This window comes from Sphingomonas sp. CD22, assembly GCF_034556155.1.
Classification (GTDB): domain Bacteria; phylum Pseudomonadota; class Alphaproteobacteria; order Sphingomonadales; family Sphingomonadaceae; genus Sphingomonas.
The window spans coordinates 1-443,163 of record NZ_JAYDYX010000002.1; the positions used below are offsets into that span (position 1 = coordinate 1).

General features: G+C 68.8%; 440 protein-coding genes, 4 tRNA genes, 1 pseudogene and 1 riboswitch (1 of these 446 only partly in view). Of the genes and pseudogenes, 203 read left to right on the forward strand and 242 right to left on the reverse strand.

Translation table 11 applies throughout. The features are described from left to right. The first annotated feature begins 316 nt into the window (after positions 1–316). Positions 317–1,801, forward strand: a complete 1,485-nt coding sequence (locus tag SFC76_RS03230) for a lipopolysaccharide biosynthesis protein (RefSeq protein WP_322848065.1) — start codon at positions 317–319, stop codon at positions 1,799–1,801. Here the strand turns inward: SFC76_RS03230 and SFC76_RS03235 are convergent, their stop codons facing one another. The 5 genes from SFC76_RS03235 to hisS all read right to left on the reverse strand — a co-directional run bounded on the left by SFC76_RS03235 (position 1,802) and on the right by hisS (position 7,533). Continuing rightward, positions 1,802–2,230: a CBS domain-containing protein gene (locus SFC76_RS03235; protein ID WP_322848066.1), complete on the reverse strand. Its 429-nt coding sequence runs from the start codon at positions 2,228–2,230 to the stop codon at positions 1,802–1,804. Between the two features lie 149 nt (positions 2,231–2,379). Further along, positions 2,380–3,393, reverse strand: a complete 1,014-nt coding sequence (locus tag SFC76_RS03240) for a DUF4167 domain-containing protein (protein WP_322848067.1) — start codon at positions 3,391–3,393, stop codon at positions 2,380–2,382. 308 nt (positions 3,394–3,701) lie between these two features. After that, on the reverse strand, positions 3,702–4,517 hold the full coding sequence (prmC, locus tag SFC76_RS03245; RefSeq protein WP_322848619.1) for a peptide chain release factor N(5)-glutamine methyltransferase: 816 nt from the start codon (positions 4,515–4,517) through the stop codon (positions 3,702–3,704). A gap of 692 nt (positions 4,518–5,209) precedes the next feature. Further along, entirely contained in the window at positions 5,210–6,289 is a 1,080-nt protein-coding gene (gene prfA / locus SFC76_RS03250) for a peptide chain release factor 1 (protein WP_322848068.1), read from the reverse strand. Then, positions 6,286–7,533: a histidine--tRNA ligase gene (hisS, locus tag SFC76_RS03255; protein WP_322848069.1), complete on the reverse strand. Its 1,248-nt coding sequence runs from the start codon at positions 7,531–7,533 to the stop codon at positions 6,286–6,288. Before hisS ends, prfA begins: the two co-directional genes overlap by 4 nt. A 49-nt stretch (positions 7,534–7,582) precedes the next feature. On the opposite strand from hisS, the gene SFC76_RS03260 reads away from it, so the two are divergent. From SFC76_RS03260 to ppa, 3 genes are all read left to right on the forward strand, one after another. Beyond that, the gene (locus SFC76_RS03260; protein ID WP_322848070.1) at positions 7,583–8,239 is read left to right on the forward strand and encodes a DUF1345 domain-containing protein; all 657 of its coding nucleotides are present in this window, start codon (positions 7,583–7,585) and stop codon (positions 8,237–8,239) included. 67 nt (positions 8,240–8,306) lie between these two features. After that, a complete protein-coding gene (locus SFC76_RS03265; protein WP_322848071.1) occupies positions 8,307–10,223 on the forward strand; it encodes a M61 family metallopeptidase in 1,917 nt (638 codons plus the stop codon). A 32-nt stretch (positions 10,224–10,255) separates the two neighbouring features. Then, a complete protein-coding gene (ppa, locus tag SFC76_RS03270; protein ID WP_322848072.1) occupies positions 10,256–10,834 on the forward strand; it encodes an inorganic diphosphatase in 579 nt (192 codons plus the stop codon). Positions 10,835–11,020: 186 nt separating this feature from the next. Here ppa and SFC76_RS03275 read toward each other — a convergent pair whose 3' ends face one another. From SFC76_RS03275 to ispG, 5 genes are read right to left on the reverse strand one after another with little or no spacing between them, the layout of a single operon-like run. Further along, positions 11,021–11,497, reverse strand: coding sequence for a GNAT family N-acetyltransferase (locus tag SFC76_RS03275; RefSeq protein WP_322848073.1), 477 nt, complete (start codon positions 11,495–11,497; stop codon positions 11,021–11,023). Further along, on the reverse strand, positions 11,494–12,387 hold the full coding sequence (locus tag SFC76_RS03280; RefSeq protein ID WP_322848074.1) for a DMT family transporter: 894 nt from the start codon (positions 12,385–12,387) through the stop codon (positions 11,494–11,496). Before SFC76_RS03280 ends, SFC76_RS03275 begins: the two co-directional genes overlap by 4 nt. Then, positions 12,384–12,761, reverse strand: coding sequence for a type II toxin-antitoxin system VapC family toxin (locus tag SFC76_RS03285; RefSeq protein ID WP_322848075.1), 378 nt, complete (start codon positions 12,759–12,761; stop codon positions 12,384–12,386). Before SFC76_RS03285 ends, SFC76_RS03280 begins: the two co-directional genes overlap by 4 nt. Further along, positions 12,758–13,054, reverse strand: a complete 297-nt coding sequence (locus SFC76_RS03290; RefSeq protein ID WP_322848076.1) for an AbrB/MazE/SpoVT family DNA-binding domain-containing protein — start codon at positions 13,052–13,054, stop codon at positions 12,758–12,760. Before SFC76_RS03290 ends, SFC76_RS03285 begins: the two co-directional genes overlap by 4 nt. A 36-nt stretch (positions 13,055–13,090) precedes the next feature. Continuing rightward, positions 13,091–14,227, reverse strand: a complete 1,137-nt coding sequence (gene ispG / locus SFC76_RS03295; protein ID WP_322848077.1) for a flavodoxin-dependent (E)-4-hydroxy-3-methylbut-2-enyl-diphosphate synthase — start codon at positions 14,225–14,227, stop codon at positions 13,091–13,093. A 65-nt stretch (positions 14,228–14,292) separates the two neighbouring features. Between ispG and SFC76_RS03300 the strand changes: the two genes are divergently transcribed. Genes SFC76_RS03300 through SFC76_RS03310 form a run of 3 tightly spaced genes read left to right on the forward strand, consistent with a single transcriptional unit; the run spans position 14,293 to position 17,285 of the window. Next, entirely contained in the window at positions 14,293–15,450 is a 1,158-nt protein-coding gene (locus SFC76_RS03300) for an acyltransferase family protein (RefSeq protein WP_322848078.1), read from the forward strand. Beyond that, on the forward strand, positions 15,447–16,376 hold the full coding sequence (locus SFC76_RS03305; protein WP_322848079.1) for an isoaspartyl peptidase/L-asparaginase: 930 nt from the start codon (positions 15,447–15,449) through the stop codon (positions 16,374–16,376). Before SFC76_RS03300 ends, SFC76_RS03305 begins: the two co-directional genes overlap by 4 nt. Before the next feature lie 48 nt (positions 16,377–16,424). Continuing rightward, positions 16,425–17,285, forward strand: a complete 861-nt coding sequence (locus SFC76_RS03310) for a S1/P1 nuclease (RefSeq protein ID WP_322848080.1) — start codon at positions 16,425–16,427, stop codon at positions 17,283–17,285. A 114-nt stretch (positions 17,286–17,399) separates the two neighbouring features. Here SFC76_RS03310 and SFC76_RS03315 read toward each other — a convergent pair whose 3' ends face one another. The 11 genes from SFC76_RS03315 to SFC76_RS03365 all read right to left on the reverse strand — a co-directional run bounded on the left by SFC76_RS03315 (position 17,400) and on the right by SFC76_RS03365 (position 26,884). Continuing rightward, entirely contained in the window at positions 17,400–17,603 is a 204-nt protein-coding gene (locus SFC76_RS03315; protein WP_322848081.1) for a toxin-antitoxin system HicB family antitoxin, read from the reverse strand. A 17-nt stretch (positions 17,604–17,620) separates the two neighbouring features. Beyond that, positions 17,621–18,451 (reverse strand): SPFH domain-containing protein, encoded by an 831-nt coding sequence (locus SFC76_RS03320; protein WP_322848082.1) that lies wholly within the window; start codon positions 18,449–18,451, stop codon positions 17,621–17,623. Between the two features lie 190 nt (positions 18,452–18,641). Further along, entirely contained in the window at positions 18,642–19,166 is a 525-nt protein-coding gene (gene pal, locus SFC76_RS03325) for a peptidoglycan-associated lipoprotein Pal (RefSeq protein WP_322848083.1), read from the reverse strand. A 47-nt stretch (positions 19,167–19,213) separates the two neighbouring features. Further along, positions 19,214–20,590, reverse strand: a complete 1,377-nt coding sequence (tolB, locus tag SFC76_RS03330) for a Tol-Pal system beta propeller repeat protein TolB (RefSeq protein WP_322848084.1) — start codon at positions 20,588–20,590, stop codon at positions 19,214–19,216. A gap of 211 nt (positions 20,591–20,801) precedes the next feature. Continuing rightward, complete coding sequence (locus SFC76_RS03335) at positions 20,802–21,824, reverse strand: cell envelope biogenesis protein TolA (RefSeq protein ID WP_322848085.1); 1,023 nt, start codon at positions 21,822–21,824, stop codon at positions 20,802–20,804. Next, positions 21,824–22,276 carry a protein TolR gene (gene tolR, locus SFC76_RS03340; RefSeq protein ID WP_322848086.1) on the reverse strand — a complete coding sequence of 151 codons (453 nt, stop codon included), beginning with the start codon at positions 22,274–22,276 and terminating at the stop codon, positions 21,824–21,826. Before tolR ends, SFC76_RS03335 begins: the two co-directional genes overlap by 1 nt. A 151-nt stretch (positions 22,277–22,427) precedes the next feature. After that, the gene (tolQ, locus tag SFC76_RS03345; protein WP_322848087.1) at positions 22,428–23,120 is read right to left on the reverse strand and encodes a protein TolQ; all 693 of its coding nucleotides are present in this window, start codon (positions 23,118–23,120) and stop codon (positions 22,428–22,430) included. Continuing rightward, entirely contained in the window at positions 23,117–23,575 is a 459-nt protein-coding gene (ybgC, locus tag SFC76_RS03350) for a tol-pal system-associated acyl-CoA thioesterase (RefSeq protein WP_322848088.1), read from the reverse strand. Before ybgC ends, tolQ begins: the two co-directional genes overlap by 4 nt. Before the next feature lie 51 nt (positions 23,576–23,626). Further along, the gene (locus SFC76_RS03355) at positions 23,627–24,382 is read right to left on the reverse strand and encodes a hypothetical protein (protein ID WP_322848089.1); all 756 of its coding nucleotides are present in this window, start codon (positions 24,380–24,382) and stop codon (positions 23,627–23,629) included. Positions 24,383–24,593: 211 nt separating this feature from the next. Then, positions 24,594–25,613 (reverse strand): nitronate monooxygenase, encoded by a 1,020-nt coding sequence (locus SFC76_RS03360; RefSeq protein WP_322848090.1) that lies wholly within the window; start codon positions 25,611–25,613, stop codon positions 24,594–24,596. Next, on the reverse strand, positions 25,610–26,884 hold the full coding sequence (locus SFC76_RS03365; protein WP_322848091.1) for an aspartate kinase: 1,275 nt from the start codon (positions 26,882–26,884) through the stop codon (positions 25,610–25,612). Before SFC76_RS03365 ends, SFC76_RS03360 begins: the two co-directional genes overlap by 4 nt. A 52-nt stretch (positions 26,885–26,936) precedes the next feature. Here SFC76_RS03365 and ubiG point away from each other — a divergent pair, with 52 nt between their 5' ends. The 3 genes from ubiG (at position 26,937) to SFC76_RS03380 (ending at position 30,026) form a co-directional block, all read left to right on the forward strand. Beyond that, complete coding sequence (gene ubiG, locus SFC76_RS03370) at positions 26,937–27,662, forward strand: bifunctional 2-polyprenyl-6-hydroxyphenol methylase/3-demethylubiquinol 3-O-methyltransferase UbiG (RefSeq protein WP_322848092.1); 726 nt, start codon at positions 26,937–26,939, stop codon at positions 27,660–27,662. A 217-nt stretch (positions 27,663–27,879) separates the two neighbouring features. After that, positions 27,880–29,310, forward strand: coding sequence for a hypothetical protein (locus SFC76_RS03375; protein WP_322848093.1), 1,431 nt, complete (start codon positions 27,880–27,882; stop codon positions 29,308–29,310). Then, complete coding sequence (locus SFC76_RS03380) at positions 29,307–30,026, forward strand: polysaccharide deacetylase family protein (RefSeq protein WP_322848094.1); 720 nt, start codon at positions 29,307–29,309, stop codon at positions 30,024–30,026. The genes SFC76_RS03375 and SFC76_RS03380 overlap by 4 nt, the downstream gene beginning before the upstream one ends. Positions 30,027–30,062: 36 nt before the next feature. On the opposite strand, the gene SFC76_RS03385 is transcribed toward SFC76_RS03380, so the two are convergent. The 3 genes from SFC76_RS03385 to SFC76_RS03395 are packed head-to-tail and all read right to left on the reverse strand — an operon-like array spanning position 30,063 to position 32,646. Beyond that, positions 30,063–31,259: a glycosyltransferase gene (locus SFC76_RS03385; RefSeq protein WP_322848095.1), complete on the reverse strand. Its 1,197-nt coding sequence runs from the start codon at positions 31,257–31,259 to the stop codon at positions 30,063–30,065. Then, positions 31,259–31,786 carry a DUF2141 domain-containing protein gene (locus SFC76_RS03390; protein WP_322848096.1) on the reverse strand — a complete coding sequence of 176 codons (528 nt, stop codon included), beginning with the start codon at positions 31,784–31,786 and terminating at the stop codon, positions 31,259–31,261. The genes SFC76_RS03385 and SFC76_RS03390 overlap by 1 nt, the downstream gene beginning before the upstream one ends. Beyond that, a complete protein-coding gene (locus tag SFC76_RS03395; RefSeq protein WP_322848097.1) occupies positions 31,783–32,646 on the reverse strand; it encodes a hypothetical protein in 864 nt (287 codons plus the stop codon). Before SFC76_RS03395 ends, SFC76_RS03390 begins: the two co-directional genes overlap by 4 nt. Before the next feature lie 170 nt (positions 32,647–32,816). Here SFC76_RS03395 and SFC76_RS03400 point away from each other — a divergent pair, with 170 nt between their 5' ends. Continuing rightward, on the forward strand, positions 32,817–33,893 hold the full coding sequence (locus SFC76_RS03400; protein WP_322848098.1) for a glycosyltransferase: 1,077 nt from the start codon (positions 32,817–32,819) through the stop codon (positions 33,891–33,893). Here SFC76_RS03400 and SFC76_RS03405 read toward each other — a convergent pair. The 5 genes from SFC76_RS03405 to pyrE all read right to left on the reverse strand — a co-directional run bounded on the left by SFC76_RS03405 (position 33,867) and on the right by pyrE (position 37,792). After that, complete coding sequence (locus SFC76_RS03405; protein WP_322848099.1) at positions 33,867–34,943, reverse strand: AI-2E family transporter; 1,077 nt, start codon at positions 34,941–34,943, stop codon at positions 33,867–33,869. The two genes, SFC76_RS03400 and SFC76_RS03405, sit on opposite strands and share 27 nt — an antisense overlap. A 1-nt stretch (position 34,944) precedes the next feature. Next, positions 34,945–35,892 carry a signal peptidase I gene (lepB, locus tag SFC76_RS03410; protein WP_322848100.1) on the reverse strand — a complete coding sequence of 316 codons (948 nt, stop codon included), beginning with the start codon at positions 35,890–35,892 and terminating at the stop codon, positions 34,945–34,947. After that, positions 35,889–36,299, reverse strand: a complete 411-nt coding sequence (gene acpS, locus SFC76_RS03415; RefSeq protein ID WP_038665027.1) for a holo-ACP synthase — start codon at positions 36,297–36,299, stop codon at positions 35,889–35,891. The genes lepB and acpS overlap by 4 nt, the downstream gene beginning before the upstream one ends. Before the next feature lie 165 nt (positions 36,300–36,464). Continuing rightward, a complete protein-coding gene (locus SFC76_RS03420) occupies positions 36,465–37,214 on the reverse strand; it encodes a pyridoxine 5'-phosphate synthase (RefSeq protein WP_322848101.1) in 750 nt (249 codons plus the stop codon). Next, positions 37,211–37,792 carry an orotate phosphoribosyltransferase gene (pyrE, locus tag SFC76_RS03425; RefSeq protein ID WP_322848102.1) on the reverse strand — a complete coding sequence of 194 codons (582 nt, stop codon included), beginning with the start codon at positions 37,790–37,792 and terminating at the stop codon, positions 37,211–37,213. The genes SFC76_RS03420 and pyrE overlap by 4 nt, the downstream gene beginning before the upstream one ends. Before the next feature lie 207 nt (positions 37,793–37,999). Between pyrE and coxB the strand changes: the two genes are divergently transcribed. The 4 genes from coxB to SFC76_RS03445 all read left to right on the forward strand — a co-directional run bounded on the left by coxB (position 38,000) and on the right by SFC76_RS03445 (position 44,139). Next, positions 38,000–39,139, forward strand: a complete 1,140-nt coding sequence (coxB, locus tag SFC76_RS03430; protein ID WP_322848103.1) for a cytochrome c oxidase subunit II — start codon at positions 38,000–38,002, stop codon at positions 39,137–39,139. A 1-nt stretch (position 39,140) separates the two neighbouring features. Further along, a complete protein-coding gene (gene ctaD, locus SFC76_RS03435; RefSeq protein ID WP_322848104.1) occupies positions 39,141–40,802 on the forward strand; it encodes a cytochrome c oxidase subunit I in 1,662 nt (553 codons plus the stop codon). A gap of 236 nt (positions 40,803–41,038) precedes the next feature. Continuing rightward, on the forward strand, positions 41,039–42,751 hold the full coding sequence (locus SFC76_RS03440) for a DUF1800 domain-containing protein (RefSeq protein ID WP_322848105.1): 1,713 nt from the start codon (positions 41,039–41,041) through the stop codon (positions 42,749–42,751). Between the two features lie 5 nt (positions 42,752–42,756). Further along, the gene (locus tag SFC76_RS03445; RefSeq protein WP_322848106.1) at positions 42,757–44,139 is read left to right on the forward strand and encodes a DUF1501 domain-containing protein; all 1,383 of its coding nucleotides are present in this window, start codon (positions 42,757–42,759) and stop codon (positions 44,137–44,139) included. A 350-nt stretch (positions 44,140–44,489) separates the two neighbouring features. On the opposite strand, the gene SFC76_RS03450 is transcribed toward SFC76_RS03445, so the two are convergent. After that, entirely contained in the window at positions 44,490–45,383 is an 894-nt protein-coding gene (locus SFC76_RS03450) for an iron-containing redox enzyme family protein (protein WP_322848107.1), read from the reverse strand. A gap of 145 nt (positions 45,384–45,528) precedes the next feature. On the opposite strand from SFC76_RS03450, the gene SFC76_RS03455 reads away from it, so the two are divergent. The 9 genes from SFC76_RS03455 to SFC76_RS03495 all read left to right on the forward strand — a co-directional run bounded on the left by SFC76_RS03455 (position 45,529) and on the right by SFC76_RS03495 (position 51,879). After that, positions 45,529–46,431: a heme o synthase gene (locus SFC76_RS03455; RefSeq protein ID WP_322848620.1), complete on the forward strand. Its 903-nt coding sequence runs from the start codon at positions 45,529–45,531 to the stop codon at positions 46,429–46,431. Further along, positions 46,428–46,562, forward strand: a complete 135-nt coding sequence (locus SFC76_RS03460; protein WP_281177470.1) for a hypothetical protein — start codon at positions 46,428–46,430, stop codon at positions 46,560–46,562. Before SFC76_RS03455 ends, SFC76_RS03460 begins: the two co-directional genes overlap by 4 nt. After that, the gene (locus tag SFC76_RS03465; protein WP_322848108.1) at positions 46,559–47,125 is read left to right on the forward strand and encodes a cytochrome c oxidase assembly protein; all 567 of its coding nucleotides are present in this window, start codon (positions 46,559–46,561) and stop codon (positions 47,123–47,125) included. Before SFC76_RS03460 ends, SFC76_RS03465 begins: the two co-directional genes overlap by 4 nt. 38 nt (positions 47,126–47,163) lie before the next feature. Beyond that, on the forward strand, positions 47,164–48,096 hold the full coding sequence (locus tag SFC76_RS03470) for a cytochrome c oxidase subunit 3 (RefSeq protein WP_322848109.1): 933 nt from the start codon (positions 47,164–47,166) through the stop codon (positions 48,094–48,096). A 20-nt stretch (positions 48,097–48,116) separates the two neighbouring features. After that, on the forward strand, positions 48,117–48,512 hold the full coding sequence (locus tag SFC76_RS03475) for a DUF983 domain-containing protein (RefSeq protein WP_322848110.1): 396 nt from the start codon (positions 48,117–48,119) through the stop codon (positions 48,510–48,512). Then, positions 48,509–49,114 carry an SURF1 family protein gene (locus SFC76_RS03480; RefSeq protein WP_322848111.1) on the forward strand — a complete coding sequence of 202 codons (606 nt, stop codon included), beginning with the start codon at positions 48,509–48,511 and terminating at the stop codon, positions 49,112–49,114. Before SFC76_RS03475 ends, SFC76_RS03480 begins: the two co-directional genes overlap by 4 nt. Positions 49,115–49,322: 208 nt before the next feature. Continuing rightward, positions 49,323–50,714 carry a threonine synthase gene (gene thrC, locus SFC76_RS03485; RefSeq protein WP_322848112.1) on the forward strand — a complete coding sequence of 464 codons (1,392 nt, stop codon included), beginning with the start codon at positions 49,323–49,325 and terminating at the stop codon, positions 50,712–50,714. Continuing rightward, positions 50,711–51,580 carry a class I SAM-dependent methyltransferase gene (locus SFC76_RS03490; protein WP_322848113.1) on the forward strand — a complete coding sequence of 290 codons (870 nt, stop codon included), beginning with the start codon at positions 50,711–50,713 and terminating at the stop codon, positions 51,578–51,580. The genes thrC and SFC76_RS03490 overlap by 4 nt, the downstream gene beginning before the upstream one ends. A gap of 95 nt (positions 51,581–51,675) precedes the next feature. Further along, complete coding sequence (locus tag SFC76_RS03495) at positions 51,676–51,879, forward strand: hypothetical protein (protein ID WP_322848114.1); 204 nt, start codon at positions 51,676–51,678, stop codon at positions 51,877–51,879. Here the strand turns inward: SFC76_RS03495 and SFC76_RS03500 are convergent. The 3 genes from SFC76_RS03500 to SFC76_RS03510 are packed head-to-tail and all read right to left on the reverse strand — an operon-like array spanning position 51,867 to position 53,478. Next, positions 51,867–52,517 carry a heme exporter protein CcmB gene (locus SFC76_RS03500; RefSeq protein ID WP_322848115.1) on the reverse strand — a complete coding sequence of 217 codons (651 nt, stop codon included), beginning with the start codon at positions 52,515–52,517 and terminating at the stop codon, positions 51,867–51,869. The two genes, SFC76_RS03495 and SFC76_RS03500, sit on opposite strands and share 13 nt — an antisense overlap. Further along, positions 52,517–53,071, reverse strand: a complete 555-nt coding sequence (gene ccmA / locus SFC76_RS03505; protein WP_322848116.1) for a heme ABC exporter ATP-binding protein CcmA — start codon at positions 53,069–53,071, stop codon at positions 52,517–52,519. The genes SFC76_RS03500 and ccmA overlap by 1 nt, the downstream gene beginning before the upstream one ends. Continuing rightward, entirely contained in the window at positions 53,068–53,478 is a 411-nt protein-coding gene (locus tag SFC76_RS03510; protein ID WP_322848117.1) for a metallopeptidase family protein, read from the reverse strand. The genes ccmA and SFC76_RS03510 overlap by 4 nt, the downstream gene beginning before the upstream one ends. Positions 53,479–53,527: 49 nt before the next feature. On the opposite strand from SFC76_RS03510, the gene SFC76_RS03515 reads away from it, so the two are divergent. Next, positions 53,528–53,821, forward strand: coding sequence for a 4a-hydroxytetrahydrobiopterin dehydratase (locus SFC76_RS03515; RefSeq protein WP_038664984.1), 294 nt, complete (start codon positions 53,528–53,530; stop codon positions 53,819–53,821). Positions 53,822–53,828: 7 nt separating this feature from the next. Here the strand turns inward: SFC76_RS03515 and SFC76_RS03520 are convergent, their stop codons facing one another. Beyond that, on the reverse strand, positions 53,829–54,617 hold the full coding sequence (locus SFC76_RS03520) for an SDR family oxidoreductase (protein ID WP_322848118.1): 789 nt from the start codon (positions 54,615–54,617) through the stop codon (positions 53,829–53,831). A gap of 60 nt (positions 54,618–54,677) precedes the next feature. Between SFC76_RS03520 and SFC76_RS03525 the strand changes: the two genes are divergently transcribed. After that, on the forward strand, positions 54,678–55,442 hold the full coding sequence (locus SFC76_RS03525) for an ATP-binding cassette domain-containing protein (protein ID WP_322848119.1): 765 nt from the start codon (positions 54,678–54,680) through the stop codon (positions 55,440–55,442). Further along, positions 55,439–56,977 (forward strand): ABC transporter permease/substrate-binding protein, encoded by a 1,539-nt coding sequence (locus tag SFC76_RS03530; RefSeq protein ID WP_322848120.1) that lies wholly within the window; start codon positions 55,439–55,441, stop codon positions 56,975–56,977. Before SFC76_RS03525 ends, SFC76_RS03530 begins: the two co-directional genes overlap by 4 nt. A 4-nt stretch (positions 56,978–56,981) precedes the next feature. On the opposite strand, the gene SFC76_RS03535 is transcribed toward SFC76_RS03530, so the two are convergent. Both SFC76_RS03535 and SFC76_RS03540 read right to left on the reverse strand, forming a co-directional pair. Beyond that, the gene (locus SFC76_RS03535; RefSeq protein WP_322848621.1) at positions 56,982–59,612 is read right to left on the reverse strand and encodes a TonB-dependent receptor; all 2,631 of its coding nucleotides are present in this window, start codon (positions 59,610–59,612) and stop codon (positions 56,982–56,984) included. A gap of 81 nt (positions 59,613–59,693) precedes the next feature. After that, a complete protein-coding gene (locus SFC76_RS03540; protein ID WP_322848121.1) occupies positions 59,694–60,149 on the reverse strand; it encodes a MarR family winged helix-turn-helix transcriptional regulator in 456 nt (151 codons plus the stop codon). Between the two features lie 81 nt (positions 60,150–60,230). Between SFC76_RS03540 and hppD the strand changes: the two genes are divergently transcribed. From hppD to SFC76_RS03565, 5 genes are read left to right on the forward strand one after another with little or no spacing between them, the layout of a single operon-like run. Beyond that, positions 60,231–61,310 (forward strand): 4-hydroxyphenylpyruvate dioxygenase, encoded by a 1,080-nt coding sequence (gene hppD / locus SFC76_RS03545; RefSeq protein WP_322848122.1) that lies wholly within the window; start codon positions 60,231–60,233, stop codon positions 61,308–61,310. A 42-nt stretch (positions 61,311–61,352) separates the two neighbouring features. After that, positions 61,353–62,669: a homogentisate 1,2-dioxygenase gene (gene hmgA / locus SFC76_RS03550; protein ID WP_322848123.1), complete on the forward strand. Its 1,317-nt coding sequence runs from the start codon at positions 61,353–61,355 to the stop codon at positions 62,667–62,669. After that, positions 62,666–63,295 (forward strand): maleylacetoacetate isomerase, encoded by a 630-nt coding sequence (gene maiA, locus SFC76_RS03555; RefSeq protein ID WP_322848124.1) that lies wholly within the window; start codon positions 62,666–62,668, stop codon positions 63,293–63,295. The genes hmgA and maiA overlap by 4 nt, the downstream gene beginning before the upstream one ends. Further along, on the forward strand, positions 63,292–63,648 hold the full coding sequence (locus tag SFC76_RS03560) for a Rieske (2Fe-2S) protein (protein ID WP_322848125.1): 357 nt from the start codon (positions 63,292–63,294) through the stop codon (positions 63,646–63,648). Before maiA ends, SFC76_RS03560 begins: the two co-directional genes overlap by 4 nt. Positions 63,649–63,706: 58 nt before the next feature. After that, positions 63,707–64,669, forward strand: a complete 963-nt coding sequence (locus tag SFC76_RS03565) for an alpha/beta hydrolase (RefSeq protein ID WP_322848126.1) — start codon at positions 63,707–63,709, stop codon at positions 64,667–64,669. Positions 64,670–64,905: 236 nt separating this feature from the next. Here the strand turns inward: SFC76_RS03565 and SFC76_RS03570 are convergent, their stop codons facing one another. Beyond that, complete coding sequence (locus SFC76_RS03570) at positions 64,906–65,427, reverse strand: gamma carbonic anhydrase family protein (RefSeq protein ID WP_322848127.1); 522 nt, start codon at positions 65,425–65,427, stop codon at positions 64,906–64,908. Positions 65,428–65,667: 240 nt separating this feature from the next. Between SFC76_RS03570 and SFC76_RS03575 the strand changes: the two genes are divergently transcribed. Next, a complete protein-coding gene (locus tag SFC76_RS03575; RefSeq protein ID WP_322848128.1) occupies positions 65,668–66,135 on the forward strand; it encodes a hypothetical protein in 468 nt (155 codons plus the stop codon). A gap of 82 nt (positions 66,136–66,217) precedes the next feature. Here the strand turns inward: SFC76_RS03575 and SFC76_RS03580 are convergent, their stop codons facing one another. Continuing rightward, on the reverse strand, positions 66,218–66,547 hold the full coding sequence (locus SFC76_RS03580) for a DUF2645 family protein (protein ID WP_322848129.1): 330 nt from the start codon (positions 66,545–66,547) through the stop codon (positions 66,218–66,220). Between the two features lie 77 nt (positions 66,548–66,624). Beyond that, positions 66,625–66,855 carry a hypothetical protein gene (locus tag SFC76_RS03585; RefSeq protein WP_322848130.1) on the reverse strand — a complete coding sequence of 77 codons (231 nt, stop codon included), beginning with the start codon at positions 66,853–66,855 and terminating at the stop codon, positions 66,625–66,627. 116 nt (positions 66,856–66,971) lie between these two features. Between SFC76_RS03585 and rarD the strand changes: the two genes are divergently transcribed. Then, positions 66,972–67,859 carry an EamA family transporter RarD gene (gene rarD / locus SFC76_RS03590; protein WP_322848131.1) on the forward strand — a complete coding sequence of 296 codons (888 nt, stop codon included), beginning with the start codon at positions 66,972–66,974 and terminating at the stop codon, positions 67,857–67,859. Here rarD and SFC76_RS03595 read toward each other — a convergent pair. The 3 genes from SFC76_RS03595 to SFC76_RS03605 form a co-directional block, all read right to left on the reverse strand. Next, positions 67,856–68,863 (reverse strand): sugar kinase, encoded by a 1,008-nt coding sequence (locus SFC76_RS03595; protein WP_322848132.1) that lies wholly within the window; start codon positions 68,861–68,863, stop codon positions 67,856–67,858. The genes rarD and SFC76_RS03595 overlap by 4 nt on opposite strands. 10 nt (positions 68,864–68,873) lie before the next feature. Then, positions 68,874–70,292, reverse strand: a complete 1,419-nt coding sequence (gene uxaC, locus SFC76_RS03600; protein WP_322848133.1) for a glucuronate isomerase — start codon at positions 70,290–70,292, stop codon at positions 68,874–68,876. 100 nt (positions 70,293–70,392) lie between these two features. Then, positions 70,393–71,442 carry a LacI family DNA-binding transcriptional regulator gene (locus SFC76_RS03605; protein WP_322848134.1) on the reverse strand — a complete coding sequence of 350 codons (1,050 nt, stop codon included), beginning with the start codon at positions 71,440–71,442 and terminating at the stop codon, positions 70,393–70,395. A 111-nt stretch (positions 71,443–71,553) separates the two neighbouring features. Between SFC76_RS03605 and SFC76_RS03610 the strand changes: the two genes are divergently transcribed. After that, the gene (locus SFC76_RS03610) at positions 71,554–73,029 is read left to right on the forward strand and encodes a mannitol dehydrogenase family protein (protein WP_322848135.1); all 1,476 of its coding nucleotides are present in this window, start codon (positions 71,554–71,556) and stop codon (positions 73,027–73,029) included. 97 nt (positions 73,030–73,126) lie between these two features. Beyond that, the gene (locus tag SFC76_RS03615; RefSeq protein WP_322848136.1) at positions 73,127–74,437 is read left to right on the forward strand and encodes a glycoside hydrolase family 130 protein; all 1,311 of its coding nucleotides are present in this window, start codon (positions 73,127–73,129) and stop codon (positions 74,435–74,437) included. 147 nt (positions 74,438–74,584) lie between these two features. Here SFC76_RS03615 and nudC read toward each other — a convergent pair whose 3' ends face one another. Genes nudC through SFC76_RS03630 form a run of 3 tightly spaced genes read right to left on the reverse strand, consistent with a single transcriptional unit; the run spans position 74,585 to position 77,828 of the window. Continuing rightward, positions 74,585–75,457, reverse strand: coding sequence for an NAD(+) diphosphatase (nudC, locus tag SFC76_RS03620; protein ID WP_322848137.1), 873 nt, complete (start codon positions 75,455–75,457; stop codon positions 74,585–74,587). Next, positions 75,454–76,779 (reverse strand): serine hydrolase domain-containing protein, encoded by a 1,326-nt coding sequence (locus tag SFC76_RS03625; RefSeq protein ID WP_322848138.1) that lies wholly within the window; start codon positions 76,777–76,779, stop codon positions 75,454–75,456. The genes nudC and SFC76_RS03625 overlap by 4 nt, the downstream gene beginning before the upstream one ends. Beyond that, the gene (locus SFC76_RS03630; protein ID WP_322848139.1) at positions 76,776–77,828 is read right to left on the reverse strand and encodes an A/G-specific adenine glycosylase; all 1,053 of its coding nucleotides are present in this window, start codon (positions 77,826–77,828) and stop codon (positions 76,776–76,778) included. The genes SFC76_RS03625 and SFC76_RS03630 overlap by 4 nt, the downstream gene beginning before the upstream one ends. Positions 77,829–77,854: 26 nt before the next feature. On the opposite strand from SFC76_RS03630, the gene SFC76_RS03635 reads away from it, so the two are divergent. From SFC76_RS03635 to SFC76_RS03650, 4 genes are all read left to right on the forward strand, one after another. Continuing rightward, a complete protein-coding gene (locus tag SFC76_RS03635) occupies positions 77,855–78,367 on the forward strand; it encodes a DUF721 domain-containing protein (protein WP_322848140.1) in 513 nt (170 codons plus the stop codon). An 8-nt stretch (positions 78,368–78,375) separates the two neighbouring features. Continuing rightward, on the forward strand, positions 78,376–79,041 hold the full coding sequence (locus SFC76_RS03640; protein ID WP_322848141.1) for a DsbA family protein: 666 nt from the start codon (positions 78,376–78,378) through the stop codon (positions 79,039–79,041). A 27-nt stretch (positions 79,042–79,068) separates the two neighbouring features. After that, on the forward strand, positions 79,069–79,797 hold the full coding sequence (locus tag SFC76_RS03645) for a thioredoxin domain-containing protein (protein ID WP_322848142.1): 729 nt from the start codon (positions 79,069–79,071) through the stop codon (positions 79,795–79,797). A 421-nt stretch (positions 79,798–80,218) separates the two neighbouring features. After that, a complete protein-coding gene (locus SFC76_RS03650) occupies positions 80,219–83,605 on the forward strand; it encodes a chromosome segregation SMC family protein (RefSeq protein ID WP_322848143.1) in 3,387 nt (1,128 codons plus the stop codon). A gap of 18 nt (positions 83,606–83,623) precedes the next feature. On the opposite strand, the gene SFC76_RS03655 is transcribed toward SFC76_RS03650, so the two are convergent. Further along, positions 83,624–83,785, reverse strand: coding sequence for a hypothetical protein (locus SFC76_RS03655; RefSeq protein WP_322848144.1), 162 nt, complete (start codon positions 83,783–83,785; stop codon positions 83,624–83,626). A gap of 129 nt (positions 83,786–83,914) precedes the next feature. Here SFC76_RS03655 and SFC76_RS03660 point away from each other — a divergent pair, with 129 nt between their 5' ends. The 3 genes from SFC76_RS03660 to SFC76_RS03670 all read left to right on the forward strand — a co-directional run bounded on the left by SFC76_RS03660 (position 83,915) and on the right by SFC76_RS03670 (position 87,119). Further along, positions 83,915–85,162 (forward strand): putative DNA modification/repair radical SAM protein, encoded by a 1,248-nt coding sequence (locus SFC76_RS03660; RefSeq protein ID WP_322848145.1) that lies wholly within the window; start codon positions 83,915–83,917, stop codon positions 85,160–85,162. A 64-nt stretch (positions 85,163–85,226) separates the two neighbouring features. Beyond that, positions 85,227–85,712: a hemerythrin domain-containing protein gene (locus tag SFC76_RS03665; RefSeq protein ID WP_322848146.1), complete on the forward strand. Its 486-nt coding sequence runs from the start codon at positions 85,227–85,229 to the stop codon at positions 85,710–85,712. Between the two features lie 6 nt (positions 85,713–85,718). Continuing rightward, positions 85,719–87,119 (forward strand): UdgX family uracil-DNA binding protein, encoded by a 1,401-nt coding sequence (locus tag SFC76_RS03670; RefSeq protein ID WP_322848147.1) that lies wholly within the window; start codon positions 85,719–85,721, stop codon positions 87,117–87,119. Positions 87,120–87,417: 298 nt separating this feature from the next. On the opposite strand, the gene SFC76_RS03675 is transcribed toward SFC76_RS03670, so the two are convergent. Further along, a complete protein-coding gene (locus tag SFC76_RS03675; RefSeq protein ID WP_322848148.1) occupies positions 87,418–88,212 on the reverse strand; it encodes an aldo/keto reductase in 795 nt (264 codons plus the stop codon). A gap of 75 nt (positions 88,213–88,287) precedes the next feature. On the opposite strand from SFC76_RS03675, the gene SFC76_RS03680 reads away from it, so the two are divergent. After that, the gene (locus tag SFC76_RS03680) at positions 88,288–88,920 is read left to right on the forward strand and encodes a DedA family protein (RefSeq protein ID WP_322848149.1); all 633 of its coding nucleotides are present in this window, start codon (positions 88,288–88,290) and stop codon (positions 88,918–88,920) included. On the opposite strand, the gene SFC76_RS03685 is transcribed toward SFC76_RS03680, so the two are convergent. The 12 genes from SFC76_RS03685 to SFC76_RS03740 form a co-directional block, all read right to left on the reverse strand. After that, the gene (locus SFC76_RS03685; RefSeq protein WP_322848150.1) at positions 88,911–90,320 is read right to left on the reverse strand and encodes a hypothetical protein; all 1,410 of its coding nucleotides are present in this window, start codon (positions 90,318–90,320) and stop codon (positions 88,911–88,913) included. The genes SFC76_RS03680 and SFC76_RS03685 overlap by 10 nt on opposite strands. Positions 90,321–90,361: 41 nt before the next feature. Then, on the reverse strand, positions 90,362–90,844 hold the full coding sequence (locus SFC76_RS03690; RefSeq protein WP_322848151.1) for a hypothetical protein: 483 nt from the start codon (positions 90,842–90,844) through the stop codon (positions 90,362–90,364). Between the two features lie 11 nt (positions 90,845–90,855). Continuing rightward, positions 90,856–91,422, reverse strand: a complete 567-nt coding sequence (locus tag SFC76_RS03695) for a demethoxyubiquinone hydroxylase family protein (protein ID WP_416222379.1) — start codon at positions 91,420–91,422, stop codon at positions 90,856–90,858. Beyond that, entirely contained in the window at positions 91,419–91,901 is a 483-nt protein-coding gene (locus SFC76_RS03700) for a disulfide bond formation protein B (protein WP_322848152.1), read from the reverse strand. The genes SFC76_RS03695 and SFC76_RS03700 overlap by 4 nt, the downstream gene beginning before the upstream one ends. Beyond that, entirely contained in the window at positions 91,898–93,256 is a 1,359-nt protein-coding gene (locus tag SFC76_RS03705) for a S41 family peptidase (RefSeq protein ID WP_322848153.1), read from the reverse strand. Before SFC76_RS03705 ends, SFC76_RS03700 begins: the two co-directional genes overlap by 4 nt. 99 nt (positions 93,257–93,355) lie before the next feature. Next, entirely contained in the window at positions 93,356–94,609 is a 1,254-nt protein-coding gene (locus tag SFC76_RS03710) for a murein hydrolase activator EnvC family protein (protein ID WP_322848154.1), read from the reverse strand. Further along, positions 94,609–95,031, reverse strand: coding sequence for a 23S rRNA (pseudouridine(1915)-N(3))-methyltransferase RlmH (locus SFC76_RS03715; protein ID WP_322848623.1), 423 nt, complete (start codon positions 95,029–95,031; stop codon positions 94,609–94,611). Before SFC76_RS03715 ends, SFC76_RS03710 begins: the two co-directional genes overlap by 1 nt. A gap of 1 nt (position 95,032) precedes the next feature. Further along, positions 95,033–95,389: a ribosome silencing factor gene (rsfS, locus tag SFC76_RS03720; protein WP_322848155.1), complete on the reverse strand. Its 357-nt coding sequence runs from the start codon at positions 95,387–95,389 to the stop codon at positions 95,033–95,035. Between the two features lie 58 nt (positions 95,390–95,447). Further along, positions 95,448–96,083: a nicotinate-nucleotide adenylyltransferase gene (locus tag SFC76_RS03725; RefSeq protein WP_322848156.1), complete on the reverse strand. Its 636-nt coding sequence runs from the start codon at positions 96,081–96,083 to the stop codon at positions 95,448–95,450. A 25-nt stretch (positions 96,084–96,108) separates the two neighbouring features. Beyond that, positions 96,109–96,348 carry a type II toxin-antitoxin system RelE/ParE family toxin gene (locus tag SFC76_RS03730; protein ID WP_322848157.1) on the reverse strand — a complete coding sequence of 80 codons (240 nt, stop codon included), beginning with the start codon at positions 96,346–96,348 and terminating at the stop codon, positions 96,109–96,111. Then, entirely contained in the window at positions 96,339–96,599 is a 261-nt protein-coding gene (locus SFC76_RS03735; RefSeq protein WP_322848158.1) for a CopG family ribbon-helix-helix protein, read from the reverse strand. Before SFC76_RS03735 ends, SFC76_RS03730 begins: the two co-directional genes overlap by 10 nt. A gap of 39 nt (positions 96,600–96,638) precedes the next feature. Continuing rightward, entirely contained in the window at positions 96,639–97,895 is a 1,257-nt protein-coding gene (locus SFC76_RS03740) for a glutamate-5-semialdehyde dehydrogenase (protein WP_322848159.1), read from the reverse strand. Between the two features lie 61 nt (positions 97,896–97,956). Here SFC76_RS03740 and SFC76_RS03745 point away from each other — a divergent pair, with 61 nt between their 5' ends. After that, positions 97,957–99,030, forward strand: a complete 1,074-nt coding sequence (locus SFC76_RS03745) for a DUF3667 domain-containing protein (protein WP_322848160.1) — start codon at positions 97,957–97,959, stop codon at positions 99,028–99,030. Between the two features lie 8 nt (positions 99,031–99,038). Here the strand turns inward: SFC76_RS03745 and SFC76_RS03750 are convergent, their stop codons facing one another. After that, positions 99,039–100,724 carry a class I adenylate-forming enzyme family protein gene (locus tag SFC76_RS03750; protein WP_322848161.1) on the reverse strand — a complete coding sequence of 562 codons (1,686 nt, stop codon included), beginning with the start codon at positions 100,722–100,724 and terminating at the stop codon, positions 99,039–99,041. A 65-nt stretch (positions 100,725–100,789) separates the two neighbouring features. Here SFC76_RS03750 and lgt point away from each other — a divergent pair, with 65 nt between their 5' ends. The 8 genes from lgt (at position 100,790) to SFC76_RS03790 (ending at position 109,525) form a co-directional block, all read left to right on the forward strand. Then, positions 100,790–101,698, forward strand: coding sequence for a prolipoprotein diacylglyceryl transferase (lgt, locus tag SFC76_RS03755; RefSeq protein ID WP_322848162.1), 909 nt, complete (start codon positions 100,790–100,792; stop codon positions 101,696–101,698). A 250-nt stretch (positions 101,699–101,948) separates the two neighbouring features. Beyond that, a complete protein-coding gene (locus tag SFC76_RS03760; protein ID WP_322848624.1) occupies positions 101,949–102,935 on the forward strand; it encodes a class I SAM-dependent methyltransferase in 987 nt (328 codons plus the stop codon). After that, complete coding sequence (locus SFC76_RS03765; protein ID WP_322848163.1) at positions 102,932–103,441, forward strand: GNAT family N-acetyltransferase; 510 nt, start codon at positions 102,932–102,934, stop codon at positions 103,439–103,441. The genes SFC76_RS03760 and SFC76_RS03765 overlap by 4 nt, the downstream gene beginning before the upstream one ends. After that, positions 103,438–104,211, forward strand: a complete 774-nt coding sequence (gene pgeF / locus SFC76_RS03770; RefSeq protein WP_322848164.1) for a peptidoglycan editing factor PgeF — start codon at positions 103,438–103,440, stop codon at positions 104,209–104,211. The genes SFC76_RS03765 and pgeF overlap by 4 nt, the downstream gene beginning before the upstream one ends. A gap of 221 nt (positions 104,212–104,432) precedes the next feature. Next, on the forward strand, positions 104,433–105,758 hold the full coding sequence (locus SFC76_RS03775) for a cystathionine gamma-synthase family protein (RefSeq protein ID WP_322848165.1): 1,326 nt from the start codon (positions 104,433–104,435) through the stop codon (positions 105,756–105,758). Between the two features lie 362 nt (positions 105,759–106,120). Next, complete coding sequence (locus tag SFC76_RS03780) at positions 106,121–107,134, forward strand: adenosine deaminase (protein WP_322848166.1); 1,014 nt, start codon at positions 106,121–106,123, stop codon at positions 107,132–107,134. Beyond that, complete coding sequence (locus tag SFC76_RS03785) at positions 107,134–107,649, forward strand: phosphoribosyltransferase domain-containing protein (protein WP_322848167.1); 516 nt, start codon at positions 107,134–107,136, stop codon at positions 107,647–107,649. Before SFC76_RS03780 ends, SFC76_RS03785 begins: the two co-directional genes overlap by 1 nt. Positions 107,650–107,722: 73 nt before the next feature. Beyond that, a complete protein-coding gene (locus tag SFC76_RS03790; RefSeq protein WP_322848168.1) occupies positions 107,723–109,525 on the forward strand; it encodes an aminopeptidase P family protein in 1,803 nt (600 codons plus the stop codon). A gap of 4 nt (positions 109,526–109,529) precedes the next feature. Here SFC76_RS03790 and SFC76_RS03795 read toward each other — a convergent pair whose 3' ends face one another. Next, the gene (locus SFC76_RS03795) at positions 109,530–109,673 is read right to left on the reverse strand and encodes a hypothetical protein (RefSeq protein ID WP_322848169.1); all 144 of its coding nucleotides are present in this window, start codon (positions 109,671–109,673) and stop codon (positions 109,530–109,532) included. Between the two features lie 84 nt (positions 109,674–109,757). Between SFC76_RS03795 and SFC76_RS03800 the strand changes: the two genes are divergently transcribed. After that, a tRNA-Thr gene (locus SFC76_RS03800) sits at positions 109,758–109,832 on the forward strand. On the opposite strand, the gene SFC76_RS03805 is transcribed toward SFC76_RS03800, so the two are convergent. The 3 genes from SFC76_RS03805 to SFC76_RS03815 all read right to left on the reverse strand — a co-directional run bounded on the left by SFC76_RS03805 (position 109,811) and on the right by SFC76_RS03815 (position 112,034). Further along, entirely contained in the window at positions 109,811–110,725 is a 915-nt protein-coding gene (locus tag SFC76_RS03805; RefSeq protein ID WP_322848170.1) for a sigma-70 family RNA polymerase sigma factor, read from the reverse strand. The genes SFC76_RS03800 and SFC76_RS03805 overlap by 22 nt on opposite strands. Next, positions 110,718–111,170, reverse strand: coding sequence for a carboxymuconolactone decarboxylase family protein (locus SFC76_RS03810; protein WP_322848171.1), 453 nt, complete (start codon positions 111,168–111,170; stop codon positions 110,718–110,720). Before SFC76_RS03810 ends, SFC76_RS03805 begins: the two co-directional genes overlap by 8 nt. 129 nt (positions 111,171–111,299) lie before the next feature. Continuing rightward, positions 111,300–112,034 (reverse strand): glucose 1-dehydrogenase, encoded by a 735-nt coding sequence (locus SFC76_RS03815; protein ID WP_322848172.1) that lies wholly within the window; start codon positions 112,032–112,034, stop codon positions 111,300–111,302. Positions 112,035–112,117: 83 nt separating this feature from the next. Here SFC76_RS03815 and SFC76_RS03820 point away from each other — a divergent pair, with 83 nt between their 5' ends. After that, complete coding sequence (locus SFC76_RS03820) at positions 112,118–112,492, forward strand: winged helix-turn-helix transcriptional regulator (RefSeq protein WP_322848173.1); 375 nt, start codon at positions 112,118–112,120, stop codon at positions 112,490–112,492. Positions 112,493–112,607: 115 nt separating this feature from the next. Next, positions 112,608–113,633, forward strand: a pseudogene (locus SFC76_RS03825) (family 43 glycosylhydrolase); the annotation flags it as partial. Between the two features lie 10 nt (positions 113,634–113,643). Here SFC76_RS03825 and SFC76_RS03830 read toward each other — a convergent pair. Together SFC76_RS03830 and SFC76_RS03835 are read right to left on the reverse strand one after the other, a co-directional pair. Then, the gene (locus tag SFC76_RS03830; RefSeq protein WP_322848625.1) at positions 113,644–114,837 is read right to left on the reverse strand and encodes a DUF1624 domain-containing protein; all 1,194 of its coding nucleotides are present in this window, start codon (positions 114,835–114,837) and stop codon (positions 113,644–113,646) included. Positions 114,838–115,081: 244 nt separating this feature from the next. Further along, on the reverse strand, positions 115,082–115,888 hold the full coding sequence (locus SFC76_RS03835; RefSeq protein WP_322848174.1) for a transglutaminase-like domain-containing protein: 807 nt from the start codon (positions 115,886–115,888) through the stop codon (positions 115,082–115,084). 130 nt (positions 115,889–116,018) lie between these two features. Here SFC76_RS03835 and SFC76_RS03840 point away from each other — a divergent pair, with 130 nt between their 5' ends. Then, positions 116,019–117,407: a glycoside hydrolase family 43 protein gene (locus SFC76_RS03840; protein ID WP_322848175.1), complete on the forward strand. Its 1,389-nt coding sequence runs from the start codon at positions 116,019–116,021 to the stop codon at positions 117,405–117,407. A gap of 6 nt (positions 117,408–117,413) precedes the next feature. On the opposite strand, the gene SFC76_RS03845 is transcribed toward SFC76_RS03840, so the two are convergent. The 4 genes from SFC76_RS03845 to SFC76_RS03860 form a co-directional block, all read right to left on the reverse strand. Continuing rightward, on the reverse strand, positions 117,414–117,803 hold the full coding sequence (locus tag SFC76_RS03845; RefSeq protein WP_322848176.1) for a hypothetical protein: 390 nt from the start codon (positions 117,801–117,803) through the stop codon (positions 117,414–117,416). 5 nt (positions 117,804–117,808) lie between these two features. Then, positions 117,809–118,342 (reverse strand): hypothetical protein, encoded by a 534-nt coding sequence (locus tag SFC76_RS03850; RefSeq protein WP_322848177.1) that lies wholly within the window; start codon positions 118,340–118,342, stop codon positions 117,809–117,811. After that, complete coding sequence (locus tag SFC76_RS03855) at positions 118,339–120,609, reverse strand: PAS domain-containing protein (protein WP_322848178.1); 2,271 nt, start codon at positions 120,607–120,609, stop codon at positions 118,339–118,341. Before SFC76_RS03855 ends, SFC76_RS03850 begins: the two co-directional genes overlap by 4 nt. A gap of 99 nt (positions 120,610–120,708) precedes the next feature. Next, positions 120,709–121,623, reverse strand: coding sequence for a LysR family transcriptional regulator (locus SFC76_RS03860; RefSeq protein ID WP_322848179.1), 915 nt, complete (start codon positions 121,621–121,623; stop codon positions 120,709–120,711). Positions 121,624–121,713: 90 nt separating this feature from the next. Here SFC76_RS03860 and SFC76_RS03865 point away from each other — a divergent pair, with 90 nt between their 5' ends. Continuing rightward, a complete protein-coding gene (locus SFC76_RS03865) occupies positions 121,714–122,748 on the forward strand; it encodes an aldo/keto reductase (RefSeq protein ID WP_322848180.1) in 1,035 nt (344 codons plus the stop codon). A gap of 15 nt (positions 122,749–122,763) precedes the next feature. After that, positions 122,764–123,924 (forward strand): MFS transporter, encoded by a 1,161-nt coding sequence (locus SFC76_RS03870; protein WP_322848181.1) that lies wholly within the window; start codon positions 122,764–122,766, stop codon positions 123,922–123,924. Positions 123,925–123,990: 66 nt separating this feature from the next. On the opposite strand, the gene SFC76_RS03875 is transcribed toward SFC76_RS03870, so the two are convergent. Beyond that, on the reverse strand, positions 123,991–124,851 hold the full coding sequence (locus SFC76_RS03875; RefSeq protein ID WP_322848182.1) for a tyrosine-protein phosphatase: 861 nt from the start codon (positions 124,849–124,851) through the stop codon (positions 123,991–123,993). Then, entirely contained in the window at positions 124,851–127,331 is a 2,481-nt protein-coding gene (locus tag SFC76_RS03880; RefSeq protein ID WP_322848183.1) for a TonB-dependent receptor, read from the reverse strand. The genes SFC76_RS03875 and SFC76_RS03880 overlap by 1 nt, the downstream gene beginning before the upstream one ends. A gap of 379 nt (positions 127,332–127,710) precedes the next feature. Between SFC76_RS03880 and SFC76_RS03885 the strand changes: the two genes are divergently transcribed. The 6 genes from SFC76_RS03885 (at position 127,711) to SFC76_RS03910 (ending at position 131,801) form a co-directional block, all read left to right on the forward strand. Then, complete coding sequence (locus tag SFC76_RS03885; RefSeq protein WP_322848184.1) at positions 127,711–128,079, forward strand: CsbD family protein; 369 nt, start codon at positions 127,711–127,713, stop codon at positions 128,077–128,079. A gap of 16 nt (positions 128,080–128,095) precedes the next feature. Then, a complete protein-coding gene (locus SFC76_RS03890) occupies positions 128,096–129,625 on the forward strand; it encodes a PAS domain S-box protein (protein ID WP_322848185.1) in 1,530 nt (509 codons plus the stop codon). After that, positions 129,622–129,786: a hypothetical protein gene (locus SFC76_RS03895; RefSeq protein ID WP_322848186.1), complete on the forward strand. Its 165-nt coding sequence runs from the start codon at positions 129,622–129,624 to the stop codon at positions 129,784–129,786. The genes SFC76_RS03890 and SFC76_RS03895 overlap by 4 nt, the downstream gene beginning before the upstream one ends. Positions 129,787–129,810: 24 nt before the next feature. Further along, positions 129,811–130,692: a hypothetical protein gene (locus SFC76_RS03900; RefSeq protein ID WP_322848187.1), complete on the forward strand. Its 882-nt coding sequence runs from the start codon at positions 129,811–129,813 to the stop codon at positions 130,690–130,692. A 225-nt stretch (positions 130,693–130,917) separates the two neighbouring features. After that, on the forward strand, positions 130,918–131,160 hold the full coding sequence (locus tag SFC76_RS03905) for a hypothetical protein (RefSeq protein WP_322848188.1): 243 nt from the start codon (positions 130,918–130,920) through the stop codon (positions 131,158–131,160). Beyond that, entirely contained in the window at positions 131,157–131,801 is a 645-nt protein-coding gene (locus SFC76_RS03910) for a hypothetical protein (protein ID WP_322848189.1), read from the forward strand. Before SFC76_RS03905 ends, SFC76_RS03910 begins: the two co-directional genes overlap by 4 nt. On the opposite strand, the gene SFC76_RS03915 is transcribed toward SFC76_RS03910, so the two are convergent. Further along, on the reverse strand, positions 131,717–132,790 hold the full coding sequence (locus tag SFC76_RS03915) for a PLP-dependent cysteine synthase family protein (protein ID WP_322848190.1): 1,074 nt from the start codon (positions 132,788–132,790) through the stop codon (positions 131,717–131,719). The two genes, SFC76_RS03910 and SFC76_RS03915, sit on opposite strands and share 85 nt — an antisense overlap. Positions 132,791–133,118: 328 nt before the next feature. On the opposite strand from SFC76_RS03915, the gene SFC76_RS03920 reads away from it, so the two are divergent. Further along, positions 133,119–134,387, forward strand: a complete 1,269-nt coding sequence (locus SFC76_RS03920) for a dicarboxylate/amino acid:cation symporter (protein WP_322848191.1) — start codon at positions 133,119–133,121, stop codon at positions 134,385–134,387. 201 nt (positions 134,388–134,588) lie between these two features. Here the strand turns inward: SFC76_RS03920 and SFC76_RS03925 are convergent, their stop codons facing one another. Next, on the reverse strand, positions 134,589–135,170 hold the full coding sequence (locus SFC76_RS03925; RefSeq protein ID WP_322848192.1) for an NADPH-dependent FMN reductase: 582 nt from the start codon (positions 135,168–135,170) through the stop codon (positions 134,589–134,591). 112 nt (positions 135,171–135,282) lie between these two features. Here SFC76_RS03925 and SFC76_RS03930 point away from each other — a divergent pair, with 112 nt between their 5' ends. From SFC76_RS03930 to SFC76_RS03950, 5 genes are all read left to right on the forward strand, one after another. Further along, complete coding sequence (locus tag SFC76_RS03930) at positions 135,283–137,436, forward strand: PBP1A family penicillin-binding protein (protein ID WP_322848193.1); 2,154 nt, start codon at positions 135,283–135,285, stop codon at positions 137,434–137,436. Between the two features lie 545 nt (positions 137,437–137,981). Continuing rightward, a complete protein-coding gene (locus tag SFC76_RS03935; protein WP_322848194.1) occupies positions 137,982–138,644 on the forward strand; it encodes a cell wall hydrolase in 663 nt (220 codons plus the stop codon). Between the two features lie 59 nt (positions 138,645–138,703). Then, positions 138,704–138,994: a hypothetical protein gene (locus tag SFC76_RS03940; protein ID WP_322848195.1), complete on the forward strand. Its 291-nt coding sequence runs from the start codon at positions 138,704–138,706 to the stop codon at positions 138,992–138,994. Between the two features lie 335 nt (positions 138,995–139,329). After that, positions 139,330–140,331 (forward strand): threonine aldolase family protein, encoded by a 1,002-nt coding sequence (locus SFC76_RS03945; RefSeq protein ID WP_322848196.1) that lies wholly within the window; start codon positions 139,330–139,332, stop codon positions 140,329–140,331. After that, entirely contained in the window at positions 140,328–141,245 is a 918-nt protein-coding gene (locus SFC76_RS03950; protein WP_322848197.1) for a DMT family transporter, read from the forward strand. The genes SFC76_RS03945 and SFC76_RS03950 overlap by 4 nt, the downstream gene beginning before the upstream one ends. On the opposite strand, the gene SFC76_RS03955 is transcribed toward SFC76_RS03950, so the two are convergent. After that, the gene (locus SFC76_RS03955) at positions 141,155–141,973 is read right to left on the reverse strand and encodes an NAD(P)-dependent oxidoreductase (protein ID WP_322848198.1); all 819 of its coding nucleotides are present in this window, start codon (positions 141,971–141,973) and stop codon (positions 141,155–141,157) included. The two genes, SFC76_RS03950 and SFC76_RS03955, sit on opposite strands and share 91 nt — an antisense overlap. Before the next feature lie 112 nt (positions 141,974–142,085). On the opposite strand from SFC76_RS03955, the gene pepN reads away from it, so the two are divergent. Further along, complete coding sequence (pepN, locus tag SFC76_RS03960) at positions 142,086–144,695, forward strand: aminopeptidase N (RefSeq protein WP_322848199.1); 2,610 nt, start codon at positions 142,086–142,088, stop codon at positions 144,693–144,695. Between the two features lie 215 nt (positions 144,696–144,910). Here pepN and SFC76_RS03965 read toward each other — a convergent pair whose 3' ends face one another. Continuing rightward, entirely contained in the window at positions 144,911–145,426 is a 516-nt protein-coding gene (locus SFC76_RS03965; protein WP_322848200.1) for a ferritin-like domain-containing protein, read from the reverse strand. A 200-nt stretch (positions 145,427–145,626) separates the two neighbouring features. On the opposite strand from SFC76_RS03965, the gene SFC76_RS03970 reads away from it, so the two are divergent. From SFC76_RS03970 to SFC76_RS03995, 6 genes are all read left to right on the forward strand, one after another. Next, on the forward strand, positions 145,627–147,093 hold the full coding sequence (locus SFC76_RS03970) for a S41 family peptidase (RefSeq protein ID WP_322848626.1): 1,467 nt from the start codon (positions 145,627–145,629) through the stop codon (positions 147,091–147,093). Between the two features lie 48 nt (positions 147,094–147,141). Further along, positions 147,142–147,456 (forward strand): alkylphosphonate utilization protein, encoded by a 315-nt coding sequence (locus SFC76_RS03975; protein ID WP_322848201.1) that lies wholly within the window; start codon positions 147,142–147,144, stop codon positions 147,454–147,456. After that, positions 147,457–148,137, forward strand: coding sequence for a uracil-DNA glycosylase (gene ung / locus SFC76_RS03980; protein ID WP_322848202.1), 681 nt, complete (start codon positions 147,457–147,459; stop codon positions 148,135–148,137). A gap of 57 nt (positions 148,138–148,194) precedes the next feature. Next, the gene (locus SFC76_RS03985) at positions 148,195–148,449 is read left to right on the forward strand and encodes a type II toxin-antitoxin system prevent-host-death family antitoxin (protein ID WP_322848203.1); all 255 of its coding nucleotides are present in this window, start codon (positions 148,195–148,197) and stop codon (positions 148,447–148,449) included. Further along, entirely contained in the window at positions 148,446–148,712 is a 267-nt protein-coding gene (locus SFC76_RS03990) for a Txe/YoeB family addiction module toxin (protein ID WP_322848204.1), read from the forward strand. Before SFC76_RS03985 ends, SFC76_RS03990 begins: the two co-directional genes overlap by 4 nt. A gap of 91 nt (positions 148,713–148,803) precedes the next feature. Next, positions 148,804–149,085: a DUF427 domain-containing protein gene (locus SFC76_RS03995; protein WP_322848205.1), complete on the forward strand. Its 282-nt coding sequence runs from the start codon at positions 148,804–148,806 to the stop codon at positions 149,083–149,085. A gap of 4 nt (positions 149,086–149,089) precedes the next feature. Here the strand turns inward: SFC76_RS03995 and SFC76_RS04000 are convergent, their stop codons facing one another. The 6 genes from SFC76_RS04000 to SFC76_RS04025 all read right to left on the reverse strand — a co-directional run bounded on the left by SFC76_RS04000 (position 149,090) and on the right by SFC76_RS04025 (position 156,355). Next, positions 149,090–149,440, reverse strand: a complete 351-nt coding sequence (locus tag SFC76_RS04000) for a hypothetical protein (protein ID WP_322848206.1) — start codon at positions 149,438–149,440, stop codon at positions 149,090–149,092. A 127-nt stretch (positions 149,441–149,567) separates the two neighbouring features. Further along, positions 149,568–151,481: a phosphomethylpyrimidine synthase ThiC gene (thiC, locus tag SFC76_RS04005; RefSeq protein WP_322848207.1), complete on the reverse strand. Its 1,914-nt coding sequence runs from the start codon at positions 151,479–151,481 to the stop codon at positions 149,568–149,570. Positions 151,482–151,519: 38 nt separating this feature from the next. Then, a riboswitch (TPP riboswitch) is annotated at positions 151,520–151,629 on the reverse strand. Between the two features lie 267 nt (positions 151,630–151,896). Next, positions 151,897–152,901 carry a ferritin-like domain-containing protein gene (locus tag SFC76_RS04010; protein ID WP_322848208.1) on the reverse strand — a complete coding sequence of 335 codons (1,005 nt, stop codon included), beginning with the start codon at positions 152,899–152,901 and terminating at the stop codon, positions 151,897–151,899. Positions 152,902–152,941: 40 nt separating this feature from the next. Continuing rightward, the gene (locus tag SFC76_RS04015) at positions 152,942–154,036 is read right to left on the reverse strand and encodes a ferritin-like domain-containing protein (RefSeq protein ID WP_322848209.1); all 1,095 of its coding nucleotides are present in this window, start codon (positions 154,034–154,036) and stop codon (positions 152,942–152,944) included. Between the two features lie 226 nt (positions 154,037–154,262). Then, entirely contained in the window at positions 154,263–155,312 is a 1,050-nt protein-coding gene (locus SFC76_RS04020; protein WP_322848210.1) for a ferritin-like domain-containing protein, read from the reverse strand. A gap of 14 nt (positions 155,313–155,326) precedes the next feature. Continuing rightward, entirely contained in the window at positions 155,327–156,355 is a 1,029-nt protein-coding gene (locus SFC76_RS04025; protein ID WP_322848211.1) for a ferritin-like domain-containing protein, read from the reverse strand. A 212-nt stretch (positions 156,356–156,567) separates the two neighbouring features. Between SFC76_RS04025 and SFC76_RS04030 the strand changes: the two genes are divergently transcribed. Together SFC76_RS04030 and SFC76_RS04035 are read left to right on the forward strand one after the other, a co-directional pair. Next, positions 156,568–157,143: a sigma-70 family RNA polymerase sigma factor gene (locus SFC76_RS04030; RefSeq protein ID WP_416222380.1), complete on the forward strand. Its 576-nt coding sequence runs from the start codon at positions 156,568–156,570 to the stop codon at positions 157,141–157,143. Beyond that, the gene (locus SFC76_RS04035) at positions 157,133–157,858 is read left to right on the forward strand and encodes an anti-sigma factor domain-containing protein (RefSeq protein ID WP_322848212.1); all 726 of its coding nucleotides are present in this window, start codon (positions 157,133–157,135) and stop codon (positions 157,856–157,858) included. The genes SFC76_RS04030 and SFC76_RS04035 overlap by 11 nt, the downstream gene beginning before the upstream one ends. A 64-nt stretch (positions 157,859–157,922) precedes the next feature. On the opposite strand, the gene SFC76_RS04040 is transcribed toward SFC76_RS04035, so the two are convergent. The 4 genes from SFC76_RS04040 to SFC76_RS04055 form a co-directional block, all read right to left on the reverse strand. Continuing rightward, positions 157,923–158,771: a MipA/OmpV family protein gene (locus SFC76_RS04040; RefSeq protein ID WP_322848628.1), complete on the reverse strand. Its 849-nt coding sequence runs from the start codon at positions 158,769–158,771 to the stop codon at positions 157,923–157,925. 86 nt (positions 158,772–158,857) lie between these two features. Further along, positions 158,858–159,244: a DUF2141 domain-containing protein gene (locus SFC76_RS04045; RefSeq protein ID WP_322848629.1), complete on the reverse strand. Its 387-nt coding sequence runs from the start codon at positions 159,242–159,244 to the stop codon at positions 158,858–158,860. Further along, positions 159,213–160,037, reverse strand: coding sequence for a sterol desaturase family protein (locus SFC76_RS04050; RefSeq protein ID WP_322848213.1), 825 nt, complete (start codon positions 160,035–160,037; stop codon positions 159,213–159,215). Before SFC76_RS04050 ends, SFC76_RS04045 begins: the two co-directional genes overlap by 32 nt. A 254-nt stretch (positions 160,038–160,291) precedes the next feature. Next, a complete protein-coding gene (locus SFC76_RS04055; protein ID WP_322848214.1) occupies positions 160,292–160,798 on the reverse strand; it encodes a GNAT family N-acetyltransferase in 507 nt (168 codons plus the stop codon). A 75-nt stretch (positions 160,799–160,873) separates the two neighbouring features. Here SFC76_RS04055 and crtY point away from each other — a divergent pair, with 75 nt between their 5' ends. Both crtY and SFC76_RS04065 read left to right on the forward strand, forming a co-directional pair. Beyond that, positions 160,874–162,040 carry a lycopene beta-cyclase CrtY gene (gene crtY, locus SFC76_RS04060; protein WP_322848215.1) on the forward strand — a complete coding sequence of 389 codons (1,167 nt, stop codon included), beginning with the start codon at positions 160,874–160,876 and terminating at the stop codon, positions 162,038–162,040. A gap of 25 nt (positions 162,041–162,065) precedes the next feature. Beyond that, positions 162,066–163,541 carry a phytoene desaturase gene (locus tag SFC76_RS04065; RefSeq protein WP_322848216.1) on the forward strand — a complete coding sequence of 492 codons (1,476 nt, stop codon included), beginning with the start codon at positions 162,066–162,068 and terminating at the stop codon, positions 163,539–163,541. Positions 163,542–163,749: 208 nt separating this feature from the next. Here the strand turns inward: SFC76_RS04065 and SFC76_RS04070 are convergent, their stop codons facing one another. The 6 genes from SFC76_RS04070 to ftsE are packed head-to-tail and all read right to left on the reverse strand — an operon-like array spanning position 163,750 to position 168,276. After that, a complete protein-coding gene (locus SFC76_RS04070) occupies positions 163,750–164,208 on the reverse strand; it encodes a thioesterase family protein (protein WP_322848217.1) in 459 nt (152 codons plus the stop codon). Continuing rightward, the gene (locus tag SFC76_RS04075) at positions 164,208–165,416 is read right to left on the reverse strand and encodes an LL-diaminopimelate aminotransferase (protein WP_322848218.1); all 1,209 of its coding nucleotides are present in this window, start codon (positions 165,414–165,416) and stop codon (positions 164,208–164,210) included. Before SFC76_RS04075 ends, SFC76_RS04070 begins: the two co-directional genes overlap by 1 nt. Positions 165,417–165,444: 28 nt before the next feature. Beyond that, on the reverse strand, positions 165,445–166,170 hold the full coding sequence (locus SFC76_RS04080) for a lysophospholipid acyltransferase family protein (protein ID WP_322848219.1): 726 nt from the start codon (positions 166,168–166,170) through the stop codon (positions 165,445–165,447). Further along, a complete protein-coding gene (locus tag SFC76_RS04085) occupies positions 166,167–166,703 on the reverse strand; it encodes a YdcF family protein (RefSeq protein WP_322848220.1) in 537 nt (178 codons plus the stop codon). Before SFC76_RS04085 ends, SFC76_RS04080 begins: the two co-directional genes overlap by 4 nt. Then, entirely contained in the window at positions 166,700–167,569 is an 870-nt protein-coding gene (locus SFC76_RS04090; RefSeq protein ID WP_322848221.1) for a permease, read from the reverse strand. The genes SFC76_RS04085 and SFC76_RS04090 overlap by 4 nt, the downstream gene beginning before the upstream one ends. Next, positions 167,566–168,276: a cell division ATP-binding protein FtsE gene (ftsE, locus tag SFC76_RS04095; RefSeq protein ID WP_038664725.1), complete on the reverse strand. Its 711-nt coding sequence runs from the start codon at positions 168,274–168,276 to the stop codon at positions 167,566–167,568. Before ftsE ends, SFC76_RS04090 begins: the two co-directional genes overlap by 4 nt. A gap of 171 nt (positions 168,277–168,447) precedes the next feature. On the opposite strand from ftsE, the gene SFC76_RS04100 reads away from it, so the two are divergent. Further along, complete coding sequence (locus SFC76_RS04100; RefSeq protein ID WP_322848222.1) at positions 168,448–169,203, forward strand: MJ0042-type zinc finger domain-containing protein; 756 nt, start codon at positions 168,448–168,450, stop codon at positions 169,201–169,203. Here SFC76_RS04100 and SFC76_RS04105 read toward each other — a convergent pair. Next, the gene (locus tag SFC76_RS04105; protein ID WP_322848223.1) at positions 169,175–170,542 is read right to left on the reverse strand and encodes an MATE family efflux transporter; all 1,368 of its coding nucleotides are present in this window, start codon (positions 170,540–170,542) and stop codon (positions 169,175–169,177) included. The two genes, SFC76_RS04100 and SFC76_RS04105, sit on opposite strands and share 29 nt — an antisense overlap. A gap of 130 nt (positions 170,543–170,672) precedes the next feature. Between SFC76_RS04105 and SFC76_RS04110 the strand changes: the two genes are divergently transcribed. The 3 genes from SFC76_RS04110 to SFC76_RS04120 all read left to right on the forward strand — a co-directional run bounded on the left by SFC76_RS04110 (position 170,673) and on the right by SFC76_RS04120 (position 172,140). Beyond that, a tRNA-Leu gene (locus tag SFC76_RS04110) sits at positions 170,673–170,759 on the forward strand. A 359-nt stretch (positions 170,760–171,118) separates the two neighbouring features. Beyond that, on the forward strand, positions 171,119–171,865 hold the full coding sequence (locus SFC76_RS04115; protein ID WP_322848224.1) for a hypothetical protein: 747 nt from the start codon (positions 171,119–171,121) through the stop codon (positions 171,863–171,865). Continuing rightward, the gene (locus SFC76_RS04120) at positions 171,862–172,140 is read left to right on the forward strand and encodes a hypothetical protein (RefSeq protein ID WP_322848225.1); all 279 of its coding nucleotides are present in this window, start codon (positions 171,862–171,864) and stop codon (positions 172,138–172,140) included. Before SFC76_RS04115 ends, SFC76_RS04120 begins: the two co-directional genes overlap by 4 nt. A gap of 58 nt (positions 172,141–172,198) precedes the next feature. Here the strand turns inward: SFC76_RS04120 and SFC76_RS04125 are convergent, their stop codons facing one another. Continuing rightward, positions 172,199–172,672: a hypothetical protein gene (locus tag SFC76_RS04125; protein WP_322848226.1), complete on the reverse strand. Its 474-nt coding sequence runs from the start codon at positions 172,670–172,672 to the stop codon at positions 172,199–172,201. 197 nt (positions 172,673–172,869) lie between these two features. Between SFC76_RS04125 and SFC76_RS04130 the strand changes: the two genes are divergently transcribed. The 5 genes from SFC76_RS04130 to SFC76_RS04150 all read left to right on the forward strand — a co-directional run bounded on the left by SFC76_RS04130 (position 172,870) and on the right by SFC76_RS04150 (position 178,541). Beyond that, positions 172,870–173,940 carry a type III polyketide synthase gene (locus SFC76_RS04130; RefSeq protein ID WP_322848630.1) on the forward strand — a complete coding sequence of 357 codons (1,071 nt, stop codon included), beginning with the start codon at positions 172,870–172,872 and terminating at the stop codon, positions 173,938–173,940. Beyond that, positions 173,937–174,626, forward strand: coding sequence for a methyltransferase domain-containing protein (locus SFC76_RS04135; protein ID WP_322848227.1), 690 nt, complete (start codon positions 173,937–173,939; stop codon positions 174,624–174,626). The genes SFC76_RS04130 and SFC76_RS04135 overlap by 4 nt, the downstream gene beginning before the upstream one ends. Further along, a complete protein-coding gene (locus tag SFC76_RS04140) occupies positions 174,605–175,687 on the forward strand; it encodes an NAD(P)/FAD-dependent oxidoreductase (protein ID WP_322848228.1) in 1,083 nt (360 codons plus the stop codon). Before SFC76_RS04135 ends, SFC76_RS04140 begins: the two co-directional genes overlap by 22 nt. Positions 175,688–175,725: 38 nt before the next feature. Beyond that, entirely contained in the window at positions 175,726–176,127 is a 402-nt protein-coding gene (gene msrB / locus SFC76_RS04145; protein ID WP_322848229.1) for a peptide-methionine (R)-S-oxide reductase MsrB, read from the forward strand. Between the two features lie 263 nt (positions 176,128–176,390). Then, positions 176,391–178,541, forward strand: a complete 2,151-nt coding sequence (locus SFC76_RS04150) for a PBP1A family penicillin-binding protein (RefSeq protein WP_322848230.1) — start codon at positions 176,391–176,393, stop codon at positions 178,539–178,541. Here SFC76_RS04150 and SFC76_RS04155 read toward each other — a convergent pair. From SFC76_RS04155 to SFC76_RS04165, 3 genes are read right to left on the reverse strand one after another with little or no spacing between them, the layout of a single operon-like run. After that, complete coding sequence (locus SFC76_RS04155) at positions 178,517–179,191, reverse strand: SprT family zinc-dependent metalloprotease (protein WP_322848231.1); 675 nt, start codon at positions 179,189–179,191, stop codon at positions 178,517–178,519. The two genes, SFC76_RS04150 and SFC76_RS04155, sit on opposite strands and share 25 nt — an antisense overlap. Then, complete coding sequence (locus SFC76_RS04160; protein WP_322848232.1) at positions 179,188–179,616, reverse strand: YcgN family cysteine cluster protein; 429 nt, start codon at positions 179,614–179,616, stop codon at positions 179,188–179,190. Before SFC76_RS04160 ends, SFC76_RS04155 begins: the two co-directional genes overlap by 4 nt. Further along, on the reverse strand, positions 179,613–180,194 hold the full coding sequence (locus SFC76_RS04165) for an SCO family protein (protein ID WP_322848233.1): 582 nt from the start codon (positions 180,192–180,194) through the stop codon (positions 179,613–179,615). Before SFC76_RS04165 ends, SFC76_RS04160 begins: the two co-directional genes overlap by 4 nt. A gap of 63 nt (positions 180,195–180,257) precedes the next feature. On the opposite strand from SFC76_RS04165, the gene SFC76_RS04170 reads away from it, so the two are divergent. Further along, positions 180,258–180,854, forward strand: a complete 597-nt coding sequence (locus SFC76_RS04170; RefSeq protein WP_322848234.1) for an ankyrin repeat domain-containing protein — start codon at positions 180,258–180,260, stop codon at positions 180,852–180,854. 240 nt (positions 180,855–181,094) lie between these two features. Here the strand turns inward: SFC76_RS04170 and SFC76_RS04175 are convergent, their stop codons facing one another. Continuing rightward, on the reverse strand, positions 181,095–181,766 hold the full coding sequence (locus tag SFC76_RS04175) for an HAD family phosphatase (RefSeq protein ID WP_322848235.1): 672 nt from the start codon (positions 181,764–181,766) through the stop codon (positions 181,095–181,097). Continuing rightward, complete coding sequence (locus tag SFC76_RS04180) at positions 181,763–182,434, reverse strand: YggS family pyridoxal phosphate-dependent enzyme (RefSeq protein WP_322848236.1); 672 nt, start codon at positions 182,432–182,434, stop codon at positions 181,763–181,765. The genes SFC76_RS04175 and SFC76_RS04180 overlap by 4 nt, the downstream gene beginning before the upstream one ends. Positions 182,435–182,454: 20 nt before the next feature. Between SFC76_RS04180 and SFC76_RS04185 the strand changes: the two genes are divergently transcribed. Next, positions 182,455–182,967 (forward strand): thiamine phosphate synthase, encoded by a 513-nt coding sequence (locus SFC76_RS04185; RefSeq protein WP_322848237.1) that lies wholly within the window; start codon positions 182,455–182,457, stop codon positions 182,965–182,967. 51 nt (positions 182,968–183,018) lie between these two features. Here the strand turns inward: SFC76_RS04185 and SFC76_RS04190 are convergent, their stop codons facing one another. After that, positions 183,019–183,669 carry a hypothetical protein gene (locus SFC76_RS04190; RefSeq protein WP_322848238.1) on the reverse strand — a complete coding sequence of 217 codons (651 nt, stop codon included), beginning with the start codon at positions 183,667–183,669 and terminating at the stop codon, positions 183,019–183,021. Between the two features lie 283 nt (positions 183,670–183,952). On the opposite strand from SFC76_RS04190, the gene SFC76_RS04195 reads away from it, so the two are divergent. The 4 genes from SFC76_RS04195 to holA are packed head-to-tail and all read left to right on the forward strand — an operon-like array spanning position 183,953 to position 188,422. Beyond that, positions 183,953–184,396 carry a DUF3576 domain-containing protein gene (locus tag SFC76_RS04195; RefSeq protein ID WP_322848239.1) on the forward strand — a complete coding sequence of 148 codons (444 nt, stop codon included), beginning with the start codon at positions 183,953–183,955 and terminating at the stop codon, positions 184,394–184,396. An 8-nt stretch (positions 184,397–184,404) separates the two neighbouring features. Then, positions 184,405–186,903: a leucine--tRNA ligase gene (gene leuS / locus SFC76_RS04200; RefSeq protein ID WP_322848240.1), complete on the forward strand. Its 2,499-nt coding sequence runs from the start codon at positions 184,405–184,407 to the stop codon at positions 186,901–186,903. Beyond that, the gene (gene lptE, locus SFC76_RS04205) at positions 186,900–187,406 is read left to right on the forward strand and encodes an LPS assembly lipoprotein LptE (protein ID WP_322848241.1); all 507 of its coding nucleotides are present in this window, start codon (positions 186,900–186,902) and stop codon (positions 187,404–187,406) included. Before leuS ends, lptE begins: the two co-directional genes overlap by 4 nt. Further along, positions 187,403–188,422, forward strand: a complete 1,020-nt coding sequence (gene holA / locus SFC76_RS04210; protein ID WP_322848242.1) for a DNA polymerase III subunit delta — start codon at positions 187,403–187,405, stop codon at positions 188,420–188,422. Before lptE ends, holA begins: the two co-directional genes overlap by 4 nt. Positions 188,423–188,437: 15 nt before the next feature. Here holA and SFC76_RS04215 read toward each other — a convergent pair whose 3' ends face one another. From SFC76_RS04215 to SFC76_RS04245, 7 genes are all read right to left on the reverse strand, one after another. After that, complete coding sequence (locus tag SFC76_RS04215) at positions 188,438–189,181, reverse strand: dienelactone hydrolase family protein (RefSeq protein WP_322848243.1); 744 nt, start codon at positions 189,179–189,181, stop codon at positions 188,438–188,440. Then, the gene (locus tag SFC76_RS04220) at positions 189,181–190,083 is read right to left on the reverse strand and encodes a ParB/RepB/Spo0J family partition protein (RefSeq protein ID WP_322848244.1); all 903 of its coding nucleotides are present in this window, start codon (positions 190,081–190,083) and stop codon (positions 189,181–189,183) included. Before SFC76_RS04220 ends, SFC76_RS04215 begins: the two co-directional genes overlap by 1 nt. Further along, complete coding sequence (locus SFC76_RS04225; RefSeq protein ID WP_322848245.1) at positions 190,080–190,868, reverse strand: ParA family protein; 789 nt, start codon at positions 190,866–190,868, stop codon at positions 190,080–190,082. Before SFC76_RS04225 ends, SFC76_RS04220 begins: the two co-directional genes overlap by 4 nt. Beyond that, a complete protein-coding gene (gene rsmG / locus SFC76_RS04230) occupies positions 190,865–191,482 on the reverse strand; it encodes a 16S rRNA (guanine(527)-N(7))-methyltransferase RsmG (RefSeq protein WP_322848246.1) in 618 nt (205 codons plus the stop codon). Before rsmG ends, SFC76_RS04225 begins: the two co-directional genes overlap by 4 nt. Then, entirely contained in the window at positions 191,479–193,314 is a 1,836-nt protein-coding gene (mnmG, locus tag SFC76_RS04235; protein ID WP_322848247.1) for a tRNA uridine-5-carboxymethylaminomethyl(34) synthesis enzyme MnmG, read from the reverse strand. The genes rsmG and mnmG overlap by 4 nt, the downstream gene beginning before the upstream one ends. A gap of 233 nt (positions 193,315–193,547) precedes the next feature. Continuing rightward, positions 193,548–194,819 carry a tRNA uridine-5-carboxymethylaminomethyl(34) synthesis GTPase MnmE gene (gene mnmE, locus SFC76_RS04240; RefSeq protein ID WP_322848248.1) on the reverse strand — a complete coding sequence of 424 codons (1,272 nt, stop codon included), beginning with the start codon at positions 194,817–194,819 and terminating at the stop codon, positions 193,548–193,550. Further along, positions 194,816–195,058, reverse strand: a complete 243-nt coding sequence (locus SFC76_RS04245; RefSeq protein ID WP_322848249.1) for a DUF6489 family protein — start codon at positions 195,056–195,058, stop codon at positions 194,816–194,818. The genes mnmE and SFC76_RS04245 overlap by 4 nt, the downstream gene beginning before the upstream one ends. A gap of 72 nt (positions 195,059–195,130) precedes the next feature. Here SFC76_RS04245 and SFC76_RS04250 point away from each other — a divergent pair, with 72 nt between their 5' ends. Beyond that, on the forward strand, positions 195,131–195,853 hold the full coding sequence (locus SFC76_RS04250) for a dienelactone hydrolase family protein (RefSeq protein ID WP_322848250.1): 723 nt from the start codon (positions 195,131–195,133) through the stop codon (positions 195,851–195,853). 37 nt (positions 195,854–195,890) lie between these two features. On the opposite strand, the gene SFC76_RS04255 is transcribed toward SFC76_RS04250, so the two are convergent. From SFC76_RS04255 to hemE, 4 genes are all read right to left on the reverse strand, one after another. Then, on the reverse strand, positions 195,891–196,592 hold the full coding sequence (locus tag SFC76_RS04255) for a TerC family protein (protein WP_322848631.1): 702 nt from the start codon (positions 196,590–196,592) through the stop codon (positions 195,891–195,893). A 175-nt stretch (positions 196,593–196,767) separates the two neighbouring features. Beyond that, positions 196,768–198,024: a transcription termination factor Rho gene (gene rho, locus SFC76_RS04260; protein ID WP_293875928.1), complete on the reverse strand. Its 1,257-nt coding sequence runs from the start codon at positions 198,022–198,024 to the stop codon at positions 196,768–196,770. Positions 198,025–198,388: 364 nt separating this feature from the next. Beyond that, positions 198,389–198,835 (reverse strand): CopD family protein, encoded by a 447-nt coding sequence (locus SFC76_RS04265; RefSeq protein WP_322848251.1) that lies wholly within the window; start codon positions 198,833–198,835, stop codon positions 198,389–198,391. Then, positions 198,835–199,854, reverse strand: a complete 1,020-nt coding sequence (gene hemE, locus SFC76_RS04270) for a uroporphyrinogen decarboxylase (RefSeq protein WP_322848252.1) — start codon at positions 199,852–199,854, stop codon at positions 198,835–198,837. The genes SFC76_RS04265 and hemE overlap by 1 nt, the downstream gene beginning before the upstream one ends. A gap of 313 nt (positions 199,855–200,167) precedes the next feature. On the opposite strand from hemE, the gene SFC76_RS04275 reads away from it, so the two are divergent. The 11 genes from SFC76_RS04275 to SFC76_RS04325 all read left to right on the forward strand — a co-directional run bounded on the left by SFC76_RS04275 (position 200,168) and on the right by SFC76_RS04325 (position 207,209). Continuing rightward, the gene (locus SFC76_RS04275; RefSeq protein ID WP_322848253.1) at positions 200,168–200,986 is read left to right on the forward strand and encodes a pyruvate, water dikinase regulatory protein; all 819 of its coding nucleotides are present in this window, start codon (positions 200,168–200,170) and stop codon (positions 200,984–200,986) included. 199 nt (positions 200,987–201,185) lie between these two features. Next, a complete protein-coding gene (locus SFC76_RS04280; protein ID WP_322848254.1) occupies positions 201,186–201,773 on the forward strand; it encodes a nucleoside triphosphate pyrophosphatase in 588 nt (195 codons plus the stop codon). Continuing rightward, on the forward strand, positions 201,770–202,612 hold the full coding sequence (aroE, locus tag SFC76_RS04285; protein ID WP_322848255.1) for a shikimate dehydrogenase: 843 nt from the start codon (positions 201,770–201,772) through the stop codon (positions 202,610–202,612). Before SFC76_RS04280 ends, aroE begins: the two co-directional genes overlap by 4 nt. Further along, positions 202,609–203,202 (forward strand): dephospho-CoA kinase, encoded by a 594-nt coding sequence (gene coaE / locus SFC76_RS04290; protein ID WP_322848256.1) that lies wholly within the window; start codon positions 202,609–202,611, stop codon positions 203,200–203,202. The genes aroE and coaE overlap by 4 nt, the downstream gene beginning before the upstream one ends. Positions 203,203–203,209: 7 nt before the next feature. Then, positions 203,210–203,902, forward strand: coding sequence for a DNA polymerase III subunit epsilon (gene dnaQ, locus SFC76_RS04295; RefSeq protein WP_322848257.1), 693 nt, complete (start codon positions 203,210–203,212; stop codon positions 203,900–203,902). Between the two features lie 50 nt (positions 203,903–203,952). Then, positions 203,953–204,561 (forward strand): ribosome hibernation-promoting factor, HPF/YfiA family, encoded by a 609-nt coding sequence (gene hpf, locus SFC76_RS04300; RefSeq protein ID WP_322848258.1) that lies wholly within the window; start codon positions 203,953–203,955, stop codon positions 204,559–204,561. Between the two features lie 59 nt (positions 204,562–204,620). Beyond that, positions 204,621–205,085, forward strand: a complete 465-nt coding sequence (locus SFC76_RS04305; RefSeq protein ID WP_322848259.1) for a PTS sugar transporter subunit IIA — start codon at positions 204,621–204,623, stop codon at positions 205,083–205,085. Next, positions 205,075–205,530, forward strand: a complete 456-nt coding sequence (locus SFC76_RS04310) for a PaaI family thioesterase (RefSeq protein ID WP_038664619.1) — start codon at positions 205,075–205,077, stop codon at positions 205,528–205,530. Before SFC76_RS04305 ends, SFC76_RS04310 begins: the two co-directional genes overlap by 11 nt. Continuing rightward, positions 205,527–205,853 carry a DUF1491 family protein gene (locus tag SFC76_RS04315; protein WP_322848260.1) on the forward strand — a complete coding sequence of 109 codons (327 nt, stop codon included), beginning with the start codon at positions 205,527–205,529 and terminating at the stop codon, positions 205,851–205,853. Before SFC76_RS04310 ends, SFC76_RS04315 begins: the two co-directional genes overlap by 4 nt. A gap of 154 nt (positions 205,854–206,007) precedes the next feature. After that, positions 206,008–206,667 (forward strand): cell wall hydrolase, encoded by a 660-nt coding sequence (locus SFC76_RS04320; RefSeq protein ID WP_322848261.1) that lies wholly within the window; start codon positions 206,008–206,010, stop codon positions 206,665–206,667. A gap of 50 nt (positions 206,668–206,717) precedes the next feature. Continuing rightward, on the forward strand, positions 206,718–207,209 hold the full coding sequence (locus SFC76_RS04325) for an MmcB family DNA repair protein (protein ID WP_322848262.1): 492 nt from the start codon (positions 206,718–206,720) through the stop codon (positions 207,207–207,209). 27 nt (positions 207,210–207,236) lie between these two features. Here SFC76_RS04325 and ribA read toward each other — a convergent pair whose 3' ends face one another. From ribA to SFC76_RS04345, 4 genes are all read right to left on the reverse strand, one after another. Then, a complete protein-coding gene (gene ribA, locus SFC76_RS04330) occupies positions 207,237–208,298 on the reverse strand; it encodes a GTP cyclohydrolase II (protein WP_322848263.1) in 1,062 nt (353 codons plus the stop codon). Further along, positions 208,295–209,086 carry an exodeoxyribonuclease III gene (locus SFC76_RS04335; RefSeq protein ID WP_322848632.1) on the reverse strand — a complete coding sequence of 264 codons (792 nt, stop codon included), beginning with the start codon at positions 209,084–209,086 and terminating at the stop codon, positions 208,295–208,297. The genes ribA and SFC76_RS04335 overlap by 4 nt, the downstream gene beginning before the upstream one ends. Positions 209,087–209,371: 285 nt before the next feature. Further along, positions 209,372–209,977: an outer membrane lipoprotein carrier protein LolA gene (locus tag SFC76_RS04340; protein ID WP_322848264.1), complete on the reverse strand. Its 606-nt coding sequence runs from the start codon at positions 209,975–209,977 to the stop codon at positions 209,372–209,374. Positions 209,978–210,065: 88 nt separating this feature from the next. Further along, a complete protein-coding gene (locus tag SFC76_RS04345) occupies positions 210,066–212,387 on the reverse strand; it encodes a DNA translocase FtsK (RefSeq protein ID WP_322848265.1) in 2,322 nt (773 codons plus the stop codon). A 145-nt stretch (positions 212,388–212,532) separates the two neighbouring features. Here SFC76_RS04345 and SFC76_RS04350 point away from each other — a divergent pair, with 145 nt between their 5' ends. Next, positions 212,533–213,747: a UbiH/UbiF/VisC/COQ6 family ubiquinone biosynthesis hydroxylase gene (locus tag SFC76_RS04350; protein ID WP_322848266.1), complete on the forward strand. Its 1,215-nt coding sequence runs from the start codon at positions 212,533–212,535 to the stop codon at positions 213,745–213,747. After that, positions 213,744–214,268, forward strand: coding sequence for an MAPEG family protein (locus tag SFC76_RS04355; RefSeq protein WP_322848267.1), 525 nt, complete (start codon positions 213,744–213,746; stop codon positions 214,266–214,268). The genes SFC76_RS04350 and SFC76_RS04355 overlap by 4 nt, the downstream gene beginning before the upstream one ends. Before the next feature lie 10 nt (positions 214,269–214,278). On the opposite strand, the gene SFC76_RS04360 is transcribed toward SFC76_RS04355, so the two are convergent. After that, positions 214,279–214,743, reverse strand: a complete 465-nt coding sequence (locus SFC76_RS04360; protein ID WP_322848268.1) for a DUF4126 domain-containing protein — start codon at positions 214,741–214,743, stop codon at positions 214,279–214,281. A gap of 122 nt (positions 214,744–214,865) precedes the next feature. Beyond that, the gene (locus SFC76_RS04365; protein WP_322848269.1) at positions 214,866–215,291 is read right to left on the reverse strand and encodes an organic hydroperoxide resistance protein; all 426 of its coding nucleotides are present in this window, start codon (positions 215,289–215,291) and stop codon (positions 214,866–214,868) included. 116 nt (positions 215,292–215,407) lie between these two features. On the opposite strand from SFC76_RS04365, the gene SFC76_RS04370 reads away from it, so the two are divergent. Further along, positions 215,408–215,866 (forward strand): MarR family transcriptional regulator, encoded by a 459-nt coding sequence (locus SFC76_RS04370; RefSeq protein WP_322848270.1) that lies wholly within the window; start codon positions 215,408–215,410, stop codon positions 215,864–215,866. A 10-nt stretch (positions 215,867–215,876) separates the two neighbouring features. Here the strand turns inward: SFC76_RS04370 and SFC76_RS04375 are convergent, their stop codons facing one another. Continuing rightward, positions 215,877–216,107, reverse strand: a complete 231-nt coding sequence (locus SFC76_RS04375) for a hypothetical protein (RefSeq protein ID WP_322848271.1) — start codon at positions 216,105–216,107, stop codon at positions 215,877–215,879. 138 nt (positions 216,108–216,245) lie between these two features. On the opposite strand from SFC76_RS04375, the gene SFC76_RS04380 reads away from it, so the two are divergent. After that, positions 216,246–216,614 (forward strand): nuclear transport factor 2 family protein, encoded by a 369-nt coding sequence (locus tag SFC76_RS04380; protein WP_322848272.1) that lies wholly within the window; start codon positions 216,246–216,248, stop codon positions 216,612–216,614. 54 nt (positions 216,615–216,668) lie between these two features. Here SFC76_RS04380 and rpsU read toward each other — a convergent pair whose 3' ends face one another. Further along, positions 216,669–216,869, reverse strand: a complete 201-nt coding sequence (gene rpsU, locus SFC76_RS04385) for a 30S ribosomal protein S21 (protein WP_037535892.1) — start codon at positions 216,867–216,869, stop codon at positions 216,669–216,671. A 34-nt stretch (positions 216,870–216,903) separates the two neighbouring features. After that, entirely contained in the window at positions 216,904–217,800 is an 897-nt protein-coding gene (locus SFC76_RS04390; protein WP_322848273.1) for a hypothetical protein, read from the reverse strand. Positions 217,801–218,040: 240 nt separating this feature from the next. Here SFC76_RS04390 and SFC76_RS04395 point away from each other — a divergent pair, with 240 nt between their 5' ends. Next, positions 218,041–221,295, forward strand: coding sequence for a PAS domain S-box protein (locus tag SFC76_RS04395; RefSeq protein WP_322848274.1), 3,255 nt, complete (start codon positions 218,041–218,043; stop codon positions 221,293–221,295). On the opposite strand, the gene SFC76_RS04400 is transcribed toward SFC76_RS04395, so the two are convergent. Continuing rightward, a complete protein-coding gene (locus SFC76_RS04400) occupies positions 221,292–222,155 on the reverse strand; it encodes an aldo/keto reductase family oxidoreductase (RefSeq protein WP_322848275.1) in 864 nt (287 codons plus the stop codon). The genes SFC76_RS04395 and SFC76_RS04400 overlap by 4 nt on opposite strands. A gap of 106 nt (positions 222,156–222,261) precedes the next feature. On the opposite strand from SFC76_RS04400, the gene SFC76_RS04405 reads away from it, so the two are divergent. Continuing rightward, positions 222,262–223,155 (forward strand): LysR family transcriptional regulator, encoded by an 894-nt coding sequence (locus tag SFC76_RS04405; protein WP_322848276.1) that lies wholly within the window; start codon positions 222,262–222,264, stop codon positions 223,153–223,155. A gap of 60 nt (positions 223,156–223,215) precedes the next feature. On the opposite strand, the gene SFC76_RS04410 is transcribed toward SFC76_RS04405, so the two are convergent. Beyond that, positions 223,216–223,290, reverse strand: a tRNA-Gly gene (locus tag SFC76_RS04410). Positions 223,291–223,443: 153 nt separating this feature from the next. Between SFC76_RS04410 and SFC76_RS04415 the strand changes: the two genes are divergently transcribed. The 3 genes from SFC76_RS04415 to SFC76_RS04425 all read left to right on the forward strand — a co-directional run bounded on the left by SFC76_RS04415 (position 223,444) and on the right by SFC76_RS04425 (position 229,130). After that, positions 223,444–224,217, forward strand: coding sequence for a hypothetical protein (locus tag SFC76_RS04415; protein WP_322848277.1), 774 nt, complete (start codon positions 223,444–223,446; stop codon positions 224,215–224,217). Then, positions 224,126–225,679: a DNA polymerase Y family protein gene (locus SFC76_RS04420; RefSeq protein WP_322848278.1), complete on the forward strand. Its 1,554-nt coding sequence runs from the start codon at positions 224,126–224,128 to the stop codon at positions 225,677–225,679. Before SFC76_RS04415 ends, SFC76_RS04420 begins: the two co-directional genes overlap by 92 nt. A 121-nt stretch (positions 225,680–225,800) precedes the next feature. Continuing rightward, complete coding sequence (locus tag SFC76_RS04425) at positions 225,801–229,130, forward strand: error-prone DNA polymerase (protein ID WP_322848279.1); 3,330 nt, start codon at positions 225,801–225,803, stop codon at positions 229,128–229,130. A gap of 39 nt (positions 229,131–229,169) precedes the next feature. Here the strand turns inward: SFC76_RS04425 and SFC76_RS04430 are convergent, their stop codons facing one another. Both SFC76_RS04430 and hisC read right to left on the reverse strand, forming a co-directional pair. Further along, positions 229,170–230,075 carry a prephenate/arogenate dehydrogenase family protein gene (locus SFC76_RS04430; protein ID WP_322848280.1) on the reverse strand — a complete coding sequence of 302 codons (906 nt, stop codon included), beginning with the start codon at positions 230,073–230,075 and terminating at the stop codon, positions 229,170–229,172. Beyond that, the gene (gene hisC, locus SFC76_RS04435) at positions 230,075–231,169 is read right to left on the reverse strand and encodes a histidinol-phosphate transaminase (protein ID WP_322848281.1); all 1,095 of its coding nucleotides are present in this window, start codon (positions 231,167–231,169) and stop codon (positions 230,075–230,077) included. The genes SFC76_RS04430 and hisC overlap by 1 nt, the downstream gene beginning before the upstream one ends. Before the next feature lie 60 nt (positions 231,170–231,229). Here hisC and metX point away from each other — a divergent pair, with 60 nt between their 5' ends. From metX to SFC76_RS04450, 3 genes are all read left to right on the forward strand, one after another. Then, the gene (gene metX / locus SFC76_RS04440; RefSeq protein ID WP_322848282.1) at positions 231,230–232,345 is read left to right on the forward strand and encodes a homoserine O-acetyltransferase MetX; all 1,116 of its coding nucleotides are present in this window, start codon (positions 231,230–231,232) and stop codon (positions 232,343–232,345) included. Continuing rightward, a complete protein-coding gene (gene metW, locus SFC76_RS04445; protein ID WP_322848283.1) occupies positions 232,342–232,929 on the forward strand; it encodes a methionine biosynthesis protein MetW in 588 nt (195 codons plus the stop codon). The genes metX and metW overlap by 4 nt, the downstream gene beginning before the upstream one ends. 87 nt (positions 232,930–233,016) lie before the next feature. Continuing rightward, the gene (locus SFC76_RS04450) at positions 233,017–233,418 is read left to right on the forward strand and encodes a response regulator (RefSeq protein WP_416222381.1); all 402 of its coding nucleotides are present in this window, start codon (positions 233,017–233,019) and stop codon (positions 233,416–233,418) included. Here the strand turns inward: SFC76_RS04450 and SFC76_RS04455 are convergent, their stop codons facing one another. The 6 genes from SFC76_RS04455 to SFC76_RS04480 form a co-directional block, all read right to left on the reverse strand. Next, complete coding sequence (locus tag SFC76_RS04455; protein ID WP_322848633.1) at positions 233,419–234,891, reverse strand: sensor histidine kinase; 1,473 nt, start codon at positions 234,889–234,891, stop codon at positions 233,419–233,421. A gap of 116 nt (positions 234,892–235,007) precedes the next feature. Beyond that, positions 235,008–235,589 (reverse strand): single-stranded DNA-binding protein, encoded by a 582-nt coding sequence (ssb, locus tag SFC76_RS04460; RefSeq protein WP_322848285.1) that lies wholly within the window; start codon positions 235,587–235,589, stop codon positions 235,008–235,010. Positions 235,590–235,607: 18 nt separating this feature from the next. Further along, the gene (gene feoB, locus SFC76_RS04465; RefSeq protein WP_322848286.1) at positions 235,608–237,470 is read right to left on the reverse strand and encodes a ferrous iron transporter B; all 1,863 of its coding nucleotides are present in this window, start codon (positions 237,468–237,470) and stop codon (positions 235,608–235,610) included. A gap of 2 nt (positions 237,471–237,472) precedes the next feature. After that, positions 237,473–237,751, reverse strand: a complete 279-nt coding sequence (locus tag SFC76_RS04470; protein WP_322848287.1) for a FeoA family protein — start codon at positions 237,749–237,751, stop codon at positions 237,473–237,475. 268 nt (positions 237,752–238,019) lie between these two features. Then, entirely contained in the window at positions 238,020–238,673 is a 654-nt protein-coding gene (locus SFC76_RS04475; protein ID WP_322848288.1) for a COQ9 family protein, read from the reverse strand. Then, positions 238,670–239,620, reverse strand: a complete 951-nt coding sequence (locus SFC76_RS04480; protein WP_322848289.1) for a DMT family transporter — start codon at positions 239,618–239,620, stop codon at positions 238,670–238,672. The genes SFC76_RS04475 and SFC76_RS04480 overlap by 4 nt, the downstream gene beginning before the upstream one ends. Before the next feature lie 51 nt (positions 239,621–239,671). Between SFC76_RS04480 and SFC76_RS04485 the strand changes: the two genes are divergently transcribed. Next, positions 239,672–240,745 (forward strand): alkene reductase, encoded by a 1,074-nt coding sequence (locus SFC76_RS04485; RefSeq protein WP_322848290.1) that lies wholly within the window; start codon positions 239,672–239,674, stop codon positions 240,743–240,745. Positions 240,746–240,781: 36 nt separating this feature from the next. Here SFC76_RS04485 and SFC76_RS04490 read toward each other — a convergent pair whose 3' ends face one another. The 4 genes from SFC76_RS04490 to SFC76_RS04505 form a co-directional block, all read right to left on the reverse strand. Then, positions 240,782–241,207, reverse strand: coding sequence for a hypothetical protein (locus tag SFC76_RS04490; RefSeq protein WP_322848291.1), 426 nt, complete (start codon positions 241,205–241,207; stop codon positions 240,782–240,784). A 5-nt stretch (positions 241,208–241,212) separates the two neighbouring features. Continuing rightward, positions 241,213–241,647, reverse strand: a complete 435-nt coding sequence (locus tag SFC76_RS04495; RefSeq protein WP_322848292.1) for a TIGR01244 family sulfur transferase — start codon at positions 241,645–241,647, stop codon at positions 241,213–241,215. A gap of 90 nt (positions 241,648–241,737) precedes the next feature. Further along, positions 241,738–243,510, reverse strand: a complete 1,773-nt coding sequence (recQ, locus tag SFC76_RS04500) for a DNA helicase RecQ (RefSeq protein ID WP_322848293.1) — start codon at positions 243,508–243,510, stop codon at positions 241,738–241,740. Between the two features lie 49 nt (positions 243,511–243,559). Then, the gene (locus SFC76_RS04505) at positions 243,560–245,404 is read right to left on the reverse strand and encodes an ABC transporter ATP-binding protein/permease (RefSeq protein WP_322848294.1); all 1,845 of its coding nucleotides are present in this window, start codon (positions 245,402–245,404) and stop codon (positions 243,560–243,562) included. A gap of 96 nt (positions 245,405–245,500) precedes the next feature. Here SFC76_RS04505 and SFC76_RS04510 point away from each other — a divergent pair, with 96 nt between their 5' ends. Continuing rightward, entirely contained in the window at positions 245,501–245,731 is a 231-nt protein-coding gene (locus SFC76_RS04510; protein WP_322848295.1) for a hypothetical protein, read from the forward strand. Between the two features lie 145 nt (positions 245,732–245,876). Here the strand turns inward: SFC76_RS04510 and SFC76_RS04515 are convergent, their stop codons facing one another. Genes SFC76_RS04515 through SFC76_RS04525 form a run of 3 tightly spaced genes read right to left on the reverse strand, consistent with a single transcriptional unit; the run spans position 245,877 to position 247,924 of the window. Next, a complete protein-coding gene (locus SFC76_RS04515) occupies positions 245,877–246,827 on the reverse strand; it encodes a phytoene/squalene synthase family protein (RefSeq protein WP_322848634.1) in 951 nt (316 codons plus the stop codon). Further along, a complete protein-coding gene (locus SFC76_RS04520) occupies positions 246,817–247,398 on the reverse strand; it encodes a TIGR00730 family Rossman fold protein (RefSeq protein WP_322848296.1) in 582 nt (193 codons plus the stop codon). Before SFC76_RS04520 ends, SFC76_RS04515 begins: the two co-directional genes overlap by 11 nt. Before the next feature lie 43 nt (positions 247,399–247,441). Continuing rightward, complete coding sequence (locus tag SFC76_RS04525; protein ID WP_322848297.1) at positions 247,442–247,924, reverse strand: helix-turn-helix domain-containing protein; 483 nt, start codon at positions 247,922–247,924, stop codon at positions 247,442–247,444. A 156-nt stretch (positions 247,925–248,080) separates the two neighbouring features. Between SFC76_RS04525 and SFC76_RS04530 the strand changes: the two genes are divergently transcribed. After that, positions 248,081–250,183, forward strand: coding sequence for a bifunctional (p)ppGpp synthetase/guanosine-3',5'-bis(diphosphate) 3'-pyrophosphohydrolase (locus tag SFC76_RS04530; RefSeq protein WP_322848298.1), 2,103 nt, complete (start codon positions 248,081–248,083; stop codon positions 250,181–250,183). 42 nt (positions 250,184–250,225) lie between these two features. Here SFC76_RS04530 and SFC76_RS04535 read toward each other — a convergent pair whose 3' ends face one another. Together SFC76_RS04535 and SFC76_RS04540 are read right to left on the reverse strand one after the other, a co-directional pair. Further along, positions 250,226–250,750 (reverse strand): hypothetical protein, encoded by a 525-nt coding sequence (locus SFC76_RS04535; protein ID WP_322848299.1) that lies wholly within the window; start codon positions 250,748–250,750, stop codon positions 250,226–250,228. 23 nt (positions 250,751–250,773) lie between these two features. Further along, the gene (locus SFC76_RS04540) at positions 250,774–252,060 is read right to left on the reverse strand and encodes a pentapeptide repeat-containing protein (protein WP_322848300.1); all 1,287 of its coding nucleotides are present in this window, start codon (positions 252,058–252,060) and stop codon (positions 250,774–250,776) included. A gap of 381 nt (positions 252,061–252,441) precedes the next feature. On the opposite strand from SFC76_RS04540, the gene SFC76_RS04545 reads away from it, so the two are divergent. Genes SFC76_RS04545 through SFC76_RS04555 form a run of 3 tightly spaced genes read left to right on the forward strand, consistent with a single transcriptional unit; the run spans position 252,442 to position 254,128 of the window. Then, complete coding sequence (locus tag SFC76_RS04545; RefSeq protein ID WP_322848635.1) at positions 252,442–253,335, forward strand: tetratricopeptide repeat protein; 894 nt, start codon at positions 252,442–252,444, stop codon at positions 253,333–253,335. Then, the gene (locus SFC76_RS04550) at positions 253,332–253,958 is read left to right on the forward strand and encodes an LON peptidase substrate-binding domain-containing protein (RefSeq protein ID WP_322848301.1); all 627 of its coding nucleotides are present in this window, start codon (positions 253,332–253,334) and stop codon (positions 253,956–253,958) included. The genes SFC76_RS04545 and SFC76_RS04550 overlap by 4 nt, the downstream gene beginning before the upstream one ends. After that, complete coding sequence (locus SFC76_RS04555; protein WP_322848302.1) at positions 253,955–254,128, forward strand: Trm112 family protein; 174 nt, start codon at positions 253,955–253,957, stop codon at positions 254,126–254,128. Before SFC76_RS04550 ends, SFC76_RS04555 begins: the two co-directional genes overlap by 4 nt. A gap of 118 nt (positions 254,129–254,246) precedes the next feature. Here SFC76_RS04555 and SFC76_RS04560 read toward each other — a convergent pair whose 3' ends face one another. The 7 genes from SFC76_RS04560 to SFC76_RS04590 all read right to left on the reverse strand — a co-directional run bounded on the left by SFC76_RS04560 (position 254,247) and on the right by SFC76_RS04590 (position 262,016). Next, entirely contained in the window at positions 254,247–256,244 is a 1,998-nt protein-coding gene (locus SFC76_RS04560; RefSeq protein ID WP_322848303.1) for an acetyl/propionyl/methylcrotonyl-CoA carboxylase subunit alpha, read from the reverse strand. A 93-nt stretch (positions 256,245–256,337) separates the two neighbouring features. After that, entirely contained in the window at positions 256,338–257,327 is a 990-nt protein-coding gene (gene bioB / locus SFC76_RS04565) for a biotin synthase BioB (protein ID WP_322848304.1), read from the reverse strand. Further along, the gene (gene scpA, locus SFC76_RS04570) at positions 257,324–259,480 is read right to left on the reverse strand and encodes a methylmalonyl-CoA mutase (protein WP_322848636.1); all 2,157 of its coding nucleotides are present in this window, start codon (positions 259,478–259,480) and stop codon (positions 257,324–257,326) included. Before scpA ends, bioB begins: the two co-directional genes overlap by 4 nt. A 37-nt stretch (positions 259,481–259,517) precedes the next feature. Beyond that, entirely contained in the window at positions 259,518–259,949 is a 432-nt protein-coding gene (gene mce, locus SFC76_RS04575) for a methylmalonyl-CoA epimerase (RefSeq protein ID WP_322848305.1), read from the reverse strand. Beyond that, complete coding sequence (locus SFC76_RS04580) at positions 259,946–260,158, reverse strand: hypothetical protein (protein WP_322848306.1); 213 nt, start codon at positions 260,156–260,158, stop codon at positions 259,946–259,948. The genes mce and SFC76_RS04580 overlap by 4 nt, the downstream gene beginning before the upstream one ends. Continuing rightward, positions 260,155–260,445, reverse strand: coding sequence for a hypothetical protein (locus SFC76_RS04585; protein WP_322848307.1), 291 nt, complete (start codon positions 260,443–260,445; stop codon positions 260,155–260,157). Before SFC76_RS04585 ends, SFC76_RS04580 begins: the two co-directional genes overlap by 4 nt. 44 nt (positions 260,446–260,489) lie before the next feature. Further along, the gene (locus SFC76_RS04590; RefSeq protein ID WP_322848308.1) at positions 260,490–262,016 is read right to left on the reverse strand and encodes an acyl-CoA carboxylase subunit beta; all 1,527 of its coding nucleotides are present in this window, start codon (positions 262,014–262,016) and stop codon (positions 260,490–260,492) included. A 96-nt stretch (positions 262,017–262,112) separates the two neighbouring features. On the opposite strand from SFC76_RS04590, the gene SFC76_RS04595 reads away from it, so the two are divergent. Together SFC76_RS04595 and SFC76_RS04600 are read left to right on the forward strand one after the other, a co-directional pair. Then, on the forward strand, positions 262,113–263,519 hold the full coding sequence (locus SFC76_RS04595) for a helix-turn-helix domain-containing protein (RefSeq protein WP_322848309.1): 1,407 nt from the start codon (positions 262,113–262,115) through the stop codon (positions 263,517–263,519). A gap of 59 nt (positions 263,520–263,578) precedes the next feature. Continuing rightward, entirely contained in the window at positions 263,579–264,826 is a 1,248-nt protein-coding gene (locus tag SFC76_RS04600; protein ID WP_416222382.1) for an NAD(P)/FAD-dependent oxidoreductase, read from the forward strand. Here SFC76_RS04600 and SFC76_RS04605 read toward each other — a convergent pair. Next, complete coding sequence (locus tag SFC76_RS04605; protein ID WP_322848310.1) at positions 264,789–266,072, reverse strand: glycosyltransferase; 1,284 nt, start codon at positions 266,070–266,072, stop codon at positions 264,789–264,791. The two genes, SFC76_RS04600 and SFC76_RS04605, sit on opposite strands and share 38 nt — an antisense overlap. 34 nt (positions 266,073–266,106) lie before the next feature. Here SFC76_RS04605 and SFC76_RS04610 point away from each other — a divergent pair, with 34 nt between their 5' ends. Beyond that, positions 266,107–266,898, forward strand: coding sequence for a DUF72 domain-containing protein (locus SFC76_RS04610; RefSeq protein ID WP_322848311.1), 792 nt, complete (start codon positions 266,107–266,109; stop codon positions 266,896–266,898). Between the two features lie 216 nt (positions 266,899–267,114). Here the strand turns inward: SFC76_RS04610 and SFC76_RS04615 are convergent, their stop codons facing one another. From SFC76_RS04615 to hemC, 4 genes are read right to left on the reverse strand one after another with little or no spacing between them, the layout of a single operon-like run. Further along, the gene (locus SFC76_RS04615) at positions 267,115–267,696 is read right to left on the reverse strand and encodes a class I SAM-dependent methyltransferase (protein ID WP_322848312.1); all 582 of its coding nucleotides are present in this window, start codon (positions 267,694–267,696) and stop codon (positions 267,115–267,117) included. Between the two features lie 30 nt (positions 267,697–267,726). Continuing rightward, the gene (locus tag SFC76_RS04620; RefSeq protein WP_322848313.1) at positions 267,727–268,689 is read right to left on the reverse strand and encodes a hypothetical protein; all 963 of its coding nucleotides are present in this window, start codon (positions 268,687–268,689) and stop codon (positions 267,727–267,729) included. Then, a complete protein-coding gene (locus SFC76_RS04625) occupies positions 268,686–269,375 on the reverse strand; it encodes a uroporphyrinogen-III synthase (RefSeq protein WP_322848314.1) in 690 nt (229 codons plus the stop codon). Before SFC76_RS04625 ends, SFC76_RS04620 begins: the two co-directional genes overlap by 4 nt. Next, positions 269,372–270,286: a hydroxymethylbilane synthase gene (gene hemC, locus SFC76_RS04630; protein WP_322848315.1), complete on the reverse strand. Its 915-nt coding sequence runs from the start codon at positions 270,284–270,286 to the stop codon at positions 269,372–269,374. The genes SFC76_RS04625 and hemC overlap by 4 nt, the downstream gene beginning before the upstream one ends. 163 nt (positions 270,287–270,449) lie before the next feature. On the opposite strand from hemC, the gene tsaD reads away from it, so the two are divergent. The 3 genes from tsaD (at position 270,450) to SFC76_RS04645 (ending at position 275,692) form a co-directional block, all read left to right on the forward strand. Then, positions 270,450–271,478 carry a tRNA (adenosine(37)-N6)-threonylcarbamoyltransferase complex transferase subunit TsaD gene (gene tsaD, locus SFC76_RS04635; protein WP_322848316.1) on the forward strand — a complete coding sequence of 343 codons (1,029 nt, stop codon included), beginning with the start codon at positions 270,450–270,452 and terminating at the stop codon, positions 271,476–271,478. Positions 271,479–271,506: 28 nt separating this feature from the next. Then, entirely contained in the window at positions 271,507–272,484 is a 978-nt protein-coding gene (locus SFC76_RS04640; RefSeq protein ID WP_322848317.1) for an NAD(P)H-dependent glycerol-3-phosphate dehydrogenase, read from the forward strand. 157 nt (positions 272,485–272,641) lie between these two features. Further along, the gene (locus SFC76_RS04645) at positions 272,642–275,692 is read left to right on the forward strand and encodes a TonB-dependent receptor domain-containing protein (protein ID WP_322848318.1); all 3,051 of its coding nucleotides are present in this window, start codon (positions 272,642–272,644) and stop codon (positions 275,690–275,692) included. A 69-nt stretch (positions 275,693–275,761) separates the two neighbouring features. On the opposite strand, the gene purD is transcribed toward SFC76_RS04645, so the two are convergent. Further along, positions 275,762–277,021, reverse strand: a complete 1,260-nt coding sequence (gene purD / locus SFC76_RS04650) for a phosphoribosylamine--glycine ligase (protein WP_322848319.1) — start codon at positions 277,019–277,021, stop codon at positions 275,762–275,764. Here purD and xseA point away from each other — a divergent pair. The 4 genes from xseA to SFC76_RS04670 all read left to right on the forward strand — a co-directional run bounded on the left by xseA (position 277,020) and on the right by SFC76_RS04670 (position 282,842). Next, positions 277,020–278,438 carry an exodeoxyribonuclease VII large subunit gene (gene xseA, locus SFC76_RS04655; protein WP_322848320.1) on the forward strand — a complete coding sequence of 473 codons (1,419 nt, stop codon included), beginning with the start codon at positions 277,020–277,022 and terminating at the stop codon, positions 278,436–278,438. The two genes, purD and xseA, sit on opposite strands and share 2 nt — an antisense overlap. 14 nt (positions 278,439–278,452) lie before the next feature. Then, positions 278,453–278,653, forward strand: a complete 201-nt coding sequence (locus SFC76_RS04660; RefSeq protein WP_038664415.1) for a DUF2093 domain-containing protein — start codon at positions 278,453–278,455, stop codon at positions 278,651–278,653. After that, a complete protein-coding gene (locus SFC76_RS04665; protein WP_322848321.1) occupies positions 278,650–279,489 on the forward strand; it encodes a M23 family metallopeptidase in 840 nt (279 codons plus the stop codon). Before SFC76_RS04660 ends, SFC76_RS04665 begins: the two co-directional genes overlap by 4 nt. A 335-nt stretch (positions 279,490–279,824) precedes the next feature. Then, positions 279,825–282,842 carry a TonB-dependent receptor plug domain-containing protein gene (locus tag SFC76_RS04670; protein ID WP_416222388.1) on the forward strand — a complete coding sequence of 1,006 codons (3,018 nt, stop codon included), beginning with the start codon at positions 279,825–279,827 and terminating at the stop codon, positions 282,840–282,842. 63 nt (positions 282,843–282,905) lie between these two features. On the opposite strand, the gene clpB is transcribed toward SFC76_RS04670, so the two are convergent. Further along, positions 282,906–285,485, reverse strand: a complete 2,580-nt coding sequence (clpB, locus tag SFC76_RS04675) for an ATP-dependent chaperone ClpB (RefSeq protein WP_322848323.1) — start codon at positions 285,483–285,485, stop codon at positions 282,906–282,908. Positions 285,486–285,681: 196 nt separating this feature from the next. Here clpB and SFC76_RS04680 point away from each other — a divergent pair, with 196 nt between their 5' ends. The 4 genes from SFC76_RS04680 to SFC76_RS04695 all read left to right on the forward strand — a co-directional run bounded on the left by SFC76_RS04680 (position 285,682) and on the right by SFC76_RS04695 (position 291,554). Next, positions 285,682–288,531: a pitrilysin family protein gene (locus SFC76_RS04680; RefSeq protein WP_322848324.1), complete on the forward strand. Its 2,850-nt coding sequence runs from the start codon at positions 285,682–285,684 to the stop codon at positions 288,529–288,531. A 10-nt stretch (positions 288,532–288,541) separates the two neighbouring features. Next, on the forward strand, positions 288,542–288,841 hold the full coding sequence (locus SFC76_RS04685; protein ID WP_322848325.1) for a hypothetical protein: 300 nt from the start codon (positions 288,542–288,544) through the stop codon (positions 288,839–288,841). 78 nt (positions 288,842–288,919) lie between these two features. After that, positions 288,920–290,818, forward strand: a complete 1,899-nt coding sequence (locus tag SFC76_RS04690) for a CocE/NonD family hydrolase (protein WP_322848326.1) — start codon at positions 288,920–288,922, stop codon at positions 290,816–290,818. Between the two features lie 10 nt (positions 290,819–290,828). After that, positions 290,829–291,554 (forward strand): TonB family protein, encoded by a 726-nt coding sequence (locus tag SFC76_RS04695; protein ID WP_322848327.1) that lies wholly within the window; start codon positions 290,829–290,831, stop codon positions 291,552–291,554. A 6-nt stretch (positions 291,555–291,560) separates the two neighbouring features. Here the strand turns inward: SFC76_RS04695 and SFC76_RS04700 are convergent, their stop codons facing one another. The 6 genes from SFC76_RS04700 to SFC76_RS04725 form a co-directional block, all read right to left on the reverse strand. Then, the gene (locus SFC76_RS04700; protein ID WP_322848328.1) at positions 291,561–292,616 is read right to left on the reverse strand and encodes a 5-(carboxyamino)imidazole ribonucleotide synthase; all 1,056 of its coding nucleotides are present in this window, start codon (positions 292,614–292,616) and stop codon (positions 291,561–291,563) included. Continuing rightward, on the reverse strand, positions 292,616–293,092 hold the full coding sequence (gene purE, locus SFC76_RS04705) for a 5-(carboxyamino)imidazole ribonucleotide mutase (protein WP_322848329.1): 477 nt from the start codon (positions 293,090–293,092) through the stop codon (positions 292,616–292,618). The genes SFC76_RS04700 and purE overlap by 1 nt, the downstream gene beginning before the upstream one ends. A 758-nt stretch (positions 293,093–293,850) precedes the next feature. Further along, positions 293,851–294,537, reverse strand: a complete 687-nt coding sequence (gene gpmA, locus SFC76_RS04710; RefSeq protein WP_038664381.1) for a 2,3-diphosphoglycerate-dependent phosphoglycerate mutase — start codon at positions 294,535–294,537, stop codon at positions 293,851–293,853. 13 nt (positions 294,538–294,550) lie between these two features. Beyond that, complete coding sequence (locus SFC76_RS04715; protein WP_322848330.1) at positions 294,551–295,015, reverse strand: GNAT family N-acetyltransferase; 465 nt, start codon at positions 295,013–295,015, stop codon at positions 294,551–294,553. Next, a complete protein-coding gene (locus tag SFC76_RS04720; RefSeq protein WP_322848331.1) occupies positions 295,015–296,124 on the reverse strand; it encodes a M14-type cytosolic carboxypeptidase in 1,110 nt (369 codons plus the stop codon). Before SFC76_RS04720 ends, SFC76_RS04715 begins: the two co-directional genes overlap by 1 nt. Positions 296,125–296,176: 52 nt before the next feature. After that, on the reverse strand, positions 296,177–296,788 hold the full coding sequence (locus tag SFC76_RS04725) for a DUF4136 domain-containing protein (RefSeq protein WP_322848332.1): 612 nt from the start codon (positions 296,786–296,788) through the stop codon (positions 296,177–296,179). Between the two features lie 138 nt (positions 296,789–296,926). Between SFC76_RS04725 and ykgO the strand changes: the two genes are divergently transcribed. From ykgO to SFC76_RS04745, 4 genes are all read left to right on the forward strand, one after another. Beyond that, positions 296,927–297,052, forward strand: coding sequence for a type B 50S ribosomal protein L36 (ykgO, locus tag SFC76_RS04730; RefSeq protein ID WP_003046794.1), 126 nt, complete (start codon positions 296,927–296,929; stop codon positions 297,050–297,052). Between the two features lie 10 nt (positions 297,053–297,062). Continuing rightward, positions 297,063–297,704, forward strand: coding sequence for an HAD family phosphatase (locus tag SFC76_RS04735; protein WP_322848333.1), 642 nt, complete (start codon positions 297,063–297,065; stop codon positions 297,702–297,704). 246 nt (positions 297,705–297,950) lie between these two features. Next, a complete protein-coding gene (locus SFC76_RS04740) occupies positions 297,951–299,282 on the forward strand; it encodes a NupC/NupG family nucleoside CNT transporter (protein ID WP_322848334.1) in 1,332 nt (443 codons plus the stop codon). Between the two features lie 25 nt (positions 299,283–299,307). Continuing rightward, on the forward strand, positions 299,308–300,663 hold the full coding sequence (locus SFC76_RS04745; RefSeq protein WP_322848335.1) for an amino acid permease: 1,356 nt from the start codon (positions 299,308–299,310) through the stop codon (positions 300,661–300,663). 107 nt (positions 300,664–300,770) lie between these two features. On the opposite strand, the gene SFC76_RS04750 is transcribed toward SFC76_RS04745, so the two are convergent. The 7 genes from SFC76_RS04750 to gluQRS form a co-directional block, all read right to left on the reverse strand. After that, entirely contained in the window at positions 300,771–300,917 is a 147-nt protein-coding gene (locus SFC76_RS04750; RefSeq protein WP_322848336.1) for a hypothetical protein, read from the reverse strand. Beyond that, entirely contained in the window at positions 300,914–301,783 is an 870-nt protein-coding gene (locus SFC76_RS04755) for a 3-hydroxybutyryl-CoA dehydrogenase (RefSeq protein ID WP_322848337.1), read from the reverse strand. Before SFC76_RS04755 ends, SFC76_RS04750 begins: the two co-directional genes overlap by 4 nt. A 56-nt stretch (positions 301,784–301,839) precedes the next feature. Further along, on the reverse strand, positions 301,840–302,817 hold the full coding sequence (egtD, locus tag SFC76_RS04760; protein ID WP_322848338.1) for an L-histidine N(alpha)-methyltransferase: 978 nt from the start codon (positions 302,815–302,817) through the stop codon (positions 301,840–301,842). Further along, positions 302,818–304,068, reverse strand: coding sequence for an ergothioneine biosynthesis protein EgtB (gene egtB / locus SFC76_RS04765; RefSeq protein ID WP_322848339.1), 1,251 nt, complete (start codon positions 304,066–304,068; stop codon positions 302,818–302,820). 368 nt (positions 304,069–304,436) lie between these two features. Then, positions 304,437–304,985, reverse strand: coding sequence for a cob(I)yrinic acid a,c-diamide adenosyltransferase (locus tag SFC76_RS04770; protein ID WP_322848340.1), 549 nt, complete (start codon positions 304,983–304,985; stop codon positions 304,437–304,439). A 4-nt stretch (positions 304,986–304,989) separates the two neighbouring features. Further along, positions 304,990–305,220, reverse strand: coding sequence for a twin transmembrane helix small protein (locus SFC76_RS04775; RefSeq protein WP_038664354.1), 231 nt, complete (start codon positions 305,218–305,220; stop codon positions 304,990–304,992). Between the two features lie 3 nt (positions 305,221–305,223). Next, a complete protein-coding gene (gluQRS, locus tag SFC76_RS04780) occupies positions 305,224–306,096 on the reverse strand; it encodes a tRNA glutamyl-Q(34) synthetase GluQRS (protein WP_322848341.1) in 873 nt (290 codons plus the stop codon). 107 nt (positions 306,097–306,203) lie between these two features. Here gluQRS and SFC76_RS04785 point away from each other — a divergent pair, with 107 nt between their 5' ends. The 3 genes from SFC76_RS04785 (at position 306,204) to ppc (ending at position 310,485) form a co-directional block, all read left to right on the forward strand. Next, complete coding sequence (locus SFC76_RS04785) at positions 306,204–306,770, forward strand: HNH endonuclease (protein ID WP_038664347.1); 567 nt, start codon at positions 306,204–306,206, stop codon at positions 306,768–306,770. A gap of 16 nt (positions 306,771–306,786) precedes the next feature. After that, positions 306,787–307,239, forward strand: coding sequence for a hypothetical protein (locus tag SFC76_RS04790; RefSeq protein ID WP_322848342.1), 453 nt, complete (start codon positions 306,787–306,789; stop codon positions 307,237–307,239). Positions 307,240–307,773: 534 nt separating this feature from the next. Then, positions 307,774–310,485, forward strand: a complete 2,712-nt coding sequence (ppc, locus tag SFC76_RS04795; RefSeq protein WP_322848343.1) for a phosphoenolpyruvate carboxylase — start codon at positions 307,774–307,776, stop codon at positions 310,483–310,485. Here ppc and SFC76_RS04800 read toward each other — a convergent pair. Both SFC76_RS04800 and SFC76_RS04805 read right to left on the reverse strand, forming a co-directional pair. Then, entirely contained in the window at positions 310,468–311,445 is a 978-nt protein-coding gene (locus SFC76_RS04800) for a phosphatase PAP2 family protein (RefSeq protein WP_322848344.1), read from the reverse strand. The two genes, ppc and SFC76_RS04800, sit on opposite strands and share 18 nt — an antisense overlap. Positions 311,446–311,719: 274 nt before the next feature. Then, positions 311,720–313,021: a hemolysin family protein gene (locus SFC76_RS04805; protein WP_322848345.1), complete on the reverse strand. Its 1,302-nt coding sequence runs from the start codon at positions 313,019–313,021 to the stop codon at positions 311,720–311,722. Between the two features lie 151 nt (positions 313,022–313,172). Between SFC76_RS04805 and SFC76_RS04810 the strand changes: the two genes are divergently transcribed. Then, on the forward strand, positions 313,173–313,844 hold the full coding sequence (locus tag SFC76_RS04810) for an OmpA family protein (RefSeq protein WP_322848346.1): 672 nt from the start codon (positions 313,173–313,175) through the stop codon (positions 313,842–313,844). A gap of 335 nt (positions 313,845–314,179) precedes the next feature. On the opposite strand, the gene SFC76_RS04815 is transcribed toward SFC76_RS04810, so the two are convergent. Together SFC76_RS04815 and SFC76_RS04820 are read right to left on the reverse strand one after the other, a co-directional pair. Then, a complete protein-coding gene (locus SFC76_RS04815) occupies positions 314,180–314,608 on the reverse strand; it encodes a nucleoside deaminase (protein ID WP_322848638.1) in 429 nt (142 codons plus the stop codon). Positions 314,609–314,666: 58 nt separating this feature from the next. Further along, positions 314,667–314,876 carry a hypothetical protein gene (locus tag SFC76_RS04820; protein ID WP_322848347.1) on the reverse strand — a complete coding sequence of 70 codons (210 nt, stop codon included), beginning with the start codon at positions 314,874–314,876 and terminating at the stop codon, positions 314,667–314,669. 155 nt (positions 314,877–315,031) lie between these two features. Between SFC76_RS04820 and rpmB the strand changes: the two genes are divergently transcribed. Then, positions 315,032–315,337: a 50S ribosomal protein L28 gene (gene rpmB / locus SFC76_RS04825; RefSeq protein ID WP_038664329.1), complete on the forward strand. Its 306-nt coding sequence runs from the start codon at positions 315,032–315,034 to the stop codon at positions 315,335–315,337. A 77-nt stretch (positions 315,338–315,414) separates the two neighbouring features. On the opposite strand, the gene SFC76_RS04830 is transcribed toward rpmB, so the two are convergent. After that, positions 315,415–316,425: an esterase-like activity of phytase family protein gene (locus SFC76_RS04830; protein ID WP_322848348.1), complete on the reverse strand. Its 1,011-nt coding sequence runs from the start codon at positions 316,423–316,425 to the stop codon at positions 315,415–315,417. 162 nt (positions 316,426–316,587) lie between these two features. On the opposite strand from SFC76_RS04830, the gene SFC76_RS04835 reads away from it, so the two are divergent. Continuing rightward, positions 316,588–316,989, forward strand: coding sequence for a glycine zipper 2TM domain-containing protein (locus SFC76_RS04835; protein ID WP_322848349.1), 402 nt, complete (start codon positions 316,588–316,590; stop codon positions 316,987–316,989). A gap of 402 nt (positions 316,990–317,391) precedes the next feature. Here SFC76_RS04835 and phbB read toward each other — a convergent pair whose 3' ends face one another. The 10 genes from phbB to murA all read right to left on the reverse strand — a co-directional run bounded on the left by phbB (position 317,392) and on the right by murA (position 331,202). Then, complete coding sequence (gene phbB, locus SFC76_RS04840) at positions 317,392–318,114, reverse strand: acetoacetyl-CoA reductase (RefSeq protein ID WP_322848350.1); 723 nt, start codon at positions 318,112–318,114, stop codon at positions 317,392–317,394. A gap of 72 nt (positions 318,115–318,186) precedes the next feature. Continuing rightward, positions 318,187–319,194: a ferrochelatase gene (hemH, locus tag SFC76_RS04845; RefSeq protein ID WP_322848351.1), complete on the reverse strand. Its 1,008-nt coding sequence runs from the start codon at positions 319,192–319,194 to the stop codon at positions 318,187–318,189. A gap of 1 nt (position 319,195) precedes the next feature. Then, entirely contained in the window at positions 319,196–321,388 is a 2,193-nt protein-coding gene (locus SFC76_RS04850) for a xanthine dehydrogenase family protein molybdopterin-binding subunit (protein ID WP_322848352.1), read from the reverse strand. A gap of 428 nt (positions 321,389–321,816) precedes the next feature. Further along, the gene (locus tag SFC76_RS04855) at positions 321,817–322,116 is read right to left on the reverse strand and encodes a hypothetical protein (protein WP_322848353.1); all 300 of its coding nucleotides are present in this window, start codon (positions 322,114–322,116) and stop codon (positions 321,817–321,819) included. A gap of 139 nt (positions 322,117–322,255) precedes the next feature. After that, the gene (gene ftsH / locus SFC76_RS04860) at positions 322,256–324,229 is read right to left on the reverse strand and encodes an ATP-dependent zinc metalloprotease FtsH (protein ID WP_322848354.1); all 1,974 of its coding nucleotides are present in this window, start codon (positions 324,227–324,229) and stop codon (positions 322,256–322,258) included. 55 nt (positions 324,230–324,284) lie between these two features. Then, a complete protein-coding gene (gene tilS / locus SFC76_RS04865; protein ID WP_322848355.1) occupies positions 324,285–325,316 on the reverse strand; it encodes a tRNA lysidine(34) synthetase TilS in 1,032 nt (343 codons plus the stop codon). Further along, complete coding sequence (locus SFC76_RS04870; RefSeq protein WP_322848356.1) at positions 325,279–326,232, reverse strand: tetratricopeptide repeat protein; 954 nt, start codon at positions 326,230–326,232, stop codon at positions 325,279–325,281. Before SFC76_RS04870 ends, tilS begins: the two co-directional genes overlap by 38 nt. A gap of 75 nt (positions 326,233–326,307) precedes the next feature. Then, positions 326,308–327,267 carry a helix-turn-helix domain-containing protein gene (locus SFC76_RS04875; RefSeq protein ID WP_322848357.1) on the reverse strand — a complete coding sequence of 320 codons (960 nt, stop codon included), beginning with the start codon at positions 327,265–327,267 and terminating at the stop codon, positions 326,308–326,310. A gap of 98 nt (positions 327,268–327,365) precedes the next feature. Beyond that, the gene (gene ptsP, locus SFC76_RS04880; protein ID WP_322848358.1) at positions 327,366–329,639 is read right to left on the reverse strand and encodes a phosphoenolpyruvate--protein phosphotransferase; all 2,274 of its coding nucleotides are present in this window, start codon (positions 329,637–329,639) and stop codon (positions 327,366–327,368) included. Between the two features lie 279 nt (positions 329,640–329,918). Then, on the reverse strand, positions 329,919–331,202 hold the full coding sequence (gene murA, locus SFC76_RS04885; RefSeq protein ID WP_322848359.1) for a UDP-N-acetylglucosamine 1-carboxyvinyltransferase: 1,284 nt from the start codon (positions 331,200–331,202) through the stop codon (positions 329,919–329,921). 159 nt (positions 331,203–331,361) lie between these two features. On the opposite strand from murA, the gene SFC76_RS04890 reads away from it, so the two are divergent. After that, entirely contained in the window at positions 331,362–332,108 is a 747-nt protein-coding gene (locus SFC76_RS04890; RefSeq protein ID WP_322848360.1) for a Crp/Fnr family transcriptional regulator, read from the forward strand. A gap of 25 nt (positions 332,109–332,133) precedes the next feature. Here SFC76_RS04890 and clpS read toward each other — a convergent pair whose 3' ends face one another. From clpS to SFC76_RS04905, 3 genes are all read right to left on the reverse strand, one after another. Beyond that, positions 332,134–332,457 (reverse strand): ATP-dependent Clp protease adapter ClpS, encoded by a 324-nt coding sequence (gene clpS / locus SFC76_RS04895; RefSeq protein ID WP_038664297.1) that lies wholly within the window; start codon positions 332,455–332,457, stop codon positions 332,134–332,136. Positions 332,458–332,586: 129 nt separating this feature from the next. Next, positions 332,587–333,246: a phasin family protein gene (locus tag SFC76_RS04900; RefSeq protein ID WP_322848361.1), complete on the reverse strand. Its 660-nt coding sequence runs from the start codon at positions 333,244–333,246 to the stop codon at positions 332,587–332,589. Positions 333,247–333,335: 89 nt separating this feature from the next. Next, positions 333,336–335,117, reverse strand: a complete 1,782-nt coding sequence (locus tag SFC76_RS04905) for a class I poly(R)-hydroxyalkanoic acid synthase (protein WP_322848362.1) — start codon at positions 335,115–335,117, stop codon at positions 333,336–333,338. A gap of 118 nt (positions 335,118–335,235) precedes the next feature. Here SFC76_RS04905 and SFC76_RS04910 point away from each other — a divergent pair, with 118 nt between their 5' ends. After that, positions 335,236–335,910, forward strand: a complete 675-nt coding sequence (locus SFC76_RS04910; protein WP_322848363.1) for a queuosine precursor transporter — start codon at positions 335,236–335,238, stop codon at positions 335,908–335,910. Between the two features lie 159 nt (positions 335,911–336,069). Here SFC76_RS04910 and SFC76_RS04915 read toward each other — a convergent pair whose 3' ends face one another. Both SFC76_RS04915 and SFC76_RS04920 read right to left on the reverse strand, forming a co-directional pair. Beyond that, entirely contained in the window at positions 336,070–336,336 is a 267-nt protein-coding gene (locus tag SFC76_RS04915; RefSeq protein ID WP_052075679.1) for a DUF2312 domain-containing protein, read from the reverse strand. A gap of 105 nt (positions 336,337–336,441) precedes the next feature. Continuing rightward, positions 336,442–336,828, reverse strand: coding sequence for a DUF1244 domain-containing protein (locus SFC76_RS04920; protein WP_322848364.1), 387 nt, complete (start codon positions 336,826–336,828; stop codon positions 336,442–336,444). Between the two features lie 75 nt (positions 336,829–336,903). On the opposite strand from SFC76_RS04920, the gene pyk reads away from it, so the two are divergent. The 3 genes from pyk (at position 336,904) to SFC76_RS04935 (ending at position 342,078) form a co-directional block, all read left to right on the forward strand. Further along, positions 336,904–338,358 (forward strand): pyruvate kinase, encoded by a 1,455-nt coding sequence (gene pyk / locus SFC76_RS04925; protein ID WP_322848365.1) that lies wholly within the window; start codon positions 336,904–336,906, stop codon positions 338,356–338,358. Positions 338,359–338,461: 103 nt separating this feature from the next. Then, a complete protein-coding gene (locus tag SFC76_RS04930) occupies positions 338,462–339,481 on the forward strand; it encodes a glycosyltransferase family 2 protein (protein WP_322848366.1) in 1,020 nt (339 codons plus the stop codon). Between the two features lie 362 nt (positions 339,482–339,843). Then, complete coding sequence (locus SFC76_RS04935; RefSeq protein ID WP_322848367.1) at positions 339,844–342,078, forward strand: phosphocholine-specific phospholipase C; 2,235 nt, start codon at positions 339,844–339,846, stop codon at positions 342,076–342,078. A 102-nt stretch (positions 342,079–342,180) separates the two neighbouring features. Here the strand turns inward: SFC76_RS04935 and SFC76_RS04940 are convergent, their stop codons facing one another. Continuing rightward, positions 342,181–342,912: a class I SAM-dependent methyltransferase gene (locus SFC76_RS04940; RefSeq protein ID WP_322848368.1), complete on the reverse strand. Its 732-nt coding sequence runs from the start codon at positions 342,910–342,912 to the stop codon at positions 342,181–342,183. Then, positions 342,912–343,343, reverse strand: a complete 432-nt coding sequence (locus SFC76_RS04945; protein WP_322848369.1) for a GtrA family protein — start codon at positions 343,341–343,343, stop codon at positions 342,912–342,914. Before SFC76_RS04945 ends, SFC76_RS04940 begins: the two co-directional genes overlap by 1 nt. 59 nt (positions 343,344–343,402) lie before the next feature. Here SFC76_RS04945 and SFC76_RS04950 point away from each other — a divergent pair, with 59 nt between their 5' ends. Next, positions 343,403–345,184, forward strand: a complete 1,782-nt coding sequence (locus SFC76_RS04950) for an AcrB/AcrD/AcrF family protein (RefSeq protein WP_322848370.1) — start codon at positions 343,403–343,405, stop codon at positions 345,182–345,184. 76 nt (positions 345,185–345,260) lie between these two features. Here SFC76_RS04950 and SFC76_RS04955 read toward each other — a convergent pair whose 3' ends face one another. From SFC76_RS04955 to SFC76_RS05005, 11 genes are all read right to left on the reverse strand, one after another. Next, complete coding sequence (locus SFC76_RS04955; protein WP_322848371.1) at positions 345,261–345,881, reverse strand: MarC family protein; 621 nt, start codon at positions 345,879–345,881, stop codon at positions 345,261–345,263. After that, on the reverse strand, positions 345,878–346,744 hold the full coding sequence (gene folD, locus SFC76_RS04960) for a bifunctional methylenetetrahydrofolate dehydrogenase/methenyltetrahydrofolate cyclohydrolase FolD (protein ID WP_322848372.1): 867 nt from the start codon (positions 346,742–346,744) through the stop codon (positions 345,878–345,880). Before folD ends, SFC76_RS04955 begins: the two co-directional genes overlap by 4 nt. Further along, a complete protein-coding gene (locus SFC76_RS04965) occupies positions 346,741–347,043 on the reverse strand; it encodes a DUF167 domain-containing protein (RefSeq protein WP_322848373.1) in 303 nt (100 codons plus the stop codon). Before SFC76_RS04965 ends, folD begins: the two co-directional genes overlap by 4 nt. Positions 347,044–347,053: 10 nt before the next feature. Next, entirely contained in the window at positions 347,054–347,365 is a 312-nt protein-coding gene (locus SFC76_RS04970; RefSeq protein WP_038664261.1) for a YggT family protein, read from the reverse strand. Between the two features lie 33 nt (positions 347,366–347,398). Then, a complete protein-coding gene (gene ruvB / locus SFC76_RS04975) occupies positions 347,399–348,433 on the reverse strand; it encodes a Holliday junction branch migration DNA helicase RuvB (RefSeq protein WP_322848374.1) in 1,035 nt (344 codons plus the stop codon). Continuing rightward, positions 348,430–348,645, reverse strand: coding sequence for a type II toxin-antitoxin system HicA family toxin (locus tag SFC76_RS04980; RefSeq protein ID WP_322848375.1), 216 nt, complete (start codon positions 348,643–348,645; stop codon positions 348,430–348,432). Before SFC76_RS04980 ends, ruvB begins: the two co-directional genes overlap by 4 nt. Further along, complete coding sequence (locus tag SFC76_RS04985) at positions 348,638–348,844, reverse strand: type II toxin-antitoxin system HicB family antitoxin (RefSeq protein WP_322848376.1); 207 nt, start codon at positions 348,842–348,844, stop codon at positions 348,638–348,640. The genes SFC76_RS04980 and SFC76_RS04985 overlap by 8 nt, the downstream gene beginning before the upstream one ends. Before the next feature lie 316 nt (positions 348,845–349,160). Continuing rightward, positions 349,161–349,757, reverse strand: coding sequence for a Holliday junction branch migration protein RuvA (ruvA, locus tag SFC76_RS04990; protein WP_322848377.1), 597 nt, complete (start codon positions 349,755–349,757; stop codon positions 349,161–349,163). Continuing rightward, positions 349,754–350,260, reverse strand: coding sequence for a crossover junction endodeoxyribonuclease RuvC (gene ruvC / locus SFC76_RS04995; RefSeq protein WP_038664248.1), 507 nt, complete (start codon positions 350,258–350,260; stop codon positions 349,754–349,756). The genes ruvA and ruvC overlap by 4 nt, the downstream gene beginning before the upstream one ends. Positions 350,261–350,441: 181 nt before the next feature. Next, the gene (locus tag SFC76_RS05000) at positions 350,442–351,185 is read right to left on the reverse strand and encodes a YebC/PmpR family DNA-binding transcriptional regulator (RefSeq protein ID WP_322848378.1); all 744 of its coding nucleotides are present in this window, start codon (positions 351,183–351,185) and stop codon (positions 350,442–350,444) included. Between the two features lie 29 nt (positions 351,186–351,214). Then, positions 351,215–351,754, reverse strand: a complete 540-nt coding sequence (locus tag SFC76_RS05005; RefSeq protein ID WP_322848379.1) for a DUF1003 domain-containing protein — start codon at positions 351,752–351,754, stop codon at positions 351,215–351,217. A 114-nt stretch (positions 351,755–351,868) separates the two neighbouring features. Here SFC76_RS05005 and SFC76_RS05010 point away from each other — a divergent pair, with 114 nt between their 5' ends. Then, entirely contained in the window at positions 351,869–353,335 is a 1,467-nt protein-coding gene (locus tag SFC76_RS05010) for an ATP-binding protein (RefSeq protein WP_322848380.1), read from the forward strand. A 212-nt stretch (positions 353,336–353,547) separates the two neighbouring features. Here SFC76_RS05010 and SFC76_RS05015 read toward each other — a convergent pair whose 3' ends face one another. After that, positions 353,548–354,480, reverse strand: a complete 933-nt coding sequence (locus SFC76_RS05015; RefSeq protein ID WP_322848381.1) for a DUF808 domain-containing protein — start codon at positions 354,478–354,480, stop codon at positions 353,548–353,550. A gap of 148 nt (positions 354,481–354,628) precedes the next feature. Here SFC76_RS05015 and SFC76_RS05020 point away from each other — a divergent pair, with 148 nt between their 5' ends. Genes SFC76_RS05020 through SFC76_RS05030 form a run of 3 tightly spaced genes read left to right on the forward strand, consistent with a single transcriptional unit; the run spans position 354,629 to position 357,664 of the window. Then, positions 354,629–356,689 (forward strand): S9 family peptidase, encoded by a 2,061-nt coding sequence (locus SFC76_RS05020; RefSeq protein WP_322848382.1) that lies wholly within the window; start codon positions 354,629–354,631, stop codon positions 356,687–356,689. After that, entirely contained in the window at positions 356,686–357,255 is a 570-nt protein-coding gene (locus tag SFC76_RS05025; RefSeq protein WP_322848639.1) for a DedA family protein, read from the forward strand. Before SFC76_RS05020 ends, SFC76_RS05025 begins: the two co-directional genes overlap by 4 nt. 10 nt (positions 357,256–357,265) lie before the next feature. After that, positions 357,266–357,664, forward strand: coding sequence for an acyl-CoA thioesterase (locus SFC76_RS05030; RefSeq protein WP_322848383.1), 399 nt, complete (start codon positions 357,266–357,268; stop codon positions 357,662–357,664). Positions 357,665–357,670: 6 nt separating this feature from the next. Here the strand turns inward: SFC76_RS05030 and SFC76_RS05035 are convergent, their stop codons facing one another. From SFC76_RS05035 to SFC76_RS05045, 3 genes are all read right to left on the reverse strand, one after another. Next, positions 357,671–358,333, reverse strand: a complete 663-nt coding sequence (locus SFC76_RS05035) for a hypothetical protein (protein ID WP_322848384.1) — start codon at positions 358,331–358,333, stop codon at positions 357,671–357,673. 72 nt (positions 358,334–358,405) lie between these two features. Continuing rightward, positions 358,406–360,253, reverse strand: a complete 1,848-nt coding sequence (locus SFC76_RS05040) for an AsmA family protein (RefSeq protein WP_322848385.1) — start codon at positions 360,251–360,253, stop codon at positions 358,406–358,408. 73 nt (positions 360,254–360,326) lie between these two features. Beyond that, positions 360,327–360,488, reverse strand: coding sequence for a DUF1674 domain-containing protein (locus SFC76_RS05045; RefSeq protein ID WP_322848386.1), 162 nt, complete (start codon positions 360,486–360,488; stop codon positions 360,327–360,329). Positions 360,489–360,574: 86 nt separating this feature from the next. Between SFC76_RS05045 and SFC76_RS05050 the strand changes: the two genes are divergently transcribed. The 4 genes from SFC76_RS05050 to purH all read left to right on the forward strand — a co-directional run bounded on the left by SFC76_RS05050 (position 360,575) and on the right by purH (position 366,411). Beyond that, positions 360,575–361,858, forward strand: a complete 1,284-nt coding sequence (locus tag SFC76_RS05050) for an RsmB/NOP family class I SAM-dependent RNA methyltransferase (RefSeq protein WP_322848387.1) — start codon at positions 360,575–360,577, stop codon at positions 361,856–361,858. A gap of 497 nt (positions 361,859–362,355) precedes the next feature. Beyond that, positions 362,356–363,027: a ribulose-phosphate 3-epimerase gene (gene rpe / locus SFC76_RS05055; protein ID WP_322848388.1), complete on the forward strand. Its 672-nt coding sequence runs from the start codon at positions 362,356–362,358 to the stop codon at positions 363,025–363,027. Further along, positions 363,024–364,790 (forward strand): heparinase II/III domain-containing protein, encoded by a 1,767-nt coding sequence (locus tag SFC76_RS05060; protein WP_416222383.1) that lies wholly within the window; start codon positions 363,024–363,026, stop codon positions 364,788–364,790. Before rpe ends, SFC76_RS05060 begins: the two co-directional genes overlap by 4 nt. A 58-nt stretch (positions 364,791–364,848) precedes the next feature. Continuing rightward, positions 364,849–366,411, forward strand: a complete 1,563-nt coding sequence (gene purH / locus SFC76_RS05065; RefSeq protein ID WP_322848389.1) for a bifunctional phosphoribosylaminoimidazolecarboxamide formyltransferase/IMP cyclohydrolase — start codon at positions 364,849–364,851, stop codon at positions 366,409–366,411. A gap of 51 nt (positions 366,412–366,462) precedes the next feature. Here the strand turns inward: purH and SFC76_RS05070 are convergent, their stop codons facing one another. The 3 genes from SFC76_RS05070 to SFC76_RS05080 all read right to left on the reverse strand — a co-directional run bounded on the left by SFC76_RS05070 (position 366,463) and on the right by SFC76_RS05080 (position 372,078). Then, positions 366,463–367,977, reverse strand: a complete 1,515-nt coding sequence (locus tag SFC76_RS05070) for a lipopolysaccharide biosynthesis protein (protein ID WP_322848390.1) — start codon at positions 367,975–367,977, stop codon at positions 366,463–366,465. A 133-nt stretch (positions 367,978–368,110) separates the two neighbouring features. Then, positions 368,111–370,867 (reverse strand): DNA polymerase I, encoded by a 2,757-nt coding sequence (gene polA / locus SFC76_RS05075; RefSeq protein ID WP_322848391.1) that lies wholly within the window; start codon positions 370,865–370,867, stop codon positions 368,111–368,113. A 131-nt stretch (positions 370,868–370,998) separates the two neighbouring features. Then, positions 370,999–372,078, reverse strand: coding sequence for a serine hydrolase (locus SFC76_RS05080; protein ID WP_322848392.1), 1,080 nt, complete (start codon positions 372,076–372,078; stop codon positions 370,999–371,001). A 209-nt stretch (positions 372,079–372,287) separates the two neighbouring features. On the opposite strand from SFC76_RS05080, the gene SFC76_RS05085 reads away from it, so the two are divergent. Beyond that, positions 372,288–374,072: a thiamine pyrophosphate-requiring protein gene (locus SFC76_RS05085; RefSeq protein ID WP_322848393.1), complete on the forward strand. Its 1,785-nt coding sequence runs from the start codon at positions 372,288–372,290 to the stop codon at positions 374,070–374,072. A gap of 18 nt (positions 374,073–374,090) precedes the next feature. Here SFC76_RS05085 and nadB read toward each other — a convergent pair whose 3' ends face one another. Continuing rightward, the gene (nadB, locus tag SFC76_RS05090; protein WP_322848394.1) at positions 374,091–375,683 is read right to left on the reverse strand and encodes an L-aspartate oxidase; all 1,593 of its coding nucleotides are present in this window, start codon (positions 375,681–375,683) and stop codon (positions 374,091–374,093) included. Then, positions 375,680–376,603 carry an ABC transporter ATP-binding protein gene (locus SFC76_RS05095; protein ID WP_322848395.1) on the reverse strand — a complete coding sequence of 308 codons (924 nt, stop codon included), beginning with the start codon at positions 376,601–376,603 and terminating at the stop codon, positions 375,680–375,682. The genes nadB and SFC76_RS05095 overlap by 4 nt, the downstream gene beginning before the upstream one ends. 117 nt (positions 376,604–376,720) lie before the next feature. On the opposite strand from SFC76_RS05095, the gene SFC76_RS05100 reads away from it, so the two are divergent. Further along, entirely contained in the window at positions 376,721–376,954 is a 234-nt protein-coding gene (locus SFC76_RS05100) for a zinc-finger domain-containing protein (RefSeq protein ID WP_322848396.1), read from the forward strand. 18 nt (positions 376,955–376,972) lie between these two features. After that, entirely contained in the window at positions 376,973–378,403 is a 1,431-nt protein-coding gene (gene tldD / locus SFC76_RS05105) for a metalloprotease TldD (RefSeq protein WP_322848397.1), read from the forward strand. Positions 378,404–378,410: 7 nt separating this feature from the next. On the opposite strand, the gene SFC76_RS05110 is transcribed toward tldD, so the two are convergent. Together SFC76_RS05110 and SFC76_RS05115 are read right to left on the reverse strand one after the other, a co-directional pair. Beyond that, positions 378,411–378,707 (reverse strand): CcdB family protein, encoded by a 297-nt coding sequence (locus tag SFC76_RS05110; RefSeq protein WP_322848398.1) that lies wholly within the window; start codon positions 378,705–378,707, stop codon positions 378,411–378,413. Beyond that, positions 378,707–378,943: a type II toxin-antitoxin system CcdA family antitoxin gene (locus SFC76_RS05115; RefSeq protein WP_322848399.1), complete on the reverse strand. Its 237-nt coding sequence runs from the start codon at positions 378,941–378,943 to the stop codon at positions 378,707–378,709. Before SFC76_RS05115 ends, SFC76_RS05110 begins: the two co-directional genes overlap by 1 nt. A 73-nt stretch (positions 378,944–379,016) precedes the next feature. On the opposite strand from SFC76_RS05115, the gene SFC76_RS05120 reads away from it, so the two are divergent. From SFC76_RS05120 to SFC76_RS05130, 3 genes are all read left to right on the forward strand, one after another. Further along, positions 379,017–379,223 (forward strand): DUF2007 domain-containing protein, encoded by a 207-nt coding sequence (locus SFC76_RS05120; protein WP_322848400.1) that lies wholly within the window; start codon positions 379,017–379,019, stop codon positions 379,221–379,223. A gap of 133 nt (positions 379,224–379,356) precedes the next feature. Continuing rightward, the gene (locus SFC76_RS05125; RefSeq protein ID WP_137898404.1) at positions 379,357–379,695 is read left to right on the forward strand and encodes a P-II family nitrogen regulator; all 339 of its coding nucleotides are present in this window, start codon (positions 379,357–379,359) and stop codon (positions 379,693–379,695) included. Positions 379,696–379,708: 13 nt separating this feature from the next. Next, positions 379,709–381,076 carry an ammonium transporter gene (locus SFC76_RS05130; protein WP_322848401.1) on the forward strand — a complete coding sequence of 456 codons (1,368 nt, stop codon included), beginning with the start codon at positions 379,709–379,711 and terminating at the stop codon, positions 381,074–381,076. 372 nt (positions 381,077–381,448) lie between these two features. On the opposite strand, the gene ribH is transcribed toward SFC76_RS05130, so the two are convergent. From ribH to gltX, 7 genes are all read right to left on the reverse strand, one after another. After that, a complete protein-coding gene (ribH, locus tag SFC76_RS05135; protein WP_322848402.1) occupies positions 381,449–381,868 on the reverse strand; it encodes a 6,7-dimethyl-8-ribityllumazine synthase in 420 nt (139 codons plus the stop codon). Between the two features lies 1 nt (position 381,869). Further along, positions 381,870–383,009 (reverse strand): 3,4-dihydroxy-2-butanone-4-phosphate synthase, encoded by a 1,140-nt coding sequence (gene ribB, locus SFC76_RS05140; RefSeq protein ID WP_322848403.1) that lies wholly within the window; start codon positions 383,007–383,009, stop codon positions 381,870–381,872. Beyond that, positions 382,999–383,616: a riboflavin synthase gene (locus SFC76_RS05145; RefSeq protein WP_322848404.1), complete on the reverse strand. Its 618-nt coding sequence runs from the start codon at positions 383,614–383,616 to the stop codon at positions 382,999–383,001. The genes ribB and SFC76_RS05145 overlap by 11 nt, the downstream gene beginning before the upstream one ends. After that, positions 383,601–384,575 (reverse strand): bifunctional diaminohydroxyphosphoribosylaminopyrimidine deaminase/5-amino-6-(5-phosphoribosylamino)uracil reductase RibD, encoded by a 975-nt coding sequence (gene ribD / locus SFC76_RS05150; protein ID WP_322848641.1) that lies wholly within the window; start codon positions 384,573–384,575, stop codon positions 383,601–383,603. The genes SFC76_RS05145 and ribD overlap by 16 nt, the downstream gene beginning before the upstream one ends. 23 nt (positions 384,576–384,598) lie before the next feature. Next, positions 384,599–384,946: a hypothetical protein gene (locus SFC76_RS05155; RefSeq protein WP_322848405.1), complete on the reverse strand. Its 348-nt coding sequence runs from the start codon at positions 384,944–384,946 to the stop codon at positions 384,599–384,601. 74 nt (positions 384,947–385,020) lie between these two features. Continuing rightward, on the reverse strand, positions 385,021–385,695 hold the full coding sequence (locus SFC76_RS05160; RefSeq protein WP_322848406.1) for an energy transducer TonB: 675 nt from the start codon (positions 385,693–385,695) through the stop codon (positions 385,021–385,023). 129 nt (positions 385,696–385,824) lie between these two features. Beyond that, positions 385,825–387,153, reverse strand: a complete 1,329-nt coding sequence (gene gltX / locus SFC76_RS05165) for a glutamate--tRNA ligase (protein WP_322848407.1) — start codon at positions 387,151–387,153, stop codon at positions 385,825–385,827. Positions 387,154–387,270: 117 nt separating this feature from the next. Here gltX and SFC76_RS05170 point away from each other — a divergent pair, with 117 nt between their 5' ends. After that, a complete protein-coding gene (locus SFC76_RS05170) occupies positions 387,271–388,206 on the forward strand; it encodes a ribose-phosphate pyrophosphokinase (protein WP_179507201.1) in 936 nt (311 codons plus the stop codon). Between the two features lie 167 nt (positions 388,207–388,373). Here the strand turns inward: SFC76_RS05170 and SFC76_RS05175 are convergent, their stop codons facing one another. Continuing rightward, positions 388,374–388,709: a PilZ domain-containing protein gene (locus SFC76_RS05175; protein WP_038664156.1), complete on the reverse strand. Its 336-nt coding sequence runs from the start codon at positions 388,707–388,709 to the stop codon at positions 388,374–388,376. Between the two features lie 24 nt (positions 388,710–388,733). Beyond that, positions 388,734–389,252, reverse strand: a complete 519-nt coding sequence (locus SFC76_RS05180; RefSeq protein WP_322848408.1) for a sterol desaturase family protein — start codon at positions 389,250–389,252, stop codon at positions 388,734–388,736. Positions 389,253–389,383: 131 nt separating this feature from the next. Here SFC76_RS05180 and sucC point away from each other — a divergent pair, with 131 nt between their 5' ends. The 3 genes from sucC (at position 389,384) to SFC76_RS05195 (ending at position 392,478) form a co-directional block, all read left to right on the forward strand. After that, positions 389,384–390,583 (forward strand): ADP-forming succinate--CoA ligase subunit beta, encoded by a 1,200-nt coding sequence (gene sucC / locus SFC76_RS05185; protein WP_322848409.1) that lies wholly within the window; start codon positions 389,384–389,386, stop codon positions 390,581–390,583. Positions 390,584–390,793: 210 nt separating this feature from the next. After that, on the forward strand, positions 390,794–391,540 hold the full coding sequence (locus SFC76_RS05190; RefSeq protein WP_322848410.1) for an electron transfer flavoprotein subunit beta/FixA family protein: 747 nt from the start codon (positions 390,794–390,796) through the stop codon (positions 391,538–391,540). Between the two features lie 8 nt (positions 391,541–391,548). After that, positions 391,549–392,478: an electron transfer flavoprotein subunit alpha/FixB family protein gene (locus SFC76_RS05195; RefSeq protein WP_322848642.1), complete on the forward strand. Its 930-nt coding sequence runs from the start codon at positions 391,549–391,551 to the stop codon at positions 392,476–392,478. A 124-nt stretch (positions 392,479–392,602) separates the two neighbouring features. Here the strand turns inward: SFC76_RS05195 and SFC76_RS05200 are convergent, their stop codons facing one another. The 7 genes from SFC76_RS05200 to SFC76_RS05230 all read right to left on the reverse strand — a co-directional run bounded on the left by SFC76_RS05200 (position 392,603) and on the right by SFC76_RS05230 (position 399,312). Further along, the gene (locus SFC76_RS05200) at positions 392,603–392,839 is read right to left on the reverse strand and encodes a hypothetical protein (RefSeq protein ID WP_322848411.1); all 237 of its coding nucleotides are present in this window, start codon (positions 392,837–392,839) and stop codon (positions 392,603–392,605) included. Next, entirely contained in the window at positions 392,836–393,615 is a 780-nt protein-coding gene (locus SFC76_RS05205) for a gamma-glutamyl-gamma-aminobutyrate hydrolase family protein (RefSeq protein ID WP_322848412.1), read from the reverse strand. Before SFC76_RS05205 ends, SFC76_RS05200 begins: the two co-directional genes overlap by 4 nt. Then, on the reverse strand, positions 393,615–394,487 hold the full coding sequence (epsC, locus tag SFC76_RS05210; RefSeq protein ID WP_322848643.1) for a serine O-acetyltransferase EpsC: 873 nt from the start codon (positions 394,485–394,487) through the stop codon (positions 393,615–393,617). Before epsC ends, SFC76_RS05205 begins: the two co-directional genes overlap by 1 nt. 229 nt (positions 394,488–394,716) lie before the next feature. After that, positions 394,717–395,946, reverse strand: coding sequence for an MFS transporter (locus SFC76_RS05215; RefSeq protein ID WP_322848413.1), 1,230 nt, complete (start codon positions 395,944–395,946; stop codon positions 394,717–394,719). Beyond that, complete coding sequence (locus SFC76_RS05220) at positions 395,933–397,141, reverse strand: MFS transporter (RefSeq protein ID WP_322848414.1); 1,209 nt, start codon at positions 397,139–397,141, stop codon at positions 395,933–395,935. The genes SFC76_RS05215 and SFC76_RS05220 overlap by 14 nt, the downstream gene beginning before the upstream one ends. Positions 397,142–397,349: 208 nt before the next feature. Next, positions 397,350–398,945 (reverse strand): lysine--tRNA ligase, encoded by a 1,596-nt coding sequence (locus tag SFC76_RS05225; RefSeq protein ID WP_322848415.1) that lies wholly within the window; start codon positions 398,943–398,945, stop codon positions 397,350–397,352. Between the two features lie 58 nt (positions 398,946–399,003). Further along, positions 399,004–399,312, reverse strand: coding sequence for a hypothetical protein (locus SFC76_RS05230; RefSeq protein ID WP_322848416.1), 309 nt, complete (start codon positions 399,310–399,312; stop codon positions 399,004–399,006). A 94-nt stretch (positions 399,313–399,406) separates the two neighbouring features. Between SFC76_RS05230 and SFC76_RS05235 the strand changes: the two genes are divergently transcribed. From SFC76_RS05235 to SFC76_RS05245, 3 genes are all read left to right on the forward strand, one after another. Then, positions 399,407–402,151 carry an ATP-dependent DNA helicase gene (locus SFC76_RS05235; RefSeq protein WP_322848417.1) on the forward strand — a complete coding sequence of 915 codons (2,745 nt, stop codon included), beginning with the start codon at positions 399,407–399,409 and terminating at the stop codon, positions 402,149–402,151. Further along, entirely contained in the window at positions 402,148–402,687 is a 540-nt protein-coding gene (locus SFC76_RS05240) for a SixA phosphatase family protein (RefSeq protein WP_322848418.1), read from the forward strand. The genes SFC76_RS05235 and SFC76_RS05240 overlap by 4 nt, the downstream gene beginning before the upstream one ends. A 731-nt stretch (positions 402,688–403,418) precedes the next feature. Continuing rightward, positions 403,419–404,492: an AI-2E family transporter gene (locus SFC76_RS05245; protein ID WP_322848419.1), complete on the forward strand. Its 1,074-nt coding sequence runs from the start codon at positions 403,419–403,421 to the stop codon at positions 404,490–404,492. A gap of 75 nt (positions 404,493–404,567) precedes the next feature. Here the strand turns inward: SFC76_RS05245 and SFC76_RS05250 are convergent, their stop codons facing one another. After that, a complete protein-coding gene (locus SFC76_RS05250) occupies positions 404,568–405,086 on the reverse strand; it encodes a DUF177 domain-containing protein (RefSeq protein WP_322848420.1) in 519 nt (172 codons plus the stop codon). Beyond that, positions 405,083–405,589, reverse strand: coding sequence for a ubiquinol-cytochrome C chaperone family protein (locus SFC76_RS05255; protein WP_322848421.1), 507 nt, complete (start codon positions 405,587–405,589; stop codon positions 405,083–405,085). The genes SFC76_RS05250 and SFC76_RS05255 overlap by 4 nt, the downstream gene beginning before the upstream one ends. A gap of 123 nt (positions 405,590–405,712) precedes the next feature. Between SFC76_RS05255 and SFC76_RS05260 the strand changes: the two genes are divergently transcribed. Beyond that, the gene (locus SFC76_RS05260) at positions 405,713–406,207 is read left to right on the forward strand and encodes an outer membrane protein assembly factor BamE (protein ID WP_322848422.1); all 495 of its coding nucleotides are present in this window, start codon (positions 405,713–405,715) and stop codon (positions 406,205–406,207) included. A 188-nt stretch (positions 406,208–406,395) separates the two neighbouring features. On the opposite strand, the gene SFC76_RS05265 is transcribed toward SFC76_RS05260, so the two are convergent. After that, complete coding sequence (locus tag SFC76_RS05265) at positions 406,396–406,605, reverse strand: hypothetical protein (protein WP_322848423.1); 210 nt, start codon at positions 406,603–406,605, stop codon at positions 406,396–406,398. A gap of 53 nt (positions 406,606–406,658) precedes the next feature. On the opposite strand from SFC76_RS05265, the gene SFC76_RS05270 reads away from it, so the two are divergent. From SFC76_RS05270 to SFC76_RS05290, 5 genes are all read left to right on the forward strand, one after another. After that, on the forward strand, positions 406,659–408,020 hold the full coding sequence (locus SFC76_RS05270; RefSeq protein WP_322848424.1) for a glycosyl transferase family protein: 1,362 nt from the start codon (positions 406,659–406,661) through the stop codon (positions 408,018–408,020). Between the two features lie 377 nt (positions 408,021–408,397). Beyond that, complete coding sequence (locus SFC76_RS05275) at positions 408,398–409,060, forward strand: hypothetical protein (RefSeq protein WP_322848425.1); 663 nt, start codon at positions 408,398–408,400, stop codon at positions 409,058–409,060. Positions 409,061–409,100: 40 nt separating this feature from the next. Continuing rightward, a complete protein-coding gene (locus SFC76_RS05280) occupies positions 409,101–410,015 on the forward strand; it encodes a sulfite exporter TauE/SafE family protein (protein WP_322848426.1) in 915 nt (304 codons plus the stop codon). Then, positions 410,012–410,782, forward strand: a complete 771-nt coding sequence (locus tag SFC76_RS05285) for a TIGR02186 family protein (RefSeq protein WP_416222384.1) — start codon at positions 410,012–410,014, stop codon at positions 410,780–410,782. The genes SFC76_RS05280 and SFC76_RS05285 overlap by 4 nt, the downstream gene beginning before the upstream one ends. Positions 410,783–410,851: 69 nt before the next feature. After that, the gene (locus SFC76_RS05290; protein WP_322848427.1) at positions 410,852–412,534 is read left to right on the forward strand and encodes an ATP-binding protein; all 1,683 of its coding nucleotides are present in this window, start codon (positions 410,852–410,854) and stop codon (positions 412,532–412,534) included. Positions 412,535–412,690: 156 nt separating this feature from the next. Here SFC76_RS05290 and SFC76_RS05295 read toward each other — a convergent pair whose 3' ends face one another. Beyond that, a complete protein-coding gene (locus tag SFC76_RS05295; protein WP_322848428.1) occupies positions 412,691–414,196 on the reverse strand; it encodes a M23 family metallopeptidase in 1,506 nt (501 codons plus the stop codon). Between the two features lie 223 nt (positions 414,197–414,419). Between SFC76_RS05295 and SFC76_RS05300 the strand changes: the two genes are divergently transcribed. The 6 genes from SFC76_RS05300 to SFC76_RS05325 all read left to right on the forward strand — a co-directional run bounded on the left by SFC76_RS05300 (position 414,420) and on the right by SFC76_RS05325 (position 420,212). Beyond that, positions 414,420–416,921, forward strand: coding sequence for a helicase-related protein (locus SFC76_RS05300; protein ID WP_322848429.1), 2,502 nt, complete (start codon positions 414,420–414,422; stop codon positions 416,919–416,921). Next, entirely contained in the window at positions 416,914–417,204 is a 291-nt protein-coding gene (locus tag SFC76_RS05305) for an RNA-binding S4 domain-containing protein (RefSeq protein WP_322848430.1), read from the forward strand. Before SFC76_RS05300 ends, SFC76_RS05305 begins: the two co-directional genes overlap by 8 nt. 82 nt (positions 417,205–417,286) lie before the next feature. Then, positions 417,287–417,628, forward strand: a complete 342-nt coding sequence (gene fdxA / locus SFC76_RS05310; RefSeq protein WP_322848431.1) for a ferredoxin FdxA — start codon at positions 417,287–417,289, stop codon at positions 417,626–417,628. A 269-nt stretch (positions 417,629–417,897) separates the two neighbouring features. Beyond that, positions 417,898–418,431: a CarD family transcriptional regulator gene (locus SFC76_RS05315; RefSeq protein ID WP_038664094.1), complete on the forward strand. Its 534-nt coding sequence runs from the start codon at positions 417,898–417,900 to the stop codon at positions 418,429–418,431. Positions 418,432–418,756: 325 nt separating this feature from the next. Further along, entirely contained in the window at positions 418,757–419,476 is a 720-nt protein-coding gene (locus SFC76_RS05320) for a head GIN domain-containing protein (protein WP_322848432.1), read from the forward strand. A 40-nt stretch (positions 419,477–419,516) separates the two neighbouring features. Then, a complete protein-coding gene (locus SFC76_RS05325; RefSeq protein ID WP_322848433.1) occupies positions 419,517–420,212 on the forward strand; it encodes a GIN domain-containing protein in 696 nt (231 codons plus the stop codon). A gap of 140 nt (positions 420,213–420,352) precedes the next feature. On the opposite strand, the gene SFC76_RS05330 is transcribed toward SFC76_RS05325, so the two are convergent. Further along, the gene (locus tag SFC76_RS05330; RefSeq protein WP_322848434.1) at positions 420,353–420,754 is read right to left on the reverse strand and encodes a DUF1489 domain-containing protein; all 402 of its coding nucleotides are present in this window, start codon (positions 420,752–420,754) and stop codon (positions 420,353–420,355) included. 16 nt (positions 420,755–420,770) lie between these two features. Continuing rightward, positions 420,771–422,174: a magnesium transporter gene (gene mgtE / locus SFC76_RS05335; RefSeq protein WP_322848435.1), complete on the reverse strand. Its 1,404-nt coding sequence runs from the start codon at positions 422,172–422,174 to the stop codon at positions 420,771–420,773. Between the two features lie 124 nt (positions 422,175–422,298). Between mgtE and SFC76_RS05340 the strand changes: the two genes are divergently transcribed. After that, complete coding sequence (locus SFC76_RS05340) at positions 422,299–422,754, forward strand: peptidylprolyl isomerase (RefSeq protein WP_322848436.1); 456 nt, start codon at positions 422,299–422,301, stop codon at positions 422,752–422,754. A 144-nt stretch (positions 422,755–422,898) separates the two neighbouring features. On the opposite strand, the gene SFC76_RS05345 is transcribed toward SFC76_RS05340, so the two are convergent. Then, entirely contained in the window at positions 422,899–423,786 is an 888-nt protein-coding gene (locus SFC76_RS05345; RefSeq protein ID WP_322848437.1) for a LysR substrate-binding domain-containing protein, read from the reverse strand. Positions 423,787–424,038: 252 nt separating this feature from the next. On the opposite strand from SFC76_RS05345, the gene SFC76_RS05350 reads away from it, so the two are divergent. Further along, a complete protein-coding gene (locus SFC76_RS05350; protein WP_322848438.1) occupies positions 424,039–426,330 on the forward strand; it encodes a CDC48 family AAA ATPase in 2,292 nt (763 codons plus the stop codon). 133 nt (positions 426,331–426,463) lie between these two features. Here the strand turns inward: SFC76_RS05350 and SFC76_RS05355 are convergent, their stop codons facing one another. After that, positions 426,464–427,786: an MFS transporter gene (locus SFC76_RS05355; protein WP_416222385.1), complete on the reverse strand. Its 1,323-nt coding sequence runs from the start codon at positions 427,784–427,786 to the stop codon at positions 426,464–426,466. After that, positions 427,767–428,090: an antibiotic biosynthesis monooxygenase family protein gene (locus SFC76_RS05360; RefSeq protein ID WP_322848439.1), complete on the reverse strand. Its 324-nt coding sequence runs from the start codon at positions 428,088–428,090 to the stop codon at positions 427,767–427,769. Before SFC76_RS05360 ends, SFC76_RS05355 begins: the two co-directional genes overlap by 20 nt. A gap of 190 nt (positions 428,091–428,280) precedes the next feature. Here SFC76_RS05360 and SFC76_RS05365 point away from each other — a divergent pair, with 190 nt between their 5' ends. Together SFC76_RS05365 and SFC76_RS05370 are read left to right on the forward strand one after the other, a co-directional pair. Continuing rightward, positions 428,281–428,892: a class I SAM-dependent methyltransferase gene (locus SFC76_RS05365; RefSeq protein WP_322848440.1), complete on the forward strand. Its 612-nt coding sequence runs from the start codon at positions 428,281–428,283 to the stop codon at positions 428,890–428,892. A gap of 89 nt (positions 428,893–428,981) precedes the next feature. Beyond that, on the forward strand, positions 428,982–429,467 hold the full coding sequence (locus SFC76_RS05370) for a MarR family winged helix-turn-helix transcriptional regulator (protein ID WP_322848441.1): 486 nt from the start codon (positions 428,982–428,984) through the stop codon (positions 429,465–429,467). A gap of 22 nt (positions 429,468–429,489) precedes the next feature. Here the strand turns inward: SFC76_RS05370 and SFC76_RS05375 are convergent, their stop codons facing one another. After that, on the reverse strand, positions 429,490–430,659 hold the full coding sequence (locus SFC76_RS05375) for a phosphatidylserine/phosphatidylglycerophosphate/cardiolipin synthase family protein (protein WP_322848442.1): 1,170 nt from the start codon (positions 430,657–430,659) through the stop codon (positions 429,490–429,492). A 121-nt stretch (positions 430,660–430,780) separates the two neighbouring features. On the opposite strand from SFC76_RS05375, the gene rpoZ reads away from it, so the two are divergent. Then, positions 430,781–431,125: a DNA-directed RNA polymerase subunit omega gene (gene rpoZ / locus SFC76_RS05380; RefSeq protein WP_038664062.1), complete on the forward strand. Its 345-nt coding sequence runs from the start codon at positions 430,781–430,783 to the stop codon at positions 431,123–431,125. 264 nt (positions 431,126–431,389) lie between these two features. Here the strand turns inward: rpoZ and SFC76_RS05385 are convergent, their stop codons facing one another. Then, positions 431,390–432,061, reverse strand: coding sequence for an RlmE family RNA methyltransferase (locus tag SFC76_RS05385; RefSeq protein WP_322848443.1), 672 nt, complete (start codon positions 432,059–432,061; stop codon positions 431,390–431,392). A gap of 13 nt (positions 432,062–432,074) precedes the next feature. Beyond that, positions 432,075–433,097 carry a Ppx/GppA phosphatase family protein gene (locus tag SFC76_RS05390; RefSeq protein ID WP_322848444.1) on the reverse strand — a complete coding sequence of 341 codons (1,023 nt, stop codon included), beginning with the start codon at positions 433,095–433,097 and terminating at the stop codon, positions 432,075–432,077. Positions 433,098–433,272: 175 nt separating this feature from the next. Between SFC76_RS05390 and SFC76_RS05395 the strand changes: the two genes are divergently transcribed. From SFC76_RS05395 to SFC76_RS05415, 5 genes are all read left to right on the forward strand, one after another. Further along, positions 433,273–433,346: transfer RNA gene (locus tag SFC76_RS05395), tRNA-Gln, on the forward strand. A 646-nt stretch (positions 433,347–433,992) separates the two neighbouring features. Continuing rightward, entirely contained in the window at positions 433,993–434,193 is a 201-nt protein-coding gene (locus SFC76_RS05400) for a hypothetical protein (RefSeq protein WP_322848445.1), read from the forward strand. Positions 434,194–434,216: 23 nt separating this feature from the next. Then, positions 434,217–434,762 carry a hypothetical protein gene (locus SFC76_RS05405; protein WP_322848446.1) on the forward strand — a complete coding sequence of 182 codons (546 nt, stop codon included), beginning with the start codon at positions 434,217–434,219 and terminating at the stop codon, positions 434,760–434,762. A 451-nt stretch (positions 434,763–435,213) separates the two neighbouring features. Then, positions 435,214–436,341 (forward strand): HlyD family secretion protein, encoded by a 1,128-nt coding sequence (locus SFC76_RS05410; protein WP_322848447.1) that lies wholly within the window; start codon positions 435,214–435,216, stop codon positions 436,339–436,341. Between the two features lies 1 nt (position 436,342). Continuing rightward, positions 436,343–438,439: a peptidase domain-containing ABC transporter gene (locus SFC76_RS05415; RefSeq protein WP_322848448.1), complete on the forward strand. Its 2,097-nt coding sequence runs from the start codon at positions 436,343–436,345 to the stop codon at positions 438,437–438,439. A 4-nt stretch (positions 438,440–438,443) separates the two neighbouring features. Here SFC76_RS05415 and SFC76_RS05420 read toward each other — a convergent pair whose 3' ends face one another. The 3 genes from SFC76_RS05420 to SFC76_RS05430 all read right to left on the reverse strand — a co-directional run bounded on the left by SFC76_RS05420 (position 438,444) and on the right by SFC76_RS05430 (position 440,146). Continuing rightward, positions 438,444–438,884: a hypothetical protein gene (locus tag SFC76_RS05420; RefSeq protein WP_322848449.1), complete on the reverse strand. Its 441-nt coding sequence runs from the start codon at positions 438,882–438,884 to the stop codon at positions 438,444–438,446. A gap of 66 nt (positions 438,885–438,950) precedes the next feature. Then, positions 438,951–439,130, reverse strand: a complete 180-nt coding sequence (locus SFC76_RS05425) for a hypothetical protein (protein ID WP_322848450.1) — start codon at positions 439,128–439,130, stop codon at positions 438,951–438,953. Between the two features lie 125 nt (positions 439,131–439,255). Next, positions 439,256–440,146, reverse strand: coding sequence for a 3'-5' exonuclease (locus SFC76_RS05430; protein WP_322848451.1), 891 nt, complete (start codon positions 440,144–440,146; stop codon positions 439,256–439,258). Between the two features lie 232 nt (positions 440,147–440,378). Here SFC76_RS05430 and SFC76_RS05435 point away from each other — a divergent pair, with 232 nt between their 5' ends. After that, positions 440,379–441,251 carry a DUF429 domain-containing protein gene (locus tag SFC76_RS05435; protein WP_322848452.1) on the forward strand — a complete coding sequence of 291 codons (873 nt, stop codon included), beginning with the start codon at positions 440,379–440,381 and terminating at the stop codon, positions 441,249–441,251. Between the two features lie 7 nt (positions 441,252–441,258). After that, a complete protein-coding gene (locus SFC76_RS05440) occupies positions 441,259–441,816 on the forward strand; it encodes a hydrolase (protein ID WP_322848453.1) in 558 nt (185 codons plus the stop codon). Between the two features lie 175 nt (positions 441,817–441,991). Here SFC76_RS05440 and SFC76_RS05445 read toward each other — a convergent pair whose 3' ends face one another. Beyond that, positions 441,992–442,474: a TlpA disulfide reductase family protein gene (locus SFC76_RS05445; RefSeq protein WP_322848454.1), complete on the reverse strand. Its 483-nt coding sequence runs from the start codon at positions 442,472–442,474 to the stop codon at positions 441,992–441,994. 127 nt (positions 442,475–442,601) lie between these two features. Here SFC76_RS05445 and argH point away from each other — a divergent pair, with 127 nt between their 5' ends. After that, positions 442,602–443,163 carry the beginning of an argininosuccinate lyase gene (gene argH / locus SFC76_RS05450; protein WP_322848646.1) on the forward strand. Its footprint extends 806 nt past the window's final position, so 562 of the gene's 1,368 nt are visible here — the first part of the coding sequence; its start codon is at positions 442,602–442,604; its stop codon lies beyond the right edge, outside the window.

The following is a 443,163-nucleotide window of genomic DNA, read 5'->3' on the forward strand; positions in this document are numbered from 1 at the left end:
AACGATGTCCCGACGCCTTGATAACGCCAAAACACCGCAAGCCGCCGCCCACATGTCCCTTCATCTAACTAACAATGTCAAAGAGCCGACAAAAACCGACGCTTCGTCCAACCCTCTTTTTGGGAGGGCGACACCAGCGCCTGATTTTCGGTGACCGTAGAAGCGAACCGTGTGGCCCGTCGCTGCGGTGACGTCCCTCTAGGCGGGGTGTTCCGGGCCGTCAAACGCTTTTTGCATTTTTCCTGTCACAAAACTTCAAGTCCCGGATTTTCGAGGGTTTACGAGATGTGAAGAGCAGGGTCTCTACCGCTACGTCATGGCAATCACCCCCTCGCCCCGCGCAGAATCGGCCGAATCGTTCGGCAATCAGGTGCGCCGTGCCGTGATCTGGCGCTCGGGAAGCCAGATCGGCGCGCAGATGGTGCAATGGGCGGCGACCTTCCTGGTGATCCGCATCCTCGATCCGCGCGACTACGGCCTCTACGCGATGACGGGGGTGGTTCTTGTTTTCCTGAACATGCTCAACGGCTATGGGCTGGCGAGTGGATTGATCCAGCGGGACGACGTTTCGCCGCGTCAGGTGCGGCAATTGTTCGGGATGTTGATCGCGCTGAACGGCGTGCTCGCCGTCGCGCAACTCTGCCTCGCACCGCTCGCCGCGGCATATTACCGGCAGCCGGAGGTCGCCGCGCTTCTGCGCGTCCAGGCGCTGATCTATCTGATCACCCCCTTTGCCGCTCTGCCTTATGCGCTGCTCAGCCGGGCGATGGAGTTCCGCAAGCAGGCGGCGGCCAATCTCGCCGCCTCGCTCGCCGGTGCCGGCGCAGCCTTAGGCGGGGCCTGGGCCGGATGGGGGGTGTGGACGCTCGTCTGGGCGCCGATCGCGCTCTATGCGGTCCGTGCGGTCATGCTGACCTGGGGCGCGCGGTCGCTGATCTGGCCGAGCTTCGACTTTCGCGGCGCCGGGCATCTCGCGCGCTATGGCGGGATGATGGCGGCGGGGCAGTTCTTCTGGTTCCTGCAGAGCCAGATCGACGTCTTCATCGGCGGGCGCCGGTTCGACCCGCACCAGCTCGGCATCTACACCACCGCGCTGTTCCTGGCGCAGATCTTCGTCTCCAAATTCGTGCCGCCGCTCAACGAGGTGGCGTTCAGCGCCTATGCGCGGATCCAGCATGACGAGGGTGCGGTGGCCCGCGCCTTCGTGCGCGCGGTGCGCGTCATCATGGTGCTGGCATTGCCCTTCTACCTCGGTCTTGCGGCGACCGCGGAGCCGCTGGTGCTGACGATGCTCGATGCCAAATGGGCGGAGGTGGCGCCGGTGGTGCGGCTGATCGCGCTGGCGATGCCGTTCATGACGCTGCAAGTGCTCTATGCCCCCGCCTGCGACGCGCGCGGCCGGCCGGGGATCGGCGCGCGCAACGGCGCGGTCGGTGCGGTGCTGCTCGGCCTCGCCTTCCTCGTCGGCGTGCATTGGGGACCGGTCGGGCTCGGCTGGAGCTGGATCGCCGCCTATCCGCTCTATCTGCTCGCCAGCAGCCGGCGGTCGCTGCCGGTGATCGGCGCGCGCGGACGCGACCTCATCGGCGCGATCGCGCCGGCGGCGGTCGCCGCGATCGGCATGGCGCTGGTGGTGACGCTGGTCGACCGGCTGCTGCCGGCGCTGCCGCCGCCGCCGCGGCTGGCGGCGCTCGTCGCGGTCGGCGCCGCCACTTATGGCGCGTGGCTGGCGCTGTTCGCGCGCGGCACGATCCGCGAGCTGATCGCGCTCGTCCGCAAACGGCCGCTGCCGGCGGCCTGATCAGCCGCCCTGGATATAGTCGCGCATCGCCGCGGCTTCCGCCTCGATCCGGTCGATGCGGTATTTGACGAGATCGCCGATCGAGACGAAGCCGACCAGCCGCGCGCCCTCGACCACCGGCAGATGGCGGATGCGCCGCCGGGTCATCAGCGACAGGGCGCCGATCACCGGCTCGCCCGGCGCGACCTGCTGCACCGGCTGGGTCATCACCCCGTCGAGCGCGAGATCGAGCGCCGCGACGCCATGCGCAGCAAGCGAATAGACGACGTCGCGTTCGGAGACGATGCCGACGACGCTGCCGTCGTCGATCACTGGAACCGCACCGATCCGGCGTTCGGCGAGCAGCGCCACCGCCTGCCCCAGCGTCGCATCGCGCGGCAGCGAGACCACGTCGCCGCCCTTGTCGCGCAGGATTGCCGCGATCGTCATGCCATTCCTCTCCTTCGTTCCGACTCCGTACGATGCGGATGGCGGTTGCCGGACAGGAGACCACGTTTGCAGCGACTTGGCAAAGCGCGGACATGACGAAGGCCGGCTCCTCGCGGAACCGGCCTTCCAATCAGCTCAGCGCGACGCGCTCACTCCGCGGCGGGAACGTCCGCGGCGGGGGTGCGGACGCGGCGGCGACGCGGCTTGGGCGCTTCGTCGCCGGCATCGTTGGCGGCCGAGATGTTGAGCGACGGCGGCAGACGATCGGCGTCGACGCCGTTGCTCTCCGGCGCCTCGGCGACCGGTGCGGGCGCCGCCTCGGGAACGGCGCTGGCCTCCGGTGCGGCGTCCGCCTGCGCGTCACGGCGCGGACGGCCCCGGCGCGGACGCGGTGCGAGCACCGGCGAATCCGCCTCGAGCACCGCTTCGGTCCGCTCCTGCAGATTCTCGCCCTCGGCGAGCGGGTCGGCGCGGCGCTGGCCGGCGACCTCGACCGGCTGTTCGGCCGCCTCGAAGCGGGGACGACGGACGCGATCCTCGCGCTGCGGGCGATCCTCGCGCTGCTGCTGCGGGCGATCGTCGCGCATGGCGCGCTCCTCGCGCTGCTGCGGGCGATCGTCGCGATTGGCATCCCGGCCGGCGTCGCGGTTGCCGTCGCGCTGGCCACGGTCGTCGCGGTTGCCGCGGTCTTCCCACTGACGCGCCTGGCGCTGCGGCCGGTCGTCGCGATTGCCGCGGTCGTCGCGCTGCTGGTCGCCGCGCGCCTGACCCTGCTGGTCGCGCTGGTCGTTGCCGTCCTGCTCGCCGGCGCGGATCGGTTCGCCCTCGTCGCCGTAATCGTCGTCGTCGTTGAGATCGAACGGCTGCTGGCGCTTGGGCTGGCTATTGTCCTCGAACCGGCCGCGCTGGTCGGCGATCACGCGGAAATAATGATCCGCGAACTGGAGGTAATATTCGGTGGTGACCCGATCGCCCTGGCGCTGTGCCTCGCCGGCGAGATTTTTGTACTTTTCGAACAACTGGTTCGCGTTGCCGCGTGCGCGGCTGTCGATGCGGTTGCCGTTGTCGGGTCGACCCTGGCCACCCTGACGGGGACCGTTATTGCCACCATTGTTACCGCCACGACCGCGACGGCGGCCGTTCTGCTGCCGATTGTTGATCAAGCTACTGTCCCATGATCAGAGTATAAATGGTCCCTGGAAAACCAATCCGGTCGATCGCGGCCAATCCCGCATCGACCTGCCCGACCCGGCATCCGCCAGCCGAACAAAGCGCCCTTCCGGGTCGCCGCGTGCCATAAGCGCCGCTCGAGCCTGCCACGGCCACCGATAGTCGGTGGCGACATGACGAAGGATGCGGGTCACCGCGTGCCGATCAACCTGCCAATGCTGATGCTGCGTGCCCCGGCCCGACCAATAGCTGGCGTGAGGCAGGTCCGACAAGCGAAATATGAGGGCCGGCCACGCTTCTTTCAACCCCGCGGCGCCGGACGGACGAGCAGGCAGCGGTCGCGCCCGCCGAGATCGCGGTGGATATGGCTGGCCAGCCCCTCGCGAGCGAACAAAGCGGCGACCGATTGCGCCTGGGTATGGCCGATTTCCACCGCGGCACAGCCACTTGGCGCGATGAGCCGCGGCAATTGCCGGGCGAGGACGCGATAGTCGTCGAGGCCGTCGGCACCGGCGAACAGGGCGCCGGCGGGTTCGTGCGCGCGGACCTCGTCGGGGAGGGTTTCGCCGGTGCCGATATAGGGCGGATTGGCGAGGACGAGGTCGAAGCGGGCGTCGAGCGCGGCGGCCCAATCGCCGCGGAGGAAACGGGCGCGGTCCGCCATGCCGAGCCGCGCCGCATTGCGGCGGGCGTAATCGAGCGCCGCGGCCGAGCGGTCGATGCCGAGGCCGCGCGCCGGCCATTCGTCGAGCGCGGCGAGCAGCAGCGTGCCCGGGCCGGTGCCGAGATCGAGGATCGTTGCGGGCGCCTCGCCGCCGAAATGGGCGGCGGCGGCGATCAGCAGCGTCTCGCTGTCGGGGCGCGGCACCAGCGCGCCGGGACCGACGGCGAGGTCGATCGTCCAGAAGCCGCGCGTGCCGGTGATATAGGCGACCGGCTCGTGCGCGGCGCGGCGGTCGACCAGCGCGGCGAAGGCGGGCGGGACGGGGTGCGCCATGTCGAGCAGCAGCCGGTTGCGATCGATGCCGAGCGCGTGCGCCATCAGCAGCTCGGCATCGAGCCGTGCGGTGGGGGAGAAAGCGAAGCGCTCGGTGGCCTCGGCGAGGGCGGCGCGCATCGGGGCGGGGTCGGGGGTGGTCACGACGTCATGCGCTCTCGTTCGTCATACCGGCACCGGCGGGGCGCCAGGGTTGCGGGCGGGCGGCGGCGCGCATCCCCGGCGGCATCGTGTCCATGGGTCCCGGCGTGCGCCGGGATGACGAATAGGGTGCGCTGGGCGCGCCGCCGGCATGACGGGCGTCGGCAGCCCCGCTCTGATCGTCATCCCCGCGCAGGCGGGGATCCATAAACGCTGACGGTAGCGATGGATGCGCGGCGGCAGCGGGTATGGATCTGCGCCTGCGCGGGGATGACAGTGGAAGGTGTGGGCGCGCGCGATACGCGCGATACGTTGGCCGGCTGCTTGGCGGGGCGGTGAGCGGTGGACGGGGGCGGCTGACGGCGCGCATCCACGCGAACGACATCGTGTCCATGGGTCCCGGCGTGCGCCGGGATGACGATAAGGGTGCGGGGGGTGACGAAGCGAGGCGCGTGGTGGCCTTGGCGGGGCCGTGCGACGGGTGGACGGCGTTGGGCGTCGGGACGGAGCAGGGGCTAGCCACAAGCGTCACGCTCCCTCCTTCGTCATCCCGGCGCACGCCGGGACCCATGGATACGGGCGGCCGATGGCGCGCGCCCAGGCTGCCGGCACAATGTCCATGCGTCCCGGCTTCCGCCGGGATGACGAAGGGCGTCCGCAGCGCCCCGCCCTCACCCGTCGAGCGATGCCAGCCGCTCCGCCTCGTCCTGCGCGATCAGCGCGCCGATCAGTTCGTCCATCTCGCCTTCGAGGATTTCGGGCAGGCGGTGGAGCGTCAGGTTGATGCGGTGGTCGGTCACCCGGCCCTGCGGGAAATTATAGGTGCGGATGCGCTCCGACCGGTCGCCCGAACCGACCATCGCGCGCCGCGTGCCGGAACGCTCGCTCGCCAGCCGCTCGCGCTCCGCCTCGTAGAGCCGGGTGCGCAGGACTTTCAGCGCCTTGGCCTTGTTCTTGTGCTGCGACTTCTCGTCCTGCTGGATGACGACGAGGCCGGTGGGCAGATGGGTGATGCGGACCGCGCTGTCGGTGGTGTTGACCGACTGGCCGCCGGGGCCGGACGAGCGATAGACGTCGATGCGCAGGTCCTTCGCCTCGTCGATGCGGACGTCGACGTCCTCCGCCTCGGGCAGCACCGCGACGGTCGCCGCCGAGGTGTGGATGCGGCCGCCCGCCTCGGTGGCGGGGACGCGCTGGACGCGGTGGACTCCCGCTTCGAACTTCAGCCGGGCGAACACGCCGGTGCCGGTGACCGAGGCGACGACTTCCTTGAACCCGCCCGCATCCGACGACGAGCCGCTGATCAGCTCGACGCGCCAGCCCTGCCGCTCGGCATAGCGCTGGTACATGCGGAACAGATCGCCGGCGAACAGCGCCGCCTCGTCGCCGCCGGTGCCGGCGCGGATTTCGAGCATCGCGGCGCGCGCGTCGGCGGCGTCGCGGGGCAGCAGCGCGAGCGCGAGCCGGCGGTCGGCGGCGTCGAGCGCGGCGCGATTGTCGCGCAGCTCCTCGGCGGCCATCAGCCGCAATTCCTCGTCGCCGGTATCCTCCGCCATATAAGCGAGGCTGTCGGCCTCCTGACGCAGGCGGCGCACCTCGCCGGCCGCCTGCGCGACGGGTTCGAGCTCGGCATATTCCTTCGACACCGCGACGAAGCGATCGGACGGCAGGTCGCCGGTCGCCATCAGCGCCTGCAATTCGTCACGCCGCGCCTCGATCTGCGCGATCCGTTCGGGGGAGATGGTGGTCACGCGAAATCAAACGGCGAGAGCGCCGCACGAACAGCATCCTGCTCGACGTCCGACAGGGTCAGATTGCGCCAGCTCGTTGACGGCATGCCATCGCGCCGGCCTAGCGAAAGGATTGCCGTAGGCTTTGCCTTTGCCGCACGGTCATAGCGTTTCTTAGGGTTTCCCGTCACATAGCCTTCTGCCACGATGCCGGCCCGACGAAGCTTGGCGACCTTTTCGACAACATCCGTCTCGAACTCCGCCGCCTCGGCGATCACGGCAACCGCCGTCGGGCCTGTCGCCGGCTCGTCGAGCAGCATCGCCAGCCGCTCGACCCCCGCCGCCCAGCCGACGCCGGGGGTCGGCGCGCCCCCGAGGCTCTCGACCAGCCCGTCGTAGCGGCCGCCCGCGAGCACCGTGCCCTGCGCGCCGAGCCGGTCGGTGACGAATTCGAACGCGGTGTGGCGATAATAATCGAGACCGCGCACCAGCCGGGCGTTGCGCGTCCACGCCACGCCCGCCGCGTCGAGCCCCGCGGTGACCGCGTCGAAGAAGGCGCGCGCCTCGTCGGTGAGATAGGCGTCGATGTCGGGCGCGGCGTCGGCGATCGGCCGGTCGCGCGGGTCCTTCGAATCGAGGATGCGCATCGGATTCTTGTCGAGCCGGGTCAGGCTGTCCTCGGACAGCTCGCCGCGATGCGCCTCGAAATGCGCGACCAGACCGGCGCGCCACGCCTCGCGCGTCTCGGCATCGCCCAAGGTGTTGAGCTGCAACGTCACGCCGTCGGCGATGCCCAGTTCGCGCAGCAACTGGTCGGCCATCACCAGCAATTCGACATCCGCCGCCGGCTCGGCGGCACCGAGTATCTCGGCGTCGATCTGGTGGAACTGGCGATAGCGGCCCTTCTGCGGGCGCTCGTAGCGGAACACCGCGCCGCTCGTCGTGATCTTGAGCGGCGCATATTGCTGCCAGCCCTCGGTCAGGAAGGCGCGCGCGATCCCTGCGGTGAATTCCGGGCGCAGCGTCAGCGAATCGCCGCCGCGATCGGGGAAGGTGTACATCTCCTTCGACACGACGTCGGTCGTCTCGCCGATCGAGCGCGCGAACACCTCGGTCGCCTCGAAGACGGGCAGGTCGACGCGGCCGAAGCAATAGAGCCGCCGCACGCGCTCGAACGTCGCGAGCACATGGGCGAAACGGCGCTGGTCGTCGCCGAAGATGTCCTGGGTTCCGCGCACCCGGCGCGGCGTTTCGATACGGGCCATATGCGGGCGCTATCTAGGCGAGGCGGCTCGCAAGCGCTAGCACCCTGACATGACCGATCGACAGGCTTATTGGGGTATCGGCAGCCGCATCGCCCCACCGCGTTTCGCGCTGTTCGCCGTCGTGTTCGTCGCGGCGCTGGCCGGGCTGATTCCCCTGCTCGGCCGCAGCCGCGGACTGATGGCGGCGTTCGACATCGCGGCGATCGTGTTCCTCGTCGCGGTCTCGACGCTGTTCCGCCACGGCGAGGCGGCACGGATGCGGCGCTCTGCGCGCGACAACGACGCCAATCGCGCCGCGCTGCTCGCGATCACCGCGGCGACGATGGTGGTGATCCTGGCCGCGGTCGCCGGCGAGTTGAAGGGGCGCAACGATGCCTATGCGATCGCTCTGGTGATCGCGACGCTGGTGCTCGCCTGGCTGTTCGTCAACATGGTCTATGCGATGCATTACGCGCATCTGTTCTACAGCGCGCGCGAGGACGGGAAGGACGAGGGCGGACTCGACTTCCCCGATTGCAAGGAGCCCGATTACTGGGACTTCCTCTATTTCAGCGCGACGCTGGGCATGACCTTCCAGACCTCGGACGTGCAGATCGGCTCGCGGCGGATCCGGCGGGTGGTGCTGGGCCATACGCTCGCCGCGTTCGTGTTCAACCTCGGCGTGGTGGCGTTCACCGTCAACGTATTGGGCGGCGGCGGCGGGTAAAGGACTGGACGGGTGACCTTTCGCCCGCTTACACAATGCCGCAACATTCTTTCGCCGAAAGCCCTCCATGATCCGCAAGCTCGTCGTCGCGTCCCTCTTCCTGTCCGCCGCCGCGCCGGCCCTGGCGCAGGTCCCCGCCGGCAACAGCGCGCCGCAGCCGTCGCCCTTCGTCGACACGATCCCCGCGCCGCGCGACGTGCCCTATCCCGGCACGCTGAAGGTCGAGGTCGACGCGACCGACACCGAACGCGGCATCTTCCGCGTCAAGGAGAGCATCCCCGTCGCCAAGGCGGGCGCGATGGCGCTGCTGTTCCCCAAATGGCTGCCCGGCGCGCACTCGCCGCGCGGCGAGATCGAGAAGCTCGCCGGGCTGGTGATCCGCGGCAACGGCCGCATCCTGCCGTGGACGCGCGATCCGGTCGACGTCTTCGCCTTCCACATCGACGTGCCCGCGGGCGTGCGCACGCTCGACGTCGAATTCCAGTTCCTGTCGGCGACCAAGCCCGACCAGGGCCGTATCGCGGTGACGCCCAACCTCATCAGCCTGCAGCCCAATTCGGTCAGCCTCTATCCGGCCGGCTATTTCACCCGCCAGATCCCGATCCAGATGACGGTCAAATTCCCGACCGGCTGGACCGCCGCCGGCGCGGTGCCCGCCAAGGTGGCGGGTTCGACCTACGCCTATGACAAGACCAATTACGAGGTGCTGGTCGATTCGCCGATGCTCGCCGGCCGCTACGGCAAGACCTGGCCGCTCAGCGACCGGGTCAAGCTCAACGTCTTCGCCGATTCGCCCGAACTGCTCGCCGCCAAGCCCGAACAGATCGACGCGCACAAGCGGCTGGTCGAACAGGCGGTGAAGACCTTCGGCGCGCAGCATTACGATCATTACGAATTCCTGCTGTCGCTCTCCGACCAGCTCGGCGGCATCGGCCTCGAACATCATCGCAGTTCGGAAAACGGCTCGCGCCCGACCTATTTCACCGAATGGGACAGCAACGTCGCGGCGCGCAACCTGCTGCCGCACGAATTCACGCATAGCTGGGACGGCAAGTTCCGCCGCGGCGCCGACCTGTGGACGCCCGATTATCGCACGCCGATGCGCGGCTCGCTGCTCTGGGTCTACGAGGGGCAGACGCAATTCTGGGGCTATGTGCTGCAGGCGCGCTCCGGCCTGGTCAGCAAGCAGGATACGCTCGACGCTTATGCCGGCATCGCCGGCAGCTACGATCTCGCGCCCGCGCGCCAGTGGCGCAGCATGGTCGACACCACCAACGATCCGGTGATCTCGGCCCGCCGGCCCAAGGGCTGGACGAGCTGGCAGCGATCGGAGGATTATTACAACGAGGGGCTGATGATCTGGATGGAGGTCGACGCGATGCTCCGCCAGCAATCGGGCGGGACCAAGTCGATCGACGATTTCGCCCGCGCCTTCTTCGGCGTGCGCGACGGCGACTGGGGCGAGCTGACCTATCGCTTCGAGGACGTCGCCGCGACGCTCAACGCGATCCAGCCCTATGACTGGGCCGGTTTCCTGCGCAAGCGGATCACCGAGACGGGCCAGCCCGCGCCGGTCGCCGGCTTCGCGATGAACGGCTACACTTTGGTCTACGGGCCGGAGCCGACCAAATATTTCACCAACGCCGAGAAGAGCGGCACGGTCAACGTGACCTATTCGATCGGCCTGTCGATCGGCAAGGACGGCGAAGTTGCGCAGACGATCTGGGATTCGCCGGCGTTCAAGGCGGGAATCGACGTCGGCACGGTGATCCAGGCAGTGAATGACAGCGCGTATAGCGGCGATGCGATCAAAGCAGCGATCGTCAATGCCCAGACGTCGAAGCAACCGATCCGATTATTGCTCAAGAATGGGCCACGTTACCGCGAAGTCGCCATCGACTATCACGGCGGCCCGCGGTATCCGCGCTTGCAGAAGACCGGCACGGGCGAAACCGGGCTCGACAAGCTGTTGGCGCCGCGCTGAGGGGCGGCGGCCAAGAATTGTGAAGGACATGCATGCGTATTGATCTCATTCCGGTCGGCAAGAACCCGCCCGACGACCTCAACGTCATCATCGAAGTGCCGACCGGCGGCGAGCCGGTGAAGTACGAATTCGACAAGGCGTCGGGCGCGCTGTTCGTCGATCGCATCCTGCACACGCCGATGCGCTATCCGGCCAATTACGGCTTCGTGCCGCACACGCTGTCGCCCGACGGCGACCCGCTCGACGCGCTGGTGATCGCGCGCTCGCCGTTCATCCCCGGCTGCGTCGTGCGCGCCCGGCCGATCGCGGTGCTCAACCTCGAGGACGAGGCCGGCGGCGACGAGAAGCTCGTCTGCGTCCCCGTCGACGAGGTCTTCCCGTATTATTCGAACGTCGGCGGCCGCGCCGATGTGCCGGAGATCGTGTTCGAGCAGATCGAGCATTTCTTCACGCACTATAAGGACCTGGAGAAGAAGAAGTGGGTGCGCGTCGGCACCTGGGGCGACCGCGACGAGGCGCGCCGCATCGTCCGCGAGGCGATCGAACGCTACGACGAGGCCAAGGCGCAGGGCGAAGAGCCGCACGAATACGACGTCCCCGGCCGCGACTGAGGGATACGGGGCGCGCCAGCGGTCGCGCCCCGACCTGCCCCCCGAGGGGGCGACCCGTACCACCTTGCGACCGTTCGCCCCGAGCTTGTCTAAGGGTGGTTTACGATCGCGAGCATGAGGCTTCGACAGGCCAGCCCGAACAATCGTCGAGGCCGATCGACCGACGCGGCCGCAGGGCGCCTCGCATCAGTCCCCGCTTTCCGCCAGCCGCCGCAGCGCATCGCCGCTGACCCGCTGGATCGTCCATTCCTCCATCCCCACCGCGCCCATCCGGCGGTAGACGGCGATGGCATCGGCGTTCCAGTCGAGCACCGACCATTCGAAGCGCGCACAGCCCCGCGCCACCGCCAGCGCGGCGAGATGACGCAGGAGGGCACCGCCGACGCCCTTTCCCCGCGCATCGGGCGTGACGTACAGATCCTCCAGATACAGGCCGCGCCGCCCCGCCCAGGTCGAGAAATTGTGGAAGAACACCGCAAAGCCGAGCGGCCCGGTGGCATCCTCGGCGATCACCGCCTCCGCCGCCGGCTGCGCGCCGAACAGCGCCTCGTGCAGCGTCGCCTCCGTCGCCTCCACCGCATCGGGTTCGCGCTCGAACGCGGCGAGCTCGCGGATGAAGCGCAGGATGACGGCGATGTCGGCGGGCGTGGCGGGGCGGATCATAAGGCGGCTTCCGTTTGCGGACCGGGCACGGGCTTGCGGATCGCGACGAGGCAGCCGGCGATGATGAACAGCGCGCCGGCCACCGTGTAGGGCGAGACGCGCTCGGCGAAGGCCAGCCAGCCGAACAGCGCCGACCAGACGAAGGCGGTATATTCGGTCGGCGCCAGCACCTGCGCCTCGGCACGGCCATAGGCCCAGGCGAGCGCGACCGCAGAGACCGAGCCGAGCGCCGCCGCACCGAACACGACGGGCAGCTGATCGCTCGTCGGCAGGACGCCGAACCACGGCGCGGCGAACAGCAGCAGGCCGCTCAGCACGACGCTGGTGAACAGCGCCACTTCGAGCGGATCGGCGGCCTGCGCCTGCTGGCGCAGCAGGATCAGGCTGACCGCATAGATCACCGAGGCGGCGAGGATCGCGACGCTGCCCATCACCACCGCATCGGAGGCATGCGCCTGCACCTGCCCGGCGGCGATGATCAGCACGCCGAGGCTGGCGACGAGCGACCCGCCGATCGCGGCGCGGCGGATGCGTTCGCCCAGCGTCAGCCCGGCGAGGAACAAGGCGATCAGCGGCGCGAGGAAGGTGAGCGCGACGCCCTGTGCCATCGGCACGCGCGCCAGTCCCCAGAAGAACAGCAACACCGACGCGCCGCCGGTCGCCCCGCGCGCGGCATGCAGCCGCAGCGCCTTCGCCGTGGGCCAGCGCATCCGTCGCGCGAGGAAGATCGGCAAGAGCAGCGCGACCCCGGCGAGCGACCGCCACAGCACCGCCGCATAGGCGCCGCTCGCGATCGACAGCCCCTTCATCAGCGCATCCATCGCCGAATAGACGGCGATGCCGGCCGCCGCGACGGCGAAGGCGGCGAGCGGAGGGACCTCGCGCCTCATCGGATCAGGCGGATGTCGAGATCCAGACCCAGCGTGCGCCACTTCGTGTCCGCGGTCAGTACGGCACCCCCTGTCGCCAGAGCGAGCGAAAGGCATGCGCGATCCGCAAAGGACGTGTCGGTGCCGTGCACCCGCGGATGCAAGGCAGCGGAAACCCGTGCCTGACCGGCATCGAACGGCACGACGATGATCTGCAATTTGGTCAGTTGCTCCTCGACCGCCGCTGGATCGAGTCCGTGGCGTGCGACCTTGTGCAGGATTTCATCGAGATTGACCGCGCTGAACAGCGCACCGCGACACTGCGCCAATACCATCGCACTGCCGGGCTCTTCGAAGATCAGGGCCAGCACCGCCGAAGCATCGACGACCGTCACCGCTGGCGCGCCTGCCAAGCCTCGTCCCGGGCAGCCTCGCGGCGCGCCTCGTCGCGGCGATCGGCGATGAGTTCGTCGACCACGCTGCTTCCACCCGCCCCGTCGGCACCGCGCATGTCACGGAACCGCTGCTGCGCCTCGCGGACCACCTGCGCATAGGTCTTCAGGATGATCGCACCTGCCGCATCGCGCTCGACAACGAGCGAGTCGCCGCGCTTGATGTCGAGTTCTCGACGGATGTTCGCGGGGATGACGACCTTGCCGCCATCGATAACCTTGGCCTGTTGGGTCATGCCGAGTCTCCTGATACCCGGCATGTAACACAGGACCTATTCCGCAGCCACGACCTGCGGCGCCTGCGCCTCCACCTGCGCCGCCTCGATCTCCGCGGCTTTGGCCTCGACCAGCCGGACGATATGGTCGATCATCCCCGCATCCTGGACGTGATGGTCGGTGACGCCCGACAGATAGACCATATGCTTGCCGTTGCCGCCGCCAGTGATGCCGATGTCGGTCTCGCGCGCCTCGCCCGGGCCGTTGACGACGCAGCCGAGCACGGAGAGGCTCATCGGCGTGCGGATATGCTGGAGCCGCTCCTCCAGCGCCTGCACGGTGCGGATCACGTCGAACCCCTGTCGCGAACAGCTCGGGCAGCTCACCACGCGCACGCCGCGGTTGCGGATACCGAGCGCCTTCAGCATCTCGAACCCGACGCGCACCTCGTCCTCGGGCTCCGCCGAGAGTGAGACGCGGATCGTGTCGCCGATCCCGTACCAGAGCAGGCTGCCGATGCCGATCGCCGACTTGACCGTGCCGCCGACGAAGCCGCCCGCCTCGGTGATGCCGAGGTGCAGCGGGCAATCCACCGCCTCGGCGAGCTGCTGGTAGGCGGCGACCGCGAGGAACAGGTCGGATGCCTTCACCGCCACCTTATATTCGTGGAAGTCGTGGTCCTGGAGCAGCTTGATATGATCGAGCGCGCTTTCCACCAACGCGTCCGGGCACGGCTCGCCGTATTTTTCGAGCAGGTCCTTCTCAAGGCTGCCGCCGTTGACGCCGATGCGGATCGAACAGCCATTGGCCTTGGCGGCGCGCACCACCTCGGCGACGCGCTCGCTGCTGCCGATATTGCCCGGGTTGATCCGCAGGCAGGCCGCGCCGGCATCGGCGGCTTCCAGCGCGCGCTTATAGTGGAAATGGATGTCGGCGACGATCGGCACGTTCGAGCCGCGCACGATCTGTTTCAGCGCCGCGGTCGATTCGACGTCGGGACAGGAGACGCGGATGATGTCGACCCCCGCCTCCTCGCACCGCCGGATCTGGTCGAGCGTCGCACGGATATCGGGCGTCGGCGTATTGGTCATCGTCTGCACGGTGACCGGGGCGTCGCCACCCACGGGAACGTTGCCGACCATGATCTGGCGGCTCGGACGGCGGACGATATCGCGCCACGGACGTAAGGACATACCCCCTATATACAGCAGCCGGGTTGCGGTTCAAAGGCGCTGGTGTAGGGCGATATCCACTTACGATGCCGCGCGACCCGATCCCCCGCCATTACGGCCTCGACTGGCTGCGCGTCGCCGCCTTCGCGATCCTGATCGTCTATCATGTCGGCATGGTCTTCGTGCCGTGGGGCTTCCACGCCAAGAGCGTGCATGGCGCCGCCTGGGCGGTGCTGCCGATGCTCGCGGTCAATGCGTGGCGGCTGAGCCTGTTGTTCGTCGTCTCGGGCTATGCGAGCCGCGCGCTGCTGACCCGCGCGCCGGGGGTCGGCGGCTTCCTGCGCCAGCGGACGCTGCGGCTGCTCGTGCCGCTCGCCTTCGGCGTCGCCTTGGTGGTGCCGCCGCAATCCTGGGTCGAACTGGTCACGCAGCATGGCTATGCCGGCGGCTTCCTCGCCTTCTGGCGCCATGATTACTTCCGCTTCGGCACGCTCGGCGGGATCGTGCTGCCGGCGCTCAACCATCTGTGGTTCGTGCTGTACCTGTGGCTCTATACCGTCGTGCTCGCGTTGCTGGTGCCGCTGGTCCGCTGGCGCGGCTTGCAGGCGACGTTCGACCGGCTGTTCGCCGGGCCGATGCTGCCGGTCGTGCCGACCTTATGGCTGGTGTGCATCCATGGCTGGTGGTTCCCGATGGGCTATGAGACGCAGAACCCGTTCACCGATGCGATAGCGCACCTCATCTATCTCCCCGCCTTCCTGTTCGGCTTCGCGCTGGCGGGGTCGGCGCCGGTGCTCGCGGCCTGCGTGCGTTGGCGCTGCACCGGCGCGGCGATGGGCGTGCTCGGCTATGGCTTCATCCTCGCGGTCGAGCTGGGGCTGAACGGCGATGCGCCGCGCTGGCTCTATCCGCTCTACGGCGCGGCGCATGCGGTGCAGCAATGGGGGACGATCCTCGCGCTGGTCGGTTTCGCCGAACGCCATTGGAACCGCGATGCACGCTGGCGCCCTCTACTTACGGAAGCGGTCTTCCCCTTCTATCTCGTCCACCAGACGATCATCGTCGTCGTCGCGTATTGGCTGATCCCGGCCGGCCTGTCCGGCGGCGTCGAGTTCGCGCTGCTGATCGCCGCGACGATCCTCGGCTGCCTCGGTTTCTATCTGGTCGGGCGGCGGATCGCGCCGCTGCGGCCGCTGATCGGGCTGCGGCCCCTGCCCCATCCCACACATAAGGCTGCATCATGACAGATACGCCCGACTGGTCGCTCGTCCTCCACGGCGGCGCCGGATCGATCGAGCGCCATCGCCTCACCGCGGCGCAGGACCGCGGCGTCCGTGCCGCGCTCGCGCTCGCGCTCGACACCGGCGGCGCCATCCTGTCCGCCGGCGGCGGCGCGCTCGACGCGGTCGAGGCGGCGGTGCGCGTGCTGGAGGAAGACCCGCATTTCAACGCCGGCCGCGGCGCCGCCTTTACCCGCGAAGGCACGATCGAGCTCGACGCGGCGATCATGGACGGCCGCACCCGCGCCGCCGGCGCGGTGGCGGGCCTCACCGCGACGCGCTCGCCGGTCGGCCTCGCCCGCCGCGTGATGGAGGCGAGCCCGCACGTGCTGCTCAGCGGCGACGGCGCCGAACGCTTCGCCCGCGACCAGGGGATCGCCGCGCAGGACCCGGCATGGTTCGCCACCGACGAACGCCGCCGCCAGCTCGACGAATTGCTCGCACGCAATGCCGACGCCTTCGACATCGACATGAAATACGGCACCGTCGGCGCGGTGGCGCGCGATGCCGCGGGGCATCTCGCCGCGGCGACCTCGACCGGCGGCGTCACCGGCAAGCGCTGGGGCCGGATCGGCGATTCGCCGCTGATCGGCGCGGGCACCTATGCCGACGATCGCTCCGCGGCGATCTCCTGCACCGGCTCGGGCGAATTCTTCATCCGCGTCGGCGTCGGCCACGAGATCGGCGCGCGCATCCGCCTGTCGGGCGAGACGCCGCAGGCCGCCGCCGACGCGGTGATGGCGGAGGTGCGCGCGCTCGGCGGCACCGGCGGCGTCATCGTCACCGCACCGGGCGGCGAGGCGGTGTGGAGCTTCACCACGCCGGGCATGTACCGCGCCCGCGCCACCGCGGCGGGCCTGCGCGAGGTGGCGGTCTACGGCGACGAATGACGGGCTTTTCATTGGAGCGGGCGCGGTGAGCCGCTAAGGGCCAGCTCCATGAAAATCCTTCCTTTTGTCGCCGCCGCGCTGCCGGCCTTGCTGTTCGCCGCGCCGGCGCAGGCCTATTGGGAGTTCGGGCATCAGACGATCGCCAGGATCGCTTACGCCAATGTCACGCCGCACACGCAGGCGGCGATCCGCAGATTGCTCGCCGAGACGCCGCGGCTCGACACGCCCGAATGCCCGGCGACGACGATCGAGGGCGCGAGCACCTGGGCCGATTGCGTCAAGCCGCTCAAGGGGCCGGACGGCAAGTCGCGCTTCGGCTATGCGTACAATTGGCACTTCCAGGACGTGAACATCTGCCAGCCGTTCACGCTGGAAGAGGCGTGCAAGGACGGCAATTGCGTCTCCGCGCAGATCACCCGCGACGTCGCCATCCTCAAGAACAAGCGTGCGCCCGCGAAAGAACGCGCGCAGGCGCTGGTGTTCCTGATCCATTTCGTCGGCGACCTGCACCAGCCGCTGCACGCCGGCGAGAAGAACGACAAGGGCGGCAACGACGTCGCCGCGGTCTATGGCAGCTACGGCCCCAAGCGGTTCAACCTCCATTCGGTGTGGGACGGCACGCTTGCCGAGCGCGCGATCACCAGCGGCCCGTCACTTGTGAGGCGCTATCCCGCGGCGGAAAAGCGGCGGATCGCGGCGGGCACGGTGACCGACTGGAGCCGCGAATCGTGGCAGGTCGCGCACGACGTCGTCTACACGTCCGCCCTGCAAGGCGATCCCTGCGCGCCGTCGCCCGCGAAGGTGACGCTCGACGAGGCGACGATCGAACAGATCGTCCCCGTCGCCCGGCTGGAAGTGGAACGCGGCGGCCTGCGGCTGGCGAAGCTGCTCGATCAGGCGCTGGGCTGAGCAGATCCTCCTCCGCAAGGGAGGGCTCTCGCATATGGACGCTCGTGCGAGCCCGTCGTCGTCCAAGTCTACCGCAGCCATATGCGATAGCCCTGCCCCGCAAGGGAGAAGGAATTAACTCGTGTCCTTCGGCGGCCGGCCGCGTTTCACCGGTTCGGGCGCATCGAGTTTCACCCCGCGTTTCGCCAGCGCCTCCCGCAGCAGGCATTCGACCTGCGCATTGACGCTGCGCAGGTCGCCCGCCGCCGCCCGCTCGATCGCTGCATAGAGCGCGGGATCGAGGCGCAAGGGAAACGCCTTTTTGGGGGGTGCCGCCATACGTTCGCCGCCGGTCGCTATTGGTACAGCGAGCCGGCGTTGACCACGGGCTGCGTGTCGCGCTCGCCGCACAGCACCACCATCAGGTTCGATACCATCGCCGCGCGTCGCTCGTCGTCGAGTTCGACGACGTTCTTCGCCGACAATTGCGCCAGCGCCAGCTCGACCATCCCGACCGCGCCCTCGACCAGCGTCGTGCGCGCCGCGACCACCGCCTGCGCCTGTTGCCGGCGCAGCATCGCGCCCGCGATCTCCTGCGCATAGGCGAGGTGCGTGAAGCCGCATTCGTCGACGGTGATCCCCGCCACCAGCAGCCGCGCGATCAACTCGGTGCGCAGCTCGGCGCCGACCTGATCGTGATTGCCGCGCAGCGTCACCTCCTGATGCTCGTAATCGTCATAAGGGTAGCGCGAGCCAATCGTCCGCACCGCCGCCTCGATCTGAACCATCACGAACGCCTTGTAATCATCGACGTCGAACAGCGCCTGCGCGGTATCGGTGACGCGCCAGACGACCTGCGCCGCCATCTCGATCGGATTGCCCCGCAGGTCGTTGACCTTGATCTTGTCGGAAATGACGTTGTTGGCGCGCACCGAAATCGTGCGCCACATCAACCAGGGCAGCACCCAGCGCAGGCCCGATACGCGATCGGTACCGGTATAGCTGCCGAACAGGGTGACCGCCGCCGCCTGATTGGGTTGCAGCATGTAGAAGCCCGCAGCGATGAACGCCGCACCGACTGCGCAGGCAAGCGGTACCACCGCAAGGATCGGCGCCGCGAGGTCGTTCGCCAGTCGCCAGATCGCGACGGCGCCGATCACCACCAGCACCGCCCCAATGGCGAGCATCGGATAGCCGCTCGTCGTATGCGCGCGGCGTTCCTGTGACCGTGTGAGACTCCCCTGTTCCACCACCCTGTCCTCCATTTAATGTGATATCACATTTATATCGGATTTCAGACGATGCAAGGGATTTGAAGGGGTCACGCGGATCGCCCCCGACCGTCATCCCGGCATATGCCGGGATGACGGACGTGGCCTAGTTCAGCACCACCGTCACCGAGCGGCGGTTCTGCGCCCAGCTCGCCTCGTCCGAACCCAGCGCGACCGGGCGTTCCTTGCCGTAGCTGATCGTGGTCAGGCGCGAGGGGTCGATGCCCTTGGCGACGAGATAGTTCTTCGCGGCATTCGCACGCCGGTCGCCCAGCGCGAGATTGTATTCGCGGGTGCCGCGCTCGTCGGCATGGCCTTCGACCGTCGCGCGGACCTGCGGATAGCGCTGCAGCCACGTCGCCTGGCTGTCGAGGATCGCGCGCGCCTCCGCATCGATGTCGCTCTGGTCGAGGCCGAACAGGACGGTGTTCGAGCTGACCGACCGGCGGAAGTCGGCGTCCGAGCCCGGCGTGATCGCGCCGTCGCCGTTGCCGGCGGTGGCGGGCGGCGGCGTGTTGAGGCCGGCGTTGCTGTCGACCGGCGGCGGCGGCAGCTGCTTGGGCTTGTGCGCGCAGGCGCCGAGCGAGGCGAGCGCGGCTGCGGTCAGTAGCGTGGTGGTCAGTTTGGCCATCGTCGTATCTCCCGTGAGTAAGTTCGTTTCGCCCCGAAACCCGTGCGTTACGGCCGCAGCGGTCCCCATGCCGGATCCGAGCCGTCGAGCGGCGTCGGGATCTTGCGCTCGACCTGCCCGGTGAGGTCGACCATCCACAGATCGGCCTTGCCGCCGCTGCCCTGGCCGCTGCGGTAGAAGGTGATGACGCGGCCGTTGGGCGACCAGCTCGGCCCCTCGTCCTGCCCGCCGGTAAGGATCTTCTCGGCGCCGCCCGAGGGCGACATCGTTCCGATGCGGAACGCGCCACCCAATTTGGTGAAGGCGATCAGATCGCCGCGCGGGCTCCACACCGGCGTCGCATAGCGGCCGCCACCGAAGCTGATCCGCTGCTGGCCCGATCCATCGGCGTTCATGACGTAGATCTGCTGGCCGCCCGAACGATCGCTTTCGAAGACGATGCGCGCGCCGTCGGGCGAATAGCTGCCGCCGGTGTCGATGCCGGGCGAGCTGGTCAGCCGCTGCGGCGTGCCGCCCTGCGCGGAGACGCGGTAGATGTCGGTGTTGCCGCCCTGCGCCATCGAGAACAGGATCCAGCGGCCGTCGGGCGAGAAGCGCGGCGCGAAGGTCAGCGCGGCATTCTGGACGACGCGGCGCGGCCGGCCCGAGCCGAGATCGTAGACGTAGATCGACGGCTTGTCGTTCTCGTAGCTCATATAGACGATCGACTGCTGGTTCGGCGCGAAGCGCGGCGTCAGCACGATCGACTGGCCGTTGGTCAGGAAGCGGTGGTTGGCGCCGTCCTGATCCATGATCGCGAGCCGCTTGATGCGCTTGCCCTTCGGCCCGGTCTCCGAGACGTAGACGACGCGGCTGTCGAAATACGGGCCTTCGCCGGTAAGCCGCGCATAGACCATGTCGGCGCATTTGTGCCCGGCGCGACGCCAGTCGGACGGCGAGACGACGAAGCCCGAGCGGGTCAGCTCGACCTTGGACGAGACGTCGTAGAGATAGCAGCCGATCGTCAGATTGCCGTCGCCGGTGGCGCGGACGAAGCCCTGCACCAAGGCCTGCGCGCCGGTGCCGCCCCAATAATCGAAGGCGGGGGCGTTGACCTCCTGAAAGCCGACGGGGCGGAGCTGGCCGGCGCCGAGCGGCGTGAACAGGCCGGAATTCTTGAGGTCGTTGGCGATGATGTCGGCCATCTGGCGGCCGAGCACGTCGGTCGGCCCCGCCGGGGTCGAGACGACCTGCGCGGTCGGCATCGCCGGGATCGCGATCGGCATCGGCGCGGAAACGCCGCCGGTGACCGACACTTCGAGCGGTGCGGCCTCCTGTCCGGCGGGGGGCGCCGGCTGCTGCTGCGGCGCGGGTGCGGGCGCATCCTGCGCGAGCGCCGGGACGGCGGTGGTGACGCTGAGCGCGATGAGCAACGACCGGATCATGACCTCAAACCCTTTTCGTCAGCGATATGGATACCGCTTAGCACAAACTTGCCCTCACCCCGGACTTGTTCCGGGGTGACGGGTGGCGGGGGGACGGTGCCGATCCCCAACCTCCGTTCGCCCGCAGCCGGTCGAAGAAAGTGTCCCCCATGAGCACGGGTGCAATGGCGCGCCGGTGCTTCGACAAGCTCGGCACGAACGGGGATAACCATCACTGCAGCTTCCACTGGAAGTTGATGTTGTTCCACCCGCCCGACGGCGTCGAATAATATTCGGCCGGCAATTTGAGCGGCGCGCAGCCCTTGAACGCCGCCACGCCGAGATCGACGACGCGCTGCTTGTAGCGTTCGTTCTCGTCGGTGACGCCGGACTGGCGGACCATCCGCGGCGTCGCGGCGAGCGTGCCGTCCTCGTTGAGGCGCAGGTTGAGCGTCGTGACGATCTCGTTCGCGCCCGGCCCCGGATTGACCTGCCGGTCGGCGCAGGGCTGGATCTGGCGCGCGATCGCCTGGACGATAGAGGCCATCGCGCGGCCGTCGATCTTGGCGGCGCGCGGCGCGGTCGATTTGCTCGGCGAGGGATCGCTGGTCAGCCCGGCAAGGAAGTCCGAGCCGAGGCGCGAGCCGCGCGGCTTGGCGGTCTTCGCGGTCTCGCTGCTGCCCGATCCCTTCGCCGCCGCCGGCTTGGACGCGCTCGACGGCTTGCCCGTAGTCTTCGCCGGCGCGGACGGCGCCTTGCTCGCGGTCTTGGCGGGCGCGGCGGGCGCGGGCTTGGCCGGCTGTTTCGCGGGGGCGGGTTTGGGCGACGGCTTGGCCGGGGCTTCCGCCGCCGGCTTCGGCCTGGGCTGCGGCTTGACCGGCGCGGGCTTGGGCGCCGGCGCGGGGGCCGGCTTCGGCGGCGCGGGCTTGAGCGGGGTCGGCTTGGCAGGTGCGGGCTTGGGCTGCGGTGCCGGCGGCGCGGGTTCGGGCTCGGGCGCCGGTTCGGCGGCGGGCTCGGGCGGCGGCGCGGCGTCTTCCGGTTCGCCTTCCTCGGGCGCGACCGACTGCGCCGGCGGCGTCACCGCCTGCGGCGCGGTCGCCTCGAGCGCGACGTCCTTGACCAGGCTGACCTCCATCGGGGTCTGCGCGAGCTTCTGCGGATTGGGAGTCGCGAGGAAGCCGACCGACAGCAGGCCGAAGAGCACGATATGCCCGACGACCGCGACGCCCAGTCCGACCTTCTCCGCGCGATCCATCAGCGCGCGCTTCCGCCCGCGCCGGCGCCTTCGACGGTCAGCAGCGAGACGCGGTTGAGCCCGGCGCGGTTGAGTTCGCCCATCACCCGCATCACCCGCCCGTAATCGAGCGCGCGGTCGGCGCGCAGGAAGATCTGCGGCGGCTGCCCGCCCGCCTGCACCGCGGCGATCTGTTCGAGCCGCTGCGGCAGCGCCGCCTCGCCGATCTCCTCGTCGTCGAGGAAGAGCTTGCCGCTCGCGTCGAGCGAGAGCTGCACCGGCTTCTGGTCCTGATCGAGCGCCTTGGCGCGGCTGTCGGGCAGATTGACCGGCACGCCCGCGGTGAGCAGCGGCGCGGTGACCATGAAGATGATCAGCAGCACCAGCATCACGTCGACCAGCGGCGTGACGTTGATGTCCGCCACCGGCGCACGCCGCCCGCGACCCCGGTTGGAGGGGAGATTCATGCTCATCGATTCCTCCCCGGTACGGGGAGGGGGACCGCGCCGCATCGCGGCGTGGTGGAGGGGGGCTTCCCCGCAGCGCACCGCTCGGGGAGCCCCCCCTCCGTCACCGCTCCGCGGCGCCACCTCCCCGTGCCGGGGAGGAATGCGTTCGCCGCGCTCATCGGCCGCTGTCCAGCTGGCGCGACAGCGTCGTGTGGAAGCCGTCGGCGAAACGGTTCAGCGCCGCCTCGATTCGGTTCACGCCGTGGCTGAAGCGATTGTAGGCGATCACCGCGGGGATCGCCGCGAACAGGCCGATCGCGGTCGCGAACAGCGCCTCGGCGATGCCCGGCGCGACCACCGCCAGCGAGGAATTCTGCGCCTGCGCGATGCCCGTGAAGCTGCGCATGATGCCCCAGACCGTACCGAACAGCCCGACGAACGGCGCCACCGAGCCGATCGTCGCGAGGATGTTGAGCCGGTCGGAGATATTGTCGATCTCCAGCGCCGCCGCCGCACCCATCGCCGTCGCCAGCCGCTCGCGCGTGCCGCCCTTGTCGATCGCGCCGCCCGCGGTCGAGCGGCGCCATTCCTTGACGCCGGCGACGAACACCCGCGCCGAGGGCAGATCCTTGTCCGCCTCCGCCTTGTAGAAGGCGTCGATATCCTCCGCCTTCCAGAAATCGCGTTCGAACCCGGCCATGCCCTTGCGGATGCGGCCGAGCCGCCGCCAGAAGGCGATGATCAGCGCCCAGGTCCAGATGCTGGCGAGCAGCAGCCCGGCCATCACGAACTTCACCACGAGATCGGCCTGGAGGAAGAGCGCGACGGGCGACAGCGTCGCCGCATCCATGTTGAACACCGGATTCATGAGTTGGTCCCCTGCCAGATCAGGCTTTGGTAGATATCCGTCCAGGCGGCCGGTTGACGCTTCGGCCGCCCCGACGGCGCGACCAGCGCCACCGTGACCTCGGCCTCCGCCAAGACAAGCGAACCGCGCCTGACTGTTTGATGAATGACGACGCCGGCGGCGCGCACCTGCATCACCCGGCTGACGACGAGCAACGCATCGTCGAGCCGCGCCGGCGCGCGATAGCGGATGGCCAGATCGGCGACCGCATAGGCGCCCTCGCCCGCCTCGTGCGTGGCGCGCTGGTCGATGCCGGCGAGGCGCAGCATGTCGGAACGTGCGCGCTCCATATAGCGCAGATAATTGGCGTGGTAGACGACGCCGGACAGGTCGGTGTCCTCGAAGTAGACGCGCACCGCGAAGCGATGCTCGGCTCCCAAGAAGCGTCCTGCCTGCGGCTGGTCCTCGTCCCTCATCACGGCCGGCGTTAACCGAACCTGCGCGCATGGGGAACCCTGTCGATGGTCTCAGTGGGTGACGGCGGCGCCGGTCTCGGCGAAGACGCTGGGGTCGAGTTCGAGCCGCGGGCGTGGCGGCGGCGCGGCGGCGGGCACCGCCTGCACCACCAGCGCGCGCGGCGGCGTCGTATTCGCCGACGCCATGCGGGTCGCGGCGGCACGTTCGGCACGCCACGCGTCATAGGCGGCATAGAAATCGGTGAACGGCTTCTCCAGCACCGCCAGCCGCCCCTGTGCGAAGGCGGGCAGGCCGGCGGCGTCGACCGTCGTGCTGTCGGCGAGCGTCGCCGCCGCGGCGTTGCAGAACGGCTCGCGCGCCTGGCTCTGCGAGAAGAAATTGTAGAGCCGCGTCATCTGGTCGTCGTAGCGATCCTGCCAGTCACCGCCCGCCGCCTTATATTCGGCGGTGAGCCGCGTCTGCGCGCCGTTGAGCAGCGTCTTCTGCCGCGCGATCAGCGCATTGTAGCCGGCGATGATCGCCGCCTCGTCCGGCCCGCGACAGGCGAGCGCGGCGACGTTGAGCGCGGCGCGCAGATGCCAGACGGCACCGTCGGCGGACAGGTTGCGGTTGGGCGTCGCGTAGCGGCCGTCGCCCATCAACGCCGGGATCTGCATCCCGACATAGGCGCCCTTGGGCATCGCCAGCGCGACCGGCGCGGGTGCTGCGGTCGGCGGCGGCGGTGCGACCGCCACCGTCTTCGGCTTGATCGCGCAACCGGCGAGCAGCGCGAGACCGACGGCAGTGAGAGCTATGGTATTGCGCATCGCCAGATCGTCCTTCCCTGCCCCCCGGCCGGTGCGACTCTGCGGCGGAAATGGTTAACGCGGGGTAAGCGAAGAACAATTCCTCCCCGGCACGGGGAGGGGGACCAGCGTAGCTGGTGGAGGGGGGTGGCCGCGACCGCCGCGCTTGTGGAAAGCCCCCTCCGTCACCGCTTCGCGGCGCCACCTCCCCGTGCCGGGGAGGAATATGCGTTTACCCCGCCCTTTTCTCCAGCGCCGCCGCCGCCTCGGCGACCAGCGCGCCGATGATCTCGGCGATCGGTTCTTCCTTCGTCACCATGCCGACCGACTGGCCGGCCATCACCGAGCCGTGCTCGACATCGCCGTCGACCACCGCGCGGCGCAGCGCGCCCGCCCAATAATGTTCGATCTGCAATTGCGCCTCGCCCATCGCCACCGCGCCCTCGTCGAGGCTCAGCGCCACCTCGCGCTGCTTGGCGGTGAACAATTCGCCGCCGGCGTTCTTGAGCGCGCGCACCGGGATCACCGGCAGCCGCGGGTCGAGTTGCACGCTCGCCACCGCATCGCGCGCCGAGGCGCGGATGAACGCCTTCTTGAAATTGGCGTGCGCGATCGATTCGGTCGCGCAGACGAAACGCGTGCCGAGCTGGACGCCCGCCGCGCCCATGTCGAGATAACCGGCGATCGCCTCGCCGCGGCCGATGCCGCCGGCGACGAACACCGGCACCGATTCGGCGATCTCGGGCAGCATCTCCTGCGCGAGCACGCTGGTCGAGACCGGGCCGATATGGCCGCCCGCCTCCATCCCCTCGATCACCAGCGCGTCGACGCCCGAGCGGATCAGCTTCTTGGCGAGCGCCAGCGTCGGCGCGAAGCAGATCACCTTGGCGCCCCCCGCCTTGATCGCCTCGAGCGAGCCCTTGGGCGGCAGGCCGCCGGCGAGCACGACATGACCGACCTCATGCCTGGTGCAGACCGCGATCAGGTCGAACAGCGCCGGATGCATGGTGATGAGGTTCACGCCGAACGGCTTGTCGGTCAGCGCCTTGGTCGCGGCGATCTCGGCATCGAGCAGGTCGGGCGTCATCGCGCCGCAGGCGATCACGCCGAAGCCGCCGGCGTTCGACATCGCCGAGACGAGGTTGCGCTCCGACACCCAGGACATCGCGCCCGCCATGATCGCGACGTCCGCGCCGAGGAAGGCGGCGCCGCGCGCCATGCGGCGCTGCAGGCGCTCCTGTCCGACGGTCATGCCGCGGCGTCCGCGGCGTCGAGGCCGTAGGCGGTGTGGAGCATGCGGACGGCGAGTTCGGTTTCGTCCTCGTGGATCAGCACGCTGACCTTGATCTCGCTGGTCGAGATCGCCTGGATGTTGATGCCGCGCTTGCCGAGCGTGGTGAACATCGTGCTGGCGACTCCGGCGTGGCTGCGCATGCCGACGCCGACCACCGAGACCTTGGCGACGCGCGTGTCGTGGACCAGCTCGGCGAAGCCGATCGCCGCACGCGCCTGGTTGAGCGCCTCCAGCGACCGCGCCAGGTCGGCCGAGGGCACGGTGAAGGTGACGTCCGTCGAGCCGTGATTGTGCGCGATATTCTGGATGATCATATCGACGTTGATGTTCGCCGCGGCGAGCGGTTCGAAGATCGCCGACACTGCACCCGGCTGGTCGGGAACGCTGGTCAGCGTGATCTTCGCCTCGTTCTTGTCGTGCGCGATCCCCGTGATGAGCTGGCGTTCCACGTCCCCGGTATCCTTTCCAATTTCGTCTTCGCCCACGATCATCGTACCGGGCAGCGTATCCGCCATCGGCGCATCGGGTCCGGTGAAGGACGAGAGCACCTGCACGCGGACCTGTTCCTTCATCGCGAGGCCGACCGAGCGGGTCTGCAACACCTTCGCGCCGACGCTGGCGAGTTCCAGCATCTCTTCGTACGTCACCTTGTTGAGCTTGCGCGCGCGCGGCACGATCCGCGGGTCGGTCGTATAGACGCCGTCGACGTCGGTATAGATGTCGCAGCGATCGGCCTTCATCGCCGCCGCCACCGCCACCGCCGACGTGTCCGAACCGCCGCGGCCCAGCGTGGTGACGCGCCCGTCGTCCGACACGCCCTGGAAGCCGGGGATCACCGCAACCTCGCCCGCCGCCATGCTGGCGTTGAGCGCCTCGACCTCGATGGTGCCGATCCGCGCCTTGGCGTGCGCATCGTCGGTATGGATCGGCAATTGCCAGCCCAGCCACGAACGCGCCGGCACGCCCGCCGCCTGCAAGGCGATCGCGAGCAGCCCGCTGGTGATCTGTTCGCCCGCGGCGACGACGACGTCATATTCGCGCGGATCGTAGAGCGACGAGGCCTCGCGGCAGAAGCCGACCAGCCGGTCGGTCTCGCCCGCCATCGCCGAGACGACCACCGCGACCTGATTGCCCGCCTCCACCTCGCGTTTGACGCGCGCGGCGACGCTCCGGATGCGCTCGATCCCGGCCATCGACGTGCCGCCGAACTTCATCACGATGCGTGCCATCTGCGTCGCCAAACTCCTTGGGGTAAAGGGGCCGCCCTGATAGGTAGCGGCCATGATGATGGCAAGCAGCACGATCGACCCGCGCGAGGCGCAACACTTTGGTGCGATGGCGAAGGACTGGTGGGATCCGAAGGGCTCATCGGCGATGCTGCACAAGCTCAATCCGGTCCGGCTGGGCTATATTCGCGGCCGCATCGACCTGCATTGGGACGGCGACGACACCAGCTTCACGCCGCTCGCCGGCAAGACCGCGCTCGATGTCGGCTGCGGCGCGGGGCTGTTGTGCGAGCCGCTCGCCCGGCTCGGCGCGGCGGTGACCGGGATCGATGCGGCGGCGGAGAATGTCGCGGTGGCGCAGGCGCATGCCGCGCAGGCGGGGCTGGCCATCGACTATCGCGCGGTCGGCGTCGAGGCGATGACCGGCCGCTTCGACCTCGTCACCAGCCTCGAGGTGATCGAGCATGTCGCCGATCCCGCCGGCTTCGTGCGCGGTCTGGCGGAGTCGCTCGCCGACGGCGGCCTGCTGGTGCTGTCGACGCCCAACCGCACGCCGCTGTCGCGGCTGGCGCTGATCACGCTGGCGGAAGGCACCGGCCGCATCCCGCGCGGCACGCACGACTGGGACAAGTTCCTCACCCCCGAGGAGCTCACCGACCTGCTGGAGCGCGCCGGACTGACGGTGACCGACGTACAGGGGCTCGGCTTCTCGCCAGCGACCGGCTTCGTGCTGAGCAATTCGACGCAGCTCGATTATTTCGTGACGGCGAAACGCGTCTAACGGCACTCGAATTCCTCGTCATGCCGGACGTGATCCGGCATCCCGCTTCGTCGCGCCATCCGAAGAAGCGGGACCCCGGCGCAAGGCCGGGGTGACGGAGTGGATTTGGAACCACATCCGATCCACGAACCGATCATAAGCGACAGCCCTGCCCGCAAGGGGGGAGGAACCCAGGCCGCCTTCCCAACCAACCCGGCCGCCGCTACCGCCCGGCGCGATGCATCTCCTCGCCAACCCGCGGCTGCGGCTGCCGATCCTTCTGCTCGTCGCGATCGCGGCGCGGGCGCTGACGTTCGGCAATCCGATCGTCCATGTCGACGAGGAATTCTATTTCGTCACCGCGCACCGGATGTGGCAGGGCGCGCTGCCCTTCGTCGACATCTGGGATCGCAAGCCGGTCGGGCTGTTCCTGCTCTACGCCGTCCCCGCCGCGCTCGGCTTCCCCGCCGGCATCTGGGGCTATCAATTGCTCGCCCTCGCCGGCACCGTCGCCAGCGCCTGGTGGATCGCGCGGCTCGCCGAGCGGCTCGGCTTCGGCGCGGGGGCGACCGCGGGCGCGCTCGCTTATATCCTCTGGCTCGACCTGCTCGGCGGGCAGAGCGGCCAGTCGCCGGTCTTCTACAATCTGCTGATGCTCGCCGCCGCGCTGCTCGTCCTGCGCCCCGCGCCGCAGCGCGCGGGCCGCGGGCTGCTCGTCATGGCGCTGGTCGGCATCGCCTTGCAGATCAAATATTCGGTGGTGTTCGAAGGCATCTTCTTCGGCCTGTGGCTGCTCGCCGATCACTGGCACGCGACGCGCCGGCCGCTGCGGGTGATCGGTTATGGCGCGGCTCTGGTCGTCGTCGCGCTGCTGCCGACCGCGCTCGCCGCGGGCTATTATGCCGCGGTCGGCCAGTGGGACGCCTTCGTCTTCGCCAATTTCCTGTCGATCTTCCACCGCAATCCCGATCCCCTGTCGGAGCTTGCCGGCAATATCGGCGAGATGATCCTGATCGTCTCGCCGATCGCGACGCTGGCGATCCTCGCGCTCTGGCGCGGCCGCGGCGATCGCGCACAGCGGCGCGCGCGGCGTTTCGTCGCGCTCTGGCTGGCGGTGTCGATCGGCAGCGTCGCGATCTTCCGGCCGTGGTTCGATCATTACGCCTTGCCCGTCCTGCTCCCCGCCTGCGCCGCCGCCGCCGGCATGCTCGGTACCACCGCCTGGCAGCGCTGGCGCACCCCCGCGCTGCTGCTCACCGCCGCGCTCGCCGGCCAGATCGTGCTGATCGTTCAACGCGCCGGCCGCGGCGATGCCGGCGAACTCGCCGCGCTGGCGCAGGCGGTCGGCCGCGGCCCGGGGTGCCTGTACGTCTATTCGGGCACCGACATGCTCTACAGCGCGACCGGGCGCTGCGCGCTGTCGCGCTATCTCGTGCCCTCGCATCTGATCCGCTTCCGCGAGGCGGGCGCGACCGGGGTCGATCAGGACAGCGAAATCCGCCGCATCCTCGCCGCCGGGCCGGAGGCGGTCGTGATCCGTCCGCAATATCGCGGCGAGCGCCCCGCCGCGCATGCGATCGTTACCGCGGCGATGGCGCGCGATTACCGGCTGACCGCGACGCTACCGATGGGCAACGAGCTCCTGCGCGTCTATCATCGCGCGCGATGAAACGCCTGTTCGCCTCCATCCACGACGTCTCGCCCCGGTTCGAGGGCGAGGTCGACCGCCTGCTCGACCATCTCGCCCCGCATGTCGGGCGGCGGCTGGCGATGCTCGTCGTCCCCGATCACTGGTCGAGCGCGCCGATCACCCCCGCCTTCGCCGGCCGGCTGCGCGGCTGGGCGGACGAGGGCGTCGAGATGTTCGTCCACGGCTGGACGCATCGCGACGACAGCGCGCATGCCGGCCGCGCCGCGGCGCTCAAGGCCAAACATATGACCGCCGGCGAGGGCGAGTTCCTCGGCCTCAGCCACGCCGAGGCGCTGGCGCGGATGCGGCGCGGCAAGGCGTTGGTCGAGGATATCACCGGGCGCGCGGCGACGGGGTTCATCGCGCCGGCGTGGCTCTATTCGGTAGGCGCGCGCGCGGCGCTCGCCGACGCCGGCTTCGCGCTCGCCGAGGATCACGCGCGGGTGTGGCGGCCGGGCGGCGGCGTCGTCGCACGCGGGCCGGTGATCACCTGGGCGAGCCGGACGCGGATGCGGCAGCTGAGTTCGCTCGCCGCGGCGGGGGCGCTGCGCCACGTGTTGCAGCCGACGCGCAACGTGCGGATCGCGGTCCATCCCGGCGATACGACCGTGCCGGCGCTGCTGGACAGCATCACGACGACCTTCGCCGCGTTCGGGCGGCATCGCCCCGCGGCCTATGCGGAACTGGCGGGGTAGCGAGCCAATTCCTCCCCTGCCGGAGGAGGAATAAGGTCACGCCCGCTTCCGCACCCCGTCGCGCGCCGCGATCGCGGCGGCATAATGCGCCACCAGATCGGCGGCATGTTCCTCGTCGTTGCGGACCTTCGCGGACGCCACGCGCGCGGCGCGGCGCACGATCGCGCGGTCGCGCGCCAGCATCCGCTGGATCGCGTCGGCGCAGCTGTGCGCGTCGCGCTGCGCATAGACTTCGGCGAACAGCGGATCGGCGATCTCCGCGGTGCCGCCGCCGTCCGGCACGATCAGAGGCGTGCCGCTCGCCAGCGCCTCGGCGGGGACCAGCCCGAACGTCTCGGTGCCGCAGCCGTGGATATAGATGTCGGCGCTCGCCATGATCGTCGCCAGCCGCCGCCGGTCGTAGACCGGACGGAACAGGCGGATGTGCGGATTGGCGCCGATATGCCGTTCGAGCGTCTTGGTATCCATCCCCTGGCCGAGGATGACGAGCCCCACCGGCGCCTGCGTGCCGATCCGCTGCACCGCATCGATCACCGTCGGCCAGCGCTTTTCGGGATGATGGCGGCCGACGCCGAGCAGCAATTGCGCTTCGGGCGGCAGGCCGCATTGGCGCAGCAAAGCGGCGCGCAGCGTCTCGTCGCGCAGGTCGGGCGAGAAATGCGCGCGCTCGATGCCGAGCGGCATCGTCGCATCGACGCGGATGCCGCGCGCCGCCAGTTGCTTGGTCAGCGACGGGCCGTTGGTGACCACCGTGTCATATTGATCCAGGCAGTGGTTGAGGTAGCGGTCGTACCACGAAAAGGCGCGCTCGATCCGCGGCGCCGAGGCGACCGGCTTGAACCAGCGCTTCGGATAGGCCTCCAGATTGTCGTTGTGCATGAAATAGGAGCGCAGCGCGCGCCCTTTCCCCCCACCCCGCCATTGCGCGACGATCCACGCCGATTTCCACGGCGAGCAATTCTCGACCACGTCGGGATCGAGCGCGTCGAGCCGGCGGTGGATCGGTTCGGCATCCCAGAACAGGCCGTAATTGGCGTCGAACGGCATGCCCGGCGCCTTGATGTAATGGATCGCGCCGCCGCCGGGCCGCTCCTCGATCCGGTCCTCGCGGCCCGGGGCGAGCACGATCAGCTCGTGGCCCATGCTCGCCAGCACCTCGATCTTGCGATCGATATAGGTGCGCACGCCGCCGCCGGTCGGCGAGTAGATCTCGTTGACGTCGACGATCCGCATCACTCGTCCTTGGTCGGCGAGAAGCCGCCGAGGCCGTGCAGATATTGCATCTGGACGGTACGTTCGGCGGTGGCGGTGCCGACGTCGACAAGCGCGCGCTCGACCTTGGGCCGCGACATGCCGATCTTGCCGGGACCGGGGAAGCCGGCGCCGTCGGCGAAGAAATTGAACTTGTTCTTGCCGTCGCGGTCGTGCGTGACGAACAGCGCATAGCGGCCGGGACGCGGCACGCGGATGCACACCTGCACCTGGCCGCTCGCCGGGATCGCCGTCCACACCCGGCGGAACGTCTTGCCCGCGGCGAGCAGCACCGAATCGTCGGCGAGGAAATCGGTCTCGTTGGCGGGATACAGCTCCAGCTTGATCCGCCCCTTGCGATCCTTGAGCCCGGCGATCTGCGCGAGGATCGCCGGGCCGCCGCCGGGGTTGCACGCCGCCGCGTCGCTGCCGAGCACCTGCGCCCCGGCCGGCACTGCGACCAGCAGGGCCACGGGCAGCAGCGCGGCGAGGATCGCCGAAGGAGTCATGACGGCGTCCTCGTCAGCAGGTGATGGATGCCGAAGGCGACGATCAGCAGCGCGTGGATCAGCAGCACCGCCGCCGCGGTGAAGGCGATCAGCTCGGACAAAGCCTGGTCCTCGCCGATCATCAGGATCGCGAAATTGGCGAACAGCAGGTCCTTGTTGGGCAGCAGCGGCAGACGCGAGAAGAGCATCCGCCCCGCCGACAGGAACAGCCACGTGCCGATCGCGACGCTCGGCATTGCCAGCGCCCAGGCGAGCGCGAGGAAGAAGCCGCCGAGGATCAGCCGCAGGCAGTGGATGCCGAAGATCGCCCACAATTCGCGCCGCGGCAGCGAGAACACCTTGCGCGAGAAGATCAGGAACGGCAGCGAAGTGCCGAAGATCACCGCCAGCGAGCCGTAGACGTAGCGCATCATCTCGGGCGGGATCAGCTCGCGCCCGACCGGCAGCGCCACCGCAATCATCGCCAGCGTCACCGCATTGCCCGCGATCGCCGACAGGATCGACACGTCCTTGACCGCGCCGAACGGCGCCGCGACGAGCTGCGCCCGCGCCCGCGCCCAGGCGTAGAAATAGGCCTCGCCCGAATAGCCCATGACGACGTCGTTCGCGATCCGCTTCTTGATCAGCGCGACGAGCCCACCGAGCGGGATGTGCCACAGCCGCCGGAAGATCCAGTAATCGGCCAGCGGCGGCACGAAATAGAGCGCGGCGAAGGCGATGTAGAACAAGGGGTTGCGCGGCGTCGCCCGGTCCAGCCCGGCAAGCCCCGAACTCAGCAGCTCGTGCGCGAGGCCGGCGAGCATCGCCAACGTCACCAACGCGCCGATGATCGCAGGCCAGCGGCTCTTGATGGTTTTCAAGGGTTGGAGTCCCGCGATGTCGGGGGAGGGCGGCACGATCTCGACGAGAGGACGGCCTGCACTGTGATCGATCTGCACCCGTTGATCCGAACGATGACGATGGGGTCGCTTAGCCATATCGACCCGGTGTTGCACATGAATTTCGTTTCACTGTCGTGTCACGAAGCTCTGTGGCACAGCGGTCCGCGACCATGTCTGCCGACCATATCCTTACCTTCGCACAAGATTTGTCCGGTGGCGGCGTCGAGCGCGCGCAATTGCGGCTGGCGGCGGAATGGCTCGCCGCGGGGCGGCGGGTGACGCTCGCGGTCGGCGACGCCGGCGGACCGCTCGCCGCCGATCTGCCCGCGGGGCTGGGACTCGAGCCGCTCGGCCACCGCCGCTACGTCGCGCAGCGCCGGCTGGCGGCGATCACGCTGCGGCTGCGCCCCGACCTCATCTTCTGCCCCGGCAACCATTATACCCTGGTCGCCGCGTGGCTGCGCTGGCGACTCGGCGACGATTGCCCGCCGATCGTCGCCAAATTGTCCAACGCGATCGACCGCGCCGATCATGGCCGGATCATGGGCGCCGGGCACCGGCTGTGGCTGGCGCAGCATGGCCGCTTCCTCGATCATCTCGTCGCGATGACGCCGGCGACCGCGGCGCTGGCGGCACGCGCGATGCGGATGGAGCGGCGGACCAGCGTCATCCCCAATCCGCCGGCGCCGCGCGCGACGGCGGCGGCCGCAGGCGGCGCGGCGCTGCCGCCCGGCCGCATCGTGCTCGGCGTCGGCCGGCTGGTGCCGCAGAAACGCTGGGACCGGCTGATCGCCGCGATTCCCGCGCTGCCCGCCGACGTCAGCGTCGTGATCCTCGGCGAGGGCGAGTTGCGCCCCGCATTGGAGCGGCAGGTCGCCGCGGCGGGGCTCGCCGCGCGCGTCCACCTGCCCGGCCATGTCGGCGATCCGCTGCCGGCGATGGCGGGGGCCGCGGTGCTGGCGCTGCCCTCCGATTACGAGGGCGTGCCGGGGGTGCTGCGCGAGGCGCTGTCGGTGGGGACGCCGGTGGTCGCCACCGCGTCGAGCCCGGCGGTGCGCGAGATCGTCGGCGAGGCGCGCCTCGGCACCGTCGTCGCGCCGGAGGATGCCGCCGGCCTCGCCGCCGCGCTCAATCATTGGCTGGTGGCGCCCCGCCCCGCCCCGGTGCCACAGCCCGGCGGCGATTCCGCGGCGCGCTACCTACGCCTGTTCGACACCCTCGCCTGATTCGTCGCGCTCGGCCTCGCGTTCGGCGCTGCGCTCCAGTGCGGTCTTGATCATCGCGGTCATCGGATCGGCGAGCGCCAGCCCGAGGATGCCGAACAGCGCGCTCGCCATGATCTGCGCGCCCAGCGTCAGCGCCGGCGGCAGGTCGACCGTCTTCTTGGCGACGATCGGCAGCAGCACGTAACCGTCGAAGCCCTGGACGATGACATAGGTGCCGATCGCCCAGAAGCCGATGTGCGTGCCCGCGGAGAAGCCGACCGCGATCATCAGCGCGCCGCTGATGAACGCGCCGATATTGGGGATGAAGGCGAGCAGCCCGGTGAGGATGCCCAGGATCATCGCCATCGGCACGCCGCCGATCGACAGCGCGATGCCGGTCAACACCCCCTCGGCGAGCATGCCGAGCAGCCGCCCGGCGAGCAGCCGGCGCAAGACCTTGCCCATCCGGTCGATCACCGTCGCGAATTCGCCCCGGTTGCGCCGCGGCACCATCCATTCCAGCCCGCGCTGATAGGTGCCGGGGTCCATCGCGACGAACAGGCCGATGACGATGATCATGAACATCGTCGTCAGCGCCCCGAAGGCGGTGCCCACCCAGGAGGTGATCCGTCCGACCGAACTCAGCGCCTGGCGCGCGATGCCGCTGACGTCGGAGGCGCCGGGCATCAGCCCCTGCCCGCTCAGCCAGCGCGCCAGCCGGTTGGCCTGCGTCTCCAGCGTCGCGCGCAATTGCGAGAATTGGTCGGCGACCTGCACGCCGGTGAGGTAGAAGGTGCCGGCGAGGAAGGCGATCGTCAGCAGCACGACGATCAGCAGCCGCCAGCCGCGCCCGATCGGCAGCACCTTGCCGAGCAGGCGCACGCCGCCGTCGAGCAGGCCGGCGAACACCAGGCCGGCGAAGATGATCAGCAGCGGCTGGACGAGGATCACCGCCAGCGCCATCGCCGCGGCGAGGCCGAGCCACACCGCCGCGCGCGTCAGCTCGCGCCGGACGAAGGGATCGCGCAGCTCGTTGGGGCTGGGATCCTGGATCGCCGGCGTCTCGCTCACGTCACTGTCCAGTGGCCGGGTGGAGGGACAGGCCGGCGCGGCCCGAGCGTAGCGATCCCCACCAGGTCAGCGGGTTGAGCGTCGCGTCGCCGTCGAGGCTGAAGGTGAGGAATTCGGCGCGCCCGCCGAGATTCTCATACGGCACCGGCCCGCCGAGGCCGAGCTGCGCGAGCGGGAAGCGGCTGTCCGCCGAGCGGTCGCGATTGTCGCCCATCAGGAAGACGTGGTTGGCGGGGATGGTGACCTGCGGATAATTGTCGCCGGGGCTGTCGGGTTCGAGATCGACGGTGTCGTAATGGCGGCCGCCGGGCAGCGTCTCGGTGACGATCGGCAGATGGCAGACATAGCCGCCACCCGCAGCCGGACGACGCGCGCCGAAATAGTCGCGGTCGCTGCACGGGCTGTTGGTGTCGACCGGCAGGTCGACGTAATGCAGCGGCCCGCGCGGGATCGGCTTGCCGTTGAGGATCACCGTGCCGCCCTGCACCGCCAGCGTATCGCCGGGCAGGCCGATGACGCGCTTGATATAGTCGTTGCGGGTGCCCGGCGGGGTGACGATGACGACGTCGCCGCGCTGCGGCAGGCTGCCGAGCAACCGGCCGTGGATGAACGGCAGGCCGACGCTCCAGCTCTCCTCGGGCTGGCGCATCACCACGCCCTTGAAGATCGCGACCGGATTGGGGATCGTCGGCGAGACGAACGACCAGCCGTAGGCGAATTTGGACACCACCAGCCGGTCGCCGATGCGCAGTCCGGGCAGCATCGATTCGGACGGGATGTAGAACGGCTTGGCGATGAAGCTGTGGAATCCGAGGACGATCAGGATCAGCCAGAAGATGCCCTTGATCTCGCCCCACCAGTCGGTCTTCTTGCGTGCGACGGCCGGTGGCGCGGGCGCGGGGACCGCCGCCTCGCTGGGGTTGCTGCCGTCCAACACCGCTTCCTTCATGCCTTGGGGTCCGGGATCGCCTCGATGATCACGAAGGCTTGCGCCCAGGGATGATCGTCGGTCAAAGTCAAATGTATGCGAGCGACGTGGCCCTCGGGGATCATGCCGTCAAGCCGTTCCTTCGCGCCGCCGGTCAGCGCCAGCGTCGGCGCGCCCGAGGGGGCGTTGACGACGCCGATGTCCTTCATGAACACGCCCGCCTTGAACCCGGTGCCGACCGCCTTCGAAAACGCCTCCTTGGCGGCGAAGCGCTTGGCAAGCGTGCCCGCCTTGGTGAACGGCCGCCGCGCGGCCCGCGCCCGCTCGGCATCGGTGAAGACGCGCGCCTCGAACCGCGCGCCGAACCGGTCGAGCGAGGCGGCGATCCGCTCGATGTTGCACAGGTCGGAACCGAGCCCGACGATCATACCCCATTCCTCACCGGCACGGGGAGGGGGACCGCCGGCCGCAGGCCGGTGGTGGAGGGGGGGCTCCACGAGCGCGTCCCCCTCTTTGGCGGAAGCATATGCGGAAGCCCCCCTCCACCACCGCTGCGCGGCGGTTCCCCTCCCCGTGCCGGGGAGGAATAAGGTTCACCCACGCGCGGCATCCATCTCCTCGCGCATCCGCCGCACCGCGTCGCCCAGCCCGACGAACAGCGCCTCGCCGACGAGGAAATGGCCGATGTTGAGCTCGCGCACCTGCGGGATCGCCGCGATCGGCCCGACATTGTCGAACGTCAGGCCATGGCCGGCATGCACCTCGATGCCGTTCTTCGCGGCGAGCGCCGCCGCGTCCGACAGTCGCCGCAGCTCGGCGGTGCGCGCTTCGCCGTCCAGCTCGGCATAGCGGCCGGTGTGCAGTTCGACGACCGGCGCGCCGAGCCGGATCGCCGCCTCGATCTGCCGCGGATCGGGTTCGATGAACAGCGATACGCGGATCCGTGCCGCGGCCAGTTCGCCGACCAGCGGCGCGAGCCGGTTGTGCTGCCCCGCCGCGTCCAGCCCGCCCTCGGTGGTCAGCTCCTCGCGCTTCTCCGGCACGATGCACGCGGCATGCGGCCGATGACGCAGCGCGATCGCGAGCATCTCGTCGGTCGCCGCCATTTCGAGGTTGAGCGGGATGGTCAGCGCCGCCGACAGCCGCGCGATATCGTCGTCGGTGATGTGCCGCCGGTCCTCGCGCAGATGCGCGGTGATCCCGTCCGCCCCCGCCTCGGCCGCGAGCAGCCCGGCGCGCACCGGATCGGGATAGCCCGCGCCGCGCGCGTTGCGCACCGTCGCGACGTGATCGATGTTGACCCCCAGCCGCAGCCGATCGTCCTCCGTCTGCCGCAGGCTCACGCCGCCCGGCTCCCCGGCTTGATCGCGGGGATCGCCGCCAGCTCGGGCGGCAGCGCGTCGGCTTCGTAGGTCGGCACGTCCAGCCGGATCAGTGGAAAGAACGGCACGCCGAGGTCGACGGTGCCGCCCGACCGGTCGACCAGCGCGGCGCCGGCGATCACCCTGCCGCCCGCCGCCTCGATCGCCTTGATCGCCTCACGCGAGCTCAGCCCGGTGGTGACGACGTCCTCCATCATCAGCACCGCCTGCCCCGGTTCCAGCCGGAAACCGCGGCGCAGCTCGAACGTGCCGGTCGGCCGCTCGACGAACATCGCCTCGACGCCGAGCGCGCGCGCCATCTCGTGGCCGGCGATCACGCCGCCCATGGCGGGCGAGACGACCGCGGCGATCCGCGTCCTGATCTCGTCGGGGATGCGCGTCGCCAGCGCCTCGGCGAGGCGCGCGCCGCGGCGCGGGTCCATCAGCACGCGCGCGCATTGCAGGTAGCGCGAGCTGCGCAGGCCGGACGAGAGGATGAAATGCCCCTCGAGCAGGGCATCGGCGGCACGGAATTCGGCCAGCACGTCGTCGTCGGTCATCGGCGGTCCCGGATAAGTCGGTCGGATGTCGCCGCTCATAGGTAGTCGCCGCGCCGCCGCCAAGCGGGCCAAGGCGATAAACATGGGCCAGGTGCTTGAGGCCGGGCCGGCGCCCGCGTATAGGTCATGGCAAAAGGGGCGTAGTCATACGCCATAACGGCCCGTTCGCCGGGCAGGCGAGGGAATCTGGACGGGGTGACGAAACGCATGCGCAAAGGGTTCAAGGGGTTCGCACTCGCCGCCGGGTTCGCGCTCGCCGGTCTTAGCGCGGCATCGCAGGCCGCGCCGCAGGGTGCCGCCGCACCGGCCGGCGTGTCCAACATCGCACCGACCACCGCCAACGCCACCGCGCCGGCGGCCCCGGCCTCGCCGCTGCTGGCGCAGGACGGCGCGCCCGCGACGACGATCCAGCCCGGCATCGGCCATCCCGTCGACGGCCGTATCGGCATCCAGCCGCAGGTGACCACGAATGGCCAGTTCGCGCACTGGTTCCACGATTCGATCCTGGTGCCGCTGATCGTCGCGATCTGCGTGTTCGTGCTGCTGCTGCTGCTCTGGGTCGTCTTCCGCTTCCGCAAGTCGGCCAATCCGGTGCCGTCGAAGACCAGCCACAACACCGCGATCGAGATCGTCTGGACGCTCGCGCCGGTGATCATCCTGGTGCTGATCGCGGTGCCGTCGATCGGCCTGCTGCAGGCGCAGTTCAAGCCCGCGCCGGCGGGTGCGGTGACGCTGAAGGCGATCGGCAACCAATGGTATTGGTCGTATCAATATCCCGATAACGGCGGTTTCGAAGTCACCGCCAACATGCTCAAGGAAAAGGACCAGGTCGCCAAGGGCGAGCGGTTCCGCACCGATGCCGACGGGCCGCGCCTGCTCGCCGCCGACAATCGCATCGTGCTGCCGGTCGGCGTGCCGATCCGCCTGATCACCACCTCGCAGGACGTGATCCACAGCTGGGCGGTCCCCGCCTTCTGGATCAAGCTCGACGCGGTGCCCGGCCGCCTCAACGAGACGAGCTTCACGATCAAGCAGCCCGGCCTCTATTTCGGCCAGTGTTCGGAACTGTGCGGCGCGCGCCACGCCTTCATGCCGATCGCGGTCGAAGCGGTGCCGCAGGCGCAATTCGCCGCCTGGGTCCGCGCCAAGGGCGGCACGATGCCCCGCCCCGGCACGCCGTCCGACAAGGTCATCCCGCAGCCCGGCGCCGAGGGTTCGGCCGCCAAACAGGCGGAAGGCAATGCCGCCGACGCCGCCACCGGCCCGGTCGAGAACGTGACGACGACCGCCCCCACCTCCAGCCAGGGTGCGACCGGCAATCCGGCCACCGGCAACGCGGGACAGTAAGATGACCGATACCGCCCTCCACCCCTCCGCATTCGTCGCGCACGACGATCACGCGCACAGCGATGCGGACCACAAGCCGGGCTTCTTCGCCCGCTGGTTCATGTCGACCAACCACAAGGACATCGGGACGCTCTACCTGATCTTCGCGATCATCGCGGGGATCATCGGCGGCGCGATCTCGGGGCTGATGCGCGCCGAGCTGGCGCAGCCGGGGATCCAGTATCTCGTCGGCTGGGCGAATTTCCTGCCCGGCGGCGACGGCGGGCTCGATCATGCGCTCCATCTGTGGAACGTGCTGATCACCGCGCACGGTCTCATCATGGTCTTCTTCATGGTGATGCCGGCGATGATCGGCGGCTTCGGCAACTGGTTCGTGCCGATCATGATCGGCGCGCCCGACATGGCCTTTCCGCGGATGAACAACGTCAGCTTCTGGCTGCTCATCCCCGCTTTCTCGCTGCTGCTCGCCTCGCCCTTCTTCGGCGGCGCCGGCACCGGCTGGACGGTCTATGCGCCACTGTCGACCTATGGCGAACCGGGGCCCTCGGTGGACATGGCGATCCTGTCGCTCCACCTCGCCGGCGCCAGCTCGATCCTCGGCGCGATCAACTTCATCACCACCATCTTCAACATGCGCGCGCCGGGCATGACGCTGCACAAGATGCCGCTGTTCGTCTGGTCGGTGCTGGTCACCGCCTTCCTGCTGCTGCTCGCGCTTCCCGTGCTCGCCGCGGCGATCACGATGCTGCTCACCGACCGCAATTTCGGCACCACCTTCTTCGATCCGGCCGGTGGCGGCGATCCGATCCTCTACCAGCATCTGTTCTGGTTCTTCGGCCACCCCGAAGTCTACATCATGATCCTGCCGGGCTTCGGCATCGTCAGCCAGATCATCGCGACGTTCAGCCGCAAGCCCGTCTTCGGCTATCTCGGCATGGCCTATGCCATGGTCGCGATCGGCGTCGTCGGCTTCGTCGTCTGGGCGCACCATATGTTCGTCACCGGCCTGTCGGTGAACGTGAAGATGTATTTCACCGCCGCGACGATGGTCATCGCGGTCCCGACCGGCATCAAGATCTTCTCGTGGATCGCGACGATGTGGGGCGGTTCGCTGACCTTCAAGACGCCGATGGTCTGGGCGATCGGCTTCATCTTCATGTTCACGGTCGGCGGCGTCACCGGCGTCGTGCTCGCCAACGGCGGCATCGACGATTACATGCAGGACACCTATTACGTCGTCGCGCACTTCCACTACGTGCTGTCGCTCGGTGCGGTGTTCGGCCTGTTCGCCGGCTTCTATTACTGGTTCCCGAAGATGTTCGGGAAGATGTATAACGAGGCGCTCGGTCAGGCGCATTTCTGGGTTTTCTTCGTCGGCGTGAACCTGCTGTTCTTCCCGATGCACTTCCTCGGGCTGCAGGGCATGCCGCGTCGCTATCCGGATTATCCGGACGCTTATGCGACCTGGAACGCGCTGGCGAGCCACGGCTATGAGGTGATGGCCGCGGGCATGGTGATCTTCTTCGTCAACGTGATCTATTCGCTGATCGCCGGGCCGAAGGCGCCCGACAATCCCTGGGGCGAAGGCGCGACGACGCTGGAATGGACCTTGTCCTCGCCGCCGCCCTACCACCAGTTCGAGACGCTGCCGAAGATCGACTGAGGCACGAAGCCCCGGGGGAAACCCCGGGGTTTTTCGTTGGGGCGCGCCCGATCCCCCTTCCGGCAAGCGAAGGATCGGTCGGCCGGATCGTTACGCCGGCGACCAGCGCGCCGTTTTCCGCGCCGACCCGAGCGACGCCACGAACGCTTCGTTAAGACCGTAACGGCTAGATTTCGGCCGGATACGCGGCGCTTGCAGGAAGCGCGCAGGGCGTATCGGGGCCGGGGATCACATCAGTGCTGGACGAAGAACGGGCGGACGCGGGGGCGTTCGTCGATCTGGATGAGGCGGGCAGCGTCACCGCGTCGCTCAAGGCGGGCGGCGTCATCGCGCCCGCATTGTTGCTCGCCGCCTGCGGCGGCGGCGGTGGCAGCGGCGGCGGCACCGCAGCCGCACCGCCGACGTCGAGCGCCCCCGTCGTCGTCGTCCCCGCCGCGATCACCGCGACGCAGGCGAGCCGCTTCCTCGCGCAGACGACGCTGGGCGGCACGCGCACGATGATCGAGAGCGTCGTCAGCCGCCGCTACGAAGGCTGGATCGACGACCAGTTCGCGCTGCCGCGCGCCACCTCGCACTGGGACTGGCTGGTCGCCAATGGCTATGGCGTCGCCGCCAACATCAACAGCGAGAACGGCTTCGACACGACGCTCTGGCGCCAGATGATCGTCGAGCCCGACCAATTGCGCCAGCGGATCGGCATGGCGCTGCTCGACATGCTCGTCGTCGGTATCGGCGGGGTCAATCTCAACTGGAAGCAGTTCGCCACCGCCGCTTATGTCGACGTGCTGCTCGACAATGCGTTCGGCAATTACCGCAGCTTGCTCGACGCGATCACCACCAATGCGGCGATGGGCTCGTTCCTCACCTTCCTCGGCAATCGCAAGGCGAATGCGAAGACCGGCGCGCAGCCCGACGAGAATTACGCGCGCGAGCTGATGCAGCTCTTCACGCTCGGCCTCTACCAGCTCGATATGGACGGCAGCGTCAAGACGAGCGGCGGCGTCCCGCTGGAAACCTATGGCCCCGCCGACGTCTCCGGCCTCGCGCGGGTGTTCACCGGGCTCAGCCTCGCGACCACCGACAACACCACGCCCGACCGCTATCGCCAGCCGCTGGTGATGAACGCCGCGATCAACGAGACCGGCGCGGCGAGCTTCCTCGGCGCCTCGACGACCGGCGGCGGCATGGCGGCGGTCAAGGTCGCGCTCGATACCATCTTCGCCCACCCGAACCTGCCGCCCTTCGTGTCGAAACAGCTCATCCAGCGGCTCGTCACCAGCAACCCGAGCGCCGGTTACGTCGGCCGCGTCGCCGCGACCTTCGCCAACAACGGATCGGGCGTGCGCGGCGACATGAAGGCGGTGATCAAGGCGATCCTGCTCGATACCGAGGCGCGCAGCGACGATGCGCTCGCCAGCACCACCGCGGGCAAGTTGCGCGAGCCGGTGATGCGGCTGACCGCCTGGGCGCGCTTCGCCAAGGTCGCCTCGCCGTCCAACGCGTGGAGCTTCGGCGATACGTCGAGCCAGTCGAACCGGCTCGGCCAGTCGATGGGGCGCAGCCAGACCGTCTTCAACTTCTTCCGCCCCGCCTACAGCCCGCCGGCGAGCGCGATCGGCAACGCCGGGCTGGTCGCCCCCGAATTCCAGATCACCAACGAACAAAGCGTCGTCGCCTACGTCAATTACATGCAGAATCTGGTCGCCAACGGCGCCGGCGACGCCAAGCCCGATTACACCGACTTGGTCGCCAAAGCGGGCGACAGCGCCGCGCTGGTCGACGAGATCAACCTTGTCCTCGCCGCGGGCCAACTCGGCAGCGCGACCGTCACGGCGATCCGCACCTCGGTCGACAGCGTCGCGACGACCGCGACCAACGGCCCGATCAACCGCGTCGGCATCGCCTTGCTGCTGACGCTCGCCTCCCCCGATTTCCTGACGCTGCGGTGACCATCATGGACTTTACCCGGGATTCCTCGCGCCGCGCCTTCCTCAAACGCTCCGCCGCGCTCGGCGTGGCGGGGGTGGCGACGCCCTTCGTCACCAGCCTCGCCGCGATCGGCGAGGCCGCGGCGGCGACCGCGACCGACTACAAGGCGATGGTCTGCATCTTCCTCTACGGCGGCAACGATTACGCTAACACCGTCGCGGCATACGATCAGGCGAGCTACGCCGCCTATCTCGCCGCGCGCTCGAACATCGCGCTGACCCGCGAATCGCTCGCCGCCACCGTGCTCAACCCGACCGCGGGCCTGCCCGGCGGCCGTCAATATGCGCTCGCGCCAACGATGGCCTCGCTGCTGCCGCTATTCGATCAGGGCAAGCTCGCGGTGACGCTCAACGTCGGCACGCTCGTCCAGCCGACCACCAAGGCGCAGTTCCAGCAGAACGCGGTCCGGCTGCCGCCCAAATTGTTCAGCCACAACGACCAGCAGAGCTATTTCCAGGCGTCCAACCCCGAGGGCGCGACCTCGGGCTGGGGCGGGCGGATCGGCGACCTGTTCCAGTCGGGCAATAGCGCGGCGACGCTGACCTGCATCAACGCCAGCGGCAATGCCGTGTACCTCACCGGCAAATCGGCGGTGCAATATGCGATCGGCACCGGCGGCCCGATCGCGCTCGCCGGCGGCTCGACGCTCTACGGGTCGAGCACCGCGGGCGCGACGTTGCGCAGCCTGATGACCGGCGGCAGCACGCATCTGCTCGGCAACGAGCACGCCCGCGTCAGCAAGCGCGCGCTCGACACCTATGCGCAGGTCAGCGGCGCCCTCGCCTCCGCGCCGGCGAGCGGCTTCACGCTGTTTCCGACCGGCAACGGCCTCGCCGACCAGCTCAGGATGGTCGCGCGGCTGATATCCGTGTCGTCGCAGCTCGGCGCCAAGCGGCAGGTGTTCTTCGTCTCGATCGGCGGTTTCGACCTGCACGACAATCTCGTCGCGGTGCAGCCGGGGCTGATCGGCAAGGTCGCCGATGCGATGCGCGCCTTCTACGACACCACCGTCGCTTTGGGCGTGGCGGACAAGGTGACGAGCTTCACCGCCTCCGACTTCGGCCGGACGCTCCAGTCGAACGACGACGGTTCGGATCACGGCTGGGGCAGCCATCATCTGGTGATGGGCGGCGCGGTACGCGGCAAACGATTCTTCGGCACCGCGCCGCAGGTCGGCAACGGCACCCCCGACGATGTCGGCCAAGGCCGCCTGCTGCCGACGATCGCGGTCGACCAATATGCCGCGACGCTGGCGAGCTGGTTCGGGGTCGGCAACGGCGACCTGACGACGGTGCTGCCCAACATGGGCAATTACAATGCGTCCAACTGGAACCTGGGTTTCGTCTGATCTCGTTCCTCCCCGGCACGGGGAGGGGGACCGTTCGCGCAGCGAATGGTGGAGGGGGCTTCGGCGAACATTCCGCTGGTGGAAGCCCCCTCCGTCACCGCTGCGCGGTGCCACCTCCCCGTACCGGGGAGGGATTGGTCGTCGACATGCAACGATAGAAACGCCGCCATATCAGCGGATCGCAACCCGAAATTCCTCCCCCGCCAGGGGGAGGGGGACCGTTCGGCATTAGCCGAATGGTGGAGGGGGAGGACAGGGCGGGAGCCCGGTTACCGAACTCCCGCCCTGTCCTCCCCCTCCGTCACGCCCTTCGGGCGCGCCACCTCCCCCTTGCGGGGGAGGATTTAAAGTCACCCCATCAACACGCCGCGATACGCCTCGAAGCAGCGCTCGCCGCAGCGCAGCCGGATCAGCGCACCCTCGGCCATCGCGGTCGCGCGACGCGGATCTTGTTCCACCGCCGGCCGGATCGCCTCACGGTTCCAATCCTCGCTATGCTTGATGTCGAGCACCGCGTGCAGATCGAAATAGCGTCGCTCCTTGTCGGAGAAGCCGTGGCGGCGTAGCCCCTTGGCCGTCGCGGCCGAACGATCCGGCGCGGTCAGCTCGATCACGCCGAGCGCGCCCACCGAATGCCACGCATAACGGCGGCTGGTCGCCATCGCGGTCATCGCATTGGCGAGGCACAGGCTCTGCCACAACGTATTCTCGATCACCGGATTGACCGCCAGCGTCTCGACCAGCGCGTCGAGCATCGGACCGTGCATGCCCTTGGCGTTGCCGCGACCCATCTCGTCCCAATAATTGCGGGCGAGTTCGAGCTTGGGATAGGTCGGCAGCTTGACCTGCGTCATCGCGACGAGATCGTCGAAGCCCGCCTCGCCGGCGGCTTCCTGCTCGAAGAACCAGCGCAGCTGGTCGAGGTTCGCCTCTTCGGCGAGCCACGGGAACAGCGGGTCGTGCTGGCCCGGCCCGCTCTGCTTCAGCTCCTCGAACCAGGCGACGAAGCCCTCGACGTCGGTCGGTGCCGCGGCCGCCTCGGCTGCCACTTCCTCGCGCAATTCCTCCAGGAACCCGCCTTCGAGGCGCTGCATGCGGACGTCGCGGTCCAGCACGCGCTGCCAGTCGGTGGTCGGGAAACCGGGTTCCAACCGCTCCCGGTTCCAGTGCGCCAATCCGCGCTGAAAGCTGTCGGTGAGGAATTGTGACGCGCGCAGTTCGGCGTCAACGATGCGGGTAGCCATTCGAATCTCCTAGTGGGCTGGCCAACCGCTTGATCTGTTTATCGTTCCTTGCGCCTCCGAATCGGTTGATATGCATCAGGACGATAGTCGTTGGGCGATGGCGCTGCTTCCCCAAGCCGCCCGGCGCGCGTATAGCCGGTCGATGATGACGGTCGCGACGCCTCTGCTGCCCCCCGCCGACTGGCGCGACTTCCTCGCGCTGACCAAGCCGCGGGTGATGACGCTGGTCGTCTTCACCGGTTTGTGCGGCATGCTGGCGGCGCCGGTCGGCATCCCTCCGGTGCTCGGCTTCACCGCGATCCTGTGCATCGCGCTCGGCGCGGGCGCAGCGGGGGCGCTCAACCAATGGTATGAGGCGGATATCGACGCCAAGATGCGGCGGACGCAGAAGCGCCCGCTGCCCGACGGCCGGATGGACCGCGAATCGGCGCTGCACTTCGGCGTCGGGCTCGCCGCCTTTTCCGTGATCCTGATGTATTTCGCGATCAACCTCGCCGCCGCGGCGATCCTGACCGTCTCGATCCTGTTCTACGTCCTCGTCTATACCGTCTGGCTCAAGCGCCGCACGCCGCAGAACATCGTCATCGGCGGCGCCGCCGGCGCCTTCCCGCCGCTGATCGGCTGGGCGGCGGCGACCGGACAGGTCGCCACGCTGCCGCTGCTGCTGTTCGGCCTCGTCTTCCTATGGACGCCGCCGCATTTCTGGGCGCTCGCGCTGTTCGTGAAGACCGATTACGCCAATGCCGGCGTGCCGATGCTGCCCGTCGTTGCGGGCGAGCGGGTGACGCGGCGCCAGATCGGCCTCTACACGATCCCGATGGCGCTGGTCGCGATCCTGCCCTGGCCGCTCGGCCTGACGGGGCCGCTCTATGGCGGGGTGGCGAGCGTCACCACCGCGATCTTCGCCGCGCTCGCGCTCGTCGTCGCGACCCGGACCACCGGCGCGGACGACACGATGAAGCCAGAGAAGCGCTTGTTCAGTTATTCGATCCTCTACCTCTTCGTCGTGTTCGGCGCGCTCGTCGTCGATCGCTGGGTGTTCGCATGACCCCCGACGAACAGGATCTGATCCGCCAGCGCCAGCGGTCGCGCGCGCGCGTGATGGCGCTGCTGCTGGGTGCCTTCGTCATCCTGATCTTCGCGATCGCGATCACCAAGATCCGGCAGGGCATGATATGACCGCGCCGGCGCGTCCCGATGCCGACGCGACCCGGCGCCAGCTGCGTACCGCGCTGTTCGCGGTGCTCGGCATCTGCTTCATGACCGGCGTCGCCTGGGCGAGCATCCCGCTCTATCGCCTGTTCTGCCAGGTCACCGGGCTCAACGGCACGACGCAGCGCGGGCTGGAGGCGCCGGGCGCGGTCAACAAGCTGATCCGCATCGATTTCGACAGCAATGTCGCGCCCGGCATGAAATGGCGCTTCCGCCCCGAAGCGGGATCGGAAACCGTCAAGATCGGTGCGCGCGACATGGCGTTCTTCACCGCGACCAACACCGATACGAAGCCGATCACCGGCACCGCGACGTTCAACGTCACACCCAGCCAGGCGGGCAAATATTTCACCAAGATCCAGTGTTTCTGCTTCACCCAGCAGACGCTGCGACCGGGCGAGACGCAGCGCATGCCGGTGATCTTCTTCGTCGACCCCAAGATCATGGACGACCCCGACGCGCGCGACGTCGAGACGATCACGCTCTCCTATACGTTTTACCCGGTGGATTCCGCGAAATCGGCGGGCTAAGCGTTGACCCAAGAGGATTAGAGAACAGGGAAACGACCATGGCCGGCGCCAAGAACCACGATTACCATATCCTGCCCCCCAGCATCTGGCCCCTGTTCGGATCGCTGTCGGCGCTGGTGATGGCGTCGGGCGCGATCATGTGGATGCACGGCGGCCATCTCGCCGCCGACAAGGCCAATGGCGGCGGCTGGATTTTCCTCGCCGGTCTCGCGGGCGTGCTGTTCACGATGTACAGCTGGTGGGCCGAGGTGGTGCGCGAGGCGCATCACGGCGATCATACGCCGGTCGTCCAGCTCCATTTCCGTTATGGCATGATCCTGTTCATCGCCTCCGAAGTCATGTTCTTCGTTGGCTGGTTCTGGGCCTTCTTCGACTTCGCGCTGTTCCCGACCGCGATGAGCTTCGTCGACGGCCAGGTCGAGCGCGCCGCCGAGGGCGCCGCGGCGATCGCCGCGCAATGGCCGCCCAAGGGGCTTGAGGTCATCAACGCCTTCGAACTGCCGTTGCTCAACACGCTGATCCTGCTGACCAGCGGCACCACCGTCACCTGGGCGCACCACGCGCTGATCCACAACCAGCGCGGCGGCGAGAAGACCGGCCTGTGGGGCATGCTCGGCGTCGGCAATCGCGACGGCGTGCTCAAGGGCCTGTGGCTGACGGTCGCGCTGGGCGTGCTGTTCAGCTCGATCCAGGCCTATGAGTACATGCACGCGCCCTTCCCGTTCAAGGGGCTGAACTATGGCGCCGCCTTCTTCATGGCGACCGGCTTCCACGGCTTCCACGTGCTCATCGGCACGATCTTCCTCGCCGTCTGCCTGATCCGCGCCTACAAGGGCGACTTCACGCCACGCCAGCATTTCGGCTTCGAGGCGGCGGCGTGGTATTGGCATTTCGTCGACGTGGTGTGGCTGTTCCTGTTCGTCACCATCTACGTCTGGGGTGGCTGGGGCGCGCCGATCCACGGCGGCTGATGAAGGATAGGGCGTCGCTTATGACTGATCCGACGCCCCTGCCGCCGGCGAATGGCATGCCCTCGGTCGTCCAGGCTGGCCTGCGCGGCCTCTGCCCGCGCTGCGGCAAGCCCACCCTCTTCGCCAAGATGATCAAATTCGCCGACCGCTGTTCGGCATGCGGGCTCGACTTCACCCGGTTCAACGTCGGCGACGGCCCCGCCGCCTTCCTGACGCTGATTCTCGGCACGATCGTGGTCATCGGCGCGATCATGCTCGAACTGACGCTGCACCCGCCACTGTGGCTACATATGTTAATTTGGATCCCAGTGACACTCGCAGGGGTGATCTGGTCGCTGCGCCTCGCCAAGGGTGCGCTGATGTCCGCCGAGTTCCGCAACGCCGCGCGCGAAGGGCGCATCGATCCGCGACCATGAGGCGCGTACCGCTGATCCCGACCCTCGTCGTCGCGCTCGCGGTGGCGGCGATGATCGCGCTGGGCCTGTGGCAATTGCTCGACCGCGCGCCGAAGAAAGAGGCGTATCTGGCGCAGCTCGCCGCCAATCCCGCCAAGCCGCCGATCGCCTTTCCGACGACGCCCGACGACCGCCTGCTCTTCCGCCGCACGACCGCGACGTGCAGCCATCCGGTTGCGCAGCGGCTGGTCGGCGCGGGGGCCGCGGGTTTCCGCCTGATCGTCGATTGCCGCGGCGGGCTGGTCGTCCAGCTCGGCACGACGCCCGATCCGATGTTCACGCCGCGCTGGTCGGGCGGCGCGGTGAAGGGCTATATCAGCCATGCGCCCGACGGCCGGTCGCTGATCGGTGCGCTGTTCGATCATAGTCCGCAACGCCTGCTGCTCGTCGCCGACACGCCGCCGCTCGGGCTCGCGGCGAACGGCAGACCGGATTTGTCGTCGGTGCCGAACAACCATCTGTCCTACGCGGTGCAATGGTTCTTCTTCGCCGCGATCGCGGCGGTGATCTATGTGCTGGCGCTGCGGCGGCGGGTCGCTCCCCCAAATCCTCCCTCGCGTTAGCGGGAGTGCAAGGGGCCGAAGGCCATGGTGGAGGGGGCGTGTGCACAATCGCGGAGTGCGCCGTATCCTCCCCCTCCGTCACCGCTCCGCAGCGCCACCTCCCCCTGGCGGGGGAGGAATCAGTCGCCCCCCCCCAATAGCCCCAAACCCATTGCCCCCAAGCAAACCCGCCGTTGCCCCCCACGCCCGCTCCCGCTACCCAGCCGCGATGCGTTATGTCAGCACCCGCGGCGCCGCGCCCGCGCTCGATTTCCGCGACGTCACCCTTGCCGGGCTGGCGTCCGACGGCGGCCTCTACCTGCCCGAAAGCTGGCCGAGCCTGACGCGCGAACAGATCGCCGGGCTCGCCAACCTCTCCTATGTCGATACCGCGGTCGCGGTGATGACGCCCTTCGTCGGCGACGCGCTCACGCCCGACGAGTTGAAGGACCTTTGCACGCAGGCCTATGGCCGGTTCAGCCACGCCGCGGTGACGCCGCTGGTCCAGCTCGACCACGACCAATGGCTGCTCGAGCTGTTCCACGGCCCGACGCTGGCGTTCAAGGACGTCGCGCTACAATTGCTCGGCCTGTTGTTCGAACGGTTCCTGACCGGCAGCGACCGGCATCTCACCGTCGTCGGCGCGACCAGCGGCGATACCGGTTCGGCGGCGATCGACGCGCTTGCCGGCCGGGCCGGTGTCGACGTGTTCATGCTCCACCCCGCCGGCCGGGTGTCGGACGTGCAGCGCCGCCAAATGACGACGGTGCTCGCCCCCAACGTCCACAATATCGCGATCGACGGCGACTTCGACACCGCGCAGGCGCTGGTGAAGCAGATGTTCAACGATCCCGGCTTTTCGGGCCGGTTCGCGCTGTCGGCCGTCAATTCGATCAACTGGGCGCGGCTAATGGCGCAGGTGGTCTATTATTTCTACGCCGCCGTCCGTCTCGGGGCGCCCGAGCGCACCGTCGCCTTCTCGGTGCCGACCGGCAATTTCGGCGACGTCTTCGCCGGCTATGTCGCCGCGCAGATGGGCCTGCCGGTCGCAAAGCTGATCGTCGCGACCAACGTCAACGACATCCTGCATCGCGCGATCTCGGCGGGCGATTACAGCAAGGGTGTCGTCCAGCAGACGCCGACCCCGTCGATGGACATCCAGGTCAGCTCGAACTTCGAACGCCTGCTGTACGATCTCGGCGCGCGCGATGGCGCTGCCCTCGCCGCGCAGATGCAGGGCTTCGAATCGTCGGGCGCGATGCGGCTGACCAACGTGCAGCATAGCGGCGCGGCGCTGTTCGCGAGCGATCGCGTCGACCTCGACGACATGACGCTGGCGATGCGTTGGGCGTACGAACGTGCCGGGCAGGTGATCGACCCGCATACCGCGATCGCGCTCGCCGCCGCGCGCCGCCACGACAGCGACGTACCGGTGGTGACGCTCGCCACCGCGCATCCCGCCAAATTCCGCGACGCGGTCGAGCGCGCCACCGGCCAGCGCCCCACGCTGCCCGGCCGGATCGGCGACCTGTTCGACCGCGAGGAGCGCTACGCCATCCTGCCCGGCACGTTCGACGCGGTCACCGCTTATGTCGCCGAGCGCGCGGTGCCGAAGCCATGAAGCTCGACACGCTGATCGGCGAGCCCTGGGCGGATTACGGCCTGGTCGACTCGGGTAACGGCCGCAAGCTCGAGCGCTACGGCCGCTACCGCTTTATCCGCCCCGAGCCGCAGGCGATGTGGGCGCCCGCGACCGAGAATTGGCGCGCGCAGGGCGAGTTCGTACCGGCGAGCGACGAGGATGGCGGCGGCCGCTGGGTTTTCGCCGAGCCGGTGCCGCGCGAGGGCTGGCCGCTCAAATGGAACGAGGTGCGCTTCACCGCACAGCCGACGCCGTTCCGCCATCTCGGCTTCTTCTCCGACATGGCGCCGGTGTGGAGCTGGATGCGCGAACAGGTCGCCGATCTCGATACGCCCGAATGCCTCAATCTGTTCGGCTATACCGGCGTCGGGACGCTGGCGATGGCCACCGCGGGCGCCAAGATGGTCCATGTCGACGCCTCGAAGAAATCGGTCGAGGCGGCGCGCGGCAATGCCGTCCTGTCCGGCATGACCGAGGCACCGATCCGCTGGATCGTCGACGATGCGGTCAAATTCGTTGCGCGCGAGGTGCGCCGCCAGCGCCGCTATGACGGCATCCTGCTCGACCCGCCCAAATACGGCCGCGGGCCGGAGGGCGAATTGTGGCGGCTGGAGGAGGATCTGCCGCGGCTGATCGCCGACTGCCGCAAGCTGATCGACGCCGACAGCCGCTTCCTGTTCCTCACCGTCTATGCGGTGCGCATGTCGGCGCTGGCGATCGGCGAGCTGGTCCGCCAGCTGTTCGGCGACCTGCCCGGCAAGGTCGAGGCGGGCGAACTCGGCGTGCGCGAGGAAGCGCGCGGCCTGACGCTACCGACCGCGATCTGGGCGCGCTGGAGTCGCTGACCGCATTTGGTGCGCCGCAGCAAACAAACGTTACGGAACGCTCGTCGATCAGAAGGCTTTGGCGTCTATATCGGTAGATCAGCACCCGGAGGCATATGATGCGACCCAATGACGATCTCGCCAATACCCCGCAGGACGATGCCGAGCCGAACCCGCTATGGGGCCGGCTGGCGCTGCTGATGTTCGGCCTGACCGTGCTGGCGTTCCTGACCGCGATCGACCGGCCGGAATGGTTTCACCTGAAGCCCGCGACCGGCACCGCCGCGGCGATGGTCTACGCTTCGGATCACAACTCCTGATCCATTCCGCTGCGGATCGCCGCCGCCGCGATCCACGGCGCCCCCGCGGTCAGCACCAGGCTGACCGCGGCGAGCAGCTTCACCGCCCCCGCCCCGCCGTCGAGCGATCCCGCGCCGAAGATGAGCAGCGGGATCGCCAGCGGCAGCATCACCAGCCCCGCCACCGCGCCGCTGCCGCGCAGCCCCGCGACGAGCGCGGCGGTGGCAACGCCGAGCGCCGCCAATCCCGGCGTGCCGATCAGCAGCCCCAGTTCGATCCGCAGCAGCGTCGCCGCCGACAGGTCGAAGAGCCCCGCCGCGATCACCGCGGCCAGCATCAGCGGCGGCGCGAAGCCCAGCCAATGCGCGACGATCTTGGCGAAGGCGACGAGCGCGAGCGGCACCTGTCGTACCGCATATTGGTCGATCACCCCCGCCTCGACATCCGGCCCGACCAGCCGCTCGATCGGCAGCAACGCGGCGAGCAGCGCCGCCGCCCAGATCACCCCGCCGCCGATCCGCGCGAGCAGTGCCGTGTCGGGACCGACCGCGAACGGAAACAGGATCGCCGCGAGCAGGAAAAAGGCGACAGGCCACAGCGCGCCGCCGCCCGCCCAGGCGCGGCGCAGGTCGCGCGCGACGATCGCAGCGACGCGCATCAGCCGAGCGCGACCGCGATGGCGCCGGGCAGCGCGACCGGCTGATGCGTCGCGACGACCGCGATCCCGCCGGCGGCGCGATGCGCGGCGATCATCGCCTCGACCTGCGCCACGCCGTCGCTGTCGAGGCCGTTGGCGGGCTCGTCGAGCAACCATATCGGTGCATCCGCCCCGACGATCCGCGCCAGACCGGCGCGGCGACGCTGGCCGGTCGACAGGATGCGCACCGGCACCGCGGCGAGATCCGCGAGGCCGACCGCGGCCATCGCCGCCCCGGCGCGATCGCCAATCCAGAAGGCCAGCGCCCGTGCCAGGGGCAATTCGGGATCGAGCGCATGCGCCTCGCCGAGCAGCGCCACCGCCCCTTCGCGGGTCACCGTGCCGGCGGCGGGGTGCAACAGCCCGGCGGCGATGCGGATCAGGCTCGACTTGCCGACGCCGTTCGGCCCGGTCACCACGGCCGCAGCCCCCGCATCGAGCGCGACCTCGACCCCCTCGAAGAGCATCCGCCCGCCGCGCGTGCAGGCAACCCGGTCGAGCAGCAGCCGCGTCAATCCACCACCGCGTCTTCGAGCGCGTGCATATCGTCGTCCGACAGGCCGAAATGGTGACCGATCTCATGGATGGTGACGTGGCGGACGAGATCGTCGAGCCGCACCCCCGTTTCCACCCATTCGACGAGGATCGCCTGCCGGTACAGATGGATGCGATCGGGCAGCGCGCCCGATTCCATCGACGATTTCTCGCCCAGCGGACGGCCGTGATACAGGCCGGTCAGGTCGAGCGGATGCTCGATCCCCAGAGCGGCGAGCGTCTCGTCATCCGCCTCTTCCTCGATCAGCAGCAGCACGTCGCCGAGATGCGCGGCGAACGCCGCCGGCAGCCGCGCGATCGTGTCGCGGGCGATGACCTCGATCGCCGCGGCATCGGGTGCCGGTCCATAAGCATCTTGCCCGTTCATGCGTGTCGCCATACCGCGTCCCTTTCCCGTCCAGCAAGGAAGACCGCCGATGATCGAGGCCCTTAGCGAAGCCGAACGTGCCGATGCCCTCGATGGCTTGCCGGAATGGGATTATGACGAGGCACGCGACGCGATCACCCGCAGCCTCGTCTTCGCCGATTTCGTCGAGGCGTTCGGCTTCATGACGCAGGTCGCGCTGATGGCGGAGAAGGCCAACCATCACCCCGAATGGCGCAACGTCTACAATCGCGTCGAAATCCTGCTGACCACGCACGACGCCGCCGGCCTGTCGGGCCGCGACATAGAAATGGCCGAGGCGATCGACGCGATCGTCGACGAATAAGCGGCCTTCAGCGCAGCGACCGCCGCATCCGCTTGCGCAGCCCGCCGGGGAACCAGCGCGCGGCGAAGCGCAGCCGTTCGGCGGTCTTGCCGACATACGTGTGGAGCGCGTCGCCGTGCACCGCCTTCCACGCCGCCTCCGCGACCGTCTCGACCGGGGTCAGCTCGAGCCCCGCGCCGGTCACCGATTCGCGGATCGTGCGGTTGGTGCCGCCGGCGACGCCGTCGAGCAGCGGCGTCTCGATGAAGCTCGGCAGCAGGCAGCGGACCTTGATCCCCTCGCGATGCCATTCGCCGTCGAGCGCCTCGCTGAGCCCGCGCACCGCGAATTTGGTCGCCGAATAGGTCGCCAGCCCCGACGAACCGTAGATGCCCGAGGCCGAGGAGGTGTTGAGCAGCACCGATCCGGGAGTCCGCGCCAGATAGGCATGGCCGATCCGCGCGCCGTTGAGCACGCCGGTGAAGTTGATCGCCACCGTCCGGTCGATGTCGGCGAAGCTCGCCTCGGCGAGCGGACCGCCGGTGCCGATGCCGGCATTGTTGAACAATACGTCGAGCCGGCCGCCGCTGGCGCGGGTGAAGGCGTCAAGGCTCGCGGTCCAGGCGTCGCGGTCGCGTACGTCCATCTCAAAGCGCTCGACCATGTCCGCGGGCAGCATCGCCGCGGTCGCGTCGAGCCCCGCTCGGTCGACGTCGGCGATGCCGACCCGCCAGCCGCGGCTGGCGAACAGCCGGGCGACGGCGCGGCCGATGCCCGATCCGCCGCCGGTGATGAAGATCGCGCGCCCGTCGGTCATCCTGCCCTCCTCGCGTCCATTGTTGGACTTTCGCAGCGGCATCCCGCATCCTCGTGCGCGATGCCAGCAGAATCGCTCCGTTTCGACGCCGTTACCAAGAGGTTCGGCGATACGTTGGCGGTCGACGGCGTCTCGCTCGACATACCGGCGGGCAGCTTCGTCGCGCTCGTCGGTGCGTCCGGATCGGGCAAGTCGACGCTGCTCCAGATGATCAACCGGCTGATCGATCCCGGCGCCGGCCGCATGCTGCTCGACGGCGCGGACATCGCCGCCGGCCCCGCCCCCGCGCTGCGGCGGCGGATCGGTTATGTCTTCCAGGGGATCGGCCTGTTCCCGCATATGACCGTCGGCGAGAATATCGGCATCGGCCCGCGCATCGCCGGCGAGCCCCCCGCCGATGTCGCCGCGTTGCTCGAGCTCGTCGCGCTGCCACCCGCGATCGCCGACCGGCTGCCCGATGCGCTGTCGGGCGGCCAGCGGCAGCGGGTCGCGATCGCCCGCGCGCTGGCGCCCGGCGCCAAGCTGCTGCTGCTCGACGAGGCGTTCGGCGCGCTCGACCCGGTCACCCGCGACGCGCTCGGCAGCGAGATCCGCCGGCTGCACGAGCGGCTGGGCCTCACCACGATCCTCGTCACCCACGACATGGCCGAGGCGCTGCTGCTCGCCGACCGGGTGCTGGTGATGGCGGCCGGCCGGATCGTCGCCGATGCGACCCCGACGACGCTGCTTAACGGTGGTGGGGGAGAGGCGGCGCAGGCGCTGGTGGCGGTGCCGCGCCATCAGACCGAGCGGCTGCACGCGCTGGCGAACGGAGCGGCGGCATGAGCGCCTTCCTCGACGCGCTCGGCCGGGTGCCGCCGCTGCTCGCGCAGCACGTGCTGCTGTCGGCGGCGGCGCTGCTGCTCGGCATAGCGATCAGCCTGCCGCTTGCCATCCTCGCGGCGCGGCGGCCGCGTACCGGACGCGTCATCCTGGGTGTCGCCAGCCTCGTCCAGACCATCCCCAGCCTCGCGCTGCTTGCGCTCTTCTATCCGCTGCTGCTGTGGCTGTCGGCGCTGATCGGCGGCGGTATCCCGGCCCTGGGATTCCTGCCGTCGCTGATCGCGCTGACGCTCTATGCGCTGCTGCCGATCATCCGCAACGGCGTCGCCGGGCTGACCGGGATCGACCCCGCGGTGCGCCAGGCGGCCAAGGCGGTCGGCATGACGCCCGTGCAGACGCTGCGGCTGGTCGAGGCGCCGCTGGTCGCGCCGGTGCTGATCGCCGGCATCCGTACCGCCGCGGTCTGGACGATCGGCGCGGCGACGCTGTCGACCACCGTCGGCCAGCCGAGCCTCGGCGACATGATCTTCGCCGGATTGCAGACGCAGAATTGGGCGTTGGTGCTCGCCGGCTGTTTCGCCGCGGCCGGGCTGGCGCTCGGCGTCGACGCGCTGATCGGAATGATCGAACATGGTATCGCGCACCGGCGCCGGTTGCTCTGGCTCGGTGCGACCGTGACGCTGGTCGCCGCGTTGCTCGCCGCCACCGCGCCGCTCTGGCCGCGCGCGACGGGCGGCAAGGTGGTGACGGTCGGCGCCAAGAATTTCTCCGAACAATATATCCTCGCCCGGCTGATCGGCGACCGGCTGACCCGCGCCGGCTATACCGTCCGCTATCGCGATGGCCTCGGTTCGGCGGTGGTCTATGGCGCGCTGACCAGCGGCGCGATCGACGTCTATGTCGATTATGCCGGCACGCTGTGGACCGGGGCGATGCGGCGCAGCGACGTGCCCGATCCCAAGGCGATGACCGCCGCGATCGGCCGCTGGACGCAGGCGAGCAGCGGCGTGCGATTGATCGGCTCGCTCGGCTTCGAAAATGCTTATGCCTTTGCGATGCGTGGCGACGATGCCAGGCGGCGCGGCATCGCCAGCCTGTCCGATCTCGTCGCGGCGGCGCCCGCGTTGCGCTTCGGCAGCGATCTCGAATTCCTCGAACGGCCGGAATGGGCGGCGGTGCGCCGCGTCTATCCGCTGCGCTTCCAGAGGGCGACGCCTTATGCGCCGACCTTCATGTACCGCGCGCTGGCGAGCGGCGAAGCGGACGTGATCTCCGCTTTCTCCTCCGACGGGCGGATCGCGGCGGATCACCTGACGGTGCTGACCGATCCGAGGCACGCGATCCCCAGTTACGATGCCCTGCTGCTCGTCGCGCCGGCGCGCGCCAAGGACGCCGCCTTCACCGCCGCGCTAACGCCGCTGGTCGGACGTGTCCCGGTCGCCGCGATGCGCGAGGCCAATTATCAGGTCGATCGCGACGACGGCAAGCGCACGCCGGAAGAGGCGGCGGACTGGCTAGCGCGGCGGCTGGGGCTCTAGAGCCTCAGAAGAACAGCTTGCGCAGGCTCAGCCGGATCGTGCGGCCGATCGGGTCGAGGTAATCGGGCTGGTAGCTGATCGGCGTGATGCCCGCGGCGTCGCGGACGGTCTGGCGCGTGTTGAGGATATTGTCGACCGACAACGTCACCCGCGCGCCGCGCACCCAGGGATGCGCCTTTACCAGCTTCAATTGCTGACCGAGGTCGGCGAACAGCCGCAGATTGGCGGTCGCGAGCCCTGAGAAGCGCAATGTCTGCGGACTGGCCGAAGTCCCGCCGTTGACGCGCGTGCCGGTGGCGTAATCGGCGGACAGGCGCACGCCGATGCCATTGTTGGAATAGCCCGCCTGCGCCTCGAATTCGTGCCGCGGCTGGCCACCGCTCGATCCGGTCGCATCGCCGTTGAGCAGGTCGAGCAACGGCCCGCCGTTCGCGACGGTGACGCGCTCGGTGAGGTGCCAGGTATGATAAAGCGCGAACTGGATACGCCCGCCACCCTGCCCGCCGCGGCCGCCGCCAAAGCCGCGACCACCACCGCCGCCGAAGCCGCGCCCGCCACCGCCACCCGGCGGCGGACCGTCGGCACCGGGCGGCGGCGGCGGTGCGCCATCGGCGCCCGATGGCGGCGGCGGCGGCGCGCCCTCCGCGCCCGGCGGCGGCGGACCGCCGTCGGCGCTGGCACGCGCGCCGCCGCCGAACCGCCCGCCCCCGCCGGGAAAGCGCATGCCGGCGAAAGGATTGGGGCCGGTGCCGGCACGGAACGCCTCCAGCTCCCGCTGCACCTTCGACTTGATCGGCTTGGAGAAGTTGATTCCCCAGCGGAACTGCTCGCTCACCGCCCGCGCAAAATTGATCGGGCGGGCATCGAGCCGGGTGAGATCGCCCGCCGCGTCGCGGGTGAAGCGATCGGGAAACGCCGCCTCGATCGCCGCGGTCGGCGACGGAAAGCTCTGGATCGGGTTGCGCGTGTCCTGCTTGGTGTAATTGCCGATCAGCGTCAGGTCCTTGTCGCTCCACGGCTTCAGCGTCACGCCGAGGCGGGTGACGCGGCGGCTGCTCGACCGCAGATCGGGATTGCCGCCGCTGATCGTCGTCACCGTTACCGTTTGGCCGCTGACATAGTCGAAGACGCGCGCGTTGGGCGTCTCGACCGTCGGGTTGCCGAGCTGCGTCGCGGTCGGCGCGACATCCTGCTGGTTGATCGATCCGATCACCCGCAGGCTGTCGATCGGCCCCCAGTTCACGCCATAACCGTAAGCGGTCAGCGTGCCGAAATCGGAAAGCTGGTTGATCGCGGCATTGCCGTTGACCGACAGATTGCCGAGCCAGCCGAGCACGGCGCGCGAGCGGCTGGCGATCGGCACGTCGATATTGACGCGGCCGTTGACCGCATCGCGCGACACGCTGCCGCTGCTGATGCGTTCGCCGAACGACGCGCTGGAAAAATCGCTGGTCTGCGCGCCGATGCGGATCGCGGTGGAGACGTCGCCGGCGGGTAGCGTGAACAGCGGGCCGTTGGCGAGCGCTTCGAGGTCGCCGGTGTTCGAGGTCGAGCGCGCACGATTCTCGGGCGTGGTGACGCCGGTCTGCGTGTCGGTGCGGTTTTCGGCGCGGTCGTAGGCGCCGGTCACCGTCCAGAGCCAGCGCGGGCTCAACCGCCCGTTGAGGCTGGTGCCGAGATGCGCGGTGATGCCGTTGCTGCGCTGGGTCAGCGCGTCGCTGATCGGCTGGCCCGACGCGTCGAGCTGCCGGCCGAACTGGCCGACGGTCTGCGTCGCGGTCAGCTCGCCGTTGAGCGTGGCGCTGACGTCGCCGATCGGGCGCGCATAGGTGGCGTTGGTGCCGAAGTTGCGGCTGAACGGCTGGAGCGTGCGATACGGCCGCTGGTCGTAACCGGGCGTCGCGCCTTCGGTCTGCTCGACGCTGATGTCGCGTTCCGCCTCGGTCAGCGCCGAACTCTGCGTATATTTGCTGTGGATGTTGAGCCGCGAGCCGTTGCGGATCGTCAACAGGTCGAGATCCGCCTGCGGACTGTTCGACCCGCCCTCGGTCGGCGCCCGGTCGGCGAGTTCGACGGTGGTCGAACGGAAGCGGCGGCGTAGGACGAAATTCACCACCTTCTGGTCGGCGGTATAGCCGTATTTGAGCGCCACCTCCTCGGGCAGGATGTCGACGCGAAGGATCGCCTCGGTCGGGATGTCGCGGATTTCCTGAAACCCAGAGATGCGCTTGCCGTCGAGCAGCACCACCGGTGCGCCGCCCGCGCCGCTGCGCGTCTGCGGTGCGAGTTCGGTGAGCAGGTCGGAGACGCTGCTGACGCCGTAGCTGCGCACGTCGGCCGGGCTGAGCACCTGTTCGGCGGGGATGTCGCCGACCACCGAACCGGGCGGGCGGCGGCCGGTGACGACGATGTCGCCTTCCTCCTCCTCGCTCTCCGCCGCCGGCGTCGTCTGCGCGGCGAGCGTGGCGGTCGTCGCCGCCGGGGTGGTGGTTTGCGCCGTCGGCATGGCCTCGGCTGCGGTTGGGGCGGCCTCGGGTTGCGCCGGGGTCGGAATCGGGGCCGGCGCGGGCGCCTGCTGCGCCGTCGCCAGCGCGGGCCAGCTCACCGCCATCATCATCACCACCGCCACACGCATACCGATCACCCTTTGAACGCCCGGGATGCTGCTAATCGGCAATTGTCGCATAAATGTGCCGGGCGGGCGGTCGACTGTGGCTTATCGGCCGATATCCAGCGTCACGCTCTCGATCCGGCGCAGCATCGCGACGAATTGCGCGACCTCGTCGGGATCGAAGGCGGCGAAGATGCGGCTTTCGAGATCGAGCGCCTTGGGCGCGATCGCGGCATAGAGGTCGCGCCCGGCATCGGTGAGTTCGAGCAGGTGCGATCGCCGATCCTCCGGATTGTCGCGCCGCGCGAGCAGGCCGCGGCCAACCAAGGCGATCGCGGCGCGGCTGACCGTTACCTTGTCCATCAGCGTCTTGGCACCGATCGCCTGCTGGGTGATGCCGCCGGTTTCGGCGATCACCGCAACCAGCCGCCATTCGGCGATCGTCAGCCCGAACAACGATTCATAGGCCCGCGCGATGGAGTCGCTGACCAGATTGGACGTCACCGACAGTCGATAGGGGATGAAGTCGTCGAGGACGAGGCGGGCGGACGACGGGGCCATGCGGTTTCGTATCAGTTGACACCAGTTTGGCAATGCCGCAAAAGATTTGGTAACAGACGATACCATTTCGGAGCTGCTGCCATGTCCGACCATTCGGCCGACCAGATCGACGTCAACCCGATGGGGCTCGACGGCTTCGAATTCTGCGAATTCACCTCGCCCGATCCCGACGCGCTCGCCGCGCAGTTCGAGGCGCTGGGCTTCGTCGCCGCCGCGACGCATCCGACCAAGGCGCTGACTCGCTACAAGCAGGGGCGCATCACCCTGCTGCTCAACCGCGAGGCGACCGGCCACGCCGCCGAATTCCGCGCGGCGCACGGTCCGTCGGCGAGCGCGATGGCGTTCCGCGTCGCGGATGCGCAGGCGGCCTATGACGCGGCGATCGCACGGGGTGCCAAGCCGGCGCCGGCCGGTGCGGCGCTGGAGGGATTGCCGGCGCTGGAGGGAATCGGCGGCTCGCTGCTCTATCTCGTCGATCGGCATGGCGCGACGGGCAGCGTGTACGACGACTGGGATCAGGTCCCTGGCGCCGCCGAGGCGGAGGCGGCCAATTCCGTCGGGCTCGACATGCTCGATCACCTCACCCACAACGTCCGCCGCGGCCAGATGCGGACGTGGTCGGCCTTCTATGGCCAGATCTTCGGCTTCGAGGAGCAGAAGTATTTCGACATCAAGGGCAAGGCGACGGGTCTGTTCAGCCAGGCGATGATCGCCCCCGACCGCGCGATCCGCATCCCGCTCAACGAGAGCCAGGACGACAAGAGCCAGATCGAGGAGTTCATCCGCGATTACAACGGCGAAGGCATCCAGCATCTCGCGCTGACCACCGACGACATCTACGCGACGGTGGAGAAGCTGCGCGCGCGCGGTGTCAAGCTCCAGGACACGATCGAAACCTATTACGAGCTGGTCGACAAGCGCGTGCCCAATCATGGCGAGAATCTGGAACGGCTGCGCGCCAACCGCATTCTGATCGACGGCAACGTCGGCGAGGAGGGGTTGCTGTTGCAGATCTTCACCGAGACGATGGTCGGGCCGATCTTTTTCGAGATCATCCAGCGCAAGGGCAACGAGGGCTTCGGCAACGGCAATTTCCAGGCGCTGTACGAGTCGATCGAGCTGGACCAGATCCGTCGCGGGGTGATCACCGTCGACGCATGAGTTTGCGGACGGGGTGGTGGAGCAGGAGAGGACGCTAAAACAATGACAGTCCACCACCCCGGGAATGAGGCCGACTATATCCCCGGCTTCGGCAATCACGTTTCCACCGAGGCGGTCGCCGGCGCGCTGCCGATCGGGCGCAACGCGCCGCAGCGGCCCGCCTTCGGCCTTTATGCCGAGCAGCTCAGCGGCACCGCCTTCACCGCGCCGCGGCACGAGAATCGCCGCTCGTGGCTCTACCGGATGCGGCCGACCGCCGAGCATCCGCCGTACGTGCGCTACGACGGCGCGGCGCGATTCGCCCCCGGCACCGACGGTGCGCCGCTCGCCCCCAACCGGCTGCGCTGGAACCCCTGTCCCGACGCGCCGGCGGGCACGGACCTGATCGACGGCATGACGACGATGCTCGCCAACCGCGATCCTGCCGACCTCGAAGGCGTGGCGCTCCACGTCTATGCCGCCAATGCCGACATGACCGCGCGCGTCTTCACCGATGCCGACGGCGAATTGCTGTTCGTGCCGCAGGCGGGGCGGCTGGAGTTGCGCACCGAGCTCGGCCGGATCGTGGTCGCGCCGGGGCAGATCGCGCTGGTGCCGCGCGGCGTGCGCTTCCACGCGCTGCTGCCCGACGGCAGCGCCAAAGGCTATGTCTGCGAGAATCACGGCAGCCTGTTCCGGCTGCCCGACCTTGGCCCGATCGGCGCCAACGGCCTCGCCAACCCGCGCGATTTTGAAACGCCGGTCGCCTGGTTCGAGGATCGCGACGAGCCGACCGAGGTGATCCAGAAGTTCATGGGCTCGCTGTGGACGACGACGCTCGACCACAGTCCGCTCGACGTGGTGGCGTGGCACGGCAACCTGGCGCCGTGGCGCTACGACCTCGCGCGGTTCAACACGATCAACACGGTGAGCTTCGACCATCCCGACCCCTCGATCTTCACGCTGCTGACCAGCCCGAGCGACGTGCCGGGCCGGGCCAATGCCGATTTCGTCATCTTCCCGCCGCGCTGGATGGTCGCCGAGGACACGTTCCGGCCGCCGTGGTTCCACCGCAACATCATGTCCGAGGCGATGGGGCTGATCACCGGCGCCTATGACGCCAAGGCGCACGGCTTCGCGCCGGGCGGGATCAGCCTGCACAATCTGATGGCCGGCCACGGCCCCGATCTGGCGAGCTGGCAGGGCGCGTCGGCCGCCGAGCTCAAGCCGCACAAGATCGAGGGCACGATGGCGTTCATGCTGGAGAGCTGCTGGCCCTACCGGCCGACCAGCCACGCGCTCGACCATGCCCAGCTCGATTACGACGCGGTGTGGGCCGACTTCCCCAAGGCGGTGCTGCCGCAAAGCCCCGCGGCGTGATCCTTCACGGCTATTGGCGCTCAGGCGCCGCCTATCGGGTGCGGATCGCGCTGGCGCTGAAGCGCGTGGCCTACGACCAGGTCAATCACGACCTGCGCACCGGCGGGCAGGCCGACCCCGCCTATGTCGCGCTCAACCCGCAGCGGCTGGTGCCGGCGCTGGAGGTCGACGGCCTCGTCCTGACGCAGAGCATCGCGATCCTCGAGTGGCTCGACGAGCGCTTTCCCGATCCGCCGCTGCTGCCCGCCGATGCCGATGGCCGCGCGATCGTCCGCGCGATGGCGGCGACGCTCGCCACCGACGTCCACCCGCTCCACAACCTGCGCACGCTGAAGGCGCTGCGGCAGGATTTCGACGCGTCGGAGGCGCAGGTCGACGCCTGGATGGCGCGGTGGATGACGGATGGCTTCGCAGCGATCGAGGCGCTGATCGCCCGCCACGGCGGCGATTTCGCATACGGTGACACCCCGACGCTCGCCGATTGCGTCACCGTGCCGGCGCTCTATTCGGCGGTACGGTTCGGGGTGGATACCGGCCCCTACCCCCGCCTCGTCGCCAGCGGCGCGCGGACCGCGGCGCTCGCCGAGGCGGCGCATCCGGGCCGCCAGCCCGACGCCGACGCGTGAGCGAGCGCCTGTCCGCCACCCCCGCCGGCGTCGCGCTGGCGCCGCTCGCCGCGATCGCCGACGGCAAGGCGCGCAATTTCGTGCTCCAGATGCGCGCCGGGCGGTTCCACGGCTTCGTCGTCCGCCGCGGCGACGGCGTCGTCGGCTATGTCGACCGCTGCCCGCATGCCGGCGTGCCGCTGGCGCAGACGCTTGACGATTATCTGACCCCCGCCGGCGATCTGATCGCGTGCAGCTGGCACGGCGCATTGTTCACGCTCGACGAGGGGCTGTGCGTCGGCGGCCCGTGCCTCGGCCAGCGGCTCGGCGCCTGGCCGGTCGCGGTGGTCGACGGGGTCGTAACGACCGCCTGACAAATCGATCGCCGATGCTACACTCCGCCGCTTGCGCGGGGGTTGAGGAGGCACGGAGATGATCGGCGGTACACGCTGGAGCCTGGCGGGTTTGATCGGCGCATCCGCGCTCGGCGCGGGCGGGATCGGCCTGTCGCTCTATTCGGAGCGGGTGGCGCGCGCGGCGGAGCGGCTGGTGCCGCAGGACGGCCGCCACCTTCAGGTCGAGGGCGCCCGGCTCCACTATGTCGACCGCGGCAACGGGCCGGCGATCGTGATGGTCCACGGGCTGGGCGGCCAATTGCGCAACTTCAGTTACGGCATGCTCGCGCCGCTGGCGGCCGACCATCGCGTCATCCTGGTCGACCGGCCGGGATCGGGCTATTCGCAGGCCGACGACGATGGCGAGCCGGGCATCGCCGCGCAGGCGGCGATCCTCGGCCGGTTTATCGACCTGCTCGGCATCGAGCGGCCGCTGGTCGTCGGCCATTCGCTGGGCGGCGCGCTGGCGCTGTCGCTCGCCATCCAGCGGCCCGAACTGGTCCGCGGCCTCGCGCTGATCGCCCCGCTTACCCAGCCGCAGGACGACGTGCCCGAGGCGTTCAAGGGACTGGCGGCGATCCCGGCGGGAGTACGGCGGCTGTTCGCGCAGACGATCGCGACGCCGCTCAGCCGGCTGACCGCCGAGCGGACGCTGGCGGCGGTGTTCGCGCCGGAGCCGCCGCCCGCCGACTTCGTCACCCGCGGCGGCGGCGCGCTGTCGCAGCGGCCCGCCAATATCGCCGCCGCCGCCGCCGACCTCGCCGCCGCGGCGCAGGAGATCGAGGGGATTGCGGCGCATTACCCCGCGCTGACGGTTCCGACCGCGATCCTGTTCGGCCGCGACGACGCGATCCTCGACCCGGTTCGCCATGGCGAGCGCACCGCGGCGGTCATCCCGGGCGCGCGGATCGAGATCGTCCCAGGCGGTCATATGATCCCGATCACCGCACCGGAAGCGACCGCGCGCTTCGTCCGCGAGGCCTCCGCGAATTGCGGCTGAATTGGGGCAACTTGGACAAGTTGGACACCTGAACGGAAACGATCGTGGATCATCGTTTCCGTTTTGGGGGTGATCTGCGGGGCTGGGCTGAACGCCATTCTCCATACTCCCGCGGAAGTGCAGCATTTTGCGATTTTGGATCGAATTCCTCCCCCGCCAGGGGGAGGACTTGTACTGAACGTCGATCCGCTAGCATGAAGCGCCGGGTGTAGGACAGCGCCCATACCGCCGGGGCGTTACACCGGCGTCAGCTCCGCGGCGTAGCGGCGGGCGTTGGCGACGTAGGTGGCGGCGGACCGGCGCAGGCCGGCGATCTCCGCCTCGGTGAGCGGACGGACGAGGCGCGCGGGTGCGCCGACGATCAGCGATCCGTCGGGGAAGACCTTGCCTTCGGTGACGAGCGCATTGGCGCCGACGATCGAACCCGCGCCGATCACCGCGCGGTTGAGCAAGGTCGCGCCCATGCCGATCAGGCTGCGATCGCCGACGCTGGCGCCGTGGACGATGGCGTGATGGCCGACGGTCACCTCGCGCCCGATCGTCGTCAGCACGCCGGGATCGGCGTGGATCATCGCACCGTCTTGGATATTGCTTTCGTCGCCGATCGTGATCGGGTCGTTGTCGCCGCGCACCACCGCGCCGAACCACACCGAGGCGCGGGCGCCGAGCACGACCCGGCCGATCACCGTAGCGCCCGGCGCGACATAGGCCGCCTCGCCCAGCTGCGGCGCGACATCGCCCAATGCGTAACAGGCCATCGATCGCCTCCCCCGCCGCGGTCGATGCGACACGGCTTGCCTGTGATGCGATAAAGGCACATCATCGGTCGCGTCCAGTCCAGCAAGGCCGTGACAGCGGCGTCTGGTAGCGTTAGCACTGCGAGTCGTACGGGACGGTTCGCCATGGGTGGCGGCCGCCGGGCCGGACAGCGACGTAGCGGCTTGATTTCGGAATTGCTCCGGCTATGCCCTGCTGCGTCTACGGGAGCGACGAACACGATGGGTGCCGGGTTACGCGACGATTTCACTTTTTCGGGTTCGGACGCCGCTAGCAAGACGTTCGCCGGTCTGCCGGTGCCGCCCGTGATCGACGGACAGGATCCCGAGGCTGCCGCGCTGGCGTCGCTGGCGTCGAGCATTGCCGCCGCCCGCCGCAAGCTCGGCACGCATCTGGAAGCCTCGCTGTTCGCCAATCCAGGGCTGGACATCATGCTGTTCCTGTTCGCCGAGGGGATCAACGGCGCGACGGTGACGACCAACGCCTGCTGCGCCGCCGCCGGCGTGCCGCGCACCACCGCGCTGCGCTGGATCAAGCTGTTGCAAGACCGCGGTCTGGTCGACGGCAGCGACGACGTCAGCGACCGCCGCGTGACGATGCTGGCGCTGAGCCCGCAGGGCCGCACCACGATCCGCACCTGGCTCGGCGAGATCGCCGCGCTGCCGCTGCGCCAGTCGCTGGACCGCTGATTGCCGCAGCGTCGCTGCGCATCCGGCGTAGGTCGGATGCGCGACCCGTGCGGCGCTTTACAGTCGCGGCTGCGCCTCGTCGTCACGTCGGGCAGCCGCTGAACCTGACGAAGAAGCAATAGAGCCACAGCCCCAGCACGGTTAGGCTGATCGCCATGCGCCACCGGCGTCGCGCCGGATGACAGGCGAATGCCGTCAGGATCAACGTCGGTATCAGCACCGCGACGGACAACATCAGCCTGGGCGAATCCGGGTCCGTCGGGATCGTGCATATCGTCAGCCGGCTGCCATCGGTATCGGCCTCGCCGATCATCCACTCGTATCGTTCCGTCGAACAGACGACCACCAGACCGGCGATGCCGACCGACGCCATACCGAAGACGACGTCTTTCAAGACCTTGCCCACATTCACGACGACCTGATCCCTGCCGGCTCCCCGGGATCATTGTAGCGGCCACGGCGACGGATCGTGCGCGCCGCGGCCGCGGGTCAGCCGGCGGTAACGATGGGGTGGCGGAGGCGGAGGTCGTCGGCGATGCGTTCGATCGTGTCGTTCTCGCCGGCCGCGCCGGTCGGCGTCACCGACCAGTTGCAATGCGGATGCGTCGCCGGGTCGTAGAGGCGAATCTCGCCGAGCACGAGGCGCCAGCGGCGGCGGTTGCCGCCGGCCTGCTTCACCAGCGTCGAGAGGAAGAGGTCGTGGAGCATGGCGCTGGTCATGCAGCCCGCCCTAGCCGGCCGCGCCGGCGAGGAAAAGCGCCCGGGCAAGGCGCGACCGCGCCGCCGCCAAGCACGGTTTTGTTGCGTTGCCGCAACGGACGTCGCAGGGACGGCGGATGGCGCATTCCTCCGACGCGCGCGCGGGCCTGTTCTACGGCATCGGCGCCTATACCCTGTGGGGGCTGTTGCCCCTGTATCTGCATCTGCTGACCGCGGTGCCGCCGGCACAGGTGTTGGCCAACCGCATCCTGTGGTCGCTGCTGCTGCTGCTCGCGATCGTCGCGGCGACGCGGCGGCTGCGGCCGCTGGTCGCGGCGGCGCGCGGGCGGGTGCTGGCGATGCTGGTGGCGAGCGCGGTGCTGATCGGGATCAACTGGTTCGTCTATATCTGGTCGGTGACCAACGCGCATCTGGTGGAGGCGAGTCTCGGCTATTTCATCAACCCGCTGCTCAACGTCGCGCTCGGCATGCTGCTGCTCGGCGAGCGGCTCAACCGGTTGCAGGTGGCGGCGGTGGCGGTGGCGGCGCTGGGCGTCGCGATCTTCGCCGCGGGCGGCGGCGGGGCCTTGTGGGTGTCGCTGGTGCTGGCGCTGAGCTTCGGCTTCTACGGGTTGATCCGCAAGGTGGCGGCGATCGACGCGCTCGGCGGGCTGACGATGGAGACGCTGATCCTCGCGCCGTTCGCGCTCGTCGTGCTGGTGCAGGCGAACCAGAGCGGCACGGCGGCGTTCGGGCACGACCGGACGCTCGACCTGCTGCTGGTGCTCGCCGGGCCGGTGACCGCGGCGCCGCTGCTGCTGTTCGCCGCGGGCGCGCGGCGGCTGCGCTATACGACGGTCGGGCTGCTCCAGTTCATCGCGCCGACGTTGCAGTTCCTGCTGGCGGTGCTGGTCTATCACGAGCCGGTCCGCGCGACGCAGCTCGCCACCTTCGCGCTGATCTGGCTCGGCTGCGGCCTCTATGCGTGGAGCAGCATCCGCGCGGCGCGGGCGCTGCCCGCCTAGCGGCGGACGTCGAGGCCGCCGGCGAGATAGGCGTCGATATCCGCCTGGCGGAACAACGAGGCGTCGCCGGGCAGCGAATGTTTGAGCGCGGTGAGCGCGAGGCCGGTCGCCGCCGCGGCACCGATGTCGCCGCCGCGCCGCAGCGCGTGCAGCACGCCGCTGGCGAAGGCGTCGCCGCCGCCGATCCGATCGACGATGCCGGCCAGCGTCACCTCCCCGGTCTGGGCGTGGCCGTCGCGGGTGTCGACGCGCGCCGAGATGCGGTGGAGGTCGACGTTCTCGACGTGGCGCGCGGTCGAGGCGATCGTGCGCAATTTGGGGAAAGCGGCGAAGGCGGCCTCGGCGGCGTCGCGGCGGCGATCCTCGCCGTCATGGCCGGCGAAGTCGCGGTCGAGCAGCAGCGCGATGTCGCGGTGATTGCCGAACAGGAGGTCGGCATGCTCGACCAATTGGGTCAGGATCGCGCGGGGATCGCCGTCCCAGCGTTCCCACAATTTGGCGCGGTAATTGCCGTCGAACGAGATCGGGATGCCGCGCGCCGCGGCGGCGCGGACGGCGGCGATCGCGCTTTGCGCCGGCACCGGGCCGAGCGCCGGGGTGATGCCGGAGAGGTGGAACCAGTCGACGCCGTCGAGCAATGCGTCCCAGTCCCACGCCGACACCGGCGCCGCCGCGAAGCTGGAATAAGCGCGGTCGTAGATCACTTCGGTGGCGCGCATGCCCGCGCCCGAGGTGACGAAATAGAGGCCCATCCGCTCGCCGGTGAGCGCGATGCGGCGGGTGTCGACGCCATGGCCGCGCAGCGTGGCGATCGCCGAACGGCCGAGGTCGTTGTCGGGGACGATGCTGGCGAGCGCGACGTCATGGTCGAGCCGGGCGAGCGCGGTGGCGACGTTCGCCTCGGCGCCGGCGACCCAGACGTCGAACCGGGGGGTCTGCAACAGCAACTCGCGGCCCGGGGGCGACAGGCGCAGCATGATCTCGCCGAATGCCAGGAATGTCATGCGCGCCTCCTCAGCGATCGATGCGATAGGCGCGGCGGACGAGGCCGCTGGTCAGTTCCTGCGCCAGCTCCGCCGCCTCCCAGTCGGCGAGGCGATGCTCGGCGACAAGGCGGGCGAGGAAGCCGCAGTCGATCCGCCGCGCGACGTCATGCCGGGCCGGGATCGACAGGAAGGCGCGGGTGTCGTCGTTGAAGCCCACGGTGTTGTAGAAGCCCGCGGTCTCGGTGGTCATCTCGCGGAAGCGGCGCATGCCTTCGGGACTGTCGTGGAACCACCAGGCGGGGCCGAGCTTGAGGCAGGGATAATGGCCGGCGAGCGGCGCGAGTTCGCGCGCGTAGACGCTCTCGTCGAGCGTGAAGAGGATGATCGACAGCTCGGTCGAGGTGCCGAACCGGTCGAGCAGCGGCTTGAGGGCATGGACGTAATCGGTGCGGCCGGGAATGTCGGCGCCCTTGTCGCGGCCGTGGCTGGCGAACAGGCCGGCATTGTGGTTGCGGACGCTGCCGGGATGGATCTGCATCACCATGCCGTCCTCGACGCTCATCCCCGCCATTTCGGTGAGCATCTGCGCGCGGAACAGCTCGGCATCGGCGGGTGTCCAGTCGCCGCCGGTGATACGCGCGAACAGCGCCTCGCATTCCGCCGTCGAGAGGTTGGCGGTGGCGGCGGTGGGGTGGCCGTGGTCGGTGGCGGTGGCCCCCGCGGCGCGGAAATCGGCGCGGCGCTTGCGGTGCGCGGCGAGATAGCCCTGCCAGCTGTACACGTTCTCGCCGGTCAGTTCGGCGAAGCGGCGCAGCGCACCGGCGAATTGCTCGTGCTCGACGTCGATGACGCCGTCGGGGCGGTAGGTGGTGACGACGCGCCCGGCCCAGCCGCTCGCGCGGATGCGGTGGTGCGCGTCGAGGCTGTCGTGCGCGCCCTCGGTGGTCGCGAGGAAGTCGATGCGGAACCGGTCGAACAGCGCGCGCGGGCGGAAGGCGTCGGTCGCCAGCTTTTCGGCGATCGCGTCGTAATAGAGATCGGCGGTGGCGGGTTCGAACGCGACGGTCATGCCGAACACCTCGGCGAAGACGTGGTCGAGCCACATCCGCGAGGGCGTGCCGCGGAACAGATGGTAATGATCGGCGAGCAGCCGCCACGCGCCACGGCGGTCGGCGCTCACCGTGCCGTCGGCGCGCGGGATCGCCAGCGCGTCGAGATCGATGCCCTGGCTGTAGAGCATGCGGAACAGATAATGGTCGGGGGCGAGCAGCAGCGTCGTCGCGTCGGTCCATGGCCGGTCGTCGGCGAACCAGATCGGGTCGGTGTGGCCGTGCGGGCTGACGATCGGCAGATCGGCGATGCCGGCATAGAGCGTGCGGGCGATGCCGCGCGTCGTCGGATCGGCGGGGAAGAGCCGGTCGGGGTGCAATTCCAGGCTGCGGGTCATGCGCTGTCCTCTCGCGTTGCGCGGGTGGTAACCGGTGTCAGGACGAGGTGCAACCGTGGTTTGCGGGGGTGGCGGAGCTTCGCAAAGTCCTCCCCCTCCGTCAGCGCTGTGCGCTGCCACCTCCCCCTGGCGGGGGAGGAACGTCCGGTGGCGCGGCGACGGAGGCGCGGTGGATAAGCGTCGAGGAGAAATGCGCGGGCTGGTCGCCGTCCTCGCCGATCAGTTTGCGGGCGGCGGCGTGCGCCATCGCCATGCTCGGCCAGCGGACCGTGGTCAGCGGCGGCCAGAGGTGGGCGGCGATCGGCGTGTCGTCGAAGCCGATGATCGACAGATCGTCGGGGATGACGAGGCCGCGGCGGCGCGCGGCGTGGACGACGCCGGCGGCCATTTCGTCGTTGGCGGCGAAGATCGCGGTCGGCCGCGGGTCCGCGTCGAGCAGGCGCTCGGCCGCCGCCAGCCCCGATTCGAAGGTATAATGGCCCTCGGCGACGCGATCGTCGGGCAGATCGAGGCCGGCGGCGGCGAGCGCGGCGTCGAAGCCGGCGCGGCGTTCGTGCGCCGAGCGGAAACCCGCGGGGCCGCCGATGAAGCCGATGCGGCGGTGGCCGCGCGCGACCAGACAGGCGGCGGCCTCGCGCACCGCGGTGCGATCGTCGGAGGCGACCATCTGCGCGGGCACGTCGAGCGTCGCCGATCCCATCCGCACGTAGCGGCAGCCGATCGCAGCGCACAAACGCGCGACCCCGTCGTCCTCGCTGATCGGCGGCATCAGCAGCACCCCGAACAGGCGCTGGCGTTCGAGGAAATGGCGCAGATCCTCGAGCATCGTCGGCGAGGCGCGATCGACCGGGCGCACGACCAGTTCGAATTCGGTGCCGCGCAGGCCGGCGAGCAGGCCGTGCTGGACGTTCATCACCGTCTGCGCATTGGGATTGTCGTGGACGAGGCCGATCAGGAAGTTGCGGCGCAACGCCAGCGCGCGCGCCTGCGGATTGGGGATATAGCCGAGGTCGCCGATCACCTGTTCGACCCGCGCACGGGTGTCGGCGTGAAGCAGCGGCGAGCGGTTGATGACGCGGCTCACCGTCTTCTTCGACACGCCGGCGATCCGGGCCACGTCATTGATCGTCGGCTGGCCGGATTTGCGCATGACGACGACGATAGCCGCCCGCCCGCGGCTCCGCCAGCGCTGATGACACCGGTAGACAACGACCGCGCGCAGCGGCAAGACGTCGATCCGCACCACCGAGGGACGATGCCCGTGACCCGATTGACCCGCAGCACGCTCGACCGGCTGCCCGCCACCGTTGCCAGCCCGATCGGCCGGCCGCTATCAGACGTCGGCACCGCGGTCGGGACCGCGATAGGCATCGTCCATTTCGGCCCCGGCGCCTTTCATCGCGCGCATCAGGCGGCGTATGTCGACACGGTGCTGCAGCACGATCCGCGCTGGGGGATCGCGGCGGTGTCGATGCGCAGCCGCGGCACGGTCGAGGCGCTGGAGCAGCAGGACGGCCTGTATACGCTGGCGATCCGCGACGCCGAGCCGGCGATGCGGGTGATCGGCGCGCACCGCCGCTTCCTCGCCCCCGATGCCGCGGCGCAGACGCATGCGCTGCTCGCCGATCCCGCGGTGACGCTGGTGACGATGACGGTGACCGAAAAGGGCTATTGCCTCGCCGGCGACGGCACGCTCGACCTCGGCCATGCCGATATCGTCCACGACCTCGCCGGCGCCGCGGTGCCGCGCAGCGTGATCGGCTGGATCGTCGCCGGGCTCGCCGCGCGACGCGATGCCGGCGTGCGGCCGTTCGTGCCGATGCCGTGCGACAATCTCGCCAGCAACGGCGCCAAGCTGCACGCGGCGCTGGTCGCCTTCGCGCAGGCCGGCGATGCGGGCCTCGCCGACTGGATCGCGGGCGAGGTGCGGGTGCCGTCGACGATGGTCGATTCGATCACCCCGGCGTCGGACGAGGCGCTGTATGACGCGGTCGCCGCGACGATCGGGCTGGAGGATCGCGCCGCGGTCCAGCGCGAGCGATTCGCGCAATGGGTGATCGAGGATATCGGTGTGCCGCTCGGCCCCGACCTCGCCGGCGCGGGCGCGACGCTGACCGGGGACGTCGCCGGTTACGAGAAAGCCAAATTGCGCATCCTCAACGGCGCGCATTCGACGCTCGCCTATCTCGGGCTGCTGCGCGGCCATGCCAGCGTCGCCGAGGCGATGGCCGATGCCGCGCTTGCCGGCTTCGTCGACGCGATGATCCGGCGCGACATCGTGCCGATGCTGCCCGCGGTCGCGGGGCTCGACCTCGATGCCTACCGCCTCGCGGTGCTGGCGCGGTTCCGCAATCCGGCGATCGTCCACCGGCTCGACCAGATCGCCACCGACGGTTCGCAGAAGCTGCCGTATCGGCTCGGCGACACGCTCGCCGCGCATCGCGCGGGCGGCAGGATGCCGGCGCATGTCGTCGCGGCGCTGGGTGGCTGGGTCGCGTTCCTGATCGCGCGCGCGCAGGCGGGGGTCGCGATCGCCGATCCCGCCGGCGCGCGGCTCGCCGCCGCGGCGCACGATGCCGATCCGGCGACGCTGGTGCGCCGCCTCGCCGAGGCGGGGCTCGGACTGCCGCCGCAGGTCGCGGGCGATCCGCCGCTGCTCGCCGCGATCACCGCGGCGGCGACCGCGGCGCACGAGCGGCGCTGGGACGCGGTGCTGACCGCCGGCAATGATTCCTAACGCAAGCGAGTAGTATATTTGGACCCCGGCTGCGGCTTCGCGCGTCTGGTGCGCGAAGCCGGCAGCCGCCGGTGTATCTCCATCCGGAGGGTCCCCCTTGGCCGCTTCCTTCGTGCGTCATCTCGAGCCGACGCTGCTTCCCGATCCCAAGCGCACCGTCATCCGGCCGTTCCTGCCTGAGGACCCCGATCCGTTCCGCGTCGAGGGCGCGCCGCGCGGCGACCGGATCGTCGAACGGATGCTGGCGATGCCCGATGCCGAGATCGAGGAGCTGATCGCGGTCGTCGTCGACGGGCTGGGATCGCGGCACCGCGAGATCCCCGGATTGTTGCTGCGCCGCTTCGATGAGGTCGCCGACGCGCTGAAGCTCGATTCCGGACTGGCCGATTCGCGCAAGATGCTGATCGGCGCCTATTTCAGCGCCGAATATTCGTTCGAGGCGGCGGCGCTGTTCAACCCGAGCATCGTGCCGCATCCCGACCAGAGCGGCTGCGCCGAGGGCGCGATCCGCTTCGTGCTGTCGCTGCGCGGCATCGGCGAGGGGCATCTGTCGTCGGTCACCTTCCGCACCGGCACCTGGGGACCCGGCGACGACGACCTCGTCATCGACACGCCGAGCCGGCAGGGCGTGCCGCCGGTGATCGAGGAGCCGTCGATCGAGCTGGTCCGCGAGATCGGCGCCAAGGCGCTCGTCCAGCTCAATTGCCGCGATGCGCGCGAGCCGTCGGAGACGGTGCTGTTCCCGGTGGTCGAGAGCCAGAATCGCGGCATCGAGGATCTGCGCCTCGCCCATTTCCGCGACGAGGACGGACGCGAGACCTATATCGGTACCTATACCGCGGTCGGCGGCCAGGGCGCGCGGCAGGAGGTGTTGCAGACCGACGATTTCCGCCTGTTCCACATGCACCCCGTCGACGGCCCGGTGGCGAGCGGCAAGGGCATGGCGCTGTTCCCGCGCAAGATCGGCGGCCAGTTCGCCGCCCTGTTCCGCCACGACAACGAGAATCTGTGGTTCGCCAAGAGCGACACGCCGCTCGCCTGGGCCGATCCGGTGCGGATCATGACGCCGGAATATCCGTGGGAGTTCATCCAGATCGGCAATTGCGGCTCGCCGATCGAGATTGCGGAGGGCTGGCTGGTGCTGACCCATGGCGTGGGCATGGTGCGCAGCTATTGCATCGGCGCCGCGCTGCTCGACCGCGACGATCCGACCAAGGTGCTGGGGCGGCTGCCCGAACCGCTGATCGCGCCCGATGGCGAGACGTGGGACGGCTATGTGCCCAACGTCGTCTATTCCTGCGGCGCGCTGGTGCGCGGGCGGACGTTGCTGCTGCCCTATGCGCTGGCGGACGACATGACGAGCTTCGCGGTTGCGTCGCTCGACGAACTGGTCGCGGCGATGCGGTGAGTCAGCTCCTCCCCCGCCAGGGGGAGGTGGCAGCGCGAAGCGCTGACGGAGGGGGAGGATAGGGTGGGAGCGCGATTACAACGCTCCGCCCTTTCCGCCCCCTCCGTCACGCCTTCGGCGCGCCACCTCCCCCTGGCGGGGGAGGATTTAGGGATTGGCCCATACCGTCAGCAGCGTGTGGGCAATCGCATAGGGCGGGGGTGGCAGGAACGGGCCGGGTTCGCCCGCCAGCACCGCGCGGACCATGTCGCGCGGGACCCACATCGCATCCTCCAGCTCGTTGGTGTCGAGCGTGATCGCATCGTCCTCCGCCTCGCCGATGCAGGCGATCATCAGCGACGAGGGGAAGGGCCAGGGCTGGCTGGCGACGTAGCGGACGTTGCCGACGCGGACGCCGGCCTCCTCGTGGATCTCGCGCGCGACCGCTTCCTCGATCGATTCGGCGGGTTCGAGGAAGCCGGCGAGCGCCGAATAGCGCCCCTCCGGCCAGCCCTTGCCGCGACCGAGCAAGGCGCGGCCGTCATGTTCGGCGATCATGATGACGACCGGGTCGACGCGCGGGAAATGTTCGGTGCCGCAGGCGTCGCACTGGCGGCCCCAGCCGGCACGGAACAGGTGGGTGGTCGATCCGCAGCGCGCGCAGAAGCGATGGCGCGCGTGCCAGTCGAGCAGGCTGCGCGCCGCGGCATAGGTCGCCGCCTCGCCCGGCTGCAACGCGGCGAGCACCGCCATCAGCGCGGGCGAGCGCATCGCCGGGGCGGTGCCCTCGGTCCCCGCCGGCGGGACGAGGACGACATGCGCGCGGCCGGCGCCGTCGAGGCCGAGCAGGATCGTCTCCGCCCCCTCGGGCAGCGCGGCGAGCGAGGTCCAGGCGAGCAGGCCGTCGGCGGTGACCTCCGGCATCAGCCCGTCGAGCGCGAGCACGCGGGCGTTGCCGTCGAGCTTGGCGGCGAGCGCGGCGGGATCGTGGCGCAGCGCATCGGCACGATCGAGCGTGCCGCCGGTGAAGCCGGGGGTCATCGGCGGAACCGCGCCATGTCGGCGACGAAGGCGCCGACCGTCTCCTGGCGCAGCGGCCAGCGGTCGGCGGGGAAATAATTGACCATGATCGTACCACGTACCTTCTTCACGGGATCGACGAAGGCGATCGTGCCGGCGGCACCGCCCCACCCATAGGTGCCCTTCGACGGCATGCCGCCCGGCCCGTCGGCGAGATAGACCGAGCCGCCCGCGCCATAGCCCATCGGCGTCGCGCGCGCGGCGCCGCCGCCGGTCGCGCCGGCCGCCCCGCCGTAGGTGACGCCGGCGGGGAGCAGGTTGGACATGGCGAGCCGCACCGTCTCGGGCTTCAGGATCCGCACGCCGTCGAGCGTGCCCTCGTCGGCGAGCATGTGGAGGAAGCGGTCGTAATCCCGCGCCGACGTCACCAGCCCGGCGCCGCCGTAGGGGAAACTCGGCGGCTGGAGATAGACCGAGGTCGCGGCGGGATCGAGCGGCACCAGCGCATCGCCGGTGAAGGCGTAATTGGTCGCGAGCCGGCGCGCCTGCGACCGCGGCACGGTCCAATAGCTCGACGTCATGCGCAGCGGCGCGAGGATGCGGGTGTCGACGAACCGGTCGAACGGCATGCCGCCGGCGATCTCGATCACCCGGCCCATCACGTCGAGGCCGACCGAATAATTCCACGCCGTTCCCGGCTGCGCGATCAGCGGCGCCTGCGCGACGCGATCCGCGAACGCCGCGAGCGTCGCGGGGCGGGTGCGGCGCATCGCCGGCTCGATGCTCGCGCTCACCTCGGCGGGGAGGATGCCGAGCCGTTCATATTCCTTGAGCAGCGCGCCCTTGGCGATGATGTTGTAGGTTAGGCCCGAGCTGTGCGTCAGCAGCATGCGGATGGTGATCGGCCGCAGCGCGGGCACGCTGGCGAGGCTCGCCTCGGGGCTCGTCGCGACCTTCATCGTCGCGAAGGCGGGGATATATTTGGCGACGGGGTCGTCGAGACCGATCTTGCCCTCCTCGATCAGGATCATCGCCGCCATCGCGGTGACCGGCTTGGTCATCGAATAGACGCGCCACAGGCTGTCCGGCGTCGCCGGCGCGGCGTCCGCCTCGGTCGACAGGCGCCCCGCCGAGACGAACCAGGTCGGCCGGTCGCCGACGCCGAAGGCGGCGACGATGCCGGGCATCTTGCCGTCGCGGACATAGCCGTCGAACAGCGCCTGCGTCTGCGGCAGCGCGGCGGTCTGCGTTGCGGGGGTGGGCTGTTGCAGCACCTGCCCGCCGAGCGCGGCGGTGGCGGCCAGAGCGATAAAGCCCAGTCCGGCGAACATCTTGCGCGTCATCCGTCTCTCCTCAACACTGCCGCCGCGGCCTTGGCGAACACCGTCGGCAGGCCGGCGCGGTCGAGCTCCGCGATCGGCCACCATTCGCCCGCCTGATGCGCGTCCGTCCGGGCCACGGCAAGCGCCAGTTGCAGGTCGAAATGGGTGAAGCCATGCGCCACCGTGACGTTGCGCATCTCCCAATCGGCGGCGAGCGGCGCCTCGGCGAGCCCCGGCGGCGTCTCGATCCACGGCCCGGTCGGCAGCGCGCGCATGCCGCCGAGCAGCCCCTTGCCCGGCCTTGTGACGAGCAGCACCCTGCCCTCGCGCTCGACCCAGAAGATCGTGCCGTAGCGTTGCGGCTTGGCCTTCTTCTTCGCCTTGACCGGCAGCGCCTCGGGCGCGCCCTCGCGCACGCCGCGGCATTCGGATTCGAGCGGGCAGAGCAGGCACGACGGCGTCTTCGGCGTGCAGATGCCCGAGCCGAGGTCCATCATCGCCTGCGCGAAATCGCCGGCGCGATCGTCGGGCGTGACGCGATCGGCGGCGGCGCGGATCGCGACGCGCGCACCGGGCAAGGGCGTGCGGATCGCGAACAGCCGCGCGACGACGCGCTCGACATTGGCGTCGACCACCACCGCGCGCCGGCCGAAGGCGATCGCCGCCACCGCCGCCGCGGTATAGGCGCCGAGCCCCGGCAGCGTGCGCAAGACCGCCTCGTCCTGCGGGAAGACGCCGCCGTGATCGGCGACCACCGCCTTCGCCGCGGCGACCAGATTGCGCGCGCGGGCATAATAACCGAGGCCGGCCCAGGCGGCCATCACCGCGGCATCCTCCGCGGCGGCGAGACTGGCGAAATCGGGCCAGCGCGCCACCCACGCGTCGAACCGCGGCCGCACCGCGGCGACGGTGGTCTGCTGCAGCATCACCTCCGACAGCCAGACGCGATAGGGGTCGGGCGTTTCGCCGGGCAGCGCGCGCCACGGCAGCGCACGGCGATGGCGATCGTACCAGGCGAGCAGCGCCGGGGAAATCGCCGCGGGATCGGGATAAGAGCGAGTAGCGTCCACGACTTGGCTATGGCATGGACCCGGCGATGAGCAAGCGCGTCCGCGCCCCCGATGTCGAGCCCCCCCGCCAGAACCGCGCCCGCGCGGTCAGCGAATTGCTGCCCGCGATCCACGGCGCCGCCTTCAAGCGATTCGGCTTCGTGCAGAGCGCCTTGGTGACGCGCTGGCCGGAGATCGTCGGCACGCGCTGGGCCGCCGCCTCCGCGCCCGAATCGCTGCGCTTTCCGCCGGGCAAGAAGGCCGAGGGCGTGCTGACCATCGTCGTGCGCGGCGCGCATGCACCGATGATGCAGCATATCGCGCCCGAGATCGTCGAACGGGTCAACCGCTTCTTCGGCTATGCCGCGGTGGCGCGGCTGACGATCCGCCAGGGCGAGATCGCCAAGCCGATGCCGCGCAGCGCGCCCACCGCGCTCAAGCCCGCGCCCGCCGAGATCGGCGAGGGGTTGAAGGGCATCGCCGATCCCGAATTGCGCGCGGTGCTCGAATCGCTCGCCGCCGGGGTCCACGCCACCCGCGGCATCCCCAAGATAGGATGAGCCCCGTCATGCCTTCCGTCCTGCGCTACCTCCCCGCCGCCGCCTTGCTGCTCGCCGCCGCGCCGGCGACCGACTGGAGCCAGGTCGCGCGGCCGACCGCCAAGGGCGCCTATGTCTTCGGCAACCCCGCCGCGCCGGTGAAGCTGGTCGAATATGGCAGCTACACCTGTTCGCATTGCGCCGATTTCGCCAACGAAAGCGCGCCGGTGCTCAAGGGGCAGATGATCCGGTCGGGCAAGGTCAGCCTGGAATATCGCCATCTGATCCGCGATCCCGCCGACCTCGGCGCGGCGATCCTCGCGCGCTGCGCGGGGCCGCATGGCTTCGGCGCGGCGCATGCGATGATCTTCGCGACGCAGGCGACGTGGCTGGGCAAGGTGGGCAGCTATCAGCAGGCGCATCCCGACATCGACGCCAAGCCGCTGATCGTGCAGGCGCGCAGCTATATGGATGCCGCCGGGCTGACCGCGGCGATGCGCACGCGCGGCCTGACCCCGGCGAAGATCAACGCCTGTTTCGCCGACAAGGCCGAGGTGGCGCGGATCACCGCGATGACCGGCGACGCACCGGTCGAGGTGCGCAGCACGCCGACCTTCTACCTCAACGGCGACCTCCAGCCGCCCGCCGGCTGGGACAAGCTCGAACCCGTCCTGCGCGCCAAAGGCGCCAGATAAGTGGCCATAGAAATGGAGCGTAACCCGATGAAAATGCTTGCGTCGCTTCTCGTCCTCCCGCTGGCGCTGGCCGGCTGTTCGAAGGAGGCGGGAACGCCGACCGCGCCCGCCAGCCCCGCCGCCGCGGTCGCCGCGCCCGCCGGGCAGAGCTGGGCCGAAACCGCGGCGCGCACCGCCGAGGGGACGATCGTCGGCAACCCCAATGCGCCGATCAAGCTCGTCGAATATGGCTCGCGCCTGTGCCCGACCTGCGGCGCGCTAGCGCGCGAAGGCTTCGCGCCGCTGCTCGACAAATATGTGAAGACCGGCAAGGTCAGCTTCGAATATCGCGAGTTCCTGGTCCACGGCGCGCCCGATCTGCCGCCGGCCTTGCTCGGCAATTGCACCGATCCGTCGACCTTCTTCCCGATCCTGGAGCAGATGTATCAGGCGCAGGAAGGCTTCAACACCAAGCTGCAGGCGATGCCGCAGCCGGTGCAGCAGCAATTGCAGACCGCCAAGCCGGTCGACGCGATCCGCATCATGGCCGAGCAGATGGGCCTGGTTGATTTCGCCAAGCAGCGCGGCATCCCCGAAGCCAAGGCGCGCACCTGCCTCGCCGACATGAAGCAGATCGACCGCTGGACCAAGCAGACGCAGGACAAGAGCGCCGACGGCACCGTCACGGGCACGCCGACGCTGATCCTCAACGGCAAGAAGATCGATGCGCTGAGCTGGGGTCAGCTCGAGCCGTTGCTGAAGGCGGCGGGGGCGTAACCTTTCACGCGGCGAGGCGTCGACTGCTCCTGCGGGCGCCCCACCCCGGTCCGCGCCGCGCCCGCCCGACGGCCTTGGTCTCGCCTGCGCTTCGATACGCGTAGGCGAGTCGGGGCGTTCTGTTTTCGCGCGAAGACGCGAAGGCGCGAAGAGGTGGGTTCACGCGGAGGCGCGGAGGCGCGGAGAAGAAGGGTTTTGCGCGCAGAGGCGCGGAGAACGCAGAGGCGGCGCACCCGGCGCGGAGCGCCCTCCCCCTCGCAAACGGAAGCGGAGATCGAGGACGCTTCGCGGCGCGCGCCCTCTCTGCGTCCTCTGCGCCTCTGCGCGAACCACCTTCTTCTCCGCGCCTTCGCGTGAACCCACCTCTTCGCGGCTTCGCGCGCCTCTTGCAACGCCGCGCCATAAGCGGCACCCCGCAGCCGTGCAGATCAAGCGGCTCCGCATCGCCGGGTTCAAGAGCTTCGTCGATCCGGCCGACCTCGCCATCGAGCAGGGGCTGACCGGGGTCGTCGGGCCGAACGGCTGCGGCAAGTCCAACCTGCTCGAGGCGCTGCGCTGGACGATGGGCGAGAATAGCGCGAAATCGCTGCGCGGCGCGGGGATGGAGGATGTGATCTTCGCCGGCACCGCGACGCGGCCGCCGCGCGATTTCGCCGAAGTCTCGATCCTGCTCGACGGCGCCGACGGCGAGGAGCGCGAGATCGTCCGCCGCATCGAGCGCGGCGCGGGCAGCGCCTATCGCATCGACGGCCGCGACGTGCGCGCCAAGGACGTCGGCCTGCTGTTCGCCGATGCCGCGACCGGCGCGCACAGCCCGGCGCTGGTCAGCCAGAACCGCATCGGCGCGGTGATCGCCGCCAAGCCCGCCGAGCGCCGCGCGATGCTGGAGGAAGCGGCGGGGATCGCCGGGCTCCACGTCCGCCGCCGCGACGCCGAACAGAAATTGCGCGCGACCGAGGCCAATCTGGTCCGGCTCGACGAGCTGATCGCCGATCAGGACGCGCGCGCCGCGGCGCTGCGCCGGCAGGCCCGCGCGGCGGAACGCTATCGTACGCTGTCCGGGCAGATCCGCGTCGCCGAGGCGCGGATGATCTTCGCGCGCTGGCGCGAAGCGGTAGCCGCCGCGGACGCCGCCAGCGCCGAGGCGGAAGCGGCCGAGCAGGCGGTCGCCGCCGCCACCGCCGCCGAACGGACCGCCGCCGCCGTGCAGCATGACGCCGCCGCCGCGGTCGCCGGCGCGCGCGCCGCGGCGCTGGCCGCGCGCGACCGGGCGAGCGAAGCGGGCCATGCGCTCACCGCGTTGCGTACCGAGCGGGATGCGGCGGCACGGCGGGTCGCCGACCTCGCCGAGGCGCGCGCGCGGATCGCCGAGGATCGCGCGCGCGAGGGGACGCTCGCCGCCGATGCCGCGGCGGCGCTGGCGCGGCTCGCCGAGGAGGGCAAGGCGCTCGACCGCGCGATCGCCGCCGCCGCCGAGGAGGCGCCGATGCTGGCCGCAACGCTCGCCGACGCGGAGCGCGACGCGCGCGATGCCGAAGTGGCGCTGGCGCAGGGCATGGCGCGGCAGGCGAGCGAGGCGGCGGAGGCGCGCGTCGCCGACGCCGCGCTCGCCGCGGCGCGGACGCGGGCGGAGCGGGCGCAGCGCGATGCGGCGCAGATCGCGCAGGCGATCGCGGCGCTCGGCGATCCCGCCCCGCTCGCCGCCGCGCGCGACGAGGCGGCCGGGACGCGGCGCGACGCGGCACAGGCCGCCGAGCGCGCGCGGGTGGCACTGGCCGAGGCCGAGGCGGCGGAGCGGCAGGCGATCGCCAGGCGGGACGCGGCCGAGACGGCGCGGGCGACGGCGCGCGCCGATCTCGCCGCGCTCGACAGCGAGGCGGCGGCGCTGACCAAGGCGACGCAGCGCAGCGGGCGCGACCGGCTGCTCGACCATGTCGCCCCGGCGGCGGGCTACGAGCGCGCGCTGGCGGCGGCGCTGGGCGACGATCTCGAAGTCGGGCTCGATGCGTGGACGGGCGCGGCGGCGCAGCCGGTGGACCCGGCACCCCCCATCGACACCGAAGCGCTGGCGATGCGGGTCGAGGCGCCGGCGGCGCTCGCGCGGCGGCTGACGCAAACCTTCGTCGGCACGGATTCCGGCCAGCCGCTCGCGGTCGGGCAGCGGCTGGTGACGCGCGACGGGTGGCTGCGGCGCTGGGACGGCTTCGTCGCGCGCGGCAACGGCGCGGCGGCGGCGGAGCGGCTCGAACGGCTCAACCGGTTGAAGGCGCTGACCGCGGCGCGGCCGGCGGCGGTAGAGGCCCTGGAGACGGCGGAGACGGCGCGGGCGGCGGTGGATTGTGCGATCGCGGCGGCGCGAGCCACGGCGCAGGCGGCGCGGACGGCGCTGACGCAGGCGGACACCGCCGGACGCGATGCCGAGCGCGCCGAAGACCGGGCGGCGACCGCGCTCGAACGGCTCGCCGGCCAGCGGGCCGATCTCGACGCACGCGCCGCGCGGATCGCCGACGAGCTGGCCGAGGCGGTCGCCGACCGGGCGCGTGCGCAGGCAACGCGCGATGCGCTGCCCGATGGGCGGGACAGCGCCGCGGCAGTCGCCGCGCTGGCCCGCACCGCCGACCAGCAGCGTGCCGCGGTGGCGCAGGCGCGCGAACGCCGCGCGACGCTCGACCGCGCGGTGCAGGCGGATCGCGAACGGCTCGCCGCGGCGCAGGCGGACGGGCGGAGCTGGCGCGCGCGCGCCGGCGAGGCGGCCAAGCGGATCGCCGAGATGGACAAGCGCGACGCCGCGCTCGCCACCAGCGCGGCGGAGATCGGCGATCGCCCCGCAGCGCTCGACGCGGCGATCGTCGCACAGGCGGCGGATCATGCCGCCGCGCGCGCCGCCGCCGACACCGCGGCCGCCGCCGAACGCGACGCCGAGGCGGCGCTACGCCACGCCGAAGAGGTGCAGCGCCGCGCGATCGAGACGCTCAGCCAGGCGCGCGAGGCGCGCGCCGGCACCGCCGCGCGGCTGGAGAATCACGCGCAGCGGCGGGTCGAACTCGGCCGGCTGGCGGGCGAACGGTTCGAATGTCCGGCGCCGGTGCTGCCCGAACGGCTCGGCTTCGCGGTCGCCGAGGTACGCGCTCCGGCCGAGGAAGCCTCGACGCACGACCGACTCACCGCGGATCGCGAGCGGATCGGGCCGGTCAATCTCGTCGCCGAGCGCGAGCTCGCCGAACTGGAAGGCGCGAGCAAGACCAATGCCGCCGAGCGCGACGAACTGGGGCAGGCGGTCAACCGGCTGCGCGGTTCGATCGGCACGCTCAATCGCGAGGGGCGGCAGCGGCTGCTCGCCGCCTTCGCGGCGGTCGACGGCCATTTCCGGCGATTGTTCACGACGTTGTTCGATGGCGGCGCGGCGCATCTCGAACTGGTCGATTCGGACGATCCGCTCGAGGCGGGGCTGGAGATCCTCGCGCAGCCGCCGGGCAAGCGGTTGCAATCCTTGACGCTGTTGTCGGGGGGCGAACAGGCGCTGACCGCGGTGGCGCTGATCTTCGCGCTGTTCCTGACCAATCCCGCGCCGATCTGCGTGCTCGACGAGGTCGACGCGCCGCTCGACGACGCCAATATCGAGCGCTTCTGCGACCTGCTCGACCGCATGTCGCAGGAGACCCGGACGCGCTATCTGATCGTCACGCATAACGCGGTGACGATGAGCCGGATGCACCGTTTGTTCGGCGTGACGATGGTCGAGCGCGGCGTCAGCCGGCTGGTGTCGGTCGACCTCGGCGGCGCGACGTCGCTGCTCGCGGCGGAATAGGCGGCGCGCGTTCCCCGGTCAGGCGCGTGACCCGCGCAGCAGGTCGGCGAGCACCCGCCCCGTGTAGAGCAAACACATTTCCTGATGCACCGCGGCGGCGGCGGGATGGTCCGCCTGGATCGCGCGCACCGCTTCGACGAACGAGCGGTCGGACAGATAGGGGGTATCGTCGTGGGTCATGGCGCGTTCCTCTTCCATCCCCCTGCCCGTCCGTTCTGCACGACGCGGATTGCGGCGATGTTGCCGGCGATGAAAATCGTGTTTCCACCGCCCCTTGCCGCGGATGGGTGCGGAACGTATATCGAACGGATGGCCCAGCTCGACACCCGTGAAAAGCTGGCGATCCTCGCCGATGCGGCGAAATACGATGCGTCCTGCGCCTCGTCCGGCACCGCCAAGCGCGACAGCCGCGACGGCAAGGGGCTGGGATCGACCGAGGGGATGGGCATCTGCCACGCTTATGCGCCCGATGGCCGTTGCATCAGCCTGCTCAAGATCCTGCTGACCAACAGCTGCATCTTCGACTGCCATTATTGCATCAACCGCAAGAGCAGCAACGTCCGCCGCGCGCGCTTCACCGCGCAGGAGGTCGTCAACCTCACCATCTCCTTCTACAAGCGCAATTACATCGAGGGGCTGTTCCTCTCCTCGGGGATCATCAAGTCGTCGAACTATACGATGGAGCAGATGGTCGAGGTCGCGCGCAGCTTGCGCGAGGATCATCATTTCCGCGGCTATATCCACCTCAAGACGATCCCCGACGCCGATCCCGAGCTGGTGCATCAGGCGGGACTGTACGCCGATCGCGTGTCGATCAACGTCGAGCTGCCGACGGTCAGCGGGCTGAAGCGGCTCGCCCCCGAGAAGGACGGCGCGCGGATCGAGGGCGCGATGAAGGACGTCAAGACATCGATCATCGACAATGGCGACGCACGTAAGAAGTACAAATCCGCGCCGCGCTTCGCCCCCGCCGGCCAGTCGACGCAGATGATCGTCGGCGCCGATGCCGCGACCGACGGCGAGATCGTCACCCGCGCCTCGACGCTCTACGACCGGTTCGGGCTGCGCCGCGTCTATTACAGCGCGTTCAGCCCGATCCCCGATGCGAGCACGGTGCTGCCGCTGCAACGCCCGCCGCTGATGCGCGAACATCGCCTGTACCAGTCCGACTGGCTGATGCGCTTCTACGATTACAGCCCGCACGAGGTGGTCGCGGCGGCGGACGACGCCACCGGCATGCTGCCGCTCGACATCGACCCCAAGCTCGCCTGGGCGCTCAAGTTCCGCGAGAGCTTCCCGGTCGACGTCAATCGTGCGCCGCGCGAGATGCTGCTGCGCGTGCCGGGGCTGGGCGTGAAGGCGGTCGACCGGATCGTTGCGAGCCGGCGGTGGCGGCGGCTGCGGCTCGACGATGTCGCGCGGCTGACGGTGAGCGTCACGAAAGTGCGGCCGTTCATCGTCGCGGAGGATTGGCGCCCCGTGCTGCTCACCGATCGCGCCGATCTCAAGCCGCTCGTCGCGCCCAAGCGGCAGCAGCTCGAACTGTTCGCGGCATGAGAATGACTCACAGGTGAAACGCCGCGCGCCCTCGCCGGTTGGATGCCGCGAAGGAGATACGATCATGGCGCTGGCACAGATCTACGCGGACCTGAAACGCGATCACGACAAGCAACGCGATATGCTCAAGCAGCTCGCGGAGTTGCAGGGCGCGAGCGACGAACGGCAACGGCTGTTCGAGGCGTTCCGCCTCGAAATCCAGAGCCACGCCGCCGCCGAGGAGGAATCGCTGTACGCGACGATGCTGCGCGATCCCGAATTGCGCGACGATGCACGCCATTCGGTGAGCGAGCATAAGGAGGTCGACGACCTGCTCGGCGAGATGGCCGACGAGGACTTCGGCTCGGACGCGTGGAGCGAGAAATTCTTCCACATGCGCCGCCGCTACGAGCATCACATTACCGAGGAAGAGGAAGAGATGTTCCCCGCCGCCGCCGAGGAACTCGACGACGCCACCGAGGCGGAGCTGGCGACGATCTACGAGGAGCGCAAGCCCGAGGAGCTTGAGATCGCCAAGGACAATCCCCCGGGCGGCGACGAGCGGGACTGATCCGGCATGCGGCTGGCGACCCTCCCCGCGCCCGACGACTTCGACGCCTGGCGCGACACCGCGCGGGCGCTCGCGGCGGGGGACGTGCCGCCTGACGACGTGGTGTGGCAGGTCGGCGATACCCCCGCCGACCTGTTCGCCGCCGCCGCCGAGGAATCCGCCCCGCCGCCGCCGGTCGGGACGCTGTCGGTGCCGCGCGCGTTCATCGATCTTGCGCGCAGCGTCGTGATGGCGGAGGAGCCAGAGCGGTTCGCCTTGCTCTATACCGTGCTGCACCGGCTGCGCCGCGAGCCCAAGCTGATGGAGGATCATGCCGATCCGCTGATCCGCAAGCTGGAGGTGATCGCCAAGAACGTCCGCCGCGACATCCACAAGATGCGCGCCTTCCTGCGCTTCCGCGAGGTCGCCGACGATGAAGGCACGAGCCGCTACGTCGCCTGGTTCGAGCCCGAACATCATATCGTCCGCGCCAACGCCGCCTTCTTCGTCAATCGCTTCGCCAGCATGCGCTGGTCGATCCTGACGCCCGAGGTCTCCCTGCACTGGGACGGCAAGGCGCTGTCCGAAGGCCCCGGCGCGGAAAAAGGCGACGCCCCCGACGGCGATCCCACCGAAGAGGTGTGGAAGACCTATTATGCCAGCATCTTCAACCCGGCGCGCGTCAAGATCGGCGCGATGCTCAAGGAGATGCCGCGCAAATATTGGAAGAACATGCCGGAGACGGCGCTCGTCGGGCAGTTGATCGCCGGCGCGCAGGCACGGGAGAGCGGGATGATCACCCAATCGCGCGAGGCGCCGGCGATCGGCGACAATGTACAGGCGGCCTGGGCGGCGCTGCGCGACGAGGCGGCGACGTGCACCCGCTGCCACCTCTACAAACATGCGACGCAGACGGTGTTCGGCGAAGGACCGGTCGATGCACAGATGATGTTCGTCGGCGAACAGCCGGGCGACCAGGAGGATCTCGCCGGTACGCCGTTCGTCGGCCCGGCGGGACAGGTGTTCAACCGCGCGGTGGCGGCGGCGGAGATCGACCGCGCGCGCGTCTACGTCACCAACGCGGTCAAGCATTTCAAGTTCGAGCAGCGCGGCAAGCGCCGCATACACGCCAAGCCCGATACGGGCGAGATCCAGGCGTGCCGCTGGTGGATCGAGCAGGAGCAGATGCTGGTCCGCCCGAAGGTGACGGTGGCGCTCGGCGCGACAGCGGGCCGCTCGCTGTTCGGGCGGACGGTGACGATCGGCCGCGAGCGCGGGCAGGCGCTGCGCCTGCCGGACGGCGGCGAGGCGTGGATCACGGTGCATCCGAGCTATCTGCTGCGCCTGCCCGACCCGACGCAGAAGGAGGACGAATTCGCGCGCTTCGTCGAGGATCTGAAGAAGGCGAAGGCCGCGGCGGGCGCCTAACTCCTCCCCGGCACGGGGAGGGGGACCGCCACGCGTCGGCGTGGTGGTGGAGGGGGATCGCCGCGGATGCTGCGCGCGCGGAAGGCCCCCTCCGTCACGGCTGCGCCGTGACACCTCCCCGTGCCGGGGAGGACTATGCCGCAATTCCTCCCCCGCCAGGGGGAGGTGGCGCCGCGAAGCGGTGACGGAGGGGAGGACAGGGCGGGAGCCTTGCAACACCGCTCCGCCCTGTCCTCCCCCTCCACCATTCGGCTGGCGCCGAACGGTCCCCCTCCCCCTGGCGGGGGAGGAATTGGGATCACATCGCCCGCGCGTCCTGCCCCATGCGCGCGCCGGTTTCCAGCGCGTCGATCGCCGCGACGTCGTCCTCGTCCAGCGTCAGGTCGAGCGCGGCGAAATTGTCGCTCATATGGTCGGCGTCCGCCGCCTTTGGGATCACCGACAGGCCGTGGGCGAGGTGCCAGGCGATCACCACCTGCGCCGGCGAGCGGCCGTGTTTCTCCGCCACCCCTACGATGGCGGCGTCGCGCAACAGGTCGCCGCCTTGCCCGAGCGGGCTCCACGATTGCGTCACGATGCCGTGCGCGTCGTGATAGGCGCGCTCGTCGCGGCGCTGGTGATAGGGGTGCAGCTCGATCTGGTTGAGCACCGGCGTCACGCCGGTCGCGGCGATGATCGCGTCGAGATGCTCGGGCAGGAAGTTGGACACGCCGATCGAGCGCGTCTTGCCCGCGTCGCGCAAGCCGACGAGCGCCTTCCACGCATCGACATATTCTCCCTGCCCAGGCGCGGGCCAGTGGATGAGGTACAGATCGACCGCATCGACCCCGAGCAGCGCGAGGCTCTCGTCGAGCGCCGCGGCGGGATCGCTTTGCCGGTCGTTCCACAATTTGGTGGTGAGGAACGCCTCGCTGCCATGGACGCCCTCGCCGACGCCGCGCTCGTTGCCGTAGATCGCGGCGGTGTCGATCAGCCGATAGCCGAGGTCGAGCGCGCGGCGCACCACCAGCGGCGCCTGCGGGTCGGGGAGCTTCCAGGTGCCGAGGCCGAGCCGCGGCATCGTGCGGCCGTCGTTGAAGGTGAGATCATCCATAATGGCACGAGCGCACGGGGCCGCCGCCCGGTTCCCCCTTCCCTTGCGCGCCGCGATCCGCCAAGTCCCGGCCCCATGTTCGAGAAAATCCTGGGCGTTCTCGCCACCTTCACCATCTGGGTGATCTCCAGCGGCGGCTATGTCGGCATCGCGATCCTGATGGCGATCGAAAGCGCGTGCATCCCGCTCCCCTCCGAGATCATCATGCCGTTCGCCGGCTATCTGGTCTCGACCGGGCGGTTCGACCTGATCCTCGCCGCGACCGCGGGGGCGATCGGCTGCAACATCGGCTCGATCGTCGGCTATGAGGTCGGCAAGCGCGGCGGCCGGCCGATGGCGGAACGCTGGGGCCGCTACGTGCTGATCGGACCGGGCGAGCTCGACGCCGCCGACCGCTTCTTCGCGCGCTGGGGCAGCCTCGCGGTGCTGATCGGCCGGCTGCTGCCGGTGATCCGCAGCTTCATCGCCTTCCCCGCCGGCGTCGCGCGGATGCGGCTGGTGCCGTTCCACGTCTATACCTTCCTCGGTTCATGGCCGTGGTGTTTCGGCCTCGCCTGGGTCGGCATGAAGCTCGGCGACAAATGGAACAGCGACCCGCGCGTCAAGGCCGCCTTCCACCAGGCCGATCTGCTGATCGGCATCGTCCTGATCGCGCTGGTCGCCTTCTACATCTGGCACCGCGTGCGCGGATTGAAGCGTCACCCCTGAGCCGCAGGGCGGCGCACCCGCCATGCAAGCCAGGCCAGCGCCGGCAGCGCGAGCAGCGTCCAGAGGGTGAAGCCGCTCCAGGCGCTCCAGCCGGACCATTCGCTCGGCACCGTACGCAGATAGCCGTGGACGAAGGCGCGGCCGACCCACTGCCAGACCGGGAAGGCGACGAGCGGTGGCGCGAAGATCTCGGCGGCGGCGATCACCGCGTTGATCGCGATCGAGAGGCCGAGCAGGACGCTCATCGCGATCCGCTCGCCGCGGCCGCCGGCGCGCATCCACTCCGCCGCCAGCCCGAGCGCGAGCGGCGCGACCGCCGGGATCAGGAAGCGCGGACCGGTGGTGTTGCCGCCGTCCCAATAGACATAGGCCGCATTGACCAGCAGCACGATCAGCGCGGTCGCGATCGCGGCGAGCGCCACCGGCCGCAGCGGCGGACGGCGGAGCCAATACCACAGGCCGAGCGGCGCCAGCAGCAGCACCGGCGCGACCCAGATCAGCCCGACCTGGAAGCCGAACAGCACCGCGCGCATCACGCGCAGCCGCGGCCAGCCGAGCCCGAACAGCCCCTGATGCATCCCCTCCCAACCGACCACGCCCGAATAGCCGACGCGGAACGGCGTGCCGAACGCGACGAGATTGTAGAGCGCGAGGGGGAGCAGCGCGATCAGCCCGGCGATGGCGGCGATGGCGGCGAGGCGCAGGCGATCGGGTCGCTCGCGCAATCGCCACAGCGCCCAGCCGGCGATCGGCAGCGCGGCGAGCACCGCCTGATGCTCGACCACCACCGCCCAGCCGAGCGCCGCGCCGGCGAGCGCCGCCGCGCCGGCCCCGCGCGCACCGGGCCGGCTGCCGCGCCAGATCGACCAGAATGCGATGGCATAGCAATCGGCGACGACGGCATGGCCGAGCAGGGTCGTCGACCAGCCCCAGACCGGCGTTCCCAGCGCATAGCCCAACGCGGCGAACAGGCCCGCGGCGGCGCTGCCGGTCAGCGCGGCGGCGAGATCGAACAGCAGCACCGCGGCGAGCGCGGTGAGCAGCGCCGGGCCGGTCGCGGCGGCGATGCGCGTGCGCAGCCGGAGGTAGCGTTCGAAATCGGGGCCGGCGGGGGCGGTGCCGAACCGCGACGCGCGCACCCCGGTCGCCGCATCGGCGATCCACACCGCGGGCAGCGCCATCAACGTCATGCCCGGCGCCTTGTCGAGATAGGCGTGCCCGTCGAAGCTCGCCTTGTCGATCGTCAGTGGGGCGAACTGGTCGATCGTCGCGTCGCCGTCCTCGACCAGGCTGATCGCGGCGAACATCCGCGTCGCATTATTGGGGTTGAGCTCCCACGAGCCGAACCAGGCGCAACTGAACCAGACGAGCGCGAACAGGACGATGCGGAGGTCGCGCATGGTCGGCGTGAGGCCCGGTTAGCGCTGCGGCTGGCCGGACATCAGGGAACGCGCGCCTCTTCGGCCTTGCGTGCCTGATTCTCCTTGCGTGCGGCGCGGGCGCTCTGGAGGAAGCAGCCGGTCTGGCCGCTCGCGCCGACGGTCGAGCAACTGCCCGTTCCGTTGACGCCGACGCCGGCGTCGAGCGTGCCCTGCGCGCGTGCCGCCCAGCTCTCGTTCTGCGGCGTCACCTGGAATTCGCGCAGCTCCTTGGGCACGCGATATTGCTCGCGCGCGCTGCGCCGTTCGCAGATCACGATCTCCTGCCCGTCGTTGTTGGTCGGGCAGCGTTCGTTGCCGTAGAGGACGAGGACGCCGTTGACCGGCGCGCGCTTGGCGACCTCGCCCGGCGTGGCGATCACCACCGGCTTGGCGGCGGCGGGGCCGGCCGGGGTCGGCGTGATCCGCGCCGCGCCGGGCGCGGCCTGCTGCGCCAGCGCCGGGCCGGCGGCCAGCATCAGCGCGGTCGCGATCAAGATACGCATCGGTCTTCCTCTCAAATCCGTTTCGCCGCCGCGATCGCCACCTTGCAGCCGAGCCGGATCAGCCCGCTCAGCACCGGATAGGCGATCGCATTTTCGGCACCGTTGGCCAGCGCGTGGTCGCGATGTTCCAGTTCCTCCGCTTGGAAATCCAGGATCGCGGCGGAGAGTTCGGGTTCGGTCGTGCCGAGTTCGTCGAGCTGATCTTGATAATGTTTGTCGATCTCGGTCTCCACCGCCGCGGTGCAGGCCATCGCGGCATTGGGGCCGATCGCCGCGGTGATCGCGCCGAGCGCGAACCCCGCTTTGTCCCACAGCGGCTGGAACAGCGTCGGGCGGACGCCGCGCCGGACGATCAGATCGTCGAAGAAGGCGCGGTGCCGCTCCTCCTGGCTCGCCATATGGTGGATCGCGCGGCTCGCGGGATGGCGGTCGCCGAACACCGCGAGCTGCCCCGCATAGATGCGGATCGCGCCGAATTCGCCGGCCTGATCGACGCGGATCATCGCCTCGGTCGGTTCGCGCCGGTCGCCGGGCTTCCACCGGCGGGCGGGCTGCGGGGTCGCCGTCTCTGCCATCATCGCGCTTTCCTCATCAGCCACAAGATAAGTCCGGCACCGCCCAGCGAAAGGATCGCGTTGAAGCCGGCAAGCGAAATGCCGGCCAGGCGCCATTGCGCGACGTCGCAGCGGATCACCGGCGCCTTCATCAACGCCGCCAGCCGCTCGTCGGGTCCCAGCCCGCGCAGGTCGACGGTCTGCGTGCAGGCGGTGAAGCCGTTCCACCAATGATATTCGACCCCGGCATGCGCGACGCCGATCGCGCCCGACACCGCGATCAGCAAGGCAGCGAGGACGACGAAGGCGTTGGCGATGCTCCGCTGCGGGACGACGAAGGCGAGCAGCGCGAAGGGCAGCGCGGCATAATGCGGCCAGCGCTGCCAATGGCACATCTCGCACGGGTAGAGATGGCCGACGAGCTGCGAGCCCCAGGCGCCGGCGAGCAGCGCCGCGGGCAGCAGCAGCGCGATCCAGCGGGCGAGGCGCGCGTGACGGGTCATTTCGGCTGCGGCGTCGCCGCCGGGATCGGGCGGGGCTTGGTCGCCGCGGCGACCTGCGCCGCGCCGCCGAGCCGCGCCACCGTCTTCAGCGCGTAATAGAGCTGGAAGTCGTCGATTCCCTGCTTCTTGAGCTGGTCGGCGGTCATCGCGAAGCGCGGATCGTCCTTGGTGTCCTCCTCGAGGATCTTGTTGTCCGCCTTGACCTCGTTGATCAGATGGCGGCGCAGATCGGCCTCGCGGAACACCGGGCGCGATTTGAAGTCGGGGTCGCTGATCTGCGGCACCTTGATGTCGGGTTCGATCCCGCCCTCCTGCACGCTGCGTCCCGACGGGGTGTAATAGCGCGCGGTGGTGAGGCGCAGCGCGGTCTGCGGCCCGAGCTGGAGCAGCGTCTGCACCGAGCCCTTGCCGAAACTGCGCTCGCCCATCACCAAAGCGCGGTGATGGTCCTGCAACGCGCCGGCGACGATCTCCGAGGCGGAGGCGGTGCCGGGATTGGTCAGCACGACGACGGGCAGGCCGTGCGCGTCGTCGCCGGGCTTGGCGAAATAGCGCTCGATATCGGTCTTCTCGCGCCCGCGCTGCGAGACGATCTCGCCATGGTCGAGGAAGGCGTCGCTGACCGCGATCGCCTGCGTCAGCAGCCCGCCGCCATTGTCGCGCAGGTCGACGACATAGCCGAGCGGGCGATGGCCGAGGCTCTTGTCGATCGCCATGATCGCGGCGCGGGTGTCGGCGCCGGTGCTTTCCGAGAAGGTGTTGATATTGACGTAGCCGACGTCACCGCGAACCTCCCATTTCACCGGTTTCTGGGTGATCACCTCGCGGTTCATCGTCACCTCGACCGGCTTGTCCTGGCCGGGGCGGACGAGCGTCAGGCTGATCTTGGTGCCCGGCTTGCCGCGCATCAGGCCGACCGCCTCGTCGAGCGTCTCGCCGTAGATCAGCTTGCCGTCGATATGGGTGATGTAATCGCCCGACTTGACCCCGGCGCGCTGCGCGGGCGCGTCCTCCTGCGGCGCGACGACCTTGACCGCGCCGTCCTCCATCTGGACGGTGAGGCCGAGGCCGCCGTAATTGCCCTCGGTCTGGATGCGCAGATTGTCATAATCCAGCGCGTCGACGTAGCTCGAATGCGGATCGAGGCTGGCGAGCATGCCCTGGATCGCGCCCTTGATCAGCTTCTGGTCGTCGACCTTGTCGACATAATCCGACTTGATCCGGTTGAACACGTCGAGGAACTGATCGAATTCGCGATAGGTATCGGTGTCGACCGCGGCCATCGCCTGCGTCGCAAGCGGGATGAGGGACAGCGAGCCGAGGAGTGCAGTCGCGGTAAGTAGCGGACGGGCCATCGAACATCCTGAAGGCGGAGAGACAGGGCTCGTTTAGCCGCATTCTCGGGCCGGAGCAAAGCGCAGCGCGGCTGAACGCAGGCTGACTTGGCGGACGGCTCAGCCGAGCAGGCCAGCGATGTCCATCGGCCGGCCGCGGCGGCGCAGTTCGACGGTAACCTGCGGCTCCTCGCCAGCGGCGGCGCGGCCGAGCGGCATGCCCGCGGCGACGCGCTGGCCGGCGCGGACCCGCAACGCACGGAGGCCGGTGACGAGGCTGGTCCAGCCGTCGCCATGATCGATGATGACGATGCCGCGATAACCGCGGAAGGCGCGGGCATAACGGACGATGCCGCCCGCCGGCGCGACCACCGGCGCGTCGGGGGCGACGGCGAAGGTCAGGCCGCGGGCGCGCACGCCGGCGTCGGAAATCTCGTCGAGCCCGGTGACGAGCCGCCCGCGCACCGGCAGGCGATAGACGCCGCGGACGCGCGCCGGCGCGACGCTGCCCGGTGCGAGCGGGCGCGGCAGCGGCCCCGGCAGAGCGGCGAGATCGGCGGCGCGCGCCCGCGCCACATCGCCCGCGCCGAGCTTATCGACGAGATCGCGGGCGCGCTCGCCGAGCGCCAGCGCGCGGTCCGATTCGCTCATCGCGGTGCGGCCGAGCGTTTGGCTGCGTTGGCGGTGCGTCGCCTCGAGGCGCGCGAGCGCGGTGCGATCCGCTTCGAGCCGCACCCGTCCGTCGCGCAGCGCGGTGGCGGCGAGCGCAGCGTCGGCCTGCAACGCGCGGGTGCGGGCGATCGCCTGGCGCACCGCATCGGTGCGCGCGCGCACCACCGGCAGCGCGCCGCCGAGCACCGCGCGGACATGGACGAGATCGTCGACCGATCCGGGCTGGGCGATCGCCACCAGCGTCGGTCGGCGGGCAAGTGCGGTCAGTGCGGCGAGCAGCCGCGCGACGGGCTGCTGCTGCGCGGCGAGCCGGCCCTGCTGGTCGGCGAGCAGATGCGCGACGATCGCCTGCCGCGCGCGGGCGGCGGCGAGGTTCGCTTCGGCGGCGGCGACACGGGCGGTGAGCGCGGCCTCCTCGGCGCGCGCCTTGTCGGCGGCGTCGCGCTCGGCGGCGGCGTCGCGGGCGAGATCGTCGGCGCGGCGCGCGGCGAGCGTCGCGTCGCGCCGGGCAGCGGCGAGGCGCTGGCGTTGATCGGGGAGGGTCTGGCTGTGGGCGGGAAGCGCGAGCGCGAGCAGCGCGAGGCAGAATGCGATTCCCCTGCCCTCTCCGCTTCGCGGCTGCGAGGCTCGTCCCCTCTGCCGACTGGAAAGGGAGAAGTCGCCGAAGCGGGCACGTGAGGGTGAGAGCGATACGCCCGCCATCACCCCTCCCGGTGGTACGGATGCCCCGCGAGGATCGACGTCGCGCGGAACAATTGCTCCGCCAGCATCGCCCGCGCCAGCATGTGCGGCCAGGTCGCACGGCCGAACGACAGCAGCAGATCGGCCTCGGCGCGCTCGGCATCGCCGAAACCGTCCGCCGCGCCGATCAGGAAGCGCACCTCGCGCGTGCCGGTGTCGCGCCAGCGCTCCAGCCGGCGCGCGAAATCCAGCGACCCCAGCACTTCGCCCCTTTCGTCGAGCAGGACGCGGATCGTCTGCGGTTCGAGCGCGGGCAGCTTGCCGCCGGTGTCGGGCAGCTCGGTGACGCGCGTCGGCCAGACGATCCGCTTGAGGTAGCGCGCCACCAGATCGGCCTCGGGCGAGCGCCCGATCCGTCCGCGCGCCACGACGTGCAGAAGGATGTCAGGCCTCTGGCGTCGACGAGGCGGGGGGGACGGGCAGCGGTTTCAGCGACGACGACACGGTATCGCCGAACTGCCACATCCGCTCCAGATTGTAGAAGGTGCGCACTTCGGGCCGGAAGAGGTGGACGATGACGTCGTTCGCATCGATCAGCACCCAGTCGGCGGTCTGCAGACCCTCGATCCGCACGCTGCGCCGGAACTCGGCCTTGATCTTCTCGGCGAGCTTGTTCGCCATCGAGGCGACCTGGCGCGTCGAACGGCCGCTGGCGATCACCATATGGTCGGCGATCGTCGATTTGCCCGCGAGCGGGATGGTGATCACTTCCTCGGCCTGATCGTCTTCGAGGGACGCCATGATCAGCCGGTGCAGAGCCTCGACTTCGGCCGGATCGGCCGGACGCACGGCTTGGGGGTTAGTCGCCAAGGGGACTCCTGGGTTGCTGGGCCGGGTGGCGCCGGTGCCAGTCGGGATCGGCCGCACGGGCCGCGGTAGCGGAGGTAGGGTCGGGGCGGAAGCGCAACAGCACGAGTGCCGGCAATCTCCACATCGTCCAATGCTTCGCGTGGCTTGCGGGCCGTTGGAAGCGTCGCAGCCAACCCATGGCGACGCTCGCCCGGGCGGCCCGCTCATACCCCGGACGCGCGATCACCGCAATCGGCATCGTACGCGCGATCTCACGCCAGCCGCGCCAGCGATGGAATTGCACCAGATTGTCCCCGCCCATCAGCCAGATGAACTGCCGGTGCGGGTAGCGACGTTGCAATTTGCGCAGCGTATCCAGCGTATAGCGGGTGTGCAGCCGCGACTCGATATCGGTGGCGCGGATCGGCGCGCGGCGCGCCTGCCGCTTCGCCGAGGCGAGCCGCATCGCAAGCGGCGCCATGTCGCCGGCCCCGTCCTTCAGCGGGTTGCCCGGCGACACCAGCCACCACGTCTCGTCGAGATCGAGCGCGCGGATCGCGGCGAGCGTGATCGCGCGATGTCCGCGATGCGCGGGGTTGAACGACCCGCCGAGAATGCCGGTGGGGGTCAAAATTCGATTTGCCAATCTTCCCGCTCATGATGATCGCGGATCACTGCGACCGCTCGTCGCGGATACGGTAACGCAGCAAATAAGGCGTGTCGAAAATACGCAGGATCCGATGGCCATGACGATGTGGCCGCCCGCTCAGGGGAAAATTCTCGAGGAAACGCGCCCGGTCGCGGATCGCGATGAGCATCCGCAACGCGACCGCCGGGGACGCCTCGCGCGTGAGCCAACCGTTGATCGTCGCCAAATCGTCGCGCGCGAGCGGCGACCAGATTATCCGCATCGGTCCCGATGCTTGGCGATCATCGCATCAAGTTCGGCCATGACCTGTTCGTGCGGCACGCCTTCGCCGCGATCAAGCGAGTCGATGCCGGCCTGAATGAAGGAGTCGAAATCCGCGTCGCTCTCCGCCGCACGGCGGATTGCCTGGGCCGCGAATTCACGGCTGCTCATACCACGGCGAAGCGCGACGCTGTCGACCAGCGCCATCGTATCGGCATCGACTTCGGTTGTGATCGGCAGAAGGCTGGCCATGCCGCGAGTATAGGCGCGGCGCGACCGGTTCTCAACTCGTCAGCGCACCTGCCCCGTCCCCCGCCCGATCCATTTGTACGTCGTCAGCCCCTCCAGCGCGACCGGCCCGCGGGCGTGGAGGCGGCCGGTGGCGATGCCGATCTCCGCGCCCAGGCCGAATTCGCCGCCGTCGGCGAATTGGGTCGAGGCGTTCCACAGCACGATCGCGCTGTCGACGCCGGCGAGGAAACGCTCCGCCACCGCCTCGTCCGCCGCAACGATCGCGTCGGTATGGTGTGAACCGTGCCGTGCGATATGCGCCATCGCGCCCTCGACGCCGTCGACCAGCGCGACCGAGGTGATCGCGTCGAGATATTCGGTGTCCCAATCCTCCGCGGTGGCCGGCGCGATGCCGGTCGCCGCGACGATATCGGCATCGCCGCGGACCGCACAGCCGGCGTCGGCCAGCGCGTGGACGAGCGCGTCGGGCGCGGCGAAGGCACGGTCGATCAGCAGCGTCTCCATCGACCCGCAGATGCCGGTGCGCCGCATCTTGGCGTTGACGACGATCGCCCGCGCCATCGCGGCATCGGCGGAGCCATCGACATAGACGTGGTTGATGCCATCGAGATGCGCGAGCACCGGCACGCGCGCCTCCGCCTGGACGCGCGCGACGAGGCTCTTGCCGCCGCGCGGCACGACGAGGTCGATGACGCCGTCCGCCGCCAGCATCGCGCCGACCGCCGCGCGATCGGTGGTCGGCACCAGTTGCGCCGCATCCGCCGGCAGCCCCGCCGCGGCGAAGCCCGCCGCCAGCGCCGCGTGGATCGCGCGGTTGCTGTGCACCGCCTCCGACCCCCCGCGCAGGATCGCGGCATTGCCCGCCATCACGCACAGCGCCGCCGCGTCGGCGGTGACGTTGGGCCGCGATTCGTAGATGATGCCGATCACCCCGATCGGCACGCGCACGCGGCTGAGCTGCAGGCCGTTGGGGCGTTCGGCGCGGTCGATCACCTGCCCGACGGGATCGGCGAGCGCTGCCACCGCCTCGACCCCCGCGGCCATGCCGGCGATCCGGCCCGCGTCGAGCTGCAACCGGTCGAGCAGCGCGGCCGACAGCCCGCGCGCCGCGCCCGCCGCCATGTCGCGCGCGTTGGCGGCGAGGATCGGCGCTTCGGCATCGCGCAGCGCCGCGGCGGCGGCGCGCAATGCGGCGGCCTTAGTCGCGGTCGGCATGCCGGCGAGCGCGGCGGCGGCACGGCGGGCGCGGCGGCCCATCTCGGCGATCAATTCGGTCGGATTCTCTGCGTCGGCCATCAGGTTCGTTACCACGAACTGCCCCCTCGCGCCACGATCGCACTCTTGCTACGTCCATGCCATGTCGGGGGATATCACAGCAGCAGGCGACCTCATCACCGGGGCGCTCGGGGCACGGGCGGTCGAGCCGCATGCGGGGGACGGCGCGGGGCACGGGCATGCCGGCGACCTGTGCCTCAATTGCGGGACGCGGCTGATCGGCGCACATTGCCACGCCTGCGGCCAGAGCGGCCATGTCCACCGCAGCGTCGGCGCGATCGGCCACGAGATCGCGCACGGCGTCTTCCATTTCGAGGGCAAGATCTGGCGGACGCTGCCGATGCTGCTGTGGCGGCCCGGCGACCTCACCCGCCGCTACGTCGCCGGCGAGCGCGCCCGCTTCGTCTCGCCGCTCGCGCTGTTCCTGTTCACCGTCTTCCTGATGTTCGCGGCGATCAGCGCGCTCGGCGGCGATATCGCCGAACTGGTCACGCCCGAGCGGATGAACAGCAACGCCGTCGGCCTGGCGCGCGGAGCCGAGAAGGCGCAGCAGGGGCTCGACAAGGCGGAGGCGCAGCGCGCGCAGCTGGTCGCCGCGGGCCGGCCGACGGCGCAGGTCGACAAGGACATCGCCTCGCTGCGCACCGCGATCGCCGCGCTCAGGCGCGTCGACGGCGGCGGAACCGGCGACATCCCCCTCGCGCTGACCAATGCGAAGACGGGATGGGAGAAACTCGACCACGGATTGCAGAAGGCGAGCAAGAACCCGGGGCTCGCGCTCTACAAGCTGCAATCGAGCGCGTACAAATACAGCTGGCTGCTGATCCCGATCTCGACGCCGTTCGTCGCGCTGCTGTTCCTCTGGCGGCGGCGGTTCGGGCTGTACGACCATGCGATCTTCGTCACCTACAGCCTCGCCTTCATGATGCTGATGGTGATCGCGCTGATGCTGCTCGGCGTCGCAGGTCTAGGCAGCGGCTGGATCGTGCTGGCGGTCTTCGCGCTGCCGCCGCTGCACATGTACCGCCAGCTACGCGGCGCCTATACGCTGCGCACGCTGTCGGCGCTGTGGCGGACCGCCGCGCTGCTCGTCTTCGCCTGGGCGGCGTTGCTGACCTTCGTCGCGCTGCTGCTGATGCATGGGCTGACCGACTGAGCGGCCGCTCAGGTCGCCGCCAGCGCCCGATACGTCTCGCGCAGCGCGACCTTGTCGATCTTTTCCGTGCCCAGCCGCGGCAGCGGTGCGTTGGCGATCCAGATGCGCGTCGGCACCTTGAAGGCGGCGATATGGTCGGCGAGGAACGCCTGCAGCGCGCCTTCGGTCAGCGTCTCGCCGTCGCGCGGCTGGACGACCGCGCCGGGCACCTCGTCGAAGCGCGCGTCGGGCAGGCCGAACACCGCCGCCTCCGCCACCGCGGGATGCGAGTAGAGCGCCGCCTCGACCTCCTGGCACGAGATATTCTCGCCGCCGCGGATGATGATGTCCTTCTTGCGGTCGACGATGAACAGATAGCCGTCCGCGTCGAGATAGCCGATGTCGCCGGTGCGGAAATAGCCGTCGGCGGTCATGCAGGCCGCGGTCGCCTCGGGCCGGTTCCAATAGCCCAGGAAGTTGCAGATCGAGCGGATCGCGACCTCGCCGCGCGCGCCCTGCGGCACCGAAACGCCGGCATCGTCGAGGATGGCGAGATCGACCAGCGGCGGCGAGGCGCGGCCGGCGCTATTGGGCTTGGCGAGATAATTGGTCCGCCAATTGCCGGTGCCGACCGCATTGGTCTCGGTGAGGCCATAGCCGATCAGCGGCGCACCGCCGCCCATCTCGGCATCGATCCGCCGCACATGCTCGACCGGCCGCGGCGCGCCGCCGGCGGCGAAGTCGGTGACGGTCGACAGATCGTAATGCGCGCGATCGGGATGGGTCAGGATCTCGAAGCTCATCAGCGGCACGCCGACGAAATAGCTGATCCGCTCCTGCGCGATCAGCCGCATCGCCTCGCCCGCGTCCCATTTGGGCATGAGCACCAATTTGCGCCCCATCGCGAAGCTCTGCAGCAGCACCGGCACCTCGGCGGTGACGTGGAACAGCGGCAGCGTCAGCAACGTCGAGGGCTGTTCGGTCGGCGCGTTGCCGTCCTGCGCGGCGATGCCGAGCATGGTGAGCGCCTGCGCGAGATAGTTGAAGACGCCCTGGATCACGCTGCGATGGTCGCACAGCGCCCCCTTCGACTGGCCGGTCGAGCCCGAGGTGAACAGGATCGTCGCATGATCCTCCGCGGCGACCGCCGGAAGCGGCATGTCGGACTGGCCGGCGGCGGTCACCGCGCCGAGCGCCTGCGCGAGCGGCAGCGTGTCGTCGATCGTGACCACGGGCGCGTCGACGCCGCCGAGCCGCTTCGCCCGCGGCGCATCGGCGAAGACCAAGGCGCAATCCACCTCGCGAATCGCCGCCGCCAGCTCCTCCGCCTGCCACCAGCCGTTGAGCAGGGTGGCGACGCCGCCCGCCATCACCACGCCCATGTAGAGCACGATCCACGCCGGCGAGTTGCGCATCGCGATGCCGACGCGGTCGCCGCGGGCAATGCCGCGATCGGCGACCAGCGCCTGCGCGACGCCGGTGGCGACCGCATGGACCTGCGCGAAGGTCAGCCGCTCGGCCCCGGACACCAGAAAGGTCTTGTCGGCATGTTCCTGACAATAATGGGCAAAATAATAAGGGAGCGAGGGCGGCGCGGCGGTGATGATCGAATAGTCGCGCCCGTCGCGCTGCGTGGTGCCGAGCGGCAGCATGCCGCCGGGCGCGGTCAGCGCCGCCATGGTCGCGTCCATGCGCTCGTCGAGCGTCGTCCTCATATCTCTCTCCGCTTGGTCTTGTGCCTTTGGCCCACTATGCAGACGCCAAACCCTGGGGGAAAGCCTTGATCCTGCCGTTGCTCGCCGCTGCCGCCCCCACCGCCGTCCCGGCGGGCGGCGGCCACATCCATTTCGCCGATCTGGGGCTGCACCCCGACATCTTCTCGATCGGCTTCTTCACGCTGCGCTGGTACAGCCTCGCCTATATCGCGGGCATCCTGGTCGGCTGGTGGTATCTGCTCAAGCTGCTCGCCCAGCCCGGCGCGCCGATGGCGCGGCGCCATGCCGACGACCTCGTCTTCTACGCGACGCTCGGCATCATCCTCGGCGGGCGGATCGGCTATGTGCTGTTCTACGCGCCCGAGATGCTGCTCCACCCGATCCGCATCCTGCGGTTGTGGGACGGCGGGATGAGCTTCCACGGCGGGGTGATCGGCACGTCGATCGGGATCATCCTGTTCGCGCGCAAGCACAAGCTCGATTGGCTGCGGGTCCACGATTACATCGCCTGCGTCGTGCCGTTCGGGCTGTTCTTCGGCCGGCTGGCGAATTTCGTGAACGGCGAATTGTGGGGCAAGCCCGCCGACGTGCCCTGGGCGATCGTGTTCGAGCGGACCGTGCCGTTCGACGTGCCCGAGCCGGCGCGCCACCCGAGCCAGCTCTACGAGGCGGGGCTGGAGGGGATCGTGCTGTTCGCGATCCTGTGGTTCGCCTTCTGGCGGACCAAGGCGCGCTACCAGCCGGGCAAGCTCGTCGGCCTCTTCGTGCTCGGCTATGGCGTCGCGCGGTTCATCGTCGAATTCTTCCGCGAGCCCGATGCGCAGTTCCGCGGCTCGTTCATCGAGGCGACGCATATCCATATGGGCCAGTGGCTGTGCATGCCGATGATCGTCGGCGGCCTGTATCTGGTGCTGACCGCGCCCAAGCGGCGGACGCGGGTGGAGCCGATCGCGGGGACGCAAAGCGTGGCGTAGGCCCGTCACCCCTTCCTTCCCTCGTCATTCCGGCGAAAGCCGGAACCCATGGATACGGTGCAACAGGCGTTGGCACGTACCATCAGCCGCTCGCGACCATGGGTCCCGGCGTTCGCCGGGATGACGATGGGGTTTGGGGGGATCGCCCCCCTAAACCCTTGCGCCGTCCCGTCCCCGCCGTCATTTCGGGCGGGTGACCGAAGCCCCCCTCCCCGACCGTCTCGCGCGCGCCATCACCCTTGCCGGGCCGATGCCGGTGTCGCAGTTCATGGCCGCCGCCAATGCGCATTATTACGCGACCCGCGATCCGTTCGGCGCGCGCGGCGATTTCGTCACCGCGCCCGAGATCAGCCAGATGTTCGGCGAGCTGATCGGTCTGTGGTGCGCCGATCTGTGGGACCGCGCCGGCCGGCCGGAGGTCGCCTGGGTCGAGCTCGGCCCCGGTCGCGGCACGCTCGCCGCCGACGCCTTGCGCGCGATGGCCAAGGCGGGCCTCGTCCCCGCGGTACATTTCGTCGAGACCAGCCCGGTGCTGCGCGCCGCGCAGGCCGAGCGCGTACCGGGCGCGACCTGGCACGACGGCGTCGAGACGCTGCCAGCCGACGCCGCGCTGCTCGTCGTCGCCAACGAATTCTTCGACGCGCTGCCGATCCGCCAGCTCGTCCGCCGCGGAGAAGGGTGGCACGAACGGCTCGTCGCCTGTCAGGACACGTTGTTCCTGCCGATCGCGGGCAAGGCCGTGCCGGTCGAGCTGCTGCCCGAGCCGTTGCGCGACGCCTCCGCCGGATCGGTGCTGGAGATTTCGCCGGCGAGCGTCGCGGTGATGCAGGCGCTCGGCCGCCGCATCGCCGCGCAGGGCGGCGCGATGCTCGCGGTCGATTACGGTTACGAGGGGCCGGCGCTCGGCGAGACGTTGCAGGCGGTGCGCGGCCACGGCTTCGCCAATCCGTTCGAGACGCCGGGCGACAACGACCTGTCCGCGCATGTCGACTTCACCACGCTCGCCGCCGCCGCGCAGGCGGCAGGCGCGGTCGCCTGGGGGCCGGTGACGCAGCGCGACCTGTTGGGCGGGCTCGGCATCGACGGGCGCGCCACCGCGCTCGCGCGCCATGCGCCGGAGCGGACCGAGGCGATCCTCGCCGATCGCGCGCGGTTGATGGGAGAGATGGGGATGCTGTTCAAGGCGCTGGCGGTGACGCACCACGACTGGCCGACGCCGGCGGCGTTCGGCGCATGACCGCGACGCTGCGCAACCCCACGGTTGCCGATGCCGAGGCGATCGCCGCGCTGATGGCGGATTGCTTCACCGCGACCTTCGGCCCGCTCTACGATCCCGCCGATCTCGCGAGCTTCCTTGATGCGCTGACGGTGGAGCAATGGCGTGCGGAGCTGGCCGATCCCGCCTTCGCCTTCCTGCTCGCCGAGGACGATGGCGCGGCGGTGGGGTTCGCCAAATTGGGGCCGCATTCGTTGCCGGTGACGCCCGCCGGCGCGATGATCGAGCTGCGCCAATTGTACCTGCGCGGATCGCAGCAGGGCAGCGGGCTGGCGGCACGGATGATGGATTGGGTGATCGCCACCGCGCGGGCACGCGGGGCGGGCGAGCTATTCCTGTCGGTCTATGTCGACAACCATCGCGCGCGGCGCTTCTACGAACGCTATGGCTTCGAGGAGATCGGCGTCTACACCTTCATGGTCGGCGATCATGCCGACGAGGATCATCTGATGCGGCTGGCGCTGTGAGCGTCGGGGTGAGCGTCGAGACGATCCGCGCGCGGCGCTTCGACGGCGTGCCCCACGGCTTCCTCGGCCGGCGCGGTGGCGTGTCGGAGGGGGTGGTCGCCGGACTCAACGTCGGATTGGGCTCGGCCGACGATCCCGCCGCGGTCGCCGAGAACCGCCGCCGCGCCTGTGCCGCGGTGCTGCCGGATGCGGCGCTGCTCGGCCTCTACCAGATCCATTCGGCCGAGGCGGTGGTCGTCACCGCGCCTTATGCGGACGACGCGCGACCGCGGGCGGATGCGCTGGTCACCGACCGGCCGGGCCTGCTGCTCGGCATCCTCACCGCGGATTGCGCGCCGGTGCTGTTCGCCGATCGCGAAGCGGGCGTCGTCGGCGCGGCGCACGCCGGATGGAAGGGCGCGCTCGGCGGCGTCACCGACGCGACGCTGGCGGCGATGGAGTCGCTGGGCGCGCGGCGCGAGCGGATCGTCGCCGCGATCGGGCCGTGCATCGCGCGCGCCTCCTATGAGGTGGACGACGGCTTCCTGCGCATTTTCGCCGCAGCCGATGCGGCGAACGAGCGCTTCTTCGCCGATGGGCGCGCAGGCCATCACCAGTTCGATCTCGAAGCCTATGTCGCGCACCGGCTCGCCGCCGCAGGGGTGACGCGGATCGAGGCGCTGGGGCTCGACACTTATGCCGATGCCGACCGTTTCTACAGCTTCCGCCGCGCGACGCATCGCGGCGAGGCGGATTACGGACGGCAGATCAGCGTGATCGGATTGGGGTAAGACCGCCCCCTGCCCCTCCTCGTCATCCCGGCGAAGGCCGGGACCCATGGTTGCGGGCGGCCGATGATGTGCGCCGTCGCCAGCGGCACCGGACCCATGGGTCCCGACTTTCGTCGGGATGACGAATTGGGGGCGGCCACCCGCCATCCCTCACCGCCAACCGCAAACTGGTGTCATCCGTTACGATCCGCGGCTATGCTCCGGTCATCAAGGAGAAGACCATGCCCGACGAAGCAGAACTGACCGGCGCCGGCGGCACCCAGAGCCCGGCCGCGAGCGATATCGGCGTCGAGAAGATCGGCGACCGCAAGCTGCGCCCCTCGACGATGATGATGGGCCACGGTTTCGACCCGGCGCTGTCGGAAGGCGCGCTCAAGCCGCCGATCTTCCTCACCTCGACCTTCGTCTTCCCCAATGCCGCCGCGGGCAAGCGCCATTTCGAGGGCGTCACCGGCAAGCGGCCGGGCGGCGCCGACGGCCTGGTCTATTCGCGCTTCAACGGCCCGAACCAAGAAATCCTCGAGGACCGGCTCGGCATCTGGGAGGAAGCGGAGGACGCGCTCGCTTTCTCCAGCGGCATGTCGGCGATCGCCACCCTGTTCCTCGCGATGACCAAGCCGGGCGACACGATCGTCCATTCCGGCCCGCTCTATGCGGCGACCGAGACGCTGATCGGCCGCATCCTCGGCAAGTTCGGGGTCAAGTGGCTCGACTTCCCGGCCGGCGCAACGCGCGAGGAGATCGACGCGGTGATGACCGAGGCGAAGACCGGCCATGTCGCGCTGATCTACCTCGAAAGCCCCGCCAACCCGACCAACGCGCTGGTCGATATCGAGGCGGTGGCGGCGAGCCGCGACGCGATCTTCGCCGATGCCGACGAAAAGCCGCCGATCGCGATCGACAACACCTTCCTCGGTCCGCTGTGGCAGCAGCCGCTGCGCCACGGTGCCGATATCGTCGTCTACAGCCTCACCAAATATGCCGGCGGGCATAGCGACCTCGTCGCGGGCGGCGTGCTCGGCAGCAAGGCGCACATCAACACGATCCGCTCGATGCGCAACACGATCGGCACGATCTGCGATCCGCATACCGCGTGGATGCTGCTGCGCAGCCTCGAAACGCTGGAATTGCGGATGAGCCGCGCCGGCGAGAATGCGGTCAAGGTCTGCGCCTTCCTGCGCGACCATCCCAAGGTCGAGCGCGTCGGCTATCTCGGCTTCCTGCCCGACACGCCGGGGATGGAGCGCCAGGCCGATATCTACGCCCGCCATTGCACCGGCGCGGGCTCGACCTTCTCGCTGATCGTCAAGGGCGGCGAGGCGGAGGCGTTCCGCTTCCTCGACGCGCTGCGCATCGCCAAGCTCGCGGTGTCGCTCGGCGGCACCGAGACGCTCGCCAGCCATCCGGCGGCGATGACGCATCTGTCGGTGCCCGAGGAGCGCAAGGCGGCGCTGGGCATCACCGACAATCTGGTGCGCATCTCGATCGGCGTCGAGGATGCCGACGATCTGATCGCCGACTTCGATCAGGCGCTCGCGGCGATCTGACCGGCGCGCGCGGCGGCGCGGAGAAGTGTTGTTCGCGCAGAGGCGCAGAGGGCGCAGAGGGGTCGCGCCCTCTGCGCCGAAGGCGCCTTTTCATCGGGGGCTGAGTGGTTCGGCCGCATTGCGCGCAACTCCTCTGCGGTCTCTGCGCCTCTGCGCGAAAATGGAATCACGCGAAGGCGCGAAGACGCGAAGAGATTGCGCCACAGGCTTCCTCACGTTCTCCGTCCAAGAGGGAACGGGCCACGCCCGCGGCGCGCGCAACCCCTTCGCGTCTTCGCGTCTTCGCGTCTTCGCGCGAATCTCCCTTTCCACCTTCCCGAACGCGCCTTGCCCCGATGCGGCAATGTCACGATGATAAGCGGATGCCCGATCTCGCCACCTTCATCACCGGCCTGCCCAAGGCGGAGCTGCACCTGCATATCGAGGGCAGCCTCGAACCCGAACTGATGTTCGCGCTGGCGCAGCGCAACGGCGTCGCCATCCCCTTCGCCAGCGTCGAGGAGGTGCGCGCCGCCTACAGCTTCACCCGCCTGCAGGACTTCCTCGACATCTATTATCAGGGCGCCAACGTCCTGCTGACGCGCGAGGATTTCCGCGACCTCGCGATCGCCTATTTCGACCGCGCCGCCGCCGACGGGGTCGTCCATGCGGAGATCATGTTCGATCCGCAGACGCATCTCGCCCGCGGCGTGGCGTTCGAGACGGTGATCACCGGCCTGCTCGACGGCATCGCCGACGCCGGGGCGCGCCATGGCATGAGCGCGGCGCTGATCCTCTGCTTCCTGCGCCATCTCGACGAGGCGGACGCCTTCGCGACGCTGGCGGCGGCGCAGCCGTGGCTCGACCGGATCGCCGCGGTCGGGCTCGATTCGTCCGAACTCGGCCACCCGCCCGAAAAATTCGCCCGCGTCTTCGCCGCGGCGCGCGCCGCCGGGCTGCGGCTGGTCGCGCATGCCGGCGAGGAGGGGCCGCCCGACTATGTCTATCAGGCGCTCGACGTGCTCGGCATCGACCGGCTCGACCACGGCAACCGCAGCCTCGAGGACCCGGTGCTCACCGCGCGGCTGGCGCGCACCGGCATGACGCTCACCGTCTGCCCGCTGTCCAACCTCAAGCTCTGCGTCGTCGACGCGATGGCCGATCATCCCATCGACCGCATGCTGCGCGAGGGGCTGCGCGCGACGATCAATTCGGACGATCCCGCCTATTTCGGCGGCTATGTCGCCGCCAATTACCAGGCCGCCGCGGAGGCACGCGCCCTCAGCCGCGCCGACCTCGCGCTGCTCGCGCGCAACAGCTTCCTCGGCTCCTTCCTGCCCGACGAGACGGTGGCGGCGCATCTCGCCACGCTCGACGCTTATGTGGCGGCGCAGTGATGCCGGTCTTCACCCATATCCCGCACGACGAGTTCGTCGCCGCGGTCCATACGCTCGCCGGCGCGCTGCGCGACGGCGGCTGGACGCCCGATTTCATCATCGGCATCGGCCGCGGCGGCCTCGCCCCGGCGGTGTATCTCAGCCACGCCACCGGCCTGCCGATGCTCTCGGTCGATTATTCGAGCCAAGTCGAGGATTTCGCCGAAGCGCCGCTGGTCCGCCTCGCCGAACGCACACGCGCCGGCGAGAAACTGCTGTTCGTCGACGACATCAACGATTCGGGCCGGACCATCGGCCATATTCGCACGACGCTGGCGAACGCCGGCGCGACCGCGGCGGTGCTGCGCTTCGCGACGCTGATCGACAATGTCAGCTCGGCCGAGCGTGTCGATTACGCCGCCCGCACGATCGACCGGCGCGACACCAAGGACTGGTTCGTCTTCCCGTGGGAAGCGGTCGCGCCGCAGCAGTCGCTCGCCGACGATGCCGCCGAGGTCCCCGACCGGATCGCCTGAGCGCTGCTCGCCGCGCCCAGCGCCCCTTGCCGTTTCAGCGGAGGGCCAGATGCCCCAACCTATGGACAGACCCATGACGCCCCATAACGCCCGCCTCGCCGCCCTCCGCGCCGAACTCGCCCGCATCGGCCTCGACGGTTTCGTCGTGCCGCTTACCGACGAGCATATGAGCGAATATGTCGGCGCCTATGCGCAGCGGCTCGGCTGGCTGACCGGCTTCGGCGGCTCGGCGGGCAGCGCGGTGGTGCTCGCCGCGCGCGCCGCGATCTTCACCGACGGCCGCTACACGTTGCAGGTGCGCGAGCAGGTGTCGGGCGACGACTGGGCCTATGTCCCGGTGCCGCAGGAGAGCGTCGCCGGCTGGCTCGCCGCCAATGTCGATGACGGCGCGCGGATCGGCTACGATCCGTGGCTGCACACCAGCGGCTGGGTGAAGGACACCACCGCCGCGCTCGCCGACCGCGGCGCGACGCTCGTCCCGGTCGAGGCCAATCCGATCGACGCGGTGTGGGACGACCGCCCCGCCCCCTCGCCCGCGCCGCTGACCCCGCACGACGACGCTTATGCCGGCGAATCCTCCGCCGCCAAACGCGCCGGCATCGCCGACTGGCTGGCCGAACAGCGCGCCGACGCGGTCGTGCTCACCGCGCTCGATTCGATCGCCTGGACGCTCAACGTCCGCGGCGGCGACGTCGCGCACACGCCGGTGACCCTGTCCTATGCGATCGTCGGCAGCGACGGCACCACCGACCTGTTCGTCGCGCCCGGCAAGATCGACGATGCGGTCCGCCAGCATCTCGGCAACGCCGTCCGCCTGCACGATCGCGACGCCTTCGCCGCGGCGCTCGGAGGCTATGCCGGCAAGCGCATTGCCGCCGATCCCGAACGCGCCGTCGCCGCGATCTTCGACGCGCTCGGCGCTGCGGGCGCCAAGGTGCTGCCGCTGCGCGATCCCGTCGTCCTCGCCAAGGCGCGCAAGAACCCCGTCGAGGTCGCCGGCCACCGCGCCGCCTCGCTCCGCGACGGCGCCGCGCTCACCCGCTTCCTGCGCTGGGTCGAGACCGAATGCCCCAAGGGCGGCGAGACCGAACTCTCCGCCGCCGCCCGCCTGCTCGCCTTGCGCGCGGAGACCGGCCTGCTGCTCGACACGTCGTTCGACACGATCTCGGCGACCGGCGCGCATGGCGCCAGCCCGCATTATCACGTCACCGAAGACTCGAACGCGCCGATCCGCAGCGGCGAGCTGTTCCTGATCGATTCGGGCGGCCAGTATCGCGACGGCACCACCGACGTCACCCGCGTCATGCCGATCGGCGCGCCGACGCCCGAGATGCGCGACCGCTTCACCCGCGTGCTCAAGGGCCATATCGCGATCGCCACCGCGATCTTCCCCGACGGCACCTGCGGCGCGCAGATCGACGGCTTCGCGCGCCGGCCGTTGTGGGAGGCGGGGCTCGATTTCGGCCATGGCACCGGTCACGGCATCGGTAGCTATCTCGCGGTCCACGAGGGGCCGCAGCGGATCGCCGCGCCCAATTACCCCGGCGGCGCCTCGCTCGAGCCGCTGCGCGCGGGCATGATGCTCTCGAACGAACCGGGCTATTACAAAGCGGGCGAATACGGCATCCGCATCGAGAATCTGCTGCTCGTCATTCCGGTGGAGATCGCCGGGGGCGACCCCGATCGCCGCATGCTCGGCTTCGAGACGCTCACCTTCGCACCGATCGAGCGGACGCTGATCGACTCGGCGCTGCTGACCCGCGACGAGCGCGACTGGCTCGACGTCTACCATGCCGAGGTGCTCGCCCGCATCGGCCCGGAGCTGGACGCGGACGACCGCGACTGGCTCGCGGCGAAATGCGCGCCGATCGGCTGAGCGGCTATTCGTCGGGCTGCGTGGGTTTTTCCGGGGCATCGGCGGCGGGCGCGGTTTGCGCTGCGGCGCGCGCCTGCGCCTTGCGCCGATGCAGGTTCGCCCGCAATTGCGCCGCCAGCCGCTGCGCCCGTTCGTCCTTGTCCGCCATGCCGATCTGCCTAGCCGCGACGACAAGCGCTTGACAATGCGTTCCGGGTCGTCTCTAGGCGCACCTCGCCCGAACGGGTCGAGTGCTGCCGTAGCTCAGTGGTAGAGCGCATCCTTGGTAAGGCTGAGGTCGTGAGTTCAATCCTCACCGGCAGCACCATTTTTTCCTGACATTCCCGCCGTTTGGCGGAAGGCCGCGGCGACTTGGCGCAGCTTGTCGGGGTTGCGGACAATGTAGATCGCCGCGATCCGGCCATCGCGCACGTCGAGTGCCGTGGTCTGCAGCACGCCGCCGCGTTCGCGGCTGACATAGCCCGGCAGGCCGTCGATCGTCGTCAGGCGCAGCAGCGCGACGGGGGCATCGCGATACTTGCGCCGCAACCCCGCGAACAGCCGCAGCGCACGATCGATCCCGCGGATCACGTTGCGGAACGCCGGGACCCCCCCGCCGCCGTCGGCGTGGATCGCGACGTCCTGCGCCAAGAGCGCGGACAGCGCCGCCGCGTCGCCGTCGCGCGCCGCGGCGAAGAAGGCGCCGGCGATGCGCGTGCCCTCGGCAAGCTCGAGCGGATAGCGCGGGCGGGCCTCGGCGACGTGCCGGCGCGCGCGCGCGGCGAGCTGGCGCACCGTCGCCGGCGTCCGGTCGAGCGTCTCCGCGATCGCCGGCAGTGCCACGTCGAACACGTCGTGGAGCAGGAAGGCGGCCCGCTCCAGCGGCGACAGGCGTTCGAGCGCCAGCATCAGCGTCAGCGTGAGATCGTCCGAAACGTCCCCCGCCACGTCCCCCGCCCCGGCGGCACCGAGCAGCGGCTCGGGCAGCCACGCGCCGACATAGGTCTCGCGCCGCACCCGCGCCGATTTGAGATGATCGAGGCACAGGCGCGTGACGACCCGCGTCAGCCACGCCGCCGGCACCTCCACCGCATCCGCCCGCGCCCAGCGCAGCCACGCGTCCTGCACCACGTCCTCCGCCTCGGCGAACGAGCCGGTCATGCGATAGGCGAGGCGGAGCAGCCGCGGCCGTTCCGCCTCGAACGCGGTCGCGTCAGCCATCGTCCACCGGATGCGGCACGCGAAAGCCGACCTGCACGCGGTTCCAGGTGTTGATCGCCCCGATCGCCATTGTCAGCCAGACCTGCTCGCCCGGCGTGAATGCCGCCGTCAGCGCATCATAATCGACATCGGGGGCCTGCGTCTCGGGCAAGCGCGTCAACGCCTCCGCCCAGCCGAGCGCCGCACGTTCGCGATCGGTGTAGAGCGTCGATTCCCGCCACGCCGTCAGCATATAGAGCCGCAATTCGGTTTCGCCGTGGCGACGCAGATCGCCCGAATGCATGTGGAGGCAAAAAGCGCAGCCGTTGATCTGCGACACGCGGAATCTGACCAGTTCGAGCAGGTTGTGGTCTAGCCCGCTGTGCGTCAGGCTCTGTTCCAGCGCGACCATCGCCTTGACCGCCTCGGGGGCGAGAGCGTGGGGGTTGCGGATACGCGGTGTCATCGTCGATCTCCCTCGGCGCGGGATCGCGCCGGAGAGAAGACGAGACAGGCAGCGCGGGTGTGACATGCCGGCGCATATCGATCGCCCGCATGTCGCGGCCCGGACGCAGCGCGCCCGGGCCGCGCGGAATCAGATCTGCGCCATGCCGCCGTCGACGAACAGCTCGCTGCCGGTCATGAAGCTGCTGTCGTCCGATGCCAGGAACGCCGCCGCCGCCGCGGTTTCGACGGGCTCGCCGAGCCGGCCGAGCGGGGTGGTCGCGCCCATTGCCTCGAACGCCGCCTCGCCGACGACGTCCAGCGCCAGTTCGGTGCGCGTCGGTCCGGGCGAGAGCACGTTGACGCGGATGCCGCTGCCGCGCAGGTCCTGCGCCCAGCTCCGCGCGAAATTGCGCACCGCCGCCTTGGTGGCGCTGTAGACGCTGAACTGCGGCGTTCCCATCACGCCGGTGGTCGATCCGGTCAGGATGATCGACCCGCCGGCACGCATCAGCGGCAGGCCCTTCTGCACGGTGAACAGTAGGCCCTTCACGTTGACGTCGAAAATCTGGTCGTAATGTTCCGGGGTGATGTCGCCGAGCGCGGCGAAGGCGCCGGTGCCGGCATTGGCGAGCAGGATGTCGAGCTGGCCGCGTTCCGCCCGGATCGTGTCGTAGAGCGTGTCGAGATCGGTAAGGTCGTCGACCGATCCGCGGACCGCGCGCGCATTCTCGCCGAGCGTCGCCAGCGCAGCGTCGAGCGCCGCCTGCCGCCGCCCGAAGATATAGACGAACGCGCCTTCGTCGATGAAGCGTTTGGCGGATGCCAGACCGATGCCGCTACCGCCACCGGTCACCACTGCCGTCCTGCCCTGCAATCTGTTCATAGCGTGTCTCCATTCGAGGTGCGGCAGAACTGGCGGTGCGCAAACCTATCGACAAGTATGCACCTTTTGGTAAGTACCCGGATATGACCGATGTTTCTTCGCCCCCCGCATTCTCCTGCGGCCTCGACGCGACGCTGCGCATCATCGCGGGCAAGTGGAAGCCGTTGATCGTCTATTTCCTGTGCCAGTCGCCGAGTCGGTACGGCGAGCTGCGCCGCGCGGTCCGCGGGGTCAGCGACAAGATGCTGATCCAGCACCTCAAGGAGCTGGAGGCGGACGGGATCGTCGAGCGCCACGATCATCAGGAGGTGCCGCCGCGCGTCGATTATACGCTGACCCCGCTCGGGCACAGCCTGGCGGCGGCGCTGGCGCCGCTATGCGTCTGGGGTTCGGAGAATATGGCGGAGGTGGCGCGCGTCTTCGCCGAACGCGACGCCTGGACGCGCGCGGCGGAATGACCGGCCCGTCGCCGTCTTGGCACGCATGGGGCTGGTGCCCGACGATCCGTCCAGATCGGACGATGCTGCGCTTCCGGGTGCGCGGTCCGGACCGTCCGCCGCCAGGAGAGCCCCGATGACCGAACCGTCCCGCCGCCTGTTCCTCTCCGGTGCCGCATTGGCGGTCGCCGCCCCGGCACTGGCGAAGGCCGCCGCCGCGCCGATCGTCAACCCGCTCGTCCGCCAGCGTGCCGATGCGCAGGTCTTCCGGCATAGCGACGGCTGGTATTACATGACCGGCTCGGTGCCCGAATACGATCGGCTGGTGCTGCGCCGGTCGCGCACGCTCGCCGGGCTGTCGACCGCCAGCGAGAAGGTGCTGTGGCGGCATCAGGCGAGCGGGGCGATCTCCGGCTTCCTGTGGGCGCCCGAATTGCATCGGATCGACGGCAAGTGGATCATGTATTTCGCCGCCGGGCCGAGCGGCGGCGGCGCCGACGTCTTCCACATCCGCACCTATGCGATCGTCTGCGACGGCGCCGATCCGATGACCGGCGGCTGGTCGGTGCTCGGCCAGCTCGAAACGCCGTGGGACACGTTCAACCTCGATTCGACCAGCTTCGTCCATCGGGGCACGCGCTATCTCGCCTGGGCGCAGCAGGAGCCGGGGATCGCGACCAATTCCAACCTCTATCTGGCGCCGCTCGCCACGCCGCTGACGCTGGCGGCGAAGCCGGTGCGGTTGTCGGTGCCGGAACTCGACTGGGAAACCCGCGGCTACAGGGTCAACGAGGCGCCAGCGGTGCTGGCGCGGCACGGGCGGCTGTTCATGACCTATTCGGCGAGCGCCACCGATGCACGCTATTGCCTCGGCATGTTGACCGCCAGCGCCGACGCCGATCTGATGGACGCCACGGCGTGGAGCAAGAGCCCCGTGCCGGTGATGACCTCTTCGCCCGCGCACAAGGTCTATGGGCCGGGACACAACAGCTTCACCGTCGACGAGCGCGGTCGCGACATGCTGGTGTTCCATGCGCGCGACTATGATGCGATCAAGGGCGATCCATTGTTCGACCCCAATCGCCACACCCGCATCCAGCCGATCACCTATCGCGGCGACGGCACGCCGGTGTTCGACCCGCCGGTGGCGAACGGACCGCTGCGCTGAGAGGTCAGAGGTAGCGCATCCACCAGGCGTCGCTCGCCCGCTTCGCCGCGGCGAAGCGGCGACAGGCGAACCAGCAGGGCACGGCGACCGCGGCGGCGATCAGCCACAGCCAGCCGACCGCGGGCACGCTGACCAGCCCGTCCTGCCCGATCGCGATCGCGACGACGCGGTTGCTGGCGTGGAGCAGGTAGAGGTGCAGCAGGTAGAAGAACAACGGCGCGCCGCCGAACACCGCCAGGATCGCGGCCGGTCGCCGCGGCAGCGCCTCCAGCCCGGCGAGCAGCCCCGCGCCGAGGCCGAGGGTGAACAGCAGGAAGTCGGCGGACGGCGGATATTTGGTCAGATTAACGAAGCCCAGCGCGGTGACGAGTGCGTCGTCGCCCGCCTGCCACGGCACGGGTTCGCCATAGCCGTTGACCAGCCGCAGCATGACGAAGCCGGCGAGCATCGCCAGCCCGGTCGCCAGCAGGCGTCGCCGCCGCCACACGGGCGCGACGTCGCGCGCGAACCAGGGCCCGATCGCATAGCCGAGCGCGATCACGCCGATCCACGGCAGCACCGGATAGGAGGTCCGCGCCCGCCCGCCCCACGGCAGGTCGATGAAGCCGCGATCGTGCAGGATCGCCCACAGGTCATGTCCCGGCTGTCCCGGCGCGATGCTGACGGGGTCGAGGAGATTGTGGCCGAGCAGGATGACGAGGCCGACCGCGACCAGCGCCGCCCGCGGCAGATGGACGAGCGCCGCGAGCGCGATCATCGACAGGCCGATCGCCCAGATCACCTGCAGGAAGACGGTCGCCGGCGTGACGTCGAAGGTCCAGGCGAAATTGACGACGGTCCATTCGAGCGCGACGAGGAACAGCCCGCGCTTGACGAGGAAGGCGGACGCGGCCGCCGCCCCGCCGCGCGGCGCGGCATACAGCCAGGCGGCGAGCCCGGTCAGCGCGACGAACACCGGCGCGCACAGATGCGCGGCGAGCCGGGTGGCGACCAGCGCCGGCGCGGTCGTGCGCAGATCCATGGGATCGCCGACCTGCGCGTGCAGGAAGAAGAATTCGCGGCTGTGGTCGACCAGCATCAGCAGGATCACCAGCCCGCGCAGGGCGTCGATCGACAGGATGCGGGGCGCTCGCGCCGGGGCAGCGGCGCGCGCGGAAACGGTCTCTGGCAGAACGAGGCTCCTTCTGCGCCGCGCGATGTTACATCATCCCGGAAAAGGCAAGCCGCGACTGCTGCCACCACGGGGCACCCTGCTCGCCTTCACGCCCGTTTCGGAACGATGATGGTCGCCGACGCACCGCCCTTTGGTCACCCCGGGCTCGATTCGGGGTCCCGCTTCCTCCCGACCGGCACCCTCAAAGGACGTAGCGGGACCCCGGATCGAGTCCGGGGTGACGGACCGAAGGTGTCGACGTCGCGGCGCCGACGAATCCCGTCCCGTCCTAGGCCGCCGCCGCCAGCGAGGACAGCAGGCCGGAGATGCGTGCGCGCAGGCCCGGTTCGCGGGTGATCTCCAGCATCGCGGTGAGGCTGCGCCGGGCGCTGGCGACATCGCCGTCGACCAGTTCGAGCCGCGCCCGCTCCCACCAGCCATGGCCATAGGCCGGCGCCATCGCCGTCATCCGCTGGTATAGCGTCAGCGCGCGCCGGCCCTGGCCCGCCGCCTCCGCACGCGTCGCCTGGTTGAGCAGCAGCCGCACCAGCACCGCGCGATTGGGCATCGCGGCGACGTGGCTGACCGCGGGGGTCTGCCCCGGCGTCATCGCCTGCACCATCGTCGCCAGTTCCTCGGCGCCGACCGGACGGCCGCCGCGGAACGGGTCGATCATCACCGGCGCGACGTCGTCGCCGATCAGCACCAGCACGTGACCGGGCACGTCGAGCACATGCGCGGTCCAGCCGAGCCGCCGCGCCGCCGCCACGTAGAGGATCGACAGGCTGACCGGCAGGCCGCGGCGGCGCTCGATCACCCGGATCAGATCGGCGTTGGCGGGATCGTCATAGGTCGCGGCATCGCCGGCGAAACCGAATTCCGCACCGAACACCTGCGCGAGCCGCTCGGCCTGCGCCCGCGCATCGGTCGCGCCGGGCGCCAGTTCGTCGAGCCGGTCGGCGATCGTGTCGAGCAGCGCGCGGCCGGGTTCGTCGTCGCCCTCGCGATGGTCGAGCAAGGCGAGCGCGAGGGCCGCCTGATCGAGGAGGATGTCCTCGTCGTCGAGCAGGCCGAGGCGAATGAGGTCATCTTCCATCCTGCCAAGATGGGCGCGCGGCGATGTTCCGCAACCGCGACCATCGGCCGGTTGCGACCCCGACGCGATTCGCTAAGCCGATGCGACGAAGCGCCCGCGGCCACGCGGCGCCAGCGAGAGGACCCGCGCCATGACGACGACCGCCGCCCTGCTCCGCATCATCGCCCCGCTCGCGCTGCTGGGCGCCGCCGCGCCCGAGGCGGGCGTCGAGCACCCGATCGTCCAGACCCGCTTCACCGCCGATCCCGCGCCGCTGGTCCACGACGGCGTCGTCTACCTCTACACCAGCCACGACGAGGACGACGCCGACGGCTTCAAGATGCTCGACTGGCGGCTCTACAGCTCCACCGACATGGCCAATTGGACCGACCGCGGCGTCGTCGCCTCGCTCAAGACCTTTCCCTGGGCGTCGCAGACCAACGACGCCTGGGCGCCGCAGGTGATCGCGCGGGGCGGCAAATTCTATCTCTACGCGCCGATCACCGTCGCCGGATCACCGCGCAACGTGATCGCGGTGGCGGTCGCCGACACGCCGGCGGGGCCGTTCCGCGACGCGCTCGGCAAGCCGCTGATCGCGCCGGGCGAGGGCTATTTCGATCCGACGGTGTGGATCGACCGCGACGGCCAGGCCTATCTCTACTGGGGCAATCCCGATCTGTGGTACGTCAGGCTCAACCGGGACATGGTGTCCTATGCCGGGCCGATCACCAAGCTGCCGCGGATCCGGGACTATCAGGAGGGGCCGTGGTTCTACGGGCGCAACGGCCGCTATTACATGGCGTTCGCCTCGACCTGCTGCGCCGAGGGGATCGGCTATGCGATGAGCGACCGGCCGACCGGCCCGTGGACCTACAAGGGCGAGATCATGCGCCACGATGCGCGCTCGACCGGCAACCATCCCGGCATCATCGACTATAAGGGCGGCTCCTACGTCTTCGGCTTCCATTACGAGCTGAACTTCGCGCTCACCCCGATCCATCACGAGCGGCGCTCGATCGCGGTCGCCAAATTCAGCTACAATCCCGACGGGACGATCCCGAACCTCGGCTGGTGGGACCGGACGCGCGCGCCGCAGATCGGCACGCTCGATCCCTACGCCCGCGTCGAGGCGGAGACGATCGCCTGGACCGGGCGGACCAAGCGCCCGATCGACCGCGCTTATGCCTGGACGCCGGGCGTCACCACCGCGCAGGAGGCGGCGCGCGTCTACGTCACCCGCGCGACCGATCGCAGCTACATCAAGGTCGCCGGAGTCGATTTCGGCACGCCGGGGGCGAAGCACTTCACCGCCGCGGTCGCCCGGGGCACGGCGGATGCGCGGATCGAACTGCACGCCGATGCCGTCGACGGTCCACTGCTCGGCACGCTGCCGGTCGGCGTCACCGGCGCGGCCGGACAATGGCAGCAGCGGACCACCGACGTCGCCGGCGCGAACGGGGTGCACGATCTGTATCTGGTGTTCCGCGGCAAGAGCCCCGGCTCGCTGCTCGACGTCGATTATTGGCGCTTCGACCGCTGACCGCGGTCACACGCCCAGCAGGTGCGCAACCTGCACGGTGGCGGCGAGATAGGATTCGAGCGCGCTGATCCCCGCGGGCGACAGCGTCAGCGGCGCGTCGAGATCGTCGCTGGTGTCGCCGACGATCAGCCCGGTCCGCGCCAGATGCTCCAGCCAGCGCGTCATCGTCCGCGGCGTGCAGGCGATCTCCGCGATAATCGTCCGCCCGGTCAGCCGCCGCCCCTCGGCATCGGCGACGAACAGGGTGAGCAGCACCTCCCACGGCCATTCGCCGAACAATTCGGCGGGCAGCAGATCGAGCCGCGACCGCCGGTTGACGAGGATCGCGCGCGCCGCCTCGCTCAGGCGGTCGCCGTGGCCGGCCGCCGCTCCGTCCTCCGCATTCCGCGCCCCCATCGCGCTCAGGCCTCCGGGTCCACGTCGATCGCATCGAGTGCATCGAGCGCCTCGCACAATTTCGCGGCGAGCAGCGTATGGCCGAGGTCGGAGGCACGCTCGACATGGTCGAGCAACTGGTGGCGCATCTGCCGCAAGACCAGCGGCTCGGCGTCGGCGACGGGATCGGGCCGCGCCCCGCCGGCCAGCGCCGAGACGAGGCAGGCACCGTCGATCGGCTTTTCGCAGCGGACCAGATGCGCATAGGCCGGCGGCACGTCGGCGCGATCGTTGCCGGTGGCGAAGACGCAGGGCGTGCCGCGCGCCAGCAGCAGGTCGACGACCGGATAGACCTTGTGATCGCCGAGATTGATGTCGAGCACCGCGCCGTCGATCTCCCCTTCCCGCGCGAGCAGGTCGAGCGCCTGCGCGACCGAGGGGACCGGCCCGATCACCACCGCGCCGGCGCGACGCAGCTTCCGCTCCATCGCATCGGCGACCATATATTCGTCCTCGACGACCAGAACCCGGCGGTTGTGCAGCAGCGTGTCAGACATCATCCAAACTCCCCACCCGCCCGATCCGACACCATCGCCACCGCGATGCGGCAGTGGACGCCATCATCGGTGAAGGCATAGCTCGTTTTCGCCCCCAATTGATAGGGTAAGGCGCGTTCGATCAACTGCCGGCCATAGCCGCCCGGCCGCGTCCTGGCGCTGACCGGCGGCAGCGTCACGCCGCTTTCGCGCCAGTCGACGTTCAGCCACAGGATGCCGTCGTCGGCGCGCTCGACGTCCCACAGCACGCTGAGCTTGCCGTCGCGCGCTTTCAACGCGCCATATTTGACCGCGTTGGTGGCGAGTTCGTGCAGCGCGAGCGCCAGGCTCTGCACCGCACCCGACCGGAGCGGCACGTCATGCGGTCCGTCGAGGATCAGCGAATCGGCGACGCCGTCGCGATGGAAGGCGCCGAGCGCGGTCAGTTCCGAATCGAGCAGGTCGCCGAACGTCACGCGCTGGCCGGCCGTGGCATGCGACAACAGGCTCTGCACCCGCGCGAGCGCGTGCAGCCGGTCGTTGAAACGATGTTCGAACGCCTCCAGCGAACCCGCGCCGTCGAGCGTCTTCTCGGCCAGCGACTGGACGATGGCGATGATGTTGCGGGTGCGATGCTGCAGCTCGGCGACCATCACGTCCTGCCGGTCCTGCGCCTGGCGCAGCGCGTCGATGTCGTTGGAGGTGCCGAGCCATTCGACGATCCGCCCGCGATCGTCGCGGATCGGCAGCGCGCGGGTGCTGAACCAGCGATAGCTGCCGTCGTGGTGGCGCAGGCGATGCTCGACATCGAACCCGCCGCTGTCCTGCGCCAGCGCCCAGGCGCTGGTGACCGCCACCACGTCGTCGGGATGGACGAAATCGAGCCAGCCGCTGCCGTGGCTGTCGCGCTCCGGCCGGCCGGTGACCGCCGACCATTGCGGGCTCGCCCAGAACCAGTCGCCCGCCAGTCGCGCCCGCCACAGCAATTGCGGCACGCCCTCGACCAGCGCGCGCATGCGGCGTTCGTTGTCGAGCACCGCCTCCTCCAATTGCTTGCGGACGTCGATATCGATGTTCATGCCGAGCCATTTCTGGACCGCGCCGCTCGCATCCCGCAGCGGGATCGCCCGCGCGTTCATCCAGCGATAGGCGCCGTCGCGCCCGCGCAGCCGATATTCGAGGTCGATCGGCTCGCACCGGCGCAGCGCCTCCAGCCAGATTCGCATCGTGGCGGCGCGATCGTCGGGATGCACCACGTCGAGCCAGCCGAGGCCGCGATATTCGGCGTAGCTCTGCCCGGTATAGGCACGCCAGCTGGGGCTGTCGGCGGTGATCGCGCCGTCGGGCGGCGTTTCCCAGATCGTCGTGGCGATGCCGTCGATCAGTTGCTGCGCACGCGCCTGAACCTCGCGGAATTCCGCATCGCGGTGACGGAAGCCGGCGGCCGATCGGGCGTGATCGATCGCCACCCACGCGCGCTCGGCGACGTCGTGCAACAGCGCGCGATCGGCGTCCTGCCACGTTCTGGCGCGGTCGTGCGCGATGCCGAGCGTCGCGACCAGGCGGCCGCGGCGCATCACCGGCACGACGATCCGCGCGTGCCCCGCCGGGTCGTCCGCGACCACCGCCCGCCCCGCGTGCAGCGCCGCCGCATCCTCGGGCTCGCACACAAGGCCGCCCTCGTCCGTCGCGTCGCTCCAGCGGCACCGGTCGACCGCCAGCCACGCCGCGACCATCGTGGTGACGCGGTCGCGGATGCCGGCGGCATCGTCGATCAGCTGGATCGTGTCGCTGAGCCTCAGCAGGAACGTCTGCCGCCGCTCGGCGTCGCGGAGCGATTCGGAGGTGCGCTTGAGCGCGTCGATGTCGCTGATCACGCTCGCCTGCCCGGTGATGCGGCCCTCGCCATCGCGCAGCGGGGTGGTCGCCACCCGCACCCAGATGTCCTCCCCGTCGTCGCTGGTGTAGAGCAGTTCCTGGCCGGGGACGACGCACTCGCCGCGGCTCGCGCGGGCGCCGGGGAAATCCGCCGAATCGAGCGGCCGGCGATCCCGGTCCCAGCCGCGCCAGCGCCAGCGCCGCTCCGGATCCTTGGTCGGCATGCTCCCGCTCGGGCAGAAGCGCTGATATTGCGCGTTGGAGACGACGATCCGGCCCTCCGTGTCGAGCATCGCGACGCCGACCGGCACGCTGTCGAGCGTGGCGGCGAAGCGGGTCTCGCTTTCGGCCAGCGCCGCCTCGGCGCGGGCGAGGCGCTGGCGCAGGTCGGCGATCGTTGCAGCATCGTCCATGCCGCTAACAACGCACAAACGCCGTTGCGATGCATCGATTGGCATCAGATTTGGTATAATTAATTCATCGCCTTAGCGTGAGCAGCGTCGATGCGGCGGTCACGCCGGCCGGGCGAGCCGTTCGGCGAGGAAGTCGACGAACACCCGCACCCGCGCGGGCAGATGCGTGCCGCCGACGAACACCGCGTGGATCAGCTCGACATCGCCCGGATTATAGTCTTCGAGCAACGGCACCAGCCGCCCGTCGGCGATCTCCGCGGCGACGCTGAACCGGCCGACGCGGGTGACGCCGACGCCGGCGGCGGCGAGCTGCCCCAGCGTCTCGCCATTGTTGGCAACGATGCCGCCATCGACGCACAGCGAGAGATCGCGCCCGTCGCGACGGAACGGCCAGGTCGGCTCGGCGCGGCGGAAGTTGAAGTTGAGGCAATTGTGCGCGTGCAGGTCCTCGGGCACGCGCGGCGTGCCGTGGCGTGCGAGATAGTCGGGCGCGGCGACGATCACCCGGCCGCTCTCGCCCAATTTGCGCGCGGTCAGCGCACTGTCGGCGAGCGGCCCGAAGCGTACCGCGACATCCGCCTGCCCGCCGGCGACATCGATCAGCGTATCGGTCAGCGCGATATCGACGAGGATGTTGGGATAGGCGCGCGTGAAGTCGCCGAGCAGCGGCACCACGCACAAGCGGCCGTGCGCCAGCGCGGCGTTCACCCGCAACCGCCCGCGCGGGCTGCCCTGATCGGCGATCTGCTGTTCGGCATCGTCGAGGTCGGCGAGGATGCGGCGTGCGGCGAGCAGATACGCCTGCCCCTCCGCGGTCAGCGCCAGCCCACGGGTGGAGCGCAGCAGCAGCCGCACGCCGAGCCGCGCCTCGATCCGGTCGATCGCCCGCGCGACCGCCGACGGGGTCAGCTCCAGCCCCCGCGCCGCGGCCGAGAAACTGCCGCCGTCGATCACCGCGACGAACAGGGCGAGCGAGCGGGCGCGATCGCCATTGCCTGCTATCTTTGCATCCATTGCACAGATCCTTCGCCTTACCGGGCGGTTCCGCGGAGACGATCCGCCCTGCATCTATGCACGCGACGCTGAACCGCGAAAGGGTTGATCATGGAATACCGCCAATTGGGGGCATCGGGGCTGCGCGTGCCGGTGCTGTCGTTCGGCACCGGCACGTTCGGCGGCACCGGGCCGTTGTTCGGCGCCTGGGGGCGGAGCGATGCCACGGAGGCGCGGCGGCTGGTCGATATCTGTCTCGACGCCGGCGTCACGCTGTTCGACACGGCCGACGTCTATTCGAACGGCGCGTCGGAGGATGTGCTGGGCGCGGCGATCCGTGGCCGGCGCGACGCGGTGCTGCTGTCGACCAAGACCGGCCTGCCGATGGGCGACGGGCCGCAGGACTGGGGCGCGTCGCGGGCGCGGCTGATCGACGCGGTCGAGGCGGCGCTGCGGCGGCTGGGCACCGACCATATCGACCTGCTGCAACTGCACGCCTTCGACGCCGGCACGCCGACCGAGGAGCTGATGGGCACGCTCGACCGGCTGATCGCGGCGGGCAAGGTCCGCTATGCCGGCGTCTCCAATTATCCCGGCTGGCAGGTGATGAAGGCGCAGGCGCTGGCCGACCGGCATGGCTGGCCACGGCTGGTCGCGCATCAGGTCTATTATTCGCTGATCGGCCGCGCCTATGAGGCCGATCTGATGCCGCTCGGCCGCGACCAGGGGATCGGGGCGCTGGTCTATAGCCCGCTCGGCTGGGGGCGGCTGACCGGCAGGATCGGGCGCGGCCGGCCGATCCCGGCGGGCAGCCGGCTGCACGAGACCGAACAATTCGCGCCGCCGGTGGCGGAGGATCATCTGTACCGCGTGATCGACGCGCTGGAGGCGGTTGCGGCCGAGACGGGGCGGAGCGTGCCGCAGGTCGCGATCAACTGGCTGCTGCACCGGCCGACCGTCTCCTCCGTCATCATCGGCGCGCGCGACGAGGCACAGTTGCGCGACAATCTGGGTGCGGTCGGCTGGGCGCTGACGCCCGCGCAGATCGCCGCGCTGGATGAGGCGAGCGACGTGCTGCCGCCCTATCCGCATACCCCCTATCGCCAGCAGGAGGGCTTCGCCCGCCTCGCCCCGCCGCTCGTCTGAACCGGGAATCGATCGATGAAACTCCACCCCCCTCTCCTCGCGCTCGCTTTGGGCGCGTTCGGCATCGGCGTGACAGAGTTCGCGCCGATGGGCATGCTGCCGATGATCGCGGACGATCTCGGCGTCACGATCCCCGCCGCCGGGTTGCTGGTCAGCGCTTATGCGCTCGGCGTGCTGATCGGCGCGCCTTTGATGACGCTGACCACCGGGCGGGTAAACCGGCGGACGCTGCTGATCGGCCTGATGGGCATCTTCACGCTCGGCAATGCGCTGTCGGCATTGGCCGGCGGCTATTGGCTGCTGATGGCGGCGCGGGTCGTCACCTCGTTCAACCACGGCGCATTCTTCGGCGTCGGCTCGGTGGTCGCGGCGAGCCTCGTTCCCCCGGAGCGACGCGCCGGTGCGGTCGCGGCGATGTTCTCGGGCCTGACGATCGCCACGATCGGCGGCGTCCCGCTCGCCACCTGGGCGGGCGAGGTGCTCGGCTGGCGGGCCGCCTTCGCGGGGATCGCCGTGGTCGGTGTCGTCGTGATGATCTCGCTGCGGCTCGCGCTCCCCTCGCTGCCCGCTCCGGCGGAGAACGACATGCGTGCCGAATTGCGCGTGCTCGCGCGCGGTCCGGTATCGCTGGCATTGGCGCTGACCACGATCGGCTTCAGCGGCGTATTCACCGTCTTCACCTATATCGCGCCCATCCTCCATGACGTGACACACGGCTCGACCGGCTATGTCACCGCGATGCTGATGCTGTTCGGGATTGGCGCGACGATCGGCAATACGCTCGGCGGGCGGCTCGCCGATCGCTCGGTGGACCGCGCACTGACTATCATGCTCGCGGTGCTGACGCTCACGCTCGTCGCCTTCGCCGGGCTGATGCACTGGCCGCTTCCCGCCGCCGTCGCGATCCTGATCTGGGGCGTGGCGAGCTTCGCGATCGTGCCGCCGTTGCAGATGCGCGTGATGCAGGCGGCCGCGGACGCGCCCAACCTCGCCTCGGCGATGAACATCGGGGCGTTCAACCTGGGCAATGCGATCGGTGCGGCGCTCGGCGGCGGGGTGATCGGCGCAGGGCTCGGCCTGCCCGCGGTGTCGCTCGCCGGCGCGGCGATGGCGGCTGCGGCGCTCGTGCTGCTGCTCGCCGCCCGCCGCCCGGCGCGCGCTGCCTGCCCAGCATAGGTGACGGGCGGGGGTCGGGCGGCGACCGGCCTGCGTCAGCGGTTCCCTACGCCGTCGGCGCCCCGGTCAATCAAGATAAGCGGTGCGCAGCCGGATTAGGTCCGCCGCCGACAGCCCCATTTCGTCGCGCAACCAGCCGGTTGCACCACCGGAATGCGCGTCGAGCACCGCCAGCGCCGCCTCGATATAGCGCCGGTCCGCCGCCGCCAGCGCCGCGGTGACGCCGGGCGGCAGATGCGCCCAGAGCGTATCCGCCTGCGCCGGGCTGGCGAGGAGCTTGGCGGCGTCGAGGTAGCGGTTGGTCAGCAGATAATCCTCGACCACCGTCTCGCGCGGTACGCCGAGCGCGGTGAGCAGCAGCGCGGCGGCGATGCCGGTGCGGTCCTTGCCCGCCGAGCAATTGAACGCGAGCGGGGCGTGGCCGGCGAGCAGTTCGGCGAACATCCGGCGATACTGGCCGCGGAACTGGCCGAGCATCTTGGGATAGCTCGCGGTCATCGCCGCTCGTGCCGCCGCCGGCGTCCAATCCTTCATCGCGCCGGCGGGCAGGAAGTCGCGCGTATCGAGCAGATAATCGTCGCTCAGCACCGGCGGCGCGCCGCGCGCCGGCCAATCGACCGGCTCGGCGGCGCGCTCGCGGGTGTCGCGCAGGTCGCAGACGACGCGGATGCCGCGCCGCTGCAATTCGGCATAATCGGCCGCAGTCAGCCCGTGCATCGAACCGGAACGGTACAACAGGCCCCATTTGACGTGCCGCCCATCCACGGTGGCATAGCCGCCGAGATCGCGGAAGTTGCGCCCGCCCTGCAACGGCAGCAGCCGTTCGTGCGCGGTCGCGGTCGCGACCGGCTGCGACCGGGCGACCACAGCGCTGCCCGACACCAGGGCGACCAGCGCCACCGTCGCGGCGGATGGTACGATACGCATCAGAAGGTCACCTGCACCTGGCCACCGAGCGTCCGCGGTTCGTTGTAGAAGCCCTGCAGGCCGGTGGTGACGTACAACGCCTTGTAGAAGACATGCTGTTCGTCGAACAGGTTGCGCGCCCAGACCGACAGCGTCACCTTCGAACCGCCCTGCCCCATGGCGATATCGGCGAGCGCCAGCGACGTGTTGACGATGAACGCGGCATCGCCCTTCGGCTGGTAGACGTTGGCCGGGTTGTTCGCGCCGACGTACACGGGATCGTTGGAATTGGCGTAGAAGCCCGAATCGTAATTGCCGTCGATATGCGCGCGCAGCGTCACGCCGGTCAGCGGCAGTTCGAAATCGGCGGCGGCGCTCGCCGAATCGCTCGGCGTGTAGGTCTGGTAGATCGGCACGGCGAGCGTGCTGAGGTCGCCCTTGGCGTTGGGATAGGGGTTCACCGCCGGCGGGATGTGGACATAGGTATGCGCGTAGGAGCCGTGGAGCGTCAGCCCGCGCGTCGGCATCACCGTCAGTTCGGCCTCGACGCCGTGGATGCCGCCGGTGCCGGGCGCGTTGAGCGTCGAGATCGTCGTGCGCGTCGTCGCGCCGTTCTTTCCGTCGACATAGGGGCGCTGGAAGTCGATCTGGATGTCCTTGTACGTCCCGGCATAGGCCGCGATGTTGAAGCGGGCGTGGCGATCGAAGAATTCGGTCTTGGCGCCGATCTCGAACACCGAGACCGTTTCCGGATTGAACGCGTCATATTCCTGCGAGCGCGAATTGGCGCCGCCCGATTTGTAGCCGGTGCTCCATTTGCCGTAGACGTGCACGTCGCGGGTGGCGTCGACGGCGAGATTGACCATCGGATCGACCCGCGACCAGCGCGCGTCGAGCGGCAGTTCGCGCGATACGCCGCGGCGGTCGACCGGCAGCTTGCCGTTGACCGTGAGCAGCGTGCCCTGCTTGGCGTCGCGGCTCCAGCGCAGGCCGCCGGTCAGGTGGAGGCGGTCGTCGAGCGCCGCCGGCGTCCAGGTCGCCTGGCCGAAGGCGCCGATGCTGCTGGTCTTCACATAGCTGGCGCGGTCGATCCGCTGCGCGGTGTAATCGAGCGGCAGCGCTGCGTAATTCGCCACGTCGGTGCGGAAGTTGGGCGGCAGGATCGTATAAGCGGTGCAGGCCGAGGTGGTGCATTGGTTGGTGTAGAAGGCGCGGGCATTGTCCTCGACATGCTCCTGATAATAAAGCGCGCCGGCGACGAACTGCACCTCCGCCACGTCGCCGATCAGCTGCACCTCCTGGCTGAACTGGTTCTGGCGGAAATCGGCGAGGCTGTAGCGTGAGAACGGCAGCGGGATGGTGTTGCCGCCGAAATCCTTGCTGACGAAGGTGGCGGTCGGCGCCGACAGCGTGCTGGCCGCGGAGCCGTTGTCATATTGCGTCTGCGTCATCGCGCGATAGGCGCTGATCGACTTGACGGTGAGCGCCGACGCCGGGTGATAGGCGAGCGTCAGCTGGTTGCCGCGGACCTTGCCGACGCTGGGCTGCTGCGGCACGCCGACATTGGCGTCGCGCGCGCGCTGCGGCTGGACGGTGCCGAGCGGCGCCTGCTTGTACGTGCCTGCCGCAAGCAACTGGAGATAGAGCGGGGTCGAGGCGTCGTAGGAGGTGTCGAACGAATAATCGGCGCTGAAATCCGTGGTCGGCTTCCACAGCAATTCGTAATGCAGGCCGCGCTTGTCATAGGCGTTGAAGCCGTCGGCGCCGGTCAGCGGATTGCGCACCAGCGGGCCGCGATGGCTGACGACCGCATCGATCTTGACCGCGAGATCCTGGATCGCGGGCAGATCGAGATGCACCTCGCCCTTATAGGCGCCGTAATTGCCGATGCCGGCGATCGTATTGAGGTGGAATTCGCCGCTCGGCCGCTTGGTGACGATGTTGACCGCGCCGCCTTCGGTGTTGCGGCCGAACAACGTGCCCTGCGGCCCCTTCAGCACCTCGATATTCTCGATGTCGAACAGCGCGGTGCCGAGTCCCTGCGCGCGGCCCAGATAGACGCCGTCGATATAGACGCCGACGCCCTGGTCGCGCGCCGGCTGGTTGCTGTCGCTGAGCACGCCGACGCCGCGGATATTGACGATCAGCGCCGAGTTTCGCGAGTAGAACGGCGCCACCTTCAGCGACGGGATCGATCCGTCGCCGAGGTCGGCGAGCGACACGACATGGCGGTTGGCGAGATCGTCGCCGCTCAGCACGCTGATCGAGATCGGCGTCTTCTGCGCATTCTGCGGCCGCTTCTCGGCGGTGACGACGATATCGGCAAGCTGGTCCGGCGTCGCCTCGGGCGTCCTGTCGGCGGCGACGACGCTCTTGGGATCCTCGGCGGCGACGACGCTCTTGGGATCGTCGGCGGCGAACGCGGGCGTCGCGATCAGCGTCGAGCAGACGGCGGTCGCGGCGAGCAGCCGTGCCGCAATGGCGGTGTTGGTGAATGACATGACAAAGCCCCCCGTTTCGTGACGAAACATGGGCGCCCGGTGCGATGAGTTCGTTTCGGACTTATGACATATCGGCCACATTTATGTTGCGGTGCGAAATATCCGCTCGCTGCGACGTGGGGATATCCGGGGTGCTCCGCACCGCCGAACGTCGGTCCCCGTCTGGTACATGACGATCAGGCACCCCCAACAAAGCTACCAGGAACCAACTGGATTGATGTAGGTTTGTATGTCCAGAACGGTCGCACACGGCGGCTGCTCGCGAGCCTTCCCTACTCGCCCCGATCGGTTCGGCCGATCCGATGCCTGCCCGCATCGGATCGCTGACGGCTGCATGCCTGCCGTGCCGGATCGGGCACATATTTTTTTGGAGATCGAGATGAACACGCACGAATGGCATGGCGGTGCCCGCTACGTCGGCGGCAAGGTCGAGAAGGCGGTCGGCGATGCGGTCGACAGCCGCGACTGGCAGGTCGACGGCGTCGTCGATCAGGTCGCTGGTGGCGCGGAGAACCTGTACGGCCGCGCCCAGTCGGTCGCCGAGGATGCGATCGATGCCACGCCGCATCTCGCCGACAAGGGTCGCGAGGCGGTCGCCGATGCCGCCGAGCGTACCGCCGAGGCGGCACGCCACGGCAAGCAGGTCGTCGCGCGCAGCCTCGACGAACGCCCGGTGTTGTGGGCGGCAGCGGCCGCCGCGGCGGGCGGCTATGCGCTCGCCTGGCTGATCCACGGCCAGCGCGACTGATCGCCGGCGCGCGTCGATGTCCACGTCGCTCAAGAGCCTGCGCGAGACCAATGACCTGCGGCATTTGCGGCAGATCATTTCCGGTCTCGACGAGGGCGTGATCCTGATCGATCCCGACCAGAGCCTGCTCTGGGCGAACGATGCCGCGCTGGCGATGCACGGCGTCGAGCGGCTCGATCAGCTCGGCGCGACCGTCGACGATTATCGCGCGCGCTTCCAGTTGCGCTATCGCAACAACCATCGGCTCGAAGCGGACGATTACCCGATCGAGCGGGTGGCGGCGGGCGATTCCTTCTCCGAAGTGGTGGTCGAGGTGACCGTCGCCGGCGAGGAGGAGCCGCGCTGGGTGCATCAGGTGCGCAGCCTGGTGCTCAACGACGCCGACGAGGACGTGCCGACCTGCGTCGTGCTGATCATCCAGGACGTCACCGCGCGCTTCGAGGCCGAGGACCGGTTCGAACAATCGTTCAACGCCAATCCGGCGCCGGCGGTGATCTGCCGCCTCGCCGACCTGCGCTTCGTCAAGGTCAACCAGGGTTTCCTCGACATGACCGCGCAGAGCCGCGAGCAGGTGCTGGGCAAGACCGTCTACGACATCGACGTGCTGCACGGCGCCACCCAGCGCGACCTCGCCAAGCAGCGGCTGGCTGAGGGACGGACGATCCCGCAGATGGAGGCCGATCTGGTGCTGCCCGGCGGCGGCACCAAATTGGTGATCGTCGCGGGCCAGCCGATCGAGCTGGACGAACAGCCGTGCATGCTGTTCACCTTCGCCGACCTCGAACCGCGGCGGCAGGCGGAATCGGCGCTGCGCCACAGCGAGGAGCGGTTCACCCGCACCTTCCAGCTGGCGCCGGTGCCGATGGCGATCGGCGCGCGCGACGGCCATGTCCTGTGCGAGGTCAATGCCAGCTTCACCGCGCTGACCGGCTATGCCGCCGACGCGATCGTCGGCTGCTCGCTCGCCGACCTCGGCCTGTGGGCGGACGATACGGTGCGCGGCGAGGTCGAGGCGGTGATCGAGGACGGCAGCGACCTGCGCAACCACGAGGCGCGCATCGCGGTGCGCGACGGCGGCGCGATCGACTGCGTCGTCTCGACCGAATCGATCACCATCGGCAACGCCACCTGCCTGCTGTGGGCGTTCCAGGACATCACCCGCCGCAAGGCGACCGAGCTCGAGCTGGTCGAGGCGATCGAGGCGGTGATGAAGGATACGAGCTGGTTCAGCCGCTCGATCATGGACAAGCTCGCGCGGTTGCGCGCGCCGCAGCCGGACACCGACGGCCCCGGGCTCGATGCGCTCACCGCGCGCGAACGCGAGGTGCTGGCGCTGATCTGCCGCGGGCTCGACGACAAGAGCATCGCGCGGGCGCTCGACGTCTCGGGCAACACCGTGCGCAACCATGTCGCGCGCATCTACGCCAAGATCGGCGTCAACCGCCGGACCGCGGCCGCGGCCTGGGCGCGCGCACGCGGGTTCGACGACGGCGCGGTCGTCCTGCGCTCGGTCGAGCGCAGCACCGCGCAGCGAGGGGCGGCATGACCGGAAAGATACCTGCCGACCGGAAGACGCGCGCGGCCAAGGGCGCCGCGCGGGAAACGATCGGCAAGTTGCTCGGCGATGATGCCGAGGTGCGCAAGGGGCGCGCAGAACGCGACGCGGACGCGACCGGCCCGGCCGATCGTACGCCCGCCGACCGATAACGACAGACGACAACAGGAGTGAATATGGTGACGATGACGACGACCGGCGTGACGCCGGCAGAAGAGAACGCGATCCTGCGTGGGCCGAAGCGGCTGTCCTGGGGCGCGATCTTCGCCGGCGTGGTGATCGCGGTGGCGATCCAGCTGGTGCTCGGCATCCTCGGTACCGGCATCGGGCTGACGATGGTCGATCCGGTCGAGGGCACGACGCCCGGCGCCGCCGGCTTCGGCATCGGCGCCGGCATCTATTGGCTGATCACGACGATCGTAGCACTCGGCGCGGGCGGCTATGCCGCGGCGCGCGTCGGCGGCGCGACTGATCGCTTCGACGCGCTGGTCCACGGCCTGGTCGTCTGGGGCGTGACGCTGATCCTGACGCTGTACCTGCTGACCTCGGCGGTCGGCGGGATCATCGGCGGCGCGTTCCGCACCGTCGGTGCGGTCGCCGGCGCCGCGGGTTCGAGCGTCGGTGCGGTCGCACCGCGCGCCGCGGAGGTTGCCGGTGTCGATCAGGGCGACGTGCGCCAGGAGGCCGCCGCCTATCTGTCCGCCGCGCCGTCCGACCCCGCGCAGATGACGCCGGAACAGGCGCAGAAGGAAATCGCCAAGCAGCTTCCCGCGCTGGCACGCGGCGGCAACGAGGGCGCGCAGGCGGAAAGCCGCGTGGTCGATATCGTCGCCGCGCAGCGCAAGATCAGCCGTCCCGAGGCGCAGGCCCAGGTGACGCGCGCCAAGGCCGATTTCGTCAAGACGAAGGACAAGGCCGTCGCGACCGCCAAGTCGGCGACCGACGCCGCCGCCGGTGCGGCTGCCGGTACCTCATTCATCATCGTGCTCGCGCTGCTGGTCGGCGCCGGTGCGGCCGGGTTCGGCGCGACGGCGGCGACGCGCCGCCGCCTGCGCTGAGTGTCGGCGGCAGGTCGGCGTATTTCGACCTGCCGCTCCCCCCTCGCGGGCAGATGCGCCTCCGCCGCCGTCCGATCGGACGACCGGCGGGGGCGTCACTTGCTTATCGGGCGGTTCGCGCCCATCTAGGGTGTCCGTATAGTCGCATATCGACGTGACGCGCCGGTGTCCGACCGCGCCGTTCGCCCTTCCCTGCCTCTCTTCTTTCCGCTGACGAGGTGCCCGATGTCCAGCGACGCCACATTCTTCCGCAAGCAGGCCGATCAGGAGCGCAACAACGCGTCCGAGGCCAATCTGGACAACGTCCGCGACCGGTGCGAGCGCGCCGCACGGTCGTGGGAAGCGATGGCCGCCCGCGCCGAGCGGACCGAGGCGATGCGCGACCAGCGCGCCGCCGCCACCCGCGCCGCCAGCACGCTCGCCGCATCCGAGGATGCCGACACCGATCCGGTGCATAGCGAGGCGTGATTCATACCCGCGTCACGCCGCTGCGGGGGGCAGCGGCGGCGCACGACACCTTGACCCGCGGCGCGACCTTCCTCGCCGCGCTCGCCGAGCGTCCGGTGATCACCGACGGCTGGCCGCAGGGCGCGCATGCGCGTACCCGTGCCCGCTTCGTCGCCAATTGCCTGCGCGAGCTCGACCGCTTCCTGCACGGCCTGCTCGATGAACTCGGCGCGTCGGCGGGACATGTCGTGCGCGAGGAGCAGCGCAACACCGCCAACAAGCTGCGCGATTATGGCGTCCACCCGCTCACCCTCGGCGCCGATCGCGCGCGCTTGCTCGCGCTCGGCCGGTCCAGCGCCTGCCTGATCCATTGCAACGGCGTGGTGCGCCGGCCCGACGTCGCCGGCGGCAGCGTGATGACCGCCGGCTGGCGCGCCACCGCGGGCGACGAACTGCGCCTTTATCCTTTGGGCACGCGGCTCGCGCCGGGCCGTGCCGAGATCATCGACGTCTGCCGCTTCTACGACCGGCTCGGGCATCGGCTGATGCTCGCCCCGCCGGTGGTGCCGCCGCGCCGTCAGCCCGCGCCGAGGAAGCCGCGCATCGCCGCCGCCGCGTCGTTCCAAGCGACGCCGTGCGTCGCGCACCAGGCGTCGTCGTAATAGGTGCAGGCGTAGCGGTCGCCGCCGTCGCATAGCAGCGTCACGATACTGCCCTGCTCGCCCGCCGCCGCCATCTCGGTGACGAGCTGCGCGCAGGCGTGGAGGTTGGTGCCGGTCGAGCCGCCGACCGAGCGGCCGAGCACGTCCGACAGCGCGCGCATCGCGCCGAGGCTGGCGGCGTCCTCGACCGCGATCATCCGGTCGATCACCGAGGGGATGAAGCTCGGTTCGAGCCGCGGCCGGCCGATCCCCTCGACGCGCGACGCGCAGCCATCGGGCAGCGCGGTGACGCGCGGGTCGGCGAAATGGCGGTGGAATACCGAATGTTCGGGGTCCGCGACGCACAATCGGGTCGCATGCCGCTGGTAGCGGATGAAGCGGCCGATCGTGGCCGAGGTGCCGCCGGTGCCGGCGCCGCACACCACCCATCGCGGTACCGGATGCTCCTCCTGCGCCATCTGCGCGAAGATGCTCTCGGCGATATTGTTGTTGCCGCGCCAGTCGGTCGCCCGCTCGGCGTACGTGAACTGGTCCATATAATGGCCGCCGGTTTCCGCCGCGAGCCGCTGCGCGGCGGCATAGACGGTGCGCGGATCGTCGACCGCATGGATCTCGCCGCCGTAGAAGCGGATCGCGTCGAGCTTGGGCGCCGCGGTCTGCGTGGGCACCACCGCGATGAAGCGCAGCCCGAGCATCCGCGCGAAATAGGCCTCCGACACCGCGGTCGACCCCGACGACGCCTCGATCACCGTCGTGCGCGGCCCGATCCACGCATTGCACAAGGCGTAGAGGAACAGCGAACGCGCCAGCCGGTGCTTGAGGCTGCCCGTCGGATGCGAACTCTCGTCCTTGAGATAGAGCGTGATGCCGGGGAAGCGCGGCAGTTCGAGGCGGATCAGATGCGTGTCCGCCGAGCGGTTGTAATCCGCCTCGATCCGCCGCACCGCCTCGGTCAGCCAGCGACGTTCGGTGTCGGTTGCGTGAGTCATGGCGGCGGCCTCTACACGGATGGGGCGGAAACGGACAGGGTGGGGGGTGAGGATTGCGGTGTCTTCCATCCTGTAGCTCCCACCCTTTCCTCCCCCTCCGTCAGCGCTGACGCGCTGCCACCTCCCCCTGGCGGGGGAGGAATAGGAAAGTCCTCCCCCGCCAGGGGGAGGTGGCGCGCCGAAGGCGTGACGGAGGGGGAGGAAAGGGCGGGAGCACAATTACATGCCTCCGCCATTCGCCCCCATCTTTACCCGCCTCCACCATTTCTATCGTCGCGCCAACACCGCCCACCCCCTACATCCCCGCGATGATCAGGACTTCAACGCAGTGACCCGCCCTCCCTTCGGCGTGCAGGTGTTCATCGGCATGGCGATCGGGCTCGCGCTCGGCTTCGTCGCGCGCAGCTATGCGCTCGCCGGGCTCGCCGACGGGCTGAAGATCGTCGGCGACATCTTCGTGCAATTGCTCAAGGCGCTGGTCGTGCCGCTCGTCTTCACCGCGATCGTCGCGTCGATCGCCGCGCTGCGCGACCTCAACAACGCCGCGCGGCTGGTCACCGGCACCTTCCTCTGGTTCGGACTGTCGGCACTGATCGCGGTGTCGATCGGGCTGACGCTCGGCACATTGCTGCAGCCCGGCGCGCATGCCGGGGTCAGCGCCGCCGCTGCGGTGCGGCCCGAGACTGCGGGGTCGTGGCTCGACTTCCTGCGCGGGCTGGTGCCGGCCAATATCCTCGGCCTCGAAGCCTCGACCAGGCTCGCCGACGGCGGCGCGAAGACCGGACTGTCGTTCAACGTGCTCCAGCTGATCGTCGTCGCGATCGCGATCGGCGTCGCCGCGGTGCGGACGGGTGAGGCCGGCGCGCCGTTCCTCGCCTTCAACGCCTCGGCATTGGCGATCTTCCGCCGCATCCTGCGCTGGGTAGTGCGGCTGACCCCGATCGGCACCGGTGCGCTGCTCGGCAGCGCGATCGTCCGCTACGGCTGGCAGTCGCTGTCGGCGCTCGGCACCTTCGCGATCGCCATCTATATCGGCCTCGGCCTCGTGCTGTTCGTCGTCTATCCGCTGCTGCTGCTCGCCAACGGCATGAGCCCGAAGCGTTTCTTCGCCACCGCCTGGCCGGCGATCCAATTGGGCTTCGTCTCGCGCTCGTCGATCGCGACCTTGCCCGTCACCGAACAGGTGGTCGAGCGGCTCGGCGTGTCGCGCAGCTATGCCGCCTTCGCGGTGCCGTTCGCGGCGACGACCAAGATGGACGGCTGCGCCGCCGTCTATCCCGCGGTCGCGGCTTTGTTCGTCGCGCAATATTACAATATCCCGCTGCACGGCACAGATTATCTGCTGATCGTGCTCGTCTCGGTGCTCGGTTCGGCAGCGACCGCGGGGCTGACCGGGGCGCTGGTGATGCTGACGCTGACGCTGTCGACGCTCGGCCTCCCGCTGGAGGGTGCCGGTCTATTGCTCGCGATCGACCCGATCCTCGACATGGGCCGCACCGCGGTCAACGTCGCGGGGCAGGCGCTGATCCCGGCGATCGTCGCCAAGCGGCAGGGGCTGCTGGCCGAGTCGGACGCGGGCGAATTGGTCCCGGCCTGAACGATATAGGTGCGACTCCGGGGCAAAGCCTTGCACCGACGCCGGAAATACGCGCGCCTGTCCTACCGGCCGCGCATCCGCTAAGCCGTCGTCGGACGGCGCGGCTCTTTCTCATTGGTGCAGGAATCGAAACGATAGACCCGGATCGTTTCCGTTAAGGTGTCCAACTTGTCCATGTTGCCCGGTGATGGCGTCCGGGGATCAGGCCGTGGCGAGCGGTGCGAACCGCGCGACCTGCCGGCCGACGATGCCGAGCTGTTCGACCACCGCGGGGTCGCTCGCGCCGCCGTCGGCGTCGAATTTGGTGATCTGCGTGTTGATCGCCGCGGCGAAGGGCGTCGGCCAGCCGCGCAGCGCGTGGACGATCGAGCGCAGCGCGGCGATCGTCGAGCCCGTCGCCTGCCAGCCGTAAGCCGTCGCGATCAGCCCGACCGGCATGTCGGCGAGATAGGGGCGCGGATCCTTCGCCGTCTCCTCGAGCAGGTCGAGCGCGTTCTTGACCACGCCCGAGATGCTGCCGTGATAGCCGGGGCTGGCGATGATCACCGCCGACGCCTGGCGCACCGCGTCGACGAACGCCTCCTCGTCGGCGGTGCGGCTGGTCGCGCGCGGGTCGTAGAGCGGCAGGCGCGCCATGTCGGCGCCGCCGAACATGCGGGTGCGGAAGCCCTCGCGCTCCGCCGCGTCGAGCGCGATGCGGAGCGCGCGCTCGGTCGACGAGACGCCGCCGATGGTGCCGCCGATGCCGACGACGAGGGGGGGAGAAGCGGGATCGACTGCCATGACACCTGCGATAGCGCGGCTCGACGGACGGCGCCAGCCAAGGTAAACTTCGCTAACCGCACGCAGAGCCGTGCGCCCTTGCCTCAGCTGTTTTAGGATTGTAATACACCTCATGGCTGACCGCTGGGACGAGCCGATGCGTCACGAACCCGTCGATACCAATCGCCGCAATTCCATCGGCCAGCGCTACGAGCTGGACGACGAGACACCGCGCGACCACCGCCTGGGCGGCCGCTTCGACGACTTCCTCGACCGCGACGATCCGTCCGGCGGCGACCTGCCGCCGTCGCCGCGCAGCGCGCGCAACATCGGCCGCTGGATCGTGCGCGGCATCGGCGTGGGGATCGTCCTGCTGGTGATCGCGATCGGCTGGCTCGCGGTCACCGCGCCGCTGAGCCGCTCGCTCAAGCCGCCGACGCCGCCGTCGATCACGCTGACCGCGGACGACGGCACGCCGATCGCGCGGCGCGGCGCGATCATCGGCGCGCCGGTCGACGCCGCCAAGCTGCCCGCGCACGTCACCGACGCCTTTCTCGCGATCGAGGACCGCCGCTTCCGCTCGCATTGGGGAATCGACCCGCGCGGCATCCTGCGCGCCTTCGTCCACAATGTCGGCTCGGGCGGGGTGCGCGAGGGCGGCAGCACGATCACGCAGCAGCTCGCCAAGAACGCCTTCCTCGATTCGGACCGCACCGCCGCCCGCAAGATCCGCGAGGTGATGATCTCCTTCTGGCTGGAGGCATGGCTGAGCAAGGACGAGATCCTGTCGCGCTATCTGTCGAACGTCTATTTCGGCGACAACGTCTATGGCCTGCGCGCCGCGTCGAAACATTATTTCGGCCGCGAGCCCGAGAAGATGAACGTCGGCCAGGCGGCGATGCTCGCCGGCCTCGTCAAGGCGCCGTCGCGGCTCGCGCCGACCAGCAATCTGGAGGGCGCGCGCAAGCGCGAGATGCTGGTGGTGCGGGCGATGGCGGAAGCGGGCTTCATCACCAAGGCCGAGGCCGCCGAGGTCGAGCCGCAGCGCGTGCTGGCCAGCCGCCCGACGCGATTGCCGAGCGGCACCTATTTCGCCGACTGGGTGCTGCCCGACGCGCGCGACCAGGCGGGCGAGATCAAGACCGAGGCGACGGTGAAGACGACGCTCGACCGCCGGCTGCAGAATACCGCCGAGCGCGTCGTGCGGCAGGCGGGGCTGCGGCAGGCGCAGGTGGCGATGGTGGCGATGCGCCGCGACGGCCGCGTCGTCGCGATGGTCGGCGGCAAGGATTACGCCAAGAGCCCGTTCAACCGCGCGACGCAGGCACGCCGCCAGCCCGGCTCGACGTTCAAATTGTTCGTCTATCTCGCCGCGATGCGCGCCGGCATGACGCCCGACACGATGGCCGACGACAGCCGGATCGAGATCGCCGGCTGGAAGCCGAAGAACGACGACAACCGCTATCTCGGGCCGATCACGCTGCGCCGCGCCTTCGCCCGGTCGAGCAACGTCGTCGCGGCGCGGCTGACGCAGGAGGTCGGCGTGCGCAACGTCATCAAGGCGGCGCGTGATCTCGGCATCTCGACGCCGATCCCCAACGAGGCGACGATCGGGCTCGGCACCGCGGAGGTCTCGCTGCTCGAACTGACCGCGGCCTATGCGGCGGTCGCCAACGGCAAATATCCGGTCCACCCGCGCGGGCTGGAGGACAGCGGCGCGAGCAAGAGCTGGTATCAGTCGCTGACCGGCGGGCCGAGCACGATGCCCGACGGCATCCGCGAGCATATGCTCGACCTGCTCGGCGCGTCGCTGCGCGGCACCGGTCGCGCCGCGGTGCTGACGCTGCCGGCTTATGGCAAGACGGGGACGTCGCAGAACAGCCGCGACGCCTGGTTCATCGGCTTCGCCGGCGATCTGGTGGTCGGCGTGTGGGTCGGCAACGACGACAGCTCGCCCAATGCCGGGCTGCACGGCGGCGGCATCCCAGCGCAATTGTGGCGCCAGTTCATGGTCTCCGCACTCAACATCGCGCCGGTCGTCGCGCCGGTAGTGATCGAGGAGAATGCGATGGACCCCGAGGCGGTCGTCGGCCCCGATGAGGCATTGGACGAATCGATGGGCGACATCGCCGCGCCCGAGGGGACGATCGACGGCTTCGGCATGCAGATGAAGATGGGCCGCGACGGCAGCATCAGCATCACGCCAGGCCGCGACCGCGCGCCGGTCCCGCCGGACGCGCCGCCACCGCGCGACCGGCGTGGTGGCGACGAGGGGGATGAGGAATAGGCCGGATCGGTATCCGGCTGACTCGGGACGCGTAGCGACGAGGGATGTTCACGCGAAGACCCGAAGGCGCGAAGGTGTTGCGCCCGCCGCGGTAGCGGCCCTTTCCATCGAGCGATTGCGATGACAGGACCACGCCGCCCCACGCGGTACACCTTCGCGCCTTCGCGCCTTCGCGTGATCCCGCTCTTCTTCTTGCGATATCTGCGAGCGCTGGAGCGATTAAGGGTTGAGCAGAGCAACGTCTGACGGCGGTGGGGACTCCTGGGCTCCCGCCTTCGCGGGAGCGCTGGTGGGGTTGAGTGAAGGGTCGTCCCTGTGCGGAATGTCGATGCGGGCCAGTCGCCTAGGCGTTTATCTTCGCCCAATGCTCTCCCGGCTTCCGCCGTCACCCCGGCCTCGTTCCGGGGTCTACTCTGCGGCGAGGAGAAACGCTTGAGATGATGCCGTTCGCCTGCGGCCCGGAACGAGTCCGGGTGACGGATACGTGGGGAAGCGGCGCGCATGCGGGCTGGCATCGTGCTTCGCCTCGGCTAGACGGTCGCACGATGGCGCAGCGACGCACCCCTTCCCGGCCGCGCGGGCGGCGTAAGGCGCATGATCTTGCGTCGGAGCGGTGGTTGCTGCTGCTCGGCGTCGTTGCGGTGGTGATCGTGGTGGCGGGGTCGATCGGGCCGTGGCGGTTCGCGCTGCCGCCGGCGCCGCAGGTCGCGAGGCCGCTGACGATGGAAGAGGCGCGCGCGTCGAACGCGGCGGTGCCGATCGAGACGAAACGGCGGCTGCGCGCCCTGCCCTATCGCTTCCAGGGCGGCCCCGCCGCGCGCGAGCAGGCGGCGGAATGCCTCGCCACCGCCGCGCTCTACGAGGCGGGCGACGACCGCCGCGGGCAGCAGGCGGTGATCCAGGTGATCCTCAACCGGGTGCGCGCACCGGGCTTTCCCAAGACGATCTGCGGCGTCGTCTATCAGGGATCGGACCGGACGACGGGCTGCCAATTCTCGTTCACCTGCGACGGATCGTTCGCCCGGCGGCCGGTGCACCTCGGCTGGGGCGCGGCACGGCGCGCGGCGCGGCGGGCGCTCGGCGGCTATGTCTTCGTCGCGGTCGGGCGGGCGACGCATTACCATACCGACTGGATGGTGCCCTATTGGCGCGATACGTTGGTCAAGGTCGGGCGGGTGCGCTCACACCTGTTCTACGTGCGGCATTAGAGGCGAGCGTTTCACGCGCCGATCTGGCAAGACCGCCCCCCGCAGCAAGGAAGCAGACGATGGCAAAACGATTCTGGGCGCAGATCATCGAGTTGGACGAAGAGGTCGAGGCGGCGAGCATCCCCGGCGTGACCGATCACGAAAGCGCCGCCGATGCGCTGGTCACCGACTTCGTCGGCGCGATGGGCGGCGAGATCACCAGCGGCGCGGTGCGCGTGTGGATCGAGGGCGGCGCGGCGAAGGTGTACGACTGGAGCGCGGAATTCGACATGCCCGAGGGTGCCGATCTCGACAGCGACGAGGATATCGAGGTCGAGGGCGAGATCGTGCTGACCGAGCGGATGGGGTGATCGCGGGGGGGGCTTCCGGGCTCTCCCGTCACTGCGGACTTGATCCGGGGTGACGCATGAACGACGCTTCGGCGAGACCTCGATCACACTCGGTCAGTGACACAGGCTTGTACCCCGGCGGAGGCCGGGCCCCAGTTGGGCGAAGGTTTGCGATGACGTACCCCCGCCTTCCCAACTGGGCCCCGGCCGTCGCCGGGGTACATAAGGCATTTTGCAGAAGCCTTACGTTCGCAGGAGCACGGGGCCCGAGGTAGCGTGGGACGAAGTGGCGGCGGTGGCCATTCGCCCGCCAAGCGCGGTTGACGGTGCCGGCCCCGCGCCGCAAGGTTTTCGGCATGCGCTTCTTTTCAGACAATGCCGCGCCGGTGCATCCCAAGGTGATGGCCGCGCTCACGCAGGCCAACAGGCTCGACACCGCTTATGACGGCGATGCGCGTTCGCAGGCGCTCGACGGGCGGCTGTCCGATCTGTTCGGCACCGATGTCGCGGCTTTGTGGGTGCCGACCGGGACCGCGGCGAACTGCCTCGCGCTCGCCGCCTTGTGCCCGCCGCATGGCGCGGTGGTGTGTCATCGCGATGCGCACATACAGAACGACGAGGGCGGCGCGCCCGGATTCTATACGCATGGCGCCAAACTCTATCTCGCCGACGGCGAGGGCGCGAAGTTGACCCCCGGCACGATCGCCACGGTGATCGACGCGATCGCCAACGACGTGCATCGCGTCCAGCCGCATGCGATCTCGATCACCAACGCCACCGAATATGGCCGCGTCTATACCCCCGACGAGGTCGCCGCGATCGGCGCGCTGGCGCGGACGCGCGAGCTGGGACTGCATATGGACGGCGCGCGCTTCGCCAATGCGGTGGCGACGCTGGGGTGCTCGCCCGCCGCAGTGACGTGGCAGGCGGGGGTCGACGCGCTGAGCTTCGGCTTCGTCAAGAACGGGGCGATGAGCGCCGAACTGCTCGTCTTCTTCAAGCCGGCGCTTGCCGGGGCGACGCTGTACCGGCGCAAGCGGGCGGGGCTGCTGTTCTCCAAGGGCCGCTATCTCGCCGCGCAGGTGCTGGCGATGCTGGAGGACGACCTGTGGCTCGACAATGCCCGCGCCGCCAATGCGCGCGCGGCGGAGCTGGCGGCGGCGGCGGGGGCGCGGCTGGTCCACCCGGTCGAGGCGAACGAGGTGTTCCTGCAGGCGACGCCCGACGAGGCGGCGGCGCTGCGCGCGCAGGGGTTCGACTTCTACGATTGGGCGGCGGGCGAGATCCGGCTGGTGACGGCGTGGGACAGCCCGGCCGATCAGGTCGCGCTGCTTGCGGCGGCGATCGGGGCGCTGTGAGCGAGGCCGCCGCGCCCCGGTCGACGCGGGCGGCGATCCTCGTCCCCTTCGCCTTGGTGACGCTGATCTGGGGATCGACCTGGCTGGTGATCCGCGACCAATTGGGCGTGGTGCCGCCGAGCTGGTCGGTGACCTACCGCTTCCTCGTCGCGGGCATCGCGATGACGATCGTCGCCAGGGCGAAGGGCGAACGGTTCGCGCTCGATGGGCGCGGCTGGGCGTTCGCCGCGGCGGTCGGCGTGCTGCAATTCTGCCTCAACTTCAACTTCGTCTATCGCGCCGAGCATCACATCACCTCCGGCCTCGTCGCGGTGGTGTTCGCGATCCTGCTGGTGCCCAACGCGCTGTTGGCGCGCATCCTGCTCGGGCAACGGATGGGCGGGCAGCTGATCGCGGGATCGGCGGTGGCGATGGCGGGGATCGCGCTGCTGTTCCTGCACGAGGCGCGCAGCGGCCCGGCGGGGACGGCGGCGACGCTGGCCGGGATCGGTTTCACCGGGGTGGCGATCCTCGCCGCGTCGATGGCGAACGTGCTGCAGGCGACGCCGACCGCCAAACGCTATCCGATGATGGCGACGCTGGCGGTATCGATGCTGATCGGCGCGGGCGTCGACGGGATGGTCGCCTGGTGGCTGACCGGGCCGCCGGTGGTCGAGATGCGCGGCGCCTATTGGGCGGGGATCCTCTATCTCGGCCTGTTCGGCTCGGCGGTCGCCTTTCCGCTCTATTACAAGGTGCTGCGCGTGATCGGGCCGGCCAAGGCGGCCTATTCGAGCGTCATCGTGCCGGTGATCGCGATGCTGCTGTCGACATTGTTCGAAGGCTATCGTTGGTCGCCGCTCGCCGCGGCGGGAGCGGCGCTGACCGGGGTCGGGCTGGTCATCGCGTTGAGGGCGCGCAGGCCGAACCGGTAATCGCGATAGACGGGGCGCCAGCCGAGGATGCGCTTCGCCTTGCCGTTGGCGACGCGGCGGTTCTCGGCATAGAAGCCGCGCGCCATCGGGCTCAGCGTCTCCAGCGCGACCAGCGGCGGCGGCGGCAGGCGGAGCAGGCGCGCGGCGAAGGCGACGACCGCGTCCTGCGAACAGGGGCGGTCGTCGGCGAGATTATAGGCGCCGGCGGGGGCGTCGCGCGCGGCGAGGACGCCCGCCACGATATCGTCGACATGGACGCGGCTGAACACCTGATCGGGCAGGCCGATGCGATGCGCCCGGCCCGCGGCGACGCGGTCGAGCGGCGAGCGGCCGGGACCGTAGATGCCGGGCAGGCGGAAGACGCGCGCGCCGTGCGCCAGCCACGCGGCATCGGCGGCGGCGCGCGCCGAACGGCGGCCGGAACCGGTGGGCGCGCTCTCGTCGACCCACGCGCCCGCGGCATCGCCATAGACGCCGGTCGAGGAGAGATAGAAGAGCCGGCCGCCGCCGAGCGCATCGCCGTAGCGGGCGAGCACCGGATCCTCCTCCCCCTCCGGCGGGACGGAGGAGAGGATGTGCGTCGCCGCGGCGATCGCCGGGCGCACCGCGGCCTCGTCGGCGAAGCGCAGGCTGCCGTCGCGGCCGTCGCGCGTGGTGCCGAGCGTCGCGCCGGGCCAGGCGGCGGCGATGCGGGTGGCGGTATAACCGAGGCCGAAGATCAGGAGCATAGCGCATCCTACCCGTCAGGCGGAGCTTGTCGACGGCCCAGCGCGAGGATGCGCCGTGGTCCTGTGCGGAGGAAGGACTGGCAGCGGACGCGTGCGTTCTTATAAAGGGTGGATGCTCGACGCCCTCAACGCCATCGCCCAGCCCGATCACGCCGCGACCGGGGCGATCAGCCGCCACGATTACCGCCCGCCCGCCTGGCTGGTGCCGGAGACGCGGCTGGTGTTCGACCTCGATCCCGCCGCGACGCGGGTGACCGCGACGCTGTCGGTGACGCGCAACGATGCGAGCGGCGACCCGCTGCGGCTCGATGGCGCCGGCCAGCGCCCGCTCGCGGTGCGCATCGACGGCGTCGCCACCGAGGATTGGCGGATCGAGGGCGAGCAGCTCGTCGTCCCGCTGCCCGGCGACGCGCACACGGTCGAGACCGAGGTGGAGATCGCGCCGGAGCGCAACACGCAGCTGATGGGCCTTTATGCCAGCGGCGGCATCCTGTGCACGCAATGCGAGGCGGAGGGCTTCCGCCGCATCACCTATTTCCCCGACCGGCCCGACGTGCTGAGCCGCTATGCGGTGCGGATGATCGCCGATGCGGCGCGCTATCCGGTGCTGCTCGCCAACGGCGATCCGATCGCGCAGGGCACGCTCGACGACGGCCGGCATTGGGCGGAATGGAACGACCCCTTCCCCAAGCCCTCCTATCTGTTCGCGCTGGTCGCCGGCGATCTCGCGGTCAATCGCGGCCAGTTCACCACGCAATCGGGCCGCACCGTCGACCTCGGCATCTGGGTACGCGCCGGCGACGTCGAGAAGACGCGGCACGCGCTCCACGCGCTCGAGCTGGCGATGGCGTGGGACGAGCGCGTCTACGGCCGCGAATACGACCTCGACGTGTTCAACATCGTCGCGGTCGACGATTTCAATTTCGGCGCGATGGAGAACAAGGGGCTGAACATCTTCAACAGCCGCTACATCCTCGCCGATCCCGATACCGCCACCGATTACGATTACGACGCGATCGCCGCGGTGGTGGCGCACGAATATTTCCACAATTGGTCGGGCAATCGCATCACCTGCCGCGACTGGTTCCAGCTCAGCCTCAAGGAAGGCTTCACCGTCTATCGCGACCAGGGCTTTTCGGCGGACCAGGGCTCGGCGGCGGTCAAGCGGATCGAGGACGTGCGCGGCCTGCGCGCCGCGCAATTCCCGGAGGATGCCGGCCCGCTCGCGCATCCGGTGCGCCCGGAAAGCTATATCGAGATCGGCAATTTCTACACCGCGACGATCTACAACAAGGGCGCCGAGCTGATCCGGATGATGGCGACGATCCTGGGGCCGCAGGCGTTCCGCGCCGCCACCGACCTCTATTTCACCCGCTTCGACGGCACCGCCGCGACCTGCGAGGATTTCGTCGCCTGTATGGAAGAGGCGAGCGGCCGCGACCTGACGCAATTCCGCTTGTGGTACAGCCAGGCGGGCACGCCGCGCGTCGCCGCCAGCTTGGCGCATCAGGCGGGTGACGGCCGCGCGACGTTGCGCCTCGCGCAGCACGTGCCGGCGACGCCGGGCCAGCCCGACAAGCAGCCGATGGTGCTGCCGCTGCGCATCCGCGTGTTCGGCGCGGAGACCGGCCGCGCGCTCGGCGACGAGCAATTGGTGCTGCTCGACGATGCGGCGAGCACGATCGTGTTCGACGGCATCACCGAACGGCCGGTGCTGTCGGTCAACCGCGGCTTTTCCGCGCCGGTGATCATCGAGAGCGACCGGTCGGCCGCCGATCTCGCCTTCCTCAGCGCGCACGACGACGATCCCTTCGCGCGCTACGAGGCGATGCAGCAATTGATGCTCGACACGCTGGTCGCCACGACGATCGAGGGGCGGCCCGACAATGACGCGGTGATCACCGCGGTCGCCAACACGCTCGACGACCGCACGCTCGATCCGGCGTTCGTCGCCGAGGCGGTGCTGCTGCCGTCGGAGGGGTTCATCGGCGACCAGCTCGCGATGGTCGATCCCGAAGCGATCTTCCGCGCGCGCGAGGGGCTGCGCCGGGCGCTCGGGCTGCGCCTCGCCGACCGTTGGCGCGACGCCTACGAGCGCGCGCCCAGCGGCCCCTATGTCTATAATCCGGCGGCGAAGGGCCATCGCCGGCTGCGCAGCGTCGCGCTCGGCTATATCGCGGCGAGCGGTGCGGACGATGCCGCGACGATCGCCTTCCGCCAGTTCGAGCGCGCCGACAACATGACCGACCGGCAGGGTGCGCTCGGCACGCTCGCCAACGGCTATTCGGACGAGCGCGAGGCGGCGCTCGACATCTTCTACCATCGCTATGCCGGCAACGGGCTGGTGATCGACAAATGGTTCCAGACGCAGGCGCTGTCGTCGCGCGACGACACCGGGCGGCTGGTCGCCGACCTCGCGCGGCATCCCGATTTCACGCTCGCCAACCCCAATCGCGCGCGCGCGCTGGTCGGTGCGTTCGGGGCGAACCAGCGCGCGTTCAACGCGGCGGACGGCTCGGGCTATCGCTTCCTCGCCGACCAGTTGATCGCGCTCGACAAGCTCAACCCGCAGACCGCGGCGAAGCTGCTGCCGCCGCTCGCGCGCTGGCGCCGCTTCGATGCGGATCGCGCGGCGCTGATGCGCGGCGAGCTGGAGCGGATCGTCGCTACGCCGGGGCTGTCGAAGGACGTGTTCGAACAGGCGTCGAAAAGCCTGGGGTAGAGGGATCGCTCCAACACCCTGTTATGCCAAATGCGTTTCAGCTGAAGGTAGAGCGCATCACCTACGCAGAAACGGCAAAACCTCTGCACAACACCCGGTGTACTCCGGCGGAGGCCGGGGCCCAATCGGGAAGGCCGTTGTAAGTCATTACGACGCTTCGCCCAACTGGGCCCCGGCCTTCGCCGGGGTACCCGCTTGCTACGTGACGGACGATCTTACGCCGCGCCGGCCTCGGCCCGCGCGTTGAGCTTGCTCGTTGCCAGTTGCGTCAGTTTCTCGTCGGTCGCTTTCTCTTCGTCGAGCGTCTGCTGGTACAGCGCCGCGCTTTCGGTGTGGCCGAGCTGCTTGGCCCAGGTGACCAAGGTGCCGTAGCGGCTGATCTCGTAATGCTCGACCGCCTGCGCCGCCGCGGTCAGTGCAGCGTCGAGCACCGCCTTGTCGCTCACCTCGCCGGCGACCTCGTTGGCCTCCTTGATGATGCCGTCGATCGCCGGGCAGGTCGCCCCCTTGGGCTGGCGGCCCTCGATCTCGAAGACGCGGCGCAGGCGATCGATCTGCCCCTCGGTCTCGCGCAGATGCTGTTCGAAGCCTTGGCGCAATTGCACGTCGGTCGCCTTTTCGATCATCTTGGGCAGTGCCTTGGTGATCTGCTGCTCGGCGTAATAAATGTCCTCTAGCTGGTGGACGTAGAGATCCTCGAAGGTCGCAATGTCCTTGCTGAACAGGCCCATGGTCGTTCTCCGTCATGCTGGTGTCGTCGGGGGGTGCAACGAGCCGGACGGCGGCGCGGTTGCGTCGGCAGGCACTGATCCGAATCAATCCGCTTGCGGCTGCGATCGCGATTGCCGGCGCTTCGGCGCAGGCCTAGACTTGCGTGGATCGGGTGGGGAGACAATCGGTGACGATACGGCGTTCGGTGACGGTCCTGGCGATGACCGCGATGCTGACCGGCTGCGGCGGTGGCGGCGGCGGATCGTCCTCGACCGCCGGCAACGGCGCCACCGGCAACGCCCCGACGACGAGCACCCCCGCGCCGACACCCACGCCGACCGCGACGGCCGCGGGTTGTTCGCTGCGCGAGCGGCAGGACTGGATCACCGCGCAGATGCGCGAATGGTATCTGTTCTACGACACCTTGCCCGCCAACCCCGATCCGTCGCCGTTCACCAGCGTCGATTCCTATCTCGATTCGCTGACCTCGACGGCGCGCTCGCAGGGCAAGGACCGGCATTTCACCTATCTCACCTCGATCAAGGAGGAGGATGCCTATTATTCCTCCGGGTCGACCGCGGGCTTCGGCTGGCGCTTCGGGCTGACCGCCGACGGGCATCTCTACGTGACCGAGGCGTTCGAAGGCGCGCCGGGCCTCGCCGCGGGCGTCGATCGCGGTGCCGAGATCGTCGCGATCGGCACCAGCGCGAGCAACCTGCAGACCGTCGCCAGCCTGTTCCAGAGCGATACCACCGGTGCCGCGCTCAACACCGCGCTCGGCCCCGATTCGGCCGGCACGACGCGCTATTTCCAGGTCAAGGACGGCAGCGGCACGCGCACCGTCGCGGTGGCCAAGAGCGACTTCACGCTCGATCCGGTGTCGAGCCGCTACGGCGCGCAGATCATCACCGACGGCGGTCAGCGCTACGGCTATGTCAACCTGCGCACCTTCATCACCACCGCCGATACCGCGCTGCGCACCGCCTTCGCCCGGTTCAAGAGCGCGGGCGTCACCAACATCATCGTCGATCTGCGCTACAATGGCGGCGGGCTGCTCTCGACCGCCGAATTGCTCACCAACCTGCTCGGCGCCAACCGGTCGACCGGCGACGTGATGAGCTATACCAGCTTCCGTCCCGAGAAGGCGTCGAACAACGAGACGACCTATTTCGCCCCGCAGGCGCAGTCGGTCGCGGCGACCCGCATCGCGTTCATCGGCACCGGCGGCACCGCCTCGGCGAGCGAATATGTCATCAACGCCTATCTGCCCTACCTCCATGCCAATGCGGCGCTGATCGGCACCAACACCTATGGCAAGCCGGTCGGCCAGATCCCGCTCGACAAGACCGCGTGCGACGACCGGCTGCGCGTGATCGCCTTCGCATTGCAGAATTCGGCGCGGCAGGGCGCCTATTACGGCGGCCTGGCGGCGGCCTCCAACGGCGTGCCCTCGTCGCTGGAGGCGAGTTGCCGCGCGTCGGACGACATCGCCTATCCGATGGGCGATCCGCGCGAGGCGTCGACGCGTTCGGCGCTCGACTTCCTGCAGGGCAAGAGCTGCACCAAGCTGACCGCGTCGGCGAGCGCGGAAGCGCGGGCGCTGTCGGTGCCGATCGAGCGCGAGGCGCTGATGCCGGCGAGCGGGCGCATCTCGACCGCGCGGCGCGAGGTGCCGGGGCTGTTCTAACCCGCCCGCCAGGCTGTATGGGCGTCGGCCTGGACAAGGGGGTTTGCGATGCAGAACGACGAGGACAGCTTCGTGTACGACGAGGCGAGCGGCGAGTGGATCAGCGCGGCGGATGCCGCCGCGGCGGCGGGGGCGCCGGCCGAGGGGGCGGTCGAGGTGCGCGATTCGGTCGGCAATCTGCTCGCCGACGGCGATCAGGTGACGCTGATCAAGGACCTCACCGTCAAGGGTGCGGGTCAGACACTGAAGCGCGGTACGCTGATCAAGAGCATCCGGCTGACCGGCGACGCGCAGGAGATCGACTGCAAGTTCGACGGGATCAAGGGGCTGGTGCTGCGCGCCGAATTCGTGCGCAAGCGCTGAATGCCGCCGCGGATCGATCCGAGCTGGGCGGCGCCGCTCGCCGACGCGCTCGCCTGCCCCAGCCTCGCAGCGCTCGACGCCTTCCTCGCCACCGAGGCGGCGGCGGGCAAGGCGATCTTCCCGCCGGCGGCGGACCGGTTCCGCGCGCTCGAACTGACGCCGCTCGACCGCGTGCGCGTCGTGATCCTCGGGCAGGACCCGTATCACGGACCGGGGCAGGCGCATGGGCTGAGCTTCTCGGTCCGGCCGGGGGTGCGGCCGCCGCCGAGCCTCGTCAACATCTACAAGGAATTGCACGCCGACCTCGGCATCGCGCCGGCGCGGCACGGCTTCCTCGAGGCATGGGCGCGGCAGGGCGTGCTGTTGCTCAACACGGTAATGAGCGTCGAGAGCGGCCGCGCCGGATCGCATCGCGACCGCGGCTGGGAGCGATTCACCGATGCAGTGATCCGCGCGGTCGCGGGCAAACCCGACCCGGTCGTCTTCCTGCTATGGGGCGCACATGCGCAGAAGAAGGCCGGCTTCGTCACGCGACCCGACCATCTGGTGCTGAGCGCGCCGCACCCCTCGCCATTGTCGGCGTACAAGGGCTGGTTCGGCAGCCGCCCGTTCAGCCGGACGAACGCCTTCCTGGTCGCGCATGGCGTAGCGCCGATCGACTGGGCGTTGCCGGATGCCTGACGGTAACGCGACGTCGCTGGCGTTGACATTGGACATAACGTTGTCCATCTCAGGGCGATGCAGGCCGTCAGCTATTCCGAAGCGCGCGAAAATCTGAAGTCGATGATCGACAAGGTCGTCGCCGATCGCGCCCCACTCGCCATCACGCGCCAGCGCGGCGAAGGCGCGGTGCTGGTTTCGGCGAGCGAATGGGCGTCGATCGAGGAGACCCTGTATCTGCTACGTTCGCCGAAGAACGCCGAGCGACTGTTGGCGAGCATCGCCGAACTCGACGCCGGCCGCGGCGAGGTTCATGAGCTTCTCAAGCCGTGAACGTACAATTCTCGTCCCGTTCGTGGGCCGAGTATCTCGATATGCAGGCGCATGACGCCAAACTCTTCGACAAGTTCAATGCGTTGATCGAGGAATGCCGACGCCATCCCTTCAAGGGAACGGGCAAGCCGGAACCGCTCGGCGGCAATCTGTCGGGCTGGTGGTCGCGGCGGATCAGCCATGAGCATCGGCTGGTGTATCGCGTCGCCGGCAACGGGGCGGACCAGACGGTGCAGGTGGCGCAATGCCGCTATCATTATTGAGGCGGCACCGCGCAGGTCCCGCGTCATAGGCCACCGCCGTGCGCATCCTTTCCCCCGCCGATCGGTTGATCGGGCGCAAGGAGATGCGGACATGACCGAAGCCTATTGGAACGGGGTGCGGATCGCGGCGAGCGACGACATCGTCACGGTCGAGGGGAATGCCTATTTCCCGCGCGCGGCGGTCGATCCGGCGGTGCTGATCGATAGCGCGACGACGAGCGTGTGTCCGTGGAAAGGCACCGCGCATTACCATACGCTACGCGTCGACGGCGCCGAGAACCGCGATGCCGCCTGGTATTATCCCACGCCCAAGGACGCCGCCAAGGAGATCACCGACCGGATCGCCTTCTGGAAGGGCGTCGAGGTGCGCTGAACGCCTACCAAATCGGGATCGTCACCCGTTCGTTGCCGGGGTGGATGCGATAAGTGATGCTGGTCGGCACGATGCTGTCGCCGCGATAGGCGGGGTGGACCTCCATCGTGCGCCGGGGCGCGTCGCCGATCTTTGCGATCAGCCGGGCGATCAGCGCCTCGATGCGACGCGCGGCGTCGGGCGGGACGAACAGCTCGTTGGCGCGAACCGCCGGGCCGCCGAAATCGCGCGGGAAGAGCCACGTCTGGACGAGCTTGCCGCGCATCGCCAACGCGCGCGCCTTGGCACGCGATGTGACGGCGGCGGGATCGACGGCCTCCGGCGCCGCTTGCGTGAGGACGATCGGTACACTCATCTGGAGCCCCCTCCCCGGTCCCCCGACCGGTGCCGCCGAAATTAGGCCGGCGGCGGTGGCAGGCAAGGTGCGGCGGCCAAGTCGCTGACGGACGGGCGCATTTCCCTCAGCGACTCGGAGCGGGAGATCATTCGGCGGCGGGCAGATACACCTCCCCGCCCTTCTCCCTGAAGCGTTCGCTCATATCCGCCATTCCCGCCTCGGCCTCTTCCGCCGCGACGAAGGTGGCGACGGGCGCATTCTGCTTGGCGGCGAATGCGCGAGGTTCGGGATCGCGACCTGCTCCCAGCAGGTCGCTATTCGCCGCGCGAGACGCGGCGAATTCGCGAACCTCCTGCGTGATCTTCATCGAGCAGAATTTCGGGCCGCACATCGAGCAGAAATGCGCGGTCTTGGCGCCTTCGGCGGGCAGCGTCTGGTCGTGGAAGGATTCGGCCGTATCCGGGTCGAGCGACAGATTGAACTGGTCGCGCCAGCGGAAATCGAAGCGCGCGCGGCTCAACGCGTCGTCGCGTAGCTTGGCGGCGGGGTGGCCCTTGGCGAGATCGGCGGCGTGCGCGGCGAGCTTGTAGGTGACGACGCCGACCTTGACGTCGTCGCGGTCGGGCAGGCCGAGATGCTCCTTGGGCGTGACGTAGCAGAGCATCGCGCAGCCGAACCAGCCGATCATCGCCGCGCCGATGCCGCTGGTGATATGGTCGTAGCCCGGCGCGATATCGGTGGTGAGCGGCCCGAGCGTATAGAAGGGCGCCTCGCCGCAGACCTCGAGCTGCTTGGTCATATTCTCCTGGATCTTGTGCATCGGGACGTGGCCCGGCCCCTCGATCATCACCTGCACGTCCTGCGCCCAGGCGCGATGGGTGAGTTCGCCGAGCGTATAGAGCTCGCTGAACTGCGCCTCGTCGTTGGCGTCGGCGATCGAGCCGGGGCGCAGGCCGTCGCCCAGCGAATAGGCGATGTCATAGGCCTTCATGATCTCGGTGATCTCGTCGAACCGTTCGTAGAGGAACGATTCTTTGTGATGCGCGAGGCACCATTTCGCCATGATGCTGCCGCCGCGGCTGACGATGCCGGTGACGCGCTTCGCCGTCATCGGGATGTAGGGCAGGCGGACGCCGGCGTGGATGGTGAAATAGTCGACGCCCTGTTCGGCCTGTTCGATCAGCGTGTCGCGGAAGATCTCCCAGGTCAGCTCCTCGGCGATGCCGCCGACCTTTTCGAGCGCCTGATAGATCGGCACGGTGCCGATCGGCACCGGGCTGTTGCGCAGGATCCATTCGCGGGTGTCGTGGATGTTCCGGCCGGTCGACAGGTCCATCACCGTGTCGGCACCCCAGCGGATCGACCAGACGAGCTTGTCGACCTCCGCCGCGACGTTACTGGCAACCGCGGAGTTGCCGATGTTGGCGTTGATCTTGACCAGGAAGTTGCGGCCGATCGCCATGGGTTCGGTTTCGGGGTGGTTGATGTTGTTCGGGATGATCGCACGGCCGCGTGCGACCTCGTGGCGGACGAATTCGGGTGTCACGTAATCGGGGATGGCGGCGCCGAAGCTCTCGCCGTCGCGAACGTGGTCGCGCAGCATCGCGCGGCCGAGATTCTCGCGGGTGGCGACATACTCCATTTCCGGGGTGACGATGCCGCGGCGGGCGTAATGCATCTGGCTGACGTTGGCGCCGGCGCGGGCGCGCAGCGGGCGGCGCGCGGCGCGGGGGAATTGCGGCACGCCGCCGGAGCGGTCGGGGCCGAGCTGGCCATTGTCCTCGGGGCGGATCGCGCGGCCATCGTAGCGTTCGACATCGCCGCGACCCTCGATCCACGCGCGGCGGAGCTGCGGCAGGCCGGCCATGATGTCGATCCGCGCATCGGGATCGGTATAGGGGCCGGAGGTGTCGTAGACGCGCAGCGGCGGTTCGCCCGAGGAGGGATCGAGGTGGATCTCGCGCATCGCGACGCCGAGCGGGCCGACGTGGATCTTCTTCGAGCCGCGGATCGGGCCGGTGGTGACGCCAATCTCGGTACGCGCGGGAATGTCGGCCATGAGTCTCTCTCCATGAACGGAGAGCGGACGCGGGTTTTCGGATGAAACCGCTCCCTCCCTCCGCCGGTATCAACCGGATCAGGTTCAGCGGGTCGAAGGCTGCGGCCTTCCTCTCAAGCGCTGCGTCAGCGCTCCCCCGGGGATAACGATGATGGTGTACGCGGTTCGCCGGCGGGCGCCAAGCCCATTCCTCCGCCCGCCCGGGGTCTACTGCTTATCAGCGTGGGGCTGGTTCCAACGGGTTTCCGAACCCGCTCCGTCACCCCGGCCTTGCGCCGGCGTCCCGCTTCCCCGGACGGCGCGAAGCAGCGGGATGCCGGATCGAGTCCGGCATGACGGAAGATACGGGCGCCGCTGCGACACCCCGGCCGGTCATACGCAATCGCCCTCCCCCGGAGGGGAGGGCATCGGAGCGTCAGTTGGCGGCGGAGGTGCGGATGTTACCGTTGATGCCGGCGGGGAAGAACCCGCCCGAGGCGACCGCAGCCTTGTTGAGATAGACGATGTTGAGCACCTGGCCGGTCGAGCGGCTATAGGCGAGGCCGTTGGTATCGGTCGGCACGACGTTGGCGGTGGTGGTGTCGCCGATGCCCTGATCGATGTCGCTGCTGCCGTCGAGGCTGTCGCGCGCGTCGGAGATCAGCCGCGCGTTGTTGAGGATCGACGAGGCGCCGGCAAGCGTCTCGGCGGGGTCGACGCCCTTGCGATAGAGCACCGAACGGATCAGCCCGGCGTGATAGCCCTCGGTGGCGAGGATGCCGGCGGCGGCCTCGATGAACAGCTTGTTGACGATCAGCGGCGAGGCGCCCTTGTAGGCGGAGACGCCGACGTCCTCGAACAGATAGGCGCCGAGCAGGAAGCTGATGTCGTCGGCATAGGGGTTGAAGACGCCGCTCCCGCCGACCACGCCGGCGGCGCGCGCCGCGGTGGTGAAGGCACCGTTGGCGTCGCCGCCGATGTTGATCGCCGGCATCGCCACCGCGAAGCTGCCGAGGATCGAGCGCAGGAAGGTGACGTGCGCGACCTCGTCATTGGCGATCTCGCGCGCATATTGCGCAACGATCGGGTCCTGGAAGTTCACCTGCGCGCCGCCGGTGACGGTGCCGAGCGCGCCGACGCCGCTGATGATGCCGCTCGACAGGCCCTGGCCGAACGCCGCCCAGCTGTAGAAGCTCGCCTCGAGATATTCGAGGTTGAGCGCGAAGTTGAGCACGTCGGCATCGGTGCCGACGGTCGGCGTGGTCGCGGTCGGCGTCGGGCTGGGGCTGCTGCTGCCGTCACCATCGCCACCGCAGGCGGCGAGCAGCGACAATGCGCCGGCCGAGGCGGCGGCCCCGCCGGCATAGCGCAGGAAGTTGCGGCGTTCGGCGCGGCGGTCGGCGATCGCGTCGAGGATCGTGTCGGTCGGAAGATCGGTCATCGGGTCTATCCCCTGAAAGCTTTGAATACGGACGGCGGGATCAGGAGGCGGTCGCCGCCTTGATGGTGCCGTTGAGGCCGGCGGGGAAGAAGCCGCCCGCACTCGCCGCCGCGGCGTTGAGATAGACGATGTTGAGCACCTGATTGGGGGTGCGGCTGTACGCGACGCTGTTGGCGTCGGCGGGCACGATGTTGGACACCGCGAAGGTCGGCACCGGGGTGGGCGTCGCGGTCGGGGTCGGCGTCGGCGTGGGGGTCGGCGTGGCCGTGGCCGTCGCGGTGGGCGTCGGCGTCGGCAGGATCTGGCCCGGCGCGGCGGTGACGCCCGGCGTGATGCCCTGGTCGATGTCGGTGCCGCCGTCGAGGCTGTCGCGCGCGTCGGAGATCGCGCTGGCGCTGGTGATCAGCGCCGAGCCGGCGACCGAACCGCGGCGGAACAGCTCGCCGCGGATCGTCGCGGCATGATAGGCCTCGACCGCGAGGATGCCGGCGGCGGCCTCGATATAGGTCTTGGTAAGCAGCGGCGCGGCGCCCTTGTAGGCGGTGACGCCGACGTCCTCGAACAGATAGGCGCCGAGCAGGAAATTCTCCTCGCTGCCATATTGGTTGAAGGTCTGGCCCGCGGCGATCAGCTTGGCGGCGACCGCGGCGGCGGAGAAGGCGCTGTTGGGGCCGACCGAAAGGTCGAGCGCCGGCTGCGCGATCGCGCTGCTCCCCAATGCGGTGCGCAGATAGGTGACGTGCGCGACCTCGTCGGCGGCGATCTCGCGCGCGTAGCGGGCGAGCACCGGGTCGGTGAAGGTCACCGCGGCGCCACCGCTGACGTTCGCCGCGCCCTGCGTGCCGGTACCGGTGAGCAGGGTGGCGGCGAGGCCGGCGCCGCCGGTGGCGAAGGCATAGAATTGCGCCTCGAGATATTCGAGGTTGAGCGCGAAATTGAGGATATCCTGATCGGAATAGGTCGTCGTCGTCTGCGCCTCGGCAGCGCCGGCGAGGCCGAGCGCCGACGCACCCGCGGCGGTGACCGCCATCGCGCCGATCGCGGTGCGGAAGAAGTCGCGGCGTTCGCTGCGGCGCTGGACGCGGGCGTCGAGTGCCGCTGCGAGGGCGCTGTCGGTATCGGTTCGGGCGGTCATTACTCGGGTTCTCCCCACGCGCGGGCGGTCTGGCGGCCGCCCAGGATGGCCTTGCCGTTCCGCATCCGGCGGGAGGCGTCAACCCCGGACGCGGCGGAAATCGGCGGCGGCGCGACGGAACGGCGGCGACCGCGCATAAAAAATCCTCCCCCGACATCGAATCGGGGGAGGACCGTGTGCCGGCCAGCGTGGAAGGGACCGCCGGCCAACCCGTGGAAGGCTGGGCTCAGCCGAGGCCGACGGTGAAGGCGGGGTCGGGATTGTTGGTGCCCGCCGGGAAGAAGCCGCCGCGGGTGCGGTTGGCGCCGGTCGCGTTGAGATAGGCGATGTTGTGCACCTGCTGGACGCTGCGGCTGTAGGCGATGCCGTTGCTGTCGGTCGGCACGATGTTCGACACGGCATTGGCCGCGCCGATGTTGGTGCCGGCGATGCCCTGGTCGTCGTCGCCGTTGGTGCCGCCGGTGGTGCCGTCGAGCAGATCGCGCGCGTCCGAGATCTTTGTGGTCGCGGTGATCAGATCGGCGTTGGTGACGCCGCGGGTGTAGAGGATCGTGCGGACGAGACCGGCATGATAGGCCTCCGCCGCGAGGATACCCGCCGCCGCTTCGAGATACATCGACGAGATGACCGGCGAGGCACCCTTGTAGGCGGTGACGCCGATATCCTCGAAGATATACGCGCCGAGCAGGAAGTTGGTCGGGCTGGCATAGGGATCGAACAGGCCGTTCGACGCGACGACGCCCGCCGCGCGCGCCGCCGCGGTGAACGCGCCGGTCGACGTGCCCGAGATGTCGATCGCCGGCTGGGCGACCGCGGCGCTGCCGAGCGCCGTGCGCAGGAAGGTGACGTGCGCGATCTCATCCTGCGCGATCTCGCGCGCATATTGGCCGATCAGCGGGTCGGCGGTGAAATTGACCGCGCGCGGGAAGCCGTCGCCCGAGCCGGTGACGACCGACCCCTGCGTGCCGGTACCGGTGAGCAGCGACGCCGACAGGCCGGTGCCGAAGGCGGCGTAGCTGTAGAATTGCGCTTCGAGATATTCGAGGTTGAGCGCGAAGTTGAGCACCGCGACGTCGGTGCTGACCGAGGTCGCGGTCGGCGTCGGGGTCGGAAACGGCACCGACATATTGTCGTCGTCGCCACCGCAGGCGGCGAGCAGCGACAGGCCGCCGACTGCGGCGACGCCGGTCGCGGCGGTCTTCATGAAGGCGCGTCGCGCCCGGCGGCGCGCCGCGGTTGCCTCGACGATGGCGAGGACGGAGAGTTCCTTGGTCATATATCCACCCCTGCTCAGTTCGCGGCGCTGCTGCGCAGCCCGCTGTTCCCGTTGTTGATGCCGTTCGGGAAGAACCCGCCCGCGGTCACCGATCGGGGATTGAGATAGACGATGTTGAGCACCTGCGCCGGCGTCCGGCTGAACGCGAGGCCGTTGGCGTCGAGCGGCACAATGTTGGAGGTCGTGCCCGCGTTGGTGGTCGTCGCGGCGATGCCCTGGTCGAGATCGGTGGTGCCGTCGACCGAATCGCGCAGGTTGGAGATCGCGGTCGTCGCGGCGACGTTGTTCTGCGCGGTGATGATCGTCGGCGTCGCGATGCCGCGCGCGTACAGCGCGGTGCGCACGATCGCGGCATGATAGGCCTCGACCGCAAGGATGCCGGCGGCCGCCTCGAGATAGGTCTTGTTGTTGAACAGCGCGCCCGCCGCACCCTTGTAGGCGGTGACGCCGACGTCCTCGAAGATGAAGGCCGCCTGCAGGAAGCTGTCGTCGTTCGCATAGGGGTCGAAGCCGGTCAGCGCCGGGGTGGTGCTGGCGGCGGCCGCGGCGAAGGCGCCGCCGGTGGCACCCGAGATGTCGATCTGCGGCTGCGCGGCGATCAGCGCGTCGCTGGTGCCGGTGCCGCGGATCGCGGCGCGCAGGAAGGTGACGTGCGCCACTTCGTCCGCGGCGATCTCGCGCGCATAAGCGGCGATGCCGCGGTCGCTGAACTGCACCTGGCGGGCCGAGCCGGTGCCGGTGCCGGTCACCACCGTGCCCTGCGTGCCGACGCCGCCGGTCAGCAGATTGGCGGGCAGGCCGGTGCCGAAGGCGGCATAGCTGTAGAATTGCGCTTCGAGATATTCGAGGTTGAGCGCGAAGTTGAGCACGTCGACCTCGGTCACCGCGGTCTGCGCCGCCGCGTCGCTGGCGATCGACATCGCCGCCGCGCCGGCTGCGGTCACCGCCGCCATGCCCATCGCGTTCTTGAAGAATCCGCGCCGTTCCTCGCGTCGCCGCGCCCGGGCGTCGAACGCCTCGATGATCTGGTCCGTCTGGGTCATCGTCAGCAACCTCCCTCACCTTATGCGGTCCTCCGTCATCGCCGCATGCTATCGACGGGCGACCGGAAGACCTGTGGCGAGCTACGTTGCCGGGCCGCTGAAAGATGCGTGGCGGCCGAAACATTATGTCTATTTTGCAAAATGATCCGACATGGTCGGAATGTTGGCCGCGGGATATTGCCGCAAGGCGCGCGCCGGGTTAGCCCATCATCGTGTCTCCCGCCGCCCCCTCCAGCCCCCAGGCGGCTCGCGCGATCCTGGTCGAGGCGCTGGTCCGCACCGGCGAGGAGGACCGCGACGCCTTTCGCACCGTCTACCGTCTGACCTCGGCGAAGCTTTTCGGGATATGCCTGCGTATCTGCGAAGACAGGCAAGGCGCCGAGGACGTGCTGCACGACGTATATCTCACCATCTGGCACCGCGCGGGGGCCTATCAGCCGGGACGGGCGAGCCCGATCTCGTGGCTGGCGACGATCGCGCGCAACCGGGCGATCGACTGGCGGCGACGCCATGGCCGGGCGCGCATCGCGCCGGTCGAGGATGCCGACGCGATGCCCGATCCGGCGGCGGCGCAGGACGATGCGCTGATCGCCGACGAACAGCGCGCGCGGTTGCACGACTGTCTGGAGACGATCGAGGCGCGCCAGCGTGGCGCGATCCGCAGCGCTTTCTTCGGCGGGCTGACCTATGCCGAGCTGGCGGTGGCGCAGGCGGTGCCGCTCGGCACGATGAAGAGCTGGGTACGGCGCGGGCTGCTCGCCTTGCGGGGGTGCCTCGATGGCGAGTGACGACCTCCCCGACATGACCGCCGCCGAGCTGGCGCTGGGGCTGCTCGACGGCAGCGAACGCGCCGCGGCGTTGCGGCGGCTGGCGAGCGAGCCGGGCTTCGCCGGCGAGGTGGAGCGCTGGCGCGACTGGCTGGGCGCGCTGTTCGCGTCCTGGCCGGCGGTGGCCGCGCCCGACGCGGTGGCGACGCGGGTGGAGGCCTCGCTCGACGCGCAGCGCGGCGTGCTTGTGGCGGCGAACGACAATGCGGGCGGCGTCGCGCGCTGGCGCGGGCTGGCGGTGGCGGCGAGCATCGCCGCCTGCCTGTTGCTGGCGGTGACGACGCTGCTGATGCTGCGGCCGGCGCCCGCGCCGATCCGCATCCCGGTGCGCGTGCCGGTCGCCGCGCCGGCGCCGCTGCTCGCCGCGATCGTGCCGACTGGCAAGGGCGCGCCGATCGCCGCCGCCTACGATCCCGCGAGCGCGACGGTGCGGATCGCCGGCGGTGTCGACGTACCGGCGGGGCATTCGGCGGAATTGTGGGCCATCCAGGGATCGGCCGCGCCGCGCTCGCTGGGGGTGATCCCGGCGGGGCCGGCGCGGGTGATCGTGCCCGCGGCGGTGCGGCCGGCGCTCGCAGCGGAAACGGTGCTGGCGATCTCGATCGAGCCGGCGGGCGGTTCGCCGACCGGGCTGCCGACCGGCCCGGTGGTCGCGACGGGCAAGCTCAGCGGGTAACGATGCTGTTCGCGTCTACGGTCGTCCCGGCCGGAGCCGGGACGATGGTTGGATGTTCTTGCCTTCAGAACGTATAGGCGAGCCCGACCGCGCCCAGCCACTGGTTGCGCGACCCGGCGACGCTGACCAGCGGGCTGTCGGCGAAGCCGTTGAGCATTCGAACATAGGTGCCGCCGGCGACGACCTTGAAGCCCTTGAGCAGATTGCCGGTCAGCGAATAGGTGAACAGCCCGCCGAGCGAATAGTTCTTCCAGCCGGCGCGCGCATTGTAGGTCGGCAGGCCGCTCGCCAGCGTCTGTGCCGGCGACACCGAATAATAGGTCGTGGCATAGCCGCGGCCGGCGCGCTCGGCCGAGGCGAAGATCGCCACCGCCATCTTCTCGCTCAGCGGCGTGATGTAATTGACGCTCGGCTGCCAGATGCCGCTGTCGTGCGCATTGGCGACATCGTGGCGATAGCTGACCGTCGCCGACAATTGGTCGTACGGGCTGGTGATCACCCCGGTCTTGCCGATGCCGACATAGCCGCCGAGCTCGATCGCGGTATCGACCTTGCCGAGCGCGCGCACGCGGGGATCGTCGATGCTCTTGAGGCTGCTGCGGTTGAAGTTGACGACGCCGATCGGGCCGGCCTGCACGTCCCAGACGGGGCCGGGCTTGTCGCGGATCAGGTCGACGCTGATCCGGTTGCCGGCAAGGACGAAGCCATAGCCCTTGATCGAGCCGACCGCGCCCGGCGCGGCGGTGAAGCGATAGTCGTTCGAGCCTTCGTAATCGCTCAGATAGACGCCGGCGGCGCCGACGGTGACGGTATCGCGGTTGAAGTCGAATTCGGTCGACTGCACGGGCGCCGAGGCCTCCTGCGCGGCGGCCGGGGTGACGAATACGGCAGCGGCGGCGAGCGCGAGCGGCATCAAGATCTTGGCGGACAAACTACGGCTCCAAACCTGTTACGACGCCGTAACGCGGCGGGAGCCGGTTGCTATCCATTGCCGACCGATCAGAGGATGTAATGCATCCGTATCTGTTGCTGATTTGCATCACCGGTCACCGCGAAGCGTGCGGCGGCGAAGTGCGGCGCGCCGAAGCGGATCGGCGGATTGCGCGAGAAGCCGAAGCCTTCGCGCGGGATGCCGGCGAAGGTGTCGAGCCTGGCGTTGCTGTTCTCGTCGTGGATCACCGCGACGGCATATTGGCCGTGCGGCAGGCCCTCGAAGCGCAGGCTGTGCGCATTGGCCGGCACCGAGCGGGTGATCGCATCGGCATCGTCGACGCAGGCGGGGAAATTGTCGGGATCGGCGGTCAGGCAGACGCGCAGCAGCCCCTTGGCCGAACGCATCTGGCTGACGGCGACGTCAAGCCGCGCGATCGGCGCCGCGCCGAGCACCAGCGCCGCCGCCGGCAACAGCGCGGCGAGCGCCACCGGCCGGTTGCTGCGCCTGCGCCTTGGCACGCGCGTGGCTGCGCGCGAAATCGCCGACGCCGCGATCGGTGCCGCAAAGGCGGTCCCAGAACCGGAAGTAGAGCCCATAGTTACATCCATATTGCTCATGGTGCCGCTGATGATGGCTGGCGGTGATCAGCCAACCGCCCAATGGCCCCCGCCACATGAACCGCGGGAAAACCTCCCAGCCCATGTGATTGGTTACGCCCATAACCGTCATAGTCGCCAGCACGAAGCCCAGAGCGGCGACATGGATCGGAATTGCCAGCACCAGTAACGGAATTGCCACAGCGCCGGTGAGCGCCTCGATCGGGTGGAAGGCCATCGCCGCCCAGGCGGTCGGCGGGCGGCTGGCGTGGTGGACGGCATGCGCCGCCTTGAACACCGCCGGCCGGTGCATCCAGCGATGCGTCCAGTAGAACCAGGTGTCGTGGAGGACGAGGTAGAGCAGGATCGATACCGGCCAATACCATAAGGGATAGGCGTGGACGTCGCGATACACGCGCGTCCAGCCATGCGCCTGCCACCCCCAGGCGAGCACCCCGGCGGGGATGCCGTAGATCGCGGCGGAGGCGAGGCTCCATGCGATCTCGCGCCGCATCTGCGCATCGAGCCCGCGGTAGAGGCCGGGATGGCGCAACCGCGTCGCCGCGGCGAACGCGCCGGAGACGAGGAGATAGCGCACGCCGACGATCATCGTCATCGCCAGCGCGGACAGGGTGACGGCGAGCAGCATGGCACGGGACGTAGCGGATTTCCCGACGCGGGGATATGGCGGAAGCGACCGGCTCGGCCTTGTGCGGCATTCCACCACGTCCGCTGCCGCGGCGGAGCAACGAGCACTGTATTCCTCCCCCGCCAGGGGGAGGTGGCGCGCCCGAAGGGCGTGACGGAGGGGGAGGATACGGTCAGCTCAGCATTTGCGGCGACGCCCCCTCCACCACCAGCCTGCGGCCGACGATCCCCTCCCCAACTAAAGCGAGGACGAAATTACCGTTCGAACACGCGTATCGTCCGGCCCTTGTAATCCGCCGTGCGCACCAATTCGTACCCCAGCCGCGCCGCCAGCCGGAGCGACGGCGCGTTGCCCGGATCGATGATGCAGGTCGTGCGCGCGATGCCCTGCGCCTGCGTCCAGGCGAACACCGCCGCGAGCGCCTCGCCGGCGTAACCGCGGCCGTGCGCCGCCGGGGCCAGGGCCCAGCCCATTTCAGGCAGTGCCAGCGGCGGGTCGATCGCGCGGCGTGACTCGAGCAGGCCGACTTCGCCGACCAAGCCGCCGACGCGGTCGCGGACCACCCAGCTGCCGTAATCGAACGCCTGCCATTGGCCGATCGAGCGGAGCAGGCGGAGCCACACCTCCTCGCGGCTGCGCGCGACGCCGCCGATCCGTTCGAACACCGCGGGATGCGCCCACATTGCGGCGAGCGCGTCGAGATCGGCGGGGCGATGGACGGTGAGGATCAGGCGATCGGTGGCGAGGACGGGCGGCGTCATGCCTGCGAGGCTAGCGCGGCGCGCGGCGGCGTAAAAGCCGGTTCTCCCGTCGTGCGCTTTGGGCTAGGCGCAGGCATGGGTTCGACCATCCCTTGCGACGTGGCGATCGTCGGCGGCGGCCTCGCCGGCGGCCTGATCGCGCTGGCGCTGCACGCGCGGCACCCCGGCCTCGACGTGCGGATCATCGAGGCGGCACCGCATCTCGGCGGCGACCACGTCTGGTCGTTCTTCGGCAGCGACATCGCGGCGCAGGACCGCTGGCTGGTCGCGCCGCTGACGGTGCACGACTGGCAGGGGTATGACGTCGCCTTCCCGCACCTCGCGCGGCAGATCGACGCGACCTATCATTCGGTGACCAGCGAGCGGCTGCATGCGGTGATCCGCACGACGCTGCCGGCGACGGCGATGATGCTCGGGCGCAAGGTGCTCGCCGCCTCGGCGACCGCGGTGGTGCTCGCCGACGGCGACCGGATCGCCGCCAAGGGGGTGATCGACTGCCGCGGCCCCGGCGACCTGTCGGTGCTCGATCTCGGCTGGCAGAAGTTCGTCGGGCAGGAACTGCTGCTCCACGCGCCGCACGGCGCCGCCGGGCCGACGGTGATGGACGCGACGGTGGAGCAGATCGACGGCTATCGCTTCGTCTACTGCCTGCCCTTCGCCGCCGACCGCATGTTCGTCGAGGACACCTATTACAGCGACACGCCGCACGTCGACCGCGCTGCGCTGGGGCTGCGGATCGCCGCTTATGCCGCAGGCCGCGGCTGGCAGGTCGACAGCGTGCTGCGCACCGAGGCAGGCGTGCTGCCGATCACGCTGGGGGGCGATTTCGAGGCCTATTGGCGGTCGAGCGGCGCCAACGTCGCCAAGGCGGGGATGCGCGCCGGGCTGTTCCAGCCGACCACCGGCTATTCGCTGCCCGACGCGGTACGGCTGGCGGTGCGACTGGCGGAACGCACCGATTTCGCGGGCCGGGCGCTGGCGGACTTCACCCACGATTACGCCCGCGCGGCGTGGAAGCACGGCGCCTTCTATCGCATGCTGAGCGCAATGATGTTCCGTGCGGGCGATCCGGCGGAACGTTGGCGCATCATCGAGCGCTTCTACCGTCTCGACCCGACGCTGATCACCCGTTTCTATGCGGGGCGATCCAGTCTCAAGGACAAGATACGGATTTTGACGGGCAAGCCACCGGTCCCGGTGGGCAGTGCGATCAGGGTCCTGCGAACGACGGCATGGCGGTAACCCGCGCAGAGGAATGGAAACGAACATGAAGTCGGCGATCGTCATCGGTGCGGGGTTCGGCGGGCTGGCGCTCGCAATCCGCCTGCAATCGGCAGGAATTGCGACGACAATCGTCGAGTCGCGCGACAAACCCGGCGGCCGGGCCTATTATTGGGAGCGCGACGGCTTCACCTTCGACGCGGGCCCCACCGTCATCACCGATCCCGCCTGCTTGCAGGAATTGTGGGCGCTCACCGGCCGCGACATGGCCGAGGACGTGACGCTGGAACCGGTGACGCCTTTCTACCGGCTCAACTGGGTCGACGGCACCAATTTCGATTACACCAACGACGAGGCGCTGCTCCAGCGCGAGATCGGCAAGCTCAATCCGGCCGATATCGCCGGCTATCACAAATTCCTCGAATATGCCGAAGGCGTCTATCGCGAGGGCTATGAGAAGCTCGGCCATGTCGCGTTCCTCGACTTCGCCTCGATGATCAAGGCGGCGCCGGCACTGGCCAAATACCAGGCATGGCGCTCGGTCTATTCGATCGTGTCGAAATACGTGCAGAACGAGAAACTGCGCGAGGCGCTGAGCTTCCACACGCTGCTGGTCGGCGGCAACCCGATGACGACCAGCGCGATCTATGCGCTGATCCACAAATTGGAGCGCGACGGCGGCGTGTGGTTCGCCAAGGGCGGCACCAACCGGCTGATCGCCGGGCTCGTCGCGCATTTCGAGCGGATCGGCGGCACGCTGCGGCTGGGCGACCCCGTCGCCTCGATCGAGACGTTGGGCGACCGCGCCACCGGCGTGCGCTGCGCGAGCGGCTGGGAAGCGCAGGCCGATGCGGTCGCCGCCAACAGCGACATCATGCACACCTATCGCGACCTGCTGAGCGATTCGCGCAGTGCGCAGCGGACCAAGGCGCGGCTCGAGCGCAAGAGCTATTCGCCGTCGCTGTTCGTGGTCCATTTCGGCATCAAGGGTACATGGCCGGGCATCCCGCACCACATGATCCTGTTCGGGCCGCGCTATAAGGAACTGCTCGCCGACATCTACGATCACGGCGTGCTGGCGCAGGATTTCTCGCTCTACCTGCACCATCCGACCGTCACCGACCCCAGCCTCGCGCCGGAGGGGCATTCGACCTTCTATGCGCTGGCGCCGGTGCCGCACATGGGCAAGTTCCCGGTCGACTGGAACGAGGTCGGACCGATCCTCGAAAAGCGCATCCTCGACGAGGTCGGGCGGCGGCTGATCCCCGACATCCACGAGCGGATCGTCACCAAGTTCAGTTATGCGCCGAACGATTTCGCCACCGACCTGAAGGCGCATCTGGGCAGCGCGTTCAGCCTCGAACCGGTGCTGACGCAGAGCGCCTATTTCCGCGTCCACAACCGCGACGACCATATCCCGAACCTGTATTTCGTCGGTGCGGGCACGCATCCCGGCGCGGGCATCCCCGGCGTGGTCGGAAGCGCCAAGGCGACGGCGGCACTGATGATGGCGGCGCGATAGGCGACCATTCCTCCCCGGCACGGGGAGGGGGACCAGCGAAGCTGGTGGAGGGGGGCTTCCGCAAACACCATCTTTCGAGGAAGCCCCCCTCCACCACGCCGCTGCGCGTCGCGGTCCCCAGCGTCAGGTCGATCATGCCCCGCATGATCGAGGATCGTCCGGGGGACGATCCGACCTGGCGCTCCGTGCCGGGGAGGAATGCTTTTCTCTACAACGCGTCCAGAAACCCCCGCACCGCCTCCGGGATCGGCGCCGGCCGCCCCGTCGGCAGATGCACGTTGACCATCACCAGCGACACGGTCGCGTGCAGGTCCCCGGTCGTGCCGTGCGCCATGTCCATCGCCATCGTCATGCTGGTGCCGCCGACCCGCGCGATGCGGACGTGCGCGGCGACCGTATCGCCCCAGACGAACGGGCGGAGATAGTCGACCTCCGCCTTGCGGACGTGGAATTCGAGCTGCTCCCACACCGGCCCCAGCGCCGCGCCGATCCCGGTCCATTCCCAGAATTCGGTCGCGGCGACGTCGGCATATTCGAGGTAGCGCGAGTTGAAGACGACCTTCTGCCCGTCGATCTCGGCATAGCGCACGCGGAAGCGCGTCGCGAAGGCGAAGCCCTCGCGCGGGCCGCCGCCGGCCGCGCCGTCATCGGCGGCGCGCAGCAGCATCAGCCCGCGGTCCGGCTCGGCGTGTTGACGCCCATCGACTGGAGGTAGCGCTTCACGTTGCGCGCCGCCTGGCGCAGCCGCTGCTCGTTCTCGACCAGCGCGATGCGGACGAAACCCTCGCCGTTCTCGCCATAGCCGACGCCCGGCGCCACCGCGACCTGCGCATGGGTGAGCAATTGCTTGGAGAATTCGAGGCTGCCGAGATGCGCGACCGCCGGCGGCAGCGGCGCCCAGGCGAACATCGACGCACGCGGCGGCGGAATGTCCCACCCCGCCCGGCCGAAGCTCTCGACCAGCACGTCGCGGCGCTTGTGATAGAGCTGGCGGTTCTTCTCGACGATGTCCTGCGGGCCGTTCAGCGCGGCGCAGGCCGCCGCCTGGATCGGCGTGAACGCGCCGTAATCGAGATAGGATTTCACCCGCGTCATCGCCGCGATCAATTTGGCGTTGCCGACCGCGAAGCCGATCCGCCAGCCCGCCATGCTATAGGTCTTGGACAGCGAGGTGAATTCGACCGCGACGTCCTTGGCGCCCTTGACCTGCAGGATCGAGGGCGTCGGATTGCCGTCGTAATACAGTTCCGAATAGGCGAGGTCCGAGATGATCCAGACCTGATTGTCCTTCGCCCACGCGACCAGCCGTTCGTAGAAGGCGAGGTCGACCGCCTCGGCGGTGGGGTTGGACGGATAATTGACCACCAGCACCGACGGCCGCGGCACGGTGAACGCCATCGCGCGCTCGAGGCTTTCGAAATAGGCTTCGTCGGGCGTCGTCGGCACCGCGCGGATCGTCGCGCCGGCGATGATGAAGCCGAAGGTGTGGATCGGATAGGAGGGATTGGGCGCGAGCACGACGTCGCCCGGCGCGGTGATCGCAGTGGCGAGGCTGGCCAGCCCCTCCTTCGACCCCATCGTCACCACCACCTCGGTTTCGGGATCGAGGTCGACGCCGAAGCGGCGGCCGTAATAATTGGCCTGGGCGCGGCGCAGGCCGGGAATGCCCTTCGACTGCGAATAGCCGTGCGCATCGGGCTTGCGCGTCACCTCGATCAACTTGTCGAGCACGTGCGCGGGCGGCGGCAGATCGGGATTGCCCATGCCGAGATCGATGATGTCCTCTCCCGCCGCGCGCGCCGCGGCCCGCATGCCGTTGACTTCGGCGATGACATAGGGCGGCAGGCGCTTGATGCGGTAGAAATCGTCGGACATGGGTCACCTTGTAGTTGACCCGGTCACCCTACGCCGCGGGCGGCGCTTGCACCATCCGATAATCCCGCCGCTCGCGGTCGAGCACGTTGATCGCATCGTGGACCCGCGCCTCGATCGCCTCGCGCGGCAGGCCGGGCGGGATCGTCTCGCCGATGCGGATCGTCACCACGCCGGGACGCTTGGGGCCGTGCTTGGGCCAGACCAGACCGGTATCGAGCGCGACCGGCACCACCGGCAGCGCGAGCGCGCGATAGAGGCCGGCGAAACCCGATTGCAGCGGCGGCTGCTCGCCGGGGGCGACGCGGGTGCCCTCCGGATAGATCAGGATCGAGCGCCCCTCCGCCTTGAGCGCCTTGGCGGCGCGCATCATCGAGCGCAGCGCGCCCGCCGAAGCCTCGCGATCGGCGATGATCCCGCCATAGCGCATCGCCGCCCACCCCCAGAACGGAATGCGGCTGAGTTCGCGCTTGATGACCATCGCGGGGTCGCCGAGCAGCAATTGCAGCTCCAGCGTCTCGAACATCGCCTGATGCTTGGCGGCGAAGAAATAGGTGCCGGCGGGCACCTGCCCCTCGACGCGGACGCGGACGCCCATGATGTACCGGTAGAGCAAGCGGTGCATCCGCGCCCAGACGTGCGCATGGCGGATCACCGCACGCCGGCCGAACAGCGCAGAGACCGGCACGCTCATCACGATCGGCACCGACAAGATATAGAAGAACGTCGCGAACAGGATCGTGCGCAACCGGTTCATGCCCCTACCCCCAGCCACAGCGCCACGCGCCGCAGGATCAATTTGTTGTATTCGTTCACCAAAGTGCCGAGCCGCGGCGTGCTGGGCACGCCGTCGCCGAACACCTGCACCCCCGGCCCCATCGCCGCGGCCAGCTCCATCCGCGCGCGCGGCACGTGCCAGTCGGAGGTGACGAGGCGGACGGTGCGATAATCGTGCGTCTTGACCCAGGCGGCGGTCTCCTCCGCGTTCGAGCGGGTGTCGACCGCGTCGGCGCCCAGATCGATGCAGCAGCCGAACAGCGTCACCGGCACCTTATATTCGCGCGCCAGGTCGATCGGCCGCACGCCCGGCGCGACGCCGGTGACGAGCATCCGCCGCGCCTGCCGCGCCTGGAGCAGCGCGATGCCGCGATCGATCCGCCCCGCCCCGCCGGTCGGCACGACGATCGCGTCGGTGGTGTTGGGGGCGAGCGGTTTGGGCAGCATCAGCATGAACGCCGCGAAACCCAGGCACCAGGCGAGCGCCGCCAGACCGAACAGCCGGACGATCACAGCGACCGCCTCAGCGCGGCGACGACGGTGACCCGCGCCGCCAGCGTCGCCAGCACGACGAAGCCGAGCGGCAGCAGCACGAGCAGCCCCCAATCGCCCGCATCGAGCGTGATGCCGCCGAGCAGCTCCGATCCCAGCGCGGCGAGCCGCGTCCCCAGGAACAGCAGCACCGCGAGTGCGCCCGCACCGCCGGCGACGCCGCCGAGCGCCGCGTCGAGCGCGATCCGCCGCTGGAAAAGCCGCGCGACCTGCACGTCGGTCGAACCGAGCATATGCATCACCTCGATCGTCGCACGATGCGTCTCCAGCCCGGCGCGCGCCGCGAGCACCACCACCGCCCCGGTCGCGCCGAGCATCAGCAGCACCAGCGCGAACGCGAGCCAGGTCAGCGTGTCGAGGAAACCGCCGACCGGCGACATCCAGCGCTGGTGGCGGTCGACGCGGCTGACTGCGCTGATCCGCCTCGCCGCGGCGATCACCGGCCCGGGCGCGGCGGCGGCGGCGAGATCGACGTCGATCATCGCCGGCACCGGCAAATCGGCATCGTCTCCGGCATCGCCGAGCCACGGTGCGAGCGTATGGGTCAGCTCGGCACGATCGACCAGCGTCGCGCGGCGCACCTGCGGCAGCGCGCGCAGCGCGGCGAGCGTGCGTCGGGCGAGCGCGTCGCGCGTCGCCGGGCTGCCCTCGACCACCTGCACGGTGAGCCGGCCGGCGAGCTGGCGTTCGAGCGCCTGCGCGGACTGGCGCGTGCCGAGCCCCAGCGCCGCGGCGAGCAGCGTGAGGAACAGCATGATCGCCATCACCCAGGTCATCGCGCGCAAACCGCCCGCCTCGTCGAGCACACGCCGATCCGCGCCGCTCATCCCTGCCCCCGCGGTGGCGGCGGGTAGCGGAGCATGCCGGTCGGATCGAGCAACCGGCCCTTGTCGAGCCGCATCATCTGCGCGCCGGGCACGCGGCTGAGCAATTGGTAATCGTGCGTCGCGACGACCACCGTCGTGCCGAGCGTGTTGAGCGATTCGAACAGATGGATCAGCCGGTCGGCCATTTCGGGATCGACGTTGCCGGTCGGCTCGTCGGCGACCAGCACCTCGGGCCGGCCGATCACCGCGCGGGCGATGGCGACGCGCTGCTGCTCGCCGCCCGACAGCGTCGCCGGGCGGGCGTGCAGCCGGTCGCCGAGGCCGACCCAGCCGAGCATCTCGCGCACCGGCTGTTCGATATCCTCCTCGGGCACGCCGGCGACGCGCAGCGGCAGCGCGATATTGTCCCAGGCGGAGAGATGCGGGACGAGGCGGAAATCCTGGAACACCACGCCGATGCGGCGGCGGAATCCAGGCAGGCGGCTGCGCGGCATCGTCACCGCATCCTCGCCGAACAGGCGGATGACGCCGCGGCTCGGCCGTTGCGCGAGATAGAGCAATTTGAGCAGCGAGGTCTTGCCCGCGCCGCTGGCGCCGGTGAGGAAATAGAAGGCGCCGCTGCCCAGCGTGAAGCTGATGTCGGACAGGGTTTCCTGCCCGGCGCCATAGCGCAGCCCAACATTTTCGAACTGCACGATATTTGCCATGCGCCTGGCCGCAACCGCTCCGTCTGGGGTGTCCGGGGCCGCAACCGGCCTTGCCGACAGCCTTCGCATGGGCGGCGCGCGGCTTCAAGCTTGCCACACGGGCGGGTCACGTGCTTAGAATCGCACGCAGTCCCGGTCATGGTTCCGGCACCCGTCCGTAAAGCGTCGCGCATGATCCTCGAATGTCCCGAATGCAGCACCCGCTATCTGGTGCCCGACAGCGCGATCGGGACCGAGGGTCGCACCGTGCGCTGCGCCAATTGCCGGCATAGCTGGTTCCAGGACCCGCCGCCGCCCGAGCCCGCGCCGCCGCCGCCGGTCGTCGATCCGATGCCGGCGTTCGAATCGGCGCAGCCGGTCGCGGCGGTCGAGCCCGAACGGCCCGCCTTCCTCGAACCCGCGGCGATTCCCCCGGTCCGGCCCGCGGCCACGGCCGAATCGGTGCTGCCCGCGCCCGATTACGACGCCTTCGCGCCGCGCCCGCCGTTCCGCCCGCGCCGCAACACGTCGAAACGCTGGACGGTGATCGCGGTGCTCGCCGGGCTGCTGATGATCGCCGGCGTCGCCGCGATCGTCTTCCTCGGCGCGCCCGGACTGCTCGCGCGCATCGGCCTGCCGATCGGCGCGCAGGAATCGCCGCTGCGGCTCAAGGACAATCCGATCGAGCGGCGCGGGCTGGAGAATGGTTCTGAGCTGTTCGCGGTGAGCGGCCAGGTCAGCAATCCGTCGACCGAGCGCCAGCGCGTGCCCGATATCCGCGCCGAATTGCGCGATGCGCAGGGCCGCATCGTCTACAGCTGGACGATCACGCCGCAGCAGCGCACGCTCAACCCCGGCGGCACGATCGACTTCAACTCGGCCAAGCTCGACGTGCCGGCGAATTCGAAACGGCTCGAACTCAGCTTCGCCGGCGAAGCCGCCAACTGACCAAAGCGAACCGCCCGCCGTGCAGCAGCCCGGCGGCGAGCATTCCGATCCCGGACGCCCAGACCAGCGACGACGCGCCGCCGTCATGGTGGACCAGCCACCAGCCGATGCCGCCGGTGACGACAAAATAGGCAAGGATGCTGTTGATCCCCGCCGCGACCTGATCGCCGAGGCTGCGCAACGCATAGACCAGCACCACCTGGATGCCGTCGAAGACGATGAACGGCGCCCAGAGCGGCAGCATCGCCGCGGCGATGCGATGCACCTCCGCGGTCGCCGGGAACAGCGCGACCAGCACCGGCGCCGTCGCCGCGAGCAACGTCGCGCCGAGTCCAAGCGCGAGCACCGACAGGCCGACCGCGATCAGCGTGCGCCGGATCGCCGCCACCGGCTGGCCCTCGCCCACCGCATTGCCCGCCCGCACGCCCGCCGCCGAGCCGAGACCCAGCGCGACCGCGAAGGTGACGTTGTGCATCGCGAACACGATCTGGAAGGCGTGGGCCGCGGCGTCGCCCAATTGCGTCGACAGCGCGATCAGGATCGAGAAGCCGGCGAGCTCCAGTCCGGAGGCGATCGCGGGCACGGTGCCGAACACCGCCAGCGCCCATGCGCCGCGCGGCACCGCGCGCCACGCCGCGGCGTCGAAGCGCAGCACGCCGCGCGCCCGTGCCCGCGGCAGGGTGAGCACGCTCGCCACCATGCCGATCGCGCCGAGCAGCGCGGCGATCGACGTCGCCAGCGCCGCCCCGACCGCGCCCAGCGCGGGCAGGCCGAGATGCCCCGCCGACAGCGCCCAAGCGAGCAGCGCGTTGACCGGCAGTACCGAGAGGTTGACGACGGTGACGCGCCGCGGCCGGCTCACCCCTTCGAGGAAGAAGGCGGCGGCGACGTTCACCAGCTGGAACGGATAAGCGATCGCGAAGGCGCGGACGACGCGCGCGCTTTCGTCGATCCGGTCGGCGGCGACGCCGATCAGCGCGAGCAGCGGCTCGGCAGCGACGAGGAACAAGGCGCCGATCGCCAGCCCGAGCAAGAGGCCGAGCAGCAGCCCCTCGCGCAGCACCGCGCCTGTCCGCGGCAGATCGCCGGCGCCATCGGCACGCGCCGCCATCACCAGCACCCCCGACAGCCACGACAGGCCGGTGACGATGCCGACGAAACCGAGCGCGCGGCTGGCGCCGAGCGCCGCCACCTCCTCGGTCGAGACGAGGCCGACGACCATCACGTCGGTGACCTGCAGCAACGTCCAGTTGAGGCTGGTCAGCGCCACCGGCCAGGCGAGCGCGAGCAGCAATCGCGTCTCGGCACGGGTCGTCAGACGGGGGAAGGTGCTGGCCATGGCGGCGCGCTACCGCGTCCTGATGACAGCGAAAAGCGCAGGATGTGAAAAAGGGGCGTTGCGGAGCGCACGAGCCTTTGCTAGGGGCCTGCGCCTGCCAGATGCCGGCTCAGCCCGGTGTTCTTCACGTGCGGCCGTGGCGGAATTGGTAGACGCGCAACGTTGAGGTCGTTGTGGGCGAAAGCCCGTGGAAGTTCGAGTCTTCTCGGCCGCACCACTCTTTGCAGACAGAGTTATAGCCCGCGCCTCATGAGGTTGCGGGTTTTCTCTTGTGTTGTTGGAAAATGTTGCTGATCTGTTCTCGTCGCAACGGAACGGAGCGGCGATATGGATGTGTCGATCGAGGCGAAACGGCGAGCCTATGCGGCATGGCTGAGGACTGGGCGATGGCCAGTCGCTAGGGGTGCGGATGGCACCGAATGGAAGTTCAATCCCTGGCATGATCCGAGGGACGGCCGGTTTACTACCGCGGGAAGCGGAAGTGTTGAGGCCACGACGCCTCCTGCAAAGGTGCAGCGGAGAGGGATGATACCGACTGGAAGACAGTTACCTGAAGTCGGTAGTGAAAAACCAAATATGGCCGATAAAGCAGCTACTTTGCTATTGGCGCCTATTAAATCACAAGTAAATTTTGATATCGGCGTCATCAAAGGAGTAGCTGGCAGTTTCTCAGGGGTAGTGCGTTCAGCAAAATCATTAGCCGCTCACCCAGTTACAACAATAGTTAATTCTAATCTATCTTTAGCCAGTAGTATTGACAGGTTTGTTGCTGACGAAGACAAGCCGACGGTCGAAAGACTCAAAAACATAGCTACCAAAATCAGCAAAAAATCCCCGGAGGAATTTGGCTATTTTCTTAGCAAAAACGCCACTGACTTTGCGATGTATCGCGGCGCGAAGGTCTTGGGACAAATCTCCAAACTCGCGAAGATGCGCGTGTCGCTGCCAGTCCGCTCTCCGACTCCTAAGTTAGTATGGGTCAAAGAGAACGTCGGCGGAAAAAGTATACATAAGTTGTACAATGATGCTGCGCCAGGCGCCCGCCCGGGCCATGCCCCCGCCTTGATGCGAACGCTAGCGGATGGCACAAAGCGCCCAGTCAAATTTGACGGTATAGACGGTAAGCATCTAATAGATCGCAAATGGAATTTGACTTCCAGACCAAATTCTAAAAAACAAATTTTACGGCAAGATGCAGTTTTGAGGGAACACGGCGTTCATGCGATCTACGAACTTTCTACCGACCAAAAGGTCCTTACGGCCAACAAAATCCTAAATAAGCTGAAAACTACAAACATCAGTACAAGAAAGGCAGAGCCATGAACGATGACCTAATCGCGTCCCAAATTGCTCGTTTAATAGCAAACCTGCTGTTATTTATAGAAGGATTAGATGAAGATGCCATTGAAAACGATATTACCGTACATCTCATAGAACAGATTTCCGCCGATCTAGAATCCTTAGACAAGTCATTCTTGAGAAAATTAGTCACAGCCTTTGAAAACATATCATCTGAGTACGACGAGGGTGATGATAAATTTGTGAGAGATATTCCAGTTGATCTATCCTTGGAGCCTTCGCCCCTTGATGGTAATTGAAAATGCAAGCAAATAATTCAAACGGTCGTGGCGACGCGCGATGCCAAAAGTCTGCCCCTCACCCCGCTCCCATCCGCCGCAAATAGGCGGTGATCGCGGCATAGCCCGAATCGCTCAACGAGATTTCCATGCGGCGCCGGTCGATCGGGTCGATCACCCGGTCGATCAGCTTGAGCTTGTGGAGATGGTCGATCCAGCGTTGCGAGGTGGTCACCGGCGCGTGCGCGCTGCCGACCAGCGTCTTGACGTTCATCGTCCGGCGCTCCTCATGCGCGACGAACAATGCGAGCAGCATGTCCCAGGCGGGTTCGTGGAACAGTTCGGCGGGGAAATGGTCGAACCGCGCCTGGCGCTGCGCCAGCAACTGCTTGGCCAGCTCGCGCCCGTTGAGCGGCGTGGCGACGGCCTGTGCCTCCCCGGTACCGCCCGTCGTATCGGCGAGGCGATCGGCGCGCGTCCCGAACTCCACCGCGATCGCGGAGAGTTGCGTCGTCAGGTCTTTGACCAGTCCGGCGATGGACTCATGTGGCACGTCGCGTTCCCCAAGCGTCGTTTGTCGATCGTCTGCCTACCATTCAGGCAAAGAAAAAACACAACTATTTAGGGGACATGACCAATATCGGGTCGCCGACCGGCCCGGACGCGCGATCGACGCCATCCGCCGTGCTGCATCCTTGTCGACCGATCGTGCGTTGCTGCTGTCCCGATCGTCGGACGCGGCTGTAAAGGATTTCGGTGGCTGCTTATCTGAATGCCGTCGGCACCGCCGTCCCGCCCCATGACGTCCACCACGCCTTCATCGACTGGGCCGGCGCGCGGGTCGAGCCGCGCGCACGACCACTGTTCGCCCGTATGGCGGCGCGCGCCGGGATCGCACACCGCTGGTCGGTGCTGCCCGGCGAGAACGGCGGCAGCGCGGTCGACGCCGGCGGGTTCTACGGCGACGCGACGCCCGGCACTGCGGCGCGCATGGCGCTCTATGCCGCGGAGGCACCGGCGCTGGCGCTCGCCGCAATCGCCGCGCTGACCGGCGACGCCGCAGTCGCGCCCGCCGGCATCACCCATCTCGTCGTGGCGAGCTGCACCGGCTTCGTCGCGCCGGGGGTCGACCAGATCATCGCCCGCCGGCTCGGCCTGGCGCCGTCGGTCGAGCGGCTGCTGATCGGCTTCATGGGTTGTTATGCGGCGATCGTCGCGCTGCGCGCCGCGCGTCATATCGTCCGCTCCGAACCGGATGCGCGCGTGCTGGTGGTGACGGTCGAGCTGTCGTCGCTCCACCTGCAGGACGAGACCGCGATCGAGCCGCTGCTCGCGATGCTCCAGTTCGGCGATGGTGCCGCCGCCGGGATCGTCAGCGCCGAGCCGGCCGGGATCGAACTCGGCCAGCCCTTTGCCGCGACGCTGGGCGACAGTGCCGAACTGATCCGCTGGACGATCACCGATACCGGCTTCGCGATGCACCTCGACGGCGCGGTGCCGGGGCGGATCGGCGACGCGCTCGGCGATGCCGATTTCGTCGCGACGGTGACCGGCGGCGCGGTGCCCGCCGATCTGTTCTGGGCGGTCCACGCCGGCGGCCGCTCGATCCTCGACGCGGTGCAGGCCGCGCTGGCCCTCCCCCCGGCCGCGCTGGCGCCGTCGCGCGGCGTGCTCGCCGATTATGGCAATATGTCGTCGGCGACGCTGATGTTCGTGCTCGCCCGGCTGCTCGCCGCACCGCCGGCGCAGGGCGAGGGCGTCGCGCTCGCCTTCGGGCCGGGCCTCGCTGCCGAGGGGCTGGCGCTGCGGGCGGTGCCATGAGCCTCGCCACCCGCGCGCAGGGCGAGGAGCTGATGGACGCGGACGACCTGCCCGCGGCGACTTATGCCGCGGTCGTCGCCGATCTCGCTCGGGTCAACACGGTGACGCTGGCGGCACGGCCGACGCTCGCCTTCCTCGATCGCGCGCTCGCCGGCGCCGGGACGCTGCGGCTGCTCGACGTCGGCTTCGGCGATGGCGACATGCTGCGTCGCATCGCGCGCTGGGCGGGCAAGCGCGGCATCGCCGCCGAGCTGGTCGGCGTCGATCTCAACCCGCGCAGCGAGGCGGCGGCGCGCGCCCACACCCCCGCCGGGCTGCCGATCGATTGGCGGACCGGCGATTACGCCGATTGCGCCGGCGAAGGCTGGGACGTGGTGATCTCCAGCCTCGTCGCGCATCACATGACGCAGGCGCAGCTCGTCGCCTTCCTGCGCTTCATGGAGGCCGAAGCGGCGCGCGGCTGGCTGGTCAACGACCTGCACCGCCATGGCTTCGCGCATGCCGGCTTCCCGCTGCTCGCGACGCTCGCCCGCTGGCATCCCATCGTCCGTCACGACGGCCGGCTGTCGATCGCGCGGTCGTATCGGCCGGACGAATGGCCGCCGCTGCTCGCCGCGGCGGGTATCGCCAACGCGCGCGTGTTCCGCGCCTTCCCCTTCCGGTTATGCGTCGAACGGCTGCGCTGATCGTCGGCGGCGGGCCGGCGGGCGCCGCGGCGGCGATCCACCTCGCCCGCGGCGGCACCCGCGCGCTGCTAGTCGAACGGCAGCCGGCGGCGGATGCCCTGTGCGGCGGATTCGTCAGCTGGCGGACGATCGACCGGATCGCCGCGCTCGGCGTCGACCCCGATACGCTCAACCGCGACCGGCTGACCCGCGTGACGATCTTCGCCGGCGGGTCCGTTCGCGAGGCGGCGCTGCCGTGTCCGGCGATCGGCGTGTCGCGGCGGCGGCTCGACACCGTCTTGCGCGACGCCGCCATTGCGGGCGGCGCGCAGATCGAGACCGGCGTCACCGTGCGCAGCATCGACGGGCTCACCGCGCAGCTCGCCGACGGCCCGGACATCGCCGCCGAAGCGCTGTTCCTCGCGAGCGGCAAGCATGACGTGCGCGGGCTGGCGCGGCCCGCCGCGGCGCGCGGGCGCGACCCGACGCTGGGAATCCGCGTCCACCTCGCCGCCGATCCCGAACTGTCGCGCGCGCTGTCTGGCCGGATCGAGCTGCATCTGTTCGATCGCGGCTATGCCGGCATCGCCTTGCAGGAGGATGGCAGCGCCAACGTCTGCATGGCGGTGCACCGCTCGCGCCTCCACGCGGCGGGCAGCCCCGCCGATCTGCTCGACCAGCTCGGCCGCGAGCTGCCGCGGCTCGGCGAGCGGCTGGCGCGACTCGCCCCCGGCGCGCCGATCGATGCGATCGCCAACGTCCCTTATGGCTGGCGGCAGCAGGGCGGCAGCGCCGGGCTGTTCCGGCTCGGCGACCAGGCCGGCGTCATCCCCAGCCTCGCCGGCGAAGGCATGGGCATCGCGCTCGCCAGCGGCGTCGCCGCGGCCGAGGCCTATCTAAGCGGCGGACCGCAGGCCGCGATCGCCTGGCAGCGCGATTTCGCAGCGCGGCTGGCGCGGCCGATGGCGGTCGCCGGGTTCGTCCGCCGCCTCGCCGAAAGCCGTTGGTCGGGCGGCGCGCTGCGCTGGTTGCCGCCGGGACTGATACAGGTCGTGGCGCATGCGACCAGAATGACCCCATGATGGTTGACGCTGACCCCCTCCGTCACGAGATTGACCCTATGGATCACCTGAATCTTTCGGAAGCCGAATGGCGCAAGCGTCTGACCCCGGCGCAATATCACGTGCTGCGCGAAGCAGGCACCGAGCGCGCCTATGCGGGTGCGCTCACCGACAACAAGGCCGACGGGCTGTACCAATGCGCCGCCTGCCACCTCGATTTGTTCGACAGCGCCGACAAATACGACAGCGGCTCGGGCTGGCCGAGCTTCACCCAGCCGATCACACCCGATCGCGTCGCCGACCATAGCGACACCAGCCACGGCATGACCCGCACGGAAACGCGCTGCGCCCGCTGCGACAGCCACCTCGGCCACGTCTTCCCCGACGGCCCGCCGCCGACTGGCCTGCGCTATTGCATGAACTCCATCGCCCTGGAATTCCGCGCCCGCAAAGCGGCGTAACCAAGTCCTCCCCCGCCAGGGGGAGGTGGCAGCACGAAGTGCTGACGGAGGGGGAGGACGGGGCGGGAGCCTTGTTACAAAGCTCCCGCCCTGTCCTCCCCCTCCACCATTCGGCGTACGCCGAACGGTCCCACTCTCCCTTGCGGGAGAGGATTGCCGCGCTCGGCTCCCGCCACGTCCCTCCCCGCGCCCCCTTACCGGCGCGAAACATCGCCCCGCCCGCTTGTCGGCACCCCGGTCATCCGGTAATCGCGCAAATCTTCATGGCCCGTGCGCGCACCCCCCGCTCCGCTCCTGCCCGCCGCTCGCCATGGCGTCGGCGGCTTGTCCTGTCCGCCCAGATCGCGGTGGCGCTCGTCGTGCTGGCGTTCGGGGCGCTGGCGATCGCGGTCTATGTCGCGCGCGCGCAATTGCCGAGTTTCGAGGAATTGAAATCCTCGCCCAACGGCCAGATGATCCGTGTCCATGCCGCCGACGGCAGCGTCATCGTCTCGATGGGGCCGAGCTACGGCGAATGGCTGTCCTACGATAGCATCCCGCGGGTGATGCGCGAGGCGACCGTCGCGGTCGAGGATCGCCGCTTCTACAGCCATCCCGGCGTCGATCCGCTCGGCATCGCGCGATCGGTCCTGATCCGCTACGAACGTGGCCGCTGGATCCAGGGCGGCTCGACCATCACGCAGCAGCTCGCGCGCAACGTCTTCCTCAACAATCAGAAGAAGTTCGGCCGCAAGTTCCGCGAATGGATCCTGGCGCTCGCGCTCGAACGCAAGTTCAGCAAGGACCAGGTGCTCGAGCTGTACCTCAACAAGGTCTATTACGGCGGCGGCGCCTATGGCATCGACGCCGCGTCGCGCAAATTCTTCGGTCATGGCGCCAACACGCTCAACCTCGCCGAGGCGGCGGTGATCGCCGGACTGGTCAAGGCGCCGTCCAATTATTCGCCGACTGCCGACGCGCAGGCCGCGGTCGGCCGCGCCGGCGTCGTGCTCGACGCGATGGTCCGCCACGGCTCGATCACCCGCGAACAGGCGAACGAGGCCGATCCGCAGGCGCTGCGCCTCGCCCCCGAACCCAAGCAGAACAGCGCGCGCTATTTCACCGATTGGGCGCTGCCACAGCTCGACACCCTGATCGACGAGACGCAGGCGCCGCTCGACGTTTGGACGACGCTCGATCTCGGCATGCAACGCGACGCCGATGCCGCGGTCCGCGCCAACGCCCCCGACGGTGCGCAGGGCGCGTTGGTCAGCCTCGATCGCGACGGCGCGGTCAAGGCGATGGTCGGCGGCAAGGATTACGTCTCGTCGATCTACAATCGCGCGACGCAGGCGCAGCGCCAGCCGGGCTCGGCGTTCAAACTGTTCGTCTATCTCGCCGCGCTGGAGGCCGGCCACAAGCCCGAGGACACGATCGTCGACGAGCCGGTGACGATCAACGGCTGGAGCCCGCGCAACGATTCGCGCCACAATTCCGGGCCGGTGACGCTGCGCACCGCCTTCGCTTTCTCGCTCAACACCGTCGCGGCGAAACTGGGTCAGGAGGTCGGCTTCACCACCGTCGCCGACATGGCGCGGCGCTTCGGCATCACCACGCCGATCAACACCCACCCTTCGATGGTGCTCGGCACCTCCGACGTGCGGCTGATCGACATGACCCGCGCCTTCGCCAGCGTCGCCGCCAAGGGCGTCGCGGTGACGCCTTATGGCATCACCCGCGTCACCGCCAACGGCCAGACGATCTACACGCACGAGGTCGACCGCAGCCACGTGCTGGTCGCGCCCTATGTCGCGGCGGAGATGACCGACCTGTTGCAGACCGCGGTCAACACCGGCACCGGCCGCGCCGCGCAGATCGGCCGTCCGGTCGCGGGCAAGACCGGCACGACCAGTTCGTCGAAGGACGGCTGGTTCCTCGGCTTTTCCAGCGGACTCACCACCGGCGTGTGGATGGGCCGCGACGATGCGCGGCCGATCGCCGGCCTGCACGGCGGCACCGCACCGGCACGCGCCTTCGCCGCCTTCATGAAGCCGGCCACCGCCAACCGGCCGATCGAGCAGTTCGAGACGCAGGTGACTTTGCCCGAATGGCAGCTCGAACCCGACGAGGAGACCTATTACGGCCCGCCCGATAACGGGGCGGCGATGGTCGACGAGGACGGCAACCCGACCGCGCAGGCGCCGCGCGACGAGCAGCAGCAGGACGAGCAGAGCATCCGCCCGCAGGACAGCGCGCCGCAGCAGCTCGACGATCTCATCGACCGCGTCACCGGCCGCGATGCGCCGCAGCCCCGCGACGACCGGCGCGACCCCGCCGCGCCGGCGCGCCAGCCGCTACGCGACGATCGCCGCGATGGGGCCCCGGCGAACCGCCAGCCGCCCCGCCCGCTTCAGGACGACCGACCGACCCAGTGAAGCGCGGCGCCGTGGTCGCGCAGCCACGCCCGCGCCGGGGTCGGGTCCTCGCCGTACAGGCGCGCGACCAACGCGTGGAACACCGGCGCGTGGTTCATATGGACGCGATGCGCGACCTCGTGCGCCACCGTCGCGCGGCGTACCCAGCCGGGGGCGAGGATCAGCCGCCAGCTATAGCGGATCGCGCCATCGTGCGCGCAACTGCCCCAGCGGCCCCGCGCATCGCCGATCGCGACGCGTGCGACGGTGACGCCGGCCTTGGCGGCATAATCGGCGGTCTCGCGGGTGAGCAGGTCGAGCGCCTGCCGCTTCAGCCATGTCTCCACCCGTCGCGGCAGCGTATCGAGCGGCCCCGAGAGCGACAGGATGTCGCCGTCCACCTCGACGCGGCGACGGCTGCCCGGTTGCCAGACGATCGTCAGCGCCCGGTCGGCGACGGTGAGCGCCATACCGGGGGCGAACGGGCGCGGCTGCGGCAGGCGGGCGCGCTGCTCGGCGATCCATTCGGCCTTGCCCTGCGCCCAGGCGAGCGCCGGCTTCAACGCCGCACGCTTGGGCACCACCAGCCGCGCCCTGCCGCTCGCCGGATCGAGCGACAGGCGGATACGCCGCGCGGTCGGGTGCCGCACGACCTCGAACGGCTCGCTCACAATTCGCGTTCGACGATATGGTTCTCCATATCGCCGACATCGTCCTCGCTCACCGTCCAGCCGCGCACCGAAATGCCGGCGGCATGCACCGATTCGCGATTCCCGCTGATGAGATAATGCCAGTCGCGCAGCGGCTCGCCCGCCGCGCGCAGCCGATAGGCGCAGGTCGACGGCAGCCAGTCGATGCCGCGGACGTTGCCCGCGGTCAGCCGCACGCATTCGGGGACGTAGGCGTGGCGATGCTTATAGTCCGAACAGAAGCCGCTGCGCCGGTCGAGCAGCCGGCAGGCGACGTTGGTCGGAACGATCTCGCCCGTCTCCTCGTCTTCCAGCTTGTGGATGCAGCATTTGCCGCAGCCGTCGCACAAGGCTTCCCATTGGCCGCGGTCGAGCTGCTCGATCGGCAGCTCCCAGAATTTGTTCATTTCGCCCAGCGCTTGATCTCGGCGGCCACGGCATGCGGCCCCTGCTCGGTCGGCAGCAGCGCAAGCGGCTTGCCGTCCGGGTCCATCAGATAGGTGGTGCGGCTGTGGTTCACCAGATAGCCGCCGCCCGGCTGCATCGCGCCCTTGCCGGCATAGACGCCATAAGCCTTCGATACCGCGGCGATCTCAGCCGGCGTGCCGGTCAGCCCGACCATGCGCGGGTGGAAGGCGGCGGTGAAGCTCTTGAGCACCTTGGGCGTGTCGCGCTCGGGATCGACGGTGACGAAGATCGGCACGATACGGCGGGCGAGATCGGCGTCGCTGCCGTCGAGTTCCGCCACCGCCTTGCCGATCGCCGCCGCGTCGGTCGGGCAGACGTCGGGGCAGAAGGTGTAGCCGAAATACATGATGCGGTATTTGCCCGCGAAATCGCGATCGCTGACGGTCCGCCCGTCATGGTTCACCAGCGTGAACGGACCGCCGATCCGGGCACCGGCGAGCGGCGGCGCCTCCTGCGGCGCGGCGTGACAGGCGACCAGCGCAACGGCGGCGAGCGGGGCGAGACGCAGAATGTTCATGACCTCGCCAGCTCTGATCTGTTACCGGCAGGGCTGCAAGCTTTCCTCGTCAGGGACCCCGCCATGAACCGTCCGCGCCTTCTCCTCGCGCTCGCGCTCTCCACGCTCGCCATGCCGGCCGCGGCGCAGCAGCAGTCGGAGAGCTACAAATTCCTCTCCGCGATCGAGAAGGAGGACGGCAAGGAGGTCACGACGATGATCGAGACGCCCGGCAGCACGATCATCAACACCAAGGCGGTGACCACCGGCAAGGGCGCGCTGCACATCCTCGTCGGCCATTCCGGCAGCCTCTACATGCAATATCTGCTGCAGCATAAGGCGGACCCCAACATCCGCGACGGCAAGGGCAATACGCCGCTGATGCTGGCGGCGCTGGCCGGGCGCGAGGATCTGATCGACCTGCTGCTCACCTACAACGCCAACATCAACCTCGCCAACGGATCGGGCCAGACGCCGCTGATCCTCGCGGTCAACGCGCGCAACGAGCCGATCGCGCGCAAGCTGCTCGCCAAGGGCGCCGATCCCGACCAGACCGACAATCTCGCCGGCCTGTCGGCGCGCGCCTATGCGCTGCGCGATTCGCGCAATCCGACGATGATCGCGCTGTTCAAGGACACCCCCAAGAAGACGCGCGCGCAGGTTGCGGGGCCGAAATTCTAATCGGTCGGAAGACCCATCCACCGAATGGCGACCTCGCCCCCTTCGATCCGTCACCCCGGACTTGATCCGGGGTCCCCGCTACGTCCTTTGCGGATGCCGATCGGGAATAAGCGGGACCCCGGGTCAAGCCCGGGGTGACGGGAGAGTGGTCGGGGAACGGCGGGGATATCGAATGTCGATCCCGCCTGGGACATCACCGTTCGTGCTGAGCCTGTCGAAGCACGATGGGGCTCACCGCCCTCAGCCTTGCAGCCCCAGCAACCGCGCCACCTCGCCGAAGTCGGACGCCACCGCATCGACGCCGAGCGCGCGCAGCCGCGCGTCATGGCCGACGCCGCAATGCGTCCCCGCGCACAGGCCGATGACATAGCCGCCCGACGCCACCGCACCGGTCGCGCCGACCGGCGAATCCTCCAGGATCGCGCAATCGGCGATGTCGACGCCGATCGCCTTGGCGCCATACCAATAGAGATCGGGCGCCGGCTTGCCCTTCGCGACATGCTCGCGGCCGCTGTAGATATGGTCGCCGAACGCATCCGACAGGCCGATATGATCGAGATGACGGCGGATCCACGCGGTCGGGCTGGACGACACCACCGCGCGTGGCAGATCCGCGGGCAGCGACCGGACGAACGCCACGGCACCGGCAACCGCGTCGATCCCCTCGGCCATCGCGCGCGCGTCCTCCGCCTGGCGCGCGGCGGTGAAGCTTTCGGGCAGCGGCCCGCCGATCCAACCCTCGACCGCGGCACGGAAGTCGGCGCCGGCCAGTCCCATGAAATTGGCCATCGACTGTTCCGGCGTCGTGGGATGCCCCGCGGCGCTCAGCCATTCGGCGATCTGCCGGTTCCCGGCATATTCACTCTCGATCAGCACTCCGTCGAAGTCGAACAACAGGCCTCTGCAGTTCATGCCTTGTCTCCCCGCACGCCGAACAAGGCGCTGCCCACCCGGACATGCGTCGCGCCGAGCGTCACCGCCGTCTCGTAATCCGACGACATGCCCATGCTGAGCCCCGCCAGCCCCCCCTCGCGCGCCAGCTTGGCGAGCAGCGCGAAATAAGGCGCTGGCTCGACCTCGGCGGGCGGGATGCACATCAACCCGACCACCGGCAGCCCCGCCGCGCGCGCCCGATCGAGCAGCGCCGGCAGATCGGCGATCGCACAGCCGCCCTTCTGCTCCTCGGCACCGATATTGACCTGGAGGAAGCAATCGGGCCGCCGCCCGGTCTTCGCCATCGCCTTGCCGAGCGCGTCGACCAGCGACGGCCGGTCGACCGCATGGATCGCATCGAACAGCGCCACCGCCTCCTCCGCCTTGTTCGACTGGAGCTGCCCGATCAGGTGGAGCGCGACGCCGGGATAGGCGTCGCGCAACGCCGGCCATTTGGCGGCGGCCTCCTGCACCCGGTTCTCACCGAACACGCGCTGGCCCGCGTCGAGCAGCGGCCGGATCGTCTCGGCGTCGTGCGTCTTGGAGACGGCGATGAGCGTGACGTCGGCAGGTTCGCGGCCCGCGAGGCGGGCGGCGTGCGCGATGCCGGCGGTGACGTGGTCGAGCGGGCTGGTAGCGGCGGTCATGCGCGCCCTATAGCGGCGTGGTGGCCAATCTGAACCGCAATATCGATCCGCGCCGCCACGCCTGGCTGATGACCGATCCGCGGATCGACGAGGCATTGTTCGCGACACTGCGCGCCCTGCCACCCGGTGCGGGCGTGGTGTTCCGGCATTACGGTCTGTCGCGGGGCGAGCGGCACCGGCTGTTCCTCAAGGTGCGGCGGCTGGCGCAGGCGCGCAGGTTGCGGATCACCGCGGGCGGCGCGCTACCCGGCGCGCCGGCGCATGGCGGAGCGCGGGCGGCGACCTACCCGGTCCATGATCGGCGGCAGGCGGTCGCGGCGAAGCGGGCGGGGGCGACGTGGCTGTTCGTCTCGCCGGTCCATGCGACGCGGTCGCATCCCGGGGCGGCGCCACTCGGCCTGCGACGGGCCGTGGCTCTGGCGCAGGGCGGCCGGCGCATCGCATTGGGCGGAATGACCGCGGCACGCTGGCTCAGGTTGCGGCGGTACGGATTCGACGGCTGGGCGGCGATCGACGGGCTGACGGCCCGCTGATCGTCCCGCGCGGATCATGATCGGACCAGCCCGGTCCGATCATGCATCAGGTCAGAAGCGGAACGCCGTCCCGACGTAGACCGACTGGCTGTCGCGCCGGTCGTCGTCGAGCCGCGCCAGCCGCTCGCGATCCGAGCGATAGCGCATGCCCGCGGTCACATCGAGGTTGCGCGTCAGCGAATAGGAGCTGCTGACGTCGACCGAATAGCTCGGCAGTTCCTGCGTCAGCTTGGGCGTGTTCTCCAGCGGCCGGTCGGCGACCGCGACCAGACGGCTGCTCGCACGACCCGCGCGATAGCTGACCGCGACGTCGGTCGATTCGCGGCTGCCCGGGATCGGCCCCAGATCGATGCGGTTGACCGCGCCGGAGACGGCGAACCGCTTCCAGCCCACCGACACGCCGAGGTTATAGGCGATCGGCTGGATACCCACGGTCGGCGCGGTCACCGCGCTGCTGCGGCCGGCATCGGCGAAGGCGGTACGGGTCGAGCGGGCGCGGACCGCGACGGTCACCGCGCGCTTGTCCTGCTGCGCCTCGGCGGGCGTGAACCGGAAATCGGCCTCGTCGAGGCCACCGCGCGCGATCGCCGCGGCGAGCCGCGGATCGGCGGCGGCCGGGGTGAACGACCCGGCGAAGCGCGACGCGACCGCACGCTTGGCGGGGACGGCGCGTTCGCTGGCGCCGAAGGCAGGCGCGACCATGATAGCGGTAACGCACAGCGTCGCCGTCATCATTCCAGTCACTGCACGCCCTATGGCACGCTTGGCAAACACTAGCAGTCCCCTCGACTCCCGCTGCAACGCGCCTAACACGATTCAGGCCCACACCAATATGGAACCTTGACCGCCCGATGCATCATTTCCCCCGACTGTTGCATTAGTCCCACATATTGCGGCCCCATCGCGCCATGACGCGTCGCTTGCGGCTCCCCCCCTGCATCTATAGAGCGAAAAGCGCCCTTTTTATCGCAGGACAGTTACGCCCATGATCCGCTCGTTGCGCACCGCCCTCATGGTCGCCGCCATTGCGCTGCCGCTCGCCGCTTGCGGCGGCCGCGGTGGCAACGCCGTCGCCAAGACCGACCTCGCCGCGTCGAAGGTGACGACGATCGGCGTCAACGCCTATCTGTGGCGCGCGAGCCTCGACACTCTGTCGTTCATGCCGCTGGTGCAGACCGATTCCAACGGCGGCGTCATCGTCACCGACTGGTACGTCAACCCGCAGGTGCCGACCGAGCGGATGAAGGTCACCGTCTCGATCCTCGACCAGGATCTGCGCGCCGACGCGGTCCGCGTCGCGGCGCTGCGGGAGGTCAACCGCAGCGGCCAGTGGGTCTCCGCCCCCGTCGCCGCGGCGACCACGCAGAAGCTGGAAGACGTCATCCTCACCCGGGCCCGCGATCTGCGCCGCGCGTCCATCGCGGGCTAATCCAGACCATGGTTACGCGTTTCAACGCGCTGCAAGCGGACTCGACCTGGCAGAAGGTCTGGGACGACCGCCAGACCTTTGCCGCCCGCGACGATAGCGGCAAGCCGCAGAGCTACGTGCTCGAGATGTTCCCCTATCCGTCGGGGCGCATCCACATGGGTCACGTCCGCAATTACACGATGGGCGACGTGCTCGCGCGCTTCCGCCGCATGCGCGGCTATGAAGTGCTCCACCCGATGGGCTGGGACGCGTTCGGCATGCCCGCCGAGAATGCGGCGATGGAAAAGCAGGTCCATCCCGGCAATTGGACGCGCGAGAATATCGCGACGATGAAGGCGCAGCTGAAACGGCTCGGCTTCGCGCTCGACTGGAGCCGCGAACTCGCCACCTGCGAGCCCGATTATTACGGCCACGAACAGGCGCTGTTCCTCGACATGTTCGCCGCCGGGCTGGTCTATCGCAAGGAATCGGCGGTCAATTGGGACCCGGTCGACATGACCGTGCTCGCCAACGAACAGGTGATCGACGGGCGCGGCTGGCGCTCGGGCGCGCTGGTCGAGAAGCGCAAGCTCAGCCAGTGGTTCCTCAAGATCACCGACTTCGCCGACGAGCTGATCGAAGGCCTCGGCAAGCTCGACCATTGGCCCGACAAGGTCAAGCTGATGCAGGAAAACTGGATCGGCAAGAGCCAGGGGCTGACGTTCGGCTTCGCGGTCTCGGACGGCGGCACGGTCGAGGTCTTCTCCACCCGCCCCGACACGATCTTCGGCGCGAGCTTCGTCGCGGTCGCCGCGGATCACCCGATCGCGCAGGGCATCGCCGAACGGCCCGAGGTCGCGGCATTCATCGAGCGCTGCAAGCAGGGCGGCACCACCGCCGCCGAGCTGGAGACGCAGGAGAAGCTCGGCTTCGACACCGGCCTCACCGCCGCGCATCCGTTCGACGCAACCCGCCGGTTGCCGATCTACATCGCCAATTTCGTGCTGATGGATTACGGCACCGGCGCGGTGATGGGCGTCCCCGCGCACGACCAGCGCGACCTCGACTTCGCGCGCAAATACGACATTCCCGTCCAGCGCGTCGTCTCCGACGGCGACCAGACCGATCCCGTCTTCGCCGGCGACGAAGCCTATACCGGCCCCGGCGCCTTGGTGAATTCGCACTTCCTCGACGGCATGGACGTCGAGGACGCCAAGCGCGAGGTCATCCGCCGCGCCGAAGCGGGCGGCTGGGGCAAGGGCTCGACCGTCTATCGCCTGCGCGACTGGGGCGTCAGCCGCCAGCGATATTGGGGCACGCCGATCCCGATCATCCATTGCGGGACGTGCGGCGTACAGCCGGTGCCCAAGGACCAGCTTCCCGTCGTGCTGCCCGAGGACGTGTCCTTCGCCGTTCCCGGCAACCCGCTCGACCGGCATCAGACGTGGAAGCACGTCGATTGCCCGGCGTGCGGCAAGCCCGCGGTGCGCGAGACCGACACGCTCGACACCTTCGCCGATTCGTCGTGGTATTTCATCCGCTTCGCCAGCCAGCCCAAGGACCGGCCGTTCGATCGCGCGGTCGCCGAAAGCTGGCTGCCGGTCGGCCAGTATATCGGCGGGGTCGAGCATGCGATCCTCCACCTGCTCTACGCGCGCTTCTGGACGCGCGCGCTCAAGCATATGGGGCAGCTCGATATCGCCGAGCCGTTCACCGGCCTGTTCACCCAAGGCATGGTGACGCACGAGACGTATAAATCGGCGGACAACCGCTGGCTCTCTCCCGATGACGTCCGCGACGGGCTGGAGGTCGCCACCGGCCAGCCGGTCACCGTCGGCCGCGTCGAGAAGATGTCGAAGTCGAAGAAGAACACCGTCGATCCCGAGCCGATCGTCGATCGCTACGGTGCCGATGCGACGCGCTGGTTCATGCTCTCCGATTCGCCGCCCGAACGCGACCTGCCGTGGAGCGAATCGGGGATCGAGGGCGCGTGGCGCTTCATCCAGCGATTGTGGCGCCTGTTCGACGGCGATGACGCCGCTCCCGGCGAGGGTGGCAACGTCGCGCTCGACCGCAAGCTGCACCAGACCATCCTCGGCATCGAACAGGATATCGAGGCGCTCGCCTTCAACAAGGCGGTCGCGAAACTGTACGAACTGTGCACCGCGATCGAGCGGGCGGAGCCGAGCCCGTCGCGCAACAACGCGATCTATACGCTGATGCTGCTCGTCGCGCCGATGGTGCCGCACGTCGCGGAGGAGGCGTGGGCCGCCAGGGGCTTCGACGGCCTGATCGCCGACGCCGCCTGGCCCGAGGTCGACCCCAAGCTCCTCGTCGAGGACGAGGTGACGATCGCGGTGCAGGTCAACGGCAAGCTGCGCGACACGCTGACCCTGCCCAAGGACATGGCGCGCGAGGAGATCGAGGCGGCGGCGCTCGCCGCCGACAAGATCGCCCGCCTGCTCGACGGCAAGCCCCCCAAGAAGGTGATCGTCGTGCCCGGACGCCTCGTGAACATCGTCGCATGACCAAGGCTCCGATCAGGACCGTCCTGCTGCTCGCACCGCTGGCGCTGCTCGTCTCGGGCTGCGGCCTGCGCCCGCTCTATAGCGGCGGGTCGGGCGGCGCGGTCGCCGGTACGCTCGCGCATATCGAGGTGACGCCGATCGACGGCAAATCGGGCTGGCTGATGAGCAATGCGCTGCGCGACCGCCTCGCCGCCGGTGGCACGCCGCAATATCGGCTCGACGTACGGCTCGACGACAAGATCGCCGGCTTCGGCGTTCGCCGCGACGACAGCGTCACCCGCGAACGCCGTACGTTGCGCGCGCGCTTCCAGCTCGTGAACCTCGCCGACGGCAGCGTGCTGCTCGACGACACCGCCGGTTCGGATGCGGGCATCGATGTCGTCCAGTCCGAATATGCGACGATCGCCGCGGAGAATACCGCGCTCGAACGGCTCGCCGGCATCGTCGCCGACCAGATCGTCGCGCGCGTCGCCGTCTACGCGCGCAGCCGCCCGGCGCGATGAAAGCCAATGCGCGCGACATAAGGTCCGCGCTCGAACGCCCCTCGCCCGATATCCGCCTGTATCTGCTGCACGGGCCGGACGGCTCGGCAACCGCTGAACTCGCCGCATTGCTCGCCAAGGCGATGGGACCGGAAGCGGAGCGCGTCGATCTCGACGGGGCGACGCTGCGCTCCGATCCGGCGCGTCTGTCCGACGAAGCCGCGTCGATGTCGCTGTTCGGTGGCGCTCGGCATATCCGCGTTTCGCCGGCCGGCGAGGAATGCCTCGACGCCTTCACCGCGCTGCTCGCGGCGGATCACGCGGGCAACCCGGTGGTTGCGCTTGCCCCCACGGTCAAGTCGACCGCCAAGATCGTCAAGCTGGCGATCGATTCCCGCCGTGCGATGGCCTTCGCCGCCTACGAGCCGAGCGCGGCCGATCTCGAGCGGCTGGCGGCGGCGATGGCGCGCGACCAGGGCCTGCGCCCGACCAACACCGCCGCGGCACGGCTCGCGGCGACCTGCGGCGGCGATCGCGCGGTGCTGGCGCGCGAGATCGAGAAACTCGCGCTGTTCCTCGATGCCGCCCCCGATCGCCCGCACGACCTCGACGACGCCGCACTCGACGCGATCGGTGCCGACCTCGGCGAGGCGGAAATGACGCAGGTGGTCGAGGCGGTCGTCACCGGCCACACCGCGGCGCTCGGTGCCGAACTTGGCCGCCTCAGCGAGGCCGGCACCTCCCCCATCCCCTGGCTGCGCCTGCTCGCCCGCCGGCTGATGACGCTCGCCGAGATGAAGGCGGAGATCGACGCCGGCGCAACGCAGGACACCGTCTTCAAACGCCACCGCATCTTCTTCAAGGAGGAAGCCGCCACCGGCCAGGCGCTGCGCCGCTGGACCCCGGCGATGCTCAGTACCGCCCTCACCCGCGTCCGCCATGCCGAACGCGCGATCATGGCGAGCGGCAACGCCGGCAGCGTGCTGGCCGACCATGCGCTGACCGAATTGACGCGGGGCGTCGAACGCCGCGGTTAGTGCGCGCGATCCATCCTAGCGCAGCACGCGCCCGAACAGCGCCAGCGCCCAGCCCGTCGCCGCGACGAACAACGCCGGATCGTAGCGCGGCCCCTCGTCGCGCAGGAAGGCATGCTGTCCGTCGACCTCATGCCATTCATAGCGCGCGCCGACCGCCTCCAGCCGCGCCCGGATCGTCTCGCGCCCGGCGAACGGCACATGCGGGTCCTGCCGCCCGAACACGAACAGCGTCTCGGCGCGCAGATCCGCCATCCGCGCGAGGCTGTCGTCCGACCGCCCCTCGCCCAGCGTCCCCGAATGGATATCGGTCGGGTAGAATAACGCCGCCGCGCTCACCCGCGGATCAAGCGCCGCGCGATAGGCGAGATGCCCGCCGAGACACACGCCGACCGTCCCCAGCCGCCCCGAACAGGCGGCATGCCCGGCAAGCGCATCCAGCACCAACGTCGCATCATTATCGAACCCCGCCACCGGCTTGGTGAACTTCAGGTCGTTGCCCCGCGCCGTCCCCTCGGCATCGTAGCGCAGCACCGTCCCCGGCGCCTCATAATCGTGATAGACCTCTGGCACCGCAACGACATAACCATGGCCCGCGAAGAATGCCGCCAGCCGCCGGATGGGATCGGTGACCTGGTAGATTTCCGAATAGAGCACCAGTCCGGGAAACCGCCCCTCCCCCGCCGGCCGGAACCAATGCACCCGCATCGTCCCGCCCGCCGCGGTCGGCAGATCGTCATATTCGTCGCTGCGCAGGATCATCAGATCGAATCCCCGGTCAGCCGCTGACAGACCATGTCGAGCTGATCGAGCGTCGAATAGGTCAGCGTAATCGTCCCGCCCTTCTCGCTATGCGCGACGCGGACGTGCAGCCCCAGCAGGTCTGACAATTGCCGCTCCAGCGCCGCGATATCCGCATCCGGCGCGGGCGCCTGCGAACGTTCGCGATTGCCCCCTGCCCGCTCCGGTTTGGCGCCCTTGGCGAGCTTCTCGGTCTCGCGCACCGACAGGCCGCGCGCCACCACCTGTTCGGCGAGCATCTCGACGTCGCGCGATCCCAGCAAGGCACGCGCATGACCCATCGACAGCGAGCCGTCGGTCACCCGATCCTGCACCGCCTCGGGCAGTTCCAGCAGCCGCAACAGATTGGCGACATGGCTGCGCGACTTGTGGACGATCTTGGCGAGCGCCTCCTGCGTATGGCCATATTCGCCGGCCAACCGTTGATAGGCCTGCGCCTCTTCGATCGCATTGAGGTCCTGGCGCTGGATATTCTCGATCAGCGCGATTTCGAGCGTCTGCGCATCGTCGAAGTCGCGGACGACGACGGGCACCTCGTGCAGCCGGGCACGCTGCGCCGCCCGCCAACGCCGCTCCCCCGCGACGATCTGATAGTCATGGCCATGCGGTCGCACGACGATCGGCTGGATCAACCCGCGCGACGCGATCGACGCCGCCAGCTCGTCGAGCAGCGCATCGTCGAAATGCCGTCGCGGCTGGCCGGGATGCGGGGTCAGCGCGCTGACCGGCAGCATCCGCACGCCGGAGGGCACTTTATTCTCCGTACCGGGGCTGACCGGTGCCTCGCTCGCCATCTCGCCGAGCAGCGCGCTCAGCCCGCGGCCGAGCCCCGCGGGCCGGCTGCGCTTCGCCGCATCGCTCATGCCGCCGCCGCAGTCGCCGGCGTCTGCGGCAGACGCGCGATCAGCTCGCGCGCGAGATCGATATAGGCCTGCGACCCCGAACAGCGATAATCGTAGATCAGCGCCGGCAGACCATGGCTCGGCGCCTCCGACAGGCGGACGTTGCGCGGGATCACCGTATCGAACACCACCTGCCCCAGCACCGCGCGCACGTCGGCCGACACCTGCTCGGTCAGCCGGTTGCGGCGATCGTACATCGTCAGCGCGACGCCGAGGATCGCGAGACCGGGATTGAACCGCTCGCGGATACGCTCGACCGTGGTCAGCAATTGCGACAGCCCCTCCAGCGCGAAGAATTCGCATTGCAGCGGCACCAGCAATTTGTCCGCGGCGACCATCGCGTTGATCGTGAGCAATCCCAGCGACGGCGGGCAGTCGATCAGCACGATGTCCCAGCGATCCTTGGTCTGCGCGAGCGCGCGATCGAGACGATGCGTGCGGTGCTCGAACTCGACCAACTCGATTTCCGCTCCCGACAGATCCTGCGTCGCCGGCACCAGATCGAGCCGCGGCACCTTCGTGGTGATCACCGTCTCGCCGATTTCGGCCTCGCCGATCAGCACATGATAGCTCGACCGGCCGCGTTGCGCCTGGCTGATGCCGAGGCCGGTCGAGGCATTGCCCTGGGGGTCGAGGTCGATCAGCAGCACGGTCTTGCCCGTCGCCGACAAAGCGGTGGCGAGGTTGATCGCACTGGTGGTCTTGCCCACGCCGCCCTTTTGGTTGGCCACCGCAATACAAGTCATCGCGCGCGTCCTTGGTTGCGATCCACGATCAGGATCGAGGATTGAGGATCGGTCAAACTATGTTCCACGTGAAACACTCTGGTCCGGTCACGCTGTAGGTGGGCCAATTCTTCGGCCTCGATCCGTCCGCGGGGGAGGATCCAGCGTGTTGCCGGTGTGGCGCAATGCTCCGCCGCTTGCAAAAGCTTTTCGACCGAGGCGACCGCTCGTGCCGAGATTGTCGCGAACCGCCCCTCGATCGCCTCGACTTTCGCCGTCACCACGTTGGCGTGACGCAGCGCTAGTTGCTCGACGCACGCATCGAGGAACGCCGCCCGCTTCTTGCGCGGTTCGACCATCGTGACCGGATCGACACGGAGGATCGCCACCATCATCCCGGGGAAACCACCACCCGTCCCGATATCGAGCCAGCTTCCGCCGGATTGTTTCACGTGGAACAATAGCTGTGCGGAGTCGACGGCATGCCTGGCCCAGATCGCCGCGACGCTCGCGGGCGAGATCAAATTCTGGTGTTCATTCTCCTGCCGGACGAGTCCGAGAAACGCACCGACCTGCGCCGTCTTGTCCTCGCCAAACCGCTCGACAAACCACGCCCGCGCCTCGTCCTCCGTCATGCCGCCCGCCGTTGTGCATAGAGATAGATCGCCGACAGCGCCGCCGGCGTCACGCCGCGCACCCGCGCCGCCGCCCCGAGCGACGCCGGTCGTGCCTTGCCGAGCCGGTCGATCATCTCGTTCGATAGCCCGGGGATCGCCGCATAATCCAGCTCCGCCGCCAGTGGCACCGCCTCTTCGCGGCGCATCCGCGCGACCTCCTCCGCCTGGCGCTCGATATAGGGCGCGTAGCGCGCATCCTCGATCACCTCGTCGACGATCGCCGCGGGTGCCATCCGTCGTACCTCAGGGGCGACCCGATCGAGATCGAGCTCCGCCATGCGCAGCCATTCGTACAGGCTGCGGCGGCTGCCATCCTGCGCGACGTGCACGCCGGCCGCCGCAATCCCCGCCGCGGTGACCGTCTGCGTCAGCGCGTCCCGGACCGCCACCCGCGCGTCCGCACGCCGCCGCTGCTGCGCCAGCCGCTCGTCACCCAAGCACCCCAGCGCCTCCGCAACCGGCCCCAGCCGCGTCTCGGCATTATCGGCGCGCAGCGACAAACGATATTCCGCGCGCGCGGTGAGCATCCGATAGGGCTCGGTGACGCCCTGCAGCACGAGATCGTCGATCATCACGCCGGTATAGCTCGACGCGCGATCGAGCACGCAGGGCGCCAGATCGCAGGCAGCGGCCGCGGCGTTGAGCCCCGCGACGAGCCCCTGCCCCGCCGCCTCCTCGTAGCCGGTCGTCCCGTTGAGCTGCCCCGCGCAATAGACGCCGGGGATCGCCGCCAGCGCCAGCGTCGCGTCGAGCGCGCGCGGGTCGAGATAATCATATTCCACCGCATAGCCCGGCATCGTGATCCGCGCGCGCTCCAGGCCGGCGATACTGCGGATCATCGCCTCCTGCACGTCCGTCGGCAGCGAGGTCGACAGGCCGTTCGGGTAGACAATGGCGTCATCCAGCCCCTCGGGTTCGAGGAACACCTGATGACCGTCGCGGTCGCCGAAGCGATGCACCTTGTCCTCGATCGACGGACAATAACGCGGGCCCTGCCCCTCGATCGCGCCGCCGAACAGCGGCGAGCGATCGAGCCCGCCGCGTATCCGGTCGTGCGTCGCCGCATTCGTCCGCGTCACCGCGCAGGCGATCTGCGGCAGCAACCGATGCTCGGTCATCGGCGACATCGTCCACGGTTCGACGTCCGAACGTTGCTCCTCGAGCCGCCCCCAATCGATCGTCCGCCCGTCGAGTCGCGGTGGCGTCCCGGTCTTCAGCCGGCTGAGCGGCAGCGCCAGCGCGCGCAATTGCTCGGCGAGCTTGCGTGCCGGCCGCTCGCCGATCCGTCCGCCTTCGTGACGCTCGTCGCCACGGAACATGCGCCCGCCGAGGAACGTCCCCGTCGCGAGCACGACCGTGCGGCCGGCGACGCGGCTGTCGTCCGCCAGCACCACGCCGTCGACCCGCGTGCCGTTCAGGCTAAGCGCCTCGACGTCGCCCTCCGCGATCGTCAGCATCGGCAGCGCCGCGAGCATGCGCTGGATCGCCGCGGCATAGCGCCGCCGATCGGCCTGCACCCGCGGACCCTGTACGGCCGCTCCCTTGCTGCGATTGAGCATCCGATAATGGATCGCCGCGGCATCGGCAGCGCGGCCGATGAGCCCATCGAAGGCATCGACTTCGCGAACGATATGCCCTTTGCCAAGCCCACCGATAGCGGGATTGCACGACATCGCGCCGATCAGGCGACGGTCGTGACTGAGGAGAAGGGTCCGCGCACCCCGCCGCGCCGCGACAGCAGCGGCTTCGGTTCCGGCGTGGCCACCGCCAACGACGATCACGTCATACATGCGATCCGCCTATGCCAGCGGGGGCGTAAGGTCAAAAGTGTTCCACGTGAAACACGGCCTTCGGATCCCGATCATGATGTTTCACGTGGAACACCGAAGTGATCTTCGGACGTGCTGACGCTTCTAAGATAGCCCCCGCGGCACACCAAGGTGTTCACGATGCCCCGAGTTGGAGAGACACCGACGGGTAGTCGACAGCACCGTCCGTGCCCGGGATTGTTCCACGTGGAACATCATTTCCCGATGCAGAACCGTCCGAACAGCGTGTCCAACATCACCTCGGTAGCATCCACGCCGAGGATTCCCCCTAGCGCTCGGATCGCCAATCGGAGCTGCTCCGCAACGATCAACGCGTCGGCCTCGTCCTGCTCGATCGCCGACAATGCCACGCGACACGCCGCCCGCTCGCTCTCCCGAAACGCGACCGCATCGCCGCGCGGCATCAACGTCTCGGCCCGCTCCGCCAGCGTCAGCCAAAGCCGCTCGACGCTCTCCGGATCGCCTTGGGCAACCGCCACATCCGCACCGGCGATCGTCCCCCGCCCCGGCGCATCGCTCCGCGCCTGTACCCAGATCGCATCCCCGCGCGGCGGGGCATCATCACCCAGCCACAACAGCAGGTCCGCGCGCAGGATCGAACCCTCGGCGCGCTCCACGCCGATCCGCTCGATCGGATCGTCGCTCTCGGCCAGCCCAGCGGTATCGGTCAACACATAGACGAGCCCAGCGCGCGTCACCGTCGCCTCGATCCGGTCGCGCGTCGTCCCCGCGATCGCCGAGACGATCGCGACCTCGCGCTGGCTCAGCAGATTGATCAGCGTCGACTTGCCGCTGTTCGGCGGTCCGGCGAGCACGACATGCACGCCGTCGCGCAACCGCTCGACCGGCGGCATCGCGAGCACCGCGCGCAACTCGGCGGCAAGAGCTGCCCTCCCCTCGCGCACCGCCGCCATATGATCGTCGCCGACATCGTCCTCGTCCGCGAAGTCGAGTTGCGCCTCGGTCAGCGCGGCGAGCATCGCCAGCCGGTCGAGCCAGCCGCGCACCCGCTGGCTGACGATCCCTTCCGCTGCGGCCAGTGCCGCAACCCGCTGCCGTTCGGTATCCGCCGACAGCAGATCGGCGAGGCCCGCCGCCTCCGCAAGATCGATCCGACCGTTGGTCAGCGCCCGCCGGGTGAACTCACCGGCCAATGCCGATCGTAATCCGGGCTGCGTGCCGAGGGCATTCAGCACCGCCGCGATCACCGCCCGCCCGCCATGGCAATGCAGCTCGGCGAGGTCCTCGCCTGTCGCGCTTCCCGGTCCGGGGAACGTCAGCACCAATGCGCGGTCGAGCAACGCCCCCTCGGCATCGCGCAACGCGCGCACCCGCGCCGTCCGTGCCGGCGGCAGGCTGCCCGCGATCCGCGCCACCGCTACGAATGCCTGCGGTCCGCTCACCCGGATCACGCCGATCCCCGCGGGTGCCGCGCCGCTCGACAGCGCGAAGATCGTGTCGCTCAATTGCCCGTCTTCCCCCCGCCGGTGGCCTGGTCGAACATCTGCCGCCACATCGCCAGACCGGCATCGCCCATCGGCGCCCAATTCTTCATCATCGTCTCGAGCAGTTCGGGCCGCACCTGTCCGTTCATCGCTTCGAGCAGCGACGCGACATAGCGGTCGTGCAGCGGCGTCAGATCGGGCAGCCCCATCGCGCGGCGTGCCTCCTCCGGGGTCAGATCCACGTTCACCGTCACCTTCATGCGCGTCGCCCCTTGAGCAGCCCTCAGCCCCGCTGCATAGCTCAGCGCGCTCCCACGCGCGAGAGGACCCCCATGACCAAGACCATCCAGATCGAGACACTCGACGACCGCGGCCGCTTCGACGTCTACGTCGCCGAACCCGTCGGCACGCCGCGCGCGGCGATCGTCGTCATCCAGGAGATTTTCGGCGTCAACGCCGGCATCCGCGCCAAGGCGGACGCACTCGCTGCCGACGGCTATCTCGCCCTCGCCCCCGACCTGTTCTGGCAGATCGCCCCGGGTATCCAGCTCGACCCCGACGTTCCCGCCGAAATGCAGCAGGCGCTCGAGCTGATGGGCCGGTTCGACCAGGACGCGGGCATCCGCGATATCGAGGCGACGATCCGCACCGCGCGGACGGCGCTCAACGATGCGCAGGCGGGCAGCGGGCTCGCGGCGAAGGTCGGCGCGGTGGGCTATTGCCTCGGCGGCCGCCTCGCCTTCATGACCGCCGCACGCACCGACGTCGACGCGACGGTCGGCTATTACGGCGTCGGCATCGATGGATTGCTCGGCGAGAAGCACGCCATCGCCAATCCCGTCCTCCTCCACGTGCCGCAGGAGGATCATTTCGTCGACAAGGACGCGCAGGCGCGGATGCACGCCGGCCTCGACGATCACCCCAAGGTGACGCTCTACGATTACCCCGGCGAGGACCACGGCTTCGCCGCGCAATTCGGCAAGCGCCGCTCCGAGGACGCCGCCCGCCAAGCGGACGAACGCACCGCGGCCTTCTTCGCCGAGCATCTCGGCTGAAACGAAAAAGGGGGGCTCGATGGCCCCCCTTTCTGTATCAGAACAAGGTCAGCACCCCGACCTGCGGGTCTACGACCCCTTCGTAGATCATCTTGCCCGCGACGTAGAGGATCACGAGCAGCCCGACATAAGCGATCCAGCGATAGCGCTCGATATATTTGGCGATCAGATTCGCCGCGATGCCCATCATCGCCACCGACAGCAGGAGGCCGATGATCAGGATGCCAGGATGGTCGCGCGCCGCGCCGGCGACGGCGAGGACATTGTCGAGGCTCATCGACACATCGGCGACCGCCACCGCCCAGGCCGCCGCGGCGAAGCTCTTGGCGGGCTTCAGCCCCGACGCCTCGTCGCCATCCACCTCTGGCGACCCGGCGTTGCTGTGCTCGCGCAGCTCGCGCCACATCTTCCACGCTACCCACAGCAGCAGGATACCGCCCGCGAAGATCAGCCCGATCACCCCGAGCAGCCAGCTCACCGCCAGCGCGAAGATGATGCGCAGCACCAGCGCGGCCATGATCCCGATCAGGATCACCTTCTTGCGCTGGTCGACCGGCAGGCCCGCGGCGAGCGCCCCGACGACGATCGCATTGTCGCCGGCGAGCACGACGTCGATCATCAGCACCTGCACGAAGGCGGCGAGTGCGGCGGGTGTGCCGATGTTGGAAAAGTCGTTGAGGATATGTTGCCAGATCTCGGCCGGAGACCCCGGCCCGCTGGCGGCGGCAGCGCTCAGCATGGCGATGATGGACACGTTTCAAACTCCCGGTTGATCGATAGGTCCATAACGCAGCGACGCGCGAAAGCCATGCTTCCGCGCGTCGCGATCTTGATACGGCCCGTGCCCGTTCGGGCTGAGCCCGTCGAAGCACGGTGAAAACACCCGCCCTTCGACGGGCTCGCCAAACCGGCGTTTACTGGTTCATCGAGTCGAAGAAATCCTCGTTGGTCTTCGAATTCTTCATCTTGTCGAGCAGGAACTCCATCGCGTCGATCGTGCCCATCTGCATGAGGATGCGGCGCAAGACCCACTGCTTGGACAGCTTGTCCTTGTCGACCAGCAGCTCCTCCTTGCGGGTGCCCGATTTGCCCACATCGAGCGCCGGGAAGACGCGCTTGTCGGCGACCTTGCGGTCGAGCACGATTTCGGAATTGCCGGTGCCCTTGAACTCCTCGAAGATCACCTCGTCCATGCGGCTGCCGGTATCGATCAGCGCGGTGGCGATGATCGAGAGCGAGCCGCCCTCCTCGATATTGCGCGCCGCGCCGAAGAAGCGCTTGGGCCGCTGCAACGCATTGGCGTCGACGCCGCCGGTCAGCACCTTGCCCGACGACGGCACGACGGTGTTGTAGGCGCGGCCGAGGCGGGTAATGCTGTCGAGCAGGATCACGACGTCCTTCTTGTGCTCGACGAGCCGCTTGGCCTTTTCGATCACCATCTCGGCGACCTGGACGTGGCGCTGCGCCGGCTCGTCGAAGGTCGACGATACCACTTCGCCCTTCACGCTGCGCTGCATGTCGGTGACCTCCTCGGGCCGCTCGTCGATCAGCAGCACGATCAGGAACACCTCGGGATGGTTGTCCGAGATGGCGCGCGCGATGTTCTGGAGCATCACCGTCTTGCCGACGCGCGGCGGGGCGACGATCAACGTACGCTGGCCCTTGCCCTGCGGCGAGACGATGTCGATGACGCGCGCCGATTTGTCCTTCTGCGTCGGATCGGCCGGATCGAGCGTCAGCTTCGATTCCGGATAGAGCGGCGTGAGGTTGTCGAAATTGACGCGATGACGGACCGCATCGGGATCGTCGAAATTGACCGTGATCAGCTTGGTCAGCGCGAAATAGCGCTCGCCATCCTTGGGCGCGCGGATCTCGCCTTCGACAGTGTCGCCGGTACGCAGGCCGTGCTTGCGCACCTGATTGGGCGAAATGTAGATGTCGTCCGGCCCGGCGAGGTAATTGGCCTCCGGACTGCGCAGGAAGCCGAAGCCGTCCTGCAGGACCTCGATCGTGCCGAGGCCCATGATCTGGTCGCCATTCTCGGCCTGCACCTTCAGGATCGCGAACAGCAGGTCCTGCTTGCGCAACGTCGAGGCGCCCTCGACCCCCAGCTCTTCGGCCATGCTGACCAGCTCGGCGGGGGTCTTTTTCTTCAAGTCTTTAAGATGCATGGAATAATCCGAATGCGTAGTCGGGGGGCTGGCTCAAATCGGCGAAGGACTCGCAGCGACGATAGCCAAGGAGGAACGCGGAACCACCGGACGGCAGCTCTACGCGTGTTCAGGAGGTAAGAGCGTGGAGGGGGTTCGTCAAGCGGATTGGCGATCGGCCCCCTCCGTCAAGCCTCCCCCGTCGCCTCACCGCTTCGGCCGGCACCCGTCTCGTCATCCCGGCGAATGCCGGGACCCATGGTCACGACGTCGGTAATGATGCGCGCAACCGCACGTCCATCGTGACCATGGGTCCCGACCTTCGTCGGGATGACGGAGGAGGAGGACTGCGCAACGCGTCACATCGTCCCCCCATCCGCCATAATCAAAACGGCTTCACGAACACCAGCACCACGATCACCACCGCGGCCAGCGCCGGCACCTCGTTGATCATCCGCAACCGTCGCCCGTCGAGCTTCATCACGCCGCGTGCCAGCGTCTTTGCATAGCCAACCGCCCAGCCATGATAGCCCGACAACACCAGCACGAAGAGCAATTTGGCGTGCAGCCACCCTTCGGCCCAATGGTGGCCGACGGTCGCCAGCGTCAGCCCGAGCACCCACACCACGATCATCGCCGGCGTCAGGATGATCGCGCGCAGCTTGCTCTCGCGCTCGACCCACAAGGCCGCCTCGTCGGCACGCCCGGCGACCAGCGCCTCCTGATGATAGACCAGATAGCGCGGCAGCATGAACAGCCCCGCCATCCAGAAGATGACGAAGATCACATGCGCCGCGACGATCCACAGATAGGCGCCTGCCAGCATATCCATCACGATCCCCTCACCCGCGCGACCAGCTGCTCGACATGCGCGATCGGCGTGAACTGGCCGATGCCGTGGCCCAGGTTGAAGACATGCGGCCGGTCGCGGAACGCCGCCAGCACCCGGTCGATCCCGTCGTCGAGCGCCGCGCCGCCGGCGAGCAGCGCCAGCGGATCGAGATTGCCCTGCACCGGCAGCCCCGCGGGCAGCATCGCATCCGCCCACAAAGGATCGACCGTCTCGTCCAGCCCGATCGCGTCGACGCCGGTCTCGCGCGCATAGGCCGGCAGCTTGCCGCCCGCCCCCTTGGGGAAACCGATGATGCACGCATCCGGACAGCGCGCGCGCAGGCCGGCGACGATCGCCGCATTGGGTGCGATCACCCAGCGTTCGAACTGCGCCGGCGACAGCGATCCCGCCCAGCTGTCGAACAATTGCACCGCCTCGACGCCCGCCTCGATCTGCCGCGCCAGATACTCGATCGTCATCGTGACGATCGCGTCGATGATCGCACCGAACGCCGCCGGATCGGCATAGGCGAACCCGCGCGTCTCGCCCTGGTCTTTCGATCCGGCGCCCGCGACCATATAGGTCGCCACGGTCCAGGGTGATCCCGCAAAGCCCAGAAACGTCGTCTCAGGCGGCAAAAGGGCCGCCACCCGTTCGCACGTACCGTAAACCGGCTCGAGCCGCTCAGGCACCCGTTGCAGCGCCGCCAGCGCATGATCGACGAGCGGTGGCGTCAGCCGCGGTCCCTCGCCCGGGCCGAAGGTCAAATCCTGGCCCAAGGCCCAGGGCACCATCAGGATGTCGGAGAACAGGATCGCGCCGTCGAAGCCGAAGCGTCGGATCGGCTGCACCGTCACTTCCGCCGCCGCGTCGGGATCGGTGGCGAGCGCGAGAAAGCCGCCCTTCTCCGCCCGCAGCGCGCGATACTCGGGAAGGTAGCGCCCCGCCTGACGCATGAGCCACATCGGCGGCACCGACGGTTTCGCGCCCTTCAGGACGGCAAGGAGCGGCTTGTTCACAGGATCGGACAGGGCCTTCTTCCTATCTAAGAAGAATCTTGAGAAGATTGTTGCAGTGGTTGGCACGTGGAACGCGGGATAAAGCGTTTCGTCCCGTAATCACCCACAGGTTGACCGGCAAGGATCGGGACAATGCCGGGGATTCGGGGCAGACCGTCAACACGATCCACAGCCTGTGGATAAAACCATGCCCTGTGTGCGCAATTGTGGATGGAATGCGGGTTGTCCACCGCCGCCGGGTCGCTTGGCGGGGGTGCCGACTTGCCCTATCCCTTATGCCCATGTTGTCCACAGGTCTGCCCCGGAGCGCGCGATGATGCGGCTCCACCTCCACCTCCTCTCGGACTCGACCGGCGAGACGCTGGAGAACATCGCCAAGGCGGCGCTCGCTCAATATGACGATGTCGAGACGGTCCGCCATTTCTGGCCGATGGTGCGGACCGAGGCGCATCTCGAACGCATCCTGCAGGAGATCGCGCAGAACCCGGGGCTGGTGGTCTTCACGCTCGTCAACGTCGCGACGCGCCGCATCCTCGAACAGCGCTGCCTCGCGCTCGGCCTGCCCGCGGTAGCGCCGCTCGATCCGGTCAACGATGCGCTGTCCGGGCTGCTCGGCCAGCAGGCCAAGGCGCGCCCCGGTCGCCAGCATGCGCTCGACGCCGCCTATTTCGCGCGCGTCGATGCGATCCAATGGACGATCGCGCACGACGACGGCATCGCGTCCGAGGATTGGGAGGAGGCGGAGATCGTCCTCGCCGGCGTCTCGCGCTCGTCGAAGACGCCGACCTCGATCTATCTCGCCAACCGCGGCTGGAAGACCGCGAACATCCCGGTGGTGGTCGAAAGCCCGCCGCCGCGCATCCTATTCACGCTGCGCAACCCGCTCGTCGTCGGTCTCACCACCAGCGCCGACCGGCTGATCCAGATCCGCCGCAACCGCCTGCTCTCGCTCAACCAGATGCCCGACACCCCCTATGTCGAGGAGGAAGCGGTGACCCGCGAGATCGCTTATGCGCGCCGCATGTTCGCCGACAACGGCTGGCCGGTGATCGACGTCACCCGCCGCTCGATCGAGGAAACCGCCGCCGCGATCATCGCGCTGGCCAACGACCGCAAGGCGGTGCGAACGTGACAGCGATGCGCACGGCCCCCGCCCTTTCTTCGTCACCCCCGCTCCTTCCGTCACCGCTGCCCAGTCTGTCATCCCCGCGCAGGCGGGGTTCCATACGCGCGGACCTCGCGGCGCCATCGCGACCGTCAGCGTCTATGGATCCCCGCCTACGCGGGGATGACGAAGCGGGGACAAACACCTCGATGAAGAAAGCCCCCGCATGATCCTCCTCGCCTCGCAGAGCGCCTCCCGCCGCGCGATGCTCGCCGCCGCCGGCGTGCCGTTCGAGGCGACCGCCGCCGGCGTCGACGAAGACGCCGCCAAGGCCGGTCTCGCCGGCATCAAGCCGCGCGACCTCGCCGATGCGCTCGCCGAATTGAAGGCGGTCAAGGTCAGCCTCCGCCACCCCGGCCGGCTGGTGCTCGGCAGCGACAGCGTCGTCGCGCTCGCCGACGGCAGCCTGCTCGACAAGCCCGAGAGCCGCGACCAGGCCGCCGATCATCTCGCCCGCATGTCCGGCGCGCGCCACGATCTGTGGAGCGCCGCGGTGATCGCGGAGGACGGCCGCCCGGTCTGGCGCCATGTCGAGGCGGCGAAGATGCACGTCCGGCCGCTCTCCCCGGCCTTCATCCAGGGCTATCTCGATGCGGAATGGCCGGCGATCGCCGGCTGCGTCGGCTGCTACCGGATCGAAGGCCCCGGCGCGCAGCTCTTCACCCGCATCGACGGTAGCCAGTTCACCGTGCTCGGGCTGCCGCTGCTCAACGTCCTCGACTATCTCCGAACCCGTGAAGTGATCCCCGCATGAGCCGTCCCTATGCCCCCGCCGGCGAAGGCCGGCCATATGCTGAAGTGATCGGCGACCCCATCGCCCAGTCGAAATCGCCGATCATCCATCAATTCTGGCTCGATCAGCTCGGCCTCGATGCCGCCTATCGCAAGACGCTGGTGACGACGGACGACCTGCCCGCCTTCTTCGCCGAACGGCGCGCGGATCCCGACTGGCGCGGCTGCAACGTCACCATGCCGCACAAGCTCGCCGCGCTCGACCATGTCGACGACCGCGGCGACGTGCGCGGCGGCATCGGCGCGATCAACACCGTCTTCCGTGACGAGGACGGCGTCGCCATCGGCACCAACACCGACGCCGGCGGCTTCTATGCGCCGCTCGCCGGTTTCGACTTTACCGGCCGCGCGGTGACGGTGATCGGTGCCGGTGGCGCGGCGCGCGCGATCCTCTTCGCGCTTGCGCGGATGGCGGTCGGCCCGGTCACGCTGCTCAATCGTAACGTTTTGAAGGCAGGCGTTTTATTATCGGCGTTCGGGCTCAAGGGCCAGGCGCTGCCGCTGTCGGCGCCCCTGCCCCCGGACACCGGCCTGCTGGTCAACGCCAGCACGCTCGGCATGACCGGCCAGCCGCCGCTCGACCTCGATCTGCGGGAGCTTGGTGAAGATAGCGTCGTCTACGACATCGTCTATTCGCCGCTCGAAACGCCCTTGCTCGCCGCCGCCCGCGCCCGCGGGCTGGAGACGGTCGACGGGCTGGAGATGCTGATCGGCCAGGCCGCGCTCGCCTTCGAACTGTTCTTCGGCGCCGCGCCGCCCCGCGACCGCGACGACGACCTGCGCGCGGCGCTGCTGGCGTGAAGATATTGGGCCTCACCGGCTCGATCGGCATGGGCAAATCGACGGTGGCGGCGATGTTCGCCGCCGAGGGCGTGCCCGTCTTCGACGCCGACGCCGCGGTCCATCGCCTGCAAGGCCGCGGCGGCCGTCTCGTTATGGCGATCGAGGCCGCTTTCCCCGGCACCACCGGTGCCGACGGGGTGGACCGCCCTGCCCTCGCCGCCGCGGTGCTGGGCGACGACGCTGCGATGAAGCGGCTCGAAGCGATCGTCCACCCCGCTGTCGCCGAGGAGCGCGCCGCCTTCCTCGCCGCCCATGCCGACGCCTCGCTGGTCGTCTTCGATGTGCCGCTGCTGTTCGAGACGGGGGGCGACCGCCATGTCGACGCGATCGTCGTCGTCTCCGCCGCGCCAGACGTCCAGCGTATTCGCACGCTCGCCCGCCCCGGCATGACGCCCGCCAAGTTCGACGCGATCCTCTCCCGCCAGCTTCCCGACGCCGACAAGCGCGCCCGCGCCACGCACGTCATCGCCACCGACGTGCCGCTCGACCAGACCCGCGCCGCGGTTCGCCGCGTCATCGCTTGCATGGCGGCGCGCGCAGGCGGATAGAGGTCGGATGCGCGAGATCGTCTTCGACACCGAAACCACCGGCCTGAGCTTCGCCGGCGGCGACCGGCTGGTGGAGATCGGTTGCGTCGAGATGGTCAACCGCGTCGAGACCGGCCGCACCTTCCACGCTTATTACCATCCCGAACGCAACATGCCCGCCGAGGCGCAGGCGGTGCACGGCATCTCCGAAGCCTTCCTCAGCGACAAGCCGAAGTTCGCGCAGGGCGTGGACGAGCTCATCGAATTCCTCGGCGACGCGCCGCTGGTCGCGCATAACGCCGGCTTCGACTTCTCCTTCCTCAACGGCGAGCTGCAGCGCTGCGGCCGGCCGATCGTCCACGTCAAGCGGATGGTCGACACGCTGCAGATCGCGCGCAGCCGCCACCCCGGCGCCAAGCATACGCTCGACGCTTTGTGTTCGCGCTTCGGCGTAGACCGGTCGCACCGCGTCCTCCACGGCGCGCTGCTCGACGCGCAGCTCCTCGCGCAGGTCTATGTCGAACTGCTCGGCGGTCGCCAGATCGGCCTCGGCCTGGTCAGCGACGTGCCCATCGCCACCACGACGCAAGTCGCGGTACGCCGCCCCGTCACCGTCCGTCCGCCGCGCGTCTTCCGCCCGTCGGATGCGGAACTTGCAGCCCACGCAGCATTTGTTTCGAAGCTACAGGATCCGCTTTGGGGGGTCGGGGCGTTGGAATGACCCCAACCGGGCAAAGGCCAACAGGCCAGCCCTTAATGATGGAGAATACGATGGATATCCGGATTTCTGGTCATCAGGTCGCGACCGGCGACGCGCTCAAGGATCATGTGAGCGACCGACTCCAGGGTATCGCCAGCAAGCATTTCGCCCGCGCCCTTTCGGCCGAGGTGACGTTCGGCAAAGGCCCGCACGACGTCGGCTTCGGCTGCGATATCGTCGTGCACGTGATGAAGGGGCTGGTGCTCAAGGGCAGCCACCAGGCGCAGGACGCGCATCCCGCCTTCGACGGTGCCGCCGCCAAGATCGAGACGCAACTGCGCCGCTACATGCGCCGCCTCAAGGATCGCCATGCGAGCGAAGCCGCCGCGATCCAGGAGGACATGGGCTATGACAATGCGGGCTACACCCTGTTCCAGGAGACGCCGCAGAGCGAGGAGGATGTCGGCGACGCACCGCTGATCATCGCCGAGACGCGCGTCGACGTGCCCGATGCCAGCGTGTCCGATGCGGTGATGATGCTCGACCTGCGCAACACCGCCGCGCTGCTGTTCCGCAACGCCGGCACCGGCTCGTACAACATGGTCTATCGCCGCGGCGACGGCACGATCGGCTGGGTCGAGCCGCAGCGCGAGCAGGCGGCGCAGCCCGCCGCGCGCTGACCTTCCCCCGCCCCGCCGGTTCCGATAGAGGCCGGCGGGGCCTTCCATTCGAGTGACGCATGCACGACTTCAGCGATCTGCTGCGCCCCGAGGCGGTTTATGAGGGCGTGGCCGTCGCGCACAAGAAGGCGCTGTTCGCCCAGCTTTGCACCGCCGCCGAGGCGATGGGCCTCGACGGCAAGCTGGCCGCCGAGCGGCTGGCGGCGCGCGAGAAGCTCGGCTCTACGGGTTTCGGCGGCGGCGTCGCCATTCCGCATGCGCGGCTGCCCGATCTGTCCGGCGTCACCGGCGTGTTCGTGCGGCTGGCGCAGCCGATCGAATTCGATGCGGTCGACGACCTGCCCGTCGATCTCGTCTTCATGCTGCTCTCGCCGGTCGATGCGGGGGCGGAGCATCTGAAAGCGCTCGCCCGCGTCTCGCGGCGGCTGCGCGACCGCACCTTCCTCGCCAAATTGCGCGGCGCCGGATCGCGCGATGCGCTGTATGCCCTGTTCACCGCCGATGCCGCGCGCGATGCCGCCTGACGCCGGCGCGCTGGCGCATTATCGCGCGCTCGAATCGCTCTATGCCGCGGCGCCGATCAACCGGTTGTTCGAATCCCGCCTGGAGATCGTCGAGGCGGGCGTCGCGCGCATCCACTTCCGGCTGACCGAGGATCATTATCACGCCGCTGGTGCGGTCCACGGCACCAGCTATTTCAAGATGCTCGACGATGCCGCTTTCTATGCGGCGAACAGCCTGGTCACCGATCGCTTCCTGCTCACCACCGCGTTCAACCTGCTGCTGACCCGGCCGCTGAAAGCCGGACCGGTCGTCGCCGAAGGCCGCTGGATCAGCGGCAAGCGCCGCGTCTACGTCGCCGACGCGCGGCTGATCGACGCCGAGGGCGAGGAGGTTGCGCGCGGCACCGGCACCTTCATGCGCTCGCAGATCGCGCTGTCGGGCCTGCCCGGCTATCGCAGCGCATGACCGGCCGGCTGCCGACGCAGCTGATCGTCGGCGCGCTGCTCCGGCGGGTCAACGACGCCGGCGGCATCGCGATGGTACGCGCCAAGGGCGAGCCGCAGGGCGGCGCGATCCTGCTGCTGATCGAGGATCGCCACGGTCCGACGCGCGTGCTCGAGCGCCGGATCGACTTCGATGGGCATGCGATCCTGACCGATTCGGACAAGACCGACGACGCCGAGGCCTATTGGCGGCGGCGACGCGAATACGATCCGGATTTGTGGGTAATCGAACTGGACATCCCGGAAGCCGAACGGTTCGCCGCTGAAACGATCGCGTCGAATTGACTCATGACAGCGGTGTGACGAATGCCACGCGCACAGTGAATGCGCGTTGTGCTGTGCCTGGGTGCGATCCGGGTCGGTGACGCAGTCGGGGGGATGCCCGGACGATCGGCCTGGCCGATCGGGTCCGTGGTCCAACCGCATATCGAATACGTAGATGACGATTATGCAGCGCGCCGCGGCCATCGCGGCGATGACTTTCTCTCTGGCGGGCCTCATCAGCCACAGCTCGCCCGTCAATGCCTCGGACATCGACCGTACGTCGATTCCCGCGCCGTCCTCGACCATTCAGATCATCAACTCGGTCAGCCCCGTGTCGGTTCCCGTTCCCGCCGCCAGCGCCACGCCGCAGGTCGCCGCGACGGTCGAGCCGATCCCCACGGTGCAGCAGGCCGAGGACGACCGTTTCAATAGCCTCGCCGAAGCTGTCGCCGCGCAGGACGCCGAGCAGGTCGACGCGACGCAGCGCTGCCTCGCCGGCGCGATCTATTTCGAATCCAAGGGTGAACCGCTCGCCGGCCAGCTCGCGGTCGCCAACGTGATCATCAACCGCTCGAAGTCGGGCCGTTTTCCGACCGACGTCTGCTCGGTGGTGAAGCAGCGGGGGCAGTTCAGCTTCGTGCGCGGCGGTGAGATCCCGTCGATCGACGAAGGCCGTGCCGCCTATCGCACCGCGCTCGCCGTCGCCAAGATCGCGCTCGCCGCGGCGTGGGAAAGCCCCGCCCCCAAGGCGTTGTTCTTCAACACGCCGAACCGCCGCCCAGCCGGCAACGTCACCAAGATCGCGATGATCGGCAACCACGTCTTCTATCGCTGATCGTTTCGAACGGGCTTGTCCCGTTCGCGGAATGTTCCTAAGCGGGGGTCATGTTGGACATGGCCCCCGCTTCGTGTTTGGACGGCGGCGATCCCGCGATCTGTGCTGCGGATGTCGCCCGCGGCGTGACGCGGATGCTGCTGCGCCACGATATCACCACCATCGCCGAGGTTCCGCTGGAAGGCGGCCGTAGGGCCGACCTGATGGCGATCGATTCGCGCGGCCAGTTGATCGTCGTCGAGATCAAGGTGTCGCGCGCCGACCTGCTCGGCGACGGCAAATGGCCGGACTATCTCGCGCATTGCGATCGCTATTATTGGGCGGTGCCGGCGGGGTTCGATACCGCGCCGCTCGACGGCGCGGCGTTTCTGCCCGAACGCACCGGGGTGATCGTCGCCGATCGCTATGATGCCGCGATCATCCGCGAGGCGCATACCGTGCCGCTCCCCGCGCACGTCCGCAAGCGCGACACCCTGGCGTTCGCGCGCCGCGCGGCGCGGCGGGTGACCGGTCTGGTCGATCCCGAAGCGTTCAGCGCCTAGCCTTGCCTGCCGAGGGCGGGCGGCCCGTCACAATTGGTGCCCGGTCCGATCGCGCTTGGTCGCGAGATAGCGCGCATTATGCGGATTGGGCGGCAGTTGGTGCGGCACCCGCTCGATCACGCTTACGCCGGCCGCTTCCAGGCTAGCCACCTTCGCCGGATTGTTGGTCATCAACCGGACGGCACGCTGCCCGAGCAGCTCCAGCATCCGAGCCGCGACGCCGAAATCGCGCGCATCCACCGCGAATCCCAGCCGCACGTTGGCGTCGACGGTATCGAATCCCTGATCCTGCAGGGCATAAGCGCGCAGCTTGTTGACCAGCCCGATCCCGCGCCCCTCCTGCCGCAGATAGAGCAGGATGCCCCAGCCGTTCGCCGCGATCGCGGCGATCGCCGCGCGCAATTGCGGCCCGCAATCGCATTTGAGGCTGCCGAGCACGTCTCCGGTCAGACATTCGCTGTGCAACCGCACCAGCGGCGGATTGCCGTTGGGCTGGCCGATCAGCAGCGCGACATGCTCGTCGCTCGAATCCGGGGCGCGGAAGGCGACGATCTCCGCATCTTCGGCACCCTCGACCGGCAGGCGCGCACGCGTGGCGAGTTGCAGCGCGCGCGCGTCCTGATGCGCGTCGATCGCCGCGGGGGCGATCGTGATGTCCGGGTCGTTGCCGTCGATGAAGAAGGCGGGGAGCAGCCCGGCGATCCGCGCCAGCCGGATCGCGGCGAGGCTGGCGGCGGGCCGCGTCACCGCCGCGGTGCGGAACGGCCCCTTGAGCGGCGTCGCCAGATCGAATTGCGGATCGGCGAGCGCCACCGCGGTGCTGAAGTCGAGCCAGGGCGCTGCCTCGACCACCACCGGCGTATCGGGATCGGCGGCGGCGAGCTGGTTGGTCAGCTTCAGCGTCGCGGCGCGGCCGTTGGAGATCAGCAGCGGCCCCGCGCCGCCAGCCGCGAAGGCCTCGAGCCCGCGGGGATCGGCGGTTTCGACCGCGAGCAGGGGCAGGGGGGCCTCGCCGGGGGCATGGATCGCGATCGGCCAGCCGCGGCGCAGCGCGTCGATCGCCCGCGCGACGTCGCGCGCGCCGCTCAAAAGGCGAACTCGGTCATGATCGGCACATGGTCCGACGGCTTCAGCCAGCTACGGCAATCCTCGAACACCGTGTGCGCGCGCGCGGCCTTTGCGGCATCGCCGGTCGCCCACATATGGTCGAGCCGCCGGCCGCGATCGTTCTTGGTGAAGTCGGGCGAGCGATAGCTCCACCAGGTATGCAGCCGCGCCGGGGCAGGGTGGAAGTGGCGGCCGAGATCGACCCAGTCGTTCGACGCCTGCAACCGGTCGAGCGCCGCGACCTCGATCGGGGTGTGGCTGACCGTCTTGAGCAATGCCTTGTGGCTCCACACGTCGCTCGGCAACGGCGCGATGTTGAAGTCGCCGGTCAGGATCGTCGGGCCATCCAGTCCCGCCGACCAGTCGGTCATACGCTCCAGAAAATCGAGCTTCTGCCCGAATTTGGGGTTCACGTCGCGATCGGGCACGTCGCCGCCGGCGGGGACATAGACGTTCTCCAGCCGCACGCCGTTGGGCAGGCGGACGCCGACGTGGCGCGCCTCGCGATTGGCCTGCCAGTCGAAGCGGTCGTCCTCGGCGATCGGCACGCGGCTGAGGATCGCGACGCCGTGATGCATGCGCTGGCCATGGATGACGATATGATCGTAGCCGAGCGCGCGGAACATCTCGAACGGGAAGTCGTCGTCGACCACCTTGGTTTCCTGCAGGCACAGGATATCGGGCTCCGCCTCGCGCAGGAACTGCTCGACGATGGCGATCCGGAAGCGGACGGAATTGATATTCCAGGAGACGATCTTCACCGCCGCCATGTAGCGAGGGGCAGGCGACACCGCCAGAGCGACGACGGCTTCCGCCCACAGCCGCCGAGCCATCGCATCAATCCGGCAAGAACCGCCGATAGGCACCGAAAACGGAAAGGCCCCCGCTCCGGGGGCATGGAGCGAGGGCCGACCTAGCGTTCGTCACGCAGGCGGGAAGTGGGTTTGGTCATCCGGGCAACAGGGGGAAAAATCCCGGACGCCCCACATCCGCGAGGAAGCTTTTACCCTCGCGAACCTGTCGCGATGATGAATGGCGCCGGCACTTCCCGTTCATTATCGGGTATTTGATCTCCGCGGGTCGACCCATTTGAACGTTCCGTCGCTAACCGCCCCGCCGAAGCGCTGATTGGTGAGGCGAATCGTCGTGCGGTTGTTCTGGCTGTCGAGCTGTACCCAGCCCTGTAGCGCCAGCCCTGCCGGCGCGGCGGCGTCGCGCGCGAAGATCATCGTGATCCGGCCGATCTCGGGATGTTTGGGATCGTTCGCCTCGACCGAGACGACGCGATCGTTACCCGTCTGCACCACCCGCGCATAACGGGTGATGTCGCGGCCGGGATCGAGCAGCACCCCCAGCGGCGAGTTCTTGATCGGCCAGCGCTGCACCTGGCGGACGGAATAGTCGATGAAGGTCAGCGCGCCGCCTTCCGCGACGATCAGGATCGGCACGCCCTTCTCATATTGGAAGCGCAGCTTGCCGGGCTTCTTGAGCGTGAAGGTGCCGGTCAAGACCTTGCCGTTGCGGTCGGTCTGGGTGAAGTCCGCCGTCATCGTCGTGATCGACTGGAGGTGGCGCTGTACCGCGGCGAGGTCGCCGGTCGCCTGGGCCGGCAGCGCGGCGGGGGCCGCGATCGCGGCGATTGCTAAAGCGTATCGGATCATGCGGGTCCTGTGGTCCTGTGGCATTGAATGACCGCTTAACCGCGCGAGGGGCGGGGAGGGTCCGTGCCCCACCGGGGTCACCGTCAGCTCAGATCGCGTGCCCTTCGGTATCGCGCAGCACCTCGCGGCGGCCGACGTGATCGGGGCGGCTGACGATGCCGTCCTTCTCCATCTTCTCGATCAGCCGGGCCGCCGAATTATAGCCGATGCGCAACTGGCGCTGGAGCCAGCTCGTCGAGGCCTTCTGCGATTCGCAGACGAGCTGGATGGCGGCGCGATATTGCTGGTCTTCGGCCGAATCCTCGCCCTCCGGCGATCCTTCCAGCGTGAAGCCGTCCTCGGGCTCCTCGGTGACCGAGGTGATATAGTCGGGCTGGCCCTGGCTGCGCCAGTGATCGGCGATGCTGCGCACCTCGTCGTCGCTGACGAACGGGCCGTGGACGCGGACGATGCCCTTGCCGCCGGGCATGTAGAGCATGTCGCCCTTGCCGAGCAGCTGTTCGGCGCCCTGTTCGCCGAGGATGGTGCGCGAATCGATCTTGCTGGTGACGTGGAAGCTGATCCGCGTCGGCAGGTTCGCCTTGATGACGCCGGTGATGACATCGACCGACGGCCGCTGCGTCGCCATGATGAGGTGGATGCCCGCCGCACGCGCCTTCTGCGCGAGCCGCTGGATCAGGAATTCGACCTCCTTGCCCGCGGTCATCATCAGATCGGCAAGCTCGTCGACGATGACGACGATCTGCGGCAGCGGCTCGTAATCGAGCTGTTCTTCCTCATACACCGGCTGGCCGGTCTCGGGATGATAGCCGGTCTGCACGCGCCGGCCGAGCCGCTGGCCCTTCGCCTTGGCGGCGCGCACCTTGTCGTTGAAGCCGGCGAGGCTGCGCACGCCGACCGACGACATCTGGCGATAGCGATCCTCCATCGTCTCGACCGCCCATTTGAGCGCCCGCACCGCCTTGGCCGGATCGGTGACCACCGGCGACAACAGATGCGGGATATCGTCGTACATGCTCAATTCGAGCATCTTGGGATCGATCATGATCATCCGGCACTGATCCGGCGTCAGCCGGTAGAGCAGGGACAGGATCATGCAGTTGAGCCCGACCGACTTGCCCGAGCCGGTGGTGCCCGCGACGAGCAGATGCGGCATCGGCGCGAGATCGGCGATCACCGGATCGCCGGCGATGTTCTTGCCGAGGATGATCGGCAATTGCGCCGCCTGATCCTCGAACGTCTGGCTGCCGACGAGTTCGTGCAGCGATACCGATTCACGCTTCTGGTTGGGCAGTTCGATGCCGATGACGTTGCGGCCCGGGATCACCGCGACGCGTGCCGACACAGCCGACATGTTGCGTGCGATATCGTCGGCGAGCGCGATGACGCGGCTCGCCTTGATGCCGGGCGCCGGCTCCAGCTCGTACATCGTCACGACCGGACCGGGGCGCACCTCGTTGATGACGCCGTGCACCTTGAAATCGTCGAGCACGTTCTCGAGCAGCCGCGCATTGCGCTCCAGCGCCGCCTTGTCGATCTGTCCCTTGGGCGCGGGCGGTGCGGGGGTGAGCAGGTCGAGCTGCGGCAGCGCATAAGTGTGGCCGAGGTCGAGGCTCTGCTGGCGCGGCTTGGGCTTGGCGGCGGACGGCGCCACCGCGCGATCGGCGATGACCGGCGCGGGGCGGGTATCGGGCTCGGCGACCGCGCGCGGCTCGATCACCTTGCGCGCGAGCTGCAGCGGCTCCTCGTCCTGGTCGTCGTCGATATCGTCATAGGCGTCGAGGACATCCTCGCCATCGGCAGCGACGCGCGTCCGGCGCAGACGGAAGCGGCGCTCGCCGAGGTCGATCTCCAGGCTTTTCGCCCAGATGACGATCCCCGCGACCCCGGCGACCAGGCCGATGCCGCGCGCCACCCAGCGCTCGACGCCGGGCTGGCCGACGAAGCTCAGCCCCCATTGCACGAGATGCGCGACCGACAGGCCGATCACGCCGCCCCAGCCGGCGGGCAGCGCCAGCACCGAGGAATCGGATACGAAGGCGAGCGCGGCGGCCATCAGCGCCACGCCGATCGCCGCATTGCGCAGCATCGCGACCCAGCGGCCCGGCGGCTGGTCGCGCCACAACCGCATCGCGACGATCGGCGCGACCGGCAGCAGCAGCGCCACCGCCGGCCCGAACAAAGTGAGCGCCAGGTCGGCGAACCACGCCCCCGGCGGACCCGCCAGATTGAGGATCGGGCCGCCCGACGCGGTGTTCAACGCCGCGTCGCTGGCGTGATAGCTGGTCAATGCCAGCACCATCAGCGCGGTGACGAGGAACAGCGCGATCGCGGTGATCAAGGCACCGCCGCGTACCGCCCCTGCCTTCACCGTCTCACGCAACAGCCCTGGCTGCGCACGGCTCGCCATCGCTCGATCCCTTCAATGTGCGAAAATGCGCGGAAATCATCGGGCCGCGCGCGCGTTACGTCAAGGCGGTTGACTGCGATGGATCGAGGATGGATCGACACGGGCAACCGTTGGCACCTGCGCGCGGCAGGCGTAGGGAGACGATATGGACACGGACGTCATCATCCTGGGCGGTGGCCTGGTCGGCGCGACGCTCGCGCTCGCGCTCGACGCGCATGGGCTCACCAGCATCGTCATCGATCCCGCCGATCCGGCGGTGATGCTCGCGCCCGGCTTCGACGGGCGCGCCTCGGCGATCGCCAGCGCGAGCGGGCGGATGCTCGACGCGATCGGCATCGGCGCGGTGCTCGCCGGCCATGGCTGCGCGATCCGCCACATCCGGGTCAGCGACGGGCTGGAGCCGGGCAAGCTCGATTTCCGGCCCGACGCGGGCGATGGCGCGCTCGGCACGATGTACGAGAACAAGCGGCTGCGTACCGCCTTGTTCGAGGCGGCGAGCGCGGCGAGCCACGTCGATCTTCGCATGCAGACCCGCGCGGTCGACGTGGTGCGCGGCTCCGCCGGCGTCACCGCGACGCTCGATTCCGGCGCGACCGTCACCGCGCCGCTGCTGATCGCCGCGGAGGGACGCAATTCGCCGACGCGCGAGGCGGCCGGCATCACCGTCGCGCGCTGGCAATACGATCACGCCGCGATCGTCGGCGCCTTCCACCACGAATATCCGCACGAGGATATCGCTTACGAGATCTTCTACCCATCCGGCCCGTTCGCGCTGCTGCCGCTGCCCGACGACGAGATCGGCCACCGTTCGGCGATCGTCTGGTCGGTGAAGGGCGAGGATGGCCCGGCGATGATGAAGCTCGGCGACCGCGCCTTCCTCGCCGAAGCGAGCAAGCGGATGGGCGGCTTCCTCGGCGCGTTGACCGCGCCGAGCCCGCGCGCGAGCTATCCGCTCGGCTTCCATCACGCGGCGCGGGTCACCGCCGAGCGGCTGGTGCTGGTCGGCGACGCCGCGCACGGCATCCATCCGATCGCGGGGCAGGGGCTCAATCTGGGCCTGCGCGACGTCGCGACGCTCGCCGAGGTGCTGGTCGAGGGCAAACGGCTCGGTCTCGATCTCGGCGATCCCGCGTTGCTCGACCGCTATCAACGCTGGCGCGGGCTCGACACGTTCATGGTCGCCGCCGCCACCGACACGCTGACCCGATTGTTCGGCATCCCCGGCAAGACCGCCAGCGCCGTCCGTCGCTTCGGCATCGGCGCGGTCGACAAACTGCCGCCGCTCAAGAACCGCTTCATGGCCGAGGCGCGGGGCGAAACCGGCACCTTGCCGAAGCTGTTGCAGGGATTGCTGGTGTGACCGAGCCCGTGCCAGCCCCGAGCTTGCGCAAGGCGCAGACCGGCGTCGCGCGCGGCATCGGCATCGGATTGGGGCTGACGATCGCCGCGGCGATCCTCGGCTACAGCCGCAGTTCGGCGGCGATCCTCGAAAGCCGGCTGACCACGCTCGGCATCGCCGCCCTGGTGCTCGGCCTGTGGCTGGCGGCGGCGATCGGCAACGTGGCGCGGCGGCGTTTCGCCTCCGACGGCGCGATCGACGGCCGCAACGGCACAGACCCGCATGTCGACGTCGCCAATGCGGTTCTGCGCAACACCGCCGAACAGGTGGTGCTCGCGTTCGTCGCCTATGGCGCGCTGACCTTGCTCAGCGATCATGCGCGGGTGCCGGTGGCGCTGTTCGCCGCCTGTTTCACCGCCGGGCGATTGTTGTTCTGGACCGGCTATCGCGATGGCGCCGAGGCGCGCGCGCTGGGCTTTGCGCTGACCTTCTACCCCAGCGTCGCCGCGCTGCTAATGGCGGCGCTCGCCACGCTGCGGTGAGCGCCCCAGGTCAGGCCTTGCCGGACACCAATTTGGGGTTGGCGATCGCCAGCCCGGCGGCGAAGACGATCGCGTCCTCGACGAAGCCGGTCGCGGTCTGGCCGTAGCGCGCCATCGCCGCACGCCGCAGCCGCAAGCCGAAATAGGATGCGGCAAGCGCACTGCCGACCGCGACCGCGGCACCGAGCACCTTCTTGTCGCGCGGCGCCAGCGCGGCGCCGGCATAAGCGGCGGTGACGCTGCGCACGGCGAGGCCGATCGGCACGATGCGGTCGGGCGCGGTCTTCATCTTGTCGCCCGCCATCTCCGCCGCGGCGAAGGCTGCGGTGCCGGCGGCGATCACCGGATTGCGCAACAGCCTCTGGAGCGGCAGCGTCGCTGGAATCTCCTCCCGGCGGGTGGCAGTGGCGATCACCGCCAGCGGGGTGATGCCGCGCTGGCCGGCGACGAGACCGATGAGAAACGAGCGGATCATGCAATGCTCTCCGATACGGGTTCGCAGGCTACAATCCGTACGAGCGCATCCGTATCCCGGACCTGCCGACGCGCATCGGGATAATGTCCTCCCCGCGCCGGCGGAGAGGACATGACGAACGATCAGACCAGCGTCAGACCGACGTCAAGGTTGCCGCGGGTGGCGTTGGAATAAGGGCAGATCTGGTGCGCGGTGTCGACCAGCCGCTGCGCCTGGTCGCGCTCGACGCCGGGCAGCGACACCTGCAGGTCGGCGGTGATGCCGAAGCCGCCCTCTGAGCGCGGACCAATGCCGACCTTGGCGGTGACCGTGACATCGTCGGGTACCTTGACCTTGAGCTCGCGGCCTGCCGCTTTCAGCGCGCCGATGAAGCAGGCCGAATAGCCCGCGGCGAACAATTGTTCGGGATTGCTGCCGTCGCCGCCGGCGCCGCCGAGTTCCTTGGGCGTGGCGAGCTGGATGTCGATCTTGCCGTCGTCCGAGCGGGCGTGACCGTCGCGACCGCCGGTGGCGGTGGCCGCAGTGCTGTATTTGACGTCGACGGACATGGTGAATCTCCTGCTTGCTTATCGCGATAACTATCTAGGACGCGCGCACATGATCGTCCAGAACTATTTGTCGCGATAATCATTTTCATGCTAAACCGTTGGCAAGGAGAGTGACGATGCCCGGTCCGCTGCCGCTCGATGAACAATTGTGCTTCTCGCTGTACGCCGCGACGATCGCGATCAACCGGGCGTATAAGCCGGTGCTAGACCGCCTCGGCATCACCTATCCGCAATTCCTGGTGCTCCAGGTGTTGAGCGGCGCGGAGGACGGCGTGCCCGTCGGCACGATCGCCGAACGGCTGGCGCTCGAACCGAGCACGATCACGCCGCTGGCGAAGCGGATGGAGGCGGCGGGGCTGGTCACGCGGCTGCGCAACCCCGCCGACGAGCGGCAGGTGCGCGTGCGCCTGACCGACGCGGGCCGCGACCGCTGGCGCGAGACCGGCTGCCTCGCGCCGATGATCGTCGAACGTACCGGGATCAGCCGCGAACGGCTCGCGGCGCTCAACGCGGAGGTGACCGCGCTGCGCCGGGCGCTGGCGCTCGATCCGGCGGCGGAGTCGGCCGCCGCCTGACCGGGGAGCGTCAGCCCTTGCGCTCGGCGCGGGCGCCGACGATCATGCGCCGGGCGATCGCGCGCACCGCATCGTCGTCCTTGCTGCCGTCGCCGGCGGGATCGCCGAGATGATCGAGGCTGCGCTCCATATAGTCGAGCAGCCCGGGATGGCGCTCCTCGACATATTCCATCAGCTTGAACAAGAGATGCTCGGTGGCGATCTCGCGCTGGCGGGTACGAATGGCGGTGTCGTCGGTCATGATGCCTCCTGTGAGAGAGGCGCCAACGCACCATCGCGCGGTTGGTGACGCGGCCGGCGCCGGTGATTTGCGTGCCGTGCCGCGGGAACATTCGGGGTCGCGCCCCGCTTCCTCCCTGACCTCATGGGAGAGAATGCGATGGACGACAGCCGTTTGTGGAGCTTCGAGCAGAGCCTGTGGACCGAAGGTCCCGACAATTACCGCGAGAAGGTCGACCCCGAGGTCGTCATGGTGCTGCCGCGGCCGCCGTTCGTGCTGCGCGGCAGCGAGGCGATCGACGCGGTCGCCGACACGCCGGTGTGGAACGCGGCGGAACTGACCGAGCGGCAGGTGTCACGGCCGCAGGAGGGCCTGATCGTCATCGGCTATCACGTCCACGCGCAGCGCGACGGCGAAGCCTATGAGGCGCATTGCACCTCGACGATCCGCCGACTCGAGCATGAGGTGTGGCGGGTCGTCCAGCATCAGCAGAGTCCGGTCCTCGCCAAGGCGGTCGCGAACGGCTGACGCACCACCGCCGTCCGGCCGGGGCCGGACGGCGGTGGCATCATCCGACGGGGATCAGCGGTCGCGTTCGGCGCGCTTGCGATCGGCCTTGCGCGCACGGCTCACCGCGGCGGCATGCTCGCGGGCGCGCTTTTCCGACGGCTTCTCGTAATGCCGGCGGAGCTTCATCTCGCGGTAGACACCCTCCCGCTGGAGCTTCTTCTTCAGGGCGCGGAGGGCTTGATCGACATTATTGTCGCGAACGATGATCTGCATGGAAGGTCTTTGCTTTCGGTGGGCACCAATGCGCCTAATTGAAGTTCTTGCGCGCCATCGTCAACCGTGGATCGTGGCAGAATCGGCAATTCGGACCCACGAAAGCGGCTTTTGCGGCGGTTTTGCCCTTCAACTGCCAGTCGAGCCAGTTGGTTGCGACCAAAGCGCCGACTCCGCCATGCGGTTGCATATAGGTGCCGCCATGGCCGACGGGGATGTTGACCAGCGCCGCGGGGACGTGGTCGATTCGCCGGAAATCGTCGGTGCCGTTGGCGGCGGCGATGTCGGTCGGACCGCCGAGCACGTAGAGCACCGGCCCGTGCAGCCCGGCGAGCAACGCCTTGTCCGAGACGATTCCGGCGATCGGATTGGCCCCCTCGGGAAAGAAGCCGCTGTTCATGATGATCGCGGTCTTGACGCGCGGGTCCTGCGCGGTCGCCAGCGCCTGTAGCCCGCCGCAGCTCCACCCCGATGCCGCCACCCGATCGACCGCGATATGGCCGCGCAGCGGGCTGCCGGCGCGACCGTTCTCGCGTTGCGCCCAGTCGATCGCGTCGGCGAGCAGCCGGGTCGGCGTCGCCACGGTGAGTTTGGCCGCGGGCGCGGCGGCGGGCGGGGCGGCCGGCGGTGTCGGTGTCGGTGTCGGGCCGGGAATGCGGCCGGCGGCGATGACCAGATAGCCGTGCGAGGCGATCTCCAGCAGATGATTGCGCGAACTCGTCCCGTCGGCGCTGCATCCGCCATTGCCCCAGACGTAGATGCCGAGTCGCTCGCCCTTCAGCCGCGTCAGATCGGCGGGGCGATAGACGACATGGTCGGGCAGGTCTGGCCGCTCCTCGAACAGCGCGGGATAGCGGCCGGTGCCTTGTTCGGGTGCCTGGGCGGCGGGCGCGGCGCTTGCCAGCAGTGCGGCGACGAGAAGAAAGCGCATGATCGAAACCGCTTGTTGGAGTGGACGCGGAGCAGGGTGGTCCGCCCGAACGACGTTGACCAGCGGAAATGCGTCCGGCGACGCGGGTTAAGTCGCTGCAACCATTGGCGCTTTACTTCGGGTGGTAGCGGCAGGCCGGCTGCCGCATCGCGGCCATTGCCGCTTTTGGACCGTTTCGGTACATGATCTCCAGCGGTCGCTGGCCGTTCACGTCCGCATATGGCTGGATCAACGAGCGAAATGGACCCCATCACCGAGCGGGAGACGCAGAGGCTCGCAGCGCTGGACCGCTATGCGGTGATGGATACGCCGCGCGAAGCATCGTTCGACGAACTCGCCGCGCTGACCGCCCGGTTGTGCGAGGCGCCGATCGCGGTGATCAACCTGGTCGCCGCGGACCGCCAGTTCTTCAAGGCCGAGGTCGGCCTTGGCGTGCGCGCGACGCCGCTGGAAAGCTCGTTCTGCGTCAAGGCGTTGCTGGAGGACGATCTGCTCGTCGTGCCGGATCTCACCCGCGACCCCCGCTTCGACTGCAATCCGCTGGTGGTCGGCGAACCGCATATCCGTGCTTACGCCGGCGCATTGCTCAAGACCGACGACGGGCTGGCGATCGGCACCTTGTGCGTGCTCGACCATCGCGTCCGCCCGTTCACCGATCTCCAGCAGGAAACGCTGCGCGTGCTCTCCCGGCAGGTGATGGCACAGCTCGATCTGCGTCGCGCGGTGGAGGAATGCGATCGCCGCTACGGCCAGTTGCGCGCCAGCGAGGAGCGGCTGCGGCTGATCCTCGACAGCGCGCGCGATTATGCGATCGTCACCACCGACACCGATCGCCGCATCACCAGTTGGTCCGCCGGCGCGGAGGCGACGTTCGAATGGACCGAGCAGCAGGCGATCGGCCGGCCGATCGACGATCTGTTCCTGCCCGAGGACCGCCGCGCCGGCATCCCTGCGCGCGAATGCGCCACCGCCGCCGCGGAGGGCTGCGCGCCCGACGTGCGCTGGCACCTGCGCGCCGACGGCACGCGCGTGTTCATGACCGGATCGACGCATCCGATCATCGAGCGCGACGGCGGCCACAGCGGTTTCCTCAAGATCGCACGCAACGAGACGCGCGAGCGCAGCCAGGCGGAGGAACTGGCACGCACCCGTATCGAGCTGGTCGACAGCGAAGGGCGCTTCCGCAACATGGCCGATCATGCCCCGGTGATGATGTGGGTGACCGATCGCGACGGCCATTGCATCTATCTCAACCGCCGCTGGTACGATTTCACCGGCCAGACCGCCGCCGAGGCGCAGGGGGCCGGCTGGCTCGACGCAACCCATCGCGATGACCGGGCGAAGGCGGCGCGCCTCTTCCGCAAAGCGCATGCGGCGCGCGTGCCGTTCCGCCTCGACTATCGGCTGCGTCATGCCGACGGCAGCTATCATTGGGCGATCGACGCCGCCTCGCCGCGGTTCGGGCCGGAGGGCGAGTTCCTCGGTTATATCGGCTCGGTGATCGACATCCACGACCGGCGCGAGGCGGAACGGCGGCTCGCCGACAGCGAGGCGCGCTACCGCACGCTGTTCGAATCGATCGAATCGGGCTTCTGCGTGGTCGAGGTCGCACCCGCCACCGCCGATACGCCGACCGACTATCGCGTCGTCGAGGCCAATCCCGCTTTCTACCGCCAGACCGGCTTCACTACGGCGATCCACGGCCGCTGGCTGCGCGAATCGATGCCCGATCTCGAAGAGCATTGGTACGAGGTCTATGGCCGTGTCGCGGCGAGCGGCGAACCGGTGCGGTTCGAACAGGGATCGGCGGCGCTCGGTCGCTGGTTCGATATCGCAGCGTTCCGCGTCGGCGCCCCCGCCGATCGCCGCGTAGCCGTGCTGTTCAACGACATCTCCGCACGCCGCGCCGCCGAAGAGACGTTGCAGCGGCTCAACGATCGGCTGGGCGACGAGGTCACCGAGCGTACCGCCGAGCGCGACCGGATGTGGGAGACCTCGCCCGATCTGATGCTGGTGATGGATGCCGGCGGGGTGATCCATCGCGCCAACCCGGCATGGACGCGGATGCTCGGCTATGACGCCGACGAGCTGATCGGCCACCACGTCAGCGATTTCATCGTCGCCGAGGATCATGACGAGACGATCGACGCCTACGAACGCGCCGCCGCGGGTGGCAGGTCGAACGTCGAGAATCGCTATCGCCACAAGGACGGTTCGATCCGCTGGATCGCCTGGGTGGCGGCGCCGGCGGGGGACATGACCTATGCCTCCGGCCGCAACGTCACCGCCGAGAAGGCGCAGGCAGCCGCGCTGGCGCAGGCCGAGGAGCAATTGCGCCAGGCGCAGAAGATGGAGGCGGTCGGTCAGCTCACCGGCGGCATCGCGCATGATTTCAACAATCTGCTGACCGGGGTGATCGGTTCGCTCGATCTGTTGCAACGGCGCCTCGCGCGCGGCGAGACGGACAAGGTCGAACGCTATGCCACCGCCGCGATCACCTCCGCCAACCGTGCCGCCGCGTTGACGCATCGGCTGCTCGCTTTCTCCCGCCGCCAGCCGCTCGATCCCAAGGCGGTGGATGCCAACCGGCTGGTCGCCGGCATGGAGGAACTGCTCCGCCGCACGATCGGCGAGAGCATCGCATTCGAGATGGTCGGCGCGATCGGGCTGTGGCGGACGCGCTGCGATCCGCACCAGCTCGAAAGCGCGATCCTCAACCTCGCGATCAACGCGCGCGACGCGATGCCCGACGGCGGCACGCTGACCATCGAGACGAGCAACGCGCGGCTCGACGCCGCCTATGTCGCGCAGCAGCGCGACGTGCGCGCGGGCGACTATGTCTGCGTCTGCGTCACCGATACCGGCACCGGCATGTCGCCCGAGACGATCGCGCGCGCGTTCGAACCCTTCTTCACCACCAAGCCGATCGGCCAGGGCACCGGCCTGGGGCTGTCGATGATCTACGGTTTCGCCCGCCAGTCGGAGGGCCATGTCCGTATCTATTCCGAACTCGGCCGCGGCACCGCGATCAAAATGTACCTGCCGCGCCACCACGGCGCGGCGGATGCCGCCGACGCGGTCGCGCCCGCGACGGACGAGGCGCATCGGGCCGCGGGCGAGGTGGTGCTGGTCGTCGAGGACGAGACGGCGGTGCGCGACCTCGTCGTCGAGGTGCTCCGCGACCTCGGCTATCGCGCGGTGGAGGCGGCGGACGGGCCTGCCGGGCTGAATTTGCTCCAGTCCGGCATGCGCGTCGACCTGCTCGTCACCGACATCGGCCTGCCCGGGCTCAACGGCCGCCAGGTCGCCGACGCCGCGCGCCAGCAGCGGCCCGAGCTGAAGGTGCTGTTCATGACCGGCTATGCCGAGAATGCGACGATCGCCAACGGCTTCCTCGAACCCGGCATGCAGATGATCACCAAGCCCTTCGCGATCGACGCGCTGACTGCCCGCATCCGCGGAATGATCGAGGGCACGTCGATCGCCGGCGATTAGGCGGCGGGCCGGCCGATCGCATCGAGCGTGGCGATCGCCGCATCGGGCAGGACGAGCGACGCCGCCGCGAGATTCTCGTGCAGATGCGCGAGCGACGACGTGCCGGGGATTAGCAGGATGTTGGGCGAACGCTGCAACAGCCAGGCCAGCGCGACCTGCATCGGCGTCGCCGATAGCTCCGCCGCGACCGCCGACAAGGCCGCGGACTGCAGCGGGCTGAACCCGCCGAGCGGGAAGAACGGCACGTAGGCGATACCCGCCGCCGCCAGCATGTCGATCACCGCATCATCGTCGCGATGCGCCAGATTATACTGGTTCTGGACGCAGACGATCTCGGCGATGCCGCGGGCCTCCTCGATCTGCGCCGGCGTGACGTTGCTGATCCCGATCTGCCGTACCAGCCCCTGCCGCTGGAGATCGGCGACGACCGAAAGCGGCGCGGCGAGCGATCCTTCCGCCGGGCCATGCGCATCGAACATCAGCCGCAGGTTGACGACGTCGAGCGTTTCGCGCCCGAGGTTGCGCAGATTGTCCTCGACCGCCGCGACCAGTTCGTCGCGGGCGAAGGCCGGCAGCCACGATCCGTCGTCGCCGCGGCGCGCCCCGATCTTGGTGACGATCACCAGATCCTGTGGATAGGGCGACAGGGCCTCGCGGATCAGCTGGTTGGTGACGTGCGGGCCGTAGAAATCGCTCGTATCGATATGGTCGACGCCGGCCGCCACCGCGGCGCGCAGCACCGCAAGCGCCTGGTCGCGATCACGTGGCGGGCCGAAGACACCGGGGCCGGCGAGTTGCATCGCGCCATAGCCGAGTCGCTTCACGCTGCGTTGCCCGAGGGAATAATGTTGATCGGTCATGTCCGTCTCCTTGCTCGTAGCGATCAGTGCTGGGCGATCAGTTAGGCGTTGCGGATCAGGGCGATAAGCCGGCATGATCGGCACGGGCTGTGCGGAAAACCGAACGATGATTGCCGATCTCGCCGACCTCAACGCGTTCCTTGCCGTCGCCCGGGCACGCGGGTTTCGCGACGCGGCGCGTGCGAGCGGATCGAGCGCGTCGACGCTGAGCGAGGCGGTGCGGCGGCTGGAGGCGCGGCTCGGCGTCCGGTTGCTCCACCGCACGACGCGCAGCGTCACGCCGACCGAGGCGGGATCGCGGCTGATCGAACGGCTGACGCCGGCGCTGGGCGAGGTCGCGGCGGCGCTCGAAACGGTCCATCTGTTCCGCGACCGTCCCGCCGGTACGCTGCGGCTCAACGTGCCGGTCAGCGCGGCGCGGCTGGTGCTGCCGGCGATCCTGCCCGGCTTCCTCGCCGCCTATCCCGACATCCAGGTCGAGATCGTCGCCGAGGACGGCTTCGTCGACATGGTCGCCTCGGGCTGCGACGCCGGCATCCGCTACGACGAGCGGCTCGAACAGGATATGATCGCGGTGCCGATCGGCCCGCGCATCCAGCGGTTCGCGACCGCCGCCGCCCCCGCCTATCTCGACCGCCACGGCCGGCCGACGCATCCGCGCGACCTGCTCGGCCACGCCTGTCTGCGCGGCCGCTTCAGCAGCGGCGCGACGACCAGCCCGTGGGAGTTCGAGCGCGCCGCCGAGATCGTCCGGATCGAGCCGCAGGGACCGCTGATCGCCAGCGTCGGCGGCGCCGCCGACCTCGTCGTCGACATGGCGGTGGCGGGCAGCGGCATCGTCCATCTGTTCGAGGACTGGCTGCGCCCGCATCTCGACCGCGGCACGCTCGTGCCCGTGCTGGAGGAATGGTGGCAGCCGTTCTCCGGCCCCTTCCTTTATTATTCCGGCCGCCGCCTCGTTCCGCCGCCGCTGCGCGCCTTCGTCGACTTCATCCGATAGCGCGCGGACACGCGAAAAGCGGCCCGTAGGACCGCTCTGTCATGTCACGATGTCTGAAACTGGAGCGGGCGAAGGGATTCGAACCCTCGACCCCAACCTTGGCAAGGTTGTGCTCTACCCCTGAGCTACGCCCGCTCTGGCGCCGTATTCCGGTTGCTCCTGCGAGCCACCGTTTGGGTGAGGCGCGCCACTAGCAGCGCTTGTCGGGGGCTGCAACAGCAATCGTACAAAATCAGCAACACGATTTCGGCTTGGCGACTCAGTCATTAGAACATTACAAGAACATGCATGAGCGACTCGTCCGCCCTGATCGCCCGTCTGCGGCGCCTTGCCGCCGGTGACGGCGCTGCGCAAGCCGTCGCCGCGCCCGTCGACGCCTGGCTGGCGCAGGGGCTGACGCGCGCGCAACTGCATGAAATCTATGCGGTCGAGGAGGGTGACGGGCCGAGCGGTGCGGGCTTTGGCATCGCCGTCGCGCTGGCGGCACGGGCCGTGCCGCTGCTGTGGCTGCGGACCGAGGCGTGCGAGCGGACGCAGGGACGGCTGCATGCCGGCGGACTGATCGAACTCGGCCTGTCGGCCGACTCGCTGGTGCTGGGAATCGTCGCGGACGAGGCGGCGCTGCTGCGCGCCGCGGCGGATGCGGCGCGCTGTCCGGGGCTGGGCACGGTGCTGGTCGAGAGCGTCGGCCGCGCGCCGGGGTTCGACCTCACCGCGACGCGGCGGCTGATGCTCGCCGCCGAATCGTCGGGCGTCACCGTGCTGTCGCTGCGGGTCGGCGCCGAACCGACCGCCAGTGCGGCGGCGACGCGCTGGGGCGTGGCGGCGGTGCCGTCGACCGCACTTGACCAGGGCGCGGGCGCGGGTGCGCCGGGCTTCGCCGCCTTCGATATCGAATGTCTGCGCCGGCGCGGCGGCCCCGCGGGGCAGCGCTGGCGCGTGGAGTGGGATCGCGATGCCAAGAGTTTCCGTGGAGCGTCGCTATCTGGCGCTGGTCTTTCCGTGGCTCCCGGTCGAGCGGCTGCGCGCCACCCGGCCGCACCTGTTCGCCGGACGGGGTGAGACGCCGGTCGCCTTCGTCGAGACCGTCGGCAACGCCATGCGGCTGACCGCGACCGATCTCGCCGCGGCACGCGCCGGGCTGGAGCCCGGGCTGACCCTCGCCGATGCGCGCGCGCGGGTGCCCGAGCTGGAGGTGTTCCCCGCCGATCCGCATGCCGACATGGACTGGCTCGAACGGCTGGCGGACGGCTGTACGCGCTACAGCCCGACGGTGGCGCTGATGCCGCCCGATGCTTTGGTGATCGACATCGCGGGTTGCGCACATGCCTTCGACGGCGAGCGCGCGCTGGCGGCGGATGTCGAGGCGCGGATGGCGCGGCGCGGCATCCTCGCGCGCCACGCCTTCGGCGACACGCCCGAGATCGCGCGGGCGCTCGCCCGTTATGCCGGCGCGCCGGCGCCCGACGAGACGCGCGCGGTCAAGCGGCTGCCGGTGGCGGCGCTGGAGCTGGACGCGGATGCGACGGTGGCGCTGACGCGGGCGGGGCTGAAGACGGTCGGCGACGTCATGGCGCGGCCGCTCGCGGGGATCGCCGCGCGCTTCGGCGAGGAGGCGGCGACCGCGGTGCGGCGGCTGGCGGGCGATCACAAGGCGCCGGTCAAGCCGCGGGTGCGCGTCGCGCCGGTCGCGGTCGAACGCCGCTTCGCCGAGCCGATCGCGCGCACCGATTATGCGCTGGAGGTGCTCGAAGAGCTCGCCGCGGATGCCGCCGGGACGCTGGCGGAGCGGCATCAGGGCGGGCGGCGTTGGGAGGCGCGGCTGTTCCGTGCCGACGGCCATATCCAGTCGCTGCGCGTCGAAACCGGGCAGCCGACGCGCGACGTGCCCTTGCTGATGCGGCTGTTCGCCGAGCGGATCGACAGTCTCGCCGACCCGCTCGATCCGGGTTTCGGTTACGATCTGGTGCGCCTCGACGTCGCGCTCGCCGAGCGGCTCGACGCGGCGCAATTGCGGCTGGAGGGCGGCGCGGCGGCGCGCGAGACCGGCGCGGGGGAAGGGCAGGTCGCGCAACTGGTCGATCAGCTCTCCACCCGGCTCGGTCGCGGCCGGGTGCGGCGGTTCGGATCGCGCGACAGCCATATTCCCGAACAGGCCGAACTGATGCTGCCCGCCACCGCCGACGCACCGGCGAGTGCCTGGCCGGCCACCGAGGCGGGCGAGCCGCCGCTGCGCCCGATCTATCTGTTCGACCCGCCGCAACCGATCGAGAGCGTCATGGCCGAGGTGCCCGACGGCCCGCCGCACCGCTTTCGCTGGCGGCGGCGGGTGCATGAGGTGGCGCGTTCGGAAGGACCGGAGCGGATCGCCGGCGAATGGTGGCGTCGCCACGACACCGCGATCCCGACGCGCGATTATTACCGCGTCGAGGATCGCCGCGGCCGCCGCTTCTGGATCTTCCGCCACGGGATGCACGACGAACAGGCGCATCCGCGCTGGTATCTGCACGGCCTGTTCGCGTGACTATTGGGGCCATGCCTCCTGCCGTTCGGACGGAGCCCGTCGAGGCCGCTGTGGGTGACGGCAAGCCGGCCGTCGATAGGATCGGGGCGATCGGGCGTCGGGCGGGGCGGAACACTCTCTCATGACCGCGTTCGCCGAACTCGTCGCGGCGACCAATTTCTCGTTCCTCGAAGGCGCAAGCCACGGCGAGGACATGATCGCGCAGGCGGTGGCGCTGGGCCATGCCGGCATCGGCATCGCCGACCGCAACACCGTCGCCGGCGTGGTGCGGGCGCACAAGGCGCTGCGGCTGATCCGCGCCCGCGCGATCGAGGGCGGCTTTGCCGATATCGACTTCAAGCTGGTGGTCGGCGCGCGACTGGTATTCGCCGACGGGACGCCCGACATCGTCGCCTATCCGACGACGCGGCACGGCTGGGGCCGACTGACGCGGCTGCTGACCACCGGCAATCTGCGGGCGCGGAAGGGGGATTGCATCCTCGGCTTCGGCGACCTGCTGCGGCATCTCGACGATCTGCTGGTGATCGTGCTTCCCGCATCGAGCGCGCGTCCGCACGAGGCACGCGATGGGGCGATCCTGCCGCCGCCGCGGGCCGATGCGGGGCTCGACGCGACGGTGCGAGGCCTCGCCAGCGCCGCGCCGGATCGCGTCTGGCTCGGCGTGACGATGCCGCGCACGGGGCGCGACCGTCGCCGGTCGCTGCACCATGCCCGGCTGGCGCAGGCGATCGGCGTGCCGTTGCTCGCCACCGGCGACGCGCTCTATGCCGAACCGGCCGATCGGCCGCTGCACGACGTGCTCACCTGCATCCGGCTCGGCACGACGATCCGGTCGGCCGGGCGCCGGCTCGCCACCAATGGCGAGCGCCATCTGAAAACGGGCGCCGAAATGGCGCGGCTGTTCGCCGATCTGCCACAGGCGGTCGCGGAGAGCGGGCGCATCCTCGACCGCATCGCCTTTACGCTGACCGATCTCGCGTATGAATATCCGCACGAGCCGGTGCCGCCAGGCTGGGCGCCGCAAGCGTGGCTGGAGCACATCACATATGCCGCGGCCCGCCAGCGCTTTCCCGACGGCATACCGGCGCGTCTGCAAAAGCTGCTCGACGAGGAACTGCCGCTGATCGCCGAGCGCCAATATGCCTTCTACTTCCTCACGGTGCACGACATCGTCCGCTTCGCACGCGAGGAATGCGATCCGCCGATCCTGTGCCAGGGGCGCGGATCGGCGGCGAATTCGGCGGTCTGCTGGCTGCTCGGCGTCACCTCGGTCGATCCGATGCGCTACGACCTGCTCTTCTCGCGCTTCGTCTCCGCGGAGCGCGACGAGCCGCCCGATATCGACATCGATTTCGAGCACGAGCGGCGCGAGGAGGTGATGCAATATATCTACCGCCGCTATGGCCGGCATCGCGCGGCGATCGCGGCGACCGTCATCCACTACCGCCCGCGCAGCGCGGTGCGCGAGGCGGGCAAGGTGCTGGGGCTGAGCGAGGACGTGACGCAGCGGCTGACCAGCACCGTCTGGGGCAGCTTCGCCGATCGCTTCGAGTCCAAACACCTCGGCGAGACCGGATTTGCCGTCGACAATCCCGAGATCGCGCGGCTGCGCGACACGGTCGACCGGCTGATCAAATTCCCCCGCCACCTGTCGCAGCATGTCGGCGGCTACGTGCTGACGCAGGGGCGATTGGACGAGACGGTGCCGATCCATCACGCCGCGATGGCGGATCGCACCTTCATCGAATGGGACAAGGACGATATCGACGAACTCAAGATCATGAAGGTCGATATCCTCGCGCTGGGCATGCTGACCTGCATCCGCAAGGCGTTCGACCTGATGCGGGAGAACGGGCTGGAAAGCCACGATCTCGACAGCATCCCGCCCGACGATCCGCCGGTCTACGACATGCTGTGCAAGGGCGACAGCATCGGCGTGTTCCAGGTCGAAAGCCGCGCACAGATCAATATGCTGCCGCGCCTGCGCCCGCGCAAGCTGTACGATCTGGTGGTGCAGGTGGCGATCGTGCGGCCGGGGCCGATCGAGGGCGACATGGTCCACCCCTATCTGCGGCGCCGGGCGGGCAAGGAGCAGCCGGAATTTCCCTCGCCGCATCCGCCGCACGATCCCGACGAACTGCGCACGCTGTTGCGGGAAACCTATGGCGTGCCGCTGTTCCAGGAACAGGCGATGAAACTCGCGATCGTCGCGGCGGAATTCACGCCGGGCGAGGCCAACCAGTTGCGGCGGGCGATGGCGACGTTCCGCAACGTCGGCGGCATGGAGGATTTCCAGGCCAAATTGGTCGAGGGCATGGTCCGCCGCGGCTATGAACGCGACTTCGCGATGCGCTGCTACAAACAGATCGAGGGGTTCGGCAGCTACGGCTTTCCCGAAAGCCATGCGCTGTCGTTCGCGCGGCTGGTCTATGTGTCGTCGTGGATCAAATGCTTCCACCCAGCGGTGTTCGGCTGCGCGATCCTCAATTCGCAACCGATGGGGTTCTACGCGCCCGCGCAACTGGTGCAGGATGCGCGCGCGCATGACGTCGTCGTGCGGCCGATCGACGTCAACGCCAGCGGCTGGGACAATGCGCTCGAACGGCTCGACGATGGCGGGCTCGCGATCCGGCTCGGCTTCCGCCAGATCGACGGGTTTCGCGAGACGTGGGCGACGGAGCTGGTCGCGGCGCGCGCGGCGGGGGCGTTCGCCGATGTCGAGGCGGTGGCGGCGCGCGCCGGACTGCCCAAGCGCGGGCTCGACCTGCTCGCCGACGCCGATGCCTTCGGTTCTATCGCGCTCGGCCGGCGCGACGCCTTGTGGGAGGTGCGGCGTACCCCGCCCAAGCAGCTCGCGCTGTTCGCCGCGGCCGACGCGCCCGAACTGGGTCGCGAGGTCGATGCGCAGCTCCCCGCGATGCCCGCCAGCGAGGAGGTCGCGGTGGATTACCAGACGACGCGGCTGTCGCTGAAGGATCATCCGATGCGCTTCCTGCGGCCGCTGTTCGCCGCCGAGGGGATCGTCTCAAGCGCGCAGGCGGGGCGGCTCAGGGACGGGCGGCGCGCGCGGATCGCCGGCGTCGTGCTGGTCCGCCAGCGGCCGGGCAAGGGCAATGCGATCTTCGTGACGATCGAGGACGAAACCGGCGTCACCAACGCCTTGATGTGGGCGCGCGATTTCGAGGCGAACCGGCGCGCGGTGATGGCGGCGCGGCTGCTGGTGCTGGAAGGCGTGATCCAGCGCAGCGAGGAAGGGGTGATCCATTTGATGACGGTCAAGGCCTATGATCGCAGCGTGGAGCTGCGGCGGCTGTCGTCGGACTACAATGCCGAGACGCCGCTGCTGCCGGTCGACGAAGTGATCCGCCCCAAGCCGATCGCGAGCCGCGACCCCCGCGGCCAGCATCCGCGCGACGTGCGCATCATGCCGCCGTCACGCGATTTCCATTGAGGGGGGGCGGAGCACGGTCGGGGGGAATGAGGGGCGATGCTAATGGCTGCGCCCGAAGTCTGGTTTGGCGTCGTCCTGCCCCTGTTCGATGATCGAGCGGCGGATCGCGCGGGTGCGCGTGAACAGGTCGAAGAGCTGGTCGCCGTCGCCCCAACGGATCGCGCGTTGCAGCATCGTCACGTCCTCGGTCAGCCGCTGAAGGATCTCCAGCACCGCCTCGCGGTTGTTGAGGAAGACGTCGCGCCACATCACCGGGTCGGAGGCGGCGATGCGGGTGAAGTCGCGGAAGCCGCCCGCCGAGAATTTGATCACCTCGCTCTGCGTCACCTCTTCGAGGTCGCTGGCGGTGCCGACGATCGAATAAGCGATGAGGTGCGGCACGTGGCTGGTCACCGCGAGCACGAGGTCGTGGTGGCGCGGCGTCATGATCTCGACCTGCGCGCCGAGCGCCTCCCAAAAGGCGCGCACCCGGGCGACCGGCGCCTCGGCCGTGCCCTCTTCGGGGGTCAGGATGCACCAGCGGCCGCGGAACAGCGTCGCGAAGCCCGCCTCCGGCCCGCTATGCTCGGTGCCCGCCACCGGGTGGCCGGGGACGATCGTCGCGTCCGGCAGCACCGCGCGCAGCGCCGCGAGCACGCTGGCCTTCGAGCCGCCGACGTCGCTGACGATCGCCTCGGCGGGCAGATCGTCGGCGAACTCCGCCGCCACCGCCCCCATCGCGCCGACCGGCACGCAGAGCATGACCAGATCGGCGTCGATCACCGCGTCGCCGGCGCTGTCGGCGATATCGTCGGCGAGGTCGATCCGCTCAGCGATCGCGCGCACCTCCGGATCGGCGTCATAGCCGGTGATCCGCACCGTCGGCATCGCCTGCCGCACCGCGCGCGTGACCGACGAGCCGATCAGCCCGAGCCCGATCACCGTCACCCGCGCGAACGGCAGCATCAGGCGGTACGCTCCGTCTCGGCGCGCAGCACCGCGACGACGTCGCGCATCTCCGCCACGGTGCCGATCGTGATGCGCAACGCCTGCGGCAGGCCCTGGCCGGGCAGCCAGCGCGTCGCATAACCCGCCGCCATCAGCGCCTTGTACGCATCCTCCGCGGTCAGCAGCCCCTCGAACAGGACCAGCACGAAATTGGCCTTGCTCGGCACCGCGCGCAGGCCGGGCAACGCATCGACCTGTTCGCTGAACCAGCCGCGCCATTCGCGATTGTGGCTGCGGCTGCGCTCGACGAAGCCGGCATCGCCCAGCGCCGCGATCGCCGCGGCCTGCGCGCCGATGCTGAACGCGAACGGCGCGCGGATACGGTGCATCGCGTTGATGATCTCGGGTGACGCATAGCCCCAGCCGACCCGCTCGGAGGCGAGGCCGAAGATCTTCGAGAAGGTGCGCGTCACCAGCACGTTGGACGCGCTACGTGCGAGGTCGAGCGCACCGTCGTCGTCCTCCGGCTCGAGATACTCGGTATACGCCTGATCGAGCACCAGCAGCACCGAATCGGGCAGGCCGGCGTGCAGCCGCGCGATCTCCGCGGCGCTCGAATAGGTGCCGGTCGGATTGTTCGGGTTGGCGACGAAGACGACCTTGGTCCGCTCGGTCACCGCGGCGAGGATCGCGTCGACGTCGGTCGCATAATCGCGATCCGCCACCACCACCGGGGTCGCGCCGACCCGGCGCGTCGCGATCTCGTACACCGCAAACCCGTAACGGACGTGGATGATCTCGTCGCCCACGCCGGCGAAGGTGCCCGCGGCGAGGTGGAGCACCTCGTCCGAGCCGGTGCCGTAGATCAGCCGTTCCGCCTCGACCCCGTAATGCGCGGCGAGCGCGGCGCGCAGGTCGATCGCGGCAGCATCGGGATAGCGTTCCAGATGATCGGCGGCGGCGCGATAGGCGGCGCGCGCCGGCGCGGGCGTGCCGAACGGATTTTCGTTCGACGAGAGCTTGACGACCTTGCGGCCGTCCTCGCTGGTGGCGCGGCCGGGGACATAGGGCGCGATGCCCAGGATCCAGGATTTGGGGGCGGGTGCGGTCATGCCACGGCCTTAGCGGGCGCGTGCTTGCGTTGACAAGAAGAGCGCCGTAGCGAGCCGGTAATGACCGGGGACGACCGTTTCGGATGCAACCGCCATGTGACGCTGCCGGGGCCGCTGCGCCTCGACGGCGGCGTGCTGCTGTCGCCGGTCGAGATCGCCTATGAGACCTATGGCAGCCTCACGCCCGATGGCGGCAATGCGATCCTCGTCTGCCACGCGCTGACCGGCGACCAGCACGTCGCCTCGGCGCATCCGCGCACCGGCAAGCCGGGCTGGTGGACGCGGATGATCGGGCCGGGCAAGCCGATCGACCCGGCGCGCGACTTCGTCATCTGCGCCAACGTGCTGGGCAGCTGCATGGGCTCGTCCGGCCCGGCGAGCGTCAATCCGGCGACGGGGCGGCCATGGGCCATGGCCTTCCCCGTCATCACGATCCGCGACATGGTCCGCGCGCAGGCGATGCTGCTCGACCATCTCGGTGTCGGCCGACTGAAGGCGATCGTCGGCGGCTCGATGGGCGGCATGCAGGCGCTGAGCTGGACCGCGACCTTCCCCGACCGCATCGACGCGGCGGTGATCATCGCCTCGACCGCGCGGCACACCGCGCAGAACATCGCCTTCCACGAGGTCGGGCGACAGGCGATCATGGCCGATCCCAATTGGCAAGGCGGCGACTATTATGGTGGCGAACCGCCCGCGGCGGGCCTCGCGGTGGCGCGGATGGCGGCGCACATCACCTATCTGTCCGAGGCGGGGCTGACCGAGAAGTTCGGCCGCCGCTTGCAGGCGCGGGAGGCGAAGAGCTTCGGCTTCGACGCCGATTTCCAGGTGGAAAGCTATCTGCGCCATCAGGGCCTGAGCTTCGTCGACCGGTTTGACGCCAACAGCTATCTCTACATCACCCGCGCGATGGACTATTTCGACCTCGCCGAGGAACATGGCGGGCTGCTCGCCAACGCCTTCCGCGCCAGCCGCGCGCGCTTCTGCCTCGTCAGCTTCGACACCGACTGGCTGTATCCGACCAGCGAATCGCGCAGCATCGTGCAGGCGCTCAACGCCGCCGGCGCGCCGGTCAGCTTCGTCGAACTGTCGTCGCCCTACGGCCACGACGCCTTCCTGCTCGACGCGCCCGAGATGAACCGCGTGGTCGACGGTTTCCTGCGGGGCGGGCGATGACGCTGCGTCCCGATCTGTCGGTGATCGCCGATCATGTCGCACCGGGCAGCCGGGTGCTCGACATCGGCTGCGGCGACGGCGCGCTGATGGCGGCGCTGCGGGATACGCGCGGCTGCGACGCGCGCGGGCTGGAGATCGATTCGGGCAACGTCGCCGCTGCGGTGGCGCGGGGGTTGTCGGTGATCCAGGGCGATGCCGACGTCGATCTGGCCGGCTATCCCGACCAGAGCTTCGATTATGCGATCCTCAGCCAGACGTTGCAGACCGCGCGCGCGCCCGATTTGGTGCTCGACCATCTGCTGCGCATCGGCCGGCGCGCGTTCGTCAGTTTCCCCAATTTTGCGCAATGGCGGGTGCGCGTGTCGCTGTTGTGGGGCGGGCGAATGCCGGTGACGCGGCAATTGCCCGAACAATGGTACGACACGCCCAACATCCACCATGTCACGATCGACGATTTCCGCGCCTTCCTGAAGCAGCGCCAGGTCGTGGTGGAGGGCGCCTGGTTCCTGTCGGGCGACAAGCAGCGCAGCTCGGCCGCCGCCAATCTGCTCGCCCAACATGCGATATTCCTGTTGCGGCGTTAACGACGATATGTCTGTTTTTGACTTTGATATGGTAAAAAGCGGAACTATCCGGATCAACAAAGGTTTGGAGCACCCAAGCCGGGACGCATGATGACCAAGACCGCTCTCATTGTCGAAGACGAGATTTTCGTGGCGTTGGACCTCGAGCGGATCCTGCTCGATGCCGGTTACACGGTCGCGGCGATCGCGGCGGACAGCGACAGCGCGATCCAGGCGGCTCCCGGTTGCGGCTTCGCCTTCGTCGACGTCAATCTGCGCGACGGACCGACCGGCCCCGGCGTCGCCGAGCGGATGGCGCGCGATTACGGCGTCAAGGTCGTGTTCGTCACCGCCAATCCCGCGCAGATCGATCGCGGCATGGAATGTGCGCTCGGCTATATCCGCAAGCCGTTCAGCGAAGCGGCGATCCTCGCCGCCGCTGCGTTCGCCACCGATGGCGAGCGGCCGGCCAACGACGATATCGTCATGCTCGGCTCCAATATCGCCTGATCAGCCACGCCGAAAGGCGGCCAGTGGTACGGTGATCGTCATCACCAGTCCCTCAGGACGCCAGTCGCGCGTCACCGTGCCGCCGAGCTGACGCACCGCCGACAATTCAATCAGCTGGCTGCCGAATCCCTGCGGCCCGTCGGGCGCGATCACCGGCGGCCCGCCGCATTCGGTCCAATACAGCGTCGCATGATCCTCGCCGCGTTCGACGGCGACCGTGATCGTGCCGCCTTCGGTCGACAGCGCGCCATATTTGGTCGCGTTGGTGGCGAGCTCGTGAAACAGCAGCGCGAGCGGCGTCGCCGACCGGTCGTCGATCGCGATCTCGTCGCCGGTCACCGCGATCGGCGGATGATCGCCGCGCCGATAGGGTTCGAACAATTCGCCGAGCAGGCCGTGCAGGCTGTCCTGCTGCACCGCGGGGCGCGACTGCGGGCTATGGGGCCGGACGAAATCATGCGCGCGGCCGAGCGCGGTGATCCGCTGGCGCAAGTCGGCGGCGATCGGTGCGAAGCCCGGATGGCTGCGCGCCGCGAACGAGATCAGCCCCGAGATCACCGAGAAGATGTTCTTGATCCGGTGGGACAATTCCTGGCTGATCACCTCGCGCTCGTGCAGCGCCAGTTTTTGTTCGTGGATGTCGGTACAGGTGCCGAACCAGCGCGTGATCCGACCGCCGGCATCGCGGATCGGCAGCGCACGGCCGAGCACCCAGCGATAGGTGCCGTCGAAGTGACGCAGGCGATATTCGATTTGATAGGGCTCGCCGGACGCCAGCGAATGACCCCAGACTTCCCAGGCGCGTGCCTGATCCTCGGGGTGGAACACGTCGTTCCAGCCCTCGCCGTCGGTCGATCCGGGCGGCGTACCGGTGAATTCGTACCAGCGCGCGTTGTAATAATCGTGATAGCCGTCGGGTAGCGTCGACCACACCATCTGCGGCATCGTGTCGGCGAGCGTGCGGAACCGGTCCTCGCTGTCGGTCAACTGGCGGCGGGTCGCCTGGTCGGTCGCGCGCCACGCCGCCGCGTCGCGGCTGTCGCGCAACCGTGCCATGACGTTGTCGGCGAGCGTCGTCAGACCCTGTATCTGCAGCTTGGTCAGCCCCTTGCGGGGAATGGTGTCGATGACGCAGAGCGATCCCAACGCGATACCGTCGTCGGAGATCAGCGGCGCACCGGCGTAGAAACGCAGATGCAGGTCGCCGGTGACCAGCGCATTGTCGATGAAGCGCGGGTCCTGCGTCGCGTCGGGGATCACCATGATCCGGTCCTCCAGCATCGCATGCTGGCAGAACGACATTTCGCGCGGCGTCTCCGAAATCTCGAGCCCGGTGCGCGACAGGAAGGTCTGCTGCGTTTCCTCGACCAGGCTGACCAGAGCGATCGGCGTGCCGCACAAGGCGGCGGCGAAATCGGTGATCTTCTTCAGCGACGCGCTGTCGCGCAGCGATTCGAGATCATAGGCCTGCATCGCGGCGGTGCGCGTCGCCTCGTCGACGTGCCAGCCGGGGGCGACGGGCGCGCGCGCCGGTTCGACCGGCGGCACGCCGCAATGCAACGTCAGGTTAGTGGGTGCGGTGGGATCGTTCAGAACGGCACGTCGTCGTCGAGATCGTCGGCGAAGCCCCCACCCTGGCCGAAGCTGCCGCCACCGCGATTGCCGCCGCCCGCCGGCGCACTGCCGCCGCGATTGCCGCCACCGCCGCCATAGCCGCCGCCGCCCGACGGGGCGCCGCCACCGAAATCATCGCCGCCGGCCCAATCGTCACCGCCGCTCGCGCCGCCGCGACCACCGCCGCCGCCGCCCTGGCCGCCGCCCGGACCGTCGAGCATCGTCAGCACGCTGTTGAAGCCCTGCAGCACGATCTCGGTCGAATATTTGTCGTTGCCCTGCTGGTCCTGCCATTTGCGGGTCTGCAGCGCGCCCTCGATATAGACTTTCGAGCCCTTGCGCAGGAAGCGCTCGGCAACATTGGCGAGGCCCTCGTTGAAGATCGCGACCGAATGCCATTCGGTCTTTTCCTTGCGCTCGCCGCTGTTCTTGTCCTTCCAGGATTCTGACGTGGCGATGCGCAGGTTGACCACCTTGCCGCCGTTCTGGAAGCTGCGGCTTTCGGGGTCGCGCCCCAGGTTGCCGACGAGAATGACCTTGTTGACGCTACCCGCCATGAAATGCCCCGAAAATGCCTAGAGGCCGGCGAACACCGCCAGCCAGTATGTGATTCCGGCCATGATGTAGGCGGCGGCGAACAAATAGCCAACCATGAACAGCGGCCACTTCCACCCGTTCGTCTCGCGGCGGGTCACCGCGATCGTCGAAATGCACTGCGGCGCGAAGACGAACCACATCAAGAAGGCGAGCGCGGTCGGCAGCGTCCAGCGGCCGCGGATCTGGTCGGTGATGCGGTCGGTGCCGCTGCCCTCCTTGTCGTCGATCGCATAGACGGTGCCGATCGCCGACACCGCGACCTCGCGTGCCGCCATCGCCGGCAGCAGCGCCAGCGCGATGTCGCGATTGAAGCCGATCGGCTTGACGACATATTCGATGCCATGGCCGATCCGGCCGCCGACCGAATAATCGACCGGACTGATCCCGCTGCCTTCGGGTGGCTTGGGAAAGCTGAGCAGCAGCCACAGCACAACGGTGGTCGCGGCGATGATCGTGCCGGCGCGCTTGAGGAAGATCACCGCGCGCTGCCACAGGCCGAGCAGCACGTCGCGCAGCAGCGGCACCTGGTATTTCGGCATCTCCATCATGAACCCCGACGACGCGCCCTTGGTCACCGTCCGGCGCAGCACCAGCGCCGCGCCATAGGCGCCGGCGATGCCGATCACGAGCAGGCCGAACATCACGACGCCCTGCAACCGCACGAACGGCAGGATCTGCGTATTCGGGATCATCGCACCGATGATCAGCGTATAGACCGGCCAGCGCGCGCTGCACGTCATCAGCGGCGCGATCAGGATGGTGGTCAACCGGTCCTTCTCGTCCTCGATCACCCGCGTCGCCATGATGCCGGGGACGGCACAGGCGAAGCTCGACAGCAGCGGGATGAAGGCGCGGCCGGACAGGCCGACGGTGGCCATCAACCGGTCCATCAGGAACGCCGCGCGCACCATATAGCCCGACGATTCGAGGATCAGGATGAAGAGGAACAGGATCAGGATCTGCGGCAGGAAGACGATCACCGCGCCGACGCCGGCGATCAGCCCGTCGGTGAGCAGCGAGCGGAAGAAACCGTCGGGCAGCGCGGTCTTGATCGCGTCCTGCAACGCGGCGAAGCCGGCATCGATCGCGTCGGCGGGCACCGCCGCCCAGGTGAACACCGCCTGAAACATCACGAACAGGATGGTGACCAGCAGCACCGGCCCGGCGACTGGATGCAGCGCGACGCTGTCGAGCATATGCGCCCAGCGCCGGCCGGCGGTTTCCGACACGGTCGCCGCACCGGCGATCTGGCGGGCGCGGCGTTGCAGCTTGACGATATCGTCCTGCGTGCCCGCCGCCGCGTCGCGCGGCCGCGCCTTGCCGCCGCCGCCGACCGCATCGGCGACCGCGGCGCGCAACGCATCGAGCCCGCGCTTGCGCACCGCGACGGTCGGGATCACCGGCACGCCGAGTTCGCGCTCGAGCACCGCCGCATCGAGCGTCAGCCCGTCGCGCTCGGCGAGATCGACCATGTTGAGCGCCACCACCACCGGCAGGCCGAGCGCGATCAGCTGCAGCGTGAAGCGCAGATGGTTGTCGAGATTGGCGGCATCGACCACGACGATCATCGCGTCGGGCAACCGTTCGAGGCTGCTGGCGCCGGTGACGACGTCGCGGGTGACGCGCTCGTCGGGACTGGACGGTTCGAGGCTATAGGCACCGGGCAGGTCGATCAGCTCGACCGGGCGGCCGTCGTCGAGCACCAGCCGGCCGGAATGGCGTTCGACGGTGACGCCCGGATAATTGCCGACCTTCTGCCGCGCGCCGGTCAGCGCGTTGAACAGCGCGCTTTTGCCGGCATTGGGATTGCCGACCAGCGCGACCAGCGGGGCTGCATGCACGTTTATTCGGCGGCGGCGGCGGGAGCCACATGCACCGCACCGGCGACGGCGCGGCGCAACGCGACGGTCATCCGGCCGATGCGGCAGGCGATCGGGCCGCTGCCCAGCGACGCGCGGTGCAGCACTTCGACCGCGACGCCCTCGTCGAAGCCGAGCTCGCGCAATCGCCGCGCCTCGGGCGCCGCGAGGCGCGTCCAGTCGATCGCCGCGACCGTCGCCGGTTGGCGGCGCGGCAGCGACACGAGGTCGAGGGCAGGAACGACGGTACGCGACATATCCATGATGCGACTGATTATCATTTACCCACGGGGGAGTAAAGCGGCGGCGAGGCGAAATGTCGGGGGATGTGGACCTCAAATTCCTCCCTCGCTTTAGCGGGAGTGCAAGACATGCCGGCGGCATGATCGACCTTGCACTGGGGACCGCCGGCCGCAAGCCGGTGGTGGAGGGGGCGTTTCCGCAAGCGCCGAGCTGACCGTATCCTCCCCCTTCGTCAGTGCTTCGCATTGCCACCTCCCCTTGGCGGGGGAGGAATTTAAGATCACCGAATCACACCGCCGGGTAGCGCAGCCGTCCGATGAAGCGCGACAGGCTCGGCCGGTGCTCGTAGCGTTTGGTGAACGCCGCCTTGGTCTTCTCGAAGCGCATGATCCCGTCGATCCGGCGCGCGAGGAAGGCGCGCGTGTCGGCATGACCCTCGCTGTCGTCGTCGAGGAAGACGGTCATCGTCGCGGTATAGACGCCGAGCAGGATCGTGCGCTTGGTATAATGATTGTAGTCGGTCGCGGTATCGCCCGCCATCCGCCACATCAGATCGACGCTGCGCCAGCCGAGCCGCGCGGCGCGCGATACGTTCTGCGGCAGCGCGAGGATCGCGCGCGCGCGGCGCAGCGATTCGCGATCCGGCGCGACGAGTTCCAGCCGCGTCTCGACCAAGGCGGTGATCCGCGCGCGGATCTTCATCGCCGCCAGCGTCTCGGGCGGCAGCGCGGCCGCCATCCGCCGGTCGATCGCCGCGAACCAGGCGTCGATCATTTCGATTGCGCCGCCGGAAAAGGCGAGCCGCGCGACATCGCGGTCGATGCCGGCACCGTCCGCCGCCAGGTCGCGCGCGGCGTCGCCCCAGCCGTCGAAGGCGGCGTTGGCGGCGATCCCTTCGGCGAGTGCCGCGCGGATCTCGTCGAGCGTCAGGTCCTGCGTCATGCTTCCATCTCCTGCACGGCTGCCTCCTGCGCCCGCCGGCGCGACGGTGCAACCTCGGCGCGGCGCACCAGCACCAATGCCAGCGCGACCAACGCGACGCCGACCCAATCCGGTCCCTGCAATCGCTCGCCATATTCGACCCAGCCGATCGCGCCCGCCACCACCGGCTGGATCAGCAGTCCGATGCCGATCACCAGCGGCGACAGGCGGCCGATCGCGAAGATCATACAGCCCTGGCCGATTACCTGGCTGACCAAGGCGAGGCCGACGAGCGGCGACCAATGCTGCGGCATCACCTGTTCGCGCAGCAGCAGCGCGAAGGCGAGCATCGGTAGCGCGGTCGCCGCGCTCGCCAGCGCCAGCGCCGGCAGCGGCCGCATCGCCAGCCGGACGCGCGCCATCAGCACGATGTAGAGCGTGTAGAGGATGCCGGCGAGGATGCAGAGCAGGTCGCCGGCAAGGTTGCGCGAATCGAGCTGATACGAGCGCCCCATCAACAGCCCCGCGCCGATCGCGGCGAGCAGCAGCGCGATCCCCTGCATCCGCGTCGGCCACGCCCTGGCGACCAGGAAGCCGTAGAGCGGATAGATCAGGATCGCCGAATTGCCGAACAGCGTCGCATTGGCCATCGTCGTCCTGACGATGCCGAGATGCCAGCTGGCGAGGTCGGCGGCGAAGGCGACGCCGCCGATCGCGAGCATGATCCACAGGCCGGCGGTCAGCCGTGCCGGCCGGCCGCCGCTCGCCAGCGCGAGCCCGGCGAGGAAGGGGATGGCGAGCGCGATCCGCCAGAACCCGGCGGCGACCGGCCCGACATCGGCAAGCCTGACGAACCACGGCCCGAACGCGAGCGCGACATTGGCAACCACCAGCGCGGCGAAAGCGGCGCCCGGCGTCTGCCAATTTGCCGCCGCGACAGTTTTTCTTCTGGGCCCCGCCTGATGCATGCCGCCCTGTAGCGCCCTATCTCCCGCCCGTCAGGCCATTTGGGAGCTTCTATGCCGAGCCTTTTCGACTCCATTCAACTGGGCGATATCCACGCCGCCAACCGCGTGCTCATGGCGCCGCTCACCCGCGGCCGCGCCACCGACGATCATGTGCCGACCGACATCATGGTCGATTATTATCGCCAGCGCGCCGGCGCCGGCCTCATCATCACCGAAGGCACCGGCGTCAGCCGTCAGGGTCTGGGCTGGCCGAACGCGCCGGGCCTGTGGACCGACGCGCAGGTCGAGGCATGGAAGCCGGTGACCGCCGCGGTGCACGAGGCCGGCGGCAAGATCGTCGCGCAGATCTGGCACATGGGCCGGCTCGCCCGCCCGGACGTGATCGGCATGACGCCGCTGTCGTCCTCGGCGACGCGCGCGCCTTATCACAAGCCCGAAAATCCCTATGCCGAGGCACAGGCGGCGACGCTCGACGACATCCGCCGCGCGCAGGACGAATATGCCGATGCCGCGACCAACGCGCTGCGCGCCGGTTTCGACGGCGTGCAGATCCACGGCGCCAATGGCTATCTGATCGACCAGTTCCTGCGCGACAACACCAATTTGCGCGACGACGATTATGGCGGCAGCCCGCAGAACCGCATCCGCTTCATGCGCGAAGTGGTCGAGCGGGTGATCGACGCGATCGGCGCCGGCCGCACCTCGATCCGCCTGTCGCCCAACGGCGAGACGCAGGGCGCCGACGACAGCGATCCCGCCAGCGTCTTCGTTCCCGCCGCGGCGGCGCTCGACGCGCTCGGCATCGGCTTCCTCGAGCTGCGCGAACAGGCGCCCGACGGCACCTTCGGCAGCACCGACGTGCCCAAGCTCAGCCCGCAGATCCGCGAGGTGTTCAAGCGGCCGCTGATCCTCAACCAGGATTACACCCCGGCGCAGGCGCAGGCCGACCTCGATTCGGGTCTGGCGGACGGCATCGCCTTCGGTCGCAAGTTCATCGCCAACCCCGATCTGGTCGATCGTCTACGCCAGGGCGCACCGCTCGCCGACGACGATCAGGCGACCTGGTATTCGAAGGGTCCGGAGGGTTATATCGACTATCCGGCACTCGAAACCGAAGCGGCGTAACCCGGTTCCTCCCCCGCAAGGGGGAGGAATATAGCGCTACCGCCCGAGATGCGGCACGAGCCGCTTGAGATCCGCCGGTGCGAGCCGGCGCACGTCGAGCGCATCCACCCCGGCGACCAGCACCGCGCCGAGCCGCCGCTCGCCGGTATCGATCAGGATGCCCTCCGCAGTCGAGCGCAATGCCCCCCACGGTACCTCGCGCACCGCAATCCCTGCACCGTCGCGCGTCATCACCGCGACGCGGCCGCCGCGATCGACCGCGAGCGCCCCGCCGCCGTCGGCGCCGACCACCGCGCCCTGCGTGTCGAAGCCGGAAAGCGCGCGCTCCGCCGCCTCCGCCGCTTCCTCGGGGCTGGCGATCCGCGGCTTGCGGCGCCCGCGCATCATCAGCACGACGCCGAGCGTCACCAGTATCGCGACCAAAGCCGCGCCGACCGCGATCCACATCTCCCGATCGGTCACGTCCGTCACGCTCCGCCGGCGAGCGCGTCCAGCGTCGGCTTCATGCCGGCAAGGTCGTAGCCGGCCCCGCGCGCCTGCGCGACGAGCAGTTCGGGATCGCGCCCCGCCTTGGCCGCGGCGAGCGCCCACAGGTTGCAGCTGCGCGTTCCCGACCGGCAATAAGCGAGCACCGGCCCGTCCGCGGCGGTCAGCGCCGCCGCCATCGCGTCGATCTGCGGGTGCGAGAAACCGGCATGCGTCACGGGAATCGCGCTATAGGCAAGGCCTGCCGCCTCCGCTGCGGCGCGGATCGCGTCGCCGCTGGGCTGCCCGCCTTCCTCGTCGTCGGGACGGTTGTTGACGATCGCGACGAAGCCTGCCGCCTTGATCGCCGCCATATCCTCGGGAGCGATCTGCGGGGCGACGCTGATCCGGTCGTTGATGCTGCGAATGTCGGCCATCCGGTCCCATTACGCGATCGGTCGAGATACGTCAGCTATTTTGGTCGCGATTCCGACGGTTTTGTGGGGTGTTTTTTAACCCCGCGGCAGTCAGCCGTGCGATCGAATCACGTCGAGAAAGGCATCGCCATAGGCCTCCAGCTTGCGCGCGCCGATGCCCGACAGGTGCATCAGCTCGGCGCGGCCCGCCGGCCGCTGCGCCGCCATCTCGCGCAGCACCGAATCGTGGAAGATCACATAGGGCGGCACGCCCGCCTCCTTGGCGAGATCGCGGCGGCACGAGCGCAGTGCCTCGAACAGCGGATTGTCCGCCGGATTGGTCGCGACGCCGGCATCGCGCTTGCGCCCGCCGCGCGCGCGCTTGGGCGGCACGACCAGCATCACCTGCTGCCCCTCCTTGAGGATCGGCCGCGCGCCGGGACCGAATTCCAGCCCGCCATGCGCATTGGTGCGCAGCGCGTCGCGCAGCAGGAGTGCGCGCGCCACCGGCTTGATCAGCGCCGCTTCCTCGCCCTCGACGATCCCCCAGACCGACAGGGATTCATGCCCGCGATCGACACTGCGCTCGGTCGATTGCCCGAGCAGCACCTGCTCGACATAGCCGACGCCGAACATCTGTCCGGTGCGGAACACCGCGGAGAGGAACTTCATCGCGGTCTGCGTCGCGTCGACCGCATCGGGCGACCCGAGGCAATTGTCGCAATTGCCGCAATCCTCCTGCCGGTCCTCGCCGAAATGCTTGAGCAGGATGCGGCGGCGGCACCCCGCGGTCTCGACGAGCGCGCCGAGCGCCGCCAGCCGGGTGCGCTCGCCCGCCTGCCGCTCGGGCTCGACCTCGCCGATCCGCTGGCGGGCGCGGGCGAAATCCTCCGCGCCCCAGAACAGATGCGCCACCGCCGGATCGCCGTCGCGGCCGGCGCGGCCGGTCTCCTGATAATAAGCCTCGATCGACTTGGGCAGGCCGGCATGCGCGACGAAGCGGACGTCGGGCTTGTCGATCCCCATCCCGAACGCCACCGTCGCGCAGATCACCATGTCTTCCGACGCGACGAAATCCGCCTGGTTCTTCTGGCGGATGTGCGCGTCGAGCCCGGCATGATAGGCGCGCGTCGGCCGCCCGGTGCGACCCAAGGCCTCGGCGAGCTTCTCGGTCGCGGCGCGGGTTTGCGCATAGACGATGCCGGGGCCGGGGGTGGCGGCGATGACGTCGGCGATCTGCTTGGTGGTGTTCGCCTTGGGGGTGATCGCATAGCGGATATTGGGCCGGTCGAAGCCCGAGACGATCAGCCCGTCCGCGGGAATGCCGAGCTGCTGCAGGATGTCGCTGCGGGTGTGCGCGTCGGCGGTCGCGGTCAGCGCCAGCCGCGGCACGTCCGGAAAGGCGTCCATCAGCGGCGCGAGCAGCCGGTAATCGGGGCGGAAATCGTGGCCCCATTCGCTGACGCAATGCGCCTCGTCGATCGCGAACAGGCTGAGCTTCGCGCTCGCCAGCAATTCGCGAAAATGGCCGGTCGAGGCGCGCTCGGGTGCGATATAGAGGAGGTCGAGCTCGCCGGCGCGGAAGCGCGCGATCGACTCGGCGCGATTCTGGTCGGCGCTGGTCAGCGTCGCGGCGCGGATCCCGACCGCCTCGGCGGCGCGCAGCTGGTCGTGCATCAGCGCGATCAGCGGCGAGACGACGACGCACGTCCCCTCCATCATCACCGACGGCAATTGATAGCAGAGCGACTTGCCCGCACCGGTCGGCATCACGCCGAGCGTCCGCTGCCCCGCCAGCACGCGGCTCACGACGTCCTCCTGCACCCCGCGGAACGCAGGAAAGCCGAAGACGCGCGACAATGTGGGCAGGGGATCGGGGATCATCACCGCGCCATGTAGGGGCGGGGGCCGCCAGCGTCGACCCGCGCCCGCCTCATTCCGCCGCGAGCGCGCCCTCGCTGGCGCCCGGCACGTCCTCGTCCTGCTCCTGCGCCTGGCGCGCCCACATTTCGGCATAGACGCCGCCCAGCCGCAGCAGTTCGGCATGCGTCCCGCGCTCGGCGACATGGCCGCCGTCGAGCACGACGATCTGGTCGGCGTGGATCACCGTCGACAGGCGGTGCGCGATGACGATCGTCGTGCGGCCGCGCTCGATCGCCTCCAGCGTGTCGAGGATCTCCGCCTCGGTGCGGCTGTCGAGCGCGCTCGTCGCCTCGTCGAGGATCAGGATTGGCGGGTTCTTGAGCAACGTCCGCGCGATCGCGACGCGCTGCTTCTCGCCGCCCGACAATTTGAGCCCGCGCTCGCCGACGCGCGCGTCATAGCCTTCGGGCTGGCGCTCGATGAAGCCGGCGATCGCCGCGCCCGCCGCCGCCGCCTCGACCTCGGCGCGGCCCGCCCCCTCGCGGCCGTAGGCGATATTGTAGCCGATCGTGTCGTTGAACAGCACCGTGTCCTGCGGCACGATGCCGATCGCGGCGCGCAGGCTCGCCTGCTGGACGTCGCGGATGTCCTGGCCGTCGATCGTGATCCGTCCCTCGGCGACGTCGTAGAAACGGTACATCAGCCGCGCGAGCGTCGACTTGCCTGCGCCCGACGGCCCGACCACCGCCAGCGTGCTACCCGCCGGCACGTCGAGGTCGAGGCCCTTCAGGATCTCGCGACCCGGGTCGTAACCGAAGCGCACGCCTTCGAAGCGGACATGGCCCTTGGCGATCCTCAACGGCGCGGCGCCGGGCGCGTCGACCACCTCGGCCGGCGTGTCGATCAGCGCGAACATGCTCGCCATGTCGATCACCCCCTGGCGGATGGTGCGATAGACCATGCCGAGCAGATCGAGCGGTCGGAACAGCTGCGACAGCAGGGTCGAGACGAACACGACGTCGCCCGCCGAGAAACTGCCCCGGCTCCAACCCCAGGCGATATAGGCCATGCCCGCGCCGAGCATCAGATTGGTGATCAGCGCCTGCCCGACGTTGAGCCAGGCGAGGCTGTTCTCCGACTTGGTCGCCGCCGCGGCATAAGCGGAGATCGCCGAATCGTAGCGCCGCGCCTCGCGCTCCTCGGCGCCGAAATACTTGACCGTCTCGAAATTGAGCAGCGAATCCACCGCATGCGCGACCGCGCCGGTGTCGAGGTCGTTCATCTGCGCGCGCAGGGCGTTGCGCCAGTCGGTCACGCGCTGCGTGAACAGGATATAGATCGCGACCATGACCACCGTCGCCGCGACCATCGGCCAGCCGAAGCTGTGCCAGAAGATGCCGAGCACCATCGCCAGTTCCAGCACGGTCGGCGCGATGTTGAACAGCAGGAAATACAGCATCGTATCGATGCTCTTGGTGCCGCGTTCGACCACCTTGGTGACCGCGCCGGTGCGCCGTTCGAGGTGGAAGCGCAGCGACAGGCCGTGGAGATGGCGGAAGACGTTCGCCGCCAGCCGCCGTGTCGCATCCTGCCCGACACGCTCGAACACCGCATTGCGCAGATTGTCGAACAGCGTCGTCGCGAAGCGCGAGGCGGCATAGCCGACGACCAGCAGGATCACGATCGTCGCGACGCCGCGGTCGCCGACCGCCATCCGGTCGACGGCATATTTCAGCGTATAGGCGGCGCCGAATACCTGGACGATCTTGCTCATCACGACGAGCGTCATCGCGCCGACGATCCGCACCTTCAGCCCCGTCTGACCCGCGGGCCAGAGATAGGGCAGGAAGCGGCGCAGCGTCGGCAACAGGGGCTGGTCGGCGCGGGTGTGACTGGTCGGATCGACGGGAGGCATTACGCCTCATGTAAGCGCTGGCAGCCGCGCGCGAAAGCGACGCGGCGGAACATAATGCGGCCGCCACGGATTTTACCCCACGGAAGCGAGGCGATCATGGAACCGTTGTTCTACGTCATGGCGATCATGGGCTGCGCGGACGGCAACGTCCAGTGCACCGAGGCGCGGATCGTGCCGACGCATTATACCTCGATGGCGCAATGCCGCGCGGCGTTGCCCGACCAGCTCGCGCAGAATACCGATGTGCCGTATCCGATGATCGGTGCGGCCTGCCGGACATCGGGCGCGCAGGTGGCAAAGGCCGAAAGCAAGACGAAGCGATCGTAACCAATTCCTCCCTCGCGAAGCGGGGGAGGGGGACCGCCCGGCGTAGCCGGGTGGTGGAGGGGGCGTCTCCGCATACGCGGAGTTCGCCGCATCCTCCCCCTCCGTCACCGCTTCGCGGCGCCACCTCCCCATGGCGGGGGAGGAGTTAGGGTCGTGGCCGCCGCCACAATCCCACATCCCGCGGCACCTCGACCAACCTCATCCGTCCCCGCGCCTCCACCGCCGCCCGCGCGATGAAGCCCAGCTTCTCCCCCTTCGACGTCGTCACTCGCCCATCCCACGCGCGCTCGCCACGCCCCGCGACCTTGCGCCCGATCGCGCCGTAGATTTGCGCCGCCGCCAGCACTGCCCAGGCCGAACGGAACGACAGCGCCCGCGTCCCCATACGCGCGCTCGCCTCGAACTGCGCGGCGCGCGTCGTCAGCCGCCGCGCGAGTATCGCCAGCGCCGGCCGATGCTGCGCCGCCATCACCGCCTCCGGCGCGATCCCCATTTCATCGAGCCAGTCGGTCGGCAGATAGCACCGCCCCGCCTGCGCATCCTCGTCGATATCCCGCGCGATATTGGCGAGCTGGAAGGCGAGGCCGAGGTCGCACGCGCGGTCGAGCACCGCGTCGTCGTCGGGCGACACCCCCATGATCACCGCCATCATGCAGCCGACCACCCCGGCGACATGATAGCAATAGGTCAGCAGATCGTTCTCGGTCCGCGGTCGCCAGCCCTGCCCGTCGAGCCGGAACCCCTCGATCAGATCGTGCGCGAACCGCGCCGGCAGCCGCGTCTCGGCGGCGACGATGCGCAGCGCGTCGAACGCCGGCACGCCGATCACCCGCCCGGCGAGCGCCGCATCGGTCAGCACCGCCATCGCCGCGATCCGCTCGGGCGCATTTTCGACCACCGACATGGTGTGGCCGTGATCCTGGCCGTCGGCGATATCGTCGCAGGCGCGGCACCAGGCGTAGAGCAGCCACGCGCGCTCGCGCGTCGCGCGGTCGAACAACAGGCTCGCCGCGGCGAAGCTCTTCGAACCGCGCGCGATCGATTCGTGCGCGGTGGCGACGATCGCGTCGCGCGTCGGGCCGGGGCTAGAGGTCAGACGTCTTCATCCGCACGATCGGCTGCGTCGGCACGTGCGCGGCCATCTTGGTCAGCAGGCCGTCGAGCGTGTCGTCGACGATCAGCAGGTCGCGATGCTGCGGTCGCAGGAAACCGACCTCCGCCGACTTCTCCCAGAAGGCGATGAGATGATCGTAATAGCCCGCGACGTTGAGCAGCCCGACGGGATCGGCGTGATAGCCGAGCTGCGCCCAGCTCAGCGCCTCCCACAATTCGTCCATCGTGCCGGTGCCGCCGGGGATGGTCACGAAGCCGTCGGCGAGGTCGGTGAACGCCGCCTTGCGCGCATGCATGCCGGCGACGACGTGCAGCTCGGTGAGGCCGCGATGCGCGACCTCGGCATCGACCAGCGCCTGCGGGATCACGCCGATCACCTCGCCGCCCGCCGCCAGCGCGCCGTCGGCGACCGCGCCCATCAGGCCGAGCCGGCCGCCGCCATAGACGATGCCGATGCCGCGCTCGGCGAGCGTCCGCCCGATCGCGCGCGCGGACTCGATGTAGACGGGGTCGGACGGCGTGGCCGAGCCGCAATAGATAGCGAGGCGTTTCATACGCCTGCCGCTACGCCAGCGCGCGCGCGGGAACAAGCCGTCGTCATTCCGCCGCCGCCGCGCGCACCTCTTCGGGCAGCGCCCAGATCAGATCGCCCTGGCCGAGCTTGCGACCGTCATGAGCATGGACCGCCACCGGCGCGATCGGCCGCCGGTCGCGGGTGTCGACGAGCACCGGAAAGGCGGGCTCGCCGAGCTCCCAGCGCTCGCCCCATTGCCGCAGCGCGACCATCGTCGGCAGCAGCGCATGCCCCTTCTCGGTCAGCGTATAACGGATCTTGCGGCGGTCCTTGGGCAGCGGTTCGCGCTGGAGGATGCCGTGATCGACCAGCCGCGCCAGCCGGTTGGCGAGGATGTTGCGGGCGATGCCGAGCTCCGCCTGGAACGCCTCGAAATGATGCAGCCCGTTGAACGCCGCGCGCAGGATCAGGAACGACCAGCGTTCCCCCATCGCCTCCAGCGCGGCGGGCAGGCTGCATCCGCGCAGCGTCTCGCGCAATTTGGGCGGCTGGGCCGGTGTCGCCATGATGATCCTCTCCAAGACGCCGTGTGTAGCGGACATCGCCGCGGATCGCGACGCCGACGTGCCACTCCCGGCGGTCTCGCTGCCTTCTGTCGAAATCGATCGGCGAGTCGTAACAATATGTTGCAAAGCGGTACGACCCTACCCCATGTGTCCAGCGTGCTACGGCAATATGAACTGGTCGACCGCGTGCTCGACTACGACCCGGATGCGGACGAGGCGCTGCTCAATCGCGCCTACGTCTTTTCGATGCAGGCGCACGGTTCGCAGAAACGCGCGAGCGGCGACCCCTATTTCAGCCATCCGATCGAGGTGGCGGGCATCCTCACCGACCTGCGGCTCGACGACGAGACGATCGCCACCGCGATCCTCCACGACACGATCGAGGATACGGTCGCGACGCCGGAGGAGATCACCCGGCTGTTCGGCGGCAACGTCGCGCGGCTGGTCGACGGCGTCACCAAATTGAGCAAGATCGAGGCGCAGACCGAGAACGAGCGCGCCGCCGAGAATTTGCGCAAGTTCCTGCTCGCCATGTCGGACGATATCCGCGTGCTGCTGGTCAAGCTCGCCGACCGGCTGCACAACATGCGCACGCTCCATCACATCGCCAAGCCCGAGAAGCGGCGGCGGATCGCGAAGGAGACGATGGACATCTACGCGCCGCTCGCCGAGCGGATCGGCATGTACGAGTTCATGAAGGAGATGCAGACGCTCGCCTTCGAACAGCTCGAGCCCGAAGCGTATGAATCGATCAGCAAGCGGCTCGATCAGCTCAAGACCGGCGGCGGCGACCGGATCGCCAAGATCGCCTCCGGCCTCAAGCTGCTGTTGGGCCGCGCCGGGGTCGAGGCCGAGGTGACGGGCCGCGAGAAGCATCCCTATTCGATCTGGCGCAAGATGAGCGAGCGCCACATCAGCTTCGAGCAGCTTTCGGACGTGATGGCGTTCCGCGCGATCGTGCCGACGGTCGAGGATTGCTACCGCACGCTCGGCATCATCCATCGCCGCTGGCCGATGGTGCCGGGGCGGTTCAAGGATTATATCTCGACGCCCAAACGCAACGGCTATCGCTCGCTGCACACCAGCGTGATCCACGCCGACAATGCGCGCATCGAAATCCAGATCCGCACGGCCGACATGCATGCCGAGGCCGAATTCGGCCTCGCCGCGCATTGGGCGTATAAGGAAAAGAAGGTCCGCGCCGACAGCCAGCACAGCTGGATCGCCGACCTCGTCGAAATCCTCGAGACCGCCGGCAGCCCGGAAGAGCTGCTCGAGCACACCCGCATGGCGATGTATCAGGATCGCATCTTCGCCTTCACGCCGAAGGGCGAGCTGATCCAATTGCCCAAAGGCGCGACGCCGATCGATTTCGCTTATGCGGTGCATACCGACCTCGGCGACCAGGCGGTTGGCGCCAAGATCAACGGCCGTGTCGTGCCACTGTCGACGGTGATCGAGAATGGCGACCAGGTGCAGGTGCTGCGCTCTAAGGGGCAGGTGCCGCAGCCCGGCTGGCTCAACTTTGCGATCACCGGCAAGGCATTGGCCGGCATCCGCCGCCATCTGCGCAACCGCGAGCGCGACGAGCAGATCGCGCTGGGCCGCAAGCTGTACGAGGACATCGTGCGCCGCGTGCCGGCACAATTGGGGGCTGACGCGCTCGACCATGCGCTGTCGCGGCTCAAGCTCGGCGACGAGGCGGCGCTGATGGCGGCGATCGCGCGGCGGACGATCTCCGACCATGCGGTGATGGAGGCGCTGATGCCGGGCTCGGGCGGCGCCGACGTCGGGCTGCTCGCGCCGCAATCGACTGCCATATCGATCAAGGGGCTTACCCCCGGCGTCGCCTTCGACCTCGCCGAATGCTGTCATCCGGTACCGGGCGACCGGATCGTCGGGCTGCGCCGCCCCGATGCGGGGATCGAGGTGCATGCGATCGACTGCCAGGTGCTCGCCGAACTCGCCGAACGCGGCACCGACGAGACCGACTGGGTCGACGTCGACTGGGGCGACAAGAGCGACGGTGCGGTGGCGCGGATCGCGGTGCAGGTGAAGAACGAACCCGGCGCGCTCGGCATCGTCTCGACGATCATCGGCGCGCATCGCGCCAACATCATTGCGCTGCGCCTCGATACGCGCGATTCGATGTTCCACACCAACGTCATCGACGTCGAGGTCCACGACATCCACCAATTGATGCGGTTGATCGCGGCGCTGCGCGCGGCGGATGCGGTGAATGCAGTGGAGCGGGTGTAAACCCGGCGGCACTTTACGGCGAGCCGCCGGGTTGGCCGAAAATCAGCCGCCGCGTGGGTCAGTGATTTTCCAGGTAACATCGTAATATGAGTTAAAGGTTAACTCACAAACGGGAAGGCGTTGCTTGTCGCTTCCGCCCGGGGAATTGGCACTACCATATCGGGTTTCAGTTTCAGTATTATAGGCATACCAGAAATAACAGTTTCCGGTGGAACCGTCCTGTCGTGTGAAATTGGCATAAAACGACAATTCGGTATAGCGCTCGCCAATATCCAGATCGCCCATCCGGTGATAGCTCGGGATGGATTTACCTGGCGCTACGGTGCCCTGGATACGATTTGTAATCGTTCCATCGCTGTTGGCGGTGCCGTAGCGGCCGGTCCAGCGGATATTGGAAAACGTCACATCGGTAAGCGTCGTACCATTTATGAACGTTCCGGTTATGCTCGTATTGGAGAGTTGCCAGATGCCGTTCTGGTAATGACCCTGACAACTTGCCATCGTCGGCGTACAAATTGCTGCCAGCGCCGCCAAAGCCAGCAGCATCGCCTTTCTCAACAATTTCATGTCGTTCCTCCTTGCTGGTTGAACTACCTCCCCAACTTCGCAAGCATGGCCTTGTGTTCAGGCCATATATTACGAAATAGTGTGTTTATGTCGTAATTATTGTCGGTGACATGCACGACGGTGCTCAAGAGGTTTGATACGATGGCGCCACGAAGGCCCCCATCATCAAACAATGCCTTTGCCATCTGCATGCATTGGAAATACGTATTGGTGAAATTAGCACCATGAAAGTTGGTGCCGGTGACCAGATCACCGGTATCGATCAACGCTTTGGTACCGTAACGCCCCTCGGACTTTGATCCGTAACTAAGGAATTGGGCGCCGGAAAAATCATATCCCGAAAAGTCTATGCCGCGCATATCGCATTCTTCAAAAATAGAATTTTTCAGACTTCTATTTTTTGTGAACAGGTCGGCATGCCGGATGTCCATTCGGGAAAAGTTGAGCTCGGTGTCACTGTCGTGGAAGGTTGCACCATCTATCTTCGCACCACCGAAAGACGCATGTCCGCCGCTTATATGGCTAAAATCTGCCCCTGACGCATCAGTACCGCAAACGCTGACGCCTCCTTTAAAGCCTTGAAAGGTTGCTTGCTTGAGACTCCCATCCGAAAATGTGAAGCCCGTATGATAGCTCGTTTGTATATTATTGAATGACGCGTCATCTGCGACAAACTGTTTGAAAAATATTGATTCCTGAAAAATCACGTTCGAAAAGTCGGCCTTCGTCAGATTGACGCCCTTGACGATATAGCATTTGTCGAAGGTCGTTTCCTTGGTCGGCGGGAGCTGGAAGTTCGCGCCGAACGTCGCGCCGGTGAACTTCGCCTCGGTGTAATTGCCGTTGTCGAGATCGGTCTCGTCGAAGCTCGCCTTGGTGAAGCTGGCGCCGGTGGCGGTGACGCCGTGGAGATTGGTGCGGCTGAACGTAGCGCCGTCGAATTTCGCGCCGGTCAGCGTCGCGCCGCTGAGATCGATGCCCGACAGGTTCTTGCCGGAGAGGTCGGCACCGGTCAGATCGGCGCCGCGCAGATCGAGCTTGGTCAAATCGGCTGTGCGCAAATCCTGACCGTGCAGATCGAGCTTGGGTGGCGGCGGCGGCGTCTTTGCGGGCGTCTGGCTCGTCTTGCTCGTGCCCTGTTCGGTCAGCACCACGGTTGCCGCGTCGCTCGACAGGCGCTTGATCCCCTGCGCACCGGGTTTGGCATCGGCCACCGGGGTCCTGGTCGTATCGGCGGGCGGCGTGCTGTTCGGTTTCGAAGCCTCGCCGGATTGCACCGGCGTCGTCGTTGCACTGTTGCTGATGATCATCGTCTGATCCCTTCACGCATCGCATCACGCATCATTATAGAGGACGATAAGATGCCGATCGTGGCCGGAGGAAGAATTCATTGCAAATAACCGGAATATTGTGATTCCTTTTTCTATCATTGACAATGACAATAGTTTCGGCATCTATCGGATCGTATGATGAAACCAAGCTTTCTTGAATAAAACAGATGGAAGCGGGCTTTCATTTGCGCGACCGCAAGCAAACCGGCCCGGCCGATGGTGTCCGGCGGTCCGGTGGTCGCACGGGTGCAACCGCGGGCGTGATCGGGTAGAGGTCGCTTAACACCTTGGCGCGGGCGCGCCGCTGCCCCACATGGGCGGCTACCGAATACGAAGGAGCATGACTTGGCCACGCTAGGAATGGCGCCCGCGGAAAAGCAGGCGATCGAGGATTTCCGTCGCGACGTCGTCGAACCGTCGATGACCTCCCTCGTCATCATCGATTTCTGGGCGGAATGGTGCGGGCCGTGCAAGGCGCTGGGGCCGACGCTGGAGAAGGTCGCCGCGGCCTATGCCGACAAGGGCGTCGTGCTTGCGAAGATCGACACCGACAAGAACCAGTTCATCGCCGCGCAATTCCAGATCAAGTCGATCCCGACCGTCTATGCGATGTTCCAGGGCCAGCTCGTCGCCGACCTGACCAGTGCGCGCACCGAATCGCAGCTTCGCGTGATCCTCGACCAGCTGCTCAAGCAATTGCCGATCGCCGCGCCGGGCGACGATGCCGCCGCCGAGATCGAGCCGCTGATCGCGATGGGCGAAGAGGTGCTGGCGAGCGGCGATGCCGAGCGCGCGCTGGCGATCTTCGATCAATTGTTCGAGATGGCGCCGGACAATCCCGCCGTATTGTCGGGCCGCATCCGCGCGCTCGTCGCGGCGGGGCTGACCGACGATGCGCAGGCGGCGATCGACGCATTGCCCGCCGACGTCAAGGACGCGGGGATCGATCGCGCCAAGGCGGCGCTCGCGCTGGCGCAGAGCGCGCCGCCGGTCGAGGATTTCGCCGGGCTCGCCGCCGAGGTCGCCGCCAACCCCGACGATCACGAGCGTCGCTTCGCGCTCGCCAACGCGCAGATGGCGGCGGGGGATCGCGACGCCGCGGCGGACAATCTGCTCCATATCGTCGCCGCCGACCGCGGCTGGAACGAAGGTGCCGCCCGCCAGCAACTGCTCACGCTGTTCGAGGTGGTCGGGCTGGAGGACCCCTGGGTCTCGGCGCAGCGCCGGCGCCTGTCCGCGATCCTGTTCGGATGACCTCGCCGACCGTCCTCGGGCGCCTGTCGATCTTCCCGCTGCCGGGGGCGTTGCTGTTCCCGGGCATGCACCTGCCGCTGCACATCTTCGAACCGCGCTATCGCGCGATGATCGGCGACGCGATGGTGCGCGACCAGCGGATCGGCATGATCCAGCCGGTACACGGCACCGGCGGCCACGACGCGCTGTACGACATCGGCTGCGTCGGCAAGATCGCCGAGGTCGAGGCGCTCGACGACGGCCGCTACAATCTGGTGCTGGAGGGCGTCGCGCTGTTCCGCGTGCTGCGCGAACTCGACGTGGCGACGCCGTTCCGTCAGGTCGAGGCGGAGCTGCTGCCCGCGGTCGAGGACGACATGCTGTCGCTCGGGCGGCGCTCGTCGCTCGAACTCGAATCGCGCCGCTTCGCCGACGCGCAGGGCTATAGCGTCGATTGGGAGGCGGTCGGCCGGCTCGACGACGAGAGCCTGGTCAACGGCATCGCCCAGATCGCGCCGTTCGACACCGCCGCCAAACAGGCGTTGCTGGAAGCGCGCGACATCGAGACGCGCGCCGAGCTGATCATCCAGCTGATGCAATTCTTCGGCCGGCACGACGGCGAGGACCGGGTGACGCTGCAATGACCGACCGGATCGATCCCTGGCTGCTCGAACGGCTGGTCTGCCCGGTGACGCGCCAGCCGTTGCGCTACGACGCGGCCGCGCAGGAGCTGGTGTCGGAGGCGGCGGGGCTCGCCTATCCGATCCGCGACGGCGTGCCGGTGATGCTGGAAGAGGAAGCGCGGCGGCTCTGAGCCGGGGACGGTCCCGATTCCGTCCCGGTTGATCCTGAGCCTGTCGAAGCGCCTGCGCGAACCGCTCGCCTGCGGTCGCCCGTGCTTCGACACGCTCGGCACGAACGGTATGCCGCGCTCACTCCATCTCCAGGATCACCTGATCCACTGCGAGACTGTCCCCGGTCGCGGCGGAGACGCTCTTCACCCGACCCGATTTCTCGGCGCGCAGGATGTTCTCCATCTTCATCGCCTCGACCACCGCGAGCGGCTGCCCCGCCTCGACCGCATCGCCGGCGCCGACGTCGAGCCGGACGAGCAGCCCCGGCATCGGCGCGATCAGGAAGCGCGACAGGTCGGGCGGCACCTTCTCGATCAGGTGGCGCGCATAAGGCGCGGCATGCGCGGGGAGGACGCGCGCGACATGGCTCGCGCCGCGCGTCGTCAGGCGGAAGCCGCTGCGCACCGGCGCGATGCGGACGGAGAGATGCACGTCCTCGCCGATCTCCACCTCCACCATCCGGTCGCCCGGCGTATATTCAAGCGCGATGTCGAGCGGTTCGCCGTCGACGCCGATCCCGTCGGTCGCCACCGCGACTTGGTGGTCCGCACCGTCGATCCGCACCGTCCACTCCGACGGCGGCGGCAGGCGGCGGCCGAGCTGCCCGTCGATCCGCCGCGCGCGATCCGCCTGCGCGGTCGCGGCGAAGGCGGCGACCGCGGCGAGCGTCCGCGTGAGGTCGGCGTCGGCGGGGGCGCCGTGGAAGCCGTCGGGATATTCCTCGGCGATGAAGCCGGTGGTGATCGCACCCGAGCGGAAGCGCGGATGCTGCATCAGCGCGGAGAGGAAGTCGATGTTGGTGCCCGGCCCCTCGATCTCGAACGCGTCGAGCGCGGCGATCTGCGCATCGATCGCCGCCTCGCGCGTCGGCGCCCAGGTGATCAGCTTGGCGATCATCGGGTCGTAGAACATGCTCACCTCGCCCCCCTCGACGACGCCGTCGTCGACGCGGATGCGCGCCTCGTCGGCGGTCGACGCGAGCGGCGGATTGTAGCGCACCAGCCGCCCGATGCTCGGCAGGAAGCCGCGATACGGGTCCTCGGCATAGACGCGATTCTCGATCGACCAGCCGTGGATGCCGACCTCGTCCTGCGTGATCGTCAGCGGTCCGCCGGCGGCGACGCGGATCATCTGTTCGACGAGGTCGAGCCCGGTGATCTCCTCGGTCACCGGATGCTCCACCTGCAGCCGCGTGTTCATCTCGAGGAAGTAGAAGCCCTGGCCGGTGGTGTCCGCGCCCGAGACGATCAGTTCGACCGTGCCCGCGCTGAAATAACCCACCGCGCGGGCGAGCGCGACCGCCTGCTCGCCCATCGCCTTGCGCATCGCCGGCGTGACGAAGGGCGAGGGTGCCTCCTCGACCACCTTCTGGTGGCGGCGCTGGATCGAGCATTCGCGCTCGTTGAGGTAGAGGATGTTGCCGTGCTGGTCGCCGAGCACCTGGATTTCGATATGGCGCGGCGATTCGATGAACTTCTCGATGAAGACGCGGTCGTCGCCGAAGCTTGCCAGCCCCTCGCGCTTTGTCGCCTCGAAGCCTTCGCGGACGTCCTGCTCGCTATAGGCCAGCCGCATGCCCTTGCCGCCGCCGCCGGCCGACGCCTTCATCATCACCGGATAGCCGATGTCAGCGGCGATCCGCACCGCCTCGTCGGTATCGGCGATCTCGCCAAGGAAGCCGGGAACGACGTTGACCCCCGCCGCCTTGGCGAGCTTCTTCGATTCGATCTTGTCGCCCATCGCCGCAATGGCGTTGGGGGGAGGCCCGACGAAGGCGATCCCCGCCTCGGCACAGGCACGCGCGAAGCTCTCGCGCTCGGACAGGAAGCCGTAGCCGGGATGGATGCAGTCGGCGCCGGTCTCGCGCGCGGCGAGCAGGATCAGTTCGGCCTTGAGATAGCTTTCGGCGGCGGGTGCCGGCCCCAGCCGCACCGCCTCGTCCGCCATCAGCACGTGGGGGCTGCGCGCATCGGCGTCGGAATAGACCGCGACGGTGGCGATCCCCATCCGCTTGGCGGTACGCATGACGCGGCAGGCGATCTCGCCGCGATTGGCGACCAGGATTTTCTTGAACATCCTCAACTCTCCTCCCGCTTGGCGGACGGGCCGAAGCCGGTCCGCCTGCGGGTTTGATGATTTTCGGGGAGGACGGGCCGTCCCCCCTGCGCGCTATTCGGCCGCCACCCGCATCGGCTCGGCGCTTTCCATCGGCGTCAGGCCGAGCTTGGCGAACAATGCCGCGTCGGCGCTGTCGCCGGCGTTGCCTGTGGTCAGCAATTTGTCGCCGGTGAAGATCGAATTGGCGCCGGCCATGAAGCACAGCGCCTGCGTCGCCTCCGACATCGATTCGCGACCGGCGGACAGGCGCACCATCGACATCGGCATCGTGATCCGCGCCACCGCCACCGTGCGGACGAACTCGATGTCGTCGATCTGCGCCATCGGCGTGCCCGCCAGCATGTCGCCGAGCGGCGTGCCCTTCACCGGCACCAAAGCGTTGACCGGCACACTCTCCGGATGGCGCGGCAGGGTGGCGAGCGCATGGACGAAGCCGACGCGATCGGCGCGCGTCTCGCCCATGCCGACGATGCCGCCGCAGCAGACGTTGATCCCGGCGCTGCGGACATTCTCCAGCGTATCGAGCCGGTCCTGGAAGGTGCGCGTGGTGATGACGTTGCCGTAATTCTCCGGCGAGGTGTCGATATTGTGGTTGTAATAATCGAGCCCGGCGGCGGCGAGCTGTCGCGCCTGTTCGGGCTGGAGCATGCCGAGCGTCATGCACGTCTCCATCCCCATCGATCGAACGCCTTCGACCATCGCGACGATCGCGGGCATGTCGCGTTCCTTGGGGTTACGCCAAGCCGCGCCCATGCAGAAGCGCTGCGACCCCGCGGCCTTGGCCTCGGCCGCATCGGCGAGCACCGCGTCGACGTCCATCAGCTTGGCCGCCTTCAGCCCGCTGTCCGACGACGCAGACTGCGAGCAATAGCCGCAATCCTCCGGGCAGCCGCCGGTCTTGATCGACAGCAACGTGCACAGCTGCACCTCCGACGGCGCATGGTGCGTGCGGTGGACGGTCTGCGCCTGGTACATCAGTTCCTCGAACGGCAGGTCGAACAGCGCGGCGATCTCGGCGCGGGTCCAGTCGGTACGGGTCATTCGGCAGCATCCTGTTGCGGCGGCATATTGTGGCCGAGCAGCCGTAGCACATCCTCGGCGGCGGTGATGAGATTGGTGCCGGGGCCGAAGATCGCCTGCACCCCGGCGTCGCGCAGCGCCTGATAATCCTGCGCCGGGATGACGCCGCCAGCGATCACCTTGATGTCGGCGCGCCCGGCATCGCGCAGATGGCCGATCAACTCGGGGATCAGCGTCTTGTGACCCGCGGCGAGGCTGGAGGCGCCGACGACGTCGACGTCCTTCTCCACCGCGAGCGTCGCGGCCTCCTTGGGGGTCTGGAACAATGGCCCCGGCACGACCTCGAAGCCGAGATCGCCGAACATGCTGCTGACCAGATTGGCGCCGCGGTCGTGGCCGTCCTGCCCCATCTTGGCGACGAGCATCCGCGGTTTGCGCCCCAGCCGCCGTTCGGTGGCGGCTACGCCGTCCTCGAGCCGCAGCCAGCGCGCATCGTCGGCATAGGCACCGCCGTAGATGCCCTTGACCGGGGTCGGCTGCGTACCGAAGCGGCCGAAGACATCCTCCATGGCCTGGCTGATCTCGCCGAGTGTCGCGCGGGCGCGGGCGGCATCGACCGCGAGCGCGAGGAGGTTCTCCGTGCCGCGCGCGCCTTCGCGCAATGCGTCGAGTGCCTTGCGACACGCCACCTCGTCGCGCGTCGCCTTGACGCGTTCGATGCGGCGGATCTGCGCCTCGCGCACCGCGACATTGTCGACGTCGAGGATGTCGATCGGGTCCTCGCCATCCTTGCGATATTTGTTCACCCCGACGATCACGTCCTCGCCGCGGTCGACACGCGCGGCGCGCGCGGCGGAGGCTTCCTCGATCATCGCCTTGGGCCAGCCGGCGGCGACCGCCTTGGCCATGCCGCCCTCGGCCTGCACCCGCTCGATGATGTCCCATGCGCCATCGACCAGGCTCTGCGTCAGGCTTTCGACATAATAGCTGCCGCCGAGCGGATCGACGACCTTGGTCATCCCCGTCTCTTCCTGGATGACGATCTGCGTGTTGCGCGCGATCCGCGCGGAGAAATCGGTGGGCAGCGCGATCGCCTCGTCGAGCGCGTTGGTGTGCAGCGACTGCGTGCCGCCGAGCATCGCCGCCATCGCCTCGATCGTCGTGCGCATGACGTTGTTGTACGGGTCCTGCTCGGTCAGCGACACGCCGCTCGTCTGGCAATGCGTACGCAGCATCTTGCTGCGCTCGTCCTGCGCGCCGAGCTGCGTCATCGCGCGATGCCACAGCACGCGTGCGGCGCGCAGCTTGGCGATCTCCATGAAGAAGTTCATGCCGATCGCGAAGAAGAAGCTCAGCCGCCCGGCGAATTTGTCGATGTCGAGGCCCGACGCGACGCCGTATTTCACATATTCCATACCGTCGGCGATGGTAAAGGCGAGCTCGTGGAGCTGCGTCGCCCCCGCCTCCTGCATATGATAGCCGCTGATCGAGATGCTGTTGAACTTGGGCATCTCGCGGCTGGTATAGCCGAAGATGTCGCTGATGATCCGCATGCTCGGTTCGGGCGGGTAGATATAGGTGTTGCGAACCATGAACTCCTTGAGGATGTCGTTCTGGATGGTCCCGTCGAGCAATCTACGGTCGACGCCCTGTTCCTCGCCGGCGACGATGAAGAAGGCGAGGATCGGGATCACCGCGCCGTTCATCGTCATGCTGACGCTCATCTGGTCGAGCGGGATGCCGTCGAACAGGATCTTCATGTCCTCGACGGTGTCGATCGCGACGCCCGCCTTGCCGACGTCGCCGGTGACGCGCGGATGGTCGCTGTCATAGCCGCGATGCGTGGCGAGATCGAAGGCGACCGACAGCCCCTTCTGCCCGGCGGCGAGATTGCGGCGGTAGAAAGCGTTCGATTCCTCCGCGGTCGAGAAGCCGGCATATTGGCGGATCGTCCACGGTCGCCCGGCGTACATCGACGCGCGCACGCCGCGGGTAAAGGGCGCGAAGCCGGGGAGGCCCGGATCGACCGGCGCATCGGCGGCGGTGTAGAGCGGCTTGACGGCGATGCCCTCGGGCGTGTGCCAGACGAGGTCCTTGCCCTTCACCTCCTTCGCGGCGGCGGCCTGCCAGTCGGCGAGGCCCGGCTGCGGGGTCGGTTCGGGCGCAGGCGGCAGGGCGGGGGCGGCGCCGCTGTCCTCGCCGGTGTTGACCTCAATGTCCGGCAAGCGGCGTCTCCATCAGTTCGACCAGTACGCCGCCCATGTCCTTCGGGTGGACGAACACGATCGGCGTACCGTGCGCGCCGATCCGCGGGCTCCCGAGCACGCGCGCGCCCTTGGCGGTGAGGTCGGCGATCGCGGCATGGATGTCGGCGACCTCGAAACACAGGTGATGCTGGCCGCCGGCGGGATTGGCGCGCAGGAAGCCGGCGATCGGCGAACTCTCGTCATAGGGCTCGATCAGCTCGATCTGCGTATTGGGCGTGTCGATGAAGCACACCTTCACGCCCTGCGCGGGCAGATCGAACGGCACGCCGATCGCGGTCGCGCCGAGCAGGCTGCGATACGTCTCGATCGACCGCGCGATCGACGGCGTCGCGACGCCGACATGGTTAAGGCGGCCCAACGGCGCGTGCTCGGTCATTCCTCGATCCGCCGCTGCCGCGTCGCCATCGCGGCGCCCTCGATCACGCCTTCCAGTCGGCTGACGCGGTCGCGCAACGCGGCGTGCGCTTCAGCCAGTGCCGCGAGGCGTCCGCTCTGACTGGTGACCATATCCTTGAGCTGGCGTACGTCTTCTTGCAGCAAGAGGACGTTGCGAAGCGCCTTCATCGTATCGCCGATGAAACTCATCGCCGCGGTCCTTCGCCAGAGAGCACCGCATCGACCGCCGCGTTCGCACGATTGATGCTGGCAATCGCGCTCTTGATGTCCTCGCGCATACGGGGAACGGCCTCGTTCACCTCGCGGACCAGCGCCGCCAGTTGCTCTTCGTCTTCTTCCGCTGCGGTCTGCGCAATATAGATCGCCGAGGCCTCGCGAACGACGTGGCCGACAGACATGCCGTTGCTCGCAGCGAACGCATCGAGCGCCGCCTTGTGATCGGGGGTGGTCAAAAAGGTCACGCGTTCGGTCCGCATGAGCCGTCTCCTTCACATATGCTTATAATGTTCAGGAGACAGGCTCACAACGGGATGTTGTCGTGCTTCTTCCACGGGTTTTCCAGCGCCTTGCCCTTCAGCTTGCGCAAGCCCAGCGTGATGCGACGGCGGGTGGAGTGCGGCTGGATCACCTCGTCGATGAAGCCTTTGCTCGCCGCGACGAAGGGGTTGGCGAAACGCGCCTCGTACTCGGCGGTGCGTTCGGCGATCTCCTCTGGCGTGCGGCCGCGGAAGATGATCTCGACCGCGCCCTTGGCGCCCATCACCGCGATCTCGGCGGTCGGCCAGGCGTAATTGAGGTCGCCGCGCAGATGCTTGGACGCCATCACGTCGTATGCGCCGCCATAGGCTTTCCGCGTGATGACGGTGATCTTCGGCACGGTCGCCTCGGCATAAGCGAACAGCAATTTGGCGCCGTGCTTGATGATGCCGTTATGCTCCTGCGCGGTGCCGGGCAGGAAGCCGGGTACGTCGACGAAGGTGACGATCGGGATATCGAACGCGTCGCAGAAGCGGACGAAGCGCGCCGCCTTCTTCGAGCTGTTGATGTCGAGCACGCCGGCGAGCACCATAGGCTGGTTGGCGACGAAGCCGACCGTGCGCCCCTCGATCCGGCCGAAGCCGGTGATGATGTTCGCGGCATGTGCCGGCTGCGTCTCGAAGAAATCGCCCTCGTCGACCGTCTTCCGGATCAGCTCATGCATGTCGTAGGGCTGGTTCGCCGAGGCGGGCACCAGCGTATCGAGGCTCGGCTCCAGCCGGTCCCAGGCATCGGCGGTCGGGCGTTCGGGCACGCTCTCGCGGTTCGACGCGGGCAGGAAGTCGATGAAGTCGCGCGCGGCGAGCAGCGCCTCGATATCGTTCTCGAACGCATTGTCGGCGACCGAGGTCTTGGTGGTATGCGTCACCGCGCCACCCAGCGCCTCCTGCGTCACCACCTCGTTGGTCACCGTGCGGACCACGTCGGGGCCGGTGACGAACATATAGCTCGAATCCTTCACCATGAAGATGAAGTCGGTCATCGCCGGCGAATAGACCGCGCCGCCCGCGCAAGGCCCCATGATGAGGCTGAGCTGCGGCACCACGCCGCTGGCGAGCACGTTGCGCTGGAACACCTCGGCATAGCCGCCGAGGCTAGCGACGCCCTCCTGGATGCGCGCGCCGCCCGAATCGTTAAGCCCGATCACCGGCGCACCGACCTTCAATGCGGTGTCCATGACCTTGCAGATCTTCTGCGCATGGCGTTCGGACAGCGACCCGCCGAAGACGGTGAAATCCTGGCTGAAGACATAGACGAGCCGGCCGTTGATCGTCCCCGATCCGGTGACGACGCCGTCGCCGGGGATCACCTGATCCGCCATGCCGAAATCGACGCAATTGTGCTCGACGTACATGTCGATCTCTTCGAACGATCCTTCGTCGAGCAGGATCTCCAGCCGTTCGCGGGCGGTGAGCTTGCCCTTGGCATGTTGCGCGGCGACCCGTTTCTCGCCGCCGCCCGCTCTGGCGGCGGATCGGCGGCGGTCGAGTTCGGTCTGCGTCGATGACATACTCTCTCCTGCCTCTTCTTTCCCGATCCTAGCCTGCCGCCGCAACTGTGGTTTTGCAAAATTGCAACGGGGCTGTTTGCAAACTATGAGCGGCACATGATCCAGCAACCGCCCCGCGCGCGCATCTTCGCCGGCGATCAGGTCCGCGCGCTGCGTGCCCGGCTCTCGCTCAGCCAGATCGCGCTCAGCCGGCGGATCGGCATCTCGACCAGCTATCTTTCGCAGATCGAGAGCGGCGACCGGCCGATCACCGGCGGCGTGCTAGGTGCGCTGGCGCGTGCCTTCCCGCTCGACTGGGTCGAGATCGCGCCCGAGGACGACAGCGCGGCGCTGGTGGGAGCGCTCGAGGCGGGGACCGACCCTTCGGTGCCGGCGGCGCTGCTCGACGAGGCGGACGTGCTGCGCGGGCTCAAGCAGCAGCCGCTGGTGGCGCGGCGGATGATCGCGCTACACGCCGCGCTGCGTCGCTCGCAGGAGCAATTGCGCGTGCTCGACGACCGCGTTGACGCGCAAGGGAGCCAGCCGCACCTGCTGCCGTGGGAGGAGGTGCGCGACTGGTTTCAGGGGATGGGCAATTACATCGATCCGCTCGATCGCTTCGCCGAGGCGCTGGCGGCGGACCTACCGCCGGGGCGGGCGCTGGTCGATCGGTTGCAGGCGGCACACGACGTGCGCGTGATCGACGACGGCATCGCCGCGCCGATGCGCGCCTATGACGCCGCGGCGGGAACGCTGACGATAGATGGCGCGCAGCCGATCGAGACGCGGCATTTCCAGCTCGCGCACCAGCTCATCCGGTTGGAGGCCAAGGCGCTGATCGAGGGGATCGTCGCCGATGCGCCGCTGCGTTCGGAGGCGGCGCGCGACCTGCTGCGCGTCGGGCTCGCCAATTACGGCGCGGGCGCGCTGCTGATGCCCTATGCCCGCTTCCGCGCCGAGGCGCGCGCGCGGCGCCACGACGTCGATGCGCTGCGCCAGCGCTTCGGGGTGAGCTTCGAACAGGTCTGCCATCGCCTGTCGACGTTGCAACGGCCGGGGCTGCCCGGCGTGCCGTTCTTCTTCTGCCGCATCGACATGGCCGGCAACATCACCAAGCGCCATTCGGCGACGCGGCTGCAATTCGCGCAATATGGCGGCGCCTGCCCGTTGTGGGTGGCGCATGAGGCGGTGGCGATCTCCGACCGGATCCTCGTCCAGGTCGCCGAAATGCCCGACGGCGCGCGCTACGTGTCGATGGCCAAGGGGCTGGTGAAGGCGACGTCGAGCTATCGCCGCGTCGCCCGGCGCTATGCGGTGGTGCTCGGCTGCGAGGTCGAACATGCCGGCGCGTTCATCTATGGCGACGGTCTCGACCTCGCCGGGGCGGACAGCGCGACGCCGATCGGCCCGTCGTGCCGCATCTGTCCGCGCCGCGACTGCGACCAGCGCGCCTTTCCGCCGGCGGGGCGCGAGTTGCTGGTCGATCCCGACCGGCGTTCGATCGTGCCTTACGGCTTCGACTGAGCGGGGGTTTCCCAAAACCGGCGACTACGGCAGGAGAGGGCAAAGCGGAGGATATCAGCGTGCAATCCCATTATGACGTCGTCATTGTCGGGGCCGGTCATGGCGGCGCGCAGGCGGCGATCGCATTGCGCGCCGCCAAATTCGCCGGCAGCATCGCGATGATCGGCGACGAGCCCGAACCGCCCTACGAACGCCCGCCGCTGTCCAAGGACTATCTGTCCGGCGACAAGCCGTTCGAACGCATCCTGATCCGCCCGCCCGCCTTCTGGGGTGAGCGTGACGTTGCGCTGCGGCTCGGCCGCCGCGTCGTGCGCGTCGATCCGCAGGCGCGCACCGTCGCCACCGACGATGGCGCGACGATCGGCTATGACCAGCTCATCTGGGCGACCGGCGGCAGTCCGCGGCGGCTGACCTGTTCGGGCCACGACCTCGCCGGCGTCCATGGCGTGCGCACGCGCGCCGACGTAGACCGGATGATCGCCGACCTGCCCGGCGTGACCCGCGTTGCGGTGATCGGCGGCGGCTATATCGGGCTGGAGGCCGCCGCCGTACTCGCCAAGTTCGGCAAGCAGGTCACGGTGCTCGAAGCGCTGCCGCGCGTCCTCGCGCGCGTCGCCGGCGAGCCCTTGTCGCGCTTCTACGAGGCCGAACATCGCGCGCACGGCGTCGACGTGCGGCTCGGCGTCACCGTCGCCTGTATCGCCGAGGCGGACGGCCGGGCGTGCGGCGTCACGCTCGCCGAAGGCGAGACGGTGCCGGCGGAGATGGTGATCGTCGGCATCGGCATCGTCCCCGCCGTCCAGCCGTTGCTCGACGCGGGTGCGGCGGGGGGCAACGGCGTCGAGGTCGACGCGCGCTGCCGCACCAGCCTGCCGCACGTCTTCGCGATCGGCGATTGCGCGATGCACGCCAATGCCTTCGCCGACGGCGCGCGCATCCGGCTCGAATCGGTGCAGAACGCCAACGACCAGGCGACGGTGGTCGCCAAGACGATCGCCGGCACGCCGGTGGACTATCATGCGGTGCCCTGGTTCTGGTCGAACCAATACGACCTGCGCCTGCAGACGGTGGGCCTGTCGACCGGTCACGACGCGCTGGTGGTGCGCGGCGCCGTCGCCAGCCGCAGCTTCTCGCTGATCTACCTGCGCGCGGGCCGAGTGATCGCGCTCGACTGCGTCAACGCGACCAAGGATTATGTCCAGGGCCGCGCGCTGGTGCTGGCCGGCGCGGTCATCGACCCCGCGGGGCTTGCGGACGCGACGGTGCCGCTCAAGGAGATGGTCGCCGCCGCAACGCCGCCGCAATGATCCGGTCGGCCGCCGTTTCGGTCGGCCGTTCGCCGCGGAGCTGCGTAGCGATCGCGGCGGCGCGCGCGGCGATGGTGTGATCGCCCAGCAACGCGCGCAGCGCCTCGTCGGCCGCAGCGCCCTGGAACGCCGCCGGGCGTAGCGACCGGCCGATACCGAGCCGCGCGATCCGCGCGCCATTGTCGAACTGATCGCCGAAGAAGGGCAGGACCAGTTGCGGCGCGCTGGCGTGCATCGCCTGGCCGGTGGTGCCGATCCCGCCGTGATGGACGACCGCCGCGGCACGGCCGAACAGCTGCGAATGCGGCGCATAGCCGAGCCGCAGGAGATCGCCGTCGACGCAGGGGCTGTCCGCGGTGCCGGTCAGCAGCACGGCGCGCCTTCCCAGCGCGCGGGCGGCTGCGGCCGCGACGTCGTAGAAGCGCCCCGGCGCATGGACGACGAACGATCCCAAGGTGAAGACGATCGGCGCCGGCCCGCGATCGAGAAACGCCGCGAGGACGGGATCGAGCGCGACATCGCCGCGATCGTAGAGCGGAAAGCCGATCGCCTCGCAGCGCGGCGGCGCATCCGGCTGCACCGGCGCGAGCAGCGGCGAATAGCAGCATAACGTCGCGCATTGCGCCGGCATCGGATCGAACACCGGCGCCAGCTTGCCAGCCGCGAGGCCATGCGCCTGCCGCACCGACGCGACCGCGCCGCCGTAGCGCGCGCGCACCGTGGCGCGGACCGTCCCGAGCAGCGCGCGATTCCACCCTCGCCCCAGCGGTCCGCGAGGCCGATCGATCATCAGCGCGCCGTCGGGGGTGATGGGCGGGTCCCAGGCGGAGAACAGCGCCATCGGCTGAAGGTTGATCGCGATCAGCGGCAGCCCGCGCTTCCCGGCGACGATTCCGGCCGCGGGTGCGAACAGCGAGCCGACGATGACATCGGCGTCGCCTGCCAGCGCGTCGAGCGCGGCGGTGCTGTCGGCGAGCGAAGGCAGGATCACCGCTTCGAGCACAAAGCGGCGCTGCGTGATGACCCGCCGAGCCGCGGTCGCCGTGTCGATGCCGAGCCGTGCGCAGATCGACGCGAAGCTCGGCAGGATCGGCTCGGCGGCGAGCCCCGCCGCGCGGACCTTGTCGACATGATCGGCCGGCACCGCGAGCATTACGTCGACCCCGCGCGCCGCCAGCGCCCGGCCGATGGCGATAAAGGGATGGAGATCGCCGAGCGACCCGATCGTCACCAAGATCGCCTTCATCGTCACGGCTCTGCCGCGGTGATATGATGGCATCATGACAATCCGAATCGGGATCGGCGGCTGGACCTACGAGCCGTGGCGCGGGACCTTCTATCCCGCCAAATGGCCGCAGAAGCGCGAGCTCGACTATGCCGCCTCGCAGGTCACCGCGATCGAGGTCAACGGCACCTATTATTCGAGCTTCAAGCCGGCGAGCTTCGCCAATTGGGCCGCCGCGGCGCCCGACGGCTTCATCTTCGCGGTCAAGGCGTCGCGCTATTGCACCAACCGCAAGGTGCTCGCCGAGGCGGGCGAATCGGTCGAGCGCTTCGTCGGGCAGGGGATCGTCGAGCTCGGCGACAAGCTGGGGCCGATCCTGTGGCAGTTCATGGCGACCAAGGCGTTCGACGCCGACGACATGGCGGCCTTCCTCAAGCTGTTGCCCGCCCGCCATGCCGGGGTGCCGCTGCGCCACGCGATCCAGGTGCGGCACGAGAGCTTCGCCGACCCCGCCTTCGTCGCGATGGCGCGGGCGGCGAACGTCGCGATCGTCTACGCCGATTCCACGGATTATCCGGCGATCGCCGACGTCACCGCCGACTTCGTCTATGCGCGGCTGGAAGCGGCCGAGGAGCAGCATCCGGCCGGCTACACCGATGCCGCGCTCGACGACTGGGCGCAGGCGGCGCGGACGTGGCAGGCCGGCGGCCAGCCGGAGAGGCTACCCTATGTGGTCGCCGACGCCCCGGCCAAGGCGCAGCGCGACACGTTCGTCTTCTTCATTAACGGCGCGAAGATCCGCGCCCCGCAGGGCGCGATGGCGCTGATCGAGCGGGTTGCGGCGTAACGGCAGCCGTGATGACGGAGGGGTGGCCTTTCCAGAAATAGCGATCCCCTTGGCATGGAAGCTGCCGATTCTGGCATCCATGAGAAGCGCCTCCTCGAGAGGAGGGACAGGCAGGGGAATTTCGCACAGCGGATTGCGCCGGCTACGGTCAAGACACGCGGGAAAGCAGGCCGTCTTGCCGGGTAAGCCCACGTCGCGAAGCTTCGTGACGGCACGTCAGATCGTTTTGACCGCCTCGTAGTAGTTGTTACCGCCTTCATCGGAATGGCATCGCATCAGGTCGAGGCCGGCGGCGGCAAGATGTCCCGCATATGCGTCCGCTCCAAGCGAAGTCGAGGTGCGACCGGTCAGCGTATCCTTCCACTCGCATATTTCGCGGGGGGCGCTGAAGAGGAACCGTCCGCCTGGTTCCAGCACGGTCGAAACGTTACCGAGAAGCTGTTGCTGGTCGGTTGGCGCGAGCAGGAAGACGAGCCCGATCGATATGGCGCCAACAAAGGTGCGATCGAAGAAAGCGCTACGCTGCGCCGGCTCACAGGCGGCGGGCATATCGGGAAAGTGGCGTCGGTAGGCGGCGATGAGGGAGGGGGACGCATCGATTCCCCAGACCGAATAGCCGTCTTCCACCAGCGCGCGCGCGATCGGTACGCCGGACCCGCATCCTATGTCGAGGATCGCAGCGGATGCAGGCAAATTGCTCTTCGCCCACGATCGCATCAGCTCCGCGCCGACCGTCGAACGGATCGCCATGAACCGTTCAGCGACGGCATCCCAGCCCGCGGAATGGTCGGTCGTCATCCCTTGTCCCCCGATCGGTGGAAGCTAGCCTCACATCCCGACCGAGGTCGTCGCTTCCTCGTTCGACAGCGTATCGGGCATCGCGGGCAGTTCCGCCGCGGGGGCCGGGGCGGCGGCGGCGACGGTGGGCTTGCTCGCCTGGCCCATGATCGCCGCGCTTTCGATCTGGTCGAGCGCATGGCGCGCGGTGACGTAGCGGTCGGCCGCCTGCATCCAATTGCCCGCATCGCTCGCGCCGGGCAGCCGCGCGACTTCGGCGCGCGCCGCCTCGACCTGCCCGCCTTCGAGCAGGCGGCGTGCCCGCGCCAGCCGGTCCGCGGGGCGCGGCGATGGCGTGCCCGCCTTGCGCAGCACCACCAGCCCGCCGAGTTCGCGGCGCAGGCTCGCCCACCAGCCGTCGCTGCTCACCGTTGCGATCTCGGGTGCGATCGCGTCGAGCCCCTGGCGCAGGTCCTCCAGCGTCACCGGCTGGTGCGACGCCTCGATCACCGCCGCCACCGCGCGCGGCTGGACGGTGCCGAAGCGGTTGCGCAACTGCTCCTCGAGATAGCCGAGGCCGACGCCGCGATCGAGCGCGCGGCGCGACGCGAAGGCGACCAGCAGCCCCTCGGCGCGGCCCGCCTGCGTGCCCGCGATCACGGCATCGCTCGCCACCGCCGCGGTGCGTGCCTCCAGCGCGGTCAATTGCCCCGCCAGCGTCGCCTCGCGCGAGGCGAGCGCGGCGGGTTCGAGTGCCGCGTTGGTCGTCTGGCCATTGGCGTTGAGCGGTTGCGCCGGGTTGAAATTGGCCGGGTCGGGCTGGGAGCGCTTCGCCGCCAGCGCCCGCTCGGCGGCGGAGGTCGTGCTCAGCCAGCCGGCCTGTTTCATCAGATAGCCGGTGAGCACCGCTCCGGCGACGAAGGCGAGGGCGATGATCGCCAGGAACACCCCCGTCCGCGGCCCGCGCACGGGCGTTGCCGCGGGCCTGGGATCGATCGGCGTATAGTCGGTCATGGCCTCTTATCCCCGCCCCCCGCCGCACGGTCAATCGTCCGTGCGAGCGCGAGCGCGCACAAGGCGGCGTCGGTCGGCATCGCGGCGGCGCAGGCGAGCGCCCAGCCGTCCCCCGCCGCGGCAAGGACCGCCGGACTTAGCGCTGCGATCCCCGTGGCTTGCCGGTCGGCGACCAGCGCCGCGACGCGATGCGCGGCGCGGACCGAATGGAGCAGCACGATCCGCCCCGCCGCCGCCGCGGCGAACGCCGCCGCGTCGACGTCCAGCTCGGCGCTGGCATAGACGATCGCGGTCGGATGGCCGCTGTCGATATGTTCGCGGCCCGCCAGGTGCAGCGGCCGCACCAGTCCCGCCGCGGCGGCCGCCGTCAGCGCATCGGCGACGCCGCCGTCGCCGACGACCGCGACGTGCAGCCCGGCGTCGCGCGCCACCGCCGCGCTCTCCGCGCCGACCGCGATCACCGGCAGCCCGGCGAGCCGCGCCAGCCCGGCACCCGCGAGGCGCACCGCATTGGCGCTGGTCACCAGCAGCGCATCGAACGCCGCCGGATCGGGCGGCGCCCACGCGATCGGCGCGGCGGCGAACAACGGCCGGCCGAGCACCGCGCCGCCGCCGGCACGCAACCGCGCGATGGTGCGCGCATTGCCCGGCTCGGGCCGCACCACCAGCAGGCCGGACGGATTCACGGCTGGAACAGTCGCCGCACCACTTCGGGTGCCCGCGCCAGCAGGTCGGCGGCGAGTTCGGCGGCGACGAGGCTGCCATCGGTACCCTCGCCGCTGCCCTCGACGAAGGCGCTGCCGTCCTCGGCGATGAGTTCGGCGCGCAGCGTCAGCATCTCGCCCGACAAAGCGGCGAGCGCGGCGACCGGCGAATGGCAGTCGGCCCCCAAGCCGGCGAGCAAGGCGCGCTCCGCCAATACGCAGGCGCTGGTCGCGGCATCGTCGATCGCCGCGACGATCCGCGCCGCATTGGCATCCGCGCTGCGCACCTCGATACCCACCGCGCCCTGCGCCGGCGCGGGCAGCATCGTGTCGGTGGGGATCGCGCGGCCGACGCCGTCGCGTCCGAGCCGGTCGAGCCCCGCCGCGGCGAGCAGCGTCGCATCCGCCTCGCCCGCGGTCAGCTTGGCGAGCCTCGTATCGACGTTGCCGCGGAACATCACGACGGTCAGATCGGGGCGCAGCCGCAGCAATTGCGCGCGCCGCCGCGGCGAGCTGGTGCCGACCACCGCGCCCTGCGCCAGCGCGGCGACGCTCTCCGCGCCGATCAGCCGGTCGCGGACGTCGGCGCGCGGCAGCATCGCGGCGATGCGGATCGCGCGCGGGCGGATCGTCTCGACGTCCTTCATCGAATGGACCGCCGCGTCGATCTCATCGTCGAGCAGGGCGCGGTCGATTTCCTTGGTCCACAAGGCCTTGCCGCCGATCTCGGCGAGGGGGCGGTCCTGTACCCGGTCGCCGGTGGTGCGGATGACGACCAAGGTCACCGCGTCGGGCGCCCAGCCATGCGCGGCGCACAGGGCGTCGCGCACCATTCCCGCCTGCGTCAGCGCCAGCGGCGATCCCCGCGTGCCCAGCCTGAATTTGATCGCCACAATCTGCTCCTTGCGTCACCCCCACCCTTCCCTCTCCCCTCGGGAGAGGGAGAGACGCCCCAAGGCGGCGATGGGCGAGGGCGACCATGATCCTACAACGACCGCCATGGCCGAAATCCCCACCCTTCGACAACCTCCGGCAACGCGCGTAAAGACTTGGGCCATGCCCCCCCGGATCATCCTCGGCCTCGAATCCTCCTGCGACGAGACCGCCGCGGCGCTCGTCACCAGCGATCGTCGCGTGCTCAGCCACCGTCTGCTCGGCCAGGAAGCGGCGCATGCGCCGTTCGGCGGCGTCGTCCCCGAAATCGCCGCACGCGCGCATGTCGAGGCATTGGAACCGCTCGTCCGCGGCGCGCTCGCCGATGCCGGGCTGCGGCTCGACCAGGTCGATGCGATCGCCGCCACCGCCGGCCCCGGCCTCATCGGCGGCGTCATGGTCGGGCTCGTCACCGGCAAGGCGCTCGCGCATGCCGCGAACAAGCCGCTGATCGCGGTCAACCATCTCGAAGGCCATGCGCTCAGCCCGCGGCTGTCCGATCCCGATCTCGCTTTCCCCTATCTGCTGCTGCTCGTCTCGGGCGGCCATTGCCAGTTGCTGCTGGTCGAGGGGGTCGCGCGCTATCGCCGGCTCGCCACGACGATCGACGATGCCGCCGGCGAGGCGTTCGACAAGACCGCCAAATTGCTCGGCCTCGGCTTTCCCGGCGGGCCGATGGTGGAGAAAGCGGCGGCGCTCGGCCGTCCGATCGTGCCGCTGCCGCGCCCGCTGAAAGGCTCGGCCGAACCGCATTTCTCCTTCGCCGGGCTCAAGAGCGCGGTCGCGCGCGCGGTCGGCCAGCATGCGCCCGAGGATATCGCCGCATCGTTCCAGGCGGCGGTGGTCGATTGCCTGATCGATCGCACCCGTCGCGGCATCGCCGGGATCGACGCGACCGCGCTCGTCGTCGCCGGCGGGGTCGCGGCCAATGGCGCGGTGCGCGGCGCGTTGCAGGATCTCGCCACCGCCAACGGGCTGCGCTTCGTCGCGCCGCCGCTGTGGCTGTGTACCGACAATGCCGCGATGATCGCCTGGGCGGGTGCCGAGCGGTTCGCCGCCGGGCTCACCGACCCGCTCGATACGCCGGCGCGCGCGCGCTGGCCGCTCGATCCGGATGCGGAGGCGGTGCGCGGCGCCGGGGTGAAGGCGTGAGCGGGGTTCATCGAGGGAGGGCAAGGCCATGAAGATCGGCGTCATCGGCGGCGGCGCCTGGGGTACCGCGCTCGCGCAGGTCGCGGCGCATCGCGGCGAGCCCGTCACGCTATGGGCGCGCGAGCCCGAGGTGGTCGAGGGGATCAACGCCGGCCACGAAAACCGCCTGTTCCTGGCGGGCGTGCCGCTGTCGCCGTCGATCCGCGCCACCGCCGACTTCGGCGATCTCGCCGCCTGCGACGCCTTGCTCGTCGTCGCACCCGCGCAGCACGTCCGCGGCGTGCTGTCGCAGATCGCGGTCGGCACGCGCCCGCTGGTGCTGTGCGCCAAGGGGATCGAGGCGGGCACCCGGCTGCTCGTCGGCGAGGTCGCGCGGCAGGTCCATCCGCAGGCGCCCGTCGCCGTCCTCTCCGGCCCGACCTTCGCGCACGAGGTGGCCGCCGGCCTGCCCACCGCGGTGACGCTGGCGGCGGCGGACGAGGCGCTCGGGCGGGCGCTGTCCGAACGCCTCGCCGCGCCGCAATTCCGTCCCTATGCCAGCCGCGACGTGGTCGGTGCGGAGATCGGCGGCGCGGTCAAGAACGTGCTCGCCATCGCCTGCGGCGTGGTTGACGGCGCCGGCCTCGGCCAGAACGCCCGTGCCGCGCTGATCGCCCGCGGCTTTGCCGAGATGACGCGCTTCGGCCTCGCCCGCGGCGCGCGCGCCGAGACGCTCGCCGGCCTGTCGGGGCTCGGCGACCTCGTCCTCACCTGTTCCTCGACCAGCAGCCGCAATTTCTCGCTCGGTGTCGGTCTGGGGCAGGGCAGGGCGGCCGCGGACCTGCTCGCCGACCGCCGCACCGTCGCCGAGGGCGCCTTCACCGCCCCCGTGCTGCGCGAGGCCGCGGCGGCGGCGGACGTCGACATGCCCGTCACCGCCGCGGTCTGCCGCTTGCTGGAGGGCGCACCGGTGGACGACGTCATCGGCGCGCTGCTCGCGCGGCCGTTGCGGCAAGAAGCGAGCTAATCGGCGCCTTGCGGCGACAGAAGTGATGCAACCGGGTCACAATACCGCAATAAAGTATTGTAAAGGTCATGTTTCGGTATTGACTGACCGAGGCGTCTGACGAAGCTTCGACGTATCGAGCCAGCGAATAATCGCGGCTCGCCAAGGGGCTGCTGTCATGAACCTGAATACCCATGTGTCGCTGCTCGCCCTCGCGGGCGGGCTGCTGCTCGCCGCGCCGGCGACGGCGCAAATCGTTAATGATACCAATAGCATGCAACCGCAGACCGACACCGCCGCCGACAGCAGCAACGTCAAGGCCGCGGCTATCAGCGGTCAGGCGCCGGAGAGCAGTGGCGATGGTGAGATCGTCGTCACCGGCACGCGCATCGTCCGCCCCAACAGCACTGCTGCCGCGCCAATCACCTCGGTTACCGCCGCCGACATCCGCGCGCAGGCCCCGATCAACGTTGAAGAGGTTCTCAATCGGCTCCCGCAGATCTCGCCCGACAGCCAGCAGAACTATCAGGATTCCGATGGTCGCCAGCGGATCAAGCTGCGCAGTCTCGGGTTCGAACGGACGTTGGTGCTGGTCGACGGCAAGCGGCTCGGCACGCAGAACGGCCAGGATACCAACATCATCCCGGTGGCGTTGATCGAACGTGTCGACGTGCTCACGGGTGGCGCCTCGTCGGTGTATGGTTCGGACGCGGTCGCCGGCGTCGTCAACTTCGTGATGAAGCAGAATTTTACCGGCGTACGGATCGACGCCAACTACAATTTCTACAATCACGTCAATCAGTCCAACGTGGTGACGCAGACCGCGCAGAACTCGGGCTTCTCGCCGCGGCTCGGCCAGGTCAACGACGGTGGCCGTGCCGATCTGGCGCTCACCGCCGGCACCTCGCTGTTCGACGGGAAGCTCAACATGTCGGGCTTCGTCAATTACCGCCATGCCGATCTGGTGCCCTATGACGCGCGCTCGACCTCGGCATGCCAGCTCGTCCAGACTGGCAAGGACGGCCCGCTGAGCTGCTCGCTGTCGACCTATTCGGTCAGCGGTTTCGTCTCGCCGGGCAGCGGCACCAACGCCGGCCGGCAGTTCGTCAATGATCCCAACGGTACGCGCACCTTCGTGCCTTATGGCACCGGGGTGGGCAACGCCGCCAACCCCTACGACGGCTATTCCTATCAACGGCAGGACAATCGCGTGAACGCCGGCGGCTTCGTCACGCTGCAGCTCTCGCCCGAATTCGAACTCTATGGCTCGGCATTGTGGTTCCGCGACAAGTCGATCAACCGCTATCCGACGCGGGTTTTCGCAGCGGCGAATTACGGCTCCGATCTCTTCCGGGTCAATTGCAACAACCCGTTCCTGTCGACGCAGCAGGCCGGCATCATCTGCGGCACCGCCGCCGGGACGGCGACCACCGTGCCGGTCGACATCCGCTACCGGTTCAATGCGCCGTTCATGACCGATACCTATACCAACACCGGTATCCGGGCGACCGGCGGCGTGCGTGGCAAGGTTGGCGATGCCTGGACCTACGACATCGGCGGCGTCTTCTCGCGCAATCAGCAGATCTGGGACTCGTCGCGCCTGCCGAGCTTCGACCGGGTCAACAACTCGCTCAACGTCGTCAACGTCAACGGCACGCCGACCTGCGCGTCCGGTGGCGCCTGCGTACCGTTCGACGCGTTCAGCGCCGGCAACGGCAATCAGGCGTTGATCAACTATCTGTACGGCGATCTCGACCCGGCCCGGCAGAAGACCGTCGGCTTGCTCTACAACGTGCAGGCGAACATGACCGGCGATCTCGGCCGCTACGGCATCACCTCGCCGCTCGCCACCGACGGCGTCGCCTTCGCGCTCGGCACCGAATTCCGCAAGGATCGCCAATTCTCCGAGCTGACGCCGGGCTTCATCGAGGACTACGGCGGCGCGCCGTCCGACCTTAGTCAGCACGTCTGGGAATCGAACATCGAGGTGCAGGCGCCGCTGATCCAGGATCGCCCGTTCGCGCATCTGCTGCAGGCCAACGGCGGTTACCGCCTGTCCAAGTACAGCAGCAATCCCAACAAGTTCACCACCTGGAAGATCGAGGGCCTCTACGCACCCGTCGCCGATCTGACCCTTCGCGCCTCGTTCAACAAGGCACAGCGCGCGCCGACCGTGGTCGAGGCCTATCAGGCATCGAACATCAGCTTCTCGCGTCAGGGCGGTTCGCAGAACGACTTCTGCGCGCCGACGGCGACCAACACCAATGGCACGATCACTTATGGCGCGCCGATCGCCTCGCGCGAGGTCTGCCGCGCCACCGGCCTGTCGGATGCGCTTTACGGCAGCACGACGCTGCTGTGCCCCAACGACCAGTGCACCGTGCGCTCGGGCGGCTTCACCGCCGATCCCGAAACCGCCTACACCCAGACCTATGGCCTGGTGGTCAAGCCGCGCTTCATCAAGGGGCTCGTCTTCTCTGTCGACCGCTACAGGATCAAGATCAACAACTCGCTCGGCTATAACGACGACAGCTATTATACCGATGGCTGCCAGCGCTCGAACGGCGATCCGTTCTTCTGCTCGGGAATCGTCCGGGCCGCCAACGGCACGCTCTATGCCGCCGCATCGGGCAATCCGAGCAGCGGCTTCATCCGTGCGGGCACGACCAATTATTATTATTCGATTGCCCGGGGCTGGGATTTCCAGGGCAGCTACGCGCTCGGTCTCGGCAGCGTCGGCCGGCTGGACTTCGACTTCAACGGCTCGCTGACCACCTTCGCCGGCAGCCAGGATTCGCCGGTCCAGCCGCAGCGCAATTGCACCGGCTATTTCGCCAACGGGTGCAGCCAATTGCTGCCGAAGTGGACGCATGGCCTGCGGACGACCTATTCGACCTCGGACGGGATCTTCAACGCCTCGTTCAACTGGCGCTACATCGGCTCGCTGACCAGCGCGAACAACTCGGGCGATGCGGCGATCGGCGGCACGCCCGATCGGGCGCAGACGACCTTCTACCGTATCGCGCCGGCGAGCTATTTCGACCTCGCCCTGACCTTCAACATTGCACGGCAGTTCGCCTTCCGCGTGATCGCGAACAACCTGCTCGACAAGAACCCGCCTATCCTGGCGAATTCGTACAATATCAGTCTGGCGCGCAACAACACGATCCCGCAGCGCTATGACGCGCTCGGCCGCCAGATCGCGATCGGCACCACGATCAATTTCTGATCGATTTAAGAAACGAAGAAGGCCCGCCGGAGCGATCCGGCGGGCCTTCCGTGTGTCCGCACCGAGCGATCAGCGCGCCAGTTCGCGCCAGCCGATGTCCCGCCGGCAGAAGCCATCGGCGAAGTCGATCGCATCCACCCCGCGATAGGCCGCATCGCGTGCCGCGCGGATGTCCGCCCCCATCGCGGTCACCGCGAGCACCCGACCGCCGGACGCCACCAATGTGTCACCCTCCAGCCGCGTCCCCGCCTGGAAGACGATCGCGCCGGTCGCCTCCGCCGCGTCGATGCCGCGGATCGTGCCGCCGGCTTTCGGCGTCCTGGGATAGCCCGCCGCCGCCAGCACCACCGTCATCGCCGCCGCGTCCGCGAACCCGGCCGCCGGCATGTCGCCGAGCCGCCCATCGGCGACCGCCAGCATCGTCTCGACCAGATCGCCCTCGAACCGCGGCATCAGCACCTGGGCCTCGGGATCGCCGAACCGCGCGTTATATTCGATCAGCTTGGGGCCGGTCGCGGTCAGCATCAGCCCGGCATAGAGCACGCCGCTGAACGGCGTTCCGTCCTCGGCGAGCGCCTTCACCGTCGGCGCGACGATCTCGTCGATCGCGCGTCGCTCCAGCTCGGGGGTGAGCACCGGCGCCGGGCTATATGCGCCCATGCCGCCGGTGTTCGGCCCGGTATCGCCCTCGCCGACGCGCTTGTGGTCCTGCGCGCTGCCGAACGGCAGCAGCGCGACGCCGTCGGTGAGCACGAACAGACTCGCCTCCTCCCCGTCGAGGAACTCCTCGAGCACCACCGGCGCATCGCCGTCCGCGAACATCGCGTCGAACGCTGCGGCCGCTTCGGCCTCGCTGGTCGCGATCACCACCCCCTTGCCCGCGGCGAGCCCGTCCGCCTTGATCACGACCGGATAGGAGAAGGTGCTCGCCAGCGCCGCCTCCGCCTCGGCGCGCGCGCCGACGCGGACATAGCCTGCGGTCGGGATATCGGCGCGTCGGCACAGATCCTTGGTGAAGCCCTTCGATCCCTCGAGCTGCGCCGCCGCCTTGCCCGGCCCGAACACCGGCACGCCCGCCGCGCGCAAGGTGTCGGCGAGACCGTCGACCAACGGCGCCTCGGGCCCGATCACGACGAGCCCAACGTCATGGCCGGCCACGAAATCCACCACCGCGGCATGATCGGTCGCATCCAGCGCGACGCACGTCGCATGGCGCGCGACGCCGGGGTTGCCAGGCGCGGCATAGAGCGTATCGAGGAGGGCCGATTGCGCCAGTTTCCATGCGAGTGCGTGCTCGCGGCCACCTGAGCCCAACAGCAGGACGTTCATGCCAGAGTTCCTATCCGATACCGACGACGCCCGGCTGCTAGCCGAGGAGCGGCCCGGCGACAACGCGCTCGCCATGTCGGTCGGCGAACTCAGCTTCAAGCTCAAGCGGATGGTCGAGGGCGAGTTCGGCCACGTCCGCATCCGCGGCGAGATTTCGGGCTACAAGCGCGCGACCTCGGGCCACGTCTATCTCGCGCTCAAGGACGATGCGGCGGTGATCGACGGCGTGATGTGGAAGGGGCAGGCCAATGCGCTCGCCTTCGCCGCGCAGGACGGCATCGAAGTGATCGCCACCGGCAAGCTCACCACCTATCCCGGCCGCTCCAAATATCAGATCGTCATCGAGCGGATGGAGCTCGCCGGCGCCGGCGCGCTGATGGCCTTGTTCGAGAAGCTCAAGGCGAAGCTGGCGGGCGAGGGACTGTTCGACGGCGCGCGCAAGGTGCGCCTGCCCTATCTGCCGCAGACGATCGGCGTCGTCACCTCGCCGACCGGCGCGGTGATCCGCGACATCCTCCACCGGCTGGAGGATCGCTGCCCGACGCATGTGCTCGTCTGGCCGGTCAAGGTGCAGGGGCAGGGGGCGGCCGAAGAGGTCGCCGCCGCGGTGCGCGGCTTCGACGCGATGCCCGCGGACGGCCCGGTGCCGCGCCCCGACCTCGTCATCGTCGCGCGCGGCGGCGGTTCGATCGAGGATCTGTGGGCGTTCAACGAAGAGGTCGTCGTCCGCGCCGTCGCCGGCTGCACCATCCCGATCATCTCCGCAGTCGGCCACGAGACCGATACGACCTTGTGCGACTTCGCCGCCGACCTGCGCGCGCCGACCCCCACCGCGGCGGCGGAGCTGGCGGTGCCGGTGCTCGCCGACCTGCGCCACACGATCCAGAGCCATGGCCTGCGGACGCAGCGCTGCGCCAACCGCTATGTCGAGCGCGGACGCGAGCGGCTGACCGGGCTCGCCCGGCTGCTGCCCAAGCGCGACGCGTTGCTCGGGCCGCAGCGCCAGCGTGCTGACGATGCCGGCCAGCGGCTTGACCGCGGGCTCGAACGGCGGGTGACGCTGGCGCGTGGCCAGCTCGACCGGTCGAGCGGCGCGCTGCGTCCGGCGGTGCTCCAGCAACAGGTCGACCGCAACCGCGACCGGCTGGCGGCGACGTGGCGGCTGGTCCAATCGCTCAACCCCGATGCGGTGCTCGACCGCGGCTATGCGCGGGTCACCGCGCGGCGTGAGGGTGGGGGCGGCGAGACACTGGCGTCCGCCGCCGCGGTTCGCGAGGCGGGGGCGGTAACGCTGCGCTTCCGCGACGGCAGCGTCGATGCCGTCGTCGACGACGGCAGCGGCCAGCCCGCCGAGCGCAAGGTTGAGCGCAAACCCGCCAGGGCCTATCCCAAGCCCGACCAGCCGACGTTGCTCTGACAGGACCTCAAGATATGCTCGTTTCCAACTCGGATCGCCCGGCGCGGCTTCACTATATGGCCAACGGCTTCCGGGTGCTGACCCCCGGCGACCATGTCGTCTGCGCGGTGAGCGGCGCCCGCATCCCGATCGAGCTACTGCGCTATTGGAGCGTCGCGCGGCAGGAAGCCTTCGCCAGCGCGCATCTCGCCAGCGAGGCGCTCAGCCCGCGATGAGGCTGCCCGCCGCACTCGTGCCGCTCGTCTGTCTATCCGCCGCCGCGGCGCCGCAGGCGCTCGCACCGGTCGCGGCACCCGCGTTTCGCTGGACCGGGACGCCGACGCAGGGCGGACTGATCGCCGGCACCGTGCCGGCCGGAAGCGTGGCGGTGACGCTCGACGGCCAGCCGGTCGCGGTCGAGGCGGACCGCTTCATCGCCGGCTTCGATCGCGACGCCGGCGCGCAGGCCATGCTCGTCGCGACGCTCGCCGATGGCCGCCGGATCACTCAGCCGCTCGCCGTCGCGCCGCGCGCATGGCGGATCGAGCGGCTGAACACATTGCCCAAATTCCCCGCGCCTGATCCGGTCATGGCGCAACTGCGCCCCGCCGAGCTCGCCCAGATCGCCGCGGCGCGCGCGCAAGTCACCGACGCGACCGGTTGGCGCCAGACGGTACGCTGGCCGGCGATCGGCCACATATCCGGGTTGTTCGGCGCGCAACGCATCTATCGCGGCGAACCCGGCAGCTACCATTCGGGGATCGACATCGCCCGCCCGACCGGCACCCCCGTCGTCGCGCCGGCGGACGGCGTCGTCATCCTCGCGGCGGATCATCCCTTCACGCTCGAAGGCAATCTGTTGATGATCGACCACGGCCATGGTCTCAACAGCGCCTTCCTCCACCTGTCGCGGATCGACGTGCGTGTCGGCGACCACGTCCGCCAGGGCGATCCGATCGGCGCCGTCGGCGCAACGGGTCGCGCGACCGGGCCGCATCTGCACTGGAGCCTGCGCTGGCGCGACGCACGGCTCGACCCGCTGCTGGTGGCGGGGGCGATGCCGGGGGTGTGAGCCACTGCCCGTCAAAAGGACAGATCGCGTCCCAATGCTGCAATTGCGAGCAGTCATCGCATAGCCGGACGGGTTAGGTCAGGGGAATTGTGTCATTTGAGCGACACTCTGCGTTAAACCTGTAAGCTCCCCGTAAGGCGGGTTTACAGCGAAAAAATACGACCGCATTCCATACACATGTCTCTTGAGAGCCGCTTCGGTGGATGGGGGGACGCAGATCAACCGGGTGGATCGTCACAGCGACCGGCCGGGTTCAGCATGGGATTGCAGTCATGATTTCATCGTTTACGTCGCGCTGTGCGCTAGCGTCGGGCACGTCTGCCATGGCGTTGCTCATGGCGTTGGCCACACCCGCTTTCGCGCAGGACGCGGGCACCGCCGCGCCGGCTGATGCGCAAGCCGTGCCGCCGGCCGCTGCGGGCAGCGAAACCGCTACCGCCGTCGAGACGCAGCGTACCGCGCCCGAACAGAATGCGGCTGCCAGCGCCGACCAGGACATCGTCGTCACCGGTACGCTGTTCCGCGGCACCGACACGACCGCGTCGCCGGTGACCACGATCACCGCACAGAATCTGGATCAGCGCGGCATCAGCACCATTCAGGAAGGCATTCAGCGCCTCTCGTCGAACAATGGCCCGGCGCTGACCAACAGCTTTACTGCGAATGGCGCATTCGCGTCGGGCGCATCGGCCGTGTCGTTGCGTGGTCTGTCCACGAACTCGACCCTGGTGCTGTTCGATGGTCTGCGTGCCGCTTATTATCCGCTCGCGGATGACGGGACGCGCGCCTTCGTTGATCTGAACACCATCCCCGACGACATCGTCGAACGGATCGACACCGTGCTCGACGGTGCCTCGTCGACCTACGGCGCCGACGCGATCGCCGGCGTGGTTAACATCATCACCAAGAAGACGGTCAAGGGCGTAACCGGCCGCGCCGAAGGCGGCATTTCCGAGCGCGGCGACGCCTCGCAATATCGCCTGTCGATGACCGCCGGCGTCGGCGACCTCAGCGAAAACGGTTACAACGCCTACGTCAGCGGTTTTTATTACCAGCAGGCCGAGCTGTTCAACCGCGACCGTAAATATCCGTACAACTCCAACGATTTCCGCGGCGTGTCGCAGGACGGTATCCAGGGCGTCAACAACACCATCAACGGTGTACAGGCCGATGGCACGCTCAACGGCTTCAACTTCGGCACGCCTTTCGCCGTTCGTCCGCGCGATGCCACGACGGGAGCGGCGATTCCCGGTGTCAGCTCCCAGTACCAGTATCTCAGCGGGTGCACGAGCGGTACGCCGTACACGCTGACCGGCGCGGATCGCGCCAATCCGGTCAACGCCGTCGCGCCGAACACCGTCTGCCAGGAAGATCTGGTCAACCGCTACGGCGTCATCAACCCGTTCATCCAGCGCTATGGCGCGTCTGCCCGCGTGACCGCGCGTTACGGTACGGACGGCGAGGCCTATGCCGCGTTCAACTTCATCCAGACCAACACGCGCGTCGACGGTGCTCCGATCGCGATCCGCAACAACGCGCCGGCGCCCTTCTACTTCCCGCGGTACAGCACCGCCGCCAATGTCGCCGCGTACGGCAACAACACGATCCTGCAATTGCCGGTCTATGTCTGCTCGTCGGGCGTGAATTGCGCCGCCGCAGCGGATCGCCGCCTGAACCCGAACAATCCGTTCGCGGCGCAGGGCTACACCGCTGCGATCGGCGGCCGCATTCCCAACCTGCCGACCCGTGACGAGACCCGTACCCGCGGCTATCGTGCTGCGATCGGGGCCAAGGGCACGCTCACCGGCGATTGGCAGTACAACATCAACGCGACGGCGATGCACATCGACCTGCGCCGCAAGAGCGATGGTTATCCCTACATCCAGAACCTGTTGAACGCGATCAACACCGGCAGCTACAACTTCCTCGATCCATCGGCGAACAGCGCGGCGACCCTGTCGCTGATCGCGCCGACGGCGATTGCGAACTCGACGTCGGATCTGGACGAGCTGGACGCAAGCGTGACCGGCAAGCTGATGGATCTGCCGGGCGGCCCGCTCCAGCTCGCTTTCGGCGGTGCGGTGCGGTACGAGGCGGTGGATTCACCGAGCATCAACTCGGACATCAACGGTGCGACGCAGCGGTATTTCACGTTGAACGGCTTCGCCCTTAAGGGCAGCCGTACCGTCTATTCGGCTTACGGCGAGATCAACGCGCCGATCATCGACCAGGTGACGCTCAGCGCCAGTGGCCGTTACGATCGGTATCCCAACGGCATCGACAATTTCTCGCCGAAGGCCGGCATCGTCTTCAAGCCGATCCGCCAGTTGACGCTGCGTGGGACCTATTCGCGCGGCTTCCGCATTCCGAGCTTCGGTGAGGAAAGCGCAACCTTCCCGACGACCGGCTACGTCAACGCCACGCGCGGCATCTATAACGACAGCTATCTGGCGCAATATGGCTGCTCGCTCGCGACCTATACCAGCTGCCCCACCTATCTGACGGGCGCCAGCTACGGTGCGACGTCGCTGTCCAATGCCAATTTGAAGCCGGAAAAGTCGCGCAGCTTCACCGGTGGCGCGATCCTGGAGCCGTTCCGCGGTTTCGTGATCAAGGCCAGCTACTATAACATCAAGAAGACCAACGTCATCACGACGGCGAACAACGCACCGGCGATCCTGGCCTATTATAGCGGCCAGACGGTCCCCGCGGGTTACAACATCATCCCCGACGCAGTCGATGTGAACAACCCGAACGCCACGCCGCGTATCGCCTTCGTGCAGTCCGGCTTCATCAACGCCAACACGCTGAAGACCTCTGGTATCGATCTTGGCGCCGACATCAATTTCCCCATCGGCAATCACGTCAAGTTCAGCACCAATGCGCAGGCGACGTACATCCTGAAGCTGGAAACCGAGTTTCCGGACGGCACGGTTGAACGCTATGACGGCACGCTGGGCAACTTCAACCTGACGGCAGGTTCGGGCACGCCGAAGTGGCGTGGGACGCTGACCTCGACGGTCGACATCGATGACGTTTTCCTGTTGAGTGGGACCCTCAACTATTTCGATGGCTATGACCTCTCGGCGATGGATCAGGGTACCGGCTACAAGGACTGCGCTCTGAACGACGGATCGCTGCCTTGCCGCACCAGTGACTATGCCACCGTCGATTTGACGGCGCAGGTCAAAATCAACGCGCAGTTCACCTTCTATGTGACGGCGCAGAACATTCTCGACGACTTCCCGCCGATCGACACCGTCACCTATGGTGCCAACGGCTATAATCCGGTGCAGGGCGGCGAAGGTATCCTCGGCAGGTACTTCAAGGCCGGCGTCAAAGTCGGATTCTGATCTTCCAACATCGCTAGATAGAAGGGCGACTTCGCAAGAAGCCGCCCTTTTTGTTTATTCCGCCTAAGCCACCGTCAGCACCAGTTTGCCGTCGCCTTCGTCGACGTGCACCGTGGCGCCGTCTTTTACCTCGCCGCGCAGGATCATGTCGGCGAGCGGGTCCTGCAGATAGCGCTGCACCGCGCGTTTCAGCGGCCGGGCGCCGTAGACGGGATCGTAGCCTACCCGGCCCAGCCAGTGGCGCGCTGCATCGGTCAGGTCGAGCGTCACCTTGCGGTCGGCGAGCAGTTTGCCGACGCGCGCCACCTGGATATCGACGATCGGCGCCATGTGGCTCTGTCCCAATCGGTGGAACAGGATGATCTCGTCGAGCCGGTTGAGGAATTCGGGCCGGAAATGCGCGCGGACGACCTCCATCACCTGCGGCTCGACGCTCTCGACCTCCTGCCCCTCCTCGACCGCGGCGAGATACTGCGAGCCGAGGTTGGAGGTGAGGATGATCAGCGTATTGCTGAAATCCACCGTCCGCCCCTGGCCGTCGGTCAGCCGACCGTCGTCGAGCACCTGGAGCAGGACGTTGAACACGTCGCCGTGCGCCTTCTCGACCTCGTCGAACAGCACGACCTGATAGGGCCGGCGCCGCACCGCTTCGGTGAGTACGCCGCCTTCCTCATAGCCGACATAGCCGGGCGGCGCGCCGATCAGCCGCGCGACGGCGTGCTTTTCCATGAATTCGCTCATGTCGATGCGCACCATCGCGGAGGGATCGTCGAACAGGAATTCGGCGAGCGCCTTGGTCAGCTCGGTCTTGCCGACGCCGGTCGGGCCGAGGAACAGGAACGAGCCCAACGGCCGGTTCGGGTCCTGTAGCCCCGCGCGCGCGCGCCGCACCGCGGTGGAGACCGCGCGCACCGCCTGCGCCTGGCCGATGACGCGTTGGCCGATCACCTCTTCCATGCGCAGCAATTTGTCGCGCTCGCCCTGCAGCATCCGCTCCATGGGGATGCCGGTCCAGCGGCTGACGACGCCGGCGATATCGTCCGCGGTCACCTCCTCGCGCAGCATCGCGCCCTGCGTCGCGCCCTGCGCCTCGGCGAGCTGCTTTTCGAGCAGCGGGATGCGGCCGTAGGCGAGCTCGCCTGCCTTGGTCAGGTCGCCGGCACGCTGCGCCTGCTCCAGTTCGAGCCGGGTGGCGTCGAGCTGTTCCTTGAGCTTGGCCTTGCGCCCGATCTTGTCCTTCTCGGCCTGCCAGCGCCGGGTCAGCGCGGCGGATTGCTCCTCGAGATTGACCAGTTCCTCCTCCAGCGCTTCGAACCGGTCGCGCGACGCCTCGTCGGTTTCGCGGCGCAGTCCCTCGCGTTCGATCTTGAGGCGCAGGATGCGGCGGTCGAGCGTCTCGATCTCCTCGGGCTTGCTCTCCACCTCCATGCGGATGCGGCTCGCCGCCTCGTCCATCAGGTCGATCGCCTTGTCGGGCAGGAAACGATCGGTGATGTAGCGGTTCGACAGGGTTGCCGCCGCGACCAGCGCGCCGTCGGTGATCCGCACGCCGTGGTGCAGTTCGTATTTTTCCTTGAGCCCGCGCAGGATGCTGATCGTGTCCTCCACGGTCGGTTCGCCGACGAACACCGGCTGGAAGCGCCGCTGCAAGGCGGGGTCCTTCTCGACATATTTGCGATATTCGTCGAGCGTGGTCGCGCCGACGCAATGCAGTTCGCCGCGCGCCAAAGCAGGCTTGAGCAGATTGCCCGCGTCCATCGCGCCTTCGGATTTGCCGGCGCCGATGAGCTGATGCATCTCGTCGATGAACAGGACGATCTGGCCGTCGGCCTGCTTCACCTCGTCGATGACGCCTTTCAGCCGCTCCTCGAACTCGCCGCGATATTTGGCGCCGGCGATCAGCGCGCCCATGTCGAGCGCCATCAGCGTCTTGTCCTTGAGGCCGTCGGGCACGTCGCCGTTGGCGATGCGCAGCGCCAGCCCCTCGACGATCGCGGTCTTGCCGACGCCGGGCTCGCCGATCAGCACCGGATTGTTCTTGGTGCGGCGGGCGAGCACCTGGATCGTGCGGCGGATCTCCTCGTCGCGGCCGATGACGGGATCGAGCTTGCCGTCGCGTGCCGCCTGCGTCAGGTCGCGCGCGAACTTCTTGAGCGCGTCGTACCGATCCTCGGCGCTGGCGGTGTCGGCGGTGCGACCGCCGCGCAGCGCGTTGATCGCGCCGTTGAGCGCCTCGGCGGTGACGCCGGCGGTCGCCAGCGCACGGCCGGCGGTGGTGGTCGTCGCCAGCGCGAGCGCGAGCAACAGCCGCTCGACGGTGACGAAGCTGTCGCCCGCCTTTTGCGCGACCTGCTCGGCCTGATCGAGGACGCGGACCGTATCGTTGTCGAGGCCCGGCGTCTGCTGCGCGCCCGATCCCGATACGGCGGGGATTTTGGCGAGCGCCGCGTCGGTTTCGCCGACCGCGCGCTTCGCATCGCCGCCAGCCGCCTGGATGAGCCCCGCGGCCATGCCCTGCTCGTCCTCAAGCAATGCCTTCAACAGATGTTCCGGGGCGATCCGCTGATGGTTCATGCGGATCGCAACGGTCTGCGCCGATTGGAGGAATCCCTTGGCGCGGTCGGTAAATCGTTTGAGGTTCATAAAATCCCCTTGCCTGTCTGGCTCGGATGTAGTGTTGCCATTGTGCAACACAAGGGTATCGGCATCGGTGTGCGATGATTGCGTCGTCGCCGCGACGCATTTTCAAAAAAGCCGCCGCGGTCGCTTGTCAGTGTTCGCCCCCCGGTTATGCTCGACCAGTTCATAGGTTCAGGATGAAGCGGGGGACTCTATTCTCATGACGAAGCTATTCGCACTTGCCGGCGTCGCATCGATCGCGCTGGTGGCGCCGCTGTACGCGCAGACCAGGCCCGCCCCCGCCCCGGTGAAGGCCGCGCCGGTGGCGGCGCTCGTCAAGGCGGTGAACATCCCGTATCAGCAGTTCACGCTCAAGAACGGCCTGCGCGTCGTCGTCCACACCGATCGCAAGGCACCGGTCGTCGCGGTCAGCGTCTGGTACGATGTCGGTTCGAAGCACGAGCCGCAGGGCTCGACCGGCTTTGCGCATCTGTTCGAGCATCTGATGTTCAACGGGTCGGAAAATGCGCCCGGCGACTTCTTCGCGCCCCTCAAGCAGGTCGGCGCGACCGACTTCAACGGCACCACCTATTTCGACCGGACCAATTATTTCGAGACGGTGCCGACCGCGGCGCTGGAGCGCGCGTTGTTCCTCGAATCGGATCGCATGGGCTATCTGCTCGGCGCGATCACGCAAGGGGTGCTCGACGAGCAGCGCGGCGTCGTCCAGAACGAGAAGCGGCAGGGCGACAACCGCCCTTACGGCCTGATGGGCTATGCGGTGACCGAGGGGCTGTTCCCGGCGACCCATCCTTATGGTCATGACACGATCGGTTCGATGGCGGATCTCGACGCCGCCAGTCTCGACACGGTGAAGAACTGGTTCAGCGGCCATTACGGCCCGAACAATGCCGTGCTGGTGCTCGCCGGCGACATCGACGCCGCCACCGCGCGACCGCTGGTCGAGAAATATTTCGGCGCGATCAAGCCCGGCCCCAAAAGCGTGCTGCCCGCCGCCCCGGTCGTCACCTTGCCCGCCGCCAAGACGGTGACGCTCAAAGATCGCGTCGCCGCGACGATGATCAGCCGCAACTGGACGGTGCCGGGGCTCAACGACAAGGACAATGCGGCGCTGGAGGTCGCTGCCGGCGTGCTCGGCGGACTGGATTCGTCGCGCCTGACCAACGTGCTGATCCGGCAGGAGAAGCTGTTCACCTCGGTCAATGCCGACAATAGCGCCTTCGCGCAGGTCGGCATGTTCGCGGTCGAGGGGCTGGTGCGCCCCGGCGTCGATCCGGCGGTGGCGGCGAAGCGGCTCGACGAGGTGGTCGCCGAGTTCCTGCGCACCGGGCCGACGCAGGACGAGGTGTCGCGCTTCGTCACCACCCGCGTCGCCGGGCGCGTGCGCGGGCTCGAGGCGGTCGGCGGCTTCGGCGGCAAGGCGGTCGCGCTCGCCGAGGGCGCGCTCTATTCGAACGATCCCGGCTTCTACAAGAAACAGCTTGCCGATCTCGCCGCGCAGACGCCGGCGAGCGTCAAGGCCGCCGCGGACAAGTGGCTGACGCGTCCCGCGCTGGCGGTCAACGTCGTGCCCGGGGCACGCGACGCCTATGCCGAGGCGAAGGTGCCGCCGAAGGTCGACGTGGTCGCCGCGCCCGAACAGCCGGCGAAGGGCACCCGCGGTGCCATTCCGGGCGTCGGCCCGGTCACCGGCCTGACCTTCCCCAAGGTAGAGCGCAGCCGCCTGTCGAACGGCATCGAGCTGGTCTATGCGCAGCGCAATGCGGTGCCGGTGACGCAGGCGGTGCTGAGCTTCGATGCCGGCTATGCCGCGGATGTCGCAGGCAAGCTCGGCACGCAGCTCGTCGCGCTCAACATGCTCGACGAAGGCACCGAGCATTACGACGTCAACGCGCTCGCCGAGGCGCGCGAGCGGCTCGGCATGCAGCTCTCGTCGGGGGCGGGTAACGATCGCAGCACGTTGTCGATGGGCGTGCCGAGCGCCAATCTGGGTGCGGCGCTCGATTTGTTCGCCGAGGTCGCGCGGCGGCCGGCCTATGGCGAGGCGGAGGTCGCCCGTTTCAAGGCGCAGCAGGTCGCGCAGATCCAGCAGGAGCTGACCAACCCCGGCGCGCTCGCGCAGCGCATGTCGACGCGCATCCTCGCGGCGGGCACGCCGTACGAGAAGGCGCAGGGCAGCGGCGATCCGGTCGCGGTGGCGGCGCTGACGCCGGCCGACCTGCGCCGCTATCAACAGGCGTGGCTGCGGCCCGAGAAGGCCAAATTGTTCGTCGTGTCCGACCGGCCGCTCGCCGAGGTGCAGGCGGCGCTGGAGGCGCGGTTCGGCGACTGGAAGGGGACGGGTGCGCCGGGGACCAAGACGTTCGGCGGCACTCAGGCGCCGCTCAAGCCGGGCATCGTGCTGGTCGACCGGCCGGACAGCCCGCAGTCGATCGTCGTCGCCGGGCAGCGGACCGGGCTCAAGGGCACCGACGACCTGCTCGTCCTCAACACGGTCAACGATGCGCTCGGCGGCAGCTTCCTCAGCCGGATCAACATGGACCTTCGCGAGGAGAAGCATTGGTCCTATGGCGCGGGCGGTCGCTTCCAGCCGTCGGAGTTCGCCGCGCCCTATCTGTTGCAGGCCGGCGTGCAGGCGGACAAGACCGGCCCGTCGATCGCCTCGGCTCGCGACGACGTCGCGCAGTTCGTGACCACCAAGCCGATGACCGAAACCGAGTTCGACCTCGCCATAAAGGGAGCGACGCTGCAATTGCCCGGCCAGTTCGAAACCTCGCAGGCGGTGCTCGGCGCGATGCAGGCGAACGACCTGTTCAAGCGGCCCGACGATTATTACTCGACGGTCGCCACCCGCTATCGCGCGATGACGCTGCCGCAATTGCGCGGCGCGGCGGCGCAGACGATCGATCCGGCCAAGCTGACCTGGATCGTCGTCGGCGACGCTTCCAAGGTAAAGCCGCAGCTTGACAGCCTTGGCCTGCCGGTCGAGGTCGTCCCGGCAAGCGCAGTCGCCGGCGCCCCCGCCGGTGCTGTGACCACAGCGCAATGAGGAGAGTGTGATGGCCGATGTTGATGGCAGCTGGGATTGCACCGTGAAGTCGCCGCTTGGCGACCAGAATCTGACGCTCACCGTGCAGAGCGAGGGAGATACCTTCACCGGCAGCGCCTCGGGTGCGATGGGCGCGGGCGACATTACCGGTACGGTCTCGGGCAACACGATCAGCTGGAAGCTCCAGATGACCGTGCCGATGCCGATGACGCTGGATTGCGAGGCGACCGCCGAGGGCGATACGCTGACCGGGACGGTCGGCGCCGGCGCATTCGGCAGCTTCCCGTTGTCGGGCAAGCGTAGCGCTTGATTCGCCGGCAATAATCGCGACACATTGCGGCCCGCCTCCCACCGGAGGCGGGCCGCTTCGTTTTGAGGTTTCCGCCGCATGATCCGTCCGCTTCTCGCCGCCTGCGCCCTGGGCGCGCTCGCCACCGCCGCGCTCGCCGGTGCGCAAAGTTACGACGAACGCCCCGCCAAGCTGGCGCCGCGCGACACGCAGTACGAATACGTCCGCAAGGCGGTCGAGATTCCGATGCGCGACGGGGTCAAGCTCCACACCGTGATCGTCATCCGCAAGGGCACGAAGGACGCCGGCATCCTGCTGACCCGCACGCCCTATGACGCGGACGATCAGACCAAGGCGGACAGCGGCACCTTCGCCGGCATCCTGTCGCACGGCGACGGGCCGTGGGACCTCATCGCGGCGGACGGCTATATCCGCGTCATCCAGGACGTGCGCGGCATGCACGGCAGCCAAGGCATCACGCTGATGAACCCGACGCCCGCCGGATCGCCCAACAATCCGACCAAGACCGACGATTCGACCGACACCTACGACACGATCGCCTGGCTGGTGAAGAACGTGCCGGAGAGCAACGGACGCGTCGGGATCAGCGGCATCAGCTACGACGGCTTCCTGCCGCTGATGGCGCTGATCAACCCGCATCCCGCGCTCAAGGTGTCGGTGCCGATGAACCCGATGGTCGACGGCTGGCGCGGCGACGACTGGTTCCACAACGGCGCCTTCCGCCAGATCGGCCTGCCCTATATGCTCGGCCAGCAGGGGACGCGCGATGCGAGCACGCCGTGGATCACCGACACCGCCGACGATTACGATTACTGGCTGCGCAACGTCTCGGCGGGCGCGGTGGCGAAGGCGCAGGGGGTCGATCAGGCGTCGGGCTTCTACCGCAAGGTCGCCGCGCATCCCGCCTATGACGGCTATTGGTCGAGCGCGGCGATGGACAAGATCCTCGCCGCGCAGCCGCTGAAGGTGCCGACGATGCTCGTCGCCGGGCTGTGGGACCAGGAGGACATCTATGGCGCGCCCGCGGTCTATCGCGCGCTGGAGCCCAAGGACACGAAGAACGACATGGTCTTCCTGACGCTCGGGCCGTGGTATCACGGGCAGGAGGTCGGTGACGGCAGCGCGCTCGGCGCGATCAAATGGGATCAGGACACCGCCAAATGGTGGCGCTGGCACGTGCTGCGGCCGTTCCTGGCGCATTACCTCAAGAGCGACCAGCCGGCGATGGACGTCGCGCCGGTCACCGCCTTCCAGTCGGGCGCCAACCAGTGGCAGCGGTTGCAGGCGTGGACCCAGCCGGCGCCGACGCCGCTCTACCTCAAGCCCGGCGGCGCGCTGGGTTTCGCGGCGGCGGGCGGTGCGGCCGAGACCGCGGATTACATTTCCGATCCCGCGCATCCGGTCTCCTATCGGGTGCGGCCGACGCGGCCGATCTATGCCGATGGCTCGACGTGGAAGAACTGGCTGGTCGACGATCAGCGCGGCGTGTCGGGGCGGCCGGACGTCGTCACCTTCACCAGCGACGTGCTCACCGCGCCGGTGACGATCGCCGGCGCGCCCGAGGTCCATCTCACCGCCTCGACCAGCGGCACCGACAGCGACTGGGTGGTCAAGCTGGTCGACGTCTATCCCGAGGTGATGCCCAAACAGGCGGAGATGGGCGGCTATCAGCTCGCGGTGGCGATGGACATCTTCCGGGGCCGCTATCGCGAGGATCTGGCGGTGGCCAAGCCGCTCGCCGCCAATGCGCCGCTCAAATACCAATTCGCGCTGCCCGAGACCAACCACGTCTTCCTGCCCGGGCATCGCATCATGGTGCAGGTCCAGTCGAGCTGGTTCCCGCTCTACGACCGCAATCCGCAGACCTTCATCCCGAACATCTTCTTCGCGCAGCCCAAGGACTATGTGACGGCGACGCAGAAGATCACCGTCGCCGGGCCGGACGCGAGCTATATCGCGCTGCCGGTCGTCAAATGACGGTGCCGCGGTGAGACGCCGCCATGCCCCCGACCGCACGGCGCTCGCGCTGACGATCGGGGTGCATGGCGTATTGCTGCTGCTGGTGCTGACGATGCGACCGCCGTCGGTGCCGGCGCCGCCGTCGATCCCGACGCTCGCGCTGTTTGACGTGGCGCCGCCGCCACGGCCACCGCCGCCCGCCCCGCCGCCGCCGGGTGGCGCACCGCCTACCGCTTCGCGCCCGCCGCCGCCTCCGATCGACACCACGCCGCAGCCGCTGGCGCCGCCGTCACCGCCGAGCGCGGTGGTGCCGTCGCCGTTCGGTGCGGATCAGGACGTGGCGCAGCTCGTCGGGCCGCCGTCGACCGGGGCGGGGATGGGCGCGGGGGCCGGGCGCGGTGCGGGCAGCGGGGCGGGCGACGGTGGCGCCGGCATGACGCGCTACGCCCGGGCGAGCTGGATCTACCGGCCTTCGGATGCCGAGCTAAGGCGCTTCTGGCCGGCCGATGCGGTCCGCGACCGCATCTCGGGTCGCGCCCTGCTTGCCTGCCAGGTGCCGCGCTCGGGCCGGCCCGAGCGCTGCTGGCTAGTGTCGGACACACCCGCCGACATGGGCTTCGGCGCGGCTGCGGTGCAGATGGCGCCCCTGTTCCGGATCAGGCCGGTGCTGCGCAACGGCAAGGTGCTGCCGATACCGGTGATCGTGCCGGTGGTGTTCGATATCGCGAAATCGCCCCCGGCGAAGACGCGCTGATCCGGTTCAGCGCCGGACGCGGGTGATGTGGCCCATCTTGCGACCCGGCCGCGCCGCGCCCTTGCCGTAGAGATGGAGGTGGGCGCCGGCCTCGGTCAGCGCCGGCTGCCAGGGATCGTCGCCGATCAGGTTTTCGAGCGCCACCGCGCTTCCCGTCAGCGCGGTGCTGCCGAGCGGCAGGCCGCAGATCGCGCGGATATGGTTTTCGAACTGCGAGGTTTCGGCGCCCTCGATCGTCCAATGGCCCGAATTGTGGACACGCGGCGCCATTTCGTTGAACACCGGGCCGTCGGCGGTGGCGAAGAATTCGCACGCGAGCACGCCGACATAATCGAGCTCGGCGGCGATACGGCAGGCGAGTGCGGTCGCCTCCTCCGCCTGGTCGAGGATCGGCTGCGGCGCCGGCACGGTCGACGTGCGCAGGATCGCGTCGACATGGACGTTCTGCGGCGGATCGTAGCGGACGGTGGCGCCGTCCTGGCCGCGTGCGATCAGGATCGAGAATTCGTGGCTGAAATCGACGAACGCCTCCAGCACGGCGGGACCGCCGATCGCGTCCCATGCCGCATCGGCGTCGGCGGGGCCGTGGAGGCGCATCTGGCCCTTGCCGTCATAGCCGAAGCGCGCGGTCTTGAGCACCGCGGGGATGCCGACATGGTCAAGCGCGGCGACCAGCGTCTCGCGGCTGTCGACCGCGGCCCAGCGTGCCGGGCGGCCGCCGACGCGTTCGACGAAGCGCTTCTCGGCGATCCGCTCCTGCGCCGCCGCCAGCGCGCGCGGATGCGGATGGACGGGCACGCGCCCGGCGAGCCATTCGACCGGGCCGAGCGCGATATTCTCGAACTCGTAAGTGACGACGTCGCAGGCGGCGGCGAAATCGGCGAGGACGATGCGGTTGTGATAATCGGCGCGGGTCAGGCTCGACGCGGTCTGCGCCGCGACGCTGTCCGCCTCGGGGGCGAGCACGTGCGTGCGATAGCCCAGTTGCGCGGCGGCGACGGCGAGCATCCGGCCCAATTGGCCGCCGCCGAGGATGCCGATCGTGCTGCCGGGAGCGAGCATCAGGCGGGCTCGTCGGCGACCGCGTCGGTCTGCCGCTGGCGCCAGGCTTGCAGGCGTTCGGACAGCGCGGCGTCGTGCGTCGCGAGGATCGCCGCGGCGAGCAGCCCGGCATTGGTCGCGCCGGCCTTGCCGATCGCCAGCGTGCCGACCGGGATGCCGGCGGGCATCTGGACGATCGAGAGCAGACTGTCCTGTCCGGACAGCGCCTTGCTCTGGACGGGTACGCCGAGCACTGGCAGATGCGTCATCGCCGCGGCCATGCCGGGCAGATGCGCGGCGCCGCCGGCGCCGGCGATGACGACCTTGAGCCCGCGGCCGGCGGCGGCTTTGGCGTAATCGTAGAGCCGGTCCGGGGTGCGATGCGCCGAGACGACCTTCGTTTCATGCGCGACGCCCAGTTCGGCGAGCACGTCCGCCGCATGCCGCATCGTGTCCCAATCGGACGTCGAACCCATGATGATGCCGACCAATGTCATAGACGGCGGTTAGCGGCAGAGCGGAGGGAGGGCAACGGCTTGCGCCCGTCCGGACCGGCCAACATGGACAAGTTGGACACCTTAATGGAAACGATCCGGGTTTATCGTTTCAGTTTTGGCGATGATCGAGGTCACGATGAGACAGAGCGTGCGGATATTAGCGCGTACGGGTCGTGTAGGACAGGGGGGCTTCGTCATTCCCGCGGCGAAGACCTTTCGAACGTCCACTCGGTCACTTAGGCGGGATCGACATCCATCGCCGTAACGTAATTCCTCCCCCGCCAGGGGGAGGTGGCATGCCGCAGGCATGACGGAGGGGGAGGTAAGCGACACGTCTGTTCCGTGTCCTCCCCCTCCGTCACGGCTTCGCCGCGCCACCTCCCCCTGGCGGGCAGGGCTATCGCATATGACGTTCCACGCAATGTTCCACGCAACGATGGGTACGTGACCTTGGGCGAGGTTGGCGTTTTCAATTGAGCTGCGGGCCTCCGGCGCACGATCACAACTCAAAAATTCCATATGCGATTACCCTGCCCTGGCGGGGGAGGAATTGTCATCGTTCACGCGTTGAATGTCGATCCCGGCTAGGACTGCCAGTGTTCCTGCGAAAGCAGGAACCCAGGGTCGAGCAAAGCCACGGCTTATGGCGTTCGAGACTCCTGGGCTCCTGCGTGCGCAGGAGCACTGGTGGACGTTCGCAAGGATCGTGCTTTCGCGAAACGACACATGAAGAGGGGAGGGCGTGGCACCCTCCGGCCTTACCGCTCGCTGAGGTAATAGCGGTCGGTGGCGTTCAACGCATCGTCGAGTTCGTAGACGATCGGCTGCGCGGTGGGGATCTCCAGACCGGTGATCTCGTCGTCGGGGATGTTGGAGAGATGCTTGACCAAGGCGCGCAGCGAATTGCCGTGCGCGGAGATCAGCACGCGCTGGCCGTCGCGCAGCGCGGGGACGATGCGCTCCTCGTAATAAGGCAGGACACGCGCGATCGTGTCCTTGAGGCTCTCGGTCGCGGGGATGGCGATGCCGGCGTAGCGGCGGTCGGCGGACAGATCATAGTCGCTGCCCGCCTCCATCGGCGGCGGCGGTACGTCGAAGCTGCGGCGCCAGATCTTGACCTGCGCCTCGCCGTGCTTGGCCGACGTCTCCGCCTTGTCGAGCCCGGTGAGGCCGCCGTAATGGCGCTCGTTGAGCCGCCAGTCCTTCTCGGTCGGCAGCCACAGCCGGCCCATCGCCTCGAGCGCCAGATTGAGCGTCTTGATCGCGCGCGTCTGCAGCGAGGTGAAGGTCATGTCGAAGTCGAGGCCCTTGGCGGCCATCATCTCGCCCGCGGCGCGCGCCTCGGCGGCGCCCTTTTCGGTGACGTCGACGTCCCACCAGCCGGTGAAGCGGTTTTCGAGGTTCCAGCTGGACTGGCCGTGGCGGATCAGGACGAGGCGAGGCATCGAAGGACTCCCTTCAGGATGTGGGATGGAGATCGAGAGCGAAGAATCGATTGTGCGGGCTGGGGCGATAGTCGGCGAACGGCCCGGTGTCGATGAAGCCGGCGCGGCGATACAGCGCCACCGCGGGGGCGTGCAGGTCGGCGGTGCCGGTTTCCAGGCTGAGCCGGTCGTAGCCGCGCGCGCGGGCGACCGCGACGACGTGATCGAGCAGCGCGCGGCCGACGCCGGTGCCGCGGGCGGCGGGCGCGGCGCGCATCGACTTGACCTCGCCGTGACGCGGATCGAGCTGTTTGAGCGCGGCGAAACCGACCAATGTCCCGTCGCGCCATGCGGTCCAGAAGGTCACGTTGGGCGCCGACAGGCCGCCGGCGTCGAGCGCGAAGGCGAAATCCGCCATCTGCCCGCGCAACTCCGCGAGGTGATGCGCGAGCAGGTCGGCGACATAAGGCGCGGCCGGATCGTCCTGCCTGATCTCCATCAGATCTCGTCGATCATCCCGGCGAGCACCTCTAGGCACGACACACCGAGCGCGCGCGAGCGTTCGGGCGACCAGCCGAATTCGGCGTCGGGATTGGGGTCGTGGTCCTTGAACGGCATCTCCAGCGTCACCGACACCGCGCCGAAACGCTGCGCCAATTGGTTGGTCGACATCGAGAGGTTGGCGTTGCCCGCGCTCGACTTGTCATAGCCCTTCTCGGTCTGGAAATCGGCAGTGTGCTCGGCAAGCCGTTGGCCGAAGGCGTAGAATTTGGCGCCGTGCGCCTCGGTCCAATTGGGGATGCCCTCGAAGCCGGCGATGAAGTTCGCCGGGATCGCCTCGTCGCCATGGACGTCGATCGCGAAGGCGACGCCGGTCTCGTCCATCGCATCGCGGACGCAGAGCACTTCGGGGCTGCGCTCGGGCGTCGGCGCGTGCCATTCGCGGTTGAGGTTCACCCCCGCCGCATTGGTACGCAGATGGCCGCGGCGGGTGCCGTCGGGGTTCATGTTGGGGACGACGTGGACGGTCGCCTTCGCGAGCAAAGGCGCGGCGGCGGGGCTGGTCAGCCAGTCGAGCGCGCCGTCCATCCAATATTCGGTCATCGATTCGCCGGGATGCTGGCGGGCGTAGAGCCACACCGGCTTGGGACCGTCGCCGATGCGGAAATAGTCGATGCTCTGGCCGTCGAGCGAGGTGCCGAGCTCGCGGTGGGTCACGCCGGGCCGGGCGGCGATGCGCGCGACGAGGTCGTGATGCATCTCCATCGTATAAGGCGCGAAATAGGCGAACCAGGCGAGTTCGCCCTCGACGCTATGGTCGAACGACAGCACGCCGTTGGCGTAGGCGGTGTCGATCATCCGCCATGCTCTCCGGTCGGAGCTGACGCGCGTTTTGTAGCCGGGCCAGCCGAAGGGATAGGCGGACTGGCCGGCGTTGACGATGCGGAAGCTCAGCCGCCGGCCCTGCGCCCCGGCGACGCGGAAATAGAACCATTGGAAGAAGTCGGACTCGCGGTCCTTGACGATCTCGAGGTCGACGCGGTCGCCGTCGATGGCGACGACGCGGATGTTGCCGCCGTCGAAGGCGGCGTTGATGCTGATGGTCATGAAGCGTGCCTGATTGGGAGAGGATGCTCGGCGAAGATGCGGGTGGGCGCGGTTACCGCACCGTGATGGTGCGGCCCGAATCGCCCGGAAAGCCGGTGAACAATGCGCGGGCGAGCTTGCCCGCCTGTTCGTCAGCGCCCTTGATGTCGCTGATCCCCTGTGCCTTGCCTTCCCAGATCGGCGACTGGTCGGCACGGCGCTTGATCGTCACCGCAAGCTCGGCGACGAGCAATTGCGTCGGGCGGCTGCGGCCGATCGGAAAGCCGATGCCGCCGCCCAGCCCGACGCCGCCGCCACCGCGCCGGCCGCCACCGCCGCTGAACCCGCCGCCGCCGATGCCGATGCTGACCGGCGACTGGCGCGGCGGGCCTTCGCGGCTGGTACGGGTGAAGGCGACGGTCGCGACGTAATCGGGGGTCGTGCCCTGGGGCGGCACGGTATAGCCGACCTTGAGCAATTCGGCCTCGACCGCGGCGGCATAGGTCTTGAATTCGAGGCTGGCGGGGGCGCCGCCCGACATCGGCTCGACCGCGACCGTGCCGCGCGCGATCGGCTGGCCGAGATGGTAGCGGATCACCTCCGTCGGCGGCAGCGACGACGTGGTCGCGCAGCCGGCGAGCGCCGCGGCGGCGACGCCGAGGACCAGGAACGGGCGGATGATCATGACGGGGACACCTTTGCGATACGTTGCGTCTGTGAAACGCTCTAACGCGTGTCGCGTTGCTTGACTATTACGCCCTCCGCCCTTAGGCGCTCGCGCTTTCACCGACACCGTCAATTTCTAAAAAGAAGCGAATCGATCATGAAGATCCGCAATAGCCTGAAGTCGCTCAAGGACCGTCATCGCGACAATCGCGTGATCCGTCGTCGCGGCCGTACCTACGTGATCAACAAGACCAACCGTCGCTTCAAGGCGCGCCAGGGCTAACCCTTTGGGGATGCCCACGGTCGACATCTCTCCTGCGGCCGTTCCGACGGCTGTGATCTTCGATGTCGGCCGGGTCCTGTACGATTGGGATCCTCGGATCCTCTACCGGCGCCTGATCGACGACGATCGGGCGCTCGATGCGTTCCTGCGCGACGTCGTCACGCACGAATGGCATTTCCAGCACGACGCCGGACGCGACTTCGCCGAGACCTCGGCGGAGCTCGCCGCGCTGTATCCGGAGCATGACGCGCTGATCGCGCTCTGGGGACCGCGGTTCCTGGAGAGTATCGGCGCGCCGATCGCCGGCATGCCGGCGCTGGTCGACGAGCTGGAGGCGGCGGACGTGCCGTTGTTCGCGATCACCAATTTCAGCCACGAATTCTGGCCGCCGTTCCGCGCGCGCGAGGCGGCGATGTTCGACCGGTTCCGCGACATCGTCGTGTCGGGGGTGGAGAAATTGGTGAAGCCCGATCCGGCGATCTACCGGCTGGCGCTCGACCGGTTCGGGCTGGAGGCGGCGCGGACGGTGTTCATCGACGACAATGCGGCGAATATCGCCGGCGCGCGGAGCGTGGGGCTGATCGGGTTGCACTTCACCGATGAGCCGACGCTGCGGCGGGAGCTGGTGACGCTGGGGTTGTTGGCGGGATAGCGCCCCCAATTCCTCCCCCGCCAGGGGGAGGTGGCAGCACGAAGTGCTGACGGAGGGGGAGGATACGGTAGGTCCAGCGTTTGGGGAAACGCCCCCTCCACCACGGCCTGCGGCCGCGGTCCCCCTCCCCCGCTTCGCGAGGGAGGAATTGGCCGCCCATTCGTCGCTAGCCTCCTGATAAACGCCGTGTATGGTGCGGCCGCGCTGCCGGGGGGCCGCGTCGTTCACTTCCCCGCGGGATGAGTCATGCATCGTATCCTGATCGGCGTCGCCGGCATTCTCGTCATCCTCGGCATCGCCGTGCTGCTGTCCGCGGATCGCCGCGCGATCCGGCTGCGCGTCGTCGGGGCCGCCTTCGCGTTGCAGGCGCTGATCGCCACCATGGTCCTGTATTGGGGACCGGGACGGCAGGCGCTCGCCGGCGCCTCGGCGGGGGTCGCCGCGCTGCTCGGCTATTCGCAGAAGGGTACCGAATTCCTGTTCGGCAAACTCGCCGCGCCCGAGATCGGCGGCCAGAGCTTCGCGATCGCGGCGCTGCCCGTCATCATCTTCTTCGCCAGCCTCGTCTCGATCCTCTATTATCTCGGGGTGATGCAGGTCGTGGTGCGCTGGGTCGGCGGCGCGATCGAGACGGTGATCGGCACCTCGAAGGTCGAATCGCTCTGCGCGGCGGCGAACATCTTCGTCGGCCAATCGGAGTCGCCTCTGGTGATCCGCCCCTATCTCGCCGGCCTCACCCCGCCGCAGGTGTTCACGGTGATGACCAGCGGCATGGCGGGCGTCGCCGGCACGATCCTCGCGGCCTATGCCTCGATGGGTATCCGGATCGAATATCTGCTCGCGGCGAGCTTCATGGCGGCGCCGGGCGGCATATTGATGGCGAAGATCATCATGCCCGATCGCCGCGTCACGCCCGAGGGCGAACTGCCGCTCGGCGACACGCCCGACGAGAACCGCCAGATCCACCTCGCCGAGGCGCGGATCAGCGGTGCCGGTCCCGCCGCGCTGCTGCCCGAGGGCGTACCGGGCGAGCCGTTGCCCGACGCGACGCACGACGAGGAGAAGCCCGCCAACCTCATCATGGCGGCCGCGCAGGGCGCGCAGACCGGCGTGCGGCTGGCGGTGGCGGTCGGTGCGATGGTGCTGGCGTTCGTCGCTTTGGTGGCGCTCGCCAACGGGCTGCTCGGCGGGCTGGGCAATATGGTCGGGCTGCCGGGGCTGAGCTTCCAGGCGTTGCTCGGCTATGTCTTCCAGCCGGTGATGTTCCTGCTCAACGTGCCGTGGAACGAGGCGGGGATCGCCGGCGGCCTGTTCGGCGAGAAGATCGTGCTCAACGAATTCGTCGCCTATATCGATCTCGGCACGCAGACGAGCCTGTCGCCGCGCACCGTCGCCGTCGTGACCTTCGCATTGTGCGGTTTCGCCAATTTCTCGTCGATCGCGATCCAGATGGCGGTGACCGGCAGCCTCGCGCCCAACCAGCGGCCGACGATCGCGCGATTGGGCCTGCGCGCGCTGGCGGCGGGCAGCCTCGCCAATCTGATGAGCGCGGCGCTCGCCGGGCTGCTGATCGGGTGAGGCCGGACCGGAAGGGCGGGGCATCATGACCGGCCTCCGCCGCACGCTCGGACCGGGCCAGCTCGCGATGATCGCGATCGGTGGCGCGGTCGGCACCGGGCTGTTCCTCGGCAGCGGCCTCGCGATCGGGCTGGCCGGGCCGGCGGTGCTGGTCAGCTATGCGATCGGCGGGCTCGTCACGCTGGCGCTGATGGGCTGCCTTGCCGAGATGACCGTCGCCGATCCGGTGACGGGGTCGTTCGGGCTGTTCGCCGAACGCTATCTCGGCCGGTTCGCGGGCTTCCTCGTCCGCTATGCCTATGCCGCGGCGGTGATCCTCGCGATCGGGACCGAGGTGACCGCGGTGGCGATCTACATGCGCTATTGGGCGCCGGGCGTGCCGGGCCTGTGGTGGATCGCCGGTTTCTCGCTGACGCTGCTCGGCGTCAATCTCGCCAGCGTGCGGCTGTTCGGCGCGGTCGAATATGTCTTCTCCGCGATCAAGATCGCCGCGATCCTGATCTTCATCGCGGTCGGCCTGTGGGTGATCGCCGTGCACGGCATCGGCTTTTCCCATTATACCGACGCGGGCGGGTTCGCGCCGCACGGCCTGAGCGGGATATGGACCGCGGTGATCGTCGCGATCTTCAGCTATATCAGCATCGAGATGATCGCGGTCGCGGCGGGCGAGGCGCGCGATCCCGAGCGCGCGATCGTCCGCGCCTTTCGCTCGACGATGCTGCGGCTGGCGCTCTTCTATCTCGGCAGCCTCGCGGTGATGCTGGCGATCGTGCCGTGGACGCAGGCGGGGACGGCGACCAGTCCGTTCGTCACGGTGATGCAGGCGAGCGGCGTGCCTTATGCCGCCGGATTGCTCAACGCGGTGGTGCTGATCGCGGCGCTGTCGGCGATGAACAGCCAATTATATGCGGCGTCGCGGATGCTGTTCAGCCTCGCCGAGAGCGGCCTCGCGCCGCGCGCGCTGGCGCAGGTCGACCGGCGCGGGGTGCCGGCGGCGGCGCTGCTGGTGTCGGCGGGGGGAATCGCGGTGGCGGGCGGCGTCTATGCGTGGCGGCCGGACGCGGCGTTCGGGGTGATGATCGCGGTATCGATCTTCGGCGCGCTGTTCACCTGGGGGATGATCTTCGTGACGCATCTCGCCTTCCGGCGGCGGCATGGGCCGCCCGCGGCGTTCCGGCTGTGGGGGCATCCGTGGACGAGCCTTGCCGGGGTCGTCGCGATCGTCGCGATCCTGCTGACGACGCCGTTCACCGCGCCGTTCGCGCTGACATTGGTGTATGGGGTGCCGTTTCTGGTGGTGCTGGCGCTGATTTACCTGATCCGGTTCCGCTCCCATTCGTTATCCCGACGAAAGTCGGGACCCATGGACGCGGGCGGCTGAGGTCGGCGCACAACGATGCAGGGCACCGTAACCATGGGTCCCGGCTTTCGCCGGGATGACGATGGGGGATTAGGGGAAGGTGGAGGGTGACGAACGGTAGGTGGCCGCTATTCGTCGGTCCGCATCTTCACCTTGTTGGGCAGATCCTTGCCCTTGGTGCGGCGCGAGGGGAGCTGCACCGGGTTCTTCTTCTTCCATTCCTTGTAGGTCATCGGCCCGTCGGGCGTGTCGACCATCGTATCGTCGAGGCTCATCGTGTCGGCTCCGGGGTGGCGCCGCTGTAATCGTAGAAGCCGCGGCCGGTCTTGCGGCCGTACCAGCCGGCCTCGACGTACTTCACCAGCAGCGGGGCAGGGCGGAACTTGGGGTCGCCGGTGCCTTCGAACAACACCCGCGTGATCTCCAGACAGGTGTCGAGGCCGATGAAATCGGCGAGCGTCAGCGGCCCCATCGGGTGGTTGAGCCCCAATTGGCAGGCGAGGTCGATGTCGCGGATCGTCGCGACGCCCTCGCCCAGCGCGAACACCGCCTCGTTGATCATCGGCATCAAAACCCGGTTGACGATGAAGCCCGGCGCGTCGTTGGCGCGGACCACCGCCTTGCCGAGGCGATCGGCATAGGCCTCGATCACGCCGACGGTCGCGTCGGAGGTGGCGAGGCCGCGGATCACCTCGATCAGCCCCATCACCGGCACCGGGTTGAAGAAATGCACGCCGATGAAGCGCTGCGGATCGGGCGAACTCTGCGCCAGCCGGGTGATCGGGATCGACGAGGTGTTGGAGGCGAGGATCGCGTCGGGACCGAGCACCTTGCCGACCTGACCGAAGATCGAGCGCTTGATCTCCTCGCGCTCGGTCGCCGCCTCGATGACGAGACCGCAATCGGCCATCGCCTCGACGCTGGCGACGGGTTCGATCCGGGCGAGCGTCGCGTCACGGCTTGCGGCGTCGATCTTCTCCTTGTCGACCGCGCGGGCGAGCAATTTGGCGATTCCCGCCTTGCCCGCCTCGGCGCGCTCGACCGACACGTCGCTCAACAGCACGCGATAGCCCGCCGCCGCCGATACCTGCGCGATGCCCGCGCCCATCTGGCCCGAACCGATGACTCCGACTGCCTGCACGTCCATCTCCTATGCTTTTGACGCGCCATAGCCGCTTTCGGCGCGTCTGCCAGCCGTCAGGGGGCGGGGCGCTCGGCCTGCGCTTCGGCGAGGAACAGGCCGAACAGGCCGTCGGGATCGGTCCATTCGCGGACCGGCGTCCAGCCACCCGAGCGCAGCAGGATGCGCGCGTCGCGCGAGCCGTATTTGTGGCTGTTCTCGGTGTGGATGCTCTCGCCGGCCGCCATTTCGAAGGCGCGGCCGTCGACGGTGAAGGCGACGTCGCGGGTGGCGACGAGGTGCATCTCGATCCGCGCGCGATCGTCGTTCCAGCGCGCCTCATGCGCGAAGAATTCGACGGGAATCGTGCCGGAAAGCTCACGATTGATGCGGTCGAGCACATTGCGGTTGAACGCCGCGGTGACGCCGCCGGCATCGTCGTAGGCGGCGACCAAGGTCGCCTCGTCCTTGATCCGGTCCATGCCGATCAGCAGCATCGCGCCTTCGCCCAGCGACGCGCGCATCGTGCGGAGCAGGTCGACCGCCATCAGCGGGATCATGTTGCCGATCGTCGAACCGGGGAAGAAACCGAGCTTGGGCGTATCGGCGACGGTGTGCGGCAGGGTGAGCGGGCGCATGAAATCCGCCTCGAACGGCAGCACCAGCAAGCCGGGAAAGGCTTCCGACAGAGCGCGGGAGGATTCGCGCAGGAAGTCGCCCGAGATATCGATCGGGACATAGGCGGAGGGTTCGGTGCAGCGCAGCAGCAGCGGCGTCTTGACCGACGAGCCCGAGCCGAATTCGACGACGGCGCGGCCGCGGCCGGCGATGTCGGCGACTTCCGGACAGATCGTCTCGAGGATCGCGGTCTCGGTGCGGGTCGGATAATATTCGGGGACGTTGGTGATGTCCTCGAACAATTCGGAGCCGCGACGGTCGTAGAACCAGCGCGCGGGGATCGCGCGCGGACGCCGTTCCAGCCCGGCGAGCACATCGGCGCGGAACTGCGGATCGGCGAGCGTCTGCTCGCCGTCCTCGACTTCGGGCTTCAACATCTAGAGGTCCTTGGCGAGCCGCACGCCGGTGAACTGCCAGCGCTGATGCGGGTAGAAGAAGTTGCGGTAGCTGGCGCGGGCGTGACCGCGCGGCGTCGCGCAGCTGCCGCCGCGCAGCACGAACTGGCCGCTCATGAACTTGCCGTTATATTCGCCGACCGCGCCCTCGATCGTGCGGAAGCCGGGGTAGGGGCGGTAGGCGCTGCCGGTCCATTCCCAGACGTCGCCGAAAAAGGCGGGGCCGGATGCGGGGCGCGGCTCGACCGGGCCGGCGGCATCCATCTGGTTGCCGCCGCGCGCGTCTTGCGCCTGCGCCGCGGCCTCCCATTCGAATTCGGTCGGCAGGCGGGCGCCGGCCCAACTCGCATAGGCATCCGCCTCGTACAGGCTGACGTGCGTCACCGGCGCGGCGGGATCGATCGCGCGGCGGCCGTCGAGGCCGAAGCGCGTCCAATTGCCGTCGCGCTCCTCCCAATAGAGCGGCGCGACGATCGCCTCCGCCTTGACCCACGCCCAGCCGTCGGCGAGCCAATGCGCGGGATCGCGATAGCCGCCATCGGCGATGAACGCCGCCCATTCGCCGTTGGTGACGGTGCGGTCGGCGAGCGCATGCGGCGCGAGCAGGGCGTCGTGGCGCGGACCTTCGCAGTCGAAGGCGAAACCGTCGCCGTCATGGCCGATGCGGACGATGCCGCCGGCATGGTCGATCCAGCGGATCGGGCCGGGCATCGCCACAGGCACCTTGGGCGCGGCGGGCCAGATCGCCGGTTCGAGCGGATTCTCGCCGAACAGGTGCAGAATGTCGGTGACGAGCAGCTCCTGATGCTGCTCCTCGTGATGGCAGCCGAGCGCGACGAGGTCGCGTGCCGCCGCGGGCAGATCGGGCAGCGCGGCGGCGAGCGCGGCATCGACGTGGGCGCGATAGGCGCGGACCTCGTCGAGCGTCGGGCGGGTGATCATGCCGCGCCGGTCGCGCGCGTGGCGGCGCCCCTCCGCCTCGTAATAGCTGTTGAACAGGAACGGGAAGCGGTCGTCGTGGAGCTGATAGCCGGGGACGTGGTCGCGCAGCACGAAGGTTTCGAAGAACCATGTCGTATGCGCGAGATGCCATTTGGTCGGCGACGCGTCCGGCATCGACTGGACGGTGGCGTCGGCGTCGGACAGCGGCGCGGCGAGCGCCAGCGTCAGCGCGCGGACGGCGCGGTAGCGTTCGGAAAGCGGCGCGAGCGGCTCGGGTGCGATCTTCAACATGGCTGGCCTCCCCCGCGCGCCTTAACGCAAGTCAGGACAGCGCGCGAAACAGCAAAGGGTTGCAGCCGGGACGGACGTTTTGGCAGATGTCATGCGATTTCGATGAGTTGGGGCTTTTCATAATCGCTCCGGTTACGCGGATCGAGCATCGCGATGCGCTCCGCTGAGCAGAAGAATGGTTCACGCGAAGGCGCGAAGGCGCGAAGGTGTCGCGCTTGCCGCAGTGGCGGCCCGTCATATCAAGCGCTTGCGATGACAGGGCCACGCTTGCCGCGGGCGCGACACCTTCGCGTCTTCGCGCCTTCGCGTGAACAAAAATCCTTGGTGCAGGAGCAGGCGGAGCGAATGTCCCGCGAGGAACGACGGTCCTAGCGGCTCGCGCCCGGCTGCCAGAGTACGTCGCCGTCGCCGGTGCCATTGACCACGCGGGTGGCGACGAACAGCCAGTCGGACAGGCGGTTGAGATAGGCGAGCGCCGGCGGGTTGAGCCCGTCGACCGCCACTGCGCTGCGCTCGGCACGGCGAACGATGGCGCGGGCGAGGTGCAATGCCGCGGCGGCGGGATCGCCGCCGGGCAGGATGAAGCTGGTCAGCGGGCCGAGATCGGCGTTCATCGCGTCGATCTCCGCCTCCAGCCGCGCGACCTGTGCAGGAACGATGCGCAACGCGCCGTCGATCCCCAGCGGGGTGGCGATGTCGGCGCCGAGGTCGAACAGGTCGTTCTGGATGGTCAGCAGCGTCGTGGCGGGGGACCGCTCGCCGAGCGCGGCGATCGCGACGCCGATCGCGCTATTGGCCTCGTCGACGTCACCGATCGCCGCCATGCGCGGATTCGCCTTGGACACGCGCGAACCGTCGACGAGGCCGGTCGTGCCGGCGTCGCCGGTGCGCGTGTAGATGCGGTTGAGCTTGACCAACGGCTCAGGTGCGTCCGGCGAGGAACAGGATCAGCACCACGATCAGGATCGCGATCGCCTGAAAAAAGATGCGCATCTGCATCATCTTGTTCGACTTGAGCGAGGCAGCGGACGGCCCTTGGCCGTCGCGGACCTGCGCGTGCGATTCCTGGAGGAAGGCGATGACGCCCCGGACCAAAGCGACCACCGTCGCCAGCATCGCCGCGATCAGCAGGAGGACGAGGAAGGTGTTCATCCGCTATAGGTAAGCGCTTGCTACCGCAAAGCCAATGGGAAGCCGGCCGGCGCGGATATCGTCCGCCAGCGCCGCCCCGTCCCGACCCGCGGCGCGCAGATCGGCAAGCGCAGGCGCGCCGTTGCGCTTGGCGAGCCGCGTGCCGTCGGGGCCGAGCAGGAGCGGATGGTGGCGGTAGCGCGGCGTCGGCAGGCCGAGCAGCGCCTGCAACAGCCGGTGGATGTCGGTCGCGCGCATCAGGTCGCGGCCGCGCACCACGTCGGTGATCCCCTGCGCGGCATCGTCGATCGTCACCGCGAGGTGGTAGCTCGCCGGCGCGTCCTTGCGCGCGAGGACGACGTCGCCGAACGCCTGCGGGTCCGCGCGCTGCGGCCCGGCGATCCCGTCGGTCCAGTCGAGCGCGCCGGCCTGCGCGACGGCGCGGTCCATCGCCAGCCGCCACGCATGCGGCGTGCCCGCGGCGATCCGCGCGGCGACGTCGCCCGCGGACAGATGCCGGCAGGTGCCGGGATAGATGAGCCCGTCCGGCCCGTGATGCGGGGCCGAGGCGCTCGCCGCGATATCGGCGCGGGTGCAGAAACAGGGGTAGAGCAGGTCGCGCGCGCGCAACCCGGCGAGCGCCGCTTCGTAGACGGCGAGCCGGGTCGACTGGCGCAGCACCGGCCCGTCCCAGCGCAGCCCGAGCCACGCGAGATCCTCTTCGATCCCGGCGACGAAGCCCTCGCGGCTGCGCGTGCCGTCGATATCCTCGATGCGCAGCAGGAAGCCGCCGCCCGCCGCCCGCGCGTGATCGTGCGCCTGGAGCGCGGCATAGGCATGGCCGAGGTGCAGCCGCCCGGTCGGGCTCGGCGCGAAACGGGTGCGCACGCCGCTCACGCCCGCACCCCGCCGCAGAAGGCTTGACCGGCATCGACCCGCCGTGCTGTCATACCAGCGTCACTCTCGTGGGCGACATGGCCCGCGGGTAATCCGTGGGAGGAGCCGTGTTTCATCCCGATCTGATCCGTCACCCCGACAATTGTCCGGCGCTGGTGCTCAACGCCGATTATACGCCGCTGTCTTATTATCCGCTGAGCGTCTGGCCGTGGCAGACCGCGATCAAGGCGGTGTTCCTCGATCGCGTCGACATCGTCGCGCATTACGAACGCTCGGTGCGCAGCCCGACCGCGGAGATCAAGCTGCCCTCGGTGATCGCGCTCAAACAATATGTGCGTCCTTCAGCGTTTCCGGCGTTCACCCGCTTCAACCTGTTCCTGCGCGACCGCTTCGCCTGCCAATATTGCGGCGTCGGGCGCGACCTGACCTTCGACCATGTCGTGCCGCGCGCGCAGGGCGGACGGACGACGTGGGAGAATGTCGTCACCGCCTGCGCGCCGTGCAACCTCAAGAAGGGCGGGCGGACGCCGAAACAGGCGCATATGCCGCTGTACGTCGAGCCGATCCGGCCGACCAACTGGCATTTGCAGGAACATGGCCGCGCCTTTCCGCCCAACTATCTCCACGACACGTGGCACGACTGGCTCTACTGGGACGTTGAGCTGGAAGCGTAACGAACGGAGACCGGGTTTGCGAACGGGGATCATCATCGCGGCGGGCCTCGCCGCCGCGGGCGCGCTGGCCGGCTGTGGCCAACGCGAGGACAAGGTGGCGGCAGCGGACGCCAATGCCGCCGGCTTCGTGCCGCCCGCGGTGACCAGCCGCATCGACTTCACCAGCACGATGGAGCGGCGCTTCCGCACGCTCGACCGCAACGCGGACGACCGGCTCGACAAGACCGAGCTGCCCCGCCAGAACAGCCGCCTGATGAGCCTCGACCGCAACGGCGACGGCGTCATCAGCCTGATCGAATGGGACGAGGGCACGCTCAAGCGCTTCGACCAGATGGACCTCAACCACGACGGCACCGTCACCTCGGAAGAGGAAAAGGAATGGCGCGCTGCCCGCGATGCGGGCCGCGAGCCGGCGACGCGCCCGACCGCACCGGTGCCGGGCGATCCGCTTGGGAACGGCAAGTCCTAGGGGGGCGACAATCAGCAATTCCTCCCCCGCCAGGGGGAGGTGGCATGCCGCAGGCATGACGGAGGGGGAGGACGGAACGGAAGACGTCGCTTACCTCCCCCTCCGTCACGGCTTCGCCGCGCCACAGTGCCGGGTCGGTCATGCCCCCGGCATGACCTTGAACGGCCGGGGGCCGTTCAACCCGGCACTCCCTGGCGGGGAGGAATTTTTTCCAACACCCTCAATATCGATCCCGCCTCGGGCCGCAGCGGCGGGCGAGGTTCGCTTATGGCGGCGGTGACGGGGCTCGATCGGTGCCCCAAGTGATCCGTCACCCCGGCCTTGCGCCGGGGTCCTGCTTCTTCGGAACGGCGGGAAGGAGCGGGATGCCGGATCGAGTCCGGCATGACGGTGACTGGGAGCGCCGTTGCACCAATTCGATCGACCGTATGCGATAGCCCCGCCCGGGCAGCGGGAGATCCCGACCGCAATTTACCCTGTTCCCAACGTCATCCCCGGTTGACCCGACTCCCGCCGCAGCGCAGCATCGGGGGCATGGCCACGCATGACCCCGCTTCGCTTCCGCCGATCGCCAACAATCCCGACGTCCGTTTTCTCGGCGCGCAGCTCGGCGACGTCATCCGGGCCTATGGCGGCGAGGCGCTGTTCGAGGCGACCGAGGCGATCCGCCGTGCCTCGGTCGAGCGGCATCGCGGCACCGGCAGCAGCGACAGCGTCCACCAGCAGCTCCAGAACCTCGGCCTCGACGAGACGCTCGATTTCGTCCGCGGCTTCATGCTGTTCTCGATGCTCGCCAATCTCGCCGAGGACCGGCAGGGGATCGCCGCCGAACAGGGCGCCGACGTCGCCGCCGCGCTCGCCAAACTGGCGGACGAGGGGATCGGCCGCGATCAGGTCCAGCAATTGCTCGGCCATGCGCTGATCGTCCCGGTGCTCACCGCGCATCCCACCGAGGTGCGGCGCAAGAGCATGATCGACCATCGCAACCGCATCGCGCAGCTGATGGCATTGAAGGACATGGGCGGCGACGAGACGCCCGACGGCGACCGCGTCGACGATGCGATCACCCGCCAGATCGCGTTGCTGTGGCAGACGCGGGTGCTGCGCCGCGAACGGCTCTACGTTACCGACGAGGTGGAGACGGCGCTGTCCTATATGCGCGAGGTGTTCCTGCCGGCGCTGCCCGCGCTCTACCAGCGCTGGGACCGCGCATTCGGTGAGCGCGTGCCGAGCTTCGTCAGGCCGGGCAGCTGGATCGGCGGCGATCGCGACGGCAATCCCTTCGTCACTGCGGATTCGCTACGCACCGCCTTGGGCCGCGCGTGCGAGGCGGTGCTCGGCTTCTATCTGGAGGGCGTCCACGCGCTCGGTGCCGAATTGTCGATCTCGACACAGCACGTCCCCGTCGACGCGGCGGTCGAGGCGCTGGCCGAGGCGAGCGGCGACACCGCGGAGAGCCGGCTGGACGAACCCTATCGCCGCGCGCTGTCGGGCATCTACGCACGGCTCGCCGCGACGCATCAGGCGCTGACCGGCAAGCCGGCGCCGCGCCCCGGCCATCTCCACGGCGAGGCCTATGCCGATCCGCAGGCGTTCCGCGCCGATCTCGTCGCGATCGCGCACGGCCTGTCGCCAAAGGATACCGGGGCGGGTGCGCTCAAGACCAGCGGCGCGCTCGGCCGGCTGATCCGCGCGGTCGAGACGTTCGGCTTCCACCTCGCGACGCTCGACCTGCGCCAGAACAGCGCCGTCCACGAGCGCGTCGTCGCGGAATTGCTCAAGACCGCCGGCGTCGAGGCGGATTATCTCGCGCTCGACGAAGCGGCGCGGGTCGCATTGCTGCGCCGCGAACTCGCCAATGCGCGCCCGCTCGCCAGCCGCTTCATGACCTATTCGGAGGAGACGACCTCCGAACTGGCGATCGTGCAGGCGGCGGCCGACGCGCACGCCACATACGGGCCGGCGTGCATCACCAACTACATCGTCTCGATGGCGCAGTCGGTGTCCGATCTGCTCGAGATCAACCTGCTGCTCAAGGAGGTCGGGCTGTACCGGCCCGGCGACGCACCAAGCGCCGCGGTGATGGCGGTGCCGCTGTTCGAGACGGTCGGCGATCTGGAAGCCGCGCCGGGGATCATGACCGACTGGTTCGCGCTTCCGGAGATCGCCGCGATCGCGGCGAAGCGCGGCCATCAGGAAGTGATGATCGGCTATTCGGACAGCAACAAGGACGGCGGCTATCTCACCTCGACGTGGCAATTGTCGAAGGCGTCGACCGCGCTGAAGCCGGTATTCGAGGCGGCGGGCGTCGGCATGCAGCTGTTCCACGGTCGCGGCGGCGCGGTGGGGCGCGGCGGCGGATCGGCGTTCGCGGCGATCCGCGCGCAACCGTCGGGGACGGTGCAGGGGCGTATCCGCATCACTGAACAGGGCGAGGTGATCGCCGCCAAATACGGCACCCGCGACAGCGCGATGACCAATCTGGAGGCGATCGCCGCGGCGACGCTGCTCGCCAGCCTCGAACCCGAGCGACTGTCCAATACGGAGAACGACGATTTCTGCGCGGCGATGGATGCGCTGTCGGACACCGCCTTCCACGCCTATCGCGACCTCGTCTACGGCGATTCCCATAAGGAGGCGGGAGGCTTCCGCACCTTCTTCCGCCAGATGACGCCGATCGGCGAGATCGCCGGGCTCAAGATCGGCAGCCGCCCGGCGAGCCGCAAGAAGAGCGACGCGATCGAGGATCTGCGCGCCATCCCCTGGGTGTTCAGCTGGGCGCAGGCGCGCGTGATGCTGCCGGGCTGGTACGGCGTCGGGCAGGCGATCGCGGGCTTCGCGGACAAGGGGCTGCTGAGGGAGATGGCGCAGGGCTGGCCGCTGTTCGCCTCGACGCTCGCCAATATGGAGATGGTGCTGGCGAAATCGGACATCGCGATCGCCGGCCATTATGCCGAACTGGTCGAGGACGAGGGGCTGCGCAACGGCCTCTTCGGCCGCATCCGCGATGCCTGGCAGCAGACGCACGACGGCTTGCTCGAAGTGACCGGGCAGACGCGATTGCTCGAAAAGCATCCGGCGCTCGATGCGTCGATCCGGCTGCGGCTGCCCTATATCGAGCCGCTCAACCTGTTGCAGATCGAGCTGATGAAGCGCCACCGTGCCGGCGAGGACGATCCGCGCATCGGCGAGGGCATCCTGCTGTCGATCAACGCGGTCGCGACCGCGTTACGCAACAGCGGCTAGGCGGCGCGCGAGCAGCAGGTCGACGATCTCCATCGCCAGCATCGCGACGGCGGCGCCGATGATCATGTCGATGAGGTAATGCGTCCCCTCGACCGGGGTGGCGAGCAGCATCGCCGCGACCAGCCCCGTCAGCCAGCGGCGCAGCGGCGGCGTGCGCCAGATCGTGCGCAGATAGAGCGTGCCGGCGGCGGCGTGGAAACTCGGCGCCGAGACGAGCCCGCGTAGCGCGCCGAGGTCGACCGCGTGGATGGTGTGCGCGCGCAGCGCCGGGATGAGGTTCGACTGCCAGGTCTCGCTGACCGGCATATAGGGCACCGCGCCGCGCCACAGATAGGATAGCGGCCCGATCGCGGGCATCAGCGTGAACAGCGCCAGCGTCAGCACCGCGGCGAGCCAGAACCCCGCCAGGAAGCGGTGCGCCTCGCGCCGCTGGCCGGTGTGGGCGAACCAGCCGAGCAGGATCGCGGGCGTGAGATAGATGCTCCCGTAACAGGCGATGCCGAGGATCTGCAGCGCGCGATGGTCGGCGACCAGCCGGTACCAGGCGAGCCAGTCGAAACCGAGCGCGACGTCGATCCGTTGCAGCGTCTGATCGGCATAGCCGTGGGTGAGCGCGGCGAGCGGATAGCTCGCCACCGCGCCGGTCAGCGCGATCAGCGTGAACACGGCATAATAGCCCGCGCCGTCGCGCAGCGCCGCGGCATGGCGCCAGCCGCGCGGCACGACATGGCTGCGCACCGCGACGACGCAGACCGCGGCGAGCGCGAACGGCAGGTTGCTGCGGCTCCATAGCGCGACGCCGAGGTCGGCGCGGTGGAGCAGCCAGGCGGTGGCGACGAGGCCGGCGAGCAACGCGGCGACGATCGTCGGGCGCGAGAAGCCGTGCGTCTCGGCGACGGCGCGGTGGGCGACATTCGGGGGAAGCGCGGGAAGGGCCGCGTGGACGCGCTGCGTTAGCATTCAACTGCCTTGGTCGTTCGGACGATGCTCGTCGTCCCGATTAGCTGAAGTGATGATGAATTGAATGCGTCGTTTGCGTGTCGGTCGCGGCGGGCGGGTGGATTCGTGCGAAGACAATGCGGTGTGGGGGCGAGGTGGTCCGCCTCACCCCCATCGTCATCCCGGCGAAGGCCGGGACCCATGGTTGCGATGCTCGTCGCCGTCGCGCCTACCCTGTCCACCAGCGCGTCCATGGGTCCCGACTTTCGTCGGGATGACGAAAGGGAGGTCGCCGTCAGGCCTCGCTGACGAGCAATTTGTCGATCCGCCGGCCGTCGAGATCGACCACTTCGAACCGCCAGCCCTGTTCCTCGAAGCTCTCGCCCTCGGCGGGGAGGTGACGGAAGGCGGCGAGCGCGAGGCCCGCGACGGTCGCGTAATCGCGGTCCTCGGGCAGGTCGATGCCGAGCCGCTCGGCGAGCGCGTCGGCCGCCATCGTGCCCGCGACGAGCAGCGACCCGTCGTCGCGCACCACCACCGACGGTGCGTCGTCGGGATCGGCGTCGCTGGCGAATTCGCCGGCGATCGCGGCGAGCAGGTCGGCGGGCGTCACGATGCCTTCGAAATGACCGTATTCGTCGTGGATCAGCGCCATCGGCACCTCGGCCTGGCGCAGCGCGATCAGCGCGTCCATCGCATCGATCCGGTCGATCACCACCGGCGCCTTGCGCATCAGCTTGCGCAGGTCGAGCGCCTGTCCGCGGAACAGCGCCGCGGCGATGTCGCGCGCCTGGACGACGCCGATCACCGCATCGACCGAACCGTCGGCGACCGGCAGCCGCGTGTGCGGCGTCGCCAGCAGCGTGTCGCGGATGCCCTCCGGCCCGAGATTGCAGTCGAGCCAGTCGACCTCGGTCCGCGGCGTCATCACCTCGCGCACCGGCCGGTCGGCGAGGCGGACGACGCCGGAGATGATCGTGCGCTCATGCTCCTCGATCACGCCCGACTTGGAGGCTTCGGCGACGATCAGGTGCAGCTCCTCCGCCGTCACCTGATCCTCCGATTCGCGGTTGAGGCGCAGGATGCGAAAGACCAAAGCGCTCGACGAATCGAGCAGCCACACCAGCGGCGCGCAGACCAAAGCGATATAGCGCATCGGCACCGCGACCAGCGACGCCACCGTCTCGGGCTTGCGCAGCGCGAATTGCTTGGGAACGAGCTCGCCGATGATCAGCGAGGCGTAGGTGGTGAGGCCGATGACCAGCGCGAAGCCCGCGGTCTGCGCCGTCTCCGCCGACAGGCCGAACGCCTGCAACCGCGCCGCGGTGGGGCCGCCGAGGCTCGAGCCCGAATAGGCACCCGCGAGGATGCCGATCAGCGTGATGCCGATCTGGACCGAGGACAGGAACTTGCCGGGATCGGCGGCGAGCTTGAGCGCGGCGGCGGGGCCCTTGCGCCCCGAGCGCGCCATCGCCTCCAGCCGCGCCTTGCGCGACGAGACGATCGCCAGCTCGCTCATCGCGAACACGCCGTTGAGCGCGACCAATGCGAGGATGATCACGACGTCGATCCAGGGGAAGGGCGGAAGCGGTGCCATCGGCGGACGTGTCTTTGCCGCACAACGCGCGCGGCGACAACTGCCTGTATCACGATAGCGCGATTATGCGTGTCAGCCGCGGTTCAGATCGCAGGCGGAACAAGCCATAACGGACCCGAGTTTAGCCGGGAACGAACGTGAAAGGGATGTCATGAAGTCGAAGTTCCTCGCCGCCGCGGCGCTTGCCGCGCTGGTCACCACCAGCGCCTGCACCACCGATCCCGAGACCGGCGAGCGCCGCATCTCGAAGACCGCGATCGGCGGCATCGGCGGCGCGCTGGGCGGCTATCTGCTCGGCGATCTCGTCGGCGGGCGGCGCGACCGGACCGAGAAGATCCTCGGCGCCGGTATCGGCGGCCTCGCCGGAGCGGGGATCGGCGCCTATATGGACAAGCAGGAGCGCGACCTGCGCGCGCGTACCGCGGGCACTGACGTGCAGGTGACGCGCGAGGGCGACAATCTGGTGCTCAATATCCCGTCGGGGATCACCTTCGCCTATGACAGCGCCGACGTGCAGCCGCAGTTCCGCCGCACGCTCGATCAGGTCGCCGAGACGCTGGCGCAATACAATCAGACGTACATCGACGTGTACGGCCATACCGATTCGACCGGGTCGGACGCATACAACCAGACGCTGTCGGAGCGGCGCGCGACGTCGGTGGCGGATTATCTGGCGAGCCGCGGCGTGCAGCCGGCGCGAATCGGCACGCGCGGCTTCGGCGAGACGCAGCCGATCGCGTCGAACGACACCGACGCGGGCCGGGCGGCGAATCGCCGCGTCGAGGTGAAGATCGTGCCGATCTCTCAGAACGACCTGCGGTGATTCGGGGCGCCGCCCCGGTTCGAGCCGGGGCGGTTCTTTGGTTCGTGCGAAGCCGCGAAGCCGCGAAGAAGGTTTGGGCGCGGAGGCGCGGAGGCGCGGAGGGTGTCGCGTTGGTGGCGAGCGCTACAGACTGGATCGTCATCCCGACGAAAGTCGGGACCCATGGATGCGGTGGCGGCAATGATTCGCGAACCCCCGGCAGCACCGAGACCATGGGTCCCGACTTTCGTCGGGATGACGAATTGGGATGACGAAGTTGAGATGATGTAATTGGGGTGAGGGGGTTGCCGGTCCACTACCTACCCTCCGCGCGAACCAACCTCGCGCCGGCGCCCTTATCGCCGTGCCCGGAAGAACGTCCGCAGCAGGTCGGCCGCCTCGCGTTCGCCGATCCCGCCATACACCTCCGGCCGATGATGCACCGTCGGCTGCGCGAACAGCAGCGGGCCGTGTTCGATCGCCCCGCCCTTGGGGTCGCTCGCGCCATAATAGAGCCGCCCGATCCTGGCATGCGCGATCGCGCCGGCGCACATCGCGCACGGCTCCAGCGTCACCCAGAGTTCGGCGTCCTCCAGACGGTCGCGGCCGAGCGCGGCGGCGGCGGCGCGGATGACGCGCATCTCGGCATGGGCGGTGGGGTCGCACAGCGCCCGCGGCGCATTGGCGGCGACCGCGACGATCTCGCCGCGCCACACGAGCGCGGCACCGACCGGAACTTCGCCGGCCTGCGCCGCCTCTGCCGCGGCATCGAGCGCGCGGCGCATCGGGATCGGCAGCGGGAACATCGCCCCGCCCTGCCGATCCCGATCGTTCGGGTAAAGCCTATTGCGCGTTGCCCGGCTTCTCGACGTTGACCGTGGGAACGGCGACCGTCTTGTTCTCGGTGCCGACGCTGACGCGAGCCACGTCCGCCTTGAACTGCGGCGCCTGGACGACGGCGGGGTGCGTCTGGTCGATGCTGACCAGGCCGAACTGCATTGCCGCGACCACGACCAGCGCGACGATCCCGAGCAGTACCAGCAACGTGCGCATGCGATTTCCCCTACCGACGACCTTTACGATGGCGTAACAACGCCGGTGCGGCGACTCCGTTGCATCGCCGCCGGTGGACGGCGCTGGTTGACGGGGGCGCCGATTGCCGCTAGTGGCGCCGACTTTCCGGGCAACCGAATTCAGGATCAAAAACCATGTCGCGCATTTGCGAGCTGACCGGCAAGGGCCGGCAGGTGGGCAACAACGTTTCCCACGCCAACAACAAGACCAAGCGTACGTTTCTGCCGAACCTGCAGAACGTCACGCTGATCTCCGATTCGCTCGAAAAGGGCGTGCGCCTGCGCGTTTCGACGCACGGCCTGCGTTCGGTCGAGCATAACGGCGGCCTCGACAATTGGCTGGTCAAGACCAGCGAGGACAAGCTCTCGCTGCGCTGCCGCCGCCTGAAGCGCGAGATCGTCAAGAAGCTGGCGACGACGTCGACGGCGGAAGCCGCCTAAACCCATCGCTTTGCGATTGCCGCGGTTCGAAGCCCGCTGCTCCCGGGGAGCGGCGGGTTTTCGTCGTGGCGTGCGGATCAGCGCTCCAGCCGGAACTTGAGCAACAGCGTGCGTTGCAGCACCGACTGATTGTCGTCCGACACCAGCCAGACGATCGTCCGGCCGCGTTCCACCGTCGTCGCGACGCCTTCGAAATTGTCGTGGATCAACGGCGCGTCGAGCGTCGCGAGCAGCCTGCCACGCACCACCGCCCCCGGCCGGATCGCCGCGGCGGGCACCAGCGACAGCCGGTTGCTGAACCGATAGGGCAGGCGGAAGGCGCGATCGAGCACCAGCAGATCGCCGTTGGGCAAGGCGGTCGCGTCGGAGGGATCGAAGCGGCCGTAGCTGAGATAGGCGAACCGGTGCGGCCGGATGGCGATCGGATCCCCCGGAAAGATCAGCGCGTCGCGGCTGGCGAGCCGTGCCGCCTCGGGCCCGTGCCAGCGCGACCGGGGAACGTGGCGCATCTCGCTGATTGCGACGAATCGCCCGTCGGGCAGGCGCGCGAGCGATTCGGGGCCGCCGTTGTCGGGCCAGCGCGCCATCTCCCGCGGCGCGCGCTGCGCCTGCGCCCGCGCGAAGCCGGCCGTATAGCGCCAGATCGCGTTCGCGCGTTCGAAGCCGACCCAGATCGCCCCCGTCTTCGGATCGCGCGCCATCGATTCGCTGTCGCGGTCGCGCTTCTCCCAGCCGATGCCGGGGCCGCCGGGCAGGTTGCGGAAGCGCAGCGCGCGCGGGGCCCAGTCGGCGCCCATCGTGAAGGCGACGACGTTGCCGCCGTCGCTCAACAGGGTGAAGCGGTCGCCGTCGGCCTGCGGCACGACGCTCAGCGACGAATAGCCACCGAAAGCGGGATCGAGGCTGCGCAGCGCGACCCCGCCGAGATAGGTGAGCGACCCCAGCCGCCGGCGCTGCGGATCGAGCGGGTCGAGCGCCACCGGCGTGGCGATCAGTTGCGGCTTGTCGCCGAGCAGCGCCAGCCGCTGCTCCCCGGTCCAGCCGGGGACGAGCAGCAGGACGGCGAGGACGACGAACAGGACGCGCATCGCGCCTCCATAAGCGGCGGGCGCGGCGGCGATAGCCTGAACGCACGATAACGGAGGCATTCAGGGTCCGCTCAACGCGAATCGGGCAAATGATGTGCATCGACGACGGGAAGGTCCCCACCGGGCCGCCGCCGAGTTGGACAGATTTTCGGGAGAAGACCCATGATGAAGACCCTGAGCCTCGCCGGCGCCGCCCTCGCGATGACCGCCGCCGCCCTCGTCCCCGCAACCCCTGCCGCCGCGCAGCGCGGCTATTACGGCGGCTACGACCGTGGGTACGAGCAGCGCGGCTACGACCGCGGCTATCGTGACGACCGCGGCTATCGGGACGATCGCGTCTATCGTGGCGGTCGCGGCTATTATGGCGATCGCGGCTATCGCGGCGGTCAGCGTTGCAACAGCGGCACCACCGGCACGATCGTCGGCGCGATCGCCGGCGGCCTGCTCGGCCGCACGATCGACACCCGCGGCGACCGTGCGCTCGGCACCGTGCTCGGCGCCGGTGCGGGCGCGCTCGCCGGCCGCGCGGTCGAACGCTCGGACCGTCCCGGTTACTGCCGCTAAGCGGCAGTCCTTGCCCTCGCGTAGCGTTTCGAGGGGTGGAGCCCGGTTGCCGTATGGCGACCGGGCTTCGTGTTGTTGGGGAGATGGCGAGGCTTGATCGGATGGCTTCGGGCAAGCCGTCACGCCCGATGTGTTCGGGGATTGTTGCGGGACGCCTAGTGTATCCCGGCGAAGGCGGGGCCTCTGCGAACGCGTGATGTACCCCGGCGAAGGCCGGGATACAGGATTGGTGGATGAGGGGCCGATGCTAGCGGACGTCTCGGCCCCGTCCGGGGTGACGGCAGGGACCGATCAGGACGCCGGCAAAGCCGTCGTCGGACGGGTTCGGCCTTGGCCGACCCGCCGGCCGTGACCGTTCGTGCGCTGCGCGCACCGGCGCGGGCGCGGCCGCGCCTCGAACGGTCAGTACATATGCTGGCCGCCGTTGATGCTCAGCGTCGATCCGGTCACGAAGCCGGCCTCGTCCGAGCACAGGAACGCCACGCCGCGCGCGATCTCGCTCGCCTGGCCAAGGCGGCCGACCGGGATCTTGGCGACGATCTTCTCCAGCACGTCGCCGGGCACCGCGGCGACCATGTCGGTGTCGATATAGCCCGGCGCGATCGCATTGACCGTCACGCCGACGCGCGCGCCCTCCTGCGCCAGCGCCTTGGTGAAGCCATGGATGCCCGATTTCGCCGCAGCGTAATTGACCTGGCCATATTGGCCGGCCTGCCCGTTGATCGAGCCGATGTTGACGATCCGCCCCCATTTGCGCTCGCGCATGCCGGGAAAAACCGCTTTCGCCATGTTGAAACAGCCGCCGAGGTTGGTGTCGATCACCTCTTTCCACGCCTCGTACGTCAGCTTCAGGATCGTGCCGTCGCGGGTGATGCCGGCGTTGTTGACGACGATGTCGACCGGGCCGAGCTCGGCGGCGACCTGCGCGCAGCCCTGCTGGCAGGCCGCATGATCGGCGACGTCCCATTTGAACGCGGGGATGCCGGTTCGTTCGGTGAAGGCGCGGGCGCGTTCATCGTTGCCGGCGTAATTGGCGGCGACGGTGACCCCCGCCTCCTGCAAGGCGAGGCTGATCGCCTCGCCGATGCCACGCGTACCACCCGTGACGATCGCTACCCTGGCCATCCGAACCTCTCCCTTATGCTTAACCCAAGGCTAGGCAGGGGCCGCCGGACTGGCAATGGCCGTAACGTAATTTTACGTGTCGGCGACCCAGCCGGCGAGTTCGCGCGCGATCAGCGTGCGCAGCATCGCCATCCCCGGTGCACCGTCGTTGAGGCAGGGCAGATAGGCGAAATCGGTGCCGCCCGCGGTCATGAAGCTCTCGCGGCCGCGGATCGCCAGTTCCTCCAGCGTTTCGAGACAGTCGGCGGAGAAGCCCGGCGCGATCACCGCGACCTTGCGCACGCCCTTGGCGGGCAGCGCCTCCAGCGTCTCGTCGGTCGCCGGGCCGAGCCATTTTGCCGGGCCGAACCGCGACTGGAAGGCGACGACCAGCTCGCGCCCCATCGCCTCGCCGAGCAGCCGCGCGGTCTTCTGGCAGTGGCAATGATAGGGGTCGCCGAGCTGGAGCGTCCGCTTGGGCATGCCGTGGAAGCTGGCGATCACCGCGTCCGGCACGAATTCGAGCGCGGCGATCTGCATCTCGACCTGCGTCTTGAGCGCGGCGATATAGGCGGGATCGTCGTGATAGGGCGGCAACGTGCGGATCGCCGGCTGCCAGCGCATGCCGGCGAGCGCGGCGAACGCCTTGTCGTTGGCGGTCGCCGTCGTCGCCGCGCAATATTGCGGGTAGAGCGGCGCGATCAGGATGCGTTCGCACCCTGCGTCCTTGAGCGCGATCAGGCGATCGGCGATCGCCGGGTTGCCGTAGCGCATCGCATAATCGACCAAGACGCCCTCGCCGAACGCCCCCTGCAAAGCCTGCGACTGCCGGCGGGTGATCGCGGCGAGCGGCGAACCTTCCTCGCTCCACACCAAACCATAGGCATGCGCCGACTTCTTCGGCCGCGTGTTGAGGATGATGCCGCGCAGGATCGGCTGCCACGCGATCGCCGGGATCTCGACGACGCGCTTGTCCGACAGAAATTCGCCGAGATAGCGTTTGACCGATTTGGCGTCGGGGCCGTCGGGGGTGCCGAGATTGGTCAGCAACACCCCGATCTTGCGGGCGGGGATCGGCGGATGGTCGGCGGGGATCAACATCTTACCGCCTTAGCGGCAGGTGACGCAGGCGGATACCGGTTGCGGCATGCAGCGCGTTGGCGATCGCCGGCGCGACCGCGGGGACGCCGAGTTCGCCGACCCCGCCGGGCGGTTCGTCCGAACGGACGATCTCGACGACGATATCGGGCGTATCGGCGAGCCGCGGCAGCGCGAGGCCGGCGAGCCCGCGCACGTCGCTGCGCCCCGCGGTGATCCCCGTCGTGGCGCCGAGCGCGTGGGCGAGGCCGAAGATCAGCCCGCCCTCGATCTGTTGCAGCACCAGATCGGGGTTGATCGTCCGCCCGCAATCGACCGCGGCGACGAGTCGCGCGATGCGCGGACGGCCGTTCGCCATCTCCGCCTCGGCGAGCACCGCGATATGGCTGCCGCGGAAGCTGTGGCAGGCGATGCCCTGGCCCGATCCCGCCGCGCCGCCCGACCAGCCGCCGAGCGCGGCGACGGTGGTGAGGCAGCGCGCCAGCCGCGCGTCGCCGCCGAGCATGCCGATCCGGTAGGACAGCGGCTCGGTGCCGGCGACCTGCGCGAGTTCGTCGACGAACGATTCGGTGAAGAAGGCGGTATAGCCGTGCGCGCCGCCGCGCAGATGGCCGGTGGGGACGTCGATCTCCGCGGGGTGATGATCGATCCGCAGCGCCGGGATGCGATAAAGCGGCTGCGCACCGGCGACCGCATAGGGATCGCCGGTGCCGAGCGCCAAGCCGCTGCCGGGCAGCAGCCGTCGGGCGAGCGCATGGCCGGTGGCGGGGGCGGCGATCGCACCGTGCCACGCCGCGATCGCGCCGTTGCTCGACAGGCGGGCGCGCAGCCGCGCGTGCGCGGGCGGGCGGAAGCGGTCGTGCGCATTGTCCTCGCCGCGCGACCAGACGAGGCTGACCGGGCGCTTGAGCCGCATCGCGAGCAGCGCGGCCTGTTCGGCGACCAACGGGTCGAGCGTCGCGCCGAAGCCGCCGCCGGCGAGCGTCGGATGGATGACGACCGCGCTTTCGCTGATCCCCGCGACCTCTGCCGCGGCGGCGCGGGCGGCGGCGGGGGCCGCGGTCGGCAGCCAGAGTTCAAGCCGGCCGTCGCGCCATGCCGCGGTGGCGCTGGTCGTCTCCAGCGCGGCGTGGACGCCGAGGCCGGCGGTATAGTCTGCGGTGACGACGCCGGCGCCGTCGAGCAACGTGCCGAGGTCGCCGACCGCGGCGATGCGCTGGCTCGGCCCGGCGAGCGCGTCCGCGAGGCTGCGCGCGATGCCGGCGCTGTCGGGAAGCGGCGCGTCGCTGGCGAAGCGCGGCGCGAGCGCGTCGAGCGCGCGCTGCGCGGTCCAGCCGGTGGTGGCGATCGCGGCGACCCAGCGCGGCGTCTCGACCACCGTCAGCACGCCGCGGATGCGATCGGCGGCGGCGCGGTCGACGCCGATCAGCCGGGCGTCGCCGATCGGCCCCTGGCGGATCGCGGCATGGACCATGTCGGGCAGGCGGATGTCGCCGGCGAAGCCGGCGGAGCCGTCGACCTTGGCGGGCACGTCGAGTCGCGGCAGCGCGCGGCCGACGAGCTTGCCCGCGCCCTGCACGCCGATCGGCAGCGGATCGGGGATGGCCTCGCCGGCGGCGGCGGCGGCGAGGTCGGCGAAGCGGAGGCGCTGCGTGCCGTGCGTGACGAAGCCCGCGTCGACCGCGCAATCGCTCCAGCCGACGCCCCAGCGCCGCGCCGCCGCCTTGCACAGCAACGCGCGTGCGGCGGCACCGGCGGTGCGGCAATCGTCCTCGAACATCCGCACCGAGGTCGATCCGCCGGTGACGATCAGCGCGCCGCGGCGTGCGACGGTCATCTCGATCGAGTCGGGTACGTGGACGAGCGTGCCTTCAAACAATTCGTCGAGCGCGAGCGGGTTGGCGTAGAGCGGGTTGATCGGCGCCGCCTCCACCCCGACGGTGCGCCAGTCCGCGCCAAGCTCGTCGGCGACGATCTGGGGGAGGGCGGTATAGACGCCTTGCCCGTGTTCGAGCTGCGGCACCGCGACGGTGACGTGGCCATCGGCGCCGATCTTGAGCCAGGCGCCGAAGCCGGTCTCGCCGGCGATGGTGGCGAGATTGGGCGCATAGCGGCGCGGCCACACGCCCCAGGCGACGATCAGCCCGACCCCGGCACCGCCGCCGATCAGGAACTTGCGTCGGGTGGGGCTGTCCATCGCTCGGGCTGTATCGGGGCTTGCCGGGTGTGGGAAGGTTCGGACGGGGATTTGCGCGTGGCGGCGTTGGCGCTGACGGGAAGGGCGCGCACCGCCAGAGTTCGAGACACACCCATCATCCACCCGTCACCCCGGACCCGTTCGGGGGTCCACCCATCCACCGGCGCAACGCCGTCCGCTCCTGCGGAACGATGCGATGTGTCGCGACCCACGCGCCTTGATTCGGAAAGCACCGCCCCCCAATCGTCATCCCGGCGCACGCCGGGACCCACGGTCACGGTGTCGCCGGTGATACGCGCATCATTGCCGGTAGCGCATCCATGGGTCCCGACTTTCGTCGGGATGACGATTGGAGGGGGCGGGATGACGATGGGAATCACCGCCCCCAACGGAGCATCACCGTCGCAGGCGAGCGTTATCCCACATCCTCAGCACGGATAGGTCTTCGCCAATACCCTCGCGTAACCCTCCTTCAGCGGCAGCTTCTTCTCCGCGGGCGAGAGCGCGTCGAGGCCGCCGAGCATCTGCAGGATGCCGATCTTGGCGCCGTCGGGCATGCAGGCGATCGGCTTTTTGCCGGCGGCGACGCGGGCGGCGCTGTCGGCGCGGAGCTGGCGGGTGGCGGCGTCGGCTTCCGCCTTGAGCACCGGATAATCGGGATTGGTCAGCGCGGTGAAGGGATTCTCGCGCAGCGGCGCGGCGCGGGTGAGGAAGGTGCCGACGCTCATAGCGGCGCCGGCCGGGGCCGCAGCGGCAAGGGAAACGGCAAGGGCGATCAAGGCTTTACGCGACATCGGCGGCACTCCGGGTGGGAATGCCGCCGATTAGCGCGAACAAACTGACGGCGGGCTGAACCGCCATCCAGGCTTAGGCCCCCGCGGGCGCCGGATTGCCGAACGGGCCGCCGGGGCGGCGCGTCTTGGGGATCGAGGTGCCGGCGCGCGGCACGCTCGGCTTGGGGCCTGAATCGACGCGACCGATCTCCTCGCCGGCGATCAGCTTCTTGATCTCGTCGCCCGACAGCGTCTCGTATTCGAGCAACGCACCGGCGAGCAGATGAAGCTGGTCGACATGCTCGGTCAGCAACTGCTTGGCGCGGGCGAGCCCGCCCTCGACGATGCCCTTGATCTCGTCGTCGATCAGCTGCGCGGTCGCATTCGACATGCGAACCGGCTGCGACGAGGAATAGCCGAGGAACGATTCACCCTCGGGCTGGGCATATTCGACCGGGCCGACCTTGTCCGACATGCCCCATTTGGTGACCATGTCGCGCGCCAGACCGGTGGCGTATTGGATGTCGCCCGAGGCTCCCGAAGACACCTTGTCATAGCCGAAGATGATCTCCTCGGCGACGCGGCCGCCCATCGACACCGCGAGGTTGGCGTACATCTTGTCGCGATGGTAGCTGTAACTGTCCCGCTCCGGCAGGCGCATCACCATGCCCAGCGCACGGCCGCGCGGGATGATCGTCGCCTTGTGGATCGGGTCGCTCGCCTGTTCGTGGATCGAGACGATCGCATGGCCCGCCTCGTGATAGGCGGTCATCCGCTTTTCGTCCTCGGTCATCACCATCGAACGCCGCTCGGCGCCCATCATGACCTTGTCCTTGGCCTCTTCGAACTCGGCCATCGCGACCAGCCGCTTGCCCTTGCGCGCCCCCATCAGCGCCGCCTCGTTGACGAGGTTGGCGAGATCGGCGCCCGAGAAGCCCGGCGTGCCGCGCGCGATCACCCGCGCATCGACGTCGGGCGCCAGCGGCACCTTCTTCATATGGACTTCGAGGATCTTGATCCGGCCCTCGATATCCGGGCGCGGCACGACGACCTGACGGTCGAAGCGACCCGGACGCAGCAGCGCGGGATCGAGCACGTCGGGGCGGTTGGTCGCCGCGACGATGATGATCCCCTCGTTCGCCTCGAACCCGTCCATCTCGACGAGGAGCTGGTTGAGCGTCTGCTCGCGCTCGTCGTTGCCGTTGCCGAGGCCGGCGCCGCGATGGCGGCCGACCGCGTCGATCTCGTCGATGAAGACGATGCACGGCGCGCTCTTCTTGGCCTGTTCGAACATGTCGCGGACGCGGCTGGCGCCGACGCCGACGAACATCTCGACGAAGTCCGAGCCCGAGATGGTGAAGAACGGTACGCCCGCCTCACCCGCGATGGCGCGGGCGAGCAGCGTCTTGCCGGTGCCGGGCGAACCGACCAGCAGGGCGCCCTTCGGGATCTTGCCGCCGAGGCGCGCGAACTTGGTCGGGTCCTTGAGGAAGTCGACGATCTCGGTCAGCTCTGCGCGCGCCTCGTCGATTCCGGCGACATCGTCGAAGGTGACCTTGCCTTCCTTCTGCGTCAGCATGCGCGCGCGGCTCTTGCCGAAGCCCATCGCGCCGCCGCCGGTGTTCTTCTGCATCTGCTTGATGACGAAGAAGGCGATGCCGAGGAACAGCAGGAACGGCAACGACTGGTACAGCAGCAGCATCCACATCGACGTGCCCTCGTCGGGCTTGGCGGCGATGGTGACGTTCTTCTGGCGCAGATGCGGGACCAGCGTCGGGTCCTGGATCGGATAGGTGCGGAACGTCTCCCCGCTCGAATAGGTGCCGGTGATGACGTCGCGGCTGATCGCGACATCCTTCACGGTGCCTTCGTCGACCTGATCGAGGAATTTCGAATAAGCGACGGTGTTGCGCGCACCGGCGGTGTTCGGTCCGTTGAACATCGTGACGAACAGCGCGAGCGCGAGCAGGATGCCGACCCAGATGAGCAGGCTCTTCATCCAGGGGTTGCCGCCGTTGCCACCGTTGCCGCCATCGCCGTTCTGGGGCTGCTTGTCGTTATCGTTCATGGGGAACCTTTCGCAGCACAAGATAGGCGTGTGCAGGTTAATGGCAATGGAACGCTCAGCCTGATTCGGCCGATCCGGAAGAACGACGCGCCGGGGCGGGGCGGAAACGCCAGCTGTCGCCGTGCGGCGACACCAGCACGCCCGCCTGCGTCGCCCGCCGGCCGGCGGCGAGCGCGTCGAGCAGCGCCTCGATATTCGCCGAGTCGCTCCATTTCGGCGCGGGCAAAGCGGCGGCCTCGACCACCGTGCCGATCGCGCGGCGGGCGAGGCGGCGGACGAGTTCGCGGGGCAGGCCGGCGACGTCGATCCGCACCCCGGCGCCATCGACCGCCGCGCGGCTCGACCACAGCCATTCGACGATCGCGCGCACGTCGCCGTCCGCCTCGGCGAGCGCGGCGGCGGCGCGGGCGAGCTGCGGCGGCCCGAGCCATTCGTTGGCGTCGAGCAGGCGGCGGAAGCGGGTGCGGTCGTGCGCCGGATCGGTGTTGGTGGGATCGTCGACGAACGGCGCCTCGGCGCGGCGGACGATCGCGCGCAATTCGGCGCGGCGCCATTCGAGCAGCGGGCGGATTACGACAGCGCCCTCGATCGTCGCATGCGGCCGCACCCCGGCGAGCCCGGCGATGCCCGATCCGCGCGCGGCGCGCATCAGGAAGGTCTCGGCCTGGTCGTCGGCGTGGTGCGCGGTGGCGATGGTCTCGGCGCCCACGCCGCGGGCATGGTCGGCGAGCAGACGATAGCGGACCTGCCGCGCCGCCGCCTGGATGCTCGCGCCGGTGATCGGCGCGTCGGGGATCAGCGTCGCATGCGGCACGTGGAGCAAGGCGCAGTGATTGGCGACCATTTCCGCCTCCGCAGCCGCGGCGGCGCGCAACCGGTGGTCGACCGTCGCGACGCGGATGCGGCCGGGGAAGGTCGCCGCAGCGAGCGTCAGCATCGCCATCGAATCGGGCCCTCCCGACACGGCAAGCAGGATCGCCCCGCGCGGCTCGGCCCCGAGCGCGCGGTTCAGGTCGTGATGGAACCGCTCCGCCGCGACGGCGAACGGGTCACTTGCACTTGGCGGCGGTACGGCCCTTCTGGACATCGGCCTTCATGCTCGGAGAGATTTTGGTGCCATAGACGTCGGTCAGCTCGCCGTAGACCTTGCAGGCGTCGGCCGGCTTGTTGAGCTTCATCAGCGCCTGGGCGAGGTAATAGAGGCTGTCGGGGGCGCGTTCGCCGTCCGGCATCTTCTTGTAATTGTCGTAGAAGGCCATCGAGGCGAGGCTCGGCTTGCCCTCGTCGAGATAGGTGCGGCCGAGCAGGTTCTGCGCCCAGCTCGCGCGGCGATGCTTGGGAAAGTCGGTGACGACCTTCTTGAGCTGCGTCTCGGCCTGCGGATATTGCTTCGCCGCCCACAGGCGATAGCCGTAGAGATATTCGTCCTCGGGCGTGTCGCCGGTGCTGGGCTTGTCGACCTTGGCGCCGGCCACCGCGGCGGCGGAGGGGCCGGTGTCGCCCGCCGCGGCGACCGCGACCGGCGTATTGGTCTTGGCGGGTGCCCGCGTCGGCCGCGCCGCGCCGTCGGCCGCGCCATCGTCGCCACCATTGAGCGGCGCCGAGCCGGCTGCGGCGGCGAGCGCGGGAGTGGTCGCCAGCGATTTCAGCTGCGCGTCGTTGCTGCGCTTATACGCGTCGAACTGATCCTGGAGCTGGCGCATCTTGAACCCGGTCTGCTCGATCTGGTCGGTCATCGACGCCATCTGCTGCTCCAGCGCGGTGACGCGGCCGGTGAGGTCGGCGACCGCGCTGGTCGCCGGCGTGCCGCCCGCCTGCTGCGGCGCGTCGGGGCGGGTGATCTCGGGCTGGAGATACTGGCCGGCACCGCCCGGGAACACCTTGCGCTGCACCGCGCGCATCTCGCTCTCGAGCTTGCCGACACGCCCTTCGACGTTGCTCTGCGCCGCGGCGGCGACCGGGATCAGCGAGGTGGCGGCAAGCGCCCAGATGATCGTACGCATAATCTTGGCACCCCCCGGCGCGGCTTGGGTCAATTCCATGCCGCCATAGCTGCATCCGGCCACCTGTCGCCAGCCTTAAGGTGCGAAAGAATTGCCTGTCGCGGCCGGCTCTTGCGGGACGATGCGATCGGCCGCGGCGGTGCCGCCGGCGTCGCTGCGCCGATTGCCCCCGTCTCGTCGCGCGCCCGCGGTGCGGGTCGGGCGCGCCGCCGCCGTCGGCGTCGCGGTGGGCTGGCCGGCGGGCTGGCCGGCGAGGCGCAGCGCCACCGCCGAGCCGCTGACCGCGACGTCCTTGATCGGGCGCGACCCGTCGCCGAGCGGCGGGATCGCCGAGCCGTTGAGCGTCACCGCCAATTTGTCGGGGCGGCCGACGTTGATCATCGGGTCCTTGGCGGCGGCGGGCACCTCGAACCGGTCGCCCGGCTTCATCGTCCCCTGGAACAGCACCTTGTTGTCGGCATCGTAGACGCGCAGCCATACCGTATCGGTCGCGGTCAGCACCACCTGCCCGCCGGTCGGGATCGCCGGCGACGGCGCCGCGGCGGGTTTCGGCGCGACCGCCTGCGTGGCGACGTCGTCGCTCGCCGCGGTGGTGGTGGCGGCATGCGGCTGGAACAGGCTGCTGCCGTACCAGAGCGCGACGAGGATCAGCACCGCGAGCGCGACGCCGGCGCCGATCACCACAATGCCGCGCGAGGGCACCCGCGCCGGATCGGCGGTGACATAGGGGACGTATTCGGGCTGCCGCGGCCCGAGCTGGTCGAGCTCGCGGCGCACGTCCTGCGCGATCGACACCTCGTCGGCGTCGACGGCGCGGGCATAGGCCTTGGAAAAGCCCATCGCATAGGTCGGCGAGGGCAGCAGGGCATAGTCGCCGGTCTCCAACGCCTCCAGATGCCGCTGCGGCACGCGCGTCCGCGCCGCGACTTCGGCCAGGCTCAGCCCCCGGATCTCCCGCGCTTGGCGCAACCGTTCACCCGGGCGAGCCGGGGCAACGGGGGTCGGGTTCGGCTGGCCGGGATCGACCTCGTCCATTCGTGTCTCCAAGGGAGGGCTGCGGATCGCTGACGTTCATGACATTCCCCGATGCCCAGCCGCAAGTCAACGCGGGGTGCCTGCGGTTCGGCAGCCTTTCAGGCCAGATCGACGCCGCTCTGCACCGCCCATTGGGTCAGCGCGCCGCGCATGTCGCGCGGCGGATGCGCAATCAGCTCGGCGACGAAGCGCTGGACCGCGGCGTGATCGAGGCTGCGCACCATCGCCTTGATCGGCCCGATCGCCGCCGGGGTGATCGACAACCGATCGATTCCCAATCCGATCAACGCCATGGCCTCGACCGGCCGGCCCCCCATCTCGCCGCAGACGCCAAGGTCGACGCCCGCCGCGCGGCACGGCCCGATCACCCGCGACAGGAAGCGCAGGATCGACGGGCTCAGCCAGTCGTAGCGTTCGGCGAGCCGCGGATTGGCGCGGTCGGCGGCAAATAAAAATTGCGTGAGGTCGTTGGTGCCGACCGACAGGAAGTCGATGTCGGGCAGCAGCAGGTCTAGCTGTTCGGCGAGCGCGGGCACTTCGAGCATCGCGCCATAACGGATCGCCAGCGGCGGCCGCCGCCCGCGCGCGTCGAGCCACGTCCGCTGCGCCTCGAACAAGGCCTTCGCCTCGGCGAATTCCCACGCCTCCGACACCATCGGGAACATGACGTTGAGCGTGCGCCCCGCCGCCGCCTCGATCAGCGCGCGCGCCTGGACCTTCATCAGGCCGTCGCGGTCGAGCGCGAGCCGCAGCGCGCGCCAGCCCATCGCCGGATTCTCCTCGTCGGCGTCTTCCTTGTTGAGATAGGGCAAGGCCTTGTCGCCGCCGATATCGACGGTGCGGAAGATCACCGGGCGCGTCCCCGCCGCGTCGAGCACCTCGCGATAGAGCCGCTGCTGGCGCTCGCGCTGCGGCAGCGTCGCCGAGACGAGGAACTGGAATTCGGTGCGGAACAGGCCGATGCCGTCGGCGCCGGTCACGTCGAGCGCGGCGACGTCGTCGCGCAGTCCGGCATTGACCATCAGCGTGACGCGGTGACCGTCCTTCGTCACCGGCGGCACGTCGCGCAGCGCGGCGAAGGCGGCTTTCCGTTTCTGGCGCATCGCGAGCTTGGCTTCGAACGCCTCCTCCATCGCCGCCGAGGGGCGGACGAAGACGTTGCCGGCAACCGAATCGAGCAGCAGCAGGTCGCCCTCGGCGATCAGCCGGCGGACGTCGCGGACGCGGCCCAGCACCGGCACGCCCATCGCGCGCGCGACGATCGTGACATGCGCGGTGAGCGATCCCTCTTCCAGGATCACGCCCTTGAGCCGCCGCTTGTCATATTCGAGCAATTCGGCGGGGCCGAGGTTGCGCGCGATCAGGATCGTGTCCTGGCGCAGCCCCATCTGCGCCGCGGTGCCCATCTGCCCCGAGACGATGCGCAGCAGCCGGTTGGCCAGATCCTCCAGATCGTGCATCCGGTCGGCGAGCAAAGGATCGTCGATCTGCCGCATGCGCTGGCGGGTGCGTTGCTGGACGCGCTCGATCGCCGCCTCGGCGGTCAGCCCCGAATCGATCGCCTCGTTGATCCGCCGCGCCCAACCCTCGTCATAGGCGAACATCTTGTAGGTCTGGAGGACCTCCTCATGCTCGCCGCCGACGCCGAACTCCGCCTCGCGCGTCATCCGGTCGATCTGCTCGCGCATCTTGTCGAACGCGGCATAGACGCGGTGGCGTTCGGCGTCGGTATCCTCGGCGACGGTATGTTCGACGACGATGCGCGGCTGGTGGAAGACGGCGTGGCCCGACGCCATGCCCTCGACCAGTTTCTGTCCCGGCAGGCGCACCGCCGCGGTCGATTGCGGCCGGTCGGTGCCGGTCGTCGCGCTGTCGATCAGTCCGGCATTGGCGATCAGTTCGGACAGCACCATCGCGACCGTCTGCAACGCCTCGATCTCGACGTCCTGATATTTGCGCTGCTCGCTATGCTGGACGGCGAGCACGCCGACCGCGCGCTCGCGGCGGATGATCGGCACGCCGGCGAAGCTGTGATAGCGTTCCTCGCCGGTCTCGGGCTTGTAGGCGAAATCGGGGTGGCTCGCCGCCTCGTCGAGGTTGAGCACCTCGACATCCTCGGCGATCGAGCCGACCAGCCCCTCGCCGAGCGCCAATTTGGTGACGTGGACCGCCGCCTGGTCGAGCCCGCGCGTCGCGAACAGTTCGAGCACGCCCTCGCGCAGCAGATAGATCGAGCAGACCTCGCTATCCATCGCCTCGGCGATGATGCCGACGACAGCGTTGAGCTTGGCCTGCGCCGGGTTGCGCCCCGCCATCACGTCGTGAAGGCGGGTCAGGATCTCACGGGCGGATGCGGCGGCCGAACTGGGCATGACAGCAGGGCTAACAGATGCAGGCGCGGGGTGCCATGCACCATTCGTCGGGGGTGGGGGGTACTGAAGATCAAATTCCTCCCCCGCAGAGGTGGCAGTGCGAAGCACTGACGGAGGGGGAGGATACGGCGGACTTGGTCGTTCGCGGAGACGCCCCCTCCACCACCGGCCTGCGGCCGGCGGTCCCAGTGCAGGGTCGATCATGCCCCCGGCATGATCTTGGATTGCCGGGGGCAATCCAACCCTGCACTCCCGCTAAAGCGAGGGAGGATTTAGCGTTTAACCATCGCTGGCGCGTTCGATGTCGGCGCCGACGGCGGAGAGCTTCTCCTCCAGCCGTTCGTAGCCGCGGTCGAGGTGGTACACCCGCGCGACAGAGGTCTCGCCCTCCGCCGCCAGCCCGGCGAGGATCAGGCTCATCGACGCGCGCAGGTCGGTCGCCATCACCGGCGCGCCGACCAGCCGGTCGACGCCCTTGACCACCGCGGTGCGGCCGTGGACCTGGATGTCGGCGCCCATCCGCGCCAATTCGGGCACGTGCATGTAGCGGTTCTCGAAGATCGTCTCGGTCAGCACGCTGGTGCCCGACGCCTTGCACAGCATCGCCATGAACTGCGCCTGCATGTCGGTCGCGAAGCCGGGATAGGGCGCGGTCGACAAGGTGATCGGGCCGAGCGGCGCGCTGGCCTCCACCGACACGCCGTCGCGCGTCTCGGTCACCTTCACGCCCGCCTCGCGCAGCGCGTCGATCGTCGCCTGCATGTCGGCGGCATTGGCGCCGAGCAGGTCGAGCGAGCCGCCGGTGATCGCCGCGGCGCAGGCATAGCTGCCCGCCTCGATCCGGTCGGGCATCACCGCATAGGTCGCGCCGTGCAGCCGGTCGACGCCCTCGATCTCCAGCGTCTCGGTGCCGATCCCCTCGATCCGCGCGCCCATCGCGACGAGGCAGTTGCACAGATCGACGATCTCGGGTTCGCGCGCCGCATTCTCGATCACGCTGCTGCCCTTGGCCAGCACCGCCGCCATCACGACATTCTCGGTCGCGCCGACCGACACCACCGGGAAGCGATAGCGGCCGCCGGAGAGCCGTCCGCGGGGCGCGGTCGCCTTGACGTAGCCCGCCGCCATTTCCAGCTCGGCACCGATCGCCTCCAGCGCCTTCAGGTGCAGGTCGATCGGGCGGTTGCCGATCGCGCAGCCGCCGGGCAGCGACACCGTCGCCTCGCCGGCGCGCGCCAGCACCGGGCCGAGCACCAGGATCGACGCGCGCATCTTGCGGACGATGTCGTACGGCGCCTCGGTCGAGGTGAGCTTGCCGGCACGGATCGTCATCACCCGGCCGAAATCCTCGGGCCGCGTCCCCTCGATCCGGGTCGAGGCGCCCAATTGGTTGAGCAGGTGGCCGAACCCGTCGACATCGGCGAGCCGCGGCAGGTTGCGCAGCGTCAGCGGTTCGTCGGTGAGCAGCGCGCAGGGCATCAGCGTCAGCGCGGCGTTCTTGGCGCCGGAAATGCGAAGGCGGCCCGACAGACGATTGCCGCCGCGAATGAGGATACGGTCCATCCCCGTCGTCTAACGCGCCGCCACGCCCGCGCAAGACGCGAATGCGGCGGCGGGCGATCGGGGCGTATCGAGAACTTTAACCCTGCTTGTTGATTGATTTTAATGCACCGACTTGGGGTACTGCTACCCAGAATCGATTAATTGGGGGAATTCAACAGCGTGACGACCAGTTGCCTCGCCGAACGCCTCGGCGAACTGATCGACCTGTCGGACAATGAGAAGGCGGCCCTCGACAGCCTCGAACAGCGCGAGCGGACGCTGCGCCGCGGTGCCGTGCTGCTGCGCGAACACGACAAGTCGCCCGAATTGTTCGTGGTCAAACGCGGCACGATGATGAGCTATGTCATCCTGCCCGACGGCAGCCGGCAGATCCTGCGCTTCCTGTTCCGCGGCGATCTGGTGGCGATGGCGGGGCTGGTCTATCGCAACTCGCCCGAGACGGTGATCGCGCTCACCGAATGCGCGGTCGCGCCGGTCGAGCGATCGGCGATCGGCACGATCAGCGCCGATCATCCGCGGCTCGCCGCGCTGCTGATCGCGCTCGACCAGATCGAGCGCGTCGCGCTCACCGACCGGCTCGCCGGGCTCGGCCGCACCTCCGCCAAGGCGCGGGTCGCGGCGTTGCTGATCGATATCCGCCACCGGCTGCGCGCCGTCGACGGCGCCGCCGGCAACACCTTCCAGCTCGGGCTGACGCAGGAGGAGATCGGCGACGCCACCGGGCTCACCGCGGTGCACGTCAATCGCATGCTGCGCCAGTTGCAGGACGAGGGGATGATCGCACGCGACGGCGGCCGGATGACCTTCGTCGACGAGGCCATGCTGGTGCGCACCGCGCATCACACCGCCCGCGACACCGCGCGCGCGGCGGGCCTCGACCTCGGCTGGCTGCCGATGCCGCGCTAGCTCTGCAGCAAGGGCGCGGCCGGAGCTACGCTTTCTCCAGCGTGCATTGCAGCGGATGCTGGTTCTGGCGGGCGAAGTCCATGACCTGCCCGACCTTGGTCTCGGCGACCTCGTAAGAGAAGACGCCGCAGACACCGACGCCCTTCTGATGGACGTGCAACATCACCCGCGTCGCCTCTTCCATGTTCATCCGGAAGAAGCGTTGCAGGCACAAGACGACGAATTCCATCGGCGTATAATCGTCGTTGAGCATCAGAACGCGGTACGGCGTCGGCTGCTTGGTCCGCGTGCGGGTCTTGGTGGCGAGGCCGGTGCCCTCATCCGTTCCATCGTCGCGGCGTTCGGCCATCGTGATCGCTTCAACTGTCATGGTGATCGCCGAAATATGGCACGCCGGGCGCGCGGAGCAAGGGGGCTGGAACAGGAAAAGGGCGACCGCATCGCTGCGGCCGCCCCTTTGGTCGGGCTGGCGTGGCGGTTACGCCGCGACCTTCAGCTTCTCGGCGGCGAGCGCGACGCGATTCGACAGCGGCTGCACCACCTCGCCGGCGAGCTTCAGCACCGCCTCTGCATTATGCGAGCTGTGCTGGACGAGCGCGTCGAACGACGAACGGACGTAATCCGAATGCAGCTTGAAGAATTCGGTCGGCGACTTGACCGAGGTCAGCGTCTTGGCGACCGCGGTCGCCTCCTCGAACGACTTCTTGGCATAAGCGGCGGCGTCCTGGCCGAGCGTCTCGAGACCGCGCGCGGCGATCTTCGACGATTCGACGAGCGCCTCGATATTGCCCTTGCCGAACTCGCTGGCCTCCTGGAGCAGCTTCTGGCTCTTGTCGACGGCACCCTTGGCGCGGTCGGTCGCGTCGGTGAACGCGGTCTGGGTCGTGGCGGTGACGTTTTCGATCGTTTCCATGGGGACTTCCTTTGCTGCGGGTGGGACAATCGGCGCAACCGCGACGGCGGTGGGCACGACGGGAAGCGATGCGGCGACCGGCTCGGGCACGCGCACCGCAGCCGGCTTCCTGCCGGTCGGCTTGATCTTGGAACGCTGGGGCGGGGCGGCGGCATCGGCGCCACGCGCGGCGCCGGCACCACGACGGGCGGGCGTGATCGGCGGCTTGGGGACGGTGTCGTCCATCGATCCTACTCCAGCTATTATGCTGCAACGCACAATAGCCGTTAGACCGCTATCTTTCAAGCCAAATTGTGCGGTGCAGCATGATAGCGTTATCGCGCGCGGACATAGTCTCCCGGCGCCTCGCAGAGCGCAGCCAGCGTGCCTTCGCCGGGCCGCCGTGCGCGCTCGGCGGCGACGGTTTCGCCGTCGAGCGCGCGCAGCCAGGCGAGCCAATCCGGCCACCAGCTTCCCTTCGTCTCGGTCGCGCCGGCGACGAAGTCGTCGAGGCTCTGCGCGCCCGCCTCGTTGGTCCAATATTGATATTTGCCCGCCGCGGGCGGGTTCACCACCCCCGCGATATGCCCCGATCCGGCGAGCACGAAGCGCAACGGCCCGCGCAGCAGATGGGTGATTCGCCAGACGCTGTCGGCGGGCGCGATATGATCCTCGCGCCCCGCCTGGACATAGGCCGGCGTCGTCACCCGGCGAAGATCGAGCGCCTCGCCCGCCACCGACATCGCGCCCGGCTGGACGAGCAGATTGTCGCGATAGAGATCGGTCAGATACGACAGATGCCATTTCGCGGGCAGATTGGTGGTGTCGCCGTTCCAGTGGAGGAGGTCGAACGGCGTGTAGTCCGATCCCAGCAGATAATTGTTGGTGACGTAATTCCAGATCAGGTCGCGCCCGCGCAGCAGGTTGAACGTCGCCGCCATATAGCGCCCGTCGAGGAACCCCTGCGGCGACAAGGTGCCGATCAGCGCCAGTTGCTCGTCGGTGACGAAATGCTGCAGCTCGCCGGCCTGCGCGAAGTCGACCTGCGCGGTGAAGAAGGTCGCGCTGGCGACCTTGTCCGCCTCGTCCCGCGCGGCGAGCAGCGCCAGCGTCGCCGCCAGCGTCGTTCCGGCGACGCAATAGCCGATCGTATGCACCGCCGGCACGTCGAGCGCGGCGCGGATCGTATCGACCGCATCGACCTGTGCGGTGACGTAATCGTCCCACACGACGTCCTTCATCGACGCGTCCGCCGACTTCCACGACACCATGAAGACGGTGATGCCCTGCTCCACCGCCCAGCGGATGAAGCTCTTCTCGGGGGTCAGGTCGAGGATGTAGAAGCGGTTGATCCACGGCGGAAAGATCACCAGCGGCGTCGTCATGACGCGGTCGGTGGTCGGCGTATATTGGATCAGCTCGTACAGCGGCGTGCGCTTGACCACCTTGCCCGGCGTCGTCGCCAGGTTGCGGCCGACCTCGAACGCGCCTTCGGACGTATGGGTGAGCTGGCCCTTCTGGATGTCGGCGAGCATGTTCCTGAGCCCGTCGAGCAGATTCTGCCCCTTGGTCGCGATCGTCTTCTCGACCACCTCGGGGTTGGTCAGCGGAAAGTTGGACGGGCTCATCGCCTCGACCAGCCCGCGCGCGGCGAAGCGCCATTGCTCCTTCTGCCGCTCGGGCACGCCGTCGAGCGCGTCGACGCCGCGCAGCATATGGTCGGCGATCAGATTGTAGCTGCGGCGGATCCAGTCGAACCAGGGATCGTCGCGCCACGCCGCCGCCTTGAAGCGCTTGTCGCGCGCGTCGCCGTCGGATTGCGGCGGCGGCGGCACCGCCGCGGCGGGATCGACGAAGCGCTGCCACAGCGCCAGATTGTCGCGCCAATAATCCTGCGTCTGGCGGACCAGCGCCGGATTGACCAGCGGGGCGGGCGCCGCCTCGGGCATCGCGCCGCCCGCCGTCATCAGCCCCAGGCCCTGCTCCATCATCATCTGCTGCGCGCGGCCCATCACCCAGGTCCAATGCTGGAGCTCGGCGAGATCGGGTGCGCCGGGGGTGGCGCCGGGATCGGCGGCCTGTGCGCGGGCGGTCTGGTCGTCGTGCGGATCGGCCATGGCATCCTCTTCTCCGCCGGCGACGTTACCCGCGCCGGACGTGCGTGGGAATGGCTATCCGCACCGGCGCCCCCGCGCGCGGTTTGCAGGCCGGGCGAAAGCCGCTAGCGTCGCGGCGATGGACACTTCGGTTCGCGCTATCCCGCGCTCGCTCTTCGCTTTTTCGATCTTCTACGGCGGCATGGTGTGTATCGCCGGCGTGCTCGGCAACAAACAGGTCGCGCTCGGTCCGCTGTCCGCGCTCGGCCCGGTCGTCGGCCTCGGCCCGCTCGCGGTGGAGGCGGGCATCTTCGCCTTCCTGCTGCTCGTCGTCGTGTCGAGCGCGGTCGCCGAACTGCACGGCGGCGACACCGCGACGCGGCTGGTGCGGGTCGGCTTCGCGCCGCTGATCGTGTCGATCCTGCTGTCGGTCGTCGTGCTGTCGGTGCCTGCCGCCGCCGATATGGACCCGGCGCGCCGCGACGCCTTCGCGATGATGATGGGCGGCACGCCGCGCATCTGGCTGGGCGGCATCGTCGCCTATGGCATCTCGCAGACGCTCAACGTGACGATCTTCGCCGCGCTCAAGGGGCGCGAGGGCAGCGGGCTGCTGTGGCTGCGCGCCGGCATCGCCAGCGTGCTCAGCCAGATCGTCGATACGCTGCTGTTCGTGACGATCGCCTTCGCCGGCGTCTTCCCGATCGGCGAGCTGCTGCTCGGCCAGATGATCGCCAAGGTGCTGCTCTCGGCGATCCTGGTGCCGCCGCTGATCTATCTGTTCGTCGGGCTGGGCCGGCGGCTCGACCGGGGCTGACGCCGGAAGCGTCGAGGCCGTGACCTCGCCGCCCGCAACCCGTCTGACCCTTCTGCGAAACCGCGCCCGCGCTCCTGCGAAAGCAGGAGCCCGAGACGTCGTAAACCGTTGGATCTGCTAAACCCAGTGTTCCTGCGTCCGCAGGAACATTGCACGCGATCAGATCATCCCGAGCGCCTGCATATACACTTCGAGGATCGCCTCCTCCTCCTGGTACTCTTCCTTCTTCTTCTTGCGGATCGAGAGGATCTTGCGGATCGCCTTGGGGTCGTAGCCGCGGCCCTTGGCCTCGGCCATCACGTCCTTGATGTCGTCGGCGATGCCCTTCTTCTCTTCCTCGAGCCGCTCGGCGCGCTCGATCAGGAGGCGCAGCTCGTCCGCCGCGACCTGGCCGCCGCCCATGCCGTCTTGCCGTTCTTCCGCCATTGTCCCACCCCGCCGCAGGCACCCTGCGGCCCTCATATGATTCGCTGAAAGGATACCGGACGCATGCCGGTAGGGGCGGGCGTCTAGGCGTTTAGCCCGCCGGGCTCAACCCCGGCCGGGCTCGGTCATCGCGGGCGGATCGCTCGCCGGGAAGCTCTCGTCGAGCGCCTCGTCCAATGCCGCGTCGCGGTCATCGCGACCTTCGTTGCGCTTGAGGCTTTCCTCCATCCGGGCGAGCTGTTCGGGCGTTGCCTCGCTCTGGTAGCGCGCCTTCCACTCGGCCTGCGGCATGCCGTAGATCGTCTCGCGCGCCTCGGCCTTGGTCAGGCCGCCCGCCTCCTCGATCCAGTCGGACAGGCAGTTGCGGCAGAATCCGGACAGGCCCATCAGGTCGACGTTCTGCGCATCGGTGCGATGGCGCAGGTGGTGGACGAGGCGGCGGAACGCCGCCGCGGCGACCGCGTCGGGCAGCGCGGCGAGTTTGTCGGTCATGGAAACCTTTCGGAAGTTGATCGCTCCTAGATAGGGGTTAGAGGGGAGCGCGGCCATTCCCCAGGAGCCCTTTCTATGACGACTGCCATTGCGCCCCGCGCGCGAAAGGTTCGCGTGCTGGCGACATTAGGTCCGGCAAGCAACACCCCCGAGATGATCGCGACGCTGTTCCAGGCGGGCGCCGACGCCTTCCGCGTCAACATGAGCCATGGCGACCAGCAGTCCAAGGTCGCGGTGATCCAGGCGATCCGTTCGCTCGAACAGGAATTCAACCGGCCGACGACGATCCTCGCCGATCTGCAAGGCCCCAAGCTGCGCGTCGGCAAGTTCGAGGGCGGGCGCACGATGCTCGAACACGGCAGCACCTTCGTGCTCGACCGCGATCCGACGCCGGGCGACGCCACCCGCGTCGAGCTGCCGCACAAGGAGATCTTCGCCGCGATCGAGCCGGGCGCGCGCCTGCTGCTCGACGACGGCAAGCTCGTGCTGCGCGTCACCGATCACGACGCCGACCGGATCGAGACCCTGGTCGAGGTCGGCGGCGCGCTGTCGAACAACAAGGGGCTCAACGTCCCCGACGTCGTGCTGCCGATGGCGGCGCTGACCGAGAAGGATCGCAGCGACCTCGCCTGGGCGGTCGAACAGGGCGTCGACTGGATCGCCTTGTCCTTCGTGCAGCGGCCCGAGGACCTTGCCGAGGCGCGCAAGCTGATCGGCGGCAAGGCGGCCTTGCTCGCCAAGATCGAGAAGCCCGCGGCCATCGACCGGCTCGAGGAGATCGTCGAGATGTGCGACGGCGTGATGGTCGCGCGCGGCGACCTCGGCGTCGAATTGCCGCCGCAGACCGTGCCGCCGCTCCAGAAGCGTATCGTCGAAACCTCGCGCCGGCTCGGCCGCCCGGTGGTGGTGGCGACGCAGATGCTCGAATCGATGATCCAGAGCCCGTCGCCGACCCGCGCCGAAGTGTCCGACGTCGCCACCGCGATCTACGACGGCGCCGATGCGATCATGCTCTCGGCGGAAAGCGCGGCGGGCGCGTGGCCGGTCGAATCGGTCGCGATGATGAATTCGATCGGCGTCTCGGTCGAAAGCGACCCGATGCACGGCGACCGCGTCCATTTCACCGTGACGCGCCCCGACCCGACCACCGCCGACGCCTTGTCGGAAGCCGCCAAGCAGATCGCCAAGACCACCTCGGCGACCGCGATCATCTGCTTCACCACCTCGGGCTCGACCGCGCGCCGCATCGCGCGCGAGCGGCCGTCGGTGCCGATCCTCGTGCTCACCCCGAGCAAGGAGACTGCGCGCCGGCTCGGCCTGCTGTGGGGCACGCACGCCGTCCACACCCGCGACGTCGAATCGTTCGAGGACATGGTCGGCAAGGCCAAGCGCATGGCGCTGCGCACCGGCATCGCCCAGGCGGGCGACCGGGTGATCGTGATGGCCGGCGTGCCGTTCCGCACCCCCGGCTCGACCAACGTGCTCCACGTCGTCCGCATCATCGGCGACGAGCTCAAGGACTATAGCTGAGCATCCGTCGTAGGCGCCGCGCGCTACTTGGGCGGCGCCTACGACCATAACGCCGACGTTACGTATGGATGACGGGCGTGCGAGCCGCTAAGGACGGGGGGTCATGTACCGCCCCGCACTGTCCGTCGTCATCCCGTGCTATAACGAGGCCGCGTGCCTGGAGCTGCTGCACGCGCGGGTCGCGGCGGCGGCCCGTGCCGCGGTCGGCGACGATCACGAGATCGTCCTGATCAACGACGGCAGCCGCGACGACAGCTGGGCGGTGATGCAGCGGCTCAGCGAGCAGGACCCGCGGCTGGTCGCGATCAATCTGTCGCGCAACCACGGCCACCAACTCGCGCTGACCGCGGGGCTCGATTTGTGTTCGGGCGAACAGATCCTAATCATCGACGCCGATTTGCAGGACCCGCCCGAATTGCTCACCGACATGCGCGCGACGATGAGCGCCGAGGGTGCCGACGTCGTCTATGCGGTGCGCCGCAAGCGCGAGGGCGAGACGATCTTCAAAAAGGCGACCGCGGCGGCCTTCTATCGCGTGCTCGACCGCGTCACCGACACGCCGATCCCGCTCGACACCGGCGATTTCCGGCTGATGAGCCGCCGCGCGCTCGACGCCTTGCTGTCGCTGCCCGAACAGGCGCGCTTCATCCGCGGCATGGTCGCCTGGGTCGGCTTCCGTCAGGTGCCTTTCCCCTACGATCGCGCCGAGCGCCACGCCGGCGAGACCAATTACCCGCTCGGCAAGATGGTGCGGCTCGCCTTCGACGCGGTCACCGGCTTCTCGACCGCGCCGCTGCGCTTCGCCAGCCACGCCTCGGTGATCCTCGCCGGTGCCTCGCTGCTGTTGCTCTTCTACATCCTGTGGGGGTTCTTCGAGGGGTCGCCGGTGCAGGGCTGGACCTCGACGATGCTCGTCGTGACGATCCTGTCGGCGGCGCAGATGTTCGTGCTCGGCATGATCGGCGAATATCTCGGCCGCCTCTACATCGAATCGAAGCGCCGCCCGCTCTATCTCGTCGCCGACATCGCCGGCCCGGTAAAAGGCCGCTCGACCCTCGGCTTCAACGCCGCCGAACCCTCGCCCGAGTTCGAGATGCCGGACGTGCGCAACGCCGCGGAATAGGCGCGCATTGTCCAAGCTACGGACATGACCCGGCTTTCCAAATAAGTCAGCCGGCTTCGCCAACCTGTCACCAGGTTGCAGCATCGACCGCATAGGAGCCCCTCGTCCACGAGCGAAGCAGGGGCGTTATCCGTGACGAGCAAGTCTTTCCACAGCTGCCCGATTGCATCACGGCGCCGCGCAACATATTGCATCGGCGCTCTTCTTGCTTGCGCCTTGCTTGCCTCCTGCCGTGGTCAGTCGATCGCCGAAAGCGATGGCTCCGCTACGCAGCCGCAGCCGCAGCCGAGCAAGACCGTGCTCAAACATTGCGCGCCGTGACGCGCGTCCTCCGCTCCCCGCTTCCAGTTAGGATCTGATCCGTGACCAACAGACGCGATTTCCTGCGGCTCGCCGGTGCCGGCGCCGCTGCGGCGGGGGCGCTCGCCGCTTTGCCGCTGTCGATCCGCCGCGCGCTGGCCATTCCCGCCAACAATGCGACGGGCACGCTCAAGGACGTCGAGCACGTCGTCATCCTGATGCAGGAGAATCGCGCGTTCGATCATTATTTCGGTACGTTCAAGGGCGTGCGCGGCTTCGGCGATCGCTTCCCGATCCCGCTGCCCGGCGGCCGCAGCGTCTGGCAGCAGACGCGCTCGAACGGCAGCGTGCTGACCCCTTATCATCTCGACGGCACCGCCAACAACGCGCAGCGCGCCACCGGCGTGCCGCACTCGTGGAGCGACAGCCAAAGCGCGTGGGACGGCGGCCGGATGACGAGCTGGCCGGTGTCGAAGACCGATGCGTCGATGGGCTATTTCAAGGAACAGGAGGTGCCGTTCCAGTTCGCGCTGGCCAACGCCTTCACCCTCTGCGACGCTTATCATTGCGCGGTCCATTCGGGCACCGACGTCAACCGCAGCTTCCACATCACCGGCACCAACGGCGCGACGGCGGCGGCCAACGGGGTGTTCGTCAACAACGAATGGGATGCGATCGACGGCGACCCCGCGACGCAGGACATCGGCTACACCTGGACGACCTATGCCGAGCGGCTCGAGAAGGCCGGGGTGAGCTGGATCTGCTACCAGAACATGCCCGACGAATGGGGCGACAACATGCTCGGCGCGTTCGTGCCGTTCCGCCGCGCCAACATCGCCTCGGGCTATCCGGTGTCGAGCGGCGGCGCGCCGGGCAAACCCTATTGGCAGACCGGCCAGGCGCTGCCCTATCACGCCTACGACCGCACCACCGACGATGCCAGGGCCCCGCTCTACAAGGGGATCGCCAACACGCTGCCCGGCGCGACGCCCGACCGGTACCTCGACACCTTCCGCAGCGACGTGGCGAACGGTCGCCTGCCGCAGGTGTCGTGGCTGCACGCGCCGTCGATCTATTGCGAGCATCCCGGCCCGTCGAGCCCGGTACAGGGCGCCTGGTTCATCCAGGAGGTGCTCGACGCGCTCACCGCCAACCCCGACGTGTGGAGCAAGACCGTCCTGCTCATCAACTATGACGAGAACGACGGCTATTTCGATCACCTGCCGTCACCCTCGGCGCCGTCGCGCAATGCCGACGGATCGCTGGCGGGAAAATCGACCTTGTCCGACGCGGCGATGGCCTATGAATATTTCACCCAAGGCGCGCCCGCTTACAGCAAGTCGCAGCCCAAGGCGGACGGGCGCGTCTTCGGCCCCGGACCACGCGTGCCGCTGTTCGTCGTGTCGCCATGGAGCCGCGGCGGCTGGGTCAATTCGCAGGCGTTCGATCATACGTCGGTGCTGCGCTTCCTCGAAGCACGGTTCGGCGTGCAGGAGCCCAATATCGCCCCCTGCCGCCGTGCGGTATGCGGCGACCTGACCAGCGCGTTCAACTTCGCGACGCCGAATACCGAGGCGCTGCCGACGTTGAGCGGCCGCAGCAGCCGCGCCGACGCCGACACGTTGCGCGCCGCCCAGGCGGCGCTGCCCAAGGTGCCGGTGCCGCAGGATGCCAGCCTGCCGATCCAGGCCACCGGCTATCGCCCGTCGCGCGCGTTGCCGTACGAGCTGCACACCAGCGCGCGCGTCGCCGCGGCCGGCACGGTCCAGTTGCTGTTCGCCAACAGCGGCACGCAGGCGGCGGTGTTCCACGTCTACGACCGCTACAATCTCGGTCGGGTGCCGCGCCGCTACGTCGTCGAGGCGGGCAAGACGCTCGACGATAGCTGGAACGCCGGCCGCGACAATCAGGGCCGCTACGATTTGTGGGTGCTCGGGCCGAACGGCTACCACCGCCATTTCACCGGCGACGCCAACCGTCTGTCGGGCGGCGCCGCTAGTCCCGAGATCCGCGTCTGCTACGATGTCGCCAACGGCGAGGTCTATGTCGACCTGACGAACGGCGGTGGTGCGGCCTGCACCTTCACCGTCGAAGCGCGCGCCTATCGGCAGGACGGCCCGTGGACCGCTCAGGTCGCCGCGCAGGGCCAGACGACGCTCCACTGGTCGCTGACCGACAGCGGCCGCTGGTACGATTTCGCGGTCCGCTGCGACAGCGACCGCTTGTTTGCCCGCCGCTTCGCCGGCCGGGTGGAGACCGGCGCGCATTCGGTCAGCGATCCCGCGATGGGGGAGTGAGGCGATCCGGTTCGCCCCGCGCAGCCCGTCAGCCCCGGAACGAGTCCGGGGCTGACGGAGTGAGTGAGGACGCTTCGCGAGCAATCCCGCATATGCGAGAAATCAGCCTCGCGGCTCCGCCAGCGTCACGATCGACACGCCCGGCGTCAGCGGCACGCGGCCGACCGCGTGGCGTTCGAGGCGGAAGATCGTTTCGAACAGCGCGTTGAGCGGTTTGGCGGGGGGCGAATCGTCGCTGTCGTCGCGGCCGGTCAGCCGTCCGGCGATCCGCGCCGCCGCGGCGAGCGGGAACAGCAGCGAATTGAAATAGGTGAGCTTGCGCGGCGCGAGCCCCGCCGCCGCGATCGCCTTGGCCAGCGACGCCTTGGAATAGCGGCGATGGTGGTGGTTGACCACGTCGTGCGCGCTCCACAGCCATTGGTGCGCGGGCACCGCGATCAGGATCTTGCCGCCCGGCTTGAGCAGGCTCGCCATCCCCTTCAGCGCCGCGACGTCGTCCGCGATATGCTCGACGACGTCGAGCACCGCGACAAGGTCGTACGATCCGCGCGCGACGCCGGGCAGTTCGGGCAACGGCGCATCGCCGACCGGACGGCCGAGCCGTTCGCTGGCGATCGCGCGCGCGGCGGGATCGATCTCGATCGCGTCGACCGTCCCGAAGCTCGCCAGCATCGGCAGATTGTGGCCGGTGCCGCAGCCGATCTCGAGGATGCGCGCGTCCTTCGGCAAGGCGCCGTAGCGGGTGAGATAATCGCTCAGGATGTCGCGGCGCGCGCGATACCACCAATGGGTGGAATCATGCGCGGCCATACGGTCGTAGACGATGCGATCCATTAAGCGAACACCAGCCAGCGATTGAGGATGAAGGTGACGATCGTCGCCAGCGCCACCGCGGGCAGCAATGGCGCCCAGGCGGGCAAGCCGAAATGCGCGGTGCCGATCCAGGTGACGATCGCGTTGAGCGCCATGCCGGTCGCCTGCACCCCGACGAACTGCGCCTGCTGCCACCCGCCGCGGCGGCGCGTGCCATGGCCCTTGAAGCTCCAGCGGCTGTGCAGGAAGAAGCCCGCGGTCACCGCGACGGCGAAGGCGAACGGCACCGCATAGACGGCGTGCTCGCGCGGGAAGACCCAGGCGGTGAGCGGCAGATAGACCGCCGAATAGATCAGCGTCGAGATGCCGCCGGCGATGCCGAAGCGGATCATCTGCCCCAGCATGCCGCTGTCGCGCATCGCCGCAAGTCGTGCCGGTGCTTCCCTCGCCATCCGCCCCGCCCTAAAGGCATTGCTCCGGGAACGAAACGGCCAAAACGAAAGTCGCTCAGTTGAACATAGCTCCCCGCGGTCGGCTGGACGACGCGCTCGCCCGGCATTGGATCGCGCTCACCCTCGTCGCCTGGCTCGGCGTGGCGATCTGGTACGTCTGGAACGACTGGAATCTGGTGCGTTGGCTGTCGCTCGGCGACACCGACGACAATATGCGGCTGATGCAGGTACGCGCCTGGCTCGCCGGGCAGGATTGGTACGATCTGCGCAACTATCGGCTCAACCCGCCGGTCGGCTTCGACATCCACTGGAGCCGCATCGTCGACCTGCCGATCGCCGGGCTGATCCTGTTCTTCCGCCTGTTCACCAGCAATGCCTGGGCGGAGCGGCTAGCCTGCGGGATCGCGCCGCTGCTGCCGCTGTCGATCGCCATGCTCGGCGTCGCGGCGACGGTGCGGCGGCTGATCGACCCGCGCGCCTGGCCGTTGGCGTTGATCTTCCTGCTCGGCACCTCGGCGACGATGCTGATGTTCCTGCCCGAACGGATCGACCATCACGGCTGGCAGCTCGCGATGCTCAGCCTCACCGTCGCCGGCCTGTGCGACGGCAAGGGCGCGCGCGGCGGGCTGATGGTCGGTCTGGCGAGCGCGGTCAGCCTCGCGATCGGGCTGGAGATGCTGCCCTATTGCGCGATGGCGGGCGCGATCCTCGCGCTGCGCTGGGTCTGGGACCGCGGCGAGGCGCAGCGGTTGCAGGCCTATGCGCTGAGCCTCGGCGGCGGCAGCGCGATCGGTTTCGCGGCGTTCGCCTCCTACGCCAATTACGCGATGCGCTGCGACGCGCTGACCCCGGTGTGGCTGAGCGTCACCGTCGCGGCGGGGGCATTGCTGTTCCTGCTGGCGTGGCTCAACCCGACGTCGCGAGGCCTGCGCATCGGGCTCGCGGTCGCGGCGGGCGCGGTGATCGCGGCGGGTTTCGTCCATTTCTTCCCGCAATGCCTCGGCCGGCCCGAGGGCGTCTCGCCCGAACTCCAGAAGAATTGGCTGAACAACGTCCGCGAGGCGAAGCCGATCTACAAACACCCGTTCCGCCTCGGCTTTCCGATCGCGGCGCTGCCGATCGTCGGCGTCGTCGGGGTGATCCTCGGCACGTGGCGGGCACGGCGCTCGCCGGCGCTGATCGGCTGGAGCGCGGTGGCGCTGTTCGTCACCTTCGCCTGCCTGATGCTGCTGTGGCAGGTCCGCGCAGGACCGGCGGCGCAGATGCTCGCGGTGCCCGGCGCGACCTTGCTCGGCTGGATCGTGCTGCCGTGGCTGCTGGAACATCGTTCGTGGCCGGTGCGGATCGGCGGCACGGTGGCGGCGTTCCTGATCGTCTCCGGATTGTTCGCCGGGCTGATCATCAAATATCTGCCGGTCGACGTCCCCAATGCCTATACCAAGCGGGTCAATCGTTCGACCGGAAGCTGCGTGCGCTATACCGTGCTGAAGGCGCTCGACCGCTATCCGGCGCAGACGATCTTCACCTTCGTCGACCTCGGGCCGCGGCTGATCACGGTGACGCATCACGATGCGATCGCCGGGCCGTATCACCGCAACGGCGACGCGATCCTCGACGTCCAGCATGCCTTCGGCGGAAGCGCGGATCTGGCGCATGCGATCATCCGGCGCCACGGCGCGACGATGCTGCTGCTCTGTCCCAACCATTCGGAATCGACCAACTATCGCGCACGCGATCCCGGCGGCTTCTACGACCAGCTCGCGCATGGTGAGGTGCCGGCGTGGCTGACGCCGCTACCGCTGCCGAACAATTCGCCGCTGCGCTTGTTCAAGGTGGATTGAGCCGGGAGGGCGCCGTGTCCTCCCCCTCTGGCGCGCCGAAGGCGTGACGGAGGGGAGGAAAGGGGTACGTCTGCCGCTACCGCAGGCTCACCTGCAACCCGTCCATCACGAATTGCACCGCCAGCGCCGCGAGCAGCACGCCGAGCAGCCGCGTAATCACCGCCTCGATCCGCGCGCCGAGCAGCCGCATCAGCGGCCCCGCCGCGAGCAGCGCCACCAGCGTCAGCAACAGGATCACCCCCATCGCCGCGAGCACGACCAACGTCGCCTCGATGCCGTTGGTGCGCGCGACGAGCAGCATCACCGAGGCGATCGAGCCCGGCCCGGCGATCATCGGCATCGCCATCGGAAAGATCGACACGTCGTCCGCCTCGGGATCGTGCGCGACCTTGGCGGCGCGATCCTCGCGGCGCTGCGTGCGCTTCTCGAACACCATTTCCAGCGCGATCAGGAACAGCATGATGCCGCCGGCGATGCGGAAGCTCGCCAGGCTGATGCCAAGCCCGCGGAGCAGCGCCTCGCCCGCCAGCGCGAACACCAGCAGGATGACGGTCGCCACCCCGACCGCGCGGATCGCCATCGCGCGCCGCTGGATGGGGGAGGCGCCCGCCGACAGGCCGGCATAGATCGGCGCGCAGCCGAGCGGATCGATGATGACGAAGAAGGTGATCAGCGTCGAGACGAACAGCTCGATCACAGCATCGCCTCTAGCCGCTCGCGGCGGCACGCCGAGACATAGGTGTTGCGGATCAGGCAGGCGATCGTCATCGGCCCGACGCCGCCCGGCACCGGCGTGATCGCGCCCGCCACCGCGCTGGCCGCGGCGAAATCGACGTCGCCGACCAGCCCGTCATCGGTGCGGTTGATGCCGACGTCGATCACGCTCGCGCCCGGCTTGATCCAATCGCCCTGGATGAAGCGCGGGATGCCGACCGCGGCGACGACGATATCCGCCATGCGCAGATGCGCGGCGACGTCGCGCGTGCGGCTGTGGACGATCGTGACGGTGCAGCTCTGCTGGAGCAGCAATTGCGCCATCGGCTTGCCGACGATGTTCGACCGGCCGACGACCACCGCCTCCATCCCCGACAGTTTCGGGTGGATATCCTTGAGCAGGATCAGGCAGCCGAGCGGCGTGCATGGCACGAACCCTTCCGCGCCGATCGCGAGTCGGCCGGCATTGACCGGGTGGAAGCCGTCGACGTCCTTGTCGGGATCGATCGCGAGCAGCACCGCCTGCGCATCGATATGAGCGGGCAGCGGCAATTGGACAAGGATGCCGTCGACCGCGGGATCGGCGTTGAGCTGCGCGACCAGCGCGAGCAGCGTCTCGGCTTCGGTATCGACGGGCAGGCGATGCTCGAAGCTTGCCATGCCGGCGTCAAGCGTCGCCTTGCCCTTGTTGCGGACATAGACCGCCGAGGCGGGGTCCTCGCCGACCAGCACGACGGCGAGGCCGGGCGCGCGGCCGGTGGCCTCGCGGAAGGTGGCGACATGGGCGGCGACGCGGGTGCGCAAGGCAAGGGCATGCGCCTTGCCGTCGATGATCGTGGCGGTCATGCCGCGGTCTCATAAAGCGCGGCGGCGATTTTCGCCAGCGCGGCGGCGTCGCCCGCGACGTGCAACCGCTTCAATCGCGCGGTATCGCCGCCGACCAGCGTGACGGCGCGTTTCGGAACGCCGAAGGTGCTGGCGACCAGCGCGATCAGCGCGGCATTGGCCTTGCCGTCGACCGGCGCGGCGGCGAGGCGCGCGGCGAGATGCTCTTCGGTGCCGGCGGCGATCGCATCGCGCCCGCCGCGCGGCGTCACCCGGATCGCGACGAGAAGACCGTCGTCGCGGATCGTCCACGCCGGCATCGGCGGCGGATCAGACCGCGCCGTTGACCAGTAGGCTGGTCGCGATGTTCGGCAGGATGACGCTGTCGAGGATGCGGATGATGATCAGCACCACCAGCGGCGCAAGGTCGATGCCGCTGATGTTGGGCAGGATCCGCCGCAGCGGCCGGTAGAGCGGCTCGGTCAGCCGATCGAGGCCGTAATGCAGTTGGCTGACGAAATTGTTCGAGGTGTTGATCACGTTGAACACGATCAGCAGCGACAGCACGAACTGGATCATGATGATCCACCACAGCACGTTCAGCAGCACCTGGATGATCTGGATAAGGGTAAGCGCGATCACGCGAGGCTCCGGGATAAGGGACTGGCGCCCGACCTAGCCGGTCTGGGGCGCGTCGAACAGGCCGTCCTGCGATCCGGCGGGCGGGTTGAGGCCGAGATGCTTCCAGCCGCCGGCGTTGAGCACGCGCCCGCGCGCGGTGCGCGCGACGAGGCCGAGCTGGATCAGGTAGGGCTCGATCACCTCCTCGATCGTATCACGCGGCTCGCTGAGCCCGGCGGCGAGCGTCTCGACGCCCACCGGTCCGCCGCGATAGATGTCGGCGATCATGTGCAGATAGCGCCGGTCCATCGCGTCGAGCCCGAGCGAATCGACCTCGAGCCGGTTGAGCGCACGGTCGGCGGCGGCGCGGTCGACGGTCGGCGTGCCGGCGACATTGGCGAAGTCGCGCACCCGGCGCAGCAGCCGCCCGGCGATGCGCGGCGTGCCGCGCGCGCGGCGGGCGATCTCGCTCGCGCCATCGGGGGCGATGCCGAGGTCGAGCAGCCCGGCGGCGCGCGTGACGACGCGGGTCAGCTCCTCGACGGTGTAGAATTGCAGTCGCACCGGAATGCCGAACCGGTCGCGCAGCGGCGTGGTCAGCAGCCCCTGCCGCGTCGTCGCGCCGACCAGCGTGAACTTGGGCAGGTCGATCCGCACGCTGCGCGCCGACGGCCCCTCGCCGATCATCAGGTCGAGCGCGCGATCCTCCATCGCCGGATACAGCACTTCCTCCACCGCGGGTTGCAGCCGGTGGATCTCGTCGATGAACAGCACGTCGCCGTCCTCGAGATTGGTGAGCAAGGCGGCGAGATCGCCCGATTTGGCGATCACCGGGCCGGAGGTGGCGCGGAAGCCGACGCCCATCTCGCGCGCGATGATCTGCGCCAGCGTCGTCTTGCCGAGCCCCGGCGGCCCGAAGAACAGCACGTGATCGAGCGCATCGCCGCGCCCGCGCGCCGCCTCGATGAACACGCGCAGATTCTCGCGCGCCGCCTGCTGCCCGACGAATTCGTCGAGACTGCGCGGGCGGAGCGCCGCATCGACGTCCTCGGGACGGCGGCTGGCGGAGAGAAGACGGTCGTCGGTCACTGGGCGGCCAACAATTCGTCGATCGTCACGCCGGCCTGACGGAGCAGGCTTGCCAGCGTGTCGGTCTTCACTTCCTTATGGAGGGGAATGACGCAGCCGACCTCGCCACGACGCAGGACGACATGACTGCCGCGCTGCCTCACCTGTTCGAAACCCAGTCGTTCCAGCATCCGGATGATCTCCGCACCCGACAAGATCGGAAGCTTAGGCATGCACCGCGACATCGAAGGTGGTTACGAAGGGCGCTGCACGCGTGGCCATCGGGAATTCCTCAAGATACAGTTCGACGGCCTCACGCAGATTGGCCAGCGCCTCGTGGATCGTCTCGCCCTGCGTCGCCGTGCCGGTTTCCGGGTTGAAGGCGGTGAAGCCCCCCTCGTCGGCATGGCTCAGAATTGCGGTCACGTGCATGCAGGCCTCCTCGGCAATTTATTCGCAGCTACTTCGGCCATTTGCACGGCGCCAGTGTGCAACCGAACCGTCAGCCCCGCTCAATGACGTACGTCCGGGTCGTCGGCGATGAGCCGGGCGATGATCGTATGCCGGTCCAGATCGATGACAGCCGATGCGATCCCTTCGCCCTTCAGAACCTTCACGCGTTCCGCGCCGTAATGGTCGTCTCGACCAATCTAGATTGCAACGCATGGACCAGCCGGCGGGGAGACGTGCCGCTACGCTATGTTCCCGATATAGTCCCGTTTTGCCGGAGCGTCCAGCAATGCGGCCGCTACTTCGCCGCCTTGCGCAGCGCCAGCCGCACCAGGGCGTCGAGCGTCGCGAACGGCCCTAGGTCCTCTTCCGCCGCGCCGACCGCGCTCGCCGCTTCGGCGGGGCGGAAGCCAAGGTTGAGCAATGCCGATACCGCATCCGCCGCCGCGCCGGCCGGCATGACCTGCGCCGCCGCCGCCGGGCCGAGCGCCACCATCCCGACCTTATCCTTCAATTCGCGCACGATCCGCTCGGCGAGCTTCGGCCCGACGCCGTTGGCACGCGCCACCATCGCCTTGTCCTGCGCAGACACCGCGCGCGCGATCTCCGCGGTGTCCAGCGCCGACAGGATCGCCAACGCGACCCGCGATCCCACGCCCTGCACGCCGGTGAGCAGCCGGAACCAGTCGCGCTCCTCGGCGCGCGCGAACCCGACGAGGCGGATCGCATCCTCGCTGACCAGCATCTCGGTATGCAGCATCGCCGCCTCGCCGACCGGCCCGATCGCCGCCAGCGTCCGCGCCGAGGCGCCAATGAGGTAGCCGACCCCGCCGACGTCGATCACCGCATAATCTATCCCGGTTGATTCGAGCCGGCCTTTCAGATGCGCGATCATGCGGTTACCCGCGCCCGGCGCGCCATGCCTTGCGCTGAGGCGAGGTGGTGCGCATGTGTAATCGCCACCGCGAGCGCGTCGGCTGCATCGGGTCCGGCGAGTTTCGCGCCGGGCAGCAGCACCGCCATCATCGCCTGGATCTGCCGTTTCTCGGCGCCGCCGGTGCCGACCACTGCCTTCTTGACGGTCGAGGGATGATATTCGCCGATATGCAGCCCGTTGCCCGCCGCGGCGAGCAGCACGACGCCGCGCGCCTGCCCCAGCTTGAGCGTCGACTGCGCATTGGTGTTGCCGAGAACTTCCTCGACCGCGGCGCCGTCGGGCCGTTCGGTGAGGATCACGTCGATCAACGCGGCATGCAGGTTCGACAGGCGCCGCGGCAGCGGCATCGACGGATCGGTGCGGATCTGCCCGTTGGCGATGTGCGACAGCCGATTGCCGTCGGCATGGATGACGCCCCAGCCGGTTGTGCCGAGCCCGGGATCGAGGCCGAGAATAATCAGCGTGACGCTCCGGGGGCAGGAATAGTGATCGAGACCACATTGTTCGGGTTCGGAATCATCAACATGATGGCTCCGCTAGTGATTCCGGCCAGCCCCCAGGCATATGCCCGCCGACTAAGGTCGCCAAAGCCCCGCGCAAAACAATATATCGCGGCAGCGAGGCCCAGCCAGAACCAAGGGTTCAACCCAGTCTCTCCATCACCTCGTCGGAGACCTCGTAATTGCCCCAGACGGTCTGCACGTCGTCGTCGTCGTCGAGCATGTCGATCAGCTTGAACAAGGTCGCCGCATCGCCCTCGTCGACCGACACCATCGTCTGCGGCCGCCAGGCGAGCTTGGCGCCCTCGGGCTCGCCGAGCACGGGCTCCAGCGCCTTGGCGACCTCGTGCAGGTCGCCGACCGCGGTCCAGATCTCGTGGCCGTCCTCCGACGAGGTAACGTCCTCCGCGCCCGCTTCCAGCGCCGCCTCGAACACCTTCTCGGCATCGCCGGCGCTCGCGGGATAGTTGATCAGGCCGACGCGGTCGAAGGCGTGGCTCACCGATCCGCTCGCGCCGAGGTTGCCGCCGTTCTTGGCGACCGCGGTGCGCACGTTGGTCGCGGTGCGGTTGCGGTTGTCGGTCAGCGCCTCGATGATCAGCGACACGCCGCCGGGGCCGAAGCCTTCGTAGCGGATCTCTTCGTAGCTCTCGGTATCGCTGCGGCTCGCCTTGTCGATCGAGCGCTGGATATTGTCCTTGGGCATCGACTGCGCCTTGGCGGCGTTGACCGCGGCGCGCAGCCGCGGGTTCATGTCGGGGTCGGGCATCCCCATTTTCGCCGCCACGGTGATTTCGCGGCTGAGCTTGGAGAACATGCCCGAGCGCTTCTTATCCTGCGCGCCCTTGCGGTGCATGATGTTCTTGAACTTGGAATGGCCTGCCATGACTGCCTCTAGCGAATAATCCTGTGCCTTTAGGCGGTGGGTACGCTTTTCGCCAGAGCGTCGATCTTCGCCTCCAATGCGCCGAGCCGGTCGAGCACCACGCCGTCCAGCTTCTCATGCAGCCGCAGGATGTCGAGCTCGGCGCGCAAATTGGTCTCGTAATCGAGGCTGGCGGCGAGCCGGTCCTTCGCCGCCTGCCGGTTCTGGCTCATCATGATCACCGGCGCCTGGATCGCCGCGACGGTCGACAGCATCAGATTGAGGAAGATGTAGGGGAAGGGATCGAACGCCGCGCCGAAATGCGCCAGCACGTCCGAATTGAGCAGCATCCATCCGATCAACACCGCGGTGAAGGCGATGATGAAGGTCCACGACCCGCCGATCGCGGCGACCCGGTCGGACAGGCGCTCGCCGAAGCTGGACCGCGCGTCGGCTTCGTCGGCGGCGTCGCGGCTGACGATCGTGCCGCTGTCGATGGAGTCGAGGACGCGCCGCTCCTCGGGATCGAGCGCATGGGCGGGTTTGCGCAGCAGGCGCTGGGCGAGATCGGCGAGGGGGAGCTGTGCCATCGGATGCGTCCTTGGTCGGGGCGGGCGGCGGTGCCGTACCGGACGTATCGCCCTGCGGCAACCGGACGCAAAGCGCTTGCCCCGCCCCCCCCGGATACGCCAAACGCGCAACCAATGACCGTCAGCGTAGACATGGGCAGCGACGACCGCGGCGCGCCCGTGACCATGGACCTCGAAGAACTGCTCGCCACCCGGCTGCTCGTCCAGGGCAATTCGGGGTCGGGCAAGTCGCATCTGCTGCGCCGCCTGCTCGAAGGCTCGGCGGGGCAGGTGCAGCAGGTGGTGATCGATCCCGAGGGCGATTTCGTTACGCTCGCCGGGCCGTACGGCCATGTCGTGATCGAGGCGGCGGATTATTCGGTGCCCGAGATCGCGCGCATCGCCACCCGGCTGCGCGAGCATCGCGCGAGCGTCGTGCTCAGCCTCGAGGGGCTGGAGGCGGAGGGACAGATGCGCTGCGCCGCCGCCTTCCTGTCGGCCTTGTTCGATGCGCCGCGCGAACATTGGTATCCGGCGCTGGTCGTCGTCGACGAGGCGCAATTGTTCGCGCCGGTCACGGGCGGCGAGGTCGCCGAGGAGGTGCGCCGCGCGTCTTTGTCGGCGATGACCAACCTCATGTGCCGCGGCCGCAAGCGCGGCCTCGCCGGGGTGATCGCGACGCAGCGACTCGCCAAGCTCGCCAAGAACGTCGCGGCGGAGGCGAGCAACTTCCTGATGGGCCGCACCTTCCTCGACATCGACATGGCGCGCGCCGCCGACCTGCTCGGCATGGAGCGGCGCCAGGCCGACGTGATCCGCGATCTCGCGCGCGGCACCTTCCTCGCGCTCGGACCGGCGGTGTCGCGCCGGCCGATCACGGTGAAGATCGGCCAGGTCGCCACGTCGGCGCGCAGCGGCAGCCCCAAGCTGACCCCGCTGCCGAGCGCGCCGGCGGAGAACCTCCAGCAACTGATCTTCGCGCCGCCGCCCGACGAGGCGCCGCAACTGCCGATGGCGTTCGACTCGCGCCCGCGCCGGGTGCCGGCGGACGAATTGCTCGACACAATCGAGCGGCCGGCGTCGCAACAGACAACGCTGGCGCCGCTGCCCGACAAGTCGGACGACGAGGTCGAGGGCATCTATGCGAACGTGCTGGAGGCGATCGTCGCCGATCGCGATTCGGCGTTGCGCCCGCCGTCGGTGCTGTTCCAGGATTTTCAGGTGCGCTGCCGCATGGCCGGGCTCGCCAAGCCGCCGCTCGACCTGCCCGGTTTCACCCGCCGGCTGTCCGCGGCGCGCGCGGGGATCTTCGACGTCACCGACCCGCAATGGGCTGAGGCGATGGAACTCGCTTATTCGCTGCCCGACGACATGATTGGCGCCTTCTTGCTGGTCGCCCGCGCTGCGAAGAGCGGGGAGCCGTGTCCGTCGGATACGGCGCTGGCGGAGACCTACGGGACGAGTTCGCTGGGGCGGGTGCGGCGGCTGATCGGCTATATCGAGAGCCGTGAATTGTTCGTCGCGCGGGTGGATCTGTCGGGAAAACGTTCGATCACGATCCCGCGATTGGGGTGGACCACGGCGGCGAGCGAGGCAGGGTAAATCCTCCCCCGCCAGGGGGAGGTGGCAGTGCAAAGCACTGACGGAGGGGGAGGATACGGTAAGCCCGGCGCTTGCGGAGACGCCCCCTCCACCACCCGGCTACGCCGGACGGTCCCCAGTGCAGGGTTGGATTGCCCCCGGCAATCCAAGATCATGCCGGGGGCATGATCGACCCTGCAATCCCGCTGCGCGAGGGAGGAATTTGCGCGGGCTCAATGCCCCTTGCGCGGCAGCAGGTGGAGCAGGCCGACGATCGCGCCGCCGACGATCAGGCCGACGATCCCCGATCCCACCGCGGTCACCACCCAGTTCACCACCCCCGGCAGCACGCCGACCGCATGCGCCGCGCCCTCGGCGGCGGCGTGGAGCGCGTGGGGCAGGCCGGTCACCCCGAACGCCTCCATGCCGTGGACGATGATCCCGCCGCCGACCCAGACCATCGCCGCGGTGCCGATCAGCGACAGCGCCTTCAGCACCACCGGCATCGCCGCGACCAGCCCGCGCCCGAACGCCTGCGATCCCGCGCCCGGCTTCTGCGCGAGATGTAGGCCGATATCGTCCATCTTCACGATCAGCGCGACGATGCCGTAGACGCCGACGGTGATCGCGATCCCCACCAGCGCCAGCGCGATGGCCTGGTTGACCAAGGTCTGCCCGTTCAGCTCGCCCAGGGCGATCGCCATGATCTCGCCCGATAGGATCAGGTCGGTACGCACCGCGCCCGACACCTGCCGGTCCTCCAGCGCCTTGGGATCGGTCTCGATCGCGGCATCCTCGCCATGGCCGTGGCCGGTGAGCCCGCCGACGATCTTCTCCGCCGCCTCGAAGCAGAGATAGGCGCCGCCGAGCATCAGGATCGGCGTGATCGCCCAGGGCGCGAGCGCGCTCAGCACCAATGCCGCGGGCAGCAGGAACAGCAATTTGTTCTTGAGCGACCCCAGCGCGATCTTGCCGATGATCGGCAGTTCGCGCGCCGGGCTCAGCCCGACGACATAGGTCGGCGTCACCGCGGTATCGTCGATGACGACGCCCGCCGCCTTCGCGCCCGCCTTGCCCGCCGCGCCGGCGACGTCGTCGAGGCTGGCGGCGGCGAGTTTCGCCATCGCCGCGATATCGTCGAGCAACGCCACCAGTCCGCCGGCCATGTCCAATGTCCCCCGATTGTCCGGGGAGCAGCCATGGCGGCGGCGGCGGAACGGTTCAATAACCGAGGTGTTTCCGCTTTGTTGCTCGGCTGCCCGATTGCGCGGGGAAGGGCATGACGGCTCCCGATCGCGCAGCTAAGGCAGGAAGATGACCGATATCACGCCGCCCGTCGCCGCCCGGCGCCCGCACAGCTTCACCACGCACGGCATCACCATCGAGGATCCCTATGCCTGGCTGAAGGACCCCGACTATCCGGAGGTCGCGGACCCCGACGTGCTCGCCTATCTTGCGGCGGAGAACGCGTATTTCGAAAGCGTGATGGCGCCGCACCAGCCGTTGGTCGACCGGCTGTACGAAGAGATGAAGGCGCGCATCAAGGAAGACGAATCCTCGGTGCCGCAGAAGGACGGCGACTGGCTCTACTGGACCGCCTACGAAACCGGCGGCCAATATCGCAAATGGTGGCGCAAGCCCGTGGCGGGCGGTCCCGACGAGCTGCTGCTCGACGAACCCGCGCTCGCCGAGGGCAAGGAATATTTCCGGCTCGGCGCCTTCGCGATCAGCAACGACGGCCGCCATCTTGCTTATGCGATCGACGACAGCGGCGCGGAGCGGTTCGAGGTGCGCGTCAAGAACCTCGCCACCGGCGCGCATCTGCCCGAGGTGATTCCCGGCATGCTCTCCGACATCGTCTGGACCAGCGACGATGCCGGCTTCCTCTACGGCCTCGCCAACGAACAATGGCGCACCGACAATGCCCGCTTCCACCGGCTCGGCACGCCGGTGAGCGACGACGTCGAGCTGTTCCACGAGGAGGACGAGGGCTATCGCGTCGCGGTCGCCGAGACCAGCGATCGCCAGTGGCTGGTGATCGGCACCGGCGACCATGTCACCAGCGAGGTGCGGCTGCTCCCGGCGAACGACCCGCTGGCGACGCCGATCCTCGTCGCCCCCCGCCTGGAAGGCCGCGAATATGACGTCGACGCGCATGACGGCACGCTGTTCATCCACACCAACGACACCGATCCGATGTGGCGGCTGTGCACCGCGAGCATCGATGCGCCCGGCGAGTGGCACGAGCTGATCCCCGCCGACGCGCATTTCTACATGACCGGCGTCGAATGCTATCGCGACTTCTTCGTCGTCGAGGGGCGATTGGACGGGCTCGATCAGATCGCGATCCACCGCTACGACGCGCCGACCGAGCCGCAGCGTATCGCCTTTCCCGAGGCGAGCTATGCCGCCGGCCTCGGCGACAATCCCGAATATGCCGTCGACACATTGCGCCTCGGCTATGAATCGATGGTCACGCCCGGCACCGTCTACGATTACGACGTCGCCACCGGCGCGCTGGACGTGCTCAAGGTGCAGGAGATTCCCGCCGGCTATGACGCTGCGGGCTATCGCACCGAACGGCTCAAGATCGCTGCGCGCGACGGCACCGAAATTCCGGTGTCGATCGTCTATCCCGCGGGGTTCGAGCGCGACGGGTCGCAGCCGCTGTTCCTCTATGCCTATGGCGCCTACGGCTATGCGATCCCGCCCGGCTTCTCGACCGGGCGGCTCTCCTTGCTCGACCGCGGCTTCGCTTATGCGATCGCGCATATCCGCGGCGGCGACGATCTCGGCCAGCAATGGTATCACGACGGCAAGCTCGACAAGCGCACCAACACGTTCAACGATTTCGTCGACGTGGCGGAGGGGCTGATCGACGCCGGCTGGACCAGCGCCGGCCGCATCGCCACCGCCGGCCGCTCGGCGGGCGGCGAGCTGATGGGCGCGATCGTCAATTCCGATCCCGAGCTGTGGGGCGCGGTGATCGCCGACGTGCCGTTCGTCGACGTGCTCAACACGATGCTCGACGCCGATCTACCGCTCACGCCTGGCGAATGGCCCGAATGGGGCAATCCGATCGAGGACAGAGCGGCGTTTGAGCTGATCCGCAGCTACAGCCCGTACGACAATGTCGTCGCGCAAGGATATCCGCCGATGTTCATCTCGGGCGGGCTCAACGATCCGCGCGTGACCTATTGGGAGCCGGCGAAATGGGCGGCGAAGCTGCGCGCCACCAAGACCGACGATAACGTGCTGCTGCTCAAGACCAATATGGGCGCGGGCCATGGCGGCAAGTCGGGCAGGTTCGAATCGCTGCGCGAGGCCGCCGAGGAACATGCCTTCGTGCTCTGGCAGCTCGGGATCGACCGCTGAGCATCGAGACGCTCATCGCCCAATACGGGCTCGCCGCGGTGTTCCTCGGCGCGGGGATCGAGGGCGAGACGATGGTGCTCGCCGGCGGGCTGTTCGCGCATGAGGGGATGCTGTCGCTGCCCGGCGCGATGATCGCCGCGGCGACCGGCTCGTTCGTCGCCGACCAGGCGTTCTTCGCCGCCGGGCGACGCTTCCGCAACCATCGCTGGGTGCAGCGCGCGCAGGCCAAGCCTGCCTTCGCCAAGGCGCTCGACACGCTCGAACGTTATCCGATCGGCTTCATCTTCCTCTTCCGCTTCCTCTACGGACTGCGCACGGTCAGCCCGATCGCGATCGGCACCACCCATGTGCCGACGCGCACCTTCCTGTGGATCAACGCGATCGCCGCGGCGATCTGGGGGGTGCTGTTCACCAGCCTCGGCTATGTCTTCGGCACAGGCATCGCCGAATTGCTCGGCCGCTATCGCCCGCATGGCCGGCAATGGCTGTGGGTGGCGCTGGCGGCGGTGGTGCTCGGCACGCTGTTCGCCGCCTTCCGCTGGTGGCGCCGGCGGCGGCAGGCATGACGGGGCGGCGATGAGCGGCCGCTTCACCCTGTCGATCACCGCCGCGGCGGACGACATCGACGAGCTCGGCCACGTCAACAATGCGGTGTGGGTGCGCTGGATCCAGGACATCGCCGTCGCGCATTGGGAGGCGGTCGCGTCGGCGGCGGACCGTGCCGCTTTGGTCTGGGTCGTCACCCGGCACGCGATCGACTATCGCGGCAACGTCGCCGCCGGCGAGACGGTGACGGGGGAGACTTGGGTCCCCGAGCCGCCCAAGGGCGCGCGCTTCGACCGCCACGTCCGCTTCACCGGCGCCGACGGCAAGGTGAAGGTGGAGGCGGTCACCACCTGGGCATTGCTCGACCGCGCGACGGGCCGGCTGCTGCGCGTGCGGCTCGAACTCGCCGCGCCCTTCCTCGACCGCTGAGCGGCGTCAGAGCCGGCCGAACACCGCCTCGAATCCCGCGCGGTCGCCCGCGGCGAGGAAGCGCGCCTGTTCGATCCAGCGATCGCGCGTGATCCGCCCGGCGAACGGCCCGAGCTGCGCATCGAGCCGCATCGCCTCGTCGTCGCTCAGCGCCGCGACCTGCCCGACCGTGGTGATGCCCATCTCGGCCAGCCGCGCGGTGAGCTTCGGCCCGAGCCCCTTCAGCGTCCCCACCGGCGCATCGGCCGGCGATTCGCCCGCCGGGGCGGGTGCGGGGGCCGGGGCAGGAGCGGGAGCCGACACCGCCTCCACCGCCGGCGCGGCGTCGAGCGGCGCGGCGGCGGCGATCGGTTCGTCCGCCAGCGGATCGCGGGCCGGCTCGGCCGGCGCCGCATCCTCCGCACGCCGCGCCAGGGGCGGGGGCGGGGCCTGCACAGGCGTCGGCACCGGTTCGGCGGGTGCGGCGGCGACCACCTCCTCGTTGTGGGTTTCGATATGGCGTTCGGCGGCCTTGCGCCGCGCCTTCAGCCGCGCGCCCCAGACGATCGCCGCGATCACCAGCAGCGCGAAGATCGCCAGGACGGCGAGATGCGCGATGGTGAACGCGTCGGTGCTGTCGGGCAGGAGGCTGGCGCCGGTGGCGCCGCCGGCGGAGGCGGTGTCGTTCATGCCGGCGACCCTACCCGCGCCGCTACGGCACGGCGAGCGGAAACGTCAGGGGGATCGATCGAGCCCGCCCCCCTATCGCAGCGCCCGCGCCACCAGCCCGCCGCAATCCGCATCCACCGCGCTCGGCCCCTGCCGGCCGGTGATCGCGCGGCCGATCGCCTTGAAGATGTTGCCGACGGACTTCACCTCCGCCGGCACGGTCAACCGGGGATCGCTCAGGCTACCGGTCACGAACGCCGATCCCGGCAGCCGCAGCAGGCTGTTCCCCTTGGGCGCGCCGGTCAGCCGCAGGTCGATCCGCTCGTCGGGGAAGCGCACCGTCCCCGTGCCGCGCAACTGGCTCGCGCTGGTGTCGACCACCAGCGGCGCCGCGGTGCCGCGCCCGCCGCGCACCGGCAGCGCCAGCACGAGGCAGCGCAGCCGCGCGCTGTCGCCGCCGCCGGCGAGCAGGGCCCGCCCCGCGTCGAACCCCAGTGCCGCCGCATAGCGTGCCGGCAGGCTGCCGTCGCGGATGGTAAAGCCGATCCTGCCGTCGGATCGCCCGATCGCCGCGCGGATCGTGTCGCCGCGCCCGCGCAGCCGCGCCAATGCCTCGACCCGCCCGGTGAACGCGCCCGCGGCACCGTCGAACGCCTCCACCCGCGTGCCGACCAGCCGCAGGTCGACCGCCAGCGTCGGCGTCTTCGCCCCGCCGCGCTGGTCGACCGTCACGCTGCCCCGCGCCGTCCCGCCGGCGAGCCGCACGGTCAGCGGCGCGACCCGCAGCCGCTGGTGGTCGAGCGCCAGCACACCGTCGATCCCCGTCACCGACGTGCCGCCGCCGTGGCTGAACACGCGCGCGACGTGCACCGCGATCCGCCCGTCGGTCCGGTCGATGTTGGTTAGGTCGATGCGGGTGTTGGGCACCAGCCGCGGTCCGATCGCGCGCTCCAGCGCGGCACCCTTGGCGAGCCCCTCGTCCGACGAGAGGTCGTCGAAGTCGAACCGCCTCGCCGTCACCGCGCCGTCCAGCTTGGTGCGTCCGTCCTGTTTGTCGACGGTGACGTGACCGGCGATGTCGGACCGGCCGATCGTGCCGTCGAGGTCGGTGACGATCCACCGCGGCGACGCGTGGCGGACGTGCGCGGTCAGCGCCACCGGCTGCGTCCCGAACAGCCCCGCCTCGATCACCGCGTCGATCAGCCGAAGGTCGGCGGCGCGCGCCGCGACGTCGAGCGTCATCGCATCGGTATCGAGCGGCCGGTCGGTCGTGCCCGTCGCGCGCATGTGCAGCGCGGCGCCGTCGATCGTCGCGGTGAACGCCCACGGCCCCGCCACCGGCTGCGCGACCGAGGCGCCGGTGAGCGCGATCCGGACCGGCGTGCCGCGGATCGTCCCGCTGCCGCTGGCGCGCAAGCCCTTCGCGTCCGATGCGAAGGCGACGCGCGCGCTGCGCTGCCGTTTGTCGTCGCGATAGGCGATGATGCTGTCGCTTACGGTCAGCCCTTTGAGATCGTTGGACGATCCGCCACGCTCGGGTTCGCCGGGTCGTGACCAGTTGGTCCGCCCGTCGGCGGCGCGCACCAAGGCGAGCTGCAATCCGTCGACGACGATGTCGCGCGGCTTGAACGTGCCGGTCAGCAGCGGCCACACCGGAAAGCTGACCCGCGCCTCGCGCAGCCGCAGGAAATCGCCGCCGCCCGCCCAATCCGCCTGCGCGATCCGCACCCCGCGCACCGCGATCGTCGGGGTGAAGCCGAACCCGTCGGTCCGCGTCATCGCCGCGATCGTCACCGGCCGCCCGAAGCGCTTGCTCAGCCGGTCGGCGACGACGCTTTTGAGCATCCCGAACGGAAAGGCCGCGATGACGAGCAGCGCGGTCAGCGGTACGACCGCGGCGATGGTCAGCAGGAGGAAACGCCTGCCCGGCCTCACACCCATTGTTCGGCCCGAGCCGGAAGGCATCCTAACATGCATCATGGACGCGCATCAGGCCGACATGGTTCCGAAATGGTCAGAAGTCGATCGCGATACCCTTCAGCTCCCAATCGCCATAGCGCGTCGGATCGAGCCCGAGCGGGTCCGGCTGCGCGGATGTCTTCGCCTCCGGCTGCGGCACCGGCGGATTGCGGCTCAGATAGGCGGGCGGCTTCACATGGTCGGGACGTTGGCCCATCGCAGCTCTCCGGTCTAAGGGGTGGATTCCATAACGGTTCCCCATATCGTCCCCTCATATCGTCCTCGCACCCAGGTAAGACAAGTTTGCCCCGTCCCAAGACCAACGATTCCGACGCGCTCGGCACCCCCTCCCGCCGCGCCGCGCTGCGCCTGCTCGATGCGGTCCTGCGCCGCGGCGAGCCGCTCGAACAGGCGCTCGTCGCCGCGACGCGCCACGTCTACGGCCCGGACCGCGGCCTCGCGCATGCCATCGCCGCCGAGGTGCTGCGCCGGCTGCCCGATCTCGACGCGCTGATCGATTCGGTCACCGAACGGCCGCTGCCCGACGATGCCAAGGCGCGGATGGCGCTGCGCATCGCGCTGGTCCAGGCGCTCGTCCTCGGCACGCCGCATCATGCCGCGATCGCCACCGTGCTGCCGCTGGTCGACGGCGGTCCGCGCAAGCTCGTCCATGGCGTGTTCGGCGCGATCGTCCGGTCGGGCGTGCTGCTTCCCGAAATCCCGGCGCTGCCGCCGCTCGCCGAATCGCGCTGGGAGCGCGAATGGGGCGCCGAGATGATCGAAGGCGCGGCGCTGGCGATCGCCGCCCCGCCGCCGCTCGACGTCACGCTCGCCGATCCCGCCGAGACCGACCATTGGGTCACCGAACTCGGCGGCACCAGTCTGCTGCCCGGCCACGTCCGGATCGCCGACGCCGGCTCGGTCACCGATCTGCCCGGTTTCGCCGAGGGCCGCTGGTGGGTGCAGGATATCGCCGCCTCGCTGCCCGCGCGACTGCTCGCCGACGCCGCGCACGGCAGCGCGATCGACCTGTGCGCCGCGCCCGGCGGCAAGACGCTCCAGCTCGCCGCCGCCGGCTTCACGGTGGCGGCGGTCGACGTCTCCAACGCGCGCATCAAGCGGCTGCGCGAGAACCTGTTCCGCACGCGGCTGAAGGCGGAGGTGATCGCCGCCGACGTGCTCAAATGGGCGCCGGTCGAGCCGGCCGACGCGCTGCTGATCGACGCGCCGTGCAGCGCCACCGGCATCTTCCGCCGCCACCCCGACGTGCTCCACCGCGTCCACCCGCCGATCATCGAGGAGATGGCGGCGCTGCAGGCGCGCCTGTTCGCGCGCGCCGCCGACTGGGTGAAGCCCGGCGGCACGCTCGTCTTCGCGACGTGCAGCCTCGAACGGCAGGAAGGCGAGGACCAGCTCGCCCGTTTCCTGTCCGCGCGCCCCGATTATGCGATCGACGCGCCCGACGCGGCGCTGCTGCCGGCGGGCATCCCCGTCCACCCCGACGGCTACGTCCGCACGCTGCCGGGCATGCTGACCGCGCAAGGCGGCTGCGACGGCTTCTTCATCGTCCGGCTGAAACGCGCCTGACCCATTCCTCCCCCTGGCGGGGGAGGAATGAGCCGTCCCCAGCACCTGCGCGGGCGATCCCGCTTGAAGCCTTCGTCTATGATGACGTCGGACGATCACCCTGGAAAACCTGTCACCCCGGACAAGTCCGAGACCTCAGCGAAACTATCTAAGTGCTCCTGCGAAAGCAGGAGCGCAGGAGTCTCGATCGCCGTAAGGCGTTGGTTTGCTTGGCCCTGGGCTCGTGCTGCCGCAGGAGCGCCGGCGGACATCGGGCTGTTACCCCCAAGCCCGTACCCCGGACCCGCCGGGGGTAGACGTTCGTTGCGTCTCAATCCGACTTTCGCACGAGACTCGAACACGTTCGAAGCGGCGGAGCAGATGCGGCGGCAGTGCGACCCCCACTCACCCCTCATGCGATACCCCTCCCACGGCCGCCGCAGAATTGGTTAACCCCGCGCCCATTCCGCCCCCCAAGCGCATTGTAATAGAAGGACAGGCGGTTAGAGAGAAAGGCCATGCAACCGGTCCGTATCGCTCCCTCCATCCTCTCCGCCGACTTCGCCAAGCTGGGCGAGGAGGTCCGCGCGATCGATGCCGCGGGCGCCGACTGGATCCATATCGACGTGATGGACGGCCATTTCGTCCCCAACATCACGATCGGCCCGGCGGTGGTGAAGGCGCTGCGCCCGCACACCATTAAGCCCTTCGACGTCCATCTGATGATCTCGCCGGTCGACCTTTATCTCGACGCCTTTGCCGAGGCTGGCGCCGACGGCATGACCGTCCACCCGGAGGCCGGGCCGCACATCCACCGCACGATCCAGCACATCAAGGGGCTGGGCAAGCGCGCCGGCGTCGTGCTCAACCCCGGCACCCCCGCCAAGATGCTCGATTATCTCATCGACATGGTCGATCTCGTGCTGGTGATGAGCGTCAATCCGGGCTTCGGCGGCCAGAGCTTCATCGACAGCCAGCTCAAGAAGATCGCGGCGATCCGCAAGATGATCGACCAGACCGGCCGCGCGATCGATCTCGAGGTCGACGGCGGCGTCGATCCCGTCCACGCCGCGCGCTGCGTCGCCGCCGGCGCCGACGCGCTCGTTGCCGGCACCGCCGCCTTTCGCGGCGGCCCGTCCTGCTACGCCGCCAACATCGCCGCGCTGCGCGGCACCCCGGCGGCGGGATGAACGACCTGTCGCCGCTCCCCGACGCGCCTTTCGCCGAGACCCTCGCCGATTCGCCGCCCGACGGGATCGAGGAGGGCAAGCGCCTGATGCGCGTCGGCGGCGATCGCGGGCTCAGCCTCGCCGAGCGCCTGTCCGAACGGCTGCACAAACTGACGTGGCGCACGCCGATCCACGGCATGCGGCTCAAGGGGCGCTATCCGCTCAAGCTGATCGCCGTGCCCGACGACCCCGTCATCGGCGACGTCCGCCGCGGCCAGGCGATGCTGCGCGGCGATCTCACCTTCCGCGGCGAGACGCATCCGATCGACACCCTCGCCTTCAAGCGCGGCGAATGGGGCAAGCCTTTCGCCGATTACGTCCACAGCTTCGCTTGGTTGCGCGATTTGTCGACGGTGGCGACCCGCGCGCAGGGCGCGCCGATCGCCGAGGCGCTGATGGCGCGCTGGCTCGGCGATTATGCCGAGCGCGTCGATCCGCTCGCCTGGCGCCCCGATCTGTGGGGCCGGCGCCTGCTGTTCTGGACCGCGCATGCGCCGCTTATCCTGTCGTCCACCGATCTCGTCTATCGTTCCAGCGTGCTCAACACGCTGGCGCGCGGCGCCCGCCATCTCGATCGCGGCGCCGACAAGGCGCCGTCCGGCGCGCCGCGCATCGCCGCCTGGTGCGGCGTCGTCGCGGCGGGGCTGCTCATCCCCGGCGGCGATCCGCGCCGCAGCTTCGGCGAGGCGGGGCTCGCCCGCGCGCTCGCCGGCGGGCTCAGCGAGGATGGCGGTTCGGTGTCGCGCAGCCCGGTGATGCTGCTCGATACGATCATGCTGCTCGCCATGCTGCGCGAAACCTATGCGGCGCGGCGAGAGGAGATGCCCGCCGCGGCGCAGACCGCGCTGACCCGTGCCGTGCCGGCGCTGCTCGGCGTCACCCATGGCGACGGCATGCTGTCGAGCTGGCAGGGCGGCGGCCCGGCGATGCCCGACGCGCTCGCCGCGGTGATCGCCGCCAGCGGCGTGCGCACCCGGCCGCTGCGCCAGGCGCGCGACTGGGGTTATCAGCGGCTCGCCGCCGGGGGCGCGGTGCTGATCGTCGATGCCGCGCCGCCGCCGATCGCCAAATTGGTCGAGGGCGGCTGCGCCTCGACGCTCGCCTTCGAATTTTCGGACGGCGAGACCCGGCTGATCGTCAATTGCGGCGGCGCGCGCGCCGCGGTGCCGCAGCTGCCGGCCGCTTATGCCGAGGGGCTGCGTACCACGGCGGCGCATTCGACGCTGGTGGTCGGCGATTCCAACTCGACCGCGATCCTCGCCGACGGCACGCTCGGCCGCGGCGTCGCCGAGGTCGAATTGTCGCGGCAGGAATCGGACGTCGCCAGCCGCATCGAGGCGAGCCACGACGGCTATGTCCGCCGCTGGGGCTTCCTCCACCGCCGCCAGCTCATGCTGACCGGCGACGGCAAGGAATTGCGCGGCGAGGATGCGCTGCTGCCGCAGGGCCGCCGTCGCAAGCTCGGCGTGGTGCCGTTCGCGGTGCGCTTCCATCTCGGCGCGCAGGTCGAGGCGTCGCCGACCGCCGATGGCCTCGCCGCGCTGCTCCGCCTGCCCGGTGGCGCGCTCTGGCAGTTCCGCTGCCGCGGCGGCACGCTGACGATCGAGGATTCGCTGTGGATCGACGGCGAGGGCCGGCCGGTTCCGACGCAACAGCTCATCGTCAGCGGCGAGGCGCCGGCGGGCGGCGCCAACGTGAGCTGGGCGCTCAAACGCGCGATCTGACCTGTTCGGACGCATGTTCCGCCGCTAGGGGGACGCGCGACTGCCGCAAAGGAAGACCATGTCCACCATCTCCATCAAGCGCGCCCTGCTGTCGGTCTCCGACAAGACCGGCATTGTCGAGCTTTCTCAAGCACTTGCCGCGAAGGGCGTCGAGCTGGTTTCGACCGGCGGCACCGCTAGAGCGCTGCGCGACGCCGGCCTCTCGGTGCGCGACGTCAGTGAAGTTACCGGCTTTCCCGAGATGATGGACGGCCGCGTCAAGACGCTCCACCCGATGGTCCACGGCGGCCTGCTCGCCGTCCGCGACGACCCCGAGCATGCCGCGGCGATGGCCGACCATGCGATCGGCGCGATCGATCTGGTCGTCGTCAACCTCTACCCGTTCGAGGCGACCGTCGCGCGCGGCGCCGACCGCGACACGGTGATCGAGAATATCGACATCGGCGGCCCCTCGATGGTCCGCTCCGCCGCCAAGAACCACGCCTATGTCGCGATCGTCACCGACCCCGCCGATTATGCCCTCGTCGCGGCCGGCGAGACGACGCTCGATCAGCGCCGCCTGTTCGCCGCCAAGGCCTTCGCCGCCACCGCCAGCTACGACGGTGCGATCGCACGCTGGTTCGCCACCGTCGATCAGGCCGAGGCGTTCCCGGCGGTGCTGCCGGTGACGATGACCCGCGCCGCCTCGCTCCGCTACGGCGAGAACCCGCACCAGTCCGCCGCCTTCTACACCAGCAACGACGGCGTCCGCGGCATCGGCCAGGCGCGCCAGGTGCAGGGCAAGGAGCTGAGCTACAACAACCTCAACGACGCCGACGCCGCGCTCGAACTGGTCGCCGAGTTCCGCGACGCCGCGCCGACTTGCGTCATCGTCAAGCACGCCAACCCCTGCGGCGTCGCCACCGCATCCAGCCTCGCAGCGGCCTATGCCGAGGCCTTCGCCTGCGACACCGTTTCGGCGTTCGGCGGCATCATCGCAGTCAACCGCCCGCTCGACGCCGCGACGGCGAAGGCGATCACCGGCATCTTCACCGAGGTCGTCGTCGCCCCCGATGCCGACGAGGAGGCGCTCGCGCTGTTCGCCGCCAAGAAGAACCTGCGCCTGCTGCTCACCGGCGATCTGCCCGATCCGGCGCGTGCCGGTCTGTTCGCCAAGTCGATCGCCGGCGGCTGGCTGGTGCAGGGCCGCGACAATGGCACGCCGGGCGAGCTCAAGGTGGTGACCAAGCGCGCACCGACCGAGCAGGAACTGGCCGACTGCCGCTTCGCCTGGACGATCGCCAAGCACGTCAAGTCGAACGCGATCGTCTACGCCAAGGACGGCGCCACCGCCGGCGTCGGCGCGGGCCAGATGAACCGGCTGGAATCGGCGCGCATCGCCGCATGGAAGGCGAAGGACGCCGCCGACAAGGCGGGCTGGATGACGCCGCGCACGATCGGCTCGGCGGTCGCCTCGGACGCCTTCTTCCCCTTCGCCGACGGCTTGCTCGCCGCGGTTGAGGCGGGGGCGACCGCGGTGATCCAGCCGGGCGGATCGATCCGCGACGAGGAGGTGATCGCCGCCGCCGACGCCGCCGGCCTCGCGATGGTCTTTACAGGCATGCGCCACTTCCGCCACTAAAGCCTGTAGCCCTCCCCTTGCGGGGGAGGGCTACAAGTCCCGGAAAAGCACCTACCGGACCGGCGATCCCACGTTGGGCAAGGTTGCCTCCTCGGCATTGGGCATCTTGCCGAACAACGCCCGGTCGGCTGGGCCGAATGCCCATTTCCACAGCACGAACAGATAGGTCGCCGCGATCGCCGGTTCGCCGCCGGCGAGTTCGAGCCATTCGAACCGCGGCGGCAGCGCGGTGAACAGCCCACCCACCAGAGTCGCCGCGACCACCGCCCACAAGAGCGGCCAGCGCCACGGCGACACCGGCGCGGCGAGGATGCGGGCGAGCAACGTCGCCTTGGCCACCGACGTCAGCGCCACGCTGACCATCAGCGCCACCGCCGGCCCCGCCGCTTGCCACGTCGTCGGCCAGCCGAGCCGCCGCATCGCGAAGATCAGCGCGAAGCTCAGCGCGATCTGCACCGCGAGCATCACCACCGAGATGATCAGGTTGCGATGCCGCGCGGTATAGACCAGCGCCGATTCGCATACCGCGCCGGTCGAGGCGAGCACCTCGGCGGTCAGCAGGAAGCCCAGCGCCGCGCTGCCCGCGACGAATTGCGGCCCGACCACGCCCATCACCGCGCCAGCAGGGATCGACCCCATCAACGCAAGGCCCGCCTGCGCCGCCATGATCCAGAACGCGACCTGCCGCACCTGATGCGCGATCGCGGCGCGGTCGTTGACCGCGAGGCTCTTGGTGATGACGGGACCGAGGATCGGGTCGAAGCTGGTCTTGAGCTTCTGCGGCAGGGAGGCCACCTGCTGCGCCATATAATAGATGCCGACGATCTTCGGCTCGAACATCACGCCGAGGATGAACCGGTCGACGTTGCGGCTGCCCCATTCGAGCGCGTCCGCGCCGGCGAGCGGCGCATTGGCGCGGGCGAGCGCGAAGAGCTGCCCAGGATGCGGCGACCAGCCGCGCGGCAGGCCGTAGCTGCGCAGGAACGGCACGAAACTGGCGATCAGCGCCGCGGTCATCGACGCGACATAGGACAGGACCAGCCCGTCCTTGATCGTGAAGAAGGAGAAGACCCAGGCGGCGATCGAGATCGTCCACGGCTCGACCACGGCGCGCGCGGTCACCGCCGCCTTGACGTCGTGGCGATAGGCGAGCGCCGACAGGCTGACGTCGGACCACGCCACCGCGACGATGATGCACGGCAGGAAGCGGTCGAGCCCGGTGACCTGCGTATTGGCGTACATCACCTGTGGGAAGGCGATTAGCACCGCGCTCGCCGCGATCGACAGGATGAAGGCGAGCGCCAGCGCATCCCAGACGACGCAGACATGCGGCTGGTCGGACGACGACAGCGCCTGCGCGAGCCCGCGCTTGAGCCCGAGCGTCGCTACGAGGGCGGCAAGCTCGACCACGACGACGGCGAGCGCGAAGCGGCCGACGAGGTCCGGGCCGTAGAGGCGGCCGGCGATGAACAGGAACGGGATGCGCGCGGCGAGGCGCAGCACGAAGCCGGCGATATTGGTGCGACCGCCCTTGGCGAGCGCGTCGATGTCCTTCGATTCGGTCACGGGTTGGCGATCGTGAGCGTCTCGCACCCAACCTCACCCCACCGGCGCCGCGCGCCTCCCTCCCTCTCCCGTCGGGAGAGGGCGAAGACGCCAAGGGCGGCGCAGGGTGGGGGTGAGTGCGAGACGGTAGCGATCAATGCGCCGCCCCCCAGCTCACGCCCGTCCCGATCTCGATCCCGAGCGGCACCGACAGCGTCACCGCCGGCTGCGCCGCCTCGGCCATCACGCGCTCGATCACCGGCTTGGCCGCCTCGACATCGCCCTCGGGCAGTTCGAACACGAGTTCGTCGTGCACCTGCAACAGCATCTGGACGTTGGGCAGACCCGCGGCGAGCAGTGCCGGCTCCATCCGCACCATCGCGCGCTTGATGATATCGGCGCTAGTGCCCTGGATCGGCGCGTTGATCGCGGCGCGCTCGGCGCCCTGCCGCTCGTGCTGCACCTTGCTGCGGATGCGCGGAAAGTGCGTCTTGCGGCCGAACAGGGTGGTGGTGAAGCCGCGTTCGCGCACGCTCTGCGTCGTCTCGGCGATATAGGTGTTGATGCCGGGGAAGCGCTCGAAATAGCGGTCGATCATCGCCTGCGCCTCCTCGGCGCTGACGTCCAATCGTCCGGCGAGGCCCCAGCGGCTGATGCCGTAGAGGATCGCGAAGTTGATTGTCTTGGCGCGGCCGCGGGTGTGGCGGTTGACCTCGCCGAACAGCTCCATCGCGGTCAGGCTGTGGATGTCGTCGCCATTGGCGAAGGCGTCGCGCAGCGCCGGCACGTCGGCCATATGCGCCGCCAGCCGCAGCTCGATCTGCGAATAATCGGCGGCGAGGATGACGTTGCCCGGCTCGGCGACGAAGGCGTCGCGGATCTGGCGTCCGACCTCGGTGCGGATCGGAATGTTCTGGAGGTTTGGTTCGGTCGAGGACAGGCGCCCGGTCTGCGCGCCAGTGAGGCTGTAGCTGGTGTGGACGCGGCCCGTCTTCGGGTTAATCTGCGCCTGCAACGCGTCGGTATAGGTGCTCTTGAGCTTTGACAATTGTCGCCATTCGAGCACGCGCGCGGCGATTTCGGCGCCCGGTGAATCCTTGTCGGCGGCGATCCGCTCCAGCTCGGTGACGTCGGTCGAATAGACGCCGGACTTGCCCTTGCGGCCGCCCTTGATGCCCATCCGCTCGAACAGCACGTCGCCCAATTGCTTGGGGCTGCCGATCGTGAACGGCGCACCGGCGAGGCCGTGGATCACCGTCTCCAGCCCCGCGATCTGGCCGCTGAATTCGGCGGACAGGCCCGACAGCCGCTCGCGGTCGACCTTGATCCCGCGCATCTCCATCCGCGCGATCACCGGCACCAGCGGCCGATCGACCATCTCGTAGACGCGCGTCGCCTCTTCAGCAGGCAGCCGCGCCTTGAAGCGCTTCCACAGCCGATAGGTGACGTCGGCATCCTCGGCGGCGTAGCGCGTCGCCGCCTTCAGATCGACCTCATGGAAGCCGCGCTGCGTCTTGCCGGTGCCGACCACGTCCTTGAACGCGATGCAGCTGTGCGAGAGGTGCGTCGCCGCCAATTCGTCCATGCCGTGGCCGTGCAGCCCGGCGTCGAGGTCGAAGCTCATCACGATCGTATCGTCGTGCGGCGCGATCGCGATGCCGTGCAGCCCGAGCACGATCATGTCGAACTTGAGATTGTGCCCGATTTTGAGCACCGATGCGTCCTCACAGAGGATCTTGAGCCGGGCGAGCGCCGCGTCGCGTTCGATCTGCGGCGGCGTCTCGCCGAACAGGTCGCTGCCGCCATGGCCGAGCGGGATGTAGCACGCCTTGTTGGCGCCGAGCGCGAGGGAGACGCCGACCAGATCGGCGCCGGTCGCATCGGTGCCGGTCGTCTCGGTATCGATCGCCACCCAGCCCTGATGCTGCGCCTGCACGATCCAGCGGTCGAGCGTCTCGACGTCGACCACGGTTTCATAGGCGTCGTGCTCGCACGGCGGATCGGCCTCATAGGGCACGGAGGCGGGCGCGGGGACGGGATCGTCGGCGACCTGGCCCAATTTGGCGAGCAGGGTGCGGAAGCCGTGATGTTCGAGGAAGGCGCGCAGCGGCGCGTCGGGGATGCCCTTGAGTTCGAGATCCTCGAGCGGTTCGGGCAGCGCGACGTCGCAGCGCAGCGAAACCAACTCGCGGCTTAGCCGCGCCATGCCGGCGTGCTCGATCAGATTGTCGCGCAGCTTGCCCTTCTTCATCCCCTCGGCGGCGGCGAGGACGGATTCGAGATCGCCATGTTCGAGGATCAGCTTGGCGGCGGTCTTCGGGCCGACGCCGGGGACGCCGGGTACGTTGTCGACGCTGTCGCCCATCAGCGCGAGCACGTCGCCGAGCTGCGTCGGTGCGATGCCGAAGAACTTCTCGGCGACATGCTCCGCGCCGAGCCGGCGGTTGTTCATCGTGTCGTAGAGGTCGAGACCCGGCTCGATGAGCTGCATCAGGTCCTTGTCGGAACTGACGATCGTCACCGACCAGCCCTGCGCCAGCGCCGCCTTGGCATAGCAGGCGATGATGTCGTCCGCCTCCAGCCCCTCGGTCTCGATACACGGCAGCGAGAAGGCGCGGGTGGCGTCGCGGATCATCGGAAACTGGGGGACCAGATCCTCGGGCGGCGGCGGCCGGTGCGCTTTATACTGATCGTACAGATCGTTGCGGAAGGTCTTCGACGATTTGTCGAGGATCACCGCCATATGCGTCGGCCCCTCGGCCGCGTGCAGCTCGTCGGCGAGCTTCCACAGCATCGCGGTATAGCCATAGACGGCACCGACCGGCTCGCCGTGCTTGTTGGTGAGCGGCGGCAGGCGATGATAGGCGCGGAAGATATAGCCCGAGCCGTCGACGAGATAGAGATGGGGCATCGTGGTGGCGTTTACCCGATCGGCCGGGCGGCACCAACCTCTGCTTGGGGGGCACGCCGGGTTTGGCGGAGTGTGGCTTTGGGGTAACAGAGCCTTCGTCATCCCGGCGAACGCCGGGATGACGAAAGGGGTCAGGCTCCCGTCGCCCCGCCCCCGGCGTAACTCGCCACCGCCGCGGCGACCGACTGGATCAGCCGTTGGCGCTCCTGGATCGGCCGTCGCGAATCGCCGATCATCACCGCGATCGCATAGCGGCGCCCGTCCGGCGCGGTGAGCAGGCCGACGTCGTTGAACCCGGCGTTGCGGCCGCCGAGGTCCTGACCGGTGCCGGTCTTGTGCGCGATCTGCCAGCCGGCGGGCAGGGCCGCGCGCAGCCGGGCGCGGCCGGTGACCGAGGCGCCCATCGTGTCGAGCAGGATGCGGGTCGAGGTTTCGGTGAACAATTCGCCCCGCGCCAGCCGCGACAGCGCGTCGGCGATGGCGAGCGGCGCGGCGCCGTCGGGGGGATCGTTGACATAGGCGTCGAGCGCGGCGGCGCGCGCCTCGGGCGAGAGGCGCGAGCGTGCCGCTTCGAAGCCGCCGCCGACCGCCATCGCCTGGCTCCACGTCAGCCCCGCGGTCTTCGACTGGAGCAGCCGCTCGCCGGGGCCGAAGCGGATGTCGCCCAATTGCTTGCGCTCGATCATCGCACGCACCGCGGCGGGACCGCCGACATAAGTGAGCAATCGGTCGTTGGCGGTATTGTCGCTGTGCGTCAGCGCGCGGGTGAGCAATTCGCCCACCGTGGTGTGATAGCCGTCGCCCTTGACCAGCATCGCGATCGGCTGGTGGAACAGCGTCAGATCCTCGGGCCGCACGACGACGGGATCGTCGAGCCGCGCCTTGCCCTGGTCGCGCAGGTCCATCAGCGTCATCGCGACCCACAATTTGCTCACCGACTGCTGCGGCAGGCGGGTGCGCGCGCCCGGCGAGGTCACCGTCCAGCCTTCGTCGACCGCGCGGATCGCGATGCCGAACTTGCCGTCGAAATCGCGTGCGAGCGCGTCGATCGCGCCGGTCAGTTGCGCGGGGGCAACGCGGCGCGGCGCCGGGGCGGCGGCGGGGATCGGGATCGACACCGCGAGCGCCGGCGTCTCGGCCGGAGCGGGGCCGCTGCCGATCGGGCGCGAGGTCGAGCCGCAGCCGGCGAGGGCGGCGCAACTGGCGATCATCAGGATCGATCGGGCCGGACGGCCATACGCTATCATACTGGAGTAGGGGCCTCAGCTGGCAAGGCGATGATCCTTATCCGAGGAACGGTGCGGAGGAACCGGCGATCGGGTCGGCTGCGACGAACCGCGGCACCGGTACGGCGAATCGCGGGGCACTATTGCCGCGGCCCGTCCGTTACTGCCCCAATCGAGCAATCAGGACGACCGCCATGGCACAGATGACCAGCGACTTCTTCGTGGACCGGCTGAAGGCGTGGGGCGTGACCCGCATCTACGGCTATTCGGGCGACGGCATCAATGGCGTGCTCGGCGCGCTGCAACGCGCGGAGAAGGCGGGCGAGGGCATCGAGTTCATCCAGGTCCGCCACGAGGAGATGGCCGCATTCATGGCGAGCGCGCACGCCAAGTTCACCGGCGAGCTCGGCGTCTGCCTGGCGACCGGCGGCCCCGGCGCGACGCATCTGCTCACCGGCCTGTACGACGCCAAGCTCGATCATGCCCCGGTGCTGGCGATCGCCGGTCAGGCGGAGACGACGGTGCGCGGCGCGAGCTACCAGCAGGAGCTCAACCTCGACCGCATCTTCGCCGACGTCGCCGATTACGTGCAGGAAGCGACCGCGCCGGCGCAGGTCCGCCACGTCACCGACCGCTCGATCCGCATCGCGGTGGCGGGCAACGGCGTCGGCGTGATCGTGCTGCCCAAGGACGTGCAGGACGAACCCTATGAGGACCCCAAGGTCCAGCACGGCTTCACCCGCTCGGGCGTCGGCTATAGCCGGCCGCTGGTCGTGCCGCAGCCGCGCGACCTCGCCCGCGCCGCAGACGTGCTCAACGCCGGCGAGAAGGTCGCGATCCTGATCGGCGCGGGTGCGCGCGATGGCGCCGAGGCGGTGGTGCGCGTCGCCGATCTGCTCGGCGCGGGCGTCGCCAAGGCGCTGCTCGGCAAGGACGTGCTGTCCGACGAACTGCCCTTCGTCACCGGCGCGATCGGACTGCTCGGCACCAAGCCGTCGTGGGACATGATGCAAGGCGCCGACACGCTGCTGATGATCGGCACCGGCTTTCCCTGGGCGGAGTTCCTGCCACCCGACGGCAAGGTGCGCGCGGTGCAGATCGACGTCGACGCCGGCATGCTCGGGCTGCGTTACCCGACCGAGGTCAATCTGCACGGCGGCGCGCGCGAGACGCTGGAGGCGCTGATCCCGCTGCTCGACGCGAAGGCCGACCGCGGCTGGCGCAGGGAGATCGAGGCGGGCGTCGCCGACTGGTGGCAGACGCTGGAGGCGCGCGCGATGGCCGAGGCCAAGCCGGTCAATCCGCAGCGCGTGGTGTGGGAAATGTCGCCGCTGCTCCCCGCCGATGCGATCGTCACCTCGGACAGCGGATCGTGCTGCAACTGGTATGCGCGCGACTTCAAGCTGAAGCAGGGGCAGCGCGCGTCGCTGTCCGGCGGGCTCGCGTCGATGGGGGCGGCGGTGCCTTATGCGATCGCGGCGAAGTTCGCGCATCCCGAGCGGCCGGTGGTGGCGCTGGTCGGCGACGGGGCGATGCAGATGAACAATCTCGCCGAGATGATCACCGTGCAGAAATATTGGCAGCGCTGGGCCGATCCGCGCTTCATCGTCTGCGTGTTCAACAACGAGGACCTCAACGAGGTGACGTGGGAGCAGCGCGTGATGGAGGGCAATCCGCGTTTCCCGACGACGCAGGACCTGCCCGACGTGCCCTATGCGCGCTTCGCCGAATTGATCGGGCTGAAGGGCATCTTCGTCGACAGGCCGGAGGATCTCGCTCCGGCGTGGGCGGCGGCGCTGGCCTCCGACCGGCCGGTGATCCTCGAAGTGAAGACCGATCCCGAGGTCGCGCCGCTGCCGCCGCATCTGACGCTGGCGCAGGCCAAGGCGTTCATGTCGTCGATGGCCAAGGGTGACCGCGGCGCCGGCCGGGTGATCGCCGAGACGGCACGGCAATTGTTCAAGGAAGTGACGGGATAAGGGCGCCGGCCGCGGCCGTCAGGGCACCAGCACCGTATCGACCGCCTCCGGCAGCGTTTCGGGATAGTCGAGCGTGTAATGCAGGCCGCGGCTCTCGTGCCGGTGCAGCGCCGAGCGGACGATCAGCTCGGCGGTCTGCAACAGGTTGCGCAACTCGATGAGGTCGGGCGTGACGCGGAAATGGCCGTAATAGTCCGCCACTTCCTCGGTGAGCATCTGGATGCGGTGCTGCGCTCGCTCCAGCCTTTTGGTGGTGCGGACGATGCCGACGTAATTCCACATGAACCGCCGAATCTCGGTCCAGTTCTGCTTGATCACCACCTCTTCGTCCGAATCGGTGACGCGGCTCTCGTCCCACGGGCGGATCACCGGCACGGCGGGCAACGCATCCCAATGCGCGGCGATATGATCGGCACATGCCTCGCCGAACACGAAACATTCGAGCAGGCTGTTCGAGGCGAGCCGGTTGGCGCCGTGCAGCCCGCTCTCGGTGCACTCGCCCGCGGCATAGAGGCCGGGCAGGTCGGTGCGGCCGTCGCGGTCGATGACGATGCCGCCGCAGGTGTAATGCTGCGCGGGCACGACCGGGATCGGCTGCGTCGTCATGTCGATGCCGAGGCCGAGCAGTTTCTCGTGGATGTTGGGGAAATGGCCGCGGACGAACTCGGCGGGCTGATGGCTGATGTCGAGGTGGACGTAATCGAGGCCGTAGCGCTTGATCTCGGCGTCGATGGCGCGCGCCACCACGTCGCGCGGCGCCAGCTCCGTCCGCTCGGCGTCGTAATAGGACATGAAGCGCTTGCCGGTGGTCGGGTTGATCAGCCGGCCGCCCTCGCCGCGCACCGCCTCGGTGATCAGGAAGTTCTTGACCTCGAGATGGTAGAGGCAGGTCGGATGGAACTGCATCATCTCCATGTTGCTGACCCGCGCGCCCGCCCGCCACGCCATCGCGATGCCGTCGCCGGTCGCGCCGCGCGGCGCGGTGGAGAAGAGATAGGTGCGGCCCGCGCCGCCGGTGGCGAGCACCGTCGCCTTCGCCGTATAGAGCGTGACGCGGCCGGTGCCGCGGTCGACCGCATAGACGCCCCAGACGTTGCCCGCGCCCGAATAACGCTGTTCGTGGCGGCTGGTGGCGAGGTCGATCGCGACCTGATCGGGGACGAGCGTGATATTCGGATGCGCCTCGGCGGCGCGTTGCAGCGCCTCCTGCACCGCCCAGCCGGTCGCGTCGGCGACATGGACGATGCGGCGATGGCTGTGGCCGCCTTCGCGGGTGAGGTGGAGCGCATTCCCTTCCGTGGCGAAGGGGACGCCGAGCTGGGTCAGCCGCTCGATCGCCGCAGGGGCGCCCTCGACGACGAACTCGACGATATCGCGGTCGTTGAGGCCGGCGCCGGCGACCATCGTATCCTCGACGTGATGCTCGAACGTGTCGCCGGGTTCGAGCACCGCGGCGATCCCGCCCTGCGCCCAGGCGGTCGACCCTTCGTTGAGCGCCCCCTTGGCGAGCACGGTGACCCGGAACCGTTCGGCGAGGTTGAGCGCCGCGGTGAGCCCGGCGGCGCCCGAGCCGACGACGAGCACGTCGCTGTTGCGGGTTGCTTCGGTCACGCGTTGCTGGCGCGGGTCAGGCTGAGGAACACGTCCTCCAGATCGGGCTCCTTGGTCGAGACGTCGACGATGCCGAACCCGTCGTGCTGGACCGCGGCGAGCACTTCGCCGGCGTTGACCCGATCCTTGGCGTAGGTGATCTCCAGCGTCCGCATGCCCTTCAGCACGATCTTGCCGAAACAGGCGTTGACCGGCAGCGTCGCGACGTCGCGGTCGACGGTCACCGCCACCACCTTTTCCTGCGCCTTGCCGACCAGTTCGCGCGTCGGCTCGTTGGCGATCAGCTTGCCGTGATTGATGATCGCGATCCGGTCGCACAGCTCCTCGGCCTCCTCGAGGTAATGCGTGGTCAGCACCACCGTGACGCCGGCCTGGTTGAGCTGGCGGACATAGGCCCAGAGCTGCTGACGCAATTCGATGTCGACGCCCGCGGTCGGCTCGTCGAGCACCAGCACCGGCGGCGAATGGACCATCGCCTTGGCGACCATCAGCCGGCGCTTCATGCCCCCCGACAGCGTGCGGGCATAAGCCTTCGCCTTGTCCTCCAGATGCACCGCGCGCAGCAATTCCATGCTGCGCCGCTGCCCCTTGGGGACGCCGTACAGGCCCGCCTGGATCTCCAGCGTCTCGATCGGCGTGAAGAAGGGGTCGAACAGGATCTCCTGATTGACGATGCCGATCGACGCCTTGGCGTTGCGTGGCTGCGCGTCGATGTCGAAGCCCCAGATCTCGGCGCTGCCCTCGGTCTTGTTGACGAGGCCGGCGAGGATGTTGATCAGCGTCGACTTGCCCGCGCCGTTGGGGCCGAGCAGGCCGAAGATCTGCCCCCGCGGTACGTCGAAACTGACCCCGTCGAGCGCGCGCTTGCCGCCCTGATAGGTCTTGCAGAGGTTCTGGATGCGGATCGCGGCCTCGGTCATGCAGGCGGAATACGCCGATGGCCGCGGGGTGCAACCCATTCCTCCCCGCCGCGGCGCTCCCCCCCTCCGCGCCGGGGAGGATTGAAGCGGCTCGCGCGTCTTGCTATCCGCCTTTCCATGATCCCGCCGCCCGAAACCATCCGCGTCTCGCAACGCCGTGTCGCCTGTGACGGCGCCACCGATATTCCGGGTGGCGCCGCGCTCGGTCATCCCCGCGTCTTTCTGCAGATCGATGACGAGGGTTATGTCGATTGCGGCTATTGCGACCGGCGTTTCGTATTGATCGGCGGCCCCGCGGACGGCGCGGACCAGTCGAAATTGCGCGATCACCCGGATGGCGCCAGCGTTTAACGCCCCTATATCGGGGGCATGACTGTAGCTGCCGATCCCCGCTCGTTCCTCTACCGCGACGCTCTGTCGCCCGACGCCGCGCTCCGCCTGACCGCGGATGCGCTCGGCCGCGCCGATGACGGCGAATTGTACCTGCAATATCGCAAGGCGGAGGCGTTCGGGTTCGACGACGGCCGGCTGAAGACGGCGAGCTACGACACCAATGCGGGCTTCGGCCTGCGCGCGGTGTCGGGCGAGATGACCGCCTTTGCACATGCCAACGAACTGTCGGAAGCGGCGATCCGTCGCGCCGGCGAGACGATGGCGCTGATCGACCCGACGACGCGCGGCAAGGCGCCGCCGCCGCAGGGCAACAATCGTCATCTCTACACCGATGCCGATCCGCTCGACCTGGTGCCCTTCGCCGACAAGGTGAACCTCTGCCAGACGATCGACGCCGCGGCACGGGCGCGCGATCCGCGCGTCGCACAGGTGTCGGTGGGATTGTCCGGCACGTGGAGCGTCGTGGAGATCGTCCGGCCGGACGGCTTCGTCGCCACCGACGTGCGGCCGCTGGTGCGGCTCAACATCCAGATCGTCGTCGAGCAGAACGGCCGCCGCGAGACGGGGACGTTCGGCATCGGCGGCCGCTACCTCTACGACCGGCTGTTCGACGAGACGGTGTGGAATCGCGGCATCGACGAGGCGCTGGCGCATGCGCTGGTCAACCTCGAATCGGTGGCGGCGCCGGCGGGCGAGATGACCGTGCTGCTCGGGCCGGGCTGGCCGGGGATCGTGCTGCACGAGGCGATCGGCCATGGGCTTGAAGGCGATTTCAACCGCAAGGGCACCAGCGCCTTCTCGGGGCGGATCGGCGAGCGCGTCGCGGCGCCGGGCGTCACCGTGGTCGACGACGGCTCGATTGCCGACCGGCGCGGCTCGCTGTCGATCGACGACGAGGGCACGCCGACGTCGGAGACGGTGCTGATCGAGGACGGCATCCTCAAGGGCTATATGCAGGACCGGCTCAATGCCCGGCTGATGGGCGTCGCGCCGACCGGCAACGGCCGCCGCGAGAGCTTCGCGCATGCACCGATGCCGCGGATGACCAACACCTTCATGAAGGGCGGCACCGACGATCCCGCCGAGCTGCTGAGCCGGGTCAAGCGCGGCATCTTCGCCAAGAGCTTCGGCGGCGGGCAGGTCGACATCGTCTCGGGCAAGTTCGTGTTCTCGTGCACCGAAGCCTATCTGATCGAGAACGGCCGGATCGGCGCACCGATCAAGGGCGCGACGCTGATCGGCGACGGCCCGACGGTACTGACCAAGGTCGCCGGCATCGGTAACGATTTCGCGCTCGACGAGGGCATCGGCGTGTGCGGCAAGGGCGGGCAGAGCGTGCCGGCTGGCGTCGGACAACCGACGTTGCTGGTCGATGGGCTGACGGTGGGCGGCACGGCGACGGGGTGATCCCGGATCACACGCCCGTCAGCATCATGTCGAAGGCACGGATGATATCGAAGCGATAGGCGGTCAGGTCCGCCACCTTGGTCCGTAATTCGCTGCGGCTCAAGGCGGCGGCGAATTGCGTGACCATCGCATACAAACCGCCCTCGATATCGAAGACCGGGTTGAGGTGCGCGCGACGCGGGGGTGCCTGGTCGAGCGGGATCAAGGGCACGACAAGGCGGCTGCCGAGCAACCCCAGCGAATCCGCCTGACAATCGAGAAGCAACTGGCCGTCCGGCGTGCGATACACGTCGAACTGCGCCATCAGAAGAGCCGATACTTTTCCAGCGGCAACCCGTTCTTCTCGACCCAGCGGTTGACCGCTTCCGCCCAACCGCGATTGTCCTCCTGCCAGCGACGATCCAGTTCGCGTTTCAGGGCGGCGCGCAGGGTTTCGAGATCGTCGTCATGCGCGACGCCGAAGCGCACCGCTTCGGCGCGGACCTCGGATTCAATCATGCGGCGCGTGCTTTTCGACGGCAGGTCGAGCGTGCTTGCCATGGCCGGATGATATGCACGATGGTGCGAAGGGTCAACGCACGCCCCTGTCGGTGCGAACGATGCAAGGAAGCCGATGAGCCTCGTCGAACTGGGTCGCTACGACCGCAATCTCGCCAATATCATCGTCGGGCGGCTCGATTCCGAAGGGATCGACGCGATCGCTTTCGATGGCGGGGCGAGCATCGCCGATGGCAGCTATCTGTTGATTCCGGTGCGGGTGATGGTCGACGACGAGGATCTCGGCGCGGCCAAGGCGATCGTCGACGCTGCCCAAATTTAAGGCACAATGCCGCAGCTGCACAATAATCTAACGCATCGAAGCCCAGTAGCGTCACGAACTGCCCTGTAATCACGTCGTTTCGCATCTGGCATGATGGTTGCGATGGGCTTCTCGGACAATCGAGGGGGCAGGGATGAAGCTGGTCATTGCGATCATCAAGCCGTTCAAGCTGGACGAGGTGAGGGAAGCGCTCACCACGTTGGGCGTGGCGGGGATGACGGTTACCGAGGTCAAAGGGTTCGGTCGCCAGAAGGGCCAGACCGAAATCTATCGCGGCGCCGAATACAGCACCAACATGGTGCCCAAGATCAAGATCGAGGTGGTCTGCCCGGGCGATCTCGCCGACCGCGTGGTCGAGGCGGTGCAGGCGTCGGCGAACACCGGCGCGATCGGTGACGGCAAGATCTTCGTGCTCGACGTCGGCCAGGCGGTGCGCATCCGCACCGGCGAAACCGACGATTCGGCGCTCTGAGGGGGGTAACAGGATGAAGCACGGATTGAAGATCGCCGGTGCCGCGGGGCTCACCGCCCTCGCGTTCGCCGCTCTGCCCGCCTGGGCGCAGGACGCCGCGTTGCAGGCGCCCGCCGCCGCGGCACCGGCCGCGACGGTGAACAAGGGCGACACTGCCTGGATGATGACCTCGACGGTCCTCGTCATGATGATGATCCTGCCCGGCCTCGCGCTGTTCTACGGCGGTCTCACCCGCTCGAAGAACATGCTGTCGACGATGACGCAGATCGGCGCGGTCGCCTGTCTCGCGATGCTGCTGTGGGTGATGTACGGTTACAGCCTCGCCTTCGGCCCCGACCTCGCCGGCGGCGGGTTCCTCACCAATTTTATCGGCAGCTTCGACAAGGCGTTCCTGAAGGGCGTCACCGCCTCGTCGCAGGCGGCGACCTTCACCGCGGGCGTCGAGATCCCCGAATATGTCTTCATCTGTTTCCAGATGACCTTCGCGGCGATCACCGTCGCGCTGGTGCTGGGATCGGTGGTCGAGCGGATGAAGTTCAGCGCGGTGATGGTGTTCGCCGCGGTGTGGCTGACGATCGTCTATTTCCCGATCGCGCACATGGTCTGGGCGTCGTCGGGCGTGTTCTTCAAGGCCGGCGCGCTCGATTTCGCCGGCGGCACCGTCGTCCACATCAACGCCGGCGTCTCCGCGTTGGTCGCCTCGATCATGCTCGGCAAGCGGATGGGCTATCCCAATACGCCGATGCCGCCGCATTCGCTGACGCTGACCGGGGTCGGCACCGGCCTGCTCTGGGTCGGCTGGTTCGGCTTCAACGCCGGCTCGGCGCTGGAAGCGAACGGCTCCGCTGCGCTCGCGATGCTCAACACCTTCGTCGCGACCGCGTCGGGTGGGCTGTTCTGGATGCTGGTCGAGCGGGCGCGGGGTCACAAGGGTTCGGCCCTGGGCTTCTGCTCGGGCATCGTCGCCGGACTGGTCGCGGTGACGCCGGCGGCGGGCAATTCGGGGCCGTTCGGCGCGATCGTGCTCGGGGCGGTCGCCTCGGTGGTCTGTTTCTTCGCGGTCTCGGTGCTCAAGCCCAAGCTCGGCTATGACGACGCGCTCGACGCGTTCGGCGTGCACGGCATCGGCGGCATGATCGGCGCGGTCGGCACCGGCATCGTCTATGCGCCGTCGCTCGGCGGTCCGGGCGCGGCGGATTATGCGATGGGCGCCAAGCTGATCGTCCAGATCGAGGCGGTGGTCACCACCGTCGTCTGGGCGTCGGTCGGCACGGTCATCGCGATCCTCATCGCCAAGGCGATCACCGGGCTGCGCGTCGCTCCCGAAGTCGAGCAGGAAGGCCTCGATCTCGGCGAGCACGGCGAACGCGCCTATAATTGATCCTATCGGGCGCGGGGGCACGAGACCCCCGCCCCCCACGACGTTCCTCCTGCGGACGACCTTGACCCGGTACGGCGACGTACCGGGTCTTTTTTTGGTTTTGCGCGCGAAGGCGCGAAGGCGCGAAGGAGGCGTGGATGGGGCGGGCGGCAGCCTGCTGTTCGCATGACGGCGGAGTGGCGCACGGTGTCCCCGTGAGAGGCGACATCTTTGCGCCTTCGCGCCTTCGCGTGAATCAATGTTCGCGCGAAGGCTCAGAAGAGGTCTCGGGCGGGGTGAGCCGGAACCGAGTCTTGCTGGGGCCGTGGCCGACGCAACGGACGAAACCCCTCTACGTCCTCCGCGCCTCTGCGCGCTGAAACCCCTACGCGATCACCCCAGCCGTTCGCGAAGCGCCAGCATCGCGATGGCCGCCTGCGCCGCGCCGGCGCCCTTGTCGAGCTGGGCGGGGTCGGCGCGGGCGATCGCCTGCGCCTCGTTCTCGGTGGTGAGGATGCCGTTGCCGATCGCCAGACCGTCGAGCGTCAGCGCCATGATGCCGCGCGCGCTCTCGTTCGAGACGATCTCGAAATGATAGGTCTCGCCGCGGATCACGACGCCCAGCGCGACGAAGGCGTCGTACCGGTCGCTGTCCGCCGCCAGCGCGATCGCGCCCGGCACTTCCAAGGCGCCCGGCACGGTCACCGTGTCGTGGCTATGGCCCGCCGCTTCGATCGCGGCGCGGGCGCCGGCGAGGAGCATGTCGTTGAGATGATCGTAGAAGCGCGCTTCGACGATGAGGATATGCGCCATGTCAGTCGTCCGTTTCGATTGCCCGCTCGCCGACGATCGACAGGCCGTAGCCGTCGAGTCCGACCAACGTATGGTGGGTGTTGGTGAGCAGCACCATTTCCTCGACGCCGAGTTCGGTGAGGATCATCGCGCCGACGCCATAGTCGCGCAATTCCTCCATGTCGGCCTCAGGGAGCGTCCCGGCCTTGGCCTGGAGCGCGACGGTGAACTGGTCGACGCGCGGGCGGTTGATGACGACGATCACGCCGGCGCCCTCCTCCGCGATGATCTCCATCGACCGGCGCAGCAGCCCTTCGCGCGCGCCATTCTCGCCGAAGATGTCGGCGAAGGGGGAGAGCGCGTGCATGCGCACCAGGGTCGGTTTGGTCGGATCGACCTTGCCCTTGACCAAGGCGATCTGCTCGGTGCCGGTCGCCTTGTTCCAGAAGGTGAGCGCGGTCCATTCGCCGCCCCATTCGCTGGTGAAGCGCGCCTCGGCCCGCTTCTCGACGAGATGGTCGTAGCGGCGGCGATAGGCGATGAGGTCGCGGATCGTGCCGATCTTGAGATTGTGGAATTGCGCGAAGGTGACGAGGTCGTCGAGCCGCGCCATCGTCCCGTCCTCGTTCATGATCTCGCAGATCACGCCCGAGGGGTTGAGCCCGGCGAGTCGCGAGACGTCGACCGCCGCCTCGGTATGGCCGGTGCGCACCAGCACGCCGCCGTCGCGGGCGACGAGCGGGAAGACGTGGCCGGGGGTGACGATCTCGTCGCGGCTCTTCGACGAATCGATCGCCACCGCGACGGTGCGCGCGCGATCGGCGGCGGAGATGCCGGTGGTGACGCCGTCGCGCGCCTCGATCGAGGTGGTGAAGGCGGTCTCGTAGCGCGTGCCGTTGTTGCGGCTCATCAGCGTCAGGCCGAGCTCCTCGACACGGCTCTTGGTCAACGCGAGGCAGATCAGGCCGCGGCCGTGCTTGGCCATGAAGTTGATCTTCTCGGGCGTCGCCATCTGCGCGGGGACGACGAGGTCGCCCTCGTTCTCGCGATCCTCGTCGTCGACCAGGATGAACATCCGCCCGTTGCGCGCCTCGTCGATGATCTCCTCGGGCGAGGAGAGGAAGGCGTGGCGCAACCGCGCGAGGTCAGGCTTAGCGGCCACGATAATGCTCCATGCGTTGCAGATAGCGGGCGAGCACGTCGATCTCGATGTTGACCGCCTGGCCCGCGGCGAGGCCGCCGAGCGTGGTGACCGCCTGCGTATGGGGGATGAGGTTGACCCAGAAGCGGGTCGTCTCGCCATCGTCCTCGACGCCGTTGACGGTCAACGAGACGCCGTCGATCGTGATCGAGCCCTTGGGGGCGATGAACGGCGCGAGCGCCGCCGGCACCGCAAAGCCGATGCGGTGCGATTCGCCGTCCGGCGTGACGTCGAGCACCTCGGCGATGCCATCGACATGGCCGGTGACGATATGGCCGCCGAGTTCGTCGCCCAGTTTCATCGCGCGTTCGAGGTTGAGGCGGCGGCCTTGCGTCCATTGATCCCTGGCGGTGCGTGCGATCGTCTCGCCCGACGCCTGTATGTCGAACCAGCCCCGGCCGCCGTCGTGCCCCTTGTCGATGACGGTCAGGCAGACGCCCGAACAGGCGATCGACGCGCCGAGGTCGATCGTCTCGGGATCGTAGGCGGTGGCGATGCGGACGCGCGTGTCGCCGCGGACCTCGACCGTTTCGATGGTGCCGATATCGCTGACTATGCCGGTGAACATGGGGTGCGCTCGTAGACCTCGAGACGGTCGGTGCCAAGGTTGCGCGAATCGTGCAACCGCCAGCGACCATGGGTGGTGCCAAGATCGGCTATGCCGAGGTCGCCGAGCGCCGCCTTGCCGGCGCCGATCAGGATCGGCGCGCGGTAGAGCAGCAGGCGATCGACCAGATCGGCGCGGAGGAAGGCGGCGGCGGTCTCGGCGCCGCCCTCGACGAGGAGATGATCGGCGGGCAGGGCGGCGATGGCACCAGGCGAGTCGATCCATACCGTCTCGCCCTCCCTCTTCGGCGCGGCAGGGTGAGGGCGAGAGGACAGGATAACCCGCAACGGGCTGCGCTCTTCCAGCCCCGGCAGCCGCACGTCGAGGCCCGGTGCGTCCGTCTCCCACGTGCCGCGCCCGACGAGGATCGCCTCGTGCCGGCTGCGTTCGAGATGCGCGTGAGCGCGGGCCTCGGGACCGGTGATCCAGCGGCTGCTGCCGTCGGACAGCGCGATGCGGCCGTCGAGCGAGGTGGCGAGCTTGAGCGTCACGAACGGTCGCCCGTGCCTTCGGCGGGTGAGGAAGCCCGCCATGCCGCGCGCCGCCTCCGCCGCCCGGATGCCGGTGACGACGGCGATGCCCGCGTCGCGCAGCCGGGCGATGCCGGCGCCGTTGGTGCGCGAATCGGGGTCGCCGAGCGCCACCACCACGCGGGCGACCCCCGCCGCAACCAGCAGGTCGGCGCAGGCGGGGCCGCGCGGCGAGACATGCGCGCAGGGTTCGAGCGTCACATAAGCGGTGGCGCCGCGCGCCGCGTCGCCGGCGGCGGCGAGCGCCATCGCTTCGGCATGGGGGCGACCGCCGGGCTGGGTCCAGCCGCGCGCCACGATGCGATCACCAGCGACGAGGAGGCAGCCGACGTTGGGATTGGGGGCGGTGCGTCCGCGCGTGCGTTCCGAAAGCGCGAGCGCGGCGCCCATCCGCCGCGCGTCGACGGCGGCGCTTACAGCCCCCACTTGTCCATCGCGTCATCGACCGTCTTGAACTGGCTGCGTAATTTCTCCTCGCGCGCCTTTTGCGCGGCGATGCGCTGGTCCTGCTCGACCTTGTCGATCTCCTGCTGCGCCTTGATCTGCGCATCGGTGCGATTGGCGGCGTAATTCTTGAAGTAGACGATGTTGGGCTGATACGGCTCGGGCGGGATGTCGTTGCGCATGAAGGCGTAGACGAAGAAACCCGTCACCGCCATCGCCGCCGCCAGGAAGCCGAGATCGCGCGGCTCGCGCTGCGACAGGAAGAAACGCAGGTCGCGGAAGGCGTGGAGCGGCGAGAAGCGGCGGAAGAACTGCATGGCGGGAAGATAGGTGACGGGGGGCGGCGAAGCCAGCCCCCCGGGGCGACGGGACGGATGGGACGACCGGCGCCTTAGTCCGCATCCTCCATGCGGAAGGTGAGCGTCATCGTCCGCCATGCCTCGACCGGGACGCTGCCGCGGGTGGCGGGCGTGAAGCGCCAGGCGCGGGTGGCGCGTTCCATCGTCGCTTGCCAGAAGGCGTCACTGGTCGCGCTGAGCCGCTCGATCTGCTTCACCCGGCCGTCGGTGCCAACCAGCACGCGCACGGTGACCCGGCCGTCGCGGTTGGCGCGCCGTTCCGCGGCGGGATAGACCGGCTGGAAGGCATCGGCGTAGCGCGGGTCGATCTGCGGACCGACCAGCGGCGGCAGCGGCGGCGCGGGCGGCTCGACCGCGACCGGGCCGGGATCGCTGCCGATCGTCGGGCCGGCGGGCGGCAGGTCGAGCGTAGGGGTGGTGACCAGATCAGACGAGGACGGCGTCGGGACGAGCGGCGTCGGCGCGACGATGGTTTCTGTCGGACGGTTGGGGGTCAGCGCGTGCGGCTTGGGTTGCGGCAGCGGTTCGGGCGGCGGCGGGTCGAGCGGGATGTTGCGGGTTTCCAGCACATGCTCCGAACCGCCGGGCAGGATGGTCGGGCCGGCGAACATCAGCGCGGCGACGAGCGCGGCGTTGATCGCGATCGCGGCGGTGAGGCCGCCGGGGTTGAAACGGGTCGGCTGGGCATGGCGGTCGGCGTACATCATCCGTCTCCTCGGGCTTGGGTTCGACTCGATCGATTCTCCTGCGATCCGATGATGGTACGTTGTATCGTTACGGCGTCAAGCCCAGGTCGCAACGTGCCGAAAGGCCTGGGTTTCGCCGCTCCGCTTTGCCTATGCGGCCAGCCGCGCCAAGGTGCGGTCGCGGCCGATCAGCGGCAGCAACGCCGCCATGTCGGGGCCATGGTCGCGCCCGGTCAGCGCCTGGCGCAGCGGCAGGAACAACGCCTTGCCTTTGCGGCCGGTCCTGTCCTTGAGCGCAGCGGTCAGCGCGTGCCACGGGTCGCCTGCCCAATCGATCGCCTCCGCGGCCGCGGCGGCCTGCGCCAGATAGGCGCGCGTCTCGTCGTCGAAGGCGGGTGGCGTGACCGGACCCTCGATCACCTGCCACCAGTCCGCCGCCTCGGCGACGCGGGTCAGGTTCGGCCGCACCGCATCCCATTCCGCCGCACCCATGCCCGTGGGCAGGCGGTCGGCGACCGCGTCGAACGGCAGCTGGTGGACGATCCGGGCGTTGACCTGCGCCAGCTCCGCCTCGTCGAACCGCGCCGGCGCGCGGCCGAAGCGCGCGAAGTCGAACGCGGCGATCAGCGGCGCAGGATCGGCGAGCGGCTCGACGGGATCGCTGGTGCCGATCCGTGCGAGCAGCGCGATCACCGCCTGCGGCTCGATCCCCGCCTCGCGGAAATGGTCGACGCCGAGCGAGCCCAACCGCTTCGACAATTTGCCCTCCGCGCCGGTCAGCAGCGCCTCGTGCGCGAAGCGCGGCGGGGCCACGCCCATCGCGTCGAACATCTGCAATTGCAGCGCGGTGTTAGAGACATGGTCCTCGCCGCGGACGACGTGGCTGATGCCGAGATCGGCGTCGTCGATCGCGGACGGCAGCATATACAGCCACGATCCGTCGGCGCGGCGGATCACCGGATCGCTCATCGTCTTCGCATCGAAGCTCTGGGGGCCGCGGATCAGATCGTCCCAGGCGATCGGCGCGTCATGGTCGAGCTTGAAGCGCCAGTGCGGCCGCACGCCGTCCGCCTCGAACCTGGCGCGCGCCGCTTCGTCCAGCGCCAGCGCGGCGCGATCGTAGACCGGCGGCAGACCGCGGCCGAGCAGGATCTTGCGCTTAAGGTCGAGCTCCTGCGCGGTCTCGTACGCGGGATAGATCCGCCCCGCCGCGACCAGGGCGTCGAACCGCTGCTGGTAGAGCGCGAATCGCTCGGACTGGCGTACTTCGGCGTCGGGCGTCAGGCCGAGCCAGCCGAGATCGGCACGGATCGCGGCGACAAACCGGTCCTCGGACCGTTCGGCATCGGTATCGTCGATGCGCAGCACGAAGCGCCCGCCGTGCCCCCGTGCGAACATCCAATTGTGCAGCGCCGCCCGGATGTTGCCGACGTGCAGCATGCCGGTGGGGGAGGGGGCGAAGCGGGTGGTGACGGTCATGACGGGAGGCCTAGTCAGTCGGTCGCGCGGCGACAAGCGCGTCGCCCCGCGTCTCGATGCTTTCGATTTTGTGACGGTGGCTCTAAGGCGCGGAGCGATACGGGCGGGAGCTGACCAATGAAATTGATGACCGGCAATTCGAACCTTCCGCTCGCGCGGGCGGTGGCAGGCTATCTCGAGATCCCGCTGACCGATGCCCTGGTCCGCCGCTTCGCCGACGAGGAGATCTTCGTCGAGATCCAGGAGAACGTACGCGGCGAGGACGTGTTCGTGCTCCAGTCGACCGGTTTCCCGGCCAACGACAACCTCATGGAAATGCTCATCATGATCGACGCGCTCAAGCGTGCGTCGGCGCGGCGGATCACCGCGGTGATCCCGTATATGGGCTATGCGCGGCAGGACCGGAAGCCGGGGCCGCGGACGCCGATCTCGGCCAAGCTGGTCGCCAATCTGATCACCGTCGCGGGCGCCGACCGCGTACTGTCGGTCGATCTGCATGCCGGTCAGATCCAAGGCTTTTTCGATATCCCGACCGACAATCTCTATGCCGCGCCGGTGATGAGCGCGGACATCAACGCGCGCTTCAAGGGCAAGAATTTGATGGTCGTCTCGCCCGACGTCGGCGGCGTGGTGCGCGCGCGCCAGCTCGCCAAGCGACTCGACAATGCGCCGCTCGCGATCGTCGACAAGCGCCGCGAGCGCGCCGGCGAATCGGAGGTGATGAACATCATCGGCGACGTCGAGGGCCGCTTCTGCATCCTGATCGACGATATCGTCGATTCGGCGGGGACGCTCTGCAACGCCGCGGCGGCGCTGCGCGAGGCGGGGGCGGAGGATGTCGTCGCCTATGTCACGCACGGCGTGCTGTCGGGCGGCGCGGTGGCGCGGGTCGAGGGCTCGGCATTGCGCGAGCTGGTGATCACCGATTCGATCGGCAATCACGAATCGATCGGCAAGGCCGACAAGATCCGCCATCTGCCGATCGCGCCGCTGCTCGGCGAGGCGATCAAGCGGATCGCCGACGAGACCAGCGTGTCGTCGCTGTTCGATTGATGCGGTCGATGGTCGCGCCGGTCGAGGTCGTCGGCGCCGTGTGCAGCGGGCGCGCGCAACTATAGAGACTATTTACGCGGAGGCGCGGAGCTGTGTCGCATGACGCGGTTCCGATTGATTAACGCGTCAGTTCATCCCGGGCATCGGCTCGAACGGACCGCGCCGACTCAGCGTTGCGAGAGCGCGACGATGTGGTCGAACACCGCCGGGTGCAGGGGCTTGGCGAAGGCGCAGCCGTATTTGAACTTGTCGCGCCATGCGACCACCGCCTCCAGCCCCGCGAGGCCCGGCAGCGTCAGCCACACCACCGTGCCCGGCCAGAGCGTAAAGCTCGTCTCGGCGCGGAAGCCCGAGAGCGACAGGTCGGTCACCTCGATCTCGAACCGGGTCTGGCCACGGTCGCGCAGATGGGCGCGCATCTTGACCGACTTGCGCAACGCCTGGCGGGCTTCCTCCCCCGGCTCGACCGGGTCGTAGGGTGGCGTGAAAGTCGGCTGTTCCATGACCGCAACACTGGCAGCGATTGGTTACTTTTCTGCCAACGCCTGGCCCGCAGTCGGTGCGCGCACCCCCTGGCGACCGCGCCGCCTGAGTTCGGCCTTGAGGTGCTCGGGCCGCGGCGCGAGGAGGAAGCCGAAGCTGACATTGCCCTCGCGCGTCTCGACGACGTGGTGCAGCCGGTGCGCCTGGACGATGCGGCGCATGTACGCCGATCGGGGCAGATAGCGCGTCGGGATACGCTGATGGACGATGATGTCGTGGAAGCCGAAATAGATCGCGCCATAAGCGGCGATCCCCCAGCCGATCCAGATGAAGCCCGGCCACCAGCCCCATTGTAGCCCGCCGAGCAACAGCACGACCGATGGCACCGCGAAGATCGCCGCATAGAGGTCGTTGAGTTCCCACGTTCCGCTACGCCTGCTGTGATGGCTAGCGTGGAGGAACCAGCCCGGCCCGTGCATCACCCAGCGGTGCGCGGCATAAGCGAACGCCTCCATGCCGATCACGGTGACGAGGAAGAGGAGGATGCCGTGCGGCCAGGGCATAAGCGTTCCGTCTAATGCGATGCGATTGCAATAACGATCGGGCCCGGTTGTCGATCCGGGGTGGATTCGGCGCGCGGCCTGTGCAAAAGGCCGCATCAATCTCCTCTTCATAGCATAACGCGAGGCAGGCCATGAACATCCACGAATATCAAGCCAAGGAACTGCTCGCCAAGTTCGGCGTCCCCGTTCCCGCCGGTTTCGCCGCGCTCAGCGTCGAAGACGCCGTCGCCGCGACCGAGAAACTCCCCGGACCGCTCTACGTCGTCAAGGCGCAGATCCACGCCGGCGGGCGCGGCAAGGGCAAGTTCAAGGAACTCGGGCCCGACGCCAAGGGCGGCGTCCGCCTCGCCAAGACCGCCGACGAAGTCCGCGCCGCGGCGACCGACATGCTCGGCAACACGCTGGTGACGATCCAGACCGGCGATGCCGGCAAGCAGGTCAACCGGCTCTACGTGACCGACGGCGTCGACATCGCCAAGGAATTCTACCTCGCGCTGCTCGTCAACCGCGCGACCGGCCGCGTCTCGATGGTCGCCTCGACCGAGGGCGGCATGGACATCGAAACCGTCGCGCACGACACGCCCGAGAAGATCCATTCGATCGACATCGACGCCGCGACCGGCTTCATGCCGCATCACGGCCGCGCCGTCGCCGCCGCGCTCGAACTGACCGGCGACCTCGCCAAGCAGGCGGCCAACGTCGCTGCGAAGCTGTATGACGCCTTCCTCGGCACCGATGCCGAGCAGATCGAGATCAACCCGCTCGCCGTCACCGACGACGGCAAGCTGATGGTGCTCGACGCCAAGGTCGCGTTCGACGGCAACGCCATGTTCCGCCACAAGGACCTGATGGAATTGCGCGACACCACCGAAGAGGATGCGATGGAGCTCGAGGCGTCGAAGTACGACCTCGCCTACATCAAGCTCGACGGCGACATCGGCTGCATGGTCAACGGCGCCGGCCTGGCGATGGCGACGATGGACATCATCAAGCTCAACGGCATGTTCCCGGCCAACTTCCTCGACGTCGGCGGCGGCGCCAACAAGGAGAAGGTGACCGCGGCGTTCAAGATCATCCTCGCCGATCCCGCGGTGAAGGGCATCCTGGTCAACATCTTCGGCGGCATCATGAAGTGCGACATCATCGCCGAGGGCATCGTCGCCGCGGCGAAGGAAGTGAACCTCTCGGTGCCGCTCGTCGTCCGCCTCGAAGGCACCAACGTGCAGGCCGGCAAGGACATCCTCGCCAATTCGGGCCTCGCGATCGTACCGGCGAACGACCTGGGCGACGCCGCCAAGAAGATCGTCGCCGAGGTGCAGAAGGCGGCGTGATCTGACGTCTTCCCCCGCGACGGGGATACACGCAAAATATTCTCGGGCCCGGGCGTCATGTCCGGGCCCGATTCGTTTGGCACAGGAAGACTGCCGCTACGGCAAGCGGCATTTCCCGTACCGGACTTGCGAAAGCCGCGGAAAATAGCCATCTCACCCGCCGATGCGACGCCGGAAACGGGTGTCGAGGGCGCAATCGGAAGGAAGCTGATGAAGGTGCTGGTGCCGGTCAAGCGTGTGCTTGATTACAACGTGAAGCCCCGCGTGAAGGCGGACGGGACGGGTGTTGATCTGGCGAACGTCAAGATGAGCATGAACCCGTTCGATGAGATCGCGGTCGAGGAAGCCATCCGTTTGAAGGAAAAAGGCGTCACCGAGATCGTCGTGGTCTCGATCGGCGAGCCCAAGGCGCAGGAGACGCTGCGCACCGCATTGGCGATGGGCGCCGATCGCGCGATCCTCGTCACCAGCGACACCAAGGTCGAGCCGCTGGGCGTCGCCAAGATCCTCGCCAAGATCGTCGAGGAGGAGCAGCCGCAGCTGGTGATCCTCGGCAAGCAGGCGATCGACGACGACAACAACCAGACCGGCCAGATGCTCGCCGGCCTGCTCGGCTGGGGCCAGGGTACGTTCGCGTCGAAGGTCGAACTCGGCGACGGCGTTGTGACGGTGACGCGCGAGGTCGACGGCGGCCTCGAGACCGATTCGTTCAAGCTGCCCGCGATCGTCACCACCGACCTGCGCCTCAACGAGCCGCGCTATGCGTCGCTGCCCAACATCATGAAGGCCAAGTCTAAGCCGCTCGCGCAGAAGACCGCCGCGGATTACGGCGTCGACGTCACGCCGCGGCTGACCACGCTCAAGGTCGTCGAGCCGGGCAAGCGGCAGGCGGGCATCAAGGTCGCCGACGTCGACGAACTCGTCACCAAGCTGCATGCGATGGGGATTGCCCGATGACCGCCAACCTGAAGACGCTCGTCTGGGTCGAACACGACGGCAGCGCCGTCAAGGATGCCACGCTCGCCGCGGTGACCGCCGCGTCGCAGCTCGGCGAGGTCCATCTGCTGGTCGCCGGCCAGGGCGTTGATAGCGTCGCGCAGGCGGCGGCGAAGATCGCCGGCGTCGGCAAGGTGCATGTCGCCGACGATGCCGCTTATGCGCATGCGCTGGCCGAGAATATCGCGCCGCTCGTCGTCGAGCTGATGGGGCATCATGATGCCTTCGTCGCGCCGTCGACCACGACCGGCAAGAACGTCGCGCCGCGCGTCGCCGCGCTGCTCGACGTCATGCAGATCAGCGATATCCTGTCGGTCGAGAGCGCGGACACGTTCACCCGGCCGATCTACGCCGGCAATGCGATCGCGACGGTGCAATCGTCGGACGCCAAGAAGGTGATCACCGTCCGCGGCACCGCCTTCGAAAAGGCGGCGACGGAGGGCGGCTCGGGCGAGATCGAGGCGGTCCCGTCGCAGGGCGAGACCGGCGTATCGACCTTCGTCAACGCCGAGATCGCGCAGAACGCGCGCCCCGAGCTGACCAGCGCCAAGATCATCGTCTCGGGCGGCCGCGCGTTGCAGAATGGCGAGAACTTCCATTCGATCATCGAGCCGCTCGCCGACAAGCTCGGCGCGGGCGTCGGCGCGAGCCGCGCGGCAGTGGATGCGGGCTATGTGCCCAATGACTATCAGGTCGGCCAGACCGGCAAGATCGTCGCCCCGGAAGTCTATATCGCGGTCGGCATCTCGGGCGCGATCCAGCATCTGGCGGGGATGAAGGATTCGAAGGTCATCGTCGCGATCAACAAGGACGAGGATGCGCCGATCTTCCAGGTCGCGGACATCGGCCTCGTCGGCGATCTGTTCAAGGTCGTTCCGGAGCTGACCGAGAAGCTGTGACGCGATGGCGGCGGGTAGCGAGCGCTGTCCGCCGCCACACGCAAAAAAGCGGCCCGACACCAGCAATGTCGAGCCGCAGTCTACGCCTAGGGAGCTGACCTGGCGTGTTCGTCAAACCGAAAGCCTAGAGCGCGTTGCCTGCCGCAGGGGCGAGCGCGTTGTCGGCGGCCGCGTCGTTGGCGAGCGTGATGTCGTTGCCGGTGGCGAAGTCGCCGCCATTGCCAAGGCCCGCGTCGCCTTCCTCGTTGAGGGTCAGCGTGTCGGTGGCGGCGGCGTTGTTGCCGGCGTCGGTCTTGGGGCCGCAGGCGGCAAGGCTCAGGGCGGCTAGCGCAAGCGCCGGCGCTGGGATCGTGATCTTCATTCAGTCCTCCGTGTTGAAACGATGTCGGTGCCGCCACGCAGGCCGGCGCCGATCAGGGAAAAGAAGGCGCGGCTCGCGGGCGAGTTCGCCGTATCCCATTCGGGATGCCATTGGACGCCGAGCACGTCGGCGCCGCACGGCCGCGCCGAGACGGCTTCGATCAGCCCGTCGTCCGCCGCGATCGCTTCCACCGTCAGGCCGCTGCCGAGACGGTCGATGCCTTGCTGGTGGACCGAATTGACCCGGACGCGCTGCACGCCGGTGGCGTCGGCAAGCCGGCCGCGCGCGCACAATTCGACGTCATGACCGTGGTGGAACAGCGAATCGTAATCGCCCGACCAGGCACCGCGATGATGACGGTCGGCATCGGCTGCGGCGCACAGGCTGCCACCGAACAGCACGTTGATCTCCTGCAGCCCGCGGCAGATGCCGAACACCGGCTTGCCCGCCTCGATCATCCCGCCGGCGAGCGCCAGCGCGACCTCGTCCCGTCCTTCGTCGACGATCTGGTCGTCGGGCAGCGGCCGGGCGCCGTAGCGCCACGGTGCGACGTGCGAGCGCGACCCGGTCAGCAGCAGCCCGTCGAGCACCGCGGTGAGCGTCGCGACGTCGGTGGCATCGGGCAGCGCCGGGACGAGCAGCACCGTCGCACCGGCAAGGCGGGTGAGCGGCGCGACGAAGCGGCTGGCGACGACCTGCACCGGACGCTCCGCCACTTCGTTGCAGCACAGCACGCCGATGACCGGGCGACGTTCGGGATCGGCGCGGCGCCCCATCACACCACCGCCGCGACGAGCGTGTCGCGGAGCGCATGGCCGGCGGAGGGCGCGAGCAAAGTCGCCTCCGGCTGCACCACCACGCCGCCGGGCGGCACGTCGGTGAGCAGCCAGACGTTGCCGCCGATCGTCGCACCCGCGCCGATCGTCACCCGGCCGAGGATCGTCGCACCGGCGTAGATGACGACGTCGTCGCCGACGATGGGATGGCGGGCGTAGCGTTCGCGCGGACCGCGCCGGGCGGCGCCGAGCGGGCTGCGCGCGCCGAGCGTGACATGCTGGTAGAGGCGCACGCCGTTGCCGACGATCGCGGTCTCGCCGATGACGACGCCGGTGCCGTGGTCGATGAAGAAGCGTTCGCCGATCCGCGCGCCGGGATGGATGTCGATCCCGGTACGTTCGTTGGCGAGTTCGGAGATCAGCCGCGCGACGATCGGCGCGCCGAGGTCGTACAATTGATGCGCGATGCGATGGTGCAGGCTGGCGATCGCGCCGGGATAGCAGACGAGGATCTCGTCGGTGCTGCCCGCGGCGGGATCGCCGAGGAAGGCGGCCTCGACATCGCTGTCGATCAGCCGGCGGATGTCGCCCAACGTGTCGGCGAACAGGCGGACGATCGTCGCGGCCTGATCAGGGTCGAAGGCGGTGCGGGCTTCCGCCTGCCAATAGCCGAGTTCATGGCCGATCTCGCGTTCCAGTTCGGTGAACGCGCTGCCGAGCTTGGCGGCGACGAACCGGTCCTCGTCCGCCGGTGCGATCTGCTGCAGACCGAGGCGGCGGGGGTAGAGCGCTTCGGCGAGGAGCAGGACGATACGCTCGATCGCGCCGCGCGAGGGAAAGGCGGCGGCGGCGCGTGCCGGCGTCTGTCGCATGCGCCAATTCGCGCGGGCGGCGCGCAGCGCATCGACCGCCTCGCCGAGCGTGGCGCCGGGTGCGCGCGACGGCAGCGGGGCGGCGGCAATCGTCACCGGCGCACCCGGCGCGTTCGATCGGCGGAATAGCGCGTCGTCATCGTCCGATACCTCCACCGTGGAAGATATCCCATCGGCTTAGTGGGAATAGGAAGAAAAGCTATCCCGCCGTCAAGAACGACTCATCGCCTCACGGCTCGACCGCGGCAGGCCGGCGGATTTCGGGGTCGGGCAACGGCGGAATGCGCGCGAGCACGATGCCGAGCAGCAGCGCGAGGCCGCCGAGCGCGAGGCAGAACAGCGCGACGCCCGGCCAGCCGGCGTGCGTCCAGGCGAAGCCGCCGGCCGAGCCGAGCACGCTCGATCCCAGATAATAGAAGAACAGGTAGAAAGCGGCGCCCTGGCCGCGGTTGGCGCGCGCGCGGCGGCCGACCCAGGCGCTGGCGATCGAATGCGCGCCGAAGAAGCCGATCGTGACCAGGGCGATGCCGAGGATGACGAGCGTCAGCGCGCGCGCCTCGGTGGCGGCGACGCCGGCGATGAGCAGCACGATCGGCAGCCAGAACACGCGCCGCCGCCCGACGGTGCCGGCGAACGACCCGAACAGCGCCGAACTCGCCGAGCCGAGGATGTAGAGCAGGAAGACGCCGCCGACCGCGGCCTGGCTCAATCCATAGGGCGGGGCGAGCAGGCGGAAGCCGGCGTAATTGTAGATGGTGACGAAGACGCCCATCAGCAGGAACGCCTCGGCATAGAGCAGCGGCAGCGCGCGGTCGCGGAACAGCGCGGCGGCGCCGGCGAGCGGACTGCCGCCGCCACCGGCGACGAAGCCGCGCGACGGCGGCGCGAGGCGGCGGAACGCCTCCGCCATGACGAGGCCGGCGAGGCCGACGCTGCCCAGGGCCCAACGCCAGTCGGCGATATCGGCGACGAGGCTGGCGACGAGCCGCCCGCCCATGCCACCGATCGCGCTGCCGGCGATGTAGAGCCCCATCGCCGCGCCGACCGAGGCGACGTCGACCTCTTCAGCGACATAGGCCATCGCCACCGCGGGCACGCCGGCGAGCGCGACGCCAGTGAGCAGCCGCAGCGCGAGCAGCGCGGTCCAGCCCGGCACCAGCGCGGCGGCGAGGGTGAGCGCGCCGGCGGCGAACATCGCGGCGACCATCAGCGGCCGCCGCCCGACACGGTCGGAGAGGATGCCGGCGAACAGGATGCCGATCGCGAGCGGCCCGGTGGCGAGCGACACCGCCAGCGACGCCGCCTCGGCGCTGAGATGATAATCGGCGGCGAACAGCGGCAGCAGCGGCTGCACCGAATAGAGCAACGAGAAGGTCGAGAAGCCGGCGAACAGCATGGCGAGCGTCAGCCGCCGATAGGCGGGCGTCCCCTTCGCCAGCCTCAGGTCACTGGCGGGCATGGCGCCGCCCGACCGCGAACGCCGGCAGGCCGCGCTCGACGATCAGCGAGATCGCCCAGATCGCGAGCCCGCCGAGCGCCAGCCCGCACCCGACGATGCCGGTCGCGGTCCAGCCGAAGCCGGCGGCGATGGCGAGGCCGCCGAGCCACGGCCCGATCGCATTGGCGGTGTTGAACGCCGAATGGTTGAGCGCGGCGGCGAGCGACTGCGCGTCGCCGGCGACGTCCATCAGCCGCGTCTGGAGCACGGTGCCGAGCGCCCCGCCGAGGCCGATCGCGAACACGTCGAGCGTCATCGTCCAGACGTTGCCCGCGGCGAGCGGATAGAGCAACAGCGCGCCGGCCGACCAGAGCAGCAGCGCCCCCGCGGTCGGCATCAGCGCGCGGTCGGCGAACCGCGGCACGACGAGGTTGCCGAGCGTCATGCCGGTGCCGAACACCGCGAGCATCAGCGGCACGCTGCGCGGCGCGAGGCCGGTGACGTCGACCAGGGTCGCGGCGAGATAGGTGTAGACCGCGAACATGCCGCCGAAGCCGATCGCGCCGGTGCCGAGCGTCAGCCAGACCTGCGTGCGCCGCAGCGCGGTGAGTTCGCGCAAGGGGCTGGCGTCGCGATCGGGCGCGTCGATCGGCGCGAGCAGCGCGACGAGGCCGGCGGTGGTGAGCGCCAGCAATGCGACCAGCCCGAACACCCAGCGCCAGCTCGCGACCTGCCCGAGCAGCGTCGCGAAGGGCACGCCGACGATCGTCGCGACGGTGAGGCCGAGCATCACCCTTCCCACCGCCTGCGTCCGCCGGTCGGCGGGCACCAGCGAGGCGGCGACCAGCGAGGCGATGCCGAAATAGGCGCCGTGCGGCAGCCCGGCGAGGAAGCGGAAGACGAGCATCCAGCCGTAGCTCGGCGCGAGTGCGGACAGGCAATTGCCGATCGCGAACAACGCCATCAGCCCGATCAGCAACGTGCGCCGCGACATCCTGGCCGAGAGCACCGCGATCGTCGGCGCGCCGACGACGACGCCCAGCGCATAAGCGCTGATGACATGACCGACGGTCGGCGCATCGATGCCGAGCCCGCGCGCGAGATCGGGTTCGAGGCTCATCGCCGCGAATTCGGTCGTGCCGATCGCGAACCCGCCGACGGCGAGCGCGAGGTGGACGAGGCCCGGATGGGCCTCGGCGGTTTGGCGTAGGGTCATGAGGGTCTTTTAGCCGCCGTTGCTGCGTTGCAGCAAATCAACGGCCGGCGGGCCGGGGTGTTCCAACGCAAAGTCCTCCCTCGCGCAGCGGGGGAGGGGGACCATTCGCGTAAGCGAATGGTGGAGGGGGCGTTTCCGCATACGGCGACCTCACCGTATACCCCCCTTCGTCAGGCCTTCGACCCGGCACTCCCTAGCAGGGGAGGAATTAAGAAGCCTTCGCCAGTGCCTCGGCGATCAGCGTACGGCTGTTGGCGATGCCGTACAGCGCGATGAAGCTGCCCATCCTGGGACCCTGTTCGGACCCCAGCAGCGTCTCGTACAGCGCCTTGAACCAGTCGCGCAGCGTGTCGAAGCCGGCGGTCTTGCCGATCTCGTAGACGACGTTCTGGATATCCTCGGCGCTCGCCTCGGCGGGCAGCGCGGCGAGGTCGGCGTCGAGCCGGCGCAGCGCCGCGACCTCGACGCCCTCGGGCGCACGGCGCTTGAGCGTCGGCGCGACGAAATCGCGGGCATAAGCCAGCGCATAGCCGATCAGCCGGTCGAGTTCGGGGTCGCGCTCGGGCGTCGCGTCGGGGACGTAGTTGCGCAGATAGCCCCAGACCTGCTCCTTGCTCGCCTCGCCCATCACGCCGACGAGGTTGAGCAGCAGGCCGAAGGTGACGGGCAGCGTCGCGGTCGGCACCTTGCCGTCATGGACATGATGAACCGGGTTGCCGAGCCGCTGCGCGATCGCCTGCGTCGGATAATTGCCGCGGAACTGCCAGTAATCGTCGACCGCGCGCGGGATGACGCCGAAGTGCAGCGCCTTGGCCTTCTTGGGCTCGCGATAGGCGAAGAAGGCGAGGCTCTCCTCGGGGCCATAGGTCAGCCATTGGTCGAGGCTGAGGCCGTTGCCCTTCGACTTGGAGATCTTCTCGCCCTTCTCGTCGAGGAACATCTCGTAGTTGAAGCCCTCGGGCGGGCGGCCGCCGAGCACGCGCGCGATCTTGGAGCTTTGCGTCACCGAATCGATCAGGTCCTTGCCCGCCATCTCGTAATCGACGCCGAGCGCGACCCAGCGCATCGCCCAGTCGACCTTCCATTGCAGCTTGGACAGGCCGCCGAGCGCCGACTGGACGATGCGCTCGCCGCTCTCGTCGGTGAAGGCGATCGTGCCGGCTTGCGCGTCGACCACCTCGACCGGCACCTGCAGCACGATGCCGGTCGTTGGGCTGACGGGGAGCACCGGCGAATAGGTGCCGCGGCGCTCGGCGCGCAGCGTCGGCAGCATGACGTCGAGGATGCCCTGATAGTGGCGCAGCACGTTCTTAATCGCGTCGTCGAACCGGCCGCCCTCGTAATAGTCGGTGGACGAGGCGAAGTCGTAGTCGAAGCCGAAGCGGTCGAGGAACTGGCGCAGCATCGCATTATTGTGCGCGGCGAAGCTGCCGAACTTGCCGAACGGATCGGGTATGCGCGTCAGCGGCTTGCCGAGATGTTCGCGCAGCATGTCGCCGTTGGGGACGTTGTCGGGGACCTTGCGCAGGCCGTCCATGTCGTCGCTGAACGCGATCAGCCGCGTCGGCTGGTCGGAGAGCGCGTGGAAGGCGTTGCGCACCATCGTCGTGCGCAGCACTTCGTTGAACGTGCCGATATGCGGCAGGCCCGAGGGGCCATAGCCGGTTTCGAACAGGATTGGTGCACCACCGGGCTTGCCGCCGGGGTAGCGCTTGAGCAGCTTGCGCGCCTCCTCATAGGGCCAAGCCTTGGAGTCGAGGGCAGCCGTTCTGAGGCTTTCTGGGCGCAGGTCGATATCGGTCATGATGCGCGCGGGACTAAGCACCCCGCGCGCTCACGGCAACTCCCTTGGCAGAAGCGACTTAGCGGCAGCGGTCCTTCGCGGTGATCGTGCGGTCGATCGCGCGGCCGGCGAAGGCGCCACCGACGGCACCGCCGACGGTGCCGAGCGCGCCATGGCCGAGCACCGAATTGCCGAGCAGCGCGCCGCCGACGCCGCCCGCGACGAGGCCGGTGGTGCCGCTCGAATGGCGGCAACGCTTGACGTGGCGATAGCCGCGCTCGTGCGAATTGCGATAATGATGGCGCGCCTCCGCCTTGCTGACCGGCAGCGCGATGCTGGCGGGAAGGGCGAGCGAGGCCGCGCCGAGCGCGAAGAGCAGAGTACGCATGAACCGGACCTTTTCGAACAGATGATCGCTGCCAAACGTCCGGCCGGCGGTCCGGTTGCACCCGGCGGCGGTTGCCATTCTGTTCCCGACCTTTATGGCCGATGGCGTGATCCCTTATCCTGCCCTCCACGCCAGCCATGGCGGCATCTGGATCGCCACTGTCGAGGGCACGCGGCCGATCGGGCGCGGCGAGGCGATCCGCATCGCCGCCGATACGCCGGTGATCCTGCTCAACGCGCCGCTTGTCGGCCAAAGGCTCGGCTATCCCGAATTGTCGGGGCTCGACCTGCTCGAGCTGTTCGCCTTTCTGTATCCGGCGCGGTTCGCGGTGCCGACGCCCAAGGGTCTGGCGCGCGCGGTCGACCTGTCGCCGCCCGACACCGACGAGGGCGTCGCCGCCTTCCTGCGCGAGGCGGCGGCGGCGCTGCTCGCGGTGCCCCAGGGCGACTGGCCCGAGCGCGAGGGCGCATGGACCGCGGCGCAGTCGCTCGGCCGGTTGCGCTGGCCGTGGGCGCCGGCGATCGGACCGCTGCTCGCCAAGCCGCAGGTCAACGAGCGCTGGCTGTTCGCGACGCTGCCCGAATGGGAGGAACAGGCGCCGCGACCGGCACCGCTGACCGTGGCGATCCCGCCGGCCGACGCCGAGGCGCGGCTCGCCGACCTCACCGGTCATGGTGCCGAGGAGCGGCTGGGCCAGCGCGCCTTCGCCGCGGCGGCGACCGATGCCTTCGCCCCGCGCGCGATGCGCGACGCGCCCAATCTGGTGCTCGCCGAGGCGGGGACGGGGATCGGCAAGACCTTGGGCTATCTCGCGCCCGCGTCGCTGTGGGCGGAGCGGGCCGGCGGTGCGGTGTGGATCAGCACCTATACCAAGGCGCTGCAACGCCAATTGTCGAAGGAGACCGAGCGGCTGTTCCCCGACCCGGCATTGCGCCGGCAGAAGGTGGTGACGCGCAAGGGCCGCGAGAATTATCTGTGCCTGCTCAATCTGGAGGATGCGTTGCAGGGCGGCTTCGCCGGCCGCGCTGCGATTCTCGCGCAACTGGTGGCGCGCTGGGCGGCGTATAGCGCCGACGGCGACATGGTCGGCGGCGACCTGCCCGGCTGGCTGCCGACGCTGTTCCGGCGCAACGGCCCGACCGCGCTGACCGACCGGCGCGGCGAATGCGTCTATGCCGGCTGCCCGCATTACCGCAAATGCTTCATCGAGCGCGCCGCGCGCGCCTCGGCGGAGGCGGACGTCGTGATCGCCAACCATGCGCTGGTGATGGTCAATGCCGCACGCGGGCGCGAAACGACGACGCGGCCGACGCGCTACGTCTTCGACGAGGGCCATCATCTGTTCGAGGCGGCGGATTCGATGTTCGCCACCGCGCTGACCGGGCAGGAGACGATCGAACTCAGGCGCTGGATCCTCGGGCCGGAAAGCGGCGGCCGCGGCCGGCGGCGCGGGCTGCAGGCACGCCTGTCCGACGTCGCCAGTTACGACGAACAGGGCGGGATCGCGATCCAGGATGCGATCGAGGCGTCGCGGCACCTCGCCAGCGACGGCTGGCTGGGGCGGATCAACGAAGGCGCGCCGTTCGGGCCGATCGAGCATCTGCTCGCTGCCGTCCGCGGGCTGACCTATGCGCGCGCCGAACAGCCGGGCGATGCCGGTTACGGGCTGGAGACCGAACTCGCCGAGCCGACCCCCGAGCTGATCGAGGCGGCGGCGCCCGCCGCGGCGGCGCTCGATGCGCTGGTGCGCCCGCTGGTGACGCTGGGGCGGCGGCTGGAGGCGGTGCTCGCCGAGGCACCCGACTGGATGGATGCGCCGGCGCGCGCGCGCGTCGAGGGCGCGATCGCCTCGATCGGCTGGCGCGCCGAGACGGTGGCGGCGTGGCTGTCGCTGCTCGCGCGCGTCGGCGGCCCGGTCGATCCGGCGCACGTCGACTGGCTCGCGGTCGACCGGATCGAGGGGCGCGAATATGACATCGGCCTGCACCGCCACTGGCTCGACCCGACGCGGCCGTTCGCCGAGATCGTGCTGAAACCCGCGCATGGTGCGCTCGTCACCTCGGCGACGCTGACCGGCGGCGGCGCCAATGAGTCCGAACGGTGGGAGACGGCGGAGGCGCGCGTCGGCGCACCGCATCTCGCCCGCGCGCCGTCGCGGTTCGAGGCGAAGAGCCCGTTCGACTATCCCGCCAATGCCGAGGTGCTGATCGTCACCGACGTCAAGCGCGGCGACCTGCCCGCGCTCGCCAATGCCTATGCGCGGCTGATCGTCGCCGCGGGCGGCGGTACGCTCGGGCTGTTCACCGCGATCCGGCGGCTGCGCGGCGTGCACGGGCGGATCGCCGACCGGCTGGCGCGCGAGGGGCTGCCGCTGCACGCGCAGCACGTCGATCCGATCGATACCGGCACGTTGGTCGATATCTTCCGCGACGATCCGCACGCCTCGCTGCTCGGCACCGACGCGCTGCGCGACGGCGTCGACGTGCCGGGATCGTCGCTGCGGCTGGTGGTGATGGAGGGCGTGCCGTGGCCCAAGCCGAGCGTGCTGCACGCCGCGCGGCGGCTGGCGGGGGGCGGATCGGCCTATGACGACCGCATCGTGCGCGCGCGGCTGGCGCAGGCGTTCGGGCGGCTGATCCGCCGCGCCGACGACCGCGGCGCGTTCGTGATGCTGTCTTCGGCGATGCCGTCGCGGCTGCTGTCGGCGTTTCCGCCCGGCGTCGGGATCGCGCGGGTGACGCTCGACGAAGCGGTGGCGCGGGTGCAGGCGCGGCTTTCCTTATCGCTTCCCATCGGGCATGAGGCGGCTCCCGCGATTGCCCACGGAGACGCCGGTTGAAGACGCTGACGCTGCTGCGCCACGCCAAGTCCGGCTGGGACGATCCGGTGACCCGCGATTTCGACCGTCCGCTCAACGCCAAGGGCAAGCGCGCCGCCGAGACGGTGGGGCGCAACATGCGGTCGCTCGACCTGGCGTTCGATCACGTCGTCGCCTCGCCCGCGGTGCGCGTCGGCGAAACGCTCGACGCGGTGGTCGCGGGCTATGGCCGCACGCTGGCGCCCGTCTGGGAACGGCGCATCTATCTCGCCTCGGCGGCGACCTTGCTCGACGTGGTGCACGAACTGCCCGCCGCCGCGGAGCACGTGCTGCTGGTCGGGCACAATCCGGGGCTCGAGGATCTGGTGCTGATGCTGGTGCCGGCGGCACCCGACGGGCTGCGCGCGCTGGTCGAGGAGAAATACCCGACCGCGACGCTGGCGGAGATGCGCTTCGACATCGCCGACTGGTCGGCGGTGGCGGCGGGCGGCGGTGATCTGCGCCGGTTCGTACGGCCGCGCGATCTCGATCCTAGCCTCGGCCCCGACGAACGCTGACTTTCGCGCGAGCCTGCGAAGAAGATCGGTTCACGCGGAGGCGCGGAGAGAAGAAGGATTGTGCGCGCAGAGGCGCAGAGGACGCAGAGAGGCGCGCCTGGTGCGCCGAAGGCGCTTCATCTCTCTGGCGAACCGACATCGCGATGAAATCTCGCTCATCCCTCTGCGCCTCTGCGCGAGAATCTGGTCAGGACCACGCTTGTGATGCGCGGTGACCGCCCCACAGGCGTGACCCCTCCGCGCCTCCGCGCCTCCGCGCGAACAACTCTTCTTCTTCGCGGCTTCGCGTGACAATCAGCGCACGTGGGGGGCAAACTCGGTTGCGAGTTGATTCACGCGAAGACGCGAAGACGCGAAGACGCGAAGGAGATTGGTTCACGCGGAGGCGCGGAGAGAAGAAGGATTTGGCACGCAGAAGCGCGGAGGCGCAGAGAGGCGTGCCGTTGCGCCGAAGGCGCTTCATCTCTCTGGCGCGGATCGGCATCGCGATGAAATCGCGCTCGTCCCTCTGCGCCTCTGCGCGCCAATTTGGTCAGGACCACGCTTGTGGTGCGCGGTGACCGTCCCACAGGCGCGACCTCTCCGCGCCTCCGCGCCTCCGCGCGAACAAATCTTCTTTTTCGCGGCTTCGCGCTTTCGCGTGATTCAGCGCAGGACCGAGACGGACCCGAAACGGTCCTGACGGGTTCTTGCCCCGATCCGCACGGGGACGGACGACGAAGGGGAACGACGTGATCGATAGACGACGGCTCGAATCGGGCGGGCTGATCCTGTTTCTGGCGCTGATCAGCGGCGGGCTGTTGCTCGTCGTATCGTCGTTCATCGCGGCGCTGCTGTGGAGCGTGCTCGCGGCGATCCTGTTCCAGTCGCTGTTCCATTGGCTGCTCGCCAAGATGCCGGGGCGACGCAATTGGGCGGCGGCGGCGACCTTGCTGATCATCCTCGTCGCGGTGATCATCCCGGCATTGGCGATCACCGGCATGGTCGTCGACCAATCGGCCGGCGTCTATGCCAAGGTGCAGAGCGGCCAGATCGATTTCGCGCGCTATTTCCAACAGGTGCACGACGCATTGCCGCAATGGGTGCAGCATCCGCTCGATCGCGCCGGGCTCGGCAGCTTCGACACCGCGCAGGCGCGGATCGCGCAGGGCCTGCGCAGCAGCTTCCAGTCGATCGCGTCGCAGGCGCTGTCGATCGGGCGCAATGCCGCAGCGTTCCTGCTCGCCTTCGGCGTCGGTCTGTACGTCACCTTCTTCCTGCTGCGCGACGGCGACCGGCTCGGGCCGGTGATCCGCGACGCGCTGCCGCTGGAGCGGCCGGTCGCCGACCGGTTGATCGACAAATTCGTCGCCGTCGTCCGCGCGACGATCAAGGGGTCGGTCGTCGTCGCGCTGGTGCAGGGCGCATTGGGCGCGGTGACCTTCTGGATCGTCGGCGTGCCGGCGGCGCTGTTGTGGGGCCTGTTCATGGCGCTGGCGGCGTTGCTGCCCGCGATCGGCCCCGCGCTGGTCTGGGTGCCGGTCGCGATCTACCTGCTCGCCACCGGTGCGGTGTGGCAGGGCGTCGTCGTCGTCGTCTCGGGCGTCGCGGTGATCGGGCTCGCCGACAATATCCTGCGGCCGATCCTGGTCGGGCGCGATACCGGGATACCCGATTGGCTGGTGCTGGTGACGACGCTGGGCGGGATCGAGGTCGCGGGGATCAGCGGCATCGTCGTCGGCCCGCTGGTCGCCGCGCTGTTCATCACCGGCTTGCAGATCCTGACCGAACAGCGCCATGGCGGGCGCGGGGCGGAGGCGGCGTAGGGATTGCGTGTACCGCGCATCCCTTCGTCATACCGGCCTTCGCCGGGATGACGAAGGGGGGGCGGGGTGGAAGCGTTACCGCTTCTCCATCAGCGCCTTGAGGTCCTGTAGCGGACTGTACGGGCGATGATCGTCCTCGCTGATCACGCCGGCCTCGCGCAGCACCGCCTCGGCGTCGGGGCTGCGCGGGAAGGGATCGAGCGCGAGCGCCATCGTCTCCGCCGCCGCCTCGCCGAGGTCGACCGCACCGCCCTCGATCTCGACCGTGTCGAGCGCGCCGGCGTCGAGCTCGACCTCCTCCTGATCGTCGAGCGCCTCGACGAACAGCAGCGCGACCGGTTCGTCGATCGTGGCATTGAGCGGCACGCCCGTCACCGTACAGGCCTGCACCAACGCGCCGGTGACGCGGCCGCGCACCGCGATTCCCGCCGTCTCGCGCTTCACCCGAAAACTGGCGTCCAGCCGTTCCACCGACAGCACGCCGAAGCGCATTGCGAGTGCTGCCCGTTCGGCCTCGGTGGCGGCGATGCGCACCTCGCGCTCGCCCGCGCCGATCGCGTCGAGTCGTTCCGGGCGGCTGAATTCGGGGGTCATGGCAGGTCTCCGGCAACGAGGCGGTCGAGCGGGGTCGCGGCGAGCGCGCCGTGCAGCGCGGTCAGGTCGGCGGCGACGGCGGCCAGCGCCTGCGGCGCCGGCGCCGCCCCGCGATAGAGGTTGCGGACCAGCGCGGGGGCAAGATCACCCGCCGCAAGTCCGTCGCGATAGGCGCCGATCCGGCCGCCGAGCATGCTCATCATCTTCCCGATATGCTTGCCGACGACGATGTCGCCGATACCCATCTGGCGCAATTGCCCGTCCATGTCGTCGACGAACCGCTCGGTGAGATGCGCCGACAGCGCCGCCGCGGCGGGTTCGCGCTCCAGCCGCAGCAGCACCATCGCCAGCACTGCGGCGATCATGTCGAAGCGGCCGTCGACCGTGTCGGGGACGCCGCCGGCCAGATACCAACGTTCGGCCCGTCCGCGCGTCACCACCGCATTGTAGAGCGGCAACGCCTCCTCGCGACGTTCCCCGAACAATCGTCCCCACCAACCCACGGCATATCCTCACCAATCGCGCCAACATGGCCCCGGCGCTTGAAGCCCGCCCGTGCTTCGCATATCGAGGCGATCGGCGGGCGATGCAATCGACATGGCGTGGCGCTGCCGCTGGAGATAGTGATGAGCGTATCCTTTGCCCGTATCGGCCTCGGGCTGACCCTCGGGCTGACCGTCGCCATGGGCGCCTGCGCGCCGCTGCGGTCGCATCAGGGCTATATCATCGATGCCGATCTGGTGAATTCGGTGCAGCCCGGCGTCGACAATCGCCAGTCGGTGGCGAGCACGCTCGGCCAGCCGACGATCGCGAGCCAGTTCGGCACGCGGGACTGGTATTATGTCGCGCGCGACAGCCGCAACCTCAACTTCCAGAAGCCTAAGGCCAAGGACCAGATCGCGCTGAAGATCAGCTTCGATCCCAACGGCACCGTCAAGACGGTGACACGCACCGGCGTCGAGCAGATCGCCAGCATCGATCCCTACGGCAAGACGACGCCGACGCTGGGGCGCAAGCGCGGCTTCTTCGAGGATCTGTTCGGCAACATCGGCACGGTCGGCGCGGCGGGCGCGGGTGGCGGCGCGGGTCGCGGCACCGGCGGCGGGCGCGACACGCCCTAACCGTCCAGCACGTTGGTCGCGCCGCCTGCTACGCATCGGCGCGACCGTGCCGTGCTTGGACCGGCACTGATCCCGAAAGGGGAAAAGGGATCAGTGGCGAGTAACGCGCCGACCGCGGAATGGTTCGCACGGTTGCGGCAGTCCGACGCAATTTTTGTGCGCAGCGACGAACGTTCCGGTGAGTGCGCTCAGCTTGCGGCGGTCACGTTGCAGGCGCCACTGGCGGCGATGTCCGTCGTTCGCCAGGCTTGTCCGGTGCTGCTCTCGTGCATCGTATTTCGCCACTGGCGTGCATGATATTGGAAATGCAAGCTAAGGATGCCGGCCTGCATGCGCGCTCGATAATGAAGATCCAGTATTCCTAAGGGCTTGATCGATTCCTCTTGCCGGAAGATCATCCATAACAGATGATGTCATCCGGAAATGTGGGGCGGGGGTCTTGGATTTTCTGATGTTCGTCTTGGACGGCGCCGTTCGCGAGTCGATGTTGTTCGCCGCGACCTGGTTGCTGATTGGCGGGATCGACGATCTGGGTGTCGACATCTGTTTCTTCATCGATCGGCTGCGGCACTGGCGGGCACCGCGCCGGTGGGTGAGCGATCTGCCCGAACGCGCGGTGCCCGGATCGTTCGCGGTCTTCGTCGCGGCCTGGCGCGAGGAGGCGGTGATCGGCGCGATGCTGACGGCGACGACCGCGCGGCTCGATCATCCGGATTATCGCGTCTACGTCGGTGTCTATCCCAACGATCCCGCGACGATCGGGGCGGCACAGGACATGGCCCGTCGCGATCCGCGCATCAGCGTTGTCGTCGGCACGCGTCCTGGCCCGACGACCAAGGCGGATTGCCTCAATACATTGTGGCTCGCGCTGAACCGGGACGACGCCGCCGCCGGCCGCCGGACCGAGGCGATCGTCATCCATGACGCCGAGGATGTCGTCCACTCCGCGGAATTGCGGGTCTTCGACGCGCTGTTGCAGACCTATGCGGTGGTGCAGGTGCCGGTCGTGCCGCTGATCCGGCCGGGATCGTTGGTGTCGGGCCATTATGCCGACGAGTTCGCCTATGCGCATGGCATACAGCAGCCGGTGCGCGCGTTGCTCGGCGCGCCGTTGCCGCTGGCGGGCACCGGATGCGCGATCCGGACGGATATCCTCACCGAAATCGCGGTCGAGCGCGGTGGCGCGCCGTTCGATGCGTCCTGCCTTACCGAGGATTACGAACTCGGCCTTCACATCGCCGGGCGTGGCGGCGGCGTCTGTTTCGCGCGGATATGGGACCGGCGCGATGGCGGCCTCGTCGCGGTCCGGGCCTATTTCCCCGAGACGCTTCAGACCGCGATCCGGCAAAAGGCGCGGTGGATGACCGGTATCGCGCTGGCGGGCTGGGACCGGATCGGTTGGGGACTGCCGGGGGCGTTTGCCGATCACTGGATGCGGATGCGTGACCGGCGGGTGCTGGTTTCGGTGGTGGTGCTCGGCGTCGCTTATGGTGCGATCGTGTTGCTGGTGATGACCACGGCGCTCCACTGGCTGACCGGTGCCCCCGATACCGGGCTGCCTCTTGCCGGCTGGTTGCGGTGGACGACGACGCTGCTGCTCCTCTGGCGCGTGATGGTCCGGATCGCGTGCACGGGGGGCGCGTACGGCTGGTGCGAGGCGTGCCGGTCGGTGCCGCGGGTCGTCGTCGGCAACGTCATCGCCTTGCTTGCGACACGGCTGGCGCTGCGCCGCTACGGGCAGTTCCTGCGCGGGGACGTGCCGGTGTGGGACAAGACGGTCCATGCGTTTCCCGACCTCCACGCGCTGGGATGAAGGCCAGCCGGCCGTTCCGGTTTCTGCTGCTGTGGCTCGGGTTCTGGACGGGATTGCGGGCGACGGATGTCTGGCGCCGTGGCGTCACGGATTGGGCGCCGACGGCGCTGAACGTCGGTCGCGAGCGGCGGATGGCGGCTTCTTCCCGCAAGCGCCGGGCCCGATCGGATGCCGCTATGGTTGTTCCTGTTCCCGCGAAGCAGCCGGCGTCCCGTGACAGGAGGATTCCGGAGGCAGTCGGCATCGTCCGGGTATCCCGGGAGGTCCAGACACGACGCCAGGTTCCGCAGCCGCCGATCGACATCGCGCGGGCGCCAACGCCGCCCCTGACCGGCGCGCCACCCGGCCCGCTGCACGAGCGCAACGTCATCATACCGGTGGCGAGGCTGGCGCTGGTCGCCCTGCCGCTGCCGATCCTCCGTCGGGTGGCCGGCAGCGGCTGGCTGATCGTCCGCGCCGGTGGCGAGGCGAGCGTACCGGCAAGCCAGATTGGTGGATCGCAGGCGGGATTGCGGCTGACCTATCCGCTGGATAGCGCGCAGCACGTGGCGCTGTCCGCACGGGTATCGGCGCCGCTTGCCGGTACGGGCAAGGAGATCGCGCTGGGGATCGACTGGCAGCCGACGCGCGCGCCGCTCCATATCCTCGCCGAACAGCGGCTCGCGGTCGACGGCGGTGCGAGCGGGCCGATGCTCGGGCTGGTCGGAGGGTTCGGGCCGACGCCAGTCAGGCGCGATCTGGTGCTGGAGGGCTATGGCCAATCCGGTGTGGTCGTCCGGCGCGGCGGTGGTTTCTTTGCCGATGGGGCGCTGCGCGCCGCACGTCCGCTCGGCGCGATCCGCCGTGTCACGATCGACGCCGGGGCCGGTCTTTGGGGTGGGGTCCAGCCCGGTGCGGGGAGGCTCGATATCGGGCCGACTATCGGCCTCGTCCTCCCCTTGGAACCGCGTATGCGCCTCGTCGCGGACTGGCGGCAGCGCGTCGCGGGGCCGTCGCGGCCGGGGTCGGGGCCGGCTTTGTCGCTCGGCACCGGCTGGTGACGGCTGGTCCGCAGCCGCCAGCCGCGTATAAAGCCGGTCCGTGGACGTCTATCTTCCCATCGCCAATCTGTCGGTCAACGCGCTGGTCATCGTGCTGCTCGGCGGCGGCGTCGGGCTATTGTCCGGGATGTTCGGGGTCGGCGGCGGCTTTCTCACCACGCCGCTGCTGATCATCTACGGCATCCCGCCGACCGTCGCCGCCGCCTCTTCGGCGAGTCAGGTGACCGGCGCGAGCGTATCGGGCGTGATCGCGCATTTCGGCCGCAACGGCGTCGACACCAAGATGGGCGGCGTGCTCGTCGCGGGCGGCATCGTCGGCAGTTTCGCGGGCGCGTGGATCTTCCGCCTGCTGCAGGCGAGCGGGCAGATCGATACCGTGATCGGCGTCGTCTATGTCGTCATGCTCGGCTCGATCGGCACGCTGATGGCGCGCGAATCGATCGGCGCGATCGGCGTCGCGCGGGGGCGGCGGCCGGTGAAGCCGCGCAAGCGCCGTCATCATCCGCTCGTCGCCGCGCTGCCGCTACGCACGCGCTTCTACGCCTCGGGCCTCTACATCTCGCCGCTGGCGCCTTTGTTGCTCGGCTTCGGGACCGGCATCCTGACGATCTTGCTCGGCATCGGCGGCGGCTTCATCCTGGTGCCGGCGATGATCTATCTGCTCGGCATGGCGACCAGCGTCGTCGTCGGCACCTCGCTGTTCCAGACGCTGTTCGTCACGGCGGTGGCGACGATGGTGCACGCGCTGACCACCAAGGCGGTCGACATCGTGCTCGCCGGGCTGCTGCTGATCGGCTCGGTGATCGGCGCGCAATTGGGCGCGCGGTTCGCGACCAAGGTAAAGCCCGAATATCTCCGCCTCGCGCTGGCGATCATGGTGCTGCTCGTCGGTCTGCGCATCCTGCTCGGCCTCGTCTGGCGGCCGGAGGAGATCTTCACGGTCGAGCTGACGTGAGGCGCTGGCTGCCGTTCGCCGCGCTGTTGCTGTCGGCGCAGGCGTCCGCCCCGGCCGACAAGCCGGTGCTCGTCCCCGACGTGTCGCAGCGCGACATCGAGATCGCCTACAGCTTCACCGGTGCCGAATTGCTGCTGTTCGGCGCGATCCTCTACCCCGGCGGCCGCCTGCCGCGCGGCGAGGCGCCGACCGACATCGTCGTCGTGGTGAAGGGGCCGACGCAGCCGGTGCTGGTGCGCGAGAAGAAGAAGGTCGCCGGCATCTGGGTCAATGCCGAGCATCAGCGCTACAGTTCGGTGCCGAGCTTCTACGCGCTCGCCTCGTCGCGGCCGATCCAGCGCATCGTCGACGAGCGCACCCGCGCGATCTACGAATTGGGGCTCGACAGCCTGCAATTGTCGCCCGGATCGAACACCGCGACCGCGGTCGAAAAGGGGTTCCAGCACGGGCTGGTCGACCTCAAGCGCCGCGCCGGCCTGTATCTGGAGGCGCCGCATGCGGTCGAGATCAGCGAGGGCGTGCTGTATCGCGCCCGGCTGACCATCCCGGCGCGCGTGCCGGTCGGGCGGTTCACCGCCGAAACCTTCCTGATCCGCAACGGCCGCGTGCTCGCCGCCGCGGTGCGCGAGATCGACATCCGCAAATCGGGATTCGAGCGTTTCGTCGCGCGCGCCGCCGAGCGTCAGTCGATCCTCTACGGGCTGGCGGCAGTGGCGCTGTCGGTCGGGCTGGGGCTTGCCGCCGGGTGGATCGCGCGCCGGATATAATGACGCGATGACGGTATCTTAACGGCTCCCGGCTAGCGCTCGGCGGACGATGGACAGGATGCTGCCGCAATGACCGAGATGCCCGGCCCGAGCGTATTCGCGGGCGCGATGCCCCTTTCGGCGGCGGCGGCGGTCGGCCACGGCGGCGGGCCGGCGGCGATCGGCTGCGTCCTGGCGGTCGGCGGCGGCGGCAGCCGCGTGTTGTTCGACCGCAACGCGCTCGAGCTCGTCGCGCAGGATGCCGATCCGGTGGTCGCTACCGCCGGGCAGGTCGGCGGCCAGATCAAGATGCGCGTCGGTGGCGCGTGGCTGATCGCCAACATCCGCAGCCTGGTGCTGGACGGCGCGGGCAACGACTGGGTCGCCGCGGACATCGACTTCCTCGGCGAGGGCGACGAGGAGCGGCTGACCGGCAAGCTCTACCATTTCCGCCGCGGCGTGACGCGCTATCCGATTCCCGGCTGCGACGTCTTCGCGATCACGACGCGCGACCTCGAACAAATCTATTCCGCCGCCGACCAGCCGCATATCAAGATCGGCACCGTCTATCCGACCCGCGACGTGCGCGCCTCGCTCTACGTCGACGCGATGCTCGGCAAGCATTTCGCGCTGGTCGGCTCGACCGGCACCGGCAAGTCGACCGCGGCGGCGCTGATCCTCCACCGCATCTGCGAGCTGGCGCCGCAGGGCCATGTCGTGATGATCGATCCGCATGGCGAATATGCCGCGGCGTTCCGCACCAATGGCGCGATCTACGACGTCAACAATCTCGCCATGCCCTATTGGCTGATGAACCTCGAAGAGCATTGCGAGGTGTTCGTCACCGCCAGCGGCGGGGATCGCCAGGCCGACAGCGACATCCTCGCCCGATGCCTGTTGATGGCGCGCGCCAAGAACCGGCTGGGGCAGGAGATCGCCAAGCTGACGGTCGATGCGCCGATCCCCTATCTGCTCAGCGACCTCACCAACATCATCAGCGCCGAGATGGGCAAGATGGATCGTGCCGGCGATACCTCGCCCTATCTGCGGCTCAAGGGCCGGATCGACGAGATCAAGGCCGACCCGCGCTACAGCTTCATGTTTTCGGGGATGCTGGTCGCCGATACGATGGCCGACTTCCTCGCGCGGATCTTCCGCATGCCCGGCGGCGGCAAGCCGATCTCGATCATCGACGTATCGGGCGTGCCGTCGGAGATCACCTCGGTAGTCGTCGCGGTGCTCAGCCGGATGACGTTCGACTTCGCGATCTGGTCGCGCAACGAGCCGCAGCGACCGATCCTGCTCGTCTGCGAAGAGGCGCACCGCTACATTCCAAGTAGCGCGCGCGGCGAGGGGCGCAACGCCTCGGTAGGGCGCATCCTCGGCCGGATCGCCAAGGAAGGGCGCAAATATGGCGTCAGCCTGGGGCTGATCACGCAGCGGCCGTCCGATCTGGAGGAAGGCGTGCTGTCGCAATGCGGCACGATCATCGCGATGCGCCTCAACAACGAGCGCGATCAGGCGTTCGTGCGCGCGGCGATGCCGGAGGGCGCGCGCGGGTTCCTCGATTCGATCCCTGCGCTGCGCAACCGCGAATCGATCATCTGCGGCGAGGGCGTCGCGGTGCCGATCCGGGTGAGCTTCGACGCGCTCGAAGAGGGCAAGCGCCCGGCATCGGGCGATCCGTTATTCTCCGCGCTGTGGCGCGATGCGGGCGGCGAGGATGCGATCATCCAGCGCACCGTCCTGCGCTGGCGCGCGCAGGGGCGCTAATACAAATTCCTCCCCCGCAAGGGGGAGGTGGCAGCGCGAAGCGCTGACGGAGGGGGAGGACAGGGCGGGAGCATTGTTACGAAGCTCCCGCCCTGTCCTCCCCCTCCACCACCACGCTGACGCGTGGCGGTCCCCCTCCCCCTTGCGGGGGAGGACTTAAGAGGTGTGCCCCGGCTTCACCGCGAGCAATCCCGCCACCCGCGCCTTGAAGCGGCGCAGGCTCTCGCCGGACAGCGCCTGCACGCTCGCGAACGAGATCGAGCGCGGGTTGATCGTCTGGCCGTTGCGCCAGACTTCCCAGTGCAGATGCGGCCCGGTCGACAGGCCGGTCGAGCCGACATAGCCGATCACCTGTCCCTGGCGGACGTGCTCGCCGCGTACCACCGCGATGCGGCTCATGTGGCCGTAGCCGCTGGCAAGGCCGCTGCCGTGGACGAGCTTGACGAAATTGCCGTAGCCGCCCGAGCGCCCCGCGCCCTGCACGACGCCGTCGAGCGCGGCGAAGATCGGCGCTCCATAGGGCGCACCGATGTCGAGCCCCTTGTGCATCTTGAGATAGCCGAGCAGCGGATGCATGCGATAGCCGAACGACGAGGTGATCCGCCCCGCCACCGGCATGCCCATGAAACCGCGGCGTTCGCTCTGGCCGTGCGCGTCGAACCACGACGGTTTGCCGTCGTCGTCCCAGCGCACCAATTGCACCTTGCGCCGCTCCTGGTCGATACCGGCGTAGAGCAAATCGCCCAGCCGCACCTCGCCGGTGGCGGCGCGCTGCTGTTCGACGATCAGGTCGAAGCCGTCGGCGGCGCTGACGTCGCGGCCGATCGACAGACGGGTGGCGAGCGCCTTGATATAGCTTTCGACGACGCGCGCCGGCGCACCGGCGGCGCGCGCCGAGCGGTATAGGCTGGAGCCGACGAGCCCCTGGATGCGCAGCGGCGTGCTGTCGACCGCGATCGGCTTGCGGGTCATGACCAGGCCGCCGGCATTGCGGTCGAGGCTGAGCGCCAAATCGAAGCGCGCGCGCAACGCCAGTTTGTCGAGCGGGCGCGCCACCGTCTTCGCCGGGCGGCGACCGAGGGTCAGCGCGATGCGCGTGCCCGGCGCGATGTCGCCGAGCGTCACCGCCTGCGCGACCAGCCCGGCGGCGGCGCGCGCATCGTTGCGGCCGACGCCGGCGCGCATCAGCACATGATCGAAATCGTCGCCTTCGCCGAGCGTCGCGTTGAGCTCGACGACGGGCCGTTCGGGGGCTTCGGCAAGCGGCGCGACGAGGTCGTTCGCCGCCATGCGATGGCCGGTGTCGCCGCCCCAGGCGAGCGGCGCGATCGCCAGCGCGCGGCTTTCCTCGAAGGCGGTGCCGGCGAGCGGTGCCGGGGTGGCACCGGTCAGCGGCGGGACGCCGGGGGCGAGCAGCCAGACCGCGCCGACCAGCGTACCGAGCGTGGCGAGGCCGCGCCACCAATCGCCGCTGCCGATCTGCGTGCCGAGATCGGGCGTCCAGTCGAGCCCGCGCAGCCGCTCGACCGGCCCGAGCCGGCGCGGCACGGCGAGCGCGCGACCGAACGGCCGTGCGGCGGTGCCGCCGGCGAGATCGAAACCTTGGTCGGTGCGCAGGAACACGCGGAAAGGCGCCTCATCGTGGAACTGGTCGCCGATCATCCCCGGCGTCGGGTGGCAGCACTGTGGGGGGCAAAGTCTAAAGTCAAATTAACCGGGGGGTGCGCTGCGGTGGACGGGTTTGCCGGTGCGGTGGGGAGGCGGGTTGCTCCTCCTCGCCGTCACCCCGGAACACGTCCGGGGTGACGGGGGATTTGAGGGAGGGGCTTCGCTCCCCTTGCTTTGCCTCATTGCGCGATCGCCTGGGACACCCGATGTTGCCCGCATGAAAGCGGCGGTCACCGCGGTCCTCGGGCCGACCAACACGGGCAAGACCCACCTCGCCGTCGAGCGGATGTGTGCGCATTCGAGTGGGATCATGGGGTTTCCGCTCCGCCTGCTGGCGCGCGAGGTCTATGACCGCGTCGTCAAGCTGAAGGGCGTCGACAGCGTCGCGCTCGTCACCGGCGAGGAGAAGATCGTCCCGCCCAACGCGCGCTGGCATCTGTGCACGGTCGAATCGATGCCCGAGCATGACGCCGCCTTCGTCGCGCTCGACGAGGCGCAACTCGGCACCGACGCGGAGCGCGGCCACGTCTTCACGGATCGGCTGTTGCGGCGGCGCGGGCGCGAGGAGACGATGATTCTCGGGTCCGAGGCGTTGCGGCCGATGGTGCGCGCGCTGGTGCCCGATGCCGAGATCATCGTCCGGCCGCGCTTCTCGAAGCTGAGCTATGCGGGCGCCAAGAAGATCAGCCGGCTGCCCAAACGCTCGGCGATCGTCGCGTTCAGCGCCGAGGAGGTCTATGCGGTCGCCGAGATGCTGCGCCGGTTGCGCGGCGGCGCGGCGGTGGTGATGGGCGCGCTGTCGCCGCGCACGCGCAACGCACAGGTTGCGATGTTCCAGGCGGGCGAGGTCGATTATCTCGTCGCCACCGATGCGATCGGCATGGGGCTCAACATGGACGTCGCGCACGTCGCCTTTGCGGGGCTGAGCAAGTTCGACGGCCGCCGCAGCCGCCGGCTGACGGTCGCGGAGATGGCGCAGATCGCCGGCCGCGCCGGGCGCCACCAGCGCGACGGCACGTTCGGCGGCGTCACCGAAGAGGGGCCGGGCGCGTTCCTGCCCGAGGAGGTGTTCGCGATCGAGGAACATCGCTTCCCACGCATCGAACAGCTCTACTGGCGCAACGGCGAACCCGATTATGCCAGCGTCGACGCGCTGATCGCCAGCCTCGAACGCCGGCCCGAGCCCGGCGTGCTGCTCGCCGCGCCGCAGTCGACCGATCTCGCGGTATTGAAGCGCATGGCGGACGAACCCTGGGTGCGTGATCGGTCGCGTTCGCCCGCGATGGTCAAGCGGCTGTGGGCGGCGTGCGGATTGCCGGATTTCCGCAAGCTCGGGCTCGATCCGCACACGCGTTTCGTCAGCCGCATCTTCGGCTATCTCAGCGAAGGCCGCGGCGTGGTGCCCAACCAATGGTTCGCCGACGAGGTGACGCGGCTCGACACGATCGCGGGCGACGTCGAGACGATCGCCGGGCGGATCGCCGCGATTCGCAGCTGGGCCTATATCGCGCAGCGTCCCGACTGGCTCGCCGATCCCGCGGCGGGTGCCGAGCGTACGAAGACGATCGAGGAGCGATTGTCCGACGGGCTGCATGCCAGCCTGACGCAGCGTTTCGTCGACAAGCGCACCACGGCGCTGATCCGCCAGATCGGCGCCGACGCCTCGCTGCTGCCGGTGGTGATCGGGCCGGAGGGCGAGGTGCTGGTCGAGGATCATCCGATCGGGCGACTCGACGGCTTCCGCTTCACCGTCGACCCCGCCGCGCGCGCCACCGACCGGCGGCTGCTGCTCGCGGCGGCGGAGAAGCATCTCAGCGGCGAGCGGCGCCGGCGCGGCGAGGCGCTGGTCGCGGCGGAGGATGCGGCGTTCCATCTGGTCGACGACGCGATCGTGTGGAACGGCCATGCGGTGGCGCTGCTGACGCCGGGGCCGTCGCTCGCGCGGCCGCAGCTCAAGCTCGATCGCGATCTCGATTGTCTCGCCAAGCCGCAGCGCGAGGCGGTGGCGGCGCGGCTCGCGACGTGGTTCGCGGCGATGCTCGGCCGTCATCTGCCGGCGTTGGTCGCGCTCGCCGAGGCCGCGCGCGATCCGCAGGCGACGCCGGCGTTGCGCGTCGTCGCGGGCGAGCTGGAGGCGGCGGGCGGGCTGATGCCGCGGCTGGCGCTGCACGAGCCGCTCGACGCGCTGGGACAGGACGAGCGCAAACGGCTGCGGCGGATCGGCGTCACCATCGGCGCGCTCGACCTGTTCGACCCGCGCCTGCTCAAGCCCGGGGCGGCGCGCTGGCGGCAGGCGTTGCTCGGCGTGCGCGGCAAGAGCGGCGCGCTGCCGCGCGAGGGGGCGACGGTGCTGCCGCGCGGCGTACCGGGGGCGCAGCTCGCCACCGGCTTCCGCCCGCTCGCCGCGCAGGCGGTGCGCGTCGATCTGGTCGAGCGGATCGCGCGCGCCGCGCATGACGCGCGGCAGGGGCGCAAGCCGTTCGTCCCCGATCCTGCGCTCGCGACCTCGATGGGGATCGTGCCGGCGACGCTGGAGCGGCTGATGGCCGAACTCGGCTTCCGTACCGCGCCGCGCCAGAACGAGGGTGAGGCCGGAGGTAGGGGCGAGGCGCCCGCCTGGGTGTGGCGGGGCCGCCGGCCGCCGCAGCGCGCCGAGCGACCCGCGCCGTCGCCGACCGGCGCCTTCGCCGCCCTCGCCGCGTGGAGCGGCCATGGCTGACAGCATGCGGATCGACAATTTCCTGTGGTTCGTGCGGCTCGCCAAGACGCGCAGCTTGGCTCAGGATCTCGCCTGCGATGGCCGGCTGCGTATCGACGGGCGGCGGATCGAACGGAGCGCGGCACCGGTCCGGGTCGGCAATATCCTCACCTTCGCGCTGCACGATCGGGTGCGCGTGCTGCGCGTCGAGGCGCTGCCGACGCGGCGCGGACCGGCGCCCGAGGCGCAGGGCTGTTACCAGGAGCTCGCTGCAAACGTGTCGCAACCGAACGGCTTCGATTGACGCGGCGGGGAACGCGGCATAGCAGCCTCGCGTTCATACCCGGCTTCTCCCGAGCCGACGCATAAGGCCGCAAGGAACCAGAATGACCTACGTCGTCACCGATGCCTGCATCCGCTGCAAGTATATGGACTGCGTCGAGGTATGTCCGGTCGACTGCTTCTACGAAGGCGAGAACATGCTCGTCATCAACCCCAGCGAGTGTATCGACTGCGGCGTGTGCGAGCCCGAATGCCCGGCCGAGGCGATCCTGCCCGATACCGAGAGCGGGCTGGAGCAATGGCTGGAGCTCAACACGACCTTCTCGGCGCAATGGCCCAACGTCACGCGCAAGCTCGACCAGACGCCGCCCGACGCCGATGCGATGAAGGGCGTGGAGAACAAATACGAGCAATTCTTCTCGCCGGAGCCGGGCACCGGGGACTGAACCCCCGATCCGGCCGCGGAAAAAGCGCGCGCCGACACGGTGAACCGCGGGGCGCGGCCCGAATCGGGTGCGATCCTTGCCGGTAAGTCAGTCCAACTGGCTTATCCACGCTGGTAATTTTGTTGCGACTGTGTTAAAAGTGTCCACGACGGGCATGATGAGTCCTGCCCGTCAGGAGACACTCGTACCAACCATCCTCGCCGTCCGGACCCGCGGGTATCCCGCCCCGGACGATCCTCGCGACGGATGCGATCCAGAAAGGCCCGTTCATGGCTGCCAAGGCATTGTCCTTCGATGTCGGTGATTACGTTGTTTATCCGAAGCATGGCGTCGGCCGTGTGATCGAGCTGCAGAAGCAGGAGATCGCCGGTACCAGCCTCGAGCTGTATGTGCTGCGTTTCGAGAAAGAGCGGATGACGCTCCGCGTCCCCACCAACAAGGCCGAATCGGTCGGTATGCGCAAGCTCTCGTCGGACAAGACGATGCGCGAGGCGATGGAGACGCTCAAGGGCAAGCCCAAGGTGAAGCGCACCATGTGGTCGCGTCGTGCGCAGGAATATGAGGCGAAGATCAATTCGGGCGACCTCGCGTCGATCGCCGAAGTGGTCCGCGACCTGTTCCGCGCCGACGACCAGCCCGAGCAGAGCTATTCGGAGCGGCAGATCTTCGAAGCGGCGTGCAGCCGCCTCGCCCGCGAACTCGCCGCGATGGAAGAGGTCGACGAGCCCAAGGCGCAGGAGAAGATCCTCGACATCCTCCGTGCCGCGGCGGCGATCTACAACAAGGAGAAGGTGCCGGCGTAAGCCGTCCACCTCTTCGGTGAAGCAAGAGGGCGGTCCCGCGGGGCCGCCCTTTGTCTTTTGGGGCGGGTGCCGCGCCTATGAAGAGGCAGGGCGGTTGTATTCGATCGATCGTGTTTCCAACCCGATACCGTCACCCCGGCCTTGCGCCGGGGCCCGCTTCTTCGGACGGCGCGAAAAGAAGCGGGATGCCGGATCAAGGCCGGCATGACGGAAGTGCCGTTGCAATACCGCAACCGATCATCTGCGATAGCCCTGCACCAAGAGGGACGGCTTGCCCTCACCGCAAGCGTGTATTATCATGGCAATACACGTGGAGGAACGAACGATGCAGATGGTCGCGATTGTCATGCTCGGTGCGATGCTTGCCGGCTGTTCGATGAGTGACGGCGACGGTCCCGGCGTCACGCCGACCGGCAGCGGGACGACGCGCAGCTATGCGGTCGCGGACTTCTCCAACATCGATCTGACTGGCAGCGACGAGGTCGAGGTGCGCGCCGGCAAGGCCTTTTCGGTGCGCGCCGAGGGGAAGCCCGAGGATCTCGACACGCTGCGCATCGCCAAGGACGAGGCGACGCTGGAGATCGGGCGCAAGCGGTCGTTCCGCTGGGGGCACGGCGGGAAGGTCACCGTCTACGTGACGCTGCCGCGGCTGGCGCAGGCGAGCGTCACCGGATCGGGGACGATGGCGGTCGATCGCGTGGCGGGCGACGCGTTCAAGGCGGACGTGACGGGATCGGGCGATCTCAACATCGCCGCACTCACCGCCGATCGTGTCGAGGTCTCGATCGCCGGGACGGGCAACGTCCGCGCCGGCGGCGCGGTCAAGGAGCTGACGGTCGAGGTCGCGGGCACCGGCAGCCTCGATGCCGCTGGGCTGCGCGTCGCGCGTGCCGACGTCTCGGTCAACGGCACCGGCGACGTGCGCGCTGCGGTATCCGGAACCGCCAAGGTGCAGGTCGCCGGGACGGGCGACGTCGACCTCGGCGCGGCGGCGCGCTGCACCGTGTCGAACACGGGCACCGGCTCGGTGCGCTGCGGGCGCTAAACCCTTGCTGCACCGGTGCAGCGGTGCGACGCTCATCGCCATGATCCGTCTGCTCGCGCTGCTGCTGCTCCTGCCCTCCGAGGCGATGGCCGAAGAGCGCCGCGTCGCACTCGGCAGTTTCGAACGGGTGCGGATCAACGGCGCGTTCGAGGTGACGATCACCAGCGGCTCGCCCGGCGCCACGGTGATCGGCGATCGCGGCGTGATCGGCGACATCGACCTGCACGCCGAGGGCACGACGTTGACCGTCCGCCAGACCAGCACCGGGCGCTGGGGTGAGCAGCGGCAGGCGGCGGCGAAGGTACCGGTGCGCATCCTGCTCGCGACGCCGCGGCTGAGCGGCGTCATGGTGAACGGCGGCAGCAAAGTGGCGGTGGCGCGGCTGATCGGATCGCGCGTCGATCTTGCCGCCGCCGGCACCGGTGCGATCCAGGTCGGGGCGGTGCAGGCGGACCAGCTTTCGGTGCAGCTCGCCGGCGACGGCAGGATCGGCCTCGCCGGGCGCGCCACCACGGTGCGGCTGGTCGCGAGCGGCGCGGGCACGATCGATGCGGCGGCGCTGGAGGCGAACGACCTCGACGTGCATCTCGACGGCCCGGGCACGGTGAGCGCCCGCGCGCGCTATACCGCGGTAGTGGCGAGCAGCGGGCTGGGGACGGTCACGGTGACCGGTCGCCCGAAATGCCGGGTCATCGCCGCCGCCGGTGCGCCGGTGACATGCGGGGCGGGGGAATAGCGACGGCTATCGCATATCGCTGATTGCCTCGCTCTCCTTCTGTCACCCCGCCTCGCGTTGGTGTCCCGCTTGTTCGGAACGGTGGGAAGAAGCGGGATGCCGGATCGAGTCCGGCATGACGGGGGATCCGCGCGGGGGGCTCAGATGAGCGCCAGTTCCGCTAGCTTGCCGACCAACGCCGGCGGCATCGCCGCGAGCCCGTCGGTTTCGCCGCCGAGGTCGACCGGGGCGTCTGCCGCCTCGAGATAGCGCCAGCCCTGATGCGCGCGCTTCGGCCGCGCCTGGACCAGCACCAGCGCTGGATCGATATGGATCGCGACGCGGCCACCCTCCGCCTCGCCGAAGCCGAGGATTGCCGAGCGCGCGACCAATTGATGCTTCAGGATCCAGAACAGCGAGCCCTGTCCGGCGACCTCCTCGTGCCGCTTGGGAAGGTAGCGGGTGGTGAGGAACACGGGCCCGTCGGCGGCGCGCAGGGCAAGGCGTTCGGCGAGATGCTCGACACTGGTCGCGCCGAAGGCCACTTTCGTCAGGTGCAACATGGACGTGCGATGTGGGTCAGGCGTGCAGTCCCCACAAGGTCGCCAGACCCAGGAACGAGAAGAAGCCCATCGTGTCGGTCAGCGTCGTCACGAACACCGCCGAGGAGACGGCGGGATCGATGTTCATCCGGTCGAGCGTCACCGGCACCAGCACGCCGCCGAGCCCCGCGGTAATGTTGTTGGTGAACATCGCCGCGGCGATGACCAGAGCGAGATCCGAGCGGCCGAAGATCAGGAAGGTGCCGATGCCGATCAGCACGCCGAGCGCGACGCCGTTGGCGGCGGCGATGCGCAATTCGCGGAACACCATCCAGCGCGTGTTGGAATCGGTGAGCTGGTTGGTGGCGATCGCGCGGACGACGACGGCGAGCGTCTGCGTCCCGGCATTGCCGCCCATCCCCGAGACGATCGGCATCAGGATGGCGAGCGTCGCGAACCCGGCGATCGTGCTTTCGAAGACGCCGACCACCGACGAGGCGATCATCGCGGTGCCCAGATTGACCACCAGCCACATCAGCCGCGTGCGCACGGTCAGCCGGATCGGTTCGTTGATATCGCCGTCGCCCGCACCGGAGAGCAACAGGGTATCCTCGCCCGCTTCCTCCTGGATGATGTGGACGATGTCGTCGACGGTGATCATGCCGACGAGGCGATTGGCCGCATCGACCACCGCCGCGCTGATCAACGCATATTTCTGGAAGCGGAGCGCGACCTCTTCCTGGTCCATGTCGACCGGGATCAGCGTCTGTTCGCGCTTCATCACGTCGGCGATCGCGATATTGCCCGGGGTGCGCAGGATCCACGACAATTGGCAGGTGCCGACCGGGTGATGGCCGGCATCGACGACGAAGATCTCCCAGAAATCGGTGGTCAGTTCCTCGTGGCCGCGCAGGAATTCGATCGCGTCGCCGACCGTCCAGTGATCGGGCACCGCGATCAGCTCGCGCTGCATCAGGCGGCCGGCGGATTCCTCGGGATAGGACAGCGCCTCCTCGATCGCGGCGCGATCGTCGGGGTCGAGCGCGCGCAGCACCGCGCGCTGGTCGGCCTCCTCCATGTCCTCGATGATCGCGACGGCGTCGTCGGTATCGAGTTCGGAGGCGAGATCGGCGACCTCGGTCGGCGTCAGCGCGTCGATCAAATCCTCGCGGACGTAATCGTTCATCTCCGCGAAGACGTCGGCGTCGAGCAGGTCCTTGAGCGCCTTGGCGAGCGGCCCGCGATCCTCGTGCGGGGTCAGCTCGAACAGGTCGGCGATGTCGGCGGGATGGAGCGGCTCGACCAAGGCGCGCGCCGCCTCGTCGTCGCCCTCGGCGACCGCGTCGAGCACCGCATCGACGAATTCGGGACGCAGGCGGTCGTCCTCGTCCAGCTCGTCCTGTTCGGGCGCGGGCGCCTCGGGAAGTTCGGTCTCGCTCATCGCTGCCTCCTCCCGGCGTTGTCAGCCCGCGCTCTACCGCGCTGCGGCACGATTGGCCACCCTCGCGGATTTGCCCTTCGGCGTCAGCGATACTACCTGCACGTCAACCATAAGAGGACAGACCATGGCCGATACGTACAATACCCTGACGCTGACGCTCGCGGACGGCGACGTCACGATCAAGCTGCGCCCCGATCTCGCGCCCAACCACGTCGCGCGGATCGCCGAGCTGGCGAACGAAGGCTTTTACGACGGCGTCGTCTTCCACCGCGTCATCCCCGGCTTCATGGCGCAGGGCGGCGACCCCACCGGCACCGGCACCAGCGGGTCGGACAAGCCGAACCTCAAGCAGGAATTCAGCAAGGAGCCGCACGTGCGCGGCGTCTGCTCGATGGCGCGGACCAGCGATCCGAACTCGGCGAACAGCCAGTTCTTCATCGTGTTCGACGATGCGCGCTTCCTCGACAGCCAATATACCGTCTGGGGCGAAGTCACCGACGGCATGGACTTGATCGACGCGCTCCCCAAGGGCGAGCCGCCGCGCGAGCCGGGCAAGATCGTCAAGGCCCGCGCCGAGTAAGCCGCAAACTCCTCCCCGGCACGGGGAGGGGGACCGCGTCGCAGGCGTGGTGGAGGGGGCGCACCGCGGGCGTGCCGTTCGTGAGAGCCCCCCTCCGTCAGCGCTGACGCGCTGCTACCTCCCAGTGCCGGGGGAGGAACGGCTTCACACCTCGCCGAGGGTCTGGATCAGCCAGTCGTGGAACATCCGCACCGGGCGCTGGTGCAGCGCGCGCGGGCGGCAGACGAACCAGTAACTGTACGGGCTCTCGACGACGATATCGAACAGCCGCACCAGCCGCGGATCGCGCGCCTCCTGGAAGTGGCTTTCGTGCATGAAGGCGACGCCGAGCCCCTGGGCCGCCGCCTCGAGCATCAGCGCCCCCGAATCGAAATAGTCGATCGCCAGCGGCTCGATGCCGGGATCGACCTTCGCCGCCTCGCGCCAGGCGGTGAAATTGTCGGGCATCTCGCGGTGGATCAGCGCAGTGAGGCGGGAGAGCTGTTCGGGCCGCGTCACCGGGTCCGGCCCGTCGAGCAGCGTCCGGGCGCCGATCACATAGACCGAATTGCGATCGAGCCGCTTGGCATAGAGCGTCGGCTCGATCTCGCGCGACAGGGCGATGACCGCATCCAGCCCCTCGCCGAGTCGGGCGACGCCGTGGCCGGCGGTGTCGATATCGAGATGCAGTTCCGGATGCGCCGCGCGCAACTCGCCCAGCCGCGGAAACAGCCGTTGCGACGCGAACAGCGGCAGGATGCCGAGCCGCAGCCGCAGCACCTCGACCGTCCCGGTCATCGCCTCGACCGCGTCGGACAGGCTGTCGAGCACCGGCGCGATCTGCCCGAGCAGCCGTTCGCCATCCGCGTTCAGCACCATCGCCTGATGCCGGCGTTCGAACAAAGGCCTGTCGATAAAGCGTTCCAGCGACTGGACGCGGCGGCTGAGCGCCGGCGCCGATAAGGCCAATTCGGTCGCTGCGGCCTTGACCGAACCCAGTCGTGCGACCTGTACGAAGGCCTCGATCGCGCCAAGCGGCGGCAGTCTGCGCATGACGATCCTCCCGCATCCGTTTCTGACCTATCGTGCCAGTGAATGCAACTTCTGCAATCGTAATGCATCTTTTCGCACTTGCAACATAAAGCTGCGGACGACAAAAGGGACGGGCCTTTCAGGCATCCTCTCCTAAAACTTTCACGGGCCGGCCCTTCGGGGCTGGCCCTTTTTTTGGTCCGGCGGGCGGTGGCGCAGGCGGAACCGTCTCCCTATCTCGCACGCTCGAAACGGTTTCGAGGATCAACGTGCATGGCCGATAGCGATACCACCACTCGCAAGATCCAGGTGGCGAACAGTCGCCCGGAGGATTCCGGCCGCGGCCTCGCGCATCTGCCGCGCAGTCTGATGGCGGCGCTGGGGGTGGGTGAAGGCGACGTGATCGAAATCGTCGGCAAACAATCGACCCCGGCGCGCGCGGTCGGTCCCTATACCGAGGACGAAGGGATCGAGGTGCTGCGCATCGACGGTCTGCAGCGCGCCAATGCCGGCGTCGGCGCGGGCGATTTCGTCGAGGTACGCAAGGTCGAATCCAAGCCGGCGACGCGCGTCGTCTTCGCGCCGGCGCAGGCCAATCTGCGCCTGCAGGGCCAGCCGCAGGCGCTCAAGCGCACCTTCTTCGGCCGGCCCCTGTGCCAGGGCGACGTCGTCGCGACTGCGGGGCATCAGCGCGTCGGCAACATGCCGCCGGGCATCCAGCAGTTCATGAACGCGCCCGCTTATGCCTTGCAGGAGATCCGCCTCGCGGTCGTCTCGGCGAGCCCGAAGGGTGTCGTCCATATCGACGAGAATACCGAGATCGAGCTGCGTCCCGAATATGAGGAGCCGACGCAGCGCCGCGCCGACGTCACCTATGACGATATCGGCGGCATGGCGCAGACGATCGACCAGTTGCGCGAGATGGTCGAACTGCCGCTGCGCTACCCCGAATTGTTCCAGCGGCTCGGCGTCGATCCGCCCAAGGGGCTGTTGCTCTACGGCCCGCCGGGCACCGGCAAGACGCGGCTCGCGCGGGCGGTGGCCAATGAATCGGACGCCAGCTTCTTCCTGATCAACGGACCGGAAATCATGGGCTCGGCTTATGGCGAGTCCGAGGGCCGCCTGCGTGAGATCTTCGAGGAGGCGGCCAAGTCGGCGCCGTCGATCGTCTTCATCGACGAGATCGATTCGATCGCCCCCAAGCGCGGCAACGTGCAGGGCGAGGCGGAGAAGCGTGTCGTTGCGCAGTTGCTGACGCTGATGGACGGGCTCGAATCGCGCGCCAACCTCGTCGTCATCGCCGCGACCAACCGGCCCGAGGCGATCGACGAGGCGCTGCGCCGGCCGGGCCGCTTCGATCGCGAGATCGTCGTCGGCGTGCCCGACGAACGCGGCCGGCGCGAGATTCTCGGCATCCACACCCGCGGCATGCCGCTGGGTGAGAAGGTCGATCTCGCCGAGCTGGCGCGCACGACCTACGGCTTCGTCGGTGCCGACCTCGCCGCGCTGACCCGCGAGGCGGCGATCGAGGCGGTGCGGCGGATCATGCCGAAGCTCAACCTCGAGGAGCGCACCGTGCCGCCCGAGGTGCTCGATACGCTGTCAGTCACGCGCGAGGATTTCCTCGGCGCGCTGAAGCGGGTGCAGCCGTCAGCGATGCGCGAGGTGATGGTCGAGGCGCCGCGCGTGCGCTGGGAGGACGTCGGCGGGCTCGATGCCGCGCAGACCCGGCTCAAGGAGGGCGTCGAACTGCCGCTCAAGGACCCGGATGCGTTCCGGCGGCTCGGCATCCGGCCGGCCAAGGGCTTCCTGCTCTACGGCCCGCCGGGCACCGGCAAGACCTTGCTCGCCAAGGCGGTCGCGCGCGAGGCGGAGGCGAATTTCATCGCCACCAAATCCTCCGATCTCCTGTCGAAATGGTATGGCGAGAGCGAGCAGCAGATCACCCGGCTGTTCCAGCGCGCGCGCCAGGTCGCGCCGTGCGTGATCTTCATCGACGAACTCGATAGTCTGGTGCCGGCGCGTGGCAGTGGTGCGGGCGAGCCGCAGGTCACCGAGCGCGTGGTCAACACCATCCTCGCCGAGATGGACGGGCTGGAGGAACTGCAATCGGTCGTCGTGATCGGTGCGACCAACCGGCCCAATCTGATCGATCCGGCGCTGCTGCGGCCGGGGCGGTTCGACGAATTGGTCTATGTCGGGGTGCCCAATACCGAGGGGCGGCGGCGCATCCTGTCGATCCAGACGCAGAAGATGCCGCTCGCCGGCGACGTCGATCTCGACGTGGTGGCGAAGCGGACGGATCGCTTCACCGGTGCCGATCTGGAGGACGTGGTGCGGCGCGCGGGTCTGGTCGCGCTGCGGCGGTCGCTGCAATCGACCGAAGTGACGATGGCCGATTTCGAGGAGGCGCTGACCGAATCGCGGGCGAGCGTCACGCCCGAGATGGAGAAGGATTACGAGCAGATCGCCTCGCGCCTGAAACAGGATGCGGCGGCGATCCAGCCATTGGGCTTCATCTCGCCGGGGCAGTTGCAGAGCCGCGGCGGCAAGGCGGACGTGTAAGGCCCTCCCCGGAACGGGGAGGTGGCGCCCCGCGAAGCGGTGACGGAGGGGGCGTCCACAGGCGTTGCGCTTGCGGTGATCCCCCTCCACCACGGCCTGCGGCCGCGGTCCCCCTCCCCGTACCGGGGAGGAATTAGATCCGCTCCTTCAAACTCGCCCACGCATAGCCGAAGAGCAGCACCAGCGCCGCCGCCGCGGTCAGATACGGCAGCGGCCGTGCGATCTCGTACAGCCCGACGCCGATCGACGGGCCGAGGACGAAGCTGGCGCCGTTGACGCTGGTCACCTTGCCCGCGACCGATCCCTGCGCCGCCGGCCCGACCGCGAGGCTCGCGCCGGCGGTGAAGCCCGGCCGGGTGAAGCCGAAGCCCAGATTGGCGAGCGCATAGGCGGTGGCGATGCCGTACAACGACGTCGCCACGCCGGTCAGCGCCACCCCCGCCGCGGCGAGGACCAGCCCGGTGAGCACCAGCCGCCGCGGCGCGAGGCCGAGCAGCGGGATCACCCCCCATTGCACCAGCAGCGCGGCGCCCGCGCCCATCATCAGCACGATGCCGGTCGGCTCCAGCGCCTGATCGGGCGGGATCGCCAGCCGGTCGATCACCAGGAAGCCGATCGCCTGGCTGGTCATCGCCTGTGCATGGCCCATCACCAACCCGGCGATCATCCAGCCGCGCACGCGACGGTCGAGATAGCCGACCCGCTCGGCATGCGGCTGGGTCGCGGCGGCGACGCTAGCGCCGGTCGGCGCGCCGCCGATCGACGGATAAGCGGAGGAGGCGCCGTGTTCGCGATGCCCCGCGCGCCGGTCGTCGGGCAGCAGCGCCCGCACCGCGATCCACACGCCGACGCCGAACAGCGCGAAAACGAAGGCGGGGCCGGCAAGCCCGATCACGACCCCGCCGATCGTGCCGAGCAACAGATAGGGTGCGATCGCCGGGCCGAGGATGGTGCCGAGGCCGAACGCGCTCGCCAGCAACGTCAACGCACGGGTGCGATCCTGCCGGCTGGTCTCGCCGGCGACCAGCGCCTGCACCGCCGGCGGCGCGGCCGAACCGAACGTGCCGTAGATCAATCGACCGCCGATGAAGCAGCCGAACGCCGCGGTGCCGCCGATCCAGCCGTTGATCCCCGCCGCCAGGAACAGCCCGCACAGGCCCAGCGACACCGCGAAGCCGCCGACGCCGAGCAGGATCAGCGCGCGATGGCCATGCCGGTCCGACCGGTTCGCCCAGAACGGCGCGGCGATCACCCACAGCAGCGCCGATACCGAGAAGGCGGCGGCCACCGCCCGGTCGGCGACGCCGAGCGACCGGCCGAGCGCCGGCAGGATCGACTGCAACGCGGTATTGCCCGCCGCGATGGTCAGCATGACGAGGAACAGCAACGCGAAATGCGGATCGATCGTGCGCGGGTCCGCCCTCACCGCCGCGTTCTCACGATCGCGTCCAGGCATAAGCGCGCGTCGTCGTCGTCACCGTGACGCGATACCAATCGTACCAGCGCGCGCGGCCCTGATTGCGGATCGCAACGTGGTCGGGATGGTCGCGCCAGGCCTGCGCGCTCGCCGTGTCGGCCCAATGGCTGATCGTGATGCCGATTCCATCGGCGTCGCGGACGCTGTCGACGCCGCGATAGCCGGGCTGCGCCGCCGCCAGCGCGTCCATCGCCGCGGCGGCGGCGTCGTAGCCCGCCGCATCCTCGCCGTTGCGCCGCGATATGAAGATCACCGCGACCTCGCCTTCCACCGCCCGCTGCATCGCCGTTCACCCCCGTTTCGAGCCCATCCGGGTCCGTCCTAGGCCACTGCGGCGGCGGGGCAAGTGCGGGCCGCTGCGATGAACCGCGTTGCCAAACGCAACCGTGCGTCTTGAAACGCGTTCGGAAAACGTGGCACGGGGTGTCACCCGCGTGTCGACGCGGGCCGATTACGAGAACGACAGGAACACGATGCCCAGTCCGACCACCGCCGCCCGGCGCAATTCCCGTCCAGCCGGCGTGCCGAGTCCGGTCGCGATGTTCTTCCAGGGGTTCCTCAAGCATCCCGTGATGGTCGGTTCGATCATCCCGTCGTCGGACAAACTGATCCGCAAGATGCTCGGCCCGGTCGACTGGACCGCCTGCAAGCTGTTCGTCGAATACGGTCCTGGCGTCGGCACCTTCTGCCGCCCGATCCTCGAGCGGATGGCGCCGGACGCGACGCTGATCGCGATCGACACCAACGCCGATTTCGTCCGCTATCTCGATCATACCATTACCGATTCGCGGTTCGCCGCGGTCGAGGGCTCGGCCGCCGACGTCGAGCAGATCGTCCGCGATCACGGCCACGATCACGCCGATTACGTGCTGTCGGGCCTGCCGTTCTCGACGCTGCCCGCCGGCGTCGGTCCGGCGATCGCCTCGGCGACGCATCGCGTGCTGCGCACCGGCGGCGCGTTCCTCGTCTATCAGTTTTCGCCGAAGGTGAAGGATTTCCTCACCCCGCATTTTGAATCGATCGATCACGACATGGAATGGTGGAACGTGCCCCCCGCGCAGCTCTATTGGGCATGGAAGGATTGATCGCGAAACGCCGTATCTGCGAAATTTAGATGCGTTTTCGGATGCGAAACCACTTCCCTTTTATCCGGGGTTAAGTTAGCCCGTCCGTTATGGACGCACCAAAGCTGTCATCTGCCCTGTTCCTGCACGATTCGGCGATCCGCCGGGGCATGGAGCTGATGATCTTCGCCCAATCGCGCTTCGTGCGCAGCGCGGACGACAAGCTCGCCGAGATCGGCCTGGGGCGGGCGCATCATCGCGCGATGTATTTCATCGGCCGCAAGCCCGACATCACCGTCGGCGAGCTGCTCAACCTGCTCGGCGTGACCAAGCAATCGCTCGGCCGGGTGATGAAGGACCTGGTCGATCGCAGCCTCGTCCAGATGCGCCACGGCGATCTCGACCGCCGCCACCGGCTGCTGCGGCTGACCGACACCGGCGAGGCGCTCGAACAGGCGCTGTACGAGGAACAGCGCGAGAAGATGGCGCGCGCTTATTCGCATGCCGGCCAGGAGGCGGTGGCGGGCTATTGGTCGGTGCTCGAAGCGCTGATCCCCGAGGCGTCGCGCGTGCACGTCGACGCGCTCGGGCGCTGAGGGGGCAGGATAGGCGCTCGCCCTATTCATCGATCCCGAAATTGAGCCCGCGCGACACGCTCGGGTCGACCACCGCGATCATCAGATAGGCGAAGAACTGACGGATGCGCTGCACCGGGCCGGTATGCGCCTTGTACCACGCCCTGGTGATCGGCTGTGACCGCGCGATCTCCCCCTCGACATAGCCGCGGACATGGTCGGCGAAGGCGCGATCCTCGACGCGGAACATCAGCTCCATGTTGATGAACAGGCTGCGCATATCGAAATTGGCCGAGCCGACGTGCACCGCATCGTCGATCACGTACAATTTGGTGTGCAGCTTGGTTGGCTGATATTCGAAGAGCTGCACGCCCTTGCGCAGCAGCCCGGCATAGGTGAACCGCGCGGCGGCGATCGTCGCGGCATTGTCCGACTTGGCGGCGGTGACGATCCGCACCTTGGCCTTGCGCCGCCCCGCCTTGTCGAGCCGGCGGAGGATGGTGGGCGAGGGGGTGAAATAGGCGGCGATGATGTCGATCCGCCGGCCGCGGCGCAGATCGTCGCGCACCGCGCGCGCCCAGGGCGACAGCCGCCGCGTCGGGCCGCCGATCAGCCAGCGGGTCAGGCCGCGCGTCTCGCTCCAGCGCGACAGCGCCGCGTTGAGGTGGCGCACCTTGCCGCCGGGCTCGCGCACCCAATCGTGCAGCGCGTCGAAATAGCCGGCGAGCCGCCCCGCCGCCGGCCCCTCGACGAGCAGGCCGAGATCGCGCCACGCGGCATCGGCGGGGGTGCCGAAATAATCGTCCTCGACGTTGAAGCCGCCGATGATGATCCGCTGCTCGTCGCTGCCCGCGTCGGCGAGCGCGAGCTTCTGGTGGTTGCGCAGCAGATAGCGCCGGCCGAAGCGCGGCGAGAAGCGGCACACCGACACGCCCGCCGCGCGTAACGGTGCGTAGAAGGCATCGTCGGTCTCGCTGCCAAAGCCGTCGACGATCAGCGCGGTGGCGACGCCGCGTTCCGCCGCCGCGATCATTGCGGCGTTGACGCGCCGGCCGGTCGCGTCGTCGGCGTAGATATAATAAAGGATGCGCAGGTCGGTTTGCGCGCCCTCGATCAGCGCGAGCAAGGCGTCGAGCCGCCGCGGCCCGGTGTCGAGCAGCGTCAACCGGTTGCCGTCGACGGTGAAGGTCGGCTGGGGGGCGGGGTCGGCCATCGCCCGTCTGTGGCGATTGCGCCGCCGCCGTACAAGCGCAACTGCGCATTTCTTGACTTTGCGGACGCACCCGCTTACGCCCCCGCCTTCACTGCATCGGTATTTGCGAAGGAAAGCGTCCATGGCGCGCGTCACTGTCGAGGATTGCGTCGACAAGATCCCCAACCGCTTCGATCTGGTCCTGTTCGCCGCACAGCGCGCGCGACAGATTTCGGGCGGCGCAGAACTGCTGCTCGATCGCGATCGCGACAAGAACCCGGTCGTCGCGCTGCGCGAGATCGCCGACGAGCTGGTCCGTCCGGACAATCTCGAAGAGGCGGTGATCAACAGCCTGCAGCGCGTCCAGATCGACGACGACGACGAGGTCGACGCGGTCGGCTCGCTCTCGGCCTCGGCCGAGGCGCTCCGCCTGACCGCCGCCGCGCCGCCGCGGAACCAGAATCTGGGTGCAGATTACGACGGGTGAGCATGAGGCCCCGGTTTAGCCACGCTAAACCGGGATCGGCCGAATGCCGGCCAGCGGGCGCCAAGCCCGACTGACGACGCGGCTTTGCCGCGTCGTTTGCGTTTGGGGGAATGTGCATCCGCGCATCGGTCATCCCGGCGTTCGCCGGGATGACGAGGGTGGGGTCGAGGGACGGCACCGGTCCGCGCCGCGGCGAAGCCGCGTCGTCAGTCGTCGCGTGCCGCGACGCTGGCCGGGGCAGGTCCGCGACGCGGACTAGCTGCGCTACTCCGCTGACCTGCCCTTGAACCCCTGCGCGACGACGAACCATTCCACCGAGCCCTTGCGGCTCGCCGGTGGCTTGGCGTGCTTCACCGTGGTGAAATTGCGCTTCATCTCGGCGACGAGCTGCTGGTCCGCGCCGCCGGCGAACACCTTCGACACGAACGTGCCGCCCTTCTCCAGTACCTCGACCGCGAACGCCAGAGCGGTCTCGACCAGCGCCATCGTGCGCAGCGCATCGGTCTGCGGATGGCCGACGGTGTTCGCCGCCATGTCCGACAGCACCAGATCGGGCGCGCCGCCCAGCGCCTCGATCAATTTGCCCGGCGCGGCATCGTCCATGAAGTCCATCTCGAAGATCGTCACACCGTCGATCGGATCGACCGGCAGCAGGTCGATGCCGACCACTGCCGCCTTGGGCAGACGGCGCTTGATCACCTGGCTCCAGCCGCCCGGCGCGATGCCGAGATCGACGACGCGCTTCGAACCGCGGATGATGCCGAACCGCTCGTCGAGCTCGATCAGCTTGTACGCGGCGCGACTGCGATAGCCCTCCGCGCGCGCGCGCTTGACATAGGGGTCGTTGAGCTGGCGTTCGAGCCAGCGCGTCGATTGCGCGGTGCGGCCGCGCGCCGTCTTCACCCGCGTGCGCAGGCCGCCACCATCCCGGCTCAAGCGATCTTCCTCTTCACGGTCGGGGACTCCCCATCAGACGTCGCAAAATGCCCTCGCGGATGCCGCGATCGGCGATGCCGAGCCGCTCGGCCGGCCAGAGATCGAGGATCGTCTCGAGGATCGCGCAGCCGGCGACGACCAGATCGGCGCGCTCCGACCCGATACAGGCGAGCTGCGCGCGCTCGCGCACCGACTTGCGCGACAGATCGGCGCTGATCCGGCGCATCGCATCGGCGGGCACGATCAGCCCGTCGACCTGCGCGCGGTCGTAATGGCTGAGGCCGAGGTGGACGCTGCCCAGAGTCGTCACCGTGCCGCTGGTGCCGAGCAGGCGCGGCCGCGCCACGTCCTTGGGCAGGCGCGCGGCGAAATCGGCGAAGCTCTCGGCGACGATGCTGCGCATCCGGTCGTAAGCGGCGAGCCGGCCGCTCTCGCCCTCGCCGCCGCCGGCATGTTCGGTCAGCGACACCACGCCCCATGGCGCCGAATGCCAGTCGAGCACGCGCGGCATCGCGCCCGGCGTCGTGTCGATCAGCACCAGCTCGGTCGAGCCGCCGCCGATGTCGAAGATCAGGGCCGGATCGTCGCCCGGCTCGATCAGCGCATGGCAGCCGAGCACGGCGAGCCGCGCCTCTTCCTCGGCGGAAATGATATCGAGGTGGATGCCCGTCTCGGCATAAGCGCGGGCGATGAAGTCGGTGCCGTTGGCGGCGCGGCGGCACGCCTCGGTCGCCACCGAGCGCGCGAGCGTGACGTTGCGGCGCTTCAATTTGTCGGCACAGACGCGCAGCGCCGCGATGGTACGCTCGATCGCTGTGTCGCTGAGCCGCCCGGTCGCGGCGAGCCCTTCGCCAAGTCGCACGATCCGCGAAAAGGCATCGACCACCGCGAAACCGTCGCCCTGCGGGCGCGCGATCAGCAGGCGGCAATTGTTGGTGCCGAGGTCCAGCGCGGCGAACGCCTGCGCGTCGGACCAGCGGCCGCGGGGCGGCCGGCTCGGCGCCGGACGGGCAGGGGGCTCCTGCCGGTACGGCATTCGGGCGGATCGATCCCCCATAGCCGTGGTGACTTTCTGTTTTGTACTGCCGTCGCGGGACGATACCCGCTCGGTGCTTGCCCCCTAGGTAGCGCGTGCGGGCGCTTGCGACAAGCGGAGGTGCTTTGCCCCGTTGACAGCCCGGCACCCGCGCCCTAAATGCGCCGCCTGCGATTGCCCGATCCTCTAATGGTAAGAGAGCGGACTCTGACTCCGTCAATCAAGGTTCGAGTCCTTGTCGGGCATCCAGTTTTCTGCCGAGCAAAGCTAACTGGCAGTTACGCGAGAGCTATGTGGCGAACATGCGCTACAGCTGGTTTTTAGAACGAGCAGTTTTCGCCAACGAGGGCTAAGCGACGATCCGACATGATCGTCAATGAGCAGCAAAACGCCGAATAATCGCATGTTTTGATGATGGCCCCGGCGGTATCGAGTGCTCGAATCATCGTAGTGGGGTCCATCATGCCAATAGCGATGCTAGGCTACGGTCTAACGTGCGCATGGCTTTGGCCCTGACGTCAGTCAGACGTGCAGTACGACATGGTCCGCCGGGGCCTGGGATCATCATGAGCTCGTTCCCAGCTTGGGCGCTGTCGCTCACCGTGAGTTGGCTGATAGCGCGTCGTTGGCGGACGATAGTCGGTGATGACGTTCGTATGGATCGACTCCAAGCCCTCGGAGGCTAGAGCGCGATTCCGCAGCAAAAGCACGAGCTTCTACCGTCCACCAAGCGCAAGGGCACCGAAGCCAAACGGGATCTACCTTCGCCTCTGGGCAGCCTGCGGTCGCAAAATCGACGTCGGCCTCGATTAAATCATTTTGGATCCAACGTTCTCTTGATCCGGTGTTTGATCGTAGTACTGTGACGTGCCGTTCCGGCAAAAGAGGGGTTCTTATGCAAGTTGTAGAACTTAACGCGGACGAACTGGAAGCGATCAACGGCGGTTTCAGCGCCACCCACTTCATCTGGGGCACTCTCGGCGTCATGGCCGGCGGCGGCATCGCCGCGGCGGGCCTGGGAACTCCGATCAGCATCGCCGGCGCAGCGTTGGCTGGTGGATCGGCGTCGATCGTAGCTGCATCCTTCTACGAGTAACGGACGATCCCCGGGGCGAATAGATGGCATTCTTCGTTGATCACGGAGACGAGGTGTTCTCGTTCTCTATTCGCCCCAAAGGAGCCATCCTGACGAAGGTGTTCAGGCTGTCACGGAAGCAGGCGATCCTGTCCGACATCCTGATCAATGCGGGCGTCGCGGGATCTCTTATCTGCCTGACCGCGATTCTCTTCAAATCCACGCACTGGTCGACATCCTCCAGGAAGGACGACCAATTCGTCGCGGTTGCGTCGACCGCATTCAGCCTCATCGTGTATCTGTCGTATGTAGCCTCGCTCGCTTGGTTCCGAGCGTCTGGGGCCTCGGGCACCGTTTCGGATTCTCTGATACCGAACGCGAGGAAAACGGTTCTCTTCTACGTGAGCGTGATCATGCTCATCTCCGTCCCCTTCGCATCCTTGAAGCTGCTGAGCGGAACGGTTTCCCCCGACCAGTCGGTGGTCGACTGGCTGGGTTCGTTCGGCCCGGTAGCCATAGTCACCATTCTCCTCGCCATCGTCCTGTTCTGCTTGAAGCAGATCTGGATGAGCATGCGTGCCGACCGTTGACGATCAATCGTCTACGGCGGCCGGCTCCGTCGCAGTGCGAATCGGCATGACTTGGTCGGGTTGAACCGGTAACCCGGTCTTCCTTGATGATGGAGCTGACCCATCGTAACCGTCCCGAAGTCTGCACCTGGCTGCTTTGATCGCCTCCGGCGGCTGCGATGGTGCCGGCCCGTAACGTTGTCTCGACACTCTGGTTTCCCGAACGTCGATCCGTCTCTTCCACGCCGCCTTTGATCCCACACGTCTTTCTGACAGATCGGAGCGGCGGGAAGGTCGGACCTCAGACCTATGGAAAGATGCTTCTGGCATCTTAAGAGGTCTTGCTGTTTGGTTGGCGTCGGGTCATGTGAGGTTTATGTTTAGACGCGAAGTACAGCTGGCTCAACAGAACAGACTGCATGGCGACGTTTCTTTGGCGATGCCCGTCTCATGGCATCTGATCGGGTATGGCATGCTCGCGATGCTGGCTACGTCGATCGCATTTCTATTCGCCGGATCATATGCGCGGGTCGAGACGGTGGTGGGGCAGATAGAGCCCGATCTCGGCGCTGCTCAGATCGTACCCTCACGAGCAGGCATCGTAACCGCCATTCCGGCGAAGGAAGGCGAGCATGTGCGAGCCGCGTCGCCTCTGGTCTCCGTTCGGGTGGAGGAGATCGGGCGCGCGGGGGGCACCGGTCCTACCCAGGTACTCACGGCACTCGGCGAGCAGGATGCGCAGCTAGCCGCGCAGCAGCGATCGACCCTCGCCGGCGCTGGCGCCACTCGTCAGCGCCTCGCAGCCCAGATCACCGGACTGCGCGCAGAGACGGCGGCGCTCGATCAGCAGATCGTCAGTCAGCGCCGCCTGGTAGAGGTGGCTCAGGGCGACTATGACCGTTCCCAGGTGATCGCCTCAAAGGGGTTTCTCAGCAGGCGTGACCTACAGACCCGGGAGGAGGCCTTGGTCGGACGTCAGCAGCAGCTGGCCAGTCTTGCACAGACGCGTGCCGACAAGCAGGCAAGCCTTATCGAGGCCAGCCGGGCGATCGAGGAAGCGGGCCGCACCGCACAGGCGGCAGCGGCGGGGATCGCAGGAGACCGGGCTTCGGTCGCTCAGCGGCGGTTCGACGTGGAAGCGTCACGCGGCTATACGCTGACATCTCCGATCGCCGGTGTAGTCACTGCGGTGACCGCCCGGATAGGACAACCCGCACAGCCGGCCGCCCCCTTGATGACGATCGTGCCGGCGGGCGCTAGGCTGGAGGCGCAGCTGTATGTTCCGACGGAGGCGGCCGGCTTCCTGACGGTCGGGCAGGAGGTCCGTCTGCAGGTCGATGCGTTCCCCTACACGCGGTTCGGTTCGGTCCGAGCCGCCGTGAGCAGGATCAGTTCTGCCGCCGTCAATCGCGCTTCGGCGAATGGACGTTCCGAACCAGTCTATCTGGTGATCGCCTCCATCGACGAACCGCGGATCTACGCCTTCGGTCGCTTCCATCGTCTTCAACCCGACATGACCCTGACCGCCAGGATCGTCACGGAGAAGCGCACGCTGGCCGAGTGGCTGTTCGAACCCATTCTCGCCGTTCGCCGCCGCTGACATGGCCAAGCTGGACCTTGGTCTCTTCGGGCGCAGTACGGTCCGTCACGTTCGGCAGACGGAGGTCGCCGAATGCGGACTCGCCTGCCTTGCGATGGTGGCAGGATACCATGGGCTCGACGTCGATCTGAACACCTTGCGGCGGCGTCATGCGCCGTCCCTCAGGGGGGCGTCTCTGAAGAGCCTCATAGCGGTGGCGGACGATCTCGGCTTCGCATCCAGGCCGGTCAAGCTGCCCCTGGACGCGCTTGCCGACCTGCATCTTCCGGCGGTCCTGCACTGGGACATGAACCATTACGTGGTTCTGGAGCGGATCGAGCGCGGTCGCGCACTCATCCTCGATCCGGCATCGGGCGCGGCACGGCGCATGCCGCTGGCGGAAGTCTCCCGTCACTTCACCGGCGTGGCCTTGGAACTCCGCCCGTCAACCGGCTTCGAGCCCGCGAATCACCGTCAGCGACTTCATCTCCGCCACCTCTGTGGACGGATGCGGGGCTGGAAGCGGGCGGCCGCGCAGACCCTGGCGCTGACCATAGTGCTGCAGGCGTACACGCTAGCGTCGCCGTACTACATGCAGCTCGCGCTGGACAGCGTGGTGCCGGCGCTTGACAGCAACCTGCTCGCGGTTCTCGCGCTCGGGTTCGGACTATTCACCGTCTTCAACGCAGGCGCGTCGTTGCTGCGCGGCTTCGTGCTGCTCTCGGTCGGCACAATCATGGGTTACACGCTGGCGACCAATCTCGCGCGGCGTCTGTTCCGTCTTCCGGTCGAATGGTTCGAACGCCGACATGTGGGCGACGTGCTGTCGCGCTTCCAGTCGGTGCAGCCGATACAGGACGCGTTGACGCAGGGGCTGGTCGGATCTCTGGTCGACGGCATCCTCGCGGTTCTGACATTCGCGCTCATGCTCTGGTACAGCACCGGGCTCGCTCTGATCGCACTGGCGGCCTTCCTTGCCTATGCCGTGGTGCGCCTCATCTCGTTCGGGTTCGAACGGGATGCGCGCGAAGCGGGGATCGTCACGGTGGCGAAGGAGCAGTCCACGTTGATCGAGACGGTTAGGGGGATCGTCACGCTGCGTTTGTTCGGACGTGAGGCCGAACGACACGTCCTTTGGCAGAACCGCCTGGCGGACGCGACGAATGCGGCGATCGGGGTGTCGCGCATCGGCATCTGGCAGCAGGCTGCGAACACGCTGATCTTCGGTCTCGAAAACGTCGTGACGATCTGGCTGGCCATAAGGCTGGTCCTGTCCGGGGGGTTCTCCGTCGGCATGGTCGTCGCGTACCTAGCCTACAAGCAGCAGTTCCTCACGCGCGCCGCGTCCCTGATCGATCAAGGGATCGCGTTCCGAATGCTGGGACTGCACCTAGAACGTCTAGGCGACATCGCACTGGAGGACGAGGACAGGGGTTTCGCCGCCGGTTCGGGGCAGGAGACGCCCTTCAGCGGCCGGATCCGTCTGAGCGGCATCATGTATCGCTACTCTCCCACCGATCCCATGATATTGAACCGTATCGATCTCGATGTCCCGGCCGGATCGTACATCGCGATCACAGGACCTTCGGGGGGCGGCAAGTCGACGCTTGCTAAGCTGATCCTCGGGCTGGTCGAGCCGGATGAAGGCGAAGTGCTCATCGACGAGACGCCGCTGCACCGTTTCGGCCACCGCAACTATCAGTCCCAGATCGCCGCGGTCCTCCAAGAGGACAGCCTCTTCGCAGGTTCGATCGCCGACAACATCGCTCTCTTCGACGACGCCGCGGATCCCGAAAGGATCATGCGCTCCGCCGCCATCGCTGCGATCCACCATGAGATCATGGCGATGCCGATGAAGTACGAGTCGCTCGTCGGGGACATGGGGTCGGCGCTGTCCGGCGGTCAGAAGGCGCGCCTGCTGCTGGCCCGGGCGATATATCGCCAGCCCCGGCTGCTGTTGCTGGACGAGGGGACCGCCCATCTGGACGCCGAGAACGAGAAGGTGATCAACCGAGCTATCAGAGACCTCAACATTACCCGGATCGTCATAGCGCACCGGGCGGAGACGATAGAATCCGCGGACTACTGTCTCACCCTTAGGGACGGAAAACTGACCTGATCCGCTATGCCGGAACCAAGAGGTATGCCGCGTTATAGCATAGATGTATCGCCAGCATGCCGATGAAGCCTTGAACCGCATTCTGTCCGTGGATCTGGACCGTGCGAAGCATGAATGTCGAGCCCGCTGCAAACATGAGCGCCGGAAACAAGGCTCCGAGGTCTGCACCATGGGACATGAAGGCTATAATGGAGATCAGAGCTACGAACCCGATGGTCCTTGATCTGCCTGCTCCATTCCGAAATAAGATGCGGTAGACAAGAAGGACGATCAAGCTTTCCACGACGGGTGATATCAGAAGGAGGTTGAGGATCTTGTGCTGAACTCCGCTACGAACGGCGCGATTCTGAGCTGCCGCGGCGGGGTTGATCAGACTTGCGACGCCGGCGAGAAGCATCATCGACGCGAAGAGCAATGCCACATACTTTGCGATACGGATGCTCATCAAAATCACAATTATATAAGTAAGGCCGCAGCGGGCTGCAGCCTTACCATTTGCATCGTCTGGAAATCAACCGATGAAGAGGTTGGGATCCTCGTTCGGCGTAAGCCTGTACCAGGCAAGGAATTTGTCGGCCCCCATACCGACGGCCTCACCCGGATTGTCATATGCCCATCCCAGACTTTGGAAGAACCCGCCCCCGCTGATCGACGACGTTTCGACGGCATCCAGTTCTACGACCTTCGACATGGTTATCCCTTCCGATGGCTCCTTCGGCATCGGCAAGTTGGAACCCTTTTGTGAAGGTCAAATGACAGTATCGGCTTTATCTGAGTCAGATCGAACTATCTCTCGGAGCAGAAGCGGATGCGACTTCAGTCCGACGCCGAATACCTCTCAGTCCAGGTGATCCTGCGCGTGCGTGGCTCGCGGCGCCCGCCATACAGCATCAGACTCGCCCAGGCGATCTCGTCGGCGATCGCCTCGTCCGCTACGGCCGCGGACCAGAGCTTCCGCTCGGCGATCCATCTGTAACCCCGCTCCTTGAGGACCCCCTTGGCCGAGAACGGGGCGTCGACGGCATCAACGATCCAATCGGATCGCCGGGCGCGCTCCACCATCCGCCCTGCGACCGTGCCGCCGTCGTCCAGCGGGTGATCGAGCAGATGCAGGAGGGCGGTGACGTCGGTCTGCGCTCGATGCGCATCGAAGAACCAGCCCATGCGTCCCAGAAGTCCGGACAGGGTGCGGTTCTCGAACCCCATTCCCGTCCAGTCGACATCGTTGAGCGAGCAGGCCCAAGGCCGACCGGCGGCCATCGGCAGCCGCTTCTCGGCGAAAGCACGATCGAAGCGGGCGTTGTGTGCGACCACGAAGTCGGCGGAGAGCATCATCGCGCCCGCTTCGCCGTCCGCGATCGACCGGCCGGCGACATCCGGGTCGGCGAGTCCCGTGATCTCCGTGATGTGTGCGGGAATAGGGATCGAGGGCTGCTCGAACCAGGTGCGGGGTCTGCCCGTCTCGATGATCCTGCCATGCTGATCCAGCCTGAACCGCTGCATCGCCAGCTCGATGATCTCGTGCTCGCGATGATCGAGTCCGGTCGTCTCGAGGTCGAGCGCCAGGCCGATCATCCCCTCGACCCGCCCACCATGCGGGGGGCTTCGGTCCATGGTACGGATCCGCCTCAGGACCCTGTAGTCGTCGTGCCGGTCCAGCACGCGCGCGAGCACGTCGGGCTGGACCGGCACGGCCACCCACGTCATCCACTTGTCCCGTAAAGCGTCCGGCGCTCGCGTTAATGGATTGCAGGACTTTGCTATGGCTGCGATCTCGATGCGGGCTGCGGCATGGAGTCGTTCGAAGATCCGGTATCTTAGGCACTTAACTTTGAGGCTCCGCCAAGCGAAGGTTACTTAATTTATCTCAGTTCGTTATGTTACTCAAAATGCGGAAGATTTTTATGTGGCAGATAAATTTGGTCGGCATTTTCGCCACATGTGCGATCTCTCCTCACCGCTGAACCCTGATCTCGTCGTGCTCGGTATCGACGCGGCGTGGACCGCGATGCGGCCGAGCGGGGTGGCGCTCGCCGTGCGGCGGGCGGGGCGGTGGACGCTATGCGCGGTGGCGCCGTCCTATGCGTACTTCCTGGCGCTCGCGCGCGGCGAAATGCTCGACGGTGCGCCGATGGGGGCGGTGCCGGACGTGGCTGCGCTGCTCGATGCGGCACGCGCGCTGGCGGGTGCGCCCGTCGGGCTTGTCGCGATCGACATGCCGCTGGCGCTCACGCCTATCGTCGCGCGGCGGCCGTCCGACAATGCGATCGCGCGGGCGTTCGGCGCGTGGCATTGCGCGACGCATTCGCCCAGCGCGGAACGGCCGGGGGCGCTGAGCGACGCGTTGCGTGCCGGCTTCGCCGCGGCGGGCTATCCGTTGCGGACACGCGATGCGCAGGCGGGCGGGCTGATTGAGGTCTATCCGCATCCGGCGCTGGTGCGCCTCGCGGGCGGCAGCCGGCGCTTGCCGTACAAGGCCGGCAACAGCGCCAAATATTGGCCGGGTGCGCCGCTCGCGGTGCGGCGCGGGCTGTTCCATGCCGAATGGCGGCGGATCGCGGCGTTGCTCGCGACGCGGTTCGACGCGCTTGCCGATCACCTGCCGCCGCTCGCCGATCATCCCTCGGGCATCGCCGCGAAGGCGCATGAGGACATGCTCGACGCGATCGTCTGCGCCTGGGTCGGCGTCACCGCGCTGGAAGGCGCGGCGGACGCCTATGGCGACGACGATTCGGCGATCTGGGTGCCGCGGGCGTTACCGGAAATCGGGCCGGAGATCGAGCCGGGAACCGGGGCGCGCGCGACCGGTTGAACGCGGCATGCCGACGCTCGACCCCCGCTCCACCGCCCTCATCCTCATCGACCTGCAGGCCGGCATCGTCGCCGGCGACAAGGGGCCACACGGCGCCGACGCCGTCGTCGCCGCGGGCAAGACGCTCGCCGCACGCTTCCGTGCGCAGGGCGCGCCGGTGGTTCTGGTCCATGTCGGGTTCACCCCCGAGACGATGCCGAGCCTGAACGTCGATCAGCCGCGTCTGCCCGCAGAAGGGACGCCGCCGGGGTTCAGCGAGCTGGTCGACGGGTTGCGGCAGGACGGCGACGTCGTCGTGCTCAAGCACCATTGGGGGGCGTTCACCGGCACCGACCTCGACCTGCAACTGCGTCGCCGCGGCGTGAAGACGGTGGTGATCGCCGGCATCGCGACCAATTTCGGGGTGGAATCGACTGCGCGGGCGGCGTGGGAGCTGTCTTATGACGTGGTGATCGTCGAGGATGCGTGCACCTCGCGCTCCGCCGAGCTGCATGACTTCGCGATCCGTCACATCCTGCCGCAGATCGCGCGGGTGGTGACGGTGGAGACGGTCACGTTGGGGTGAGGGACTTGAACGATCCCGTTTGCCGAAGGTAGCGACCTCTGCCCGACCAGACCCGTCACCCCGGACGCGCCACCGATCCGCAGATGTGCGGTTCCGCCTCAAGCCGCTCCTCGCCGCAGAGGGGACCCCGGAACGGGTCCGGGGTGACGGGGTGGGTGGGATGACGGTCTGAACCTCACCCCGCTTCGGCGATCAGCTTGGCCGCGGCGGCGCTGTTCCAGTCGTTGCCGCCGTTCCAGCGCCACACTTCCTTGCCCGCCGAATCGAACAGGATCGTCGTCGGCAGATTCGCGCTCCAGCCCGAGGCGAGCGCCATCTTGTTGTCGAGGTAGGGCGTCAGCGTCGGCGCGCCATGATCCTTCAGGAACGCCGGCACCTCCGCGGCCGCACCGGTGTCCTGACTGATCGCGGCGACGCGGATATTGCCGCTCTTCGCCAGCGCTTCGAGCGTCGGCAGCTCGGCGACGCACGGTCCGCACCAGGTTGCCCAAAGGTTTACCAGCACCGGCTTGCCTTTGAACGCCGCCAGCGTCGTCGCTTTGCCGGTCGCGTCCTTGAAGCCGGTGGCGGGCGCGGCCTCGCCCTTGTGGCTGCGATCGAGGCCGATCTGCGCGGTCGCGGCGGCCCCGGTCGCCTCGTCCGGAGACGCTGCGCTCACGTTCGCTTGCGCGTTTGCTTGCTCGGGGGGCGTGCTTTGCCTATCGCAGCCCGCGGCGGTGAGCGCCAGGAGACAGACGATCGCGACGCGCGCGGAAGAGGCCAAGAGCATGAGCGGTTCCAATTCGATGTGGGGCGGCAGGTTCGCCGAAGGCCCGGCGGCGGTGATGCGTGAGATTAACGCATCGATCCCGTTCGACAAGCGGATGTGGCGACAGGATATCGCCGGATCGAAGGCGCATGTCGCGATGCTCGCGCAGCAGGGCATCGTCTCGGCCGCGGACGCCGCGACGATCGATGCCGGGCTCGACGCGGTCGCCGCCGATTATGCGGCGAACGGCGTGCCCGAGGATCTGGCGCTCGAAGACATCCATATGCTGACCGAGGCGAAGCTGGCGGACCGCATCGGCCCGGTCGCGGGCCGGCTGCACACCGCGCGCTCGCGCAACGACCAAGTCGCGACCGATTTCCGGCTTTGGGTGCGCGATGCGATCGATCAGGTGCTCGCCGCGCTCGACGCGCTGACGCAGGCGTTGCTGACCCGCGCCAAGGAGCATGCCGATGCGGTGATGCCCGGCTTCACGCATCTGCAATCGGCGCAACCGGTGACGCTCGGCCACCATCTGATGGCCTATGTCGAGATGGTCGCACGCGACATCTCGCGCTTCCGCGACGCGCGGGCGCGGATGA

Excerpts from the sequence above, each read along its gene's own strand:
- SFC76_RS03565 (WP_322848126.1), top strand. The coding sequence starts at position 63,707 with ATGATCGGCGGTACACGCTGGAGCCTGGCGGGTTTGATCGGCGCATCC.
- SFC76_RS05235 (WP_322848417.1), top strand. The coding sequence starts at position 399,407 with ATGGCCGATGGCGTGATCCCTTATCCTGCCCTCCACGCCAGCCATGGC.
- SFC76_RS04425 (WP_322848279.1), top strand. The coding sequence starts at position 225,801 with ATGACCGCGTTCGCCGAACTCGTCGCGGCGACCAATTTCTCGTTCCTC.
- SFC76_RS05355 (WP_416222385.1), bottom strand. The coding sequence starts at position 427,786 with ATGCCTGGACGCGATCGTGAGAACGCGGCGGTGAGGGCGGACCCGCGC.
- SFC76_RS03500 (WP_322848115.1), bottom strand. The coding sequence starts at position 52,517 with ATGCGCGTCGCTGCGATCGTCGCGCGCGACCTGCGCCGCGCCTGGGCG.
- tsaD (WP_322848316.1), top strand. The coding sequence starts at position 270,450 with ATGCCCCCCCGGATCATCCTCGGCCTCGAATCCTCCTGCGACGAGACC.
- SFC76_RS04535 (WP_322848299.1), bottom strand. The coding sequence starts at position 250,750 with ATGAAATTGTTGAGAAAGGCGATGCTGCTGGCTTTGGCGGCGCTGGCA.
- SFC76_RS05180 (WP_322848408.1), bottom strand. The coding sequence starts at position 389,252 with ATGCCCTGGCCGCACGGCATCCTCCTCTTCCTCGTCACCGTGATCGGC.
- SFC76_RS03915 (WP_322848190.1), bottom strand. The coding sequence starts at position 132,790 with ATGACTCACGCAACCGACACCGAACGTCGCTGGCTGACCGAGGCGGTG.
- SFC76_RS04475 (WP_322848288.1), bottom strand. The coding sequence starts at position 238,673 with ATGACGCAGGACCTGACGCTCGACGAGATCCGCGCGGCACTCGCCGAA.
- SFC76_RS03360 (WP_322848090.1), bottom strand. The coding sequence starts at position 25,613 with ATGACCGTCGGACAGGAGCGCCTGCAGCGCCGCATGGCGCGCGGCGCC.
- SFC76_RS05080 (WP_322848392.1), bottom strand. The coding sequence starts at position 372,078 with ATGATCGCCAGTTGCGCCGCCCTCGCCGGCTGCGGCTCGACCTCGCGC.
- SFC76_RS05035 (WP_322848384.1), bottom strand. The coding sequence starts at position 358,333 with ATGAACGACACCGCCTCCGCCGGCGGCGCCACCGGCGCCAGCCTCCTG.
- SFC76_RS05345 (WP_322848437.1), bottom strand. The coding sequence starts at position 423,786 with ATGCGCAGACTGCCGCCGCTTGGCGCGATCGAGGCCTTCGTACAGGTC.
- SFC76_RS05330 (WP_322848434.1), bottom strand. The coding sequence starts at position 420,754 with ATGTTGCACCTGACGAAAGTGGCCTTCGGCGCGACCAGTGTCGAGCAT.
- tolQ (WP_322848087.1), bottom strand. The coding sequence starts at position 23,120 with ATGAATCCGGTGTTCAACATGGATGCGGCGACGCTGTCGCCCGTCGCG.
- SFC76_RS04000 (WP_322848206.1), bottom strand. The coding sequence starts at position 149,440 with ATGAGTGTACCGATCGTCCTCACGCAAGCGGCGCCGGAGGCCGTCGAT.
- SFC76_RS04255 (WP_322848631.1), bottom strand. The coding sequence starts at position 196,592 with ATGCTGAGCGCTGCCGCCGCCAGCGGGCCGGGGTCTCCGGCCGAGATC.
- SFC76_RS05130 (WP_322848401.1), top strand. The coding sequence starts at position 379,709 with ATGAAGCACGGATTGAAGATCGCCGGTGCCGCGGGGCTCACCGCCCTC.
- SFC76_RS05040 (WP_322848385.1), bottom strand. The coding sequence starts at position 360,253 with ATGGGTGTGAGGCCGGGCAGGCGTTTCCTCCTGCTGACCATCGCCGCG.
- SFC76_RS04180 (WP_322848236.1), bottom strand. The coding sequence starts at position 182,434 with ATGACCGCCGCTACCAGCCCGCTCGACCACGTCACCGCCGGCATCGCG.
- SFC76_RS05400 (WP_322848445.1), top strand. The coding sequence starts at position 433,993 with ATGCAAGTTGTAGAACTTAACGCGGACGAACTGGAAGCGATCAACGGC.
- SFC76_RS05045 (WP_322848386.1), bottom strand. The coding sequence starts at position 360,488 with ATGGGCCAACGTCCCGACCATGTGAAGCCGCCCGCCTATCTGAGCCGC.
- fdxA (WP_322848431.1), top strand. The coding sequence starts at position 417,287 with ATGACCTACGTCGTCACCGATGCCTGCATCCGCTGCAAGTATATGGAC.
- SFC76_RS04480 (WP_322848289.1), bottom strand. The coding sequence starts at position 239,620 with ATGCATCAGGCGGGGCCCAGAAGAAAAACTGTCGCGGCGGCAAATTGG.
- SFC76_RS03925 (WP_322848192.1), bottom strand. The coding sequence starts at position 135,170 with ATGGCAGTCGATCCCGCTTCTCCCCCCCTCGTCGTCGGCATCGGCGGC.
- SFC76_RS04305 (WP_322848259.1), top strand. The coding sequence starts at position 204,621 with ATGCACGACTTCAGCGATCTGCTGCGCCCCGAGGCGGTTTATGAGGGC.
- SFC76_RS03495 (WP_322848114.1), top strand. The coding sequence starts at position 51,676 with ATGATGCGACCCAATGACGATCTCGCCAATACCCCGCAGGACGATGCC.
- SFC76_RS05060 (WP_416222383.1), top strand. The coding sequence starts at position 363,024 with ATGAACGACCTGTCGCCGCTCCCCGACGCGCCTTTCGCCGAGACCCTC.
- SFC76_RS03815 (WP_322848172.1), bottom strand. The coding sequence starts at position 112,034 with ATGAACAGATTGCAGGGCAGGACGGCAGTGGTGACCGGTGGCGGTAGC.
- SFC76_RS03385 (WP_322848095.1), bottom strand. The coding sequence starts at position 31,259 with ATGCGGATCGTCGACGTCAACGAGATCTACTCGCCGACCGGCGGCGGC.
- SFC76_RS03320 (WP_322848082.1), bottom strand. The coding sequence starts at position 18,451 with ATGCTCGCCATTGGGGCGGTGCTGGTGGTGATCGGCGCCGTCGCGATC.
- SFC76_RS05370 (WP_322848441.1), top strand. The coding sequence starts at position 428,982 with ATGGACGCACCAAAGCTGTCATCTGCCCTGTTCCTGCACGATTCGGCG.
- SFC76_RS04965 (WP_322848373.1), bottom strand. The coding sequence starts at position 347,043 with ATGCCGGCGTGGACGATCCGCGACGACGGTCTTCTCGTCGCGATCCGG.
- SFC76_RS05430 (WP_322848451.1), bottom strand. The coding sequence starts at position 440,146 with ATGACGTGGGTGGCCGTGCCGGTCCAGCCCGACGTGCTCGCGCGCGTG.
- SFC76_RS04815 (WP_322848638.1), bottom strand. The coding sequence starts at position 314,608 with ATGCGCCGCGCGCTCGATGCCGCGGCAGAGGCGGCGCAGGCCGGCGAA.
- SFC76_RS03585 (WP_322848130.1), bottom strand. The coding sequence starts at position 66,855 with ATGACCAGCGCCATGCTCCACGACCTCTTCCTCTCGACGCTGGTGAAG.
- SFC76_RS04415 (WP_322848277.1), top strand. The coding sequence starts at position 223,444 with ATGAGCGACTCGTCCGCCCTGATCGCCCGTCTGCGGCGCCTTGCCGCC.
- SFC76_RS04165 (WP_322848233.1), bottom strand. The coding sequence starts at position 180,194 with ATGAACATTCTGCGTCTCGCCCCGCTCGCCGCCGTTGCGCTGGTCGCC.
- SFC76_RS03310 (WP_322848080.1), top strand. The coding sequence starts at position 16,425 with ATGAAAATCCTTCCTTTTGTCGCCGCCGCGCTGCCGGCCTTGCTGTTC.
- ruvA (WP_322848377.1), bottom strand. The coding sequence starts at position 349,757 with ATGATCGCGCATCTGAAAGGCCGGCTCGAATCAACCGGGATAGATTAT.
- SFC76_RS05085 (WP_322848393.1), top strand. The coding sequence starts at position 372,288 with ATGGCACAGATGACCAGCGACTTCTTCGTGGACCGGCTGAAGGCGTGG.
- SFC76_RS05215 (WP_322848413.1), bottom strand. The coding sequence starts at position 395,946 with ATGCCCGCCAGTGACCTGAGGCTGGCGAAGGGGACGCCCGCCTATCGG.
- SFC76_RS04900 (WP_322848361.1), bottom strand. The coding sequence starts at position 333,246 with ATGGACGACACCGTCCCCAAGCCGCCGATCACGCCCGCCCGTCGTGGT.
- SFC76_RS04580 (WP_322848306.1), bottom strand. The coding sequence starts at position 260,158 with ATGAGTTTCATCGGCGATACGATGAAGGCGCTTCGCAACGTCCTCTTG.
- SFC76_RS04080 (WP_322848219.1), bottom strand. The coding sequence starts at position 166,170 with ATGAACCGGTTGCGCACGATCCTGTTCGCGACGTTCTTCTATATCTTG.
- SFC76_RS04660 (WP_038664415.1), top strand. The coding sequence starts at position 278,453 with ATGCTCGTTTCCAACTCGGATCGCCCGGCGCGGCTTCACTATATGGCC.
- ptsP (WP_322848358.1), bottom strand. The coding sequence starts at position 329,639 with ATGCCCAGTTCGGCCGCCGCATCCGCCCGTGAGATCCTGACCCGCCTT.
- SFC76_RS04485 (WP_322848290.1), top strand. The coding sequence starts at position 239,672 with ATGCCGAGCCTTTTCGACTCCATTCAACTGGGCGATATCCACGCCGCC.
- SFC76_RS05220 (WP_322848414.1), bottom strand. The coding sequence starts at position 397,141 with ATGACCCTACGCCAAACCGCCGAGGCCCATCCGGGCCTCGTCCACCTC.
- SFC76_RS03855 (WP_322848178.1), bottom strand. The coding sequence starts at position 120,609 with ATGGACGATGCTGCAACGATCGCCGACCTGCGCCAGCGCCTCGCCCGC.
- SFC76_RS05440 (WP_322848453.1), top strand. The coding sequence starts at position 441,259 with ATGCCGACGCTCGACCCCCGCTCCACCGCCCTCATCCTCATCGACCTG.
- tldD (WP_322848397.1), top strand. The coding sequence starts at position 376,973 with ATGACTGTAGCTGCCGATCCCCGCTCGTTCCTCTACCGCGACGCTCTG.
- crtY (WP_322848215.1), top strand. The coding sequence starts at position 160,874 with ATGGGTTCGACCATCCCTTGCGACGTGGCGATCGTCGGCGGCGGCCTC.
- SFC76_RS03635 (WP_322848140.1), top strand. The coding sequence starts at position 77,855 with ATGAGCAAGCGCGTCCGCGCCCCCGATGTCGAGCCCCCCCGCCAGAAC.
- SFC76_RS04150 (WP_322848230.1), top strand. The coding sequence starts at position 176,391 with ATGGCCCGTGCGCGCACCCCCCGCTCCGCTCCTGCCCGCCGCTCGCCA.
- SFC76_RS05155 (WP_322848405.1), bottom strand. The coding sequence starts at position 384,946 with ATGCAGTTCTTCCGCCGCTTCTCGCCGCTCCACGCCTTCCGCGACCTG.
- SFC76_RS04140 (WP_322848228.1), top strand. The coding sequence starts at position 174,605 with ATGCGTCGAACGGCTGCGCTGATCGTCGGCGGCGGGCCGGCGGGCGCC.
- SFC76_RS04105 (WP_322848223.1), bottom strand. The coding sequence starts at position 170,542 with ATGGCCAGCACCTTCCCCCGTCTGACGACCCGTGCCGAGACGCGATTG.
- SFC76_RS03660 (WP_322848145.1), top strand. The coding sequence starts at position 83,915 with ATGGCCCAGCTCGACACCCGTGAAAAGCTGGCGATCCTCGCCGATGCG.
- SFC76_RS03390 (WP_322848096.1), bottom strand. The coding sequence starts at position 31,786 with ATGACTCCTTCGGCGATCCTCGCCGCGCTGCTGCCCGTGGCCCTGCTG.
- SFC76_RS03460 (WP_281177470.1), top strand. The coding sequence starts at position 46,428 with ATGACCCCCGACGAACAGGATCTGATCCGCCAGCGCCAGCGGTCGCGC.
- SFC76_RS04920 (WP_322848364.1), bottom strand. The coding sequence starts at position 336,828 with ATGACCGACAAACTCGCCGCGCTGCCCGACGCGGTCGCCGCGGCGGCG.
- SFC76_RS03315 (WP_322848081.1), bottom strand. The coding sequence starts at position 17,603 with ATGGCGGCACCCCCCAAAAAGGCGTTTCCCTTGCGCCTCGATCCCGCG.
- SFC76_RS04360 (WP_322848268.1), bottom strand. The coding sequence starts at position 214,743 with ATGATCCGCTCGTTTCTCATCGGTCTCGTCGCCGGCCAGCGCGGCATC.
- SFC76_RS05435 (WP_322848452.1), top strand. The coding sequence starts at position 440,379 with ATGTGCGATCTCTCCTCACCGCTGAACCCTGATCTCGTCGTGCTCGGT.
- SFC76_RS04670 (WP_416222388.1), top strand. The coding sequence starts at position 279,825 with ATGGCGTTGGCCACACCCGCTTTCGCGCAGGACGCGGGCACCGCCGCG.
- SFC76_RS05360 (WP_322848439.1), bottom strand. The coding sequence starts at position 428,090 with ATGCAGCGGGCGGTGGAAGGCGAGGTCGCGGTGATCTTCATATCGCGG.
- clpS (WP_038664297.1), bottom strand. The coding sequence starts at position 332,457 with ATGGCCGAACGCCGCGACGATGGAACGGATGAGGGCACCGGCCTCGCC.
- SFC76_RS03605 (WP_322848134.1), bottom strand. The coding sequence starts at position 71,442 with ATGCGCAAATCCGGCCAGCCGACGATCAATGACGTGGCCCGGATCGCC.
- SFC76_RS03640 (WP_322848141.1), top strand. The coding sequence starts at position 78,376 with ATGCCTTCCGTCCTGCGCTACCTCCCCGCCGCCGCCTTGCTGCTCGCC.
- SFC76_RS05170 (WP_179507201.1), top strand. The coding sequence starts at position 387,271 with ATGAAATTGATGACCGGCAATTCGAACCTTCCGCTCGCGCGGGCGGTG.
- SFC76_RS05000 (WP_322848378.1), bottom strand. The coding sequence starts at position 351,185 with ATGGCAGGCCATTCCAAGTTCAAGAACATCATGCACCGCAAGGGCGCG.
- SFC76_RS04345 (WP_322848265.1), bottom strand. The coding sequence starts at position 212,387 with ATGGCGAGCCGTGCGCAGCCAGGGCTGTTGCGTGAGACGGTGAAGGCA.
- SFC76_RS03365 (WP_322848091.1), bottom strand. The coding sequence starts at position 26,884 with ATGGCACGCATCGTGATGAAGTTCGGCGGCACGTCGATGGCCGGGATC.
- SFC76_RS04555 (WP_322848302.1), top strand. The coding sequence starts at position 253,955 with ATGACCGACCGGATCGATCCCTGGCTGCTCGAACGGCTGGTCTGCCCG.
- SFC76_RS04595 (WP_322848309.1), top strand. The coding sequence starts at position 262,113 with ATGATCCAGCAACCGCCCCGCGCGCGCATCTTCGCCGGCGATCAGGTC.
- pyk (WP_322848365.1), top strand. The coding sequence starts at position 336,904 with ATGACGACTGCCATTGCGCCCCGCGCGCGAAAGGTTCGCGTGCTGGCG.
- SFC76_RS05030 (WP_322848383.1), top strand. The coding sequence starts at position 357,266 with ATGAGCGGCCGCTTCACCCTGTCGATCACCGCCGCGGCGGACGACATC.
- SFC76_RS03530 (WP_322848120.1), top strand. The coding sequence starts at position 55,439 with ATGAGCGCCTTCCTCGACGCGCTCGGCCGGGTGCCGCCGCTGCTCGCG.
- SFC76_RS03675 (WP_322848148.1), bottom strand. The coding sequence starts at position 88,212 with ATGGATGATCTCACCTTCAACGACGGCCGCACGATGCCGCGGCTCGGC.
- SFC76_RS03230 (WP_322848065.1), top strand. The coding sequence starts at position 317 with ATGGCAATCACCCCCTCGCCCCGCGCAGAATCGGCCGAATCGTTCGGC.
- purD (WP_322848319.1), bottom strand. The coding sequence starts at position 277,021 with ATGAACGTCCTGCTGTTGGGCTCAGGTGGCCGCGAGCACGCACTCGCA.
- SFC76_RS04365 (WP_322848269.1), bottom strand. The coding sequence starts at position 215,291 with ATGTCCGTCGACGTCAAATACAGCACTGCGGCCACCGCCACCGGCGGT.
- bioB (WP_322848304.1), bottom strand. The coding sequence starts at position 257,327 with ATGACCCGTACCGACTGGACCCGCGCCGAGATCGCCGCGCTGTTCGAC.
- SFC76_RS05230 (WP_322848416.1), bottom strand. The coding sequence starts at position 399,312 with ATGCGTACTCTGCTCTTCGCGCTCGGCGCGGCCTCGCTCGCCCTTCCC.
- SFC76_RS03790 (WP_322848168.1), top strand. The coding sequence starts at position 107,723 with ATGACGCCCCATAACGCCCGCCTCGCCGCCCTCCGCGCCGAACTCGCC.
- SFC76_RS03520 (WP_322848118.1), bottom strand. The coding sequence starts at position 54,617 with ATGACCGACGGGCGCGCGATCTTCATCACCGGCGGCGGATCGGGCATC.
- SFC76_RS05020 (WP_322848382.1), top strand. The coding sequence starts at position 354,629 with ATGACCGATATCACGCCGCCCGTCGCCGCCCGGCGCCCGCACAGCTTC.
- SFC76_RS05405 (WP_322848446.1), top strand. The coding sequence starts at position 434,217 with ATGGCATTCTTCGTTGATCACGGAGACGAGGTGTTCTCGTTCTCTATT.
- SFC76_RS03595 (WP_322848132.1), bottom strand. The coding sequence starts at position 68,863 with ATGACATTCCTGGCATTCGGCGAGATCATGCTGCGCCTGTCGCCCCCG.
- SFC76_RS04040 (WP_322848628.1), bottom strand. The coding sequence starts at position 158,771 with ATGCCGCTCGCGCTCGCCGCCGCTGCCGTATTCGTCACCCCGGCCGCC.
- SFC76_RS05160 (WP_322848406.1), bottom strand. The coding sequence starts at position 385,695 with ATGATGTACGCCGACCGCCATGCCCAGCCGACCCGTTTCAACCCCGGC.
- SFC76_RS04075 (WP_322848218.1), bottom strand. The coding sequence starts at position 165,416 with ATGTCCGACGATTTCTACCGCATCAAGCGCCTGCCGCCCTATGTCATC.
- sucC (WP_322848409.1), top strand. The coding sequence starts at position 389,384 with ATGAACATCCACGAATATCAAGCCAAGGAACTGCTCGCCAAGTTCGGC.
- SFC76_RS03480 (WP_322848111.1), top strand. The coding sequence starts at position 48,509 with ATGAGGCGCGTACCGCTGATCCCGACCCTCGTCGTCGCGCTCGCGGTG.
- SFC76_RS03355 (WP_322848089.1), bottom strand. The coding sequence starts at position 24,382 with ATGCGCAATACCATAGCTCTCACTGCCGTCGGTCTCGCGCTGCTCGCC.
- SFC76_RS04740 (WP_322848334.1), top strand. The coding sequence starts at position 297,951 with ATGCATCGTATCCTGATCGGCGTCGCCGGCATTCTCGTCATCCTCGGC.
- SFC76_RS05365 (WP_322848440.1), top strand. The coding sequence starts at position 428,281 with ATGCCCAGTCCGACCACCGCCGCCCGGCGCAATTCCCGTCCAGCCGGC.
- SFC76_RS04540 (WP_322848300.1), bottom strand. The coding sequence starts at position 252,060 with ATGATCATCAGCAACAGTGCAACGACGACGCCGGTGCAATCCGGCGAG.
- SFC76_RS04310 (WP_038664619.1), top strand. The coding sequence starts at position 205,075 with ATGCCGCCTGACGCCGGCGCGCTGGCGCATTATCGCGCGCTCGAATCG.
- SFC76_RS03305 (WP_322848079.1), top strand. The coding sequence starts at position 15,447 with ATGACAGATACGCCCGACTGGTCGCTCGTCCTCCACGGCGGCGCCGGA.
- SFC76_RS04745 (WP_322848335.1), top strand. The coding sequence starts at position 299,308 with ATGACCGGCCTCCGCCGCACGCTCGGACCGGGCCAGCTCGCGATGATC.
- SFC76_RS05410 (WP_322848447.1), top strand. The coding sequence starts at position 435,214 with ATGCTCGCGATGCTGGCTACGTCGATCGCATTTCTATTCGCCGGATCA.
- SFC76_RS04190 (WP_322848238.1), bottom strand. The coding sequence starts at position 183,669 with ATGGTCGCGCCTGCCTTCGGCGCCAGCGAACGCGCCGTCCCCGCCAAG.
- SFC76_RS05290 (WP_322848427.1), top strand. The coding sequence starts at position 410,852 with ATGACCGAGATGCCCGGCCCGAGCGTATTCGCGGGCGCGATGCCCCTT.
- SFC76_RS03810 (WP_322848171.1), bottom strand. The coding sequence starts at position 111,170 with ATGACACCGCGTATCCGCAACCCCCACGCTCTCGCCCCCGAGGCGGTC.
- SFC76_RS05390 (WP_322848444.1), bottom strand. The coding sequence starts at position 433,097 with ATGCCGTACCGGCAGGAGCCCCCTGCCCGTCCGGCGCCGAGCCGGCCG.
- SFC76_RS04810 (WP_322848346.1), top strand. The coding sequence starts at position 313,173 with ATGAAGTCGAAGTTCCTCGCCGCCGCGGCGCTTGCCGCGCTGGTCACC.
- hppD (WP_322848122.1), top strand. The coding sequence starts at position 60,231 with ATGTCCGACCATTCGGCCGACCAGATCGACGTCAACCCGATGGGGCTC.
- SFC76_RS04280 (WP_322848254.1), top strand. The coding sequence starts at position 201,186 with ATGATCCTCCTCGCCTCGCAGAGCGCCTCCCGCCGCGCGATGCTCGCC.
- SFC76_RS05375 (WP_322848442.1), bottom strand. The coding sequence starts at position 430,659 with ATGGCCGACCCCGCCCCCCAGCCGACCTTCACCGTCGACGGCAACCGG.
- SFC76_RS03260 (WP_322848070.1), top strand. The coding sequence starts at position 7,583 with ATGACCGATCGACAGGCTTATTGGGGTATCGGCAGCCGCATCGCCCCA.
- SFC76_RS04265 (WP_322848251.1), bottom strand. The coding sequence starts at position 198,835 with ATGGATATGCTGGCAGGCGCCTATCTGTGGATCGTCGCGGCGCATGTG.
- SFC76_RS03860 (WP_322848179.1), bottom strand. The coding sequence starts at position 121,623 with ATGGATGCAAAGATAGCAGGCAATGGCGATCGCGCCCGCTCGCTCGCC.
- metX (WP_322848282.1), top strand. The coding sequence starts at position 231,230 with ATGACCGGGGACGACCGTTTCGGATGCAACCGCCATGTGACGCTGCCG.
- hemH (WP_322848351.1), bottom strand. The coding sequence starts at position 319,194 with ATGTTGATCCCCGCCGACCATCCGCCGATCCCCGCCCGCAAGATCGGG.
- SFC76_RS04220 (WP_322848244.1), bottom strand. The coding sequence starts at position 190,083 with ATGAGCGATGCGGCGAAGCGCAGCCGGCCCGCGGGGCTCGGCCGCGGG.
- SFC76_RS04615 (WP_322848312.1), bottom strand. The coding sequence starts at position 267,696 with ATGACGACCGACCATTCCGCGGGCTGGGATGCCGTCGCTGAACGGTTC.
- purH (WP_322848389.1), top strand. The coding sequence starts at position 364,849 with ATGTCCACCATCTCCATCAAGCGCGCCCTGCTGTCGGTCTCCGACAAG.
- SFC76_RS05100 (WP_322848396.1), top strand. The coding sequence starts at position 376,721 with ATGATCCCGCCGCCCGAAACCATCCGCGTCTCGCAACGCCGTGTCGCC.
- clpB (WP_322848323.1), bottom strand. The coding sequence starts at position 285,485 with ATGAACCTCAAACGATTTACCGACCGCGCCAAGGGATTCCTCCAATCG.
- ribD (WP_322848641.1), bottom strand. The coding sequence starts at position 384,575 with ATGGGCGCCGCGCTCGCGCTTTCGGAACGCACGCGCGGACGCACCGCC.
- SFC76_RS05175 (WP_038664156.1), bottom strand. The coding sequence starts at position 388,709 with ATGGAACAGCCGACTTTCACGCCACCCTACGACCCGGTCGAGCCGGGG.
- SFC76_RS05260 (WP_322848422.1), top strand. The coding sequence starts at position 405,713 with ATGAGCGTATCCTTTGCCCGTATCGGCCTCGGGCTGACCCTCGGGCTG.
- SFC76_RS03685 (WP_322848150.1), bottom strand. The coding sequence starts at position 90,320 with ATGCGCGACCTCCGCATCGTCCTGTTCGCGCTCGTCTGGTTCAGTTGC.
- thrC (WP_322848112.1), top strand. The coding sequence starts at position 49,323 with ATGCGTTATGTCAGCACCCGCGGCGCCGCGCCCGCGCTCGATTTCCGC.
- SFC76_RS03710 (WP_322848154.1), bottom strand. The coding sequence starts at position 94,609 with ATGGCGGGCGTATCGCTCTCACCCTCACGTGCCCGCTTCGGCGACTTC.
- SFC76_RS04835 (WP_322848349.1), top strand. The coding sequence starts at position 316,588 with ATGATGAAGACCCTGAGCCTCGCCGGCGCCGCCCTCGCGATGACCGCC.
- SFC76_RS04915 (WP_052075679.1), bottom strand. The coding sequence starts at position 336,336 with ATGGCGGAAGAACGGCAAGACGGCATGGGCGGCGGCCAGGTCGCGGCG.
- SFC76_RS03880 (WP_322848183.1), bottom strand. The coding sequence starts at position 127,331 with ATGTCATTCACCAACACCGCCATTGCGGCACGGCTGCTCGCCGCGACC.
- rho (WP_293875928.1), bottom strand. The coding sequence starts at position 198,024 with ATGCATCTTAAAGACTTGAAGAAAAAGACCCCCGCCGAGCTGGTCAGC.
- ftsE (WP_038664725.1), bottom strand. The coding sequence starts at position 168,276 with ATGGCAAATATCGTGCAGTTCGAAAATGTTGGGCTGCGCTATGGCGCC.
- SFC76_RS05415 (WP_322848448.1), top strand. The coding sequence starts at position 436,343 with ATGGCCAAGCTGGACCTTGGTCTCTTCGGGCGCAGTACGGTCCGTCAC.
- SFC76_RS04450 (WP_416222381.1), top strand. The coding sequence starts at position 233,017 with ATGATGACCAAGACCGCTCTCATTGTCGAAGACGAGATTTTCGTGGCG.
- SFC76_RS03705 (WP_322848153.1), bottom strand. The coding sequence starts at position 93,256 with ATGGCCCGTCCGCTACTTACCGCGACTGCACTCCTCGGCTCGCTGTCC.
- ispG (WP_322848077.1), bottom strand. The coding sequence starts at position 14,227 with ATGTCCTTACGTCCGTGGCGCGATATCGTCCGCCGTCCGAGCCGCCAG.
- SFC76_RS05265 (WP_322848423.1), bottom strand. The coding sequence starts at position 406,605 with ATGATCTTCCGGCAAGAGGAATCGATCAAGCCCTTAGGAATACTGGAT.
- ppc (WP_322848343.1), top strand. The coding sequence starts at position 307,774 with ATGGCCACGCATGACCCCGCTTCGCTTCCGCCGATCGCCAACAATCCC.
- ssb (WP_322848285.1), bottom strand. The coding sequence starts at position 235,589 with ATGGCGGGTAGCGTCAACAAGGTCATTCTCGTCGGCAACCTGGGGCGC.
- SFC76_RS03895 (WP_322848186.1), top strand. The coding sequence starts at position 129,622 with ATGACCGGAAAGATACCTGCCGACCGGAAGACGCGCGCGGCCAAGGGC.
- recQ (WP_322848293.1), bottom strand. The coding sequence starts at position 243,510 with ATGATCCCCGATCCCCTGCCCACATTGTCGCGCGTCTTCGGCTTTCCT.
- SFC76_RS03540 (WP_322848121.1), bottom strand. The coding sequence starts at position 60,149 with ATGGCCCCGTCGTCCGCCCGCCTCGTCCTCGACGACTTCATCCCCTAT.
- SFC76_RS03300 (WP_322848078.1), top strand. The coding sequence starts at position 14,293 with ATGCCGCGCGACCCGATCCCCCGCCATTACGGCCTCGACTGGCTGCGC.
- ctaD (WP_322848104.1), top strand. The coding sequence starts at position 39,141 with ATGACCGATACCGCCCTCCACCCCTCCGCATTCGTCGCGCACGACGAT.
- SFC76_RS03625 (WP_322848138.1), bottom strand. The coding sequence starts at position 76,779 with ATGACGCGCAAGATGTTCGCCGGACTGGGCTTTATCGCTCTGGCCGCC.
- SFC76_RS04620 (WP_322848313.1), bottom strand. The coding sequence starts at position 268,689 with ATGACCGACTATACGCCGATCGATCCCAGGCCCGCGGCAACGCCCGTG.
- SFC76_RS03875 (WP_322848182.1), bottom strand. The coding sequence starts at position 124,851 with ATGCGTATCGTACCATCCGCCGCGACGGTGGCGCTGGTCGCCCTGGTG.
- SFC76_RS03900 (WP_322848187.1), top strand. The coding sequence starts at position 129,811 with ATGGTGACGATGACGACGACCGGCGTGACGCCGGCAGAAGAGAACGCG.
- SFC76_RS03735 (WP_322848158.1), bottom strand. The coding sequence starts at position 96,599 with ATGGCCAGCCTTCTGCCGATCACAACCGAAGTCGATGCCGATACGATG.
- SFC76_RS05010 (WP_322848380.1), top strand. The coding sequence starts at position 351,869 with ATGACCGTCAGCGTAGACATGGGCAGCGACGACCGCGGCGCGCCCGTG.
- SFC76_RS03820 (WP_322848173.1), top strand. The coding sequence starts at position 112,118 with ATGACCGATGTTTCTTCGCCCCCCGCATTCTCCTGCGGCCTCGACGCG.
- SFC76_RS03765 (WP_322848163.1), top strand. The coding sequence starts at position 102,932 with ATGACCGCGACGCTGCGCAACCCCACGGTTGCCGATGCCGAGGCGATC.
- SFC76_RS05145 (WP_322848404.1), bottom strand. The coding sequence starts at position 383,616 with ATGTTCACCGGCATAGTCAGCGATATCGGCACCATCGAAACGGTCGAG.
- SFC76_RS04910 (WP_322848363.1), top strand. The coding sequence starts at position 335,236 with ATGGACACTTCGGTTCGCGCTATCCCGCGCTCGCTCTTCGCTTTTTCG.
- SFC76_RS05420 (WP_322848449.1), bottom strand. The coding sequence starts at position 438,884 with ATGAGCATCCGTATCGCAAAGTATGTGGCATTGCTCTTCGCGTCGATG.
- SFC76_RS04335 (WP_322848632.1), bottom strand. The coding sequence starts at position 209,086 with ATGGCGGCGGTGAAGATCGTCTCCTGGAATATCAATTCCGTCCGCTTC.
- SFC76_RS04015 (WP_322848209.1), bottom strand. The coding sequence starts at position 154,036 with ATGACCGCCCGAACCGATACCGACAGCGCCCTCGCAGCGGCACTCGAC.
- xseA (WP_322848320.1), top strand. The coding sequence starts at position 277,020 with ATGCCAGAGTTCCTATCCGATACCGACGACGCCCGGCTGCTAGCCGAG.
- tilS (WP_322848355.1), bottom strand. The coding sequence starts at position 325,316 with ATGTCCAGAAGGGCCGTACCGCCGCCAAGTGCAAGTGACCCGTTCGCC.
- SFC76_RS03955 (WP_322848198.1), bottom strand. The coding sequence starts at position 141,973 with ATGCTCCTGATCTTCGGCCTCGGTTATACCGCCACCCGCATCGCCGCC.
- SFC76_RS04430 (WP_322848280.1), bottom strand. The coding sequence starts at position 230,075 with ATGCTGCCGTTCGCGCGGGTGACGGTGATCGGGCTCGGGCTGATCGGC.
- pal (WP_322848083.1), bottom strand. The coding sequence starts at position 19,166 with ATGGCCAAACTGACCACCACGCTACTGACCGCAGCCGCGCTCGCCTCG.
- SFC76_RS03470 (WP_322848109.1), top strand. The coding sequence starts at position 47,164 with ATGGCCGGCGCCAAGAACCACGATTACCATATCCTGCCCCCCAGCATC.
- SFC76_RS03995 (WP_322848205.1), top strand. The coding sequence starts at position 148,804 with ATGACCGAAGCCTATTGGAACGGGGTGCGGATCGCGGCGAGCGACGAC.
- rarD (WP_322848131.1), top strand. The coding sequence starts at position 66,972 with ATGGCGCATTCCTCCGACGCGCGCGCGGGCCTGTTCTACGGCATCGGC.
- ftsH (WP_322848354.1), bottom strand. The coding sequence starts at position 324,229 with ATGAACGATAACGACAAGCAGCCCCAGAACGGCGATGGCGGCAACGGT.
- SFC76_RS04455 (WP_322848633.1), bottom strand. The coding sequence starts at position 234,891 with ATGCAGGCCTATGATCTCGAATCGCTGCGCGACAGCGCGTCGCTGAAG.
- SFC76_RS04315 (WP_322848260.1), top strand. The coding sequence starts at position 205,527 with ATGACCGGCCGGCTGCCGACGCAGCTGATCGTCGGCGCGCTGCTCCGG.
- SFC76_RS03985 (WP_322848203.1), top strand. The coding sequence starts at position 148,195 with ATGCAGGCCGTCAGCTATTCCGAAGCGCGCGAAAATCTGAAGTCGATG.
- SFC76_RS03970 (WP_322848626.1), top strand. The coding sequence starts at position 145,627 with ATGACCGCGATGCTGACCGGCTGCGGCGGTGGCGGCGGCGGATCGTCC.
- SFC76_RS04805 (WP_322848345.1), bottom strand. The coding sequence starts at position 313,021 with ATGGCACCGCTTCCGCCCTTCCCCTGGATCGACGTCGTGATCATCCTC.
- SFC76_RS04115 (WP_322848224.1), top strand. The coding sequence starts at position 171,119 with ATGGCCGATAAAGCAGCTACTTTGCTATTGGCGCCTATTAAATCACAA.
- purE (WP_322848329.1), bottom strand. The coding sequence starts at position 293,092 with ATGACATTGGTCGGCATCATCATGGGTTCGACGTCCGATTGGGACACG.
- SFC76_RS04340 (WP_322848264.1), bottom strand. The coding sequence starts at position 209,977 with ATGATCCGATACGCTTTAGCAATCGCCGCGATCGCGGCCCCCGCCGCG.
- dnaQ (WP_322848257.1), top strand. The coding sequence starts at position 203,210 with ATGCGCGAGATCGTCTTCGACACCGAAACCACCGGCCTGAGCTTCGCC.
- SFC76_RS03740 (WP_322848159.1), bottom strand. The coding sequence starts at position 97,895 with ATGGCCGACGCAGAGAATCCGACCGAATTGATCGCCGAGATGGGCCGC.
- SFC76_RS04055 (WP_322848214.1), bottom strand. The coding sequence starts at position 160,798 with ATGACGCCGCCCGTCCTCGCCACCGATCGCCTGATCCTCACCGTCCAT.
- SFC76_RS03965 (WP_322848200.1), bottom strand. The coding sequence starts at position 145,426 with ATGGGCCTGTTCAGCAAGGACATTGCGACCTTCGAGGATCTCTACGTC.
- rsmG (WP_322848246.1), bottom strand. The coding sequence starts at position 191,482 with ATGACGGAGGACGAGGCGCGGGCGTGGTTTGTCGAGCGGTTTGGCGAG.
- SFC76_RS05095 (WP_322848395.1), bottom strand. The coding sequence starts at position 376,603 with ATGACCGAGGCCGCGATCCGCATCCAGAACCTCTGCAAGACCTATCAG.
- SFC76_RS04850 (WP_322848352.1), bottom strand. The coding sequence starts at position 321,388 with ATGGACAGCCCCACCCGACGCAAGTTCCTGATCGGCGGCGGTGCCGGG.
- SFC76_RS03975 (WP_322848201.1), top strand. The coding sequence starts at position 147,142 with ATGCAGAACGACGAGGACAGCTTCGTGTACGACGAGGCGAGCGGCGAG.
- polA (WP_322848391.1), bottom strand. The coding sequence starts at position 370,867 with ATGCCCCATCTCTATCTCGTCGACGGCTCGGGCTATATCTTCCGCGCC.
- SFC76_RS03680 (WP_322848149.1), top strand. The coding sequence starts at position 88,288 with ATGTTCGAGAAAATCCTGGGCGTTCTCGCCACCTTCACCATCTGGGTG.
- SFC76_RS04905 (WP_322848362.1), bottom strand. The coding sequence starts at position 335,117 with ATGGCCGATCCGCACGACGACCAGACCGCCCGCGCACAGGCCGCCGAT.
- holA (WP_322848242.1), top strand. The coding sequence starts at position 187,403 with ATGAAAGCCAATGCGCGCGACATAAGGTCCGCGCTCGAACGCCCCTCG.
- SFC76_RS04520 (WP_322848296.1), bottom strand. The coding sequence starts at position 247,398 with ATGAAACGCCTCGCTATCTATTGCGGCTCGGCCACGCCGTCCGACCCC.
- SFC76_RS04870 (WP_322848356.1), bottom strand. The coding sequence starts at position 326,232 with ATGCGTACGATCATCTGGGCGCTTGCCGCCACCTCGCTGATCCCGGTC.
- SFC76_RS03745 (WP_322848160.1), top strand. The coding sequence starts at position 97,957 with ATGTCGGGGGATATCACAGCAGCAGGCGACCTCATCACCGGGGCGCTC.
- rpe (WP_322848388.1), top strand. The coding sequence starts at position 362,356 with ATGCAACCGGTCCGTATCGCTCCCTCCATCCTCTCCGCCGACTTCGCC.
- SFC76_RS05015 (WP_322848381.1), bottom strand. The coding sequence starts at position 354,480 with ATGGCCGGCGGACTGGTGGCGTTGCTCGACGATATCGCGGCGATGGCG.
- SFC76_RS04250 (WP_322848250.1), top strand. The coding sequence starts at position 195,131 with ATGACCAAGACCATCCAGATCGAGACACTCGACGACCGCGGCCGCTTC.
- pyrE (WP_322848102.1), bottom strand. The coding sequence starts at position 37,792 with ATGACCGACGACGACGTGCTGGCCGAATTCCGTGCCGCCGATGCCCTG.
- SFC76_RS03750 (WP_322848161.1), bottom strand. The coding sequence starts at position 100,724 with ATGAGGACGACGCTCGACGAGCGCATGGACGCGACCATGGCGGCGCTG.
- SFC76_RS03275 (WP_322848073.1), bottom strand. The coding sequence starts at position 11,497 with ATGATCCGCCCCGCCACGCCCGCCGACATCGCCGTCATCCTGCGCTTC.
- SFC76_RS04610 (WP_322848311.1), top strand. The coding sequence starts at position 266,107 with ATGACAATCCGAATCGGGATCGGCGGCTGGACCTACGAGCCGTGGCGC.
- SFC76_RS04010 (WP_322848208.1), bottom strand. The coding sequence starts at position 152,901 with ATGACCGATCTTCCGACCGACACGATCCTCGACGCGATCGCCGACCGC.
- SFC76_RS04175 (WP_322848235.1), bottom strand. The coding sequence starts at position 181,766 with ATGAACTGCAGAGGCCTGTTGTTCGACTTCGACGGAGTGCTGATCGAG.
- SFC76_RS04505 (WP_322848294.1), bottom strand. The coding sequence starts at position 245,404 with ATGCCTCCCGTCGATCCGACCAGTCACACCCGCGCCGACCAGCCCCTG.
- SFC76_RS04945 (WP_322848369.1), bottom strand. The coding sequence starts at position 343,343 with ATGGCGAGGGAAGCACCGGCACGACTTGCGGCGATGCGCGACAGCGGC.
- ung (WP_322848202.1), top strand. The coding sequence starts at position 147,457 with ATGCCGCCGCGGATCGATCCGAGCTGGGCGGCGCCGCTCGCCGACGCG.
- SFC76_RS04405 (WP_322848276.1), top strand. The coding sequence starts at position 222,262 with ATGATTGCCGATCTCGCCGACCTCAACGCGTTCCTTGCCGTCGCCCGG.
- SFC76_RS03905 (WP_322848188.1), top strand. The coding sequence starts at position 130,918 with ATGTCCAGCGACGCCACATTCTTCCGCAAGCAGGCCGATCAGGAGCGC.
- SFC76_RS04605 (WP_322848310.1), bottom strand. The coding sequence starts at position 266,072 with ATGAAGGCGATCTTGGTGACGATCGGGTCGCTCGGCGATCTCCATCCC.
- hisS (WP_322848069.1), bottom strand. The coding sequence starts at position 7,533 with ATGGCCCGTATCGAAACGCCGCGCCGGGTGCGCGGAACCCAGGACATC.
- SFC76_RS05305 (WP_322848430.1), top strand. The coding sequence starts at position 416,914 with ATGGCTGACAGCATGCGGATCGACAATTTCCTGTGGTTCGTGCGGCTC.
- SFC76_RS03935 (WP_322848194.1), top strand. The coding sequence starts at position 137,982 with ATGGCGCAGCGACGCACCCCTTCCCGGCCGCGCGGGCGGCGTAAGGCG.
- SFC76_RS04400 (WP_322848275.1), bottom strand. The coding sequence starts at position 222,155 with ATGACCGATCAACATTATTCCCTCGGGCAACGCAGCGTGAAGCGACTC.
- SFC76_RS03655 (WP_322848144.1), bottom strand. The coding sequence starts at position 83,785 with ATGACCCACGACGATACCCCCTATCTGTCCGACCGCTCGTTCGTCGAA.
- SFC76_RS04700 (WP_322848328.1), bottom strand. The coding sequence starts at position 292,616 with ATGCTCGCTCCCGGCAGCACGATCGGCATCCTCGGCGGCGGCCAATTG.
- SFC76_RS05110 (WP_322848398.1), bottom strand. The coding sequence starts at position 378,707 with ATGGCGCAGTTCGACGTGTATCGCACGCCGGACGGCCAGTTGCTTCTC.
- hpf (WP_322848258.1), top strand. The coding sequence starts at position 203,953 with ATGGATATCCGGATTTCTGGTCATCAGGTCGCGACCGGCGACGCGCTC.
- SFC76_RS04640 (WP_322848317.1), top strand. The coding sequence starts at position 271,507 with ATGAAGATCGGCGTCATCGGCGGCGGCGCCTGGGGTACCGCGCTCGCG.
- SFC76_RS04120 (WP_322848225.1), top strand. The coding sequence starts at position 171,862 with ATGAACGATGACCTAATCGCGTCCCAAATTGCTCGTTTAATAGCAAAC.
- SFC76_RS04370 (WP_322848270.1), top strand. The coding sequence starts at position 215,408 with ATGCCCGGTCCGCTGCCGCTCGATGAACAATTGTGCTTCTCGCTGTAC.
- ykgO (WP_003046794.1), top strand. The coding sequence starts at position 296,927 with ATGAAGATCCGCAATAGCCTGAAGTCGCTCAAGGACCGTCATCGCGAC.
- SFC76_RS03930 (WP_322848193.1), top strand. The coding sequence starts at position 135,283 with ATGGCTGACCGCTGGGACGAGCCGATGCGTCACGAACCCGTCGATACC.
- thiC (WP_322848207.1), bottom strand. The coding sequence starts at position 151,481 with ATGGCCGACATTCCCGCGCGTACCGAGATTGGCGTCACCACCGGCCCG.
- SFC76_RS04320 (WP_322848261.1), top strand. The coding sequence starts at position 206,008 with ATGACGATTATGCAGCGCGCCGCGGCCATCGCGGCGATGACTTTCTCT.
- SFC76_RS05205 (WP_322848412.1), bottom strand. The coding sequence starts at position 393,615 with ATGGGGCGCCGCGCCGATCCCGAACGTCGCCCGGTCATCGGCGTGCTG.
- SFC76_RS03575 (WP_322848128.1), top strand. The coding sequence starts at position 65,668 with ATGGGTGCCGGGTTACGCGACGATTTCACTTTTTCGGGTTCGGACGCC.
- pepN (WP_322848199.1), top strand. The coding sequence starts at position 142,086 with ATGCTCGACGCCCTCAACGCCATCGCCCAGCCCGATCACGCCGCGACC.
- SFC76_RS03515 (WP_038664984.1), top strand. The coding sequence starts at position 53,528 with ATGATCGAGGCCCTTAGCGAAGCCGAACGTGCCGATGCCCTCGATGGC.
- SFC76_RS04665 (WP_322848321.1), top strand. The coding sequence starts at position 278,650 with ATGAGGCTGCCCGCCGCACTCGTGCCGCTCGTCTGTCTATCCGCCGCC.
- SFC76_RS04980 (WP_322848375.1), bottom strand. The coding sequence starts at position 348,645 with ATGCCTAAGCTTCCGATCTTGTCGGGTGCGGAGATCATCCGGATGCTG.
- SFC76_RS04275 (WP_322848253.1), top strand. The coding sequence starts at position 200,168 with ATGATGCGGCTCCACCTCCACCTCCTCTCGGACTCGACCGGCGAGACG.
- ybgC (WP_322848088.1), bottom strand. The coding sequence starts at position 23,575 with ATGAGGGACGAGGACCAGCCGCAGGCAGGACGCTTCTTGGGAGCCGAG.
- SFC76_RS04800 (WP_322848344.1), bottom strand. The coding sequence starts at position 311,445 with ATGCTAACGCAGCGCGTCCACGCGGCCCTTCCCGCGCTTCCCCCGAAT.
- SFC76_RS04510 (WP_322848295.1), top strand. The coding sequence starts at position 245,501 with ATGGAACCGTTGTTCTACGTCATGGCGATCATGGGCTGCGCGGACGGC.
- SFC76_RS04470 (WP_322848287.1), bottom strand. The coding sequence starts at position 237,751 with ATGGATATGTCGCGTACCGTCGTTCCTGCCCTCGACCTCGTGTCGCTG.
- SFC76_RS03535 (WP_322848621.1), bottom strand. The coding sequence starts at position 59,612 with ATGCGTGTGGCGGTGGTGATGATGATGGCGGTGAGCTGGCCCGCGCTG.
- SFC76_RS05325 (WP_322848433.1), top strand. The coding sequence starts at position 419,517 with ATGATCCGTCTGCTCGCGCTGCTGCTGCTCCTGCCCTCCGAGGCGATG.
- SFC76_RS03890 (WP_322848185.1), top strand. The coding sequence starts at position 128,096 with ATGTCCACGTCGCTCAAGAGCCTGCGCGAGACCAATGACCTGCGGCAT.
- SFC76_RS05270 (WP_322848424.1), top strand. The coding sequence starts at position 406,659 with ATGTTCGTCTTGGACGGCGCCGTTCGCGAGTCGATGTTGTTCGCCGCG.
- SFC76_RS04495 (WP_322848292.1), bottom strand. The coding sequence starts at position 241,647 with ATGGCCGACATTCGCAGCATCAACGACCGGATCAGCGTCGCCCCGCAG.
- SFC76_RS03730 (WP_322848157.1), bottom strand. The coding sequence starts at position 96,348 with ATGCGGATAATCTGGTCGCCGCTCGCGCGCGACGATTTGGCGACGATC.
- SFC76_RS04545 (WP_322848635.1), top strand. The coding sequence starts at position 252,442 with ATGGCGCCCGCGGAAAAGCAGGCGATCGAGGATTTCCGTCGCGACGTC.
- SFC76_RS03490 (WP_322848113.1), top strand. The coding sequence starts at position 50,711 with ATGAAGCTCGACACGCTGATCGGCGAGCCCTGGGCGGATTACGGCCTG.
- msrB (WP_322848229.1), top strand. The coding sequence starts at position 175,726 with ATGGATCACCTGAATCTTTCGGAAGCCGAATGGCGCAAGCGTCTGACC.
- SFC76_RS04100 (WP_322848222.1), top strand. The coding sequence starts at position 168,448 with ATGATCCTCGAATGTCCCGAATGCAGCACCCGCTATCTGGTGCCCGAC.
- SFC76_RS03475 (WP_322848110.1), top strand. The coding sequence starts at position 48,117 with ATGACTGATCCGACGCCCCTGCCGCCGGCGAATGGCATGCCCTCGGTC.
- SFC76_RS03570 (WP_322848127.1), bottom strand. The coding sequence starts at position 65,427 with ATGGCCTGTTACGCATTGGGCGATGTCGCGCCGCAGCTGGGCGAGGCG.
- SFC76_RS04940 (WP_322848368.1), bottom strand. The coding sequence starts at position 342,912 with ATGGATCGCATCGTCTACGACCGTATGGCCGCGCATGATTCCACCCAT.
- SFC76_RS03835 (WP_322848174.1), bottom strand. The coding sequence starts at position 115,888 with ATGGAAGATGACCTCATTCGCCTCGGCCTGCTCGACGACGAGGACATC.
- ppa (WP_322848072.1), top strand. The coding sequence starts at position 10,256 with ATGCGTATTGATCTCATTCCGGTCGGCAAGAACCCGCCCGACGACCTC.
- SFC76_RS04245 (WP_322848249.1), bottom strand. The coding sequence starts at position 195,058 with ATGAAGGTGACGGTGAACGTGGATCTGACCCCGGAGGAGGCACGCCGC.
- metW (WP_322848283.1), top strand. The coding sequence starts at position 232,342 with ATGACGCTGCGTCCCGATCTGTCGGTGATCGCCGATCATGTCGCACCG.
- SFC76_RS04020 (WP_322848210.1), bottom strand. The coding sequence starts at position 155,312 with ATGACCAAGGAACTCTCCGTCCTCGCCATCGTCGAGGCAACCGCGGCG.
- SFC76_RS04645 (WP_322848318.1), top strand. The coding sequence starts at position 272,642 with ATGAACCTGAATACCCATGTGTCGCTGCTCGCCCTCGCGGGCGGGCTG.
- SFC76_RS03335 (WP_322848085.1), bottom strand. The coding sequence starts at position 21,824 with ATGGATCGCGCGGAGAAGGTCGGACTGGGCGTCGCGGTCGTCGGGCAT.
- SFC76_RS04395 (WP_322848274.1), top strand. The coding sequence starts at position 218,041 with ATGGACCCCATCACCGAGCGGGAGACGCAGAGGCTCGCAGCGCTGGAC.
- SFC76_RS03795 (WP_322848169.1), bottom strand. The coding sequence starts at position 109,673 with ATGGCGGACAAGGACGAACGGGCGCAGCGGCTGGCGGCGCAATTGCGG.
- SFC76_RS03845 (WP_322848176.1), bottom strand. The coding sequence starts at position 117,803 with ATGGGGGCGCGGAATGCGGAGGACGGAGCGGCGGCCGGCCACGGCGAC.
- egtB (WP_322848339.1), bottom strand. The coding sequence starts at position 304,068 with ATGTTGAAGATCGCACCCGAGCCGCTCGCGCCGCTTTCCGAACGCTAC.
- SFC76_RS05300 (WP_322848429.1), top strand. The coding sequence starts at position 414,420 with ATGAAAGCGGCGGTCACCGCGGTCCTCGGGCCGACCAACACGGGCAAG.
- rpsU (WP_037535892.1), bottom strand. The coding sequence starts at position 216,869 with ATGCAGATCATCGTTCGCGACAATAATGTCGATCAAGCCCTCCGCGCC.
- hisC (WP_322848281.1), bottom strand. The coding sequence starts at position 231,169 with ATGACCGCACCCGCCCCCAAATCCTGGATCCTGGGCATCGCGCCCTAT.
- SFC76_RS04735 (WP_322848333.1), top strand. The coding sequence starts at position 297,063 with ATGCCCACGGTCGACATCTCTCCTGCGGCCGTTCCGACGGCTGTGATC.
- SFC76_RS03510 (WP_322848117.1), bottom strand. The coding sequence starts at position 53,478 with ATGAACGGGCAAGATGCTTATGGACCGGCACCCGATGCCGCGGCGATC.
- SFC76_RS03940 (WP_322848195.1), top strand. The coding sequence starts at position 138,704 with ATGGCAAAACGATTCTGGGCGCAGATCATCGAGTTGGACGAAGAGGTC.
- SFC76_RS05340 (WP_322848436.1), top strand. The coding sequence starts at position 422,299 with ATGGCCGATACGTACAATACCCTGACGCTGACGCTCGCGGACGGCGAC.
- SFC76_RS04930 (WP_322848366.1), top strand. The coding sequence starts at position 338,462 with ATGTACCGCCCCGCACTGTCCGTCGTCATCCCGTGCTATAACGAGGCC.
- epsC (WP_322848643.1), bottom strand. The coding sequence starts at position 394,487 with ATGCGACAGACGCCGGCACGCGCCGCCGCCGCCTTTCCCTCGCGCGGC.
- SFC76_RS05200 (WP_322848411.1), bottom strand. The coding sequence starts at position 392,839 with ATGAAGATCACGATCCCAGCGCCGGCGCTTGCGCTAGCCGCCCTGAGC.
- SFC76_RS03645 (WP_322848142.1), top strand. The coding sequence starts at position 79,069 with ATGAAAATGCTTGCGTCGCTTCTCGTCCTCCCGCTGGCGCTGGCCGGC.
- SFC76_RS04050 (WP_322848213.1), bottom strand. The coding sequence starts at position 160,037 with ATGCTGCTCGCCGTCACCCTGTCCGCGCTGGCGATGACGATGATCGTC.
- SFC76_RS03465 (WP_322848108.1), top strand. The coding sequence starts at position 46,559 with ATGACCGCGCCGGCGCGTCCCGATGCCGACGCGACCCGGCGCCAGCTG.
- egtD (WP_322848338.1), bottom strand. The coding sequence starts at position 302,817 with ATGTTGAAGCCCGAAGTCGAGGACGGCGAGCAGACGCTCGCCGATCCG.
- SFC76_RS04390 (WP_322848273.1), bottom strand. The coding sequence starts at position 217,800 with ATGCGCTTTCTTCTCGTCGCCGCACTGCTGGCAAGCGCCGCGCCCGCC.
- SFC76_RS03850 (WP_322848177.1), bottom strand. The coding sequence starts at position 118,342 with ATGATGTCTGACACGCTGCTGCACAACCGCCGGGTTCTGGTCGTCGAG.
- SFC76_RS03290 (WP_322848076.1), bottom strand. The coding sequence starts at position 13,054 with ATGACCCAACAGGCCAAGGTTATCGATGGCGGCAAGGTCGTCATCCCC.
- SFC76_RS04750 (WP_322848336.1), bottom strand. The coding sequence starts at position 300,917 with ATGAGCCTCGACGATACGATGGTCGACACGCCCGACGGGCCGATGACC.
- gpmA (WP_038664381.1), bottom strand. The coding sequence starts at position 294,537 with ATGCCTCGCCTCGTCCTGATCCGCCACGGCCAGTCCAGCTGGAACCTC.
- SFC76_RS04380 (WP_322848272.1), top strand. The coding sequence starts at position 216,246 with ATGGACGACAGCCGTTTGTGGAGCTTCGAGCAGAGCCTGTGGACCGAA.
- mgtE (WP_322848435.1), bottom strand. The coding sequence starts at position 422,174 with ATGAGCGAGACCGAACTTCCCGAGGCGCCCGCGCCCGAACAGGACGAG.
- SFC76_RS04830 (WP_322848348.1), bottom strand. The coding sequence starts at position 316,425 with ATGCGCGTCCTGTTCGTCGTCCTCGCCGTCCTGCTGCTCGTCCCCGGC.
- SFC76_RS03945 (WP_322848196.1), top strand. The coding sequence starts at position 139,330 with ATGCGCTTCTTTTCAGACAATGCCGCGCCGGTGCATCCCAAGGTGATG.
- SFC76_RS04875 (WP_322848357.1), bottom strand. The coding sequence starts at position 327,267 with ATGGACGAGGTCGATCCCGGCCAGCCGAACCCGACCCCCGTTGCCCCG.
- rpoZ (WP_038664062.1), top strand. The coding sequence starts at position 430,781 with ATGGCGCGCGTCACTGTCGAGGATTGCGTCGACAAGATCCCCAACCGC.
- SFC76_RS03760 (WP_322848624.1), top strand. The coding sequence starts at position 101,949 with ATGCCGGTGTCGCAGTTCATGGCCGCCGCCAATGCGCATTATTACGCG.
- SFC76_RS05425 (WP_322848450.1), bottom strand. The coding sequence starts at position 439,130 with ATGTCGAAGGTCGTAGAACTGGATGCCGTCGAAACGTCGTCGATCAGC.
- SFC76_RS04325 (WP_322848262.1), top strand. The coding sequence starts at position 206,718 with ATGTTGGACATGGCCCCCGCTTCGTGTTTGGACGGCGGCGATCCCGCG.
- SFC76_RS04090 (WP_322848221.1), bottom strand. The coding sequence starts at position 167,569 with ATGAGCGGCGCGGATCGGCGTGTGCTCGACGAGGCGGGCGGTTTGCGC.
- SFC76_RS04690 (WP_322848326.1), top strand. The coding sequence starts at position 288,920 with ATGATCCGTCCGCTTCTCGCCGCCTGCGCCCTGGGCGCGCTCGCCACC.
- SFC76_RS04525 (WP_322848297.1), bottom strand. The coding sequence starts at position 247,924 with ATGGCGACACCGGCCCAGCCGCCCAAATTGCGCGAGACGCTGCGCGGA.
- lepB (WP_322848100.1), bottom strand. The coding sequence starts at position 35,892 with ATGAAGGAAGCGGTGTTGGACGGCAGCAACCCCAGCGAGGCGGCGGTC.
- SFC76_RS05120 (WP_322848400.1), top strand. The coding sequence starts at position 379,017 with ATGAGCCTCGTCGAACTGGGTCGCTACGACCGCAATCTCGCCAATATC.
- rsfS (WP_322848155.1), bottom strand. The coding sequence starts at position 95,389 with ATGGCGTCCCTCGAAGACGATCAGGCCGAGGAAGTGATCACCATCCCG.
- SFC76_RS05350 (WP_322848438.1), top strand. The coding sequence starts at position 424,039 with ATGGCCGATAGCGATACCACCACTCGCAAGATCCAGGTGGCGAACAGT.
- SFC76_RS03670 (WP_322848147.1), top strand. The coding sequence starts at position 85,719 with ATGCGGCTGGCGACCCTCCCCGCGCCCGACGACTTCGACGCCTGGCGC.
- SFC76_RS04685 (WP_322848325.1), top strand. The coding sequence starts at position 288,542 with ATGGCCGATGTTGATGGCAGCTGGGATTGCACCGTGAAGTCGCCGCTT.
- tolR (WP_322848086.1), bottom strand. The coding sequence starts at position 22,276 with ATGAGCATGAATCTCCCCTCCAACCGGGGTCGCGGGCGGCGTGCGCCG.
- SFC76_RS04725 (WP_322848332.1), bottom strand. The coding sequence starts at position 296,788 with ATGATCATCCGCCCGTTCCTGGTCCTCGGCGTCGCCGCCGCGGCGCTC.
- SFC76_RS04820 (WP_322848347.1), bottom strand. The coding sequence starts at position 314,876 with ATGCGCACGTTGCTGGTACTGCTCGGGATCGTCGCGCTGGTCGTGGTC.
- ribH (WP_322848402.1), bottom strand. The coding sequence starts at position 381,868 with ATGGCGCATATCCTCATCGTCGAAGCGCGCTTCTACGATCATCTCAAC.
- acpS (WP_038665027.1), bottom strand. The coding sequence starts at position 36,299 with ATGATCGTCGGGCTCGGTTCCGACCTGTGCAACATCGAGCGGATCGCC.
- SFC76_RS03375 (WP_322848093.1), top strand. The coding sequence starts at position 27,880 with ATGCATCTCCTCGCCAACCCGCGGCTGCGGCTGCCGATCCTTCTGCTC.
- SFC76_RS04560 (WP_322848303.1), bottom strand. The coding sequence starts at position 256,244 with ATGTTCAAGAAAATCCTGGTCGCCAATCGCGGCGAGATCGCCTGCCGC.
- hmgA (WP_322848123.1), top strand. The coding sequence starts at position 61,353 with ATGACAGTCCACCACCCCGGGAATGAGGCCGACTATATCCCCGGCTTC.
- SFC76_RS04025 (WP_322848211.1), bottom strand. The coding sequence starts at position 156,355 with ATGACCCAGACGGACCAGATCATCGAGGCGTTCGACGCCCGGGCGCGG.
- rpmB (WP_038664329.1), top strand. The coding sequence starts at position 315,032 with ATGTCGCGCATTTGCGAGCTGACCGGCAAGGGCCGGCAGGTGGGCAAC.
- folD (WP_322848372.1), bottom strand. The coding sequence starts at position 346,744 with ATGACCGCCACGATCATCGACGGCAAGGCGCATGCCCTTGCCTTGCGC.
- SFC76_RS03525 (WP_322848119.1), top strand. The coding sequence starts at position 54,678 with ATGCCAGCAGAATCGCTCCGTTTCGACGCCGTTACCAAGAGGTTCGGC.
- gltX (WP_322848407.1), bottom strand. The coding sequence starts at position 387,153 with ATGACCGTCACCACCCGCTTCGCCCCCTCCCCCACCGGCATGCTGCAC.
- SFC76_RS03380 (WP_322848094.1), top strand. The coding sequence starts at position 29,307 with ATGAAACGCCTGTTCGCCTCCATCCACGACGTCTCGCCCCGGTTCGAG.
- SFC76_RS03805 (WP_322848170.1), bottom strand. The coding sequence starts at position 110,725 with ATGGCTGACGCGACCGCGTTCGAGGCGGAACGGCCGCGGCTGCTCCGC.
- SFC76_RS03455 (WP_322848620.1), top strand. The coding sequence starts at position 45,529 with ATGACGGTCGCGACGCCTCTGCTGCCCCCCGCCGACTGGCGCGACTTC.
- mnmG (WP_322848247.1), bottom strand. The coding sequence starts at position 193,314 with ATGTATGACGTGATCGTCGTTGGCGGTGGCCACGCCGGAACCGAAGCC.
- SFC76_RS03445 (WP_322848106.1), top strand. The coding sequence starts at position 42,757 with ATGGACTTTACCCGGGATTCCTCGCGCCGCGCCTTCCTCAAACGCTCC.
- SFC76_RS05320 (WP_322848432.1), top strand. The coding sequence starts at position 418,757 with ATGCAGATGGTCGCGATTGTCATGCTCGGTGCGATGCTTGCCGGCTGT.
- SFC76_RS04680 (WP_322848324.1), top strand. The coding sequence starts at position 285,682 with ATGACGAAGCTATTCGCACTTGCCGGCGTCGCATCGATCGCGCTGGTG.
- SFC76_RS05315 (WP_038664094.1), top strand. The coding sequence starts at position 417,898 with ATGGCTGCCAAGGCATTGTCCTTCGATGTCGGTGATTACGTTGTTTAT.
- SFC76_RS04160 (WP_322848232.1), bottom strand. The coding sequence starts at position 179,616 with ATGAACAAATTCTGGGAGCTGCCGATCGAGCAGCTCGACCGCGGCCAA.
- SFC76_RS04715 (WP_322848330.1), bottom strand. The coding sequence starts at position 295,015 with ATGGAGATCAGGCAGGACGATCCGGCCGCGCCTTATGTCGCCGACCTG.
- SFC76_RS03695 (WP_416222379.1), bottom strand. The coding sequence starts at position 91,422 with ATGATGGCAGAGACGGCGACCCCGCAGCCCGCCCGCCGGTGGAAGCCC.
- SFC76_RS03780 (WP_322848166.1), top strand. The coding sequence starts at position 106,121 with ATGCCCGATCTCGCCACCTTCATCACCGGCCTGCCCAAGGCGGAGCTG.
- SFC76_RS04550 (WP_322848301.1), top strand. The coding sequence starts at position 253,332 with ATGACCTCGCCGACCGTCCTCGGGCGCCTGTCGATCTTCCCGCTGCCG.
- SFC76_RS04215 (WP_322848243.1), bottom strand. The coding sequence starts at position 189,181 with ATGATCCTGCGCAGCGACGAATATGACGATCTGCCGACCGCGGCGGGC.
- SFC76_RS03665 (WP_322848146.1), top strand. The coding sequence starts at position 85,227 with ATGGCGCTGGCACAGATCTACGCGGACCTGAAACGCGATCACGACAAG.
- SFC76_RS04720 (WP_322848331.1), bottom strand. The coding sequence starts at position 296,124 with ATGACCATCAGCATCAACGCCGCCTTCGACGGCGGCAACATCCGCGTC.
- SFC76_RS04585 (WP_322848307.1), bottom strand. The coding sequence starts at position 260,445 with ATGCGGACCGAACGCGTGACCTTTTTGACCACCCCCGATCACAAGGCG.
- SFC76_RS03700 (WP_322848152.1), bottom strand. The coding sequence starts at position 91,901 with ATGACCCGTCACGCGCGCCTCGCCCGCTGGATCGCGCTGCTGCTGCCC.
- uxaC (WP_322848133.1), bottom strand. The coding sequence starts at position 70,292 with ATGACCCGCAGCCTGGAATTGCACCCCGACCGGCTCTTCCCCGCCGAT.
- mce (WP_322848305.1), bottom strand. The coding sequence starts at position 259,949 with ATGACCGAGCACGCGCCGTTGGGCCGCCTTAACCATGTCGGCGTCGCG.
- SFC76_RS03870 (WP_322848181.1), top strand. The coding sequence starts at position 122,764 with ATGAAACTCCACCCCCCTCTCCTCGCGCTCGCTTTGGGCGCGTTCGGC.
- prmC (WP_322848619.1), bottom strand. The coding sequence starts at position 4,517 with ATGCGCGCCGCCCTCGCCGAGGCCACCGAGCGCTTCGCTTTCTCCCCC.
- SFC76_RS04070 (WP_322848217.1), bottom strand. The coding sequence starts at position 164,208 with ATGCTGCTGCGCGCCGCCGATGACGGCGCGGCCGGCGGCGGCCCGCGC.
- SFC76_RS04590 (WP_322848308.1), bottom strand. The coding sequence starts at position 262,016 with ATGTCATCGACGCAGACCGAACTCGACCGCCGCCGATCCGCCGCCAGA.
- SFC76_RS03265 (WP_322848071.1), top strand. The coding sequence starts at position 8,307 with ATGATCCGCAAGCTCGTCGTCGCGTCCCTCTTCCTGTCCGCCGCCGCG.
- SFC76_RS05225 (WP_322848415.1), bottom strand. The coding sequence starts at position 398,945 with ATGACCGATATCGACCTGCGCCCAGAAAGCCTCAGAACGGCTGCCCTC.
- SFC76_RS04035 (WP_322848212.1), top strand. The coding sequence starts at position 157,133 with ATGGCGAGTGACGACCTCCCCGACATGACCGCCGCCGAGCTGGCGCTG.
- SFC76_RS05295 (WP_322848428.1), bottom strand. The coding sequence starts at position 414,196 with ATGATCGGCGACCAGTTCCACGATGAGGCGCCTTTCCGCGTGTTCCTG.
- murA (WP_322848359.1), bottom strand. The coding sequence starts at position 331,202 with ATGGACCGTATCCTCATTCGCGGCGGCAATCGTCTGTCGGGCCGCCTT.
- phbB (WP_322848350.1), bottom strand. The coding sequence starts at position 318,114 with ATGGCCAGGGTAGCGATCGTCACGGGTGGTACGCGTGGCATCGGCGAG.
- SFC76_RS05190 (WP_322848410.1), top strand. The coding sequence starts at position 390,794 with ATGAAGGTGCTGGTGCCGGTCAAGCGTGTGCTTGATTACAACGTGAAG.
- SFC76_RS03235 (WP_322848066.1), bottom strand. The coding sequence starts at position 2,230 with ATGACGATCGCGGCAATCCTGCGCGACAAGGGCGGCGACGTGGTCTCG.
- SFC76_RS03690 (WP_322848151.1), bottom strand. The coding sequence starts at position 90,844 with ATGCGTATCTTGATCGCGACCGCGCTGATGCTGGCCGCCGGCCCGGCG.
- SFC76_RS03450 (WP_322848107.1), bottom strand. The coding sequence starts at position 45,383 with ATGGCTACCCGCATCGTTGACGCCGAACTGCGCGCGTCACAATTCCTC.
- SFC76_RS04225 (WP_322848245.1), bottom strand. The coding sequence starts at position 190,868 with ATGACTTGTATTGCGGTGGCCAACCAAAAGGGCGGCGTGGGCAAGACC.
- ubiG (WP_322848092.1), top strand. The coding sequence starts at position 26,937 with ATGATGATGGCAAGCAGCACGATCGACCCGCGCGAGGCGCAACACTTT.
- SFC76_RS04135 (WP_322848227.1), top strand. The coding sequence starts at position 173,937 with ATGAGCCTCGCCACCCGCGCGCAGGGCGAGGAGCTGATGGACGCGGAC.
- SFC76_RS04195 (WP_322848239.1), top strand. The coding sequence starts at position 183,953 with ATGATCCGCTCGTTGCGCACCGCCCTCATGGTCGCCGCCATTGCGCTG.
- aroE (WP_322848255.1), top strand. The coding sequence starts at position 201,770 with ATGAGCCGTCCCTATGCCCCCGCCGGCGAAGGCCGGCCATATGCTGAA.
- coxB (WP_322848103.1), top strand. The coding sequence starts at position 38,000 with ATGCGCAAAGGGTTCAAGGGGTTCGCACTCGCCGCCGGGTTCGCGCTC.
- SFC76_RS03785 (WP_322848167.1), top strand. The coding sequence starts at position 107,134 with ATGCCGGTCTTCACCCATATCCCGCACGACGAGTTCGTCGCCGCGGTC.
- SFC76_RS03865 (WP_322848180.1), top strand. The coding sequence starts at position 121,714 with ATGGAATACCGCCAATTGGGGGCATCGGGGCTGCGCGTGCCGGTGCTG.
- SFC76_RS04065 (WP_322848216.1), top strand. The coding sequence starts at position 162,066 with ATGAAGTCGGCGATCGTCATCGGTGCGGGGTTCGGCGGGCTGGCGCTC.
- tolB (WP_322848084.1), bottom strand. The coding sequence starts at position 20,590 with ATGATCCGGTCGTTGCTCATCGCGCTCAGCGTCACCACCGCCGTCCCG.
- SFC76_RS03775 (WP_322848165.1), top strand. The coding sequence starts at position 104,433 with ATGCCCGACGAAGCAGAACTGACCGGCGCCGGCGGCACCCAGAGCCCG.
- SFC76_RS05250 (WP_322848420.1), bottom strand. The coding sequence starts at position 405,086 with ATGACCCCCGAATTCAGCCGCCCGGAACGACTCGACGCGATCGGCGCG.
- SFC76_RS04985 (WP_322848376.1), bottom strand. The coding sequence starts at position 348,844 with ATGCACGTGACCGCAATTCTGAGCCATGCCGACGAGGGGGGCTTCACC.
- nudC (WP_322848137.1), bottom strand. The coding sequence starts at position 75,457 with ATGACCCCCGGCTTCACCGGCGGCACGCTCGATCGTGCCGATGCGCTG.
- SFC76_RS05125 (WP_137898404.1), top strand. The coding sequence starts at position 379,357 with ATGAAGCTGGTCATTGCGATCATCAAGCCGTTCAAGCTGGACGAGGTG.
- SFC76_RS04855 (WP_322848353.1), bottom strand. The coding sequence starts at position 322,116 with ATGAGCGTCGGCACCTTCCTCACCCGCGCCGCGCCGCTGCGCGAGAAT.
- SFC76_RS03280 (WP_322848074.1), bottom strand. The coding sequence starts at position 12,387 with ATGAGGCGCGAGGTCCCTCCGCTCGCCGCCTTCGCCGTCGCGGCGGCC.
- SFC76_RS05115 (WP_322848399.1), bottom strand. The coding sequence starts at position 378,943 with ATGGCAAGCACGCTCGACCTGCCGTCGAAAAGCACGCGCCGCATGATT.
- SFC76_RS05005 (WP_322848379.1), bottom strand. The coding sequence starts at position 351,754 with ATGGCACAGCTCCCCCTCGCCGATCTCGCCCAGCGCCTGCTGCGCAAA.
- leuS (WP_322848240.1), top strand. The coding sequence starts at position 184,405 with ATGGTTACGCGTTTCAACGCGCTGCAAGCGGACTCGACCTGGCAGAAG.
- SFC76_RS03840 (WP_322848175.1), top strand. The coding sequence starts at position 116,019 with ATGACGACGACCGCCGCCCTGCTCCGCATCATCGCCCCGCTCGCGCTG.
- SFC76_RS03885 (WP_322848184.1), top strand. The coding sequence starts at position 127,711 with ATGAACACGCACGAATGGCATGGCGGTGCCCGCTACGTCGGCGGCAAG.
- lptE (WP_322848241.1), top strand. The coding sequence starts at position 186,900 with ATGACCAAGGCTCCGATCAGGACCGTCCTGCTGCTCGCACCGCTGGCG.
- SFC76_RS04170 (WP_322848234.1), top strand. The coding sequence starts at position 180,258 with ATGAACCGTCCGCGCCTTCTCCTCGCGCTCGCGCTCTCCACGCTCGCC.
- SFC76_RS04775 (WP_038664354.1), bottom strand. The coding sequence starts at position 305,220 with ATGAACACCTTCCTCGTCCTCCTGCTGATCGCGGCGATGCTGGCGACG.
- SFC76_RS04350 (WP_322848266.1), top strand. The coding sequence starts at position 212,533 with ATGGACACGGACGTCATCATCCTGGGCGGTGGCCTGGTCGGCGCGACG.
- SFC76_RS04375 (WP_322848271.1), bottom strand. The coding sequence starts at position 216,107 with ATGACCGACGACACCGCCATTCGTACCCGCCAGCGCGAGATCGCCACC.